The organism is Bacillus sp. FSL K6-0972 (assembly GCF_037976035.1).
Taxonomy (GTDB): domain Bacteria; phylum Bacillota; class Bacilli; order Bacillales; family Bacillaceae; genus Bacillus; species Bacillus haynesii.
Window position 1 is genome coordinate 3,522,180 of the sequence record NZ_CP150260.1, and the last position, 461,373, is coordinate 3,983,552.

451 protein-coding genes, 1 tRNA gene, 1 other RNA gene, 5 pseudogenes, 2 riboswitches and 1 other annotated feature (2 of these 461 running past the window's edge) are annotated in these 461,373 nt (G+C 46.2%); of the genes and pseudogenes, 121 read left to right on the plus strand and 337 right to left on the minus strand.

Annotated elements, in window-relative coordinates; genetic code table 11:
* From sufC to MKX80_RS18090, 15 genes are all read right to left on the minus strand, one after another.
* Nucleotides 1-136, minus strand: partial view of a Fe-S cluster assembly ATPase SufC gene (sufC, locus tag MKX80_RS18020; protein WP_003185044.1) — the 5' end (the start) only. 650 nt of this gene lie to the left of the window's left edge; the window shows 136 of its 786 coding nt (coding positions 1-136); it begins with the start codon at nt 134-136; the stop codon falls past the left edge of the window.
* 229 nt (nt 137-365) lie between these two features.
* Entirely contained in the window at nt 366-1,301 is a 936-nt protein-coding gene (locus MKX80_RS18025; RefSeq protein ID WP_216929609.1) for a cation diffusion facilitator family transporter, read from the minus strand.
* A 413-nt stretch (nt 1,302-1,714) separates the two neighbouring features.
* On the minus strand, nt 1,715-2,098 hold the full coding sequence (locus tag MKX80_RS18030) for a carboxymuconolactone decarboxylase family protein (RefSeq protein ID WP_016886133.1): 384 nt from the start codon (nt 2,096-2,098) through the stop codon (nt 1,715-1,717).
* A 92-nt stretch (nt 2,099-2,190) separates the two neighbouring features.
* On the minus strand, nt 2,191-3,021 hold the full coding sequence (metQ, locus tag MKX80_RS18035; RefSeq protein ID WP_154998224.1) for a methionine ABC transporter substrate-binding lipoprotein MetQ: 831 nt from the start codon (nt 3,019-3,021) through the stop codon (nt 2,191-2,193).
* A 13-nt stretch (nt 3,022-3,034) separates the two neighbouring features.
* Nucleotides 3,035-3,703: a methionine ABC transporter permease gene (locus tag MKX80_RS18040; protein ID WP_003185053.1), complete on the minus strand. Its 669-nt coding sequence runs from the start codon at nt 3,701-3,703 to the stop codon at nt 3,035-3,037.
* Nucleotides 3,696-4,721 carry a methionine ABC transporter ATP-binding protein MetN gene (gene metN, locus MKX80_RS18045; protein ID WP_154998222.1) on the minus strand — a complete coding sequence of 342 codons (1,026 nt, stop codon included), beginning with the start codon at nt 4,719-4,721 and terminating at the stop codon, nt 3,696-3,698. Before metN ends, MKX80_RS18040 begins: the two co-directional genes overlap by 8 nt.
* A gap of 116 nt (nt 4,722-4,837) precedes the next feature.
* Nucleotides 4,838-4,945: riboswitch (SAM riboswitch) on the minus strand.
* Between the two features lie 183 nt (nt 4,946-5,128).
* Nucleotides 5,129-5,476, minus strand: coding sequence for an SCP2 sterol-binding domain-containing protein (locus MKX80_RS18050; RefSeq protein ID WP_043927151.1), 348 nt, complete (start codon nt 5,474-5,476; stop codon nt 5,129-5,131).
* A gap of 121 nt (nt 5,477-5,597) precedes the next feature.
* Nucleotides 5,598-5,906: a thioredoxin family protein gene (locus MKX80_RS18055; protein WP_154998220.1), complete on the minus strand. Its 309-nt coding sequence runs from the start codon at nt 5,904-5,906 to the stop codon at nt 5,598-5,600.
* A 25-nt stretch (nt 5,907-5,931) separates the two neighbouring features.
* On the minus strand, nt 5,932-6,276 hold the full coding sequence (locus tag MKX80_RS18060) for a toprim domain-containing protein (protein WP_003185062.1): 345 nt from the start codon (nt 6,274-6,276) through the stop codon (nt 5,932-5,934).
* Between the two features lie 62 nt (nt 6,277-6,338).
* Nucleotides 6,339-6,575: a YusG family protein gene (locus MKX80_RS18065; RefSeq protein ID WP_003185065.1), complete on the minus strand. Its 237-nt coding sequence runs from the start codon at nt 6,573-6,575 to the stop codon at nt 6,339-6,341.
* A gap of 60 nt (nt 6,576-6,635) precedes the next feature.
* On the minus strand, nt 6,636-7,019 hold the full coding sequence (gene gcvH, locus MKX80_RS18070) for a glycine cleavage system protein GcvH (RefSeq protein WP_020452879.1): 384 nt from the start codon (nt 7,017-7,019) through the stop codon (nt 6,636-6,638).
* A gap of 61 nt (nt 7,020-7,080) precedes the next feature.
* Complete coding sequence (locus MKX80_RS18075; protein ID WP_003185068.1) at nt 7,081-7,437, minus strand: arsenate reductase family protein; 357 nt, start codon at nt 7,435-7,437, stop codon at nt 7,081-7,083.
* Nucleotides 7,438-7,551: 114 nt separating this feature from the next.
* Nucleotides 7,552-9,336 carry an acyl-CoA dehydrogenase family protein gene (locus tag MKX80_RS18080; protein WP_154998218.1) on the minus strand — a complete coding sequence of 595 codons (1,785 nt, stop codon included), beginning with the start codon at nt 9,334-9,336 and terminating at the stop codon, nt 7,552-7,554.
* 19 nt (nt 9,337-9,355) lie between these two features.
* Complete coding sequence (locus tag MKX80_RS18085) at nt 9,356-10,531, minus strand: acetyl-CoA C-acetyltransferase (RefSeq protein ID WP_154998216.1); 1,176 nt, start codon at nt 10,529-10,531, stop codon at nt 9,356-9,358.
* A 12-nt stretch (nt 10,532-10,543) separates the two neighbouring features.
* Entirely contained in the window at nt 10,544-12,934 is a 2,391-nt protein-coding gene (locus tag MKX80_RS18090) for a 3-hydroxyacyl-CoA dehydrogenase NAD-binding domain-containing protein (protein WP_339227321.1), read from the minus strand.
* Between the two features lie 210 nt (nt 12,935-13,144).
* Between MKX80_RS18090 and MKX80_RS18095 the strand changes: the two genes are divergently transcribed.
* From MKX80_RS18095 to MKX80_RS18105, 3 genes are all read left to right on the plus strand, one after another.
* On the plus strand, nt 13,145-13,306 hold the full coding sequence (locus MKX80_RS18095) for a YuzL family protein (protein ID WP_020452884.1): 162 nt from the start codon (nt 13,145-13,147) through the stop codon (nt 13,304-13,306).
* Nucleotides 13,307-13,385: 79 nt separating this feature from the next.
* The gene (locus MKX80_RS18100) at nt 13,386-13,637 is read left to right on the plus strand and encodes a hypothetical protein (RefSeq protein ID WP_043927159.1); all 252 of its coding nucleotides are present in this window, start codon (nt 13,386-13,388) and stop codon (nt 13,635-13,637) included.
* 10 nt (nt 13,638-13,647) lie between these two features.
* On the plus strand, nt 13,648-13,989 hold the full coding sequence (locus MKX80_RS18105) for a spore coat protein (protein WP_043927161.1): 342 nt from the start codon (nt 13,648-13,650) through the stop codon (nt 13,987-13,989).
* A 29-nt stretch (nt 13,990-14,018) separates the two neighbouring features.
* Here the strand turns inward: MKX80_RS18105 and MKX80_RS18110 are convergent, their stop codons facing one another.
* The 5 genes from MKX80_RS18110 to MKX80_RS18130 are packed head-to-tail and all read right to left on the minus strand — an operon-like array spanning nt 14,019 to nt 17,893.
* Nucleotides 14,019-14,270, minus strand: coding sequence for a YusU family protein (locus MKX80_RS18110; RefSeq protein ID WP_234112251.1), 252 nt, complete (start codon nt 14,268-14,270; stop codon nt 14,019-14,021).
* Complete coding sequence (locus MKX80_RS18115) at nt 14,271-15,011, minus strand: IucA/IucC family C-terminal-domain containing protein (protein ID WP_234112252.1); 741 nt, start codon at nt 15,009-15,011, stop codon at nt 14,271-14,273.
* Nucleotides 15,004-15,822 carry an ABC transporter ATP-binding protein gene (locus tag MKX80_RS18120; RefSeq protein ID WP_154998210.1) on the minus strand — a complete coding sequence of 273 codons (819 nt, stop codon included), beginning with the start codon at nt 15,820-15,822 and terminating at the stop codon, nt 15,004-15,006. Before MKX80_RS18120 ends, MKX80_RS18115 begins: the two co-directional genes overlap by 8 nt.
* A gap of 17 nt (nt 15,823-15,839) precedes the next feature.
* Nucleotides 15,840-16,895: an iron ABC transporter permease gene (locus MKX80_RS18125; protein ID WP_234112253.1), complete on the minus strand. Its 1,056-nt coding sequence runs from the start codon at nt 16,893-16,895 to the stop codon at nt 15,840-15,842.
* Complete coding sequence (locus tag MKX80_RS18130; RefSeq protein WP_154998206.1) at nt 16,892-17,893, minus strand: iron ABC transporter permease; 1,002 nt, start codon at nt 17,891-17,893, stop codon at nt 16,892-16,894. Before MKX80_RS18130 ends, MKX80_RS18125 begins: the two co-directional genes overlap by 4 nt.
* A gap of 152 nt (nt 17,894-18,045) precedes the next feature.
* On the opposite strand from MKX80_RS18130, the gene MKX80_RS18135 reads away from it, so the two are divergent.
* Nucleotides 18,046-19,023, plus strand: a complete 978-nt coding sequence (locus MKX80_RS18135; protein ID WP_154998204.1) for an iron-siderophore ABC transporter substrate-binding protein — start codon at nt 18,046-18,048, stop codon at nt 19,021-19,023.
* Nucleotides 19,024-19,063: 40 nt separating this feature from the next.
* On the opposite strand, the gene MKX80_RS18140 is transcribed toward MKX80_RS18135, so the two are convergent.
* From MKX80_RS18140 to MKX80_RS18150, 3 genes are all read right to left on the minus strand, one after another.
* Nucleotides 19,064-19,510, minus strand: a complete 447-nt coding sequence (locus MKX80_RS18140) for a YusW family protein (RefSeq protein ID WP_182070092.1) — start codon at nt 19,508-19,510, stop codon at nt 19,064-19,066.
* 80 nt (nt 19,511-19,590) lie between these two features.
* The gene (locus tag MKX80_RS18145) at nt 19,591-21,375 is read right to left on the minus strand and encodes a M3 family oligoendopeptidase (protein WP_234112255.1); all 1,785 of its coding nucleotides are present in this window, start codon (nt 21,373-21,375) and stop codon (nt 19,591-19,593) included.
* Between the two features lie 110 nt (nt 21,376-21,485).
* On the minus strand, nt 21,486-22,640 hold the full coding sequence (locus tag MKX80_RS18150; protein WP_154998198.1) for a D-alanyl-D-alanine carboxypeptidase family protein: 1,155 nt from the start codon (nt 22,638-22,640) through the stop codon (nt 21,486-21,488).
* Between the two features lie 140 nt (nt 22,641-22,780).
* Between MKX80_RS18150 and MKX80_RS18155 the strand changes: the two genes are divergently transcribed.
* Both MKX80_RS18155 and MKX80_RS18160 read left to right on the plus strand, forming a co-directional pair.
* On the plus strand, nt 22,781-23,623 hold the full coding sequence (locus MKX80_RS18155; RefSeq protein WP_234112256.1) for an oxidoreductase: 843 nt from the start codon (nt 22,781-22,783) through the stop codon (nt 23,621-23,623).
* Between the two features lie 94 nt (nt 23,624-23,717).
* Nucleotides 23,718-24,182, plus strand: coding sequence for a DNA starvation/stationary phase protection protein (locus MKX80_RS18160; RefSeq protein WP_154998194.1), 465 nt, complete (start codon nt 23,718-23,720; stop codon nt 24,180-24,182).
* Nucleotides 24,183-24,217: 35 nt separating this feature from the next.
* Here MKX80_RS18160 and MKX80_RS18165 read toward each other — a convergent pair whose 3' ends face one another.
* Nucleotides 24,218-25,588, minus strand: coding sequence for a S1C family serine protease (locus tag MKX80_RS18165; protein WP_234112257.1), 1,371 nt, complete (start codon nt 25,586-25,588; stop codon nt 24,218-24,220).
* 238 nt (nt 25,589-25,826) lie between these two features.
* Between MKX80_RS18165 and MKX80_RS18170 the strand changes: the two genes are divergently transcribed.
* The gene (locus tag MKX80_RS18170) at nt 25,827-26,501 is read left to right on the plus strand and encodes a response regulator transcription factor (RefSeq protein WP_234112258.1); all 675 of its coding nucleotides are present in this window, start codon (nt 25,827-25,829) and stop codon (nt 26,499-26,501) included.
* Complete coding sequence (locus tag MKX80_RS18175) at nt 26,498-27,844, plus strand: HAMP domain-containing sensor histidine kinase (protein ID WP_154998336.1); 1,347 nt, start codon at nt 26,498-26,500, stop codon at nt 27,842-27,844. The genes MKX80_RS18170 and MKX80_RS18175 overlap by 4 nt, the downstream gene beginning before the upstream one ends.
* Nucleotides 27,845-27,867: 23 nt before the next feature.
* Here MKX80_RS18175 and spxO read toward each other — a convergent pair whose 3' ends face one another.
* Nucleotides 27,868-28,032, minus strand: coding sequence for an anti-adapter protein SpxO (gene spxO / locus MKX80_RS18180; RefSeq protein WP_023856228.1), 165 nt, complete (start codon nt 28,030-28,032; stop codon nt 27,868-27,870).
* Nucleotides 28,033-28,219: 187 nt separating this feature from the next.
* Between spxO and MKX80_RS18185 the strand changes: the two genes are divergently transcribed.
* A complete protein-coding gene (locus MKX80_RS18185) occupies nt 28,220-29,104 on the plus strand; it encodes a TetR/AcrR family transcriptional regulator (RefSeq protein WP_154998334.1) in 885 nt (294 codons plus the stop codon).
* Nucleotides 29,105-29,149: 45 nt separating this feature from the next.
* Here MKX80_RS18185 and fumC read toward each other — a convergent pair whose 3' ends face one another.
* Entirely contained in the window at nt 29,150-30,538 is a 1,389-nt protein-coding gene (gene fumC / locus MKX80_RS18190) for a class II fumarate hydratase (protein ID WP_154998332.1), read from the minus strand.
* Between the two features lie 83 nt (nt 30,539-30,621).
* Complete coding sequence (locus MKX80_RS18195; RefSeq protein ID WP_020452898.1) at nt 30,622-30,789, minus strand: YvzF family protein; 168 nt, start codon at nt 30,787-30,789, stop codon at nt 30,622-30,624.
* A 126-nt stretch (nt 30,790-30,915) separates the two neighbouring features.
* Between MKX80_RS18195 and MKX80_RS18200 the strand changes: the two genes are divergently transcribed.
* The 4 genes from MKX80_RS18200 to MKX80_RS18215 are packed head-to-tail and all read left to right on the plus strand — an operon-like array spanning nt 30,916 to nt 34,972.
* Nucleotides 30,916-32,358, plus strand: a complete 1,443-nt coding sequence (locus MKX80_RS18200; protein ID WP_154998330.1) for a spore germination protein — start codon at nt 30,916-30,918, stop codon at nt 32,356-32,358.
* A complete protein-coding gene (locus MKX80_RS18205; protein WP_154998328.1) occupies nt 32,327-33,427 on the plus strand; it encodes an endospore germination permease in 1,101 nt (366 codons plus the stop codon). The genes MKX80_RS18200 and MKX80_RS18205 overlap by 32 nt, the downstream gene beginning before the upstream one ends.
* Nucleotides 33,424-34,545 (plus strand): Ger(x)C family spore germination protein, encoded by a 1,122-nt coding sequence (locus MKX80_RS18210; RefSeq protein WP_154998326.1) that lies wholly within the window; start codon nt 33,424-33,426, stop codon nt 34,543-34,545. The genes MKX80_RS18205 and MKX80_RS18210 overlap by 4 nt, the downstream gene beginning before the upstream one ends.
* A gap of 43 nt (nt 34,546-34,588) precedes the next feature.
* Nucleotides 34,589-34,972 (plus strand): hypothetical protein, encoded by a 384-nt coding sequence (locus MKX80_RS18215; protein ID WP_154998324.1) that lies wholly within the window; start codon nt 34,589-34,591, stop codon nt 34,970-34,972.
* A gap of 37 nt (nt 34,973-35,009) precedes the next feature.
* Here MKX80_RS18215 and MKX80_RS18220 read toward each other — a convergent pair whose 3' ends face one another.
* The 8 genes from MKX80_RS18220 to MKX80_RS18255 all read right to left on the minus strand — a co-directional run bounded on the left by MKX80_RS18220 (nt 35,010) and on the right by MKX80_RS18255 (nt 41,368).
* On the minus strand, nt 35,010-35,645 hold the full coding sequence (locus MKX80_RS18220; RefSeq protein WP_154998322.1) for a response regulator transcription factor: 636 nt from the start codon (nt 35,643-35,645) through the stop codon (nt 35,010-35,012).
* Nucleotides 35,646-35,648: 3 nt separating this feature from the next.
* Nucleotides 35,649-36,713 carry a two-component system sensor histidine kinase LiaS gene (gene liaS, locus MKX80_RS18225; RefSeq protein ID WP_154998320.1) on the minus strand — a complete coding sequence of 355 codons (1,065 nt, stop codon included), beginning with the start codon at nt 36,711-36,713 and terminating at the stop codon, nt 35,649-35,651.
* On the minus strand, nt 36,710-37,441 hold the full coding sequence (liaF, locus tag MKX80_RS18230; protein ID WP_234112260.1) for a cell wall-active antibiotics response protein LiaF: 732 nt from the start codon (nt 37,439-37,441) through the stop codon (nt 36,710-36,712). Before liaF ends, liaS begins: the two co-directional genes overlap by 4 nt.
* Nucleotides 37,442-37,471: 30 nt before the next feature.
* On the minus strand, nt 37,472-38,335 hold the full coding sequence (locus tag MKX80_RS18235; protein ID WP_182070086.1) for a DUF4097 domain-containing protein: 864 nt from the start codon (nt 38,333-38,335) through the stop codon (nt 37,472-37,474).
* A gap of 106 nt (nt 38,336-38,441) precedes the next feature.
* The gene (locus MKX80_RS18240; protein WP_154998316.1) at nt 38,442-39,125 is read right to left on the minus strand and encodes a PspA/IM30 family protein; all 684 of its coding nucleotides are present in this window, start codon (nt 39,123-39,125) and stop codon (nt 38,442-38,444) included.
* A gap of 21 nt (nt 39,126-39,146) precedes the next feature.
* The gene (locus MKX80_RS18245; RefSeq protein WP_154998314.1) at nt 39,147-39,533 is read right to left on the minus strand and encodes a protein liaI; all 387 of its coding nucleotides are present in this window, start codon (nt 39,531-39,533) and stop codon (nt 39,147-39,149) included.
* Nucleotides 39,534-39,705: 172 nt separating this feature from the next.
* Nucleotides 39,706-40,659, minus strand: a complete 954-nt coding sequence (locus tag MKX80_RS18250; RefSeq protein WP_234112261.1) for a pectinesterase family protein — start codon at nt 40,657-40,659, stop codon at nt 39,706-39,708.
* A 130-nt stretch (nt 40,660-40,789) separates the two neighbouring features.
* Nucleotides 40,790-41,368: a cob(I)yrinic acid a,c-diamide adenosyltransferase gene (locus MKX80_RS18255; protein ID WP_154998311.1), complete on the minus strand. Its 579-nt coding sequence runs from the start codon at nt 41,366-41,368 to the stop codon at nt 40,790-40,792.
* A gap of 187 nt (nt 41,369-41,555) precedes the next feature.
* Here MKX80_RS18255 and MKX80_RS18260 point away from each other — a divergent pair, with 187 nt between their 5' ends.
* A complete protein-coding gene (locus MKX80_RS18260; RefSeq protein WP_154998309.1) occupies nt 41,556-42,302 on the plus strand; it encodes an SDR family NAD(P)-dependent oxidoreductase in 747 nt (248 codons plus the stop codon).
* 31 nt (nt 42,303-42,333) lie between these two features.
* Here the strand turns inward: MKX80_RS18260 and pdxA are convergent, their stop codons facing one another.
* From pdxA to MKX80_RS18315, 11 genes are all read right to left on the minus strand, one after another.
* Nucleotides 42,334-43,341 (minus strand): 4-hydroxythreonine-4-phosphate dehydrogenase PdxA, encoded by a 1,008-nt coding sequence (pdxA, locus tag MKX80_RS18265; RefSeq protein WP_154998307.1) that lies wholly within the window; start codon nt 43,339-43,341, stop codon nt 42,334-42,336.
* Complete coding sequence (locus MKX80_RS18270) at nt 43,317-44,657, minus strand: four-carbon acid sugar kinase family protein (protein WP_268334912.1); 1,341 nt, start codon at nt 44,655-44,657, stop codon at nt 43,317-43,319. The genes pdxA and MKX80_RS18270 overlap by 25 nt, the downstream gene beginning before the upstream one ends.
* Before the next feature lie 20 nt (nt 44,658-44,677).
* Nucleotides 44,678-46,462, minus strand: a complete 1,785-nt coding sequence (locus tag MKX80_RS18275) for a sigma-54-dependent transcriptional regulator (RefSeq protein WP_268351776.1) — start codon at nt 46,460-46,462, stop codon at nt 44,678-44,680.
* 152 nt (nt 46,463-46,614) lie between these two features.
* Nucleotides 46,615-47,793, minus strand: coding sequence for an exo-alpha-sialidase (locus tag MKX80_RS18280; protein ID WP_182070081.1), 1,179 nt, complete (start codon nt 47,791-47,793; stop codon nt 46,615-46,617).
* The gene (locus tag MKX80_RS18285) at nt 47,793-49,196 is read right to left on the minus strand and encodes a sodium:solute symporter family protein (protein WP_182070080.1); all 1,404 of its coding nucleotides are present in this window, start codon (nt 49,194-49,196) and stop codon (nt 47,793-47,795) included. The genes MKX80_RS18280 and MKX80_RS18285 overlap by 1 nt, the downstream gene beginning before the upstream one ends.
* A gap of 69 nt (nt 49,197-49,265) precedes the next feature.
* Nucleotides 49,266-50,435, minus strand: coding sequence for an iron-containing alcohol dehydrogenase (locus MKX80_RS18290; protein ID WP_268332721.1), 1,170 nt, complete (start codon nt 50,433-50,435; stop codon nt 49,266-49,268).
* Nucleotides 50,436-50,439: 4 nt separating this feature from the next.
* Nucleotides 50,440-51,342 carry a 4-hydroxy-tetrahydrodipicolinate synthase gene (dapA, locus tag MKX80_RS18295; RefSeq protein WP_268343135.1) on the minus strand — a complete coding sequence of 301 codons (903 nt, stop codon included), beginning with the start codon at nt 51,340-51,342 and terminating at the stop codon, nt 50,440-50,442.
* Between the two features lie 187 nt (nt 51,343-51,529).
* Nucleotides 51,530-52,813 (minus strand): ABC transporter ATP-binding protein, encoded by a 1,284-nt coding sequence (locus MKX80_RS18300; protein WP_268343137.1) that lies wholly within the window; start codon nt 52,811-52,813, stop codon nt 51,530-51,532.
* Complete coding sequence (locus MKX80_RS18305; RefSeq protein WP_154995198.1) at nt 52,806-53,870, minus strand: iron ABC transporter permease; 1,065 nt, start codon at nt 53,868-53,870, stop codon at nt 52,806-52,808. The genes MKX80_RS18300 and MKX80_RS18305 overlap by 8 nt, the downstream gene beginning before the upstream one ends.
* Nucleotides 53,833-54,783: an ABC transporter substrate-binding protein gene (locus tag MKX80_RS18310; RefSeq protein WP_182070076.1), complete on the minus strand. Its 951-nt coding sequence runs from the start codon at nt 54,781-54,783 to the stop codon at nt 53,833-53,835. Before MKX80_RS18310 ends, MKX80_RS18305 begins: the two co-directional genes overlap by 38 nt.
* Before the next feature lie 110 nt (nt 54,784-54,893).
* On the minus strand, nt 54,894-55,022 hold the full coding sequence (locus MKX80_RS18315) for a hypothetical protein (protein ID WP_261763380.1): 129 nt from the start codon (nt 55,020-55,022) through the stop codon (nt 54,894-54,896).
* Between the two features lie 139 nt (nt 55,023-55,161).
* Between MKX80_RS18315 and MKX80_RS18320 the strand changes: the two genes are divergently transcribed.
* Nucleotides 55,162-55,842, plus strand: a complete 681-nt coding sequence (locus MKX80_RS18320) for a GntR family transcriptional regulator (protein ID WP_154995202.1) — start codon at nt 55,162-55,164, stop codon at nt 55,840-55,842.
* Nucleotides 55,843-55,939: 97 nt separating this feature from the next.
* Nucleotides 55,940-56,731: an SDR family oxidoreductase gene (locus MKX80_RS18325; protein WP_182070075.1), complete on the plus strand. Its 792-nt coding sequence runs from the start codon at nt 55,940-55,942 to the stop codon at nt 56,729-56,731.
* A gap of 34 nt (nt 56,732-56,765) precedes the next feature.
* On the opposite strand, the gene MKX80_RS18330 is transcribed toward MKX80_RS18325, so the two are convergent.
* The 13 genes from MKX80_RS18330 to sspJ form a co-directional block, all read right to left on the minus strand.
* Nucleotides 56,766-58,076 (minus strand): glycoside hydrolase family 28 protein, encoded by a 1,311-nt coding sequence (locus MKX80_RS18330; RefSeq protein WP_154995206.1) that lies wholly within the window; start codon nt 58,074-58,076, stop codon nt 56,766-56,768.
* 13 nt (nt 58,077-58,089) lie between these two features.
* Nucleotides 58,090-59,580 (minus strand): altronate dehydratase family protein, encoded by a 1,491-nt coding sequence (locus MKX80_RS18335; protein WP_154995208.1) that lies wholly within the window; start codon nt 59,578-59,580, stop codon nt 58,090-58,092.
* The gene (locus tag MKX80_RS18340) at nt 59,580-61,043 is read right to left on the minus strand and encodes a tagaturonate reductase (RefSeq protein ID WP_154995210.1); all 1,464 of its coding nucleotides are present in this window, start codon (nt 61,041-61,043) and stop codon (nt 59,580-59,582) included. Before MKX80_RS18340 ends, MKX80_RS18335 begins: the two co-directional genes overlap by 1 nt.
* Nucleotides 61,044-61,100: 57 nt before the next feature.
* Nucleotides 61,101-62,099, minus strand: a complete 999-nt coding sequence (locus MKX80_RS18345) for a LacI family DNA-binding transcriptional regulator (protein WP_154995212.1) — start codon at nt 62,097-62,099, stop codon at nt 61,101-61,103.
* 80 nt (nt 62,100-62,179) lie between these two features.
* Nucleotides 62,180-63,568: a glycoside-pentoside-hexuronide (GPH):cation symporter gene (locus MKX80_RS18350; protein ID WP_154995214.1), complete on the minus strand. Its 1,389-nt coding sequence runs from the start codon at nt 63,566-63,568 to the stop codon at nt 62,180-62,182.
* Nucleotides 63,569-63,603: 35 nt separating this feature from the next.
* Entirely contained in the window at nt 63,604-65,025 is a 1,422-nt protein-coding gene (uxaC, locus tag MKX80_RS18355) for a glucuronate isomerase (protein ID WP_182070072.1), read from the minus strand.
* Nucleotides 65,026-65,201: 176 nt separating this feature from the next.
* Nucleotides 65,202-66,959 carry a HAMP domain-containing sensor histidine kinase gene (locus MKX80_RS18360; RefSeq protein ID WP_154995218.1) on the minus strand — a complete coding sequence of 586 codons (1,758 nt, stop codon included), beginning with the start codon at nt 66,957-66,959 and terminating at the stop codon, nt 65,202-65,204.
* Nucleotides 66,956-67,684 (minus strand): response regulator transcription factor, encoded by a 729-nt coding sequence (locus MKX80_RS18365; RefSeq protein ID WP_154995220.1) that lies wholly within the window; start codon nt 67,682-67,684, stop codon nt 66,956-66,958. The genes MKX80_RS18360 and MKX80_RS18365 overlap by 4 nt, the downstream gene beginning before the upstream one ends.
* Before the next feature lie 172 nt (nt 67,685-67,856).
* On the minus strand, nt 67,857-68,624 hold the full coding sequence (locus MKX80_RS18370; RefSeq protein ID WP_216930193.1) for an ABC transporter ATP-binding protein: 768 nt from the start codon (nt 68,622-68,624) through the stop codon (nt 67,857-67,859).
* A gap of 63 nt (nt 68,625-68,687) precedes the next feature.
* Nucleotides 68,688-69,701: an iron ABC transporter permease gene (locus MKX80_RS18375; RefSeq protein ID WP_154995222.1), complete on the minus strand. Its 1,014-nt coding sequence runs from the start codon at nt 69,699-69,701 to the stop codon at nt 68,688-68,690.
* Nucleotides 69,701-70,765, minus strand: coding sequence for an iron ABC transporter permease (locus tag MKX80_RS18380; protein ID WP_154995224.1), 1,065 nt, complete (start codon nt 70,763-70,765; stop codon nt 69,701-69,703). Before MKX80_RS18380 ends, MKX80_RS18375 begins: the two co-directional genes overlap by 1 nt.
* A 155-nt stretch (nt 70,766-70,920) precedes the next feature.
* The gene (locus MKX80_RS18385; RefSeq protein WP_268310676.1) at nt 70,921-72,324 is read right to left on the minus strand and encodes an amino acid permease; all 1,404 of its coding nucleotides are present in this window, start codon (nt 72,322-72,324) and stop codon (nt 70,921-70,923) included.
* 114 nt (nt 72,325-72,438) lie between these two features.
* Nucleotides 72,439-72,616: riboswitch (Lysine riboswitch) on the minus strand.
* A 162-nt stretch (nt 72,617-72,778) separates the two neighbouring features.
* Nucleotides 72,779-72,919 carry a small acid-soluble spore protein SspJ gene (gene sspJ / locus MKX80_RS18390; protein WP_154995228.1) on the minus strand — a complete coding sequence of 47 codons (141 nt, stop codon included), beginning with the start codon at nt 72,917-72,919 and terminating at the stop codon, nt 72,779-72,781.
* 241 nt (nt 72,920-73,160) lie between these two features.
* Between sspJ and MKX80_RS18395 the strand changes: the two genes are divergently transcribed.
* The 3 genes from MKX80_RS18395 to MKX80_RS18405 all read left to right on the plus strand — a co-directional run bounded on the left by MKX80_RS18395 (nt 73,161) and on the right by MKX80_RS18405 (nt 77,242).
* Nucleotides 73,161-73,631 carry a metal-dependent hydrolase gene (locus tag MKX80_RS18395; protein ID WP_268343139.1) on the plus strand — a complete coding sequence of 157 codons (471 nt, stop codon included), beginning with the start codon at nt 73,161-73,163 and terminating at the stop codon, nt 73,629-73,631.
* A 99-nt stretch (nt 73,632-73,730) separates the two neighbouring features.
* Nucleotides 73,731-75,590: an LTA synthase family protein gene (locus MKX80_RS18400; protein WP_339227343.1), complete on the plus strand. Its 1,860-nt coding sequence runs from the start codon at nt 73,731-73,733 to the stop codon at nt 75,588-75,590.
* Between the two features lie 200 nt (nt 75,591-75,790).
* Nucleotides 75,791-77,242 carry an MDR family MFS transporter gene (locus MKX80_RS18405; protein WP_154995234.1) on the plus strand — a complete coding sequence of 484 codons (1,452 nt, stop codon included), beginning with the start codon at nt 75,791-75,793 and terminating at the stop codon, nt 77,240-77,242.
* A 40-nt stretch (nt 77,243-77,282) separates the two neighbouring features.
* Here the strand turns inward: MKX80_RS18405 and MKX80_RS18410 are convergent, their stop codons facing one another.
* Both MKX80_RS18410 and MKX80_RS18415 read right to left on the minus strand, forming a co-directional pair.
* Entirely contained in the window at nt 77,283-78,122 is an 840-nt protein-coding gene (locus MKX80_RS18410; protein WP_154995236.1) for an aldo/keto reductase, read from the minus strand.
* Between the two features lie 90 nt (nt 78,123-78,212).
* On the minus strand, nt 78,213-79,073 hold the full coding sequence (locus MKX80_RS18415; protein WP_182070067.1) for an ROK family protein: 861 nt from the start codon (nt 79,071-79,073) through the stop codon (nt 78,213-78,215).
* A gap of 268 nt (nt 79,074-79,341) precedes the next feature.
* On the opposite strand from MKX80_RS18415, the gene MKX80_RS18420 reads away from it, so the two are divergent.
* Together MKX80_RS18420 and MKX80_RS18425 are read left to right on the plus strand one after the other, a co-directional pair.
* Nucleotides 79,342-80,466: an aminotransferase class V-fold PLP-dependent enzyme gene (locus MKX80_RS18420; RefSeq protein ID WP_268342876.1), complete on the plus strand. Its 1,125-nt coding sequence runs from the start codon at nt 79,342-79,344 to the stop codon at nt 80,464-80,466.
* A 77-nt stretch (nt 80,467-80,543) separates the two neighbouring features.
* Nucleotides 80,544-80,951: a DUF5412 domain-containing protein gene (locus tag MKX80_RS18425; protein WP_268342877.1), complete on the plus strand. Its 408-nt coding sequence runs from the start codon at nt 80,544-80,546 to the stop codon at nt 80,949-80,951.
* Between the two features lie 5 nt (nt 80,952-80,956).
* On the opposite strand, the gene helD is transcribed toward MKX80_RS18425, so the two are convergent.
* Both helD and MKX80_RS18435 read right to left on the minus strand, forming a co-directional pair.
* The gene (gene helD / locus MKX80_RS18430; RefSeq protein WP_268342878.1) at nt 80,957-83,293 is read right to left on the minus strand and encodes an RNA polymerase recycling motor HelD; all 2,337 of its coding nucleotides are present in this window, start codon (nt 83,291-83,293) and stop codon (nt 80,957-80,959) included.
* Nucleotides 83,294-83,473: 180 nt separating this feature from the next.
* Nucleotides 83,474-84,082 (minus strand): trimeric intracellular cation channel family protein, encoded by a 609-nt coding sequence (locus MKX80_RS18435; RefSeq protein WP_076788851.1) that lies wholly within the window; start codon nt 84,080-84,082, stop codon nt 83,474-83,476.
* A gap of 124 nt (nt 84,083-84,206) precedes the next feature.
* On the opposite strand from MKX80_RS18435, the gene MKX80_RS18440 reads away from it, so the two are divergent.
* Nucleotides 84,207-84,752, plus strand: a complete 546-nt coding sequence (locus tag MKX80_RS18440; RefSeq protein ID WP_234112275.1) for a GrpB family protein — start codon at nt 84,207-84,209, stop codon at nt 84,750-84,752.
* 79 nt (nt 84,753-84,831) lie between these two features.
* Here the strand turns inward: MKX80_RS18440 and MKX80_RS18445 are convergent, their stop codons facing one another.
* From MKX80_RS18445 to MKX80_RS18460, 4 genes are all read right to left on the minus strand, one after another.
* Nucleotides 84,832-85,317 carry a GNAT family N-acetyltransferase gene (locus MKX80_RS18445; RefSeq protein ID WP_234112276.1) on the minus strand — a complete coding sequence of 162 codons (486 nt, stop codon included), beginning with the start codon at nt 85,315-85,317 and terminating at the stop codon, nt 84,832-84,834.
* Between the two features lie 98 nt (nt 85,318-85,415).
* On the minus strand, nt 85,416-85,829 hold the full coding sequence (locus MKX80_RS18450; RefSeq protein ID WP_048350388.1) for a disulfide oxidoreductase: 414 nt from the start codon (nt 85,827-85,829) through the stop codon (nt 85,416-85,418).
* Complete coding sequence (locus MKX80_RS18455; protein WP_154995250.1) at nt 85,819-86,514, minus strand: thioredoxin domain-containing protein; 696 nt, start codon at nt 86,512-86,514, stop codon at nt 85,819-85,821. Before MKX80_RS18455 ends, MKX80_RS18450 begins: the two co-directional genes overlap by 11 nt.
* Nucleotides 86,515-86,639: 125 nt before the next feature.
* Entirely contained in the window at nt 86,640-88,751 is a 2,112-nt protein-coding gene (locus tag MKX80_RS18460; RefSeq protein WP_182070062.1) for a heavy metal translocating P-type ATPase, read from the minus strand.
* 255 nt (nt 88,752-89,006) lie between these two features.
* Here MKX80_RS18460 and MKX80_RS18465 point away from each other — a divergent pair, with 255 nt between their 5' ends.
* The 14 genes from MKX80_RS18465 to MKX80_RS18530 all read left to right on the plus strand — a co-directional run bounded on the left by MKX80_RS18465 (nt 89,007) and on the right by MKX80_RS18530 (nt 105,055).
* Nucleotides 89,007-90,233 (plus strand): ABC transporter substrate-binding protein, encoded by a 1,227-nt coding sequence (locus tag MKX80_RS18465; protein ID WP_234112277.1) that lies wholly within the window; start codon nt 89,007-89,009, stop codon nt 90,231-90,233.
* Between the two features lie 26 nt (nt 90,234-90,259).
* Nucleotides 90,260-91,153 carry a sugar ABC transporter permease gene (locus MKX80_RS18470; protein ID WP_154995256.1) on the plus strand — a complete coding sequence of 298 codons (894 nt, stop codon included), beginning with the start codon at nt 90,260-90,262 and terminating at the stop codon, nt 91,151-91,153.
* Nucleotides 91,150-91,971, plus strand: a complete 822-nt coding sequence (locus MKX80_RS18475) for a carbohydrate ABC transporter permease (RefSeq protein WP_182070060.1) — start codon at nt 91,150-91,152, stop codon at nt 91,969-91,971. Before MKX80_RS18470 ends, MKX80_RS18475 begins: the two co-directional genes overlap by 4 nt.
* A 21-nt stretch (nt 91,972-91,992) precedes the next feature.
* Nucleotides 91,993-94,302 carry an alpha-xylosidase gene (gene yicI, locus MKX80_RS18480; RefSeq protein ID WP_182070059.1) on the plus strand — a complete coding sequence of 770 codons (2,310 nt, stop codon included), beginning with the start codon at nt 91,993-91,995 and terminating at the stop codon, nt 94,300-94,302.
* A gap of 15 nt (nt 94,303-94,317) precedes the next feature.
* Entirely contained in the window at nt 94,318-97,263 is a 2,946-nt protein-coding gene (locus tag MKX80_RS18485) for a glycoside hydrolase family 3 C-terminal domain-containing protein (protein ID WP_268385673.1), read from the plus strand.
* A gap of 224 nt (nt 97,264-97,487) precedes the next feature.
* Nucleotides 97,488-98,231, plus strand: a complete 744-nt coding sequence (locus MKX80_RS18490) for a metal ABC transporter ATP-binding protein (RefSeq protein WP_154995265.1) — start codon at nt 97,488-97,490, stop codon at nt 98,229-98,231.
* The gene (locus MKX80_RS18495; protein ID WP_268342681.1) at nt 98,231-99,091 is read left to right on the plus strand and encodes a metal ABC transporter permease; all 861 of its coding nucleotides are present in this window, start codon (nt 98,231-98,233) and stop codon (nt 99,089-99,091) included. Before MKX80_RS18490 ends, MKX80_RS18495 begins: the two co-directional genes overlap by 1 nt.
* A gap of 27 nt (nt 99,092-99,118) precedes the next feature.
* On the plus strand, nt 99,119-100,048 hold the full coding sequence (locus MKX80_RS18500; protein WP_154995267.1) for a metal ABC transporter substrate-binding protein: 930 nt from the start codon (nt 99,119-99,121) through the stop codon (nt 100,046-100,048).
* A gap of 103 nt (nt 100,049-100,151) precedes the next feature.
* Nucleotides 100,152-100,412, plus strand: a complete 261-nt coding sequence (locus tag MKX80_RS18505) for a four-helix bundle copper-binding protein (protein ID WP_268342682.1) — start codon at nt 100,152-100,154, stop codon at nt 100,410-100,412.
* Between the two features lie 109 nt (nt 100,413-100,521).
* Nucleotides 100,522-101,301, plus strand: coding sequence for a MurR/RpiR family transcriptional regulator (locus MKX80_RS18510; RefSeq protein ID WP_003185233.1), 780 nt, complete (start codon nt 100,522-100,524; stop codon nt 101,299-101,301).
* An 83-nt stretch (nt 101,302-101,384) separates the two neighbouring features.
* Nucleotides 101,385-102,299 carry a 1-phosphofructokinase gene (gene pfkB / locus MKX80_RS18515; protein WP_182070055.1) on the plus strand — a complete coding sequence of 305 codons (915 nt, stop codon included), beginning with the start codon at nt 101,385-101,387 and terminating at the stop codon, nt 102,297-102,299.
* 13 nt (nt 102,300-102,312) lie between these two features.
* Nucleotides 102,313-103,713, plus strand: coding sequence for a fructose-specific PTS transporter subunit EIIC (locus MKX80_RS18520; protein WP_268310667.1), 1,401 nt, complete (start codon nt 102,313-102,315; stop codon nt 103,711-103,713).
* 6 nt (nt 103,714-103,719) lie between these two features.
* Nucleotides 103,720-104,178: a PTS sugar transporter subunit IIA gene (locus tag MKX80_RS18525; protein ID WP_154995275.1), complete on the plus strand. Its 459-nt coding sequence runs from the start codon at nt 103,720-103,722 to the stop codon at nt 104,176-104,178.
* Nucleotides 104,179-104,203: 25 nt separating this feature from the next.
* Complete coding sequence (locus tag MKX80_RS18530) at nt 104,204-105,055, plus strand: tagatose bisphosphate family class II aldolase (RefSeq protein ID WP_182070053.1); 852 nt, start codon at nt 104,204-104,206, stop codon at nt 105,053-105,055.
* 47 nt (nt 105,056-105,102) lie between these two features.
* Here MKX80_RS18530 and MKX80_RS18535 read toward each other — a convergent pair whose 3' ends face one another.
* The 10 genes from MKX80_RS18535 to MKX80_RS18580 all read right to left on the minus strand — a co-directional run bounded on the left by MKX80_RS18535 (nt 105,103) and on the right by MKX80_RS18580 (nt 115,135).
* Nucleotides 105,103-105,252, minus strand: a complete 150-nt coding sequence (locus MKX80_RS18535; protein ID WP_165569694.1) for a hypothetical protein — start codon at nt 105,250-105,252, stop codon at nt 105,103-105,105.
* Nucleotides 105,249-107,684 carry a heavy metal translocating P-type ATPase gene (locus tag MKX80_RS18540; RefSeq protein ID WP_268293616.1) on the minus strand — a complete coding sequence of 812 codons (2,436 nt, stop codon included), beginning with the start codon at nt 107,682-107,684 and terminating at the stop codon, nt 105,249-105,251. The genes MKX80_RS18535 and MKX80_RS18540 overlap by 4 nt, the downstream gene beginning before the upstream one ends.
* Before the next feature lie 36 nt (nt 107,685-107,720).
* On the minus strand, nt 107,721-107,930 hold the full coding sequence (gene copZ, locus MKX80_RS18545; protein ID WP_003185250.1) for a copper chaperone CopZ: 210 nt from the start codon (nt 107,928-107,930) through the stop codon (nt 107,721-107,723).
* A 93-nt stretch (nt 107,931-108,023) separates the two neighbouring features.
* Complete coding sequence (gene csoR, locus MKX80_RS18550) at nt 108,024-108,329, minus strand: copper-sensing transcriptional repressor CsoR (protein ID WP_020452956.1); 306 nt, start codon at nt 108,327-108,329, stop codon at nt 108,024-108,026.
* Between the two features lie 123 nt (nt 108,330-108,452).
* On the minus strand, nt 108,453-109,004 hold the full coding sequence (locus tag MKX80_RS18555; protein WP_216929695.1) for a DJ-1/PfpI family protein: 552 nt from the start codon (nt 109,002-109,004) through the stop codon (nt 108,453-108,455).
* 85 nt (nt 109,005-109,089) lie between these two features.
* Complete coding sequence (locus MKX80_RS18560) at nt 109,090-109,851, minus strand: DeoR/GlpR family DNA-binding transcription regulator (RefSeq protein WP_234112286.1); 762 nt, start codon at nt 109,849-109,851, stop codon at nt 109,090-109,092.
* A gap of 79 nt (nt 109,852-109,930) precedes the next feature.
* Nucleotides 109,931-111,412 carry a rhamnulokinase family protein gene (locus MKX80_RS18565; protein WP_268310663.1) on the minus strand — a complete coding sequence of 494 codons (1,482 nt, stop codon included), beginning with the start codon at nt 111,410-111,412 and terminating at the stop codon, nt 109,931-109,933.
* The gene (gene rhaI, locus MKX80_RS18570; RefSeq protein WP_268342691.1) at nt 111,409-112,629 is read right to left on the minus strand and encodes an L-rhamnose isomerase; all 1,221 of its coding nucleotides are present in this window, start codon (nt 112,627-112,629) and stop codon (nt 111,409-111,411) included. Before rhaI ends, MKX80_RS18565 begins: the two co-directional genes overlap by 4 nt.
* Nucleotides 112,622-113,011, minus strand: a complete 390-nt coding sequence (locus MKX80_RS18575; protein ID WP_182070050.1) for a sensory rhodopsin transducer — start codon at nt 113,009-113,011, stop codon at nt 112,622-112,624. The genes rhaI and MKX80_RS18575 overlap by 8 nt, the downstream gene beginning before the upstream one ends.
* Before the next feature lie 54 nt (nt 113,012-113,065).
* Nucleotides 113,066-115,135, minus strand: coding sequence for a bifunctional aldolase/short-chain dehydrogenase (locus MKX80_RS18580; RefSeq protein WP_268323745.1), 2,070 nt, complete (start codon nt 115,133-115,135; stop codon nt 113,066-113,068).
* A gap of 360 nt (nt 115,136-115,495) precedes the next feature.
* Between MKX80_RS18580 and MKX80_RS18585 the strand changes: the two genes are divergently transcribed.
* A complete protein-coding gene (locus tag MKX80_RS18585) occupies nt 115,496-116,695 on the plus strand; it encodes an MFS transporter (protein WP_154996272.1) in 1,200 nt (399 codons plus the stop codon).
* Nucleotides 116,696-116,713: 18 nt separating this feature from the next.
* Here the strand turns inward: MKX80_RS18585 and MKX80_RS18590 are convergent, their stop codons facing one another.
* A complete protein-coding gene (locus MKX80_RS18590; protein WP_154996270.1) occupies nt 116,714-117,940 on the minus strand; it encodes an MFS transporter in 1,227 nt (408 codons plus the stop codon).
* A 534-nt stretch (nt 117,941-118,474) separates the two neighbouring features.
* Between MKX80_RS18590 and MKX80_RS18595 the strand changes: the two genes are divergently transcribed.
* Nucleotides 118,475-119,224, plus strand: a complete 750-nt coding sequence (locus MKX80_RS18595) for a tRNA-dependent cyclodipeptide synthase (protein ID WP_234112290.1) — start codon at nt 118,475-118,477, stop codon at nt 119,222-119,224.
* On the plus strand, nt 119,221-120,441 hold the full coding sequence (locus tag MKX80_RS18600) for a cytochrome P450, cyclodipeptide synthase-associated (protein ID WP_268342685.1): 1,221 nt from the start codon (nt 119,221-119,223) through the stop codon (nt 120,439-120,441). The genes MKX80_RS18595 and MKX80_RS18600 overlap by 4 nt, the downstream gene beginning before the upstream one ends.
* Here the strand turns inward: MKX80_RS18600 and MKX80_RS18605 are convergent.
* From MKX80_RS18605 to MKX80_RS18615, 3 genes and pseudogenes are all read right to left on the minus strand, one after another.
* Nucleotides 120,438-120,893 (minus strand): nuclear transport factor 2 family protein, encoded by a 456-nt coding sequence (locus tag MKX80_RS18605; protein ID WP_154996264.1) that lies wholly within the window; start codon nt 120,891-120,893, stop codon nt 120,438-120,440. The two genes, MKX80_RS18600 and MKX80_RS18605, sit on opposite strands and share 4 nt — an antisense overlap.
* A gap of 16 nt (nt 120,894-120,909) precedes the next feature.
* Entirely contained in the window at nt 120,910-121,383 is a 474-nt protein-coding gene (locus MKX80_RS18610) for a MarR family transcriptional regulator (RefSeq protein ID WP_154996288.1), read from the minus strand.
* A 121-nt stretch (nt 121,384-121,504) separates the two neighbouring features.
* Nucleotides 121,505-121,636, minus strand: a pseudogene (locus tag MKX80_RS18615) (amidase); the annotation flags it as partial.
* Between the two features lie 320 nt (nt 121,637-121,956).
* Between MKX80_RS18615 and MKX80_RS18620 the strand changes: the two are divergent.
* Nucleotides 121,957-123,006 (plus strand): oxidoreductase, encoded by a 1,050-nt coding sequence (locus MKX80_RS18620; protein WP_268346228.1) that lies wholly within the window; start codon nt 121,957-121,959, stop codon nt 123,004-123,006.
* Nucleotides 123,007-123,037: 31 nt separating this feature from the next.
* On the opposite strand, the gene MKX80_RS18625 is transcribed toward MKX80_RS18620, so the two are convergent.
* The 4 genes from MKX80_RS18625 to MKX80_RS18640 all read right to left on the minus strand — a co-directional run bounded on the left by MKX80_RS18625 (nt 123,038) and on the right by MKX80_RS18640 (nt 126,018).
* Complete coding sequence (locus MKX80_RS18625) at nt 123,038-123,673, minus strand: FMN-dependent NADH-azoreductase (protein WP_154996248.1); 636 nt, start codon at nt 123,671-123,673, stop codon at nt 123,038-123,040.
* Nucleotides 123,674-124,078: 405 nt separating this feature from the next.
* Nucleotides 124,079-125,047, minus strand: coding sequence for a rhodanese-related sulfurtransferase (locus MKX80_RS18630; protein ID WP_154996246.1), 969 nt, complete (start codon nt 125,045-125,047; stop codon nt 124,079-124,081).
* Nucleotides 125,048-125,243: 196 nt separating this feature from the next.
* Entirely contained in the window at nt 125,244-125,453 is a 210-nt protein-coding gene (rsoA, locus tag MKX80_RS18635) for a sigma-O factor regulator RsoA (RefSeq protein ID WP_339227362.1), read from the minus strand.
* A complete protein-coding gene (locus MKX80_RS18640) occupies nt 125,437-126,018 on the minus strand; it encodes a sigma-70 family RNA polymerase sigma factor (protein ID WP_144654518.1) in 582 nt (193 codons plus the stop codon). Before MKX80_RS18640 ends, rsoA begins: the two co-directional genes overlap by 17 nt.
* 156 nt (nt 126,019-126,174) lie before the next feature.
* Between MKX80_RS18640 and MKX80_RS18645 the strand changes: the two genes are divergently transcribed.
* From MKX80_RS18645 to MKX80_RS18665, 5 genes are all read left to right on the plus strand, one after another.
* Complete coding sequence (locus MKX80_RS18645) at nt 126,175-126,324, plus strand: YvrJ family protein (RefSeq protein WP_076788815.1); 150 nt, start codon at nt 126,175-126,177, stop codon at nt 126,322-126,324.
* A gap of 94 nt (nt 126,325-126,418) precedes the next feature.
* Nucleotides 126,419-127,573 (plus strand): oxalate decarboxylase family bicupin, encoded by a 1,155-nt coding sequence (locus MKX80_RS18650; RefSeq protein WP_154996244.1) that lies wholly within the window; start codon nt 126,419-126,421, stop codon nt 127,571-127,573.
* A 72-nt stretch (nt 127,574-127,645) separates the two neighbouring features.
* On the plus strand, nt 127,646-128,044 hold the full coding sequence (locus MKX80_RS18655; protein ID WP_234112295.1) for a YrvL family regulatory protein: 399 nt from the start codon (nt 127,646-127,648) through the stop codon (nt 128,042-128,044).
* Nucleotides 128,045-128,143: 99 nt separating this feature from the next.
* Nucleotides 128,144-128,629 carry a DUF6022 family protein gene (locus MKX80_RS18660; protein ID WP_182070042.1) on the plus strand — a complete coding sequence of 162 codons (486 nt, stop codon included), beginning with the start codon at nt 128,144-128,146 and terminating at the stop codon, nt 128,627-128,629.
* 143 nt (nt 128,630-128,772) lie between these two features.
* The gene (locus tag MKX80_RS18665) at nt 128,773-130,218 is read left to right on the plus strand and encodes a dienelactone hydrolase family protein (protein WP_268328745.1); all 1,446 of its coding nucleotides are present in this window, start codon (nt 128,773-128,775) and stop codon (nt 130,216-130,218) included.
* 49 nt (nt 130,219-130,267) lie between these two features.
* On the opposite strand, the gene MKX80_RS18670 is transcribed toward MKX80_RS18665, so the two are convergent.
* Entirely contained in the window at nt 130,268-130,429 is a 162-nt protein-coding gene (locus MKX80_RS18670) for a hypothetical protein (protein WP_176276510.1), read from the minus strand.
* Nucleotides 130,430-130,623: 194 nt separating this feature from the next.
* Between MKX80_RS18670 and MKX80_RS18675 the strand changes: the two are divergent.
* A pseudogene (locus MKX80_RS18675) lies at nt 130,624-131,010 on the plus strand (polymorphic toxin type 50 domain-containing protein); the annotation flags it as partial.
* A 17-nt stretch (nt 131,011-131,027) separates the two neighbouring features.
* A complete protein-coding gene (locus MKX80_RS18680; RefSeq protein WP_154996234.1) occupies nt 131,028-131,372 on the plus strand; it encodes a hypothetical protein in 345 nt (114 codons plus the stop codon).
* A gap of 234 nt (nt 131,373-131,606) precedes the next feature.
* Here the strand turns inward: MKX80_RS18680 and ssrA are convergent.
* The 7 genes from ssrA to MKX80_RS18715 all read right to left on the minus strand — a co-directional run bounded on the left by ssrA (nt 131,607) and on the right by MKX80_RS18715 (nt 136,819).
* Nucleotides 131,607-131,962: a transfer-messenger RNA gene (gene ssrA, locus MKX80_RS18685) on the minus strand.
* Nucleotides 131,963-132,078: 116 nt separating this feature from the next.
* Nucleotides 132,079-132,552 carry an SsrA-binding protein SmpB gene (gene smpB / locus MKX80_RS18690; protein WP_009329604.1) on the minus strand — a complete coding sequence of 158 codons (474 nt, stop codon included), beginning with the start codon at nt 132,550-132,552 and terminating at the stop codon, nt 132,079-132,081.
* Between the two features lie 115 nt (nt 132,553-132,667).
* Complete coding sequence (gene rnr / locus MKX80_RS18695) at nt 132,668-134,971, minus strand: ribonuclease R (RefSeq protein ID WP_339227369.1); 2,304 nt, start codon at nt 134,969-134,971, stop codon at nt 132,668-132,670.
* Nucleotides 134,972-134,984: 13 nt separating this feature from the next.
* Nucleotides 134,985-135,731, minus strand: a complete 747-nt coding sequence (locus MKX80_RS18700; RefSeq protein ID WP_154996230.1) for a carboxylesterase — start codon at nt 135,729-135,731, stop codon at nt 134,985-134,987.
* A gap of 140 nt (nt 135,732-135,871) precedes the next feature.
* Nucleotides 135,872-136,102 (minus strand): preprotein translocase subunit SecG, encoded by a 231-nt coding sequence (gene secG, locus MKX80_RS18705; protein WP_154996228.1) that lies wholly within the window; start codon nt 136,100-136,102, stop codon nt 135,872-135,874.
* A gap of 170 nt (nt 136,103-136,272) precedes the next feature.
* The gene (locus tag MKX80_RS18710) at nt 136,273-136,557 is read right to left on the minus strand and encodes an AbrB/MazE/SpoVT family DNA-binding domain-containing protein (protein WP_154996226.1); all 285 of its coding nucleotides are present in this window, start codon (nt 136,555-136,557) and stop codon (nt 136,273-136,275) included.
* Between the two features lie 28 nt (nt 136,558-136,585).
* Complete coding sequence (locus tag MKX80_RS18715; RefSeq protein WP_085959538.1) at nt 136,586-136,819, minus strand: helix-turn-helix transcriptional regulator; 234 nt, start codon at nt 136,817-136,819, stop codon at nt 136,586-136,588.
* Nucleotides 136,820-136,971: 152 nt separating this feature from the next.
* Between MKX80_RS18715 and MKX80_RS18720 the strand changes: the two genes are divergently transcribed.
* Both MKX80_RS18720 and MKX80_RS18725 read left to right on the plus strand, forming a co-directional pair.
* Entirely contained in the window at nt 136,972-137,373 is a 402-nt protein-coding gene (locus MKX80_RS18720; RefSeq protein WP_154996224.1) for a transcriptional regulator, read from the plus strand.
* 165 nt (nt 137,374-137,538) lie between these two features.
* Nucleotides 137,539-137,937 (plus strand): helix-turn-helix transcriptional regulator, encoded by a 399-nt coding sequence (locus MKX80_RS18725; protein WP_176277045.1) that lies wholly within the window; start codon nt 137,539-137,541, stop codon nt 137,935-137,937.
* A gap of 48 nt (nt 137,938-137,985) precedes the next feature.
* Here the strand turns inward: MKX80_RS18725 and MKX80_RS18730 are convergent, their stop codons facing one another.
* Genes MKX80_RS18730 through MKX80_RS18745 form a run of 4 tightly spaced genes read right to left on the minus strand, consistent with a single transcriptional unit; the run spans nt 137,986 to nt 141,424 of the window.
* Nucleotides 137,986-138,663 (minus strand): ABC transporter permease, encoded by a 678-nt coding sequence (locus tag MKX80_RS18730; RefSeq protein WP_154996220.1) that lies wholly within the window; start codon nt 138,661-138,663, stop codon nt 137,986-137,988.
* Between the two features lie 15 nt (nt 138,664-138,678).
* Complete coding sequence (locus tag MKX80_RS18735) at nt 138,679-139,596, minus strand: osmoprotectant ABC transporter substrate-binding protein (protein ID WP_154996218.1); 918 nt, start codon at nt 139,594-139,596, stop codon at nt 138,679-138,681.
* Between the two features lie 13 nt (nt 139,597-139,609).
* Nucleotides 139,610-140,263 carry an ABC transporter permease gene (locus MKX80_RS18740; protein ID WP_154996216.1) on the minus strand — a complete coding sequence of 218 codons (654 nt, stop codon included), beginning with the start codon at nt 140,261-140,263 and terminating at the stop codon, nt 139,610-139,612.
* Between the two features lie 21 nt (nt 140,264-140,284).
* A complete protein-coding gene (locus tag MKX80_RS18745) occupies nt 140,285-141,424 on the minus strand; it encodes a betaine/proline/choline family ABC transporter ATP-binding protein (RefSeq protein WP_154996213.1) in 1,140 nt (379 codons plus the stop codon).
* 257 nt (nt 141,425-141,681) lie between these two features.
* Between MKX80_RS18745 and MKX80_RS18750 the strand changes: the two genes are divergently transcribed.
* The gene (locus MKX80_RS18750) at nt 141,682-142,221 is read left to right on the plus strand and encodes a GbsR/MarR family transcriptional regulator (protein ID WP_182070035.1); all 540 of its coding nucleotides are present in this window, start codon (nt 141,682-141,684) and stop codon (nt 142,219-142,221) included.
* Between the two features lie 48 nt (nt 142,222-142,269).
* Here MKX80_RS18750 and MKX80_RS18755 read toward each other — a convergent pair whose 3' ends face one another.
* Nucleotides 142,270-142,902, minus strand: a complete 633-nt coding sequence (locus MKX80_RS18755; protein WP_154996985.1) for an NAAT family transporter — start codon at nt 142,900-142,902, stop codon at nt 142,270-142,272.
* A 161-nt stretch (nt 142,903-143,063) separates the two neighbouring features.
* On the opposite strand from MKX80_RS18755, the gene MKX80_RS18760 reads away from it, so the two are divergent.
* The gene (locus MKX80_RS18760; RefSeq protein WP_268298603.1) at nt 143,064-143,843 is read left to right on the plus strand and encodes a zinc ribbon domain-containing protein; all 780 of its coding nucleotides are present in this window, start codon (nt 143,064-143,066) and stop codon (nt 143,841-143,843) included.
* Between the two features lie 42 nt (nt 143,844-143,885).
* Here the strand turns inward: MKX80_RS18760 and MKX80_RS18765 are convergent, their stop codons facing one another.
* A complete protein-coding gene (locus MKX80_RS18765) occupies nt 143,886-145,664 on the minus strand; it encodes a zinc ribbon domain-containing protein (RefSeq protein ID WP_268325011.1) in 1,779 nt (592 codons plus the stop codon).
* Between the two features lie 129 nt (nt 145,665-145,793).
* On the minus strand, nt 145,794-146,741 hold the full coding sequence (locus MKX80_RS18770) for an iron-siderophore ABC transporter substrate-binding protein (RefSeq protein WP_339227378.1): 948 nt from the start codon (nt 146,739-146,741) through the stop codon (nt 145,794-145,796).
* A gap of 312 nt (nt 146,742-147,053) precedes the next feature.
* Here MKX80_RS18770 and MKX80_RS18775 point away from each other — a divergent pair, with 312 nt between their 5' ends.
* A complete protein-coding gene (locus tag MKX80_RS18775; RefSeq protein WP_154996993.1) occupies nt 147,054-147,443 on the plus strand; it encodes a hypothetical protein in 390 nt (129 codons plus the stop codon).
* 604 nt (nt 147,444-148,047) lie between these two features.
* Here MKX80_RS18775 and MKX80_RS18780 read toward each other — a convergent pair.
* The 9 genes from MKX80_RS18780 to MKX80_RS18820 all read right to left on the minus strand — a co-directional run bounded on the left by MKX80_RS18780 (nt 148,048) and on the right by MKX80_RS18820 (nt 159,038).
* The gene (locus MKX80_RS18780; protein ID WP_339227380.1) at nt 148,048-148,680 is read right to left on the minus strand and encodes a type 1 glutamine amidotransferase family protein; all 633 of its coding nucleotides are present in this window, start codon (nt 148,678-148,680) and stop codon (nt 148,048-148,050) included.
* A 128-nt stretch (nt 148,681-148,808) separates the two neighbouring features.
* Nucleotides 148,809-150,101, minus strand: a complete 1,293-nt coding sequence (gene eno / locus MKX80_RS18785; protein WP_154996996.1) for a phosphopyruvate hydratase — start codon at nt 150,099-150,101, stop codon at nt 148,809-148,811.
* Between the two features lie 22 nt (nt 150,102-150,123).
* Nucleotides 150,124-151,659: a 2,3-bisphosphoglycerate-independent phosphoglycerate mutase gene (gene gpmI / locus MKX80_RS18790; RefSeq protein WP_154996998.1), complete on the minus strand. Its 1,536-nt coding sequence runs from the start codon at nt 151,657-151,659 to the stop codon at nt 150,124-150,126.
* Nucleotides 151,652-152,413, minus strand: coding sequence for a triose-phosphate isomerase (tpiA, locus tag MKX80_RS18795; protein WP_003185464.1), 762 nt, complete (start codon nt 152,411-152,413; stop codon nt 151,652-151,654). The genes gpmI and tpiA overlap by 8 nt, the downstream gene beginning before the upstream one ends.
* 30 nt (nt 152,414-152,443) lie before the next feature.
* The gene (locus MKX80_RS18800) at nt 152,444-153,628 is read right to left on the minus strand and encodes a phosphoglycerate kinase (protein ID WP_234112304.1); all 1,185 of its coding nucleotides are present in this window, start codon (nt 153,626-153,628) and stop codon (nt 152,444-152,446) included.
* 175 nt (nt 153,629-153,803) lie between these two features.
* Nucleotides 153,804-154,811 (minus strand): type I glyceraldehyde-3-phosphate dehydrogenase, encoded by a 1,008-nt coding sequence (gap, locus tag MKX80_RS18805; protein ID WP_154997005.1) that lies wholly within the window; start codon nt 154,809-154,811, stop codon nt 153,804-153,806.
* Nucleotides 154,812-154,844: 33 nt separating this feature from the next.
* The gene (locus MKX80_RS18810; protein WP_043925534.1) at nt 154,845-155,885 is read right to left on the minus strand and encodes a sugar-binding transcriptional regulator; all 1,041 of its coding nucleotides are present in this window, start codon (nt 155,883-155,885) and stop codon (nt 154,845-154,847) included.
* A gap of 435 nt (nt 155,886-156,320) precedes the next feature.
* Nucleotides 156,321-157,328, minus strand: coding sequence for an LLM class flavin-dependent oxidoreductase (locus MKX80_RS18815; protein ID WP_234112305.1), 1,008 nt, complete (start codon nt 157,326-157,328; stop codon nt 156,321-156,323).
* Between the two features lie 357 nt (nt 157,329-157,685).
* On the minus strand, nt 157,686-159,038 hold the full coding sequence (locus MKX80_RS18820) for an amino acid permease (protein ID WP_234112306.1): 1,353 nt from the start codon (nt 159,036-159,038) through the stop codon (nt 157,686-157,688).
* Between the two features lie 61 nt (nt 159,039-159,099).
* Nucleotides 159,100-159,356 (minus strand) — a binding site (T-box leader).
* Nucleotides 159,357-159,671: 315 nt separating this feature from the next.
* Between MKX80_RS18820 and MKX80_RS18825 the strand changes: the two genes are divergently transcribed.
* Complete coding sequence (locus tag MKX80_RS18825) at nt 159,672-160,145, plus strand: hypothetical protein (protein WP_154997011.1); 474 nt, start codon at nt 159,672-159,674, stop codon at nt 160,143-160,145.
* A gap of 172 nt (nt 160,146-160,317) precedes the next feature.
* On the opposite strand, the gene MKX80_RS18830 is transcribed toward MKX80_RS18825, so the two are convergent.
* From MKX80_RS18830 to MKX80_RS18855, 6 genes are all read right to left on the minus strand, one after another.
* The gene (locus MKX80_RS18830) at nt 160,318-161,244 is read right to left on the minus strand and encodes an ABC transporter ATP-binding protein (protein ID WP_154997013.1); all 927 of its coding nucleotides are present in this window, start codon (nt 161,242-161,244) and stop codon (nt 160,318-160,320) included.
* Complete coding sequence (locus MKX80_RS18835; protein WP_154997015.1) at nt 161,244-161,933, minus strand: ABC transporter permease subunit; 690 nt, start codon at nt 161,931-161,933, stop codon at nt 161,244-161,246. The genes MKX80_RS18830 and MKX80_RS18835 overlap by 1 nt, the downstream gene beginning before the upstream one ends.
* Nucleotides 161,934-162,267: 334 nt before the next feature.
* On the minus strand, nt 162,268-162,990 hold the full coding sequence (locus tag MKX80_RS18840; protein ID WP_182070030.1) for a lactate utilization protein C: 723 nt from the start codon (nt 162,988-162,990) through the stop codon (nt 162,268-162,270).
* On the minus strand, nt 162,987-164,420 hold the full coding sequence (locus MKX80_RS18845; RefSeq protein ID WP_182070029.1) for a LutB/LldF family L-lactate oxidation iron-sulfur protein: 1,434 nt from the start codon (nt 164,418-164,420) through the stop codon (nt 162,987-162,989). The genes MKX80_RS18840 and MKX80_RS18845 overlap by 4 nt, the downstream gene beginning before the upstream one ends.
* A 42-nt stretch (nt 164,421-164,462) precedes the next feature.
* Nucleotides 164,463-165,179: a (Fe-S)-binding protein gene (locus tag MKX80_RS18850; RefSeq protein WP_020453014.1), complete on the minus strand. Its 717-nt coding sequence runs from the start codon at nt 165,177-165,179 to the stop codon at nt 164,463-164,465.
* A gap of 130 nt (nt 165,180-165,309) precedes the next feature.
* Nucleotides 165,310-166,050: a FadR/GntR family transcriptional regulator gene (locus MKX80_RS18855; RefSeq protein ID WP_326166717.1), complete on the minus strand. Its 741-nt coding sequence runs from the start codon at nt 166,048-166,050 to the stop codon at nt 165,310-165,312.
* A 208-nt stretch (nt 166,051-166,258) separates the two neighbouring features.
* Here MKX80_RS18855 and lutP point away from each other — a divergent pair, with 208 nt between their 5' ends.
* A complete protein-coding gene (gene lutP / locus MKX80_RS18860; RefSeq protein WP_154997021.1) occupies nt 166,259-167,950 on the plus strand; it encodes an L-lactate permease LutP in 1,692 nt (563 codons plus the stop codon).
* Between the two features lie 36 nt (nt 167,951-167,986).
* On the opposite strand, the gene rpoN is transcribed toward lutP, so the two are convergent.
* Nucleotides 167,987-169,300, minus strand: coding sequence for an RNA polymerase factor sigma-54 (rpoN, locus tag MKX80_RS18865; protein WP_268342839.1), 1,314 nt, complete (start codon nt 169,298-169,300; stop codon nt 167,987-167,989).
* Nucleotides 169,301-169,370: 70 nt separating this feature from the next.
* Between rpoN and yvfG the strand changes: the two genes are divergently transcribed.
* On the plus strand, nt 169,371-169,586 hold the full coding sequence (gene yvfG, locus MKX80_RS18870) for a protein YvfG (protein WP_003185491.1): 216 nt from the start codon (nt 169,371-169,373) through the stop codon (nt 169,584-169,586).
* A 15-nt stretch (nt 169,587-169,601) separates the two neighbouring features.
* Here the strand turns inward: yvfG and MKX80_RS18875 are convergent, their stop codons facing one another.
* The 15 genes from MKX80_RS18875 to MKX80_RS18945 form a co-directional block, all read right to left on the minus strand.
* Nucleotides 169,602-170,579 (minus strand): polysaccharide pyruvyl transferase family protein, encoded by a 978-nt coding sequence (locus tag MKX80_RS18875; RefSeq protein ID WP_234112309.1) that lies wholly within the window; start codon nt 170,577-170,579, stop codon nt 169,602-169,604.
* A gap of 10 nt (nt 170,580-170,589) precedes the next feature.
* Nucleotides 170,590-171,735: an aminotransferase class I/II-fold pyridoxal phosphate-dependent enzyme gene (locus tag MKX80_RS18880; RefSeq protein ID WP_216929744.1), complete on the minus strand. Its 1,146-nt coding sequence runs from the start codon at nt 171,733-171,735 to the stop codon at nt 170,590-170,592.
* A gap of 23 nt (nt 171,736-171,758) precedes the next feature.
* Nucleotides 171,759-172,385, minus strand: a complete 627-nt coding sequence (locus MKX80_RS18885) for an acetyltransferase (RefSeq protein ID WP_182070023.1) — start codon at nt 172,383-172,385, stop codon at nt 171,759-171,761.
* Nucleotides 172,385-172,987 carry a sugar transferase gene (locus MKX80_RS18890; protein ID WP_154997033.1) on the minus strand — a complete coding sequence of 201 codons (603 nt, stop codon included), beginning with the start codon at nt 172,985-172,987 and terminating at the stop codon, nt 172,385-172,387. Before MKX80_RS18890 ends, MKX80_RS18885 begins: the two co-directional genes overlap by 1 nt.
* A 20-nt stretch (nt 172,988-173,007) precedes the next feature.
* On the minus strand, nt 173,008-174,564 hold the full coding sequence (locus MKX80_RS18895) for an MATE family efflux transporter (protein WP_268310654.1): 1,557 nt from the start codon (nt 174,562-174,564) through the stop codon (nt 173,008-173,010).
* On the minus strand, nt 174,561-175,580 hold the full coding sequence (locus MKX80_RS18900) for a glycosyltransferase (protein WP_154997038.1): 1,020 nt from the start codon (nt 175,578-175,580) through the stop codon (nt 174,561-174,563). The genes MKX80_RS18895 and MKX80_RS18900 overlap by 4 nt, the downstream gene beginning before the upstream one ends.
* Nucleotides 175,577-176,656 (minus strand): polysaccharide pyruvyl transferase family protein, encoded by a 1,080-nt coding sequence (locus MKX80_RS18905; RefSeq protein WP_154997040.1) that lies wholly within the window; start codon nt 176,654-176,656, stop codon nt 175,577-175,579. The genes MKX80_RS18900 and MKX80_RS18905 overlap by 4 nt, the downstream gene beginning before the upstream one ends.
* An 11-nt stretch (nt 176,657-176,667) precedes the next feature.
* A complete protein-coding gene (locus MKX80_RS18910; protein WP_154997042.1) occupies nt 176,668-177,699 on the minus strand; it encodes a glycosyltransferase in 1,032 nt (343 codons plus the stop codon).
* A gap of 55 nt (nt 177,700-177,754) precedes the next feature.
* Nucleotides 177,755-178,858 (minus strand): EpsG family protein, encoded by a 1,104-nt coding sequence (locus MKX80_RS18915; RefSeq protein WP_154997045.1) that lies wholly within the window; start codon nt 178,856-178,858, stop codon nt 177,755-177,757.
* Between the two features lie 4 nt (nt 178,859-178,862).
* The gene (locus MKX80_RS18920; RefSeq protein ID WP_154997047.1) at nt 178,863-180,023 is read right to left on the minus strand and encodes a glycosyltransferase family 1 protein; all 1,161 of its coding nucleotides are present in this window, start codon (nt 180,021-180,023) and stop codon (nt 178,863-178,865) included.
* Entirely contained in the window at nt 180,016-180,858 is an 843-nt protein-coding gene (locus tag MKX80_RS18925) for a glycosyltransferase family 2 protein (RefSeq protein ID WP_216929752.1), read from the minus strand. Before MKX80_RS18925 ends, MKX80_RS18920 begins: the two co-directional genes overlap by 8 nt.
* Nucleotides 180,855-182,003: a glycosyltransferase family 4 protein gene (locus tag MKX80_RS18930; protein ID WP_234112311.1), complete on the minus strand. Its 1,149-nt coding sequence runs from the start codon at nt 182,001-182,003 to the stop codon at nt 180,855-180,857. The genes MKX80_RS18925 and MKX80_RS18930 overlap by 4 nt, the downstream gene beginning before the upstream one ends.
* Before the next feature lie 10 nt (nt 182,004-182,013).
* The gene (locus MKX80_RS18935) at nt 182,014-183,831 is read right to left on the minus strand and encodes a nucleoside-diphosphate sugar epimerase/dehydratase (RefSeq protein WP_339227393.1); all 1,818 of its coding nucleotides are present in this window, start codon (nt 183,829-183,831) and stop codon (nt 182,014-182,016) included.
* A 259-nt stretch (nt 183,832-184,090) separates the two neighbouring features.
* On the minus strand, nt 184,091-184,783 hold the full coding sequence (locus MKX80_RS18940; RefSeq protein ID WP_182070018.1) for a CpsD/CapB family tyrosine-protein kinase: 693 nt from the start codon (nt 184,781-184,783) through the stop codon (nt 184,091-184,093).
* Nucleotides 184,773-185,525, minus strand: a complete 753-nt coding sequence (locus tag MKX80_RS18945; RefSeq protein ID WP_043928450.1) for a Wzz/FepE/Etk N-terminal domain-containing protein — start codon at nt 185,523-185,525, stop codon at nt 184,773-184,775. The genes MKX80_RS18940 and MKX80_RS18945 overlap by 11 nt, the downstream gene beginning before the upstream one ends.
* A gap of 237 nt (nt 185,526-185,762) precedes the next feature.
* On the opposite strand from MKX80_RS18945, the gene MKX80_RS18950 reads away from it, so the two are divergent.
* Both MKX80_RS18950 and MKX80_RS18955 read left to right on the plus strand, forming a co-directional pair.
* A complete protein-coding gene (locus MKX80_RS18950) occupies nt 185,763-186,221 on the plus strand; it encodes a helix-turn-helix domain-containing protein (RefSeq protein ID WP_154997059.1) in 459 nt (152 codons plus the stop codon).
* A 421-nt stretch (nt 186,222-186,642) separates the two neighbouring features.
* The gene (locus tag MKX80_RS18955) at nt 186,643-187,167 is read left to right on the plus strand and encodes an NAD(P)H-dependent oxidoreductase (RefSeq protein WP_268310652.1); all 525 of its coding nucleotides are present in this window, start codon (nt 186,643-186,645) and stop codon (nt 187,165-187,167) included.
* Between the two features lie 50 nt (nt 187,168-187,217).
* On the opposite strand, the gene MKX80_RS18960 is transcribed toward MKX80_RS18955, so the two are convergent.
* Nucleotides 187,218-187,550: a helix-turn-helix domain-containing protein gene (locus tag MKX80_RS18960; RefSeq protein WP_154997063.1), complete on the minus strand. Its 333-nt coding sequence runs from the start codon at nt 187,548-187,550 to the stop codon at nt 187,218-187,220.
* A 174-nt stretch (nt 187,551-187,724) separates the two neighbouring features.
* On the opposite strand from MKX80_RS18960, the gene MKX80_RS18965 reads away from it, so the two are divergent.
* The 3 genes from MKX80_RS18965 (at nt 187,725) to MKX80_RS18975 (ending at nt 192,243) form a co-directional block, all read left to right on the plus strand.
* Nucleotides 187,725-188,819, plus strand: a complete 1,095-nt coding sequence (locus MKX80_RS18965) for an NADH-dependent flavin oxidoreductase (protein WP_268342837.1) — start codon at nt 187,725-187,727, stop codon at nt 188,817-188,819.
* Nucleotides 188,820-189,170: 351 nt separating this feature from the next.
* Nucleotides 189,171-190,619: a glycoside hydrolase family 68 protein gene (locus MKX80_RS18970; RefSeq protein ID WP_182070015.1), complete on the plus strand. Its 1,449-nt coding sequence runs from the start codon at nt 189,171-189,173 to the stop codon at nt 190,617-190,619.
* A gap of 76 nt (nt 190,620-190,695) precedes the next feature.
* Entirely contained in the window at nt 190,696-192,243 is a 1,548-nt protein-coding gene (locus MKX80_RS18975; RefSeq protein ID WP_182070014.1) for a glycoside hydrolase family 32 protein, read from the plus strand.
* Nucleotides 192,244-192,315: 72 nt separating this feature from the next.
* On the opposite strand, the gene MKX80_RS18980 is transcribed toward MKX80_RS18975, so the two are convergent.
* The 3 genes and pseudogenes from MKX80_RS18980 to MKX80_RS18990 all read right to left on the minus strand — a co-directional run.
* Nucleotides 192,316-192,468 (minus strand): hypothetical protein, encoded by a 153-nt coding sequence (locus tag MKX80_RS18980; protein ID WP_182070013.1) that lies wholly within the window; start codon nt 192,466-192,468, stop codon nt 192,316-192,318.
* Nucleotides 192,469-192,595: 127 nt separating this feature from the next.
* A tRNA-Arg gene (locus MKX80_RS18985) sits at nt 192,596-192,671 on the minus strand.
* A gap of 114 nt (nt 192,672-192,785) precedes the next feature.
* A pseudogene (locus tag MKX80_RS18990) lies at nt 192,786-192,965 on the minus strand (NINE protein); the annotation flags it as partial.
* Nucleotides 192,966-193,271: 306 nt separating this feature from the next.
* Here MKX80_RS18990 and clpP point away from each other — a divergent pair.
* The gene (clpP, locus tag MKX80_RS18995) at nt 193,272-193,868 is read left to right on the plus strand and encodes an ATP-dependent Clp endopeptidase proteolytic subunit ClpP (RefSeq protein ID WP_003185550.1); all 597 of its coding nucleotides are present in this window, start codon (nt 193,272-193,274) and stop codon (nt 193,866-193,868) included.
* A 70-nt stretch (nt 193,869-193,938) separates the two neighbouring features.
* On the opposite strand, the gene MKX80_RS19000 is transcribed toward clpP, so the two are convergent.
* Entirely contained in the window at nt 193,939-194,514 is a 576-nt protein-coding gene (locus tag MKX80_RS19000; protein WP_268342836.1) for a TIGR00730 family Rossman fold protein, read from the minus strand.
* 110 nt (nt 194,515-194,624) lie between these two features.
* On the opposite strand from MKX80_RS19000, the gene MKX80_RS19005 reads away from it, so the two are divergent.
* Entirely contained in the window at nt 194,625-194,957 is a 333-nt protein-coding gene (locus MKX80_RS19005; protein WP_154999467.1) for a MazG-like family protein, read from the plus strand.
* The gene (locus MKX80_RS19010) at nt 194,947-195,924 is read left to right on the plus strand and encodes an HD domain-containing protein (protein WP_268326323.1); all 978 of its coding nucleotides are present in this window, start codon (nt 194,947-194,949) and stop codon (nt 195,922-195,924) included. The genes MKX80_RS19005 and MKX80_RS19010 overlap by 11 nt, the downstream gene beginning before the upstream one ends.
* Nucleotides 195,925-195,972: 48 nt before the next feature.
* Here MKX80_RS19010 and MKX80_RS19015 read toward each other — a convergent pair whose 3' ends face one another.
* A complete protein-coding gene (locus MKX80_RS19015; RefSeq protein WP_268328476.1) occupies nt 195,973-197,592 on the minus strand; it encodes a solute carrier family 23 protein in 1,620 nt (539 codons plus the stop codon).
* 22 nt (nt 197,593-197,614) lie between these two features.
* The gene (locus tag MKX80_RS19020; protein ID WP_216929757.1) at nt 197,615-198,205 is read right to left on the minus strand and encodes a carbonic anhydrase; all 591 of its coding nucleotides are present in this window, start codon (nt 198,203-198,205) and stop codon (nt 197,615-197,617) included.
* A gap of 398 nt (nt 198,206-198,603) precedes the next feature.
* On the opposite strand from MKX80_RS19020, the gene MKX80_RS19025 reads away from it, so the two are divergent.
* Nucleotides 198,604-199,575, plus strand: coding sequence for a D-glycerate dehydrogenase (locus MKX80_RS19025; protein WP_268342834.1), 972 nt, complete (start codon nt 198,604-198,606; stop codon nt 199,573-199,575).
* Nucleotides 199,576-199,603: 28 nt separating this feature from the next.
* Here MKX80_RS19025 and MKX80_RS19030 read toward each other — a convergent pair whose 3' ends face one another.
* Nucleotides 199,604-200,203 (minus strand): flavin reductase family protein, encoded by a 600-nt coding sequence (locus MKX80_RS19030; RefSeq protein WP_154999462.1) that lies wholly within the window; start codon nt 200,201-200,203, stop codon nt 199,604-199,606.
* Nucleotides 200,204-200,291: 88 nt separating this feature from the next.
* On the opposite strand from MKX80_RS19030, the gene MKX80_RS19035 reads away from it, so the two are divergent.
* From MKX80_RS19035 to MKX80_RS19045, 3 genes are all read left to right on the plus strand, one after another.
* A complete protein-coding gene (locus MKX80_RS19035; RefSeq protein ID WP_154999461.1) occupies nt 200,292-200,987 on the plus strand; it encodes a winged helix-turn-helix domain-containing protein in 696 nt (231 codons plus the stop codon).
* A 246-nt stretch (nt 200,988-201,233) separates the two neighbouring features.
* Nucleotides 201,234-201,689 carry a ribonuclease gene (locus MKX80_RS19040; RefSeq protein ID WP_154999460.1) on the plus strand — a complete coding sequence of 152 codons (456 nt, stop codon included), beginning with the start codon at nt 201,234-201,236 and terminating at the stop codon, nt 201,687-201,689.
* Between the two features lie 4 nt (nt 201,690-201,693).
* On the plus strand, nt 201,694-201,969 hold the full coding sequence (locus tag MKX80_RS19045; protein WP_268317152.1) for a barstar family protein: 276 nt from the start codon (nt 201,694-201,696) through the stop codon (nt 201,967-201,969).
* 66 nt (nt 201,970-202,035) lie between these two features.
* On the opposite strand, the gene MKX80_RS19050 is transcribed toward MKX80_RS19045, so the two are convergent.
* From MKX80_RS19050 to MKX80_RS19085, 8 genes are all read right to left on the minus strand, one after another.
* On the minus strand, nt 202,036-202,794 hold the full coding sequence (locus MKX80_RS19050; RefSeq protein ID WP_268342833.1) for an arylamine N-acetyltransferase: 759 nt from the start codon (nt 202,792-202,794) through the stop codon (nt 202,036-202,038).
* Nucleotides 202,795-202,839: 45 nt separating this feature from the next.
* Nucleotides 202,840-203,109 carry an HPr family phosphocarrier protein gene (locus tag MKX80_RS19055; protein WP_043926631.1) on the minus strand — a complete coding sequence of 90 codons (270 nt, stop codon included), beginning with the start codon at nt 203,107-203,109 and terminating at the stop codon, nt 202,840-202,842.
* A 17-nt stretch (nt 203,110-203,126) separates the two neighbouring features.
* Nucleotides 203,127-204,077 carry a DNA-binding protein WhiA gene (gene whiA, locus MKX80_RS19060; protein WP_154999457.1) on the minus strand — a complete coding sequence of 317 codons (951 nt, stop codon included), beginning with the start codon at nt 204,075-204,077 and terminating at the stop codon, nt 203,127-203,129.
* 28 nt (nt 204,078-204,105) lie between these two features.
* Nucleotides 204,106-205,059, minus strand: a complete 954-nt coding sequence (locus MKX80_RS19065; RefSeq protein WP_154999456.1) for a YvcK family protein — start codon at nt 205,057-205,059, stop codon at nt 204,106-204,108.
* A 1-nt stretch (nt 205,060) separates the two neighbouring features.
* Nucleotides 205,061-205,948 carry an RNase adapter RapZ gene (rapZ, locus tag MKX80_RS19070; protein ID WP_154999455.1) on the minus strand — a complete coding sequence of 296 codons (888 nt, stop codon included), beginning with the start codon at nt 205,946-205,948 and terminating at the stop codon, nt 205,061-205,063.
* A gap of 21 nt (nt 205,949-205,969) precedes the next feature.
* Complete coding sequence (locus tag MKX80_RS19075) at nt 205,970-206,434, minus strand: 8-oxo-dGTP diphosphatase (protein ID WP_154999454.1); 465 nt, start codon at nt 206,432-206,434, stop codon at nt 205,970-205,972.
* Nucleotides 206,435-206,854: 420 nt separating this feature from the next.
* Complete coding sequence (trxB, locus tag MKX80_RS19080) at nt 206,855-207,805, minus strand: thioredoxin-disulfide reductase (RefSeq protein WP_154999453.1); 951 nt, start codon at nt 207,803-207,805, stop codon at nt 206,855-206,857.
* Nucleotides 207,806-207,971: 166 nt separating this feature from the next.
* On the minus strand, nt 207,972-209,432 hold the full coding sequence (locus MKX80_RS19085) for a tetratricopeptide repeat protein (RefSeq protein WP_154999452.1): 1,461 nt from the start codon (nt 209,430-209,432) through the stop codon (nt 207,972-207,974).
* A 295-nt stretch (nt 209,433-209,727) separates the two neighbouring features.
* Here MKX80_RS19085 and MKX80_RS19090 point away from each other — a divergent pair, with 295 nt between their 5' ends.
* Entirely contained in the window at nt 209,728-210,207 is a 480-nt protein-coding gene (locus MKX80_RS19090) for a GNAT family N-acetyltransferase (RefSeq protein ID WP_182070007.1), read from the plus strand.
* Between the two features lie 58 nt (nt 210,208-210,265).
* Here the strand turns inward: MKX80_RS19090 and hisIE are convergent, their stop codons facing one another.
* Genes hisIE through MKX80_RS19130 form a run of 8 tightly spaced genes read right to left on the minus strand, consistent with a single transcriptional unit; the run spans nt 210,266 to nt 216,693 of the window.
* Entirely contained in the window at nt 210,266-210,898 is a 633-nt protein-coding gene (gene hisIE, locus MKX80_RS19095) for a bifunctional phosphoribosyl-AMP cyclohydrolase/phosphoribosyl-ATP diphosphatase HisIE (protein ID WP_154999450.1), read from the minus strand.
* Entirely contained in the window at nt 210,895-211,653 is a 759-nt protein-coding gene (gene hisF / locus MKX80_RS19100) for an imidazole glycerol phosphate synthase subunit HisF (protein WP_268342832.1), read from the minus strand. Before hisF ends, hisIE begins: the two co-directional genes overlap by 4 nt.
* On the minus strand, nt 211,650-212,387 hold the full coding sequence (hisA, locus tag MKX80_RS19105; RefSeq protein WP_234112320.1) for a 1-(5-phosphoribosyl)-5-[(5-phosphoribosylamino)methylideneamino]imidazole-4-carboxamide isomerase: 738 nt from the start codon (nt 212,385-212,387) through the stop codon (nt 211,650-211,652). The genes hisF and hisA overlap by 4 nt, the downstream gene beginning before the upstream one ends.
* Entirely contained in the window at nt 212,384-213,022 is a 639-nt protein-coding gene (hisH, locus tag MKX80_RS19110) for an imidazole glycerol phosphate synthase subunit HisH (protein WP_268342831.1), read from the minus strand. Before hisH ends, hisA begins: the two co-directional genes overlap by 4 nt.
* On the minus strand, nt 213,023-213,607 hold the full coding sequence (gene hisB, locus MKX80_RS19115) for an imidazoleglycerol-phosphate dehydratase HisB (protein ID WP_043926643.1): 585 nt from the start codon (nt 213,605-213,607) through the stop codon (nt 213,023-213,025).
* The gene (gene hisD, locus MKX80_RS19120) at nt 213,607-214,887 is read right to left on the minus strand and encodes a histidinol dehydrogenase (protein ID WP_182070002.1); all 1,281 of its coding nucleotides are present in this window, start codon (nt 214,885-214,887) and stop codon (nt 213,607-213,609) included. Before hisD ends, hisB begins: the two co-directional genes overlap by 1 nt.
* Nucleotides 214,884-215,525, minus strand: a complete 642-nt coding sequence (gene hisG / locus MKX80_RS19125; protein ID WP_182070001.1) for an ATP phosphoribosyltransferase — start codon at nt 215,523-215,525, stop codon at nt 214,884-214,886. Before hisG ends, hisD begins: the two co-directional genes overlap by 4 nt.
* Nucleotides 215,518-216,693: an ATP phosphoribosyltransferase regulatory subunit gene (locus tag MKX80_RS19130; RefSeq protein WP_234112321.1), complete on the minus strand. Its 1,176-nt coding sequence runs from the start codon at nt 216,691-216,693 to the stop codon at nt 215,518-215,520. The genes hisG and MKX80_RS19130 overlap by 8 nt, the downstream gene beginning before the upstream one ends.
* A 235-nt stretch (nt 216,694-216,928) precedes the next feature.
* Between MKX80_RS19130 and MKX80_RS19135 the strand changes: the two genes are divergently transcribed.
* A complete protein-coding gene (locus MKX80_RS19135) occupies nt 216,929-217,663 on the plus strand; it encodes a C39 family peptidase (RefSeq protein WP_154994169.1) in 735 nt (244 codons plus the stop codon).
* A gap of 283 nt (nt 217,664-217,946) precedes the next feature.
* Nucleotides 217,947-218,612 carry a pectate lyase gene (locus MKX80_RS19140; protein WP_216929779.1) on the plus strand — a complete coding sequence of 222 codons (666 nt, stop codon included), beginning with the start codon at nt 217,947-217,949 and terminating at the stop codon, nt 218,610-218,612.
* Between the two features lie 29 nt (nt 218,613-218,641).
* Here MKX80_RS19140 and MKX80_RS19145 read toward each other — a convergent pair whose 3' ends face one another.
* Genes MKX80_RS19145 through hprK form a run of 5 tightly spaced genes read right to left on the minus strand, consistent with a single transcriptional unit; the run spans nt 218,642 to nt 222,522 of the window.
* Nucleotides 218,642-219,160 carry an acyltransferase gene (locus tag MKX80_RS19145; RefSeq protein ID WP_154994165.1) on the minus strand — a complete coding sequence of 173 codons (519 nt, stop codon included), beginning with the start codon at nt 219,158-219,160 and terminating at the stop codon, nt 218,642-218,644.
* Nucleotides 219,157-219,804, minus strand: coding sequence for a pyrophosphatase PpaX (gene ppaX / locus MKX80_RS19150; protein ID WP_003185617.1), 648 nt, complete (start codon nt 219,802-219,804; stop codon nt 219,157-219,159). Before ppaX ends, MKX80_RS19145 begins: the two co-directional genes overlap by 4 nt.
* Nucleotides 219,794-220,741 (minus strand): nucleoside recognition domain-containing protein, encoded by a 948-nt coding sequence (locus tag MKX80_RS19155; protein ID WP_154994164.1) that lies wholly within the window; start codon nt 220,739-220,741, stop codon nt 219,794-219,796. Before MKX80_RS19155 ends, ppaX begins: the two co-directional genes overlap by 11 nt.
* Before the next feature lie 24 nt (nt 220,742-220,765).
* A complete protein-coding gene (gene lgt, locus MKX80_RS19160; RefSeq protein WP_154994162.1) occupies nt 220,766-221,578 on the minus strand; it encodes a prolipoprotein diacylglyceryl transferase in 813 nt (270 codons plus the stop codon).
* 11 nt (nt 221,579-221,589) lie between these two features.
* On the minus strand, nt 221,590-222,522 hold the full coding sequence (gene hprK, locus MKX80_RS19165) for an HPr(Ser) kinase/phosphatase (RefSeq protein WP_043926653.1): 933 nt from the start codon (nt 222,520-222,522) through the stop codon (nt 221,590-221,592).
* Between the two features lie 181 nt (nt 222,523-222,703).
* Between hprK and MKX80_RS19170 the strand changes: the two genes are divergently transcribed.
* Nucleotides 222,704-223,183 (plus strand): MarR family transcriptional regulator, encoded by a 480-nt coding sequence (locus tag MKX80_RS19170; protein ID WP_154994160.1) that lies wholly within the window; start codon nt 222,704-222,706, stop codon nt 223,181-223,183.
* A 139-nt stretch (nt 223,184-223,322) separates the two neighbouring features.
* The gene (locus MKX80_RS19175; protein ID WP_182069998.1) at nt 223,323-224,882 is read left to right on the plus strand and encodes an MFS transporter; all 1,560 of its coding nucleotides are present in this window, start codon (nt 223,323-223,325) and stop codon (nt 224,880-224,882) included.
* A gap of 16 nt (nt 224,883-224,898) precedes the next feature.
* On the opposite strand, the gene MKX80_RS19180 is transcribed toward MKX80_RS19175, so the two are convergent.
* From MKX80_RS19180 to MKX80_RS19200, 5 genes are all read right to left on the minus strand, one after another.
* A complete protein-coding gene (locus MKX80_RS19180; RefSeq protein WP_268342830.1) occupies nt 224,899-228,912 on the minus strand; it encodes a metallophosphoesterase in 4,014 nt (1,337 codons plus the stop codon).
* A 98-nt stretch (nt 228,913-229,010) separates the two neighbouring features.
* On the minus strand, nt 229,011-229,370 hold the full coding sequence (locus MKX80_RS19185) for a phage holin family protein (protein ID WP_182069996.1): 360 nt from the start codon (nt 229,368-229,370) through the stop codon (nt 229,011-229,013).
* On the minus strand, nt 229,367-229,567 hold the full coding sequence (locus tag MKX80_RS19190; protein WP_145651223.1) for a PspC domain-containing protein: 201 nt from the start codon (nt 229,565-229,567) through the stop codon (nt 229,367-229,369). The genes MKX80_RS19185 and MKX80_RS19190 overlap by 4 nt, the downstream gene beginning before the upstream one ends.
* 4 nt (nt 229,568-229,571) lie before the next feature.
* Nucleotides 229,572-230,666: a DUF4097 domain-containing protein gene (locus MKX80_RS19195; protein ID WP_154994628.1), complete on the minus strand. Its 1,095-nt coding sequence runs from the start codon at nt 230,664-230,666 to the stop codon at nt 229,572-229,574.
* Between the two features lie 25 nt (nt 230,667-230,691).
* Complete coding sequence (locus MKX80_RS19200; RefSeq protein ID WP_043926660.1) at nt 230,692-231,018, minus strand: DUF4870 domain-containing protein; 327 nt, start codon at nt 231,016-231,018, stop codon at nt 230,692-230,694.
* A 214-nt stretch (nt 231,019-231,232) separates the two neighbouring features.
* On the opposite strand from MKX80_RS19200, the gene MKX80_RS19205 reads away from it, so the two are divergent.
* A complete protein-coding gene (locus MKX80_RS19205; RefSeq protein ID WP_268310644.1) occupies nt 231,233-231,463 on the plus strand; it encodes a hypothetical protein in 231 nt (76 codons plus the stop codon).
* Here MKX80_RS19205 and MKX80_RS19210 read toward each other — a convergent pair.
* The 38 genes from MKX80_RS19210 to MKX80_RS19395 form a co-directional block, all read right to left on the minus strand.
* On the minus strand, nt 231,460-231,609 hold the full coding sequence (locus MKX80_RS19210; protein WP_326086552.1) for a glyoxalase: 150 nt from the start codon (nt 231,607-231,609) through the stop codon (nt 231,460-231,462). The two genes, MKX80_RS19205 and MKX80_RS19210, sit on opposite strands and share 4 nt — an antisense overlap.
* A gap of 4 nt (nt 231,610-231,613) precedes the next feature.
* Complete coding sequence (locus MKX80_RS19215; RefSeq protein ID WP_326086555.1) at nt 231,614-231,850, minus strand: VOC family protein; 237 nt, start codon at nt 231,848-231,850, stop codon at nt 231,614-231,616.
* Nucleotides 231,851-231,992: 142 nt separating this feature from the next.
* On the minus strand, nt 231,993-234,866 hold the full coding sequence (gene uvrA / locus MKX80_RS19220; RefSeq protein ID WP_234112327.1) for an excinuclease ABC subunit UvrA: 2,874 nt from the start codon (nt 234,864-234,866) through the stop codon (nt 231,993-231,995).
* A 7-nt stretch (nt 234,867-234,873) separates the two neighbouring features.
* Nucleotides 234,874-236,859 (minus strand): excinuclease ABC subunit UvrB, encoded by a 1,986-nt coding sequence (uvrB, locus tag MKX80_RS19225; protein WP_154994620.1) that lies wholly within the window; start codon nt 236,857-236,859, stop codon nt 234,874-234,876.
* A 182-nt stretch (nt 236,860-237,041) separates the two neighbouring features.
* A complete protein-coding gene (locus tag MKX80_RS19230) occupies nt 237,042-237,275 on the minus strand; it encodes a CsbA family protein (RefSeq protein WP_043926665.1) in 234 nt (77 codons plus the stop codon).
* 118 nt (nt 237,276-237,393) lie between these two features.
* Nucleotides 237,394-237,687, minus strand: a complete 294-nt coding sequence (locus MKX80_RS19235; protein WP_154997361.1) for a DUF5316 domain-containing protein — start codon at nt 237,685-237,687, stop codon at nt 237,394-237,396.
* Nucleotides 237,688-237,810: 123 nt separating this feature from the next.
* Entirely contained in the window at nt 237,811-239,022 is a 1,212-nt protein-coding gene (locus tag MKX80_RS19240; protein WP_182071115.1) for a PDZ domain-containing protein, read from the minus strand.
* A gap of 297 nt (nt 239,023-239,319) precedes the next feature.
* Nucleotides 239,320-239,673 (minus strand): swarming motility protein SwrAA, encoded by a 354-nt coding sequence (swrA, locus tag MKX80_RS19245; protein ID WP_003185659.1) that lies wholly within the window; start codon nt 239,671-239,673, stop codon nt 239,320-239,322.
* Between the two features lie 352 nt (nt 239,674-240,025).
* On the minus strand, nt 240,026-241,465 hold the full coding sequence (locus tag MKX80_RS19250; RefSeq protein ID WP_154997355.1) for a S41 family peptidase: 1,440 nt from the start codon (nt 241,463-241,465) through the stop codon (nt 240,026-240,028).
* Between the two features lie 132 nt (nt 241,466-241,597).
* Entirely contained in the window at nt 241,598-242,656 is a 1,059-nt protein-coding gene (locus tag MKX80_RS19255; RefSeq protein WP_216929787.1) for a tartrate dehydrogenase, read from the minus strand.
* Nucleotides 242,657-242,812: 156 nt separating this feature from the next.
* Nucleotides 242,813-244,063: a M23 family metallopeptidase gene (locus tag MKX80_RS19260; protein ID WP_216929789.1), complete on the minus strand. Its 1,251-nt coding sequence runs from the start codon at nt 244,061-244,063 to the stop codon at nt 242,813-242,815.
* Nucleotides 244,064-244,155: 92 nt separating this feature from the next.
* Nucleotides 244,156-245,046 (minus strand): permease-like cell division protein FtsX, encoded by an 891-nt coding sequence (ftsX, locus tag MKX80_RS19265; RefSeq protein WP_154997346.1) that lies wholly within the window; start codon nt 245,044-245,046, stop codon nt 244,156-244,158.
* Nucleotides 245,039-245,725, minus strand: coding sequence for a cell division ATP-binding protein FtsE (ftsE, locus tag MKX80_RS19270; RefSeq protein ID WP_154997343.1), 687 nt, complete (start codon nt 245,723-245,725; stop codon nt 245,039-245,041). The genes ftsX and ftsE overlap by 8 nt, the downstream gene beginning before the upstream one ends.
* 354 nt (nt 245,726-246,079) lie before the next feature.
* The gene (gene cccB / locus MKX80_RS19275) at nt 246,080-246,406 is read right to left on the minus strand and encodes a cytochrome c551 (protein WP_043926672.1); all 327 of its coding nucleotides are present in this window, start codon (nt 246,404-246,406) and stop codon (nt 246,080-246,082) included.
* Nucleotides 246,407-246,454: 48 nt separating this feature from the next.
* The gene (locus MKX80_RS19280) at nt 246,455-247,309 is read right to left on the minus strand and encodes a YitT family protein (RefSeq protein WP_216929792.1); all 855 of its coding nucleotides are present in this window, start codon (nt 247,307-247,309) and stop codon (nt 246,455-246,457) included.
* Nucleotides 247,310-247,509: 200 nt separating this feature from the next.
* Nucleotides 247,510-248,611 (minus strand): peptide chain release factor 2 gene (gene prfB / locus MKX80_RS19285; protein ID WP_142243742.1). Its coding sequence is split into 2 segments (ribosomal slippage): nt 247,510-248,538 and nt 248,540-248,611, totalling 1,101 coding nucleotides; the frame shifts between segments, so codons are not numbered across the junction.
* A 62-nt stretch (nt 248,612-248,673) separates the two neighbouring features.
* Nucleotides 248,674-251,199 carry a preprotein translocase subunit SecA gene (gene secA, locus MKX80_RS19290; protein WP_154997334.1) on the minus strand — a complete coding sequence of 842 codons (2,526 nt, stop codon included), beginning with the start codon at nt 251,197-251,199 and terminating at the stop codon, nt 248,674-248,676.
* A 160-nt stretch (nt 251,200-251,359) separates the two neighbouring features.
* Entirely contained in the window at nt 251,360-251,920 is a 561-nt protein-coding gene (gene raiA / locus MKX80_RS19295) for a ribosome-associated translation inhibitor RaiA (protein WP_043926676.1), read from the minus strand.
* 240 nt (nt 251,921-252,160) lie between these two features.
* Nucleotides 252,161-252,538, minus strand: coding sequence for a hypothetical protein (locus MKX80_RS19300; RefSeq protein ID WP_043926677.1), 378 nt, complete (start codon nt 252,536-252,538; stop codon nt 252,161-252,163).
* A 9-nt stretch (nt 252,539-252,547) separates the two neighbouring features.
* Entirely contained in the window at nt 252,548-252,889 is a 342-nt protein-coding gene (locus tag MKX80_RS19305; protein WP_182069991.1) for a flagellar protein FliT, read from the minus strand.
* Nucleotides 252,889-253,290: a flagellar export chaperone FliS gene (gene fliS, locus MKX80_RS19310; protein ID WP_043926679.1), complete on the minus strand. Its 402-nt coding sequence runs from the start codon at nt 253,288-253,290 to the stop codon at nt 252,889-252,891. The genes MKX80_RS19305 and fliS overlap by 1 nt, the downstream gene beginning before the upstream one ends.
* An 18-nt stretch (nt 253,291-253,308) precedes the next feature.
* Nucleotides 253,309-254,790, minus strand: coding sequence for a flagellar hook-associated protein 2 (locus MKX80_RS19315; RefSeq protein ID WP_268332741.1), 1,482 nt, complete (start codon nt 254,788-254,790; stop codon nt 253,309-253,311).
* A 19-nt stretch (nt 254,791-254,809) separates the two neighbouring features.
* The gene (flaG, locus tag MKX80_RS19320; protein WP_268298652.1) at nt 254,810-255,151 is read right to left on the minus strand and encodes a flagellar protein FlaG; all 342 of its coding nucleotides are present in this window, start codon (nt 255,149-255,151) and stop codon (nt 254,810-254,812) included.
* A 184-nt stretch (nt 255,152-255,335) separates the two neighbouring features.
* Nucleotides 255,336-256,268, minus strand: coding sequence for a flagellin Hag (hag, locus tag MKX80_RS19325; RefSeq protein ID WP_154997321.1), 933 nt, complete (start codon nt 256,266-256,268; stop codon nt 255,336-255,338).
* A gap of 134 nt (nt 256,269-256,402) precedes the next feature.
* Nucleotides 256,403-256,627 (minus strand): carbon storage regulator CsrA, encoded by a 225-nt coding sequence (gene csrA / locus MKX80_RS19330; protein WP_216929804.1) that lies wholly within the window; start codon nt 256,625-256,627, stop codon nt 256,403-256,405.
* Nucleotides 256,621-257,052, minus strand: coding sequence for a flagellar assembly protein FliW (fliW, locus tag MKX80_RS19335; protein WP_234113268.1), 432 nt, complete (start codon nt 257,050-257,052; stop codon nt 256,621-256,623). Before fliW ends, csrA begins: the two co-directional genes overlap by 7 nt.
* 21 nt (nt 257,053-257,073) lie before the next feature.
* On the minus strand, nt 257,074-257,640 hold the full coding sequence (locus MKX80_RS19340) for a DUF6470 family protein (RefSeq protein ID WP_234112328.1): 567 nt from the start codon (nt 257,638-257,640) through the stop codon (nt 257,074-257,076).
* Between the two features lie 49 nt (nt 257,641-257,689).
* Entirely contained in the window at nt 257,690-258,601 is a 912-nt protein-coding gene (gene flgL / locus MKX80_RS19345) for a flagellar hook-associated protein FlgL (RefSeq protein WP_234112329.1), read from the minus strand.
* Nucleotides 258,602-258,611: 10 nt separating this feature from the next.
* Nucleotides 258,612-260,135 (minus strand): flagellar hook-associated protein FlgK, encoded by a 1,524-nt coding sequence (gene flgK, locus MKX80_RS19350; protein ID WP_176276612.1) that lies wholly within the window; start codon nt 260,133-260,135, stop codon nt 258,612-258,614.
* A 15-nt stretch (nt 260,136-260,150) separates the two neighbouring features.
* Nucleotides 260,151-260,627: a flagellar protein FlgN gene (locus MKX80_RS19355; protein ID WP_106071063.1), complete on the minus strand. Its 477-nt coding sequence runs from the start codon at nt 260,625-260,627 to the stop codon at nt 260,151-260,153.
* Nucleotides 260,628-260,645: 18 nt separating this feature from the next.
* Complete coding sequence (flgM, locus tag MKX80_RS19360; protein WP_003185713.1) at nt 260,646-260,912, minus strand: flagellar biosynthesis anti-sigma factor FlgM; 267 nt, start codon at nt 260,910-260,912, stop codon at nt 260,646-260,648.
* Nucleotides 260,913-260,991: 79 nt separating this feature from the next.
* The gene (locus tag MKX80_RS19365) at nt 260,992-261,411 is read right to left on the minus strand and encodes a TIGR03826 family flagellar region protein (RefSeq protein WP_154999584.1); all 420 of its coding nucleotides are present in this window, start codon (nt 261,409-261,411) and stop codon (nt 260,992-260,994) included.
* A 58-nt stretch (nt 261,412-261,469) separates the two neighbouring features.
* Nucleotides 261,470-262,204 carry a double zinc ribbon domain-containing protein gene (locus MKX80_RS19370; protein WP_339227423.1) on the minus strand — a complete coding sequence of 245 codons (735 nt, stop codon included), beginning with the start codon at nt 262,202-262,204 and terminating at the stop codon, nt 261,470-261,472.
* Nucleotides 262,161-262,445 (minus strand): late competence development ComFB family protein, encoded by a 285-nt coding sequence (locus MKX80_RS19375; protein ID WP_339227425.1) that lies wholly within the window; start codon nt 262,443-262,445, stop codon nt 262,161-262,163. Before MKX80_RS19375 ends, MKX80_RS19370 begins: the two co-directional genes overlap by 44 nt.
* A 54-nt stretch (nt 262,446-262,499) precedes the next feature.
* The gene (locus MKX80_RS19380; protein WP_234112331.1) at nt 262,500-263,894 is read right to left on the minus strand and encodes a DEAD/DEAH box helicase; all 1,395 of its coding nucleotides are present in this window, start codon (nt 263,892-263,894) and stop codon (nt 262,500-262,502) included.
* A gap of 123 nt (nt 263,895-264,017) precedes the next feature.
* The gene (locus tag MKX80_RS19385) at nt 264,018-264,860 is read right to left on the minus strand and encodes a DegV family protein (protein ID WP_176276616.1); all 843 of its coding nucleotides are present in this window, start codon (nt 264,858-264,860) and stop codon (nt 264,018-264,020) included.
* A 119-nt stretch (nt 264,861-264,979) separates the two neighbouring features.
* Nucleotides 264,980-265,669, minus strand: coding sequence for a two-component system response regulator DegU (gene degU, locus MKX80_RS19390; RefSeq protein ID WP_003185730.1), 690 nt, complete (start codon nt 265,667-265,669; stop codon nt 264,980-264,982).
* An 81-nt stretch (nt 265,670-265,750) separates the two neighbouring features.
* Nucleotides 265,751-266,908 (minus strand): histidine kinase, encoded by a 1,158-nt coding sequence (locus MKX80_RS19395; protein ID WP_003185733.1) that lies wholly within the window; start codon nt 266,906-266,908, stop codon nt 265,751-265,753.
* 222 nt (nt 266,909-267,130) lie between these two features.
* Here MKX80_RS19395 and MKX80_RS19400 point away from each other — a divergent pair, with 222 nt between their 5' ends.
* Together MKX80_RS19400 and MKX80_RS19405 are read left to right on the plus strand one after the other, a co-directional pair.
* Nucleotides 267,131-267,769, plus strand: coding sequence for a YigZ family protein (locus MKX80_RS19400; RefSeq protein WP_268315770.1), 639 nt, complete (start codon nt 267,131-267,133; stop codon nt 267,767-267,769).
* A gap of 14 nt (nt 267,770-267,783) precedes the next feature.
* Nucleotides 267,784-268,863 carry an LCP family protein gene (locus tag MKX80_RS19405; RefSeq protein ID WP_268342829.1) on the plus strand — a complete coding sequence of 360 codons (1,080 nt, stop codon included), beginning with the start codon at nt 267,784-267,786 and terminating at the stop codon, nt 268,861-268,863.
* 84 nt (nt 268,864-268,947) lie between these two features.
* Here MKX80_RS19405 and MKX80_RS19410 read toward each other — a convergent pair whose 3' ends face one another.
* The 14 genes and pseudogenes from MKX80_RS19410 to MKX80_RS19475 form a co-directional block, all read right to left on the minus strand.
* Nucleotides 268,948-269,322 (minus strand): hypothetical protein, encoded by a 375-nt coding sequence (locus tag MKX80_RS19410; protein ID WP_182069983.1) that lies wholly within the window; start codon nt 269,320-269,322, stop codon nt 268,948-268,950.
* A gap of 129 nt (nt 269,323-269,451) precedes the next feature.
* Complete coding sequence (locus tag MKX80_RS19415; protein WP_154999577.1) at nt 269,452-270,516, minus strand: MraY family glycosyltransferase; 1,065 nt, start codon at nt 270,514-270,516, stop codon at nt 269,452-269,454.
* A 130-nt stretch (nt 270,517-270,646) separates the two neighbouring features.
* Nucleotides 270,647-271,828, minus strand: a complete 1,182-nt coding sequence (locus tag MKX80_RS19420) for a glycosyltransferase family 1 protein (protein ID WP_268342828.1) — start codon at nt 271,826-271,828, stop codon at nt 270,647-270,649.
* A gap of 27 nt (nt 271,829-271,855) precedes the next feature.
* Nucleotides 271,856-272,614: a glycosyltransferase gene (locus MKX80_RS19425; RefSeq protein ID WP_182069981.1), complete on the minus strand. Its 759-nt coding sequence runs from the start codon at nt 272,612-272,614 to the stop codon at nt 271,856-271,858.
* Nucleotides 272,615-272,643: 29 nt separating this feature from the next.
* The gene (locus MKX80_RS19430; RefSeq protein WP_182069980.1) at nt 272,644-273,318 is read right to left on the minus strand and encodes a hypothetical protein; all 675 of its coding nucleotides are present in this window, start codon (nt 273,316-273,318) and stop codon (nt 272,644-272,646) included.
* Nucleotides 273,319-273,359: 41 nt separating this feature from the next.
* Nucleotides 273,360-274,814 (minus strand): O-antigen ligase family protein, encoded by a 1,455-nt coding sequence (locus tag MKX80_RS19435; protein WP_182069979.1) that lies wholly within the window; start codon nt 274,812-274,814, stop codon nt 273,360-273,362.
* A 63-nt stretch (nt 274,815-274,877) separates the two neighbouring features.
* Nucleotides 274,878-275,807, minus strand: coding sequence for an NAD-dependent epimerase/dehydratase family protein (locus MKX80_RS19440; protein ID WP_182069978.1), 930 nt, complete (start codon nt 275,805-275,807; stop codon nt 274,878-274,880).
* A 17-nt stretch (nt 275,808-275,824) separates the two neighbouring features.
* Entirely contained in the window at nt 275,825-277,156 is a 1,332-nt protein-coding gene (locus tag MKX80_RS19445) for a UDP-glucose/GDP-mannose dehydrogenase family protein (RefSeq protein ID WP_268342841.1), read from the minus strand.
* 182 nt (nt 277,157-277,338) lie between these two features.
* Nucleotides 277,339-278,520 (minus strand): glycosyltransferase family 4 protein, encoded by a 1,182-nt coding sequence (locus MKX80_RS19450; protein ID WP_182069977.1) that lies wholly within the window; start codon nt 278,518-278,520, stop codon nt 277,339-277,341.
* Nucleotides 278,521-278,542: 22 nt separating this feature from the next.
* Entirely contained in the window at nt 278,543-279,982 is a 1,440-nt protein-coding gene (locus MKX80_RS19455) for an MOP flippase family protein (RefSeq protein ID WP_268342827.1), read from the minus strand.
* Nucleotides 279,983-280,005: 23 nt separating this feature from the next.
* Entirely contained in the window at nt 280,006-280,665 is a 660-nt protein-coding gene (locus tag MKX80_RS19460) for an exopolysaccharide biosynthesis polyprenyl glycosylphosphotransferase (protein ID WP_182069975.1), read from the minus strand.
* Between the two features lie 264 nt (nt 280,666-280,929).
* Nucleotides 280,930-282,417: a cell wall-binding repeat-containing protein gene (locus tag MKX80_RS19465; RefSeq protein WP_268342826.1), complete on the minus strand. Its 1,488-nt coding sequence runs from the start codon at nt 282,415-282,417 to the stop codon at nt 280,930-280,932.
* 180 nt (nt 282,418-282,597) lie between these two features.
* Nucleotides 282,598-282,857: pseudogene (locus MKX80_RS19470) on the minus strand (SpoIID/LytB domain-containing protein); the annotation flags it as partial.
* Nucleotides 282,858-283,139: 282 nt separating this feature from the next.
* Nucleotides 283,140-283,439 carry a hypothetical protein gene (locus MKX80_RS19475; RefSeq protein ID WP_182069973.1) on the minus strand — a complete coding sequence of 100 codons (300 nt, stop codon included), beginning with the start codon at nt 283,437-283,439 and terminating at the stop codon, nt 283,140-283,142.
* A 195-nt stretch (nt 283,440-283,634) separates the two neighbouring features.
* On the opposite strand from MKX80_RS19475, the gene MKX80_RS19480 reads away from it, so the two are divergent.
* Nucleotides 283,635-284,561, plus strand: coding sequence for a LytR family transcriptional regulator (locus tag MKX80_RS19480; protein WP_182071111.1), 927 nt, complete (start codon nt 283,635-283,637; stop codon nt 284,559-284,561).
* 38 nt (nt 284,562-284,599) lie between these two features.
* Here MKX80_RS19480 and MKX80_RS19485 read toward each other — a convergent pair.
* Nucleotides 284,600-284,801 (minus strand): annotated as a pseudogene (locus MKX80_RS19485) (UDP-N-acetylglucosamine 2-epimerase (non-hydrolyzing)); the annotation flags it as partial.
* A 257-nt stretch (nt 284,802-285,058) separates the two neighbouring features.
* Here MKX80_RS19485 and galU point away from each other — a divergent pair.
* Nucleotides 285,059-285,937: a UTP--glucose-1-phosphate uridylyltransferase GalU gene (gene galU, locus MKX80_RS19490; protein ID WP_182069971.1), complete on the plus strand. Its 879-nt coding sequence runs from the start codon at nt 285,059-285,061 to the stop codon at nt 285,935-285,937.
* A gap of 67 nt (nt 285,938-286,004) precedes the next feature.
* Here the strand turns inward: galU and MKX80_RS19495 are convergent, their stop codons facing one another.
* A complete protein-coding gene (locus MKX80_RS19495) occupies nt 286,005-287,141 on the minus strand; it encodes a CDP-glycerol glycerophosphotransferase family protein (protein WP_268342825.1) in 1,137 nt (378 codons plus the stop codon).
* A gap of 19 nt (nt 287,142-287,160) precedes the next feature.
* On the minus strand, nt 287,161-287,940 hold the full coding sequence (locus MKX80_RS19500; RefSeq protein WP_339228608.1) for a WecB/TagA/CpsF family glycosyltransferase: 780 nt from the start codon (nt 287,938-287,940) through the stop codon (nt 287,161-287,163).
* A 399-nt stretch (nt 287,941-288,339) separates the two neighbouring features.
* Between MKX80_RS19500 and tagD the strand changes: the two genes are divergently transcribed.
* The 6 genes from tagD (at nt 288,340) to tagH (ending at nt 299,913) form a co-directional block, all read left to right on the plus strand.
* The gene (tagD, locus tag MKX80_RS19505) at nt 288,340-288,729 is read left to right on the plus strand and encodes a glycerol-3-phosphate cytidylyltransferase (RefSeq protein ID WP_023857183.1); all 390 of its coding nucleotides are present in this window, start codon (nt 288,340-288,342) and stop codon (nt 288,727-288,729) included.
* Nucleotides 288,730-288,916: 187 nt separating this feature from the next.
* Entirely contained in the window at nt 288,917-290,911 is a 1,995-nt protein-coding gene (locus MKX80_RS19510) for an alpha-glucosyltransferase N-terminal domain-containing protein (RefSeq protein ID WP_339228610.1), read from the plus strand.
* Nucleotides 290,912-291,017: 106 nt separating this feature from the next.
* Nucleotides 291,018-293,138 (plus strand): CDP-glycerol glycerophosphotransferase family protein, encoded by a 2,121-nt coding sequence (locus tag MKX80_RS19515; RefSeq protein ID WP_182069969.1) that lies wholly within the window; start codon nt 291,018-291,020, stop codon nt 293,136-293,138.
* 462 nt (nt 293,139-293,600) lie between these two features.
* The gene (locus MKX80_RS19520) at nt 293,601-297,227 is read left to right on the plus strand and encodes a CDP-glycerol glycerophosphotransferase family protein (RefSeq protein ID WP_182069968.1); all 3,627 of its coding nucleotides are present in this window, start codon (nt 293,601-293,603) and stop codon (nt 297,225-297,227) included.
* A 257-nt stretch (nt 297,228-297,484) separates the two neighbouring features.
* Nucleotides 297,485-298,300 (plus strand): ABC transporter permease, encoded by an 816-nt coding sequence (locus MKX80_RS19525; RefSeq protein ID WP_182071108.1) that lies wholly within the window; start codon nt 297,485-297,487, stop codon nt 298,298-298,300.
* Between the two features lie 20 nt (nt 298,301-298,320).
* Nucleotides 298,321-299,913: a teichoic acids export ABC transporter ATP-binding subunit TagH gene (tagH, locus tag MKX80_RS19530; protein WP_182069967.1), complete on the plus strand. Its 1,593-nt coding sequence runs from the start codon at nt 298,321-298,323 to the stop codon at nt 299,911-299,913.
* Nucleotides 299,914-300,001: 88 nt separating this feature from the next.
* On the opposite strand, the gene MKX80_RS19535 is transcribed toward tagH, so the two are convergent.
* From MKX80_RS19535 to MKX80_RS19605, 15 genes are all read right to left on the minus strand, one after another.
* Complete coding sequence (locus MKX80_RS19535; RefSeq protein WP_182069966.1) at nt 300,002-302,635, minus strand: glucosaminidase domain-containing protein; 2,634 nt, start codon at nt 302,633-302,635, stop codon at nt 300,002-300,004.
* A gap of 213 nt (nt 302,636-302,848) precedes the next feature.
* On the minus strand, nt 302,849-305,548 hold the full coding sequence (locus tag MKX80_RS19540; protein ID WP_182069965.1) for a glycosyltransferase: 2,700 nt from the start codon (nt 305,546-305,548) through the stop codon (nt 302,849-302,851).
* Nucleotides 305,548-306,318 carry a hypothetical protein gene (locus MKX80_RS19545; protein ID WP_182069964.1) on the minus strand — a complete coding sequence of 257 codons (771 nt, stop codon included), beginning with the start codon at nt 306,316-306,318 and terminating at the stop codon, nt 305,548-305,550. Before MKX80_RS19545 ends, MKX80_RS19540 begins: the two co-directional genes overlap by 1 nt.
* 102 nt (nt 306,319-306,420) lie before the next feature.
* Nucleotides 306,421-307,530, minus strand: a complete 1,110-nt coding sequence (gene wecB / locus MKX80_RS19550) for a UDP-N-acetylglucosamine 2-epimerase (non-hydrolyzing) (RefSeq protein WP_182069963.1) — start codon at nt 307,528-307,530, stop codon at nt 306,421-306,423.
* A 63-nt stretch (nt 307,531-307,593) separates the two neighbouring features.
* On the minus strand, nt 307,594-308,871 hold the full coding sequence (locus MKX80_RS19555) for a nucleotide sugar dehydrogenase (RefSeq protein ID WP_182069962.1): 1,278 nt from the start codon (nt 308,869-308,871) through the stop codon (nt 307,594-307,596).
* A 57-nt stretch (nt 308,872-308,928) separates the two neighbouring features.
* Nucleotides 308,929-310,221: a glycosyltransferase gene (locus MKX80_RS19560; protein WP_182069961.1), complete on the minus strand. Its 1,293-nt coding sequence runs from the start codon at nt 310,219-310,221 to the stop codon at nt 308,929-308,931.
* 2 nt (nt 310,222-310,223) lie between these two features.
* Nucleotides 310,224-311,429, minus strand: a complete 1,206-nt coding sequence (locus MKX80_RS19565) for a glycosyltransferase family 4 protein (protein ID WP_244958253.1) — start codon at nt 311,427-311,429, stop codon at nt 310,224-310,226.
* Between the two features lie 254 nt (nt 311,430-311,683).
* Nucleotides 311,684-314,314 (minus strand): N-acetylglucosaminidase, encoded by a 2,631-nt coding sequence (locus tag MKX80_RS19570; RefSeq protein ID WP_182069960.1) that lies wholly within the window; start codon nt 314,312-314,314, stop codon nt 311,684-311,686.
* 128 nt (nt 314,315-314,442) lie between these two features.
* Nucleotides 314,443-315,393: a mannose-6-phosphate isomerase, class I gene (gene manA / locus MKX80_RS19575; RefSeq protein WP_182069959.1), complete on the minus strand. Its 951-nt coding sequence runs from the start codon at nt 315,391-315,393 to the stop codon at nt 314,443-314,445.
* Between the two features lie 171 nt (nt 315,394-315,564).
* On the minus strand, nt 315,565-316,011 hold the full coding sequence (gene nrdG, locus MKX80_RS19580; RefSeq protein ID WP_076793671.1) for an anaerobic ribonucleoside-triphosphate reductase activating protein: 447 nt from the start codon (nt 316,009-316,011) through the stop codon (nt 315,565-315,567).
* Nucleotides 316,008-317,876, minus strand: a complete 1,869-nt coding sequence (locus tag MKX80_RS19585; protein ID WP_154999552.1) for an anaerobic ribonucleoside triphosphate reductase — start codon at nt 317,874-317,876, stop codon at nt 316,008-316,010. The genes nrdG and MKX80_RS19585 overlap by 4 nt, the downstream gene beginning before the upstream one ends.
* A 171-nt stretch (nt 317,877-318,047) precedes the next feature.
* The gene (gene kdgT, locus MKX80_RS19590; RefSeq protein WP_154999591.1) at nt 318,048-319,031 is read right to left on the minus strand and encodes a 2-keto-3-deoxygluconate transporter; all 984 of its coding nucleotides are present in this window, start codon (nt 319,029-319,031) and stop codon (nt 318,048-318,050) included.
* Between the two features lie 85 nt (nt 319,032-319,116).
* Entirely contained in the window at nt 319,117-319,731 is a 615-nt protein-coding gene (locus tag MKX80_RS19595) for a bifunctional 4-hydroxy-2-oxoglutarate aldolase/2-dehydro-3-deoxy-phosphogluconate aldolase (protein WP_154999551.1), read from the minus strand.
* A 5-nt stretch (nt 319,732-319,736) separates the two neighbouring features.
* Nucleotides 319,737-320,702 (minus strand): sugar kinase, encoded by a 966-nt coding sequence (locus tag MKX80_RS19600; protein WP_182069958.1) that lies wholly within the window; start codon nt 320,700-320,702, stop codon nt 319,737-319,739.
* A 102-nt stretch (nt 320,703-320,804) separates the two neighbouring features.
* The gene (locus MKX80_RS19605; protein WP_154999549.1) at nt 320,805-321,821 is read right to left on the minus strand and encodes a LacI family DNA-binding transcriptional regulator; all 1,017 of its coding nucleotides are present in this window, start codon (nt 321,819-321,821) and stop codon (nt 320,805-320,807) included.
* A 254-nt stretch (nt 321,822-322,075) separates the two neighbouring features.
* On the opposite strand from MKX80_RS19605, the gene kduI reads away from it, so the two are divergent.
* Nucleotides 322,076-322,903 carry a 5-dehydro-4-deoxy-D-glucuronate isomerase gene (gene kduI, locus MKX80_RS19610; protein ID WP_268343147.1) on the plus strand — a complete coding sequence of 276 codons (828 nt, stop codon included), beginning with the start codon at nt 322,076-322,078 and terminating at the stop codon, nt 322,901-322,903.
* Between the two features lie 15 nt (nt 322,904-322,918).
* Complete coding sequence (gene kduD / locus MKX80_RS19615) at nt 322,919-323,683, plus strand: 2-dehydro-3-deoxy-D-gluconate 5-dehydrogenase KduD (RefSeq protein WP_154999547.1); 765 nt, start codon at nt 322,919-322,921, stop codon at nt 323,681-323,683.
* Nucleotides 323,684-323,727: 44 nt separating this feature from the next.
* On the opposite strand, the gene MKX80_RS19620 is transcribed toward kduD, so the two are convergent.
* Entirely contained in the window at nt 323,728-324,861 is a 1,134-nt protein-coding gene (locus MKX80_RS19620) for a zinc-dependent alcohol dehydrogenase (protein ID WP_268343146.1), read from the minus strand.
* A gap of 141 nt (nt 324,862-325,002) precedes the next feature.
* Here MKX80_RS19620 and MKX80_RS19625 point away from each other — a divergent pair, with 141 nt between their 5' ends.
* On the plus strand, nt 325,003-325,140 hold the full coding sequence (locus tag MKX80_RS19625; RefSeq protein WP_023857161.1) for a hypothetical protein: 138 nt from the start codon (nt 325,003-325,005) through the stop codon (nt 325,138-325,140).
* A 50-nt stretch (nt 325,141-325,190) separates the two neighbouring features.
* Here the strand turns inward: MKX80_RS19625 and MKX80_RS19630 are convergent, their stop codons facing one another.
* Complete coding sequence (locus MKX80_RS19630) at nt 325,191-326,564, minus strand: sugar porter family MFS transporter (RefSeq protein ID WP_154999545.1); 1,374 nt, start codon at nt 326,562-326,564, stop codon at nt 325,191-325,193.
* Nucleotides 326,565-326,862: 298 nt separating this feature from the next.
* Here MKX80_RS19630 and MKX80_RS19635 point away from each other — a divergent pair, with 298 nt between their 5' ends.
* A complete protein-coding gene (locus tag MKX80_RS19635) occupies nt 326,863-327,819 on the plus strand; it encodes an LCP family protein (protein ID WP_003185816.1) in 957 nt (318 codons plus the stop codon).
* Nucleotides 327,820-328,007: 188 nt separating this feature from the next.
* Nucleotides 328,008-328,868, plus strand: coding sequence for a Cof-type HAD-IIB family hydrolase (locus MKX80_RS19640; RefSeq protein ID WP_154999544.1), 861 nt, complete (start codon nt 328,008-328,010; stop codon nt 328,866-328,868).
* Nucleotides 328,869-328,917: 49 nt separating this feature from the next.
* Here MKX80_RS19640 and MKX80_RS19645 read toward each other — a convergent pair whose 3' ends face one another.
* From MKX80_RS19645 to pgsB, 5 genes are all read right to left on the minus strand, one after another.
* A complete protein-coding gene (locus MKX80_RS19645; RefSeq protein ID WP_216929848.1) occupies nt 328,918-330,162 on the minus strand; it encodes a C40 family peptidase in 1,245 nt (414 codons plus the stop codon).
* A 456-nt stretch (nt 330,163-330,618) separates the two neighbouring features.
* A complete protein-coding gene (locus MKX80_RS19650) occupies nt 330,619-330,786 on the minus strand; it encodes a hypothetical protein (protein WP_003185826.1) in 168 nt (55 codons plus the stop codon).
* Entirely contained in the window at nt 330,783-331,952 is a 1,170-nt protein-coding gene (locus tag MKX80_RS19655; protein ID WP_154999542.1) for a CapA family protein, read from the minus strand. Before MKX80_RS19655 ends, MKX80_RS19650 begins: the two co-directional genes overlap by 4 nt.
* 19 nt (nt 331,953-331,971) lie before the next feature.
* Nucleotides 331,972-332,421 (minus strand): poly-gamma-glutamate biosynthesis protein PgsC, encoded by a 450-nt coding sequence (gene pgsC, locus MKX80_RS19660; RefSeq protein ID WP_003185831.1) that lies wholly within the window; start codon nt 332,419-332,421, stop codon nt 331,972-331,974.
* 15 nt (nt 332,422-332,436) lie between these two features.
* On the minus strand, nt 332,437-333,618 hold the full coding sequence (gene pgsB, locus MKX80_RS19665) for a poly-gamma-glutamate synthase PgsB (protein WP_003185833.1): 1,182 nt from the start codon (nt 333,616-333,618) through the stop codon (nt 332,437-332,439).
* Nucleotides 333,619-334,440: 822 nt separating this feature from the next.
* Here pgsB and MKX80_RS19670 point away from each other — a divergent pair.
* Genes MKX80_RS19670 through rbsB form a run of 6 tightly spaced genes read left to right on the plus strand, consistent with a single transcriptional unit; the run spans nt 334,441 to nt 340,109 of the window.
* Nucleotides 334,441-335,421 carry a LacI family DNA-binding transcriptional regulator gene (locus MKX80_RS19670; protein WP_154999541.1) on the plus strand — a complete coding sequence of 327 codons (981 nt, stop codon included), beginning with the start codon at nt 334,441-334,443 and terminating at the stop codon, nt 335,419-335,421.
* Nucleotides 335,422-335,423: 2 nt separating this feature from the next.
* Nucleotides 335,424-336,305, plus strand: coding sequence for a ribokinase (rbsK, locus tag MKX80_RS19675; protein WP_268293687.1), 882 nt, complete (start codon nt 335,424-335,426; stop codon nt 336,303-336,305).
* Nucleotides 336,302-336,697 carry a D-ribose pyranase gene (gene rbsD / locus MKX80_RS19680; RefSeq protein WP_154999539.1) on the plus strand — a complete coding sequence of 132 codons (396 nt, stop codon included), beginning with the start codon at nt 336,302-336,304 and terminating at the stop codon, nt 336,695-336,697. The genes rbsK and rbsD overlap by 4 nt, the downstream gene beginning before the upstream one ends.
* A 37-nt stretch (nt 336,698-336,734) precedes the next feature.
* Nucleotides 336,735-338,216 carry a sugar ABC transporter ATP-binding protein gene (locus MKX80_RS19685; protein ID WP_268315668.1) on the plus strand — a complete coding sequence of 494 codons (1,482 nt, stop codon included), beginning with the start codon at nt 336,735-336,737 and terminating at the stop codon, nt 338,214-338,216.
* A 1-nt stretch (nt 338,217) separates the two neighbouring features.
* Complete coding sequence (gene rbsC / locus MKX80_RS19690; RefSeq protein ID WP_268315667.1) at nt 338,218-339,180, plus strand: ribose ABC transporter permease RbsC; 963 nt, start codon at nt 338,218-338,220, stop codon at nt 339,178-339,180.
* 14 nt (nt 339,181-339,194) lie between these two features.
* A complete protein-coding gene (gene rbsB / locus MKX80_RS19695) occupies nt 339,195-340,109 on the plus strand; it encodes a ribose ABC transporter substrate-binding protein RbsB (protein WP_020453176.1) in 915 nt (304 codons plus the stop codon).
* A 268-nt stretch (nt 340,110-340,377) separates the two neighbouring features.
* On the opposite strand, the gene budA is transcribed toward rbsB, so the two are convergent.
* Together budA and alsS are read right to left on the minus strand one after the other, a co-directional pair.
* A complete protein-coding gene (gene budA, locus MKX80_RS19700) occupies nt 340,378-341,139 on the minus strand; it encodes an acetolactate decarboxylase (protein ID WP_154999537.1) in 762 nt (253 codons plus the stop codon).
* 52 nt (nt 341,140-341,191) lie between these two features.
* On the minus strand, nt 341,192-342,910 hold the full coding sequence (alsS, locus tag MKX80_RS19705) for an acetolactate synthase AlsS (RefSeq protein ID WP_268317105.1): 1,719 nt from the start codon (nt 342,908-342,910) through the stop codon (nt 341,192-341,194).
* 160 nt (nt 342,911-343,070) lie between these two features.
* Here alsS and alsR point away from each other — a divergent pair, with 160 nt between their 5' ends.
* Nucleotides 343,071-343,949 carry an acetoin biosynthesis transcriptional regulator AlsR gene (alsR, locus tag MKX80_RS19710; RefSeq protein WP_154999535.1) on the plus strand — a complete coding sequence of 293 codons (879 nt, stop codon included), beginning with the start codon at nt 343,071-343,073 and terminating at the stop codon, nt 343,947-343,949.
* An 86-nt stretch (nt 343,950-344,035) separates the two neighbouring features.
* Here the strand turns inward: alsR and ggt are convergent, their stop codons facing one another.
* Nucleotides 344,036-345,613 (minus strand): gamma-glutamyltransferase, encoded by a 1,578-nt coding sequence (gene ggt / locus MKX80_RS19715; RefSeq protein ID WP_268342849.1) that lies wholly within the window; start codon nt 345,611-345,613, stop codon nt 344,036-344,038.
* 235 nt (nt 345,614-345,848) lie between these two features.
* Between ggt and MKX80_RS19720 the strand changes: the two genes are divergently transcribed.
* Genes MKX80_RS19720 through MKX80_RS19730 form a run of 3 tightly spaced genes read left to right on the plus strand, consistent with a single transcriptional unit; the run spans nt 345,849 to nt 347,464 of the window.
* A complete protein-coding gene (locus tag MKX80_RS19720) occupies nt 345,849-346,325 on the plus strand; it encodes an Lrp/AsnC family transcriptional regulator (protein ID WP_003185856.1) in 477 nt (158 codons plus the stop codon).
* 21 nt (nt 346,326-346,346) lie between these two features.
* Nucleotides 346,347-346,931: a chromate transporter gene (locus tag MKX80_RS19725; RefSeq protein WP_268342850.1), complete on the plus strand. Its 585-nt coding sequence runs from the start codon at nt 346,347-346,349 to the stop codon at nt 346,929-346,931.
* A complete protein-coding gene (locus MKX80_RS19730; protein ID WP_154994675.1) occupies nt 346,928-347,464 on the plus strand; it encodes a chromate transporter in 537 nt (178 codons plus the stop codon). The genes MKX80_RS19725 and MKX80_RS19730 overlap by 4 nt, the downstream gene beginning before the upstream one ends.
* A gap of 97 nt (nt 347,465-347,561) precedes the next feature.
* On the opposite strand, the gene MKX80_RS19735 is transcribed toward MKX80_RS19730, so the two are convergent.
* The 3 genes from MKX80_RS19735 to MKX80_RS19745 form a co-directional block, all read right to left on the minus strand.
* Nucleotides 347,562-348,314, minus strand: a complete 753-nt coding sequence (locus MKX80_RS19735; RefSeq protein ID WP_154994678.1) for a CpsB/CapC family capsule biosynthesis tyrosine phosphatase — start codon at nt 348,312-348,314, stop codon at nt 347,562-347,564.
* Nucleotides 348,315-348,340: 26 nt separating this feature from the next.
* On the minus strand, nt 348,341-349,063 hold the full coding sequence (locus MKX80_RS19740) for a Wzz/FepE/Etk N-terminal domain-containing protein (protein ID WP_216929858.1): 723 nt from the start codon (nt 349,061-349,063) through the stop codon (nt 348,341-348,343).
* A gap of 225 nt (nt 349,064-349,288) precedes the next feature.
* The gene (locus MKX80_RS19745; protein ID WP_003185866.1) at nt 349,289-349,432 is read right to left on the minus strand and encodes a hypothetical protein; all 144 of its coding nucleotides are present in this window, start codon (nt 349,430-349,432) and stop codon (nt 349,289-349,291) included.
* A 215-nt stretch (nt 349,433-349,647) separates the two neighbouring features.
* Here MKX80_RS19745 and MKX80_RS19750 point away from each other — a divergent pair, with 215 nt between their 5' ends.
* On the plus strand, nt 349,648-351,246 hold the full coding sequence (locus tag MKX80_RS19750; RefSeq protein ID WP_182069952.1) for an SWIM zinc finger family protein: 1,599 nt from the start codon (nt 349,648-349,650) through the stop codon (nt 351,244-351,246).
* Nucleotides 351,233-353,998, plus strand: a complete 2,766-nt coding sequence (locus tag MKX80_RS19755; RefSeq protein ID WP_154994684.1) for a DEAD/DEAH box helicase — start codon at nt 351,233-351,235, stop codon at nt 353,996-353,998. Before MKX80_RS19750 ends, MKX80_RS19755 begins: the two co-directional genes overlap by 14 nt.
* A gap of 38 nt (nt 353,999-354,036) precedes the next feature.
* Here the strand turns inward: MKX80_RS19755 and MKX80_RS19760 are convergent, their stop codons facing one another.
* The 15 genes from MKX80_RS19760 to MKX80_RS19830 all read right to left on the minus strand — a co-directional run bounded on the left by MKX80_RS19760 (nt 354,037) and on the right by MKX80_RS19830 (nt 365,551).
* A complete protein-coding gene (locus tag MKX80_RS19760; RefSeq protein WP_268315664.1) occupies nt 354,037-354,840 on the minus strand; it encodes a YwqG family protein in 804 nt (267 codons plus the stop codon).
* 50 nt (nt 354,841-354,890) lie between these two features.
* Nucleotides 354,891-355,838 carry an ATP-binding protein gene (locus tag MKX80_RS19765; RefSeq protein ID WP_339227452.1) on the minus strand — a complete coding sequence of 316 codons (948 nt, stop codon included), beginning with the start codon at nt 355,836-355,838 and terminating at the stop codon, nt 354,891-354,893.
* A gap of 11 nt (nt 355,839-355,849) precedes the next feature.
* Nucleotides 355,850-356,515: a hypothetical protein gene (locus tag MKX80_RS19770; RefSeq protein WP_182069948.1), complete on the minus strand. Its 666-nt coding sequence runs from the start codon at nt 356,513-356,515 to the stop codon at nt 355,850-355,852.
* Nucleotides 356,516-356,536: 21 nt separating this feature from the next.
* The gene (locus tag MKX80_RS19775) at nt 356,537-357,526 is read right to left on the minus strand and encodes a tetratricopeptide repeat protein (RefSeq protein WP_182069947.1); all 990 of its coding nucleotides are present in this window, start codon (nt 357,524-357,526) and stop codon (nt 356,537-356,539) included.
* Nucleotides 357,527-357,844: 318 nt separating this feature from the next.
* Entirely contained in the window at nt 357,845-358,723 is an 879-nt protein-coding gene (locus MKX80_RS19780; RefSeq protein WP_268342853.1) for a Cof-type HAD-IIB family hydrolase, read from the minus strand.
* 15 nt (nt 358,724-358,738) lie between these two features.
* Entirely contained in the window at nt 358,739-359,509 is a 771-nt protein-coding gene (locus MKX80_RS19785; protein WP_154994696.1) for a DeoR/GlpR family DNA-binding transcription regulator, read from the minus strand.
* 142 nt (nt 359,510-359,651) lie between these two features.
* Nucleotides 359,652-360,317, minus strand: coding sequence for a transaldolase family protein (locus tag MKX80_RS19790; RefSeq protein ID WP_154994698.1), 666 nt, complete (start codon nt 360,315-360,317; stop codon nt 359,652-359,654).
* Between the two features lie 21 nt (nt 360,318-360,338).
* Nucleotides 360,339-361,124: a sorbitol-6-phosphate dehydrogenase gene (gene srlD, locus MKX80_RS19795; protein WP_154994700.1), complete on the minus strand. Its 786-nt coding sequence runs from the start codon at nt 361,122-361,124 to the stop codon at nt 360,339-360,341.
* A gap of 14 nt (nt 361,125-361,138) precedes the next feature.
* Entirely contained in the window at nt 361,139-361,510 is a 372-nt protein-coding gene (locus MKX80_RS19800; RefSeq protein WP_268342854.1) for a PTS glucitol/sorbitol transporter subunit IIA, read from the minus strand.
* 23 nt (nt 361,511-361,533) lie between these two features.
* Nucleotides 361,534-362,541, minus strand: coding sequence for a PTS glucitol/sorbitol transporter subunit IIB (locus tag MKX80_RS19805; protein WP_154994703.1), 1,008 nt, complete (start codon nt 362,539-362,541; stop codon nt 361,534-361,536).
* A gap of 17 nt (nt 362,542-362,558) precedes the next feature.
* Nucleotides 362,559-363,107 carry a PTS glucitol/sorbitol transporter subunit IIC gene (locus MKX80_RS19810; RefSeq protein WP_043925087.1) on the minus strand — a complete coding sequence of 183 codons (549 nt, stop codon included), beginning with the start codon at nt 363,105-363,107 and terminating at the stop codon, nt 362,559-362,561.
* Nucleotides 363,104-363,547, minus strand: coding sequence for a transcriptional regulator GutM (locus MKX80_RS19815; RefSeq protein ID WP_154994705.1), 444 nt, complete (start codon nt 363,545-363,547; stop codon nt 363,104-363,106). The genes MKX80_RS19810 and MKX80_RS19815 overlap by 4 nt, the downstream gene beginning before the upstream one ends.
* Nucleotides 363,544-364,506, minus strand: coding sequence for a sugar-binding transcriptional regulator (locus MKX80_RS19820; RefSeq protein WP_268342855.1), 963 nt, complete (start codon nt 364,504-364,506; stop codon nt 363,544-363,546). Before MKX80_RS19820 ends, MKX80_RS19815 begins: the two co-directional genes overlap by 4 nt.
* Before the next feature lie 221 nt (nt 364,507-364,727).
* The gene (gene ssb / locus MKX80_RS19825) at nt 364,728-365,075 is read right to left on the minus strand and encodes a single-stranded DNA-binding protein (RefSeq protein ID WP_339227460.1); all 348 of its coding nucleotides are present in this window, start codon (nt 365,073-365,075) and stop codon (nt 364,728-364,730) included.
* Nucleotides 365,076-365,179: 104 nt separating this feature from the next.
* Nucleotides 365,180-365,551, minus strand: a complete 372-nt coding sequence (locus MKX80_RS19830) for a hypothetical protein (protein WP_154994711.1) — start codon at nt 365,549-365,551, stop codon at nt 365,180-365,182.
* A gap of 181 nt (nt 365,552-365,732) precedes the next feature.
* Here MKX80_RS19830 and MKX80_RS19835 point away from each other — a divergent pair, with 181 nt between their 5' ends.
* Complete coding sequence (locus tag MKX80_RS19835; protein WP_154994713.1) at nt 365,733-366,146, plus strand: YwpF-like family protein; 414 nt, start codon at nt 365,733-365,735, stop codon at nt 366,144-366,146.
* Nucleotides 366,147-366,186: 40 nt separating this feature from the next.
* Here MKX80_RS19835 and mscL read toward each other — a convergent pair whose 3' ends face one another.
* From mscL to spoIIID, 6 genes are all read right to left on the minus strand, one after another.
* Nucleotides 366,187-366,567 (minus strand): large conductance mechanosensitive channel protein MscL, encoded by a 381-nt coding sequence (mscL, locus tag MKX80_RS19840; RefSeq protein ID WP_154994715.1) that lies wholly within the window; start codon nt 366,565-366,567, stop codon nt 366,187-366,189.
* Between the two features lie 69 nt (nt 366,568-366,636).
* Nucleotides 366,637-367,071: a 3-hydroxyacyl-ACP dehydratase FabZ gene (fabZ, locus tag MKX80_RS19845; RefSeq protein WP_003185902.1), complete on the minus strand. Its 435-nt coding sequence runs from the start codon at nt 367,069-367,071 to the stop codon at nt 366,637-366,639.
* 194 nt (nt 367,072-367,265) lie between these two features.
* Nucleotides 367,266-368,093, minus strand: coding sequence for a flagellar hook-basal body protein (locus tag MKX80_RS19850; protein ID WP_154994717.1), 828 nt, complete (start codon nt 368,091-368,093; stop codon nt 367,266-367,268).
* Between the two features lie 43 nt (nt 368,094-368,136).
* The gene (locus tag MKX80_RS19855; RefSeq protein WP_182071106.1) at nt 368,137-368,976 is read right to left on the minus strand and encodes a flagellar hook-basal body protein; all 840 of its coding nucleotides are present in this window, start codon (nt 368,974-368,976) and stop codon (nt 368,137-368,139) included.
* Nucleotides 368,977-369,184: 208 nt separating this feature from the next.
* Entirely contained in the window at nt 369,185-370,186 is a 1,002-nt protein-coding gene (mbl, locus tag MKX80_RS19860) for a cell shape-determining protein Mbl (RefSeq protein WP_003185909.1), read from the minus strand.
* A gap of 185 nt (nt 370,187-370,371) precedes the next feature.
* The gene (gene spoIIID / locus MKX80_RS19865; RefSeq protein WP_003185911.1) at nt 370,372-370,647 is read right to left on the minus strand and encodes a sporulation transcriptional regulator SpoIIID; all 276 of its coding nucleotides are present in this window, start codon (nt 370,645-370,647) and stop codon (nt 370,372-370,374) included.
* Nucleotides 370,648-370,983: 336 nt separating this feature from the next.
* On the opposite strand from spoIIID, the gene MKX80_RS19870 reads away from it, so the two are divergent.
* From MKX80_RS19870 to MKX80_RS19880, 3 genes are all read left to right on the plus strand, one after another.
* Nucleotides 370,984-371,412, plus strand: coding sequence for a MarR family transcriptional regulator (locus tag MKX80_RS19870; protein WP_076793628.1), 429 nt, complete (start codon nt 370,984-370,986; stop codon nt 371,410-371,412).
* Between the two features lie 3 nt (nt 371,413-371,415).
* Entirely contained in the window at nt 371,416-372,609 is a 1,194-nt protein-coding gene (locus MKX80_RS19875; protein WP_268310515.1) for an MFS transporter, read from the plus strand.
* Nucleotides 372,610-372,758: 149 nt separating this feature from the next.
* Nucleotides 372,759-373,337, plus strand: coding sequence for an undecaprenyl-diphosphatase (locus MKX80_RS19880; protein WP_154996055.1), 579 nt, complete (start codon nt 372,759-372,761; stop codon nt 373,335-373,337).
* A gap of 39 nt (nt 373,338-373,376) precedes the next feature.
* Here MKX80_RS19880 and MKX80_RS19885 read toward each other — a convergent pair whose 3' ends face one another.
* A complete protein-coding gene (locus tag MKX80_RS19885) occupies nt 373,377-374,306 on the minus strand; it encodes a manganese-dependent inorganic pyrophosphatase (RefSeq protein ID WP_268332747.1) in 930 nt (309 codons plus the stop codon).
* A 331-nt stretch (nt 374,307-374,637) separates the two neighbouring features.
* Nucleotides 374,638-375,459: a manganese catalase family protein gene (locus MKX80_RS19890; protein WP_234112355.1), complete on the minus strand. Its 822-nt coding sequence runs from the start codon at nt 375,457-375,459 to the stop codon at nt 374,638-374,640.
* A gap of 130 nt (nt 375,460-375,589) precedes the next feature.
* Here MKX80_RS19890 and MKX80_RS19895 point away from each other — a divergent pair, with 130 nt between their 5' ends.
* From MKX80_RS19895 to MKX80_RS19905, 3 genes are all read left to right on the plus strand, one after another.
* Complete coding sequence (locus MKX80_RS19895; RefSeq protein WP_154996061.1) at nt 375,590-376,315, plus strand: DUF2071 domain-containing protein; 726 nt, start codon at nt 375,590-375,592, stop codon at nt 376,313-376,315.
* A 149-nt stretch (nt 376,316-376,464) separates the two neighbouring features.
* Nucleotides 376,465-376,977, plus strand: coding sequence for a TetR/AcrR family transcriptional regulator (locus tag MKX80_RS19900; RefSeq protein ID WP_268310516.1), 513 nt, complete (start codon nt 376,465-376,467; stop codon nt 376,975-376,977).
* Between the two features lie 81 nt (nt 376,978-377,058).
* Nucleotides 377,059-378,006, plus strand: coding sequence for an SDR family NAD(P)-dependent oxidoreductase (locus MKX80_RS19905; RefSeq protein ID WP_234112356.1), 948 nt, complete (start codon nt 377,059-377,061; stop codon nt 378,004-378,006).
* Between the two features lie 103 nt (nt 378,007-378,109).
* Here MKX80_RS19905 and MKX80_RS19910 read toward each other — a convergent pair whose 3' ends face one another.
* Nucleotides 378,110-378,517, minus strand: coding sequence for a CBS domain-containing protein (locus MKX80_RS19910; protein WP_268310517.1), 408 nt, complete (start codon nt 378,515-378,517; stop codon nt 378,110-378,112).
* Between the two features lie 66 nt (nt 378,518-378,583).
* Nucleotides 378,584-379,537, minus strand: coding sequence for a magnesium transporter CorA family protein (locus tag MKX80_RS19915; RefSeq protein WP_268310518.1), 954 nt, complete (start codon nt 379,535-379,537; stop codon nt 378,584-378,586).
* A 161-nt stretch (nt 379,538-379,698) separates the two neighbouring features.
* On the opposite strand from MKX80_RS19915, the gene MKX80_RS19920 reads away from it, so the two are divergent.
* The 4 genes from MKX80_RS19920 to MKX80_RS19935 all read left to right on the plus strand — a co-directional run bounded on the left by MKX80_RS19920 (nt 379,699) and on the right by MKX80_RS19935 (nt 383,359).
* Entirely contained in the window at nt 379,699-380,997 is a 1,299-nt protein-coding gene (locus MKX80_RS19920) for a hemolysin family protein (protein WP_268310519.1), read from the plus strand.
* A 160-nt stretch (nt 380,998-381,157) separates the two neighbouring features.
* On the plus strand, nt 381,158-382,369 hold the full coding sequence (locus tag MKX80_RS19925; RefSeq protein WP_154996072.1) for an ammonium transporter: 1,212 nt from the start codon (nt 381,158-381,160) through the stop codon (nt 382,367-382,369).
* An 18-nt stretch (nt 382,370-382,387) separates the two neighbouring features.
* A complete protein-coding gene (locus MKX80_RS19930) occupies nt 382,388-382,738 on the plus strand; it encodes a P-II family nitrogen regulator (protein ID WP_003185936.1) in 351 nt (116 codons plus the stop codon).
* A 225-nt stretch (nt 382,739-382,963) separates the two neighbouring features.
* Complete coding sequence (locus tag MKX80_RS19935) at nt 382,964-383,359, plus strand: hypothetical protein (protein WP_216929875.1); 396 nt, start codon at nt 382,964-382,966, stop codon at nt 383,357-383,359.
* A gap of 424 nt (nt 383,360-383,783) precedes the next feature.
* Here the strand turns inward: MKX80_RS19935 and MKX80_RS19940 are convergent, their stop codons facing one another.
* The 3 genes from MKX80_RS19940 to MKX80_RS19950 form a co-directional block, all read right to left on the minus strand.
* Complete coding sequence (locus MKX80_RS19940) at nt 383,784-384,356, minus strand: ATP-dependent Clp protease proteolytic subunit (RefSeq protein WP_003185937.1); 573 nt, start codon at nt 384,354-384,356, stop codon at nt 383,784-383,786.
* Between the two features lie 13 nt (nt 384,357-384,369).
* Nucleotides 384,370-384,975, minus strand: a complete 606-nt coding sequence (locus tag MKX80_RS19945) for a sigma-70 family RNA polymerase sigma factor (RefSeq protein ID WP_268342580.1) — start codon at nt 384,973-384,975, stop codon at nt 384,370-384,372.
* A 135-nt stretch (nt 384,976-385,110) separates the two neighbouring features.
* Nucleotides 385,111-385,986 carry a M23 family metallopeptidase gene (locus MKX80_RS19950; RefSeq protein ID WP_154996076.1) on the minus strand — a complete coding sequence of 292 codons (876 nt, stop codon included), beginning with the start codon at nt 385,984-385,986 and terminating at the stop codon, nt 385,111-385,113.
* A 193-nt stretch (nt 385,987-386,179) separates the two neighbouring features.
* On the opposite strand from MKX80_RS19950, the gene MKX80_RS19955 reads away from it, so the two are divergent.
* On the plus strand, nt 386,180-386,677 hold the full coding sequence (locus MKX80_RS19955; protein WP_268298697.1) for a GNAT family N-acetyltransferase: 498 nt from the start codon (nt 386,180-386,182) through the stop codon (nt 386,675-386,677).
* 50 nt (nt 386,678-386,727) lie between these two features.
* Here the strand turns inward: MKX80_RS19955 and MKX80_RS19960 are convergent, their stop codons facing one another.
* Nucleotides 386,728-387,171, minus strand: a complete 444-nt coding sequence (locus MKX80_RS19960; protein WP_268342579.1) for a YwnF family protein — start codon at nt 387,169-387,171, stop codon at nt 386,728-386,730.
* Between the two features lie 248 nt (nt 387,172-387,419).
* Between MKX80_RS19960 and cls the strand changes: the two genes are divergently transcribed.
* A complete protein-coding gene (gene cls / locus MKX80_RS19965) occupies nt 387,420-388,868 on the plus strand; it encodes a cardiolipin synthase (RefSeq protein ID WP_182071105.1) in 1,449 nt (482 codons plus the stop codon).
* A gap of 53 nt (nt 388,869-388,921) precedes the next feature.
* On the opposite strand, the gene MKX80_RS19970 is transcribed toward cls, so the two are convergent.
* The 12 genes from MKX80_RS19970 to MKX80_RS20025 form a co-directional block, all read right to left on the minus strand.
* Nucleotides 388,922-390,355 carry an MDR family MFS transporter gene (locus tag MKX80_RS19970; RefSeq protein ID WP_268342578.1) on the minus strand — a complete coding sequence of 478 codons (1,434 nt, stop codon included), beginning with the start codon at nt 390,353-390,355 and terminating at the stop codon, nt 388,922-388,924.
* Nucleotides 390,352-390,576: an MbtH family protein gene (locus tag MKX80_RS19975; RefSeq protein ID WP_154998286.1), complete on the minus strand. Its 225-nt coding sequence runs from the start codon at nt 390,574-390,576 to the stop codon at nt 390,352-390,354. The genes MKX80_RS19970 and MKX80_RS19975 overlap by 4 nt, the downstream gene beginning before the upstream one ends.
* A gap of 12 nt (nt 390,577-390,588) precedes the next feature.
* The gene (locus tag MKX80_RS19980) at nt 390,589-397,746 is read right to left on the minus strand and encodes a non-ribosomal peptide synthetase (RefSeq protein WP_268342577.1); all 7,158 of its coding nucleotides are present in this window, start codon (nt 397,744-397,746) and stop codon (nt 390,589-390,591) included.
* A gap of 14 nt (nt 397,747-397,760) precedes the next feature.
* Nucleotides 397,761-398,687 (minus strand): isochorismatase family protein, encoded by a 927-nt coding sequence (locus MKX80_RS19985; protein WP_268323880.1) that lies wholly within the window; start codon nt 398,685-398,687, stop codon nt 397,761-397,763.
* A gap of 25 nt (nt 398,688-398,712) precedes the next feature.
* Entirely contained in the window at nt 398,713-400,335 is a 1,623-nt protein-coding gene (locus MKX80_RS19990) for a (2,3-dihydroxybenzoyl)adenylate synthase (protein ID WP_268342576.1), read from the minus strand.
* A gap of 14 nt (nt 400,336-400,349) precedes the next feature.
* Nucleotides 400,350-401,540 (minus strand): isochorismate synthase DhbC, encoded by a 1,191-nt coding sequence (gene dhbC, locus MKX80_RS19995; RefSeq protein ID WP_268293710.1) that lies wholly within the window; start codon nt 401,538-401,540, stop codon nt 400,350-400,352.
* A 24-nt stretch (nt 401,541-401,564) separates the two neighbouring features.
* Nucleotides 401,565-402,344 carry a 2,3-dihydro-2,3-dihydroxybenzoate dehydrogenase gene (locus MKX80_RS20000; protein ID WP_268342575.1) on the minus strand — a complete coding sequence of 260 codons (780 nt, stop codon included), beginning with the start codon at nt 402,342-402,344 and terminating at the stop codon, nt 401,565-401,567.
* Nucleotides 402,345-402,564: 220 nt separating this feature from the next.
* Complete coding sequence (locus tag MKX80_RS20005; protein ID WP_182069933.1) at nt 402,565-403,413, minus strand: alpha/beta hydrolase; 849 nt, start codon at nt 403,411-403,413, stop codon at nt 402,565-402,567.
* Between the two features lie 39 nt (nt 403,414-403,452).
* On the minus strand, nt 403,453-404,472 hold the full coding sequence (locus MKX80_RS20010; protein WP_154999350.1) for an iron ABC transporter permease: 1,020 nt from the start codon (nt 404,470-404,472) through the stop codon (nt 403,453-403,455).
* Complete coding sequence (locus tag MKX80_RS20015; RefSeq protein WP_182069932.1) at nt 404,465-405,469, minus strand: iron ABC transporter permease; 1,005 nt, start codon at nt 405,467-405,469, stop codon at nt 404,465-404,467. Before MKX80_RS20015 ends, MKX80_RS20010 begins: the two co-directional genes overlap by 8 nt.
* A gap of 17 nt (nt 405,470-405,486) precedes the next feature.
* On the minus strand, nt 405,487-406,443 hold the full coding sequence (locus MKX80_RS20020; protein WP_154999352.1) for an iron-hydroxamate ABC transporter substrate-binding protein: 957 nt from the start codon (nt 406,441-406,443) through the stop codon (nt 405,487-405,489).
* 91 nt (nt 406,444-406,534) lie between these two features.
* Nucleotides 406,535-408,130 carry an AraC family transcriptional regulator gene (locus MKX80_RS20025; protein WP_268342574.1) on the minus strand — a complete coding sequence of 532 codons (1,596 nt, stop codon included), beginning with the start codon at nt 408,128-408,130 and terminating at the stop codon, nt 406,535-406,537.
* A gap of 333 nt (nt 408,131-408,463) precedes the next feature.
* Between MKX80_RS20025 and MKX80_RS20030 the strand changes: the two genes are divergently transcribed.
* Entirely contained in the window at nt 408,464-408,850 is a 387-nt protein-coding gene (locus tag MKX80_RS20030) for a DUF5362 family protein (protein ID WP_234112363.1), read from the plus strand.
* 43 nt (nt 408,851-408,893) lie between these two features.
* Here the strand turns inward: MKX80_RS20030 and MKX80_RS20035 are convergent, their stop codons facing one another.
* Together MKX80_RS20035 and MKX80_RS20040 are read right to left on the minus strand one after the other, a co-directional pair.
* Nucleotides 408,894-409,535: an NAD(P)-dependent oxidoreductase gene (locus tag MKX80_RS20035; protein WP_216929892.1), complete on the minus strand. Its 642-nt coding sequence runs from the start codon at nt 409,533-409,535 to the stop codon at nt 408,894-408,896.
* Nucleotides 409,536-409,609: 74 nt separating this feature from the next.
* The gene (locus tag MKX80_RS20040) at nt 409,610-410,011 is read right to left on the minus strand and encodes an Rrf2 family transcriptional regulator (RefSeq protein WP_020453242.1); all 402 of its coding nucleotides are present in this window, start codon (nt 410,009-410,011) and stop codon (nt 409,610-409,612) included.
* Nucleotides 410,012-410,186: 175 nt separating this feature from the next.
* On the opposite strand from MKX80_RS20040, the gene MKX80_RS20045 reads away from it, so the two are divergent.
* Nucleotides 410,187-410,570, plus strand: a complete 384-nt coding sequence (locus MKX80_RS20045; protein WP_268324953.1) for a GRAM domain-containing protein — start codon at nt 410,187-410,189, stop codon at nt 410,568-410,570.
* Nucleotides 410,571-410,608: 38 nt separating this feature from the next.
* Here the strand turns inward: MKX80_RS20045 and MKX80_RS20050 are convergent, their stop codons facing one another.
* The 3 genes from MKX80_RS20050 to fdhD form a co-directional block, all read right to left on the minus strand.
* Nucleotides 410,609-411,088 carry a hypothetical protein gene (locus tag MKX80_RS20050; RefSeq protein ID WP_182069930.1) on the minus strand — a complete coding sequence of 160 codons (480 nt, stop codon included), beginning with the start codon at nt 411,086-411,088 and terminating at the stop codon, nt 410,609-410,611.
* 150 nt (nt 411,089-411,238) lie between these two features.
* Nucleotides 411,239-412,264, minus strand: a complete 1,026-nt coding sequence (gene moaA / locus MKX80_RS20055) for a GTP 3',8-cyclase MoaA (protein WP_268342572.1) — start codon at nt 412,262-412,264, stop codon at nt 411,239-411,241.
* A 15-nt stretch (nt 412,265-412,279) separates the two neighbouring features.
* Entirely contained in the window at nt 412,280-413,071 is a 792-nt protein-coding gene (gene fdhD / locus MKX80_RS20060) for a formate dehydrogenase accessory sulfurtransferase FdhD (protein WP_154998342.1), read from the minus strand.
* Between the two features lie 280 nt (nt 413,072-413,351).
* Between fdhD and MKX80_RS20065 the strand changes: the two genes are divergently transcribed.
* Both MKX80_RS20065 and MKX80_RS20070 read left to right on the plus strand, forming a co-directional pair.
* Nucleotides 413,352-414,614 (plus strand): OFA family MFS transporter, encoded by a 1,263-nt coding sequence (locus MKX80_RS20065; protein ID WP_182069927.1) that lies wholly within the window; start codon nt 413,352-413,354, stop codon nt 414,612-414,614.
* A gap of 33 nt (nt 414,615-414,647) precedes the next feature.
* Nucleotides 414,648-416,999, plus strand: coding sequence for an FdhF/YdeP family oxidoreductase (locus MKX80_RS20070; protein WP_182069926.1), 2,352 nt, complete (start codon nt 414,648-414,650; stop codon nt 416,997-416,999).
* 50 nt (nt 417,000-417,049) lie between these two features.
* On the opposite strand, the gene MKX80_RS20075 is transcribed toward MKX80_RS20070, so the two are convergent.
* The 28 genes from MKX80_RS20075 to MKX80_RS20210 all read right to left on the minus strand — a co-directional run bounded on the left by MKX80_RS20075 (nt 417,050) and on the right by MKX80_RS20210 (nt 442,372).
* The gene (locus MKX80_RS20075) at nt 417,050-417,706 is read right to left on the minus strand and encodes a VWA domain-containing protein (RefSeq protein ID WP_154998470.1); all 657 of its coding nucleotides are present in this window, start codon (nt 417,704-417,706) and stop codon (nt 417,050-417,052) included.
* A gap of 406 nt (nt 417,707-418,112) precedes the next feature.
* The gene (locus tag MKX80_RS20080; protein WP_043925142.1) at nt 418,113-418,799 is read right to left on the minus strand and encodes a VWA domain-containing protein; all 687 of its coding nucleotides are present in this window, start codon (nt 418,797-418,799) and stop codon (nt 418,113-418,115) included.
* A 316-nt stretch (nt 418,800-419,115) separates the two neighbouring features.
* Nucleotides 419,116-420,132 carry a stage II sporulation protein D gene (gene spoIID, locus MKX80_RS20085; protein ID WP_154998348.1) on the minus strand — a complete coding sequence of 339 codons (1,017 nt, stop codon included), beginning with the start codon at nt 420,130-420,132 and terminating at the stop codon, nt 419,116-419,118.
* A 196-nt stretch (nt 420,133-420,328) separates the two neighbouring features.
* Complete coding sequence (gene murA / locus MKX80_RS20090; RefSeq protein WP_154998350.1) at nt 420,329-421,639, minus strand: UDP-N-acetylglucosamine 1-carboxyvinyltransferase; 1,311 nt, start codon at nt 421,637-421,639, stop codon at nt 420,329-420,331.
* 32 nt (nt 421,640-421,671) lie between these two features.
* Nucleotides 421,672-422,415, minus strand: a complete 744-nt coding sequence (locus tag MKX80_RS20095; protein ID WP_154998352.1) for a YwmB family TATA-box binding protein — start codon at nt 422,413-422,415, stop codon at nt 421,672-421,674.
* A gap of 135 nt (nt 422,416-422,550) precedes the next feature.
* A complete protein-coding gene (locus tag MKX80_RS20100) occupies nt 422,551-422,784 on the minus strand; it encodes a DUF1146 family protein (RefSeq protein ID WP_003186001.1) in 234 nt (77 codons plus the stop codon).
* A gap of 381 nt (nt 422,785-423,165) precedes the next feature.
* Complete coding sequence (locus tag MKX80_RS20105) at nt 423,166-423,561, minus strand: F0F1 ATP synthase subunit epsilon (RefSeq protein ID WP_003186004.1); 396 nt, start codon at nt 423,559-423,561, stop codon at nt 423,166-423,168.
* Nucleotides 423,562-423,584: 23 nt separating this feature from the next.
* On the minus strand, nt 423,585-425,006 hold the full coding sequence (gene atpD, locus MKX80_RS20110; RefSeq protein ID WP_154998354.1) for a F0F1 ATP synthase subunit beta: 1,422 nt from the start codon (nt 425,004-425,006) through the stop codon (nt 423,585-423,587).
* A 25-nt stretch (nt 425,007-425,031) separates the two neighbouring features.
* Nucleotides 425,032-425,886: an ATP synthase F1 subunit gamma gene (gene atpG, locus MKX80_RS20115; RefSeq protein WP_043925147.1), complete on the minus strand. Its 855-nt coding sequence runs from the start codon at nt 425,884-425,886 to the stop codon at nt 425,032-425,034.
* Nucleotides 425,887-425,974: 88 nt separating this feature from the next.
* Nucleotides 425,975-427,483 carry a F0F1 ATP synthase subunit alpha gene (gene atpA, locus MKX80_RS20120; RefSeq protein ID WP_154998356.1) on the minus strand — a complete coding sequence of 503 codons (1,509 nt, stop codon included), beginning with the start codon at nt 427,481-427,483 and terminating at the stop codon, nt 425,975-425,977.
* A gap of 7 nt (nt 427,484-427,490) precedes the next feature.
* Nucleotides 427,491-428,045, minus strand: coding sequence for a F0F1 ATP synthase subunit delta (locus tag MKX80_RS20125; RefSeq protein WP_152846291.1), 555 nt, complete (start codon nt 428,043-428,045; stop codon nt 427,491-427,493).
* A complete protein-coding gene (gene atpF, locus MKX80_RS20130; protein ID WP_043925150.1) occupies nt 428,042-428,560 on the minus strand; it encodes a F0F1 ATP synthase subunit B in 519 nt (172 codons plus the stop codon). The genes MKX80_RS20125 and atpF overlap by 4 nt, the downstream gene beginning before the upstream one ends.
* 174 nt (nt 428,561-428,734) lie before the next feature.
* Nucleotides 428,735-428,947, minus strand: coding sequence for a F0F1 ATP synthase subunit C (gene atpE, locus MKX80_RS20135; protein WP_003186014.1), 213 nt, complete (start codon nt 428,945-428,947; stop codon nt 428,735-428,737).
* 49 nt (nt 428,948-428,996) lie between these two features.
* Nucleotides 428,997-429,728 (minus strand): F0F1 ATP synthase subunit A, encoded by a 732-nt coding sequence (gene atpB / locus MKX80_RS20140; RefSeq protein ID WP_076759305.1) that lies wholly within the window; start codon nt 429,726-429,728, stop codon nt 428,997-428,999.
* Between the two features lie 7 nt (nt 429,729-429,735).
* Entirely contained in the window at nt 429,736-430,119 is a 384-nt protein-coding gene (locus tag MKX80_RS20145; protein ID WP_152846752.1) for an ATP synthase subunit I, read from the minus strand.
* Between the two features lie 400 nt (nt 430,120-430,519).
* On the minus strand, nt 430,520-431,149 hold the full coding sequence (gene upp, locus MKX80_RS20150; RefSeq protein WP_003186017.1) for a uracil phosphoribosyltransferase: 630 nt from the start codon (nt 431,147-431,149) through the stop codon (nt 430,520-430,522).
* A 127-nt stretch (nt 431,150-431,276) separates the two neighbouring features.
* Complete coding sequence (gene glyA, locus MKX80_RS20155) at nt 431,277-432,524, minus strand: serine hydroxymethyltransferase (protein ID WP_154998357.1); 1,248 nt, start codon at nt 432,522-432,524, stop codon at nt 431,277-431,279.
* Between the two features lie 215 nt (nt 432,525-432,739).
* The gene (locus MKX80_RS20160; protein ID WP_154998359.1) at nt 432,740-433,282 is read right to left on the minus strand and encodes a TIGR01440 family protein; all 543 of its coding nucleotides are present in this window, start codon (nt 433,280-433,282) and stop codon (nt 432,740-432,742) included.
* Nucleotides 433,283-433,297: 15 nt separating this feature from the next.
* Complete coding sequence (gene rpiB / locus MKX80_RS20165) at nt 433,298-433,747, minus strand: ribose 5-phosphate isomerase B (protein WP_020453266.1); 450 nt, start codon at nt 433,745-433,747, stop codon at nt 433,298-433,300.
* A gap of 141 nt (nt 433,748-433,888) precedes the next feature.
* Nucleotides 433,889-434,344 carry a low molecular weight protein arginine phosphatase gene (locus tag MKX80_RS20170; protein ID WP_154998361.1) on the minus strand — a complete coding sequence of 152 codons (456 nt, stop codon included), beginning with the start codon at nt 434,342-434,344 and terminating at the stop codon, nt 433,889-433,891.
* 149 nt (nt 434,345-434,493) lie between these two features.
* Entirely contained in the window at nt 434,494-435,054 is a 561-nt protein-coding gene (locus MKX80_RS20175) for a manganese efflux pump (RefSeq protein WP_023857078.1), read from the minus strand.
* Nucleotides 435,055-435,128: 74 nt separating this feature from the next.
* A complete protein-coding gene (locus MKX80_RS20180; RefSeq protein WP_182069921.1) occupies nt 435,129-436,172 on the minus strand; it encodes an L-threonylcarbamoyladenylate synthase in 1,044 nt (347 codons plus the stop codon).
* A 157-nt stretch (nt 436,173-436,329) separates the two neighbouring features.
* A complete protein-coding gene (locus MKX80_RS20185) occupies nt 436,330-436,773 on the minus strand; it encodes a hypothetical protein (protein ID WP_154998365.1) in 444 nt (147 codons plus the stop codon).
* Between the two features lie 342 nt (nt 436,774-437,115).
* Nucleotides 437,116-437,784, minus strand: coding sequence for a stage II sporulation protein R (spoIIR, locus tag MKX80_RS20190; protein ID WP_154998473.1), 669 nt, complete (start codon nt 437,782-437,784; stop codon nt 437,116-437,118).
* A gap of 120 nt (nt 437,785-437,904) precedes the next feature.
* On the minus strand, nt 437,905-439,089 hold the full coding sequence (locus MKX80_RS20195) for an MFS transporter (protein ID WP_234112373.1): 1,185 nt from the start codon (nt 439,087-439,089) through the stop codon (nt 437,905-437,907).
* Nucleotides 439,090-439,163: 74 nt separating this feature from the next.
* A complete protein-coding gene (locus tag MKX80_RS20200; RefSeq protein WP_154998371.1) occupies nt 439,164-440,210 on the minus strand; it encodes a Gfo/Idh/MocA family oxidoreductase in 1,047 nt (348 codons plus the stop codon).
* A 13-nt stretch (nt 440,211-440,223) separates the two neighbouring features.
* A complete protein-coding gene (locus MKX80_RS20205; protein WP_154998373.1) occupies nt 440,224-441,072 on the minus strand; it encodes an HAD-IIB family hydrolase in 849 nt (282 codons plus the stop codon).
* The gene (locus tag MKX80_RS20210; RefSeq protein WP_182069917.1) at nt 441,059-442,372 is read right to left on the minus strand and encodes a DegT/DnrJ/EryC1/StrS family aminotransferase; all 1,314 of its coding nucleotides are present in this window, start codon (nt 442,370-442,372) and stop codon (nt 441,059-441,061) included. The genes MKX80_RS20205 and MKX80_RS20210 overlap by 14 nt, the downstream gene beginning before the upstream one ends.
* A gap of 106 nt (nt 442,373-442,478) precedes the next feature.
* Between MKX80_RS20210 and MKX80_RS20215 the strand changes: the two genes are divergently transcribed.
* Nucleotides 442,479-443,468: a LacI family DNA-binding transcriptional regulator gene (locus MKX80_RS20215; RefSeq protein ID WP_154998377.1), complete on the plus strand. Its 990-nt coding sequence runs from the start codon at nt 442,479-442,481 to the stop codon at nt 443,466-443,468.
* 362 nt (nt 443,469-443,830) lie between these two features.
* Here the strand turns inward: MKX80_RS20215 and prmC are convergent, their stop codons facing one another.
* Nucleotides 443,831-444,697 (minus strand): peptide chain release factor N(5)-glutamine methyltransferase, encoded by an 867-nt coding sequence (gene prmC, locus MKX80_RS20220; RefSeq protein WP_268315658.1) that lies wholly within the window; start codon nt 444,695-444,697, stop codon nt 443,831-443,833.
* Nucleotides 444,698-444,699: 2 nt separating this feature from the next.
* On the minus strand, nt 444,700-445,770 hold the full coding sequence (gene prfA / locus MKX80_RS20225) for a peptide chain release factor 1 (protein WP_154998381.1): 1,071 nt from the start codon (nt 445,768-445,770) through the stop codon (nt 444,700-444,702).
* Nucleotides 445,771-445,904: 134 nt separating this feature from the next.
* Here prfA and MKX80_RS20230 point away from each other — a divergent pair, with 134 nt between their 5' ends.
* Together MKX80_RS20230 and racA are read left to right on the plus strand one after the other, a co-directional pair.
* A complete protein-coding gene (locus tag MKX80_RS20230) occupies nt 445,905-446,288 on the plus strand; it encodes a VOC family protein (protein WP_268333024.1) in 384 nt (127 codons plus the stop codon).
* Nucleotides 446,289-446,423: 135 nt separating this feature from the next.
* The gene (racA, locus tag MKX80_RS20235) at nt 446,424-446,984 is read left to right on the plus strand and encodes a chromosome-anchoring protein RacA (RefSeq protein WP_154998385.1); all 561 of its coding nucleotides are present in this window, start codon (nt 446,424-446,426) and stop codon (nt 446,982-446,984) included.
* Nucleotides 446,985-447,035: 51 nt separating this feature from the next.
* On the opposite strand, the gene MKX80_RS20240 is transcribed toward racA, so the two are convergent.
* From MKX80_RS20240 to MKX80_RS20285, 10 genes are all read right to left on the minus strand, one after another.
* A complete protein-coding gene (locus MKX80_RS20240; protein WP_009329777.1) occupies nt 447,036-447,992 on the minus strand; it encodes an AEC family transporter in 957 nt (318 codons plus the stop codon).
* 179 nt (nt 447,993-448,171) lie between these two features.
* Nucleotides 448,172-449,875, minus strand: coding sequence for an oxaloacetate-decarboxylating malate dehydrogenase (malS, locus tag MKX80_RS20245; protein ID WP_268342570.1), 1,704 nt, complete (start codon nt 449,873-449,875; stop codon nt 448,172-448,174).
* Between the two features lie 336 nt (nt 449,876-450,211).
* Nucleotides 450,212-450,796: a thymidine kinase gene (locus MKX80_RS20250; RefSeq protein ID WP_176276734.1), complete on the minus strand. Its 585-nt coding sequence runs from the start codon at nt 450,794-450,796 to the stop codon at nt 450,212-450,214.
* A gap of 78 nt (nt 450,797-450,874) precedes the next feature.
* On the minus strand, nt 450,875-451,075 hold the full coding sequence (gene rpmE / locus MKX80_RS20255) for a 50S ribosomal protein L31 (RefSeq protein WP_003186051.1): 201 nt from the start codon (nt 451,073-451,075) through the stop codon (nt 450,875-450,877).
* A 127-nt stretch (nt 451,076-451,202) separates the two neighbouring features.
* A complete protein-coding gene (rho, locus tag MKX80_RS20260; protein ID WP_003186053.1) occupies nt 451,203-452,486 on the minus strand; it encodes a transcription termination factor Rho in 1,284 nt (427 codons plus the stop codon).
* A 457-nt stretch (nt 452,487-452,943) separates the two neighbouring features.
* Entirely contained in the window at nt 452,944-453,909 is a 966-nt protein-coding gene (gene glpX, locus MKX80_RS20265; RefSeq protein WP_076788155.1) for a class II fructose-bisphosphatase, read from the minus strand.
* A 66-nt stretch (nt 453,910-453,975) separates the two neighbouring features.
* A complete protein-coding gene (locus MKX80_RS20270) occupies nt 453,976-455,265 on the minus strand; it encodes a UDP-N-acetylglucosamine 1-carboxyvinyltransferase (RefSeq protein WP_154998389.1) in 1,290 nt (429 codons plus the stop codon).
* Between the two features lie 257 nt (nt 455,266-455,522).
* Nucleotides 455,523-456,158, minus strand: coding sequence for a fructose-6-phosphate aldolase (fsa, locus tag MKX80_RS20275; RefSeq protein WP_020453287.1), 636 nt, complete (start codon nt 456,156-456,158; stop codon nt 455,523-455,525).
* Nucleotides 456,159-456,388: 230 nt separating this feature from the next.
* Nucleotides 456,389-457,246 carry a class II fructose-bisphosphate aldolase gene (locus MKX80_RS20280; RefSeq protein ID WP_020453288.1) on the minus strand — a complete coding sequence of 286 codons (858 nt, stop codon included), beginning with the start codon at nt 457,244-457,246 and terminating at the stop codon, nt 456,389-456,391.
* A gap of 203 nt (nt 457,247-457,449) precedes the next feature.
* Nucleotides 457,450-457,827 carry a response regulator gene (locus MKX80_RS20285; protein ID WP_094777382.1) on the minus strand — a complete coding sequence of 126 codons (378 nt, stop codon included), beginning with the start codon at nt 457,825-457,827 and terminating at the stop codon, nt 457,450-457,452.
* A gap of 173 nt (nt 457,828-458,000) precedes the next feature.
* On the opposite strand from MKX80_RS20285, the gene MKX80_RS20290 reads away from it, so the two are divergent.
* Nucleotides 458,001-458,531: a DUF2529 domain-containing protein gene (locus MKX80_RS20290; protein WP_154998391.1), complete on the plus strand. Its 531-nt coding sequence runs from the start codon at nt 458,001-458,003 to the stop codon at nt 458,529-458,531.
* 134 nt (nt 458,532-458,665) lie between these two features.
* Here MKX80_RS20290 and MKX80_RS20295 read toward each other — a convergent pair whose 3' ends face one another.
* The 3 genes from MKX80_RS20295 to MKX80_RS20305 all read right to left on the minus strand — a co-directional run.
* Complete coding sequence (locus MKX80_RS20295) at nt 458,666-460,273, minus strand: CTP synthase (RefSeq protein WP_182069913.1); 1,608 nt, start codon at nt 460,271-460,273, stop codon at nt 458,666-458,668.
* 256 nt (nt 460,274-460,529) lie between these two features.
* A complete protein-coding gene (gene rpoE, locus MKX80_RS20300; protein WP_154998395.1) occupies nt 460,530-461,045 on the minus strand; it encodes a DNA-directed RNA polymerase subunit delta in 516 nt (171 codons plus the stop codon).
* Nucleotides 461,046-461,347: 302 nt separating this feature from the next.
* Nucleotides 461,348-461,373 carry the end of an acyl-CoA dehydrogenase gene (locus MKX80_RS20305; RefSeq protein ID WP_216929914.1) on the minus strand. Its footprint extends 1,114 nt past the window's final position, so 26 of the gene's 1,140 nt are visible here — the last part of the coding sequence; its start codon lies beyond the right edge, outside the window; its stop codon occupies nt 461,348-461,350.

Consider the following 461,373-nt stretch of genomic DNA (forward strand, 5'->3'; position numbering starts at 1 on the left):
TTGATTTACCCGTTCCGTTCGGTCCCATTACAGCGTGGAATTCCCCGCCTTTTATTTCAAGGTTTACACCTTTTAAAATCTCTTTTCCTTCAATCTCAACGTGAAGATCTTTGATTGTTAATGTCGAAGCAGCCATGAAATATACCTCCAATATATATAATCATCATTCTCAATTTATTCTCATTCTAATTTTATAACAAATGAAAATTGAATACAACAATAGTCTTCCTATCTTTCGTGTACATGTTCTCAAGTTTAACAAAAAACGTTTTGTTCTTAAAGAGATTGGGGCAAGAAAACTTCCCGAGTCAGAGATGCGGACCTTACAATTACCAAGCTATTGAAAAACAGCGGCATATCCGTCATTACGAGCGGGAACGGTTTGCTCCCAGGCTGCACGGCTCATGACAGGAACAGCGCTCCCCTTCTATTTGAACCGTCACATGGTCCACGTTGCATTCTTTCTTTAGATATTTTGATACTTGTTTTAAGATTCTATCCCTGTCACAGTTTTCGTCTGCCACGATATGACAGCTTAATGACGGCATATCAGATGAGATCGACCAAATGTGGAGGTCGTGAACCTCCCTGACTGACGGAATGGAAAGCAGGCCGTTTTTAAGAGCTTCCGCATCAATGTCTTTCGGTTTTCCTTCCATTAATATATGCACCGATTCTTTCGTCACCCGCCACCCGCTGACAAGAACCAAAGCCGCGACGGCGGCGCTCGCGATTGGATCGGCAATATTCCAATTGAAGAAAAGCATAAGTAGGCCCGCGATGATCGCCCCGAAAGAGCCCAGCATATCGCCGATGACGTGCAAAAAAGCGCTCCGCATATTTAAATTCCCGCTTGTGTCGCTCCTCATTAATATCCAGGCTGCAGCAATGTTGACGAACAAACCAATCGTTGCAATCGCGAGCATGCCACTCCCGGCGACTTCCGGCGGGCTGAAAAAGCGATTATATGCTTCCCAAAAAATATAAAGTGAAATCAAAAGCAAGGTGAGGCCATTGATAAACGCAGCCAAAATTTCAAAGCGCCTGTAGCCGAATGTTTTGCTCGCGCTTGCGGCCTTTTCCCCAATTTTAAACGCCAAGAGGCTGAAACCAAGCGCTGCAGCGTCGCTGAGCATATGTCCCGCATCTGACAGCAAAGCGAGGCTGTTCGTCAATATCCCGCCTATCACTTCAATCATCATAAAAGTAAAAATCAAACCGAAGCTGATGAACAGCGCTTTTTGATTTGCTGATCGGCTGCCATGGTGGCTGTGGCCTGTGTGACCGTGAGAATGGGCCATCATAAATCCCCCCTTTAAATATATGATCATGTATTCATATTTAAATTTTACCTTTTCCTGCAATTATGGTCAAGCGGCTTCTGGAACATAGAGAAGGACGGATTGACATCCGCCCTCCGCGTTTTATCCGATCATGTGTAAGTCTGATATGATCTGCTTGCTTTTTTGATACTGCTCTTCGCGCCTTTTCTCAACTTCAAGTCGGTTCACATGGCTTCTGCTGTACTCCTCATATCCCATTCCATGCGACTTGTGCATCGCTTTTTCCATTTCGGCCGTGAATTCAAGGTCAAGCTGATCTTGGCTTGAACAAATAATGAATCATCCTTTCAGAGATTTTCTTACATAGTACCAGTTATATACAAACTCTGCAAAGATGTGTGTGCTTTCAATATGCTTTCACGGTCGAAAAATCAATGCTTCATCTGCTGGAATTCTTCCATCGCCTGCAAAACGAGCGTGACGGCTTGGCTCATGGCCGCGCCTCCGCCAAATGCCGCAGTTACACCGACTGCCTCAAGAATTTCTTCCTCCGATGCTCCGCAATCCAGGCAGCCCTTGATGTGATAAATAATGCAATATTCATCCTGCGTATTGACACTTATGCCCAGTGCGATCAGCTGCTTATCCTTTTCGCTGAGCACGCCTTTTTTAAAGCACTCTTCGGTAAATTCGTTGTATTTGGCGGCAATTCCGGGCATTTTTTCGGAAAAGATGCCGATCCCCGCCTTATATTCGTGCAGTGCGGATTCGATAATGCCTTCTGATTCATGCTGATTCACGTTTTGTTCCTCCATTTTCAGTTGGTAGTCTTTTTTTATTATGAGCCTCTTTTCAAAAAATACGCGAAAAAACCCCGGTTTTCTCCGAAACCGGGGTGTTCTTTTATTTATTCAGATACAGAAATGACAGAACCTTGATATTTTTTGTCGATGAACTTTTTGATGTCATCAGAGCGCAATACGTCCATCAGAGCTTTCACTTTGTCAGAATCTTCGTCGCCTTTGCGGACGGCGATGATGTTAGCGTAAGGATTGTCTTTTGGAGACTCAAGTTCGATTGAATCAGTTTTCGGATTCAGCTTGTTTTGGATCGCATAGTTCACATTGATGAACACTGCGTCAGCTTCATTGGCTTCGTATGCTTTTGCCGTCATTTCAGGCGCCACATCGTTTTTGATTTTTAGGTTTTTCTTGTTTTCTGTAATATCTTTTACTGTCGCATCCACTTTTTCAATGCCTGATTTCAGCTTGATCAGTCCCGCATTTTCAAGCATTGCAAGCATGCGGCCCTGTTCAGCGGCGTTGTTGCTCATAATAATTTTTGCACCGTCAGGAAGGTCTTTTAAAGATTTATACTTTTTAGAGTAAATGCCGAATGGCTCAAGGTGTACTGCACCGACGTTGACAAGATCGTAATCTTTATTTTCTTTCATTTCCTGTTCAAGATACGGGACGTGCTGGAAGTAGTTCGCATCAAGATCTTTCGTTGCGAGCGCTTTGTTGATCAGTTTGTAGTCCGTGAAATTTTTGATTTTAAGCTCATAGCCTTTTTCTTTCAAAAGCGACTTTGCTTCTTCAAGGATTTCAGCGTGAGGCGTCGGCGTCGCTCCGACTGTGATGACTTTGCTGTCTTTATCTCCTTCGCTGCTGGAAGATCCACAAGCGGCCAAAACGCCTGCAAAAATGATGAATAAAGCTGTTAATAAACCTTTTTTCATGTTGATGTCCTCCCTAACGTTTGTCTAATTTATTTGTTATAAAATCCCCGATAAACTGGATGATGAACACAATAGCTAAGATGAAAATAGTGGCGATGAGTATAATATCGGGATTGTTCATCTGAAAACCGTTTACATAGGCAAGGTTCCCGAGTCCGCCTGAACCGATTGCTCCGGCCATCGCCGTCGAACCGATCAGTGCAATCGCCGTAACCGTAATGCCTGAGATCAGCGCCGGCATCGATTCGGGCAGGAGCACTTTAAATATGATCGTCGATGTTTTGGCTCCCATTGATTTCGCCGCTTCAATCACACCTTTATCAACTTCGCGCAAAGCGATTTCAACCAGGCGGGCATAGAACGGAGCCGATGCGATAATCAAAGCCGGAAGTGCGGCGTTCGGCCCCAGGATCGTGTTCATTAAAAACTTTGTGAAACCGAGCAGCAGAATAATCAATATAATAAAAGGAATAGACCTGAACACATTGACAATTGCCGATATTACACCGTTAACGACCCGATTCTGCCAAATGTTTCCTTTCGAAGTCAAATACAGCAGCATACCGAGAATCACTCCGATGATAAAAGCAAACAATAGGGAAATTCCTGTCATATATATCGTTTCATACGTAGCTTCCCACAGCTGCTCCATATCTACGTTTGGAAACAGTTTTTCAAACATTCGTGATCACCTCTGCTTCTACCTGGCGGCTCTTGATGAAATCGACCACATCATTGACCTCGTTTTCATGTCCGTCGACATGAATGAACAATGAACCGTATGCGCCGTCCTGAGTTTGCGAGATTTTGCCTTGAAGGATGTTGACTTCAACATTGAACTTCCGAATGATCTGCGTGATCAGCGGCGATTCGGCTGCTTCACCGACGAAGGTGAGCTTGATCGTCCGTCCGGATGTCGTTTCTTCGAGGAAATGCTTCAGCGTTTCCTTTGTTTCCACCGGTTCTGTTACCTGCTGAACAAAGCGCTTTGTCATTTCTTCCTTCGGCTTGAGGAATACGTTCAGCACATCGCCTTCTTCTACGACCTTTCCGTTTTCCATGACGGCCACTCTGTGGCAGATTTTCCTAATGACATGCATTTCATGAGTAATCAGGACAATGGTCAGCCCGAGCCTTTCATTGATATCGGACAGAAGACCCAGGATCGAGTCAGTCGTCTGCGGATCAAGCGCTGATGTCGCTTCATCGCATAAGAGAACTTTCGGATTGTTTGCGAGCGCCCGTGCGATGCCGACGCGCTGCTTTTGCCCTCCGCTAAGCTGTGAAGGGTAGGCGTTTTCCTTGCCTTCAAGACCGACAAGCTTAATCAGTTCAGCGACTCTTTTCAGACGTTTTGCTTTGCTGACACCGGCGATCTCCAGCGGAAACGCAATATTGTCGCGCACCGTTCTTGACCACAAGAGGTTGAAATGCTGGAAAATCATGCTGATTTCCTGCCTTGCATTCCTCAGCTTCTTCCCTTTGATCTCGCTGATTGTTCTGCCGGCTACTTCAACCGTACCTGAAGTCGGCTGTTCAAGTCCGTTCAAGAGACGGATCAAGGAGCTTTTTCCAGCTCCGCTATATCCAATAATTCCGAAGATTTCACCTTTTTTAATCGTAAGGGTGACATCTTGGACAGCATTGACATCTCCATGCTTTGACCGATAAATCTTTGAAACATTTTGAAGATTTATCAAAAGCCATCACCTGCTTTCTTGCTCAATTCTCATAGTTGTCTAAATTCCTGATCAAACAATGAAAAAAGCCTTTCTGCACACATGAGCAGAAAGGCTTTTGAATAGTCTGGGCCTTTCTCTCATCTTTCAAAGCATAATGCTTCGCGTGAATTGGCACCATTTCAACACGTGTTGATGGTTGCCGGGTTTCATAGGGCACTTCCCTCCACCTCTCTGGATAAGAGAAACATATATTTATTTTTTGATTATTATGATCGGAATTCTTAAAGTAGGATATCATGCGGAAAAATAGTTGTCAACTATTTTTCTTAAGACAATCGGCCTACGGCGAAAAGAGACGAACGCAAACGCCCGTCCCTGTCTGACTTATACACGGAATGTGCCGATTTTTCAAATTTTTAATAAGTCTATGAATAAAGATCGCTGTTTTTAAAGAAGCCGTCCGTCAGCCATAAAATCGCTTCAAGCTTCAATAAAGCTCTGAAAGAGCCTTTCACTTTAACAGTGCCGCGCTGTACGAGATGCTGCAACGAAATATCACCGTGTAGAAGGTCAATAATCTCGCTTTGCTCTCCAAAAAAGGTCAAATGAGCTTTTTCTACGGGAGAAGATTTTTCCATTTCCCCTTTTTCGTTGATCGCTAACGTAAAAGCTTCTTTCTCGCCTTGAAACGTAATCAGCAAAGCCGTTGTAGATAATAGAGGTTTTAAAAAAAGAGCCTTGTCCTCTCTTTCTATCAATCCCATTTTCTCCAACTGTATAACCTCCTGTAAATTGGTCATACTTACAGATTCTCTGTCTGCCGCAGGAGTTCCTTTAGGAATTGCTCGACAAGTTTTTGCTGGTTATTTCCCGAGAAATATGTCAAAACCGCCCTTAATCCACAACATTTTGTTTAATCGTATCATATAAGTAGGAAACGGAGTGAAAAGCGTATTCTTTTTTGACGACTCGCCCGTTTTTGTAAAGGATAAAACACGGAACGCTTTCTATTTCCTGCTCCTTGGCAAATGACGGGGAATAATTGAGATTGTTTTTATAAAAAGGAATGTCCTTCATCATTTCATCAACGACTTCCAGCATTCTTCCGGCCAGTTGACACGTTCCGCAGAACGGCGTGTATACATATAGAAGACAGGTTTCATGCTCAAGCCGTTTTAGCTCTTTTTCTTGAAGTTCTTGCATCTGTTGAACCGCACCTCAATACTTTTTATAATAGATATTTTGTATGTACCCGGATGTTTGAACGAAATAATACTTCTGCAACATGCTGACTCGGGGCGGAAGCGACTTCTTTATATACTCTATCGATGTATAGATGCGAAGCTTGGGGGAGCTCCCTCTTCAGCTGACGGCGGAGCTTTTCGCCTGATTCATCGGCATCCACCAGGATATAAACGTCTTTATCAAACAGCGTCTCGGCGAATTCATCGAGTTTTGCCTGGCTGATCGTTCCGTTTGTGCAAATGATGTCCACGGGCTCTTCGATGACATGCTTCACTTTTTGCTTATCTGATTTCCCTTCGACGATCATGACTTTTTCATTTTCCGGCATATGGATCACCTTTAAAGATTTACTTGTAAAAAAAGGCAGTGAATATTCACCGCCTGACTTGATTAACACCAGCCTTGGTGGTCATCACAGTCTACATATTTAGCATCCGGTCCGCTTACGGTATCCGCCATTTTGTAAAACTTTTCATCTTGGAATGAATATCCAGATTTCAACTCGTATTGATCCTTGCCGGTCATTCGGCCGATCAGCTCATTTTCATGATACAGCTGCGTTCCACCGTTTTTTAATCGGCTTTCCACATGTTCTGTAATATCAATACGTTCTTTTTTCAGCGTCAATTTGGACACCCCCTCTTGATATAGAGTATCCAAACGACGAACAGCTATCCTGAATAATCCTTAGTCTTCTTTTATCATGTCCTCATATTGCTCGGCTGTCATCAGATTTTCGATTTCAGAAGCATCAGACGGCTCGACAATAATCATCCATGCCTTTTCATACGGAGACTCGTTGACGAATTCAGGGCTGTCTTCCAAATCTTCGTTCACTTCGACCACTTTTCCGTTGATCGGGGCATACAGCTCAGATACGGTCTTTACGGATTCAACGCTGCCAAAAGGCTCGTCCGCCTTGATTTCGTCTCCCACTTCAGGAAGCTCGACAAATACGATGTCTCCAAGTTCGGATTGGGCGAAGTCTGTAATGCCGATTCTGACTTTATCTCCTTCTGTTTTCACCCATTCGTGTTCTTCTGAATAACGCAACTCTTTCGGTGTGCTCATGCTAACCCCTCCATAAAGTGTTTTAATCGATCCTACATTGAAGATATCATATTTTGATGTGTTATAACCAGTATGTCTTAAACTGATCTTCTTTAAAACCGACCGTTACTTTACTGCCGTCTGTCGTAATCGGGCGTTTGATCAGCATACCGTCCGAAGCCAGCAGTTCCAGCTGCTCATCTTCAGACATGCTTTGCAGCTTGTCCTTTAAGCCCAGTTCGCGGTATTTTTGGCCGCTCGTGTTGAAAAACTTCTTCAATTCAAGCCCGCTTTTCTCGTAGAGCTCTTTCAGTTTTTCCTTGCTCGGCGGCTGTTCTGCGATATGTATCCCATTGATTTCTTTTCCGTGGTCTTCGAGCCATTTTTTCGCTTTGCGGCATGTCCCGCATTTCGGATACCAGTAAAAATCCAAAGCCATACATACACCCCTCTCATTTAATCGAGGTAATTTTAACATAGATCGAATGAAAAACCTAAAACAGTGCTTGATTCTATAGAAGCTTAAAAGCCCCGCCTAAAGCAGGGCTTTCGTTTATACGATATATTTCTCAGCTTCAAAGACTTCCTTAGCTGCCTGGCGCTTTTTCTCAATGACGTTGACAGGCGTAAAGCGCGTCAATTTGCGGAGCGCGGACAGCATCATGCGCAGCGAATCGCCTGATTCCATCGCGATGAGCGATTCCTTGGCATGGCTTTCAATTTCCTGAAAAGCTTCCTGTGCAAAAATCTGCGTATAAAGAATTTTCTGGGCGTTCTTGTCTTCGCCGGTTGCCTTGATGGCTTTTTCAGTACGCAAAATAGCTGCTTCCATCGCGTAGACCTGGCTGACAATGTCGGCGATGTTAACGAGGATTTCCTGCTCCTGGTCGAGCGCTTTTCCGTATTTTTGCGCGGCGAGTCCCGCAATCATGAGCGCGGTCTTTTTGGCGTTTCTCAGCAGATACTTTTCCTGTTCGAGAACGCCGTCACCTGGTTCTTCAGGCATGAGCATCATCAGTTCTTCCTGAAGTGCCTTTGCTTTCTCAAACAGAGGAAGCTCGCCTTTCATCGCTTTTTTCATATAGGTGCCCGGGACGATGAGGCGGTTGATTTCGTTTGTGCCTTCAAAAATCCGGTTGATCCGTGAATCGCGGTAAGCCCGCTCCACTTCGTATTCCTGCATGAATCCGTAACCGCCGTGGATTTGAACGCCTTCATCAACGATATAATCAAGCGTTTCAGATCCGAATACTTTGTTAAGGGAGCATTCGATTGCATATTCAGCGATCGATTTCGCGACTTGGCGCCCGTCTTTTTGCTCTTCTTCGCTCAAAGTGCCCATTTTGTCTTCAAACAGCCCGACCGTACGATAAACAGAGCTTTCCATCGCATAAAGTTTGGCTGACATATTGGCGATTTTTTCCCCGATTAAGCTGAATCTTGAAATCGGCGTCTTAAATTGCTGGCGCTGATTGGCGTATGAAGCGGACAGCTCGATGACCCGTTTGGAAGCGCCGATTGTCCCGACAGCCAGCTTATAGCGGCCGATATTTAAAATATTGAAGGCGATGACATGCCCTTTTCCCGGTTCCCCTAAAAGGTTTTCTTTCGGAACTTGAACCTGGTCTAAGATGAGCGTGCGGGTCGATGAGCCTTTGATGCCCATTTTTTTCTCTTCAGGCCCTGTGGAAACGCCTGCGTAATCTTTTTCTACAATGAAGGCCGAAAAATGTTCGCCGTCTATTTTCGCATAGACGACGAAAATATCAGCAAAGGCTGAGTTTGTAATCCATTGCTTTTCGCCATTTAATATATAGTGGGTTCCCGCCTCATTCAAAACGGCCGTTGTTTTTGCCCCTAATGCATCAGACCCGGAGCCCGGCTCTGTTAAGGCATAGGCTGCAAATTTTTCCCCTGTTGCAAGGGACGGCAGATACTTTTTCTTTTGCTCCTCGGTTCCGAAAAATACGATTGGAAGCGTGCCGATCCCCACGTGTGCCCCGTACGATAACGAAAAGCTCCCCGCTCTTGAGAATTTTTCGGTGATCAGCGCCGAGCTGATTTTATCGAGTCCGAGTCCGCCATATTCTTCAGGAACGTCAGCTCCGAGAAGCCCGAGTTCGCCGGCTTTTTTCAAAAGCCTGACAGAGTGATCGAAATTGTGCTCTTCAATTTCGTCGATGTACGGCAGAACATCTCCGAGAATATAATCTTCAGTCGTTTTGGCGATCATTTTATGTTCATCTGTGAAATCTTCCGGTGTGAACATCTGATCAGCTGTTACCTCTTCAATTAGAAAGGCGCCGCCTTTTTTCATATGATCTTTTGTTTGTTCCATTGTTCCATCCCCCTTGTGATTAAACTAATTCGAATACCCCTGCTGCTCCCATGCCTCCGCCGATACACATTGTCACAACGCCGAATTGCTCGCTTCTGCGCCGCATTTCGTGGATCAATGTCAGCGTCAGCTTTGTTCCCGTGCAGCCGAGCGGATGTCCGAGCGCAATCGCTCCGCCGTTGACATTGACTTTTTCTTCATCGATGCCAAGCGACCTGATGACCTGGATCGCTTGTGATGCGAACGCCTCATTTAATTCGAATAAACCGATATCTGACAGCTCAAGTCCCGCCATCTTCAGCGCCCTTGGGACTGCTTCAACAGGCCCGATGCCCATCACTTCCGGCGGAACGCCGCCGACTGCGAACGAACGGAATTTTGCGAGGGGCTTTAACCCGAGTGCGTCCGCTTTTTCCCTGTCCATGATCATCACTGCGGCAGCCCCGTCGCTCGTCTGAGATGAATTCCCTGCCGTAACCGATCCGTCCGCCGAAAACGCCGGTTTTAACGTTGACAGAACGTCTTTGGTTGTCCCCGGGCGTACACCTTCATCGGCAGAGAAAGTAAACGTCCGCTCCTTCAGCTTGTGATGTTCATCCACTTCTCTGATGGTGACGTCCACCGGGACGATTTCATCTTCGAACTTTCCTTCCGCAATCGCCTTGGCTGCTTTTTGATGGCTGTTGACGGCAAATGCATCCTGATCATCCCTGGAAACGCCGTATTTGACGGCAACCTGTTCAGCCGTATGGCCCATTCCCATATAATATTCAGGAGCCGTTTCCGCCAGCGCCGCGTTCGGTCTGACGATATGCCCCATCATCGGCACGATGCTCATCGATTCAGCGCCGCCGGCAATGATCGTGTCGGCTGCTCCAAGCATGATTTTTTCGGCCCCGTAAGCGATTGATTGAAGTCCTGATGAACAATATCTGTTGATCGTAACGGCCGGAACTGTGTGTGGCAGACCGGCAAGCGCGCCGATATTGCGTGCCATATTCAAGCCTTGTTCGGCTTCCGGCGTAGCGCAGCCGATGATTAAATCATCGATATTCCCTTCATAACCGCCCGCTCTTTTCAGCGTCTCTCTCACGGCATATGCGCCTAAATCATCGGGACGGACAGCCCTCAATGAGCCTTTTTTTGCTTTTCCGATCGGGGTTCTCGCTCCCGATACAATAACTGCCTCTTTCATTGTTTTCCCTCCTTAATTACGCAAAGGTTTGCCTTTCACAAGCATATGTTGCATTCTCGCCTGTGATTTCGGTTCACTTACAAGGCTCAAAAATGCTTCCCTTTCCAAATTGAGCAAGTATTCTTCCGTTACTTCAGCGCCGAATGGAACCCTGCCGCCCGCAATGACAAACGCCAGCTTTTTCGCTATCTTCATGTCGTGTTCAGAGATGGCGCCGGACAGTTTTAACGATTCAGCACCGAGCAGGAGCGCCGCATAGCCGGTTTCGCCCGTCACCGGGACTTTCTTTTTCACCGGCGGACGGTAGCCGCTTTCGGAAAGCGTCAGGACGAGTTTTTTGGCATCGTATAACAAGTGATCCTGGTTGATGCTGATTTGATCCTCTGCGGTTAAGATGTTCAGCTCTTTCGCTTCTTGAGCCGAAGTCGACGTTTTTGCAAGGGCAATTGTCTCAAACGTCTTGATGGCGGCCTCTTGGATATCCGGTTTAACGCCTTCAGGCAGCCCCTTCAAGTAATTTAAATAAAGCTCTTTATTGCCTCCGCCCCCCGGAATCAGACCGACGCCTGTTTCAACGAGGCCCATGTATGACTCGCTTGAGGCTTGAACACGGGTAGCAGGCAGACAAAGCTCAGTCCCCCCGCCAAGCGTCATGCCGAATGGGGCAGCGACGACCGGCTTGGAGCTGTATTTCACTTTCATCATCGTCTCCTGGAACTGACGGATGATCATATCAATTTCCATATAGTTGTCGTCTTGAGCTTCCATCAGCATCATCGCGAGATTGGCCCCGACGCAGAAATTCTTGCCCTGGTTGCCGATCACAAGCCCTTTATAGTTGGCGTCTACTTCCTCGAGAGCAAATTTAAGCATTTGGATGATGTCAAGGCCGATTGCATTGCTTTTCGAATAAAATTCGAGCAGTGCGACATCATCGCCTAAATCGATCAAACTTGCCCCGCTGTTTTTCTTGATGACGCCTTTTGTTTCTTTGAGTGATGACAAATGGATCGTTTTCTTGTTTTCTTGAAGCGCCCTGTATTCGCCGCTTTCAAAACAGTAATAGAACGTCTTTCCGTTTTCCTTAAGGTAGAAGGTCTCATGTCCTTTTGCGAGCATTTCCTTCACCCAGTCCGCGACCTTCCAGCCCCCTGCTTCAAGCTTTTGCACCGCGTTTTTCACACCGATGCTGTCCCACATTTCAAACGGCCCTGCCGACCAGCCGAATCCCCATTTCATCGCCTGATCAACCGCCGCTATGCTGTCAGCGATTTCTCCTGTCAGCTCTGCCGAATATACAAGCGTCGGAGCTGTAATGTTCCAAAGGAGGCTTCCCGCTCTGTCATCGGAGTAAATAAGCGCTTTCAATCTCGCTCCTGCGCCTTTCATTTGCTTGGCCGCTTCAAGTCCCGATGTTTTTAATGTTTGACGTGGGCTGTAATTCATCGTCATCGGATCAAGCTCAAGGATGTCTTTTCCTTCTTTTTTATAAAAACCTTGTTTCGCTTTGCTTCCGATCCAGCCTTTTTCGAGCATTTGTTCAATAAATTCAGGCAGCCTGAAAACGTTTTTTTCTTCGCCCGTGACTTGGTTATAGACATTTTTGGCTACGTGTGAAAATGTATCAAGGCCGACGACATCGAGCGTTCTGAAGGTTGCGCTTTTCGGGCGTCCGATCAGCGGACCTGTAATCGAATCGACTTCGCCTATCGTGTAGCCGCCTTTCAGCATTTCCTGAACCGTCACAAGCAAGCCGTAGGTTCCAATGCGGTTGGCGATAAAGTTTGGCGTGTCTTTCGCTTCAACAACCCCTTTGCCAAGAACGTCTTCGCCGAATTTCTTCATAAAGGCCAGCACGCCGGGATCCGTTTCGTCAATCGGAATCACCTCAAGGAGCTTTAAATAGCGGGCCGGATTGAAGAAGTGCGTTCCTAAAAAGTGCTTTTTAAAATCAGCGGACCTTCCCTCCGCCATCTGCCTGACGGAGATGCCTGATGTATTGCTGCTGACGATGCTTCCGTGTTTTCTGTATTGATCGACCTTTGAAAACACTTGCTTCTTAATCTCCAGGTTTTCGACAACAACTTCAATAATCCAGTCGACATCTTTAATTTTTTCAAAATCGTCTTCCATGTTCCCTGTGCTGATACGGCTGATATTCTTCTTTGATGTCAGCGGAGCCGGTTTTTGCTTTAGCAGCTTTTGTACGGCTGACCGTGCCAACCGATTGCGCACATCCGGGTCTTCAAGGGTGCGGCCTTTTTTCCTTTCCTCATCTGTTAATTCACGCGGCACCATATCGAGCAGTAAAACAGGAATCCCGATATTGGCTAAGTGAGCCGCGATTCCGGAACCCATTACACCTGAACCGATAACGGCGGCTTTTCGAATATGCTTGACCATGAAAGATCCTCCCCCACCTTTGAATGAATACTCATTCATTTTTACTCCAAAAAAATAAAACTCTCCTGTCTTCTTTCATCTTAAAAGATTTTGGAAGCGAGTTCAATAACTTGGTGCAAAATTTCTGAAATTTTTTCATCGGGTATCATTTTGCCGCGTTTACATGTTTCCCCGCTTTTGGGACAAACCAATAGAGAGGAGGTGAAGGCCTTGGTACGTGAAAGAAAAAATCCATCTTCAGCCGCAGTCAGCGCCGCAAGCATAAAAGGCAATGCAGGTCCGGATTATAAAAAGGCGGATGCGGGCGGAAAACGGACAAGCCAAAACCAGCAATATAAAAAGCATAATATGGATGTTCCTGAAGATCATTAAGCCCCTTTAAGCATCCGGTATAAATTTTCCTGGTGTTAGGAAATCTAAAAATAAACGAATGCTAAAAGGAGGCAGACGCATGCAACATCAGCAAGGAATGACAACACCGCCGCCGGTCATTTCAACAAAGGATCATCTGTATTTGCAGGATATGCTGAACTGGAACTTGCTCGCGATGAAAAAAGCGCATTTTATGGCGGATCAATGCCAGGATCAGTCTCTTAAAACAGAACTCGACAGGGTCGGACAAATGCACCATCACCATTACAATGTGATATTGGAGCAGCTTCGTCAAAATCAAACGCAAAATCCGTCAGCATACATGCAATAGGAGGTCAATGATGAATCAGCAAAACCAACAGAAAATCGGCAATCAGGAAACCCCTGTCCCGAAGACCAGCGCGATGAACGACAGGGATTTTGTCAACGAACTGCTGACAACCGAAAAATATATGACGTCAGCATACTCGACGGCGCTTAATGAATTAAGCCATGAATCGCTTTACCAGGCCGTTCAGCCGCTGTTTAACGAGGCTCAAAACGTTCAGCGCAGATTGTACCAGGTGATGTTTCAAAACGGATGGTACAAGGTGGAGGCTGAAGATGCCCAGAAAATCCAGCAGTCCTATCAGCAGTTCCATTCTACATTGCAAGACCAGTCGCCATATCAGCAAAACCAATAAACAAAAAATAAGCAGAGGAATCTCTCTGCTTATTTTTTCTGATTAGCCGCCCGGTGCGCCTCATTTCGTTCTTTAATCTGGCGGATTACTTCTTTTATCTCCTGCTTTGCATCCGGATAAGCGCCGTTCCAATGCTTGGCGAGGGGCGGCATGCTTTTGGCGATATGGCTGTAGATGATCCACATCTTCACCTGTTCTTTCAGTTCTTCGTCCGTTTCGCCCAAAAGCAGCTCCGTATATTTCTCAACAAGTCCGTCCAGCTGCTCCCTGAGTCTTTCCACTTACGACACCCTTTCTTTACGTTTATTTCTCGGGCATGTCCTGCATTTGACGCCGTTTTTGTCTGTTGCATAATACAGACAGCAAGTCGTGCGTGTCCGATCCTCCGCATGCTGTCCGGGATAAAACCTTTTGAGAGGGTTTTCGTCCGCACCTTCTTCAAAAAGGCCGGGCTCAGCTTCATAAAGAAGAAAATGAAAATCTTGCGCCGCCCGTGCCTTGAGCTTCGGGTCTTCTTGAAGCATGTCATACATCCAATACAGATAAACCGCAATATTTTCCCAAAGAATGTGCTTTGAAATAGAGAATGCCCGCCGACAGGCCGCGATCAGGCCGCCAAGATGGAGCCTGAAGATATCTTCGGTCAATTTTTTCAGTTCTTCGGTTCGGTCCGCTTCGATAAGCTCAGCACCTTTGTGAAAATAAAACGACGGCGTCCAACCTTGATCATCGGCTTCTAGCTCCCACGATACGGAAGCAGGAGCGGCTGGCAAGCGTTTTCCGCAAACCGTAAACAGATAGAAATGCAGCGCAGCAAGCATACCGCTGCGCTTGACGAGCATTGAAGCCGCAACTTTTTGATTCGGAGCGTTCAGCCTGTCTTTAATATCTTCTACATAACGTCCTAAAAAATCCTCATCAAGGAGGATGTTTCCTTTAACAGAGAATAAGGAGCCGGTCTGCTTCGTTCCAAGGCGAAAACGAAGCAATGACTCAAGCTCCTCTTTTGTTAAATTAAGCATGGGACTGAACCACCTGCTGGACGATGCATCTTCCTCTTCCGTACGGAATGCAGTGCGGTGTTCCGAAAAGCGGATCTTTCGTCACTTCGCAGTCCATTTCAAAAACGTCCTGTACAAGTTTGCAGTTGATAATTGATTCAGGCCGGCCTTCGGCATATATTTTTTTATCTTTAATCGCGACGAGGTGATGAGCGTAGCGGCAGGCGAGGTTTAAATCGTGCAGCACCATCACGATCGTGCGCTTTTCGTGTTCATTTAATTCAAACAAAAGGTCCAGAATTTCGATTTGATGCGTCATATCCAAGTATGTCGTCGGTTCATCCAGTAAAATGATATCCGTTTCCTGGGCGAGCGTCATCGCGATCCAGGCGCGCTGCCGCTGGCCTCCGGACAAGGAATCGACTGTGCGCTCAGCCAGTTCTTCCATTCTTGTCGCTTTCAAAGCCCTTTGCACGGCCTCTTCATCTTCTGCTGACCATTGCTTCAGCCAGTTTTGGTAAGGATACCGCCCCTGCTTAACGAGCTGGAGAACGGTCAAGCCTTCCGGAGCCGAAGGACCTTGAGGAAGAATGGCCAGCTCCTTTGCCACTTCTTTGGTCGGAAGTTTGGCGATGGAGCTGCCTTCGAGGAGCACTGAACCGCCCTTTGGCTTCATCAAACGTGCGAGAGACCGAAGGAGAGTCGACTTACCGCAGCCGTTGCTGCCGATAAATACGGTGATTTCACCTTTTGGGATCGTTAAGTTTAACTCATCAATAATGATTGTTTCTCCATAACCTAAGCTTAACGTTTCTGTTGAAATGGCACTCATAAATGAAATCTCTCCTTTTATTGGTTTCTGCTTTTATACAGCAAGTAGATAAAGTAAGGGGCGCCGATCGCTGCAGTAAACACACCGGCAGGCACTTCAACGGGAGAAAAAAGCGTGCGTCCGATGATGTCGGCAATCAGCACGAGCAATCCTCCGATCAGCGCGGCAACCGGCAAGAGGGCGCCGAATGATGATCCGACAAGCCTTCTTGCGATATGCGGGGCCATCAAACCGACAAATCCGACAGTTCCGGCAAAGGCAACGGCGATTCCGGCAAAAGCCGTGCTCAGAAGCAGGAGCAAAAAGCGGTTCCGCTGAACCGAGCTGCCCGCTCCTGTCGCCAGTTCTTCGCCGAGCGTCTGGATGTTGACGTTTCTGGCAGCGGCTGCGGATATCAGCAAAAGGACAAGCGCAGCCGGCAATAAAATGTTCACATCCTGCCAGTTGGACCCATATACTGATCCGGTAATCCAGACGTTCGCCTGGGACATTCTGTATATCGGTCCTTTTATCATAAACAATGTCGTCAGCGACTGGGCAAGCATCGAAAATCCGATTCCGATCAAAACGAGCCTGAAAGTCGAAGAGCCATTTTTATATGAAAGAAAATAAACGAGCATTCCGGCGAGAGCCGCGCCGATAAATGCGGCGACCGGGAGCCAGCTGATGCTGACCGTAAGCGCATTGTTTTTATCGGAAAACAGCATTAAAAACAAGACAACGGCGACTGAAGCCCCGCCGGTCACACCGATGATATCCGGCGAAGCGAGCGGATTGCGGATCAGACCCTGGAGGATCGACCCGGCTGCCGCCAGACAGATTCCGGCAAACAGAGCGACCAAAATCCGCGGCATCCTGAAGGACATGATGATCAGGTCATCGGCCGGATCACCCATGCCCAAAAACGTTTTCGCGACGGCGCCTGGAGAAATAAAACGTTCACCGATGCCGGCGCTGAGGACGACGGCACAAGCCGTCAACACCAATAGGATCATGAACGAAAACAGCGCTTTTCTGCCGATCAACAGTGAAATGCCGCCTTTTCCGATTCTCAGCGTGCGGTAATTTTTCATTTTTGGAACCCCCTTCTCGCGATATAGACAAAAATGGGTGTTCCAATGATGGCTGTCATGACGCCGACAGGTACTTCTTCAGGCATGATCAGGTACCTTGCACCAATGTCTGCGGATACGAGCAGGATCGCTCCCAGCACGGCGCAGTACGGAAGAACCCAGCGATGGTCGTGGCCGACGATAAATTTTGCAAAATGCGGGATGACAATGCCGATAAAACCGATCGGCCCGGCCACGGCGACAGCTCCCCCGGCAAGCAGGACAATCGAAACCGCCATCAGCGCTTTAATCAGCCACGTTTTCTGGCCGAGGCTTTTGGCCACTTCCTCCCCCATCGTTAAGACATTGATTTTAGATCCGAGTAAAAAGCTGATGATAAATGCCGGTAAGATATAAGGAAGGACGGAGACCAAGAGGCTGAGATCGCGCCCCTGGACAGAGCCCGCAAGCCAAAACAATGCCTGCTCAAGCGCTGCTTCATTAACGGAAAGCATTCCTTGCGTCAGGGAGGAGAACAGCGCTGACATCGCCGCCCCTGCAAGCGTCAGCTTGACCGGCGTCAGCCCTTCCCTTCCGAGAGAGCCGACAAAATAGACGACAATCGCGGCAAAGGCTGCACCGAAAAACGAGATCCATGCAATCGCCTGAAGCGAACCGACGTGAAAGAAGAACAGCGCTCCTACAACAAAGAAACCGGCACCTGCGTTCACACCGAAAATTCCCGGGGAAGCAAGCGGATTTTTTGTCATCGCCTGCATTAAAGCGCCGGCAACCCCGAGGGAAGCGCCGACAGTTGCAGCAATCAGCGCGCGCGGCAAACGCACGTTTTTGATGACCAGATGTTCATTAGAGCCGCTGAAGTCGGTAAAAGCCTTGTAAGCCATCGACCATGAAGTATTCGTATAACCGTATACGATACTGGCGCAAACGGCGGCAACCAGCACCAAAATAAACGACAGTAGTGCGATTGTTCTATATTTATTCGTTCTTAAGAGCATAAATTAAAATTCTCCTAGTTTGACTGAAACATCTACTGGTTATTGTATCAGATAACAATGATCTTGAAAATCATTTTCAATTAACAATTGACAAAATTCTGAGCAAAAATTATGATCAGGTTGAATGACTTACATACATAAGGAGGACACACATGAAGAGATGGTCAGTTGTTGGATTTATCGCTTTGTTAGCGATTTCAATTCTTGCAGCCTGCGGCGGAGGCAAGGATGACTCTGCAAAGGGCGGAGAGAATAAAGATACGATCACCGTTAAACATGCAATGGGTACGGAAGACCAAGTGCCTGCAGACCCAAAAAGAGTCGTCGTCCTGACAAATGAAGGAACCGAAGCGCTTTTGGAACTCGGAATCAAACCTGTGGGTGCAGTCAAATCCTGGACAGGCGACCCTTGGTATAAGCATATTCAAGCCGATATGAAAGGCGTTAAGCAAGTCGGACTCGAAGGCGAACCGAATATCGAAGCGATTGCCGAGCTGAAGCCTGATTTAATTATCGGGAATAAAATGAGGCATGAAAAAATATACGACAAGCTTGAAAAAATTGCTCCGACAGTCTTCTCTGAAACACTGCGCGGCGAATGGAAAGACAACTTCTCCCTCTACGCGAAAGCTGTAAACAAAGAAGAAAAGGGCAAAGAAGTTTTAGAAGATTTCGATAAAAAAGTCAGCGAATTAAGCGACAAGCTCGGCGACAAGAAAAAGAAACGGGTGTCGGTTGTCAGATTTATGGCCGGCCAATCAAGGATTTACTATAAAGATTCTTTCCCGGGAATCATCCTGGATCAGCTCGGATTCAAGTATCCTGAAAAACAGGAAAAACTGTTTGAGAAACAAGACGACAAATTTGTTTTTATGACGGAAAATAAAGAATCGATCCCTGACATGGATGGGGATGTCCTGTTCTATTTCACATATAAACCTGCCGAAAGCAAAAAAGAAGCTGAAACGTGGCAAAACGATTGGACAAGCGATCCGCTTTGGAAAAAATTGAACGCTGTAAAAACCGGAAACGCCCATGAAGTCGACGATGCGATCTGGACGACGGCCGGCGGTGTAAAAGCAGCGTATCTGTTCCTAGATGACATCGAAAAATACTTTTTAAAATCGTAAGCAAAAAAGAGCATTTCCAATGGCGGAAATGCTCTTTTGTTTATTTTCCGTTATAGATTCTCGACGTACCATCCGGCCATTTCACCCGCAGATGAAACCGGTCATATCGTTCGTCAAGATTGAAAGCCTCGAGCACATTGCTGATCACGTCTTGCTTTGAATCGGATTTGGCGACCGAAAGCTCGCTTAAAACCATTTTCATTTCGTTTAAAGCTTCTTCCCCTTCGCGGTCCGCTCCGTTCAGATGGTCTTTAATTGATGCTTCTTCCCGCTCCTGTTTGTCGTATACGGCTTCAAACGTATTGTGCTTTCCACGGCCATAGCTTACTTCCAATGCAAATGTATCGTAAGGCACGCTTTCCGCATCTGAAACAGGGGCGTTATCGGGAACGGCCTCCTTGCCTTCTGCATGTTCTTCCGCTATGGAACGGCAGCCGGTCATCAGGATCATGACGAGAGCGATAACGGCCATCCGAAATTGGTTCATACCGTTCATCTCCTCTATGCACATTATCCTTAGCTATGTCCACTTTGCGGAAACTCATTCAATCTCTTAGCGGAAGCCTTTTATGCCATCGCTAAAAATTCTTCTGCATCGCGGACAGCCGGCTGAATGGCCGCTTCCCAGAAATCCCGCTTTGTCAGATCGGCGCCGAGATGCTTCATGGCCAGTTCCTCAACAGACATGGAGGCTGTATCTTTTAAGAGGGCGATATATTTTTCTTCAAATGCCGCCCCCTCTCTCAGCGCTTGCGCGTAAATGCCAAGCGAAAACAAATAGCCGAACGTATAAGGAAAATTGTAGAACGGGACAGACGTAATATAAAAATGAAGCTTTGATGCCCAAAAATACGGATGATACTCGCCAAGCGCACCGCAAAACGCTTCTTTCTGCGCTTCTTCCATCAGCTCGTTCAGCCTTCCGGCGGATACGACGCCGTTTTTTCGTTCATCGTAAAAGCGGGTTTCAAATAGGAACCTTGCGTGAATGTTCATGAAAAAGGCGACGCTCCGCTGAACCTTATCTTCCAGAAGGACGAGTTTTTCTTCATCTGAACCGGCTTGTTTTAACGCCGCATCAGCCACGATCATTTCTGCAAAAGTGGACGCGGTTTCCGCCACGTTCATCGCGTACGCCCTGTTCAGCGGCCTGACGTCCAGCATGGATTCCTGATGAAAGGCATGGCCAAGCTCATGCGCCAGGGTGGAAACGTTCGACTGACTTCCTGAAAATGTCATAAATATTCTCGATTCCCCGCTGTCCGGAAAATTGGCGCAAAAGCCGCCCGGGCGTTTGCCTCCCCTGTCTTCAGCTTCAACCCATCTGTCTCTGAGCGCCTTTTCGGCAAAGGAGGAGAGCTTTTTTCCAAACGTTTTAAACTGCCCGGTAATAAAAGCTGCTGCCTCTGAATACGAATATTCCTTTGCTGCTGAACCGAGCGGCGCTTCGACGTCATACCAGCTCAGTTTATCCAGCCCGAGCATAGACGCCTTCCGGAAAAGATAGTCTGCAAACGGCTTTTTATGATCAATAATGACCTGCCACATGACATCAAGGGTTTCCTGCTTCATGCGGTTGATGTCCAGCGGTTCTTTCAATACATTGTCCCAGCCTCTCGCCTCATAGACGTTCAGTCTGAAACCGGCGAGGTGATTCAGGGTGCTGCTAAGCAAATCAGCGTGCTGTTCCCAACCGTGGTCCAAATTTTCCGATACAGAGCGGCGGATCTTTCTATCAGGTTTAGATGTCAGGTTCTGTGCCTGTCCGACAGACAGAATTTTCGTCTCGCCATCTTCTTCATACGGAATTTGAATTTGGTCGACGATGCTGTCATACATATCGCCCCAGGCATGATATCCGTCAACAGACAAGCCTTGAATCAATGTTTCCTGTTCGGAACTAAGCTTTTCCGTTACCCGCTCTCTTCTCTCATTCAAAATATAAGCGATATCGGAAATGCCTTCATCTTGAAGGATCGCTTCCCATTCTTCATTTGGGACAACGGCAAATTTGCTGTCAAGCACGACCAGCGCCTTCTGCGCATCGGCAGCGAGCTGGGTGACCTCAAAATTAAGGGCATTCGCCTTTAAATCCGTGATGTCCTGGGCTTGGAGACATCCGACAAAAGCGTCTGCTTCGCGGATTTTAACATCAATTGTTTCAAAAAGCGCCAGGGTTTCTTTCAATTCATCAAGGCTTCTTTTTGAAACGGTAAGAGCCTCGGCAGAGCGTTTAAAAGTTGAAAGCAGTGTTTTAATCTCATTTAAATATTGGCGGAATTCGGCGGAGCCGCTCCCGCCTTTAAAGAAAACCTCAAGATCCCACGTATCCTTCAGTTGATGAAATGTCATTGTTCCCGTCCCCTTTCATTGGCTTGTTTCCATTATAAGATAAATTTGCCTTTTCAGGGCAAATAAAAAACGGCCGGCTTGTGAGCCGGCGCGCCTCTTCCCTTATCATATTACAGCTGCCTCATCCGCTTGACCGCATAGCTTGCCGTCAATAAGCCGATTAGGCCGAACACAAATAAAAACAATCCGCCTTTACTTTGCGGTTGACCGTGAACACCATCTGTACCGCTTGTCATTTCCGCGCTGAATGGTTCTGCGATTTGCAGGGCCTGAAGCAGCCTGCCGTCCTCCCCTTTAATGTTAAGGATTCCGTCGCTGTCTACATTTTCGCTCAGAACTTCGCCTTTCTTTTTCGTAACGTATAAAGGGCCCTTCAGTTCATGGCTCGTCCCGTTCTGATCAGTAAACGCTTCTCCCTTTTTGAGTTCTTGTGTCTCGTAATTGCGAAATCCCTCATCCAAAAGCGTTTTTGTATCGCTGTACATCATTTTCTTGCTGTCGGCCTTCATGACGACCGCGATTAAATCAAGGCTGCCCCGCGTTGCCGTCGTGACAAGGGTATGCTTTGATTCATTCACAAACCCTGTTTTGCCGCCGGTTATACCTTGGTAAGGAATCTCACCTGTCAGCATCCGGTGATGGTTTTTCAGCGTTGTGTCCCACGTCTGTCCGTGCCAAGCCGTTTGCTTTTCCGAAAAAAGCGCTCGAAACGTTTTGTTTTTCATGGCGTACTCGGTAATTCTCGCCATGTCGGCGGACGTCGTATAATGATTTTTGTCAAACAGTCCGTGAGGATTCATAAAATGAGTGTCATGCACTCCGGCATGCTCAGCGATAAACGCGTTCAAATCATCCGCAAACTGTTTCACGCTTCCGCTGACATGTTCCGCGATCGCCGTACCGGCGTCATTTCCCGAATTCATCAGCAGCCCTTGGAGCAGCCGTTTTAACGGTACCGACTCCCCCGCTTCCAGATATACGCTTGATCCTTCTGTTTGAGCGGCATTTTTGCTGACTTTCACACGATCTTCTAAATTTCCGTTTTCTATTGCATAAATCGCCGTGGCAATTTTGGTAATGCTGGCTGGATACATTTTTTTGCGGCTGTTTTTTTCATAGAGGACCTGCCCCGATTTCCCATCGATCAATATGGCGGAAACGCTTTTGATTTCCGGTTTGTTTTTTTCTCCTGCTTGAGCCGAACTATGAAAAAACAGCGTCAGACATAGTACAATAATGAACAGGAGGGATCGTTTAACATTCATCGTGTCACCCTGCCTTCTTTCTCGCTTGCAATTTTTATAAAAATAGGTCTTTTAGCACTTTTTAAATTTTATCAATGATAAACTGTCGCTGACAAGCCTTTTATTGTCAACAAACCAAAATTTTGAATGGAGGAAACTCATTGAACAATAAAATCGCCATCGTAACGGGCGCGACAAGCGGATTTGGTTTATTGACCGCTTTAAAACTCACCGGCACTCATTTCGTAATCGCAACGGCGCGCCATCCGGAAAAAGCGGAAGCTTTGCGGAACCGCATAGCAGAGCTTTCGATCGAGTCATCGATTGCCGTCGCTGAACTTGATGTCACAAACGAACAATCGATTTCATCATTTTCCGAAGAGCTGAAACGGTACGAACAGATCGACGTTCTCGTCAATAATGCAGGAACGGCATACGGCGGATTTGCTGAAGAGCTTTCTCTTGACGACTACAGAAAACAGTATGAGACAAATGTTTTCGGCCTGCTGGCGGTCACGAAAGCGGTCCTTCCTTATATGAAGAAACACAGCGGCGCCAAAATCATCAATCTGAGCAGCATCAGCGGGCGGATCGCTTTCCCCGCTTTCTCGGCATATGCTTCATCAAAGCATGCGGTTGAAGGCTTTTCAGAAAGCCTCCGTCTCGAACTCCGTCCATTCGGGATCGATGTGGCCGTCGTTCAGCCGGGATCGTATCAGACGGCGATTTGGGAGACATCGTTTGCCGCGCAGGTCACTAAACCTGAAGCCGAATCACGGTACAGTACATATTTTGAGCGGATCTCTTCCTACATTGCGGCGAGCCGCAAACATTACGGAAACCCTGATGATGTGGCTGAACTGATCTGCCGCCTCGCTGCAAAAAAGCGGCTGAACAGGCTGCGCTATCCGATCGGCAAGGGCGTCCGCCTCCTGATCCTTCTCCACAGCGCCCTGCCTTGGCGAATTTGGGAACGTGCGGTCATTAAAAAATTGTTTAAATAAGGTTATTTAAAATAATTATAATTTAGTATTGATTTTAATTTTATATTTGTTATAATATAATTAACAAATGAAAAACACGAGGAGGAAATGTTACATGATCTCTCAACAATTAAAACAGCAAAATCCTGTACTTGAAAACTCAATGAATACGAATTTGTCAAACTGGTTCATCCTCTACACGAAGCTTCACCGTTTTCACTGGTATGTAAAAGGGCCGCAGTTCTTTACCCTTCATGAAAAATTCGAAGAGCTTTACAACCATGCCGCAGAAACAGCAGATGTAGTCGCGGAACGCTTGCTGGCCATCGGCGGACAGCCGCTCGCCACAATGAAAGAATACCTTGACCACGGCACAATCGCGGAAAACGGTTCCGAAAAAACGGCCGAAGAAATGGTTTCCGCACTTGTCAGCGATTACCGTCAAATCCGCGATGAAATTCAGCATACCATCGAACTGGCGGAAGACAAATCAGATCATTCTACCGCTGACCTTTATATCGCCCTGACAGAGGAAATTGATAAGCAAATTTGGATGCTTTCTTCATTTTTGGACAAGTAATATGAAAAAGCCATGGCAGACGCCATGGCTTTTATTTATGATTTGCTTTTCGCAAGTTTTGCTTTCATTGTTGTTTGCTTTCCATTTCTCAGCACCTCAAATGTGACAGTATCTCCTGCTTTTGCTTCTGTATAAAGAATTTTTCTGAGGTCTGAAGTGGTTTCGACGTTTTTGCCGTTCATTTTGGTGATGACGTCGCCGGCTTTCATACCCGCGTCAGCCGCAGGCGATTTCGGCGATACTTTATCGATGTACACGCCTTTATTGAGCTGGTCTCCGAAAAGGCCAAGCGTATTTTGCTGATACTGTTCAGGCACCTGCTGCATATCGATCATTTGCACACCTAGGAAAGGCCGTTCCACTTTTCCTTTTTCCAAAAGCTCGTCAACGATCGGCTGAACATCATTGCTCGGTATCGCGAAACCAAGCGATTCAACACCGCTTTGGCTAATCTTCAGGCTGTTGATACCGATGACCTGCCCACTGCTGTTAATCAGAGGCCCGCCACTGTTTCCAGGGTTGATCGCCGCATCTGTCTGAAGGACGTTCATATCCCAATTCCCTTCAGATGTGGAGACTTCAATCGTCCGGTTGACACCGCTGATGATGCCTTCTGTAACCGTTCTTGAAAATTGCAGGCCGAGAGGGTTCCCGATCGCAATTACTTTTTCGCCGGCGCGCAGTTTTGCGGAATCTCCGAAACTTGCAACCTTATCAACGCCTTTACTGCTGATCTCTAAAACGGCCAGATCAGTCAAAGCGTCGCTGCCGATAATCTTGGCATCTGCGGTCTTACCGTTGTATAAGGAGATGGTCACCTTCGAAGCGCCTTCAACGACGTGGTTGTTTGTGATAATGTAGGCCTTTCCGCCGTCTTTCTTAAAGATGACGCCTGATCCCGTGCCGCTCTCCTCCACGTCGTCTTCAGAGAAGCCGAAGCTCGTTTGAATATTTGAAACTCCGACGATCGCAGGTTCCAAATCTTCCACCATATCAGGAACGTTATCTGCGTTCGTGACAGGTTTTGTGGTGAAATTCTGCGACTGCTTTGGCTCTGTCTGTCCGGTTCCGGCGGTTTCGCTCGGATGATCGCCCGGCAGATACGGGGAGATTCCAAGCACTAAGCCGCCCCCGATGATGCCGCCCAAAATCGGGCTCAGCCACGAAGCCTTACGCCGTTTTTCTTTTGCCGCTCTCGTTTCCCTGGCATCTTCCAAGGCTGCAGCGGTTTCTTTATTCGTAAGATCTGACTGATCGTCTGTATCCTTCTTTAAAATCAGCTCGGGCTCCTTTGCCGGCTGTTCTGACTGCTGCTCCTCAGAACCTGCCGTTTGCGGCGTCTGCGCTTCTTCGTGAAGCTGCTCTTCATTTGCATGTTTTTGTTCGTCATCGCGTCTAAAATCCATAAGCGTACACTTCCTTTATTTTTCTTGTCTTCAACTATCGCAAATGGCATAAAAGCTTTAACATCCACAAAAAAAGAGACCCGGCCGTCGTTCACTCTGTGTTCATTCCCTTTCTTCCCTGATAAATATGTTACGAAAACATTGTGGGATAAAAATGAAAAGAATATGTGAAATTATGAAAATTGACCAGTCTTATGTTAAAACTAGTATAATGACGTAGAAAGGATGTGAACCGCCCTTGTCATACTCCATTTATCTAGTTGAAGATGAAGAGAATTTAAATGAATTGCTGACAAAATACTTAGAGAGTGAAGGCTGGCACGTCACTTCTTTTCTAAACGGCGAAAGTGCCAGGCAAAAAATAGGCCAGTCACCTCATTTATGGATTCTCGATATCATGTTACCAGATATCGACGGGTATACGCTAATAAAAGAAATAAAAAAACAAGATCCGGAAGTCCCCGTCATCTTCATTTCTGCGCGCGATGCCGATATTGACAGAGTGCTGGGGCTTGAGCTGGGAAGCAGTGACTATATATCTAAGCCGTTTCTCCCCAGGGAGCTGATCATCCGCGTCCAAAAGCTGCTCAAGCTGATATATAAAGAAGAACCGAGAGAGAAGAAAAAAGGAACGCCGATTTCCTGCTATGAAGTCTATGAAAACTTGAGAGAAGTCTATGAAAATGGCAGCATGATCAATTTGACGTCAAAGGAATTTGATCTTCTGCTTCTATTTATAAACAACCAGGGCCGCGCCTTTTCAAGGGAGGATATCCTCACCAGCGTCTGGGGAGATGATTACTTCGGAACCGACCGCGTCGTCGACGATCTTGTCAGAAGGCTGCGCAAGAAAATGCCCGAACTGAAAGTGGAAACCATCTACGGGTTCGGCTACAGGATGTTGAAATCATGAAGAACAGGTCACTCGCCTTTCAAATTTGGAGTGTCATTTGCGGCATCCTGTTAACGGTCTCGATTTTGCTGACGTTTTTATTCTCGACGACACTGCAGAACTTTTTTACTGATGAAATTTATACAAACATTGAAAATGAACAGCATGTTCTGACGGAATACGGATTTTCCGATTCACCGGAAAGAGGCTTCGGCGGAAGCGGCGGATCGCGAAGTACAAACCGCCACGTTCAGCACGTCCTGCTGCCTGAGAAAGGAACCGTCTATCAGAGCCCGCAGATTCTCCCCGATTCATTTATCGAGAAGGTTCAGAAGCTCGGCAAAAGACAGGACGAGTCATCGAAAAGGTATTCGGAGAATGTCAATGGAGAGCACGTTTTCTTTGTGCTCAAAAAAATCCAGACCCAGGACCAGACGTTTCTGCTGTTGTCCTATGCGCTTGATTCATACAGGGACGATTTGTCACATACGCTGTTTAAGCAGCTGCTGTTTATTTTGATCGTCGTCATTTTGCTGAGCTGGATTCCTTCAATCTGGCTGGCGAAATATTTATCAAGACCGCTCGTCACGCTCGAAAAGCACGTCAAACAAATCTCTAAACAGGATTGGGATGATCCCGTGATTGTCGACAGGGAAGACGAAATCGGCAAGCTGGGGCACACTATTGAAGACATGCGGCAAAAGCTCATCCAGAAAGATGAGACAGAACGCACGCTCCTGCAAAACATCTCCCACGATCTGAAAACGCCGGTCATGGTCATCCGCGGGTATACCCAGTCGATCAAAGACGGCATTTACCCTAAAGGAGATTTGGAAAACACGATTGAAGTCATTGAAGGCGAAGCGGAAAAACTCGAAAAGAAAATCAAAGATCTTCTTTATTTAACAAAGCTTGATTATTTGCTGAGACAAGAAAGACAGTACGGAACTTTTGATATACAAGAGGTCATTAAAGAAGTTGTTGAACGCTTGAGATGGTCCAAAAAAGAATTGAACTGGAAGATTGATCTTGAAGAGGAAACAATGTTGACGGGCGATCAAGAACAATGGAGCAAGCTGTTGGAAAACGTTCTTGAAAACCAGATCCGCTATGCGGAGTCATGCATTGAAATCAGCGTCAGGTCGACGAAAAAACATACGTTGATCACCATTAAAAATGACGGACCACACATTGAAGAAGAGATGCTTTCCAGCCTATATGAGCCTTTTAATAAAGGGAAGAAAGGCGAATTCGGCATTGGACTCAGCATCGTTAAACGAATCTTAACGCTCCACCATGCTGACATGACCATTCGGAATGATCAAACCGGTGTGTGCTACTCAATATCCGTTCCGCGAAATTAGACTGTAGACGCTGCAGTCTTTTTTCATATAAACGAATAGCCGTTGAAATCCCGGTAGCTCGGCTTCATCGTGTTTTTTGGCTTTTTCATCCATTTCTTTTCGCACAGGACGTGCTTTGGATATTTGACTTTGTCTACCTTAATTCCCCTGCTGCGCAGGCGCCTGATCATGTCATCGATTTCTTTCATCAACATTCACCCTTTCTCCACAAATTTTGACCACTCGGTCACCTTACTTTATAATATAAATAATATCAAACAAAAAAACAAGTTACAATCTAGTTAAAAATATAACGGAGCAAAAAAAGTGACCCATCAGTCACCCCGGTTCGCCGAAAGCCGCTTTCGGGTTCGATCTTTCAGGAAGGTGAAAGCCATGAAACAAAAAGAGAAAGTCATTATTGAAACAGCCATCAAACTTTTCGCAAAAAAAGGATACAGTTCTACTTCAGTCCAGGAGATTGCAAAAGAGTGCCAAATGTCAAAAGGAGCTTTCTACATTTATTTTAAATCAAAGGAAGCGCTCCTCCTTTCAGTCCTTCACTACTACTATGAAAGAATCTTTACCCGAATCCAGAAAATCAAAACAGAGCATAACAATCCGCGCGATGTGTACCGGATGCAACTCGTCGTTTTTTTCGAAAACATTTTGGAGCATAAAGAGTTTATCACGATGCAGTTTAATGAGCGGTCAATGCCGATCAATGAAGAAATTGAAGCGTTTGCGAAAAAAATGCGGAGAACCACGCTCAGGCTGCACATCGAAAACATCCAGAACATTTACGGCAAAGACATTGAACCGTACAGCGCCGAACTGTGCTTTATGATCAACGGAATGAGCGATGTCTACCTTGAGCTGATGATTTTGCTGCACCATTCGTTCGACCTGCAGTCTCTTGCCGACCACATGCTGAACCGCCTCGATGATTTGGCGAAGGGGATGATCAAGCGCAATGACCAGCCGCTGATCTCGTTCGAAAAAGCAGACGAATGGTTCGGCCCGTTTTACACATTTGATCCGCTGAAGGACGCCCTGCTCAATGAAATGCGCGTCAAAGCGAACAAGCAGTACAACGGCGCTCCTCCTGCCGACCTTGCCGAAAGCCTGGATATTCTGGAGAAAGAGCTGAGAAAAGAAAAGCGCAAAAACGTCATCATCAAAGGCATGATATCCAACTTGAAGGAATATCCCGCGATTCGAAAAGAAACGGACAAACTCGCTGAATTGATCAAAAAAGACATGCACCATCCGCACGGATGATCTGCAAAACAAAACCGGCTGCAATGCATGCAGCCGGTTTGTTGTTTATGCTTTCGGTTTCACCATTTCTTCAGGTTTTACAACTTCGTCGAACTGCTCCTCTGTTAAAAGGTTCAGCTTGAGAGCTGCTTCTTTCAGTGTCAGCCCCTCTTTATGGGCCAGCTTCGCGATTTTCGCCGCATTTTCGTATCCGATATGCGGGTTTAAAGCCGTAACCAGCATGAGAGAGTTGGTTAGGTTCTTTTCAATTGTTTCCCGATTAGGCTCGATTCCTACCGCACACTTGTCATGGAATGAATTCATGCCGTCGGCAAGAAGCTGAACGGATTGCAGGAAGTTGTAAATAATCACCGGTTTAAAGACGTTTAGCTCAAAGTTCCCCTGGCTTGCAGCAAAGCCGATCGTTGCGTCATTCCCCATGATCTGGGATGCGACCATTGTCAGCGCTTCGCTTTGCGTAGGGTTGACTTTTCCAGGCATAATCGAGCTTCCCGGCTCATTTTCCGGAATAAGCAGTTCGCCGATTCCGCAGCGCGGTCCGCTTGCAAGCCATCTGACATCATTGGCGATTTTCATGAGATCTGCCGCAAGCGCTTTTAGTGCCCCATGCACGTGTGTCAGTTCATCATGGCTTGTCAGCGCATGAAACTTATTAGGCGAGCTTTTGAATGTCTGTCCGGTCAGGGCGCTGATCTCTTGGGCAACGGTGCTTCCGAATTCAGGGTGAGCATTAATGCCTGTTCCCACGGCAGTTCCGCCAATGGCAAGGTCGCGGATTTTTTCAGCCGCTTCAAGAACCATCTCTTTAGAGCGGTCCAGCATGTATACCCAGCCGCTGATTTCCTGTCCCAATGTCAGCGGTGTCGCATCCTGCAAATGAGTGCGGCCGATTTTGACAATGTCTTTGAACGCTTCAGCTTTTTCATGCAACGTGCTTCTCAAGCGGTCAATCGCCGGGATCAGTTTATCGTGAATGGCGAGGACAGCAGCCACGTGCATCGCTGTCGGGAATGTGTCGTTAGAGCTTTGGCTGCGGTTGACATCATCATTCGGATGAATCTTCAAGCTTGATCCTTTTTCCTGCAAATAAGCCGTTCCCCTGTTTGCCACGACTTCATTCATATTCATGTTGCTCTGTGTTCCGCTGCCGGTCTGCCAGACGACGAGCGGAAAATGGCTGTCATACTTTCCTTCTAAAATATCATCGCATACGGAAACAATCGCTTCCCTTTTTTCCGCTTCAAGATTTCCAAGCTTTTCATTGGCAATCGCAGCGCTTCTTTTCAAGATTGCAAACGCATACACAATTTCCTGCGGCATTTTCTCAGAACCGATTTTAAAGTTCTCCTTGCTTCTTTGGGTTTGGGCTCCCCAAAACTTATCAGCGGGAACCTTGACTTCACCCATCGTATCTTTTTCAATTCTGTAGTCCACTTTCGTATCCCTTCCTTCTATAAATCTGCGATATTCTATAGTTCGATAAAAATCGATAAAACCCTTCCATTTAAATTTTATCTTTATTTTAATTTTAGCTCAATATAAACTCGGGAATCTTTTGCATATTTATATTTCGGGTTTGTCTTGCCGTATTCTTTCGATACATATGAAACCTCATAATGCTTAGAAAAAGATTGGATAATGCGTTCAATCTCTTCCGGTTTCCCCGTAAGCCTGATCTGCGCCAACTTTTCTCACTCCGTCTCTGTTCAATGAAAATTTCACCAAACACTACTGTAACACAGTATATTGTTTTTTTAACAGGAAAAGATAACCTATATCAAACTCCAGAAACACCAGGGCAGGTGACGATCATGACTCAGTCGGAATTCAAAGAACACATCCATGAAAATCTCGCAATGCTCCTTCCCCATCTCGAGCACAACGATGATCTGATTCAAAATAAAAAAATGCTGAAAAACGGAATTATTTTTTATTTTTTGTACTTTAAAGATTTGAATGACGACAAGAAAATCCAGAAAGCTGCGAAATTGCTGGTCTCCGATGACAGCTCTTATTCATTGGAGGATGTCCGGCTCCGTTTAAATAAGCTGAATGCGGAACCTGTCACAAAAGAGAAAGACGCAATCAACGCGATCTTTAAAGGAAAGTGCCTGCTCTTGATCAATGGCATGAATGTTATTTTTACATTGCCGACAGCCGAGAAAAAGAAAAGAAGCCTTGGAGAAGTGAATACGGAAAACGTCGTCAGAGGCCCGAAAGTCGGTTTTATCGAGGATGTCGATACAAATGTGGCCCTGGTCAGGCAGCGTGTCCCGGATAAAGAACTGACCGTTGAAAAAGTCCCGCTCGGCAAGAGCAAGTTTAAAGACGCGACCATTCTCTATATCCAGGGCAAAGCGGACGATTCGATCATTAAAGATCTTAAAAAACGCCTGAAGAAGGTTCGGCTGGATGATATTCAAGATTCGGGCGTTCTTGAAGAGTTAATCGAGGATAATAAGTACTCGCCGTTTCCGCAGATCCAGAACACCGAAAGGCCTGACAAGGTTTCTTCAGCGTTGTTTAATGGACGGATCGCAATCTTTGTTGATTACTCGCCATTTGCCTTGATCGTGCCTGCTTCTTTCGGAATGGTGATGCAGTCCCCGGACGATTTTTATGAAAGGTGGATCGCTACCACCTTGATTCGATTTCTCCGGTTCAGCTCAATTTTCATCACCCTGTTCCTGTCGGCGTTTTATATTTCGCTTGTGTCTTTTCATCAAGGTATGCTGCCGACGGCTCTCGCTGTTACGATCGCAAGCACGCGCGAAAATGTGCCGTTTCCTCCGCTCCTTGAAGCGCTGATTATGGAAGTGACGATTGAGCTTTTACGGGAAGCAGGGCTGCGGCTTCCCAATCCGCTAGGTCAGACGATCGGCCTCGTGGGAGGCGTCGTCATCGGCCAGGCGGCGGTCGAAGCTAATATCGTCAGCTCCGTGATGGTGATCATCGTCAGCATTATCGCCCTTGCTTCTTTTACTGTGCCGCAGTACGGCATGGGTCTGTCGTTTCGTGTGCTTCGTTTTATTTCCATGGTGACTGCAGCCGTGTTCGGGCTTTACGGGATTATATTATGCATGCTCGTCATCTTCACCCATTTGGTCAGGCAAAGAAGCTTCGGCATCCCGTATTTTAACCCGAACCATTTTTTCAGCTTAAAACATACGGATGAAGCCATCATTCGTCTGCCAACAAAAGACCGGGAGGTGAACCCTAAAAATGAATCCAAAAAATCAGCACGATCGGATTAGCACGTATGAAGCCGCTTCGATCATTACGAGCACAATGCTCGGTGCAGGCCTGCTGACGCTGCCCAGGGCGCTGACGCAAAAGACGCTGTCGCCCGACGGATGGATCGTATTACTCTTAGAGGGGCTCGTCTTTTTTCTCATTATCTACATCAATGCCAAAATCGTTAAAAAACACAACGTCCTGTCTTTTTTTGATTACACAAGAGAAGGCTGCGGCTTTATGATCGGGAATATTCTCAACCTTTTAATCGTTTTATACTTCATGGGCGTGGCCAGCTTTGAAGCGAGAGCAATGGCGGAAATGGCAAAGTTTTTCCTTCTTCAGTTCACGCCGATGAGCGTGACGATTTTTGCTTTTATCGTCTGTGCGATTTATTTGGTCGTCGGGGGTATCAGCGATATGTCAAAGATATTCCCGTTCTTCCTGTCCGTTACCATTGTCATTCTTTTAATCGTCTACGGACTGAGCCTGAATATGTTTCAGCTGAACCATTTGCGGCCGGTCCTCGGCCTTGGATTGGAACCGGTCAGCAGAGCTTTGACGGTGGTTTCCATTTCATTTTTAGGGGTGGAGCTGATGATGTTTCTGCCGAAATACGTCAAAAACAAAGAAAAGCTTTTTAAGGCATCTGCGATCGGATTTGGGATCCCGCTTTTCTTATATACCCTCACCTTTGTGGTCGTTGTCGGGGCGCTGACCGCGACTGAGGTTATGACGTTGACATGGCCGACGATCTCGTTATTTCAGTCTTTTGAGATAAGAGGAATTTTCATCGAACGGTTCGAATCTTTTTTGCTCGTCATTTGGACGATCCAGTTTTTCACAACGTTTGTCGTCTATACGTACTTTGCCGCTTCAGGACTTGAAAACGTGTTCGGATGGCCTGTGAAAAAAAATGTCCTCTTCATCGGCGCCATTATCTATCTGGCATCTCTTGTACCCCAGGACGCCAATCAGGTGGTCGCCTTCAGCGATTACCTTGGGTATATCTTTATCGTTGTTTTCTGTGCGCTCCCGCTGCTGATCTTTTTGCTCGTGTCCGTCAAAAGGAGGTTTACATCTTCGTGAAAAAAAAGGGAATGTTAGCAGCCTTGTCCCTGCTTCTCCTTTTAACAGGCTGCTGGGACAGCAGGCAGATCGAAGAGCTCAGCATTGCCATCGGTCTTGGTGTGGATAAAGGCGAGAACGATAAAAAGGTGAAATTAACGTATCAGTTTATTGTTCCTAAAAAAATCGGACAAGACGGCAGCGCTCAGGACCCGACCAAAGTGGTGTCCACCTCCGGAAACACGGTTCATCAAACCATCCGTTCCACCGCTTTGAAAAATTTCCCGGTATTCTCGCAGCATCTGCAAGTTCTGATTTTCTCGGAGGAGCTTGTATCCGATATTTCGCTGGAAGCGTTGATCAATCAATTTATTAGGGACAACAGCATCAGAAGGAGCAGTGAAGTCTATATGACGCCCGGAGCGGCCGACAGCATATTGAAGGTTGATGATGCAGGTGATCCCGCGTCTGACGTGATCCACAGCATCTCTGAAAACAGAGCTTCAACGATCAAGCTGCTGAAACCTGTCACATTGAACGACATTTCGATCAAAATGCAGTCTGATTTATCTTATATCATGCCGAAGGTTGTCACCGAGAAAGGGCAGCTCCAGCTTGAAGGCGGCGCCGTCATCAAAAACAACAGATACCATGCAAACCTTTCGCCCCCTCAGATCGAAGCGCTGAATTTATTAACGGGTAATGTCATCGGCGGGGTGATCGACTCCAGGCATGATGGACATTTGTTCTCGTATGAAGTGTTTTCGATGACCCACCGTGTACGGACGATGAGGCAGAACGGAAAGTACAAATTTGTCATCAATGCCAATATTAAAGGAAGGCTGTCAGAGGACTGGTATCTGGGAGAGGATTCTTTTAATGATCAATATATTAAAAACATAGAAAAATCGGTTCAAAAAGACATCGAAAAGCGGGTTGAACAGCTGATCCATGTCCTGCAGCACGATATCAAAACGGACGTCACCGATCTTTCCGACAATGCGCGGATCAATTTTCCGAAGGAATGGGAAAGAGACAGATCCAATTGGGATAAGCACTTCAGCGAAGCCTATATCGACTATCATATCAAAGCGACGATTCAGGACTTTGGGACAAAAGGTGCGACAAAAAGCAGATAGCGGCCCGTTTTTCTGATAGAATGTGTTTGAAAGGGTGATGAGCTTGAAGCGGATATTGCACATGACAGGCATTTTTTTGATTGCAGCGGCTATCATTCTGTCCGGATTCATTATCAGTGATGTCGCTTATGATCCGTTTATGGAGGATTCGCAGTCGATGCTTTTCTTTACGATCGGCACATACCTCACCACTCCGTTTTTTTGCTTCATTGGCGGATTCATTTTGCTAGGCATCGGCAAATTGATCGACTTGCAGGAGAAACACAACGCCATAGTGGCCGAGCGGCTCGACATCATCTGCCAAAATGGCACAGCTGGCGAACATGCACGCGAAGAAAACGAGACCGCCCAACTTACCGCCCGCACGGTTGAAACAGATTCATTCACTCTTCCTGCCGCTGAGGACCGAAAATACTGGAACGGCTGAAAAACGGCTTTCTTGAGAAAGCTGTTTTTTTGTTTGATCAGTCGACAAGTTTGTTTCGGTGGGCGTAGACTGCGGCTTGTGTCCGGTCGTCGACTTCAAGCTTGGAAAGGATGTTCGTCACATGCGTTTTAACTGTTTTAATGGTGATAAATAATTCTTCGGCAATATCTTTGTTTGTTTTGCCTTCTGCTACAAGTTTGAGGATTTCCAATTCTCTTGCCGTCAGCGATTGATGAAGGGGCTGTTCGCCGGCTGAGTGTCTCAGCTTGGACAATACTTTTCCTGCGACTTTGGCTTCAAGCTTTGGTTCTCCTACGCTCGCAGCCCTGATCGCATCGGCGATTTCACTCGCTTTCGACGTTTTCAGCAAATAGCTGAGCGCTCCGGCTTCGATGACCGGATAGACCTTGTCATCATCAACGAAGCTCGTCAGAACGATGATTTTCGGATCGGCAAGCTGCCGGGAGATTTCTTTCGTGGCCTCAATTCCGTCCATCCCTTCCATTACAAGATCCATCAAAATCACGTCGGGTTTGGTTTCAAGCGCCAATTCAACGCCGTGCTTTCCGTCTGAAGCCTCTCCAATCACTTCAATATCAGGCTGGGATTCCAGGAAAGCGGCCAGCCCCATTCTTACCATCTCATGATCATCAATTAACAATACTCGAATCACCTTTTAAGCCTCTCCTTTTTGTTGTTCAAAAATCGGAACCTTTACATCAACTTGTGTTCCTTTTCCCGTAAATGAAATGATTTCGGCCACTCCGCCGACTTCGCTGGCTCTTTCCTTGATCGAGTTCAGCCCGTACGAAGATGTTTTGACGGCGTCCATCTTAAATCCTTCACCATTGTCTATGACTTTCAACTGGAGCTGATTGTTCCTGAGCAGAAGTCTGACGGTGACTTTTGTCGCTTTTGAATGCCGGAACACGTTTGAGAGCGCTTCTTGAACGATCCTGAACAGGTGGTCTTCCACACCTTTCGGAAGTTTGCCCGCATCCTCGATCTCCCAATCGATGTCAATCGACTGTTTCGCTTTAAATTCTTCCAAAAGGTCTGCAAGCCCTTCTTTTAGACCTTTCCCTTCAAGCGTAACAGGTCGTAAATGCAAAAGCAGCGCCCGCATTTCATTCTGGGCATCGGCCGCCATTTTTTCGACCATTTTCAGCCTTTGGGCGAGCTTTTCGTCAGCGGCAGCGTCGATTCCCTCCAATACGGCTGAAGTCATCATGGAAATCGCAAACAGCTGCTGGCTCACCGCATCATGCAATTCGCGCGCGAGACGCTGCCGCTCTTCGGAGATCACCGATTTTTTCATTTGATCCTGCCATTCCGCTCTCTCATTGGACAGCTTTTGCAAAGAGGCAACCTGTCTTTCGATCCGTTTGGCCATCTCATTGAGCTGGTCGGCGGCCAGCCCGATCTCATCGTCTCCAAGCGACGGAATCCTGTAGGCAAAGTTGCCGTTTTCGTACTTTAGAATAGACTCGATCAGCTTTTCAAGCCGTTTTTTCAGCTGATTGCCGAACATATAGCCTGAGCCGAATCCAACAGCGGCGCTGATCAATGCGAGAAGCGCGATAAACGGAATCCCGAACCACCTGGAAACGATAAGTACACTCGGATCCAGCTGGTAGTAAAACAGCATAAAGCCCAATACTGCAATAAAAATCGTAAAGCTGACACCAAGGGATAAGCGGACGGCGCGCCATTGAATGTTTGCAAGTCTGTTTGTTCTCATATGAACCGCACATCCACATCGCCGATAAACAGCGAAATCGAAATTTTGACCCGTCGTGCCGACTGCTCGTAATTCTCTGTCTCGGAATAGATTTGATTGCCGATGCCGCTTTTTCGGCCGCCGATGACGTCAATGTCTCCAACGAATGCAGAAGAGCTGATGGACACCTCAAGATCGGACGGAATGTAAATATCGACATCTCCGATCAACCCCGTAATGACGATGGTGTTTTCTCCCTCTGAAATAATCGCCTTTGACAAATCGATTTTCACGTCACCGATAAACCCGGAGATATTCAAGTCATTTAAGTCAAAAGGTGTTTTCATCAATTTTACATCACCGAAAAAGAAGCTGCGCTGTCCCGGGCTGTTCTTCTCCTGAAGCGGCTTGGAATCCGCCTTTTCCTTTCCTCTTCCTTTCGGCTTATGACGGTCAAATACCGGCTGATTTGTCACCAGCCGGTACCCCGCATAAATTAAGAAAGCTGCAAAGAAAAAGCCGAACAGGCTGAATGTAATGCTGAAGATGTCTTTTAACAGCAGAAAGCCTGCAAAAATATACATGACAGACCCGAGCCAGCGGCGGGAATATTTGTGGAGAAAATACCCGGCAAAAAGGAAAGCGAGCGGCCAGAATAACGCGTCTCCAAGCCCGCTGTTTTGCAAAAATATGCTGATTCCGAAGAGAACAATGATCAGTCCGATCAATTGGTTTTTTGTAAGACGCATGCTGACTCGAGCCCCCTTTCTTCTTGTCGATTACTCAATTGAGACATTCCCGCTCGTGATGGAGATGTCGATTTTATTTTTTCCATTTCCTTTTTTTCCAGTCAGCGTCCGTTTCTCATTGGTCACTTTGTCAAATGAATAGGAATGATTGATGTTCCCGCTTGTCGACTCGGCTTCAAGACTGATATCAGCATCATCGGGAAGTTTGAGCTTGGTGTTTCCGGATGTCTGTTTGATGCTCAGAGGATCGTTAATCTCTGTAAAAGAAGCACGCAAATTGCCCGAAGTCTGTTTGATGCTGAGTCTGCCGGTGACATTTTCAAGTTTTGTATTACCGGATGTGGAGCGGATGTCAGCAGTTGCCGTTTGAACGTTTTCCAGCCTGACCGACCCTGACGTCCCTTTTACAGAAAGGTTTTGCGCCTGAAGGTCATCGGCCTTGAGGCTGCCGCTTCCCGACTTTAAGGCTACATTTCGCAAATGCAGACCGCCGCCGGACAGTTTGACATTTCCGCTTCCCGAAGAAATCGCCAGATCATCTTGATAATCAGAAGGGACCTTGACAATCAGCTCATTTTTCTTCCAGAAAAACGGCCAAAAGCCTTTCGAATGAGCGGAAAGCTGAAGTGTACGCCCCTGTTCTGACGAATCAAGCCGGACGTTTTTCCCTGAAATCTCGGCTTTTATATCATCGCGGTTTTCAGCTTGAATGTTGACTGTTATACTCTTTGCATCAATGTCAATTTTATCGATGTCTTTTGCCTGTGCATGGTATGTGCGGGCTGACTCGTCATCGAAGCCGAAGAAAGAAAAGCCTTCACGCCCATTAAACATCATGCCGGCAAGGATGAGAATGCCGGCGATGATCAGCAGTTTTCCAACCGTTTTTTTCATGTGGATAATCCTTTCGGCTAATAAGTGTATGCTCCTTATTATAAGGAAAATGAACTTTGAAAGAAATCAAAAATTGCATAAGGGGCCTGTGAGAGCCCCTATTCGTTTATGCATTTCCCGCATGTGTCTGCTTCTCCAAGCCTGTCTTTTCAGCCCTCATTTTTTCCAGCTCTTCTTCCACCTCTCTTGCATACTCAAGGCGGCCGAATGGGCTGCTTGATGAAGCGGATAATTCAGCATAGCTGTTCACCTTTGTTTCCATCTCTTCAATGCGGTTTTCCACTCTCATAAATTCCCGGTAGGCACTTTCGCTGTCGATTTTATTAAATGATGCATTCATATGTTCTTTCGCTTTCACCGCGTTTGCCCTGGCAATTAGCGCATGCTTGCGGTCTTTGATATCGCGCAGTTTAACCTCAAGTGTCTCCAGCTGTTCCTTTAATTCGGCAAGCTGCTTTTTCGCGTGCTGGTGAGCGTCCTTGTATTCAGCAGCTTTTTCTTCAAAATACTTCATTTCTGAGAGCGCCTTTTTAGCAAGTTCTTCTTCACCTGCATCGAAAGCTAGCTGAGCTTGGTTTCTTCGCTTGACAACAAGCTTTTCGGCTTCTTCCACTTTTCCTTTAAAACTATGTTCAATTGTCTGCTGCTTAACGATGGTATGCTTCGCCTTGGCAATATCGCTTTCCATGTCGCGTACGTATTGATTCAGCATCACCCGGGGGTTCTCAAGTTTATCCAATCCTTCATTTACTGATGCGACAAACATGTCTCTGATTCTTTTTAAAGCCATGATCTCGTCCTCCCAAAATATTTATTTATTCTTTTTCAAAAACTCTTCCCACTCTGCATCAAAGCCTGTGTCATATGAAGCAGCGGCAGGCTCCGTTTTCTCTGAATAAAGGATGTCATCCTGTTTGTCATCCTGCTTCATCATTTTCCATCCGAAATAAACCATGGCTGCAGCAAGCGCGATGCCGATCAGAAACGGCAATGACCCTCCCAAAAACATGATGCCGAAGATCGCAGCCAGTACCGCGGCAAACTGGCGGCCTTCCTTCCATTTTTTTACGGAATAGAATAGAAGCAATGCCCCAATAGCACCTGTAACCAATCCGCCGAAATGGCCTCCGCCGAAGAACAGGGAGACGCCAAAAAGGATTAGAAAAAAGCCGATGATGGACTTCCCATTTATATTCATATTTACTCCTCCTTTCTCGTTCATGTCTTCACTATAGTCAATTTCAGGCTTCGACAAAACGAGTCACAGATTGATTTTGCCGTACGACCAGGGTCGTATGGCACATCGGACCCGCTCGCATAAAAAGACCGCTCATCCCAGCCAGAGAGCGGTCTTTCTGCACTTTCTTCTGCTATGATTTCACCTTAGGATTCCAGCCGTCCAGTACATTTTCAACTGTCCATTTCTCAGCCTCATGATCGGCAAGCTGCCTTCGGTCCTCATGCGAAATCGCACCCGGACCCGTATTCCCGTATTCGTACAATCTGGCATCGGCTGCAGAAAAGCCTGACATATCCGTCCATCCCTCAGGCTTGATGTGTGCGCCTAAATCGCAGCGGTGATATAACACACTGGCGATGGCGTCGGGGTCTCCTCCCGGATGCCAAGGACGCCCGAGGTATACCGTTCCAGCCGCGGCATCGCTTGTCAGTCTGCAGTTTGTCAACAATAAGCCGAACGGCTTCGCGATATGCGTGCTCGCAGCTGTCACATAACCGTTGTTGGTAGCGGACCCCCGGTCAGCGCTATGAATCTGGCACTCTTCAAATACAGCTCTTGCTCCTCCGAAAATGAAGTCGACATCACCTTCTATATAGCATTGATAAAAATATTGCGTACCGTCATTGACAAACAGTGTATCTTGTCTTCCTATAAACCTGACATGTTTGAACGTCATCCTGTTTCCTTTCGTATAAACCGCCACCGCTTGCGTGCCGGTCGTGTCGACTTTTGTGCGGTCGAACGAGTTTTCAAACGTCAGATTTTCGGCTTCAACATGATCCGCATATATAAACACACTTGAACTTCCGGTCGTACCGTATTTCCCTCCTCCTTCCTTTTCTTTCCCCGCATAGTTGTCATACGTAATCACAGTCTCGTAACGATTTTCGCCGATCAGCTTCACAAACGGCTTTGTAGCCGGAATATGAACGACTTCTTTGTAAACCCCTTTTTTGATGAATATTACTTTCTGTTCCCGACTGTACTCTGGCAAAGCATCGATCGCCTCTTGAACGGTTTGAAATTCGCCGTCTCCATCCTTCGAAACCGTCAGCCGTATAGCAGCTGCCTCCCGATTGACCACTTGAACACTCCCTCTCTTTGAAAACGCTTACTTAAAGTTTACGACAAAAAGCCGTTTTCCCCTGCCGGAAAACGGCTTGATCTGATCAATTGGCCCGTTTCTGTTCGATAACAATTGGTGAATGGCTCATTCATAATTTTTTCTTTGTCCGGAATACGTCAGCGCTTCGTTCATATTCAACATCGACTTCCCCGAGCCGGTGGTTGACAATGCGCGCCGCCGCAAATAAATAATCGGACAGCCGGTTGACGTATGGCAGCGCAAGCGGCGGAATGTCTTCTTCTTTGGCCAAAGCGACAATCTTTCGTTCAGCTCTTCTGATGACCGTTCTCGCTGCATGCAAAAATGATGCCGCTTCTGTTCCGCCCGGAAGAATAAACTTGGTCAGCTGCGGCGCTTCCTCGACATAGGCGTCAATCCGTTCTTCAAGCATCGTGATCGATTCAGCCTTCAGCTTGCCTTCTTCCTGAACATTGACATGCGCTAAATCACTGCCGCAGTCGAACAGCTCATGCTGGATAGCGATCAACTCTGACAGAATATCTTGAAACAGCGCTTCTTCCGCTTTTAAATAAGACTGAGCCAGCCCGATGAAACTGTTTGCTTCATCCAGTGTGCCATACGCTTCCACTCTAAGATGATCTTTATCCGCCTTTCCGCCAATTAAACTCGTTTTTCCCTGATCGCCTGTTTTTGTATATAGTTTCATTTCATACTCCTCTCTTGATCACTTTTCCTTATAGTATACCCTGTTTATAACAGCTGCATAGATCGTTTCATTATGAAACACAAAATTCAGGAACAATCATCCAAAAACAAAGTTTTGTTGAATAAAGAAACACTCACTTTTATAATAGAAATGTAAACGGTTTTATTCAAAGACAGGTGGGATGAGGATGGAATTGAATCAGCAAACGGCCATTATCACCGGTGCAAGCCGCGGCATCGGCAGAGCCATTGCAGAGACGCTTGCGGATAAAGGAGCAAATATCGTCATCAATGGGACAAACGAAGAATTGCTCAAGTCCCTGTGCACACAATTGAATACCGAGAGAAAGTGCGCTTCTTATGTTGCAGGTGATGCAAGTTTGCCAGAAACAGCCTCGCTTCTCATCGCTGAGGCAAAACAGCAGTTTGGACGAATCGATATTTTGGTCAACAATGCCGGCATTAATTTGCGCAAAACGACCGTTGATACGTCGCTTGAAGAGTGGAAAAGAGTGATAGATTTGAATTTAACCGGCACCTTTCTCATGTGTCAGGCTATCATCCCGGAAATGATCATGCAGGGCGGCGGAAAAATCGTGAACATGAGCTCAACGACGAGCAAAACACCGCATCACAATGCCTCTCCTGCATACGGTGCTTCGAAAGCAGGCATCAACTATTTAACGATGCATTTGGCAAAGGAGCTCGCTTCACACCGCATTCATGTCAACGCCGTCTGCCCGGGGCCGATTGAAACGGATATGAGCAAGCAGTGGAGCGAGGAGTATCGTGCAGCAGTCGTCGAACGGATTCCGCTGAAAATGATTGGCTCACCAGAGCATGTCGCAAACGTTGTCGCCTTCCTAGCCTCTGACAAATCTGACTTTATGACGGGCGAAACCATTAATATTAACGGCGGCACCTACATGAACTAAAAAGAAGAGCCTTTTTGAAGGCTCTTCTTTTTTATGCAAGGCGCTCACGCGTACCGGACAGCATGATCGCCTGTCTCACCGCTTCTTCTAAACTGGCAGGATCGGCTTTGCCGGTTCCCGCAATATCAAAGGCTGTTCCGTGGTCAACACTCGTACGGATAATCGGCAGGCCGACTGTAATGTTCACACCTGCTTCAAGGCCAAGCACCTTAATCGGGCCGTGTCCTTGATCATGATACATCGCCACCACTATATCAAAGTCGCCTCTCACTGCTCTGAAGAAAAGCGTGTCAGCGGGCAGCGGGCCGAATGCCTGTATACCTTCACTTTGTGCGCGTTCAACGGCAGGGACAATTTTCTCTTCCTCTTCTCCATGTCCAAACAAACCATTCTCACCGGCGTGAGGGTTAATGCCGCACACGGCGATTTTAGGCTGCGGAATACCTGCGCGAATGAGCGTGTCATGCGCCAGTTGAATTGTCGTGTACACCCGTTTCGCATCAATGAGATGAATGGCGTCAAGCAGACCGACATGGGTCGTGACATGGACCACTTTCAGGTTCGGTGCAGCCAGCATCATCGCATAGTCCTTTGTTTGCGTCAATTCCGCTAAAATTTCGGTATGGCCCGGGTACATGTGCCCCGCTTTATGGAGGGCTTCTTTATTTAAAGGCGCTGTGCAAATGCCGTCAATCCGCTTCTCGTTGGCAAGGGCAATCGCCGTTTCAAGATAGCGGAACGCTGCATTTCCCGCTTCAGCCGACACCTCGCCGACTCTCAGATCATCTGTCAGCAGCTGAAGATCCAGGCAAGGAATGACGCCGGGCTTTACATCAGCTGCCTCTTCCGGCTCGCTGATTTTTACAATGTCTGCGTCTGAGCCAATGAACGTCTTCGCTCTGTTTAAAATGCTGTAATCCCCAATCACAAACAATGTTCCGTTTTCATGCAAACTGTTTTGCTCAAATGCCTTGATGATAATTTCCGGGCCGACACCTGCCGCATCCCCCATCGTCAACGCAATGATTGGTTTTGCCATCTGTCTTCCTCCTCTAAATTTCTCAGCACCTCAACGGCTCTTAGAACAGAATTGGTTTGACCATAGGCGCCCGCCTTTGTCACCGCATATATATCTGTGTTGAGCAGCTTGCCGAGCGGTATGCCCGCTTCAATTTCACCAAGCAGCTGAATGCCGTCTGCACCAAGCTCGTTACAAATCGCACGCGCTGTGTCTCCGCCTGTCAAAACGAGGCGTTTTAACCCTGTCATCTTGACGATTTCAGTTGTAACTGCACCAAGAAAACGGGAGAGCCGTTCGCCTACAGTCTGCCGGTCAAGGCCTTGGCTTCTCCCAAAAGCGATGATGCGCTGCACAGTTTCCGGCTTCGCATCAGTATAAAGCAGAACATCTTTCCCTTGATGAGCCAGCACTTGATCGAGCGCGCGCTTCTGCTCCCGTGCTTCACATCCATTTAATACGTTCAGCGGATTAATGCACACATCAACGGGATCCTGCTGCCCTCTTAAATATGCGAGCTGTCCATTTGTTGTGTTCGATGCACTGCCGGATACGATCATCACCGGCTCATTCCGTCTGTCTGTCTTGAGCGGCTTCTTTCTGACATGCGGGGCGAGTGCACCGGCCAGTCCGGCAGCGCCGACCCATAATATGGACTGGCCGCTGTTCATGAACACCTGCACGATGCGGCGCAAATCCTCATTTGTCTCTGCATCGCAGACAAACCATTCATGCCCTCGGGCTATCCACGATTTAAGGTCTTTCTGCACTTGTTCATCAGGTTTGCGAAGCGTTTCGATGCCTACCGCTTTTGGCAGAATTTGCGTCTGCCTGAAAAGCAATTCAGCGATCCGTGATTCTGCAACCGGTGTTTTCGGATCAATGGCTGCTTCAGTTTCATGGACAGGCAGCCCATTGACATAATGCACGCCATCCACAGTAATCCGCCTTGCATCAGGAAAAGCAGGGGCGATGACCGCTGCATCAAAACGCCCCAAATCCATCAGCGCTTTGATTTCGACCCCGATGTTTCCCCTTAATGTGGAGTCAATTTTCTTTAAAAAAAGGTGTGATTCAAGGTGTGCGAACGGATGCGATGCTGAACTGACTTCTTTGTAAGCCTCGCTCGGCGACGCACCGCGCGTATCCGTATCTAAAATCATGACATCTTCTTTGATATCCGCTGGATTTGCACCGGACTGGTCAAAAAGAACAGCTGCGCTCAGTCCGGCTTTAACAAACTGAACGCCTGTGTCATTGGCACCCGTCAAATCGTCAGCGACAATCAATATTTTTCGGCTGATGTCCGCTCCTTTTTTGCATCGTACGTTTGTCATATCGACACCTCGGTCTCATGCTATTCTTTCAGTTTTCTCCACAAGGTGGTGCGGTTGATATTCAATCGCTTCGCCGCTTTGGATTGATTCATATTCTCCTCCTGCAGCACCGCATGAATGATGCGCCGTTCGATGTCCTCAAGCGTTCCTTCCAAATAGCCTTTTAAGCTCTCTTCCTTGTTCTCGTTGGACAGACGGTCAAGCTGCGGTGCGGCTTCAGCCAATGTGATATATCCGCTTTTTACCGTCAGCACAAGCTCTTCAAGTAATCGCTTAAACTGCCGGACATTCTCCCGAAATGTCTGCTTGTGAAACGCGTCCATCACCTCAGGCGCAAGTCCGACCACTTGTGTGCCATAAGCTGAATTAAATTCAGCAATAAACAGTCTGCTCATGTCCTCCATGTCTTCCACCCTCTCTGATAACGACGGGACATAGAGCGTCAATCCTTGTAAACAGCTGTATAAATCAGGGTCAAATCGCCCTGCTTTCATTTCTTCAAATAAGTCGGCAGATGAAGAGGCGAGCCAGCGGATTTGCTGATCCGGCTTCATCCACTGCACGAAGAGATCATGCTGGACTTCGAGCGGCAGATGCTCGACATTTCGAAGAAAAATCGTCCCGTTCTGAACAGCCGGAAGGTCTTTCAGCAATGCGTACTCTTTCACCTTGCTGCAGTGAATGGTCACAAACGTATGCTGCTGCCGAGGGCTCATTTGATGAATCGCAAAGGCGAGATCTGATTTACCCGTTCCTTCCTCTCCGTACAGTAAAATAGGTTTATGCGTCTGGCTGAATGCCTGCGCTTGCTGAACCGTGTCCCTCATGGACCTGCTTTGTTGTGTAAATGATGAAAATGGCTGCAGTGAATGTACGGGCGCTGCAAGCGACCATGCAAGATGCCGATGATCACGGCAGAATGACGCTGATTGTTCAATGGCAATCAGCAGCTCCCCTTTTGAAAGAAGGGAGCCTTTCATATGCCAGACAACTTCTCCTGTTTCTAATTGGAAATACCCGCTTTGTTTGCCCTCTCTTATTGACTGTACGGCAAAAGCCAGCTCTTCCCACCATTCATGGATGGCATCGGCAGGTGCTATAGGTTCAAGAAGCCCCTCATTAATCCAATTTTTCACCGTTTTGTTCACAAAGCGGATCCGGCTGTTGTCACCAATAACGAGCATCCCTTTTTCTTCCTGATCGATCATCTCTCTAAACATCCGCTGCTCCTCGGATGCCTCCTTAAAGAGCCGGTACATTTGCTTTGCACTGTGAAACGCTTCTTTAACGGATTCACGGCCGGACGTGATCAGCATGCTTTGCATACCCAGCTCCTTTGCCGCTTTATCGGTAATGACGTCTCCCAATACAATTTGTGTTCCCTGCTGCTGAATGTCCCTCAGCAGATCCCATACTTCCATTTCTTCTTTAATCGTATATAAATCAACTTCTATTCCGAAAAGCTCGCTGATGGTGCGAACCCCTTGGGTAATATTTTCAAAGCCGACGACGGCTGTTTTTCCTTGATAATCTTTGATGAGCGTCAGCGCCCGCAGCAGATCATACCCGGAAACAGGGATATCCACGACAGGGATGTGCACGTGTTGCTGAATGAGCGAGGCTGTACCTCCGCGGCTCATAATAATATCGATTCCCTGCGATTCAGCTTGTTCTGCAATCGTAACGCCGGAGCGCAAATCGCCGACCTCCAGCTGAAATTGAATGTCTTGTTCTTCCTTCGCGAGCTCTGTCAATAAATCCCCTAAGCCTTTATACGGCGCAATGCCAAGCACTTTAATTTTCATGAAATGGATCCCCTCTTTCATTCTCTCTCAGGTCAAAGAGACAGTGAGGGAGTCCGTTCAAACGATTGGGACAGCCCCCTCGAACTTAAATTATAAATGATGCGATATAGGGATACAATTCATTCCAGTGCCGCGCGCTCGTTCAAACGGCTTTATTCCTGGCCGGCTGAGGCCCACGTTTTCGGGACACGTACATATTTAATCGCCTGACGGTAGTACGTAAAGGCAATATGCAGATCACCATCTTTCCCCTGCTTGATCGAGGGATAGGAAAACTCGCGGTTAAGCTTGTCTTTTGAGTTGTTCGTCATCGCATAACCATCGCCGACTTCGATGTTTCTTTTGACAGGCCATGTGATGCCGCCGTCCCGTGAAAGCGCCAATGTCATCGGCGCCCTTGGCGCTCCCCAGAAGGCTGGACGCGCTTCTGTGTCAACACCTGTTCTTGTATCATCCTCATCCTCAATTTCATCGTATAGAGATGCTCTTCTTTCGGTCGTTTCATTCGCATTCATATGATTGTATACGAGAGCAAGCGTCCCATCTTGAAGCGCTGTAAATTGAATCGAAGAGTTGTTGTTCGGCAGCTCGGTCGGCTCGGGCTCTGACCAGGTGCGGCCGTTATCAATAGACCGGCTCACATAAATCGAGTCTGCAAAACGGCTCCTAAACAGCGCAAGCAATGTGCCGTCTTGCAGTTTTTCAATATTCATATGAACACAACCAGTACTGCCCGGCACCTTCACTTCCTCCCACGACTTGCCTTTATCAGATGAAATTTTCACCGCGCTGATGTCACGGTTTCCAGTCCATTTCACGCCCGGCAGAGTGATGCAGTAAAAGACGGGCAGCAGCCAATCGCCGTTATCCAGAACAATGAGCGGCTGGCGGATAAAAGTCCCGGCTTCGCCAAACAACGTACCAATCTCGCTCCATGTCCGGCCTCTGTCATCCGATGTCCGGTATCTGACAACCGCTGTATCCTGATTGCCGGAAAGCTGCGCCGTATACATAAGCCAGAGCCGGCCGTCAGGCTCTTGGAAAAGCACAGGGTTTTGTTCGGAGCGGGAAGGATCATCTGACAGCTTTTCTGCCTGTGTCCACTCACCGCTTCCTTTTTCAAGCCTTGACATGAAAACCGATATATCCGGGATGCCTTCCTGCGTTCCACCAAACCAGACGCACAACAGATCGCCATTATCCAGCTCCAGCAGGTTGGCTGCATGGTTTTGCGGGCAGTCTGTCGGCAAAAACGCATCCTTTCTGGCCGAGTCGGTTTTATTTTCTCTGATGCGCCCATCTATCGGCAGGGAAACTTCACTTTGTTTCATCACAATTCCTCCTCCACATTTGACTCTTTTTTCGCAGGTGAGCTGATCAGACGGTCTAATACGAGCACAATAAACGGAACAATGATGGCGATGTACATGTTATCGATGCCAAACGGATTGTCCAACAAATACCATACCGTCGTCGATATGCCGGAAAGCGCCAAGCCAATGGTTGCTCCGCGGTTTGAATTAAAATATGGCAAATAAAAGCCCATCGCCGCTACAACGGCAATTGATGTCCGAAGCGCCCTCGTAAAGAAAGAAAGCGTTAACAATTCCGGTGCCAGCGCAACCCCGAGCAGCGGAATAAAACCGACGATAATAGAAACATATCTCGTGATTTTCATGCGCTGTTCCGGCGTTGGTTTTGCTTTCGGTACATAAAAGTCATCAATGATCAGCGTCGTTGTCGCCAGCGCAACCGTCGAAACGCCAACGAAAATAGACGCCACAAGGGATGTCGCCACAACCGCGCTCAGCACAGGATTCATGTGCTGCATAAACACCGGGAATGCGTAAATTGGATCAATATCCGGGTACAAATACCGTGCAGCAACGCCGATGACTCCAATGGCAATCGCAAGCGGCAGACAAAGCAGCGCTGCATACAGTGTCGACTTCTTTGCATCTTTCTCACTTTTCGATGAGGTAATAGCCTGTATAATAAACTGAGTCGCAAAAATCGCCCCCATGTTGCCGATAAACCAGGCGCCGATTGTCCCCCATCCGATACTGCCGTCCCAAGTGAAGAAATGCTCCGGCAACTGCTGCGTCATCGGCTCCCAGCCTTTTGTCAAATAGAGTGCAACCCCTAAAGTGATAAGAACTCCCGCATATTTAACAAGAGAATGCAGAATCGTCACCCAGGCAACGCCTTTCATTCCGCCAAACGTAAAATAAAAGGTACTGACAATCGCTGTAATGATCGCACACGTCATCAGCGGAAGACCTAAAATAGACGAAATGGCCGCCGATCCGCTTAAATAGTTTCCAAGATTCACAAGTAAAAGGGCCCCAATCATAATAATAGAAACGACAAGCTTGGTCGAACGGCCAAACTTTTCACTAATAATCCCAGAGATCGTATATTGGCCTGTTTTATAAAATTTCCCTACTAAGAAGTAGGAAAAAATAAAAAACGCAATCGAGACCGTTACAATCGACCATGAAGCTGCCAAACCATGTGTATAAGCTGATTCAGCGGTCCCGATTGTCGATTTGGTGCCGATGAATTCACTCATCAGCAGAATGCCGACAACAATCGCCGGCAGCGTTTTGGCAGCATTGTTGAATTCCGAACTGGATTTACTGCGAAACCGCATCGTCAGCCATGTCGTAAAGAGAATGTAAACCACAATCACTGCCAAAATAAACGTTATGACCGAAGCGCTTAAGACATCCACCCAAACTCCCCCTTTGTTTGTGAGCCTCTTACAGGCCCATGGTGAAAACCATATACAGATCCCGGCAGCCTACATATCCAGCAATTTCAAATAGACAGCTTCAATCTCCGCAATGGTCATTTGCTTTGGATTGTTATCCATGAGCCGTTTGACGTCGGCTGCCGCCTCAGCAAGCGATGGCACATCCTCTATTGATACCCCGAATGTCTTCAAATTTTGCGGAATATCCAAATCGGCGGTCCACTCTTCAATTTTCCGTATGACCTGCTCTGCTTGGCTGGCCTTCGAACCTTCTGACTCGATTCCAATCACGCCAGCCACATCCGCAAGGCGGTCAGTCACATGATCCGCATTAAAGGCCGTTACATGCGGAAGCAGCATTGAATTGGCTACACCGTGCGAAATTTTGTATTTCCCCCCGAGCGGATAAGCCATCGCATGAACCGCCGCTGTTCCTGCGCTTGTCAAGGCCATTCCCCCATACATGGCGCCAATGAGCATTTTTTCTCTCGCCTCCAGGTTATCTCCATGATGGTAGGCCTCCTGAATACTGGAGGAAATCAGTCTCATCGATTCAAGCGCAAACATGTCGCTGAATGGATTTGCTTTGTTGGAAATATAGGATTCGAGTGCGTGTGTAAATGCATCCATTCCGGTTGCAGCTGTGATCGCCTTTGGAAGACCGGTCGTCAAAACCGGATCTAAAATTACAAGCGACGGCAGCAGAAAGGAACTGACCATACCAATCTTTAATTCTTTCTCCGGGAACGTCACAATCGCATTCGGCGTCACCTCTGACCCTGTTCCGGATGTTGTCGGAATCAGCACAAGCGGAACGCCGGGCTTTTCAACGAGATTTGTGCCAATCAAAGCTGAAATCGGTTTTTCATTTGTTTTCAGAACAGAGAGGATTTTGGCCGCATCAAGCACACTGCCTCCGCCAATTCCTAAAATCGCGTCATGGCCTCCTTTAGAAAAAAGCTGAAAAACCTCTTCGATATTTTGTTCCGTCGGTTCAGGCTGTATATCCGTGTTGATTTCACTTGAGATGCCTTTTTCGGCAAGTATGTCTTTGATTTGGTTTGCATAGCCGAGAGAAACGATCGACGGCTGAGTTAAAATAAACACCGAACGAATCTGATTCAATCCGATCTGATCTAAGTGATCACCAAGCAAATTGAGTGAATGTGCACCAGCCTCAATTCGGGCGGCCGTTTGAAAATGATAAAGCGTCTTCATAACCTCACTGCTCCTTTGCCAGTTTTGCTACAATTCCGTAGCCTTCCAGCATCTTTTTCACTTTTAGTAACTGCTCTCCCGACAGCTCTGCAATCGGACTTTTAGGCGGTCCGACGTCGATGCCGGCAAGCTCCGCTGCTTTTTTTAGCGGCGCCGGCAGTGAACCGAATGAAAACGTATCACGAAGCCGCTGCAGTTGCTGTTGATAATGCTCGCTCTCTTCAATGTTTCCTTGTTTAAAAGATTCATAGATTGAAACAACGGTTTGCGGAAGCACATTGGCTGTGGCAGCTACAGCTCCTGTTCCACCCGCCTTCAATGTGTCCAAAATCAATGAATCGGTTCCTGCCAGGACGGAAAAGGACTGTTCCTTTGTACGCTCAAGATACGCCTTAATATTGGCGAAGCTGCCGCTGCTGTCCTTAATGCCGATGATGTTCGGCAATGCCGCCAGCCTTTCAACCGTTTCGGGCTCCAATGATAAGCCTGTTCTCGCCGGAATGTTGTAGAGCAGGACAGGAAGCGCGACATTTTCAGAAATCGTCCGGAAATGCTGATACAATTCCTCCTGTGAAGGTGCGACAAAGTATGGCGTAATAATCGAAAGAACATCCGCTCCGATATCCGCCATTTGATTGGATAAGGAAATGGTCGCCTCAGTACTGTTTTCTCCAGCTCCGATGAAAACAGGCACTCGTTTATTAACCGCTTTTACAACTGTTTCAGCAATTTGAAGCTTTTCCTCTTGCGAAAATAAATGAAATTCGCCATTTGTTCCTAAAGCAAAAATGCCATGGACGCCTGAATCAATTAAATGATTCACCAGCTTTTCTGCTGCACCCGGATGAAAAGCCTGTTCTTTTGTAAGCGGTGTCAGTATGGCAGGGATAATTCCCTCTACTTTCAAGTGGCTTCGCTCCCCTCTGTTGCATTTTTAAACAGAAAAATAGTAAAACGCTTTCACAAACTTTATTATAAAGGTGTTATGATTCATTAAGCAACACATTTTTTTAGATTTGGGATAAAAGAATGAAATCTTACCTTCAGCTGATGCGTTTTAAAACAATAAAAAACCTGTCCAAAGACAGGTCAAATTAATCTTTTAAAGCTTTCACACAAGCCGCTGTTTTATTTTGAATTTGTGTCAAAAAAGCGGTTTGATCCGCTGCCCGGCCGGATTGAGTGGCCGCTACAAGCACATCACTGCACAGCACATGGTGCTGGGCTGCGGCATTTGCTGCAGCGTTTATCGCCTTCACAAATTGACCATCTTGCAAACAGCCGTCAACTAACACCCACATGATCAAACGCCCCGCCGTATCTTTCATACCGACGATGCAAAGATCACCGCTTTCCGACACAATATGACAGTCAGCCAATTCAGCATCATGTTGGATAAACAGCGTTTCATCTTCAAAGGCTGACAGGTCATGCGGCCATCCAGAGTTATTTTCGCTTACGAAAACAAGTTTTCGTCTCCAAGCAAAGCCCCCTTCAGAGGACAGAAGACGGAGCGGGCGGTCTGCCAAAAATGCGATGCCGTGCGGCAAATATAGTTCAATTCGCTCTTTTAAAAAGAGAGGCTCGGTTTTCTGCGGGATGGTTTTCGCCTTGATCGTAAACTGCGGATTTTCACGCTGAGGATGGTCCAGCGCTGTGATACCCGTATCATACACTCGTCCGATACGCTCGGCAGAAAGGGCAGCTTCCGGGCGGTCAAGAACTTCCGCTTTTCCATCTTTCAACAACAGCAGGCGGTCACAGTATAAACTCGCAATATTCACATCATGAAACACCCCGACCACTGCGAGTTTGGATGCAGCCGTTTCTTGTTTCATTAAATCAAGCAGACTTTTTTGAAATGACAAATCGAGAAAACTCGTCGGTTCATCAAGCAGCAAATATTCGGGTTCCTGGGCAAGTGCCTGCGCTAAATACACCCGCTGCTGCTCTCCCCCGCTCAGCTCATGAATGGATTTCTGGGCGAAGCGAAGTGTGTCTGTCTGCTTCATCACCCTCTTCACGATATCATGGTCTTCCGCTGTCACCTGCCGAAAAAGGCCTGATTGATACGCGTAGCGGCCAAACTGTACCGTTTCCTCCACTGTAAAGGAAAAGGCCTGCTCCGTTTTTTGAGGAAGGACCGCCATTTTGCGAGCGAGCTCCTTCGTTTCGTACGCCCCGACTGAACGGCATTCAAGCAGCACCTCGCCGCTTCGAGGGGGAATTGTTCCCGACAGCATTTTCAGCAAAGTCGTTTTTCCGCTGCCGTTCGGACCAAGAATTCCTAAAAATTCACCCGGCTTTACAGCAAAGCTGATGTCCTGTAAGACATCCGTTTTTCCATAGCCGCCGGACACACGGATGACATCAATCATGAACTCGCCCTCCCCTGTAGCGCCGAATCAAAATAAAGCCGAAAACAGGTGCTCCTACCAATGCAGTAATAATGCCGATCGGCAGCTCGGACGGCTCAATGATGGTTCTCGACAAAAGATCTGACAGCACAAGGAACGAAGCGCCGTTCAGCATCGAGAGCGGCACAAGATGACGGTGATCCGTAATCGACAGAAGCCGGATAAAATGCGGAATGACGAGGCCGACAAAGCCAATGGTTCCAGACACAGCAACCGCACTGCCAGTTAAAATAGCTCCCGCCAACAAAACGACATATTTACTGCGCTTCACATTCACGCCGAGGAGTCTCGCTTTTTCCTCGCCATACGTCATCACATTCAGTTCTCTCCCGCTGATCAAAAGCGCGGCAGCGCCCGCAGCAAAAAAGGGCAGAAACAATGCGACATAGCCCCAGCCCCTCATCGATACGCTGCCGAGCAGCCAGTGGACGATCGGTTTTAAATCATCGCCGGTCAAAGCGATCATGAGAGAAATAAGCGCACCCAAAAACGAACTGAAGATGATCCCTGTTAAAATCAAAGCGGACAAGGTCAATGAAGGGTGTACCAGCCGCGCAAAGAACAAAACCAAAAAAATCACGACAACAGCCGCGGCAACGCTTAAAAACGGCAATGTAAAACTTCCGATCACCGGCAGCTGAATCCCAAAAAACAACGTGACCACTGCACCGACGGCTGCGCCTGACGAAATGCCGAGCGTATACGGATCTGCGAGCGGGTTTTTCAAAAGCCCTTGAAACCCGGCCCCCGCTGCAGCCAGACCCGCGCCGACAAGAGCGGCCAATACCACTCTCGGCAGCCTGATTTTCATGATGATGTTCGCCTCCGTCGGATCGGGATTTAACCCTTGAATACCAAACCATTCGTCCAAAAAAACCTTGATAATAGAAGGAATGGGAATCTCCAAAGATCCGATAGAGATTCCCATAAGAACAGCTGCCGACAAAAACATCAGGCTGAAGGCATATGCCGCGATGCGGTTATTTCTTAAAAACGTCAGGGTAAATATGTTCAGCAAGCTCTTCGACCCCTTTGATCAATCGCGGCCCCGGACGGGTCACGAGGTCAGGGTCCACGTCGTATACTTCGTTATTCTTGACGGCTTTTATACCGCTCCAGCCGCTTCGTTTTTTAATTTCGCTGACAGCGGATTCACCGTTTGTCGTCACGATCGCATCGGGATTTAGCTTGACGATCGCTTCTTCCGTTATCTTGGCCCAGCCTTTCTGCGCGGAAGCGGCATTTTCCGCATGGATCGCTTCAAGCATTTCATCCATAAAGGTGCCTTTTCCGGTCGTATAAATGTCCGGAGCCGGAGACACTTCAACAAACACTTTCTTTTGACCGGCTTTAGATATGCCTGCAGCTTTTTCTTTTATGTCAGCCAGGTCAGATTTCATGCTCTTGACCAGGCTCGCTGCTTGATCCTCTGCGCCGGCAGCCTTTCCGATCATTTCGATCGACCGGTACGCCTCTTCAAAAGAGGCCGCATCATTTACAGTCACCACCGTAATTCCTGCACCTTTTAGCTGCTTCAGCCCTTCTTCGGCACTCTGCATGCCGGAAGCGTGGGCCAGAACCAAATCGGGGTTTAACGAAATGATTTTTTCCGTGTTAAATTCCATGCCCCCGATTTTTTCAACGTTTTTCACTTCTTTTGGATATGTATCAAAATCCGTCACGCCGACGACTTTTTTTCCCAGGCCGAGGGCATATGTAATTTCGGTATTGCTCGGCATCAGAGAGACGATTTTCTTCGGTTCTTTTTCAATTTTGACCTCTTGCCCTGAGGCATCTTTTATGGTGACCGGAAACGCTTCAGCCGCCTTCTCCTGTTTTTGCTGGTCTGCCGGTTTTTGCGCTTGACCGCAGCCGCTAAGGACGCCGGCGGCCAACAGCAGTGACAGCAATAAAAGCCCTAACTTCTTCATCCTGCTTCCTCCTCGGGATAAAATAAAAACATCTCTACTCAGTAAAGATGCAGCAAACCAAGAACGTACAAAAAAGTGCACATCGTTTATACCGCATCTGTCCTTGCAGATTACGCGGTCATCATCCAGGCGGTTATTCCGGCTTTTGGTTCATCGCTCCCGGCCTGTCCGAACTGCTCGCGGAGCTCTCGCCGGCTTCCCCTCTTAAGCTGCTGATCGGCAGCACCTTTCTGACTCATTCGTATCCTAATTTCGGAATTATTATACTATAATCGACACAGGTCTGTATATGAGATTCTGAAAAGGAGATTTTCAACCGAAAACGTTGTTTTTTCTAAATCATTTACGATATATTGCATATAGAGAAAGGGTGGTTTTATGCCGATACCGAAAAACTATACGCCTCAGGTCAGACTTTCAGCAAAGGAAAAAGCGTTTCACCAATTGCAGCGCTGGATTGTTGACGGAACCCTTGAACCCGGCGAAAAAGTCACGGACGTCGATCTGGCCGAAGCGCTCGGCGTCAGCCGCACACCGGTCAGAGAAGCGCTTCAGCTCTTGGAATCGCAGGGCTTTGTAGAAATGAAGCCGGGAAAAGAAACAAAGATCACGCTCATTCATCCCGATGATGCGCTGGCCGTCTATCCCCCGCTCGCACACCTTCAGGCTCTGGCGGCGGAACTGGCCGCGCCGCTTTTGACCGAAGAAGAGATTGCCGAGCTGAAAAAACTCGCGGCTCAATACGAAGCCGCGTTTAAGGAGGAGCGGAATCACGATGCTGCTGAACTCGACGAACAGTTCCACCATTTGATTACAGAAGCGGCTAAAAACCCGTATGTTCTTCAATTTTCCGCCGTGCTGCAGCTTCATGTCAGACGGATGAAGTATGTGTTTTTCAATCGGCCGGCTGCTCCGAAAATGCAGTCCGCCGCCGAGCATTGGGAAATCATCGCCGCTTTTGAAAAAAACGATTCGAAATTGGCGGCTGAAGTGATGAAAAGGAATTGGCTCCGTCCGATGGAAGATATTCATAAAGTTTTAAAAGGCAGGGAACAATAAAGCGCCAAGCACGATTTTCGACCGCGGTATCCAGCTGCGATATACTGTTTATTAGATGTTTTTTTCATCTTAACTCTGAAACAAGGATTGATGGCATATGGATTTAAAGCTGAAAAACAAACTCGTGCTCGTAACAGGTTCTACTGCTGGTATTGGAAAAGCAACGGCGGAAGCCTTTTTGGCGGAAGGCGCCGAGGTCATCGTAAACGGACGGACAGAAGAAAAGGTCCAGTCGGTCGTTGATGAGCTTTCCCGGCACGGAAATGTTCACGGAATTGCCGCTGATTTATCCGATCCTGAAGAAAGCAGGGCACTGGTCGAAAAAACCGCTGAAATCGGGGAGCTTGATGTCCTCGTCAATAATATGGGCTTCTTTGAAGTGAAGGATTTTACAGAGGTGACAGACGAAGAGTGGCTCAACTATTTTGAAGTAAACGTTCTAAGCGCTGTTAGGCTTTGCCGCGCGTTTTTGCCAGCCATGCTGAAGCGGAATAAGGGGAGGATTCTCAATTTGGCAAGCGAAGCCGGCATCAAACCGCTTCCCCACATGATCCCTTATTCGATGACAAAAACCGCTCTGATCAGTTTATCAAGAGGTTTGGCCGAAATGACGAGAGGGACAAATGTGACGGTCAACTCCGTCCTTCCGGGACCTACCTGGACGGAAGGCGTCGCCAATTATATGGAGGGAGCCGCAGCTCAGGAGAAAACCGATTTAGACACTTTTGTCAAAGATTATTTCAAAGTGAATGAGCCGACTTCTTTGATTCAGCGCTATGCAAAACCGGAAGAAGTGGCGAGTACGATCGTCTATCTCGCTTCCGAAAAAGCTGCGGCCATCAACGGTTCCGCTCAAAGAGTGGAAGGCGGAATTATCCGCTCCATTTAACAAAACCCTCTGCCGATCGGCAGAGGATTTTTGTTTATGATTCGTGTGAGTCATAGCGTTTTCCGTTAATATACAGATTCGAAAAAACAGGGTCTTTCACATGTTTCAGTTCCATCGGAACATCGACGCCGTCGATCTCGGAATCAGCCACTTTCAGTCCGGTGACCGGAGAATGGTCGTATGCCAGCACCCTGATCCCATATTGTCCGCCCTTGCTTTTCAGCTGCTTAACATCAACGGTGCGGACGACTGGCTTGAAATCTCCGGCATCTCCTTCTTCGTATTCCATATCGATGGCGATCACTTCACGCTTCAAGCTTTTGACCGTATTTTTGTGAAAGTAGATGTTTTCAAGAACGCCGCCGCGCACTGAATTTGTTTTAATGCGGAGGGCTCGGTCCAAGTTCGGGCTGTCCATAAGGTTGCCCTCTGCGATGACGTTCTTCACGCCGCCGGAAATTTCGCTTCCGATCGTGACCCCTCCGTGCCCGTCTTTCATTTCGTTATGTTCAATGACGATGTTTTCTGACGGAATGTTGATCCTTCGGCCATCGGCATTTCTTCCCGATTTGACGGCGATGCAGTCGTCTCCATTATCAAAATGGCAGCCCTTGATCACCACGTTTTTACACGATTCCGGGTTGACTCCGTCGGTATTCGGGCCGTGTCCGATGACCTTGATGCCGTCCACTGTCACATTCTCGCAAAGCACAGGATGAACTTGCCACATCGGCGAATTCAGCACGGTGACACCTTGAATCAATATATGTTTGCAGCGATACGGCTGAATGAAATTCGGCCGCAAATAATGCCCTTTTCCAAACTGCCGCTCAGTGACTGGGACACCGCGCTCAGCCATTTCAAACAAAGCATTCCGGTCTTTTTCCTGTGAAGGCTGGCCGTTCGTTCCCCTTTTCCACGGCCACCAATGGTCGTCATCTCCTTGGCCGTCAAGCGTGCCCTTTCCGGTTATCGCAATATTTTCAGCTTCATAAGCGTAAATGAGCGGTGAATAATTATAGAGCTCGACTCCTTCAAACCTCGTCAGCACAACGGGGAGATAATCTTCAGGGTTCTGACTGAATTTGATCACCGCTCCTTGTGCAATATGAAGCTCCACATTGCTTTTCAGTCTGAGCGCACCGGAAATAAACACGCCTTCACGAACCGCTACTCTTCCACCGCCGGCTTGGTGGGCTTGATCAATCGCCTTCTGTATCGCTTCCGTCGAATCGTTTTTTCCGCTTTCGTCAGCCCCGAACGCTGTAACATCAAATGAGCGATTAGGAAATACCGGAACCTTCAGCTTCTTTAGAATCTCGTCTTTTATTTTCTGCAGACTCACGTTACCTCCCCCTTTACAATGTGACGCCTGTTTTAAATATCGCAAGCTCCCTGAAATCGTTTATCTCATTGTTCAGCTGCCTGCCGCCCGCGACTTCGATCAAATATGCTGTCAGCTCCTTCAAAACGTCATCTTCTGATCGGTCTTCGAGCACCCTTCCCGCATTAAAATCGATCCAATGGCGCTTCGCCTCATAAATCGCTGTATTTGTCGAAATTTTCATCGTCGGCACAAAGGTGCCAAAAGGTGTGCCCCGACCTGTCGTAAATAGAACGATTTGACACCCTGCAGCAGCCAGTGCGGATGAAGCAACAAGGTCATTTCCCGGAGCACTCAGCAGGTTCAGCCCTTTCTTTTTCAAAACATCCCCGTATTCAAGGACATCCGTCACCTTTGAGGTGCCGGCTTTTTGTGTACAGCCGAGCGATTTATCCTCCAATGTCGTAATGCCGCCCGCTTTGTTGCCCGGAGACGGGTTTTCATAGACGGGCTGCTTGTGATCGATAAAGTATTGTTTAAAATCGTTGATTAAGCGGACGATTTTATGAAACACTTCCTCATTTTCAGCTCGTTCCATCAAAAGCGTTTCCGCCCCAAACATTTCAGGCACTTCTGTCAAAACCGCCGTTCCCCCTTGGGCGATCAGAAAATCGGAGAGCCGGCCGAGCAGCGGATTCGCGGTAATGCCGGAAAATCCATCAGATCCGCCACACTTCAAACCGATTGTCAGTTCAGAAAGCGGAACATCTTCCCGCCGGTCACCTTTTGCATGCTCATAAATTTCTTTCAACAGTTTGACGCCTTCCGTGACTTCGTCTGATACCTCTTGGGAAAGCAGAAACTTGACCCGGCTGTGATCGTAATCGCCGAGCGCTTCGCGGAATTCGTGAATGCTGTTGTTTTCACAGCCGAGTCCCAGCACAAGGACACCGCCTGCATTCGGGTGTTTGACGGCATTCGCCAAAATCGTTCTCGTGTTGATATGATCGTCGCCAAGCTGTGAACAGCCGTACTGATGCTTTAATACGTGAACGCTTTCAAAAGGGGCGATGGAGCCGACCTCAGCCTTAAATTCTTTGATGATCAGCTCTGCAATGCCATTTACACAGCCGACGGTCGGCACGATCCATAGCTCGTTTCTAATCCCCGTTTTTCCGTTTTTTCGTTTAAAGCCTTTAAATGTGAGCGGTTCTTTTTGATAGCGGTTTTCCGTAAACTTCGGCTTGTAGCTGTACTCTTCGACACCGCCCAAATTCGTTTTCACATTTTTCGTGTGCACCCACTCTCCCGTCTGAATCATTTCAGTGGCGTGCCCGATCGGAAAGCCGTATTTGATGACGTCTTCATTTTCAACGATGTCTTTTAAAGCAAACTTATGGCCTTTCAAAATCGGTTCCTTGATCACGATGGTCCGTTCTCCGACAGAGATCGTTTCACCGGTCTGCAATTCTCTTAACGCAATGCCGACATTATCTTGAGGATTGATCATCAAGCAGTCTTTCATCACATGTCCCCCAGCTCAGCCATTTGGCTGTTCATCATTTTTTTCAGTGCCTTCCTCATTCCCGTTTGTTTCATGTCCCTTAAATATTCAGCCGTCTTGTCCGTCAATCCGGGCATGTCGTTCAGGTTTTGCCCCCACACTTTTTCAAACCCGAGAACATGGAATGCGATGTTCGAAACGTCTGTCTCTTCTGTCCAGAGCCGTTTGAGGAAAGCCAGCACCTCATCGTCGTCAGACAGCGGTATGGCCTCATCTTCCCGTCTTCCTTGATAAAAATAAATTAAAGCGCTTAAAGCAAATACGGTTCGAGCCGGAAGTTTGCCTGTTCGTTCCGCATATTCCATTAAGACGGGCAAATTTCTGACTTTGAATTTTGCAAAGGAATTTAAGGAAATATCGATAAGCTTGTGACGGATAAACGGGTTTTTAAAGCGGTCGAGAATCTCTTCCACATAGGCGTCAAGCTCACTGCCGGGCATATCGATCGTCTCGAGTACCTCCCGCTGGATCAGCTCTTTCACAAATGATCCGATAAGCTCGTCTTCAGCTGCTTCACGAACCGTCTCAAGACCTGCTAAATAAGCGACCGGCGTCATCGCGGTATGGGCGCCGTTTAAGATTCTCACTTTTCTCACCCTGTACGGCGTCACATCTTTGACAAACTCGACATTCAGGCCCGCCTCATGAAGCGGGAGCTCGTCTCGCAGCCATTTCGGCCCTTCAATCACGAACAAATGATACGGCTCCGCCGTCACCATCAAGGAATCGTGATAGCCGGCCGCCTCTTCAAGCCGGTGTGCGTTTTCTTTCGGGAAGCCCGGTACGATCCTGTCCACAAGCGTATTGCAAAACACGTTTGCCTCTTCAAGCCAATCGATGAACCCTTGTTCAAGCGCCCACGCGTTTGTATAGCGCAGCACAATGTCTTTCAGTTTTTTCCCGTTATCTTCAAGCAGCTCACACGGGAGGATCACCAGCCCTTTTTCCCTGCTTCCCTGAAAAGTCAGGTATCGTCTGTATAACAGTGCAGTCAGCTTCCCTGGATAGCTTTTCTGCGGACGATCGGACAGCCGGTCTTCCTCGATATAAATGATGCCGGCCTCTGTCGTATTTGAAAATACAAACCGCAAATCCGGCAGATCGGCCAGCTCTATAAATTCATTATAGTGCTCATAGCTGCTAACGACTCTGCTGATTGATGTAATGACAGCAGAATCGCGAACCTCCCGCCCTTCCCGGAAACCTTCAAGATAAAGCGTGTAAAGTCCATCCTGTTCTTGAAAGGCCGTTACAGAACCGCGGCGCGGAGGCACAACGACGGCGCTGCCGTTAAAATCGGTTTCTTCATTCAATCTATGAATCTGCCAGTCAATAAACCCCCTCATAAAGTTTCCTTCCCCGATTTGCAAAATCCTTTCGGGGCGGCTCGGCTTAGACCTTATCCGTTTGGACAGCCTCTCCATTTCAATCCCTCCTCATTTTTGCACACGTTCACATTTTGCAGCGCATCAAAAATGATGCTATAGATGTTTAACTGAATTGCGAATGATCAGCTCCGTGCTGATCAGCGTCTGCCTGCCTTCTGCCTGCGGGTTTTCGATCAGTGACAACAGGCTGTCCGCACCAAGCATGCTGATTTTTTCCGTCGGCTTTTTTACCGTCGTCAATGACGGTGTCGTATACGCCGAAAATCCGCTATCGTCAAAGCCGATAATCGACATATCGTCAGGACAGCGTTTCCCGTTTGCATAAAGGGCGTTCATCGCGCCGATCGCCATATCATCGTTGGCGCAAAACAGGGCTGTCGGAGGGTTCTTCAGCTTTAGCAGCGTTTCAGCCGCGCGAAAACCGCTTTGCATCGTATAATCGCCTTGAACGAGGTATTCGCCGGGCATGTCAAGGTTAGAGTCGCGAAGCGCGCGAAGAAATCCTCCTTTCCTTTCTTGAGAGGATTTAAAACCTTCTTTCCCCTGCACCATGGCGATCCGTCTGTGGCCGTTTTTAATCAAGTATGAAGCAGCGAGGAAAGCGCCCTCGTGTTCATTCGCCAAAATATTGACGACGGAGTGCCCTTCGATTTTTCTGTTCAGCACGACGACCGGAATATTCTGTTTGAGGACATGCTCAATAAAAGCCTGATCCTGTTCGCTTTGGCTGATTAAAATCATGCCGTCATAGCGGTTGCGGTGAATGGATGACAAATCATGATAATCGTCGATCCCTCTGACAACCATATTATAGTTTTCATCGATCACCTTGTTGACGCCGCGCAGGATGTCTGCAAAGAAACTGGAAGACGTCCCGTCTGTCAGGCTTGTTAAAAACAGGCCGATCGTAAAAGACTTTTGCGTGACAAGGCTTTTCGCATTAAAATTCGGTTTATAATTCATTTCGGCTGCGATGTCGAGTATTTTCTTTTTCGTGTTCTCTTTTATTAGCGGACTGTTGTTCAGCGCTCTGGATACTGTGGTGTGCGATACATTCGCCAGCCTGGCGATATCTTTAATCGTTACTGACATTGTTTTTTTACCCGCCTTTTCCTGCTGTTGTTACCATCAGTTTACCATATCAAAAGCGCTTTTTAGAAAGTGAAATTCCGCTATGATCTCGCTTCGATTTCCGCGATCATTTCGGCGTGCTTCTGGTCTGTCAAACGGTACAGATAGCCGAGAACGAGAATGGCCGCCGTCAGCGCCGCTGCCGGATACAAAAGGAGAATCGCTTTAATGCCGAGCAGCGTCCCCGCTTTTTGGGCCGCATTCGGCACATAGCCGATGATGCTGAGACCGATCCCTGACAGGAAGCCGGAGAGCGACTGAGCCAGCTTTCTCGAGAAGTTAAACAGCGAATATACCGTTCCTTCTTTCCGTTCCCCTGTTCTCCACTCGCCGTAATCGATCGCATCTGATACGAATGCCCAGGTGATTCCGTTCGGAATGCTGATGCCGATAAAGGCGATGCTTGCGAGAATCGTAAAAACAAAGACATTGCCCGGCACGAAAAAATTAATCAGATCAGCACAGACGGAAACCGCGAGCCCCAAAATGGCGGTATGCTTTTTCCCGAACAGCTTCACGAGCTTCGGCAGCATGATGACGCCGATAAAGGATGAGCCGATGATGATAAAATTCATGTAAGCCATCAGTTCGGCGTTGCCGAGGTTATACTGCGCGAAGTAAATCAGCATCGCGGATTTAAGGTTATAGGCTGAAATCGTGAAAATTGTCATGAATATAAGCGTAAGGAGCGGTTTGTTCGTAAAAAACGTCTTTGATATCGCTTTGAATGTCACTTTTTCCTGTTTGTACTTCTCATCTTTTACGACAATCCGTTCCTGACAGTTCCTGTAGCAAATGTAGAAAAACAACACACCTAGAAAAGACATCAGTCCCATGACGACCGGATAAGCAACCGCAGGGTTGTCAAACCTGACAATCATCGGGATGACAACGATGCTCGTCACAAACAGGGCGCCCAGTGAGCCGGCCTGTCGAAAGGAAGCAAGTGAAGTTCGTTCCACCGAGTTTTGCGTCATGGCCGCCCCGAGCGAGCCGTAAGGGATGTTGACAAAGGAATAGCCGAGACCCCAAAGCATGTATGACGCATAAGCGTATATGAGTTTGCCCGTCGGTGACAGATTCGGCGAAATGAAGGTCAATATCGTCAAAATCGCGAGCACAAAGCTTCCGTATAGCAGATACGGCCTGAATTTACCTTTCGGGCCGATATTCTTCCTGTAGTCGATCGATGTTCCCACAATCGGATCGACAAAAGCGGCAAAAAGTTTGCTCACAAGAAAAATGCCTCCGGCTGCCGCCGCCGGAATGCCGGCAACATCCGTAAAAAACTTCAGAAGATAGAGCTGTCCAAGGTCAAACATAAATCCGTTCCCAAAATCTCCAAAACCGTAAGAAACCTTTTCTTTTAAACTTAATTTCTCTTGAGTGACGGCGACTGTTTCGGTTTGTTTGTTCGTCGATATTTCCATGAAAAAGCAGCTCCTCTGCTAGCCATTTTGTGATTCTAAGCTTTCAAACGATCTTTCACTTCAAACTGGAAATAGTGTTTTGCATTTTCGTAGCAGATCCCTTTGACGATCCGGCCCAGCAGCTCGATATCATCCGGTGCTTCGCCGTTTTCAACCCATGTGCCGATGACATCGCAGAGCAGGCGCCTGAAATATTCGTGTCTTGTGTAGGAAAGAAAGCTGCGCGAATCAGTCAGCATACCGATAAAACGGCTCAATAGTCCGATGTTGGCGAGCGATTTCATCTGTTCGAGCATGCCGTCTTTCGTATCGTTGAACCACCAGGCGGTACCGTGCTGGATTTTCCCCGGTATCCGGCCGTCCTGGAAGCTTCCGCAAAGGCTTGAAATCACGACATTGTCTCGCGGATTTAAAGAATACAAGATCGTTTTTGGCAGCGCATCTTTTCGGTCAAGAGAATCGAGGAAGCTGCACAAAGGCTTTGCGATGTCCTGATCATTAATCGCATCATATCCCGTATCAGGCCCGAGCTTCCGGTACATTTTGCTGCTGTTGTTGCGGAGGGCGTTAATGTGGAGCTGCATCGCCCAGCCCTTCTCTGCATAGCATGTTCCCAAAAAGTTCAGGGTAAAGGATTTGAATTTGCACTCTTCCTCAGGCGAGGCGCTTTCCCCGTTCATCACCTTTGCAAAAATCGGGTGCACTTCGCTTTCATCTGTTTCCGTGTACATCATTTGATTAATGGCATGATCCGATATCCGTCCGCCTGCTTCATGGAAAAAGTCAATTCTGTTTTTAAGCGCTTTCAAAAAATCGTCATAATTTGCTATCTTCATGCCGCTTGCTGTTTCAAGCTTGCTCACCCAGGAGGCAAAGCCTTCTTGATTGATTTCCAGCGCCTTGTCTGGCCTAAATCCGGGTAAAACGCTTACATTAAAGCCTTCATCTTTCAACTTTACATGATATTCAAGACTGTCTGCCGGGTCATCTGTCGTGACAACCGTTTCAACGTTTGATTTTTCGATTAAGTCTCTGGCGCCGAATCCTTCTCCGGCCAGCTGTTCGTTAACCCGTTCCCAAATATGCGGCGCGCTCTTTTCATCAAGCCGTTCATCGATGCCGAAAAACCTACTCAGCTCCAAATGGGTCCAATGATAGAGCGGGTTTCCAATCGTCATCGGAACCGTTCTTGCCCAGGCGCTGAATTTCTCTTCATCTGACGCATCTCCTGTAATAAACTCTTCGGATATTCCATTGGCCCGCATTGCTCTCCATTTGTAATGATCGCCGTACAACCATGCTTCGGTCAGGTTTTTAAACGTTTTGTTTTCGTAAATCTCCTTCGGACTCAAGTGGCAGTGGTAGTCGATGATCGGCATCCCTTTTGCATAATGGTGGTACAACACTTTCGACGTTTCATTCGTTAAAAGAAAATCGTCATTCAAAAACGGCTTCACAGAATCTCCACCTTTCTTTTTTTATAAATGTGAACGTTAACAATTTTGTTTGCAATATAATGTGAACGTTAACATTTAATCTTATTTTATACTAACCGCGCCTTCTTTTCCATTATTTTCTCAACATAAAAGAAGCCTAAAGGCAACTGCCTTCGGCTTCTTCTTTTTCTTACCGCTTATTTGGCGGCTTTAGGGTTTTTCTTAAATTCCATCGTAATTTCCGTCCCGCGGCCTGTCCGGCTGTCAACTGCGATGCAGCCGTCGTGCAGATGGACAAGTTCCAAAGAAATGGCAAGGCCGAGACCGCTTCCTTCTGTCGCATCTTTTGTATGCGTTCCCCTGTAGTAGCGGTTAAATAAATTTGAGACGGTTTCAGAGTCCATGCCTCTTCCGTTGTCTTGAATTTTAAGAATAATATATTGCTTGGATTCTTCAAGGATCACCTTGATGTCAGTGCCTTTTTTGTTATGCTTGACGGCGTTGGCGAGGAGGTTTTCCAAGACTCTTCTGAACCAGCCTCTGTCTATCGCAAACTCGGTATCTTCTTCTTTGTATTCAAAAGACACGTTGTACCCTTCCGAAAACGAATGGCGCTTAAACTCTTCAACGAAGCTCCTTAAAAATGGCACAAGCCTCACTGTCTGGCGTTTAATCGGCAAGGCGTCATTTTTCAGCCTGTACGTTAAGTTCAAGTCTTCGATTAGCTGTGACATGTAGTCCGACTTTTCTTTCATCGCCTGGCCGATTTCGCGGATTTCTTCTTTTGACCACTCATAGTTTGGAGACTCCAGCATCATACTGTAGCCGTAAATCGTGCTAAGCGGCGTTTTTAAATCATGGGAGAGCCCTGCGATCCATTCCTCCCGGGTCGTTTGGATTTTCTTGCGGTTTTGCTCGTCTTTTTTCAGCGTTTCCGTCAGCTGCTCCATCGATTCAAACACTTCTGTGAACAGTCGATACGGCTGTTTTCGCTTTCCTTTTTTGTTCCGGCTTTGCGGGCGGCCTTTCCGGTTTCTCGGTTCTTCAAATCGCCCTTTTGAAAGGTTGACGATCCATTTAATCGTATGGATGATCGGCATGCCAAATCTGAAAGAATACCAAATGGTCATGGAAGACATCAATACGATCAGAACGCCGATCACGAGCAGCACGATTTTTAAAGCGAGTCCGATCATCGTCCTGTTGAACTCATGATCCGGATTAAAAATCGGGTTCGGCGTAGCGGCGATCAGCCATTCTGTCGCACTTAAGCGCCTGTATGAAAACTCGTGCTCGTAGTTCCATGGCTTTGATCCGTATTTTAAAAGCTCCAGCTCATTGATTCCCTGGCTGTAGTCAATATCCTGATAGATCGAGTCCAGCATTTTCCCTTTCTCGCTGAACAGATAGACGGACCCTTTGTTTTTCTTAATGAAATCAAGCGTGCTTTTTTTATAGGAAGAAAGGTCCGCCATATCCTTTTCTTCTTTATCCAAATAGGACAGGATCGTATCGCTTTTCGATTCCCAGCCGAATAAAATCACGTAGTCTTCATCATTGAAATTGGCAGACCAGAAGTTGACTTGATATTTTTTGATTCTTTTTTTGTCAAAAACTGATACCAGGTCTTCCCTGTGGTACTGCCTCTGAATTTCCGAAGGAAGACGGTAGGAATAAACGGTTTTCTCTTTGCCGTCTAATATTTGAAGCCATCCTCCCTGTTTGTCGATAGCCGATTTCAAGATATCTTCAATCTGCCAATTGTTATTGTCGTCTACGCTGACCCAGCTTTCAAACGTGTCTGATGTGGCTTTTGCCAAGCCTGTATCCGCTTCGCTCTCGCTTAACCGGAGAGCGAAAAAGATGAAGGATAGCAGCAGAGTGGCGAGGACAAGACCGAGAATCAGGAAAATCTGGCTGACAAAATGGAGAACGAGCTTACCCCTGAGCTTCATCCTTCGCTCTCTTTTCTTCCAGGATTGGGAACGAACTTATATCCAAGACCGCGAATCGTGACGATATATTCGGGACTGCTCGGGTCTTTTTCGATTTTCTCCCTTAGCTTTCTGATATGTACCATGACGGTGTTGCTGTCTCCGTAGGATGGAACGCCCCACACTTTTTCATAAATTTGGTCCTTGGAAAGCACCCTGTTCGGATGATCGCAAAAATATTGGAGAAGCTGGAGCAGCTGCGCCGAGCAGCTGACCGTTTCTCCGTCCACGATCAGCTCCGCAAAGTCGGGGTGAAATGTAAAGCGTTCATATTCGTAGGCTGAAGATATCGAAGCAGCTGCGACTTCCTTATGTATATACGTTCTTTTTAAATGCGCTTTAATCCTGGCGATTAATTCCAGAGGATTAAAAGGTTTTGTAATATAATCATCGGCCCCGTAGGCAAAACCTGACAGTTTGTCGAGGTCGGATGTCTTCGCCGTTAAAAAGAAGATCGGGGCGTTGGTGTGCCGCCTGATTTCAGGGGATACATCAAATCCTGTCTGTCCCGGCATCATGACATCGAGAAGTATTAAGTGTACGGTGTCCTTTTTCACGATGTCGAGCGCTTCTTCTGCGCTGCTCGCGGTCAGAACTTCTGAAAATCCTTCCTTCGTGAGGACGCGCTTGACCATTTGAACAATGGCGTCTTCGTCATCCACAATCAAAATTGTCGCATTTTCCAAAATCCTTCTTTCCTTTCTGTCTATATCATGTTTTGATATCCTCATCTTACCATCTATTATATCTTTATCGGCACCCGTTTTCTGATTTTAAAGTAAAAATAAACTTTTTTAGAAATGATTTTTTACTTTACGAAATCATGGAATAAAAAAACAGACATCTGTCCGATGCCTGTCATCCGGTTGCCAGCCTCTGATCCTCTTCTTTTTTCAATAGATCGTAAGTCAGACACACCGGCTTTCCCGTGCGCGGGTCTAAAATAATTTCAGCATCAATCTGAAACACCTTTTTTAATACTTCTGATGTCATGACTTCATGAGGAGCGCCCTCTTTGACAATCGCACCGCGGTTCAGCGCCACCATATGATGGGCAAAGCGGGCGGCATGGTTGAGGTCGTGAATAACCATCAAAATCGTTCGGCCTTCTTCTTTGTTGAGCTTTTCCAGCAGTTGCAGAATTTCAAGCTGGTGCGCCAAGTCCAAATAGGTTGTCGGTTCGTCAAGCAGCAAGAGCTCCGTTTCCTGGGCAAGAGCCATCGCAATCCAGACGCGTTGGCGCTGTCCCCCAGAAAGGGCTTCGATCGGCCGGTCATAAAAAGGCAGCATTCCTGTCACTTCGAGAGACCATTCAACCATGCGGCGGTCATCGGCCGAGAGCCTGCCCATTCCCTTTTGATGAGGAAAACGGCCGTAAGAAACGAGCTCATATACGGTCAGACCGCCTGGCGCCTCAGGCGTCTGCGGAAGAATCGCCATCTGTTTGGCTATATCCTTCGTCGACATTTGGTGGATCGCTTTGCCGTTTAAATAAACGGCGCCCTTTCTCGAACGCTGTATGCGCGCCATCGTTTTTAATATCGTTGATTTGCCGCACCCGTTCGGACCGATCATGGTCGTCACTTTTCCTTTTGGTATGTGGAGGTTTAGGTTTTCGACAATCATCTGTTCGCCGTAGCCGATCCCCAGGTTGTTTGTTGAAAGAGACACCTTGCACCCTTCCCTTCTTTAATTTGTTTTCATGAGCAAATAGATAAAGTACGGCGCGCCTAAAGCGGCAATGACAAGCCCTACGGGAATTTCCGAAGGCGCCAGTATCATTCTTCCGATTAAGTCCGCCAGTAAAAAGAGCAATGCTCCGGTCAACGCGGAAGCCGGGATTAAAAGCTGATGCTTTGGCCCGACAAGTCTTCTGGCAATATGCGGAGCCACGAGACCGAGAAACGTAATATTTCCTCCAGCCGCTACACACGCGCCGCTCAGCGCGGCTGCTGACAGAAGCAGTGTGCGCCGCTCCTTTTCAACTGCCGTTCCGAGCCCTGTTGCGAGCTGATCACCGAGATTCAGCACGTTTAAATAGCGCGCTTTATAGAGGATAAAAGGAATCAGCACGACGATCCATGGCAGCACGGCCGAGACAAAGCTCCAGTTTGAACTCCATATATTTCCTGACAGCCAAACAGCCGCCTGCATAAAGTCATTCGGGTCCATTTTAAGCTGCAGCATTAAGATGGCCGCCGAAAACGCCGCATTCACTCCGATGCCGACCAGAACGAGGCGAATGGGATTCAAGCCTTTTTTCCACGCCAGCAAATAGATGGAAACGACTGCAAAACAGGCTCCCAAAAACGCGAAAATCGGCAGGGAAAAAACGAATCCTTTTTGCAGGTTGCCAACGTCTCCCTGAAAATAGAAGATGAACAGCACAACGGCAAAACCTGCTCCCGTATTGATGCCCAATATCCCCGGATCGGCCAGATCATTCCGGGATATCCCCTGCCAGACAGCTCCGGAGACAGCAACCCCCGCACCGATCAGCATGGCGAGGACCATGCGCGGCAAACGGAATTCAAATAATACAAGTTCATCCTGCGGCGTTCCGAAGCCGAACAGTGTTTTCAATGTATCAAGCGGTGCGATGCGGATTTCTCCCATGTTCATGCTTAATAAAAACACGGCGACCGTCAGCACGGCCATGACGAGCATCACCGCAGCCGCCCGTCTGTTGTTTTTCCTGAGCATTACAGTCCACTCCTTTCCCTGCGGGCCAGATAGAGAAAGAATGGTACGCCGACAAGCGCCGTTACTGCTCCGACAGGTGTTTCAAACGGCGGGTTGACCAGCCTTGCCGCAATATCCGCATAGATCAGAAGAACTGCGCCAAGCACCGCTGAGCATGGAATGATCCAGCGATAATCAACCCCGACCAGAAAGCGGGTAATATGCGGAATGATCAATCCGATAAAACCAATCGCCCCGGCAACGGATACAGCAGCACCCGTCAGCAGAACAACCGACACGATGCCGATCGCTTTAACCGTCTTCGTATATTGACCGAGCCCTTTCGCCAGCTCCTCTCCCAGACTCAGAACCGTAATGGAGCGTGCGATGACAAAAACGACAGCCAAACCGAGCGCTGCCGCCGGAATCAACAACTGAATGCTGAGCCATTTCGTGCCGGCGACACCTCCGGCATACCAAAAACTGACGTCGCGCGCCACATCAAAATGGATCGCGATGCCCGTAGAAAGAGCGCTCAGGAACGTGCCGACAGCCGTACCGGCCAAAGCCAGCTTTACAGGCGTAAGACCGCCTTTTGAAAACATTCCGATCGCAAAAACGAGCCCCGCTCCAAGACCTGCACCAGCAAATGACCAGATCATCAGCCCGACCGATGTGGTTCCTGGAAAAAAAGCAAACGCGACAGCAATTGCGAAAGCTGACCCGTGCGTGACGCTCATAATTTCCGGCGATGCGAGAGGATTTCTCGTCATCCCCTGCATCACCGCACCGGAAACCGCCAGGCAGGCGCCCACAAGAGCCGCACTTACCGTTCTTGGCAGTCTTAGTTCCTGAATAATTTGATGGGCCGTATTTTTCGCATCAAAATGAAAAATAGCGTCCCATACCGTTCCAAGCTTTATATCAGCCGCACCGAGCGCAATCGATAATGCGGCGCCAAAAAGGAGCAGCATGATTCCGCCGGTCAGGACAAAAACAGCTCCGAGCGGACGGCTGATCGGTCTCTGTTCTTCATCAGGGCCATCCGCGCTGTTGATATGATGTATGTTTTTGTAAGAGCTCACTCGATGCCATTCCTTTCGATCTTTTTAACCGATAACGATTATCATTTTCATGTATAGTATAACAGGCCTAAGCAAAAATTTTAATCAAAATTTTCGGCGGGAATCAAAAAGCCAGCCGATCTTCTGCTAAAAGACCCGGCTGGCAAAGAGCTTTATCACACTTGATTATTTTTGAACTTTTTGTAGACGAACGGGTAGATCGCAAGACCGACGAAAAACAGCCCGATTCCCAAGATAAAGGTGGTCAAGTCAGACGTGCCTGAAACGATGACCCATAAAGAGTACGCCAGAGCGGCCAAGGCGATAATGCCGTCCCCTGTTCTTGATCCTTTCAGCTCGCCGTATGTCTCCCCTTTGAGGATGAGCTTCAAGCTGAAAACAGCCGCTACGAGATAAGGCACAAGGTAAGCGAGCGTCGCCGACGTTGTTAAAAACGTAAAGGCCTCGCTGATCGTTCCCGAAATCGTTGAGAAAATAAAGATCTGCGACATCATGTTTGTGACGATCAATGAATTGACTGGGCTTCCCTTTTTGTTCGTTTTCGCAAAGAAAACAGGAAAATCACCGGCCTTTGCCGCCTGATACGGAACCTCTGCGCCGATTAAAATCCAGCCGAGCATCGATCCGAACAAAGAAACGATTGCCAAGACCGCCATCATCACGCTGCCAAAGCTGCCGATGATCACGTGCAGCACATCAACGAACGGTTTATCTGATGCCTGGAGCTGATCGTGCGGGATGACGCCCATCGTAATTAAAGTGATGATCATATAAATGCCGAGCGCAATTAACAGTCCGGTAATCGTCGCGCGTTTCACATCGCGCTGGGATGATGCGCGCCCTGATAAAATCACCGCAGACTCGATGCCGACAAACGCCCACAGCGTTGAAATCGCCGCATTGTGAACCTGTCCGCCCAGCCCTATGCTTTTGCCTTCTGATTCGATCGGAAAATAAAATGATTCGAATAATGCCGTTTGAAAAACGAATAAACCTGCAACAATAAACAGGACAAACCCAAGCACTTTGGAAAAAGTCGCTAAAAAGTTCAGCTTGCCTGCTCCATTTATGCTGGAGACTAAGATGAAATGCGTCCCCCATAACAAAATCGTACACACGATAAATGTCAAGGTCTGGCCAAGTGTGACAGAGTGTCCGCCGAGTTCAACCAGCTCGCGTCCGTCAGTTAAGATCGGCAGGAAAGTCGTCATATAGCCTGCAAGGCTTGTAATGATGGCCACGTTGCTGATCCAGCTTGCCACCCAATACCCCCAAACCATTGTAAAACCTGCCGCATTCCCTTTTTTAGGGTCTGAGAATAAAGCTCTTGCATAGCTTTGCGGACCTGCTTTAAGATCCGGGCGGCGAATGGATAAATGACCGAATACAAGGGCGATCATCAGCACCCCCGCACCCGTCACCAGCCATGCCGCCGTTACGCCGAGCGGGCTTGCCGTCTGAGCGAGTGTGCTGGGGAGCATAAAAATCCCTGAGCCGACCATATTGCCGACAACAAAAGCCGTAAGAAGCCAGAAGCCCCATTTTTTTGTCTGTTCCATAAAATATAACCTCCGAGCATTTTATAAAAAATATGCCGGACCAGACCGTGAGATCATTCAAAATAAAAAAAGCATGAACAAAAGTCCATGCTTTGGTTAAACATACACTCTTGATCTCCGGATAGCCCTCCGCGGGAAAAAACCGCGGCAGTCCTGCACTTATTCAATGCAGACCCAGCATAAAGAATGAATGGCTTCCTTATGCTTCGGCGCTGATGCCTTTTGCATATGATCATCGGCCCCATCAGCCTCACACATGCGACTCATCATCCGCGCAACCTCTACCTCACTAAGAGTTAAGAGTGAGGATTTATCACATATTCTGAAAAGAGGTTACCAGAGAAATTTTAATCTGTCAAAGGGAAGTGATGGAAAAAAGCGGTCAGCCGCGACAAAAGGCCGCCTTTTTTGGCAGCCTTCTGAAGAATGGAAGACGGGCCCTTCCATCTGTCATTTATCGGTTATTTTTCTTTTTGTTGACCGCCTCTTGCAGAGGGTCTCCTTTCAGCGCTTGCCCTGCATCTTCAAGCGCCCCCCGAACGGCGTTTTGGTTCTTTTCCTTATTTCCTCTATCTTTATTGAAGAAAATACCCAAATGAATCACCTCTTTAAAAATGTGGTACAATTTTAATTTGGCTTATCATTTTAAAATTATGCAGAACCTTGGAAGGTGTTTTTTAACTGAAAACACCATATTTTAGATGAAAACGTGCCGATTGCCTCAAGAAAATGCGGTTTTTTAGCTGACAAGTTGTCACCATCTGTCTTGAAGGCCGTCAGAACTCTTGATATAGTTTTCATTAGGAAATTGTTATAGGTCTTAAAGGAGAAGCGATATGACAGGAAAAACACACATCATGGGAGGGGTCGCTTCTTGTACGGCTGCTGCTTATTTTTACGGATATGATCCGGTGTTCATGACAGCTTCTGGTGTTATCGGAGCATTGATTCCGGATATTTGCCATACAAAAAGCAAGATAGGCAGAAGGCTTCCGATTTTATCAGCAGTGATCAGTTCTGTCTTCGGGCACAGGACGTTTACACACAGCCTGCTCTTTTTGCTCATTACGGCATTTGCGGCACATTTATATTTTACAGATCAGAGCATACTTTTCGGATTGATGGCCGGAATGGCGAGCCATCTGCTCCTTGATGCCGGGACTGTAAACGGCATCAAACTTTTCTTTCCGTCCGCCATTAAGGTTCGGCTGCCCTTTTATATTAAAACCGGCGGGAAGGCAGAACAAGGCGTTCTTGCTGTGCTCACCGTTGTTTCGTGCTATTTTATTGCGAACTTGATCGCCTGACGAAAGAGACGGTTTGACCGATTGCTATATTATGCTTTTTTTAGTCATTTTATCTTGGTGTTCTTTACCTGCGGGGATTATATGTGAGGAGCTATTTATATGAAAGAACAATTTTTTAAAAAGCAGTGGTTTTTATGCCTATCCATATTTTTTATGTGGATGAAGACGTACTTCATCTACAAGCTGGGCTTTAATTTACAAATCGACAACGCACTTCAGGAACTGATCCTGTTTATCAACCCGCTTAGCTTTCTCATCCCTGTACTCGGCATCAGCCTCTTTTTTCGCGAAAAAACGCAGCGCCTCTATTTAATCGGGGCTAATGTCGTCATGACGGGCATCTTGATTGCAAACAGCATTTTTTATGGTTTCTACATCGATTTTATCACCATTCCCGTCCTGTTCCAGGCAAAAAACCTCGGGGGGCTTGGAAGCAGTTTTCAGGAGCTGTTCAATCCGGTTTTCATCGCGCTTTTCCTGGACCTGGCTCTCATGGTCTGGCTGGCAAAAACGCTCGAAAGAACCGGCAAAAAGCTTTCCGCTAAAGCCGTTAAGATCTACTATGTGGCAGCCGCCGGAACGGTGCTGTTTAATCTCGCCCTGTCAGAGCTGGATCAGCCGAAGTTTTTAAGCTACTCCTACGACAGGGAAGTGCTTGTAAAAAATATCGGCTTATATCAGTTTCATCTGTTGGACGGCATTTCACAGACCTTTAATTTGACACAAAAAGCGGTCGCTGATGAAAACAGCCTGGCAACGATCGAAAACTACACAAATGCCGACTACAGCAAACCGAACCAAGATATGTTCGGGATTGCTGAAGGACGAAACGTCATCTTTGTAACGCTTGAATCCACCCAGACGTTTGTCATCAATGAAAAGGTGAACGGCCAGGAGATCACTCCGTTCATGAACAAGTTCATTCAAAAAAGCTATTATTTCGACCATTTTTATCAGCAGACCGAACAGGGAAAAACGTCCGATTCGGAATTCATTGTCGCCAATTCGCTCTATCCGTCTCTGAGCGGTTCAGTGTTTTTTACGAAGAGCGAAAATGCGTACAATTCGATGTATAAAACACTGGCGAATCACGATTACAAAACATCGGTTTTCCACGCCAACCATAAAAAATTCTGGAACAGGGACGTCATGTACAAAGCCCTTGGCATCGACAGCTTTTATGACGTCTCCCATTTTCATGTGACACCTGAAAATTCAACGGGCTGGGGGCTGAAGGACAAGGAGTTTTTAACGCAATCGGCTGACTTGATGAAAGACATGCCGCAGCCCTTCTACAGCAACCTGATCACATTGACGAACCATTTTCCGTTTCAAATTGATGATGAGGATAAGCTGATTGATGAATACGATTCGGAGAGTGAGATTTTAAACCGGTATGTCACGACTGTACGCTATGAAGACGAAGCATTGAAGCATTTCATTGCAAAACTGAAGAAAAACGGCCTTTACGACAATTCTGTGATCGTCTTCATGGGAGATCACTACGGCATATCAGAAGCGCACAACGATGCGTTAGCTCAATTTTTGGGCAAAGACGAAATCACCCCTTACGATACCGTTCAGCTGCAGCGGGTGCCGCTGATTATCCACATTCCGGGGGTAACGGATCAAGACCCGAAAACGATATCTGAAACAGGCGGCCAGATTGATGTCAAACCGACATTGCTCCACTTGCTCGGAATAGATACAAAAGGCATGATTCAATTCGGAAATGACCTGTTTTCGAAAGAAAGAATGCCTTTCGCTGTGTTAAGAAACGGCAGCTTTATTACAGATGATTATATCTACACGAAAAATACGTGCTACAGCAAAAAAACCGGGGACATGATCAACGACGGAGAGGACAAATGCGGCCCTCTCATAGAGAAAGCGAATGAAGAGCTTTCCCTTTCCGATAAGATTATTAACGGTGATTTGCTGAGATTTTACAAAAAATAATCCGTCCCCTTTAAGCCGGATTCTCCCCGGCTTAAAGGGGCTGTTTAAATTGAGGGACAGCTGGGTATTATATACCGAATGTTAAAAATGAACTTGCGGTTTTGCAGTTCCTTCGTTACCCTAAATGAAAAGAGAAGTTATTTCGAGTACCGATTATTTCATAAAGTGTTATAAAAAATGATAAATAAGAAGGTTTTAATATGAGTGAAACACAGCACAAGACAAATCAATTGCCGATTGTTGCCGTCTTGATTATGGGGACATTTATCGCCATTTTGAATCAGACGCTTTTGACGACGGCTCTGCCTCCGATCATGAGGGACTTAAACATTACGCCGGGGCTTGCCCAATGGCTGACGACCGTTTTTATGCTCGTGAATGGGATCATGATTCCAGTTACGGCTTTTTTAATTGAAAAATTCACGACGAGAAAGCTGTTCATGGCGGCAATGTCTTTATTTACGGCCGGGACGCTGATCTGCGCCTTGTCATTCAGCTTTCCGGCGCTGATTGCGGGACGCGTCGTGCAGGCGGCCGGTGCGGGCATTATGATGCCATTGATGCAGACGGTGCTTTTATTGATTTTCCCAAAGGAAAAACGCGGATCAGCGATGGGAATGGTCGGGCTTGTAATTGCCTTCGCTCCCGCTGTCGGACCGACCCTGTCAGGCTGGATCGTCGATCGCTATCCTTGGGAAGTATTGTTTTACCTGTTGCTTCCGTTCGCCGTTATCGACATGATTGCCGCACACTTTATTTTAAAAAATGTCACCGAACAGACATCGCCTAAGATGGACGTTACTTCCATCATATTGTCTTCGCTTGGCTTCGGCGGCATTTTGTACGGCTTCAGCAGCGCCGGTGTTGCCGGCTGGACGGGTGCTGACGTGCTGGCTGGCTTTGCGGTCGGCAGCGTTGCGCTGTTTTGGTTCATTTGGAGGCAGCTCCATTTGGAAGAACCGATTTTGGAATTCAGGGTATTTAAATATCCGATGTTTACTCTGGCGACGATTATCGGGATGGTCGTCTTTATGTCGATGATCGGAGCGGCGACGATCGTGCCGATGTATATGCAGGATATGCGCCATTTCACAGCGATGGAATCGGGAATGATGCTGTTTCCGGGAGCAGTAGTGATGGGGCTGATGTCTCCGATTACCGGAAGAATTTTTGACAAAATCGGCGCACGGATCTTGAGTATCACCGGTTTGACAGCGATCTTCGTGACCACATTGCTCTTGACCCATCTGACAAAGACGACGCCTTTTGCGTATTTGTCTACCGTCTATGCGATTCGGATGGTCGGCATGGGGATGGTGCTCATGCCTGTTACGACAGCCGGCTTGAACCAGCTCCCGCGCCATTTGATTCCTCACGGAACGGCCATGAACAATACGATGAGACAGATGTCAGGATCGATCGGGACGGCTGTTCTGATCACCATCATGACACAACGTGCGCTTACCGATCCTGCCGGTCCGTCTTCGGATACGGCGATGATTCACGGCGTCAATCTGGCGTTTATGACCGCGGCCGCATTGTCGGGAATCGGATTGGTTCTCTCATTCTTTATTAAGCAGCACCGACGCGGACGGCTTGACGGCAGCAGAAGAAAACAAGCGAAAGGCCGTTTGGCCATTCATGAGAAATAAAAAAATCCCGGGTTCATAAAAACCCGGGATTTTCTTATGGTTATTCGAATCCGTGAACCATTGTGTCAGGATCCGGACCGACGCGCTCATCTTTGTTAAGAGCGTTGATTTTTTCGACATCTTCCGCTGATAATTCAAAGTCAAAAATGTCGGCATTTTCAATAATGCGGTGTTCTTTGATTGACTTCGGAATGGTGACGACTTCACTTTGCAAATCCCAGCGCAGGATGACTTGAGCGACGGATTTGTTGTATTTTTTAGCGATGTCAGTCAGCACCTGATCATCGAGGAGTTTTCCCTGCATGAGCGGAGACCATGCTTCCACCTGAATGCCCTGCTTTTTGCAGTAGTCCCTAAGCTCAGCCTGAGTCAGCCGCGGATGGAATTCAACCTGATTGACCATCGGTTTAATTTCCGCATCTTCCAATAAGCTTTCCAAATGGTGCACATTGAAGTTGCTGACGCCGATCGCTTTCACTCTGCCGTCTTTGTACAGCTTTTCAAGCGCGCGCCACGTATCTTTATATTTGTCTTTTCCAGGCCAATGAATCAAATATAAATCAAGGTAGTCAAGGCCGAGTTTTCGAAGGCTTTCATCAAAAGCCGCCAATGTTTTTTCATATCCCTGGTCACTGTTCCATACCTTTGACGTGATGAAAAGCTCTTCGCGGGGAACGCCTGATTCTTTAATCCCTTTGCCGACGCCTTCTTCATTTTGATAGATAGCGGCTGTGTCAATGCTCCGGTATCCGTTTTTAATGGCTGCTTTCACAGATTCAACGACTTGGCTGCCTTCTTCAACTTTGAAAACTCCAAGTCCAAACCATGGCATTTTCACACCGTTATGTAATGTTACAGTGTCCTTTAAACTGCTTACCATTTTGAACGACCACCTTCCTTTTTTCTAGATGCTTTTTAAACGCACCGCTTTTATTATCTCACACTGGGTGGATTTTACAAAACAACTTGCTCAACCGGCTGTATGAGCCAAAGCGAGCGCTCCTGTGATTCCCTGATCGTCGCCGAGACCCGGCGGCACGATGTATTCTTCAAGATCAGGCAGGTCGACATATCCGTTCATATATTCGGCAAGCTTTTTGCGAATCAGCGGGAACAGCTGCTGCTGCTTCATGACACCGCCGCCCATGATGATTTTTTCAGGGCACAGAATCAAAATATATTGCATGAGAGCCTGTGCTAAATAGTCGGCTTCAAGCTCCCAAACTTCCTCGTTTTCAGCCAAATCCTTGCCCTTTTTCCCCCATCGCTTTTCTAGCGCCGGACCCGATGCCATCCCTTCAAGGCAGTCCTTGTGATACGGACAGATTCCTTCAAACGTATCCTGCGGATGCCGTCTAATGAGAAGGTGACCCATTTCAGGATGGAGCGTGCTCTGCACGAGCCGGCCGCCGACAATCGCTCCTGCTCCAATTCCTGTGCCGACTGTAATATACAAGCAGCTTTCCAAGCCTTGCGCCGCTCCTTTCGTCAGCTCGCCAAGCGCGGCAGCGTTTACATCAGTCGTAAACGAAACCGGAATGCCGAGCCTTTTTTCCAATTCGGGAATAAACGGGTACCCCTTCCAGGCTAATTTCGGCGTATTGGTTATGTATCCGTAATCCTCTTTATCTTTTGCAACGGATATAGGTCCAAAAGAACCCACCCCCATTGATGTGAGCTGATATTTGCTGAAGAAATCGGTCAGCTTTCCAATGGTCTCCTCAGGCGTCTCTGTCGGGATCGTCAGCCTGTCTATGATTTCTCCGTTTTCTGTTCCAACTGCACAAACAAACTTTGTGCCTCCTGCTTCTATTGCACCGTAATGTTTCATCCTCTCGGCTCCTTTTCATCTGTTTGAACTGCTTTAATTGAATCATAAATCAGACAATGAAAGAAAGCAATCACACTGAACACTGATTTACCGGAGCATGGGGGCTTTTGACGCCCCCGGAATACTGCTTCCCGAAAATGTGGCAGTTTTCAAACAACTGCCGCGTTAAAAACATTCCCTTAAAAAGGCTTCTGACCGCTTTATGGCAACCGTGAAAAAGAGGTTTTTTAAAGCCCGGCACGAAGCTTTAATAATGAGGAGGGATATCATGAAGCATCCATTCCACAAATTCCGTTCTTTATTCCCGATATTGTCTGATCATGTTCACCTTGCCGCATGCTCTGGAAGCGCGCTGGCTCTGCCTGTTGCCAAAGCGGTTGATGAGTATCAGAACGGCCTTTTAACTTCTGGTACAGACTGGAAAGCGCATCTCGGCAAGATAGATGAGGCTAAGGAAAAATTCGCCCGGCTGATCGGCGCCGAAAAAGAAGAGATAGCCGTTTTGCCGTCAGTATCTGACGCTGTGGCTGCTGTTGCCGCTTCATTGCCGCAGCCATTGCACCGAAGGCAGATCGCCTTCACGGATATCGATTTTCCTGCCGTCGGCCAAATTTGGCTTGCGCAAGACCGCTTCAAGGATCACCTCATCATCATTCAGAGCGAAGACGGAATGATCAACTTGGAACAATACGAAAAAGACGTTACCGATCAGACGCTCTTGACGTGTGTACCTCATGCCGGCTATCGGAACGGGTTTAAGCAAGACATAAAACAGATTGCCGAGATTGTTCATCAAAAAGGGTCGCTTTTATTCGTCGACGCCTATCAAACCGCCGGCCACATTCCGATTCATGTCAAAGACATGGATATCGACATCCTTGCGGCGGGGACGCGCAAATACATGCTCGGCATTCCCGGAACAGCTTTTTTGTATATGAAACGCGAACTTTGCGGACAATTTGAGCCAAAAATGGCCGGCTGGTTCGGAAGGAATACACCATTTGCCTTAAATTCAGGCTTTGCGGAAGGTGCGAAACGCTTCGAGTCGGGGACACCGGCATTTATCAGCATTTATGCGGCAGACGCGGCATTGAAGCTGCTGCTTGAAGCAGAGCCCGACAGGATCGAGCCCTACCTGCGGCAGCTCGCGGCATTCTCTTTGCAATACGGTGCGAAAAAAGGGCTGAAGATCAAAGGACCCGGGACCGTACATAACAGAACAAGCCTGATCTCCGTGTATGCCGAAGAAGCGGGCCGTATTGAATCCCTCTTGCGGGAAAAACATATCATCGTCTCAGCACGAAACAACATCATCAGAATAGCTCCGAATTTTTACAACACAAAGGAGGAAATAGGGTTTGTGATGGATGAGATCGCGGCACTCTTGGGCTAAGCCGGCTTCAAAATAGACAGAATGCGATTTTTTCCTTAAACTATAAAAAAACAATTTTCATCAAGGAATGAGACAAATTGGAGCTTTATATTGACGGATTAGAAGAGCAGAGGAAGCCTTCGCGCCGAAGCGCCTTGTTTGCCATTTTGGCTGTTTTGCTTGCGTCCGCCATTACCATTGGATATATCGTGTATACGCATTTTTACTCGATGAATCATCTGCCGAAAGGAAATTGGTTTCAGTCTTCCGCTTCGCCGAATCAAGCATACAACCTGAATTTGTATAGAGTGAATCAAGGCGGGGGAACGAACTCCCCTTCTGTCAGGGGGGAATTGACAACGGTTGCCACCGGTGAACGAAAGAATATCTATTGGGGATACGAAGAAGAACATGCCAAAATCGAATGGCAAGACAAATACCATGTGTCCATCAACAACAACGTGCTGGACGTCAGGACTGATATATTTGATGGAAGAAGAGAGTGACAGCGTCACTCTCTTTTCGTGTACATATCATTTGAAACACCGTTTAAAAAGTGCGTTTCCTTTCCAAGAGAAAAGAGATGGAGCTCATGCATCGCCCTCGTGCACGCCGTATAAAATAAAGTCCGCTCTCTTTCCTTTTTGTATTGCTTTTCAGAAGCGTCATAAATGACGACGGCATCAAATTCGATCCCTTTCGCCAAATAGACGGGAATGACGACCGCGCCTTTTTGAAACGTTCTCGTTTCTTTATCGATCAGTTTAAGCTCTGTATGCTGCTGAAGATGCCGGAACGCATCCCTGCATTCCCGGACGGTTTTACAGATGACTGCAATCGACTCAAGTCCTTCTTTTTGAAGGACGGTCATAAGGGAAGCCATCTCTTTATGGTGTGCATGAGGATCGGCTGATATTGTCAAAGTCGGTTTCTTGCCGTTCCTGTTAAAGGCTTCGATCTCTTCGCCCCCTTCGATGATGCGCTTTGTCAATTCAACAATTTCTTTCGTCGACCTGTAGCTGCGCTTCAAGGTGATGATCTCCGTTTTTTCGCCTTCAAACACACCTCCCGATAGAAGCGTCTTGTCGTGATAGGAATGGGCAAGAATCGCCTGATTTAAGTCTCCCAGCATCGTGATGCTGCACGCTGGAAACAAGCTCTTCAAAAAAGCAAGCTGAAAAGGCGTGTAATCCTGGGCTTCATCGATGAATAAATGGCGGACTGCCATGTTTTTTCCCCCGCCTTTCAGCTGGTTTTTCATATATAAAAAAGGGACGGCATCTTCATACGGCAGCTTCTCAAAACGAAAGCTTTTCTGAGTGAATGTGCAAATGCTTTGCCAGTCATCAGGCCGCGTTTGCGGGGCATAGCGGCCGGAAAAAAGCTGAAGGTATGTTCCCTTAAAATCAATAAAGCCGAACGCTTTTACCGCTTGCTTGAGCGGTTTGAACTCCCTTTCGGCAATGATGGCGGCGAGGAGGTTTCGTTCCCTTTCATAATCGTCAAATGTATTCTCCGTAAAGCGCTGTTCCTCCTGAAGACGTTTATAGGCCTTTAAGTATTCCTCTTTATCCAGCAGCTCGCTTTCTTCGATGACCCAGTCTTTTTTTCTTTCTTGGCGTTCATATTTGTTCAGCAGCTGTAACAGCCATTTTCCCGTTTGTTCAATCCGGTTGGACAGCGTGTCTGCATGATCAAGAGCAGCGAAAAATTCCCGTATCTGATCGCTTGTGATGATCCTTTTTCCGCGAAAGGCGATATGTTTAAACACCAGATCCAGATGCCCTTTTGCCAAACATTTGACATAATCATCGATAATGCCTTTGAAGGCCAGACTGGATTTCAATTCAATCGATTTCATCCGGATGCGCTGCTTCTCATCGTCTGAAGCGGTTAAACAATATTCGAGCTGATCGAACGGAGTCTCGCACGATACCTGCTTTCCAAGGCGACTTGCCACAAATTCCTGGAACGTCGTCTGCTGGATGTTTTCCTCTCCGAGCTCAGGCAGAACATTGGCGACATAGCTGTTAAAAAGCAGGTTTGGAGAGAATAGCAGCATCTGGCTCGACTCGATCTGCCCGCGGCCGCGGTACAGCAAATATGCGGCCCGCTGCAATGCCGCCGACGTTTTTCCGCTGCCCGCCGCTCCCCGAACAATTAAAAAGCGGCTTTTTTCGTTTCGAATAATTTGATTCTGTTCTTTTTGGATCGTAGCGACGATGCTTTTCATCTGGATATCGGCCTGCTGCCCCAGCACTTCCTGAAGGACTTCATCCCCAATCGCCATATCCGTATTAAACATCGCTTTCAGCCGGCCGTTTTTGAAGAGAAATTGCCTTTTCAGCTCAATCGTTCCCCTGACCGTCTCGTCCGGAACTTCGTATTGAGCCGCTCCGGGACCATAGTTGTAAAACAGACTGGAAATTGGCGCTCTCCAATCATAAATTAAAAACCGCTCTTCTTTTTCATCCATTAAAGAGGCGAGTCCGATGTAGACGGATTCAGCGTTTTCTTCGCCGTCCTCCAAAAAATCTACGCGGCCGAAATAAGGCGACTCTTTCACTTTTAACAGGTTTTTCAACTGGCTGTAAAATTGCTTATGGCTCCTTTCCCTTTCAGCCAAAACCTCAGCCTGCTGTTTAATGCTAAAAAATGTTTCAACCGCTTCATTTTCATCGGCTAAGTTTACGGTGACATCGCTCCAGAAATGTTTCCGTAAATCGATGATATCCTCCTTCAATCCGCCGGTCTTTCCCTTTAGAGAATGAAGCTTCTGATCCAATTCCTTTAAAACAAGCCGGATTCGTTTTTCCTCTTCCAGCCATTCCTGACCGTTTTCCTGCACGCTGACCACTCCCTAAAAAGATTTGACATCTAAAAAGATTCATGATAAAATAAAATTGGATAATAATATAATAATTGAAATTTTATGTTAAAATACACTTCATCTTATCATATAACCTTTGGTCAAATCAATATAAAAAGCCGATTTTTCAATCAACGAAAAATCGGCTTTTTTTCTATTTCAGCTGTGGGACCGCAACGAACGGTTCGGCAGCTTCCAGTTAAACATGTACGAACATACACGGCAAGCGACCAGCAAAGCAAACAGGATATACAACGTGAGCGGCTTCTCCGCCCAGCCCATGCCGATAATGAATCCGCCCAAAGCGGCCCAAACGGCGTAGATCTCGGTTTTCAGCACAAGCGGCTTTCTTCCGGCCAAAAGGTCACGGATCATTCCGCCGCCGCTTCCTGTTAAGACCGCCGCAACGATCACCGCGCTGACCGGATGATTCATGTGAACGGCATAAAGCGCTCCCTGTATCGCAAATGCGGCAAGACCGATCGCGTCTGAAAAGCTCCCCCAGGTGCTCCAATGCTTTAACAGGAGCTTCGGAAACAAAAAAACGATCGTGATCGACACAAGAGCGATTAGAAACAGACTCCCCTGCTCCCACAAGGCGGACACCGGGACTCCGATGAGCAGATTTCTGATCGCCCCTCCGCCGAACGCCGTCACAATCCCCAATATATAAACTCCTAAAATATCATACTCTTCTTCCATTGCAACGATCGCTCCGCTGATCGCAAAAGCGACGGTTCCGATGATGCTCAACACTTCCCAAGCCATCTAAGATGTCCTCCATACTAAACTTCAATCTTTTTGATTTTATAACTTCTACAACCTTTAAATCAACCCTATCTGAATCAAAATATCTTATAATATAGAAAGACGTTTTTAAAGGGGTGGAAACATGGAACAGGAGATCATCATCGAAAAAGCGAAAGCCGAGTGGGCGCACGAATTCGAAACTGAAAAACAGCGGCTCACGGATGTCCTCGGAAAAAAAGTTCTCGCAATCGAACACATCGGCAGCACCTCTGTTCCCGGCCTTGCTGCAAAACCGGTGCTCGATCTGATGGCTGGCATCAACAGTCTCAGCGAAGCTTCAGCATGGATCGAACCGCTTCAGCAGCTCGGTTATGAGCATGTATTTCACGAAGCCTTCCCGGCCAGGCGCTTTTTTCGAAAAGGAATGTGGAGGGCAGGCACACACCATCTGCACGTATACGTTTTTCAAAGCGAAGAATGGAAAAATCAGCTGAGATTCCGAAATTATTTAAGAAAGCACTCCGTCGAACGGCAAGAATATGAAACATTGAAAAAAACCTTGGCGCGGCGTTTTCCATATGACCGCACCTCCTACACAAAAGGAAAAGAGGCGTTCATCACAGCTGTGATTGAGAAAGCAAAACATTTGGAAAGGAGCGGCCCGCATGCTGAAAAAGACAAAACATAAATTGCTTACAATAGCCATCGCCTTCATTATGGCGGTTTTGTTATACTACTATGTCCAAGTCACGAAGTGAAAGCTGGTATTATACGTGCAAGGCCATTCGGACCGTTTTGAGGATATGCCCTTCAAAGTCTTCATCATATTCGGAGACATCCTCAAAACCCTTCGCCTTGTAAAAGTTTTTTCCGGTGCGGTTTTCTTTTTCAACCTCTACAAAGATCTTTTTCACTCCCTCCAAATGTTTTATCCCCTCTTCCAGTAATGCGGTTCCGATGCCTTTTCCTTGGTATTCCGGAGCTAAATAAATGGCCGCGAGATAGGCTTCCCCTCCTTCTCTGGCAAAGGAGTAGTTGGCAAAGCCGACGATTTTTCCGTCCGCTTCTGAAACGAGCATTAACGAGTGTTCCAAACGCTGCAGCATTCTCTCATCATTGTACGCTTTCTGCAAAAATTTCTCTTGAATATCGAAAGGGATTATCCCTTCATACGTATGATTCCAGCTTGTTTTGGCAATCCGCTGTACTTGACGGATGTCTTGCTTTTTCATTTTACGAATCTTAAACTCCACCCTCATCATCCTTCTCATCCATTTGATAATTTCCAAATATTATAACATTTATTCTATTGAACAGGTAAAAAAAAAAGCATTGTCAGACAATGCTCTTTTTACTCGTCTTTCCCCTTGAGAAAGCACATAAAAATGATAATCAAAATAAATGCAATAAGGGCGAGAAACGGAATCGTGATGAAACCGAACCAATTGATATACTGCCCTGAACAAGGCACTCCTGTGACACACGGTTTAATGCCGTTGAATCCGGGAATTTTTTGTTCCATGTAATGCATCAGGGAAATGCCTGCGCCGATCACCGCCATCGGCAGCACGTATTTTTTCACGCGGGCATCGCCCTGAAATGTCGCAATTCCGAGGATCAGCACGAGCGGATACATCATAATCCGCTGATACCAGCACAGTTCGCAAGGAATGAATTTACGGATTTCGCTGAAGTACAAGCTGCCTAGCGTCGCCGTTAATGAGACGATCCAAGCGCCGTACAGAAAAAACAGTTTATTTTTCATCAGACTGGCCTTTCAGCTCTTTGTCGATCGTTTCTTTGATTTTGTCATAATCAAACGGTTTGTCGATTTTTATGCCGTTGACAAAGATCGTCGGCGTCGAGTCTACACTGTATTTACTGATGAGCGAATTGTCCGTTTTTAATTGCTCAGAGAACGTCTTGTCATTTAAGCTGCTGACAAGCTTATCGCGTTTGATTTTCGTATTCGCTTCCGTGATGTCCGCCAATTTTGCAGGTGTCGCCCACTCGTTTTCCATCGTGTCATTGTCAGGCTGTGCTTTGTACAGTGCTTCATGGAATTTCCAGAATGAATCCGGATCTTCCTTCCATACTTGCTCGGAAGCGAGGGCGCTCAATTCAGAGCCTCTGCCGTGCTGTTCATTGACGAAGTTAATATATGAAAAATTAACTTGATCTTTATCGATGTAATCCTTTTTCAAATCCGGAAAGACGGTCTCAGTCCACTGTTTGCAGCTGGGACACTTGTAATCTCCGAACTCCGTGATCGTTACAGTCGCATCTTTGTTGCCAAGAAGCGGCTGTCCTTCAGTTGAAGGCTTGTCATCAAAGGTTTGCGAAGCATTTTGGGTTTGATTGTTGATTACGACAAGTGCGCCGATCAGAAAAACGACCACGACTGTCATAATCACTGCAAATTTCATCGGTGACTGCTGTTTCTTCTTCACTTAGACACCTCATTATTTTTATTTTTTAGTATGCCAGTTTGATAACCTCTTTCATTTTAACAAGACAAGCCGCATTCGTGAAGATGCTAAAAAAGGAATTTCCAATTCATTAGGTGGTAAAAAAGTTACATTTCTTTCACTTTTAAAACCCTCATCGCATTTAAAACGGCCAGAAGGGTAACACCGACGTCTGAAAAGACGGCTTCCCACATCGTCGCGATACCAAAAGCACCCAGGATGAGAAAAATGCCTTTAACACCGAGTGCAAAGATAATATTCTGCCAGACAATCGTTCTCGTCCGCTTGGCAATGTTGATGGCTTCAGCAATTTTTGAAGGCTGATCGGTCATGATCACAATATCAGCCGCTTCGACTGCCGCATCAGAGCCGAGGCCTCCCATGGCAACTCCGATATCCGCTCTCGCCAAAACCGGCGTATCGTTGATGCCGTCTCCTGCGAAAAGCAGCTTTTCTTTTGGAAGCTTTTGCTTGTCAAATGCTTCAATGCGGTCCACTTTGTGCTGCGGAAGAAGCTCTGCATGCACTTCATCAATGGACAGTTCCGAGCCGACCGCCTCGCCGGTTTCTTTCGCGTCGCCCGTCAGCATCACCGTTTTTTTAATACCCGCTTTTTTCAAAGCAGAGATCGCACGCTTGGCATCCTCTTTGATTTCATCTGCGATGACAATCGAGCCGATAAACGTATCGCCGGCGGCTACATAAACAACGGTTCCAATTTCGCGTTCCTCTTGATACTGTATACCGGCTTTCTTCATGAGCTTGGCATTGCCGGCCAACATGACGGCTCCGTCTACAACCGCTCTGACGCCGAAGCCGGCCGTCTCACTGTAATCCTTGATGCGATCCGCTTGGACTTCCTTCCCGTATGCTTCCCGGATCGACTCGGCGATCGGGTGGCCTGAGAAATGTTCGGCAAGCGCCGCATATTCAAGGAGTTCATCTTCTTTGACACGGCCTGCCGGCGACAGTTTAACAACGGCAAATTCGCCTTTTGTTAAAGTGCCTGTTTTGTCAAAAACGGCGTATTTGACATCATTCAGCGCTTCTAAATAATTGCCGCCTTTCACGAGTATACCTGCTTTTGACGCCGCTCCGATGCCGCCGAAAAAGCCGAGCGGAATGGAAACGACGAGCGCGCACGGACAAGAAATGACCAAAAAGACGAGAGCGCGGTACACCCAATCCGACAGCATGGCGTCGGAAATGATCAGCGGCGGGACGAAAGCGAGAAGAAGCGCGACTATGACAACAAAAGGTGTGTAGTACTTGGCGAATTTGGTGATAAAATTCTCTGTTTTCGCTTTTCTGCTGCTGGCATTCTGGACGAGGTCAAGAATCTTTGAAACGGTTGATTCACTGTATTCTTTGTCCACTTCCACTTCAAGCACGCCGTTTTTGTTGACAAATCCGCTCAGTACCTCTGCGCCTGGCGCGGCTTCTCTCGGAACGGATTCTCCGGTTAATGCGGACGTATCGACAAGCGATTTGCCTGCTCGCACTTTGCCGTCAAGCGGCACTTTCTCTCCGGGCTTGACGATGATGACATCGCCCGCTTTGACCTCATCGGGAGATACTTTGACCGTTCCGCCTTCCGTTTGAAGATTGGCATAATCGGGACGGATGTCCATCAAATCGCTGATCGATTTCCGGGAGCGGCTGACCGCGGCTCCCTGGAACAGCTCGCCTATTTGATAGAACAGCATAACCGCCACACCCTCGGGATACTGCTGAATAATAAATGCACCCAGAGTGGCGATCGTCATTAAAAAGTGCTCATCAAAAACCCGGCCGCGAAAGATGTTTTTGACGGCCCTTAATACGACATCACCGCCGATGATTAGATAAGCAAGGAAAAAGAGAAGCCACTCAGCTGCGGACCCGCCGGGAAGCAGAAAGCCCGCCGCACCGAGAACGGTTCCTGCAACCAGTCTTGCAACCGTTTTTTTAAACCGTCCATCGCCTTCGGAGGGAGCCTGTTTTGTCCCTTCCTTCAACGTCACATTGACGTGCGGCTCAATCTCGGTTACTTTTTTCTTTATTTTTGAAGGAATGTCTTCGCCGCTGTTTTGGTCGACTTTGACAGTCAGCGTGCTTGTTGCAAAATTGACAGAACACGCTTCAATCCCCTTCATACCGGCTATTTCATGCTCGATTTTTTGTGCGCAATTGCCGCAGTCGAGACCGTTTAACATGTATTCCTGCTTCACCTTTTCCATCTCTCTCACCTTTCTTTTTCAGCGCCGGGCTTTATTTTATATATGAGCATATACGCATATATTATATACCCTTATTATATGCTTCATCCGAAAAATGTGTCAATCGATCTTTGTTCTCATACGCATCAGGGCTGTTTCCGTGTTTACCCTGCTTTTCGCTTGTGCAAAACTCTGCTGGCATATCGGAAGCGATGCCCAAATATACTTAGTTTAGCTACTAAACTAACAAGCTTTTTGCATAAGGAGTGAACGTTTTTGAAAAAATCGTCTCTGATGATCATCTGCCTCGCCTTTCTTCTCGTTTTTTCGGCAGGCTGCAAAAGCGGCAACGACACCGGCACCGGCGCAAAGCATGCGGAAGAAATAAAAGTCTGGGATTACTTCACCGGTAAGCAGCAGGAGCTTTATCATGAGCTTGTCGAACAGTACAATCGGTCTCAGGACCGGTACAAAGTTGTAACGGAGTACATTCCTTTTAATGAAGTGAAAAAGCAGCTGTCTGTCGGGGCAGCCGGCAATGCTATGCCTGACGCCGTTTTCCTTGACAATGTCGACAATGCCTCATTCGCCGCCATGGGCGTGCTCGAAGATTTGACGGAGAAAATCGATCAATGGGGGCAGGATGACCAGTTTTATGAGGGGCCGCTATCATCAGCCGTATATGAAGAGAAGTACTACGGCATCCCTTTCGCAAGCAACGCGCTTGCCTTGTTTTACAACAAAGACCTCTTGAAGGATGCAGGGATTTCCGAGCCGCCTGAAACGTGGAGCGACCTGAAAAAAGCAGCGAAGAAAACGAGCAAAGGCCAAACGAAAGGATTTGCCCTGTCAGCTGTCAAATCAGAGGAAAGCGCTTTTCAATTTTATCCGTTTCTTTTGTCTTCCGGAGCAGATCTAAAACAACTGAATTCAAAAGAAGCAGCCTCTTCTTTGCAGTTTTTAACGGACCTGGTAAAGGAAGGCGCAATGAGCAAGGAAGTGTTAAACGCCACCCAGGATGATCTGGCCAGACAGTTTGCAGCAGGTCAGCTCGCCATGATGATCAACGGCTCCTGGAACATTGAACGGCTGAAAGAAGCCGGGCACTTAAATTACGGAATTACCTATATCCCGAAAGATCAAACATTCGCTTCCGCCCTCGGCGGGGAAAACATTGCGGTCGTTAAAGGAAAAAACACCGACGGCGCCTGGGATTTTATCACTTGGCTGATCGACCCTGAGCGGCTCGAAACGCTGACAGTGGAAACAGGTGTATTCCCGCCGCGTAAGGATTTGCTCGAATCATCCAGCCATTGGAAAACAGATGACAATTTAAAAGCCTTCATTCCGATCATGGAGATCGCATCAGCCCGCGGCCCTTCGAAAGACTGGCCGAAAATTTCGGAAGCTTTGCAGACGGCCCTGCAGGAAGCATTGAGCGAAAGCAAAACGCCGAAAGAAGCGCTGGATGAGGCCGCACAAAAAATCAGTGCCTTAAACTAGCTTTAAGCGCACGAAGGAGTTTTGACATGATCAGAACCATCGTCCGTAAATGGGAAGGGTACTTCTATTTGTTTCCGGCAGTTCTTTTTATGCTTGCTCTTATCGGTTATCCTCTCATCTACAACATGATTCTCAGCTTTCAAAACGTGTCGCTTGCAAATATAGCCTCACAGGATATCAGTTTTATAGGAATCGACAATTATCAGCGGCTTGCCCAGGATAAAGTATTTTGGGCATCTATAAAAAACACGCTGCTTTACACGGCCGGAAGCGTCGTTTTTCAGTTTGCAATCGGCTTTTTGCTCGCTTTGTTTTTCAGCATGAAGTTCCGGCTTGCCCCGTTTCTCAGGGGATTGATGATGGTGAGCTGGCTCATTCCGCTGACGGTTACGGCGCTTTTATTCAAGTTTATGATGGCTTCAAATGAAGGAGTGTTCAATCAACTCCTCCTATCATGGGGAGTGATCGACAATCCAATCCCCTGGCTGTCAGACCCGAACATTGCCATCTGGTCCGTTATCATCGCCAACATCTGGGTCGGCATTCCCTTTAACATGCTGCTCATATCCGCCGGTCTCAGCTCCCTTCCGGAAGACGTCTATGAAAGCGCAAGCCTTGACGGCGCAAATGCTTTTCAGAAATTCATCCATCTGACCCTGCCTTTATTGCGGCCGGTAATCACTGTCGTCATGATGCTCGGCTTCATTTATACGTTCAAAGTGTTCGACCTTGTGTTTGTGATGACTGGAGGCGGCCCGGTGCACGCAACTGAAGTCCTGTCAACCGTCAGCTACCGCTACTCCTTTGACGAATTTCAATTCAGCATGGGAGCAGCAAGCGCCAATGTCCTGTTTTTTATTCTTCTTTTGGTCAGTCTTGTCTATTTGCGGCTGATCAAAAAAGATGAGGTGATGTCATGAAAACGAAGCAAAAGGAATGGCTCTTTAACATCATCGGCGTCCTCATTACGGCCGGCTTTTTATTCCCCGTTTACTGGATGATCGCCACGGCTTTCAAAAGCGATGCAGAATTGTTTAAAACACCGCCTTTATTGTGGCCCGAGACATTCCGGACGGCCGGTTTTGAAGCTGTGTTCACTTCAGGCATCGCCGGATACTTTTTGAACAGCCTGCTGATTTCCGGGACTGCTGCCGTCATCGTTCTCATATTGGCCGTTCCTTCCGCCTACGGCTTGGCGCGCTTTCGGATCAAGGGCAAAAAAATGTTTATTTTACTGTTTCTCATCACGCAAATGCTGCCTGCCACCGTTGTTTTGACTCCGCTGTTTATCGCCTTTAATCAACTGAACATGTTAAATACGTATATCGGACCGATTTTGACGGGGGCAACGCTCGGTGTTCCTTTTTCGGTTTTAATGCTCAGAACCTTTTTTCTCGGAATCCCCAAGGACCTTGAGGATGCGGCCAAAATCGACGGCTGCAGCCGTTTTACCGCATTCATCCGCATTATTTTGCCTATCAGTGTGCCCGGGATTGCCGTCAGCGGAGCGGTTTCCTTCTTTTTCACATGGGGAGATTTGATTTACAGCATGACATTCAACCGAAATCAGGAGCTGTGGCCGCTGACGGCCGGCATTTACAATGTGATCAGCCAATACGGAATCCAGTGGAATGATCTGATGGCATTTGCCGTTTTATCGGTTCTGCCTGTCATCATCATTTTTATACTGCTTCAAAAGCAGCTTGTGAAAGGACTTATCAACGGATCCATCAAGTAAAAAGAAAGGGTGTTTTCGATCATGAAATTTTCAGACGGCTACTGGCTGACGCGGGAAGGATATCACATCAACACGCCAAAAGAAGCCTACGACCGAAGGATTGATCAGCAATCATTGACCGTATACGGGCCTGTCAAAGCGGTTCAAAAGCGCGGAGACACGCTGGACACCCGCATGCTCACCGTGAGATTTTCGAGTCCCCTTGAAGACGTGATCCGTGTGCAAGTGTTCCATTTTCAAGGGGAAACGCCTCGGAAACCCGATTTTCAGCTGCATATGACAGACGTTGAACCGGTCATCTCCGAACACGATGAGGCGCTTACCTTCCAAAGCGGCAGCCTATGCGTCGAAGTGAGCAAAAACGGATGGGGCTACCAATTTTCACGTAATGGACAGAGCCTGACCGCAAGCGAATCGAGCAGCCTCGCCTATATCACGAGCGATGACGGGCGCACCTTTATGAGGGAACAGCTCAACATCGGCGTCGGCGAATTGATCTACGGCCTAGGCGAGCGTTTTACGGCTTTCGTGAAAAACGGCCAAACCGTAGACATCTGGAACCAGGACGGCGGAACAAGCACGGAGCAGGCGTATAAAAATGTGCCGTTCTATTTGTCAAACAAAGGGTACGGTGTTTTTGTCAATCATCCCGAGCTCGTCTCATATGAAATTGGTTCTGAAGTCGTATCCAAAGCGCAGTTTTCGGTCGAAGGAGAATCGCTTGACTATTTTGTCATCAGCGGCGCCGAACCAAAGGATGTTTTGAAACGCTATGCGGCGTTAACGGGAAAACCGGCGCTTCCCCCGGCCTGGTCTTTCGGCCTCTGGCTGTCAACATCGTTCACAACCGACTATTCTGAGGAGACCGTGACCCGCTTCATCGACGGAATGAAGGAACGCGGCATCCCGCTCAGCGTGTTTCATTTTGACTGCTTCTGGATGAAAGAATTTGAATGGTGCAATTTCGAATGGGATGAACGATATTTTAAGCAGCCTGAAGCCATGCTCAGCCGCCTGAAAGAAAAGGGTCTGAAAATATCCGTCTGGATCAACCCTTACATCGCTCAAAAATCGAAGCTCTTTCAGGAAGGAAAAGAAAACGGCTACTTCTTGAAAAACAGCCGCGGAGATGTGTGGCAGTGGGACCGGTGGCAGGCCGGAATGGCAATCGTCGACTTCACCAATAAAAAAGCGCGTGACTGGTATTGTTCAAAGCTTGAAAGCCTGCTCGACATGGGGGTCGACTGCTTCAAGACCGATTTCGGAGAACGGATTCCGAGAGACGCAGTTTACTTTGACGGATCAGACCCCGACAGAATGCACAATTATTATTCTTTTTTATACAACAAGACCGTATTTGACTTGTTGAAGCAAAAGCGCGGCGAACGGGAAGCGGTCGTGTTTGCAAGGTCGGCGACGGCCGGCGGCCAGCAATTTCCCGTACACTGGGGCGGGGATTGTTTTGCCAGCTATGATTCAATGGCTGAAAGCCTACGCGGCGGCCTGTCGCTTTCCCTTTCAGGCTTTGGCTTCTGGAGCCATGATATCGGCGGATTTGAAAGCACGGCAACAGCCGATTTGTATAAGCGCTGGACCGCATTCGGCCTCTTGTCCACGCACAGCCGCCTGCACGGGAGCGAATCATACCGCGTTCCGTGGCTGTTTGACGAAGAAGCGGCCGATGTCATGCGGTATTTTGTCAAACTGAAGCACAGGCTGATGCCTTATTTGTACGCCGCTGCACATGAAGCGCACGCTGAAGGCATTCCAATGATGCGGGCGATGCTCCTCGAATTTCCCGGAGATAACACTTGCCACTGGCTTGACAGACAGTACATGCTCGGCGGAAGGCTGCTCGTCGCGCCCGTTTTTCAGGAAGACGGCGCTGTCCGTTATTATTTGCCAAAAGGCACTTGGACACACCTTTTGACGGGAAAGGAGACGGAAGGCGGAGAATGGAAAGAAGAACAGTACGGTTATATGGGGCTTCCCCTGTTTGTCAGGGAAAACACGCTGCTGCCGCTCGGGCAGGAATCCGGGCGACCTGATTATGATTATCTCGACGATGTGACGTTCTGCCTTTACCAATTAAAAGACGGCTGCACAGCCGAACAGACGATTTACAATGAAAAGTGCGAAGCAATGACAGTCAGAGCTTCACGACATGAAAATACGATTACCGTAAAAACAACAGGCGTCCAAAAGAAATGGAAGCTGCTCATCCGCGGTCTTTCTGTCACCTCGGTTATTAACGGAGCTGCGGAAGCGCTTCAGGAGGGAACAGCGATTCAGCCAAAAGAAATGGATCGGGATGTCTTCATTTATTTCTAAAAAGGAGTGATCAGGATGCTGAAAAAGGTCCGCATCATCATGTTGGTCGCAATGTGCATGATCCTTTCCGCCGCCGGTTTTGATCCGCCGCAGCCCGCGGCCGCTAAAACCCAAGCTGATCAATATGAGTATCCCTTTCAAGATCCCAGTCTCCCTGTTCAAAAAAGGGTCAGCGACTTGCTTTCACGGCTGACCCTTGAGGAAAAAGTGTCACTGATGCATCAATATCAGCCTGCCATTCCCCGGCTCGGCATTCCCGCTTTTAAAACGGGCACAGAAGCGCTTCACGGCGTCGCCTGGCTTGGGGAAGCGACCGTTTTCCCGCAGGCTGTCGGGCTCGCGCATACATGGGACCGCTCGTTAATCAAACAAATCGGCTCAGCGGTCGGTGATGAAGTCCGCGGCTTCCACCACCTTGATCCTGCGGCAAACGGCGTCAACGTCTGGGCGCCTGTCGTCGATCTGCTGCGGGATCCAAGGTGGGGGAGAAATGAAGAGGGCTATTCCGAAGACCCTTTTTTAACAGGGGAAATAGCAACCGCCTATGCCTCCGGGTTAAGGGGTGATCATCCCTTCTATTTGAAAACAGTACCAACCTTAAAACATTTTCTTGCCTATAACAACGAAACAGACCGGGGATTCAGCTCCTCAAGCATTGATCCCAGGAACATGCATGAGTATTATTTGAAGCCCTTCGAAACAGCAATTTCCGCAAAAGCCGCATACAGCCTGATGCCAGCCTACAATTCTGTCAACGATAAACCGGCCATTTTGAGCCCGCTGCTCAACAGCACAGTCAAACGAAAATGGGCCGGAGACGATTTCTTCATCGTCAGCGATGCCTTTGATCCTTCAGGAATCGTCAATGATCATAAGTATTATGACAGCCACGAAAAAGCGCATGCCCATGCCGTAAAAGCCGGCATTGACAACTTTACGGATCAGGGAGAAAATCCCGAGCTGACGAAAAGCGCCTTAACTGGCGCCTTAAAGCAAGGCCTTATTTCTGAAAAAGACCTCGATCAAGCCTTGGCCAACACGTTCGGCATCCGTTTTCGCACGGGCGAATTCGATCCGGACGAACTCAATCCGTACAGCCGCCTGACAGATGACGTCATCAACAGTCCAAAGCATCAGCAGCTGGCGAAAAAAGCGGCTGAAAAAGCCATCGTTTTACTGAAAAACGATCGGGATCTGCTTCCCTTCAATACCCGAAAGAATGAAAACATCGCAGTCATCGGTCCGTTCGGAGATGCGCTTTACGAAGATTGGTACAGCGGAACGATGCCGTATCGGAAAACTCCGCTTGACGGAATCGCGGACAAAATTGGCAAAGACCGCGTCTCCTTTGCCGAAGGGCTGGAACAAAGCGGATTCAAATCCGCGCTGACCGGAAAGTTTGTAACCGCAGGCCGGGACGGCAAACAACCGCTCACAGCATCGGCTGACAAGCTTGAGAAAAGCGCGGCATTCGATGCGGCGGATTGGGGAGAAAGCATCTTCACCCTTCGCGCCCAAGCGAACGGTCTCTATGTCTCGCTTCAGGATGACGGCAAGCTGATCGCTGATCAGAAACAGCCGAACGGCTGGACTGTCAAAGAAACTTTCCAGTTTGAACAGCAGCCTGACGGGACATTTGCCATCAAAAATACGGCAAACGGCAAATATCTCACCGCCGGAAAAGACGGGACATTAACAGCCGCCGCCGAAAAGCCGGCAACAGCAGCGGAAAAGTTTTCAAAGACAATCATCAAGAGCGGTACGGATGAAGCGGTTCGGCTGGCAAAAGCCGCGGACAAAGCCGTCGTGTTCGTCGGCAACAATCCTTACATCAACGGCCGGGAAACCGAAGACCGGAAAGACATTACACTCCCTCCCGCCCAGGAAAATCTGCTGAAAGCCGTTTCTAAAGCCAATCCCAATACGGTGCTTGTCGTAACGGGCAGCTATCCGTTCGCTCTCAACTGGGCTAAAGCGCACATTCCTGCGATCATATATTCCGCTCACGGAGGCCAGGAAGCGGGAAGCGCATTGGCGAACATTCTCTTTGGAGATGAAAATCCGGGCGGACGGCTGACGCAAACTTGGCACACCTCAGTCAAAGAACTTCCGGATATGATGAATTACGATATCATCAAAGGGAAAAGAACCTATAAATATTTCGAAGGCAGGCCGCTGTATCCGTTCGGCCACGGGTTATCCTATACAGCGTTCCGCTACAGCGGTTTAAACGTTTCCTCTGACAGCATCAAAAAAGACGGATCTGTCACGATCCGCGTTAACGTCACCAACACAGGCGGGAGAAAAGGGGAGGAAGTCGTTCAGCTCTATACTTCTCCCCTATTTAAAACGCGTGTTAAACAACCGAATCTGGATCTGAAAGACTTTCAGCGGGTTGAACTGGCACCGAAAGAAACGAAAACCGTGACATTCAAGCTGAAACAGACAGACCTTACCTTCTGGGATGTGACGAGAGAAACGTTTGCCGTTGAAAGAGGGGCTTACAAAATATCAGTCGGCAGCTCGGCGGCGGACATCCGCAAGACAAAGCGGATTTTCGTCCAGGGTGAAACGATTCGGGAACGGAACTTGCGCCGGCAGACAAATGCTGAAAACTACGACGACTACAAAGGCGTGCTCATCACCGAAGAATCCAAATACGGCGGGGATGCGGTAAAAAACAGTACAACAAACGCGTGGATCGCCTTCCATGATGTCCGCTTCAAAGGCGAAAAAAGGATAAAAGCAAAGGTTGCAAGCAGCAGCGGCGGCGAAATCGGCATCTTCCTCGACCATCCTCAAAAAGGAAAACAAATCGGTTCGTTAAAAGTGCCTGACACATCCGGATTGCAAAACTGGAAAACGGTAAAAGCTTCCGTCCGAAAATCTGCAGGCACCCACCGCGTCTATTTTGTCTTCAAAGGGAAAGTTGCAATCGATGCATTTCAATTTGAACGATAAATCGGCAAATGAGAAATTTTTTAAAAGCCATGCAGCTTGATCTGCATGGCTTTTACCGTTTTTCAGCAATTTTAGCGCTTTACAATTTAGAAATGATATATTAGAATTCAATCAAAAGTTGCATTAGGTAAAAAAAATGTCACTAGGTAATAAAAAATTGCCGAAACAAAAATATTGTATGCAGGTTAACTTTCATATAGACATAGAAAGGGGTTAATGAAGCTATGAAACCCGCAATTACCGTAAAAGATTTATACGTTTCTTATCACGGCGCAGAAGCGCTTCACAATATCACTTTCTCGCTCGATCAAGGAATGATGGCGGGCATTATCGGACCGAACGGCGCAGGAAAATCAACGCTGCTAAAATCCATGCTCCAATTGATTCCAAAAGATAAAGGCGACGTCCGTCTGCTGGGAAAACCGCTCAAAGATGTACGCAAGCAAATCGCCTATGTTCCGCAGCGGAATGATATGGATTGGACGTTCCCGATCAATGTCCTCGACACCGTCATCCTCGGCACATATCCTGAACTCGGCCTTTTCAGACGTCCGAAAAAACGCGATAAAGACTGGGCATATCACTGTCTTGAAAAAGTCGGGATGGAAGCATATGCCAAGCGCCAGATCGGTGAACTGTCAGGCGGGCAGCAGCAGCGCGTTTTTCTCGCCCGGGCGCTCGCCCAAAAAGCAGAGCTGTTCTGTCTTGACGAACCGTTCGTCGGAATTGATGTGACGAGCGAAGAAATGATCGTCAGCATATTAAAGGAACTTCGTGATGAAGGAAAGACCGTTCTTGTCGTCCATCACGATTTAAGCAAAGCGGACAGCTACTTCAATGAATTAATTTTGCTGAACAAAGAGCTGATTCAAAAAGGCCCTGTCTCCGACATCCTCAATCCCGACGTGATGATGAAAGCCTACGAATCTCAGCTTCCGTTCCTGCAATCGAAAAGAGGTGCGATGTGATGGAGTTTATCCATGGTTTGATGCAATATTCGTTTCTGCAAAAATCGCTGTTCACCTCGATTATGGTGGGCATCATTTGCGGCGTCATCGGCTGCTTTATCATTCTCAGGGGAATGGCGCTGATGGGAGATGCGATTTCACATGCGGTTCTTCCGGGCGTCGCCATCTCTTATATGCTCGGCGTCAATTTTTTCTTCGGCGCCGTCTTTACGGGCATCCTGACGGCTCTCGGAATCGGCTATGTCAGCCAAAACAGCCGGATTAAAAACGATTCGGCCATCGGCATCGTATTCACGGCCTTTTTCGCCGTCGGGATCATTTTAATCACGCTTGTCAAAAGCTCAAGCGATCTGTACCACATCTTATTCGGAAATGTGCTGGCCGTTCGTTCATCAGACATGTGGATCACGCTCGTCATCGGAGTCATTATTCTTACCGCTGTCTTTTTGTTTTACAAAGAGCTGCTCATCACCTCTTTCGACCCGACGATGGCGGCCGTCTATGGTTTGCCGAACCGGCTGATCCACTACTTTTTAATGACGCTTTTAACAATGGTTACGGTCGCATCGCTTCAGACCGTCGGCATTATCCTCGTCGTCGCGATGCTGATCACGCCTGCCGCAACCGCTTATTTATTGACAGACCGGCTGTGGGTGATGATCTATTTGTCCGCTTTCCTCGGCGCTTTGTCAGCGGTCATCGGCCTTGGATTAAGCTATACGTACAACCTCTCCTCAGGAGCGGCAATCGTGCTCGTGGCTACGATTTTATTCGGACTTTCCTTTACGTTTTCACCGAAACAAGGCGTACTTTGGAGAGCAGTGAAATCAAGAAGAAAACGGGCAGCACTTCAACAATAACCGCCAAATAAAGGGGGAAAACAAAACATGAAATGGAAGCAAACACTAGCATTTGCGGCGGCATTGATTCTGCTTCTCGCCGCCGGCTGCTCCTCGAAAAGCAGCAGTGAAGAAAACGGAAAGCTGAAGGTCGTCACCACCTACTCCATTCTCTATGACATCGTCAAACAAGTCGGAGGGGATCACATCGATTTATACAGCATTGTACCTGTCGGAACAGACCCGCACGAGTATGATCCGCTGCCTAAAGACGTGCAAAAAACGACGGACGCCGATGTCGTCTTTTACAACGGCCTGAATTTGGAGACTGGGAACGGCTGGTTTAACAAGCTGCTGGAAACAGCTGAAAAAGACGGTGATGGCGCCCCTGTCTACAAGCTGAGCAAAGGGGTCAAGCCAAAGCATCTCACCGCTAAAGGAAAAGAAACGGAAGAAGATCCTCATGCATGGCTCGATATAGAAAACGGGATTCAATATGCAAAAAACGCAAGAGATGCGCTGATCAAAAACGATCCCGACCATAAAGAAGACTACGAGAAAAACGCGGAAGCCTATATCGGCAAGCTGCAAAAGCTTCATGATGAAGCGGTGAACCGCTTTAAAGATATACCGAAAGAGCGCCGCATCCTTGTGACAAGCGAAGGGGCTTTTAAATATTTCGCTTCGGCCTACGGCGTCGACGGAGAGTATATTTGGGAAATCAATACCGAAAATGAAGGAACTCCCGGTCAGATGAAAAAAATCGTTGACACAGTGAAGAAAAAGGACGTTCCGGCCTTATTCGTGGAGACAAGCGTTGACCCGCGCAGCATGGAAAGCCTGTCAGCGGAAACGGGCGTGCCGATTAAAGCAAAAGTCTTCACCGACTCGATCGGAAAGCCCGGTGAAGCGGGAGATTCCTATTATAAGATGATGAAAGAAAACCTTGACCGGATCCATCAAGGTCTCGCCGAATAACCGACGAACTGCTGTACACGATGTACAGCAGTTTTTTCGTATGTTTTCCCGATTTTAAAGCAGGGTACAACGAAGGAAAAACGTAGAAAAAGGAGTGTGTTTCGTGGAATCTGTATATGAGGAATGCATCAAAGCCTGCCGGGAATGTCTTGAAGCCTGCAATCATTGCTTTGACAAATGTCTGATGGAAGAAGACTCGGGGATGATGGCCGAATGCATCCGTCTTGATCGGGAATGCGCAGAGATGTGCGGTTTCGCAGTTCAAGCCATGACGCGCAACAGCCCGTATGCCGAAGACATTTGCCAGCTTTGTGCTGAAAGCTGTTTTGCATGTGCGGAAGCATGCAGAAAAATCGCTTCTTAACTTGAAATATCCGGCTCTCGGGCCGGATGTTCTTATGTCGGAAATGTTTATTTTTTCTCCTCCCCCCTTGCTAAACTGATACAATATGACTATAAAAGGGGGTTTTATTATGAAAGACAGCGTGTTTCAAATGACTTCTGACACATATCAGTCGCTCAGTGATTCAGAACGGCATTTGCTCGAGTACATTTATCAGCACTTGGATGTCATCGCCACTTTATCGATTGTCAAATTAAGCGAGGATGCAAATGTTTCAACAGCCACGATTGTCAGGTTAATGAAAAAACTCGGATATGACGGCTACACTTCTTTTAAGTATGCATTAAAAGAGAAACACCACCTCGGGCACGCTCCGCTAATGGATGATATTGACAGCCAAATTAAACAGGCCGTGTTAAAGAATGAAAGAGAAGTTCTGGATACGATTAAAATGCTTGATATCGGGTTGATCGAAGATGCCATTCAAAAAATCAGCAATGCCGAAAAAGTTTACATTTTCGCAAGAGGATTGTCTGAAATGATTGGGACCGAGATGACGATCAAGCTTCAGCTGCTCGGCAAAAACTGCGAGATGCACAGCGACCCGAATATTATCAGAGGCAAGTCAAAAACACTTGCCAAAAAAGACCTCGGCCTTTTTGTTTCCCTGAACGGTGAGACAGAAGAGCTTGTTGAAGCCGCTCAAAATTTCAAATTGCAAGCCATTTCCACCATCACATTAACGACCAGGATTGATTCGCGTCTTGCGAAATTATCAGAGATCGTACTGGTCGGGTTTAAAGGTGAACAATCATTTTTTCCCGATTATGAAGTCCGCTCTCGCCTCCCTTTGCAAGTCCTCTCCCGCATCATGCTGGACTCATACGTTATCCGCACCGCTCATAGCTGAAAACCTTTACACAACCTGTAAACATCCCCCCTTTTATCTGTGACATAATGTCTGTGAAGCCACAGATAAAGGGGGGATACAGCATGATCTATACATGCACGATGAATACCGCAGTCGACTTATTCGTTGAAACCGACGAGTTGCTTCCCGATGTCGTCAACCGCACTAAAGATGAAGATTATCAGCCAAACGGAAAAGGCGTCAATATTTCATTTATGCTCAAACGCCTCGGTCTTGACAATACCGCGCTTGGATTTACAGGCGGATTTACAGGGCGTTTTATTGAAAACGAACTGCTGAATGAAAAAATTGTCACAGACTTTGTCGAAGTGGAAGGCATCTCACGGATCAATATTTTTATCAATGCCACCCGGGAATTCAAGATCGTAAACAAAGGACCGCTCATATCTGAAGGCCGAAAACAGGAGCTGATCAACAAAATCCGTCAAATCCCGCCCGGCCGTTTCTTATTTATATCAGGCAGTCTTCCGAGAGGAGTCCCCGATGACATGTACCTTTCGCTTTCCGAGATTGCCGCCGAAAACAATCTGAAATTGATCTTGGATATCAGTTCTCCCATCCTATTAGATTGTCTTTCATACCATCCTTACCTGATTAAACCAAATGAACAGGAGCTGGCCGCCTTTTTCAGCCGGAAGAAAGCGCTGTCCGAAGAAGACATCATCCATTACGGAAACGAGCTTCTCGACCGCGGCGCTGAAAGGGTTCTCATTTCCCGCGGCAAAGATGGCGCCCTTTATTTGGACCGCCAAAGAACCTTAAAAGCGACCGCCGCCAAAGGCAAAGTTGTCAATACCGCGTGTGCTGGCGATGCCATGCTTGCCGTATTCGTCGGAAAACAGGAGCTTGGCTGTTCCGTTCCTGAAGCACTTAAGTACGCCTCTGCCGCCGGGTCCTTGACGGCATTCTCGAAAGGACTCGGTGATGTGTCCGAACTCGATCAAACAGCTTCACAAATTCAAATCACTCATTTATAAAGGGGGTTTTCTTATGAAAAAGTTTAAAATCATCGCGGCAACCGGCTGTCCAACAGGAATTGCCCATACATTTATGGCTGAAGAGGCCTTAAAACAGGCTGCCGCCAAACTGGGTGTAGAAATCAAAGTCGAAACACACGGGCAAATCGGCGTTCAAAACGAACTATCGCCAGAAGACATTAAACAAGCCGACGGGGTCATTGTCGCGGCAGACAAGGATGTAGGCGCCGAGCGTTTTGCAGGTAAACGTGTCCTTGACGTCCCGGTTGCGCGGGGCATCCGTGATGCAGAATCTTTAATTCGGACGCTGATGAACGGCGAAGCGCCGATTTACCGCGGACAAACAGCGGCAAAAACAGAGGATGAACCTAAAACAGGCGAAGCCACTTCTATCGGCCGTAAAATATATAAACATTTGATGAACGGGGTTTCCCACATGCTCCCATTTGTCGTCGGCGGAGGGGTTTTGATTGCACTATCCTTTTTATTCGGCATCCATTCAGCGGATCCTGAACATCCAAGCTACAACGCTTTTGCCGAATTACTGAATAAAACGGGCGCCTTCGGCTTCCAGCTGATGGTTCCGATATTATCTGCCTATATCGCCGATTCAATGGCTAAACGCCCCGGCCTGATCGTCGGTTTTATCGGCGGCATGATCGCCAGTACGGGTGGAGCGGGTTTTCTGGGCGGCATCGTATCCGGTTTTTTGGCGGGACTGATTATTTATGGTCTCTCGTATGCACTGAAAAAAATGCCTCAGTCCCTTGAAGGGCTGAAAGCAATTTTTCTTTATCCGGTTATCGGCATTTTTCTGATCGGTGCGGTCATGTTTTTCCTCGTGGAGCCGATGACGGCCATCAATGAAGGGATGAAGGACTTTTTAGCCGATTTTCAAGGGGCGAACCCCATCATTCTCGGCTTGATCATCGGCTGTATGAGCGCATTTGACATGGGCGGTCCGGTCAATAAAGCAGCCTATGTCACCGGAACTGCTCTTCTCGCTGAAGGGAACCAATATTTCATGGCAGGCGTCTCCGCCGCGTGTATCACACCGCCGCTCGTCATTGCGTTTGCCACTTTGTTTTTCCGCAAATATTTCAGTCAGCAGGATCGAAATGCAGGGCTTGTCAATTTTATTCTCGGCGCCACTCATATTACCGAAGGCGCTATCCCGTTCGCCGCAAAAAAACCGATCCCTGTCATTCCGATTTTGATGATCGGCTCTTCGGTTTCAGCGATATTAACATACTCATTCGCAGTTCAAGTACCTGCCCCGCACGGCGGATTCCTTGTACTTCCCGTTGTAACAGGAGCCTTTCAGTGGGTGCTGTCAATTATCATCGGATCGCTTATCGGCGCCTTCTTATTCGGCTTTTACCAAAAACGGACATATGAAAAAGAGAAAGGCTGATCAAACATGGGCACAGCAGCTTTAATCAAAAAAGAGCACATCTATCTTCAAGAAACGTTATCTTCCCAAGCGGAAGCTTTTGACCGGGTGGCTCAGATCGCATATGAATCGGGAGCCGCCAAAACAAAACAAGCGGTCATTCACGGATTGGCACAAAGAGAGGCTGAAAGCACGACCGGCTTTATCGACGGCTTCGCCATCCCCCATGCAAAACTGAAGGACATCACAGAAGCATCTGTCATCATCATTCAAAACCAGGCAGGAATCGAATGGAACGCGCTTGATCAAACGCCTGTCACATTTATCATTGCTTTATTGATACCCGATGCCGAGGCAGGCAGCACACATCTCAATCTATTATCATCGGTGTCTCGCATGCTTGTTCACGGAGATGCGAGGCAGCAGCTGCTTGATGCCTCGAGTCCTGACGACATTCTGAGCACCTTCTCGAGCTATATATCCTAATTTTGATTAGAAAGAAGGAATCGATATGCTGACAAATACGAAGAAAATGCTGCTGGACGCACAGACAAACGGCTATGCGGTACCGGCCTTTAACATTCACAACCTTGAAACCGTGCAGGCCGTGACAGAAGCTGCTGAAGCCTTAAGGTCCCCCGTGATTCTTGCGGCTACTCCCGGAACCTTCAGCTATGCAGGCCGCGACTATATTCAAGCGATTGCAGAAACTGCCGCCGCTCGCTGCTCGATCCCGGTCGCCCTCCATCTCGATCATCATGAAGAAATTGAAGATATTCGCGAGTCTTTATCATTAGGGACAAAATCTGTCATGATTGATGCTTCGCACCGACCATTTGCCGAAAATACCGCAATTGTAGCGAGTGTCGTTCAATATGCCCGGCAAAAAGATGCCACTGTAGAAGCCGAGCTCGGAAGGCTCGGCGGACAGGAAGACGATTTGATCGTGGATGAAGCCGACGCTTATTACACCGATCCCGATGCAGCAAAAGAGTTCGTCGAGAAAACCGGAATCGATTCGCTGGCGGTGGCAATCGGTACAGCCCACGGGCTTTACTCAAAAGAACCCAATATCGATTTTGACCGGCTGGCCGCGATTCAAAAACGGGTTTCAGTTCCGCTCGTCCTGCACGGCGCCTCAGGAATTCCGCAAGAAGATGTAAGAAAGTGTATCAAGCTCGGATGTGCAAAAGTAAATATCGCGACTGAATTAAAAATTCCTTTTTCAGATAAACTGCGCCGTTATCTGCATGAACACACCGAAGCAAGCGATCCAAGAAAATATATGGCCCCCGCCAAAGAAGCCATGAAAAAAATCGTCCAGGAAAAGATTTTGATGTGTATGAGCAATGACAGATATTAATACAAAAAGCCGGATGTTCTTTAACATCCGGCTTTCTCTTCAGCAAATCATTTGCTATGCTCTTCTAAAACATGACCGTCATGAGGCTTTTCATCGGGTATCGGTTCCTGACCCGCCAATAAACTGTAAACGAGCATGACAATTCCTACATAAACAACCGCTGAAACCGTCCAAACGAGCACTGTCTTATCCTTCAAGACGGATTCCTCCAATCAAGCTTCACCTTTTGCAGCCTGAGTGCATTCAGAACAACTGAGACTGAACTGAACGCCATCGCGGCACCTGCGATCCACGGGGCCAAAAGCCCGACGGCCGCGAACGGAATGCCGATACTGTTGTAGGCAAACGCCCAGAAAAGGTTTTGTTTAATGTTTTTGATGGTCAGTCTGCTCATGAGGATCGCATCAGCGATGCTGTTTAAATCGCCGCGGATCAAGGTGACGTCAGCGGCTTCCATGGCGACATCAGTCCCCGTTCCGATCGCCATTCCGGTATCGGCCGCTGCCAGTGCCGGCGCATCGTTGATGCCGTCGCCGACCATCGCGACTTTTTTGCCTTCTGCCTGAATTTTCTTCACTTCATCCGCTTTTCCTTCAGGCAGAACTTCGGCGATAACGTGCTGAATGCCGGCTTCTGCAGCAATCGCTTCTGCCGTCCGCCGGTTGTCCCCGGTGATCATGACGACTTCCAGCCCCATATCATGCAGCCTTTTCACAGCTCTCTTCGACGTGTCTTTAATCGTATCGGCGACGGCGATCAGCCCGGCAAACCGACCGTCGATGGCGGCAAGCATCGCCGTCTTTCCTTGCGTTTCGAGAGCTTCCATTTCGCTGTGCGCCTCTCGAATGTCAATATCACGGCTTTCCATCAGCCGTCTTGTACCGATCAAAATCCGTTTTTCGTTGACTGCAGCTTCGATACCATAGCCGGGTACCGCTTCAAAACTGTCTGCTGAGGCCGGCTCTATCCCTTTCCTTTTGATGCCTTCGACAATGGCTTCAGCAAGCGGATGTTCAGAGCTTTTTTCTGCAGCACCGATAAGCTTGAGAAACGATGTTTCATCGATCCATGGTTCAGGGCGCACATCTGTCAGCTGAGGCTTTCCATTTGTAACCGTCCCCGTCTTGTCTAGCACAATCGTCTCCAAGCGGTGAGCCGTCTCCAAATGTTCGCCGCCTTTGAATAAGATTCCGAATTCAGCCGCACGGCCCGATCCTGCCATGATCGATGTCGGCGTTGCCAAACCGAGCGCGCACGGACATGCGATCACAAGCACCGCAATCAGCTTTTCCAGCGCCGTGCCGAACTCGCCGGGGCTAACCGCCAAATACCAGACGAAAAATGTGATGACCGCGATCGCCACGACAATCGGCACAAAAACCCCGGAAATCCGGTCTGCAAGCCGCTGAATCGGCGCTTTTGAACCTTGCGCCTCTTCCACGACTTTTATAATCTGCGCCAGCGCAGTATCTTTGCCTACTTTTTCTGCTCTTACTTTTAAAAATCCATTTTTGTTGATTGTAGCACCGATAACCGGATCTCCAACCGTCTTGTCAACAGGAATGCTTTCACCGGTGATCATCGATTCATCCAGCGCAGAACGCCCTTCGACAATCTCTCCGTCTGACGGTACTTTTTCACCTGGCTTCACGTACATGATGTCGCCTGCCAAAACGTCTTCAATCGGCACGGTCATCTCTTCGCCGTTCCTGACGATGGTCGCAGTCTTCGCCTGCAGCCCCATCAGCTTTTTGATTGCTTCGGATGAACGCCCTTTCGCTTTCGCTTCAAACAGCTTTCCTAAAATGATCAAAGTTAAGAGGATGGCGCTTGTTTCATAATAAAGGCCGCCCGGATCCCGGTTCGTACCAAGGCTTTCAACGCTTAAATACAAGCTGTAGAAATAGGCGGCAGACGTGCCGAGAGCGACCAGCACATCCATGTTGGCACTTTTGTTCCGCAGCGCTTTATAAGCCCCTGTGTAAAACTGCTTCCCGACGATAAATTGAACCGGTGTCGCCAAAGCGAACTGAACCCAGGGATCCATGAACATCGCCGGCAGCCATATAAATGACGTGAATTTGAAATGGCTGACCATTGCCCAGAGCAGCGGAAACGACAAAATGGCTGAAAAAATAAATTTGCCGGTTTGACGCTGAATGCCTTTTTCTCTTTGTTCCGCCCGACCGTCCGCAGTTCGGTCTTTTTTCAGTTCGAGCTTGTAGCCGAGCTTTTCAACGGCTTCGATCATCTCCTCCGGCGAAACCGCACCGGCATGATAGTCGACTGCCGCAGTCTCAATGGCGAAGTTGACGGCGGCGTTTTTGACGCCCGGCAGCTTGTTGAGGCGCTTTTCAACCCGGTTGGCACAAGCCGCACATGTCATGCCGGAAACCGCAAATTCGGTTTTTTCCGCAGGAACTTGATAGCCGAGCGATTCGACTTTCTCAGCCAGCTGTCCGACTTCGATTTGCCCCGGATCATAAACGATTTTTGATTTTTCCAGCGCCAAGTTCACATTTGCGTCCTGAACGCCGTCAAGCCTTTTCAACCCTTTCTCGATCCGCGCCGCACAGGCGGCACAGGTCATGCCAGAGATTTGGAGGGTGGCTTCTTTTTGTCCGTCCATATCCTTCACTCCTTATATACCCCTTATAGGTATACATTAGCCTGCGACATCATACCCCTGATCTTCGATCGTATCGATGATTTCCTTCAGCGATACTTTGCCTGAATCAAACGAAACTTCGACCTTGCCCTCGTTTAAATTCACTTTAACAGACTCTACTCCGCCAAGCTTTCCGACGTTTCCTTCTACTGCCTGAACACAGTGGTTGCAAGACATGCCTTCGACTTTCAGTGTTTTTTGTTCCATATTGAAAACCTCCTATGGTTTGATGATATCGATCGGTTTTATATTACCATACCCCTGTAGGGTATTTCAAGAAAACGATTTTCTCTTTTTCGTTCATGATTTTGAAAACCGCTTAAACACATCAAGCAGTTCCTCAATGGCCTCTTCGCCTTCACCGCTTTTAATCGCGTTGGCAACGCAATGGTGGGTATGATCTTCAAGCAGGCTGAAAGCCACCTTTTGCATTGCGGCTTGCACAGCTGAGATTTGAACGAGAATATCGACGCAGTAGCGGTCATTTTCAATCATATTTTGAATGCCTCTGACCTGCCCTTCAATCCTCTTTAAGCGGTTTGTGATTTGTTCTTTTCCTTTAGAGCTTTTGGGGTTTAACGTGTGTTCATGATGATCTGCTGACATCGGAACACCTCTCTTTCTATTATATTTTGTCCAACATACCCGTTTGTACCATTATAAAATGCGAAGCGGGACATGTCTAAAAAAAGAGACAACCCCGAACTGCTGCGGGGTCATCCCTGCTTATTATTTGTTTAACGCTTTAAAAAATTCTCTCATAAACTCCGGCAGATTGGACCAGTCATGACCTGAGACCAGGTTGGCGTCCACATGAAGCTTCTCCTCAACATAAGTCGCGCCCGCTGCTTCGACTTCCGGTTTGCAGGCGATGTAAGCCGTCAGCTTCCGACCTTTCAGATGTTCTCTCAGGCTTGTGAAAATCAGGCTCGCATGACAAATCGCGCCGACCGGTTTATTTTCCTCAAAGAAATGAGCAACGATTTTCAGCAGGGAATCGTACATTCGGATAAATTCCGGTGCGCGTCCGCCCGGAATGATGATGCCGTCGTATTCGGACGGATCAATCTCATCAAATGAAGCATGCGCGTCAATTAAATAGCCCGGCTTCTCGGTGTATGTATCCCAATCCAGGAAGTCATGAACAACCGTATGAATCTTTTTCTTTTTCGGTGCGGCAATCGTCGTTTCATAGCCCTCTTCAAGACAGCGGTAATAAGGATAATACACTTCCAGCGCTTCAACTGCGTCGCCCGTTACGATCAAAATCTTTTTCGCCATCAAAAACATCTCCTTTCCTTTTTTACTCTTCTATTTTATCCCATTTGCGCCTGATTTTAAAATCAAGTGCTTGAAAAGCTTGATTTCAGCCGACGATCGTGATGTTCTCTGTTATGTCTTTCAAGAGGCCAAGGTTTTCTTTGTCAATCCCTGAATCTGTGATGACCCTGTATCCGTCATGAAGGCGGTCAATTTGCGAGAAAGCACGGGTTCCGAATTTGCTGCTGTCCGCCATCAAAATTGTTTCGTCCGCAATCTCGATCATTCGTTTTTTCAACAGCGCCTGCATTTCGTTTGAATCGCTCAAGCCGCTCGCAGGGTTGACGCCTTTGCAAGACAGAAATGTTTTGTTGACGTGATACATGTCAAGGGAGCGCTCAGCCAAAGGGCCGACATATGACATCGATTGCGGCAGCAGCATCCCGCCGGTTGAAATGACCGTAACCTTTTCTTTTTTGCTGAGTTCAATCGCTACTCTGACTGAATTGGTGATGACGGTCAGCGGGATATTTTCAAGCGCTTTTGCCATGTACCACGCCGTCGTGCTGGCATCAAGAATAATCCGTTCCCCGCTTTTCACGTGCTTGACGGCTTCAAATGCAATCATCTTTTTTTCGTTTACGTTTGTAATTTCGCGCTCGCGAAAATGCACCTCTGCTTCTTCAGTCTGCACGCTGACTGCGCCGCCATGGCTTCTTTTCAGCTTATTTTCCTTCTCAAGCTTTTCCAAATCGCGCCTGATCGTTTCTTCCGTGACGGAAAAAAGCTCGCTCAGTTCTGTGACGCGTACGCTCGACCGCAGATTGACAAGCTCGACGATTTTTTGGTGTCTTTCAGCTACAAGCATCCGTTTACTTCCTTCCTTTTTTGGTAAAAGTCACTGTTACTTTCATGATAGCGCATCAGCGCCGATACAGGAAATGTTTTCAGCGGGAAGCGGCGCCGATAACCTGACTTGTAAAGCGGCGGTATGCCGCCTCCCAAGCTTCTGTATCTTCCGGTACATACGTTTTTTGAGGAAAGGAAGCCTTGATTGATTTCCGGGCGCTCTGAATATCCCAAAACATATCGAGCGCGATGGCCTGTACGGCAATGTTGCCGATGGCGCTTGCCTCTGCCGGTCCGGCCCATACATTTCTGGCCAGTACATTCGCCGTGTATTGGCACAGCAGTTCATTTCGAATCCCTCCGCCCGCCATGTGAAGTCCGTCATATTCTTTTCCTGTCAATGTTTCAATCCGTTCAAGCGTGAACCGGTATTTAAATGCAAGGCTTTCAAGCACGCAGCGGATGATCTGTCCGGGCGTTTCCGGCACGTGCTGCCCTGTTGCACGGCAGTACTCCCTGATCGCCTCAGGCATATGCACGGGATTGAGAAACACCGGGTCATCCGGGTCAACAGCCGACCTGAATGCTTCTGACTGTCCGGCAAGTTTGACAAGCTCGGCGCTCGAATAGGTGCTCCCGTCTTTTTCCCAATCCGCCTGGCAGCGCTGGAACAGCCACAATCCCATAATGTTTTTTAAAAAACGGAATGTGCCGCCGGCACCGCCCTCATTTGTAAAATTCCAATCGAGCGCCTGTTTTGTCATCAGCGGAGTGTCAAGTTCGGTTCCGATCAGCGACCAGGTGCCGCATATCAAATATGCAAAGTCATCCGTTTCAGCGGGAACGCCGACGACTGCAGAAGCCGTGTCATGTTCGCCGACGGCAATGACCGGTACGGCAGACACCGACAATTCGCTGCACACTGATTGTGACAGCCTCCCCGCTTCGCTTCCGGGTTTTGCTATATCCTTTGGAAAAATCGAGGCCGGGAGCCTCAGAAGGCTGATGAGCTCCCAATCCCAGTCAGACGTTTTCGGGTTGAACAACTGAGTTGTCGTCGCATTTGTAAATTCGCTTTTTTTCTCGCCCGTTAAAAAATAGCGCAGCAAATCAGGAATCATTAAAAGTGTTTCCGCGTGTTCCAACAGCGGTGAATTCGCTTTTTTCAGCGCCCGGAGCTGAAAGATGGTGTTGAACGGCAAAAGCTGAATACCGGTTCTGGAAAACAGCTCTTCTTTTCCGATTTCATTCAACACCTCCCTCATCATTCCGTCCGTGTAAGGGTCGCGGTAATGATAAGGGTTCCCTATCAGCTCTCCGTTCCGATCGAGAAAACCGACATCTACCGCCCATGAATCAATTCCGATGCAGCTGATTCGTCCGCAGCCGTTTTTCGCCTTTAAAATGCCCTGTTTGATTTCATGATACAGCCTGAGAATGTCCCAATAAAGGTGTTTTCCTGCCTGAACGGGCTGATTTGGAAAACGGTGAATTTCCTCAGCTTTGATCAGACCGCCGTCTACATGACCTGCATAAGCTCTGCCGCTCGACGCACCAAGATCAAAAGCGAGAATTGTCACCAGCTTGCACCGCCTTTGCCCCGTGCCAGTATTTTTTCCGCATACCCGCTTTCCTCATAAGCCTTGAGCGGATCAAGCGGAACGTTCATTTCCTCCCGCACGGCGTAAAGGAGCGGTTTGACATCGATTTCAAATGCTTCGCGGATCGCAGCTTCTGCGGCAAGCACGTCATGATCTTCCTGCGCTTTCTTCACTTCATCGAAGTTGATCAAAAGCGCTTTTGCAAATTGAGTCTGCACATTCATGACCGAGCACAGCACAGCCGGGATTTTCGGTTCAAGATTATGGCATTGATCAAGCATATACGAAATATGTTCGGCCGTCTTCCGGACGTTCGGGTCAGAATCACGGCAGGCGTCCAAAATTTGAGAAAAAATGAGAAACAGTTCGTACGGGTTGTGCGCGCCAACGATCAAATCGTCATCAGCGTATTTGCGGCTGTTGAAATGAAAGCCTCCGAGACGTTTTTCGTCAAGCAAGTAAGCGACAATGTGCTCGATGTTCGTCCCCTGGGCATGGTGGCCGGTGTCGACGAGCACCTCAGCCTTCGGCCCGAGCTTTTGCGCCAAATTGTAAGCCATCCCCCAATCCGCCAAGTCTGTATGATAAAAAGCCGGTTCAAAAAACTTGTATTCAATTAAGAGCCGCATATCATCGTCAAGAGCTTCGTATACTTCGGCCAGACACTCATACATCCAGTTTTTCCGTTTTCTGATGTCGCCCTGACCGGGATAGTTGGTTCCGTCGGCAAGCCAGAGGCTGATTTCCTTAGAGCCTGTTTGTTTTGCAATACCGACGCATTCGAGCAATTGCTCAGTCGCTTTTTGGCGAATGTCCGCTTTAACGTTTGTGACGCTTCCGAATTTGTAGTCATCGTCCTGGAACAAGTTCGGATTCACGGCGCCGATGGCAAGGCCAAGCTGCTCGGCGTGCGCTTTCAGCTTTCCGTAATCATCAACTTGATCCCACGGAATATGGATGGCGACGGAAGGACATGTTCCGGTTAATTTGTGAACGACTGATGCATCTTCCATTTTTTCAAACGGATCCCTTGGTACGCCCTCTTGCTGAAACACTTTGAAGCGCGTGCCCGAGTCCCCGTATCCCCATGAAGGCGTCTCGATTTTAAGCGCTTTCAATTTTTCCTTTGCTTCAGAAAGGCTGATTCCCCTGTCTTTCTGTTGTTCTTCAAATAAAGCGTAGGCCCGGTCATTCATCATGTACGCCCATCCCCCTTGTTTTTAACGGATATGCCATGGTTGACATTAACGCAAGTTCCGGCTGGGTTGTGTCCAGCCGGCTGTACTGGACGATCACAGGTACATCGCTTGCGATCTCGATCGCATAAGGAATATTTTCAGGAATGCGTTCTCCTGATCTGTGTAAAGAACTTGTGCGAATATGCTTCGTTCTCCTGCCATGAACCGTCTCGGAAATGCCTTCGAGCGGCGGACGGTCTTCGAAGTATACTGTGATCGCAAGGTTTGCGTCTTCTTCATGGCAATTTAAAACACAAATGGCTTCATGGCTCGTTAAGCTTCCGGAACTTTCCGGAGGAATAAAACCGTCCGGTATGATCCAATGGGTCTCGCCCTTCATCTCCCTTTTCCCCCTTTGTTTTCTGAAAGGGCGGCCGAAGCCGCTCCTTTCCTATTATCTTGAAAATGCGGCCGGCACTCCCCCGTCCACCGTCAGCATGCATCCCGTCGTTTTTGCCGTTTTTTCTGAAGCAAAATAAGCGATCGCCTCGGCAATGTCAGCGGGATAAATGTTGACGGAAAGAGCCGTACGTTTGCGGTAATGATCTTCAAGCAGGTCAGGTTCAATCCCATAGGCGGCAGCTCTTTCTTCGCGCCACTTGGAGTCCCAGATGGCCGACCCTTGAAGCACCGCATCCGGAAGAACTGAGTTCGCACGGATTCCGTACGGTCCGCCTTCGGCGGCGATGCATCTCGCCAAATGAACCTCAAGCGCTTTTGCAGAGCTGTATGCCGAAGCGTTTTTGCCTGCATAAACGGAATTTTTCGAGCCGACAAACACCATGTTGCCGCCTGAACCCTGTTTTTTCATTTGCTTAAAAGCTTCTCTGGCGACGAGGAAATATCCTGTTCCGAGTACATTCATATTCAGATTCCATTCTTCGAGAGTCGTTTCATCAAGCGGGCTGGATGTCGCAAGTCCCGCATTGTTGACAAGGATGTCAATCCCGCCGTATTTGAGGGCCATTTCCTCGAAGGCCGCCTGAACGTCCTCTTCTTTCGTCACATCCATGCGGACGGCGAAAGCTCGTTCTGTACCATATTGTTCATTAATCTCTGCGGCTGTTTTTTCTGCACCTTCCATATTAATATCAGCAACCACAACATGCGCACCTTCTGAAGCAAGGCGGCGGCAGGTCTCGCTGCCAATTCCGCCCGCTCCCCCCGTTACAAATGCGATCTTGCGGGAAAACTCGGCTTCCGGCGGAGCAAGCGTTAATTTATAAAGCTCAAGCGGCCAATATTCAACATTGTAGGATTCTTCCTCATTGAGAGATACAAAGTTTCCAAGGACTTCCGTTCCCTTCATGACGGCAATCGCCCGACGGTATAAATCTCGGCTGACCTTCGCCATCGCCAGGCTTTTTCCTGCTGCCACCATGCCGATTCCCGGGATCAGTATCACGCGCGGTGCCGGTTCAAACATCTCGTCTCCTTCATGCCGGTTTCGTTGAAAATAGGCTGCATACGACTCTTTAAATCCAGTAATCTCGGTTTTGATAAGTTCGACTAACTCTTCTGTGTCCTGTTCAGCGGGATTCCACGGAATATAGGCAGGCACCCGCTTTGTATGAACGAGGTGATCCGGACAAGCGGCACCGACCTGTGAAAGCGACGGAGCGCGCCTGCTGTTCGCGAATTCGAGCACATCATCTGCATCGCACCAGGTGAGCAGCATGCGTTTTTCTCCGCTGACAGCGCCGCGGATAACCGGCAAGATATCGGCTAAAATCCGTTTTCGCTTCTCCTGTGCAAACGACTCGACCATCTGTCCGCCAAACGGCTGATGATCTTCCGAACGGCTTTTAATGTATGCTTCCGCTTCGCGAATCACGGCAATCGTCTGATCATAGCTTTCTTTCGCCGTTTCCCCCCATGTGACGAGCCCGTGCTTCTCCATTAAAACAAGCTCTGCATTCGGGTTGTTTTTTACACCTTCTGCTATCATCTTCGATAAAGTGAAGCCAGGTCTGACATAAGGCACCCATACAAATCGGCTGCCGAATATCTCCTCTGCGATCTCTTTTCCATTATCAGCGCAGCAGATGCTGATGATCGCATCGGGGTGGGTGTGATCGACATGCGGAAACGGCAAAAAAGCATGAAGAAGCGTTTCGATCGACGGCCGCGGGTGCTTTCCATCCATCATGCAATGGGACAAATATGCCGTCATTTCTTCATCGGTCATGCTGTTCCGTTCCATCAGCGGACGAATATCATCCAGCCTCAACCCGGTAAATTGGCCCGCTGACATCGTCGCCAAGTCCGAGCCGCTGCCTTTCACCCACATCACCTCGATGTCCCTGCCTCTGAAATCCTTTTCTGTCGTTTTCATCGATGTGTTTCCCCCGCCCCAGTTGCAGACCGAGCGGTCAGAGCCGATCAGGTTGGAACGGTAGACGAGTTCGTCAAGACCGGGACGCAGCGATGCAGCCTCAGCCTCTGACCATAAATATTTCACCATGCGTATCACTCCGTTTTTGTTTGTTTATTTTTGAATATGTTTGTTTTAAGAGTAACATATTTTGATTTTCTTTGTAAGCGCTTTTTTCAAAAACCATTTAGGATAGAAGCTGTTCAATCGGACGATAAATAAAAACCGCCAACAGCTGGCGGCCGTCGGGGTCAAGAATGTGGGAATGTTTAACCTTTGATTTTGAAAATAAAATGTCAGATTTTAAGAAAGCGCTGGCATCATGATGATGGCGCTTTTTGTGCCGCCGACATACCGTTTGGGGAACATATTGATTCGCAAAAAACGGTTGAAATTCGTCTTTTGATCTTTTAATATATAAACTCATGTTTTTTAAAAGGAGGGGTCAGGATGAAAAAAACACTGCACGCACCAGTCAAACTGATCATCGCAATTTTTATGATTTGCACATTTTCCATCGGCTTTACAGAGTACGTCGTTATGGGTATATTGACTTCCATTTCAAAGGATCTCTCTGTTCCGATTTCGTCTACCGGCTTATTGGTAACGGCATACGCGGGAAGCGTCTGTTTGACGGGGCCGATCGTCACCATATTGTCGGTAAAAATGCCGCGCAAACCGGTCTTGCTCGGCTTGATGAGTGTGTTTGTACTGTCGAATGCGCTCAGTTTCCTGGCACCGAACTTCACCGTTTTGTTGATCTCAAGAATCCTATCCGCATCCATTCATGGTGCATTTTTTGCAACGACGATGGTGTTCGTCAGCGAAATGGTGCCGCCCGAAAAACGGGCCGCCGCTGCCGCTTCAATGAACGGCGGCTTGACCATCGCCCTGATGCTCGGCGTTCCGTTCGGTTCTTATTTAGGCGACCTTTTCAACTGGCGGATCGTTTTTCTGATGATCGCCTCCCTCGGATTGATCGGCCTCGCCGGCATTTGGCTGACGGTACCGCACAGAAAACCGAAAGTTGTCCCTAAATTGATCCATGAATGGGATGTGTTTAAAAATAAACAAGTTCTTTTTTCTTTTGCTATTACGATTTTTGGCTATTCAGGCGTATTCATCGCCTACACGTTTATTGAACCGATGCTGCGGCATTCTGCCGGTTTCGGCAGCCTCGGCATTACAGCCGCCCTTTTCGCCTATGGATTTGGCGGGGTCGTCGGCAATTTCTACGCCGGAAAGGTTCCGTTTCACCTGTTAACCCGCTCCATGATCGGCGTGATGGTCGCGCTCATGGCGATTCTTGCGGCCTTCCCTTTTGTCAGCGGACATCCTGCCGGCGCCATCATCGTGACATTTTTATTCGGAGCTGGCGCGTTCGGAACAGTACCTCTTTTGCAAACAAAAGTCGTGGCTGCGTCTGAACACGGAACAACGATCGCCACCTCTGTCAGCATCGCTGCATTTAACTTGGCCAACGCGCTAGGGGCATGGATCGGCGGACTCATTCTTAATGCGTCAGAGTCCTACACATACCTTGCCACAGGCGGTGCACTTATGACCATGTGCGGACTGACGCTAACGATGTTCGCCTATGTGTCTGAGAAAAGACAAGTGAAAGAAGAAATGTGGAGAACGGACCTGTAATCAAAAAGCTGCCCGGTTTTAAGACCTGGCAGCTTTTTTGTTTGGTTCTTGCAGCGTCTTTGTGTGAGCTGCTTTTCGCATGACCGCGATCATCAAAAGGGCGGCCGCGGCATAGACGATACCGAAGCAGCCGAAAACGAAAACAGAAGATGACATTCCCAATAACACGCCTGATATAACGGGACCGCAGGCCATTCCCGTATACCTGATAAAATTAAACATGCCCATCGCACTGCCGCGATTCTCCTCAAATTCATTCGCCATCATCGTAGAGAACAGCGGCGGAATCAGCCCCATCGTGACGCCGAAAAGAACGAGGGCCGCCGACATGGCGACAAGCGAAAACGAATGGGTAATGCCAAAACAGACGACGCTGCCTGCAGCGGTCAGATTACCGATCAAAAACAGGCGTCTGAGCGATAATCTCTTTTGTATCCACTTAAACAGCACGCTGCCGGCAATCGTGCTGACCGCTATCGGCAAATACAGCAAGCCGACGATCTGCAGATCAAGGTGATAATGATCGGTCAGCAAAATCGGCAAATACACGATAATTGAAAAATAAATAAAGAAAATAAGGTAGCTTAATACCAAAACGGCATTTCCCGTCCCGTTTTTAAATATGTCCTTATAATGCGACAACAGGCTGCCCATGCTGAGATTGGTCTTTTTCTCCGCATGACTCTGCGGAAAGCAAAACGCATTTCCGAAAAGCAAAAGAACAGACATTACCGTTAAAAACCAAAAAATACCCGGATAATTATAACGTTCCCCGATAAAACCGCCGAGAATAGGCGCCGCTGCCGGTGCAAGGGAAAGCAGCATTTGATAAGTCCCCATCGCACTGCCCCGCTTCGTTCCCTGGAACAGAGATCCGATTGTGGTTGCCGCGATTAATGGAAGCGCAGCCGTCCCCAAAGCCTGCAGCACCCTGAAAAAAAGAAACAGGCCAAAGTCCCGGGCGGCTGCGCAGCCAATTGTGGCGATGACCGTTACGATCATGCTCGCCAACATCACAAATCTCGCCCCTTTAAAATCAACAATTGAGCCGACAATGATCTGCATCACAGCTGTAATGAAGATGAACAGCGAGACGGACAGGTTTACCATCGAAACGGAAACGTGAAACGAGTCTCTGATTAACGGAATGATGGGTGAATAAATGTTTTGATTCAATGATGCGAAAAAGGCACTGATACACACAAAATACATAATGAAAGAAGCATTTAATTTCATTGGTCTCATGTCAAACCGCCTGCCTTATTTTTGTTTATTAGTTAACAATCTTGTCAATATCGTTTACCGGTTAACAATATTAATTGTAGATGACCCCTTTATCATTGTCAACGAACATTTCTTATTGGAGCTTTAAAGTTTTTTACATATTTTTTACTTATCGGGTTCCTTCACTCGAAAAACGCCTTAAAAAAAGGTTTTACCCTTTCTATTCTGATCACAATTCCTCAGATTCACAAAAAACGTTACGAATATTTTCATATTTTGAATTTGAATTGTGTTGACAGTTGGAAAAGTTAGGGATAAAATGACTATTGTTTACTAGTAAACTTTTATGTTGTACCTTGCCTGATTTTGAGCTTAAACTCTTGCCCTGCTTTAACAATTGAACAAATGCTACACCCCTCATCACGACTCGCACCATCGCTGTTTTCTTCTCGATTCATACCGAAGTGAAACCAGCCTATTCCCAGCTCGATAAACCGCACGTATCCATCATTGATTGCAAAAGAAGTCATTCTATGTCCGTTAAGGAGGAAATCAATGACAGAGCTTATAATGGAGAGCAAACACCGGCCATTCAAAACCGAAACTCTTACCCAAAACTGCAATGAAATACTAAAACGCAGACGCCATGTTCTCGTTGGCATCAGCCCGTTTAACAGCCGATTTTCCGAAGATTATATTTATCGGCTTATCGGCTGGGCCGTCCGTGAATTTCAACATGTATCCGTGCTTTTGGCGGGAAGGGAAGCAGCCAACCTTCTCGAAGCGCTCGGCACCCCAATTGGGAAGGCCGAACGGAAAGTCAGGAAAGAAGTCTCACGGAACCGAAGATTCGCCGAAAAGGCGTTGGAAGCGCATGGTGGCAACCCCGAGGTCATCCATACATTTTCCGATTTCACGAACCAGACCGCATACCAGCGTTTGCGGATGGAAGTCGAAGATGCCTTTTTCGACCAGCCGCATTTTCGGAAAGCCTGCCTGGAGATGTCGCATGCGGCTATCCTCGGAAGGGCCCGGGGTATTCGGATGGATGTCCGGGAGGTCAGCGCAGACATGCTGGAGCTGGCTGTTGAATACGTCATCGCTGAACTTCCGTTTTTCATCGCCGCCCCTGATATTTTAGGCGTCGAAGAGACGCTTCTTGCTTATCACCGCCCATGGAGGCTCGGCGAACAGATCTCCCGTAACGAATTTGCCGTCAAAATGCGCCCGAATCAAGGATATCTTATGGTTTCCGAAGCGGACGAAAGTGTGGAATCTAAAAGCATGCAGGAGGAACGAGTATGAATCAATCGCTAAAAACATTCAGCGTGTTGTCAGAACAATATCACGAGAATCCGTATCAATATTTCTCATACCTTCGGGAATCTGATCCCGTCCATTATGAAGAGTCGCTGGACAGCTATTTTATCAGCCGCTACCAGGATGTGCGCCGCGTGCTCCAGAATCAGGATGTCTTTACAACGAAATCGCTTGCCAAACGAGCCGAGCCCGTCATGCGCGGACCTGTGCTCGCCCAGATGAAAGGCAAAGAGCACACGGCGAAAAGGAGAATCGTTCTGCGCCGTTTTATCGGGGAATCCCTTGATCACCTCACACCGCTCATCAAAGAAAATGCACAAAGGCTTTTGGCCCCTCATCTTGAGAAAGGACGGATCGACCTTGTCAATGATTTCGGCAAAACGTTCGCCGTTTGCGTGACGATGGACATTTTAGGTTTGGACAAGAACGACAACCAAACGGTGAGAAACTGGCACAGCGGCGTCGCCGATTTCATTACCAGTTTGAATCAGGCGCCTGAGGATCGGGAACATTCCCTCAAATGCAGTGAACAGCTCGCTGAATATTTGAATCCGATTATCGAGGAAAGGCGCAAAAATCCCGGACATGATTTAATATCCATCCTTTGCACTTCCGAATACGAGGGAGTGGCGATGTCTGACTGGGACATCCGTGCGCTGATTCTCAATATATTGCTTGCCGCCACTGAACCGGCGGACAAGACGCTCGCATTAATGATTTATCATTTGCTTCATCATCCCGATCAAATGAATGACGTGCTGGAAGACCGCACGCTCCTGCCTCAGGCCATCGCAGAGACGTTGCGCTACAAGCCGCCTGTGCAGCTTATTCCGCGCCAGCTTTCACAAGACGCGGTGATTGCCGGAGTCGAGCTCAAAGAAGGGACGACTGTATTTTGCATGATAGGCGCGGCAAATCGCGATCCTGAAGCCTTTGAGAATCCCGACGAGTTTAACATCCATCGCAGCGACCTGGAAGTCAAAAGCGCATTCAGCGGCGCAGCCAGGCATCTCGCATTCGGTTCAGGCGTCCACAACTGTGTAGGAGCGGGGTTTGCGAAGACGGAAATCGAGCTTGTCGCAAATATCGTCCTGGATCAGCTGAAAAATATCAAGCTGGAGCAAAATTTCGTTTACCGCGAGACAGGGCTTTACACACGCGGACCCTTGTCGCTCAATATCACGTTTGATGCCAAACATTAATCTTGTGAAAAAGCCTTCTCCTCCCGAGAGGAGGCTTTTTCAATTGCCGCCTCACTGATCTTCGCCAGCTCTTCAAACCCCTCCTTACCTTCGCTCGCATGTGAAAGTTCGTGGCATTGAACGATTTTAAAACCATTCATTTTAAATATCGCGATGATATCAATTCTCCCCCGGTCTCCATTCTTTTTGACAACCTCGACCGTATACCTGACCGCTGCACTTTCGAGGCGCTCGTCATACAAAAACTCATGAAAGGGCGATACGGTTATGGCGCGGGCAACCTTTTTCAGCGTCCGCATGTGATCTTTAAACTGCACAAGGTCAATTTGACTGCCGTCGGTTACTTGAACATAATCCTCGCTGAAATAATCGGGAATTTTTTCAGTATTCATTTCCGACACGATGTCCTGATACATGTTGCTTAAAAACTGTTGGGCTTCATTTTTATTCATTCGCTGCTCCTTTTGATTAAATGTGTTTTGACCATTCGTTTAAAAAGCGGATGACGGTTTCCAGCTCGGATTCGGAAAACCGATCAAACAGCTCGATGTAGCGCTGCTTTGCAATTTCGTGCATCCTGTCATGAACGTCGGCCAGTTTTTTCCCCTCGTCTGTTAATGTGTAATACAATTCTTTGTTGTTGTTCGGTTTTTTGTGCGATTCGATCATCCCGTGCTTTGTGAGCACATTGACCGCTTTTGTCACTGCCGCCTTTGATATTTGGAGCTTCGCTGCCAGGAAAGCGTTGTTGACGTCTGCTTCGCTTTCGCCGATAAGCGAGATAATGTGAAGCTGAGTCAGGGTCCAATGCTTCCGCATGCTGTCGTCTTCTTGAAAAGCTTCCTTGGCGAACGCCTGCTGTTCATGCTGAGCCCGCTTTTCTCTCTTGAGAATAAAATCCTGAACGGCTTGAAATGCCTGCTCATACGTTTTGTTTTCCACTGTCATCATATCCTTCCCATCATCGTTAACCGGTTAACTATTTAATAGTTTACCAGTTAACGATAATGGAAGCAAGCAAAAAGCATATGATGCAGCAAAGATCCGCAGCATATGCTTACTCTCATACTTGTAGAGATAACATGTGCTTTTCAGTCCAAGCCAGAAGCTTCAGATCCTGTTTACGGCCGGCGATGAATGAAAGCCCCAAAGGCTCGCCGTTTTTTGCCGGTAACGGAACGGTGAGCTGCGGAAGCATTGGCCAATCAGGGTTTCCCGCCGCATCTGTATGGCCCTCTACAGCAAACACCTTTACCGCAAACGAAAGGTTTTTCAGGCTTCCTTCAGCGGATGCCGGTTCATAAAAAACGCCCCAATCAAGCTCCATTTTCAAAGTTCCCCCATCACCTTTTGTATTTAACGATAACCTGACGCCTCTTTTAAATGAACAAAATGGTGACAAAATCCTCCGTTCTCATGTTTAACAAGGTCTTTAGGTTTGTTCCTATAGGCAAACAGGGTAAAATAAAGGTGTGTTGATTACATATTAAAAACAAACATGGGAGAGGAGAATGAATGGTGAACAAGGTTCGCACAGGGATATTAGGATACGGTTTGTCAGGTTCCGTGTTTCATGCGCCTTTATTATCGGTGTTAGAAGATTATGAGATTCGAAAGGTGATGACTTCGAGGAAAGAACAAGTCAAACAGGACCTTCCCGAAGCGGAAGCTGTCAGTACGATCGAAGACATCACAAATGACCCGGACATTGATCTCGTCATCGTGACGACGCCGAGCGGCCTTCATTACGAAATGGCGAAAGAGTGCATCCGCGCCGGAAAGCATGTCGTCCTTGAAAAACCGATGACAGCCACGGCGGAAGAAGCGGAAAAGCTCATCAATGCCGCGAAAGAAAAAGGCGTGCTTCTCAGCGTCTACCACAACCGAAGATGGGATAACGACTTTTTGACGATCAAACAGCTCATCAAAGAAGGGCGCCTTGGAGAGGTCAACACATTCCACGCCTCCTACGACCGGTTCCGGCCGAATGTCAGACAGCGTTGGAGAGAACAGAAAGGACCGGGCTCAGGGGCACTGTACGATTTGGGTTCACACTTGATCGATCAAGCCCTTCATTTATTCGGCATGCCGAACGGCGTCACCGCTCAAGTGACCGCGCAGAGAGCCAATGCGAAAACAGACGATTACTTCCATGTCGTCCTTCACTATGAGCAGCGCCAAGTGATTCTCCACTCGGGCTCGATTGTTCCGGCCAACGGCCCCCGCTATCAAATCCACGGCTCAAAAGGAAGCTTTATTAAATACGGTATTGACGGCCAGGAGGATGCACTCAGAGCGGGTCAAAAACCTGAAGGCGATGAGTGGGGAGCTGATCAACCCGAATATTACGGGGAACTGGCCACAGTCGAAGGCGACGAGGTCATTAAGGAAAACGTGGAAACGCTCCCGGGTTCATACTTAACCTATTACAAGCAGCTTGCTTCAAGTATTCTTGAAGGCGGCAGCCTGCCTGTCACGGCGGAAGAAGGACGCGACGTCATCCGCATTATCGAAGCCGCGCAAAAAAGCAGCGAAACGAATCAAACGGTGTTCTTAAACAAATAAAACAAAACCGCGGATCACTTCCGCGGTTTTTTCAAAAGGTCCGGCCCAATTCTTTGGCTCGGGCAATCGCATTTCGTTTAATTTCTTCAGCTTTATCCGGCTCTGCATTATGACCTTCTATAAATAAACCTTCAAATTCCGGAACTCCGAAAAACTGCATCATAATGCTGATATAGCGGTGCCCCATCTCAAGTTCCGCAGCCGGCCCTTCTGAATAGTAGCCGCCTCTCGCCTGAATGTGCAGGGCTTTTTTATCGGTTAACAGGCCGATTGGTCCCTGTTCGGTATATTTAAACGTCTTTCCCGCTACAGCAACCGCATCAAAGTACGCTTTCATCACCGGCGGAAAAGAGAAATTCCAAAGCGGCGTGACAAACACGTATTTGTCTCCCGCGATAAATTGCTCGCTCAGCTCATTCAAACGGCCGACTTTTGCCTTTTCGTGTTCAGAAAGCTGTTCAAAGCCCGATCCCGACTGCAATTTTCCCCAGCCGCTGAAAACATCTGCATCAATCTGCGGAATGTTTTCCCGATAAAGATCAAGGTGTATGACTTCATCATCCGGATGAGCTTCTTTGTAAGATTCGATAAAAGCTTTTCCCGCCGCCATGCTGTATGATGCCCTTTCGTCATGCGGGTGAGCGGTAATGTAAAGGGTTTTTGTCATCTCTTTTGCTACCTGCCTTTTTTGTATTGTTATTGGATAGTATGGGACGTTTTCAGGCAAATATTCAGAAAAACTCGGCTTATGCTGGATCATCCCATGATTCAGCCGCTCCAAGAAACTATAGCCGGGAATAATGCTTGCAGACAGGATGCAAACTTCCCATACGGAAGTTTTACGACGCAGGCTCGATCAAAAGCGTTAATTGATACTTTCGTTCAGCAGTCTGATCGCCTGCAATATTTTCATTCTGCTTGCAATTCACGAATAAAAAAAGGAACGCCCCGATTTTTCAGACCAAGGCGTTCCTTCATTTAAAATAACAGCCGACTCCCTTGAAGGAGCAATGCCATTTCGGAGATGCTCGCGGCACCTTCGATTTTTATATAATACTTTTGTTTACAGCTTTTATGACTGCGCTGCATGTTCCTCTTCTTTCAGCTTTTCGAGTCTCTCTTGCACCTCTTCTTCTGAAAGGCCGTGCTCTTTGACATACAGGTTGCGCGGATGAACCCGGCACTCGTGCGTGCAGCCCCGCAAATAGCGGTGTTCATTTTCTTCAGAGCAGATGATCTGCTTGTTGCATTCAGGGTTGGCGCAGTTGACATAGCGCTCGCAAGGCTCGCCGGTGAAATAATCCCTGCCGACAATGACATGCTCTTTCTGGTTGACCGGAACGCTGATTCTTTCATCGAAAACATAGCACTGCCCGTCCCACAGTTCACCTTGAACTTCAGGGTCTTTTCCGTACGTCACAATACCGCCGTGAAGCTGGGACACGTCTTCAAATCCTTCTTTTTTCAGCCATCCTGAAAATTTTTCGCAGCGGATTCCCCCAGTGCAGTAAGTCAATATTTTCTTGCCTTCGAGCTTTTCTTTGTTATCGCGAATCCATTCAGGCAATTCGCGGAACGCTTTAATGTCCGGTCTGACCGCGCCGCGGAAGTGTCCCAAATCGTACTCATAGTCGTTCCGTGCGTCGACAACTATCGTATCTTCCCGCTGCATCGCCTCATAAAATTCTTTTGGCTCAAGGTATTTTCCTGTTAATTCATTCGGATCGATATCATCTTCGAGGCGGAGCGTCACCAGCTCATCGCGATGGCGGACATGCATTTTTTTGAAAGCGTGCCCTTCTGATTCATCGATTTTAAACACCATATCTTCAAAGCGGGGATCGCTTTTCATTTCACTCATATAGCGTTCTGTCTGCTCTACGGTTCCTGACACGGTTCCGTTTATTCCTTCACCCGCCACAAGGATGCGCCCTTTCAGGCCCAAATCTTTGCAGAGCTTGAGGTGATCTTCGGCAAATTGCTCGGGGTTGTCGATATGAACATATTTATAATACAACAATACTCGGTATTGATTACTCATGATATCTTACCACCTATCTGATGCATGTTTTTATAAGATCAAAAATGGAATCTCCATCCATTTACATTGTCAAACCTTCATTCATATTAAAACAAATCATCATCATGATTTCAATGAAGCAGCTTGAACATTCCATTAATCAAATGTTAGAAATTTTACCACTTCCGGCGGCTTTACGCAAGCAAAACAGCTCAGGTTAAAGGACTTTCAGCAATTCTGTTATAAACTCCCAAAATCCAGGCACTTCTTGACATAAAAGCATCTCCGCTTTTTCGCAAATCTTCATCTTCAGCTCCTGTTCAAGATCCTCCCTCTCTTGATAGGATGTGTTGTTTAATTTGCTTTTGATCGTCGGCGTGAAATTTTCCAGCAATTTCTCGATCTCTTTTTCATCGTGCAGACTCACTGTTATCATTCCCCTCTGCTTTAGAATTCAGCAGCTCTCTTATCTTTTCGAGTGCCCTTTTATGAATTCTTGAAATATTTTGCCTTGATTCTCCCAAAGAGTCAGCAATTTCCTGCATGGATACCCCATGAATATAAATTTGCGCAAGCACTTTTTTCTGCTTGTCCGTCAATTGTAAAAACGCTTCATAAAGCATCGGGTCTTGCAGATGTTCGCTTAAATCCTCTTCCTGTTCCAAGACATCGTCTAACAGATCCCCTCGGGGCGGCTCGGGCAAATTCGGACTGTCGTCGATCATCAATGGAAAACGCTCTCGGTTTTTCCGGACTCTTTTATCAAAGTCGACGGAGAAAATCCGGATCATCGAGTTGATGTATTTGATCATGCGGATGTTTTTGTAAAATCGCTTAAATTCACGATCGAGACACTCTGCCTCTTCAGAATCCGGATGTTCCAAAACGTGGTTGAAAAGCCGCTCATACCGGGGGTTGCTCAAAAAATGCTTCACAAGCGGATGCCTTGTAATCTCCTTGATTTTCGCACGCAGTAACGTTTGATCAATCATAAAAACCGCCTCCTATTTATTTAGATGAAAGAAATGAAAAAAAAGTAAACTCATCTCTTCTATTAACATGCAAACATAAGTTCCCATCCAGAGAAAATAGTTCTTTGCTTACATTTTTCAAACTTTCGTCACTTCTTAACATAGGAGGTGGTAAGAATGGACAGTGCATTCATTGAGGAGGCAGCGAAACAAATCGGCAATGTCGGCTTTCCAGCTGTATTGGCAATTTACCTGCTCACGCGTTTTGAAAAGAAAATCGATGAACTGATCGAATTGATCAAAGAAAAAAATGACACCGATGATTGACATCGGCCTCACTTTTTTCACTTAACATGACAGAAGGGGAAAAACGAAAGGCCTTTCAGCTCTCCTTTACATTTTTAGAAAGAGGGGATATCACATGGAAAAAAACAAACAAATTCCACAGCCGATCAGAGGAGAAAAAGGGGCGGAAACGAAAATTCCGCACAATGTAGAGCGCGACCGCCAAAATCCGGACATGCTCGTGCCGCCTGAAACCGACCACGGAACGGTGCCAAACATGAAATTTTCATTTTCCGATGTCCATAACCGTCTTGAAAAAGGCGGATATGCACGGGAAGTCACGGTTCGCGAGCTGCCGATTTCAGACAAGCTTGCTTCTGTCAACATGAGGCTGAAACCTGGAGCCATCAGGGAACTTCACTGGCATAAGGAAGCCGAATGGGCGTATATGCTGTACGGAAAAGCACGGATTACGTCTGTTGACCAAGACGGCAGAAACTTTATTGAAGATGTGAAAGAAGGAGATCTCTGGTACTTCCCGTCAGGTCTGCCGCATTCAATCCAAGCACTTGAAGACGGCTGTGAATTCCTGCTGGTCTTCGATGACGGTTCTTTCTCTGAAAACAGCACCTTCCAGGTGACAGATTGGCTGGCCCATACGCCTGATGAAGTCATTGCCGCAAACTTCGGCATTTCAAAAGACGTCGTCGCCTCTCTCCCAGATCAAGAAAAGTATATTTTCCAAGAAGCGATCCCTGGATGTCTTGAGAAAGACAAAGTCGAAAGCCCGAACGGAACGGTTCCTCAATCTTTCAGCTACAATTTGCTTGAACAGGAACCGATTGTATCTAGCGGCGGCAAAGTATGGATTGCCGATTCCACGAATTTCAAAGCGTCGAAAACGATCGCCTCTGCGTTAGTGGAAGTCGAACCCGGAGGCATCCGGGAACTGCACTGGCATCCGAATACAGACGAATGGCAGTATTACATTTCCGGACAAGCGAAAATGACCGTTTTCGCGTCCGACGGGCATGCCAGAACATTTAATTACCAGGCCGGAGATGTCGGCTATGTGCCGTTTGCAATGGGACACTACGTCCAAAATACAGGAGACGAACCGCTTCGCTTCCTCGAAATTTTCAAAGACGACCACTATGCTGACGTTTCGTTAAACCAATGGCTCGCGCTCGTTCCGGAAGAGCTTGTCCGTCAGCACCTTGACGTCGGCAGCGAGTTTACGAAAATGCTCTCTAAAGAAAAGCATCCGGTCGTGAAATTTGATAAGAAATAACCAGCCAGGCTTGCAGGAGACATATCCTGCAGGCCTTCGGCTGCTGTGTACATATGTTAAAGGAGTTGTATCATGAAACATTTCATTATTTGCTGCTTATCGGTTATGTTCGTTTTTTTCGCCCACTTTCTCGGCATTTCGATCCTGTTTCATCTGCCGGGCGCTTTTTACCAAACAGTCGGATCACTGCTACTGTTTACGCTATGTTATTCCGCGCTGACCTTTGTCCTGGAACCGGCTGAAAAGCTGCTCATCCACAGTATGAAGCTGCTGGGCATCAATCGGCGGATCACGTTTTTTGCCGCCGAAATGATCACAATCGGATGTTTATGGGCCGCCATTTTTACAGCGGACGAATTGCTGGACGACGTTCTGCTGACGACTTCGGCTGAAATCATGATTGCCGTTTCGTTTTTTACAATTGATAAAATCCTTTATCCGCGGCAGAGGTCCGGCTCGCTTTTATATTGACAATCCATTTTAAACCGAATTTTTTTCCTTGCAGGACTCAATGGATTCGCAAAAATGTTATATACTTGATTTTCAGTGATTAAAAGGAGGTTTTTGTTCATGGATCAGGTTCGTTTCAGACCCGACATGTCGATGAAAGAAATTGGCGAACAGGTACAAGACTACGTCGCCGCAAATTGGAAACAAACGCTTGACGATCATCGCGACGCGCTTTTAAAGGTGTTTCCCGAATTGGAAGACGCGACTTACGGGGTCTACTTGGACCACCTGCTGCCTCCTGTATTTGAAAGTCTCGAACAGTCCGGTTTTACAACGATTCAAGAAGCGGGAAAAGGCGATTTCTTTATCGGAAAAGGCTTGAACTTTAGACAGTCCATGGAAAAATGGGGCGCTGACAACTGCCGCTCACGTGTGTTTTGGGTCGTCATCTCCGATCAGCAAAAACAGCCGGCCGGGACGCTGCTCTTTGACTTTTATCACTCTCACGCCGGGTTTGATGTGCCTCTCTCCCCGCAGATTTACACATTGGAAGAAACGGAGAGAGACAGAATTGTTGCTCACGTGAAACAGATAAAGGACAACTAGCTTATTGCGATCCACAAAATCATAAGCTGCAACCGTTGGGTAATCCAGCGGTTTTTTTAATGAAGCCCAAGGAATATTTTGCAACCAATCAAACCACACATTCGTTATATATAAGACCCACATCTTACATAAGGGAGAAAATCATGAGAACTTTCGAAATATTATTAACTCTGCTGTCTTTTGTCATGCTGTTTCAGCAAAAAATGCCGAGAAAGCTTGCGGCAGCAGCCGGCTTTACGAGCATTGGCGTATTGGCGGGACAGCTTTTTTTTGAGGGATACAGATGGCAAATGATTTTGATCTATCTGACCTCCGCCGCCCTCGCCTTCTTTGCGATCTTCAGAAAAAGGCTTCACATCAGGGTGTGGAAGCCGCTGAAATATGGCTTGTATGCTCTAACATTCGCCATGCTGGCGGTCTCCCTCTTCCTGTCTGTCTACCTGCCCGTTTTCAATTTGCCTAAGCCTGACGGCGCTTATTCGGTCGGGACGAAAACGTTCCATTTGACTGACCGCGGCAGAGAAGAAACGCTGACAAAAACTCCGCACGATAAAAGAGAACTGATAATCCAAGTATGGTACCCCGCCCAAGGTTTGAATGGACAGAAACAGGCACCTCTCTTTCCCGAAGATTCGAGCACATTTCACGAATATATCGAGAGGTTCGCCGATGGATTCGGCCTTCCCGCGTTTGCTTTGGACTATTGGCGTTACATCAAAACAAACTCATACGAAAACGCCACGATTTCATCAGCTGAAGACCGGTATCCAGTCGTCGTAATCAGCCACGGCTTCGGAACAAGCCGGCTGCTGCACGCTTCCCAAGCCGAGCACCTGGCAAGCCACGGATATATCGCAGTTGCGATCGATCATACATACAGTACGATGGCAACGGCTTTTCCCGACGGACGGGTGACAGGCTTAACAACCGAGCAATTTATGAACGGAGTTTCCGAAAACAGCAGCAAGCTCGGGAACATTTGGACGCAGGACGCCGACTTTGTCATCCGCCAGTTGGATCAATTGAATCGCGATGCCTTTGAGGGAAAAATCGATATGGACAACATCGGGATGATGGGCCACTCATTCGGCGGCGCCACGGCGTTTAACGCCGCATATTCAAATCCCGGAATCAAAGCCGGAATCAACATGGACGGCTCACTGTACAATGTCAACGGCAAGCAGGCGATCTCAAAGCCGTTTCTGTTCATGGAATCGAGCAGCTTTATGAACATCAAAAACAAGGCGCTCAGCGGAAAAATTTCTGATGAAGAAATCAAAAACTCAGGCTTAACAAAAGAAGAATTCAACAAGATGATTGAGGAAAGAAAAAAGGAATACAAAATCATCGATCAAGCGTCAATGGTTTATATTGAAGAAACGGAGCATTACAACTTCACCGACTTGCAGCTTTATTCAAAACTTTTGAAGCAGCTCGGCATGACGGGCGACATCGACGGCGCACGAAGCGCGGACATCGTGAACCGGTACGTTTTGGATTTCTTCAACAAGCATTTAAAAGGAACCGGCGGCGACTTAATCAGCAAGCCGAATCCGTCATATCCGGAGGTGAAGTTTCCGAAGGAATAAACCGAAAACCACAGAATGGGTGGGTGGGTGTGCGCCCGCCTCTTCACGATCATGAAAAAATAAAGAAAAGACCTAATGCAATCGCGGTCTGAACAAGCGAAATCACAGCCAAGTGTCCAAACGGAGTCTTGGCTTTTTTAATGTATGTATCATAAATGGCATTAACAGTAAAAAAACAAACGTATCCTATTAGCGATTCAATGATGAGCATGGTAGTCCTCCTTTTGGCCAGCGTATATACCAGCTAAATTCGACATGACATTCTGCATTCCTTCAATTTTCATCTACTCCTTGCCTTATCTCAATACAGAACAGGAAAAATAACCTATTCCATTCGATTCATTCGTGGATATCCAGGGATTACTCACCAATTCGTTTCTATATAGTGGTAAACTTGTGGCGTGAAAGAAAGTTGCGAAGGTAGATAAAACATCTTCCTACGGCAAACAATCCGTACCAAAAGGTCCGTACCGAGAAGTAAATGGTTTTCTGCAAAAGTTAAACCAGGAGCCCAAGAAAAACATATTCCAGGAACACCAAACTACAAACAAGAAGTTGCAAATGGCAGAACCAAGAGTATCTTCTATGGGGATAATAAAAAAGCTCAAGAGTTGCTTGATAAATATGCTGGCACGGGAGAATTCCCAAGGAAGGGAAGTTGTTGACTTCGGCCAAAAAATAGGTAAAGCATATGACATGAAAACTGGTAAATATATTGAAACTACCAGAGGAACAATACATTATTCAAAAGACGGTGCTCACATAGTTCCTGCAAAACCATTAGAACCATAAGAAAAGGATTGATACTCATGGAATATAACTCATTAATAAAAACATTAGATGAATATGGTGGTAGAGAACTGCGATTAGAATGGAAAAATGGATTAAAAATTATCGGAAATCCAGACACACTTTACGAGACAGATAATGGATTAGAAGATGATGATATCAATTACACAGAATATTATGCAGTTGCCTTTAGAGTGAATAACATTATATCCCACCCTACGAATAACGAAGGCAGTGTATATGACTGGTTAAGGCAAGGGGAAAGCTCCTTGGTTGAAATTTCCCTTTATGATGATCCACCAAGTGCAGTATATTTAGCAGACGGTCAGAAAATATGGGAAATGGATAATGATGATGATGAATAACAATTAAAAAGTTGGAATTTATAAACTAAGCCCTCTTTCAAGAGGGCCTTTTTGATTATTTCAATAAAGCTTTTTATAGTTCCAGTAACCAAACGTTTTTCTCATGGTATAAGGACCGATGCCGTCAAGCCCAACGTATTCCGCAGTATCATTCATATGTTCATTAAGCCGTTCCCCGCCCTTACACAAACAAAAAAAACTCCCCAAAAAACAAAAAAACCACCATCATATGTATGGTGGAGACGGTGGGAGTCGAACCCACGTCCAGAAACGTCGATTGCTCCAGCGTCTACGAGCGTAGCCCTGCATATTTAGTTTCGCTCATCTTCGTGCCTGCGGGCAGGCCCTCGGAGAGCTAGTCTGATAAGTCTCTTCCTGCGCCCTCAGACGGGAGCGCAAGCGTAGCCTACTTCGTTATGGGCTCTTAACCGGCACATAGGCGATGCGGGCAAGAGCTCGCTGCGCTAATTAGGCAGCTAGTGCTAAGTTCTGGTTAGATTTGCCAGTTATATTTAGGTGCGTTTTTACGAGATCGCCTCTCGGCTCGCAACTCAAGCTCGATCCGTCCCTGTCGAATCCGTAACGTCCCCTTGGATGAAAAGGAAGCCGGATAACTGGCTGCATCACTATTATAACAAGATCACGAGTCAATTCCAAATGGTAATGTCTGTGATCACGTTTCTATAGGATAACATGAGTTCTGGCTTTAGATCAAGCCTTTTTGCCTATCGCGGAACGCTCTTTCGATTTCGCGTTTGGCGTCTTTGCGCTTCAAGTCTTCGCGTTTGTCGAATTTCTTCTTCCCTTTTCCGAGTCCGAGCAGCACTTTCGCAAAGCCATTCTTCAAATAAATCTTGAGCGGTACGAGCGAGTATCCCTGCTCTTTCGTCAAACCGATCAATTTGTTGATCTGCTTGCGATGCATCAAAAGCTTTCTCGTCCGCAACGGATCATGATTGTAGCGGTTCCCCTGCTCATACGGGCTGATGTGCATATTGTGAAGGAACACTTCTCCGCGCTCAATTTTGGCGAACGCGTCCTTTAAATTCACTCGTCCGGCGCGAATGGACTTGATTTCCGTACCTTGAAGCACGATGCCTGTTTCGTATGTTTCTTCTATAAAATAATCGTGATTTGCTTTTTTATTTTGGGAAACAACCTTCCCTTCTCCCTTTGGCATACGGCAACCTCCTCCCGCCTTCAATCTCACATTCGAAAGGGCGGCGAATACGTATTATTCTATCAAATGAACGTTCGTCTTACAATTTCGCCGCCCTTTTTTTGACGTGTGCCGTCTATTTTTTCTTTTTCTTGCGTTTTTGTTTTGGCGCGTTTTGAAAACCGCGTTTTTTCTTTACTTTTTTCTTTTTCGGCTTGGTGAACCATTCCCCTTTGTCAGCCGTTGGAGCATCCTTTTTTGGAGCCTTTTTCTGTTTTGGCTCCGGCTTCTGCCGGCGGCGGGAGCCTTTCATGCCGACGATTTCAAAATCGATGTTCCGCTCGTCTTTATTGACGTCAACGACGCGGACTGTAATCTCATCGCCGATCCGGTAGACATTGCCCGTGCGCTCGCCGATCATCGCGTAGTGCTGTTCATCATAGCGGTAGAAATCGTCCGTCATAAAGCTGACGTGGACAAGCCCTTCGATCGTGTTCGGTAGCTCGACGAACATGCCGAAGTTCGTAACGGAGCTGATGACGCCGTCAAATTCTTCGCCGATTTTATCGAGCATAAATTCGGTCTTTTTCAGATCGTCCGTTTCCCGCTCTGCATCTACGGCATTGCGTTCCATATTTGACGTATGCTCGGCGATCTCAGGCAGTTTCTCGGCCCATTTTTCCCTTGTCGCTTCGTCTGTCTTGCCCTGAATCAAATACGTCCTGATCAGCCTGTGGACGATCAAGTCAGGGTAGCGGCGAATCGGAGACGTGAAATGCGTGTAGAATTCAGTCGACAAGCCGAAGTGTCCGAGGCTTTTTGGATCGTATTTGGCCTGTTTCATCGACCTGAGCATAACCGTCGAAATCACGGCTTCTTCAGGACGGTCCCTGACTTCTTCAAGCACGCTTTGCAGTGCTTTCGGATGGATGCTTCCGGCCGTCCCTTTGACGACATAGCCGAATGTCGTAACGAACTCCAAAAATCTCTGCAGTTTTTCCTGATCTGGATCTTCGTGAATCCGGTAAATAAACGGAACATTCATCCAATGAAAGTGCTCGGCAACCGTTTCATTGGCGACAAGCATAAATTCTTCGATCAGCTTTTCAGCAGTCGACCGTTCTCTCAAAACGACGTCCTTCGCTTTTCCTTCTTCGTCAACGAGAACCTTCGCTTCCTTAAAGTCAAAGTCGACGGCTCCGCGTTCCATCCGCTTGCCGCGCAGAATCGCAGCTAAGTCTTCCATGTCTTTAAACATCGGGACAAGCGCCTCATACTTCTGTTTCAGCTCTTCATCATCATCGACTAAAATTTTGTTCACGTCAGAATAAGTCATCCGCTCGGTCGTTTTGATGACGCTTTGAAAAATTTCGTGCTCGACGACTTGCCCTTGAGGATTAATGAGCATTTCGCACGACAATGTCAGCCGGTCGACTTTCGGATTTAAAGAGCAGATTCCATTGGACAGCCTGTGCGGGATCATCGGAATCACCCGGTCGACAAGGTAGACGCTCGTGCCGCGTTCATACGCTTCCTGGTCAATTGGAGACCCTTCTGTTACATAATGGCTGACGTCGGCAATGTGGACGCCGAGTTTATAATGGCCGTTTTTGAGTTTTGTGACGGTAACGGCATCGTCCAAGTCTTTGGCATCTGCACCGTCGATCGTGACGATCGTTTGATCGCGCAGATCCCGTCTGCCTTCAAGATCTTTCTCATCGATTGTATCAGGCGTATTGCCGGCCTGTTCCATCGCCTCAGCCGGAAAGTCTCCCGGGAGGCCGTGCTTATGAATAATGGAAAGAATGTCGATTCCGGGGTCGTTTTTATGACCGAGAATCTCGATGACTTCCCCTTCTGCACTCATTCGGCCTTCAGGATAGCTTGTCAGGCGGACGACGACTTTATGCCCCTCGACGGCGCCATTTTTGGCGTGCTTCGGAATAAAGATGTCATTCGTGATTTTTTTATCATCGGGAATGACGAAGCCAAAGTTTTTCGTCTCTGTATATGTGCCGACAATCTTCTGAATGTTGCGCTCAATGATGCGGATGATGGCTCCTTCTTTTTTTGTACCGCCGGTCTCTGTACTCAAGCGGACGAGCACCGTATCTCCGTTCATTGCCGTGTTCAGCTCAGACGGCGGAATGAAGACATCGTCAAGCGAGGAATCTTCGGGGAGGACAAACGCGAAGCCTTTCGCGTGCGCCGACACCTTCCCTTTGATCAGATTCATTTTTTCGGGCAAACCGTAGCGGTTGCTTCTCGTTCTGACGACAAGCCCTTTTTCTTCAAGGGTAACAAGAGCTTTGACAAGCTCTTTGTATTCGTCAGAATCGGTGATTTCCAGCATCTCTTCCAGTTCCTGAACTGTAAGAGGTTTATACGCTTCTTCTTTCATAAAGGAGAGAAGCTTATCCATAAATTCTTCTTTTTCCACTAACCAGACCTCCTTATGTCTGCCAATCCAACGTTTCTAAAAATTGATACACATCCTCGTGCAGTGTTTCGCGTTCTTTATCCAATGTGATGGCATGACCGGATTCTTCATACCATTTCAGCTGCTTATCATCTGTTTCAACTTCATTGTAGATGATGTTTGCGCTGTCCGTATTAATCATATGATCATGGCGCGCCTGCACGACAAATGTAGGCGAATAGATCATGTCCACATGCTCTCTTACATCGGCAATCAAATCCTGCAGTGCTTTCAACGTGTTCATCGGCGTTTTTTTGAATTCTTCCATTTCAGCGTCAATCTGCTCCGCTGTCTTGCCTTCAAATTTCTTATAATTGCGGGCATACTCAAGCACACCCTCGTACATCGTCTCTTCGCTTTTGATGTACATCGGCGCGCACATTGGAACAATTCCCTTTATGGGTACAGTGTAACCCAATTTCAATGAAAAAACTCCTCCGAGAGACAGTCCGCAAGCGGCGATTTGTTCATACCCTTCCGATTTCAGAAATTCATACCCGTCCATGACGTCTTTCCACCAGTCTTCCGGACCTGTGGAGAGAAGTTCTTCCGGAGGCACGCCGTGGCCTTTATATTGGGGCGCATGGCATGTGTAGCCTTTTTCATTCAAATATCTTCCGAGCATTCTCACGTCCGCCGTGTTGCCCGTAAATCCGTGCAGCAGCAGGACGGCTTTTTTTCCGCCTTTAAATGTGAAAGGTTGTGGTTTGACGATTTTCATGATTCACTGTCTCCTTTTCATATGTATTCTTCCACGTTTAGTCTTGAAACAAACTTTATCAATCGGCCGGTCCCGTCATACCAAGACCTGCAAATAGGAAAAAGGCCTGACTTGAACATCAGACCTCATGCTTCATTGTCTTATACAAAGTAAGCAAGCGCAATCGTTAAGAAAAAGAAAAGCACGGTTAAAACGACCGTCATCCGGTGGAGAATCAAATCAAGTCCTCTTGCTTTCTGCTTACCGAAAAGCTGCTCGGCTCCGCCGGAAATCGCGCCTGATAATCCGGCGCTTTTGCTTGATTGCAGTAAAACGACAACGATTAATACGATACTTACAATCACTAATAAGACCGTTAAAAATGCGGCCATAACCTACACCTCCAGACAAACTGGCTGACAATAGTTTTATTTTACATGAAAAGCAAGCGCATGTCACGAGCGTTTCGAACAGCTTTTCTTATTTTTTCCCAGCGCCGGAATAAGGTATACAAAAAAAGGGAGCGGCTATGCTCCCTTTCCGGCGGAATATGTAAACACATTTATTTCTTTTCTGACAAGGCTGTCATCATATCTTCCAGGAGCATTTCCGCTCCCCGCGGGCTGAGTACGATTTTGCCGCCTGCATACGTTTTATTTTTCGTGGTGATGTCGCCGGTCATCAAGCATGCCATGTTGGCGGCGTATTTTGTCAAAACGATGTTTTCTCCGTCGGTGTATATTTCGAGTGGATCCTTTTCATTGATATTCAGCACTCTGCGCATTTCGACCGGGAGAACAACCCGGCCGAGCTCATCGATTCTCCGGACAATTCCCGTATTTTTCACGTTTGAAAAGCCTCCTTTTTTCCTTTATTTATTGACTTTTGTCAACATCTTTATAATAAAAGAGATCTTCAAATTTTTTGTTGAAATACTGAATCATCTTTCCGATCACAAGTTGTCCGGGCCTCCTTTCGCCATTCAAAACTCTGCTGAGTGTCGCTGGGGATACGCCGATTTCAATGGCAAGCTGATTTAAGGAGAGATTGTGTTCAATCATATACTGGAGAACAAAATCTCTTTTGATATGAATCTTTTTTACCATGATTACTCCCCTTTCTAATCTCTTATGTTTCTTTTTATCTACATTGAACATATATGATTTGTTAACTTTTGTCAATACTTTTATCATCCATATGTTTCCTATAGGCAATATTCGTACTAAAATATTTTATAATAAGAGATTGCGAGGTTTTGGCCATGACGAACTTTGGAAACCATTTACGACAATTAAGGGAACGGAAAAAACTGACCGTCAATCAGCTGGCGATGTATTCCGGCGTCAGTTCGGCCGGCATTTCGCGAATTGAGAACGGAAAGCGCGGCGTCCCGAAGCCGGCGACGATCAGAAAACTGGCGGACGCTTTGAAAGTCCCGTATGAGGAACTGATGGCATCTGCAGGCTACATCAGCGCGTCCACAGTTCAGGAAGCAAGAAGCAGCTATGATTCCATTTACGATATCGTTTCACGGTACGATTTAGAGGACCTTTCTTTGTTTGACAGCGAAAAGTGGAAGGTGCTTTCAAAAAAAGACATCGAAAACTTGGACAAATATTTCGACTTTCTCGTGCAGGAAGCAAGCAGCCGAAACAAAAACTGAATACCTTCTCCGCAGCGCGCACTCCCCTCATTTTCGTCTGTTTACGATCCTGCTGTTATTTTATCCCTTCCATTAACTTTTGTCAATATTTTTCCTGCCTAAGTATTTCCTTTAGTCAACATTTGTATTAAAATGTTCATATCATGAATTTGCGGGGGGATGGCGATGACAATGTTCGGCGAGCGGCTCAAAGAGCTGAGGGAACAAAGAAGCCTGTCGGTTAATCAGCTTGCCATGTATGCCGGTGTGAGCGCCGCAGCCATATCCAGAATTGAAAACGGCCACCGCGGCGTTCCTAAGCCCGCGACGATCAGAAAATTGGCCGATGCTCTGAAAATGCCGTACGAGCAGCTCATGGATATCGCCGGTTATATGAGGGCTGACGAGATTCGCGAACAGCCGCGCGGCTATGTCACGATGCAGGACATCGCGGCCAAGCACGGTGTCGAAGACCTGTGGCTGTTTGAGCCCGGGAAATGGGACTGTTTGTCCCGCGAAGACCTGCTCACCCTCGAACAGTATTTTCATTTTTTGGTCAATGAAGCGAAAAAGCGCCAATCATAAAAAGCCGAATTTCCTTTTAGCAGAAATTCGGCTTTTTTCGGCTGCCATTTAAGCGGCATCCGGATTCGGCGTCTTGCCTTTATGATGTTTAACGGGACTCAGCGCACGCTCGAGCCAGCCCATGAACAGATCGGCGATGATCGCCATCAGCGCCGTCGGGATCGCGCCTGCTAGAATGATCGCTGTTCCGTTGGTCGCATTTGTTCCCCTGACTATGATATCCCCGAGGCCGCCTGCGCCGACAAACGTGCCGATGGCCGTGATACCGATCGCGATGACGAGCGCGGTTCTGAGCCCCGCCATAATGACTGACAAGGCGAGAGGGAGCTCCACCATCCGGAGCACTTGAAATTTCGTCATACCCATCGCCTTCCCTGATTCAAGATAGGCATGCTCAATGCTGACGATTCCCGTATATGTGTTTCGAATGATCGGCAAAAGCGAATACAAAAACAATGAAAGAATCACCGTGTTGGCGCCGAGTCCCATGACAAGCATCAAGACGGCGAGCATCGCAAGCGCCGGAATCGTTTGAATGACATTGGTGATGGAAAAGACCCATTTGCTGATTTTCCGGTATCTGGCGATGAAAATACCGGCCGGAATGCCGACGACGGCGGCGAATAATACGCCGTATGCCGACATTAAAAAGTGGCGGTAAAATTCCCCCAGCACATAGCCACCGTTTTGCGCGTAATACGTCCAAAGCTGCTGTAGCACTTCCATTTGTCAGCCCCTCCTTTACTCAAAATAATTATGCTTCTTTAAAAACTCGGCTGCGACGACAGAAGGCTCTTTCAGTTTTCCATCGACTTCGTAATTGAGCTCCTGCATCGTTTCAGTATCGATTTTTCCGATCAGTTTATTGATGGTCCCTTCAAGCTCTGGATGTTCCTTCAACACTTTTTCCGGCACGACCGGCGAACAGTCATACGGCGGGAAAAAGCGTTTATCGTCTTTTAACAGCTTTAAATCATAGGCTTTGATCCTGCCGTCCGTTGAATAGGCAAGAACGATATCCATTTTGCCGTTTTTGACGGCGTCATAAACGAGTCCGATCTGCATTGGAAAGGTCGAGCCGAATGAAAATCCATAGTCCTGTTTAAATCCCGGATATCCGTCGCCTTTTCGTTTCAGCCAGGCATTGTCAACGCCAAGCTTCAGTTTATCCGCGTCTTTTTTTAGATCGGATATCGTTTCATAGTTCCCTTTTTCAGCGAGTTCTTTCGTGACTGTAAAAGCGTACGTATTGTCAAATCCGTAAGAATTGAACCATTTGTAGTTGAATTTCTTCTTAAAATCCTGCTGTACGATGCGAAGCGCTTTTTCCGGGTCTTTCTCCGCTTCCCTTCCAAGCGTGCTTGTCAGGTCGGTTCCCGAATAGCGCGTCGCTGAAATGTCGATGTCTCCGCCGAGCATAGCCTGGTGCTGCACATAGTTTGAGCCGAGGTTTTTGACAAGCACCGTATTGAGATTTGTATCATGCTCGATCAAAAGCGAGATCATATTGGCAAGAATTTCGGATTCGGTCAGGTTTTGCGCCCCGATTTTGATCGTTTTATCGGAAGCCCCGCCAAGACCCGGCAGCGCACAGCCGCTGATCAAAAGCGAGAGGACCAGCATGACGGCGCCGAGCCGTCTCAGTTTTTTTGTTTGCATAAGAGCCAACTCCTTATGATACTTCCTTCATCCCTTTTAATCCTTGAGGCGTGACTTTGTCTTCGGTTTTCGACAGCATATAGTCGATCACAATGGCCAGTAACGTAACCGGTACCGCTCCGGCAATAATGTACTCAGGCTGGTACAGGTTGAGCCCGATAAAAATATAGTCGCCGAGACCGCCGCCGCCGATAAAAGCCGCGAGCGTCGCCCAGCCGATTAAGTAAACGGTCGATGTCCGGATGCCTGCCATGATCACCGGCACCGACAGCGGCAGTTCGACCAGGCGGATTTGTTCCCATGCAGTCATACCGATTCCCTTTCCTGATTCAAGCAAATTTTGATTGACGCCTTTTACGCCCGTGTAAGTGTTTCTCAGAATCGGTAGGACTGAATAGAAAAACAGCGCGACAATCGCCGGAATCTTTCCCACTCCGAGGAGCGGAATAAAAAACGCCAGGATCGCCAAACTCGGCAGTGTCTGGATGATGTTGACAACGCCGATCACGATGCCGGCCCCTTTTTTCATTCTCGTTAAAATGACACCGAGCGGAACCGCGACAATGATGCCGAGCAGCACCGCGACAATGGATATATATAAGTGCTCCCATGTTTTATAAAGCATTTCCCCGCCGTTGTGCTGGAGAAATTGGACAATCTGATTCATGATTGATGCACCTCCCTGCATTTAACGTTGGACAAGGGTTTCTTCGTCTCCCCAAATCGAGTCGTACACGATATCGACAAGGTTTGCCCTTGTGACAATTCCGACAAGGCGCCCTTCTTCATCAAGAACGGGAACATATTTGAATCCCCTTTTCAAAATTTTTCGGACGGTATCTCTGATGAGCGTGCCTTTTTGAACGGAGTAAACATTCTCATTGACAACCTCTCCGACCGTGACGGCTTTTTTCCGGTATTGATCGATGATTTCAACATCGATATATCCTTTTAAGACATTGCGTTCGTCCACGACGAGCAGTGAATCGACGCGGCGCTCCCTCATCACTTGAATCGCTTCAGTCAGGTTTTTTTCACTCGTAATTGTGACCGGATTCGGGTTCATCACTTGTTCGACATGTTCGATGTCAGGGCGGGACTGAAGAAGCCGTTCTTTTCCGATAAACTCCTCAACGAATTCATCCGCCGGATTCCGCAAAATGTCGTCAGGCGTTCCGACTTGAACGATCTCGCCGGCGCGAAGAATGACAATTCTGTCGGCTAGCTTAATCGCTTCATCCATATCGTGAGTCACAAAGACAATCGTTTTGTCCAGCGTTTTCTGCAGCTTTTTGAACTCTTCCTGAAGCGAATCACGGGTGATCGGGTCCAGCGCTCCGAACGGTTCATCCATTAAAATGAGGGGCGGTTCCGCCGCAAGCGCCCGCAGCACGCCGATTCTCTGCTGCTGTCCGCCGCTTAGTTCATGTGGATAGCGGTTCAAATATTCCGGCCCCATATCAACGAGCTGAAGCAGTTCCTCCGCCCGCTTCCTCCGTTTTTCTTCCGGCCATTTCAAAAGCCTTGGAACGAGCGTGATATTCTGCTGAATCGTCATATGGGGAAAGAGTCCGATTTGCTGAATGACATAGCCGATTTTTCGGCGCAGCTCCACCGGGTCCTGATCCATTATGTTTTCTCCGTCGATGTAAATGCTTCCTGAAGTCGGTTCAATCAAACGGTTGATCATTTTCATCGTCGTTGTTTTCCCGCAGCCGCTCGGTCCGATAAAGACGATAAATTCACCTTTTGCTATATCAAGGTTAATGTCCTTGACTGCTTTTTTTCCGCCTTTATAAACCTTTGATACATTTTCTAGCTTCAGCAAAACGCACACCTCCAATTGTTTTTTTAAAATTTCAACATCTCATTCATTATAAAATACACTTTATAAAATAAAAAGTTTACAAAGTGTTTAAATTATATATATAAGACATAAAAAAATATGTTCATGGCATCCATTTGCCGGTTATTCTTAAAATTACGGCTGATTTCTTTGTTTTGCTATCGTTTTAGTGTTTTCAACCGCTAATAAAATTATGATATATTGACAATAAAATTGGCTGCCCGAAGGGATGAGGTGCTTTGGAGGAAAACGCTTTAAAAGTGATTGAACAAGCGGAAGAACATTTCATAGAAAAAATCGCGGAAAACATGAATACGTACGGTATATCATCAACTGTCGGCCGCGTGCTCGGGATCATCTATATGAACAGAAAGCCGATGACTTTAAATGAATTGTCAGAAGAAACGGGCATGAGCAAAACGAGAATGAGCCAGGTCGTCCGCGAAATGCTCGATTTAAATATCGCTGAAAAAGTTTTTGAAAAAGGCGTTCGCAAAGATCTGTACGATGTCGAACAAGACTATTATCAAACGTTTATTTCATTGTTTACGGCCAACTGGAGCAAAGTCGTCAAAAAGAACCGGATGATCGGGAAGAAAATCAGAAAAGAGCTATTGGAAGCCCTTGAGGAAGAAGGCCTTTCACCCGAAACCGAAGCTAAAATCAACGAGCTGCTGGCTGAAACAAAACAATGGATCGATTACTGCGAGTGGCTTGATAATCTGATCGCGTTTTTGGAAAGCGATGAGATCTTTAAGCATGTGCCAAAACCTTTATAAACAGAAAAAAGCTGCAAAGATGAAGCAGCTTTTTTTCTATTCCTCCAATCAACCTGCCAAAACCGGAAACATCCCTTTCAAACCCGTGCCAATCATGCCGACTGCCACAACAGCCAAAATCAGGCCCATCAGCCGGGTGATCACATTCATCTCCGTCTGCCCTAATTTGTTGCTGATCAGCGTCGAATAATGAAAGGACGCAAACGTCAGCAAGAGGACGGCTGCAATACCGATGATCATACCGCCAAAATGAACAAAGCTGCGGCTGCCGGCCGAAAGGCTCATCACCGTCGCAATCGTTCCGGGCCCCGAAATGATCGGAATGCTGAGCGGCGTCACCGAGATATCCTCTTTTTCCTTGCTCTCGCGATGCTCATCATGATGGAGCGACTGAACATGGGACTGCTTTGCATTCAGCAAGTTGTAAGCAATTCCGAATATAAAAATGCCGCCGGCAACTCGCAGCGCATGGATGTTGATGTCAAAAAGCCTGAAGATGAACTCTCCGAATATGAGAAACGCGATCAGAATCAGAAACGATAAAATCGCAGCCTTTCTCGCCATTGCAGTGCGTTCTTTTGCTTCGTAGCCTTCTGTGAGCGCCAAAAAGATCGGAACATTGCCGATCGGATTTGTGACGGCGAACAATGATACAAAAACGTGGATGATAAAAGCAAACACAGTTTGACACTCCTTCCTCTATGTAAAAATGCAGGTAATCGATTTTTACCTCCGACGCTGACCGCTTAAACTTTCAAAAAACAATGACATCTTCCAGCACTTTCATTTATAATGAACCTTTATAGGTCAAAATAACTATTTTTAAAGGAGATTTTATTTTTATGACATGTTCAAAGTGCGGCCATCATACAGATGGCGGAAAATTTTGCGAGCAGTGCGGGACAAGTTTGGCCGGCGGCGGTGATGGCAGCAAAGGGGCAGCTGAAACGCCGCAGGCGGCGAGGTATACGGAGGCGGCGAAACAAGCGTCTTCCATGTACTTTTCCTATTGTTTAAAGGTGCTGAAACGACCTTATGTCGAAATGAAAAACGCTGGAGAACAGCACGTTCTCAACAGCATCATCACAATGGTGATATTTGCGCTTGCCGTGCCGCTGATGTTTTATTTCGGACTCAAAGGCTTTTTTGACTCCCTGGGGGACTATTCCGGAATATTCGCCCGCTCCTATGCAATGCCGACATTTTTTGATATCGTCGTGAAGCCCGCTTTTACCTTTGCTATTTATATTTTCTTATTATTTGCTTTTACATACGCAGGTGTGCGCATTCGGGGTGTGCAAGCCACTTTTAAGGAAGTGCTCGGACGGTTCGGAACAGTGCTTATTCCTTTCGTGGTCCTTCTGCTCGCCGCTTTGCTTTTATCATTCATGCAAACGGGTTTATTTATATACGTTCTTTTCTTTGCCCTCTGCGGCATCGCCTTTTTAATTCCGCCGGCTGTCATCTCGAGCTATCACGAAAAAGCGGCAGGCGCTGTTGATACGATTTACGCGACACTGATCGTCTATTTGCTGACATTTATGTCTGTCCGGATCATGGGAGATTTGTTTCTTGAATATATCGGAAGGATCGGAGGCTCTATTTTAGGACGGCTGTTTTAGTGAAGTAAAAAGCCTTTTTCCTCAAAGGAAAAAGGCTTTTTTTTATTCTATTGACGTCAAGAGCAATCTGCCGTCCTCGATGGCGGCATGATATGTCCAATGATACGTTTTTACCTGTTCTTTTCCGCCTTTAATGATATTGATTTTTTCCGTTGTCTGAATCGTTGCCTCCCGTCCGTTTTGCTTCCAGCTCTTCACGTTGAATTGGACAACTTCCTCCTCTGTCCCGCTGTTGTACAGTTTAGCGACAAGCTTCTTTTGATCATTGTACAGCGGACTTCCTTCTTTCAAGCTGTCACGGACAAGGCCGAAATTGTTTGAATTGATGGCGTCTTGAAGACCGTATAAATACGATTCAATGGCGGAAGCAACCTTTTGGTCAGTAAGCTCTTCGCCTGCTGATGCATTGTTCACAGCCCCTTTTGCCGAGGCCCATGCCGATGTGTATTCCTTCGGATTGTCATTTTTGATTTCTTTTTGATGCTCGATATCGATAACGGCTTCAGGATCACTTTTTTCGACAAACCACTTTTTCTTGCCTTCGGAATAGACCAATATGTACGTATAGCCGTTATCGTTTTCTTCCAGTTCAGGCCCACTGTAGTCGTCATAATAGGCCGATTTGTGCTTTTCAATCCCTTTGACCTCTGTTTTCCATTGCCCGTCCTCTTTGTATAACCGGAACGAATCAAGATCAAATACGGTAGATAAGTAGGTGCCTTTATAGTAGGTGCTGCTGCTTTTCAGCCCGTCCGTCACCTCTTTCAGGCGGGTTTGATAAGATGGCGCGGCCAGTGTCATGCCGCTGACATTGCCGCTTGCAAAGGCTTTTGCTGCTTCCTTTGTATGACTAACGACCGTGGTCATCATGTCATCCATAAATCCTTTGTCTGATGCAAGATTGACTTCAATTTCCCCGCTTTCAATCGGCGTTTTTTCGCTTTTCAGCTTCCCCCACGGAAATTGCGCCTCAACCGCAGCAGACATTGAACCGTCAGTCAGCACGGGGCCGAATTCAGTTCCTTTGAATGGGTTGATCTTCATCTCCTGATCATTGATCCAGAGCGTTCCTTTCAAGTTTTCATAGCCTTCTCCAAAGACGAGCTTTGCCATGTGCCCGTCAAGGTCCGCATTCACCTTCACATCGCCTTGGAGGGCAACGACCTTTTCCGCTTTTTCAAGGTCTGCGATTCCGTTTTTCAGCTTTGCCTTCACCTCGTATATACCAGGAACAAACGGACCGATTTTTTTTTCGAAGTTTTCTTTTTCTGTCGTTATGACCTTTTCGCCGTTAACAAACAGGCCGGTATCTTTATAGTTTGTCTTAACCGTTAAATAGACAGGCGCCGTGTTCAGGACATAGCGGTCATAGATCCAAAAACGCCTGCCCTTTTTTTCGATCGTCATCAATGGATGGCCGGTACCGTTCTTTAAAGATGTGATCAATTCTTTTTCTTCATCCGGGTGTTCCTTTAAGTAATCAATGAGCGGCTTGACATTTTTCTCCGTGACCGTCAGATCAACGTCTGATGATTGCAGCAGTTTTGCTGCCTTCTTGGCATCTTCCTGATCGAGAGCAGCTTCAAACTCAGAAATCAGTTTCTCCTTTGAAGTAAGTGCTTCACCGGTTTTATAGCCGGCAAACAATAAAATCAAGCAGGCCGCGATTGCCGCCATGGTGATGATTCTTTTTCGCGTCATCGCACGCTGATACCTTGCCGTCGGGCCGGAAGCTCGTTCCTCGTCCGTCCGCGCGCCGCAGTGCTTGCAATACAGCGCATTTTTTGTTCGTTCCCTTCCACATTCCTTGCAAAAATTCATGACTTTCCTCCTATCAAATAAAAACACTCTTAGTCATTTTATACTATATTTATCACAAGAAGGGATTTAATATTAAGGCAGCATCAAAAAAAAGCCAAACGAATGCGTTGATCCGTTTGGCTTTTTTGATTATTTTAAAAAGTATTTTTCAATATCATCAAGCATCAGATTCGCTGCAAGGACGCCCCCGGCTGTATTCCAGACGGCATCGCTCACTTTATGGACGTTTCCTTTTTTGGAGACGCTTAAGTTTTTAAAGAGCGGATCGTTGACATAGTCTTTCTCAATGGCGCTTGCTTTGTCATCGCCTGTCTCATACGTGTAATAAAAAAGCACATCCCCGTCCATATCAGGAATTTGTTCCTTTGTCACTTCCATTTGTCCGAGATCGTTGGCTTCCTGGCCTTTAGGCCTTGCAAAACCGAGTTGATCTAATATCGTTCCGGCAAATGATCCCTTGTGATAGATGCGGGTATCAGCATCTGTAAAGCGGACGAGAGAGACTTTTTGCTTCACTTTATCGCCGAGTTTTTCATGAATGTCTTCAACGCGCTTGTCAAAGTCAGCGATGACTTTTTCGCCTTCAGCTTTTTTATTGAGCGCTTCGGCTGTAAGCTTAAAGTTGTTTTTCCATTCCCCTGACAATGTCTCGGCAAATACAGTCGGCGCGATTGCTTTTAGCTTGTCGTATACTTCTTCTTGACGGATTTTGTTGCCGATGATTAGGTCAGGCTTCAGGCTCACGATTTTTTCAATATTCGGCGCAGCCTCCGTTCCGACGTTCTCTACGCCTTTCATTTTATCTTTAATATGGTCATACCATGGATCTCCCAGCCAGGATTGAACGGCGCCGACAGGTTTAACGCCAAGTGCCAGCGCTGCTTCTGTCGCTTCATTCGTGAGTACGACGACTTTTTTCGGTGTGCCGTCAATTGTCGCTGTTCCCATTGCGTGCTTTACAGTATAGGAATCTTTGCTGTCGTTCTTCTCCGCAGATTGATCTTTATCTTGATTTCCGCAGGCAGCTAATAAAAGGATAAGCGCAGCGAACAGTGCAAACCATTTAAAACGTTTCATGATATGTTTGATCCCCTTTTCTCAAATGATTTTCATTATCAATTAGATTATATAATGAATTAACCCAAAGTCAATATGAAATTCCTATAAATCTGCTTTGGATTGTGCTAAAGACCGTTTTTTGCTCTGTTTCAGGTGGGATTATCCATTGAAAAAGCCTGTTTCAGTTGCATCCGGATAAAGAGAACCGCGCTCGGCAGCCACTTTACAATTCCGCAAACCGGGGTGATCACCCTTCTAGACACTTTGAATTCATTGGGTTAACATAATTTTGTATGAATATGATTTTTTACCATAGTAAGGAGGGGTGATTTGACTAAGTTTTTATTGAGTGGTTTTTACCTTTTCGGACTTGTCATGCTGAGCAATTGGTCGATTTCTTTTGGCGAAATATTTGGTGCCGGCGATTCAGCCGTTTTTCAATTAGCGGGAGCGGTGCTTTTTACGTTTATTGTCGGAGGCTATACAGGTCTTCCTTTAATTTATATCAAATTCAACAGATCTGAAACGTTGTTTTTCACGAATCAAAAAGTCTTCCTCATTGCTTTAGGATTGGGCGTGCTGCTTTCCTGTACGGCTTACAGCCTTCAGCAAGCGCTCTCCCCCATCTCGATTGCGCTGTTGTCGATCATTGGTTTTTTGATCATTGGCATCAGCGGTTTTCTTCCCGCCTGGTTTCTGAAGCCTGTGAAAAATCTGTGATGACGGTGGGTTTTTTCTTAGGCTGAAGGGTTGTTGGAGCCCAAGGCTGTAAACAGTGCTAGATAAAATGGTGCTTGTGCTTCTGTATATGCTTTATTCCTGGGATAGAAAATAATTTGCCGATTCATTAAAACAACAATTTGCTATCGCCATTTACAAATTAATGAAAATTCTTTATGATATAGATATCCAAGGAAGCATGATGCATATACTAAAAAAAGACCGAAGTGCTCCAACACTTCGGCTTGTACAAAAAGCCGGCCCTTCGAAGGGGCTTGCTCAGATTGATCTAAAATAGACCACTCCCTATCACTTTCCAGGCTCAAGGGGCGGTCTATTTTTCTTTGTTCTCTGACAACATGGCAATCAGCATGCCAAAAGCAATCATTAAAGAGATTGTTTCATATGCTGTCATTTTTATCACCCCCTTTCAGAAGGGGATGAGCAAGACTTCCCTTGAGTGAGCAAAGCTTTTTATACGAGGTAGATTATACCATATCAAGGAGAACATAAAATTAAGGAAAAAACCTTTTTCACTCATGAAATTTAGCTTTTCCGCCGAAAAACCTTGCTTCGACATCGACTAAATTCTTGGTCTTTCAGCTCATTTATTGATTGAATTCATTAGCTTGAAGAAGTATTCACGTTGGTGGGTCTTATTGAGTTGATACCATGAATCCAATGTATCCGATGAAAACACGTCTAATTTTTTCAGTACTTCCCTCGCGAATTCGAGAGGAGCCGCTCCTGATGCAGTAACAAGATTCCCATCAGATGCCGCGGGTCCCATCTCATAAAATGGTTCTCCTTTATAATGAGGACAGACCTTTTTCATATATGCCAAGTCATTGCTTGTATGCTTTCTTGAATCCAAGTATCCGCTATTCGCCAGTCCCACTGTTGCACCGCAAATTGCGGCAACCATCGCGCCAAGCTTTAAAGCTTCGCCGGCCATTTTCAAGATCGGCTGATGAATCTCTTCGCCCCAAGTATTCCCTCCCGGTAGAATTAATAGATCCGTACTCTCAAGCGTCCACTCATCAAGGGAGATATCCGGTTTTATGCGCAGCCCTCCCATCGTAGTCACCATTTCTTTATTCACTCCTGCTGTCATGACTTTTAAAGGTGCTGCATCTTTTTTGAAATATCTCCCCGAGTTCAGTTCAGCCATTAAATATCCATATTCCCAATCTGACATTGTATGAAATGCATAAAGATAAACTGTTTTCGACTGCATCCAATAACACTCCAATCGTAATTGATACAGCCTATTATACTCAAAAACCCCGACAGCTCTTGTCAGGGTTTTTATGGAACTTCAAGTAAAAAAGCTTGGCCGCATCTGCAGCCAAGCTTTTTTTATGCTTACTTATTCAAGTTGTAGAAAGATTGAATACCGTGGTATTGCGCAGTTTCAGCCAATTGATCTTCGATGCGAAGAAGCTGGTTGTATTTCGCAACACGGTCCGTACGAGACGGAGCACCTGTTTTGATTTGTCCTGCGTTTGTTGCCACAGCGATGTCAGCGATTGTGCTGTCCTCAGTTTCACCTGAGCGGTGAGAGATAACGGCAGTGTAGCCTGCGCGTTTCGCCATTTCGATCGCATCGAACGTTTCAGTCAATGTACCGATTTGGTTTACTTTGATCAGGATAGAGTTGCCGACACCGTTTTTGATTCCTTCAGCAAGCTTTTTCGTGTTTGTTACGAAAAGGTCGTCACCGACAAGCTGAACTTTTGAGCCAAGACGCTCAGTCAGAAGTTTGTGGCCTTCCCAGTCGTTTTCGTCAAGGCCGTCTTCGATTGAGATGATTGGGTACTTAGAAGTCAACTCTTCGTACCAGTCAACCATTTCAGCTGACGTTTTTACAACGCCTTCGCCAGAAAGATGGTATTTGCCGTCTTCTTTGTTGTAGAACTCAGAAGATGCAGCATCCATTGCCAATTTCACTTCTTCGCCAGGTTTGAATCCTGCTTTTTCGATCGCTTCAACGATTGTTTGAAGCGCTTCTTCGTTAGAACCAAGGTTTGGAGCGAATCCGCCTTCATCACCTACAGCTGTGTTCAAGCCTTTTTCTTTCAAGACTGATTTCAGGCTGTGGAAAATTTGTGCTCCCATGCGAAGTGCTTCGCGGAAGTTTTCCGCACCGACAGGCATGATCATGAATTCTTGAATGTCAACGTTGTTGTCCGCATGCTCTCCGCCGTTTACGATGTTCATCATCGGTACAGGAAGCGTTTTAGAGTTGAATCCTCCAAGGTATTGGTATAGAGGAATTTGCAAGAAATCTGCAGCTGCGCGGGCAACGGCCATTGATACACCAAGGATGGCGTTGGCGCCGAGCTTGCCTTTATTTTCAGTTCCGTCAAGTTCGATCAGCAATTTGTCGATTGATACTTGCTCTGTCACATCAAAGCCGATAAGCTCAGGTGCGATGATTTCGTTCACGTTATTAACGGCTGTTAAAACGCCTTTTCCAAGGTAGCGGTCTTTGTCGCCGTCGCGAAGCTCAACAGCTTCGTATTCACCAGTGGATGCTCCGCTTGGAACAAGCGCGCGTCCAAAAGCTCCTGATTCAGTGTATACTTCAACTTCAACCGTCGGGTTACCGCGGGAGTCTAATACTTCACGTGCATAAACATCAACAATGTATGGCATGTTTGTTTCTCTCCTTCAATGCTTATTTTTGAATTAATGACGATCCTGTCATTTCTTTCGGTTTTTCAACATCCAGCAAGTCTAAAAGAGTTGGCGCCAGATCCCCGAGGATTCCGCCTTCTCTTAATGTCACGCCTTCTTTTGTGACGATGACAGGAACCGGGTTTGTCGTATGTGCGGTGTGCGGCTTGCCTTCTTCGGTAATCAGCACGTCTGCGTTACCGTGGTCGGCCGTAATAATCGCGTGGCCGCCTTTTGCAAGAATCGCATCAACGACTTCGCCGAGGCACTCGTCAACCGCTTCGATTGCTTTGACCGTCGGCTCGACTTTTCCTGAATGTCCGACCATGTCAGGGTTGGCAAAGTTGAGGATGATCGCGTTATGATTTTCAGCCTCAATTTCTTTGACAAGCGCATCTTTTACTTCATATGCGCTCATTTCAGGTTTCAAGTCATATGTTGCAACTTTAGGCGAGTCGATTAAGATTCGCTCTTCGCCCGGGAATTTCTCTTCGCGTCCGCCGCTCATAAAGAATGTAACGTGCGGATACTTTTCAGTTTCAGCGATGCGAAGCTGCTTCAGCCCGTTTTGGGATAAAACTTCGCCGACAGTGTTGTCGAGATTGACCGGTTTGAATGCCACATATCCGTCAACCGTTTCACTGAAATGTGTCAAGCAAACGAAATGAAGGTTTTTCGGATGCTTGTCTCCGCGGTCGAAGTCGCGGAAGTCGTCATTGGTGAACGTGTTGGAAATCTGGATCGCCCGGTCAGGTCTGAAGTTGTAGAAAATGACCGCATCGTTGTCCTTGATTGTCGCAACAGGCTCGCCGTTTTCTTTCGTGATGACTGACGGAATGACGAATTCATCGTAAATTCCGTTTTCATAAGAATCTTTCACGACATCGAGCGGATTTTGATATTTCGGTCCTTCTCCGTATGCCATGGCACGGTACGCTTTTTCGACGCGGTCCCAGCGCTTGTCTCGGTCCATTGAATAGTAGCGGCCTGACAATGTTGCGATCTCGCCGACGCCGATTTCTTCGATTTGCTCCTGAAGCTCTTTGATGTACTTCTCGGCTGTTTGCGGGCCTACATCGCGGCCGTCAAGGAAGCCGTGAATATAGACGTTTTCAACGCCTTCTTTTTTCGCAAGCTTCAAGAGTGCGTACAAATGGTGAATGTGGCTGTGAACTCCGCCGTCAGACAGCAGTCCGAACAAGTGGAGGTTTGTGCCTTTTTCTTTGGCGTGCTTCATCGCGGCAAGGAATGTTTCGTTCTGTTCGAATTCTCCCTCGCGGATCGCAACGTTCACGCGCGTCAGACTTTGGTAAACGATCCGGCCTGCGCCGATATTCAGATGGCCGACTTCCGAGTTGCCCATCTGGCCGTCTGGAAGACCTACCGCTTCTCCTGAAGCTGTCAGCGTCTGGTGCGGATACTTGTTCCAATAGCGGTCAAAGTTCGGTTTTTTCGCTTGGGCTACGGCGTTTCCGACGGTTTCGTCCCTTAGTCCAAACCCATCTAAAATGATGAGCGCGGCTAACTTGTTACTCATATTGACCTGCCTCCAGTAATTGCACGAAAGACTGCGGCTCTAGGCTTGCTCCGCCAACAAGAGCGCCGTCGATATCGGATTCGGCCATATATTCTTTAATGTTCGCAGGTTTTACGCTTCCGCCGTACTGAATGCGGACGCTGTCTGCTGCAGTTTGTCCGAATTCTGATGCAACGGTTTTGCGGATGTGCGCGCATACTTCGTTTGCATCTTGTGCAGTTGAAGACTTGCCGGTTCCAATCGCCCAGATCGGCTCATAAGCGATCACGGAAGCAGCTACCTGTTCAGTTGTTAAGCCTGCAAGTGCTTTTTTCACTTGGTCTGCAACAAGCTCGTTTGTTTTGTTTGCTTCGCGCTCTTCAAGCGTTTCACCTACGCAGATGATCGGCACGATGCCGTATTTGAATGCAGCATGCGCTTTTTTGTTGACCGTTTCATCCGTTTCAGCAAACATTTCGCGGCGCTCGGAGTGGCCGATGACGCAGTATTCAACTCCAAGGTCTTTCAAAGCCGCAGGGCTGATTTCACCCGTGAAAGCACCGCTTTCTTCAAAGTGCATGTTTTGCGCGCCGACTTTCAGATCTGTGCCTTTTACAGCTGATGTAAGCTTTTCAAGGAACAGTGCAGGCGCACAGACAACAGCTTCTGCTTTATCTGCTGCGGGAATGGAAGATTTCACTTCTTCAACGAAGCTGACAGCTTCTGAAAGCACTTTATTCATCTTCCAGTTACCGGCTATAATTGGTTTTCTCATGTGCTCCACTCCTTATGCTGTATATTTTGCTTACTTGTCGTTCAATGCTTTGACGCCAGGAAGTTCTTTTCCTTCCATAAACTCAAGGGAAGCTCCGCCGCCTGTTGAAATGTGGCTCATTTTGTCAGCCAGGCCGAACTTTTCTACAGCAGCTGCAGAGTCTCCGCCGCCGATGACAGAGTATGTATCTTTTGCCTCTGCTAAAGCTTCAGCGACAGCTCTTGTTCCTTTAGCGAACGCGTCGATTTCGAATACACCCATCGGTCCGTTCCAAACGACAAGCTTGCTGTTTTTGATGACGTCAGCATATGTTTTTCTTGTTTCTTCGCCGATGTCAAGCGCTTCCCAGTCGCTAGGGATTTCGCTGACCGGCACGATTTTCGTGTTGGCGTCGTTTGAGAAATCGTCAGCAACAAGCACGTCAGTAGGCATGTAGAAGTTCACGCCTTTTTCTTTGGCGCGGTCCATGAAAGATTTAGCCAATTCAATTTTATCTTCTTCAAGCAGGGATTTTCCTACTTCATGGCCCAGCGCTTTGACGAACGTGTAAGCAAGACCGCCGCCGATGATCAGGTTGTCTACTTTCTCAAGAAGACTTTCAATCACGCCGATTTTGTCTTTTACTTTTGCGCCGCCGATGATCGCTGTAAACGGACGCTCAGGGTTGGACAGTGCTTTGCCCAGCACTTCAAGCTCTTTTTCCATGAGGAAGCCTGCAACAGCCGGAAGATGTTCAGCGATACCTGCTGTTGAAGCATGGGCGCGGTGAGCCGCTCCGAATGCGTCATTGACATAAACGTCAGCCAGGGCGGCAAACGCTTTAGACAGCTCAGGATCATTCTTTTCTTCTCCCGGATAGAAGCGGACATTTTCCAATACGAGAATATCTCCGTCTTTCATTTCGGAAATTTGCGCTTTGACGGCGTCGCCGTAAGCTTCATCCGCTTTTTTCACTTCTTTGCCGATTAGTTCGCCGAGGCGTGCGGCTACCGGCGTTAAGCGAAGCTCTTCTGAAACCTGGCCTTTCGGACGGCCCAAATGGCTTGCAAGAAGAACTTTCGCTCCCTGCTCTGTTAAGTATTGAATCGTCGGAAGTGCGGCGCGGATTCTCGTATCATCCGTCACTTTTCCGTCCTTCATCGGAACGTTAAAGTCAACACGGCAGAAAACAACGCGGCCTTTTACATCAATGTCTTTTACTGATTTTTTGTTCATGGCTTTTAGGAGATCCTCCTTTTAATGTTTTACAAGCCTGAAAACGGAAATCCCCGGGGCGGCTTAAAAGGCGCCGATATGGAAAAAGGGAAAGGGAGTGTGTGTCCCCTTCCCTTGTCCGCTTTCATTATAGCGCTTCTCTCATCAAGAACCAAGTCTGATTCTGGTTTCCGGATTAAAGACCTTGTTTTGCGATGTAAGCGGCAAGGTCAACAACACGGTGAGAATATCCGCTTTCGTTGTCATACCAAGAAATAACTTTAACCATGCTGCCTTCCATAACCATTGTAGAAAGAGCATCGATTGTAGAAGAGTTTGCATTGCCGTTGTAGTCTTTAGATACAAGCGGCTCTTCGCTGTAGCCAAGAACGCCTTGAAGTTCGCCTTCTGCTGCTTCTTTAAACGCTGCGTTTACTTCTTCTGCTGTTACTTCTTTGTCAAGTTCAGCAACCAGGTCAACAAGTGATACGTTTGGTGTTGGAACACGCATTGCTCCGCCGTTCAGTTTTCCTTTCAGTTCAGGAAGTACAAGAGAAACGGCTTTCGCTGCACCAGTTGTTGTAGGAATGATGCTTTCAGCTGCCGCACGCGCACGACGATAGTCTTTGTGCGGAAGATCCAGAATTTGCTGATCGTTTGTGTATGAGTGAACAGTTGTCATCATACCGCGTTTGATGCCGAATTTGTCGTTAAGAACTTTTGCAAACGGCGCAAGGCAGTTTGTTGTGCAAGATGCGTTAGAGATAACATGGTGGTTAGCCGCATCGTATTTATCTTCGTTAACACCCATAACGATTGTAATATCTTCTTCACTCGCAGGAGCTGAGATGATAACTTTTTTCGCACCGGCTTCTAAATGTTTCGCCGCATCTGCGCGTTTTGTGAAGAAACCAGTTGATTCAACAACGATTTCAACACCTTGCTCTCCCCAGCTTAGTTTAGAAGGATCGCGCTCTGCTGTAACTTGGATTGTTTGACCGTTAACAACAAGGTTGTTTCCGTCAACAGAAACCTCTGCGTCCAATTTTCCGTGTACTGAATCATATTGTAATAGGTGAGCAAGCATGTTAGCGTCTGTCAAATCGTTAACTGCCACAACCTCAACTTCAGGATTATTTAATGCTGCGCGGAATACATTGCGTCCAATACGACCAAAACCATTAATACCGACTTTTACTGCCATGATGATTTCCTCCTTTAAGTAAATAAGAGATATTTAATTTATATTGAGGGAAGAAGCTTCCCTTAATAACTGTTTCGCGGCTCCTTCATCAGTGATCAAAACCGTGTTGCGCGGCTTTTTGAAGTACGCCTCTATGGCGTCCGCTTTTGACGAGCCTCCCGCCACCGCAATGATGTTCGGGATCGAATCGAGATCTTCGAGCTGAATGCCTACGCTGTGCACTTTGTGAATGACTTCCCCGTGGCGGTCGAAATAGTAGCCGAACGCTTCTGCAACGGCCTCATTTTCTTCTATTTTCTTCAAATCTTCCTTTGGTGTATTTCTTCGTTCTGCCATTGTTTTAGCATCCCCGATTCCATGGATCACCATACTGGACGATTGAATCGTCTGGAGCACTTCTTTAATAGAAGGTTCCTCAATGATAGAAGAATATGCTTCTTTGCTCAGCTGACCCGGCACAAATAACAGTCTGTATGTACCGGAAGCTTTCTCGGCCATATGGGCGCAAATCGTATTGGCCTGATTCCTGACATTTTCGCCGAGCCCGCCTCTTGCCGGAACAAAAAGCAGCTTGCGGTTTTTCGAGTCAGGCGTCATCATTTCTGCCACGGCCTCAAGTGTCGTACCTCCGGTTACGGCGACGATATTTTCCCCCGTAAACCTGTTTTTCATGCATGCGACGGCCGCTCTCCCCATCTCTTTTTTGACCCATGGGGACTGGTCGCTGTCTCCCGATACAATGATGACTTCGTCGAGGTTCAACCTCTCTTTTAATGTATTTTCCAAATGGGTTAAACCTAAAACGTCCTTCATCGTATCTTCGAGAACTTTCAGCAGGTTGGATCCTTCAAGTGTCAATATCATGCCGGTTGTTTTAATCTCTAGTAGATTTTGTTCTTTTAAAAACTGAACCTCCGCCCTTAAAATCCGCTCGCTGATGCCGAGGCTGGCGGCAAGGCTTCTTCTGCCGATCGGTTCAGTCAGCCTTATGTACTGCAAAATTTTATACCTTTTCTGCATGACATCGAGAAGATCCGGCAATAATTTTTTTTGAGCCTGTATTAGTTGATTCATGACAAAACGTTCCTTTCATCTCGTCCTGGACAAATAATGTCCCGCAGTGACTGAAAACGTCCCACCTCAGCCAAAAAAAATTGCTCCTGCTTACATTCATTATTGTAACAGGGTTAAATTGTTTATTCAACTGTTAAGAATCAATTCATCGACAACATTCGCGCGAATGTTCACACTTCTGTTTGAATTATTGTCCCTGCTGATTTCTATATTATACATATTTCATAAAAACGTGCCTCAATGAAAAAAAAGCCCTTTTCAAAAAAGGCCTTTGATTTTAAAGCGCTTTTATTTCGTTCAAAACTGTTCGATTTCTTCCAGGCATTTTTTTGGATTATATTGTGTGTAGTTTCAAAAATAAATATATTGCTAAAATAAGTATTCACCAATAAAAAAAGCAACGGGCGGTTTTTCCGTTCCGTTGCTTTTTTGCGTTTATCCGTTTTTCCATACATCTGCAATGATTTCGAACGAGCGAAGTCTGTCAGCATGGTCAAATGTTTCTGAATTGATCATGATCTCGTCCGCCTGAGTCGTCCGAATGAATTCTTCGAGCTTTTCTTTCACACTGTCCGGCCCGCCGATGATCGTTGAGCTGAGCTGCTCATTCACCATCGCTTTTTCACGCGGCGTCCAAATCTGATCCATGTCATCTACAGGCGGCTTTAGCTGTGTCGGGGCGCCGCGGACAAGGTCCAAAAACTTCTGATAGTGCGACGTGGCAAGGCGCTGCGCTTTCGCGTCCGTATCGGCTGCGACCACGGTAACCCCGACCATCGCATAAGGCTCCTTCAAGACGCCGGGCTTAAACGAACTCCGGTAAAGCTCCAAGGCAGGCAGCGTATTGGCCGGCGAAAAATGAGCCGCAAATGCAAACGGCAAACCGAGTTCCCCGGCAAGCCTGGCGCTGAATCCGCTTGAACCGAGAAGCCAAATCGGCACATCAAGCCCTTCACCCGGTATGGCGCGCACGTGATTCCTTACATTGCCGGACGGCTTAAAATACTGCCGGAGTTCTTCAAGCTGCTCGGGAAAATCCTCCCCGCTGCTTATGTTTCTTCTTAATGCGCGGGCGGTTAATTGATCCGTCCCCGGAGCGCGCCCCAGTCCTAAGTCGATTCTGCCGGGATAAAGGGATTCAAGCGTTCCGAACTGTTCGGCGATGACGAGCGGAGAATGGTTCGGCAGCATAATCCCTCCCGAACCGATGCGCATCTTCTTAGTGCCCCCGGCGATATAGCCGATCAAAACAGAGGTGGCCGAGCTTGCCACGCCTTCGATATTATGGTGCTCAGCCAGCCAGAACCTGTGGTATCCCCATTTTTCGGCATGCTGCGCCAAATCCATAGATTGTTTAAAAGATTGTCCCGCATTTCCGCCTTGTACGATAGGAGACAGATTTAATACGGAATACTTCGTATTTTTGAAATGCTGTTCTGACATTGTCTTTCCTTCTTCCTGAAGTGTAGTGGTCATGTAATTAGACGATAACATAATCGTTCCGGTGAATGAAAGAAATTAGTTCGAAAAAAATCGAACTAATGTATAAAAAGCTTGCCTCCCTGCGGAGGCAAGCCCAGATTGTTGACAAAATCCCAAAACGGCTTTTTGTTTTGGGATTTTATCATCCCTTCAGCGTGATTGAAAACCCTTGCAGTCTAGGAAGGCTGAGCATCGGAGCGGAGCGAATGTTGGAATTCGTGAGCACCGACGCGCAGGCCTGACAACGAATGCGAGGGTTTGTCGACACGCTGAGCTTGCCTCCCTGCGGAGGCAAGCCTTTTTTTAAGAAGCGGCCGTTTAGCTGGCTGTCTGGTTCCTTCCTTTAAAGAAATAAACAGCGCTAATGAGCAAATAGATCCCCGCCGTCACCAATGTAATGACAATCGACGTGGTCAGGATGACACCGATCAGTATCGCTGTCAGCGAAATGATTGCCACCCAAGTCGTATAAGGGAACCATTTAACATAGTAGCCGTTCCCCGCTGTTTGATTCCGTTTCCTCGATTTCAAATGGGCGGCTGCAATCAGCATCCAGATCACAAGGACGGTATAGCCGAGAGACCCCATCAAATATTCAAACGTTTGGCTGCCGGCAAACAGTGAAAATAATACGCCCAAGTACAAGAAAGAAGTACATAAAAGAATCGAATAAACCGGCACCTTTCTCACGGAAAGCCTCGAAAAGATTTTCGGCATTCTTCCGTCTGACGCCTGTGTATACAAAATTCGGGAGGCGCCGTAAAGCCCTGAGTTCATAGAAGAAATGACCGCCAGTAAAATGACCGCATTCATCAAATGATCCGCTCCGGGAATGCCGATCATCTTAAAGACCATGACAAAAGGACTCTCCGACACTCCGTTGACTTGATTCCATGGAATCAAGCTGACGATCACGAAAAACGGCAGAAGATAAAAAGCAATAATGCGCGTTAACGTTCCACGCACGGCTTTAGGCACGACCTTCTCAGGATTTTTAGTTTCCGCCAGGGTCACCCCGATAATTTCGGTTCCGCCGTAGGAATAGATCACAACAAGCATGGCTGTAATCAGCCCTCCGGCGCCATTCGGGAAGAAGCCGCCATGGTCTGTCAAATGAGTAAAACCAACAGCTGAATGTTGTCCAAAAGAGAAAAATAACAAGATAAATCCGGATATAATAAAGACGACAATCACTGTGATTTTAAGTAGAGCAAGCCAGTATTCCGTCTCGGCAAAGCTTTTGACAGAAAGTAAATTCACGCTCGTAATGACGAGTGAAACGAACAGCGCCAGCACCCAGATCGGCAGCCCCGGCAGCCAATACTGCAAAAATATCGCGGCGACAACAGCCTCTGCCGCAATATTGAGAACCCACATTTTCCAGTATATCCAGTCTAAAAAATAAGCGGCATACGGCCCTAATATTGATTGAACCAGGTCCCTGAATGTTCTGGCTTCACTGTTTCGGACAGCCATCTCAGCGAGCCCTTGCATAATAAACAGCAAAATTACGCCGCCGATCAAGTAAGCGATCATGACCGAAGGGCCCGCCAAATCGATCGCTTTGCTGCTTCCTTTAAATAACCCTGCTCCAATTGCTCCTCCCAATGCCATCATCATAATGTGCCGCGATGTCATCGTGCGCTCGAGCTTCTGCATGTCTTTCTCCATCTATGTTCACTTCCTCTATTAAAATAAAAAAAGCTCACCGTCTCCCTCTTCGATTTGAAGATAAAGAGACGATGAGCTTTGAAGCTTACCGCGGTACCACTCTTTTTGATTCTATGCCAAGAATCCAGCTTTCCGAAGCACAGCCATGCTGTGCAAACCTGTTAACGAAGGTTAATCGTAATGTCCTCAGGAATTGATGTCCATCCTTTAGCCAGTCCACTCCCGGGCGAGTTCAAAGGTTCATTGGTCTGCGTCGCACCTACCCGCAGCTCTCTTTGCCAATGTCGATCTTTTACTGCTCCCGTTCCTTGTGTTTTCTTCTGCCTGAAATATATTCATATAATATACGTGCCGATCTTGACTTTGTCAACATCAAATCCAATGCCAAAAAATAAAAATTAAAATTTTTCTCATTTTTCAAGGGAAATTGCCTTTTCTATTGGATAATGCAAGGGAATATATGCACAACTTTCATGATGATGGAGCATTCTCCAAAAGAGGAAAAATGTAAAAATCGGCGGATATCCCCCGAAAAAAATAGTTAAATTGAAATACTATTCAAACTTTACAAAATATTTTAACGATGATAGAGTGTGAACCGAATCATAACATCAGCTAAAGGAGGAAGAGAACATGAAAAAACTTTCGTTTATGATGATCTTGTCCGTATTGACGCTCGTCTTTGGTTCATCGTCCGTAAGCTTTGCGAAAGACATTCCTGAAGACAGGTATACAACACCTACAGATGCTGAATTTAGCCAGATGAAAGAGATTTTAAACGACGCTGATATCGAAACCGGCAATTTGCAGAAGGATTACGGTGTGATTGCCAATGATCCTGCTGAAAAAATCGGCGTCATATCAGACATTCCTGCCGAAAAAGATGACTGGAGCCATGTCAGCTTCCATTCCTACTATGTCGACCTCAACAGCAACACTCTTATCGCTGATGTTCAATTTGAATTCACACAAAACGATGACGGTACATCGGAAACCGAGTACAAAAACGTAACAAACGGAGGCAGGTATTTCGTCAAGATGGACCAAGACGGAAATGTCATTGATGAAGAAACGACCGGCGACATGTCGATTTTGTGGAAATACTAGAAACCGAGCGCCTCTTATGAAAAACGCCTTTATTCAAAGGCGTTTTTTTGTTTTCATAAATGGATCTATCCACCGACGCCATTCGCGTCAGCAAGATTAAAGGCATGATGCCGGAAACAATCCCAAACTCATGCCAATCAAAGTCTTTCTGAAATAATATTTTGCCATGGTGTCAAGAAACAACGCGTTCCTCTGAGCTGTCCATAAAGATGTCTTCAAGCGACGGTTCATCGACGTGGATTCTGTAGATTCCCACCTTGCAGTTCGTTAATACTCTGACAATGGCGGGAATTTTTTCTTCCGAATTGACGTTAATCGAAATCTCATGATGCTTAAATTGAACGTTTTCACCAGCTGACTCAAGAAAACTGTCGATCAGGCCGAAATGCTGCTCGGGAATATTCGAATGGCGGATGTGAACGCTTATGTTCGACATGAAATGCCTTCTTAATTCATCGAGCGTGCCTTCCATTAAAATGCGGCCGTTTTTCATAATCGCGATTCGGGTACAGATTTTCTCGATTTCATGCAGGTTGTGCGACGTCATAAATACCGTCTTACCTTCTTTTTGCAAATCTATGATCAGCTTTTGAATGTGCAGGGCCGATTCGGCATCAACACCTGATGTCGGTTCATCCAAAAAGATGAGTTCGGGATCATGGATGATCGCCTGGGCGATGCCGAGCTTTTTTTTCATACCGAATGAATACGCGCCCGCTTTTTTTTCAGTATGCTCAGTGAACCCTACTCTCTCTAAGACTTCTTCGCACCGCTCAGTCGATACGGCTTGTCCGTTCAGCTTTGCAAAATACTTCAAATGCCCGACCGCTGTCATTGAATCATAGAGGGTCAAATAATCGGGTAAAACGCCGATGCGATGCTTGACGTTTTCAATCGAACCTTCATTTAACAGCAGAAAACTGCCGGCTGTCGGCTGAATAATGCCTGTGATCATATTCATGAACGTAGATTTCCCCGCACCGTTGCGGCCGAGGAATCCGTAAATCTCTCCTTTTTCAACTTGAAGGTCGACATGGTTGACGACGGTTTTAGCGCCGTAGCTTTTCATCAGCCCTTTTGCCTCGATCACCACATTCATTATAAATCTCTCCTTTTAAACAAAACGATCGCACCGCACAGAACGATGGCGGCGTAGACAAAGTTGATGAAAATAAAAGAACCGCCCAGTACGGAGTAATAGTACGGCGTTAAATATTTAAACCAGGTGATCATGCCGTTCTCTGAATAAACAGCCCATAAACTGACCGCGGGAAAAACGAGGGCAAACACGATTCCGAAAAACATGGACATGGCGGGCCTTGAAATCACAATCGAAAATAAAAGGTTCAAAGAGATTGCAGCTGTAAGAAAAGCCACGCTGTCTGCATAACTCATCCATAAAAATTCTTTTGAAGCGATCATCACCAAGGTGTACGAAACGAGCATGCAGAAAAACCAAAACAGCCAGACGCCAAAAAACTTTCCCAGAATGATCTTGATCCGCGACGTTTTCGTCACGAGAAATCTGACCGTCCGGGTATGGACTTCGCGGTTGATCATGTCATGGGAAAGCCCCGAGATAAACAGGAAACCGAGAGCAAAGACGATAACGGCCGTTCCGATTGCGTTTGCATCACTACCTAAATCCAATTCGCGCACGAAGTCCGCAGGCGCCTGTTCAATCAATCCCGCAGTCTTATAGCTCACCCAAAACATAATAATAATGACAATAATCGACTTGACGCTTTTAAAAAGACTGATAAATTCGTTCAGACACACTGCCCGCATACGAGTCACTCCTTCACTATTCTCCATTATAGTGAGTGAACATTATCGGGAAATAATCTTATCCTTAACATTACCTTAAATTTTTAATAGACTCTTTCTTTCAGGGTGTTTCCGAGAATGATAAATGAGATGCAAGCGGCTGGAACCAGCAACAGAAATGGGATATGCAGAGCCGGCAATCCGATAAAAATGGCATTTCAATATAACGAGCTACAGCTATTTTATGACCGGCAAAAAAAGTGGAGCGATGCGTTAAAACAGTATGCACCAGAATTGTCATATCGCAAAATAAAAAAGATTAGCTCATGAGGCTAATCTTTTTGTTATCGTTTAGTTACCGGTCCGCCACGACAATATATGCCGCTTTTACCGGGCCGTGGACGCCGACTACAAGGTCCATTTCGATGTCGGCTGAATTGCTCGGTCCAGTGACATAGTTGATGCAGGACGGGATGACGTCGCCGTCTGCAACCTTTTGTTTGATGATTGCGCTTGCCTGTGTCATCCGTGGGACGATGGTGCTTTTCGGCACGATCGCGATATATGTCGTCGGCAGCAAGCTGACGGAACGCCCTTTGTCTTTTGAACTGAAGAGGACGACCGTTCCGGATTCAGCAAGCGTGATCTCACTGAATGTCACGCCGATGTTAGCCTGTTCGGCCCGCTGGATATTTTCATCTCCGGCCTCTGCATTCCATTCCCACACTTTTGTCCCCTCATTCGGCCACTTGTCTGTTAACAGGCCTGACAGTCCGTACTCTTTAAAACGGTCATCTTTCGGAATGATGACAGGCCCGCCTCCAAATCGCGATGCCTGTTCATACAAGGCATCATGCAAGCCGATGACATCTGTTTCAATCAGCTCCGTATGAATTTTCCGGCAGTGGTCTTTTAAGACGCCGACAAGCTCATCCTGTGTATAGCCTTGATATACCCGGTGCTGCGGCTGGTAGGTATAATCGGGAACGGTGACGCCTGCCGAGCGCCTGTTGCGGCCGAGCCTTTCCGCAATCCGGTTTAAAAAGCCGTCTTTGTTTTGGATTGTTCCGTTTTTCATCTGTCTTCCCCCTTCTCTTTCCGTCTGTCTTCAAACCAGTCGCGGAACCTTGACTTGTTCGGTGCGGGGAAGTCGCGAATCTGGGTCCACTGTTTTAAAGGACCCGGTCCCTTCGTTATTTTGCCGTCTTCTTTAAACGGCTTCATGGCTGCCGGCGCCCATTTGGAGCCCATTTTATAAAGGGATGGCGCAGAAGTTCCCAAGCCGAACGCTTTCATCGCCAGCTTTTCGGATATCGGCGCGCGCCCTTCTTTTTCAACGATGCGCTGCCTGTGCTTTAGAAGCAGCTCATGAAGCGGGATTTTCACCGGACATGCTTCAGAGCAAGCCGCACATAACGAAGAGGCGTACGGCAGTTCTTTATAATCGTCATATCCGCCGAGCAGCGGCGACAATACGGCCCCGATCGGACCTGAATAGATCGAACCGTAAGAATGCCCGCCGACATGACGGTAAACGGGGCAGACATTGATGCAGGCCGCACAGCGGATGCATTGAAGGACGGATTGAAACTCCGTTCCGAGAATGTTCGAACGCCCATTGTCAACGATGACGAGATGAAATTCTTCGGGTCCGTCCACTTCACCGGGCAGCCGCGGCCCTGTCAGCGCCGTGATATAGCTCGTCAGCCGCTGTCCGACCGCACTTCTCGTGAGCATGCCGACGAGAACCTCAAACTCGTCGAATGAGGGGACGATCCGCTCCATCCCCATCACGGTAATCTGCGTCTTCGGAATGGTCGTGACGAGACGCCCGTTTCCCTCGTTTGTGACAAGGCTGACAGATCCCGTATCGGCAATCGCAAAATTGCAGCCCGTAATGCCGATATCAGCCTCGAGAAATTTCTTTCTGAGCACGGCGCGCGCGTGCATGACAAGCTCTTCCGGCTTTTCGGTGTTGCGGTAGCCGATCCGCTCTTTGAAGACGTCGCGGATTTGCTCTTTGTTTTTATGCAAAGCAGGTGCGACGATATGAGACGGCGGATCGTGATCATCGATTTGAAGGATGTATTCACCCAAATCGGTTTCGACCACTTCGCAGCCGTCGCTTTCAAGTGCCTCGTTCATGTTGATTTCTTCGGTCACCATTGATTTTGATTTAACGATTTTTTTTCCGTTTTTCTTTTTTACGACGTCGCGGATGTAGCCTGTCGCTTCTTCAGCCGTCTGTGCAAAGAATACGTGCCCGCCTTTTTTGGCGACATTTTCGGCGAGCTGTTCAAGGTAGTAGTCCAGGTTTTCCAGCACGTGCTGCCTGATTTCTTCGGCCAGAGACCGCCATTCTTCCCAGTTCCCGAGCTCTTTTGCCGCCTCAAGACGGCGCGCTCTCAAGCGCTCCTGCGCACTTGAAACAGCCCCCCTCATAAACTCGTTATCGAGCCCGTCTGACACGCGCTCTTTAAATTTCTGCGTTCCGATCTTCATTGCCATAACGAATGTCCCCCTCTATCTGTGAAATGACCGGATGTCTGTTTATCTGCTGTTCAGCACTTCTGCGATATGCATGACTTCAATCGGCTTGTTCTTTCTCCCGATCCGCCCGCCGATATTCATCAAGCAGCCACAGTCCGCCCCGATTAACACATCTGCGGCTGTTTCTTCGACACACGCCACTTTCTCATCGACCATCTGTTCGGATATTTGCGACATCTTCACCGAAAAAGTCCCCCCGAATCCGCAGCAGTCATGCTTGCGCGGCAGCGGCGTGAACTCCAGTCCCTTCACATGCCGAAGCAGCTTCATCGGCGCGTCCGTGACGCCCAAAAGCCTTGTCATATGGCATGACGTATGATAAGTCGCTTTTTTCTCGAGTGTCGCCCCGACATCTTCAACCTTCAATACATTGACGATAAAATCGGTCAGCTCATACGTTTTGTCAGCCAGCCGCTGCGCTTTTTCCGCCCAGGCCGGCTCATCCCGGAAAAGGTGCGGGTACTCTTTGAACATAAAAGCGCACGATCCTGAAGGGCTGACGACGTATTCAGCTGATTCAAACGTCTCAATCATCCGTCTCATCGCTTTTTTGGAATCTTTGACATAGCCGCTGTTGTACGCAGGCTGGCCGCAGCAGATCTGCCCTTCGGGAAAATCCACTTCACATCCGAGCCGCTCCAGCAGTTCAACCGTCGCTTTTCCGACATTTGACTGAAACATGTCAACCAAACACGTGATAAACAGTGATACTTTCATCTTGATCCCCTCTCCAACCCGATAAATCAGGTCATCTGATGACTTGGTTAGAAAACCCTCTTTCTCCATCTTACACCTTGGTAAAATTTTTTGAAAGGGGTTTCTTTTTCGTTTTCACTCTTGCAGCTGCTTATATGGCCGGCTCGTCGGCCTGTTTCGTTTCTTCAAAATATGAGGCCAGCACAGTTTCCACATTTGTCAGATGATTGTGCATCGCTTGCTCTGCTTTTTGGCCGTCTTTTTCCTTCACAGCCTGATAGATGGCTTCGTGTTCTTCATAAAGGCGCTTAACGGTTGTGTTCTTCGAGAACAGCCAAATTTTGCGCGTCTCCCTCATCGTCTCAATTAAGAGCGATGACACATGATTCATCAAGCCTTTCAGCAGATCGTTTTGCGAGGCGCCGGCAAGCGCAAGGTGAAACGCGAGGTCGGCTTTTTCGCCAAGTTCGCCGTTCCCGTCCGCCAGCTTCATATCCTCAAGTGCTGCCTGCATGCGTCCGAGATCATCCTCCGTGCGTTTTTGAGCCGCACTGGAAACAGCCCCGATTTCAAGAATCTTACGGACTTCGAGCAGTTCAGCGACGTCTTTCTTTTTCATCAAAAGCGCTGCCGAAAGGGGGATGGAAATTTGCTCAGGCTCAAACCTTTTCACATACGTCCCTTCCCCCTGCTTCATCTCGACCATCCCCATCGCTTTTAACGCAGACAGCGCTTCCCTGACGGCCGAACGGCTGACCTGAAAGCTTTCGGCGAGCGCCTGGACGGAGTCAAGCTTGTCACCGGGCTCAAGCTCTCCGCTTTTAATCGATTCTAGAAGCGCTTCTGCGACTTCTTCGTATATTTTTTTCGTCTTGATTTGTTTGTATTTCAACTTTTTTCACCTCGTAACCAGACTGGGCATGATGCGCTATTTTTTATTATACCGTTCTTTCTGTCCGGAACATATAGCCTTCGGCTTCATGCAAAAAAAGATTGTAATTTATGACATTGAGAAATATAATGCTAAATGATCAGTCTTATCATCATGTCATCAGATGATTAGATGAGGCTTTTTTTGACGAACAAAGGGGGAATTGGAGATGGGATGGACGCAAGATTATACCCCATTGGGGAACAGTTTGCTGCTTTCTTCGCTTGCAGCGCTTATACCGATTTTGTATTTTTTCTGGGCTCTGGCAATCAAAAGAATGAAAGGGCATACAGCGGGTGTGACGACTTTGCTGATTGCGCTCGTGCTGGCCGTTTTCGTATATGGCATGCCCGCTCATCAGGCTGTAATGTCGGCTTCGCAAGGCGCGGTTTACGGCCTGCTTCCGATCGGCTGGATTATCGTGACTTCAGTTTTTTTGTACAAGCTTACAGTGAAGACCGGCCAATTTGAAATCATCAGGAGCTCGGTATTGTCGATTACAGATGACCGCCGTTTGCAAGCACTTTTGATAGCGTTTTCATTCGGGGCATTTTTGGAAGGAGCGGCAGGCTTCGGCGCCCCTGTCGCGATATCGGCTGCATTGCTTGTCGGCCTCGGCTTCAATCCGTTGTATGCGGCAGGCATATGCCTGATCGCCAACACGGCGCCTGTCGCTTTCGGGGCGATCGGCATCCCGATTATTGCGGTTGAAGGGCCGACGGGGATTCCTGCGATGGACATTTCAAAAATGGTCGGACGCCAGCTGCCGTTTTTATCTGTTTTTATCCCGTTTTATTTGATCATCATCATGAGCGGCTTCAAAAGGGCATGGGAAGTGCTGCCGGCGATTCTCGTGTCGGGTGTCTCTTTTGCCGTTACGCAGTATGTAAGCTCAAACTTCCTGGGACCTGAGCTCCCGGATATTTTGTCAGCCATCGTATCGCTTATCGCACTCGCTGTTTTCTTAAAATTTTGGAAACCGAAGACGACATTCAGATTTTCGCACGAAAAGGAAATGGCCGCTGCGGCGGAGGCTCATCAGCTTGAACATCAAAAGGCCTCATACTCGGCGGGACAGATTTTCAAGGCGTGGACACCGTTTTTATTGCTCACCGCAATGGTCTCCGTCTGGGGAATTCCAGCTGTCAAACAGGCGCTGACAGGCCATTATGAAGGTTCAAATCCATTGCTGCTGTTCATCAATGACATCGGCGGCAGGCTGACGTTTGCGCCCGGCGTGCCTTTTTTGCACAATCAAATTCTCGATGGCTCCGGAAAACCGCTTGAAGCACTTTATAAACTTGATCTCGCCGGATCGGCGGGAACGGCGATCCTGATTGCCGCCGTACTGACAAAGTTTGTCACAGGCATGCCTTGGAAGGAATGGGGTGCCGTGTTTACAGATTCGCTGAAAGAGCTCGGCAAGCCGATATTAACGATCGCTTCCGTTGTCGGTTTTGCCTATGTCACCAACTCTTCGGGCATGAGCACAACACTTGGCATGTCCCTTGCGATGACGGGTTCAATGTTCGCATTCTTTTCTCCCGTTCTCGGCTGGCTCGGCGTGTTTATAACCGGTTCAGATACGTCGGCCAATTTGCTGTTCGGCAGCCTGCAAAAAGTGACAGCACAGTCGGTCGGAATGGAGCCGGTGCTGTCTGTGGCGGCCAATTCTTCAGGCGGTGTCACAGGAAAAATGATCTCTCCGCAGTCGATTGCGGTCGCCTGCGCAGCCGTCGGACTGGCAGGAAAAGAATCCGACTTGCTTCGCTTTACACTAAAACACAGTCTGTTTCTTCTGTTCTTGGTTTGCTTGATCACTTTCCTGCAGCATCATCTGTTTTCGTGGATGATCCCGTAAAAAAAAAGCCGCCGGTGTTCGTGCCGGACGGCTTCTTTATTGATATCTCTTTCTGACAGACGAAGGCAGTATATTGAGCTGATCACGATATTTGGCGACAGTCCGCCTCGATATGACGACGCCATGCTTTTCGTTTAAAAGGTCGGCCAGCCTCTGATCTGAAAGCGGTTTCATTTTATCTTCTTCATCGATCAGCCGGCGCAGATGCGCTTTGACTGTGTGACTTGACGTATGCCCGTCAGCAGCGTCCTTTACCTTCGCCGAAAAAAACCGTTTAAGCTCGCAAAGCTCAAAAGGCGTCTGCACGATTTTTCCTTTGACTGCGCGGCTTACTGTTGATTCGTGAACGCCGAGGGCATCGGCGATCTCTTTTAATGTGAGCGGCTTCAGTTCGTCTTTCCCTTTTAAAAAATAATCTTTTTGCCGCACCATGATTTCCGCCATCACCTTCCGCATCGTTTCCCGTCTTTGCCTGAGGGCATTGTCGAGCCATTTCCACTGCTTGAACCTTTCAGAAATATAAGCGGTCGCCTCGTCTTTTGACTGACGCTGCAAAAACGGCTCGTAAAACGCGTTAAGCTGGATGTCGGGAAAAGAACGGCTGCTGAGCTCAAGCACCAATTTTCCATCCTCTGCTGAAATGATTAAATCAGGCTCGATATAGACTTCGCCTTCATCCGTGCCATACATCAATCCGGGACGAGGCGACAGTTCTGCGACAAGGTCTTGTATGTCCTGAAGCTCTGAAAGCGAAAGCCCCGCTCTCTCCGACAGCTCTTTCCATCCCTTTTTGGCAAACAGGTCAAAGTATGAGGAAATGACTTTTTCCGCTTTTGCCGTCTCCTTTGGCAGACGCTTTAATTGAATCAGAATGCATTCCTGAAGCGACCGCGCTCCGATGCCTGCCGGATCAAGAGTCTGCAGCTTGCCCAAGACTTTTTCCGCTTCTTCTCTGGTGACAGCCAGCTCAGAAACGATAAAGGCGATGTCCTCTGTCACATATCCGTTTGGATCAAGGGAATCGACCAAATAGCTAAAAATCCGCTTTTCCCGGCTTGACAGCCGGAGATCGAGCGCCTGCCGTTTCAAGGCGCTTTTGACATCTTCTCGGGAATGCGCCGTCTCAGAATGGCTTATTCCTTCATTTTGCAAATGACGATTCGTTTTATGGTAAAATGATCGGGGAATATCGAGGTCTTTTCGTTCGATCAGGGGGTTTTCCAATGAGAGTTCGTCAATCCGGCTGTTCAGCTCGGCCGACGAATACTGAAGCATATGAATGGCTTGGGCAAGCCCTTGCGTCAAGTGAAGTTTTGCCGTTTGCTGCTGCTGTACATGCAAGTTCATCATATCTCCCCTCCCACTATTAGTTTACACGATCGGTTCCGTACCGTATAGACTTAAAAAAGGAGTGTTACCATTGACAGAACTTTTCTCTGTGCCCTATTTCATAGAAAATTTTAAAACCCATATTGAAATGCACCCAAATGAGGATAAAATCCACGCGATGAACAGCTACTACCGTTCAGTCGTGTCAACGCTTGTCCAAGACCAGCTGACAAAAAACGCGGTCGTCTTAAAACGGATTCAGCATTTGGATGAAGCCTACAACAAAGTAAAGCGCGAAGAAGCATAGCAAAAAAACCGCCTGTCATACGTGAACAGGCGGTTTTTCTGCTTCTGCCGGATTGTGTTGAATCAGTTTTGTATTCGAGATGTCCTTCATCCATGTGTTGTAGTAATTTGCGTTTTTTCCGTAGGAGTTGTCAATTACTACGTTTTCTTTTCCGAGCAGACACGATAAGATGTGGCCGTGCAGCCTTGAAGTAACGACTGATTCATAGCGGCTGAAGAAACGGATTGATTTGTCGACGAGGCTGTCAGAATAGCGTTTCCAATAAGAAGCGATCGGCAGCCGATTGCCCGCTTTTTTGTTGAGGACATTGATCGTCTGCAGGCGTTTGATTCCGCGTTTGTCGCCTTCTGATAAGATGACGTTCCAATCGTACGTGTCCGGCTCCCCTGCTTTCTGAAGGCTGCTGTTTGCTTCTTTGTCGGTCCTGATCAGACGCAGAACGGACTCAGACGGCTTTTCGGCAGGCGCTGCAATCGGCCAGAGCTGGTGAGCCATGTCGGGCATCATTCTGATGTTTTTCACCCCTTCGAAATGCTTGACGGCAAATTCAAATGATGCCTTTTCCCTCGTGAATAAGTGCAGATCCGGGTGAGCCGCTAAAATGTCACGCGTTTTTTTAACATTTTCTTCATGTTCATAATAAATCGACTGCGGCAGAATGACGATCCGGTTGTCCGGGTAATGTTCGACCACCCGTTCCCTGAACTGCTGGAAGTGAGGGTACAAATCACCGAAATTGCCGCCCCCCTGGCAAACAATGATGGCCTCCTTTGGAATCCGGCGGCCCGGAATGAAATTTTCTGCATTCCATCTTTCGCGCACCTTGATGCCGTATGCTTCAAAAAAAGCTTCTGTTCCTTTCATAATCAATAGATCCCCGACGTTTCCGTAGAGCGGGTAGTCCAAGTAAACGACTGATGAATGCCTTGGAATGACATCCAAAATTTCTGCCAGCTTATCCTTTAAGCTGTCCATGGAATATGTAATCGCCATGTTTAGCACCTCATTTATATTTAATCCGGTCGGCAACGATTTGAATTACCCGATCCTGCTCTGCCGGTGTCATACTTGATCCTGACGGCAGGCAGAGCCCGCGCTGAAATAAGTCGCAGCAGACAGAGCCTTTGTCATCGTGCGGATAAAAGGCCGCACCTTTAAAAAGGGGCTGTCTGTGCAAAGGCTTCCATAACGGCCGGGCTTCAATGTTTTCATTTGCGAGCTGTTCAATGATGTCCGCCGGTGTTGTTTGAATCTTTGCTGTGTCAAACGTTAATGTCGTGAGCCAGCGGTTAGACATGCCAGCTTCAGGCATGAATTCTATACCTTCGATACCGGAGAGCGCCTCCTGATAGCGCTTGAAGACCGCCCGTCTGGCATGGACCCGGTCATCCAGAACGGCAAGCTGAGCGATGCCGATTCCGGCCAGGACATTGCTCATCCGGTAATTGTAGCCCGCTTTTTCGTGCTGATAATGAATGGCTGGCTCGCGCGCCTGAGTGGCTAAAAAGCGCGCCTTCTTCAAAGCGTCTTCATCATCGCTGACAAGCATTCCTCCGCCCGATGTGGTGATGATTTTGTTACCGTTGAACGAATAGATGCCGAAGCGTCCGAAGGTTCCGCTTTTTCTGCCTTTATAAACAGAACCGAGCGATTCAGCCGCATCTTCAATGACAGGCACGGCAAATCGATCGCAAATGGCCATAATCTCGTCCATTTTCGCGCTTTGGCCGTACAAGTTAACGACGATGACGGCTTTCGGGAGATTCCTGGCACGCTCCGCTTCGTCGAGCGCCCGTTCAAGCGCTTCGGGCGACATGTTCCAAGTATCCCGTTCAGAATCGATGAAAACCGGTTCAGCCTGCTCATATATAATCGGATTGGCGCTCGCTACAAACGTAAAGGAAGAACAGAAAACCGTATCACCTTTACTGACGCCGAGCAATTTCAAGGCCAAATGGATTGCGGCTGTTCCTGAGCTGACTGCCGCAGCTCCGGACGTCCCCGCATAGGCGGCAAGCTTTTCTTCAAATGTATCGACAAGTGGACCGAGAGGCGCGATCCAGTTTGTCCGAAACGCTTCAGCTACATAGCGCTCCTCGTCTCCGCTCATGTGCGGCGGAGATAAATAAATTCGCTTACTCTGACTCATGTTTTTCACCCTTTTTACTGCTGTTATTTGATCTTCCTTGCAGGGACTCCGACAGCGGTACAATCATCAGGAATGTCGTGAATCACGGCTGATCCCGCTCCCGTCACGCTCCAGCGTCCGATTGTCTTTCCGGGAATGACCGCCGTTCCCGCTCCGAGATGAGCGCCTTCCATAACTGTCACGCCGCCTGTCAACACCGTTCCCGGCGAAAGATGAACGTAATTGCCGATCCGGTTGTCGTGTTCGACGATCGCACCTGTGTTGACAATCGTGTGGATGCCGACGTCGGCATCCGCTTGGATGACGCTCGACGCCATGACAACGGTGCCGTTTTGAATCCGGGCCGAACCGCTGATCACAGCGGACGGATGAATCAAGACCGCATACCGCTCAAGCGGAAGCCCAAGGCGATCATACAGCTGCTGTCTGATGCCGTTTTGGCCGACAGCTAGGACGAACTTCGCGTCCGGATGCAATCGCGCAAGTTCTTCTGCGGCGGCTGAAGGCCCTCGATACAGACCGTTCTCGACATGAAGCTCCTCATACCGGTCATCAAGAATACCGGCAAGCGCCGTATCCGGCCGCTCTTTTACAAGATCCCGGACGACTTTCCCATGGCCGCCGGCTCCGATGATCACCACGTTTTGCATCAGGCATTCCTTCTCCCCCTAAATTTTTCTGCTGTCACATGCCGGTCTTGGCTGACGCCTTCCGACTTCAAGACTTTTACGACAGTCAACAAAAGGATTTTGAGATCAAGCAAAAAAGAACGATGATCCACATACCAAACATCGAGTTCGAATTTTTCCTCCCATGTCACTTTATTTCTCCCGTTGATCTGCGCCCAGCCCGTGATGCCCGGCTTGACTTCATGCCGTCTCCACTGCCGCTTCGTATAAAGGGGAATATACTCCATCAAAAGCGGCCGCGGCCCGACGAGACTGAGGTCTCCTTTGATGACGTTGATCAGCTGCGGCAACTCGTCAAGGCTCGTTTTTCTGATCAGCCGCCCCGTCTTTGTCAGCCGTTTTTCATCGCTTAGCAGATTGCCTGCTTCATCTCTTTCATCAGTCATCGTTCTGAATTTATATAATGTAAAAGGCTCGCCATTCAGCCCCGGCCGGGTTTGGCGAAATAAAACAGGCGAGCCGATTTTCCATCTGATGAGGCAAGCCGTCAGGATCATGGCCGGGCTGAGTGCGACCAGCAAAATAACCGACAATGCAAGATCGAAAAACCGTTTCGCTAGCACGAAAAACGCACCCCTTTCTTTTATTTAAAAAATCCCTTTTGAAACGGGAAGGATAAAGAGCATCGAAATGCTTGCAGCTTCGTTGTGACAATATGCCGTTCCGCTTTCGTCAACATGACGAAATAGGCAAACAGGCCGTATGCCCCCGTCGCAGACAGCGCCGTGACAAACAGGGACAGCAGGCTGTCGATCGCAAATAAGTATTGAAGAGCGTAACAGACAGCCAAGGTAAATGAAGCGCCGGCAACCGGCCTGTATATGCCTTTATAAAAAACTCTTTTTCTTTCACCCGTAATCTTTGACGCATAAATCGGAGTGAAGACGACGTTTTTCAGCATTAAAGCTGCCGCACCGGCCAGCGCAATTCCGTAAAGGCCGAGACCCGCCGGGCCGCTCAGCACGATGGCAAGCAGCAAATTGACAACGCCGAAGGCAACCGTGGTCAGCGCCGGTGTTCTCAGCTTGTTATAGGAGGTAAAGATATAAAACAGCGGCGCCGGGCTTAATGAAACAACCAAATAACCCGCATGTATCAGTAAAAGCCATTTCAAATGTTCGAATGAAGGGCCGAGCCACAGCGACAGAAACGGGCCTGCTAGCCCGCCCAGAAGCGCCGCCGGCAAAGCGAGCAGGATGCCGTTAAACCTGACGGCCTGGTTGGCATAGCGGACAAGCCCTTCTTTATCGCCTTTTGAATAATAGAGTGTAATCGTAGGTGAAAATACGGCCGCAAGCGTTCCCGAAAGCGTCCGCAATAACAGCGGAAACTGAATGATCGCCGCGTACATGCCGGATTCGGAAACCCCCAGCATCACATTCGCCACCATTAAATCGATTTGCAGAAACAGCAGGATGCCGACTTGGCTGACGGAGCTCCATCCTCCCGCCTGGAGCAGTTTTTTGCACTTTGCAAACGACATATCCCTCACCCGGAACGTAAACCATGGAATCAATTTCTTAAAGAAAAAGATCGACAGGATACACGCCGAAGCGGTTGCGATAAGAGCGGCGAGCTGAATATGCCAGATCTTCGGTGCAAACCACGCAAAAATCAACAATACGCTCAAGACGCGAATCAGCATTTGGACGGCTTGGATCATGCTCGTAATATAGATTTTATTGGCAAAAAACGGACCGGCGGCAAATCCCGACATCACAAAGGTCAATAGAAACAGCAGGCTCCCGATCAAAAGTGCGATCTGCACATCTCCCAAAAGACCGGCGGGAACGCGAATGATCTGATCGATAAAAAACACCGTGCCGCCAAGCGGAAAAAACAAGATGACTGAAAGCACCAGTGATGAAACGATATAGGTATTCATATAGCCTCTCGCTTCGTCAAGTGCTCCCCTGTGGGCGGAAACAGAAAAAAACCGGACAACGACCGCGCTCAGGGCGACCGTAATAATTGAAAAGTAATTGATCATATTCTGCGTGAGATGGACAAACCCAAACGCCTCAACACCGAGGTTCTTGATGACATAAGGCGTCAGCCACATCGAAAACAGCACCGATAGTAAAAAAGACGCCACATTGGCGCCGAGATTCAAAACAAATGTCTTATTCAAAAGGCTCATCCCTTACTGGGCAGATTTCGTTTAAAAAACAATTCGAGCAGAATCGGAATATTCAGCTTGCATAGCAATAAAACGAGCCGCTGGCCGATTAACAGGTTGCGGCTGCGGAGAGACGTGGCTTTGACGCACGACTGCACCATCCGGTAAGACAAAATGTCTTTAATATGCCGCCTCACCTGCTTTGAAGGCTTCGGTTCCGCACAGGCATTGGCTAAAAGCATCGGAATTTGATGTTTGCATGTGTACGTTTCCAGATCGTCCGCACATTCATCCAAAAGCTGAAACGTCTCATAGAATCTCCTTTTCGCCCGGTACTGCCTTTTCAGGCTTTCATCCATGTACGGTTTAAACGGCACCTCTGTCAGGCTATCCGGATTGCACCTGTACATGTAGTAGCCGTCATCGATCGCTCTCACCCGCTTCGCTGCATAAAAGGCGTACAAATTAAACGGCGAATCCTCTGCAAAACGAATGTCTTCAAAAAAGTACAGCTGGTTTTTCTTCAGCAGGTCGCGCCTGTACAAATTCCGCCACACATACCAGATGAAGCGGGTTTCGTGCGCCTTTTTGAGCTCGCGTTTAATATCCCAGCTCAACAAGAGGCGATCGCTCGGCAGCGGAGGCGGGAAGTAGGTGTCTTCCGTATCGGAATGTTTATGATACCCGCACATGACGATATCGAGGTCGTCTTTTTTGGCAGTGGCGTACATGTTTTCAAACATGGCAGGCAATACAAAATCATCACCGTCGACAAACCCGACATAATCTCCTGTCGCGGCTTGAAGACCGGCATTTCTCGCCGAGCTCAGCCCGCCGTTTTTTTTATGAATCACTTTCACTCTGGCATCCATGCTGCAGTACTTTCTGGCTATCTCCCCGGATCTGTCGGGAGAGCCGTCATCGACAAGGATGATTTCAATATTTTTCAGCGTCTGCCTGCGCAGCGAATCGACGCATTCTTCTATATAATCTTCGACATTGTACATCGGAACAATGATACTGATAAATGGCTTCATTGGATATCACCCATAATTTTCTGTCTTAAATCTGCGAAATAATGATCCCTTGACGGAGTCTCACGATGCGAATCACCGGTCTTGATCAGCTCTTCGATTGCGCCGAGAACCTCTGCCGCATCGGGATTTTCCACAAGCTTCAGCGAAGGAATGTCTTTCAGCCAGCGAAAGCCTTCAAGCACCTTATGATCAAAAGAGCGGATCACAACGCATGGCGTTCCTGTTATCGCACAAAAAATCATGCCGTGCAGCCTGTCTGTCACAACGACCTCCGCACCTCTCAGCTGATCCCAAAGCCTGTTCAGCTCCTTCTCGCGGGACACGCGGCTGACCCTCCTGCCGATCGTCGTTGTAAAAGTTGTTGCACCGCCATACTCGTCACCGACAGCCTTCAGCAGCTTTTTACGCTCTTCCGGCCTGAGAAAGCTTTCTTTATCCTCCCTTAAACAAACGAGCACACCTTCTCTTGCAGACTGCTGTTCTTTCTTTAAATAAAGCACCATATCAGGCTGCTTCACAATCGTTTGGTTAGAAAAATGCTGTTTCATGAATTGATAGGTTGTATCATCGCGCGCCATCATGAACAGCCGGCGATGGGAGTTGTAGATTCTTTTCGCCCTTTTCAGTTCCTTTTTACCGCGGGGCGTCTCGGAAAAGTGCGCGGTTGCTGGGAGCTGGACGATTTTATAATGCTTGAATGTTTTGATAATGAAGCGCCTCGTCCATTCCTCATTGCGGTACAAATCCCCCATGTTTCCTCCGCCGATGATGAACACCATATCCTCGGGGTGGCGGATGCGCATGAGCGCTTTTGCATGTTTGTAAATATCGTTGATGCCGATTTCAATTAATTCAAAATCGGGAAACTCGTTTTCTATGAATGTCCGGCTTGCCAGGGCAATCGCGTGATCTCCCAAATTATCATGGGACGGAATTAAAGTCAGAATGATTTTTTTCTTGCCTTTATATTGATCAAAGCGCCTTAAACCCGGCGTTCCCATCACATATTCAGAAGGATATTTCACCTTGAGCAAAAGCCATTCTGCAAGATTGATCTTCAGTTCCTGAAAGGTCATTTCCTCACCGCCTATTTCTTCATTCTGTGCTCGATCATTTTCTGGTAAATTGCCGCAAATCCATACACTGCCGGCATCAACCGCAAGCGAATCAGCATAAGGAGAAGCTTCTTCTTGGAATCGAATGCCGACATGTCCACCGCGGGGATTTTCCCCCTGAATTCCGGACAGGCGCATATGCTGCGGATATTTTTGTATTTTTCTATTGAAGGGTTTTTGTTGCGACTCTTGCATTCATTTAAAATACTGATGCAGCCGTGGTTGACGATAAAGACGTGCAGCGCCTCCTTTAAAGCCGGGAGCTCTCCGTGCTTTGTCAGGCAGTCCAGGTTTGCTTCATAAAGAGCGAGTCCGTCTTCAAACAGCCCCGCCTGATACTTTTGGACGATGGATGACAGGTGGACCCTGTAATGATAAAGCGGCTTTGTCACGAACGCCGCGGTATTCGCATATAAAAGGCATCTGAAGCTGAAGTACTGATCTTCGATGTTTTCCAGCTCGTCGCGCAGTGGGAAAACGAGCTTATGCCGCTCAATCAGGTCCCGTCTGTAGAGCTTGTTCCAGGAAAAGCCGCTTACTTTACCCTTTAACAAGTCTTTCATGAATGCCTCTTTCGGCTTTCCTTCATAGTTTTTCCCGATGTCCGGGCAGACCGTTTTTCCGGTATCCTGAATTTCGACGGCATAATCACAGATGACAAGATCGGCATCCTTATCCTTCGCTTTTTCATACATAGATTGGCAATAGTCCGGCTCAATCCAGTCATCGGAGTCGATGAATGCCAAGTACTCGCCTGACGCCGCTTCAATGCCTTTATTGCGGACAGCGCCGAGGCCCTGATTCTCCTGCTGAATCGTTTTGATGCGCCCGTCCTTTCGGGCATAATGATCAATGATCTTCTGGCTTCCGTCTGTTGAACCGTCATTGACGATAATGATTTCGATATTTTTTAAGGTCTGGCTGATCAGCGACTGCAAACAATTCGGCAAAAAAGCTTCTGTATTATAAACAGCGACCAGTAGACTAACTGCTGGATTTTCCAATGTGATGACTCCTTTGTCGAAATTTTCACAAGACCTAAACGGCCTATTCCGCTATTCAACGTTCAAAAATCGTTCTGTACGGCAATACCGACGAGTCGAACGGCATGAGCATAAAGCTGTATAAGAAGTAACAGATCAAAATCAAAACATAAAGAAGGGCGTTCGATTTCGGTTCGAAAATCCGTACAAAATAAGGAACGAGAATCAGCTGATAGAGCCCGAAATAAATGTTGAACCTTGCAAAAATGACATCCTTTGTCGCCAAAATTCCGAACAGGAAACCGATCAGACAAAGGTTGACGATATAATCGATTTCGGGCCAGCGCTTTCTAAGCTGCTCCCTGAAGCAGAATGCAAGTACGAGCGGGAGAAGAAGAACGATGATTTTAATGGCGTTCATGCCGTTCGTATTTTTCATCAGCCATTCTTCGTAATGTCCGTATTGACTGTTTTCAAGCACGACAAGGAATACGGACAGAAATTTTTGATACAGAAAAGTCCCGGCCAAAAATAAGAGCATGAGGCACCAGAGGACAGGCGACCACGCTTTTCTTCTGACGATGAAGTAAACCGGAATCATGATCAAAGCCGAAGAATGAAAAAGCGAACAGATCAGCACGACGATCATATAGCGCACCAGCTTCCCATCGATCAGATACCGGACCGCCCAAAACAGAATGGCTGCCGCCATGTATTGGCGAATGCCGTTAAAGGAAGCATAGTAGTGAAACATGCCGATAAAGAGAAACATGCTCAACTCAAACGGCCTTCCATACACATAAAGCGTCTTGACGATATAGATATAGGTAATCGCGGCAACGACGGCAAACATGAGCGCCGGATCAGCTGAAATCTGGTTTAATGTCCATAAGAGTGCGGTAAATCCGGGATCAGTCGACGACTTGTCTGTTCCGAAACCGAAGATCTCCCAAAGGTTGTTGTATTTTCCGGCTAATTCGTAAAGCAGCATATATGTGTGGTAATCCGTTCCGACCTTGTATCTTAAGCCGGCAACGATAATCAAAGCCGCGAGCGGAACGACGGTGAGGAGCGCATTCGGACGATAGCCCGTCGGCAGCCTGTGATCTTCCCTGCCGTACATTTTCGCAAACCATGACCAGATGAAAACAATCCCCATATTCAACATGTAAACAGCCATACACTCACTGTCCTTCTGCTGCGGAGATTGAATAGATGTCCATCAGTCTCGCCAAATTTGCTTTTGCATCATAGCCTCTCTCTGCCAGGCTTCTCTCAATCTCCGGCCATGCAGGCTTTTTCGCCTGAGCAGCACGGCTGATATCCTCAGCCCACCGTTCAAAACCGGCATTTAAGCTGAGACGTTTCACCAGGCCGAGTCCCAAATCGGTTTCTTCCGTAATGTGATCTGACACAATACAAGGAAGACCTGACGCCTGCGCTTCGACGAGAACGAGGGGGAGCCCTTCAAACAAAGACGGCATGGCAAATACATCAAACGTCTGCATGAGAACCGGGATATCTTCGACAACGCCGAGAAACAGAATGTCGTCTTTTACACCGAGAGCGGCGGCTTTTTCTTCGATCTGTCTGCGCAGCGGACCGTCACCTGCGAACACCGCTTGAAAAGGCGTGCCCGATTTCTTAAAATGAGCGGCAAGCCCGAGCAGAAACGCGTGGTTTTTCTGTTCAAAAAAACGGCCGACATGCCCGATGACCAGTGCGTCTTCCTTGATGCCGAAGCTCTTTTTTGCATCCGTCTTCGAAACGCCGCTCGCTTCTTTGAACCGGTCAAGTTCAATCCCGTTTTGCAAAAGATGGACCGCGTTTTCGCCCATCTTTTTTCCGCCGAATAAAAAACGCCCGGCATCTTTGCCGCAAGCGCACAGAGCCGTAGCACTGGAGAAAATCAAGCGTCGGAATGCAAGGAGCTGCCATGTATCCCAAAACCGGGGGTTAGGCTTCCAGGCCGTGTTGTGGGAATGGCAGACCCTGACCGGAACGCCGGCGAGCCTGGCCGCCAATGCGGCAAACCCCGTCTGAAAATCCGTATGGGCGTGTACGGCGGCATACGGCCCTTTCTCAACCAAAATCCTTCTGATGTTTTTGATGTAGGCGACAGGTCCCGACCGCCCGATGCTCGGTACATAAAACACCCGGCCGCCGCGCGTGATGATCTCCGGATCATAATCGCACGTTTCTTCCCGGTGGGAAATAAAATCAAATTGAATATGCCGCCCGTCTGTATGGCGGTATATATTCATAATCATCGTCTCCGCGCCGCCGCGGTTCATTCCGCTTACGATGTGAAGCACCCGTTTTGGTCTCACGCTTCCGTCATTCATGTTTTACGACCCCTCCGCCTTCATTCATCAATCTTCTTTTATGATATTTGTTCATGATAAAAGGAGGCATGAGCCCCCTGATGATGGGTTTCATAATATAAATGTAGTCTGAGAGCGGGAGCTTCAGCCGTCTGCAGGCGGCAAAGACGATAAACGCATTATCAATCGAGTAGCTGAGCTTTCTCCTTTTAAACGCCGATTCGTCTTCCCTTACTTTGTATAAAGCTTCCTGAAGGTTGTAGCCCGTGTAGCCCGCCTCGAAAAAACGGAGCCACAAATCGATATCTTCCATCCTTCTTGTTCTCCGGCTGACCCGATAGCCGTCCAGCGCCTTATAGACTTCCGCTCTCATCATGATCGTCGCATGGCAAAACGGCGTTCCTTTCGCCATGATTCTCGGTCCTGGAGAGGAAGGAAGCATTCTGACGCCTCTGATCCCGTTTTCGTCGAAGGCCATCATGCCGCTTCCGACGACATGATAATGAGATTGTGATTCCAGAAACGCGACCTGCTTTTCAAAACGCCTTGGTAAAGAGATATCATCTCCGTCCTGGCGCGCGATATATTTCCCGCCGGCATATTGGAGACAGTGGTTTAACGAAGCAGCCAGCCGCTGATTCTTCTCGTTTTTGATCAGTTTGATCTTATCTGCGTAATGATCGGCATACCGCCTGGCAACAGCATATGTCCCGTCTGTCGAAGCATCGTCACATATAATCAGTTCCCAATTTTTATAGGTTTGATTTAAAATCGACTCGATGCTCTCTGCGATCGTGTCCTCACAATTGTAGACTCCCATAATGACAGAAACTTTCGGCTTTTGACCCCCTGTCATCCTTTCAGCCTCCTTTCAACTGTTTCGTTATCCATAAAGGAAGAGTAAATGCCCGCCATTTCTTTGACGGTGCGCTGCTGGGAAAAAGCGGCGGCCGTTCGTCTCCCCGCGTCTCCCATCTTTTTTCGCAAAGAAGGCAGGCGGTACAGCTGTAAAATCCGGTCGCTGAACGTTCCGGCGTCTCCCTGCGGAATCAAAAATCCGTTCACACCCTCTTGAATGACTTCCCGGTGTCCGCGGTTGTCCGCTGCAACGGCGGGCTTTCCTGCCGCCATTCCTTCGAGGAGGTTCATGCCGAGCCCTTCCCTGATGCTTGAAGCGACAGACACGTCTGCAAGCTGAATCCATTCGTGGATGTTTTTTTGAAAACCGGCAAACGTAACGAGCGAAGAAACGCCTTTTTGTTCAGCGAGACTCCGGTATTTTTCCTCCATCTGCCCTTTTCCTGCAAACACGAGCTTTAAGTTCGGAGCTCTGTCTTTTAAAGCAGCCGCCGTTTCGATGAGCAGCGCCTGGTTTTTATTCGCGTTCAGCTCAGCGGGATATATGAGAATAAAGTCCTCTTCTTTGAAACCGTATGTTTTCCTGAGCAGCATTTTCTCTGTTTCGCTGACAGGATGAAACCGCTCCGTATCGACGCCGATGCCGTGGATTTTTTCCGTGCGCAGCCCCTTTCGTAAGCCTTTTGCAAGGACAAAATCTTCTTCATTGATCGTAATCAGGCAATCGGTCAAAGCGGACAGCCCTTTTTCAATCGGATAATACAGCAACCAATTTTTCAAAGGTGCACCTTGGCAAAAGTGAAAACCGTGAGCGGTATAGATCACTTTCGTTCCCTCTTTTCTCTGTTTCCGGGCCGCAAGCCTTGCCAGCACGCCTCCCATTGGCGTGTGGCAATGAATGATGCTGTACCGGTTTGCGTCAATGATGCGGGCCAGCTCCCGATAGGCTGCGATATTGCTTGCATTCAGAGGAGAACGCCTGATATCGATATCAAATTTTTTGTCTGTATAAGGCAGTGTCATATCTCCTTTTGCGGCGATATGAACGTTCCACCCCTGCTCTTTAAACCATTTTAAATACGGGAGGTGGAAGGCCTTGAAATGGTAATCCACAGTAGCGCAAAATAAAACCGTTCTTTTCATGTCCTTCCCCCTAGTGCGCTGTCACCAGCTTTTTCTCATGCTGGCCGATCGCTTTGAACAAGCGTTCTCTCAGCTCGCGGTCTGACAAATACATAAATTCATCCATAAATGTCTTCAGCACCGTCCATTCAACGTCGACCGCCTTGCCGATATGAATCTTCGGGAAAACCTGCTCTGCCAGCACTTCATTTTGATTCAGCAGCTCTTCGTACATTTTTTCTCCCGGCCGCATGCCTGTAAATTCGATTTTGATCTGGTCTGTCGTATAGCCTGAAAGCTGGATGAGATTTTTGGCGAGATCGACGATTTTGACCGGTTCACCCATATCGAGCACGAAAATCTGTCTTCCTTTGGCAAGCGCCCCCGCTTGAATAACCAGCCTTGAGGCTTCCGGAATCGTCATGAAGTACCTCGTCATGTCCTGGTGTGTGACGGTGACCGGGCCGCCTTTAGCGATTTGTTTTTTGAAAATCGGAATGACGCTTCCCCTGCTGCCGAGAACATTTCCGAAGCGGACGGCGACAAATTTGGTTTTGCTCGTTTTGCCGAGATTCATGATCAGCATTTCCGCGAACCGCTTCGTTGCCCCCATGATATTGGCAGGGTTGACCGCTTTGTCTGACGAGATCAGGACAAAAGTTTCTACTCCGGTTTCGTCGGCTGCTTCAGCAACGTTTTTCGTGCCGAGGATATTGTTTTTGACAGCTTCTTTCGGGCATTTTTCCATCAGCGGAACATGCTTGTGTGCAGCTGCATGATAAATGACATTCGGTTTGTAGCGTTCCATCAGCAAAAACATTTTTTCTCTGTCCTGTATGTCAGCGATTTCAGGATAATAGTCGACATGCTTTCCGAACGTCTCCTGCAGTTCAAGCAGGATCGAATGGATGCTGTTTTCTCCGTGCCCGACTAAAATAATCGATTTCGGTTTAAATTTGCTGATTTGTCGGCAGATTTCCGAGCCGATTGAACCTCCGGCCCCCGTCACTAGAACGATTCGGTCCGTGACCGTATTGGAGATTTCGCTTGTATCAAGCTGGACAGGCTCCCTTCCGAGCAAATCTTCTGCTTTGACATCGCGAAGCTGGCCGACAGGATGTCTGCCAATCAAAATTTCATCTATTTTCGGCATGATTTGCGTTTTGACACCCGTTTGCGCACACGCCTTGTACATTTCCTGCATCTGAGTGACGCTTAAAGATGGAATGGCGATGATGATCCGGTCGATGCTCCATTGACGGACCGCCTGCATGATCTGCTCTTTTCCGCCTAAAACAGGCAGACCCATGATTTCAAGCCGGTATTTCGTTTTGTCATCATCGATAAATGCGACGGGCTTAATGTTCAATTCCGGCTTTTGCACAAGCTGTTTTGCGATCAAACTGCCGGCAGAGCCCGCTCCGATGATTAGCGCCCTTAGAGATCCTTTGCTTTCTTTGTTCACCTGTTCCCTGATGATGCGCCACATCATCCGCGACCCGCCGATCAAGATCAGCTGAAACAGCCAGCTTAAACATAAAAGTCGAACCGGAACGTTTTGAAAGAAAAACAGTTCGAGGACCACCGTCACGAGATGGGACAATGTAATCGATTTAAGCAGCACATACAATTCACCGATGCTTGCGTACTCCCACACTTTTTTGTAAAGGTGGAAGCAATGGGCGAATAAATGCTGAGCGCCAAGCAGTATCAGTGAAGTCATCAGCAGCATTTCCGAAGGGTATAAATCATATGATGGCAAAATCAGCTGATATCCGATAAAGATGGACAGCAAAACCAAGTACGAATCGAGTGCGGTAATAATGGAAAGCCTTCTCCGATATGTCAATTTCCTACCTCCTAATGTATCTTTTTAGCTGATGGGATCTTTCAGGGCAAAATCCCATCAGCTAAAAAGATACGTGCGATTTTCAAATCTAAACCGAGCACATACATCAAATAAAAATGGGCATTTAACCCGTCCTCACGCCCCGCCATCGACGACTTGCGTCTAAGGCAGACGGGAAGTCTGCCCACGGTAGAGCCGAGTGCCTCCATCGGTAAAGGCAAGGAGACATCACCTAAAGCGGTGCAGCCGCTTCAAAAGATTACATGGTTGCGTAATTATATTGGCGCGCTTTTTTCACTTTCCGCCCGTTCAGCACGGCGCCGAGCAGTTCGCTTTTTGAAGAATTCAGCGCGTCCCGAGACTTGATCGCGTTATCAAGCTTTGTTTTTCCGCTGAGGATGACAAGGATGCTTCCATCCACCTGGTTCGCCAATATTTGCGCGTCTGCGACCGGCAAAAGCGGCGGTGAATCAAGGATGACTAAATCGTATTGGTTGTACGCTTTCGCAAGCAGGTCCTCCATCGCCTGCGATGACAACAGCTCGGACGGGTTCGGAGGAATCGGACCGCTTGTCAGCACATGGAGATTTTCCGCTTGGCTTTGCTGCACGACATTTTCCAGCGTCGTTTTTTTCATCAATACATTTGTGACGCCTGAATGGTTATCGAGCTCAAAAATTTTGTGGATCGTCGGCTTTCTTAAATCCGCGTCGATCAGAAGGACCTTTTTTTCCTGCTGCGAAAATACGACCGCCAAGTTTGAAGCCGAGAATGATTTGCCTTCTCCCGGCAGGCCCGATGTGATGAGCAATGACTTAAATGGCTTCTCAAAAGATGAGAACTCAATGTTCGTCCTGATCGTCCGATATTGTTCGACAATCGGTGTGTTCGGCTGATGCAATGCGACAAGCGCCGATTGATATTTGCGAGAGCGTTTTTTTCTAATACCCAAGCGGCTCACTCCTTCCTGCTTTCACGCGGATATTCATATCGGGGTCCCCGCGAAACAGACTTTTTTTATGTTTCATTTGCTCAATACTTCCCAAATAAATAAATCCTGCTTCCTTTTCAACTTGAGACGGCCTTGCAACCGTATCATCGATAAAGTCCAAAAAGAACGCCAAAGCGATTCCGGTCATTAATGCGGCGCCGAATGCCAGCAAAATATTCATTTTGTAATTCGGTCTGACAGGGGTCGGCGAATCGACGATGTCGGCTTTTGACAGGACGGTTACCCGATCGGTGTTCATAATTTGCTTAATCTCTTTTTTGAGTACCGCTGTTAGAGTGTTCGCTATATCGGCCGCCCGTTTCTGATTTTCATCTTGAACCGAAATGTTAATAATCTCTGATTCGCTTTCACTGCTCGTTGCAATTTTTTCACCCAACCGGCCGGCAGAGTAAGGTAAATCAAGCTCTCTCTTGACTTGCTCCAAAATCACCGGGTTTTTCAAAAGCGCTTGGAATGTCCGCGTGTATTGAAGGTTGATTTGAATATCGCTGTACGTGGCGCTCCCCTTTTTCTCTCCTACTTGATGCACCAAAATTTGCGTCGATGCCTGATAGACAGGTGTCAGCACATAGAACTGAATGATTCCGGTCGTCAATGTTACACCTATTGTCAAAACGAGAATAAGAACCGTTCTTTTTCGTAAGATTGCAATCAGTTCTCTAAAATCAATATTTTCTTTCATGCTTGACTGCCTCCTCAGGAATTGCCGTTTGTTAATGATTGGATTATAAAAGAAAAAATTTGAATTGAAAAATGCTGAATTTAGCTATATAGTTCTTTTTAGAGAACAAATCCGTTCGTTTTCTTTTGTTTTCTGTCGATATCTTAAATTTTTGAATTTTATAAAGAACAAATTATTTCTTATAATGAACAGGAAAGCGTTTTTATATGAATGGCAAGGGGAAGGGGAGGAATCAGTATGATCGGAAGAGTCATCCGAATGTACAGAAAAAGAAAAGGCTACTCCATTAACCAGCTTGCTGATATAGCAGGCGTATCAAAATCATATTTGAGCAAAATTGAACGCGGTGTTCACAGAAATCCGTCAGTCGAATTCCTGAAAAAAATCTCCCGTGCGCTGAAAGTCGAATTAAAGGAATTGTTTGATACCGAAGTGATCCTTTATCGCCGGACTGAGCATGAAGACGAGTGGAGAACCCACCTTGTACAGGCCGTGCAAGCGGGGATGAACCAGGAAGAACTGTTCCAATTCACACACCGCCTCAAGCAGAAAAAGAAAGAACGGGCGTTTTATCGAAACAGGGAGCTGACCCAAGCCAATATCGATGAATGGAGAGCTCTTATGCTGGAAGCCAAAGAAATGGGACTGACCGTCAAAGAAGTAGAAGCGTTTTTGATGAGGACAAAAAATCATTAATTCATCCTGCATTCATATTTGTTTTTAGAAGATAACGGAAGCTTCTGACTTGAACCATTCATACGGCTGTAGATCAACATTTCCATTTCAACTTGCCAAAAATTCGGAATAATCACATTAATAGATATCGCACGATCATGATGATACATGTCTATAGCTCCGTTTTCACCTGTTTGCCTTATTTTTTCATGGCAGTCTTTAAACCCGAGGTTAGAGACTTTTTGCTTATGTTTATATATAAATGAAGAAACTCGGATTTTGACCTTTCGCACCTTCCTCCATCACATGCAAATTCTGTGTCTCTCGGCTTACATCAGACCTTTGTCACGGCACGATTGATTGAATGGGGACGGAGCATTTTTGTTGAATCCGCGATTGCTGTTCGTTTAAGATGAATAAAATGGAAGAAGGAGATGGAAAAATGAAAGTATTGGTGCTTGCATTTCATCCGAATATGGAGCAGTCAGTCGTGAACAGAGCATTTGCAGACACATTGAAAGACGTACCCGGCATTACTTTTCGCGACCTTTATCAGGAATATCCTGACGAGGCCATTGATGTGGAAAAAGAACAAAAACTTTGTGAAGAACACGATCGGATCGTCTTCCAGTTCCCTCTTTATTGGTACAGCTCGCCGCCGCTCTTAAAAAAATGGCTGGACCACGTTCTTCTCTACGGCTGGGCATACGGAACAAACGGCACAGCGCTTCGCGGCAAAGAATTCATGGTCGCGGTATCAGCAGGCGCTCCCGAAGAAGCCTATCAGGCCGGCGGGTCAAATCACTATACGATCAGCGAACTGTTACGCCCTTTTCAGGCGACAAGCAATTTTATCAACACAACCTATCTTCCGCCGTACGTGTTTTACGGGGCGGGCTCAACCGGCGAAAGCGAGCTCGCCGAAAGCGCGAAAACGTACAAAGAGCATGTTTTGAAGTCATTTTAATTCGAAAAAACCCGACTCTGACAAGTCGGGTTTCGTTATTTCTTCGGCTATTATTCACGTTCATCCATCCACTTTTCCCCCCACGCGGCCATCTCTTTAAAAATGCTGTGGAACGCTTTACCTTTTTCTGTTAAGGCATATTCGACAGTAATAGGAACCGTGGGGAACACCTTCCGGGAAATCATACCGCTTTCTTCAAGATGTCTTAATGTGTCAGTTAATCCTTTAGTGTTGACGTTTCCCAAGTTCCTTCTAAGCTCGTTGAATCGCCGCTTGCCCTGAATGAGTTCGGCGAGAACCAAAAATGACCATTTACCAGAGAAAATTTTCAATACACCCTGAATTAAAGAAGAGCATTCTTTATGGTCGACAGCTGAATTCATAGCAATTCCTCCATTGCCTCATTCGCCAATTTTGACTTGATCCTACCATATGGACGCCAGAGCATTCAAGAGAATGATCTTACGGTTTATTTTTATAAAGCATATATAAAAAAATTGCGTTCTTGTGGAGCCTCACAGTGGTTGCTATTGTTATATCAAAAAGGAGAAAAAAACATGAAAAAACAATACGCTTCTTTATTCGCCCCGTTTACTTTTAAAAACGGAATCCAATTGAAAAACAGGATCATCATGCCGCCAATGGGGCATTCATCCTCTATGCCGGGAGGATTCATTTCTGACGACGAACTGGTCTATTATGCCGCGCGGGCAACAGGTGTCGGCATGGTCATCACATCTGCGACAACCGTACAGCCCGGAACCGGATTTCCCGGCATCCCCGGAGCTGAGAACGATGATCAAATTCCAGGACTAACCCGGCTTGCAGCCACTTTAAAGAAACACGGAGCAAAAGCAATCCTGCAGCTCTTCCATTCCGGTGCCAAAGGTATAGAACGAACAGTCAGCGCCAGCGCTGTCGCTCCGAATCAACCGAATGCACCGGTGCCAAGGGCGCTGTCTGATCAAGAAATTCAAGACCTTATCCATTCTTTCGGCCAGGCGGCGCGAAGAGCGATAGAAGCCGGGTTTGACGGAGTCGAAATTCACGGCGCAAACGGGTTTCTCATCCATCAGTTCTTCTCCCCTTATTACAACCGGCGCAATGACAGCTGGGGCGGCACTTTAGAGAAACGGATGAGGTTTCCGCTTCAGATCATAGAAGAAATCAGACGCGTTGCGGAAAGCTGCCATAAACCATCCTTTATCATCGGCTACAAGTTTTCGCCCGAAGAGCCGGAAACACCTGGAATTACAATGGCTGAAACGTTGTCTTTCGTCAATGTACTGCGGGAACAAGCATTGGATTACCTGCACGTTTCTCTAATTGATTTCCGGTCCTTGCCGCGCCGTGGTGCAGACAAATCCCATACACGAATGGAACTGATCAAAGAAGCAGTCCAAGACCGTCTCCCACTGATCGGAGCCGGGCAAGTACGCACACCGGAAGACGCCCTTCAAGCGCTGGAAACAGGAGCCGATCTCATCGGAATCGGCCGGGGTCTCCTGATGGATCAGGATTGGCTGCAAAAAGTTCAAGCCGGAAAAGAGGACGATATTCAAACAACCCTGTCAAGACATGATCAGCGGAAGCTCGCAATTCCAGATGCCTTTTGGGAAACTATACCGATGTATATTGATTTCAATGATTGACGATTCCCCCCTTATACAGACTATAGATTCATATAAAAAAGGTGTCTTTTCGCTTAAAATCGGTGTCGATTGCATAAAAATGGATGAGAAAAGAGGATCTTAGACCAGTTGAGTCCCAGAGATAAGTATATTAGAATGATGGTAATTCAATATCGTCGGGATTGTTACTGTCTAAGCAGGCAAGACCTAAAATGTGTGAAGGGCGAAATCTATCTTTTGCCTATATGACCTTGCACATTTTAGGTCTTTTTTCTGTTCTTCAGGACGATGCCACAGTTAGGAGGGATAACTCGGAACGTTCATGTTATCAGGAGCAATCTATTAACATATTGAAAAAGGGAGGAAATATTGATGAACATCAAAAACATCGTTAAAAAAGCATCAGCCTTAACCGTTGCAGCGGCTCTGCTTGCTGGAGGTGCGCCACAAACCTTTGCAAAAGAAACGCAAGATTACAAGAAGAGCTACGGATTTTCTCATATCACAAGACATGACATGCTGAAAATTCCCGAGCAGCAAAAGAGTGAACAATTTAAAGTTCCTCAATTCGATCCGAAAACGATCAAAAACATCCCTTCAGCAAAAGGCTATAACAAAAAGGGAGAGCTGATAGATTTAGACGTATGGGACAGCTGGCCGCTGCAAAATGCCGACGGGACAGTCGCTACATACCACGGCTACAATCTTGTTTTCGCGTTGGCGGGCGATCCGAAAGACGTCGATGACACATCCATCTACTTGTTCTATCAAAAGAAAGGCGAAACTTCCATCGACAGCTGGAAAAACGCCGGCAGAGTGTTTAAAGACAGCGACAAATTCGCTCCTAACGATCCGTACCTTAAGTATCAAACACAAGAGTGGTCAGGTTCCGCCACGCTGACAAAAGACGGAAAAGTCCGACTGTTTTACACGGCTTTCTCCGGCACGCAATACGGCAAGCAGACGCTGACAACAGCTCAAGTCAATTTCTCTCAGCCGGATTCGGACACGCTCAAAATTGACGGTGTAGAAGATCATAAATCGGTCTTTGACGGGGCCGACGGCACAGTGTACCAAAACGTTCAGCAATTCATTGATGAAGGAAACTACAGCTCCGGCGACAACCATACGTTGAGAGACCCGCATTATGTGGAAGATCACGGCCGCAAATATCTCGTATTTGAAGCCAATACGGGAACAAAAACCGGCTATCAGGGAGAAGACTCTCTATTCAACAGAGCCTACTACGGCGGCAGCAAGAAGTTCTTTAGAGAAGAAAGCAGCAAGCTGCTTCAAGGAGCGAACAAAAAGAACGCTTCATTGGCTAACGGCGCACTCGGAATCATCGAATTAAATAACGATTATACGCTGAAAAAAGTCATGAAGCCTTTGATCACCTCCAATACGGTGACTGATGAAATCGAACGGGCCAATCTCTTCAAAATGAACGGAAAATGGTATCTGTTCACAGATTCAAGAGGATCAAAAATGACAATTGACGGCATTGGTGCAAAAGACATTTATATGCTCGGCTATGTATCAGGTTCACTAACCGGGCCATTCAAGCCTTTAAACAAATCCGGACTTGTTTTACACATGGACCTGGATTACAATGACATCACATTTACTTATTCACACTTTGCCGTACCGCAGAAAAAAGGCGACGAAGTCGTCATCACGAGCTACATCACAAACAGAGGGATTTCGAACGAGCATCACGCCACATTTGCACCAAGCTTTTTGCTGAAAATCAAAGGATCAAAAACATCCGTTGTCAAAAACAGCATCCTTGAACAAGGACAATTAACGGTAAACAAATAAAACGAACGAAGGAAAATGCCGGTGAACATCGGCATTTTCTTTCGTGTGTCATCTTAGAATAAAGCGGGGAATTTTCTTGAAGAAGACAGTATATAAGCGGATTAGCATTTTAACTGTTTGTCTTGGAATCTTCATCATAATATTGGCTTCAGTCCGGGAAACAGAAAAAAAGGGCGAAGCCCCGGAAACACCGGAATACCGTGCGGCCTTCCATTTGACAACCCCTGACAAATGGAAAAACGATCCTCAAAAGCCCGTCTATTTCAATGGAGAATATCATTACTACTACCTCTATAACCGGGACTATCCGGATGGCAATGGAACAGAGTGGCGCCACGCTGTATCAGATGATCTCGTCCACTGGCAGGATCAAGGGGTTGCCATTCCGAAATATACGAATAAAAATGGCGATCCTTGGTCCGGTTCTGTCGTTGTCGACTCACAAAACACAGCCGGCTTCGGCAAAGGGGCGATCGTGGCGATTATGACGCAGCCGTCGGCCAATGACGGGAAGGAAGAACAATTTTTATGGTACAGCCAAAATGGGGGAAAAACATTTAAACCTTACGGTGAAGAGCCGGTCTTGCCTAATCCGGACACCGTCGATTTCAGAGATCCGAAAGTGATCTGGGATGAAGAGGATGATAAATGGGTGATGGCGCTGGCTGAAGGAACGAAAGTCGGCTTTTACGAATCACAAAATCTGAAGGAATGGCGTTATACAAGTAGTTTTCAAACAGAAAATATCGGCATCATCGAATGTCCGGATCTGTTCAGGATGCGGGCGGATGACGGAACATATAAATGGGTTCTCGGAGCAAGCGCAAACGGGAAAGGTGCCGGCAAGCCGAATACTTATGCATACTGGACAGGCAGCTTCAACGGCAACGAATTTAGGGCAGACGAAGCAGAACCCCAGTGGCTTGATTACGGATTTGACTGGTATGCGGGCGTGACATTTGAGGATGGCGAAACAAACGATCCGTACGGGAAACGCTATGCTCTGGCGTGGATGAATAACTGGGATTATGCAAACCGGACGCCAACATGGAAAGACGGTTTTAACGGAACCGATTCGATCGTCCGGCAAATTCAGCTTAAACATAAAGGCGGAGATCAATACAGCCTCGCCTCTCAGCCAATCGGTCAATTGGATGAATTAACCGAATCAACCGATGAGTTTGAGCGCATCGAAGTAAACGGATCAAAAACGCTTCAGATTAAGGGAAATACCTATCAGCTTGAGGCGGATATCTCGTGGGCCGATCTTAAAAATGCGGGATTCAGGCTCAGAGAATCTGCGGATCGGAAACGCCATATCGATGTAGGAATTTCTGCTGAAGGCGGATATTCTTTTGTGAATAGAGGGTTTACGGGACAGCCTGACAGCACCAGCACCTATTTGGAAAGCAAAGCACCGTTTGATCCGGAAAAAAAGCGGGTACATTTCACAATCATCGTAGATCAAAACACTGTCGAAGCATTTATTGATGACGGCGAAACGACGCACTCAAACCTTGCATTTCCCGACCTGAATGATACAGGCATCACGCTCTTTACCGAAAATGGAACGGCCGTCTTTGAAAATCTTAAGATCAAACATATGCGTTCAATCCATGATTAAACATTAAACAACAACGGGCGGCCAAACAGCCGCCTTTTTTTGAGAGCGCAAAAAAAAGTGAGCCTTTACAGCTCACTCTTCGTTTCGTTTCGGCACAACAGCAGACAACAAGATCCCCGCACCGAGGCCGATTAAAAGCCCCGGAGCCGGATGGTCGAATAATATCCCGATGCCTAATCCAATCAACAGCCCTGATGGTATAAAATAATTGTGTTTTTTGTCCATTTAACCCCGCCCCTTCGTCTAATCATTACGAGTGACTCCAATTGATATATGCTTCGGGTGAGTCAAATACGACTAAAGTGTTCACAAAAAAACAAGGGCGGCAAATGCCAAACCCTTGTCTTGAAAACGCGCTCGGAGGGATTCGAACCCCCGGCAGACGTGGTACCGGAAACCACCGCTCTATCCAACTGAGCTACGAGCGCACAATATAATTTTTTAACGTCAGCAATTCATATTATAAGGGCTGTTCTTTAAAAAGTCAATCACAATCTCTAGCACGAAACGAAAAAACCGCATCATCATGATGCAGGTTTAGATCATACAGAAGCTATAATCTTTTGTTCGATTTCTTCATTTATTTCGTCCGTCGTTTTGACAAGGCAGATAATGCCGTCAATAAAAGGCCAAATGAATAATCTAATCCAGCCGAGAAGCAACATGGCTACAGCGCAGCCTTTTCTCTCGCCCAGATAAATTCTGTGAGCGGCAACGCCTCCGAGAAACCACCATTAAAGAAATACCATCAGCTTCGATTTCTTCTTATTTTGGAGCTCAAGTCTCTGCTGATCTGCCAGGCTGCTCTTGTCCAAGTTCACATACCCTATAACCGACTTCCTTCTTTCCAACGGACTTAGACTCGAATTTTCTATATAAAGTTGATTTTTTGTTTGAACGTCCTTTAAAATGGGAAAAATAAACCCCAGTATGTCTTTTGTATGAAGGCTGCTTTTTGTTTGACCTTTATTGACCAAAAATGTATGATTAAACTACATACTTACCTTTTAAGGTGAAGGAGGAGCATTATGAATTTAATACCTACAGTCATTGAACAGACGAACCGCGGGGAAAGAGCGTATGACATTTACTCACGCTTGTTGAAAGACCGTATCATTATGCTGGGATCAGCAATCGATGACAATGTTGCGAACTCCATCGTATCTCAGCTTCTATTCCTTGAAGCCGAAGATCCAGAAAAAGATATCAGCATCTATATCAACAGCCCTGGCGGCTCCATCACAGCCGGTATGGCGATTTATGACACCATGCAGTTTATTAAACCGCAAGTCTCTACGATTTGTACGGGAATGGCGGCATCTATGGGTGCGTTCCTTCTTGCAGCCGGCGAGAAAGGGAAGCGCTACGCTCTTCCAAACAGCGAAGTCATGATCCACCAGCCGCTTGGCGGAGCACAGGGTCAGGCGACTGAAATTGAAATCGCGGCGAAGCGCATTCTTTCATTGCGCGACAAGCTGAACAAAATTCTTGCAGAGCGCACTGGACAGCCGCTTGAAGTGATCGAGCGCGATACAGACCGCGACAACTTCAAAACGGCTGAAGAAGCAAAAGAATACGGCTTGATCGATAAAGTGCTCACACGCAATATCGACGCACAGAAGTAAACAGCCAAAAAGCTGCCGGTGACTCCGGCAGCTTTTTTTATGTTGTCCCATTCGCTATATGTAAAGGCTTCTATAAATCCTTCCACTTTTTCTCGAGGACAGGGTATCGATAATCGTTCATGTTCCCGATCAATTCCGCAGGGCTTGTCGAAGCATGAATCAGCTGAAGGTGTGAGTCGTTCGAAAAGCCTTCTTGAACGCTGTATTCAAGCATTTTAAGAAGGGGTTCAAAATATCCGTTCACATTGTAAAGGCCGATCGGCTTTTGATGGATGCCGATCTGCGCCCAGCAAAGCACTTCAAACAGCTCTTCAAACGTACCGAAGCCTCCGGGCATCGCGATAAAGCCCTCAGCTAATTCACTCATTTTCGCTTTGCGCTCATGCATGCCGCTCACTTCGATCAGCTCCGTCAACTGCTGATGAACGATTTCCCCTGTAAAAAGGCCTTTCGGCATAACGCCGACGACTTCTCCTCCGTTTTCCAATACGGTATCCGCAATCACGCCCATCAATCCCATTCTCGATCCGCCGTAAACAAGGCGAAGCCCCTTCTCGGCAATATAAAAGCCAAGCTCTGCAGCTTTCTTCTTGTACTCCGGGTCCGCCCCCATATTTGATCCTGAATATACGCATACCGTTTTCATTCCGCTCACTCCAACTCCATATATTGATAAAAGCAATTAACATTGTACTATATATTGTTTGTTCCGTGTGCGATAATATAATTGAATTTTTAAATGGGAGTGTATGACTTATGACAATCACAGACACGGAGCAATGGACAAAGGCATTTTACCGGAAAAGGGGATGGAGCGAATACGGACCCTTCATCCGGATGGGATTTTTAATGGAAGAGGCTGGTGAACTGGCGAGAGCGGTCAGAGCATACGAAATCGGAAGGGACCGTCCTGACGAAGCAAAACAGCCGGCTGCTAAGCTGAAAAAAGACCTGATCGAAGAAATGGGCGATGTGATGGGGAATTTGATCATGCTTGCCGGCATATACGATGTTTCATTGGAAGACATGATGGATGCCCACCGCTGCAAACTGACAGAACGATTTGCAGGAGAGCATCATGAAGATTAATGACCGCCTTTACGGGGAGGCAGATTTGGAGCCTGTGCTGACAGACCTCATTCATTCAAAAGCCGTTCAGCGTCTGAAAGGGATTCATCAGGGCGGGGCTTGCTTTCTCGTCAATCCCGCATGGAACATCAGCCGCTGCGAACACAGCATCGGGGTTATGCTTTTGATCCGCAGGCTTGGCGGAAGCCTGGAAGAGCAAATTGCAGGATTGCTTCACGATGTTTCCCATACGGCATTTTCCCATGTGGCTGATGATGTATTTAACATGGAAAACGAAGATTACCATGAACAGATGTTTCGGCAATGGGTTAAACAATCTGATATCCCCCGGATTCTGCATACATACGGATTCAAAGATGAAGACATCTTATATGACGAGCAAAAATGGACGCTGCTGGAGCAGCCGGCTCCTTCATTATGCGCGGATCGCATCGATTACACGCTTCGCGACTCTTTAGCCTATGGATTTGGCGATCAAGAAGAGATTGGACGATTTTTAGAAACGGGACTGACCGTTGTTGAAGGCGAAATTTGCTGCACTTCGGCGGAGCATGCCGAATGGTTCGCCAGCCTTTATTATCAAGAAGTGATTGACTTCTTTATGAATCCCCTCAATGTATATGCGCTCTGTACGCTCAGCCAAATGCTAAAAGAGGCGCTTGATATGCGAATGATCACGGGACGCGATTTTTTCAAAACCGACACGGAACTGCTTGCGATGCTAAAGCAAAAAGCGCGCTTCCGGGAAACGCTGGAAAAGCTCAGCACAGCGAACCAGCACGTTAAACAAGGAAACGAAGGTGATTTTACTTTTCATCAAACATTAAAGGTGAGATGGATCGATCCAAAAGTCGCCGTTAACGGAAGAAAAGTCCCCGCCTCCACACTTTCAAAGGACGTCCTTCTGATGAAAGAAACGGCAATAGCCACGATGAAAAAAGGCACATATGTAAAAGCTGCCGAATAAAAGCAACCGCCTGCTTCGGTCCGGCTGGAACAGGCGGTTTTTCTACGGTTATGTCACGTCAAATATTTGTTCAGGCCTGTCGACAAAATGCTTTTTGCCGATTTTATGAAACAGCCCTGTTTTATGAAGTAGCTCACGCGGCTGCTGCTGAAGTCCGACGATCATCACTTTGCCGTTTTGCTGGTGGACACGGTTGACGATCGTCATCAGGCTGCCTTCTGCGGAAGAATCCATGTAGTCTACTTTGTTCATAAGCAGGATGAGGAGTTTTGGCGGGTGGCCTTTGTCCAAAATTGAATCCTCCAATGAATTCGATGAGCCGAAAAACAGCGGGCCTTCAACCGAATAGATGCTGACAGAGCGGTGAAATTTCTTTTCTTCCTCCGCAGCAGCCGACTGGACGATCGATTCAGACACATCCTTTTTAATGCGGAACGATTTGCTCATTTTGGCGATAAAGGTGATGATCGCCAGCAGGATCCCGGCCGCCACCCCAAACACAAGGTCCTGCCAAACTGTTAAAAGAAATGTAACGACAAGCACGGCCGAATCAGAATTCCTAATTTTCAAAATATTCGTAAACTCTTTCCGCTCACTCATATTCCAAGCAACCACCATCAAAATCGGCGACATGCTTGCAAGCGGGATAAGGGAAGCGTATGGCGCAAACAAAAGCAGGACCAATAAAACAAACACGCCGTGTACGATACCTGAAATCGGAGAAGCGGCACCCGTTTTAATATTGGTCGCCGTACGAGCAATCGCACCTGTCGCCGGAATTCCGCCGAACAGCGGTGCGGCAATGTTCGCAACCCCCTGGCCGACAAGCTCTTTATTGCTGTCATGCCTTGTCCCCTTCATATTGTCTGCCACCATCGCGGAAAGCAGCGATTCGATTCCGCCGAGCATCGCAATCGCAAGAGCGGGAGGCAGCAGGTAAATGATTTTTTCCAATGACAATTCAGGAAATTGAAAGCTCGGCAAGCTGCGCGGAATTTCGCCGTAAGCTGAGCCGATCGTCACCACCTGTTCAGGAAACAGCATCGTGGCCATGACCGTCGATATAAGCAAGCCTGCGAGCGCTCCCGGCACTTTCGGCAGAATCTTTGGCGTGAACAGCACAAAGAAGAGCGATACGACAGCCGTCAAAATGCTGTAAAAGCTGAGCGTATTCAGGTTGATGACAACCTCTCTCATATTCATATAAAAACTCTCATGCTTCTCAACATTTCTCAATCCTAAAAACTTGGCGATTTCTCCGGTGAAAATAATCACCGCGATTCCGGCCGTAAATCCGATGATCACCGGCCGCGGAATAAATTTGATGATCTTACCGAGTTTTAGCAGCCCTAATATAACCAAAATCACTCCGGCCATAAAACCGGCAATCAGCAGATTCTCAAATCCGTATTGGAGTACAATAGCGAACAGGATCGGGACAAAGGCGCCTGTCGGCCCGCCAATCTGGTATTTCGACCCGCCGAGAAGCGAAATCAAAATACCGGCGACAATCACTGTGTAAAGACCGTGTTCCGGTTTCACTCCTGAGGCTATGGCAAAAGCCATGCCAAGCGGAATCGCGACGACTCCAACGACCATTCCTGCTACAATATCTTTTTGAAACCGCTTAAGGCTGTATCCTTCAAATCTGCCTGAAAAACGTAACATTCAATCTATCCTCCCCATTTAATCATCCCATTTCCGAAAGCGAAACGTCTTCACGTGAATAACCATCTTCCACAACATCCAAACGGCCGGTCTTTGGATCAATCACCAATCCGTGCACCGGAACGTCTGAAGGCATCAGCGGATGATTCCGAACCATGTTCACGCTGTGGCTGACGCTGTCTTCAACGCTGTCAAAGCCGGTCATCCATGTGTCCAAATCGATGCCTGAATGCTGCAGGAGTTCGAGACAGCCATCATTGACACCCCGCTGTTTGGCCTTTTGAAGGATAGATGAAGCGTCCAGGCTTGCCATTCCACACTCATGGTGGCCGATCACGCAGACTTCTTCAGCCTGCAGCTCATAGACAGCCACAAGAATGCTGCGCATGACGCTTCCAAAAGGGTGAGAAACAACGGCCCCCGCATTCTTAATGATTTTTGCGTCTCCATTTCTTAAACCCATTGCATGATGGAGCAGTTCTAATAAACGTGTGTCCATGCATGTCAAAATCACAAGTTTTTTCTCAGGAAATTTTGTCGTTTCGTAAAACTCGTACCCCTTTTCCTCTACAAAAGACTGATTGTGCTTCAAAATGGAAGTTAAAATCGCCATTTTTCTCTCACTCCTTTTCATAGTCATATGACCTTGATATTGTTACAGCCGAATTATAGCACATGGATTTCTGATTTGGATTCGAATCAAAAAATTCACTAAAAATGTACTGAATATTTTAAAAAATCTAATTTTATATCTTTCTAAAATAATAAAATCTACACTGTTCTTCACCTATAAAAATATAACTGGAAGCAAAATGGAATATCAAATATTTGGATTTATAGTTATAAAAATGCATTAAAATAAATTAAAAAACTGAAATAAGATTTTATGATTTTCTAAACAACGATAATTGAGCTGATAGTCCTGCGTTTACCCGGAACAATCTTTGATTTTTATAGAGACCGTTTTTCCTCTATAATGGAAGCAGACGATAACGCGGAAGGAGAATGCAGATGAAACCGTTTGTATATGTCACAAAACCGGTCCCAAAAGAAATCGAAGAAATGCTCGCCGAACATTGCACATATGAAATTTGGACTTCGCGCGAGCGTATTCCCAGATCAACCCTGCTCGAAAAAATCAAGGACGCGAACGGCCTTTTGACCTCAGGAACAAAAATTGACCGTGAATTATTATGCAATGCACCGAAGTTAAAAATCGTCAGCAACAACTCCGTTGGCTATGACAACTTTGACATTGAAGCGATGAAAGAAAAATCGGTCATCGGCACTCACACGCCATATATTCTTGACAACACAGTCGCAGACCTCGCTTTCGGTCTGATCCTTTCCTCAGCGCGGCGAATCGCTGAGCTCGACCGCTACGTCCGCAATGGAAATTGGACCAAATCAGAGGATGATGAAAGCTTGTTCGGATGCGATGTCCATCACCGGACACTCGGCATCATCGGAATGGGACGAATCGGCGAACAAGTCGCCAAACGGGCGGCCTTGGGTTTTGATATGGAAGTGCTCTATTACAGCCGCAGCCGCAAACCCGATACAGAGAAAAAAACCGGCGCGGTTTATACGGGCTTTCATGAACTGTTGGAACGCTCGGATTTCATTGTTCTGATCACACCGCTCACAGACGAGACATACCGCCTCATCGGCGAAGCTGAATTCAGAAAAATGAAACCGTCGTCCATTTTCATCAACATCTCCCGCGGCAAAACCGTTGACGAACAAGCATTGATTCAAGCGCTTAAAGAAGGTTGGATTAAAGGAGCCGGACTTGATGTATTTGAAAAGGAGCCGATTGAAAAAGACAATCCGCTCCTAAGCCTTTCCAATGTGACCCTCGTTCCCCACATTGGATCATCCACCCTTGTCACACACGTCAACATGCTGAAAAGCGCCGTCCAAAACCTGATTGACGGCCTTCAGGGCAGACAGCCAAAGAATATAGTCAAAGAACTGAGATAAGAACTGAGATAACGCGCAATCTTTACATTCAGGCGCGGAATGTTTTGCCGAGCTCGCGTCCTAAACCAAAATAGTGCCTGAAAAGATAAATTAAAGGCCCCCATTTTTGAGGATCGATGTGGTGTTCCCCTTTTATAATCGCTTCATGTGCATGCACATGAAGCACTTTTGTTTCAATGACGGCAAAATACGGGGAATGTTCCGGAATGCGGATATTGACGGCTTCCGCTTCAATTTGAAGCGGACAATCGGCGACTCTGTCAGGTTTCACAGCCAGGGAATCCGCTGCCGTAAATCCGCCGGCTGCAAATTTTTCTTTTAGGTATGTAAAGCCGTGCCGCTTTTTTTCTTCCGGAACGCATCGTTTTCCTGTATAGGCAGCCAGCCGTTCTACATTTCTCCATAAAGATGAATCCGGCACATTGATGACGCATCCGGCTTGTCTCTCTAAATTTTCCAAAGCTTTACCATCGATGCCGACACCGAGTACGATCGAATCTCCGAGCGCCCAAGAAGATGATAGCGGGCTGAGATTCGTGGAACCGTCTTCGTTCAGTGTGCTGAGCAAAATGACGGGTGTTCCGTAGTATAAAATGCTTGGCTGAATAATTTTGCTGTCTTGATGCATATGCGTCTCCTCCTTTTATGCTTTTATTGTAATTCTTCAATACTTCAATTAACATCGAAGTATGGATTACATTTTAGGAGGAAGTGTAATGAACGTGAATCCGAATATCGCCGAGGTCGCCAAACTTGTCACCGATCCATCGCGGGCAGCGATTTTAACCGCATTGCTTGATGACCGGTTTTATACGGCTACCGAGCTGGCTGGTTATGCGGGAATCAAGCAGCAGACAGCAAGCTTTCACCTTTCCAAGCTGCTTGACGCCGAGATGCTGACATGCCGGAAACAAGGACGCCACCGCTATTACCGGCTCAAAAATGGAAAGATTGCACAATCGCTGGAAACCCTGCTCAACATAGCGCCCCCTGCGGAAATTCGCTCTTTCCGGCAGTCAGCCGAAGATCGGGCGGTCAGAAAAGCACGGACATGCTATGATCACCTGGCTGGATCGCTCGGCGTCACACTTGCGGAGCGGCTCGTGGAGATGGGCGTGTTGAAAGAAGAAGAGACGGCTTTTACAGTGACTGAAGCAGGGGAAGTATTTTTGAAGGAGCTTGGCATCGATGTTGGGGAAGTCAAAAAGAAACGGCGCTCTTTTTGCCATAAATGCCTGGATTGGAGTGAAAGGCGGCATCACATTGCCGGCGCCTTAGGCTCCGCATTGCTTGAAGCCTTTATCCGCATGGGCTGGATCGAGCGGCGCCCGCGCACACGAGCGGTTGCTGTAACACCCGCCGGCGCAAAGGAACTTTACCGCCTATTTCATATTTCCATTGAAAAGAACTGACGAAAAACAGTCAGTTCTTTTTCTTCAGATCTTGATAGTTTTCTAACATTCCGGGAGTCAACGCGGCGATCTGTTCACGTCCTCGGCTTCATGGAAAATTTACAATTATATAATGATTTCAAGCATGTTTTGAGGTACAATTCAATATGATTGCAGACGAAATATGGAAATGAGGCTGTTCAATTCCATGAAGGCACATTCTTCATGTTTATGTTATAAAGTCTAAAGACAGGGAGGACTTTATCCGTGAAAAAAATATTATCAACACTTGCGCTTGGGATTGTTCTCGCGCTGGGCTTTCTGGCAGGGAACCTTTTTACAAGCTCAGCTGAAGTTCCGCAGGCAGAAAAAGGCGGCACCGTTCAGTCAAATGAAATCATCAATACGTTTGAAGGCGTTGCCGACTATATCGTGAAATACGGCAGGCTGCCTGACAACTTCATCACAAAAGCCGAGGCGGCAAAATTAGGCTGGGATCCGCAAAAAGGCAATCTGGCAGAAGTAGCGCCTGGAAAAAGCATCGGCGGCGATATTTTTCAAAACAGGGAAAAGCTGCTTCCAGATGCTTCCGGACGCGTATGGAGAGAAGCCGACATCAACTATACATCGGGATTCCGGGGGTCAGACCGGATCGTCTATTCTAACGACAGACTGGTTTATAAAACGACTGACCACTATAAAACGTTTACGAGAATGAGATGATCATATGAAACAAGTCATTTTATACGGAGAAAAGATCACGAGTGTAGCAGATCTTCACAAAGAATTAAAAGAACAGCTGGAGCTTCCGGACTACTATGGCGAAAATCTTGATGCGCTGTGGGATTGTCTGACCGGCTGGGTCGGCATGCCTTTGCTGATCGAGTGGAAGAATGTCGAGAAAAGCCGGATTTACTTGGGCGATCAAGCCGAAGCATATTTGCAGCTTTTTCGCGAAGCCGAAGAAACACTGGACGGCTTTCAGCTGAAAATAGAAGAGTGAAACAGAAAACGAGCGGGCGCTTCAAACAGGCGTCCGCTTATTTTAATTGATCCGTACAGCGGTTCTTCAGTCAAAAAAAGCTTGAACGAAAATCGTTTGGAAATCTGCTGCATTCACATCTTCTTTCGTCAAATCGCGCCCGGTTTGCTTTGTGAAGTGATCCTTCGACAAAATTAACTTTCCGTCCTTTGTCAGCTTGGAAGCGAGCGGGTTTTTATTAAAGGGCGACGCTTCCTCATCGAAAATTGCATCCCGCACACACGTAAGCGCTGTTTCATCGATTGGCGTCAGCGAAAATGCATAGCCGATCTGCCATCCCTCTCCCTTATCCATTTCAAGAAGGTAATCTCCTTTATCTGTCTTTGTTTTCCTGATACGGTAAGCTCCTGTTTTTGAGGTGATGGGTTCACCTGAGAACGGAACGGGTGCAAGCGGCAGGTTGATGCCGAATCCAGTATCCAGCAAATAGGTTTCATCACCTTCCCGCAAAATAACGGCGACATGCGTGCCCGTCAGCGCCCACGCCTGCTCTTTTGCATTAAAAACCGTCCCGCGGACCATGTGAACGGAAAAGCCGAGCTCTGTCAGCACGTAGTAAAGAAAAGCGTTCAAATCATAGCATAAACCGCCCCTTTTATTGTTCAGCAAGGCTTCCGTCAGCCCTGTTTTCGTCATCGCAATCCGTTCGTTTCTTAAAACCGCGCCGTTTTCAAAAGGAAACTGTAAAGCCAGCAGGGATAAAAACTCGGGCAAGTCAGCAAATGTCACCTGCTGACCGGGCTTGTATCCGATCCTTTTAAACAGCGAATCGAGCATCGTCGTCATCGGTTATTCTCCTTCCGCTTTGAATCGATGAGAAAAAGCCAAACCTCATAAAGGTTTAGCTTTTTTCTCTTGAACATATGCAGTCAGTGCATCAAGGGCATCTTGTTCATCGGATCCGTCTGCGATCAGCGTGACTTCCGATCCGGAGCTGACAGCAAGGCTCATCAGCCCCATGATGCTTTTGGCATTCACTTTTTTATCTCCCTTTTCCAGAAAAATATCTGATTGAAAACGGTTGGCTTCTTGAACAAACAATGCCGCCGGGCGCGCTTGAAGCCCCGTTTTTAAAAGAACTTCCACTTTTTGTTGAACCATACGATCTCCCCCATTCCCTATTTTAAAGAGACAGATTGTCCTGAACGCAGCTGCTCAGCTATTTCATCCAGTTTCCTAAGTCGGTGGTTGATGCCCGATTTGCTAATTTTTCCGCTCGACACCATTTCCCCGAGTTCCTTTAAGGTTACTTCCTGATAATCAATGCGGAGCTGGGCGATTTCCCTCAGCTTTTCCGGTAGCGCATCAAGCCCGATTCTTTCGTCGATCAGCTTAATGTTTTCCACCTGCCGCAGAGAAGCGCCGATCGTCTTGTTTAAATTGGCGGTCTCGCAATTGACGAGTCGGTTGACCGAGTTTCTCATATCGCGCACGATCCGGACGTCTTCAAAACGGAGCAGCGAATTATGCGCGCCGATCACATTCAAAAACTCGGTGATTTTTTCGGCTTCCTTCAGATACGTAATGTATCCTTTTTTCCGCTCAAGCGTTTTGCTGTTTAAATGAAACTGATTCATGAGCCTGCACAATGAATCATTATGCTCTTTGTACAGCGAAAAAATTTCGAGGTGGTAAGAAGATGTCTCGGGATTGTTGACAGAACCCCCGGCTAAAAATGCCCCTCTCATATAAGACCGTTTGCAGCATCGTTTTTTGACCAAGTCTTCAGAGATGTTTCGGGCAATGACAAAGTTGTCTCCGAGTATTTTCAAGTCCTCGAGAATCAGCTTGGCATCTTCGATCAGGCGTACGATGTAGACATTGTTTTTTTTCAGTCTCATTTTCTTTCGAACGAGCAGTTCAACGGAAACATCGTATTGTTTCTTCAGCAATGTGTAAATTCTTCTGGCGATGGCCGCATTCTCGGTCTGGACGTCGAGAACCACTTTTCGGTTAGAGAAAGACAATGAACCGTTCATCCGAATGAGGGCAGAGAGCTCTGCTTTCGCGCAGCAATCCTTTACTTCAAGGTTTGTAAGTTCTTTTTTCGTTTCCGATGCAAATGACATATTATAGACACCCCCATTCCAAGGCCTGCTATTCTTTTAACAAATCAAAAAGTAGCGAAGCGACTTTATGTGTATCATGACGGATCACGCCATTCTCGTATGTCACAATCTGGTCCTTGATGACCTCAAGCCCCATCGCAGACAGATCATCAATGTTAAACTGAACGGGCTGAGCCTGCTCCTTCGCATAGCGTTCCCGAATGTTGTCCGGGATTTCCTCATTGTTGACGAGGATCGTATCGATAAACGGACCGCCCATATGCTGGTTAAGCGCTTTTACATGGTCGGCTGCACTGTAATACAGCGTTTCTCCCGGCTGGGTCATCACATTGCAAATATAAACTTTTTTTGCCGGGGCGTTTAAGATCTCTTCCCTTATCTTCGGAACGAGAAGATTTGGCAAGATGCTCGTATACAGGCTTCCTGGGCCGAGAATAATCAAGTCGGCGCCGCGGATCACGTCAATCGTTTCCGGAACGGGTTCGATTTTTTCAGGGGTTAAAAACACCCGTTTAATCCGCTTCCCGTAAGACGGAATCGTCGATTCCCCGGATATGATCTGTCCGTCATCCATTTCCGCGTGAAGGACAACGCTGGTATTAGCCGCGGGCAGAACCCTTCCCCTCACATTTAAGACTTTGCTCATTTCAGTGACGGCGTGAAAGAAATCACCGGTTATATTCGTCATCGCCGCCAAAATCAAATTTCCCAATGAATGGCCGATTAAATCGCCGCCTTTAGAGAAGCGGTGCTGGAACAGGTCTTCAACAAGCGGTTCGACATCAGACAGTGCAGCGAGCACATTTCTGATATCCCCCGGCGGGGGAATTTTAAGCTCATCGCGCAGCCTCCCCGAGCTTCCGCCGTCATCTGCGACCGTCACAATCGCCGTAATGTCAACCGGCTGTTGCTTCAATCCTCTGAGCAATACCGAAAGGCCTGTTCCTCCGCCAAAGATTGCGATTTTTTTCTGATCTGCCATGCTATTTTCTGCTTTTCTTCTCGATGTCCCGGTGAGTAACATGAGTGTAGTAGTCCTTTTTAAAATAATCGGCAAGGTATTCAGCAAGCGTCACAGAACGATGCTGTCCGCCGGTGCAGCCAATCGCGATGACAAGCTGGCTTTTTCCTTCGCGCTTATATGACGGAAGCATATAGCTTAGCAGCTCGGTCAGTTTTTCAAGAAACTTTTGCGTTTCGTTCCATTTCATCACATACGAAGATACTTCCTGATCTTTCCCCGTCAGCGGCCTCATGCTGTCGATATAGTACGGATTCGGAAGAAACCTTACGTCAAACACTAGATCCGCATCGATCGGTAATCCGTATTTAAACCCGAATGACATCACATTCACCGTAAAGGTATGTCCGTGATCTGCCGCAAAATGCTGAACGATTTTTTCGCGCAGGTCCCTCGGTTTCATATCGGATGTATCATAAATGATTTGAGAGCGGCCTTTCAGCTCTTCGAGAAGCTCCCGTTCCGTTTGGATGCCCTCAAGCGGCAGGCCCGTTGTCGCAAGGGGGTGGGATCTTCTTGTCTCTTTATATCTTGAAACGAGAACCGAATCCTTGGCATCTAAAAATAAAATTCGCGGGGTGATCCAGGACGTTTCCCCGATTTCGTCAAGCGCTGCAATCAGGCTGTCAAAAAACTCGCGGCCGCGCAAATCCATAACAAGGGCGACTTTGCTCATTTTTGAACTTGATTCCTTCATCAGCTCCAAAAATTTCGGCAGCAAAGATGGCGGCAGATTATCGACACAGAAAAAACCGAGATCTTCAAAGCTTTGAATCGCCACTGTTTTTCCTGCCCCAGACATTCCGGTTATGATCACAAGCTGTATATCATGGCCTCCATTCGCATTCATGCTTCTCTCCCCCTCTTATGTTTATTCGCCTTGCGGGTCGAGGCGATAGGACAGCAATTCAAAGTCAGGCGTATACGTAAAGGTGCCGTGAAGCAGTCCTTTGCCTTTCAGCATAAAATCAAGAATATGGACGTCGCCCGGCGCCATCGGCAAGCTTCCGACGTCCCCCGCCTGATGCCACTTGATAATGCCTTCTTCTGACTCTTCTACATGCTTGCCTGTATAATGATCGGCGACGAATGTGAACATCATCCATTCAGATACGACCTGATCATTTTCCTTTATGATAAAGGTGAATATTCCTTTCAGCTGCGGGTTCAGCACATACAGTCCCGTCTCTTCGCGGTATTCCCTGATGACGGCGTCCCTGACGGTTTCCCCGCTTTCCATTTTGCCGCCGGGGGCTACCCACCAGCCTCGTCTGGGTTTTTGCAGCAACAGGACTTTATCACCTGAAGTCAGCACACAATTCGTCACTCTTTGCAAAGTCTGTCACCCATCCTTTTATTCCTTCAATTCTTTTTTCTATTATACCGTTTCCTGTCCCCGCTCACAATGAACATGCAGTTCCGCCGCGAAAATCGCCTTTTTCCGGGCTGTTTTAAGGCTTTTTCCGGGTAAAACTTAAAGAAACAGCTTTTTCAGCGAATGGAAGCGCTTGCGAAAACCGTTCTTTTATTCTATTTTACAGCAAAAACGGCCGTTTCAATATTGAAATTTGAACAACTTGTGAAATTTGTAAAAAATTCTCTTTGTGGAAAAATAAAACAAAAAAAGGACACGGATAAGATCATCCGTGCCAATAAAATTCATTATAAAAGGGGGTCAATTACTATACCTATCATAACGAATAATTGTTTCACTGGTGTTACAGGGCGGTTAAATCATGATGACGATTAAAATGCGTTATTTTACAGCCTTTTCTTTCTCTTTCAGCTCTTCGATATAGTGCTGAACGCTCTGTGCGGCAATGCTTCCGTCGCCTGTTGCCGTTACGATTTGGCGAAGGGTTTTCTCGCGGATGTCGCCCGCTGCAAAAATACCTTCTACTTTTGTTTCCATCCGTTCATTTGTCACGATGTAGCCCTCTTCATTTGTAATGCCGAGGTTTTTGAACGGCTCTGAAAGCGGCAGCATGCCGATGTAGATAAAGACGCCGTCAGTCCGGAACTCTTCTTCTTCGCCCGTGACCGTATCGACCAGTGTTACTTTGCCGACCTTTCCGTCTTGTTCATGAATTTCCTTGACCGTCTTGTTCCAGAGAAAGTCGACTTTTTCGTTGTCAAACGCCCGCGCCTGAAGGATGCTTTGCGCTCTCAGCTTATCGCGGCGGTGGACGATCGTTACTTTCGAAGCGAAACGGGTTAAGTACACGCCTTCTTCAACAGCGGAGTCTCCTCCTCCGACAACGACCAGCTCTTTGTTTTTAAAGAATGCGCCGTCGCAAACCGCACAATAAGAAACACCGCGGCCGCCCAGCTCTTTTTCGCCAGGTACGCCGAGCTTCTTATATTCGGCGCCTGCTGTGATGATGACCGCGCGCGCTTTAAATTCTTTTGATCCTGCTTTGACGATCTTATAGTCTCCTTCATCGACGACTTCTTTAATATCGCCGTACGCATACTCTGCACCGAACTTTTTCGCATGTTCAAACATTTTATTTGAAAGCTCGGGTCCCAGAATGCTTTCAAATCCCGGATAGTTTTCGACATCCTCCGTATTGGCCATCTGTCCGCCCGGAACGCCTCTTTCAACCATCAAAGTCGACAGGTTCGCCCTTGACGTATAAACGGCTGCCGTCATTCCCGCAGGACCTGCTCCTATAATAATGACGTCATACATTTTTTCTTCTGACACAATGTTCACTCCTTCATGAATCTTATGCTGGCAAGCAGTCCATTCCTGTTAAATAAGATTCCCTTCTTATATCTTCCTTACCCATATCCTATAAAATATCATGAATAATCGCTATTTTTTTGCTCACATAATAAAACAGGCTGAACATTGAAGTTCACACCTGTTTCTATAGATGTTCTTTTAATGTACGTTCATACTTTGAAAGCGTTCCGGGCGAAATCTGGAAAATTCTCGCAGTTTCAGCTTTTGTCAGGCGCTCCTGATGCTCCGTCTTCCAAATATAATAGATCGCCGCGGCAAGCCCGCCGGCATTTTTCAGTTGAAGGCCGTAAGCCCTGATCTGCTGAATGACATAGAAAATCCAAAAGCACATGGCCTCCTGCTCAATCGCTGACTGATCCGCTTGTTCAATTGCTTTTGCAGTCCTGTAAGCAAGAAGCGCGTCTTTTGAATCAACGGCTGCACCGCTTTCCCCGTAAAGCACAAGTCTGACAAACTGATCTTCAAACGGCGTTTTTGCCATCTGTGAATCAAGCACCGCTTTCAGCTGAGCTTTTTCCCCTTTTCTTCCGCTGATATAATATGCGGCAAGGCGCTCTTCAAGCGGACGCTGGACAGGTTTCTTTTCCTTCCGTTCTTTCCACGGCTCCATGCGGGCGTCATCCGGATACTCTTCCTGCATCTTTTTCCATACAGACCGGGCAAATTGAGCGCGGCCGGTGTAATAAGCCGAGCAGGCGAGCCAGTAATAAAAGGTTTCATCTCCTTCAAATCCCATACGGTAGAGTGATTTCAGCCATTTAAACCCGAGATCGTATCTGCCGACGAGGGATAGCGTGGCGCCGAGCTTATACCTTTGCTCAAACAGCATCGGATAAATATTGGAAAGCTGTTCGGAAAGCGCCTCGACCTTATCGTCCCGTCGTTCATAGTGATAAAAAATGAGAAGATTGCAAAGAGCATGCAGGTTTCCATGGCTTTTTTCCAAGACCGTAAAAATCGTCGTTTTGGCTTTCTGAACGTCCCCGGCATAAAAGTATGCCAGTGCAAGGTTGTTATAAGCCGACCAAAACTCAGGGTAATCGGAAATGATTTCTTCAAGCATCGCGATCGATTCCTGAAGCTGTCCATTTTCCAGCAGTGATTTCGCCCGATCCTGTTTCAAAATCAGGTCGTCCTGATCGAACTGCGAATAGCCCTGATCTTCCTCTCCCATATCCAATAAATCAAGGAGCTCCGCATTCTCCTCGCTGAACTCGCCGTCAGGATCTTCCTTTAAATAAGTCTCCGCTGCTTTATAGGCTTCGTGAAAAAGACCGAGGTGCGCATAGTTGTTCGCTTTAAAATAGTAGCATTCAGTCATTTTTTCATTGATGTTCTTCAGGATAAAGTCCAAAAGTTCATTTGATTGCTGATAAAAGCCCATTTCCGTATAAATAACCGCAAGTTGGGACAGCATTCCCGTGTTTTCAGGTTCAAGAAAAATCGCTCTCTGAATGAGCTTGCTCGCGCGGGATAAATTTCGCTCTCTGTATGCTTTGAGCCCTTTATGATAAAAATATTGCCCATCTTGGAACAGTTGGACAATTCTCGAATCTTTATGATGTTCAGAAGTGTACTTTCCCACAGATACCCTCCATTTCAAACTATATACCGTAGAGTAGTATAACATAGTTTCCAGCAGGCTTAACAGGCCAAAAACAAGTTTCGAGAAAATTCTCTTCATTTTCCACATATGGTTTTTTCACCATTCTATTCCGGACGTTTGGAGCACCGGATCGCATAGGGCTTTCAGAAGGCTCAAGGTGCGTTTTATATCGGAAGTACGCTTTTCAATTTAACCCTCGCAAAATCTTTTTTTAGCACTTGATGGTGACGAATGTATGTTCTCATTGTATGATAATAGAAAGGGGGTTCATCAGATGGAAAAAGGCGGATCAATAGAATTGAAGCATTTCTCAGAAGAACATTCAGCTGCGCTTCTCGAATTCGAGCTTCCTGAAGAACAGCATCGATTTACCGCGCTTCCGAAAGAGGTTTTAAAACGGACGGACGGTCAGTTTCCAATCGTGATTTTAAGCGAAGGCGAGCCTGTCGGATTCTTTATCCTGCATGCGACCGAGCGGGTAAAAGATTATTCGGACAACCCGGACGCCATGCTGTTAACGGCGTTATCCGTCGACAGAAAGCACCAGGGAAAAGGTTTTGCAAAAGAAGGAATGCTTAAACTTCCTGAGTTTGTCGCCAAGGAGTTCACCCATTGTCATGAAGTCGTGCTGGTTGTGAACGTGAAAAATACCGCGGCCCAGCACCTGTATGTTAAAGCCGGATTTGCCGACACAGGGGAAAGAAAAACGGGGCCGATCGGAGAGCAAATCGTGATGAAATTAAACATCAAATAGCTCCCCTATCGGGAAAACACCCAAAAGGCAAACTGCCTTTTGGGTGTAAGCAATGTGCTTATGATTCAGATCCTTCATGGCGCTCTTTCAGGACTCCAAGCACATCATCAAGCGGAAGGGACTGCTCCCTCAGCAAAACGAGCAGATGGTAAAGAAGGTCAGCCGCTTCCCATTTCAGCTCTTCAGGATCACGGTTTTTTGCAGCGATGATGACTTCTGCTGCCTCTTCGCCAACCTTCTTCAAAATCTTGTCAACGCCTTCACGGAACAAATATGTTGTATATGCGCCTTCAGGCATTTCAGCCTGCCGTTTGGCAATGACGGTTTCAAGTTCATTGATGATGTCAAAGCGGCCGCCATCAGTCTGTCTGATATGTTCGCCGGGCGAGAAACAGCTGTAGCTTCCTGTATGACAGGCCGGCCCCGCCGGTTCGACCAGCACGATGAGCGCATCCTGATCACAGTCAAGCCTGATGTCTTTCACACGCTGAATGTTTCCTGACGTCGCTCCCTTATGCCAGAGCTCTCCACGCGATCTGCTGAAAAACCATGTCTCCTTTGTTTCCAGCGTTTTTTCAAACGATTCTTTATTCATATAAGCAAGTGTCAGCACTTCCTTGCTCGCTGCATCCTGAACAATCGCCGGGATCAAGCCGGCTTCATTAAATGTCAACTCGTCTGCCTTGATCATCTTACATTCACCCCGTGCTCTTTTAAATAAGCTTTTACTTCTTTTACAGATGTTTCTTTGTAATGAAAGATAGATGCGGCAAGAGCCGCGTCCGCCCGGCCTTCTGCAAACGCATCATATATGTGGTCCGCATGACCTGCGCCTCCGGATGCAATGACCGGGACTGAAACAGCTTCTGACACAAGCTTTGTGAGTCTGCAGTTAAACCCGTTCTTTTCTCCGTCAGAATCCATGCTTGTCAGCAGGATTTCACCAGCTCCTCGCTGAACGGCTTCCTTCGCCCATGAAACGGCCTCAAGGTCCGTCTTTTTCCGTCCGCCGTGTGTATAAACATAGTACAGATCAGCTTCCGGATCGTATTTTGCATCAATCGCGACGACAATGCATTGAGAGCCGAAAAAGTCAGCGCCTTCCGTTATCAGTTCCGGACGGAGAACGGCAGCCGTATTGACGGAAACTTTATCGGCTCCGGCCCGCAGGATCGTTTTCATATCATCCAAACGATTGATGCCGCCGCCGACGGTAAACGGGATCGCCAGCTTGGCCGCTACTCTTTCAACGACGTCAACCATCGTTTTTCTCCCTTCATGGGAAGCCGATATATCGAGAAAAACAAGCTCATCGGCGCCTTCATGATCATATACTTCCGCCAGTTCAACGGGGTCGCCGGCATCTTTCAATTCAACAAACTGTACACCTTTGACAACGCGTCCGTCTTTTACGTCCAAACACGGGATAATTCGTTTTGTGATCACTTTGCCGCCACCCTTTCAAGCGCTTCAGCCACAGTAAATTGGTTGGTATAAAGAGCTTTTCCGACAATAGCGCCGCAGACGCCTTCCGAAGCGCGGGAAGCGAGCGCCTCAAGATCGGCGAGAGAGCTGACGCCGCCGGAGGCAATGACTTGTTTGCCGGTTGCCTTGGCAAGCTCTACTGTACTGTTGATATTCGGTCCTGACAGCATTCCGTCAGTTGCAATGTCAGTAAAGATAAAAACTTCTGCACCTTCATTTGCCAGCTCACGGCCAAGCTCTTCCGCTCTAACGGAGGAGGTCTCAAGCCACCCTTCAGTTGAAACAAATCCGTCTCTTGCGTCAAGACCGATTGCGATATGCCGACCGTAGGCTTTCAGCATTTTTTTGACAAACTCGGGATTTGATACGGCAGAGCTGCCTAGGATCACCCTCTCAACGCCTTGCGACAAGTAGTCATAGACGTCTTTTTCAGTTCTGATGCCGCCGCCGATCTGCACTTTAACGTTGAGCTCAGCTGCAATGCTTATGACGTGGCTGTCGTTCACTTTTTTGCCTTCCCTTGCCCCGTCCAAATCGACAAGATGAATCCAGTTTACCCCCGCTTCAGCAAACAGGGAGGCCATCTCCAGAGGGGAATGACCGTAAATCGTTTCTTTTTCGTAATCTCCCTGGAGGAGCCTGACGCACTTGCCGTTTCTCATATCAATGGCAGGGTATACAGTAAACTCGCTCATTTTTTCACCTTCTGTTCTTGTGTAAACTGCTTGAACCGCTTTAAGATCGACATGCCGACCGTACTGCTTTTTTCCGGATGGAACTGGGCGCCGTATACATTGCCAAGACCGACGACAGCGGGCACACGCACACCGTATTCGGCGCTGGCAAGCAAAGCCTCCACTTCGATTCCGCTGACATAATACGAGTGAACGAAATACGCGAATCCTTCTTTCGCTTTTGGCAATAGCGGCGAGTCGCGGTGGACCGTAAGAAGATTCCAGCCCATGTGAGGCACTTTTAAGCGATTTCCCGCTTGATCACAGTCTTTCAGTTTAACGACTTTTCCTTTCAAAAGGCCGAGCCCTTCTGACGCCCCGCGTTCTTCGCTTTCTTCAAATAAAAGCTGCATGCCGAGGCATATGCCGAGAAGAGGTTTTCCTTCGCTTGCAGCATCTTGAATAAATGTTTTCAGGCCGGTTTCGGTTAAAATCTTCATTGCATCCCGAAAAGCGCCGACTCCCGGAAGGATATAACTGTCCGCTTTCTTAAGTTCATCCGGATGCTCGGACACGAAATAAGGGGCATCGATCCGTTCAAGCGCTTTAGAAACGCTGTACAGGTTTCCCATTCCGTAATCTATGACACCGATCATTTACAGCATTCCTTTCGTTGATGGAATTCCTTTGACCCGCGGATCGATCAATGTCGCTTCATCAAGCGCACGTCCCAGCGCTTTAAAAATCGCCTCGATCATATGGTGGGTGTTCGTACCGTAATGAACGATGACATGAAGATTCATTCGTGCTTCCAGGGCAAACTTCCACAAAAATTCATGGACAAGCTCTGTATCAAATGTTCCAACTTTCCGGCTCGGGAATTCGGCTCTGAACTCGAGGTGCGGCCTGTTGCTCAGATCAATCGCAACCTGGGCGAGCGCTTCATCCATCGGCACCATGCTCGAACCGTAGCGTTTGATTCCTTGTTTATCTCCGAGCGCTTCCAAAAGCGCCTGTCCGAGACAAATTCCGATATCTTCCGTCGTATGATGGTCGTCAATTTCAACATCGCCTTTCGCTTCAATTGAAAGGTCAAACTGCCCGTGTTTTGTAAATAAATCGAGCATATGTGTCATAAACGGGACATCCGTTTGAATATCAGCTTTTCCTTCTCCGTCAATATGAAAGGATAATTTAATATCAGTTTCATTGGTTTTTCTTGCCCGTTCGGCTTTTCTCATCAGTCTTCCTCCCGGTTTCTGGATTCAATTGCTCTTGCATGGGCTTCAAGCCCTTCCAATCTGGCAAAGGCCGCAATGTTCTCAGCATTTGCGCGGAAAGCTTCCCTGCTGTAGGAAATGATGCTGGAGCGCTTTTGGAAGTCTGTCACATTTAGCGGACTTGAAAATCTGGCTGTACCGTTAGTCGGCAGGACATGATTAGGGCCTGCAAAATAATCGCCCACCGGCTCTGAACTGTAGCGGCCCAGGAAAATGGCGCCCGCGTGTTTGATCTGTCCGAGCAGCGCATCAGGCTGAGCTGTTAAAATTTCCAAATGTTCAGGAGCGAGCTCATTGATGACGGAAACTGCTTCATTCATCGTCTCTGTAACATAGATCAGGCCGTAGTTGTCAATCGACTGCCGTGCAATCTCTTTTCTCGGAAGATGTTCGAGCTGTTCGTAAACCTCTTTTAAAACGGATTCGGCAAGCGTCTTTGAATTGGTGACAAGAATGCTCGATGCCATCGCATCATGCTCAGCCTGTGAAAGTAGATCAGCGGCGATTTCCCGGTAGTTTGCCGTACTGTCAGCAAGTATGGCGATTTCACTTGGGCCTGCGATCATATCGATATCAACCTGGCCGAATACTTCCCGTTTAGCCAAGGCGACGTAAATATTTCCGGGTCCCGTTATTTTATCGACGGGGGAAATGGTTTCCGTTCCATAAGCCAATGCGGCAATCGCCTGGGCACCACCCATTTTGTAAATCTCTGTAACGCCAAGCTCTGCAGCCGCCGCCAGCACTCCCGCCGACAATTTGCCGTCTTTTCCCGGAGGTGAAACAAGGACAATGCGATCGACGCCTGCAACAAGCGCCGGAATGACATTCATCAGAACGGATGATGGGTAAGCAGCCGTTCCGCCGGGCACGTACACCCCCGCTGAATCAAGCGGCGTAATTTTTTGGCCGAGCATCGTTCCGTCCTTGCGGTGGTAAAACCATGATGTTGTGAGCTGCCGTTCATGATATTCTTTAATGTTGAAAATCGCCGCCTGAATAATCTCGAGATCACGCTGATTGAGCGTGCTATATGCTTCCTTGATTTCCTCTTCGGAAACGCGAAAGTCGGCCACATCCGCTCCGTCAAATTGCCTTGTGAATGCGGAAACAGCTGAATTCCCGTTCTTTTTCACTTCTTCGATAATGCCGCGGACTGCTTTTCTTTGTTCCTCCGTTCCGGCGTCAATGGTGCGCTTTAATGAAACCGGCGTATTTCCGCTGATGGATTTGATCTTCATTTTGCTTTTTCCCCTTCCACAATAAGAGAAAGTCTTGAAGCCATTTCATCGATGACTGCGTCTTTCATTCGGTAGCTGACAGGATTTACGATTAAGCGGGACGTGATGTCGCAAATTTTTTCGGTTTCAACTAGCCCGTTTTCCCGCAAAGTCTGCCCTGTTGATACGATATCAACGATTCGGCCGGCAAGCCCGATCAGCGGAGCAAGTTCAATCGAACCGTTGAGCTTGATGATTTCCACTTGTTCCCCCTGCTCCCTGAAGTAGCTTGATGCGACATTCGGGTACTTGGTCGCAACCCGGGGCGCAACGCTGTCGGCCGCCGTCTCGGGCAAGCCGGCTACGGCAAGACGGCATTTGCTGATGTTTAAATCAAGAACCTCATAGACATCGCGTTCTTCTTCTAGCAGGACATCTTTGCCGGCGATTCCGGCATCGGCCACCCCGTGCTCGACATATGTTGTGACATCTATCGGCTTGGCGAGGATAAAGCGAAGATTTTCTTCAGGCACTTGAATGATCAGCTTTCTCGAATCGTCGAATTCTTCAGGAAGCTGATAGCCTGCTTTTCGAAGCATATCGGCCGCTTCCTCAAATATCCGCCCTTTCGGCATCGCAATCGTCAATTCCTTACCCATGCTTCTCTTCCTTTCTGGCCCCGATAAAATAGGTCACGTTTTGAAAAGACTTCGTCATTTGATCAATATCTCCGATTCCCGCTAAGTCCTGCATGACGACTTTTTTGCCTTTACCTCGTTCTTCTTCGGCAAATCTGATTGCCTCTTTTCTCTGTTCCGTGCTGAAGATGACGACATCGATTTTTTCTTGTTCTTCCGCCGGCTTCAATGCTTCCAGCAGCCTGTCAGTCCTGATGCCGAAACCGGTTGCCGGAGCGGGTGAGTCGAAGCGGCCGAGTAGCTGATCATATCTGCCGCCGTTTCCGATCGGAAAGCCGACGTTTTCAGCATAGATTTCAAACAAAACACCGGTATAGTAGCTCATATGGCTGACCATGCCTAAATCGAACTTAATGTCGTCCGTGCAACCATAGTCGCCGAGCGTCTCCCAAAGCGTCTCCAGTTCTGAAACCGCACGTTTTCCTTTTTCAGAATCGATGATGGATGCCGCTCTGCTGCACGTTTCAATACCGCCCCTCAGCTCCAAAAGCTCCAGCAGCCTGCTTTTATCAATTGAGGATAAATTGAGGGATTTTACATGCTCCCGGTAGCCGACATAGTTCTTCTCGTATAAATAGCGCCGTAGGACATGAGCCCTTTCTTCATTCCCTAAAACCTCCACAAAAAGGGCGTCTAAAATCCCGACATGGCCGATTGAGATTTTAAATGAAGTCAGGCCGGCATTTTTAAGCGAAAAAATGACGAGCGCAATCACTTCAGCGTCAGCACTTGTAGATCCATCGCCGATCAGTTCAACGCCGACTTGCTCAAATTCGGCGGGGCGCCCGCCTTCACGCTCCTGTGCCCTGAACACATTTGCAGCATAGCCCACTCTGAGCGGATGATCATCTTTATGAAGCTTTGAGGCCGCCACCCTGGCGATCGGAGCCGTCATGTCAGGCCTCAACACGAGCGTCTGCCCCTCCTGATCGAGGAGTTTAAACAACTGCTGGTCCAATATGGCCGACTGCACACCGACCGTATCATAAAATTCAAGGGCCGGAGTCTCCATGAACTGATACCCCCACAAGGCCATCACCTCTGTTAATGAAGAGCGCACCTTTTTCTTTGTTTCGTAAAGCACAGGCAGCGTATCCCGCATGCCATGCGGTTTTTCAAACATAAACATTTACACTTGCACCCCCATAACGGTTTGAAGGAAAATTCCGAATCCTTTAGTTCGCTAATATGATAATATGCTAACAGATAAAAGAATCAAAATCAACAGCCTCTCTTAAAATAGACTCTGACACCGTATAGGAAATGATAACTTTTATGTAATAAACATCTTGATGTTATAATATATATACGATCGCAAATCTTTGCCTTAACCAAACCAGCAACGGGAAGACAGGAGACTCAGAATGAAATTTTTCAAAACTCTTTTTTATATTTTTTTCGTAGCAGTTCTTATGACCGCCGTTCTTATTCTGTTTTCTAAAGATGCGTTAAGCCCGTTAGCCGAAATGTTGCACAGCAGCCATAAAACTGCTGCTGACAATGGGAACAATAAAGGAGAGCGTCAGCCGCTTGACGTTCCGCTGATCAACCAAATGGACTCGCCGAAGCTTTATAACGGCTGTGAAGTCGCCAGCCTGGCAATGATCTTAAACTACAGCGGATATAGTGTCACAAAAACTGAACTTGCCAATGAGGTGAAAAGAGTGCCTCTGCAATATGAAAACGGCTTAAAGGGAAATCCTAACGACGGCTTTGTCGGAGATATGGAAAACGGACCCGGACTGAGTGTCTACCATGGTCCGATTTACGATTTGGCCTATTCATACGCAGGTACTAAAGCGGTCGATTTGACGGGGAGTGAGCCGGGAAAAATTTATGAACAGCTGAATCAGGGCAGACCGGTTTGGGTCATCACCACTGTACATTTCACCCCAGTCAACGATATGGAAACATGGAATACACCGTCAGGCAAAGTCGATGTGACGTACAGCGTTCACAGTGTTGCCGTGACAGGCTATGATGAGGATTACGTTTATTTGAATGATCCGTACGGATATAAAAACAGAAAAACAGACAGAGAAAATTTCGAGAAATCATGGAAACAGATGGGCAGTCAGGCGATCGTGATCGCCGCCTAAAAAGGCAGATTAATCCCTGCCTTTTTTTAGTTCTTTCAACCCTCATTAAAATAAGCCGCTTTACCCTTTTGACAAATCCAACATACAGAAGATAACATTATCGCGTGTGTTTAATTTACTGTTTTTTCATAATATTCAAATTATTTGTTTACATTCAGCAAACTCGCATATATGATAGTACCGAAATAGGTGTCTCATCTTATTGCAAAAGGACCAGAAATTATTTTCATCTAAGGGAGACAAACATCTGTATCAAAAATATTTCTTGAGGAGGATGGAAATGATGAAGAGATTAGCAGGTACAATTATTTTGTCTGGTTTGCTCGTATGCGGGTTTGGACAGGCTCTGCCTGAAAAAGCTTTGGCCGCCGAGGTCGTTCACAAAACGATCGTAGTCGGGAAAGGCCAAACGTATGACGGAAAAGGCAAGCGGCTGATTGCAGGTCCGGAGCTGGGGGACGGCAGCCAGCGCGAAGATCAAAAACCGATTTTCAAAGTGGAGGATGGTGCAACGCTCAAAAATGTGGTGCTAGGCGCTCCTGCTGCTGATGGTGTTCACACTTATGGAAACGCCTCCATAAACAATGTTGTTTGGGAAGATGTCGGCGAAGATGCCTTGACTGTCAAAAGCGAAGGAAGTGTCACGATTAACGGAGGATCGGCCCGGCTTGCCGCGGACAAAATCTTTCAAATTAATAAAGCGAGCACATTTACCGTGAAAAATTTCACTGCCGATCAAGGAGGTAAATTCATTCGCCAGCTCGGAGGCTCGACATTTAAAGCCGTGGTCAATATTGATAACTGTACGATTACAAACATGAAAGAGGCCATCTTCAGAACCGACAGCAGTACAAGTTCCGTTACGATGACAAATACAAGGTACTCAAAAGTCGGAAAGAAATGGATCGGTGTGAAGCATATTACGGAAAGGAACAATCATGAATTTTAACGCTGATTGCAAATAAAAGCCCCCGCTCTTTATTTAGCGGGGGGCTCCAATCTTTTTTCCATTTCTTCTTTTGTATAGATCAGCTGCATCGGATTGCCGCCGACAAAAGCGCCCGGAGGCACATCTTTATGAACGAGCGTACCGGCAGAAATGACTGCGCCGTCTCCGATTTCGACGCCTGGAAGGATCGTCGTATTGGCTCCGATCATGACTTCATCGCCGATGATAACCTCGCCGAGCCGATATTCTTTTATTAAATACTCGTGCGCCAAAATGGTCGTATTATAGCCGATCACGGTGTTTCGCCCGACTGAGATTTTTTCAGGAAACATGATATCCGGCATGACCATTAAAGCAAATGAACATTTCTCTCCGATTTTCATCCGCAAAAACGTCCGGTACATCCAGTTTTTCATTCCAAGAAACGGCGTATAGCGCGCCGCCTGAATGATGATAAAGTTTTTGACCACTTTAAAAAACGGAACAGTCTGATAGATGTGCCATAAGGAATTAGCGCCGGACACCGGGTAGCGCTTCGTCTTTCTCAAACTTTCTCCACTCCAAGAATGTGAAGGAGATCGCTCATTTGCTGAAGCATAAAATCAGGCTCGTGTTTGGCCAGGCTTTCTTCTCCTTTAATCGTCCATGCAACGCCTGCTGTTTTCGTTCCGGCATTCTTCCCGGCTAAAATATCGTGGTAATTATCACCGATCATGATGGCTTCTTCCGGACGGCTGCCAAGCTTGGAAAGGGCAAGCAAAACAGGCTCGGGATCAGGCTTCGGCCGCTCGACGTCATCCAGCGTCACAACCGTCTCGAAAAAGGCATCAAGCCCCGTCAGTTTAAGCCCCATGATGACGGTGTCCCGCAGCTTTGTCGTGACGATGCCGAGCTTATACCCTTCTTCCGCAAGGCGTTCAAGCGTCTCGTAAACCGTCTCATACTCGGTTACCAGTTCATCATGCATCTGATGATTAAATGTCCGGTACATGGTGATCATTTCTTCAGCCTTATCCTTTTGAATGCTTGAGAACGTTTCATAAAGGGAAGGTCCGATGAAAGCAAGGACATCCTCCCGTTTATAGCGTCCCGGTGCATAATGATCGAGCGTGTGCAAAAATGAGGCGATAATCAGCTCATTTGTATTGATGAGCGTTCCATCCAAATCAAATAAAACCGTATTAACTTTCATACAAAGCTTCCTTTCTGCGAACGGAATAACCCGGCTTTCTCCAGATGCGCGATATCGCGATCGTCAGCAGAATCGCGGTTATAAGCCTGATCAATAAAAGAGGCCAGACCGGAATGCCGAGCGGGATAAATACGAGTGTGTCTTCAACAACCGCGTGGCAGGCGACGAGAAAAATAAAAGCAAGCGTTACATCCCTTTTGCTGACGCCGTCTTCTTCGACCGCTTTGATCATAACACCGGCCCCGTATGCAAGGCCGATCGTCAGCCCGGCAACCATCGTCATTGAAGTGTTCTCTTTCATTCCGAGCATTCTCGTCAGCGGTGCAAACCACCTTGAAAAAGTATTCAGCCAGCCGAGGTCTCTCATATATTGAATGATGATCATCAGCGGTATCACGATGGCTGCAAGCTGAAGGACACCAAGACCCGCCTTGGTCACGGCTTCAAGCGCAATTTCAAACCAGCCGGAAGGCGCAGCGCTTTTCGCTGAGATCAAGCCGTATTTGGCCGCATCCTGCCCGCCATGCCAGACAAGATTGATGATAATGGCCGAAAAAACAGCGAGACCGATGCGCACCAGTAAAATAAGCCATATTTTAATTCCGACCCTTGAAGCAACGGTCGATTCGATAATTAAATTGTGGCAAAACGACAGCATCACCGCTAAAATAAACACTTCTTTAACCGACAGATCAAGCGTTAAAATCCCTGCAATTCCGGCATACAAGTTCAGCATGTTGCCGAGCACAAGCGGTATCGCCGCTTCCCCTGATAACCCGAAAATTCCCATCGCCGGCGTGATCAGCTTGATCAACCAGTCCATCACCGGTGTATGCTGCAGCAGGCTGACAATCAGCGTGACAGGAAAAATCACTTTTCCGAGCGTCCACGTCGTTTTCAGCCCCGCTACAGCACCGGCTTTTAAAGTTCCCTTCATTGCTGTCTCCCCTTTGTAAAATCGCTACATCTCCTGATAACGTTTAATCTCTCTGCCTTTGAAACGTCTGTAGGCTATCAGCGCAGCCGCACAGAGGATCAGTACGATCGAAATAACCTGTGCGATGCGAAGGTTCTCCGTCAGCATCAGGCTGTCAGTTCTTAGCCCTTCGATAAAGTAGCGTCCCATCGAATACCAAATGACGTAGATTAAGAACAGCTCGCCTCTCTTTAAATTCGCTTTTCTTAAAAGAAGCAGAACGACGACTCCCGTGAAGCTCCACAGTGATTCATACAAAAAGGTAGGCTGGTAGTACTGTCCGTCAATATACATTTGATTAATGATAAAATCAGGCAGGTGGAGGTTTTCTAAAAACGCTCTTGACACCGCCTCACCGTGCGCTTCCTGGTTCATAAAGTTTCCCCAGCGGCCGATTGCCTGACCCAGCAGGATGCTTGGAGCAGCGATATCAGCCAGCTTCCAAAACGAAAGCCCTTTGACCTTCGCATAAATGATACCCGTCAGCACGGCGCCGATCAGTCCGCCGTGGATCGCAAGGCCGCCGTTCCATATTTGAATAATCTGGTCCGGATGTTCACTGTAATAACCCCATTGAAAAATGACATAGTATGCCCTTGCACATAAAATCGCAATCGGGATCGCAAAAAGCACCAAATCGACAAAGGTGTCCTTATGCAGTCCCCTCCGTTCGCCTTCCCTGACCGCCAGCCACAAGCCCAGCAAAGCGCCAAGGCCGATGATAATGCCGTACCAATGGACAGCGATCGGCCCCAGGTGAAAAGCAATCGGATTTAAAGGTTCAATCGTTTCATTCATATTGTCAGCTCCTATTCTTCAAGCTCACCATCTTCAATCACATCCGCAAGCTTATGAGTAAATTGCTCCGCGGCATTCAGCCCCATTCTCTTCAGTCTGAAGTTCATTGCGGCTACTTCGATGATGACGGCAAGATTTCTTCCCGGACGAACCGGAATTGTCAGCTTCGGAACGTCTGTATCAATAATTTTCATTGTGTCTTCTTCAAGCCCTAAGCGGTCATACTGCTTTCCTTGCTCCCAAAGCTCCAGGCTCATCACAAGGGTAATCCGCTTAAAGCTTCTGACCGCCCCCGCGCCAAATAACGTCATGACATTGATAATGCCAAGGCCTCTGATTTCTAGGAGATGCTCAATTAATTCAGGCGCGCTTCCGATCAATGTATCCTGGTCTTCCTGTCTGATCTCAACGCAGTCATCAGCCACAAGACGATGGCCTCTTTTGACAAGCTCCAAAGCCGTTTCGCTTTTTCCAACGCCGCTCTTTCCGATAATCAGCACCCCGACGCCGTAAACGTCGACGAGGACGCCGTGAATCGCAGTTGTCGGAGCCAGCTGGCTTTCAAGAAAATTTGTCAGACGGCTTGTCAGGCGCGTCGTCTTCAGCGGGGAACGAAGCACAGGCACGCCGTTTTCTTCGGAAGCCTCCACGAGTTCAGGCGGAATCGGCAAATCACGGGAAAGGATGATCGCCGGTGTAATTTCCGTGCATAACGACAGCATCCGCTGCTTTTTTTCTTCCTCTGGAAGCTTTTCAAAAAAGGTAATCTCGGTCTTCCCCAGCAGCTGAACCCTCTCTTTAGGGTAGTATGTAAAATAACCAGCCATTTCAAGGCCCGGTCTTGATAAATCGCTCATCGTAATCGGGCGGTTGATCCCTTCTTCTCCGCTGATGAGCTCAAGCTTAAATTTATCCATCACATCTTTTGTTCGAACTTTCGGCACGATTGATGCACCCTCCTCTTCTCAGATGAAGAACTAGACATTCAGCTTTATTCTATCACTTTCAAAATGAACCTAAAACATTTTTTGAAAATGGCGCCTTGACACTTCGATGAAGTGCTTTCTTTCAAAGCGAAAAATCAGTAGTATGTAAAGAGGAACGTGAAAAGGAAGTGAAGAACCGTTGAAATACAATATTCATGATACAACCGTGCTGAACGAAGACATTTTGACCCCGGAAGAGAAAGAGACATGGGTTCTTTATATGAAAGTGCTGACCGCTGCCGGCTTGGGGGATGTCTCCGAATGGATGAAGCTCGATCTCAGCATGCCGCAAATGAAGGTTTTAATGCTTCTGAACAACCACGGCACATTGAAAGTCTCCGAAATTGCCGAAAAAATGGGAGCTTCCCTTTCGAATATGACCGGACTGCTCAGCCGCCTTGAACAGGCGAACTTCATCAAAAGAACACATTCAGAGCAAGACCGGCGAACGATTGTTGTTGAATTAACCGAAGATGCGAAGGGGATTTTTCGAAGCCTTTACAAAAAAGGGCACGAAAAGCTCAAAAAAGCGCTGCTGAAGCTGAATGAACAGGAAAAAATCAAAGTGAATGAAGGCCTTACAATTCTTGAAAAAGCGTTAAAAGCTGACGATGAATAGACAAGCTGCCCGGAAACCGGCGCAGCTTTTTTTGTTGAAAAATTTCTTTTGACAAAACGTGTTTTTTTATGGATGATTAAAATAGTTCATTCAAAGTGAATTATTTATTTTGAGTTAATGAAAAAGGAGGATAAATGGTGTGAACCAAAAGTGGGCCGTATTATTGTTTACGATCGGCGTGTTTATGGCTGCTTTAGACAACGGCATCATTTCAGCCGCACTGACAACAATCAACGATTCCTTTCAAGTATCCCCCTCATGGGGAGCATGGGGCATCACGCTTTATACGCTCGGTTTGGCAGTGAGCGTTCCGATCGTCGGAAAGCTGTCTGACCGGTACGGGCGCAAAAAACTGTTTATTATCGAGGTCTTGCTGTTTGGCATCGGTTCGCTGCTGGTTGCATTGAGCCAAAACTTCCCGATGTTCTTATTGGCAAGGCTGATTCAATCGCTTGGCGGCGGCGGAATTTTTATTATCGGAAGCTCGCATATTCTCACTGCGCTGCCTAAAGAAAAACAGGGAACCGCACTTGGGCTTTTAGGTGCGATGAACGGAATCGCGGCAGTGCTCGGTCCGAATATCGGCAGCTTTATTTTAGATATGACTGGAAGCTGGCACTGGCTGTTTTTGATCAACCTTCCGATTGCCGCAGCGCTGATCATCCTCAGCGTTCCATTGATGAAGGAAACAAAAGGCGGAACACAGAAGCCGCTCGATCTGGCCGGAACAGTGCTGTTGTCTCTTGCGATTTTAGCTGTCATGTACGGAATAACAAATATTAATGGACAGAACCTGTCTGCCGTCCTGTCCGATCCAAAGGTTTACTTTTTTCTTCTGATCGGCTGCGCGCTTTTTGCGGGACTCATTTTTTACGAAAAACGCATAGAGCTGAAGGGCGGCGACCCGATACTTGCCTACAGCTTATTAAAAAACAAGGTGTTTCAATGGACGCTTTTTATCGGATTTTTATCCGGCGGACTCTTGGCAGCTGTTATTTTTATTCCTGCATATGCGGAACAATATTTGCATGTCGCTCCTGAAAAAGCGGGGTACTGGATGACGCCTCTGGCACTGGCTTCAGGGATAGGAGCGGGGCTCGGCGGAATCATCGCCGACCGAAAAGGACCGGTAAAGGCGGCATGGCTCTCGGGAGTCATTTCGTTCGCCGGGTTTTTACTCTTATCCGTCTGGGTGACAGAGAAGTGGGAATTTGTTTTGGCAAGCATCATCGCAGGGGTCGGTTTTGGTTTTCTGTTAGGCGCGCCGTTAAATATGCTTGTATCCGAGACAGCAAAACAGGATTACGGGACAGCCCTCGGTACATTATCACTCGTCAGGCAGATGGGGATGACCTTGGCGCCCGCACTGTATGCAGGATATATAACGGCCGGCTATGAAAATATCGGCACACTTATCAAACATAAGCTGAATGATGCAGGGATGCCGATCAAGGGGTTTACAGGCGGTGAGACGGACGTATCGCGTCTGAACGAATCACTCAGCCAAATTCCCGACCCGAAAGTGAAAGATATCATAAGCGAAGCGATCCATGAAAGTGTGGGAGCGGGGTTTTTCAACCTCTACTTTACTGCCGCCGTCCTTTCACTTGCCGTCATCGCTTCTGTCAGCGTTTTATCGCTTTACAGAAAAAAACAAACCGACACGGCAACCCGTCTGGAAAAAGACGTGACAAACTAAAAAGCATTTGCTCCCCTTAGGAAAACAAATGCTTTTTACGTTCGCAAATGAAAACCGCCGCCAGCCAAAAGCCGATTTCAACAATTGGGATGTTTTTTTCAGCTGACGGCTCAAGTGTCCCTTGCTTTAAAATCATGCCGGCCGGCGGGGGGCTCCCCGACAATTGCCGCCGGGCTGAGCCCGCCCCGGCTGTTTGATCTATTAAAAAGGATTTCATACCGTCATCTTTTGTCGTCAATTTCCAAATCTGAGACCTGCTTTTGCCGCCGTATTGATCAGAAGCTGCGGCATACCAGAAATAGGTTGTATTCGGCTGTAAATCCTTCCATATCACTGAAGCTGTCTTTCCGCTTTTCACCGTTTTCGCTTTTCCAATCTCCTTGTTTGAAAAGACATTCAGCTCAAAATAATCGGTTTTAACCTTTTTCTTCCGCGGTTTCAGATCCGTTTTGATGTTGAACTCGTCTTTCGGGCCGAATTGGTGCGGATCATAAAAATTATAGTCGTCAAGATATGGCGAATACGTTTTGACATGGATCGTGTCATGCTTCGGATCCGCATGGAGAATTCGTAAATAACCTTGGCCTCCTTCAGGACCGCCCTGATAGTCGGCAAGCATTTGATAAACCTTGCGATCCGCTTTGCCGTCCCCGTCATCATCAAGCTTGTCGATTTTTAAGTTTGAGCTGTGATAGTGACCGCTTAACACGGCGATCACATTCGGATTCCGCTTGATGATCTGTTCAAATATTTTCTCCCCGATTGGACTTCTGGTTCCGCTGACAAGCAAAAACTCGTGAAATGACAAAATCGCTTTTCGGTCGGGATGGCGTTTCAGAACATCATCTATCCACTGCAGTTCTTTTTTTCCGATTCCCCACCCCATCGACACCATGATATAGTCGTTGCCCCCGCTGGAAATGAGGTCGTAATGGCCTTTGTTATTCTGATAAGACCCGCCGTAATGCGGTTTTTGTTTAAAACGTCTTTCCCCGAAGTACTTACCGAATTTCAAATAAGAGCGGTCTTTATGGCTGACATCGTGATTGCCCGCCAGCACGCCGTATGGAACTTGATTGTCGTCGAGAACTTTCATGAACTGGTCGGCGCGCTTCCATTGCAGCGGCTGATCCGCTTCATCCACAAGATCCCCCGTATGAAAGACGTACTGAATGTTCAGCTTGTCCTTTTGTTCTGCGATCCACTTGACTTGACGTTCAAAAATGTGCGGATAGCTTTCCGAATAATATTGCGTATCAGACATCCACACAAATGTATAGTCATTTTGCGAAAGCTGAATTTGATCCTGAATGATGATGCTCGCCTTGGATTGGCGAATATAATCGGCAGCTTTGATGCTTCCTTTGAGGGTAAAAGGTTTGTCATCCTTTGCAACATGGAATGTCAGCGTCTCCCATCTCTTGCTGGTCCAATTCCAGGCGAACATGGAGACTTTTCTGCCGGGAAGTGAACTCCCGCGCCACAGCACTTCCACCTTGTCGTTCGGCCCCGTATTTTCATCCACTTTTACATCAAAGCGATGGTACGGAAACTTTGTTGTTGACGAGGTTTCAAAACCTTTACCGTCAAGTGCGGACATGCCGCTGCGCTCTTCTTTTGTCAGCGCCTTTTCCCCCCTGACCGCAAAGCTTTGCGGAGGTTCCGTCCCGCTTTCGTTCGCTGACACATCAATATGCTCTTCGTCTTTTACTGTGTACTGAAATCCCTGATGAAATGACACTTTCATCTTATCTTTTGTCGGGTCCTTGACGCGGACAGCCAGCTTAGCATGTGTGCTGCCGGGTGCATTTTTGACCCGGGCGGGCTTGTCCGGCTTTTCCTCTTTAATATAAAATGCCTTTTTCACGATTGACAGGTTGCCGGCGCTGTCCTCCGCTTTTATTTTCAACTCGTGCTTTCCCGCATCCAGGCCGGCAGAAGATACGAGATAGGGAAGCGCAATCTTTTTGCCGTCAAGAAAGGCTTTTATGCTTTTCATCCCGCTCCATTTATCGTGTGCGGCCGCATTGATCTCAAACGACCCTTTATATGTCCTGCCGTCTTCTAATGACGTCTTGATCTCAGGACCTGTGTTATCGACCGTCACCCTGCGGATGAGCCTTTCTTCGCCATTCTCCGCTTCAACGATGTGCTGCCCTTCATCCCAGGCGCGTGTATGCCATTGACTGGCGAGCGATGCAAACTTGGCTTCCGGAATCGAAAAATGGAATTCATACCATTCATGTGCCCCAGGGCCGTCACCGGCCGGAAGCTCGGCTTTCGGATCGTCGTACCGCTCATCGCGGATGATGGTCCCATCCGCTAGTATGAGGCGGGGATTCTTGAGGACAAAATCATCCCTGTTTTCTTCTGCAGTTTGTTCAAATGGTGTTGATTTCGTGCCTGAACGAACTTTAATCGCAAACGGCTTTCCTTTTTTAAATTCCTCCGGAGAAACCGGGACCGTGATTGTCGCATACCGGCGGCGCGAATCGTCAAAAACTTTTTGAATCCTCTTGCCGATCGTTACAGCATTTTTAAAATACAGATTCGTTTGATTGACATCGAAAGCAAAGTAGGCTTTTTTTTCAAGCGCCGGTTCACCTTCCTTTTGTTCAATCCCGTCAATACGAATTGTCGTTTCAGAAGGCGGCTTTTCTGATGTGGCTTTCAGCAGCATTTTTCCGGAAACGGTTCCGCCTTCGCTTACATTCAGCCTGAGTCCCTTCAAAATGCGCTGTTCGAGCGGTATCGTTTTCTTTTCAGTCGCCGTAACATTTGATCCATCACCTGCCCGCATATAGTACTCCACTTTTTCTTTGCCAATGAGTTCGGCAAAATAGATATTGTGGCGGTACAGGCCGTCATTGCGGCTTTTTTCAACACGGACTTCAGTAAACGGCTCATCATCATTCATGCGGTAGAAAAACTGCGCCTGTTTCACTTGCCGATTGTCTTTCATATCGGCTAAGAGCTGGATCGTTTCACCTGGTTTTACCGCTTGATGATCCGTCATATCATGGATCTCCGGTTTTTCTCTATCCGGCATAACCGTCACCGTCTGTGAAGGAACCTGCGCCTTCAGAAGCGAACCAGGCGACGGTTTTTCTTCCCCGGCCGATATGATTTTCATATGCTTCGTTCCGTCCAGCGGATATCGATAAAGAAGCGCTTTATTTTTAGCGACATCTGTTTTATCCTGCTCGCTTTGATAACGGGCGGATGCGACCTCTTCCCCGCTGTTTGTGCAGATGATCACTTCCCTCGGCCCGGTATTCGCCATGCCGCTCCCTTTGAGAACAGATAGCGATTTCCCTTTACGAAGGTGAACACCGTAATGCTGATTGAAATCCTCTTCTGTCAAATGCCCGTTTGAGCGGTTTTTTACCCAAAACACGTGTGTTTGGCCGGAAGGAATCGTCACATCATCGTGTTCAAAAGGCCAGATGGCATCTGATTCCTTGCCCTTTTCGGGATGTCTGTATTTGATTTTGTAGCTGTTCAGATGAACAGCTTTATTGGTATTGTTATAAACTTCAATAAATTCATAGCCGTCTTTTGCACCGATGTTTGACGTGTCGACAACCATTTCCGTGATCAGCAGCTCCGGAAGCTTTTGTGTATCCGTACGCATGCCTTTCAGGGCGACAGTATACACATCGGTCTTCACAGAGAAATCACCGGCTTGAGCTTCAATGTAATACTGGACTTTGTCGGATGCTATGGATTCGCTTTCCAATTTGGCAATATAGCCGTTCTGTTTGCCCGGCTCTACTTCCATCGGAATCGCCCGATACGGCAATTCGGCATGCTGCTTGTAATACAGAATGACCGTGTCGGCGGCCGCAGCATGCGCGGAAAAATATAAGTCGTCTCCTTTTTTCACCTGTTCAACAGGAGTATGCCTGATGACCGGTGAACGAGGCTGAATATGTTCTTTTCCCGATGCGGACGAAAGCGGCATCTGCAAGGCAAAAAGTAAAACTGCGGCCAACAACAAAAGGGTTTGGCGATTTCTGTACTTTTTCATCGTCTACCTCCCTTTCGTATTTTGCCTTTACAGATCATTTTTATGAAAGAGACATTCGGACAAAAAAAAAGAAGCCTGATGATTCATCAGACTTCAGCTTATTTTTTGGACATCGGTTCGATAATTGCTTTTTGAATGAGCAAGTGGAAAACCGACAGGACAATCGACGCAAAAATGGCTGTCCCAAAGCCGTCCAGGTCAAAACTGTCCCCCATAATGGATGCCGTCATATAAAGAGTGATCGCATTGATGATAAACAAAAATAAACCTAACGTAATCACTGTGACAGGCAGCGTCAAAATCACCAGCACCGGCTTCACAAACATATTTAAGATGGATAAAATCAAGCTTGCCGTAATGGCTGCCCCGATGCTTCTGACGTGAACCGCATCAAAGTAACCGGCAATGACGATTAATAATAAGGCATTGACAAGAACGTTTATGATCCATCGTATCATCTGTCGACTTCCCCTTCATTCGGTACTAGGAATACCCAGACTATATATATCAGCAGGACGGGAAATCCGGTCGAAAATATAAATAATAGAACCGTAATGATTCTCAGCAATGACGCATCCATATTTAAATATTCAGCAAGACCCCCGACGACCCCGGCAATCTTTCTGTCTGTTTCGGATCGAAATAGCCTTTTCATTGTATCACTCCTGTGTATGATTTAAATGGATCGATCCTGTCTTCGATTCCAAAAACACGGTCATGCTATAATCATGATTTTGATTTGCTTTTAGATACATTTCTTTCTGGATTGTCTCGTTTTTTTCTTTTAAAATTTCCGCATCTGACAGATCATGAGACAGAGAACCGAGATTGCTTTTCAGCTCCGCTGTTACAGCGCAGTCCCGGGGAACATTCAACTCTACGCTTCCCGTCGTTGTTTTCACATATGCCGTCCGGCAGTGCGAATTTTTGACTGTTGCAGCGATATTGCCGTTAAAACTCTGCAGGTCAAGCGCCTCGCATGAACCTTTAAGATCGATCAATCCATTGATGGTTTCCGCTTCAATCTCTCCGCAAGTATGGTCGGTGAGTTTGATTTGTCCATTCGCAGTTTCCAATGAAGCTTTTCCTGCCGTGAGAGCAGAGAACGACAGCACACCGTTCGTCGTTTTGGCGGACAGCTCTTTTACGTTTAAATGTTCCCCTCTGACCGGGCCGTTAAACAGCTTAAAGCGGATTTTGCCGTACTCTTTGTCCGGTATATAGACGGTAAGGTTGGTCTTCATTGTTTTTTTCTCCGTACGGATCGTGAACTTATCGCCTTCCACACCGCAGTCGATATGCTGGAGAAAAGCCTGCCTTGCTTCATCCTGATTTTCGGCCCGGTACACTTTTGCCTGGCATTCGACTCTGATGTCGGAATCGCTCCATGGTACAAGGTTGACGCTGCCGTTGGCAAGCTGAATATCAAGAGTCGAAAAATCGGTGTCTTTGAACTGGAATATATGCTGGACATCGAACGAATGCCCGAAGTTCAAATCCAAGTCTGCTTCTTTTACTTTTTTTACAGCGGTATCAATCCATTCGAACAGTTTGGAACCGATCGAAGGCTTCGGTTCTTTTTTCTTTTCGCTGTAGAAGTCCTCCGAATCAATGACATCCTCAGACAGAGCTGTCACCTTGCTCTCGGTTTCCCTGTAGTCTTCTTCAAGTTTTTCGATCAGGATCAGCGCCTCTTTCGCAGACAGCTTTCCTTCCTCGACCAATTTTAAAATTCGCTCTTTCTCCTGTTTCATGAAAAGCTCCCCCGTTCTCCTTCTTTTAGGCCTGAGTCAGCATTTTAATCCCTTGAACAACGTTCCAGACCACAATAATCAAACTGATGATCCCGAAAAAAACGAAACCTCCGATCATGAAAATGACCGCCAAATAACCGCCATCATTAAAGATAAGCGTACCGCTGATCGCGCCTGCTGCCAATATGACTACGCTTATAAACGGAATAATATGCGAAATAAGCGAACGCATCGCATGCTTTTTTGTTTCTTGATCATCTGTTATAAAATACGCAGCGATTGGCAAAATAAGCGGGGCAAAAAAAACACTAAAATAACAAATTGCTGAAATCAGCGCGTTGTTTCTCGTCATACGTAACACTCCTTATCGATGTAAACCGTTCTTGTAAGTCTAATGTACAGTGACCTTATACTCAGTTTACGTGTATCATGGCCTTTAGGTTTCATTTTCATTCGATCGGCGTGCGTCAAACTTCGCGAATTGATTTTTTTAGATTTTATGAATAGATTCTTTTTTTATAACCCTTTAAAATATGTGGCAAAGCCAATGAAAAGGAGCGAGCGTTATGAAACAGAAATCGGAAGTATACGTCTCATCCGCCTCCCAGCTTCTTAGTCTGATTCAGGAACAAAAAAGGATGAATCAGGAGATCGTGAACCGATTGGAAGCGATCAATTCCGCTCCTCCGCTTTCCAGCGAAATCCGCTATTTAAAGGTTCTGCTGAACAGCAGCAGCACTCACATTTTAAACAGTATGATTGAAGCGACCAAACACATCAGCCGGACTGAACGTTAATCGTTCTGGCGAAGTTCGTTTGATATTTCAAGCAGATTTCCGTCGGGATCTCTGATATAAACCGAAATAATCGGCCCTTCAGCGCCCGTACGCTCTGCGGGGCCTTCTTCAATCTTAATGGACAGCCCCTCCAAATGACGAATCACATCATCAATGCCTGTATTTGTGATGAAACACAGGTCTAGGGAGCCGGGCACGGTGCTGTGCTTTCGGCTCAAATTCTTTTCCGGCTTCGTGGAGGTTTATTTTTTGCCTGCCGAATGCCAGCGCTTTTCTTCCTTCTCGAAAAGTGACCGTGTCCATCCCCAGCACACGGCTGTAAAATTCACATGTCGCATCAATGTCTTTTACCGTCAGGACCAGATGATCCATGCGATCGATCTTCATCACCCCATCCCCCTTTATTGTTTGTTTTTTTACGTTATAACAGCTATTGAGTAAAAGAGCAATGAAAATCTTTTGAACGAAGCTTGCCGCTGATCATTCGGCCATTGAAAAAGCTGCCGATGTGACATCGGCAGCATGTTTTTTACGGTTTGACAGCTTCTTTTTCTTGAAGCCGCTTCTTCATTCTGTTTTTGTCGCGTTCAATGATCGGTTTTAAATAGCGGCCGGTATATGACCCTTCGACTTTCATGACTTCTTCGGGAGGTCCTGCAGCCACGATCATCCCACCGCCGTCTCCGCCTTCAGGACCCAAGTCGATCAAATAATCAGCTGCTTTTATAATATCGAGATTGTGTTCGATCACAAGCACTGTATCTCCGTTATCGACCAGGCGCTGAAGAACGGCCAGAAGCCTTGCGATATCATCGACATGCAGTCCTGTCGTCGGCTCGTCCAAAATATAAAGGGATCTTCCCGTTGAACGGCGATGAAGTTCAGATGCCAATTTGACCCGCTGCGCTTCTCCCCCGGAAAGCGTTGTAGCCGGCTGTCCGAGCGTAATATAGCCAAGACCGACATCATAGAGGGTCTGCAGCTTGCGCTTGATTTTCGGGATGTTCTCAAAAAATTGAACGGCATTCTCGACCGTCATCTCAAGCACGTCAGAAATATTTTTACCTTTGTACATGACTTGAAGCGTTTCACGGTTGTATCTCTTACCATGGCAAACCTCACAAGGAACATATACATCGGGCAGGAAGTGCATTTCGATTTTGATAATTCCGTCGCCTTTGCAGGCCTCACAGCGTCCGCCTTTGACGTTAAAGCTGAAGCGCCCTTTCTTGTATCCTCTGACTTTCGCTTCATTCGTCTGGGCAAACACGTCGCGGATATCATCGAACACACCGGTATATGTGGCCGGGTTTGACCTCGGCGTCCGGCCGATCGGAGACTGGTCGATGTCGATCACTTTATCGAGGTGCTCGATGCCTTTTATTTCTTTGAACTCTCCCGGTTTTGCCTTCGCCCGATGCAGTTTCTGAGCCAGCGTTTTGTGGAGAATTTCATTGACGAGCGTGCTTTTCCCTGATCCCGATACTCCGGTAACAGCTGTGAACACGCCGAGCGGAAACTTCACGGAAACATTTTTCAAGTTGTTTTCCTTTGCTCCTTTTACCTCGATAAAACGGTTGTCAGGCTTCCTTCTCTCGGCAGGAAGAGGAATGAATTTTTTCCCTGAGAGGTACTGCCCTGTCAACGATTGATCATCGTTCATCACTTCTTCCGGTGTTCCGGCGGAGATCACTTCTCCCCCGTGTACGCCCGCGCCGGGTCCGATATCGATTAAATAATCGGCAGCAAGCATCGTATCTTCATCATGCTCGACCACGATCAATGTGTTTCCGATATCCCTCATATTTTTGAGCGTCTCAATCAGACGGTCGTTATCGCGCTGATGAAGACCGATTGACGGCTCATCAAGGATATAGAGGACACCGGTCAGCCTTGAGCCAATTTGCGTTGCAAGCCTGATCCGCTGCGCTTCTCCCCCCGACAGAGTGCCGGCTGCGCGGCTGAGCGTCAAATAGTCAAGCCCGACATTATTCAAAAATCCGAGCCGCTCTTCAATCTCCCGTAAAATGAGGTTGGCGATCTTCATGTCTTTTTCCGAAAGTTCAAGTTCACGGAAAAATTGAAGGGCGTTAGAAACCGACATTTCGGTTATCTTACCGATGTGAAGGCCGTTTATCAGCACGGCAAGGGATTCCTTTTTCAGACGGTAGCCTTTGCATGAAGGGCACGGCTGATTGGCCATATATTTTTCCATCAGTTCACGAACGTAATCCGAGCTGGTTTCTTTATAGCGCCTTTCGATATTGCGGATGACGCCTTCGAACTCAATGTAGTTTTCCCGGACTTGTCCGAAGTCGTTTTCATATTTGAAATAAATCTGCTCGCCTCCGCTGCCGTAGAGGATTTTTTCAAGGTGATGCTTCGGCAGCTCTCTGACCGGAACATCCATATCGATTCCATAGTGGCTGCATACCGCTTCAAGCAGCTTCGGATAGTATTGGGAGCTCTGCGGTTCCCAAGGTGCAATCGCATTCTCCTTTAACGACAGCTCATCGTTTGGAATGACGAGCTCTACATCGACTTCCAGCTTGGACCCGAGGCCGTCGCAGCTCGGACACGCGCCGAACGGGCTGTTGAAAGAGAACATTCTCGGCTCCAGTTCACCGATTGAAAAACCGCAGTGCGGGCAGGCATGATGTTCGCTGAAAAGCAGCTCTTCCTGTCCGATCACATCGATGATCACCCGGCCTTCGCCGAGGCGGAGCGCCGTTTCGAGCGAGTCTGTGAGACGAGCGGTTACGCCTTCTTTTATGACGATGCGGTCGACGACGACTTCGATCGAATGCTTTTTATTCTTTTCGAGCTCGATGTCCTCTGAAAGGTCGTTCATTTCGCCGTCGATCCGGACTCTTACATAGCCTTGCTTTCTGATTTGATCGAGCACTTTCACATGCGAACCTTTTCTTCCAGAGACGATTGGCGCGAGCACCTGGAGCTTCGTGCGCTCGGGATATTCCAAAATTCTGTCCGTCATCTGTTCGATCGTTTGCGAGGTAATTTCAATGCCGTGAACCGGGCAAACCGGCTTTCCGATTCTGGCAAACAGCAGCCGGAGATAATCATAGATTTCCGTCACCGTTCCGACTGTCGATCGGGGGTTCCGGCTCGTTGTTTTCTGATCGATGCTGATCGCCGGCGACAGGCCTTCGATCGCATCGACGTCGGGTTTGTCCATCTGTCCTAAAAACTGGCGGGCATATGCGGAGAGAGACTCGACATAGCGCCGTTGCCCTTCTGCATATATCGTATCGAACGCAAGGGATGATTTCCCTGATCCCGAAAGACCTGTCAGCACGACAAGCTGATCCCTCGGAATAGAGACATCGATATTTTTCAGATTGTGGGCCCTTGCACCTTTCACCTCAATTCGTTTCGTTGCCATTCTCTATTCATCCTTCCGATTTTAACTCTAGGAGCAAGTCGCGAAGCTCAGCGGCACGTTCAAAGTCAAGCGCTTTTGCGGCTTCCTTCATGTCGCTTTCCATTTGAGCGATCACTTTTTCCCGCTCTTTCTTCGTCATCTTCGAAAGCTTCGACTCCTCTTTCACTTGATATTCTTCCTGTTCTTCAGCAGCATGAGTTGCCCGGATGACGTCTCTGATCTTTTTGTTGATCGTTTTCGGCGTAATGCCGTGTTTCTCATTATAGGCCTCCTGCTGTTCGCGGCGGCGCTTCGTTTCATTGATTGCGATTTCCATCGAGTTGGTGATTTTGTCGGCATACATGATTACGCGGCCTTCGGCATTTCTGGCGGCGCGGCCGATCGTTTGGATGAGCGAACGCTCAGAACGCAAAAAGCCTTCTTTGTCTGCGTCAAGGATGGCGACAAGTGAAACCTCCGGAATATCGAGTCCTTCCCTCAGCAGGTTGATGCCGACGAGAACGTCATGCTTGCCGAGACGAAGATCGCGGATGATCTCGATTCGCTCCAGCGTTTTAATCTCAGAATGGAGGTACGTGACCTTGATTCCGATTTCCTTCAGATAATCCGTCAAATCCTCGGACATTTTTTTCGTCAGCGTAGTGACGAGGACGCGTTCATTCCGCTCGATTCTCTGCTGGATTTCACCGATCAGATCATCAATCTGCCCTTCAATCGGCCTCACTTCAATGATCGGATCGAGCAGCCCTGTCGGTCGGATGATCTGCTCTACCATTTCAGGCGTATGCTCAAGTTCATAAGGCCCCGGCGTAGCCGACACATACACGATGTTGTGAATGTGCTTTTCAAACTCTTCAAACCTGAGCGGACGGTTATCCAAAGCGGAAGGAAGCCTGAATCCGTGATCGACGAGAACTTGTTTTCTCGCCTGGTCTCCGTTGTACATTCCTCTGATCTGCGGCATGGTGACATGCGACTCATCTATGACCAGCAGGAAATCATCCGGAAAGTAATCGAGCAGCGTATATGGAGTCGATCCTGCCGGACGAAGCGTCAAATGTCTTGAATAGTTTTCGATGCCCGAGCAAAAGCCCATTTCGCGCATCATTTCCAAATCGTATCTCGTTCGCTGCTCCAGACGCTGCGCTTCAAGGAGCTTGCCTTCTTCACGAAGCGCTTTGAGGCGCTCTTCCAGCTCCTCTTCAATGTTTATGATCGCTTTCTTCATCTTTTCTTCGCGTGTGACGAAGTGGGAAGCCGGGAAGATCGCGACGTGTTCCCTCTCCCCTAAAATTTCGCCTGTCAGGGCATCCACTTCTCTGATCCGTTCGATTTCGTCCCCGAAAAATTCAACCCGGATGCAGTGCTCATCCCTTGAAGCCGGAAAGATCTCGACGACATCGCCGCGCACCCTGAATGTTCCGCGCTGAAAGTCGATATCATTCCGCGCATATTGGATGTCAACGAGCTTTCTGAGCAGCTCATTGCGCTCGATTTCCATTTCCGTTCTGAGCGAAAGCACCAGTTCCCTGTATTCCTCCGGAGAACCCAAGCCGTAAATACAAGAGACACTCGCCACAATGATGACATCTTTGCGTTCAAAAAGAGCAGACGTGGCAGAGTGCCTTAATTTATCAATCTCATCGTTAATGCTGGCATCTTTTTCGATAAATGTATCAGTCTGGGGCACGTAAGCCTCAGGCTGGTAATAGTCATAATAGCTGACGAAATATTCGACTGCGTTGTTGGGGAAAAATTCTTTAAACTCGCTGTACAGCTGCCCGGCGAGCGTTTTGTTGTGGGCGATCACAAGAGTCGGTTTGTTGACTTCTTTAATCACGTTTGACATCGTAAACGTCTTTCCTGTACCGGTTGCCCCTAAAAGCGTCTGATGCTTTCTGCCTTCATTAATTCCTTTGACAAGCTGATCAATCGCTTTCGGCTGATCCCCCTGGGGCTGATAATTCGAGACTAATTCAAAGCGGTCTTTCACAAAAAAGCCTCCGTTTCTTTACGAAATCTTCCTGTTTATTATTTTAACACACCCGAAGCAAAAATACGAACTAAAGTTCGGTTTTTGTGTTTTTCCACAAAAGCCGGCCATTCCTGATCTATCAAAAAACCCCTCCTTTTTGGCATCAAAAGCAGGGCTTCACGGCAATCATCCTTACGGTTCTATGAGTCTTCCTTCTTTTCGCCCACCTTTTTCGCCACATAGAGCGAACCGGCCACGAGCGAGGCGATATCAAGTCCTACAATAAAAAAGGTTTCCGTATAACCTTTTAAATATGAAGCGAACAACAGCGCTGCAGTGAGCGCAATCCCGACGTAATGGTTATAGGTCACCCTTGTAAAAAACAAGACAAGCAAGAAAGGAAATATCAGTGCAAAAACGGCTTTTGTAAACACAAAAACCCTCCTCACGTTTCTTGATCTTATTCGATTATATTAAAGAACAAAGAAACGGACAAACATGGACACTCATTCATTTTGTCCATCATCATGCCGCGTTATTCGGAATCAGACGTTAAAAGGCGAAAAAGAACGAGATTCCGGCAGCCAGGAGGTTCGGCATCGCAAAAATGGCGAGCACGTTTGCCAGCTTGCCGTTCCAATCCCTGTGCTCTTTCGTTTCCGAATCGTGATTTCCCCTGAAACGGTCACCGCTGACAAATACGCCCGAACATAAAGCAGACAACAGAATTGCGCCTAGGCCGGCGGCTCCTGAAACTTTGAAAATCAACGTCCAATCTCCGGCCGCAGCCGAAACCAATACGGCAATCAAACAAATGAAAGCTCCGGCGAGAAAAGCCTTTTTCATCAATCATTCTCCTTCAATCAGTTCTATCCATCATCCTAGCGGAACGTTTTGTAAAAGACAACCAAAAAGTTTCGCACAAGGCAAAAGCAAAAGCGCCTGAAAGCGGCGCTTTTTTAAAATCAATTATTCTGTTTCCGCTGAGGCTGCTGCCTCGGCATGCTTCATCACCGCATCCTCTTCTTTTACAAAGATGATGCCGAGCTCATGATGCTCCCCTTCATATGAAGCTCTTTGTTCAAAACGAATTTCATTGTTTAAACCGACGACTTCAAGTTTGAAGAAAGCCCGGTTCTTCTGAAGCGCTTCGTAGAAGTCCGCAGCATTTTTCACTTCAATCCCGTTGACCTTCGTGATGATTTCGCCAATCTTGAGACCGAGACCGGCTGCCGGCGTGTTCGGAATAATCCCGAGGACCATCAGCCCCTGGTCTCTCTTTGAAAAATGGAAAGGGGCGGAATTGTCGTTCATCCGCTGTTTCCAGGATAAAAAGGCTCTTCCTGCGATCGCTGCTGCGGCTGCAAGAGCGGCAAGCGGCGTCCACCATACGCTTCCTGCCGCGATCAGCAGAATGATGATACCAAGCACGCTGATGCGCCTCGCTGTAATTTTAATGCTTTCAATCGGAAGCGATCCTTGAACCCTTTGCCCGAAGCCGATGAAATACGGAATCCACAGGAGCTCAAAGCCGCCGTTAAATGACAAAACGGGCCACCACGGAACCGATGATTCAATCGCATGTCCCGGAATGAGAATGAACAACGGCAGAAGCCAGGTTCTGCCCGCAATCTGCTGTCCGATTGGGAGCCCTCTTCTGCTCATGACGATTGCAGGGGAAGTTTTGATATGTGCCGTTTTGTAGACAAGCACTCCTTCCGCCACCAACAGAAGTCCGAGCAGAACGGCAGCAGCCGGCCAATTCGCGAGGGACAGCTGCGGCAGAAACGCGTCAAGCACTCCGAAACCGGTGTATTCAATACATAAACCGGCGACAATGCTAACGCCAAGCGTATACGCCGCTGACAGCAGACTCTGTCTGAAAGTTAAAGCTGCGACAACGCTGACCGCCGCTATTAAAACCAGCATGCCCACCGGGAGATACAGCCCTAAGCCGAACGAAACAATGGACAGCACGAGTCCTGCCAATAGTCCCTTGGAATATGTAAACTTGAACTCGTCATAAATATCTTCAATACGCGTATGGAATGTCTTTCTTTCACGTTTGATCCGGGCATAGCCGTAAGCAAGGCTCATGATCATCATAAAATAGAAGAGCGGGTGCAAAAAGAACAATCCTGCTCCTTTTAAAAGTTCAATTAAGCTTTCTTCAACAGACAAGGGAACGTTCACCGCCTCAGCCAAGCATTTCAGGCCGCCTTAAATACGACAGCTTTTTAACGTTGGATATTTTAGGGAATCCCAGCTTGTCTAAAGCGTCGGCACGAGGAAATGACGGGCGGCCGTTCAGGCGGGATGCCTGAGCCGTCAGCCGCAGAAACTTTCGTCATGATGCTTTAACGCCGGTGCTTTTCAAGCGCATTCGTGACGACAAATGCTGGCACCTTTAGGCAAGCTGGTGCATTTTATTATTATTCTAACAAATAATAAAATGCTTGGGTATGGTAAACGTGAGGTTTATTTCTCCTGGCTCATCCAAAGCGTTACATTCGACAAAGAAAAGTCTTTCAGGTAATGATTGACTTCGACATCAAGAATATCTCCTATCAGCTGCATTGACCGCTTGATATCGGTCAGATTGATGCCGAGCCGCTTGTGGTTGTCCATCAAGTAGTTGAAATAAAGTTCCGCGCAATCCTCATTGATATCCTCCACACTTTCGACCGAAGTGTAGTTCACGAGGTATCTGCTGAACAGCATAAGCAATCCTACTGCCTTTGTAGCGGAAAACGTAACGTCTTGTGATCGAACTTTTAACTGCTCCACTAATTCATAGTATTTTTTCTCTCTCACAATACTTGCCCTTTTCAATCGTGTACCCCCATTTATTATTTATATATAAGAAAAGCGCAAGCGTCAGACGACTCCACCAACAGAGACGAAGAACGCAAACAGCGCTAACATTCTCCGCAAAAAAAATGCACACATTATAATTCTTGAAAAAGCTTTGGTTCTATTTTAAAAAGTTTTCCTTTGTTATACAACTTGCAAAAGTTACATTTTTACTGCATCTTTACATCCTTATAAAGTCTCCCATACACTTATGTTATCGGGTCAATTCTATTCATTATGAATGTTTTTTTTATGAAAAAACAAAAATTTTAGGTAAAAAGATTGAGAATTTATTTTCCGAGAATAAAAAAAGTGAGGACATCCCATGCCCTCACTTTTTGTTAAACAGCACTTTTAATGCGGCTTGCAGCTGAAGGTCGTTCTTTTCTTTCATCTTTTTTTCTTCAATCCGCAGGTTCATTGTATTTGCCGTTTTTTGGTCAATGATCCCCGTTTGTTTCAGCTTGTTTTCTGCCTGAAACGCCATGACGGCTTTTTTTGTGCTTTCACTGTAATAGCCGTCTTCCCGGCCGGGGGCAAACCCGAGTCCTTTCAGCAGGAGCTGCGCCCGCTTAATTTCACTGTTGTTCATATCCGGCTTGAGGGGCTCCTTCAGCTGTACAGGCCCCACCGAGAAATATTCAGGCTGTGTAACTGGAACGGTCGGCTGAATTCCTTGCTTATGGATCCAATTTCCTTTAGGTGTCAGCCATTTGTACAGCGTCAGCTTAATATTGCTTCCGTCTCCCATCGGGACCGCCTGCTGGACGGTTCCCTTCCCAAAGGAAGGATCGCCAACCACGTGGTAGCCCTCGGCTTCTTTTAATGCACCTGCAAGAATTTCTGACGCCGAAGCGCTGCCCTTGTCCGTGATCACGCTCACAGGATATGGTTTTTTCTCTTTTAATTTCGAGAAATATTGTTTTTTATTTCCGTTTCTTTCGGCGATTTGTATATAAGGATGATCTTTTGTCACAAAATGTTTTAAAATGTCTTCCACGCTTTGCAAGTATCCGCCCGGATTTCCTCTTACATCCAAAACGAGCCCTTTTATTCCCTTTTTCTCAAGCTTTTTCAGTTCAGCAGTAAAATCTTTTGCCGTATGTTCGGAAAAGGAAGATATTGCGATATAGCCGACAGGTTTGTCCTGTACTTTTTTAATGGAAGCGAACACCGTTTCCAGCGGAATTTCATCGCGCTTAATCGTAAATGTCAGCTGGTCTTTCATGCCTGGTCGGTGAACTTTCAGCGTAACCGTTGATCCCTTTTTGCCCCTGATCTTTAATACGGCGTCATTCAAATCCATTCCGGCCATGGAATCCCCGTCGATGCTGATGATTTCATCGTTCGGCTTTAATCCGGCTTTCTCTGCCGGAGACTGTTTAAAAGGAGAGACGATAATGATTTTCCTGTCTTCCATTCCGATTTCTGCGCCGATTCCTTCAAAAGAGGAATCAAGGGAATCTGAAAACCGCTTTGCCGTCTGTTTATCCATATAAACCGAGTATGGGTCATTCAATGTTGAAAGCATGCCCTGTATGGCTCCTTCCAACAGCTTTTCCCTGTCGACCTGCTCCACATATTCATTTGAAATCAGGTCATATGCTTTCTCAAATTTCTCCAATTCGTTTCTAGCAGCGCTTTTGGCTGCAGCTTCTTCAGCCGCTGATGCTTTTGGAACGACATCATGAAACGGAATCGGGCCGGCGCCTGTTACCAAGCCGCATAACAGGCTGAGCGCAATGATCAGCCGTGCAATCTTCTGATTCATCCTATACCTCCTCTTCTGCCTGCACTATGTTTTGTTGCTTGATGTAGTATGCGCCAAAACCGCCCGTATCATGTAATCGATTTCCCATTGCACAGCAAAAAAAAAAGCTGCCGGAGTGCCGGCAGCTTTCGCTTATATGGTCCTCACGCGCTTGATGATTTCTTCTGTCACTTCATCCGTCGTACTTGAACCGCCGATATCAGGCGTTAAGCAGCCGCTCTTTAGAACATCTTCAATCACGTCAAGCAATCTTGCACCGAGTTCTTCTTCCCCAAAATGATCGAGCATCATTTTAGCCGTCCAAATTTGGCCGATCGGATTGGCAATTCCTTTGCCGATGATATCCGGAGCAGATCCGTGCACAGGCTCAAACATGGACGGATATTTGCCGTTTACATTGATATTAGCGGCCGGCGCCACACCTATGCTTCCCATAATCGCCGCCCCGATATCGGTCAAAATATCACCGAATAAGTTGCTGGCAACAATGACGTCAAGCTTCTCTGGCTTCGTTACAAAAAAGGCCGACAGGGCGTCAATGTGCTGCGAATCAGCGGTAATATCGGGGTAGTCTTTTGCAGTGTTCTCAAAGACTTCATCCCAAAAAGGCATTGAATAAACGATTCCGTTCGATTTTGTTGCGCTTGTAACATGCTTTTTCCGTTTAGCCGCCAACTCAAACGCAAAGCGCATCGCCCTCTCCGCCCCTTTTCTTGAAAAAACGGCATTTTGAATGGCGATTTCATCTTCCTCTCTGAAAATTCTGCCTCCGATCGAGCTGTATTCCCCTTCACTGTTTTCCCTGACGACAAGCAGATCGAAATCTTTTGGATTGGCCAGTGGAGACTTGATACCTTGCAAATATTTCGCAGGTCTAATGTTGATGACCTGTTCAAATTCGCGGCGGATTTTAATGAGCAGCCCCCATAGGGAAATATGGTCGGGGACAAGCTTGCTGTTTCCTACCGCCCCAAGGAAGATGCTGTCGAACTCTTTCAGCTGCTCCAAGCCGTCATCAGGCATCATTTCCCCGTGTTCCAAATAATACTCACAGCTGTATGGAAACTCCGTAAATCGAAATGAGAGTCCCCCGTGAACATCCGAAACCGCTTTCAAAACTCGTTGTGCAGCAGGCACGACTTCTTTTCCTACACCGTCACCGGGTATGCTGGCAATGTTGAATACTTTCATTGGATCATCCCCTATTCCAAATTGTCGACTGTCGACAGATGTCACTTTCATTCTATACCTTGTGTTATTTTCTGACAAGAATAAATTTTGGGAAAACCCAAATTTGAATGACAAAAAGCCGATTCGGTCCATTTCCGGACGAATCGGCTTTCATTTTTAAAGCGGTATATAATTGGCCGGGTCAACTGCATTGGATTTCGCGTTGTTCCAAAGGCCTTTATGAATTTCAAAGTGAAGATGCTGCCCGTAGGATTGGCCTGTATTTCCCATCGTTCCAATCACTTGTCCCTGTTCAACACGCTGGCCTGTCTGCACTTTAATTGAAGACATGTGAGCGTAGACCGTCTGATATGTTTGCCCGTTGATGTTATGGGTAATAAACACAACATTGCCGTAGCTGGACGAGTAATGGGCGTTATAGACCGTTCCAGAGGCTGCCGCATAAATCGGAACGCCTGAACCGCGCTTGGCAATATCTACACCGAAGTGATTCCCGAGCGAACGATTCCCGAACCCGGAAGTAAATGCGCCGGAAGCAGGGCGGATAAAGCCTGAGCTGCTTGGTGCCGACGGTTTAGATGAAGAGGCTTCCGATTGGCCGCTTGAAGCCCGGCGGCTCGCTTCCGCTTCCTGCTTTTTCCGATGCGCCTCTTCGGCTTTGATCGCTTCATTCTGACGCTTTAAAATTTCTGCTTCATTTTCAAGTGAACCAAGTTCTTCATGTGCGTGATCTTTATCTTGCTTCACTTTTTTCATGACGTTTGCTTTTTCTTTTTGCTGCTTGTCGAGCGTCTTTTTTAAATCTTCCAGGTCTTTAAGCGCTTTTTCAAGGCTTTCAAGGTCCTTGCTCAGCTTTGTTTCCTTTTCCTCAACAAGCTGAAGATCGCGCTTTTGTTCTTCCATCAGATCTTTATCAGCTTCAACAATTGTCGAAACCGCACCCGCGCGGCTGATGAAATCTCCAAAACTTTTCGAGCCGAGAAGCACGTCTATGTATTGAACGGAACCGCCGTTTTCCTGCATGGAGCGAACCCGGTCTTTCAATATTTTATTGCGTTTCTCAATCTTTTCTTTAAGTTTTTTGATTTGCTTTTTCAGCTCTTCGATGCTTTTCTTTGTTTGATCGATTTCTTCATTTTTCTTTTCCAGCTTTTCATTCGTGTCCGTCATCTGACGGTCGATTTTCTCGATCTCGCTTTTCAGGCTTGCTTCCTTTGATTCAAGCTCTGAAAGCTCCTGTTTCTTTTTTTCGAGCTTTGATTCGTTTTCAGATTTTTTGCTTTGAACGTCGCTCTTTTTTTTCTCCAAGTCTTCATAAGCTAAAGCATGGTTGCTTTTTAGGGGGATCAGCAATGCCGACGATCCGAGCACAGCGGTCAGCCCCAGCGTCATAAGCTTTTTTTTCAACCTTGGTTCCTCCTTGCCTTCAGAATCAAGGGAGCCCGGCGCTTTGCAGGCATCCCAGCTTTAAACATGATACAACCGGCGAAAACGCCGGTTTAAACTTTTAAGAATTTGCGAATCGACATCAAGCTTCCCCATACACCGATAACGGCTCCGATCAGCACCAAGATCGCTGAAATCTGAAAGACGAACGGATTGTACGGCAAGAGCTGTATGAATGTGCCCTGAACTTTCGGAGCGATCCACTGAACGGCATGATGATACGTTCCGAGCAAAATAGCGATCGGAATGATAGAACCGCATACGCCCAAGAGCAAACCTTCAATGAAGAAAGGCCAGCGAATGAACCAGTTTGTCGCGCCTACAAGTTTCATAATCTCGATTTCTTTGCGTCTCGCAAAAATCGTAATTTTGATCGTATTAGAAATTAAAAACATCGCCGTAAACAGCAGGCCGATGACCAATGCAATCCCGATTACTTTGGCGACATTGCTGATTTTAAACAGGCGGTCTACTTGCTCCTGCCCGTATGTCACCTTATAGACGTTAGTCAGCTTTTCAAGCTTCTTGGCAGCTTTCGGCGTATCTTGAGGGTCTGTTGTTTTAACGACAAACGCATCGTTCAGCGGATTTTCCTGCTCGAACATCGCAAAGAATTTCCCGTCTTCGCCAAAGCTGTCTTTCAGATTTTTAAGCTCTTCATCTTTAGATGAGTATTTGACATTGCTGATTTCTGGTATTTTTTTAATTTCTTTTTCCAATGTATTTTTTTGATCCTGGTTGGCCGTCAAGTCAACCAGTACTTTGACTTCGACTTCTTGTTCGGCTTTTAATGTCATATTGTATACGTTCAGCATGATGACTAAGAACACGCCGACCAAGATAAGTGTAACAGTTACAGCACTGATGGATGCGAAAGTCATCCACGCGTTTCTCCCGAGAGATTTTAAGCTCTCGCGCAAATGCCGTCCGAGAGTTCTAATCATAAGAACCATACTCCCCTCTAGCTTCATCACGCACAATGACCCCGTCTTCGATTGCGATGACCCGTTTCTTCATGGTGTTTACGATTTCTTTGTTATGAGTCGCCATAACGACTGTTGTTCCGCGGTTGTTGATTTCCTCGAGCGTCTTCATGATTTCCCAAGACGTCTCAGGGTCAAGGTTTCCCGTCGGCTCGTCAGCGATCACGACATCAGGATCGTTGACGATTGACCGTGCAATTGAAACCCGCTGCTGTTCTCCTCCGGACAGCTGATCAGGGAATTGCCTTGCTTTGTGCTTCAGCTGAACAAGGTCAAGCACTTCAAGCACTTTTTTTCTGATCGCCTCTGGGCGCTCCCCGATGACCTCTAAAGCAAATGCAACATTTTCAAACACGGTCAGCTTCGGCAGCAGTTTAAAGTCTTGGAATACAACGCCGATTTTCCTTCTGATGAAAGGAATCTCTTTTTCTTTGAGGTCCGCCAAATTTTTATTGTTTATGACAATCTTTCCTTTGGAAGGCTTTTCTTCGCGGTATATCATTTTAATGAAGGTTGATTTACCTGCTCCGCTTGGTCCTACAACATAAACAAATTCTCCGGGATATATAGAGATGCTTATTCCGTTCAGCGCTGATACCCCGTTGGAATAAGTCTTATATACATCTTTTATTTCGATCATGTAATCACCTAATCTTTTATGTATGTTTATACGGTCATACTCTTCGAAAGGGCATGTCGTTTTGTGTCCCTGCCAAATTCACGGTAAGTAATATAATACAAGCCCTTTTTCAACAACACCCATTATACGTCAAGATTAGACAAAATGATATTACAGTTTTGTTTCAATGCCGACCTAAGTTATAGGAAAAACGCAAAATCAGCCAAAAAATTTGTACTTTGGGCCTTTTTTAAGACAAAAGATCTTATTTCTCTCGGTTTTCCAATAGGCATAAAGACCTCTTAAACAAAAAAAGAACCTTTTTCACCTGTATGTGAAGAAGGTTCTCATCGCCTCCTGACTGGCAAGGCATTCTTATTTTTTCTCTGAAAGCCACTTCGCGACCGCCTCAGCTTCTTTTTCGTCTACAAGATTGCCAGGCATTCCGCCGCGGCCGTTGACTACGATGTCCTTAATTTCGCCTTCCTTATACTTGCCGCCAACTTCTTTCAAGCTCGGGGCCGAACCGCCGGCCAAATCCTTACCATGGCAGCCTGTGCAGTTTTGCTGGTAAATCTCTTCCCCGTCCGTTGCAGTTGCTTGCCCGCCTGTGTTTTTCTCTTTGCTTTCGTTGTTATTGCCGCCGCAGGCAGCCAGAACAAAAGAAACAGCCATAAACAGAGTAAACAGCTTCATTTTCATTTTTTTAAGTCAGCTCCTTTAACAAATCAATCTTTATTATAACCTCGATTACGCGCGTTTAAAACCCTCGCCAAGCACCTCTGAAGCATCCATCGCAATGACAAATGCAGACTCATCAATGTGTTTCACAAGTTGTTTCAGCTTTGTGAACTCGGTCTGGCCGACCACGCACATCAGAATGGGCCGCTCATCATCTGTATAGCCTCCGACCGCTGATATTTTCGTAATCCCCCTGTCGATTTTATTCAGTACCGCATGTCGGACTTCCTCTTCCCGGTTGGTAATGATCATCGCCATTTTGGAACGGTTCAATCCGACCTGGATAACATCGATTGTTTTGCTTGATATATAAACGCCAAGCATCGCATACAATCCCTGTTCGATGTTAAACACAAACATCGCAGACAGGACGATCGTTCCGTCAATCAGCGCTAAACATTTGCCTTGCGAAAGCCCGGTGTACTTATGAATGATTTGCGCAGCCAGCGCAGTTCCGCCCGTCGAGCCTCTTCCGAGAAAGACCATCCCGATTCCAACTCCGATGCCGACACCTCCGAAAATGGCAGCTAAGAGCGGATTCTCTGTCGCCGGAGCAAGGTCCCGCGTCACATATACGACAAACGGGAGAAAAACAGACCCGACAAGCGTCTTGATGCCGAATTTTCCTCCGAGTATGAGTACCCCGGCAATAAATAAAGGAATATTAAATGCCCACTGCACATAGGCGGCTTCAAAGCCGAACGATTGCAAAATGGTGCTGATGCCGCTGACTCCGCCGGCTGCAATCCGGTTGGGAAGCAGAAACATATTAAATGTCACAGCGACGACGGCCGATCCAAACAGGATATAGCCGTAGTCACGCAGCGCCGTAAACAATTGATATCTCGTTTTATCCATATTCATACCTGTCATCCCCCGCACGATTCGTTACCAATCGAGAGTATAGCATTTAGCTTATTGTAAGTAAATAACAGCCAAATAACGTATTAAACGGATAAAGCGGCAGAGGGACAAAGCTTTTTAAGGTTTAGGCTGTACATATTCAGGAGATTTACCCGCAAAAAAGACACATCCGCATAATATGGATGTGCCTTTCTTCACTTTTAGGAAAGCTTGGAACGCAAATATGCGTCGATGAAAGAGTCAATGTCTCCGTCCATGACCGCCTGCACGTTCCCCATTTCCGTGTTCGTTCTATGATCCTTCACTAGAGAATACGGGTGGAAAACGTATGAGCGGATCTGGCTTCCCCAGCCGATTTCTTTTTGTTCGCCGCGAATTTCGTCAAGCTGTGCCTGCTGCTCCTCGATTCTGCGCTGATACAGCTTCGATTTCAGCATTTTCATGGCACGTTCGCGGTTTTTAATTTGTGACCGCTCCGTCTGGCAAGTGACGATAACGCCTGTCGGCAGGTGGGTGATCCTGACGGCGGAGTCTGTCGTATTGACGTGCTGGCCGCCGGCGCCGCTTGCCCTGTACGTGTCGACTTTAATATCTTCCGTGCGGATCTCAATGTCGATTTCTTCGTTGAATTCAGGCATGACATCACAAGACACAAACGACGTGTGCCTGCGCCCTGAAGAGTCGAACGGAGAAATTCTGACGAGTCTGTGCACGCCTTTTTCGGCTTTTAAATAACCGTAGGCATTGTGGCCTTTGATCAGGAGAGTGACAGACTTGATTCCCGCCTCATCTCCTGGAAGGTAATCAAGGGTTTCCACCTTAAATCCGCGGCGCTCTGCCCACCTGGTGTACATTCTGAGAAGCATTGAACCCCAATCCTGTGATTCGGTGCCGCCGGCTCCCGGGTGAAGCTCAAGGATCGCATTGTTTTTATCATACGGCTCGCTTAACAATAGCTGCAGCTCAAATTCGTTAAACTGCTTTGTTAAGCTTTTCAGCTCATTTACCAGTTCATTTTGCAGGTCCTGGTCAGGATCTTCTTTTAAAAGATCGTGTGTCATTTGCAGTTCTTCATGAGACTCGCTCAACTTGTTGTACGTGTTGACATAGTCTTTTAACGCATTCGCTTCATTAATGATCGTCTGTGCTTTTTGCTGATCTCCCCAAAAGTCAGGGTCAGCCATCTGCTCGTCTAGTTCACTGATTCTTGCTTCCTTTGTTTCGAGGTCAAAGAGACCCCCTGAAGTCCGCTAACCGAGTAGCCATATTTTCAAGTTCCTGTCTGATTTCTGCCAATTCCATTATTCTTTCACCTCATCAAATATTTCAGCCGGTTCAAAATAAAAAGAGGCGTGCACCTCTTTTTATTCTGTTCTTCCGCAGCAGTTTTTATATTTTTTTCCGCTTCCGCAGTAGCAAGGATCATTGCGTCCGATATCCACCGCTTTGCGGACCGGTTTTTTCTTCGCTTGTTTTTCCTCATCGCCTTCTTTCGGCTGATGGGCTGTCGTCTGTCCTTGAATGACCTCTTCGCGCTCAAGGTTGTTTTCGATTTCAGCCTTCATGACGAATTTGGCTACATCATCTTCGATGGCCGCGATCATGTTTTCAAACATTGCAAAGCCTTCCATCTGATATTCGCGGAGCGGGTTTGTCTGAGCGTAAGCGCGCAGATGAATTCCTTGCCGGAGCTGATCCATCGCATCGATGTGATCCATCCATTTCGTATCCACTTCGCGGAGAACGATGACTTTCTCAAATTCGCGCATTTGTTCAGAGCCGTAACGCTCTTCTTTCTCATCGTATTTCGTCTTGATGCGGTCATAAATGAGCTCTGTAATCTCCTCAGGCTCTTTTCCGAAAATGTCGCTTTTCTCGACTCCGCCCTCATCAAGGAAATTCGCATTTACAAGCTCGGCAAGGCCGTCAAGATTCCACTCTTCAGGGAGATCTTCCTTCGGCGTGTATGAAGCAACAGCCCGCTCAAGTGAAGCTTTAATCATATTTTCGACGATGGAGCGAAGGTTATCGGAATCGATGACCTCAAACCGCTGTTTATAGATGACTTCGCGCTGCTGGCGGAGCACGTCATCGTATTGCAGAAGCTGCTTACGGGCATCAAAGTTGTTGCCTTCCACACGCTTCTGTGAAGATTCGACCGCTCTTGAAACCATCTTGCTCTGTATCGGCGTCGAATCGTCCATTCCGAAGCGGTCAAGCATCGCCATCGTCCGTTCTGCGCCGAAGCGTTTCATTAATTCATCTTCCATGGAAAGATAAAATTGGGTGATACCAGGGTCCCCCTGACGGCCTGAACGTCCGCGCAGCTGGTTGTCAATCCGCCGTGATTCATGGCGCTCCGTACCGATGACGGCCAGTCCGCCAAGCTCTTTTACGCCTTCGCCAAGCTTGATGTCCGTACCGCGTCCGGCCATGTTCGTCGCGATGGTAACCGCGCCTTTTTGCCCGGCATCTTCGATAATCTGAGCTTCCCGCTCGTGGTTTTTCGCGTTCAACACTTGATGCGGAATTCCTTTGTTTTTAAGCAGCCTTGAAATCAATTCAGATGTTTCAACCGCAACCGTACCGACAAGAACCGGCTGGCCGACCATATAGCGCTGGGCGACATCCTCTGCAACAGCTTTAAATTTCCCTTCCATGGTCCGGTAAATTAAATCAGGGCGGTCATCGCGGGCAATCGGCTTGTTGGTCGGAATCGTTACAACCTGCATGTTGTAGATGTTGCGGAATTCTTCTTCTTCCGTTTTTGCCGTACCCGTCATTCCGGCTAATTTTTCATACATTCGGAAATAGTTCTGGAAGGTGATCGTCGCGAGCGTCATGCTCTCATTTTGGATCTCAAGGCCTTCCTTCGCTTCAATGGCCTGGTGGAGTCCGTCGCTGTAGCGGCGGCCTTTCATCAGACGGCCTGTGAAAGAGTCGACGATGACGACCTGGCCGTCTTCGACGACGTAATCGACGTCTTTATGCATCGCCGCATGGGCTTTCAGGGCCTGGGCAATATGATGGTTTAAGGCGACATGGCGAACGTCAAACAAGTTTTCGATGCCAAATGCTTTTTCAGCTTTTGTCATCCCTTCTTCAGTCAGCTGAACGCCTTTTGTTTTCACGTCGTATGTGTAGTCCTGATCCGCTTTTAGCGTGCGGACAAACGCATTGGCCTGAACGTACAGCTTAGTGGATTTGGCCGCTTGTCCAGAAATGATGAGCGGCGTTCTTGCTTCATCGATCAAAATGGAGTCGACTTCATCGATGACCGCAAAATGAAGCGGACGCTGAACCATCTGCTCTTTATAAAGCACCATGTTGTCGCGCAAGTAGTCAAAGCCAAGCTCATTATTCGTTGAATACGTAATATCTGCTGCATAGGCTTCGCGCTTCTCGTCTTTTGACAGGCTGTTCAGGTTTAAACCGACTGTCATCCCAAGAAATTCAAAGATTTTTCCCATCTCTTCAGCATCGCGGCTCGCCAAGTATTCGTTGACCGTCACGATGTGAACGCCCTTCCCTGACAGAGCGTTCAGATAAACGGGCATTGTGGAAGTCAGCGTTTTACCTTCCCCAGTTTTCATTTCGGCGATATTCCCTTCATGAAGGGCAACGCCCCCCATCAGCTGAACCTTAAACGGGAACATGCCTGTCACACGCCGGGAAGCTTCCCTGACAACGGCAAACGCTTCAGCCAAAAGATCGTCAACCGTTTCGCCTTTTTCAAGGCGCTCTTTGAACTCGATTGTCTTTTGTTTCAAAGCTTCGTCTGAAAGCTTCTCCATATCTGCCTTGAGCGCATCAATCTCGTTCGCTTTCTTTTCATAACGGCTGAGCGTGCGTTTTGTCGGATCAAACACTTTATTTAAAATTCCAAGCATAGAATAACGCTCCTCTTTAATTTCCTTGTTTAAGTATGAGTAAACAGTAATTTTTATATATGCAATATCATATCATACCTTTTGTCATTTCCAAACAATTTACCGCGGGGAAACGGAAAAAATCCCCTCTGCGGAAGATCCGGGAGGGGACTTGATATATTTATTCGTTCGGCTCGATCAAACCGTATTTTCCGTCGTTTCTTCGGTAGACCACATTGGTCAGATTGGTTTCGGCGTTCGTGAATACAAAGAAGCTGTGTCCAAGCATATTCATTTGTAAAATCGCTTCTTCATTATCCATCGGTTTTAGATTAAAGCGCTTTTGACGGACAACCTGCGGCTGTTCATCTTCAATGTCATCCTGCACGGCCGTTCCGATGCCGTTTCCTTCTGCAAAAACATACTTCGGAGAACCTTTTTCGCGGAATTTCCGGTTAACTTTTGTTTTATGCTTGCGTATTTGACGTTCCAATTTGTTCGTTGCGAGATCGATTGCATTGTACATATCTTCGTGGTGAACTTCCGCACGGAGAGAGAGGTCTGTCATTGGAATTGTCACTTCCACCTTTGATTCCTGATCGTTGTAGAATTTCAAGTTGACGTGAACAATCGCATCAACGTTATTTTCAAAATAACGTTCAAGCTTTCCAATTTTCTTCTCGACGTGTTCTCTTAACGCTGGTGTTACCTCAATGTTTTCTCCTCTGACGTTGTACTCCATCAAAAGAACGCCTCCTTTATATTAAGGATATGTAAATACATTTCGTCTTTTCCCTGCTGAATTCCTGCATAAACGTAAAAATTATGTGAAAAATCCGTGAATTTTGACGAAGATTGTCTCCTTCCATCTGACCCCCTTTATTAAATCTTAAATATATTCACACGCGAATAAAATCAGAACGCCACTTTTACTTTATAAAAAAAAGGCATACACCTGCACAAGCCGTTCAGATGTATGCCATTAATGGATGACGTAAGGTTTCATGCATTGGTGGATCGTGTTCATCCATTCCCGATAAAGCGGTAAAAAATGATGGGTTAAGTCATGCTGAAATTCGGCAGACGGATAATTGTAGTAAATCAAGCTGTCAAATTCACGAAAGACTCTGTCAAAAAAGCGAATCGAAGATTTGGCACAGCTTGTCTCCAAAATCGACAGCAAAACAGCGTGCGACGAATCCAACTGAAAAAAAGCATAGATTAAATCGTTAAAAATCCGCTCTCCTTCTGTCTTTGCCAAATCTTGATTCGCTTCTATTAAATAGCAAAACCCCTCTTCAATCGTAAACAAAAGCTGATAATAAGTCGTTAAGAGCATGTAATCGTCGGTGCTTGTCAAAGCGATCACCTATTTGCGCTTGTCATAATATGTGCCGTCAATCGTCATGTTGGCGTACGGATTGATATAAGAATGATGCATGGCACGCTTCTGCTTCGCCTGAAGCAGCTCCTGTTTGACAGCCTGCTGCAGCCTTTTCAGCTCGGCCATGAGCAATGGCTCCATATCCGTCACTTGCCGCAGCTGCTGCTTTTCTGTCTCAGAAAGAGGCGGCTTGATCTCTTTGATCAAGCCATCGCGTTTTTCAAGAAAATCTTCAATTGCCTGAACCAGCTCATCGCTTTCCGGGGCGTCTTTTATTTGAGCGAGCATTTGTTTTGTTTCGCTGTATAGTAGCTCAATCTTTTCCATTATGCCAGCCCGCCCGATCCGAACCGGCCCTGCCGTTCGATTTGAAGCGCCTGCTTCCAGGCATCGCGTAAATCTTTAACATACCCTTCGACTTCCGTCACGATATCTTTGTCATTGTGAATGTTCGCTTCAACCAGGCGGCGGTGGATATACTCGTACATCGCCCCCATTGACGCAGCCAATTCGACTTTCCGGTCAAGGGTGATATTAAGCTCCTGGATAATCTTTTGAGCTTTGACAAGGTTCGTATTTTTCGTTTCCATATCCTCTTGTTCAATCGCCTGTTTCGCCAGCTTCATAAATTTAAGGCAGCCGTCAAATAGCATAAGCGTCAATTCTCCAGGGGTCGCCGTGTTGATTGAATTTTGCTGGTAAGCTGCATACGGGTTGTTTAAAGCCATTCTTGATCCTCCACAATATTATTGTCCAAGCATTTGTAATAAGTATGTCGATTGTTCGTTCGCTTTTTGAATCGCTTTTTCCATCGCCGTGAATTTTGTGTAGTAGCGATTTTCGACTTGTTTCAGGCGGGCGTTCATTGACGAAATGTCAGATTCAACTGTATTCAAGTTTTTCCCGATTGTAAATTGATTGTTTGTCATTGCTGAATTTCCGGCTTTATCCTCAATCTGCTTTTTCGTATCGGTCAAAACAGTCTGAAGTCTTCTCATGATACCTTTTTCATTATAGTTTTCAGTGCTGCTTGTTCCTGCCATAAAGAGATTTGCCACACTGTCCGGATCTTCTTTAATTTTCGCTTTCAGCTTTTCTTCGTTGATCTCTAAATGACCGCGCTGACTGTAAACGCTTGATGTCGTAATTCCAAACTGAGTGAGCTGCAGCGATTCGCCGTTCACAGACACATTTGAATAAAAATCAGTCCGCATTTGGTTGGTGGCGCCGCTTAAAATCGTGTCGCCCCTTAACAATCCGCTTTTCGCTTTTTCTTCCCAAAGCTCAATTTGCTTTTCCGTCATATCTTTTTTCTGTTCTTCTGTCAGCGGTGTATAGTCGCGGTATTTCTTTTCCGTGAGCTTGCCGTTGACCATATCGATCAGTTCGTTGTACTTTGTGACAAAGTCTTTGATCTTATCATAAATCCCGTCTACATCAGTCGCTACATCAAGCGAAACGGGGCTGGTCGTCGTATTTTTCAGCTGATATGTCACATTATTAACGGTAAAGTTGTTCGTTGTCTTCTCAATCTGCAATCCGTTGATGACAACTTCGGCGTTTTGACCGACCTGGCTGGCTGTCAGCTTGTTATCGGCGTCAAGCGAAAATCCGAGCTGATTGGACATAAAGTTCGCCGTACCATCATCAGCTGCCTGTATGCTGCCCCCTGCCCCGGTTGCTTTTGATGTAAAAGCGATCGTTTCCACATATTCAGAACCGTTATAAATCTTTTCTTTCATAGCGGTTACGCCCAAATTTGATTTGTTGACTTTGGAAACGATGTCATCCAGCGTATCTGTGCTGCTGACGCTGATTTCAACCTTTTTCGCAGTCGTTTCTCCAGGAGCTGTCACTTGAAAAGTTAACGTTTGATCGCTCCCCGTATACCCTGAAAGGCTAGAAGATTTATAGGTGGCAGCAGTTGCGAGCTTGTTGACTTGGATCGTGCCTGATGCCGCATTCGTGGTACCTGTTGCCGTAACAGCCGACTCGTTAGAGCTTGTCACCTTTTTCGCGCCGTATGTGCTGGGACGGAGCATAAGGTTGATTGATTCCTGCAAGCCTTTGATTTTCGTATTGATTTCACGATAGCTGTCACGCTGCCATTCCAAAGTCTGTTTCTTTTGTGTAAGCTTATCGAGCGGGACGCGCTCCGTTTTCATTAATTTGCTGACAATATCGTCTACATCCATCCCTGAAGCTAAACCTGATATTCTGATCGCCATATCATCTAACACTCCTGTTCTATGTAGTTTTATCGACAATTAACCCCATACATTCCGCCATCGCCGCATAAAAATCGAGCCACTCTTTTGGCGGGATCTCACGGACGACTTCCTCTGTCCGATTGTCCACGACTTTCACATAATACTCTCCCAGTTTTTCATGAAGCACAAACTGAAGGTGGACTTGCGACGGCTCCAAAAGGTTGTTTGCACCTTGTACGGTTTTTTCAAGCTGAGCAAATGTAAATTCTGCAGCGTCCGTCTGCTGCGGGCGTTCCACAGCTTCAGACTGTTTATTCATCATCTGTGTTTTGTAAGCATCAATTATGGGTTCTAAAGATGACAATCTACCGATCGACAATTTTTACCATCCCCTATGCTATGATCTAAAACTTATATCGGCTAAGGGCGAATGAGATTAAATATCTTTATGGAAAAAAATTATGAGAAAGGCCAAAGTGGTTTAAATAAAAAAAGAATCCCCGCAAAGGATTCTTGGACAAATATAAAAAAAGACCTTGGCAAAGGCCAAGATCTTTTTAAAATTAACGAAGCAACTGAAGAACGTTTTGCGGCTGTTGGTTCGCTTGAGCAAGCATCGCTTGAGAAGCTTGAGAAAGAATGTTGTTCTTTGTGAACTCGCTCATTTCTTTAGCCATGTCAACGTCACGGATACGAGACTCAGCAGCTGTTAAGTTCTCAGAAGAAGCACCAAGGTTGTTGATTGTGTGCTCTAGACGGTTTTGTACCGCACCAAGTTTAGCGCGTTGTGCAGATACTTGGTTGATCGCTGAATCAACGATTTTAAGTTGAGTATCAAAACCTACGTCTGTTGCATCCGCTGCATTATCAGCAAATTCAGTTACATTGATATCTTTAACTGATTGGTTAGCTAACATAGTTTGACCAGTAGTATCTGCAGGATCTTTAACTCCCAATGCATCAGTGCTCATTTTTTCAATGTTAACAGAAATTTGTTGCTTTGCGTTAGCACCAATTTGGAAAACTAAAGATTTGTCACCTGCCGCTGGGGCTGCTGGATCTGCTGGTGCTTTGAAAGTACCATCCAACAATTTCTTACCGTTGAACTCTGTACGTTCTGAGATGCCGTCAATTTCGTCTTTTAATGCTTTAATTTCATCTTGAATGGCTGTTAAATCTTCAGTTTGTTGTGTACCAGTGTTTCCAGCTTGAACAACTAGTTCACGAACACGTTGAAGGATTGAGTGAGTTTCAGTCAATGCACCCTCAGCTGTTTGGATAAGAGAGATGCCATCTTGAGCGTTCTTAGAAGCCATTTCTAGACCGCGGATTTGTCCTCTCATTTTTTCAGAGATTGCAAGACCTGCTGCGTCATCTCCAGCACGGTTGATGCGAAGACCTGAAGAAAGTTTCTCCATGTTCTTTTGGCTTGCGCCATTGTTTGCTGACAGACGGTTCAGCGTGTTAAGCGCCGCAATGTTGTGGTTGATTCTCATTGTGTATTTCCTCCTTGAAATATGTTTGATTGCACGTCCATGTGCATATTTTGAAGCATTCAGGCTGTCCTTCCTGCTACATACTTTATATCGGAGGTGCCTTGAAATTGTTTATAGCAAAAATAAAAAAATCCTCACTTTTTTTGTGAGGATAATTTCGCAAGCAAATCGTTTGAGATGGAAGCGGCGCGGCTGTTTTCTTCCTGGATCGCCAAATAGATTTCCTTGCGGTGAATGTCGATATGCTTCGGCGCGTCGATGCCGATTTTCACCTGGTCGCCGTCAACGGATATGATTTTCACTTCAATGTCGTCTCCGATTTGAATCGCTTCATTGAGCTTGCGGGATAAAACTAGCATGCTTCCCCTCCTATCGGCTGCTTTGTCTGATAAGAAGAGTCATGCAAAATCACTTGTTTGGCAAGCATTTTTCTGCGGTTCACCACAATCGGCGCCATCAAATTGGCCGTTGATTTCTCGAATGGCTCTTCGATCGTTAAAATCGCCATCACTTCAACGTCTTCGGCAGATTCGATTTCAAGAAGTTCAACCGTCGTTTCATCAAGGTCAAAGCCGTAATCTTTGAAAAAGACGAACGGACTGGCGACAATGAATGCCAGCTCTTCCGACTGCACCGACTGAAGGACGACAAACGGCGAATCCTCGGACAGCGGCAGAATGACAAACTGTTTTTCGCCTGTAAATCCGGGCAGGCCGTTTTTAAACACGATTGTCTGGTCTTCTTGAATTTGCGTTTCTCCGTGATACTTCGTTTTAATGATCATCATTCACGATCCTTTGCTGAATTACTTTTGTTTTGGGTATTCCACATCTATTTTTACCTCCGGATATTGGAGCATGTCAACCTTCACACTGCCTGGCGTATAGTTAACAACCGGTTTATTCGGCGTTGCTTCGATGATTGGCTTGTGCGGCGTCGCTTCAATGTTCACTTTAGCCGGTTCGTATGCGATTTTCACCCTGTCAAATGACGGCGTAAAATGAACGCCGATTTGAATCGGTTCAGGCTCGCTGTTCCGCCTCGCCTGGTCTGCCAGCGGATTGCCTTCGATTTCGATCCGCATCATTTCGTCCCCTTCTTCAGCGGTCCGCGCCATTCCGGCGAGCCAATCTTGATAGCCTTGCTGCGCCCCTTCTTCAATCCTTTTAAATATATGCTTTCTTTCTAAGTCTTCCCAAGCTTTTGTCTGGTCAATCGTGAGCTTTGAAGGGGTGGTCGTAATCTCCAGTTCGGCCGGCGGCTGCTCGATTTTCAAGTCGGCGCGCGGCTGTTCCATTTTTAAGTCCGGCGGCGTCGTTGTTAAACCGATGCGGCCGGGGATATTTTGCATGATCAGCCTCGGCATCTCCATTATGATATCCTCCTTTTGCTGAAAAAAAGCAACTCGGATAGAGTCGCTTTTATCTTAAAAAGTCAACCAGTGTCGGCTGAACGATTTTCGCATTGATGGCAAGTGCAGCTCTATGAACCGATTGCTGTGTAATAAATTCAGTAATGATTTCTTCAAGCTCAACATCTTCGTTGTCTGACAACACCTTTGTCGCCGTCTCTTCCTGTTCGCTAAGCCGCGCATTGATCAATTCGAGCCGGTTGTAGCGCGCTCCGATATCAGACCGCTCATTACTCATCTGATTGGAAAACTGGTCAATGTCTGAGAGGGCGTTTTCCATTCCTTCCATTGTTCCCGCTTTTAAGGCGTTCTCGAGAGACTCAATCATTTCAAAGACGTTTTGCCCGCTGCCTGACTGCCCGCCGAAAGCCGAAATCGGATTTGAGTTTACATTTAAGGTTGCGTTTGGCGAAACATTGATGAGAACGTCAGAGCTGCTTGTATAGTTTTCAAAATTGTATGTGTAAGTACCATCGGCGTTTTTTGTGATCGGAGCGACGTCAGAGTTCGTTCCGTTAAAAAGGTAGCGGCCGTTGACCTGCGTATTGGCGATCTGAATCAGTTGATCTTTCAGTTGGCCGATTTCGACCCCGATCGCATTTAATTCATCCTCGCCGTTTGTACTGTTTTGAGCCTTAACGGTCAGCTCCCTGATTTTCCCCATGATATCAATGCCTTCAGTAATGTTCGTTTCCGTGTTTTCAAGCCATGTAAAAGCTTGCGAGGCATTGCTTTGGTATTGTTTAACCTGGGACAACTGTGTGTTATACTTCAGGCTTTTCATTGCGACGACTGGGTCGTCAGATGCCCTTGTGATCTTTTTTCCTGAAGAAATCTGGGATTGAAGCTTATCCAGCTTTCCATAGCTTGAATTGATGTAGCGCAAAGAATTTTTTGCGATCATCCCTTGGGTTACCCGCATGAAACTCTACCTACCTTCCTACGACACCCATGCCGTTAATAATCTTATCAAGGACTTCGTCCTGCAGCGTAATCATTCTCGCAGCCGCGTTATAAGCATGCTGGAATTGGATCATGTTCGACATTTCTTCATCTAATGATACGGCGCTAACAGACTGTCTGTTCAATTCAGCCGTGTTTACAAGCGTTTCTGTATTTTTGGCCAGCCTGTTGGTTTCCTGAGCTTTTACGCCCATTTCACCGATGATGCCTGCGTAATAGTCTAAAACGGTCGTCGTTTTGTCGCCGATTTGAATTTTCTTGGTGAAGACATTAGCGAGATTTGTCGCATTGGCGTTGTCGCTCGCTTCACCATTCAGCGATGCTGCAATTTTGTCGCCTTTTGAATTCATGATCTCATCGGCTACTTTGATTTTGCCGGCAGCTCCCTTTGCAGGCTCAGCCTCTCCCCCGGTAAATTCAAAGAAGATGCCTCCCGGTTCTCCCGATGAAGTAAACCCGCTTTGATGGACTGCATTAAACTCTTTCGCAAAAGCAAGCGCCATCGTATCCAGATCTGCGAGCATTTCAGGATACAAACCTTTTTCTTCACCGTTTGACATATATCCGTAAGATTCGATTAAACCGAGCAGGGACCCTTTGCCAGTAAACGAATCGATCCCGATATCCGTCCCGCCGAGGGAAACGCCCGTCACAAGGCCTGTATCGTTGTCGTAATTCACTTTGACAGTTTCAGTCGTAAAGTTTGGTCCGTCAAGAACCTTGCCCAGAGACTGGCCGTTTACGTCAAGGATTTCTATTGACGCAATGCCTTCAGCGGTTGCGAGTGGATTGCCGCCGGTTTTCGTATAGCTGACTTTGATATTAACCATTGAAGACAGTTCATCAAGGAGCTGATCACGCTTATCGTACAAATCATTCGGGAGATAGCCGTTCGGCTCGACTTTGGCGATTTGCTCGTTTAAGCTGTTCAGCTGTGACAGAAGCGAGTTGATCGTCATCACATTTTGATCAATCTGGTCGCCTAAATTTGATTGAACGGTTGTCAGCGATTCATACAGAGTGTTAAATGTCTCAGCGACTGCCTGCCCTTTCTGTCCAACAACAGAAGCAGCGCTCGGCTCGTGGGCGTTGTTCGTCAATTCCTGAATGGAATTCCAGAATGAATTCAGAACTTTGTTTAGTCCGGTGTCGTTCAGTTCATTCATAATCCCTTCCATTTGGTTAAAAGCGTCCACTTTTGCATTGTAATAGCCGGCCTTTGTATTCTGCGTCCGGTATTGATAGTCCAGAAAGCTGTCTCTGATCCGTTCAACCGAACCGATCTCAACGCCTGTACCCATCTGACCGGCAAGCCCGACAGAGTCTCTTGAAACGGACGGATAAGGGGTTGACGCTTTAAATGTGACACGCTGTCTTGAATACCCTTCGGTATTGGCGTTAGATATATTGTTTGCTGTCACGCTCAGAGCTGATTGCTGCGCGGACAAGCCTCTTTTGGCGATTTCCAGCCCTAAAAAAGTTGGGTTTGTCATCTTTTTCACTCCGTTCTAAGCTTTTGAGTCGAATAAAGAAAGCCGTTTTGTCCCGCCTGTCTGGTTTGACTGCTGCTCTTTTCCGTAATTCGAACCGCCTTCTTTCGGAAGGAGCATATCAAATGTAAGCGAGATAAATTGAAGCGACTGAAAAGTCAGCTGCTTGTTCAAATCGTTCACATCCTTTAAACGGATGACGAGCTGTGAGAGCTTGGCATACAGCTGTTCCAGCACCTTTTTCTCGCCGCCCGCAGCTTTGCTGATACATGCGCTGATGGTCGCGTCCGAGCTGCCGATACAGCTTTTAGTTGCTTCAATGCGGGACTGCTCCGTTTGTTCAATGGCCTGCACATACTTTTGTTCTTTCGTCACGATTTCTGAAAGTGCCTTTATTTCGTTCGTCTTCAGGGCCTCCGTTTTTTGTTCCGACAGAGACAGCAGATGTTCATGCAGCACGCATAAGCGCTCCAGCTCTTCAATCACCCGTTTCACTGAACTGACTTCCTCCTTTTATTGCTGTTTATAAAAATTGACCATTTTTTCAGCTATGCCTTTGCCGTCCACTTTGTACGTTCCATTCTCAACGGCTGCTTTCAGCTGGGCAATTTTCTCCTGACGCTCCTTCATTAAATCAGGGCCTTTTTGCAGCTCCTTTGCTTTCGCAGAAATCTCAACTTTATCTTCCGGCTGGGCTGCACCCTGTGAAGAAGCTGTTTGTTTTTCAAATGATTTATGATAAGGATTAACAGGTTGTGTTCCATATTGGTTGATCTTCATGGGATTCCTCTCACTTTCCGCCATAGTTATCTATGATCATACTCATTTTATCGTCTGAGCTTCAAGTTAGTTTAGGGAATCAGTCATTTTTAGGCTTAAAGGTATAGTACGTGCCTTTAGAACTATTGTTTTTCTGTTTTTCAAGCTGCTCCAGCTGGTCTAATTGACTCATTTGCGATGCTAAATCTTGCTCGCATGACATGCAATAACGCCCTTCCCGAATAAGCGTGCCGCACCTTTCGCACGGATAGCCGAGATTCGGGAAATTGGAGATTTGAATGCGTTTCTGTCTGATAAACTTCAATATTAACTCTTCTTCGACACCTGTTTTTTCTACGATCTGAAACATTGTAGACTGCCGGTTTTCCTGTTTTTTCAGAAATTTATAAACGGTTTCATACGCACGCTCTTCTTCTTTCACGCATGAAGCGCAAACGGTTTGAAAACTGCTTTTCATAAACAATGCGTTACATCTTGGACAATTCGCCAATTGATTCATAAATTTTGACCCCTATCCTTAAATTCTATCTTTTATATCGGCAGGGAAGAAAAATGATTTAGCTTCTAATTAATGTATATGATGATACAGATTTTGCCTCTCCGGATGTCATCAGACAATCAGCGGCATGATGAAGGGTCGCCCCTGTCGTATACAAGTCGTCAATTAATATGATATCCAGATTCTTTACTGATCCCTTTTCGGTTCTAAAAACGGTTTTTGGCTTAATCCGCTCTTTTCTGCTTTTTTTGGATTGTTTTTCATTTTCGATTCTGATCAAAGGATGAATAACGGGTCTTTTTAATAAGGAAGCAAGCCGCTCCGCCTGATTAAATCCCCGCTCCGCTTTACGTTCTTCACTGAGTGGTATCGGAACCAAAACAGCAGGGGTGCGGCGACAATATTGATGGAAAGCATTGATGAATGAAGGAGCAAAAGCGAAGACCAGTTCAGCATCACCTCTGAACTTAAAACGGGCAAGGACTTCTTTCATGAAGGTATTGTAGAGATAGACAGAGCGGTTTTGCCTCAAAAGAGAGCGGGTTAACGGATCAGCTTCCCATTTTGCGCAGTCACCGCACAGCTCTTTGCTTTCCTGGGGCCGTCCGCACTTAGGGCACACGGTTCCTTTAATCTTGATAAAATTCTCTTTACATGCCCTGCATATTTTCTCTTCTGATCGTAAAAAGAAAAAAGCATGCCATGAGAGAGAATCTAAAAGAGGCGCTTCACAAATTAAACAATTCAGTTTATTCCCTCCCTTTTCGATTGCTTTCGCAAAGCAGGTTGTCATTCACCTTTCCGGCAGCTTCAGCCAAGGTGACGAGCATTGATGTATTCTTTTGTTTGTCAACGAGCTCTGCTTTTATGTAAGCCAGCTTCGACTCATCTGTTACATATTGCGGTTTTACTGCATTTAAAGCCAAGGCGAGCACATCCTCCCTGCACCTGCTGCACGTACAGCTCATGTGCAGCTGATCGATATACTGATCAAACAACTCTTCCAAAACAGCTTCTTTGGCATTGACTAGCATCCGGCACCGCTCCTTAGTTTATATTCATAGGTATACTTTACCATGAATATCAGACTAGTCAATCAACATTTCCTTTTTAGACATTTTATTCATATTTTGAATATGACGCCGTGCCGCATTCATCCACTTTGTCCTGCCGTAATGAAAGAAACAGACGTCCCCAGCTGTGTGCTCGGGATGCCTGCCGGCTCTTCCGGCCATTTGGACGAGGGCGCTTTCAGTAAAAACCTCCGACTCTGCCCCCAATACTCCAACCTGTGCTTTTTTGACGGTCACTCCTCTTTCCAAAATCGTTGTTGTCACGAGCACCTCAAGCTTACTTTCTCTAAATTGGTTCACTTTTTCATTTCTGTCAGGGTCTTCGGCATAAACTCCTTCAGCGCGAAATGTTTCCTTTTTCAGCAGACTGACCACGGATTTAAGAACAGGAATAGAGGGAACAAATAAAAAAACCGGATGCTGCAGTTCCTGGTGCTTAAAAAGCCATTTTTTGAGGCGAAAAGGAACTTTTCTTCGTTTCAAACTCCCTTTCCAATCTCCGCACCAAATCAATATAGGTTCAGGCAGCGGGCTGCGATGGAATCTCGCGGGAATACAGACGGTGTGCAGCTTTCCGCTCTCAGCCCTTTTCTTCATATCCGCAGAAGGCGTGGCGGTCAAATAGATGTGTGCGCTTTGCCGTTTTGCCGATTTTTTAACAGCGTATTGCAGCGTGTTATCAATAGAATACGGAAAAGCATCCACTTCATCTATGATGATCACGTCAAATGCTTCTTTATAGCGGAGCAGCTGGTGGGTAGTTGAAATGATAAGCGGCGAGAGGGCCCCAACGTCTGAGCTCCCTCCGTATAAAGCGGCAATTTCCGCCCCTGGAAAGGCTTGGCGAAACCGCGGAGCAAGCTCGAGCACGACGTCTGTTCTCGGAGTGGCGATACATACTCTCAAGCTGTTGTTCAGCGCGAATTCAATCCCTTGAAAGAGAAGTTCTGTTTTCCCCGACCCGCAAACCGCCCAGATTAAAAGCTCCTCTTTCCTTCGTATAGCATCGATAATGGATTTGGCCGCTTTTTCCTGACCTGCTGAAAGAGCGCCTTTCCACTCTTTGTGAACAGGCGCCCATTCATGTCTGCCATGCGCGTGCCAAGTCAACAGAGGCGTACACTCGCTCACCCTGCCCATCATGACGCAGGACCGGCAGTACACGCAACATTTACTGCACCTATAGCAAGGATATCGAGCAAAACATGAGCGTTCGTGCTGGCCGCACCTCAAGCAAATAAAGCCCCTCTTCGTTTTTTTAATGCCTTCCTCCGTTTTTATCAAGCCTTCTTGGATATGCCAATCAACGACAGATTCCGGAAAAGGAAGTTCACTTTTCAGAAGGTGGCGCTGCTCAATACATGACCGCAATTCACGGGAATAGGATGCAGGATGTTCGATATGAATCACCTCCAATCTGCCATTCAGTATCTATCATCGATGTTTTCTTGTAAAACAGTCAAAATCTAAAAATCCCCCTCCAAAACCGTTGAAAAAGAAAAAATCTCCGTTTTGCAAAACGGAGATTGGCTTTTATACTGTATACCAGGCGATACCCATTGCTCCTTCACCAAGGTGGGTGCCGATCACAGGCCCGAAATAGCTTTTATAAAATTCGACATGTGCATATTTCTGCGACAATTCTTCGATTATTTGATCGGCTTCTTCTTCACGGTTGGCATGAATCACAACCGCTCTCAGCGGCTTTCCTTTTTCGGCATCTTCGCCAAAAAGCTCAAATAAACGGTTCATCGCTTTTTTTCTCGTCCGGATTTTTTCGTAGGGAACGATCAGCTTGTTCTCAAAATGCAAAATCGGCTTTACTTTTAAAAGGCTTCCGACAAAAGCCTGGGCGCCGCTCAGACGTCCTCCCCTTTGCAAATGTGAAAGGTCGTCAACCATAAAATAAGCCCTCATTGAGGTTTTCATATGATCCAAGTGGCGAATGATTTCTTCCGGAGCCGCTCCTTTTTCCGCCATCTCAGCCGCTTCGATCGCATAAAAACCTTGAGCCATGCAGCTGATTTCCGAATCAAACGGATACACTTTAATTCCATCAAGCATACCGCTTGCTGATACAGCGCTGTTGAATGTTCCGCTGATGCCGCTGGAAAGATGGATGCTGATGACCGCATCATATGTTTCTCCGAGCTTTTCATAGAGAGAAATCAGCTCGCCGTACGCGGGCTGGGAAGTCGTCGGGAGATTTTCGTGAGCTTTTACTTCTTTGTAATAGTCCTTCCAGCTCATATCGATCTCTTCCCTGTATGAAGTCTCTCCAAAGATCACATTGAGAGGTATCATATAAATATTGTAGCGGTCACGCAGGTCTTTAGGTATATATGCCGTGCTATCTGTTACTACTGCTGTTTTCATGAAATAAACCTTCCTTATGAAAGATACTCTTTTCTATTCTAAAAGAAAAAGCAGCTTTTTTCATTATAAAGTTTGATTTTCTGCCAAAAGAAAAGACCTGCCTTATGGCAAGTCCACCTTTATCTCATTTCTACCCAGCCGTTTTTAATGGCTACAACGACAGCCTGCGTTCTGTCGTTTACATTCATTTTTTGAAGGATGTTGCTGACGTGGTTTTTAACCGTTTTTTCACTGATAAATAATGATTCGCCGATTCCGCGGTTGCTTTTTCCGTCCGCCAGCATCTGGAGAACCTCGCATTCCCTTCTTGTAAGAATGTGAAGAGGTCTCCGGATTTCCGGATACACTTCATGCTGAGCGTGAGATGATACACCGCTTGTTGCAAGGCGGCGGAATTCATTCACAAGATTATGCGTAACCTTAGGATGCAGGTAAGATCCGCCTTCAGCCACAACTTTCACGGCTTCGATCAGCGTATCGGCATCCATTTCTTTCAGCAGATAGCCGCGGGCTCCTGTTTTTAATGCATGTGTAACATAGTTTTCGTCATCATGGATGGATAAAATAATAACCTTTGATTCCGGATACAAGTCGACCAGTTGTTTTGTCGCTTCTACTCCGTTCACATTCGGCATATTAATATCCATGATGACAACATCAGGATGGTAGTGCTCGACAATGCGAGCCGCTTCATCTCCGTCGTCTCCTTCGGCCACTACCTCAAAGGTAGGTTCGAAATCCAAAATCCGTTTGACACCTTCACGGAATAACTGATGATCGTCAATGATTACAATATTTACTTTAGTCACAAGCTACGCCTCCCCATTCTCATTGTTAAACACACCGCTTTTATGGTCAATATGTCTTTTGTCTCTATTTTACAATTATCTTTACAAAGACAGTGGAACTTTAATCAAAATAAATGTCCCAAGACCTATTTTCGAATCGATTGTCATTGAGCCTTCGAGCAAATCGACTCTTTCTTTCATACCTAGCAGACCGAAAGATTTGTTCTTCTTGCCTTTTACTTCTTTTAAGTCAAAGCCGTTTCCATTGTCTTTGATAATCAACGTCACAAAATCTTTTGTCACTTCTACTTTAACATGAATTTCAGTTGATTCGGAGTGTTTTAAGGCGTTTGTCACTGCTTCCTGTGCAAGCCGGAATAGTGCCACCTCAAACCGCGGTGCTATTCTTCTTTCTTCGGATTCTCCGATGCATTGGAAATGAATCTTTGCTTTTCCATGATAATCTTCGATCGTGTTCAAGTATTTTCTGAGCGTCGGTATCAATCCCAAATCATCTAAAGCCATCGGCCTTAAATCATAAATGATTCTTCTGACTTCATAAAGAGCATTTCTGACGTTTTGCCGGAGGTTTTTAATTTCCTGAAAGCCTTCTTCTGTTCCTTTGTCTCTGAAGATGCGTTCGATCAGCTCAGATCTCATCATGACGTTGGCCAGCATTTGCGCAGGACCGTCGTGGATTTCTCTTGAGACCCTTTTTCTTTCTTCCTCTTGGGCTTCGATAATCCGCAGGCCGAAGTCCTGTTTGGCCTGCGCATCTTCAAGGAGAACACCGACCTGACGCAGATCCTGATTTAAATAGTTTAAGACGACGGTAATCTGGCTGACAAGCCCTTCTGAACGCTCGATGATTTCCTGAAGCCCCAAAAGGCGCCGTTCCAGATCATCACGCTTCTCTCTCAGCTGCTTTTCCCGCTGCTGGATCATCGTCAGTTCAACCTGCAGTTTGTGGGCTTTTTCATAAGCTTCGCGAATCTCTTCTTCACTGAATTTATGAAAGTTTCTGCTGACCTCTGACAAGCGGTTCCGCGCATGGCGGGCATGCACTTCCAGCCTGTCTCCAAGATCGATGACTTCGTTGACCTGCTGTTTAATCTGTTTCAGCTCTTCTACCAAGCCTTCGTATTGCTGACGGGACTGCTCTCCGATTTGAAAGACCTCATCCTTGCTCCCGTCAACCGTTTTTAACATCTTCATAATGATTGAATCTAAAACTTTGGAGTCCATTTTGGAAACACTCACCCATTTTCCCTCCGTAACAGCATTGTCATTTAGTTTTATCATAAATTTCATTGAACTGAAATTCGTGTCGAATTATAATGAAAGAATGCGTATTCTGGTTTTTTGGTTTTTTTATGGTTACCGATCCATTTCTATTTAATCATAACAAAATATGCGCCAAAATTCTAAGTCTGTTCGATATTTAGGAGAACAGCCGCATGGCTTGTCAGGAGGTAAGCAGGCATGCTGCAAAGTTATCTCACTGTTGCAGGTGAAGGGACCCATGAAATCGTGATTGAAAAATCCCGGTTTATATGCCACTTGAGCCGCGTCAGTACTGAAGAAGAAGCACAGAACTTTATCAATCACATAAAAAAGCAGCATTGGAATGCAACTCATAATTGCTCGGCTTACGTCATAGGAGAAAATGATCAAATTCAAAAAGCGAATGATGACGGAGAACCGAGCGGGACAGCTGGAGTTCCGATGCTTGAAGTTTTGAAGAAACGCAATCTTAAAGATACGTGCGCCGTTGTGACGAGGTATTTCGGCGGTATTAAACTCGGCGCAGGAGGATTGATACGGGCTTACGGAAAATCCGTGTCAGAGGGGCTGAACCATGTCGGCATTGTCGAACGAAAGCTGATGCGGGTCATGCACACGACTGTGAACTATACATGGATCGGCAAGCTTGAAAACGAGCTTCGCGAGTCCCCTTATCAAATAAAAGACATTCATTATGCCGACGATGTCGAATTTGAAACGTATGTCAAGGAAAGCGAAAAACAGGCATTTACGGAATGGATAACCGAATTAACAAATGGCAAGAGTGAGAATAGAGAAGGCATTCAAGTCTATTTGGAAGAAGCTTTTAACAATTAAAGGAGAATCATCATATGGCTGAGCGTATTAAAGTGAAAGTGCGGAAAAAAAAGAATAAAAAGAGAAAGCTGATTAAACGGTTTATAGTCCTTATGTTGCTCGCACTTCTCATAGTCGGCGGAGTGGGCATATATAAAATTATTAACACGATTTCCGCGGCTGACGGCACTTATGATGAGCTTGAGCGTGGAGAGAAGTCAAAGCTCAGGGACGATGTCGTTAATATTCAAAAAAAGCCGTTCTCGATTCTTTTTATGGGTGTTGAAGATTATTCGACAAACGGCGAGCACGGACGGACGGATTCCCTGATTGTCGTGACGCTCGATCCTAAAAAGAAGTCGATGAAAATGCTGAGCATTCCGCGGGACACAAGAGTTCATTTGGCCAGCGACACAACCGGTACAAAAACAAAAATTAATGCGGCCTATGCAAAAGGCGGCAAGGATGAAACGATCGAGACCGTTGAGGACTTCCTCGGAATTCCGATCGATTACTATGCAACGGTCGATTTTGACGGGTTCAAAGATGTCATCGATGAAATCGGCGGAATCGATGTCGACGTGCCGTTTGACTTTAGTGAAAAAAGCGATGTCTCCAAATCGAAGAGAATCTATTTTAAAAAAGGAAACATGCATCTAAATGGAGAGGAAGCTCTTGCCTACGCAAGGATGAGAAAACAGGATAAGCGGGGAGACTTCGGGAGAAACGACAGACAGAAGCAAATTTTAAAAGCCGCTCTTGATCAAATCTCAAAACCGCAAAACCTCGCTAAAATTGATACAATTGCCCAAAAAGCAAGCAAAAACATTCAGACGAATTTCAGAATCACACAGGCGCTGGCGCTTCAGCAAATTTACAGCGGCTTTGCCGGCGATGATATCAAAACATTAAACATCACAGGACAAGATCTTACGATTGCAGATGTTTACTACTTTGAGCCTGACCAGCAAAACCTGGCAAACGTGCAAAATGAATTGACTCATCATTTATACCCGGACTCAACTGCTGATTCGAGCGGAACATCGTCTGAATCTTCAGCAACCGCTGACGGGACAGACAGCTCAGCTGAATCGTCTGCTGCTTCTTCTTATTGATTAGCTCTGTTGAATATTAAATTCATAATTGAATAAAATGAAGGGGAACTCTTTATATATTAAAGGTTCCCATTTCTTATTAAGCTAATGTAACTTACTATTTGAAAACGACAAATGATTGATAACACTTTGCTTTAAATAGTTATACTGTTTTTCGTTGGTATCTGAGAATGCCTCGTTTCTATTTGAGGGAATATCCATATACAGGATGTCTTCTTTGAATTGAGAAACCGTTAAATCATATCTTTTACCATTGATAAAATTATAAAAATGCCACCCCTCAGGCAGCTTTGTTTTCCTTATTTCTCCACCTAATATATCATTTACGACTAAGGCGGTTACGCCGCATTGTCCCTTTGCAGGGTTATCCTGACTCCATTTTGAACTTGAATCTGAAGACCAGGATTTATACAGTGCTTTCATTATTTGTTCGATCTGTCCAAGGTGACGATCATCCATAAAAAATTCTCCTTTTCATAGAGTCTTAGTCAAGCAAGGACTAAACTTAAAAACGTCAACTATTATTATGAGGCTTCCTGAGATGCGGCAATAATAAAACCCCTGGAAACCAGGGGTTTTTGTGCACATTTAATTCCTCTTCACCATCCGCCTGTAAAACTTCGTAAAAGGCTTGTACTGCTCATTTACAAGGCCTGTCACCTCTGCGATGATCTGCATGAACAGGATTAAGCCGAAGATGATGAAGATGGACACCCAGAGCGTTGCGGTTTTTAAAAGAATAGCGCTGAGACTGAAGACAACGCCGATTAAATAAATGACGATGACGGCTTTCCGATGGGACAGGCCAAAGGCCATCAGCCTGTGGTGAATATGCGATTTATCGGGAGCGGAAATCGGCTGCTTGTTTAAAATCCGCCTGATGATCGCAAATGTCGTGTCAAATATCGGCACTCCTAATATAATGATCGGAATGACGACGCTGAACAGAGTCACGCTTTTATACAGCCCCAACAGCGACAGAACCGAGATCACATAGCCCAAGAACAGCGAGCCCGTATCTCCCATAAAGATTTTCGCCGGGTGGAAGTTGTAGAACAGAAAGCCGACCGTGCTTCCGATGACAACCAGCGACAAAGAGAAGATCAAGATTTTGTCGGCAGAAAACGCCATGACGGCAATCGTCGAAAGGCCGATGACGGATATACCCGCAGCCAGTCCGTCCAATCCGTCGATTAAGTTGATGGCATTGGTGATCCCGACGATCCATAAAATTGTCAGAGGGTATGCAAGCCACCCCAAATCAAAGCGAAGATCCCAAAACGGAATCGATAAAAATTCCATTTTTAAGCCTGTACTGACGATGATACAGGCTACTAATACTTGAACGATAAATTTAATTCTCGCGCTTAAATTGTATTTGTCATCTACAATGCCTAAAATGACGATCATAAAAGCACCGAGTGTAATTGCTGTTATTCTGTTTTCATAAAGGCCGCCGGCAAACGAACCGGTCAATACTCCTATAAAAATGGCTAAACCGCCCATTCTCGGCATTACTTTATCATGTATCTTTCGTTTATCCGGCTGATCCACGACCCCGGATTTGATTGCTAGACGTTTGACAAGCGGAGTAATAATTAAAACAGTAATGAGAGAGACAAAAAACGCAAGTATAGTGCGTTCATAAGACATAAGGAAGTCTCCTTTTTAAATGAAGTCTGGTCGTATAAAAGATCATACCTTTTCATTATACAATTTCATTATTTATTATAACAAGCTCCAGCCAAAAGAAACATCACGAATTAATATCCCCCGCCGCAAATTATGCATCTTTATTCAAGTTCAATTTATCAAGCATCGTTAAAAATAGATGATGCCAGTCTCTTTCACGTGCGATCTTTCTGCGCAGTTCCACATGGGAGACATCATCATGCGCAAGCTCCATCTCTTCACACAGCGCTGTAAATTCAGCGGGGTCGTTTCCTGTTAGATGACGGTAAACATGTTCCTGTTCAACCTTTTTCGTTGAAGGGAGGTTCATACCGGCGACAGGCTTTCCGGCAGCCAAAAATTCAAACAGCTTTAAAGGAAATACCGCATTATTATATGGCGACGGTTTATACGGCATGATACCGATATCGACTACATTCATATAAGCTGGTACTTCCGACGGCGCGGCGGGGCCCGTCCAAATGACATTATCCTCTTCAAGAAGCGCTTTAAAATCTTCGTCTCCGTTTGTCCCGTCAGGACCGACAAATAAAAATGTCCACTCTTTTTTGGTTTTGGCAGCTTCTTTGACGAGCTTAAAATCGAGCTTCGGCTTGATTCCGCCGATAAAGCCAAGGACAGTGCCTTCCCTTCCGTTCAATACATCCGCTTTTTGCTTATTTTCCGCAAACGAGCTGTACTCTACACCGTTTTCGATTGTAAAAACCGGCTTTGTCTCTCCTTGAAGCCGGTCAACTATGTTTTGGTTCAAATATTCGGAAGTGCAAAAAATCATATCGGCTGCATTGATGATTCTGCCTTCGGCTTTAGAAATGACCTTTTGCCTGAATCCTGAGACAAGGCTTTTTTTTCCGCTGATCGGTGCCGCCCACAGGTCACTGCAGTCATAGAAGACCTGATCCCATTGATAAAGCGATGACAGCTGCGGAAAACCGGGGAATGTGTACCATAAGCACACCTTTTCCCCCTGAACGTCTTCTTTCAGCCGGTCAAGCAGCGGCTTCAGCTTGCTTTGATAGAAAACATCCTTGTAGCGGGCAAACCTGAATATTTTCTTTTTCAAGAAATCTTTGACTGCAAATTGCTTGATTCCGTTGTCAAGCAATGTAAATGTCTCGCGGGAAGGATTTTCAGACGGACAGACCCAAATGACTTCCTTCGTCTCCTTGCGGCCGGCCAAAAACTCAGCAAGGCGGTGCCTTCTGTATCTTAGCTGATCCTGCCCCCATTCACCTGTTGCTACTATGACGTGTATGATTTGATCTGCTTTCACTTTCAATCACCTTTTCTGTCAATGCCGTTATAATCTTTTCTTTACTGCGTTCTTAGCGTAATGGAAAAAGCACCATGTCGCTTTCATCAAGTGAAGGCGTTCGATTTCCCTGTACACATACCAGGTTTTTCGCGCCGCCTTCCATTTGTTACTGGAGATCGATGTTTCAACGATGCGGTATTCGGCGAGTGGTTCGTTCAGTCCGTATGCCTTGAACCCCCGCTTTAATACGGACAGCCATGTCGCCAAATCCTGACGGGTTCTAATATTCGGCATCCGGATATCACCTGTTTGCTCTCTGTCAATCATCACCGTCAAACAGCCGATGATCGTATTTTTTAATACATCATCATATGTAAGGCTCACGGGTGCATGAATGGTTTTATGAAGCGGTTCGCCGTCTTGGCTGATCAGCTCGTATGCCGTAAATGTAAAAGCATGCTGATGCTTCCTCATGAAGGCAAGCTGCTTATCCAGCTTTTCTGCTTTCCACACATCATCGCTATCCAAAAAGGCGACATAGCGCCCTTCGGCTTTGCTGAGTGCCGCATTTCGCGCCGCTGCAGCGCCTTGATTTTCTTTCAGAAAAATGGCATGGATCCGCTCATCATCTTCTTCATAGCGCTTCAAAATGTCTCTTGTCCCATCTGTTGAGCAATCATCGGCAATGATCAATTCCCAGTCGGAAAACGTCTGATTTAAGACGGACTGAATGGTTTTTTCGATAAATTCCTCCGCGTTATAGGAAGGCGTAATGACAGAGATTAAAGGTTTTTGCCTCGTCATGGTCCTGATCCACATCCCCAATTAAAAATTTAACGTTCTCTGAAAACTTCCGGAACGACAATGATAAAAAATGACAGCGCCAAACCGATCAGTACGCCCAATACCGCTCTTTTTTTAGGCGACATGCCGGCAGCCTGGTTATCAAGCACGATCAAAGGCTCAATTTCTTCACCAGCCTTCATATCAAGCTTGCTTGTTTCAAGCTCATACAAAAACCGCTGTTTATCAACTTTGGAATCAGCGCTGACTGTTTCGCCCTCAAGCGCTTTAATATTCTTTTCGATGACTTCTTCCCTTTTTGAGAACAGCGCCTTATCGCCTTTCATATAGGCATCTTTGATTTTACCTAAAGTGTCCAATGTTTCCTGTTTGTCAGACCCTGTATAGCTTAAGTTAAAAAGTGAGTCCGTTCTGATGTCAATCGCCAGATCGTCTTTCAACTGCGCCAGATCCTCTTCCGGCATCTCCGGGAAAATGTCCTTTAAAAAAGCTTCGTTTTTCAACAGCAGCGGCACTTGCTTTGCATTGTTGTACTTCGCTTCTCCGTAGTTCCCGGTTGATATCGTTACAGTAGCCGTGTAATCAGACGGAGCAACGCTCCCCTTCGGCATAAAATAGCCGACAAGACCAAGAATAAGAGGAAGCGCAATAATCGCCACAATAAACTTTTTCACTCTACCAACAATACGTTTGATTAAATTCATCACATGAATTTCTCCCTGTTTTTAAATTCGATTTTCAAAAATCATCTATACTGTTCAGTGTCATCCGTTCCGCTGATTCTAAAGGTATTAACCGTCGCAATCACAAGCGCGAGAAACACCCAATGGAAATATAAATTCGAGACGGAACTCGGACTGATGCTTGACACAAGGAAGGCAACGAGAGCGGCTGTCAAACCTTCAATGAGAAGCTTTGGCCGCCTTCCAAGCGATCTTTTATAAAATCGGTAAAGCACGGTTATTAAATAAATGTACATCGTTAAATAACCGAGCATCATCACAACTCCAAAGTTCGTCATGATCTCAACGACCCAGTTATGAACCTCCACGACCTGGTCCGTATCGAATAATGCATGATGCTCCAAATAATAAGGCACATTGCCGGCGCCGACGCCAAATCCGTAAGTATCCAGCACATAATGCCCGGCGTTTTTCAACAAATTCGCCCTTGCAACATTGGATGGCAGCGGCTCGCTGAAATCGTGTGTGGTTTGCGGAGCCAAAAAGTATGTATAAAAAGCTCCGGTAATCTTTCCTGCAAACAGTGTGACAAAAGCGATACATCCTGCAGCTGCGGCGATGAGCGCCCATTTTTTAAGCACCTTTGGCAGCAAAATGAACGCATAAACGGCAAGTCCGGCTATGACTCCCAGAATGCTGGCTCTTGATCCAGTCAGGAAAATCAAGTAGGCCGAACAGAACGCAAGGATCAATCCCGCTATTTTTAAGTAGCTGTTTTTAATGTTTTTGAAAAAAGATAAATAAAAGAAAAAGCTAATGGACAGAAATGTCGCAAAGTCATTCTGATTGAAAAAAACGGATGTCGGATAGTGCTGTTTATAGTGCGGCCCGTTATAAAGGGTCGAGCTCGGCAGGTGGTTGAACGTAAAGTGGTTGTAAAACCCGATGACCATTAAAAATACGGTCATGACCAGCCATATGTAATAAAACGCAAGAATACGATCCATTTTTTGAAAAAACATGACAATCAGAAAAACAAAAAACATTCCCATTGCCAATAGGAACAGATATTTTATGCCATCAGTAGCAGACTTGACCCAAAGCAGCGAAATCATTCCATAGCAGAACCAAAACGCGAAAAACATCAGGATCCCTTTGACATGCACTTGCTTCCACTTTTCAAGGTGCTGGCTGCCTTTCAACATTTCCGCTATGAATAAGAATCCTGCCAGAATCAGAAGAATTCGATATGGAAACAGGCTGAAAAAGCCCAATTTAATCGCAAAAAAAGCATTGTTGGCAAAAGTTGCAGCGATGAGCAGATATAATACGGGCATCAGCAATTGCTCGGATGACAAATACTTCCGGAGCACAACGATCACAGCCAGCGCAATCAAAATTAGACACGCCAGCAGGATTTTTTTTGCATTGGATTGGGCCAATACAACGAATGCTAACCCTGCGGTCAATGCGGCGAGCCAAACCAGAACATTGACCGCGGAACGTTTGAGACTCATTTTTCCCCCTCCTTCCGCTTCTTTCTGGAAAAGGGCTGCCGACATCAGCCAGCAGCCAGTGATTTACGTATTCATTTCTTTTTTATAATATGAAATGGTCTTTTCCAGTCCTTCAGCGAGCAACATTTTTGGTTCCCAGTTTAAAATTTTCTTTGTTTCTTCATTACACAGTGTGCTGTGGCGGATATCCCCTGGTCTTTCATCTTGATAAATCGGAGACAGCGCCGAGTTCGTCGCTTTTTTCATCTCTGCAAACAGCTCATTTACTGTGATCGAAAAGCCGTTCGAAACGTTTAAACAAACGTTTGATTGAGCTTTGAGCGCCTTAACGTTGGCAGAAGCCACATCACCGACATAAATAAAATCGCGCGATTGTTCTCCGTCTCCAAAAATCACCGGAGCCTTGCCGCTTGTCAGCAAATCGGAGAAAATCGATACGACGCCGCCCTCTCCTTTTGCGTCCTGGCGCGGCCCGTATACATTGCTGTACCGCAAAATGCAATACTCGGTTCCATACAAATCATAGGCCAGCTTTAAGTAGTTCTCCACCGTAAGCTTCGTCAGCCCGTAGGGTGAGCCTGGATTTGTTTGATGACGGGTGTCGACAGGCAGATAATCCGGATTTCCATAAACAGCTGCTGATGATGCAAAAACGATCTTTTTCACGTTGCATTCACCCGCTGCCTTAATGATATGGAGCGATCCCCTGATATTGATGTTTTCATCATTTAAAAAATCGCTGACAGACTCCGCTACGCTTACTTGTGCAGCTAAATGAATAATATAATCGGGATCAATGCTTTTGATGACGTCGATGACTTCCGGCTTTGTTATATCCTGCTCATAAAAGTCAATCGGGAGACCGTCAATGTTGGAGCGGTGTCCCGTAGTTAAATTATCAAGAATTGAAACCTGGTAATTTTCTTTTAGAAGTTGTTCAGCAATATGCGAGCCGATAAATCCGCATCCGCCTGTCACTAGTACTTTTTCCATTGATAACACCCCGCGTTTTATACTTTTGTTAAGCTTTTCTCTCCCTGTACTCCAGGGCGGCCAATTGAATGATAAATAAATCCTTCTCTTCTCATATCTTCAAGTTTAAACAAGTTACGTCCATCAATTAGAACAGGACGGTTTAAATATGTTTTCAATTTCTTAAAATCCATTTGTTTAACCTGTGGCCAATCTGTCAAAATGAGACAAGCATCAGTATCTTTTACAGTATCATACAAATCGTTGCTGTATTTGGCCTGATCTCCCAATAAGCGTTCTGCCTCCGGAATTGCAATTGGATCGTATGCTTTAATATGAGCACCGAGGCTTCTCAGCATCGGAATGACATCCAGAGACGGCGCCGAGCGCATATCATTTGTATTTGGCTTGAATGCCAGCCCAAGAACCGAAATGGTCATGCCGTTTAAATCGCCGAACACATCAAGGAGCTTTTGCACAATGTGGGCGCGCTGCTTTTGATTCGTCTCAATGACGGCTTCAATCATTTTGAAAGGATAGCCGACTGATTTCGCGATTTGCAGTAAAGCCATTGTATCTTTAGGGAAGCAAGAGCCGCCGAAACCGATTCCGGCTTTTAAAAATTTATTGCCGATTCTGCTGTCCAGTCCAACACCTTCAGACACCTTTGATACATCAGCTCCGACCCTTTCGCAAATATTTGCGATATCATTAATGAACGAGATCTTTGTAGCTAAAAATGCATTTGCAGCGTATTTAATCATTTCTGCACTTTCAAGGTTAGAATTGACAATTTTCGTTTGAAAAGGCTTATGGAGCTCTTCAATAATCGCAGCAGCCTTTTCGCTTGTCGCACCGATGACGGCTCTTTCCATATTCATCGTATCGTAAATAGCTGTTCCTTCACGAAGAAACTCAGGATTTGAAACGACATCAAACGGATGTTTGCCATTGGTATGCTGCTCGATAATGGATTGGACAAGCTTTCCTGTCCCAACCGGAACAGTACTTTTGTTAACAATGACTTTATATCCGTTTAAATATTTTCCAATCGTTTCAGCAACTTCTTTTACGTATTTCAGGTCTGCCTCTCCGTTTTCTGACATCGGTGTCCCGACTGCTATATAGATAATTTCCGAATCTTTTATCGCCTTGGGAATGTCAGTTGAAAAGAACAAACGGTTATCACTCACATTTTTATCCACAAGCTCTTGCAGTCCGCGCTCATAAATTGGCATAATACCGGCAGAGAGACTCCTAATTTTTTCGGCATCTATATCACAACAGACAACCGAATTTCCAACCTCAGCAAAGCAAGTTCCAGATACCAGCCCAACATATCCTGTTCCAATAACAGCGATTCTTTTCAATATCATCATTCCCCTTCCTTAAGCTAACCCTTCAATCCAATAGCTTTATTAGGCGATGATTTTTATTTCTATCTTAATAAAAACCAGGCGTCTCTCTTCTTTTATATTTTTCATCATGGACGCAATGTTGCTGCTTTAAACAAAGCTTTTCTTAGATTTTATTCTAGATTTCTCGTACAGATTTAATTTTTTTCCCGACGCCATAAATTTTCATACTTCTCTTTTAATGCTTTAGCATTTTTACTTGCATCATAATCCTTGCACACGGTTTGATACAGCTCCTCAGCGATGTCTTCCCTCCATTCTCCCTCCTCCATATATACCTTAACTGCTTTTATTATATTGGAGACAGAGCGCGGTTTGATCAGCAGATGCTCGTACTTTCCAAATAAAGACGGAACCCCTCCGACCGCCGTACAAAGCACCGGAACCTTGAGGGCGAGCGCTTCAATGACAACCGTCGGCATCCCTTCAGAATACGAAGGGAGCACAAACAGATCTGATGCAGCCAGATATTCTGATATCTCATGGTTTGCGACTTGCCCCGTCAATATCGCTTTTTCGCCGGCGGTTTGACGGATGTGCTGCTTCTCCGGTCCGTCGCCGATGAATACAGCTCTGTAGCTGTCATCAAGCTGCCTGACTGCTTCTGCAAGCTCGGCAACTCCCTTTCCTTTCACCAAGCGGCCGACGAACGTCAGCAATTTTTTGTCTTTCGGCAAGCCGAATTTTTCCCTCAATTCAAGTGCTGAAGCGGAGGGTTTTTGAAACCGGTCCAGGTTGACGCCAATAGGAAGCACCGTGCTTTCAGCACCGGTCATTTCTTTTGTTTTGGCTTTCAGTGCATCACTGACAGCCAAAACTTTTGCTGCGGAGTGCACAGCTGTTTCAAATGCTCGAAAAGCGCCTTTGCTGTAATGGGGATAAATATTGACATCGCTTCCGTGCAAAGTCAGAACATAAGGAACCTTCAGCTTCTGTGAAACAACGGCAGTGGCACCCCCGGATGGCATCGCGAAATGGGCATGGATAAGATCCGGCGCAAGCCCGTGCTTCTCGATCGTTCTCAATACGGACTTGGCGATCCGGCGATGCGGTTGAGCCCATTTTAGCTGTCCAGGCAGAGCCGTATACGGCGGTCTGTAGACCGGGATGCCTTTTCTTTCTTCATATTCCGGGACTGTTCGTACTTGGCGGTATTTTTTTTTCAGCAGCCTGAGGGGAGCAGGGTTCACAGGCAATGGACATATGACCGTCACATCAACGCCCTGCATCTGTAGCGCCTGAGCCTGTGTTTCATGAAAAACGCCTTCTCCCGGTTTTTGACTGCTTGGATAAACGCTGGTAATCCAAAGAACCTTCAATGATGAAACGCCCTTTCTGCTGTCATCTTCCTAATTGGGCCCTCATAGCCCGCCGATAAAACTTGCTGACCAGAAAACTGTAAAAAATTCCGCTGATCCCGACGGAAACTGCCAGCTGAAGCATGGCGCCGTGAAGCAGATGTCTGCTGCCGACGCTCAAGACAAGAGCCAGCAATGCCATGAGCAGTGTCAAGGCCAGCGGTTTTCCAACGGTTTTGAAATATTCGCCCAGCTTCAGCTGGATGACATATTTGAGCAGCCATCTGCCGATAAAGAAATTGATCAGGCTGATCGCTGCATAGGTCCAGGCGGTAATCGTCAAATCATTCGTTAATACCGCCGCATAAAGAGACAGCCCATAAAGGAGCATGACTCCGCTGTCCCAATAAAATGCCAGGTCTGCTCTCCCCTTCGCCAGCAAAACCGATCCGTTCGGATTCATCAGAACCCTGAGCAGCCCGACAATCGCGAGGATGTTCAGAACCGGTACGGCCTGCAGCCATTTTTCTCCGAAGACGACTTCAACAAATAAATCTGAAACAGTCGTCAGTCCGATCAGAAGCGGAAATGAAATCAGCGCGAGAAGCTTTGTCATATTTAAAAAGCCTTCGCGCAACGTTTGGTTGTCCCCTTGATTCTTTGAGAAGACAGGAAACGCTACCCGCGTCACGATCGGATTGATTTTTAATACGGGAATCGTAATAATCTGATACGCCAGGTTATAGATTCCCAATGCTTCCGCACCGAGAAAACGCCCGATTAAAATCATATCGATATTGGCGCCAAGTCTGTTTACAAGCCTGGAAGCAAGCTGAAAAGCACCGAAAGAGAAAAATTCTTTCACTTCCCCTAATGCAAAAACGAAAGAAGGACGCCATTTTTTTAAATATACAACAAAAAACATGATGCCTTTAACCGAATTAAGAAAAACTTGTGACAAGGTATAGGCCACAATCGGATCCATCAGAAAAACCAAAACGAGCAGGAGCACAAATGACAAAACGGTGACTCCCGCTTCTATTTTGCTCAGCACATTAAACTTCAGATCTTTTTGCAGCATATATTGATACTGCTGGCCGACCGGGGCGATTAAAAACATGACAGCCAAAATCCGCACTAGGAAAACCAGTTCGTCCCGTTGATAAAAGTCTGCGATGAACGGACTCAGGAAAAAGAGGCCGATAAACAAAAGGATGCCCGTTAGGATATTCAGCCAATACAAGGTCGATAATTGGCGTTCACTGATGTTCTCCTTTTGAATTAAAGCGGCCCCGAATCCCATATCGAGTACAATTTGTGTAAAAATCGTTACGGTGGTCAGCATTCCGACCAAACCGAATTCGGCAATTGTCATGATATTGCCGAGCAGTGCAAACTGTATAATTTGAATGACCGTGACGATCAATGTTGAAACACTTGTCCATTTTGCACCGCTTAATATTTGTTTCGTAATGGTAGACATAGCATATTCCTAACTTCCTCGTATTATCTGGCTCCTTCGCCAGTCAATACTACTTTAATCGTTTTCAGCATAACCTTCAAATCGAGCAGAAACGTTAAATTCCGAATGTAATACAGATCGTGCACCAACTTTTCTTTCGGACTGATATCATAGCCTCCGTTCACCTGCGCAAGTCCCGTTAAACCCGGCTTAACGATTAAACGGTTTTTAAATCCCGGAATTTCGTGGTGAAACTGAGCGGTAAACATCGGTCTTTCAGGCCTCGGCCCCACAAGGCTCATATCTCCGGCCAGCACATTGATCAACTGCGGAAGTTCATCGATTCTTGTTCTTCTTATAAAAGACCCGACTGCAGTGATGCGCGGATCATCCTTCTGCGCCCATTTCGCACCGGATTTTTCGGCATCGATTCTCATAGAGCGCAATTTAATCAGCTTAAAGTGCTTCCCGTCTTTTCCAACGCGTTCTTGGCGGTAAAAAGGCGATCCAGGAGTCTCTATAGAAATCAAAATACAGAATAACAGAATCACCGGCAGTGTAATGGCGAGACCGATGAGTGATAGGACGATATCCATTGCCCGTTTTATATTCAAATACCGGACTGCTTTTTCAGATAGAGCACAAGAATAGATATGCTGGCTTGAGTATTCATTATACATTCTTAAGCTTTTGTCCATACTCACTGACATACACCTCACGATTGGTTTGGTTCTTCTTTGTGATCTCTGCGTCAGTGTAGCATATGAACGTAAACCCATTGTAAAGGGCTTGTTAAAGAGTATTAATTGTGTGATTTTTCGGTAAGTTTGTTTATTTTTCTTTAAACATTAATCACCCTCCGCTCCTTTTTGTTGAATTAATGGAATAATCATACTATATTTCAATTTATAAAAAAAGAAGCCGAAGTTCGGCTTCTTTTTTCACATAAAGGACTCGCAAGCCCCCTTTTATCTATAGTATGCTGAAACAGCATCATTGATTCCTTTTGCTGCTTTATCCTTTAGTGTAACGGTTTTTAATTTGCTTGCGTCAGACGAATTCGTGATAAAGGCGGTTTCTATTAAAACGCTCGGCATTTTCGAGTACTTAATCACATAGAACCCTGCTGTTTTCACGCCTCTGTCTCTTGTTCCGAATGCGCTGACGATCCTCGGCTGAACTAATTCAGCAAGCCGCTGGCTGTTGGCGCTTTGATAGGTTTTGTCATAATACGTTTCAGTGCCTTGTGATGAAGATGTATATGAATTGGCATGAATGCTGATGAACAGATCGGCATTCGCATTGGCACCTTTTTTCACCCGTTCTTCAAGCGAATAGAACGTATCGTTTGACCGTGACATTACCGGAATAGCGCCTGCACTGTTCAACTTGCTGTTCAGCCGTTTGGCGATATCCAGGTTGACGTCCTTTTCCTGCAGGCCGTTGCCGATTGCACCAGGATCCTGATCCCCGTGCCCCGGATCGATAAAGATCGTTTTACCGACAGCCGGATTTTTAAGTTGGTTCACAACCTTTGAGGTGACAGAAGAAGTTCCCCCAATAACAGAGAAGTTTTTGACATTTTTATTGCCGATAAAAGCTCTCGGCTCTTTTGATAAATTTTCCCCGTTTGTCAGGATGATCGCTTTATTTTGTTTCGCGGCAAGAACTGCTCCTGCAATAGAGTCAGCATAAGAATACCCATTGCTAACGTAAGTATTGCTTGTATTTAGAGTAAGCTTTTTTGCAATATTCACAGAAATGTCGTATCGGTTTACTCCTCCGATTCTGATCGGCGATGGGAGTCTTTTATATAATGTGCTGTTTATACTGCCATTTCCTCCGATAACATATGTCTGTTTAATCCCTTTGCTTTTGAGCGCATCAGCTGTATAACTATTAAGTGTACTGTTATTTGTAAACAAGATCGGATAGCCATTTTTAGCCGCATAAGGTATGATGGCTACCGGTTCAGCATGCAAAAAGCCATTTGCGACAATCGCTTTTGAAGTGCTTGGCATGGATTTTGCCACTTTTGCTGCCGTATCATACCGGTTTTTCCCAACAATTCTTTTGACGGTGATTCCAAGACTTTTAATTTGATTTTCTACTGTATTAGATACGGTAGATGTCCCACCAATGATATAAACGGTTTTTGTCTTTAATTCTTTTAAACGAGATTTTGTCTCGCTTGACAGATTATTTGCATTTGTCAATAAAAGCGGTGCATTTTTTTGATAGGCAAACGGCGCCGCAGAAATAGCATCCGCATAAGCTCCTCCGCCTACAATGACTGCAGTGCCGGCGGTTGACCAGCCTTTTTTTGACGCTTGCACCGCTGTATCGTATCGGTTTTTTCCTGCAATTCTGGTTGCTGTGTTGTCTGCAAGAGCAGAAGGTATAAAAAGGATAAGTCCTAAAAAACTAAATGTTAGGACCTTTAATAAAGATCGCAATATCTTCCCCTCCAAATATTTCAAATCATTCGGCAATAAAAAGGAAAACAAGAGACGAGGCTGCCTCCTGTTTCCGATTTGAATTTTAATTTAATAGATCGTTAAAGTCGTTCTCGGATAATAGAATTTTATAATAGAACTTATGAATTCCCCGATCCGGCTCTCGCTTTGCGGGTTCACTTTTTTGGCAATGAGATAAGGGACTTTAAAGCTCCACACCTCATCGCTCGCTTCAGTGTAACCCCCCATAGCTTGAAGAATATACCGCTATGATCAGGCTTCCACTATATTTCAGTACTTTCCTTTCGTTTAATTCACGACCTTACAAGAGTTTGAAGACAACTGTATCTGCCGTAAACTTGAAACACCGTTGTATTCACAACCGTTTTCCCAATTTTCCTGACCGAATATGTACGAGCCGCTACAGCCTGCGCTTTTAACAGCCAGCTAGTCCTCGAAAGGAATGTTGATATTGATTGGTTTGACGTATACCCAGACTCCACGGTATAAATTTTCTTGCCGCTGATATCATAATGTGTTGACAGCCCACTTTGTAATATCCATGCTAGGCTTATGACATAGTTGGTCAGCTTAACGGATATGGAATTCACAGCGAAAGAAACGGAAGGCGTGATCAACAACATCATGAAAAATGTCAACAGCATTACTTGCTTCGTTTTCTTCAAGACCCCAAAAAGTCTCTCTTCATTGACAAACTTAAATTATTTCTCGCTTTCGATTTTCTTTAATTCAAGTTGTCCTTTCTCGGTCTTTTTGTAAGTCACTTTTACTTTTTGTCCGTCTGTTAATTTGTCAATGTCACCTTCATAGTCACCGGCAATATTTAAGCTGACAGGCTCGTTGTTTATCTTCACCTCAATCGTATGAGTGTCTGCCTGTCCAACGAACGTACCGTCCTCCGTTTGAACCTGGTCGGTTTGCTCGCCTTGTTTTGCCTGTTCGGCAGTACCGCATCCGGCCAGAAGAAGCATAAAGAACATAAATGCCGCAAGTTTTTTCATTTTTCATCACCTCTTGTTTTTTATCGACAAACATTTATAATTTTATAGAAGGAAGCGCCTCTTTGTAACATTCTTAAGTGCTATTTAATTTACTTGTAATATTAAAACTAGAGATATGAAAAAAATTAGTTGTTTCTATTATTTTTAAAATTTATAATCAAATCAGATGATAAAAACTATAAAGTGAGGAAAATGATGAGAGCTGAAAAAAGAAAAAAGAAAAGAAAAGTCCTTTTCATTATTTTAACGATTATTGGCTTATTCGTTTTATGTACCGGCGGCTATGCCTACTACCTTTGGAATAAGGCAGCTTCAACCATCGCCAGCATTCATGAGGATATTGGAAAATCTGATAAACGGGACAAGCAGGTGGATGTTAACAGCAAAGAACCAATCGCAGTCTTAATCATGGGAGTTGATGAAAGGGAAGGCGATAAAGGACGGGCTGATTCACTCATCTACATGACGGTGAATCCAAAAACGAATACAACAGAAATGGTAAGCATACCGCGTGATACGTACACCGAAATCATCGGTAAAGGAAAGATGGACAAAATTAACCACTCCTACGCCTTCGGTGGTACCCAAATGACCGTTGATACGGTTGAAAACTTTTTGGACGTGCCTGTAGATTACTTTGTGAAAGTGAATATGGAAAGCTTCAGGAATATTGTTGATACGCTTGGTGGAATTACGGTGAACAGCACATTTGCTTTCAATTATGACGGGCATTCATTCAGCAAAGGCGAAATCACGTTGAACGGGGAAGAAGCGCTTGCTTACACCCGGATGAGAAAAAAGGATCCAAGAGGAGATTTCGGAAGGCAGGAACGTCAACGTCAAGTCATTGAAGGCATCATCAAAAAAGGGGCCAATATCTCTTCCGTAACGAAATTCAGCGATATGTTCCAGGTCATCGAAGACAACGTGAAAACAAACCTTACGTTTGACAATATGTGGGATATTCAGTCAAACTACAAATCAGCTCGAAACAATGTCGTGCAACATCAACTTAAAGGCCAGGGAACCAAAATTGACGGAATCTATTACTATAAGGTCGACGAAAGCGACCGTGAATCGATTTCAAAAGAATTAAAAGAAAGCCTTGCGCTTAAGAATTAACAAAACGAGCTCCGCACATAGCATGCGGAGCTCGTTTTTTAATGTTCATAAAATGGAAGAGGCTTGTCCGGCCGATAGCCAAAACGATAAAGAATCTCGCCAACGATGCGCTTAGATGCGTTTCCGTCACCGTATGGATTTGAGGCTTTTGACATTCTTTGATACTCGTCAGAATCATTCAGTAGCTTCATTCGTTATGACCAGCTTTAACGTTCCGGTTTTTACACCTTCAGGCCTGTCATATCACCGTGTACGAAAACATGATCAGGACAAAGTTGGTCAAGTTTTGTCAGTGCATTTGAAGTATATCGGCCAATATGAAATCCATCAAGCACTTGATCAAGCAATTTGCCTGTACCGTGCAACATAAACCATTTAATCAACGTTTTTTCCTAAACAAACATACTCTGCTTTGTTCTATGATACGTGTGAAAATGCTCGAATTGTGGTAAAGTTTATTGTATGATCACATCCACTTTAAGGAAGGTGCTTTATTAATGAGAAAAGTAAGAAAAGCCATTATACCTGCGGCAGGTCTTGGAACCCGCTTTTTGCCGGCGACAAAAGCAATGCCAAAAGAGATACTCCCCATTGTCGACAAACCGACAATCCAGTACATAGTTGAGGAAGCAATCGACTCCGGTATTGAAGATATCATTATCGTAACCGGTAAAGGAAAGCGCGCCATCGAAGACCATTTTGACCACGCGCCGGAACTGGAACGTAATCTTGAGGAAAAAGGAAAAAAAGAGCTACTTGAAAAGGTTCAAAAAGCATCCAATATGGCGGACATTCATTATATTAGACAAAAAGAGCCAAAAGGACTCGGACATGCCGTATGGTGTGCGCGCAACTTCATCGGTAATGAGCCTTTCGCCGTTTTGCTCGGGGACGACATTGTTCAAGCTGAAACGCCGGGGCTTCGCCAGCTCATGGATGAATATGAGAAAACCCTTTCTTCCATCATCGGTGTTCAGCAGGTGCCTGAAGACGAAACACACCGATACGGAATCATCGATCCCCTCACAAAAGAAGGACGCCGTTACCAAGTGAAGAACTTTGTTGAAAAACCAAAACCGGGAACTGCCCCTTCCAACTTGGCGATCCTGGGCCGCTATATCTTCACTCCTGAAATCTTCATGTATTTAGAAAAGCAGGAAGTCGGAGCAGGCGGAGAAATTCAATTGACGGACGCGATTCAAAAATTAAATGAAATTCAGCGCGTTTTTGCATATGACTTTGAGGGCAGACGTTATGACGTCGGTGAAAAGCTTGGTTTTATTCAAACGACGCTTGAATTCGCTATGCAGGATCCTGAACTTAAAACTAAACTTGTTCCTTTTATAGAAAACCTTTTGAATAAAGAAGAAATATAATAACGCAAAAAACTGGCACACTCATATGCCAGTTTTTTAATGCATGCTAAACACTTCGGTTTGATTCTTATCTGCACAATTCATTAATAAAATTCAGCAGCTTCTTGCTGGAATCACCACTTGAATACTCATTCCACTCATTTGAAAACCGTTTAACCTCTTCATACGTATGGTGAATGTTCTTTAATTCGTTAAGAAGAATGTCGCGGTTGCGGCAGGCCTTCCCCGGGATCACCGCTTCATAGTCGTCAATCAAACCGCGTTTTTTATCGTACTCTTCAATATCATAGGTGTAAAACAGCATCGGTTTATCGAGCAGGGCGTACTCGAAAGGGATCGAGGAATAGTCTGATATCAGCACGTCACTTACATGCAGCAGATCTTTTAACGGAAGGTCTGAAACGTCTTTTATCATACCTTCATATTCTTCAAGTCTGATATTCTCACGGACAGCAGGATGCAGCTTAACCAAAAGCAAAAATTCTCCCTTTAAGTCTTTAGATAGCTGCTCTTTTGAAAAAGGGAGTTTCACACTTGTCATATTATAGTCTCTGTATGTCGGGGCATAAAGGATGACTTTTTGGTCCAAAGATTCATAAGGACGCGTCTCATCTTTAAAATATTGATCAGTCAAGGGAACTCCCGTCCGCAAAATGCGCTCATCCTTAACGCCGAATGAACGCTTGAAAATGTCCGCCATCTTTTCCGATCCGACGGTAATATAGTCAAATGAGGCGTATACTTTTTTAAACCTCTTGATATCTGCAGATGTTCTGCGGCAATTTCCGATATCCTCAAGACCGAACTTCTTCAGCGCGCCGTTCGCATGCCAAACTTGGATGCACTTTGTCTGCGGCCGTTTACGAAGCACACTTGTCAGCAAAAAATAATTATCCGTAATGACACATTTGCTTTTGAACATGCTATAAACGGCCCGCATCAAATGAAAGGGATTTTTTTCATTGATGAAGCATGATGACACAGACGGATATTCATTTGCAAGGGAAACCGCATGCCGTGTATAAAGCATTTCCAGTTCAAACGGACAGACCATTTCCTTATATTCATTTAGGAGCGCTCTTGCGTTATCCGGGAAGGAAACGAGAAGAACAGCTCTGTTTCGGGGTCTTACCCATGTCAGCATAAAGCTGACCATCGAAAGAACACCTGAATAAAACATGACAAACAAAGAACGTATCTTCATGATTCAACCTAATCTCTTTCTATGCATCAATTTGTTTTGACCGCTCTTTTACCTGTTCAGGATAGTAGCTCTGTTTTTGAACCCTTTCTTCTTTCAGAACGGTAAAAGCATATTTCGGGATATTCAGCATCCGCTTCCATCTTGAGGGATTTGTCACGAGTCGGTACAGCCATTCAAGGTTCAGACGAATCAGCAAGTTCGGCGCACGTTTTACCGTGCCGCTGAAAACGTCGAAGCTTCCACCAAGCCCGATTGCAATGGCCTTTGGAAACAGATGCTTATATTTATAAATAAACCTTTCCTGATGCGGGTAACCAAGGGCTACGAACACCATGTCAGGTTTGGCTTTCGCAATGTGTTTAGCAACCGCTTCTTTGTCATTTGCATAGCCGTCTGAACAACCGGCAATAGTGATGTCCGGGAATTCAGATGAGATACGGTCCACGACGGCTTGATTGACCTCTTTCTTCGCGCCGTACAAAAAGATCCTTTTCTTTTTGTCGTTGGCGATCTTCAGCAGGTTGATAAACACATCATAGCCTGCAATTCTTGATTTTAATCGCTTATTCGTCAGCTTTGACATCATCACGACGCCGATTCCGTCGGGCAGAATAAAATCCGCTGCTGACAACACGTCGCAGTAGCTGCTGTCTTTTGCTGCTGCATATCCGATTTCAGGATTGACGGTGGCTATATAAGCCCCAACCCGTCGATTAATGTATGATTTCTCAAGATGATGCAAAAAGCCGGATAAATCGGCGTTTACATATGACAGGTTATAAATACGCTCCGTTTGCAACATCAACTCCTCCTCCCGATTTAAAAGTTCAAATTTATGTTTAAACGAAATGAAAATGTCTTAGGAAAGTGGGTCAGCCCAAAAATCCCATTGGTCTAACGTATATTTTAACATAGATGATTCATAAAAGCTTAACAATAACTTTACAACAGATTAAGATTTTTTACGCTGTCTTCAGAAATCAGATGAAAAGAGATAAATCTTAAAACAAAATTTGGAATTTCATTTGCTATTTACAATGCTTAACGTTTAATAGGCAATGTGCTATAATAAATGATCAGTGAAGACATGCGGAAAAATTTTTTAGTGAAGAGTATACGTGTTTTTCGGATAGAGCAATTTTGAAAGTTAATCATAGTGGTTTGTGAAGTTATAGATTAGGAAGGAGAGTAATTTAACATGAAGAAAGTCATCACATACGGAACGTTTGATTTATTGCATTGGGGACATATCAAATTATTGGAGCGCGCCAAACAGTTAGGCGATTATCTTGTCGTAGCGATTTCAACGGACGAATTCAACCTTCAAAAACAGAAAAAAGCTTACCATAGCTATGAGCACCGCAAACTTATCCTGGAAACCATCCGTTACGTCGATGAAGTCATCCCGGAAAAAAGCTGGGATCAGAAAGTTCAGGATGTCATCGACCATGATATTGACGTTTTTGTCATGGGGGATGACTGGGAAGGAAAATTTGATTTCTTAAAAGAACACTGTGAAGTCGTCTACCTGCCAAGAACTGAAGGGATTTCGACGACGAAAATCAAAGAGGAAATCGCCGGCCTATAAATTCTGGCATTTTGCCACTGTAAGTTATATAATTCTTTCGAAAAGTACTTCTTATCTTTTTTTAAGAAGTACTTTTTGTTGAATTAAAATGAGAAGTTCGAATTGACAGCTTACAGTGAAAGGGAGAAAAAAATTGGGCGAAAAACAAAGTGATCCCTTGAAGAATGAGGGAATAGCTATTCCTAATATGACCTATTATTTTATTTCAGGAAATCTTCCTCACGATTATGGAGGATTGACAAAGTCGCTACTGCTACGTTCCAAGTTGTTCGGAAAATTATCTCAGACGCCTACAACCTTTTTAACATTTGGATTTGACAAGGAGTTTTCAACTAAAAAAAACCAGCTTTATGAAAATAAGAAAGTCCACCCGAAATTCACTCGAATTTTAAATATGTATAATGACTTTCTTAGCAAAAATACTAGTGGTCGCTTATTTTCTGAAAAAACCAGCTTAAACGAAATAAAAAATCACAATAAAAATCGTTTTTTTGCTAAATTCAGCAAAATTTTCCGCAAACAAAAAAACAACCTTAACTTTAGCTTTTACGAAGATGGAAAATCAATTTGTAGTATAGATTACTTGAATAATGAAAAAAAACGATTTAAAAGAGAAGAGTATACAAGACAAGGGTTATTGTGCCGTGTATCTTATTTTAATATAGAGACCGGCCGTTTGTACTGCCAGGAATTTATTAATGATAATAATTATGTTTATCTGGATAAACATTATGAGTTTTTCGAAGGTCAAAACGAGCTTCAACTGAAAAGTATTAACTGGTATTCAGAAAATGGCGTATTAAAGTTTTCCGATGAATCAGAATTGCGGCGGCATTGGATTGAAGTTCTTGAATTAGAGACAGATCACCCAAAGCTATTCCTGGTTGATAGTAGACGGCAAGATAAACATGTATTTAGAGTTAAGAAAGCAGCTTCCTCTTATTACGCTGCAATTATACACAGCAAACATTATGGAGATAATCCACTTCACGTAAAGCCGCGTTACCGAGAATTATTTAGTCATTTATATAATCTTGATGCAGTGTTTTTTATCACTGAAGAGCAGAAAGAAGATTTCCAGAGGATAGTCGGAGAGCATAAAACATTCTTCTATACTCCACATACAATGGACAAATCGCTTGATAAAAAGGTTTTAAAAATCCAAAGTGAAAAGAATAAAGCGGTGATCATTTCAAGATTAGTTGAATCGAAAAATCTGACTCATGCTATTAAAGCTTTTAAGCTTGTTGTAGATGAAATTCCTGAAGCCAGATTGGAAATTTTCGGTTCAGGAGGAGCGGAAAATAAAATAAAAGCGGAAATTGAAAGATGCAACTTGCAGAAAAACGTCTTTTTAAAAGGTTATACCAATAACCCAGATAACGAGTTTCAAAAGGCGTGGCTTACAATTTCAACATCTCATTTTGAAGGGTTCGGCCTTTCTAATATGGAGGCTCTCGGTAACGGTTGCCCTGTTGTTACTTACGACTATGACTACGGTGCAAGAAGCCTTGTTAAGGATAATGCAAACGGCTTCGTCGTCGAGAAGTATAATATTGAACAGCTTGCTGAAAAAATAGTTTTGCTTATGAAAAACGAAAAACTTCATGAAAAATTTTCGAAGTGTGCATTTGAGACAGCAGATAAGTATACGACAAAACATTATATGAAGCGTTGGTCTGACGCGCTTCAAAAAATGATTGAGGTCAAAAAAGAAAAACAAGAATTAAAAGGGACTTTCCCGAGCAAACAAGCGTTCTCTGTGAGAGAGCATAAAATAGATGAATCAAATTTGATCATTGAATTCAAGGCTCAGGTTCCGGTTGATGAAGGCTACAATTTAAAGCTTGTCGGGCTTGACAGAAGAAACAATGCCGTTGTTATATGCGCTTCTTCTCCTGAGAAACCCGTTTCAAGGTCAGATGTCTACGGATTTAATATTGATCTTAATCGACATTTTCATGTTAAAACAATTAGAGCAAATAACACTAAAACAATTGATTTTTATTTGGCTATCAGCAACCGTGAACAAGTTACAATATTAAAACGGCTGTCTGTTGACCAAGCAGAGATGCCCTCTCCTTTCTTAGTGGAAAAATATAAAGTTGAACCTTATATTACCGTAAAAGGCAACTATTCATGGACATTGCAAAAAGAGCCGGAGGATGCCCTCCTAAGGTAATCCCTGACAACTGTTTGATGCGGGATGAATATTCAGTTCATCTTATGTATAATAATCAGAAGATTATCTGTCGATGATTTTGAAAAAAGAGGAGTAGACTTATTTTATGGTTAAGGAAGTTCCAATAGAATTCAAATTAGTAAACCTGAAAATTGAGGATTGGCAGCTTCTCCTCGATTTCTCTTTAGATCATTCAGTATCCGCCGATAATATCAGTCTGTTGGCAGTGAACCGCAAAACAAAAGCGGAGCTGCCGGCTTTTTGTGAAAGGATAGACAAAGAAAAAGCAATATACCGTGCAGAACTTCATTTAACTGCCCTTTCTAAACACGTCGAAGACAGAGGATGCATCGACTTCTACGTAGTAATCCGTGAAGCGGAAGCTGACCTTTTAAAGAAAAGAATACAGACGAAGTTTCAGCCAATTGAACTATCTTGGAAATGGGATGAGCAAAAGCAGGTATTTTTCCTTCCCTATACAACCAAGAAAGGAAATCTCTCATTAAAAGTTCTGCCCCAAAAAACAATAGCTGAAATAACTGATATCGATCTAAACACTGATGGAGAACTCACCCTTGCAGGATACGCTTTTTTGCTAAATGAGGATGGAAAGGTAACTGCCAAGCAAAGATGCCTTATTCTAAAAGAGGTCGGCGATGCCGAAGAGAAAAAAATTTTCGAATACCCATTAGAGGATGATGAAACAGCAAACTTTAAGGTACACATCAATCTCAAAAAGCTTTATGAAGAAAACGCTATGCCTGTCATGTTCCAGTTTCACATCGAATTTATCGGTGAAGACCCTGAAACGGGCGAAAAAGCTATCAAGAGAACAAAACCGCTAATGCTGAAAAACAAAACGAACCCGCAAAATAGCCAGTTTACGGTCATTGAAACGGAAAAAGGCCCGGCGCGTTTTCATGTCTACCCGCAAAAGAAAAAGAGATGTATGCGCTTAAGAATGAATGATTATACATTTAAAACAAGGGCTGTTTATTTCGTTGTTGGGAAAAAGAACCGGACTGTTTCCTTTTTCCGCAGGAGAAAAAATAAGCTAAAGAAAAAGATAGGCAACGGCTTGAAAAAAGCGTATTATTTCTCCTTTAGACTGGCCGGAAAATTACCAGTGAAAAAGAAGACCGTTATCTTTGAAAGCTTCGCCGGAAAACAGTACAGCTGTAATCCGCGCGCGATTTACGAATATATGACAGAGAACAAACCGGATTACGAAATGTATTGGAGCGTAAATCCGGATTACACGGATATCTTTGAGGAAAAAGGCATTCCTTACATCAAAAGGTTTACCCTGAAGTGGCTGTTTGCCATGGCAAGAGCCGAATATTGGGTTGTAAACAGCCGCATGCCTTTATGGATTCCAAAGCCGAAGCACACCACATATCTTCAAACATGGCACGGCACACCGCTGAAACGTCTTGCCGTCGATATGGATGAAGTGCATATGCCTGGCACCAACACGGAAAATTACAAAAAGAATTTCACGACGGAAGCATCAAAATGGGATTATTTGATCTCACCGAACGCATATTCTACCGAAATCTTTGCCCGTGCATTCCAATTCAATAAAACGATGATCGAATCAGGCTATCCGAGAAACGATTTTCTCCACACGGACAACAATGCCGAAACGGTTCGCTCATTAAAAGAGAAAATGAAGCTGCCGGCTGACAAAAAAGTGATCATTTATGCGCCGACATGGCGTGATGATCAGTTTTATAAAAAAGGAAAATACAAATTTGACCTTGATTTGGATTTGGCGAAAATGAGACAGGAAATTGGCGATGACTATGTGATCGTGCTCAGGATGCACTACTTGGTTGCCGAAAACTTCGACCTTGAGCCATACCAAGGTTTTGCATACGATTTCTCATCCTATGAGGACATCCGCGAGCTTTACATGGTGTCTGATTTGCTGATCACGGACTACTCTTCCGTCTTCTTTGATTTTGCGAATTTGAAGCGTCCGATGATTTTCTTTGTTCCCGACATTGAAACGTATCGCGACAAGCTGCGCGGCTTCTACTTTGACTTTGAAAAAGAAGCTCCAGGCCCGCTCGTCAAAACGACGGATGCCGTCATCGAAAAGATCAGGGAAACGGAAGCACCCGGCTATCGCCTGGCTGATATATTTGAGCCTTTTTATCAGAGGTTTTGCTACTTGGAAGAGGGCAGATCGTCTGAAAAAGTAGTAGAGAAGATTTTTAAGTAGTAAAAAAAGCCACTGTATAATACAGTGGCTTTCAACCTAAAGGTTAATAAAAAATGATGGAACTTTCTTAAACTGATCAGTTAGCCATTGAATAACTGTTGACAAAATAAATAGTCTTAACTTTTAAACAAACTTATGCTATTATAAGTTCTACCATAAAGATCTTCAATAGTCAAAAAATCTGGTTTCAAAATAGCGAAATACTATCTATGAGGTTTACATTGAATTTAAAGTTGCAGTTTTTTATTAGAAGTGATGTTTGTTACTTCTTTTTTTCTTGTCAATCATCAACATATCCAAATTTCACTCTATACTGAGACGTTTATATATATCAATATAAGGGTTGGAGGGCACATAAATGCTTAAGGTGTGAAAATTACAGTAAATGCTTAATTTAATGACATGAAGGTTACATAAAGAATACCTCTGTAATATTGAAGGAGCAAGGAGATACGAGAACGAATGAATAAAAAAATTTTGAAAAGAAAAGTCAAATTTATTAAAGATCCTCTCGAAAACTATTTGAAGAAAACAAATCATAGAAGAAATAATCAGTATGCTAAATTTTACGAAAAGCTGAATGTTATTGATCACACAATATTATACGAAAGCCGTGATGGAAAGAGCATTACTGACAGCCCTTTTGCGATTTTTAAATACTTAACAAAAAATCCGGAATTTAAGGATTACAAGCATATTTGGTCAGTAGAAGATTTTAATGCACTTGAACCTGTTATTTCGAAGTATAAAGATATGCCGAATGTTGAATTTGTTAAAAGAAATTCAACGCAATATTTAAAGTACTTAGCCTCAGTAAAATATTTGATTAACAACTCCACTTTTCAGTCATTTTTCACATGTAAAAAAGAACAAGTGTATATCAATACATGGCATGGAACACCGCTCAAAAGCATGGGTTTTGATATTCCGGGGAATCCCGCGCATTCGCAAAATGTTGTAAGGAATTTTATCAGTACAGATTATTTATTAAGTCCCAATAAACATACTACAAATATGTTTGTCAACAGTTATAAACTAAAAGGGTTGTACACAGGCGAAATTATTGAAGAAGGCTATCCAAGAATTGATTTGACACTTAATACAGTTCCTGAAAACTTCAAAAGGTTTCTGAAGGAATTGGATTTACAGATTGAGACTGAAAAGAAAACAATTTTATACGCCCCAACCTGGAAAGGGACAAGTGTCTCAAAAGTAAAAAATGATGTATTTCAAATCGTAGCAGACATGAATTATCTGGAAGACAAAATTGGTACTGAATATAATATTCTTATAAAAGTTCATCCTTTCTTATATAGTACGGCTGTCAAATCAGAAGAACTTAAAGGAAAACTTGTTCCAGATTTTGTGGATACAAATCAGCTGTTAAGTACTATTGATATACTGATAACAGATTATTCCAGCATATTTTTTGATTTTCTCGTTACCAACCGACCAATTTTGTTTTACATGTGGGATGCAGATGATTACAACGAACAAAGAGGAAAGTATATAAAAAATGAAGACCTTCCGGGTCCGGTTTTATATAACGTTAGGGAACTAACAGAGGCAATCGAAGATATAAATAAAGTGAGTTCGGAATTTGAACAAAAATATCAAGAAAACAAAGCGAAATTCACAAATTATGACGACGGAAATGTTACAAAAAGAGTTGTTGATAAGATTTTCAAAAATAGCGGGCAAGTAAATGTGATAAAAGATCTGAATAAAGGAAAAGAAAAGATTCTCATATACCCCGGCGGAATGAAGAATAACGGTATTACGACTTCTTTCATTAACTTAATGAGTAACATCGATTTTGAAAAATATGATGTGAGCTGTTTTATGGCAACACCCCATCAGAAAGAAGTGCTCAATAATATCGACAAGGTGAATAAAAATGTCAGATTCATATTTAAACCTGGTTTGCCTGTCTATACATTATCAGAGGTATACAAAGACAAACTGATTCATAATAGGGGTGCAAAGGGAAGACTTAAAGAGCTATATCCAAATGATGCTTATGTAAGAGAGCACCAAAGACTGTTTGGAAAATCCAAATTTGATTATGTCATTGACTTTAGTGGTTACAGTTTATATTGGGCCAAGTTCCTAGTTTGCGCAGATGCAAAAAAGAAAATTTGCTATATGCACAATGATCTTCTATCAGATAGTGAGAGATTAGTTAACGGGCGTCGCCCGCATAGAATCAATTTAAGAGGGCTATTCTCGATCTATAACAAATTTGACAAATTGGTAAGTGTTTCAAAAGGAACAATGGAACTAAATAAAAAAAATCTATCCATTTATGCTGATGAGGATCATTTTGATTATATTATGAACTCTATTAATCCCGAAAGAATTCTAGGGATTGAGCATACTGAATCAGATTCTGCGAAGTCGGTGAACCCCCATGAGAATGGATCCAAGAATCATGTTGACATCGTGGATAATAAAAGGTTTAAAGCAAGAGCAAAGATTGTAAATGCCGATGGCTTCTTTGTTGTAAATACCTTAATTGATAAGGCAAATACCAGACTCACTCCAGCTAAGGAATTTGAAAATGAGGAAGTCTTGATATTAAGAGAAGCCCATACAAATGACGGAAGAATACTATATAAATTGAGTATCAACGGCAGTACCATCGGATGGCTGGAAGAAGGTGCTCTTGAAATATTGCCGGACAGTATATTGACTGAAAAAGAAGTGAATAGACTGGCGATTATTCAGCACCCTAAAGGAAACGACATCTGGAATAAGCCATACAAAGTTTTAGATGTTGAAAAAGTAAGTTCGAGCAAAGAATATAAAGGAATTATTGTTGAGGTAGACAAAGAGGTTAGAACACAGCACTCTTTCTATAGCAGAATATACATTAATGATGTTTTGATAGGATGGATTGACAGTTCAGCATTGAAAATTGTAAAAGAGTATGAATTGGATAGTGAATGTGCGGATGAACAGCAGTCAATTATAAATAAGGAAAAAAATAAGATTAAACTTAAAAACTACAAAAAACATTCTGATATCATCCAAGGGCTGGACAACAGAACATTAGAGGAAAAAACGTTGAACTTGTTAGCAACGATAACAAGTGGAGAAGACTACATGATTTGGTCTAAGGCGTATCCCAATAATGGCTGCCAAAAAATATCGACTGCTGAAGAGTTCGACGGTTTAATTGCAAAAGTCATAAAGAGTCATAAAACGAAAGAAGGCACGTACTATCTTTTCTCAATAGATGAAAAAGTCATCGGATGGTTGGACTGTAATGCTTTTAAAACTATAGACGAGACAGTCGTTATAGAGGAGAAGCAAGTAGAATATGAGGCCCAAATCAATTTAGGTGACACGGAATTTATTTTTAACAAGCCATATGATGTAAAAGGTTGCAGTATAATAGAGGATTATAAAAAATTCAATCATAAAGAAGTAAAAGTCGTTGAAGAGGCAACAACGCAGCATGGTACTTATTGCAAAGTTATTTATCATGATAGAGAGCTAGGGTGGATAGAGCGCAACGCTTTAGAGAAAGTTGAACCTCTTGGTTTAAAGGTTGGAAAAACTTTAATTCCTTATCCATCAGAAAGCGACTTCAATTTTGTCAATATGGGGAGACTCTCTCCAGAAAAGGCTCAGGATAACCTTATCAAGGCTTTCCATACACATGTTCAAACTTATCCAAACAGTAAGTTATATATTTTAGGCGAAGGCCCTTTAAGAAAAGATCTTCAACAATTAATAATCGATTTGGATCTGGAAGAGCATGCATATCTAGTTGGCCAGCTAGACAATCCATTCGGCTTTTTGAAGATGTGCGATTGCTTTGTTCTGTCTTCCCATTATGAAGGACAGCCGATGGTATTACTAGAAGCGATGACGCTAGGAATGAAAATTTTGGCGACTGATATTGTTGCGAATAGAACGGTATTAGAAAACGGAAAATACGGAACTTTAGTTGAAGACAGCGTTACCGGACTTGAACAAGGCTTAGTTAAAGTACGAACCGAACCTGTAGATAGCTCACAGTCTTTTGATTACATTGAATATAATAAAACAGCTATGAATTCCTTCTATAAAGTTTTGAGTTAACGAATGTTGAGGCGAACGCCTCAACATTTTAATTATTATAGTAGATATTGTGAAACAGCAATTGCTAAAAAGAATTAGCAAATTGTATAGAAAGATGATAATGGTTGACAAAAAAATTTTTCGAATCGGTTTAATCTGGATATACTGGAAAATGCGATTTTGAGTCGATGTCAAAAGTGAAAAAAAGCGCGTGATCTGTTACAATAATGAGCGGTGCTATAAAAAAAGACAAAACTTTAACTCTAAGGAAGATTAGAATGAATGCTATGGTAAAAGTTCTTAAAGAAGTATTTTCTTCGCTTCCGCTGATTATGCGGCTGGCGGTTTATGAAACAAAGTCAAAGTATCAAATGAATTATTTAGGGGTTGTTTGGCAGTTTTTAAATCCGTTAATACAGATTTTAGCTTATTGGTTTGTTTTTGGAACTGGAATAAAAGGCACCAGGGCAGATATCGACCACTATCCGTTTATTATTTGGATGCTTGCCGGCATCATCCCATGGTTTTTTATCAGCCCGACAATTCTTGACGGATCAAACAGTGTTTTCCGAAGAATTAATTTAGTATCAAAAATGAATTTTCCGGTTAGCTCTCTGCCTGCCGTTGTTATTGCTTCCAACTTATTCAGCTACTTTGGGATGACGTTGATCTATATTTTTATACTTATAGGAAGTGGATTTTTTCCCACGTTGCATTGGCTGCAATATTTTTATTATTTGTTCTGTATGATTGCGTTTATGTTTTCATTCAGTTTGCTTAACTCGACAATCAGTGTCTTGGTGAGAGATTATCAATTTTTGCTTCAAGCCGGGACAAGGCTGCTGTTTTTCCTGCTCCCGATTTTTTGGGATGTATCACACGCACTGGCCAACAGGCCGCATGTATTGGCGATTCTTAAATTAAATCCGCTCTTTTATATAATAGATGGCTTTAGAAACAGCTTTTTAAACGGCCATTGGTTTTTTGAGGATGTTAAATACACATTATATTTCTGGGTCTTCACATTGCTGTTATTGACAGTGGGTTCAATATTGCATATGAAATTTAGGGATAAGTTTGTTGACTTTCTTTAATATAGTAAGGAGATTATACGATGAAACTAAAAGTTTCGTTTCGAAATGTTTCAAAAAAGTATCATCTATATGAGAAACAGTCTGATAAGATAAAATCACTGTTCTTGCCGAACAATAATGATAAGGGTTTTTATGCCATACGAAACGTTTCCTTTGATGTATATGAAGGGGAAACGATTGGCTTTGTCGGCATCAACGGTTCCGGCAAATCGACGATGTCGAATTTGCTGGCGAAGGTCATTCCTCCGACAAGCGGGGAAATTGAAATGAATGGCCAGCCTTCCCTCATTGCGATTGCTGCGGGATTGAACAACCAGCTTAGCGGGAAGGATAACATCAGGCTTAAATGCTTGATGATGGGGCTGACCAACAAGGAGATTGATGAGCTTTACGATCAAATCGTCGAATTTGCTGATATTGGGGATTTCATCAATCAGCCAGTCAAAAGTTATTCAAGCGGGATGAAATCACGCCTTGGTTTTGCGATATCAGCTCATATTGATCCCGATATTTTAATTATTGATGAAGCATTATCGGTCGGTGACAAAACCTTTTATCAAAAATGTGTTGATCGAATAAAAGAATTTAAAAAGCAAGGAAAAACGATTTTTTTCGTCAGCCATTCCATCGGCCAAGTTGAAAAAATGTGTGATCGCGTTGCCTGGATGCATTATGGGGAAATGCGGATGTTTGACGAGACAAAAAAAGTTGTCAAAGAATATAACGAGTTTATTGACTGGTTCAATAAACTTTCTAAAACGGAAAAGAAAAAATATCAACTGGAACATGTTGAAGAACGTAAAAAGGAACAAAAAGAAGAAAGAAAAAGCCGTTATTCAAAAAGAAATCCAAAAGCGGTCACCAATATGATTCAAATTGCTTTCCTTTCAATTTTACTAGTAGCATTGGCAGCCACGATGTTTGTGAGTACTCCGCTAAGAACAATTGCTTCTTTCGGAGCGATTCCAGGGCATGACGCTAAAAAATCCGAAGAGCAGCAAACCGAATTAAAATCTGAAAGTTTAACAAAAGTAAATCAGCCCGCATATGTCAAATCAACGGAGATTTCAACTTACGGGGATCAATCTTTAAAACAGGAAAAACCCGCTTCTTTGACATTTGGAACAAAAGTGACGCTTGTAGCGCAGAATTCCAAAGTTGCACAAATCAAATTAAACGGCAAAAACTATTTTATGAAAAAGAATGACCTATTATTGACAAAAGATTTAAAAAACGTTTCATTGACTGCAAATGCTTTTTCACCTTATTTTTCAGAAACAGCAAAGTCATCCTACCAGTATTTTCTTTCATTTTTAGGTGAAGAGGAACAAAACTTGCAGAAACTTCGGGGAATAAAGGAAGCCAAATTTGATGGTGGAGGTAGCGGCCTTCAACTGGAGTATGAAAAGGTCGACTATGTGGTGGAAAAGCATAAAGCAGCGGCTATCGTGTTCCATGACCTTAAAGTTGTTGAACCGGCTTCTCTTTCTCTCTCTGATGATGAATTCAGTTTTGACAAAGACCATAAGCGATACTTTTTCAAAACTAAGAAACAGCTGTTTGTAGTCGATAACGAGAACCACACATTAATGATAAAAAATGATGAAATATAATCTTTAAGCCATTATGATGTTTCACATGCTTTTTTAAAACTTGTAAAAAAAGAGACCATTCGCATTGTAGCGTCTGATCTCTTTTTTCCTATTTATACTTAGGAATGTCATAATATAACGTATAGTTATCCAGCAGCGTATATAAACTGTACATCCGATTCACTTGTTTATAAGCCCAGCCGATATCTGTTGCATATTGGTGGCTGGCCGTTGGGGCCCACCTCATTTTAAACAGTGTATCCTGCTGAAAGCCGCTTCTGTGAATATAGTTTTTGCCGATCAATTCGGCTCCGCCGATGATTGCCTTTTCGGGAGTATCCCACCCCTGCTCATAGGCTGTTCTTGATCCGCACTCCAACGGACAAGAATCATATGCACCATATCCGTACACATTGTAAACCGTTTTTCCGTTATATTTGACACCTTTGGCTAATTGAGAAGTTCCATTTCCAGTTTCCAAAAGAGCATGAGAGATCAAATACAGTTCATTAATGCTGTATTTTTTAGATGCCTCAACAAAAGCTGCTCCTTTTCCTTCAAGAATTCCCTTACCTTTTAATATTTTGCTGTTAATTTCACTGGCTGATAGACCTGCATATTGAGACAGTTTCAAAAACTGGAAGTAATATTTGCTATCCATTGAAAAGTTATTCGGATTAATATAATATGCGGTCTCAACTTCACTTGCATTTCTCCAGCCCATGTTAATTTTTGCCCAATTCCCTTCAGTGCCGACAATACTGACTCTATAACCTTTATTTAGCATACCTATAATGTTATTGCTAGCCACTTGCGGAGAAGATCTTACATTTAGGTAGTCTGCCGTTACGGTACTGTTGGCCGTATTGATATAAGAAAGCGATACATAGCCCGGAGAGTCTGTCTGCGGGTTGACGCTCATTTGCTTTTTCAGCATTTCTGCAAGGGTAAGGCCATAACTTGTATACATGATTTGAGGGCCGTCTTTTGTTTTGACGATGTTGACAGTCCATCCAAAATCCTTTTTAATTTTATCAGCTGTTGCAGAAGCATTGTTATATCCTTGGATATTATCTAATACGATTTTATAAAGGTATTGGCGTTCGCTCGTATAACTGCTCCACCACCCTTTTTCCTTAAAGAATGACTGAGCTTTAAGCAAGTCATTATAAAATAGATTCATTCCGGTTTCAATTCTATAGCTAGAATATCCGGTTTCTCCAGTGTTAACGATTTTCGCCCACCAATTATTTTTCTGGAAGAATTCCAGTCCTTTTTGAGCTTGTGTCTTTCCCAATACTTGATTAGATACTACCTGATATGAGGAATATCCGGTTTCTCCAGTCTTTTTATAGCTTATATACCAGGAATTCTTTTTGAAGAAATCCAGACCTTTGTTGACTTGATCCATGCCAAGCACCGGATTAGAATATATTTTGAAGCTGGTATAGCCTTCTTTTCCCGTATCTCGATAGCTCACATACCAATTATGTGATTTAAAAAATGCTAAAGCTTTATCAAGCAGAGATTTTCCAAGAATCGGATCAGAGTATATTTTAAAAGTTTGATATGCCTCTTCCCCGTTTTCTTTATATGACACATACCAGGAGTTCTTTTTAAAGAATTCCACCCCTTTATTGAGGGTATCCATTCCCAGCACAGGCTCGGAAACGATTTTGTATCGTTCATACGTCTGTTTATCGCTTTTTTGCGTTGAAAACCACCATTTTTTTTCTGTTAAATACTTCTGAGCCTTTTCAGCATCTGTAGATTTGAGATTATTAAATACAATTCTATAAGATGTTGAATTTGGCACTTGTTCATATTCAGCAGTTAGATTGGTAGCCTCTTTGATTTCCTGAATATACTTTTTCACGACAGACACATTGCTAAACCCGCCGGTTTTAATATTGAAGTATGCGACTGGATCACCGGCAGGCTCTACATTTCCTTTTATGCCTGTCTCACTCTCAAATTTCTCAAGATTGTTTTTTGTGACAGACTCGCTGCTGAAACCGCCGCTTGTCAGTATATAATATTTATCAGGATCGCCGACAGGCTTATAAGTTGCATTGATTCCAGTTTGTTTTTTGAAATCACTTAAAATGCTCTTCACTTTCGATTCGCCCTTGAACCCGCCGCTTGTCAACGTATAATACTTCTCAAGATCTCCAGTCGGCTTATAAGTTGCATCGATTCCAGTTTGTTTTTTGAAATCACTTATAATAGACTTGACTTTTGACTCGCTCACAAAACCGCCGCTAACCAATTGATAATAATAGTCTTTGGTTGTACCGTTCGGTACAACCGATGCAGAAATGCCGGTCGACTTTGTAAAAGATTGAGCTACCGACTCCGTTTTCGACTTGGTTGGAAACCCCCCGCTTGACACGTAGTAGTAATAATCTTTTGATCCGGTGGGAACATAGTCGGCGTTTAATCCTGTGGCCTTTTTAAACTCAGCTACATTTGACTTGACACGAGATTCAGTTGGAAAGCCACCCGAATACAAGTTATACACATTTTTATAATCGCTAGTTTTTTGATATGTCGCATTCCAGCCGGTGCTTGTTCTAAGCTTTTGCAGGTTCTTTTGTGCATCTTCCAGTCCAATAAATGCGGCCGTCGTTTCTACTTTATATGTAGAATTATCAGTATAACCTGAAGACTTATTGATGAAGAGCGAGCTCATCATTCCGATAAAAAGTATAACTACAGCTAATTTTAAAGATACTTTTCTCACTTATTTCCTCCTTTCTTCTTTGATTATTCTAATCTTTCACTTTCTTTTATCGGCCGACAAAAGAATTTGTTTAGCCGACAAATACGAGTATATCAAAATTTCGAGCAATCTCTATTGCTTATTAAAAAATAGGAAGAAAACCGCGACAATAGTCTCAAAACTGGTTTTCTTATGTAAAAGCACATTTTCAGCCCATCCTTCAAAAGCTTCCCTTTAAGCTTCTGAATTCAGCAAATTTAAAATATCTTCGTCTTTCCAATTCATTCCTTCATAGAGCTTCAATATTTGAAGTAGAAGTTCTTTTGCTTCATCTTTTTCTTCTTCCTTCACCATGGATAATTTGGTCATATACCAATTTTTAACATAGTTTTCCAATCTAATATTCTGATAGTCTTCCAAAAGGCCTTTTTTCTTAAGCCAGTCAATCCTTCCTTTTTCAAGAAGAACATACCGTTCAAAAAATCTCTTATTAATATTGTTTACTGAAGAATTTTCTACCATTGCATAGTAAATATGAATAGGTAAATCAATGACTTTAAACGCCTTTGAAGAAAGAATCATTTCATGGAAAACGAGTGTATCCTCACCTATTGCACCTTCAACCATCTTAATCCCGGAGTCTATAAGCCATTCTCTATTAGCGACAAGTGCCTGGATGCTCATTGCCTTAAAATATGTTTTTTTAAGAAATTCCTCATGCGGCCCTTTACGGGATGCCTTCCCATTATTGAAGCCCATCATTGTTTTATAGTAGGAAAACAGCTGTTCTTGATCTGATAAACGCACCATATCTCCAATTACCATGTCAAACGAAGATCTTTTAGCCTCATTTAGAAGAATAGCATATCCGTCATTTATTGCTTCATTATCTGGATCGAGATATGTTACCCATTCAGAGGTTGACAGTTCCAGCCCTTTATTTCTTGGCCTAGAAGCACTTCCGCTTCCCCCCTGTGGATAAAAATGCGTTTTTACATTGGGATACTTTTCTTGAAGTCTTTTTGCGACATAAGGTGTATACTCATCCGTTGATCCGTCATCAACGATAATAATCTCCATATCCTCAAATATGCTGCTCCTGGAAAGACTCTGAAAACATTTATATCTTAGATGCTCTCCATTATTATAGGTCGGAATAATAACCGAAAGCTTATAGGACTTGCTGTTTTTCTTCGACTCACGTTCTGGAGCTGTGAATATCTCTAAAGGATCGACACTGTATCCGTTTAAAAGCTCTCCTGATTGTATATCTTTTAATTCTTGCCACTCAAACGAATCTCTCCAGAACAATGTACGAAAACGGTCTTTCATTTCGTTTACAAAGTGATGTTCAACACCGGATACATATTCTTGCGGCGAACGATAGTAAGCATCTTTTGTAATAAAATCCGAATCCGTGTATTTAAAACCATTGACCATATCCTCAAGATAATATTCTCCGTAATGGTAATCGCTGCTGAAAAATGCAACCATATCATACCCTGCATAAATCTGTTCATTCACATCTTTTTCTAATATGAATGTCTTGTATTTATAAGATTGACGATTAAACTGCTCTCTCATTTCAGATGTATCTTCTTGTGCAACTACAAGCACCTTTTTATTGAATTCATATTTTTCAAGACCTGTAATCCCCGCTATTTTATTCACTCTGTCAAAGGCCGTTTCGCCATTCAGCACTTTTCTGACGCCGTGCATCTGCAGTTCATAAATTTCTTTAGCAGATAATGAGTTTAAGTAACCTGTCAATTCTTCTTTAGAAGGAGCCAGAAAAACGTTTGGATATTTACTGTTTATTCCGATACTGTAGTTGGACAGCACAACCGTTCCCATTGCCTGCAGCTCATATACCCGGTTTGCAAACATCGTATTGCTGTCTTTTACAGAATTTAAATTCAGGGTAAAGTCATACATTTTATGAATCTTTTGCAACGTTTTATGATCTGTCTCCGGGACTACATAAGGAACATATTCCTTAGGATAAAAATGGGCCGGGAGCTGCAATGAAAAATTACGGTCTATGATGGTCAATTCACGGTCCGCATTTAATACGCCGTCAAAAAGAATCCGACTGTCATGCTGTCTACTTGGATACTTGTGGTACCACGATCCTGCAAACAGTATATCCTGCCTTCTGAACATTCTTGTTCCAATTGGGTTATGATAGATTGGGTTGACCCCAAACTCCAATACGTCAAATGTTTTTGCAGAAGGACAATCCCTTCGGTAATCATCAAGGACCTCTTGGCATGTAGTAAAAATATGATCCGCTTGCTGAGCCAAGTCTATATAATACTGATAGTTAACCGGGTCTTCTTTTGAATAAAAGACTATCGGAATATGTTTATTTCTGTAAAACCCAATAATACTCCGGATTCGATCCCGTATTTTTTTAATTTTTGGATTCCCAAGGCCTTTCCATGTCCCATCAAGTCCTCTCCAAGCGGTGGCAAGTATAAAAACGTCGATTTTGTCGCCAAAGTTTTTGTAGTTTTCATACGTTATATAATGAAAGTCCGCGGCGTCTTCCAAACTTTTAAATAAGAATTCATCTGCAATGATTCCTATTTGAAGATCAAGTTTCTTGTAATACCTTGAACCATTGCTCTCAGGAAGTTGTTTAATTTGTTCCTGAATTTCATCATAATACCCTTTTTTGTGGTTTTCATCCAAAAACTTCAAATAGGATTCTTTTTCCGTTTGCGTCATGATATTGTTTTGACTAGAAACAGGGGTGCTTTTAGCCGTTTGGCTATTTCTTAAGCTTGAAAGCTTATTTTTTCTAGAATTTAAAACAGATAAGCTCTTTTTGCTGTTAAATTCGTTTAGAGCAGCCCTATCCACCTCGATTTCTTTTGTTAATCTATTTACTTTTTGTTTTATGGTCATCAGACGTTGGTCAATATTCGACATCAACGATTACCTCTTCTTTTTCTAATTTTCCAATATAAAAGGGTTAAGCGTCCAAGTTTTGATGAAGAAAGTGCTTGATAGCGTTTCTCCAGATACTTTGTTTGCTTGTCCATCTTCTTTTGCTGCTGCAGTAATTTTTCTTCTTTTTTATATGCACCAACAAGCTCTTTCTTTAGAGCAGCTACTTCACTCAAAAGCGAAGATATCTGTTTTTCGTATGGCTGAACTTTCTTTTTGTCATGAAGATTAAGGGTATCGATCACATTGCATATTGCCTCTGAAATATCGCTTACGGCCGTGTCTTTTGAATGTTCTAATTTCAACCCAAGCCACTTATTCCCTCTGTGAACTTTAACGTGCAATCCAAGCTGAAAAGATTTTATGACCAATTTTAGGAGATGCTCTAAATTTAGATCTTTTATAAAAGTCCATAGCACGAAGCTTCCGTTCGATGATAAATATGGAGTGAGCCGTTCAATATATCTTTCTGCATCAAATACGACTTTTAGAAGATCTCCCAGTAGAATAGTGTCAAAAGTTTCAACATTTACTTCTCTCTCTTCTTCAAGGTCATTTCTTAAATACATCACTTTTTTTCCAATAGCAGACAAGTATTCGTCGCCTAGATTACTTGATTTTATTGCAATTAAAACTCGATCCCCTACAGCTGTTGTATATTCCCATTTTATTGGATTATTATCGTCTAATTTTAAAAACTCGGTGGCTTTTTCGTCTTCATTCGGAGCTGTTTCTGAAAAAACAGGTTTCAAATCATTCTTCCTCCCTTTCTGTATAAGTGAGGGAATATATAAATTAAATTCCAAGCAACGATGATAGTCTGCCATATGGCAGACTATTCTTGTATCACAAGGTCAAGAAAAATATCGGAGAAGAGCTTCGACAATGCGTTTAGACGCATGTCCATCTCCATAAGGATTAGAAGCCTTTGACATTTTTTTATATTCTTCCTCATCTGTTAATAGCTGATTTGTCAACTTGTAAATCACTTCTTCTTCTACACCGGCAAGCTTTAATGTCCCTGCTTCAATTCCTTCAGGTCTTTCCGTTGTGTCCCGCAAAACAAGAACGGGTTTCCCTAAAGAAGGAGCTTCTTCTTGCACTCCTCCTGAATCGGTCAAAATCAGATATGATTTTGAGGCGAAATTGTGGAAGTCAATCACTTCCAAAGGTTCAATTAAATGAATACGGTCCATGCTTCCCAAAATTTCTTGAGCTGTTTCCCTTACAACGGGATTTAAGTGAACGGGATATACGATTTGAACATCGTCATGCTCCTCAACGATTCTCTTGATCGCCCGAAACATATTTTCCATAGGTTCGCCTATGTTTTCTCTACGATGAGCAGTCAAAAGAAGCATCCGGTCATCGCCCAGCTGATCGAGTACTTTATGGTGATAATCATCCCGAACAGTCGTTTTTAAAGCATCTATCGCCGTATTGCCTGTCACATAAATATGTGCAGGGTCTTTGTTTTCCTCTAAAAGGTTTTGTTTAGATTTTTCTGTAGGGGCAAAGTGCAAATCGGCAATCACTCCTGTAATTTGTCGGTTGATTTCTTCAGGAAAAGGAGAGTATTTGTTTCGGGTTCTCAACCCTGCTTCTACATGTCCTACAGAAATTTGATTATAAAACGCGGCGAGGCTGCCGACGAAAGTCGTTGTTGTATCACCATGCACAAGCACAATATCCGGTTTTTGTTCTATTAACAATTCATTTAATTTCGATAATGCTCGTGTAGTAATATCTGCAAGTGTCTGCCGGTCTTTCATGATATTCAAATCAAAGTCCGGCTGAATTCCAAAAGCTTCAAGAACTTGATCAAGCATCTGCCTATGCTGAGCGGTAACCGTGACCAAAGACTCGATGCGATCTGGATATTTATTGAGTTCAAGGACAAGAGGAGCCATTTTGATTGCCTCCGGCCGAGTCCCGAATATAGTCATAACTTTTATTTTTTTCAATGCTTTCACTCCCAGTTGTTACGATTTACTTTGCATCATATCAATACTTTTTATTAGCTATGGCTATACCAATATTGTCTCTTCATTTAATGACTCATGGAGGTTCCCAAAGTTGATATATTTAAACTCGTTTGAACGATTCTTTACGATATTTTTCGTATCAAAGATTTGCTTAGTTGACATTTTAGTCAATCGGGACCAGTCTAATTCTTTAAATTCATCATGATCAGATAAAATTAAAATCAAATCTGATTGATTAACAGCTTCCTCAATATTGTCGAAGACAAAATCCTTTTTCACATGCGGATCATATGCCCTTACTTCATATTTCCCTTGCTCTTGTAGAATTTCTAATACTTCCATGGCCGGGCTTTCTCTAATGTCATCTACATTTCCCTTATAAGTGAGGCCAAACACAGTTACAATCTTTCCTTCTCTCTTTTCCATTAAAGTATTCACATTCTCAGCTACATAATAAGGCATTGAAGTATTAATGGAACGTGAAAGGTCAATTAATCTAGCAGTTTCTGGCGCCTTTGCAACAATAAAATATGGATCAACGGCTAAGCAGTGTCCTCCTACACCAGGCCCTGGCGTATGCAAATTAACTCTTGGATGCTTATTTGCCATCATAATCACATCAAGTGCATCTATCTCAAGTTCGTTGCATACTTTTGTAAGCTCATTCGCTAAAGCAATATTGACATCTCTAAACGTATTCTCCATCAGCTTTGACATTTCCGCAGTTTTTGCGTTTGTTTTGATAATTTCCCCTTTGACAAAGGTGCTGTATACCTTTGCTCCGGCTTCTGTGCAAGCAGGCGTAATTCCGCCAACAATACGATTATTATATATCAATTCGTGAAGAATTTGACCGGGCAGCACCCTTTCAGGACAGTGAACCAAATACACATCTTCTCCAATCACAAAACCCGCTTTTTCGACAAGAGGCTTTAGGAAGTCATCCATGCTCCGCGGCCCGATTGTTGATTCAACAATAATGACATTGCCCTTTTTAATGAAAGGAAGGACCGCTTTAACCGCATCCAGTACATAAGTTAAATCACAGGATTTATGTTCATCATTGCGATTAGGGGTTGGCACCGAAATAATAAATGCATCTGCTTCCTCTGGCATTAATGATGCTTTAAAAGTGCCACCCTGGATGACTTCATTTAAAGCTTCCTGAAGACCCGGCTCTTCAATATGTATGATTCCTGCGTTCAAAGAATCAATGACTTCCTGTTTAATATCAACTCCTACGACTTCTACTTTGTGCTTTGCGAACATAATAGATGTAGGGAGACCAATATAACCGAGACCCATCGTGCAAATTTTCATATTTTATACGCTCCTTTTTATTTCTAATGAATTAATTATAGTAAAAACTTTCACACGCTAAATTTTTAGGTTTCTATACACCGTTAAAAAAGCGTCTTTTTCTTGTTCCCAGCTGTATAAACCTCTGGCTCTAAAACTGTTTTGACTTAATTCATCTCGTAGATCAGGGAAGCTGAGCAGTTTGTTAACCCCTTCAGCAATGGAACTAGGATCATGTGAGTCTACTATAATCCCCGTTTTTTCTTTTTGAACAACCTTTCTGATTTCTGGAAAATCACAAGCAACCACCGGAACCCCGGCCATCATATACTCGAACAATTTGTTCGAAGAAGCTGAGTAGTGATTAAAACACACATTATTTAATACTTGAAATCCCAAGTAGGCATTTCTTGTATACTTCGGAAGTTCAGCCAACGGGACTTTTGGCAAAAATTTAACCTTGTCCCCGATTCCCATTTCATCAACCATTTTTTCCAAATCGCGTTTTATCCGGCCGTCTCCAATAAACACAAGAATTCCTTCGATAAATTTCGGAGCCGCTTTAACAAGGTTTTCAAGTCCTCTCCCCGTTTGTATGCCACCTTGATACAAAAGGATTTTATCTTTTTCCGTAAGGTTCAATAGACTGTGGAGGTCGATTTTTTCAATATTTACTTCTGTTTGCTTAAATGGATAGTTGTGCACAACATGCGGATAAAAACCGTAAAGATCCTCATTATACTTCGCTCTTGTATGGTTTTCGACTATCATAGCGTCTATTTTTTTAATCAAATAAGCTTCCAGTTTTCCGTAAAAGCTGCTGTCGTAGCCTGTTCTGCTTGTTTGTACTTCATGAGAATCATAAATCAGTTGTTTTTTCTTCAAGCGGAACTTTGAACATATATAACCTTGCGGAAGTGTATTTAAATCATTTGAATGATAAATGTCATATTTCCGCTTTGTGCCTTTTAAAATCATTCTTAAAATGATGCTTCCTCTAACAATCGCTGTCTTCAGTTTCGTTTTGAGAACAATTAAAGCAAAAAGAGTACAGATGATAACAGGAATCGGCATCAAATATACTAACAACAGCAATAAGAGAACTGCCAGCAGCAATAAAAATTTATTCTGCCTTAACTTCTTAGCGATCATTTGAAAAAAAAGAAGGCTTTCCGGATATCTTTTGACGCGATGCACCCTAAAATGTTTATTGTATTCTTCAAAAGTTTTAAGATTAGGATCTTTCGGGTCGTGGATACAAATCAAATCAACATCATAGGCATCTTCAGACAGTGCAGTACATTCCCTCATAACTCTTGCATCATTTGTGAAATGGTTCCAAACAAACATACAAACTTTTGTTCTCATCATAATCAACCTTTAGCCATTTTATCTAACAAATTCGTTAATTTGTTAATGTTATTTTCCCACAAGAATTTTTTTTCAATAAATTCTCTGCAATTTGACTGCATCTCCTCTAGCAGTGCTGGATCATTGTAAAGCTTTAAAATATAATCTACCATTTCATCAACTGATTGACGGCTTGTGACAAACCCGATTTTTTCATTTTCAATGAGCTGTTTAGAATATCCGGATAAAGAAGCGACAACGGGAAGTCTGCATGTTAAATAGTCAATAATTTTACCCGGAAGTACTGTTTCAAAGACACTAGAATTATTCAGAGTTGCTATTCCCACATCACAGCGTGACATCCGGTTTAAACAATCTTGTCTTCCCATCGGCTTGATAAGCTTTACATTTATAAGGTTATGGCGCCGGACAAAATCTGTAAAAGCCTGTTTCTGCACTCCATAGCCAATCACGTTTAATGAAATATGATGTTCACTCAGCTTTTTTGCGAGCTGCATTAAAATTGTAACATCTTGAGCCAGTCCAATATTGCCTGCATAAACAACATTAAACATTGAGTCCCCTTTTCGTTTTTCAAGCATCGTTTCTTTTTTTCTTGCAGCATTTGGCAGGAATATCAACTTTTTTGTTAGACCATCACATTTATTTTTAAAATGGTCTATAAATCCCTCACTGTTGATGATGATATGGTCAGCTTTTTTGTATAAAGTAGATTCCATTTTTTCAAACAACCAAATAATATAAGAACGATTAAATACGCCAACGCCTTTTAATGATTCTGGCCATAAATCCCTGACATCCAACAGCAGCTTTGCATTGTAACGATATTTAGCGGCTAAGCCGACAAAGGCTACAAAAATAGGCGGAGAAGTTACAAACACAATATCATATTGATTTTTATCCTTCTGAACGTAAAAAAACATTTTCAGCATTATCTCAAGATAATAGAAAAGGCGGCTAAAGAAGTTGGAAGAATATTTTTTATTCTGAACTGACAATCGTGTAACTCGATTTCGGTCTATATCGATATCTTTTTCGTTCCAGAAATCTTCTTGAGAATAAATGTCTCTGGAAGGATACGTCGGCTCCGTTGTCAAAACATCTACATGATAACCTTTTTGCTTCAACATGAGAAAAATGGTTTTCATCCGGTTACCTGCACTGCCGATTTCAGGATAAAAATTTTGTGTAATCATTAAAATTTTCAAATAAACTCCCCGCACTTCCACAAATATTTAAAAATAATCGCTACGAATGAATCGGTTTCCTTTAAATGTAAAAAATGAAAACGAATCACCAAATGAAACAGATTCATATAATTCTGTCAGTCTATTTACGATTATAATATTTACAAAACGACAATTGCAACAGCAGTTCGTGAATTTCGACACAATTCTCCCTCCTTTTTTAGGTATTTCGTTGCATTACACCCCTAAACAAATAGGAAGCAGGTCCCTGCTCCCTAACGATAAACCGATATATCATAATACAATGTGTAATCATCAAGCAATACATAAAGACTGTACATTCTCCCCACCTGCTTATAAGTCCAACCGACATCTGTCGCATATTGGTGAAGGGCATTCGGAGACCATCTCATTTTATAGAGGGTGTCCTGTTTGTAAGTCGGGTGGTGAATGTATTTTTCACCGATGAATTTGGCTCCGCCCATAATAGCGGCCTCAGGTGTGAACCACCCTTGATCATAGGCGTATTTGGCGCCGTAGTAAAGCGGGTTGCTGTCGTAAGCCCCGACGCCGTACATATTGTAAACCTTTTTGCCGTTGAACATCGTTCCTTTAGCCAACTCGGAAGTTCCGTTGCCCGTCTCAAGGAGCGAGTGTGAAATGAGGTACAGTTCATTGATGCTGTATGCTCTCGCCGCGTCGATGAACGCTTGCCCTTTGCCTGTCAAAATCCCTTTATTATAAAGGATTTTTGCATTGACCTCGGCAGCATTCAATCCGGCCGTTTGCGACAGTTTTAAAAATTGGAAGTATGCCGAGCTGTCTTGTGTGAAATTTTCCGGATTGACATATCTCTCGACTTCATCCCTGCTGGCATTTCGCCAATTCATTCTGATTTTTGCCCAGCCGTTTTCCTGGGATATGATGTTGACTTTATCCCCTTTTTGCAGCTGTCCGATGATGTTGCCGCCTGTCACAAGGGGGCTTGACCTGATATTCAGCAGATCAGCCGTTACTGTTTGGTTCGCCGTATTGATGTAGCTCAATGAAACATAGGCCGGCGCATCCGTTTGCGGGCTGACTTTCATCTGTTTGTCAACCATCTGGCTGAGCGTGATTCCGTAATCAGTCGTTGTGATTTGCGGGCCGTTTTTCACTTTGACGACATTCACCGGCCAGCCGTAATTCGTTTTGATTCGATTGGCGGCAGCATCCGCACGGTCTTTCCCTGTAAATTGTTCATTGATCGAGATGTGAAACAGGCTGACCGACTTTGTTTGATAAGTTGCGCTGACATTGTTCTTCTTAAAGACATTCAATCCCTTGTCGAGATCTGCTTTGCTTGTGATCTGACCTGTCGTCACCCGGTACTGCCTGTAGCCGTACTCACCCGTTTGTTCAATCTTGCCCGGTATATTCCGCTTGCTGAAAAATCCGAGCGCTTGCTGTAATTTTTCCGTGCCGATCAGAGCTTCGGAACTCAATTTGTACCGGCTGTCATACTGGCCGGTCTTGACGGCCTCTGCGTGAATGCCTGTTTCTTTAAAGAAATTGAGCGCCTTTGTCACTTTGTCCTGTTCGTAAACGGATTCCGTTGTCAGCTGATAATGGCTGTACGCTTTTTTTCCTGTTGGTCCGGCCGTTCCCGCCGCACCGTTTTTCTTAAAGAATTCCAGTCCTTTATTGATTCGCGTTTGGACGGCTGTGTCGCCGGACGCGATCCGAAAGCGGCTGACGGTCGTGCTGCCGGCGCTTTGAGCAGAAGCCTGAATGTTTTTGTTTTTAAAAAACCGGATGCCGTCGTTTGCTTTCATTTGATCTGAAAGCGGGACGGAAACGATTCTGAAAGATGTCTGCTTTTTTCCCGCCTTTGCAGCAGTATAACGCCACGTTTTCTTTTTGAAAAAGGCGTCGACTTTTTTGAGGTTTTGACTGTCTACATTTTTCATGCTTACGATCCAGAAGCGCGTACCTTTTACCTTTTCTGTGCTTGAGGTGAGACCGGTATTCTTTTTAATTTGTCCGGCGGCATTTTTCGCACTCTTTTCGTCATTAAAATATCCAGATTTCACATTGTAAAGCTGTGCCGGCTGACCGGCAGCTTCATATGCCCCTTTGACCTTGAGCTCTTTTTCAAACTGCTTCAGCAGATTTTTTGCGTTTGTTTCGCCTTGTATTGAACCTGTCACAATTTTATATCTGGTCTGTTGTTTCTTTACTGTTTCTATCGTTCCTTTAAGGGCGGTTTCTTTTTCAAATTGGACTAGCAGGCTTTTCGCTTTGCTCTCATCTGCGATTTCTCCTGAATAAAGCTTGACGATCGCTTGTCCCGCTCCGTATGGTGCGTACGACGCTTTGAGGCCGGTCTCTTTTTGAAAACGATCGAGGATGGCTTTCGCATTGTCTTCGCCTTCGATTCCTCCCGTGGTGACCTTTATGTAAGCTTCCCTGTTTCCAGCAAGTGTATAGGTTGCTTTCAGACCGGTTTCCTTTTCAAATTGGAGCGCCCATTCCTTGGCTTTTTCTTCACCGGCAAATTCCTTTGATATCGCTTTGGAAAAAGGTTCTTTCTGTCCAATTGGACCATAGGTCGCCTTCAGGCCGGTTTCTTTTTCAAACTGCAAAAGCAGATTTTTTGCTCTGCTCTCCCCTTCGACACCTCCTGATGTCAAAACGTATGTTGTGCCGTTTTTTCCTGAAGGTTTGACCTCGGTTTTCCATCCCGTGTCTTTTTTCAGTTGTTCGGCTGCTTTGAGCGCTTCGCTTTCGCTATTAAACTCTTTTGTTGTTTCAAGTTTGTAGACGGAAGTATCGGTATATGCTGCTAAAGCAGGGATTGCCGGGACTGCCGTATGTACGAGCAAAATGATTGCAGCAAAAATAACGGTTTTTCTAATGTTTTTCACATTCTTTACTCCCCTCGCCTATGAGCCTCCCAATTTCAAAAACTTTCTTTCTCTTTTTATCGGCGAGCCGGAATATTTTTTTACAATAAAAAAGCTTAACGGCCTTTTTTCACAGACCGTCAAGCTTTTTATATGTGTGACACGATTAGTTCGCATGTTCCTTCTATTGTGAAGTCATTGGTTTCCGCCGGCAGGATAAAATTTGTTCCTTTGCTGATCGGAAATAATTCGCCGCCCTGAGTGAGCTTTCCTTCTCCTTCAATCACGCTGCATAGCAGGAAAGGGGCATCCTGGGTCAGCTCAGCGGCACCGTCGATCTCCCATTTGTATACGGAGAAGTATTCGGCTTCAACAAAGGTCTTAATGGTAATGCCTTTTTGAGTTTCTGTCGATTCGTCAACATAGCTGTCAACGTGCGGTACTGTTGTGACATTGATCGCCTGTGTCAGGTGAAGCTTGCGCTTTTCTCCATTTTGATCGGTCCGGTCATAATCATATACCCTGTACGTCGTATCAGAGCTCTGTTGTGTCTCCAAAACGACCGTCCCTTCGCAGAGAGCGTGAATCGTGCCGCTTGGCACATAATAAAAATCGCCCGGCTTGATTTTGATCCGCCTTAACAGGTTGTCCCAATCACCGCTGTTGATCATGGTGACCAGCTCTGTCCGCGTTCTTGCCGTGTGGCCGTAAACGATCTCGGCTCCTTCTTTGCAATCGATGATATACCAGCATTCTGTCTTACCGAGTTCCCCGTTTTCGTGTTCTCCCGCATAATAGTCATCCGGATGGACTTGAACGGAAAGATCCTGATTGGCATCAAGTATTTTCGTTAACAGCGGGAAACGGTCTCCCTCTGCACCGCCGAACAATTCGCGGTGCTCGTCCCAAAGCTCGGCAAGCGTTTTTCCTTTGTAAGGACCCGAAGCAACGGTGTTTGGCCCGTTTGGATGGGCGGAAATGGCCCAGCATTCACCTGTCAAATCAGAGGGAATGTCATAGCCGAATGTTTCGCGCAAAGCCGTTCCCCCCCAGATCCTCTCTTTAAACTCAGGCTGCAGAAATATCGGTGATTGCGGCATGAAGCCATCTCCTCCCTTAATTCACGATTGTCTTATGTAAATAAAACGCTTTCTTTTATTGATAGACATGTATGATAAAATATAAACCTTTTCATATTCATTATGACGTTATCTCAATAGAAGTCAATGCCGGAAAGGAAAAACAGAAGCCCCTCAGGCTTCTGTTTCTGATTATGCAAGCTCAATAATGCGCTGGTTTGAGCTTCCTCTGTAAAGGAGCGTCAAGTCCCTTTTTTTGATTTCGAACGGGCCGTCTACCAGGACATCGCAATAGGCCAGCAAGGCGCTGTGTTTTTCATTCTTCAAGATTTGTTCGTACGTATAGCCGCTGTAAAGCCAGATGTCCTTTTCGGAATGCTGCTTAATTTTCTCAGACAGTTCGATCAGTTCGCCTGCATGCAAAAGCGGCTCCCCTCCTGAATAGGTGACGTTTGTAAGCGGGTTTTTCATAATTTCCTCAAATACTTCGTCTACACTCATATCAAATCCGTTATTGATATTCCAGCTTTGTTTATTATGGCAGCCTTCACACATATGCGGGCAGCCCGCCAAAAACACGACTGTTCTCAGTCCTTCTCCGTCTACGATGCTGTCATGGATAATATTCATCACTTTCATAGATGCTTCACTCTGTCCTTTTCTTCTTGTCTTTTCGCCGAATTCCACTTTGACATATCTCCGACTAAATATCCTGTAATCCGTCTGATCCGTTCAATCAAAGTCTCATCCCGGTTTTTGCACTGAGGGCACTCGTTATCTATGATTCCGGTAAATCCGCACGCCTTGCAGTGATCGACAGGATGGTTAATCGATGCATAGCCCATACCTGACCGGCGCATGGCGGTCACAAGCATGTCCATCGCTTTAATGTTCTTTTTCGGGTCTCCGTCCAGCTCGATGTAGCTGATGTGCCCGCCATTGCACATCAAGTGGAACGGCGCTTCTTTTCTGATCTTTTCGATTGCAGTCAGCTTATAGTGAACAGGGATGTGAAACGAATTCGTATAGTACATCCGGTCTGTGACATTGTGGATCGAACCGAACTCCCCTTTGTCTTTTTTGACAAATTTCCCTGAAAGTCCTTCTGCCGGCGTGGCGATCAAGGAAAAGTTCAGCTTGTGTTGTTCTGTGGCTTCATCCGCCTTATCTCTCATCAATTGAACGATTTTTTTGCCGAGTTCAAACGACTCTTCGCTCTCCCCGTGATGTTTTCCGGTCAATGCTGTCAAAGCTTCAGCCAGCCCGATAAATCCGATGCTCAATGTTCCGTGCTTTAGCACATCCCCGAGCGTGTCCTCAGGATCGAGCTTCTCGCTTTCATGCCAGATGCCTTGCGAATACAGGAATTTAAAGTCTTTTGCTCTTTTTTTGCATTGAAAGGCGTACCGTTCAAGCAGCTGTTGAATCGTTAAATCCATGTAGCGGTTTAACAAGGCAAAAAACTGTTCAACGTTTTCGCTCAGCAGCGCTATTTTGACAATGTTGATCGATGTGAATGACAAATTCCCTCTGCCGACGCTGTTTTCTTTTCCATGAATATTGGACATGACGCGCGTTCTGCATCCCATATAAGCGATTTCGCTTTCCGGCGTTCCGTCATAAAAAGGTTTATTCACGGGCGAATCGATAAAGCTGAAGTTCGGAAACAGCCTTTCAGCGCTCGTTTCCAATGCAAGCCGGTACAGGTCATAGTTAGGGTCTGTTTGATCGACGTTGACGCCTTCTTTCATTTTGAAGATCTGAATCGGAAAAATCGGCGTCTCACCCTTGCCGAGACCTGCTTTTGTCGCCTTAAGAATATTTTTGATCAAAAGGCGGCCTTCCCTTGACGTATCCGTACCGTAATTAATTGAAACAAACGGAACCTGTCCGCCGCCCCGCGAATGCATGCTGTTGGCATTATGTATAAAGGCTTCGCACGCTTGGTAAGTTGTGTTGTCCGTTTCTTCCCACGCTCTTTCCCTTGTCTCTTCTTCTGTCAAAGTTGTCGGATATTGTTTGATTTTCGCGAGATGCTTTTCGTACGTTTTGCGGACGTAAGGCGCAAGGTCGTAATCGAACATCGGGAATGACTGGCCGCCATGCTGCATATTTTGATTCGATTGAAAAATGATGGATGCGAGTGACAATGCGCTCATAATGTCCTTCGGTTCCCTGAGGGAGCCGTGGCCTGTGTGGAATCCGTCTGTTAACAGCCGGCCCAAAGGTATCTGGCAGCAAGTCGTTGTCCCGCTCGGCATATAGTCTAAATCGTGCGGGTATATAAAGTTTTCTTCGACTGCTTTCTTGATTTCCGGCGACATTAAGTAATGGAGCGCATAATGTCTGGAACTTTCGGATGCAAACCGGCTCATTTGCCCCATCGGAGAGCGGCCGTCTACGTTGGCATTTTCCTGCATAATATCGTGATCTCCATACCCGACGATATCATGAAATGTTTCTGTCAATTGTAATAATCCCTGTTCTTTAAAGCCTGTTTTCATCCTAATCTCTCCTAAAAAGTAGCATATATAGTGTTGGTTTATCGACCAGACACTATATATTGATATTAGCACAAATTACATTCGTCAAATTTAGCAATTTGGTGACGTTATTCGAAAACAGTCATAAAAAAACGCCCCGGACAAAATGTCCCGGGTGCGCCTGCGGCAAAATTACTTGTAATCGATCGTCATTTGTTTCGGAGGTTTTCTTTGTTTCGTCCGTTTTTCGATCCAGACGGTTGCAAGCGGCGTCAGAAGCGAGGTGACAATGACGCTTGTGGCGATGATCGCGGTCGCTGAATCAGCCACCGGCGCAAACACGGGGTTTGCATCGGCAAGCGCGTACGGCACGGCTACCGCAGCCCCTGCCGTTGATGATGCCGCGACACCCGCGACACCGTCTCCTCTTGCAACAAAACGGTCCAGCAGATATAGAGTAGCACCCGAGAGAACGACGACTGATACCCCGACAACAATGCCTAAAAGGCCGGATTGGATCAGCATTTTAAAATCGAGCGTGTTTCCTAGTGAAAATGCGAAGAACGGAATGATCGCCGGTACGACTTTTCCGAACAAATCGCGCAATTCAGGGTCAAGGTTTCCGAGAATGCAGCCGAGTAAAAACGGGATGACGGTTGCAGCCAGCGTCTCCCAAGGAAATGCCGCGAGCCCTGTCACACCGAAAGTGACCATCGTCATAAACGGGCCCGATTCCGTGCTGATAAAGGCAAAAGCACCGGCGTCTTCTTTTCTTCCCATATGGTTCATTAACGCCAAATACAGACCGCCGTTCGTTTCATTCATAACAGCTACAATCGCCAGCACGGACAGTCCCGCAAAAAAACCGCTTTGAATGCCTTCGTCTGGAATGAACTGTGCTGCGATCAAACCCAATAATGCGGCAAAGCCGACTTTGCCGATCAGAAGCGTCAGTCCCTTTCTCGCAATATATCCTGAAGAACGAAAATCTATTGTTGCGCCAACGCAAAAGATAAATACCCCTAAAATCGGCAGCGTTCCGGTAATCAGGGCGCCTGTAAATCCGCCGAAAAACTCCGCGGTTCCCGGAGCAAACGTATTCAGCGTTGCGCCCAGAAAGAGCGGAATGATCATCATGCCGCCCGGCACACGTTCAATCGTTGCTTTAATTTTCATCATTTTTTCTCCCATTCTAAAAATTAATGAAAAAGCAAAGCTGTCGATCTTGCAAAACTTGAAGTCTTTTCACGCTGCGCACACTTTATTTCTGCCGAACCCGCCGCTGAAAGATGCGCTGGAGATCCGCTTCTGACACTTTGTTCAGCTGGCTTCCCACTCCTACTGCCAATGCTCCGGCATCGAGCCATTTCTCCACATCGCCGGGATGGATCCCTCCGGTTGGTATGAATCGAACCTTCGGAAAGGGACCGGCGAGGTTCTTCATGTAAGGAATCCCGGAAGTCCCTCCTGGAAACAGTTTAAGAATCCGAAAACCCTTTGAGACCGCTTCCATAATTTCGCTTGGTGTTAATACGCCAGGAATAAAAAACGTATGCAATGAGGCGGCTTCCTCAGCCAGTTTTTCCGAAAAGCCCGGGCTGACGATGAATTTTGCCCCCGCTGCCGCGGCTTCCCTCGCCTGTTCGCTTTCAACCACTGTTCCGGCTCCGACAAGGAGACCGTCTTTTCCTGCAAATTTTTCAATCAGCTCAGACGCTCCCGGCGTCGTATATGTGATTTCAATCGCAGTAATCCCTTTGTCGATCAGTCTGTGAATGCCTTCCTCAGCAGCCTCCTTATCGCCTGCGCGGACGACTGCGATCAGCCCGGCCTCGGCCAGCTGCTCTTGCACTTTTCCGATCATAGACATTTCCATTACGGTCAACCTCCTATTTTTTGGTTGTTTTCCTCTGCGGCCATAAAAGCTTTCAATTGATCCCTTGACGGCAGACCGTCCATATCCCCCGGAGCCATGACGGCCAGCGCTCCGATCGCATTTGCCCTCTGAACTGCTTCTTCCAGCGGAAGTCCGTCTAAAAGGCCGCTGATCATGCCGACGGCAAAACCGTCACCTGCGCCAACGGTATCAACAACCTTCTCCACCTGATAACCCGGTACATAACCTTCTTTTTCCGGCGTCCGGTAATAAGCCCCTTCTTTTCCAAGCTTGATGACAATTACCTTGACCCCCTGCATCACATAATATTTAGCGATATCCTCGGGAGAATTGCAGCCTGTCAGGAGTTTCCCTTCATTGATCCCCGGCAGAAACCAGTCCGCCTGCGCGGCGATCTCATTAATCGTATGAACCATTGTCTGCTGGTCCGGCCAAAGCTGGAAGCGGAGATTCGGGTCAAACGAAATCGTCTTCCCGTCTTTTTTCATCTGGTGAACGGCGTGGCGTGCGAAGCCCCGCATTTCTCTTGAAAGGGCAGGAGGTATGCCTGTCACATGCATATGTTTGGCTTGCTTGAAATACTCTGCCGGGTAGTCATCAATGCTCATCGTGCTTGCGGCTGATCCGCTCCGATAATACGTGACATCAGGGTCCCCGCTTTCAACCTTTGACTTAAGCAGTATGCCCGTCTGCCGGTCTGCAGTGCGTTTGACTTCAGAGATGTCGACGCCTTCTTTTTTCAATTCATTTAAAATAAAGGTTCCAAGCGAATCGGCACCGACCTTGCTCATCCAGCCGACCCGAAAGCCCAGGCGCGACAGTCCGACGGCAACGTTTGTTTCCGCTCCGGCAAGAGCCTTGGAAAACGAAGAAGCCTCATGCAGTCCGCCTGTTTCATTTGCGTAAAACATAGCCATCGATTCTCCGAAGGTCATCACATCAAGCGACATGATTTCACTCTCCTTTCAAAATGGTACCGGTTTCAAAAATAATTGCGAAAAAACACTCTCCCCTTAGTTTTCGGGTGCATGAGTGTTTCCGTTTGACAAGTTCTACAGCGACTGTCTGAGAATAAGCTCCGCCTCAAGCTGAATCGTTTGCGGTGCACTTTCATCCCCTTCAATCCGTTTGATGATCCGCTCCATGGCGACCCTCCCCATTTCATGCGACGGCTGGGCGATGGTCGTGATGCCCGGACCGATCAATTTATACCATTCCGTATCATCAAATCCGGCAATTCCGACGTCTTCCGGAATCGAAATGCCAAGCTCATAAAGGCAGCTGATGATTTTCAGCATCAGAAGCCCGTTGTTTCCAAGAATGGCTTTTTTCCCTTCTTTCATTTCCAAAAAGCTTTTGACGGACTTTAAAAGAGATTCTTTGTCTTTAACGTCAGCCTCATATACAAGAGGGGTACCGCCGGCATTGCGTTCAAGCGCGATTTCTGTATAGGCGGAAACCCTTTCCTCCCTCGGACTGATCCCTTTAATCGGCTCGGTAAACAGACCGACCTGGGCGTAGCCTTTGTCGTACATGAGATTGACGATTTGACTTGTCACTTCGCGGTTGTTCGTTGTAACTGCATCGATCTTGAGCCCGGGCACTTTCCGGTCAACGAGCACAATCGATACATCCTGGCTGATTAAATCCATGAGCACATCGTTGTTCCTTCCCGTCGTATTAATAATCAGCCCTTCAATGTAATGCGCGTTCAGCTTGTGCAGCATCTCCCTTTCTTTCTCAGGACTGTTGTCCGTGTTGCAGACCATGATGCTGTACCCGTACTGATCGCAAACCTCTTCCACCCCTCTCAAGGTGGCAACTGAAAACGGGTTTGTAATATCGGCGACCAAAAATCCGATAACTTTGCTTTTTTTCACCTTCAGCCCCTGTGCCATCTGGCTGGGGCGGTAATTAAGCTCCTCGATCGCTTTTTTGATGCTTTTCACCTTTTTCGGTGAAATGGCATCAATCTTCCCGTTGATATAACGGGAAACCGTTGATTTTGATACGCCTGCATGTGCGGCTACTTCGTTGATGGTTACTTTCGCTGTTTGCTTATCCTTCATTCAAGTACTCCTATAACCTTATGATTTGAAACCGATTTCAAAAACTTTATATCATCAGCATATCACATCCTTTAAAATTTGGAAGAGTATTTTTTAATATTTCAAGATTGACCTTGACAATATTCAGAAAAAAATGAAAAGACTGTTGACGCTTTCCATTATTTACTTTAAAATTCATGTTTGAAACCGTTACCAAAAACTTTTGACACTTCATTCAAGTCAGTCTAAAACGTCCAATTCAAGGAGGAGAAGGTATGAAAAATCGTTATTCTGTTCATCCAGAACAAGCGAAACGATTCACAACCGCAGAGCTTCGCGAGCATTTTTTAATAGAGTCATTGTTTGTTGAAAACAAACTGAACATGTTTTATTCGCATGAAGACAGAGTCGTGATCGGCGGAGCCGTTCCAGTGAAGGAGTCATTAGCGCTCGCTGCCGGCGATTTTTTGAAAACGGACTACTTCCTGGAGCGGCGTGAAATCGGGATTGTGAATGTCGGCAAGCCCGGTGCGGTTAAAGTCGGTGATGAAGAATACGTACTGGAGCACAAAGATTTTCTGTATATCGGCCTGGGAAATAAAGACGTTTCCTTCTCAAGCTTGAATGAAGGCGGGGCTAAATTTTATTTCATCTCGGCGACGGCACACCAAAAATATCCGGTGCAAAAAGCTTCGCTTTCAGAGCTTCCATACGATCATTTAGGAGAAGAAGCCTCTTCAAATGTCCGTAATCTATACAAAGTGATTCATGCAGACGGCATCCAAAGCTGCCAGCTGATGATGGGCATCACGTTTCTTGAACCCAATAACACATGGAACACGATGCCGGCGCATGTTCATGACCGACGGATGGAGGTTTACCTGTATCTTGACCTTGCTGAAGATGCAAAGGTGTTTCATTTCATGGGCGAACCGACTGAGACACGGCATCTTGTCGTCGGCAACGAACAGGCTGTCATTTCACCCGCATGGTCTGTCCATTCGGGCTCCGGCACATCCAACTACTGCTTTATATGGGCGATGGCCGGAGAAAACTACACATTTAAGGACATGGATGCTGTCCCGATGAATGTCATACGGTAAGGACGTGAACGTGAGATGGGATATCTTGAATCGTATTTTTCACTTGAAGGCAAAACGGCGCTTGTCACAGGCCCGGGAACGGGAATCGGCAAAGGGATTGCCGAAGCGCTTGCAAAAGCGGGAGCGGATATCATCGGCACTTCACATACGAGCGGACTTGATGAAACAAAGCAGCTGATCGAAGAAGCCGGCAAAACGTTTACGTCTTATCAGCTTGATATGGGCAACTTTGACGAAGTTGAGGCTTTTGCAAAAGAGGTGCTTGATCGCCATCAGATTGATATTCTCGTTAACAATGCCGGGACGATCCGCAGAGAAAAAGCGGCTGATTTTTCCCGGGAGAACTGGGAAGCGGTAATCAATGTCAATTTGAACAGCTTATTTTTGCTGACGCAGGCTATCGGCCGGCAGATGATTGAACGAAAGCAGGGGAAAATCATCAATATTGCCTCCCTTCTTTCATTTCAAGGAGGCATTCTCGTCCCTGCATATACGGCAAGCAAGCATGCAGTAGCGGGATTGACGAAGTCTTTTGCCAATGAATGGGCAGCGCACAATGTCCAGGTCAATGCGATTGCACCAGGCTATATCGCAACGAACAACACAAAGCAGATCCGCGAGGACCAAAACCGCAATGCCGAAATCTTAAAACGGATTCCGGCCGAACGCTGGGGTCAGCCGGATGACATTGCCGGCGCCGCCGTATTCCTTTCGTCGCCGGCAGCCGATTATGTGAATGGACATGTGTTAGCCGTCGATGGCGGATGGCTGGCAAGATAATGCACCGATAAAGGCTGCCGGTAGTTCGGCAGCCTTTATCATCGCTATGGCTTCAAAATCACTTTAATGCAATCATCTTCATGGCCGTTGAACAAATGATAAGCGCGGCCGGCTTCTTCAAGGGGAAGCTGGTGTGTAATGATTTCCTTCGGATCAAATTGATTCTCTTCGATCTTCTTGTAAATCTCAGGCATCAAATGAATGACCGGGGCCTGCCCCATTTTCAGCGTAACATTTCTAACAAAGAACGCGCCGAGCGGAAACATATTATAATTGCTTCCATACACCCCCGTAATCTGTACGGTTCCGCACTTTCTGACCGCCTTTGTAGAAATTTGAATCGGTCCGAGCGTGCCGCCCTGAAGCTTCAGTTTTTGCTCCAGGTACTCAAGCGGAGATTTTTTGCCGTCCATTCCCACGCAGTCGATCACGACATCCGCCCCGCCTTTTGTAATCTCCTTTAAATGCTCGCCCATATCTGGATATTTTGTAAAGTCAAATACTTCGACGCGGTTTAAAGCTTCAGCCTGTCTTAAGCGGTAGTCCAAGTAGTCTACTGCAATGACCCGCTTCGCCCCTTCCATCCAGGCAAACTTCTGCGCCATTAATCCGACCGGTCCGCAGCCGAGAACAATGACGGTGTCCCCCTTTTTGACGCCAGCGTGAAGCACGCTCCAATACGCGGTGGGCAGGACATCTGATAAAAACAGGAGCGACTCGTCCTCCATCTCGCATGATTCAGGGATGACAAACGGCGTGAAGTTGCCAAACGGCACTTTTAAATATTCAGCCTGTCCGCCAGGGTGGTTTCCGAACTTTTCCGAGTAACCGAAGTATCCGCCTGAATCATAATGGGGATTGGCATTGTCGCACTGGCTTTCCAGCTTGTTTTCGCAATAAAAGCAATGTCCGCAGGCAACGGTAAACGGGATGACGACCCGGTCTCCTTTTTTCACCTTTGTTACTTCAGGTCCGGTTTCTTCTACAATTCCCATCGGTTCATGGCCGAGCTGGAAGCCTTTTGGAAGCGGAAAATTCCCTTGATAAAGATGGAGGTCTGACCCGCAAATCGCCGTAGAAGTAATTCTGACAACGATATCATCGCTTTTTTCAATTTTGGCATCCTCCACCTTGCTGACTTCAACATGCTGAGGTCCTTGAAACGTTACAGCTTTCAAATCGTCACACTCCCATTATTGTTCAGTTAACTTTAGTGTGAGATAAACCCCGGTTCTTATTCAGTTTTTTAAACAAACGTTTCATTAACCGTCATGTAGAGCGGCCATGATTCATACATAGAAGGAAACGGAGGTGTTGAGATGCTGCTGCAAATACTAGTCGGAGGGCTGGTTGTTTTCGTTATTTTCTTTCTCGTGTTTCGGGCGATCAGAACGGGTAATCTGCCGCGCCATGACGATTCGCAGCCAGAAGACGGAGAAAACAGAGATCAGCCATGATCGTCTGGCCTCCTCACAAAAAAAGGATGGGTCCATGCCCATCCTTTGGTCTATCGTTCAACCGGCTGTGTGTCGGTTTCTGTGATTCCGCCGTGCTTGTCCCGTAAATCCTGCTCGATCTCTTCAAGGCTTTTGCCTTTTGTTTCTGTTACTTTAAAGAAAACGAACAGGAAGGCTGCGATTCCGATGCCCGCATAGCACAGGAACAAGTAACTGATGCCCATCGCTTCCATGAGGACCGGAAAACTCAATGTCACAATTAAGTTCGCTGCATGAAGCATTAAAGTCGATACTCCGGTTCCTATCCCTCTGACATGAAGAGGGAACAGCTCAGGCAGCATCACCCAGACGATCGGCCCCCAGCTGACGGCAAATACGACGATGAACACACCTAAGCAGATGACAGTCGTCCATGCCGCACCAACGGTATTGCCAAAAAAGATATTGGTGAAAGAAAGCACGATCAAACTGATGACCATTCCGGCATTTCCAAACAATAAAAGCGGCTTCCGGCCAATCCTGTCAATAAAGCGGATCGCCACAAGCGTCATCAGGACATTGACCGTTCCGATGCCGACCGTCCCCAAAATGGCCGCCGAATCTTCAAATCCGACATTCGTAAACGTTTTTGGGGCATAGTAAATAATCGTGTTGGTTCCGATAAATTGCTGCAGAAATGCCAGTCCGACTCCTGCGATTAACGCCGGACGCACCCACGGTTCCAGCAGCTCTTTCAAGCCCCCCTGGTCCTGCTTTTCCGCTTCCTTAATTTCTTTAACTTCCTGATCGACCTGCTCTCCTCCCCTCATCTTGGACAAAACCCTTCTTGCTTTCTCTTCTTTTCCTTTTGTTAAGAGCCAGCGCGGGCTTTCCGGCATGAAAAAGATACCGATTAAAAGACCGATTGACGGAATAAGAGCCAAGCCCAGCATCCAGCGCCATGCCCCTGCATCACTAAATGCGTAGTTGATTAAATAAGAGAGCAGAATCCCGATCGTAATCATCAGCTGATTTAATGAAGAAAGCGCGCCCCGAGATTCCTTCGGCGCAAGCTCTGAAAGGTACAAGGGAACAATGGTCGTGGAACAGCCAACCGCAAGGCCGAGCACGATCCTGAAAACCACCATATATTCCGTGCTTGGTGCCAGGGCCGTTCCGAGCCCCCCGATGCAATACAGCACAGCCGCTGACATAATCGCCCTTCTTCTGCCGAAGCGGTCTGTCAGCCTGCCGGACAAACCCGATCCGAAAATCGCCCCGATTAAAATTGCGCTGACAACCAGCCCTTCTGTAAAGGCATTGAGCTCAAGCTCATCTTTCATAAACAAAATCGCCCCGGAAATGACGCCTGTATCATAACCGTAGAGCACACCGCCCAAGGCTCCAAAAAAATAAAGCCAGGCATTCGATCTTTTTCCTTTCATCAGTATATCCTCCTCCAAGGCTCGTCTTTTATAATCTTTAACCTTGTCTTGCTTTCTTCAAACCTCAAGAAACTCGGAGTACCATTAAAAGGAATTTAAAAATATGAAACATTTTATCTGTTTTATCGTCTTATTAAAGGCGGCAAAATGATCAGTTCCCGCGGAATTTCCAGAGAATCCCCATATGCAAAACAGCAAATATCTTGTAAAATCCAAGATTGGGAAACCATTTTTTTATCAAAATTTAGACTTATTCAACAATTGTACGTTTCAATATATATAAAAGAGGAGCTTATACATGCTACGATCGCAGCGAACGAAGAAAAAGAGACTAAGAAAATGGGTGAAATACTCATTGTTTTTCATTGCTTTAATCCTGACGGCGACAGCAGCCGCAGGCGGCTATGCGTACTACAAAGTGGCGAACGCCTCCAAAGATGCGCAAGTCACCCTTTCCAGAGGAGAACAGTCCGTCAAGCGGATTAAAGAGTTCAACCCTAAAAAAGATAACTTCTCCATCCTGTTGATGGGGATTGATGCCCGTCCCGGACAAAGCATGGACAAAGAACGAAGCGATGCGATGGTTCTTGCCACGTTCAACAGAAAAGACAAATCGGTGAAACTATTGAGCATCCCGCGGGATTCCTATGTTAACATCCCTGGACGCGGCTATGATAAAATCACGCATGCCCACTCATTAGGCGGGCGCGACCTCAGTACAGAAACCGTCGAAAACCTGCTCGACATTCCGGTTGATTACGTCATGGAAGCCAATTTTTCAGCTTTCAAGGAAGTAGTTGATGAACTCGGCGGTGTACCGATCACGATCAAAGAAGACTATATTGTCCGGCAGATTAAAAAGGATACGAAAGGCAAAGTCAACCTTCAAACAGGTGAGCAGACGCTGGGCGGAGAAGAAGCCCTCGCTTATGTAAGAACGAGAAAAGCCGATACGGACTTGAAGCGCGGCGAGCGCCAGATGGAAGTCATCAAATCGATTATCAACAAATCCAAATCGCTTACTTCCATTCCGGCTTACGATGATATCCTTGATACAGTCGGAAAGAACGTATCGATGAACTTGTCGCTGAATGATGCAATCGGACTGATCCCGTTTATGACGTCCATTCAAACGGTCGATACCCTTCAATTGAAAGGAAGCGATTATCAACCGGGCAAAGTCTACTATTTCCAGCTTGATCAGGAAAATCTCAACGAAATCAAGCAGGAATTAAAACAGCAGTTAGATGTATAATTTGAAAAAGGATGAATATCATTCATCCTTTTTCTATTTAATGAAACTCAAGATTTACTATTGAAAAAATCTAAATTTAGGTTTAGCCTTTTACATAACATGTCCTTTTAGGGAATACTGCCGAAGAGAGCTGTTTTTCACCTCCCGGAAAACAGCAAACTGCTCTTACAGGAGGTTATCTTTACATAATGAGGTTAATTGCGATCGATTTAGACGGGACTCTTTTAAATACCGAAAGCAAAATATCCGCAGAAAACCGGGCCGCTATCAAAAAGGCGCTCATCTCAGACTGCATCGTAACCATTTGCACGGGGCGGGCCACATTTGACGTAAAAGCGCTTCTGAACGATTTGGATATTCCGATTATTGCCGCAAACGGGGGAACGGTTCACGATTTCAACTATAAACTCCTAAGCAGAACGTTAATGGACAAGGAAGCCGGAAAAAAGGCCGCCCAATACTTAACAGATCATCAAATTTATTTTGAGGTTTATACGGACGATGCGCTGCTTTCTCCTGATGACGGAGAACGGAAGCTTGAAGCAGAGCTCGATATCGTCACAAGCGCCAACCCTGACGAAGACAGGGATACGCTTTGGCAGGGCGCACTGACTCAGTTTAAACAATTCGGCATCAAACCCGTGCCCGACATTCGCGAGATCTTTAACGGAGACGAACATATTTATAAGCTATTGTGCTTCTCATTTGATATGGAAAAGCTGAAAAAGGCAAAAGAAGACCTTTCCGCCTTTCCAAAACTGGGACTCACATCTTCCGGAAGACATATCATCGAGATTCTGCCTGATGAATCCGGCAAAGGCCGCGCTTTAAAAGAGCTGGCCCGCCACTATGGAATCGAGAAAAAAGACATCTACGCGATCGGCGACAGCCCGAACGACCTGTCAATGTTTGAGGAAGCCGGCCATCGGATTGCGATGGGCAATGCAATCGATGAGCTAAAGCATATCAGCACGTTTATCACGAAAAGCAATGACGAAAACGGCGTCGCTTACTTCATTAACAAACTGCTGGAAAATGAATATCAATAAATAAGAAAACCGCTCGAGTCCATCTTCGAGCGGTTTTCTGCTGTTTCTGCTACTCAATCCTGACGCTTCCGGCGTATTTATCTTTCCAATAGGCGCTCGTCTCCATATCTGCTGTCGTTACACCGGCAGACAAGGTGACAAGAACGACCTGGCCGTTTCCGATATAGATGGCGGGATTCAAAACAGTGGTTCCTTTAAAGAACACGATGTCTCCAGGCTCAAGCTCCTGTTTTGTAATTTTCTTACCTGTACTGTATTGTTTATCAGCATACCGGGGAAGCTCAACTCCTGCCGCCGTTTTATAAACATATTGGATAAACCCCGCCGTATCAAAGCCTTCTTTAGGCGATGTGCCGCCTTTTTGATAGCCGACTTCGCCGATATGCCTGATGGCTTCGGATACAATCGGATTTTTCGGCAGGGACATGTTGTCAAAACGTCTGACTCCAGTGAACTTCTTCTGCCAATAGGAAGCCGACAAATAAGAGATCGTCACTTTATTTGAACGGCTCGCATGGATAAACCGTCCGCCCCCGGCATAGATGGCGTTATGGGATATTCCCGGTTTGTACGTATTGCTGAAAAACAAAACATCACCCGGCCGGATATCTTCAAGCTTCACCTTTTGACCAATCGCCCATTGCTGTTCCGCCGACCTTGGCAAATAAACACCAAGCACCTCTCTGAAAACGTATTGGGTCAACCCTGAACAGTCAAATCCGAGATCCGGAGAGTTGCCTCCAAATACATAAGGAACACCGACATAGCTTTTTGCTTTTTGGACGACAGGGTCCATAGAAATCTCAGGCTCTTTTGTGATCCTTTTCGCTTTAAGATATCCAGAGCTCCAGTAAGAGCTGCCTTCAAGCTTTGTCACGACAACTCCGTTTGATTTTGTGCTGTGGATGATTTGATCATTTCCCAAATAGATGGCGACATGGGTCGGTCCGTCTGATTCCAGCTCGGCATTCTTGAAAAAGACAAGATCCCCCTTTTCGAGCTGCTGACGGCTGACAATGTTTCCAAGGGTCGATTGTTCCTTTACCGTTCTTGGAAGCGTAATATCGAGCGATTGAAACACGTATTGTACAAAGCCGGACGAATCAAACCCCGTTTTCGGCTTCTCTCCGCCGTAGCTGTATTTCGCACCCTCAAGCTGTCTGGCGGTTTCTGCTATTTTCTCGCCGATCGTATCGGCGTGTACGTCATTGTGATTCGTTAAAAATAAAGACATCCAAAACACCGCAATTCCACAAAACAAAATCAACTTTTTGTTTGCCGTTTTTTTTATCAATTGATCTGTTCCTCCTCTTCTTTCCTCTTTCATCGTCATTCAATTGGGATATTTAAAGGGCTTTTTTTTGCGTGTACAGCAGCGTCATAGCGAGAAGAAACGCGCAGCACAGCATGATCAGCTTTTTCACCTAAGCGCGGATTAAATAGATGAAGGGAAATGTTCTAAAGAGGTCATGAACATGAGGTGCAGTTCCCATCCCGAATTGGTAAGGTGATGCATTTTTAAATCTTGCTTCAGTCGAAATTTGTCAGTTTTTATTCCCTTCAAAAGAATACAATAAACATGAACCCCAAAACCATGTATATATCCTCCTGATTTTCTATAAAACTTTATACACTGAACGGTTAAGAAAATTGTCGTGTTTCCTTTTCAAACCGGCCGCTTTTCACAGGTCTTTTATAACCGGAATCAGCACACAAAAAGAGAGTGCTGGCGGCACTCTCTTTTGCACTGTTATTGCTTGTTTTCTGTTGTTTGATCCTGCTGATTCACTTTTTGGATTTCCGTTGAGATTTTAGCTTTTTCATCGTTTGACAATTCATCAGAATACTTGAAAGCAGACATAAATGCAATGATCAAAACTAAACCTACGAACGGCCAAATGGCTCTGACAAATTTCATTTGTTCACCACTCCGTTTTTGTTATTTTTCAGTTTGTCCGCATGATCGACTTCAAACGTCAATTTTCCGTTCTCTTCTTTCCAGTCGAGGTTTGTTCCTTTTGTCAATTGGCGGAAGATCGCTTTTCGTTTTAAGAAATCGCTTTTGCCTAAAGGCGTCGGCGTTGCTTCACGAATGTTGAGAGGCGTTACCTCAAAGCGCCCTTTGCCGTCATTCATTAAATGGTATTGTACAAGCGCGCTGTCACGTGTTCTTGACCAGCCCTGATCAAACACAAAGTTACCGAGGCTGTAGAAAATCACAGTACCGTTATACACTTCGATCGGTTCGAGAACATGGGGATGAGCGCCGATGATGACATCTGCTCCGGCATCTGCAATCGCCTTGGCCAGATCCTTCTGTCTGTCGTTCGGTTCATTGTCATATTCTTGTCCCCAGTGCACATGAACAAGGACAAGATCCGCTTTTTTGGATGCTTCCGCGATCATTGGAATAAAGATTTTCGGGCTGAGCGGCAGCACTCCGCCTCTGTTCTTTTTGGCTGTAAAGTTCTTCGTGTAGACGTCTGTAAAACCGAGCGTTGCGATTTTTACACCGTTCACATCCTGATAGGATACGTGCTGTTTCGCGTCTTCGAGATTATTGCCTGCTCCGACAAGCTCCAAGTCCTCATTTGAGAATTTATTCAGCGTATCCTTCAAACCGTCTTCCCCGTAGTCCATCGCATGGTTGTTGGCAAAGTTCAGTACGCTGAAGTTCAGCTTTTTCAATGTTTCGACTGATTCTTGATTCGTTTGCAGATGGATGTTCTTTTCTGCCTCTTGATAGTCCTTTACATTGGTTACAGGGTTTTCAAAGTTTCCTGTGATAAAATCTGACACATTAAAGTACGGCTTCACATTTTTGAAGACACTTTCCGAACCGTGTAAGTTTGTCACTTTTTCTACGTTTCTTCCCATCATGATATCGCCCATAAAGGTAGCTGTGAGCTTGGCATCTTCTTTTTTGCCCATTTGCGAAGGAGTTTTGGCGCTTCCGACCCAAGTGAAGACAAACATTAAACAGAAAATAGCGGGCAATACGATAAAGACGTGCTTATTTGTTTTCTTTTTCTCCTGCTTCGTCAGCTTCAGCAGTTTTTCCTGAAAGTTCAGTTGTTTTTTCATCGATTTGACACACCTAACTTTAGATTAGATAGTAAGCATACATAATGACGAATGTTGCTCCGCTTAATAAAAGCGTACTTCCAAGCGTAATCGTTAATCCCTGTCTTTGAATGGTATTCGCGATTAGCCCAGGCACGATGATTCCGATTCCCCTGAATTCGGCAATCTCAAACGGCATCACCGGATATATAAAATCAAAACCGATTTTCAACAGAATTCCCGTAATCAGCATCGCTGCGAATTTTCTGCGTCCGTATAGAATCATAATTTTTGAAAGTCCGAATTTCACGATGACGTACGTCAGCAAACTGACAAAAAGAACGAGCAACATAAAAATCGGCTGATTGAACACAAGTCCCAAATAACCCGGTACGACAAGTCCGGCTGGTACAATTCCCGTTTTCTCTGCAAAAATCAAACTGAGTAAGACTCCTAAAATGAGGGCGATATATAAATCTGATCCAAACATTGTGTTTTCTTCCTCCTAGCTAACGAGCTGCTTAATCTTGTAATCTTGTATTTTTTCAATGAGAGGCTCCGCTGCTCCGTGGATATTTCCGACTCCGTAAATGACGCGGCCCTCAAGCTTATTTTTCAGCATGAACATGATTTCTTCCGTTGATTTGTGCTCAAAATCAAACAGCTTGTCCGCAGGAATTTTGCCTGCTTCATATGCTTTGACGATCGGCTCTGTTGTTTCTCCAATCAGCACAAGTTCACTTGCTTCAATATAAGGAAGGACATCTTCCGCAAACTGCTGTGTTCTGTCTACCCTGTCGGCGCGGCAGTTCATAATGACGATCGGCTGATCCGTAGGATAGCCTATTTCTTTTACACGCTTCCATATATTTAAAGTGGAAGCTGCGTCATTAGCCGCAAAACCGTTGACGAAATGTCCGGGATTTTTGGCGTTCATCAGCGGCAGAATTCTCATGGCTCCCGGATCAGGCGGCGCATTCAGCATGCCTTTAAAGGCGGTTTCTTCGTCAATGCCCAACGCTTGAGCCACACCGAGCGCAAGAGACGCATTATCAGGGAATACCATGTATTCAAACTGTCTGAGGTATTCATCTGTTATTTTAGAATTGTCTGCGACGATGACTTTTGTGTTCCTTTCTTTTGCAATTTGCTTAAAGAAATCGGTATACTCACTATCAGTGATAACCAAATGTCCATTATAAGGAATGGTTGCTGTGAAAGCTTCTGCAATTTCATCTAAAGTCGGTCCCATCACATCCATGTGATCCTCCAGCACGTTCACGATCACACCGATATTAGCCTGAAGCAATTCTTCCTGAAAGATGATTTGGTAATCAGGGTTAACGGCCATGCACTCACTGACAATTGCATTGGCCCCTCTTTCCACCGTTTCTTTCATAACCTCCTTCTGCTCTCCGATATTCGGCCCTTGAGGCTTTCTTTTGATCGGCTTCTCTTCCGGTGTGTCCCAATAAATCATCCTTGCGTCTGTCCCGGTTGTTTTTCCTACTGTTTTGTAGCCTGCCTCGATTAATATCCCTGTTGTTAATCTTGTCACCGTGGACTTTCCGCGTATCCCGTTGATGTTCACTCGGACAGGCAGCGCATCGATGTTTTGCTGGTGGCGCCTTTTTTCATAAATGCCGATCCCAACAACGATCACACAGGCTAATAGCATTACCCACATTGTTTGTCTACATCTCCTTCTTGGAATCTGATATGTAAATTCATTCATCAGTATATAGGTTCACTATGAAATCACAATCGGCATTATGTAACAGAAGACGACGAAATTTTCCGTGACAAAGATCACCTCACCCGAGTCATTAATGCCTATCTTTTTGTTGATATTTTTGGAAATCGAAAGTTCTTAATTCCTATCAGTTTTTTGCCAGCGTTTTAAGTATGCGCTTTCAAAATTCGCCATTATGATTTTTGTACTTTTCTCCCTATTTCTGATGAAAGGTTGAAGGATGGATTCAGGATCTCTTTTTTCCCCCGTCTGGAATCCCCTATAAATGGGCTTTTAACCGGTATCTCTCCCTTCTTTTTGTATTTTCGCTCTTTTCCAACAGGTTAAAAAGTCACCAATGTTCCCTCTTCAAAACAAATACGTCCTATGACAATCAGACCACCTATCAAAAAATGAAAATCTCTTTTAGCATAAAGCGGGATTCATTGACAAATCCAATTTTTTTGTGAGCCGTTCGATTCACCTTATTTCTTCAGTTTTTAGGTTAAAATCCTAAGATTTAAAAAGCCATTAATTTTTTTCAACGATAATTCATCAAACTTTAACATTTTTAATTTTTCTTACTATTCTCATTGTTACTGTATCAGCCAATTTATGCCGAATGAAGGTTATTTTCTATTCAACACACTTGTATATGTCTCTATATCCCAACCCGGCTAAAAATTTCAGTGTCTGAGTCTTTTTTTATTGTGATTTTAAATGGATCATGATAATCTTTATGTAAACGGTTACACAAATAGAGAGGAGAAGTCTTTTTTGGCTACGATTAAAGACGTCGCACTTGCCGCAAAAGTATCTGTCGCTACGGTTTCCCGGGTATTAAATGAGACCGGATACGTCCATGAAGACACGAGGACACGCGTGTTAAAAGCGATGGAAGAACTGAATTACTACCCGAATGAAGTAGCCAGGTCTCTCTATAAAAGGGAGTCCAGACTGATCGGACTGCTGCTGCCGGATATCACAAACCCGTTCTTTCCTCAGCTTGCCCGCGGCGTTGAAGATGAGATTCACCGCCTCGGCTTTCGGCTCATCTTCGGAAACAGCGATGAAAATCTGGAAAAAGAACTTGATTATCTGCAGACGTTTAAACAAAATCATGTGGTCGGAGTCATTTCAGCGACCAATTATCCGGATGCACCAAATTATCAGGACTTGTCCATGCCGATCGTCTTCCTTGACCGGACGGGTGAAAATGCACCAGCTGTATTCGCGGACAGCCGTGAAGGCGGCAGAATCGCAGCGGCTGAAATGGTCAGGAGGAACGCGAAAAAGATTACGCTGATTAAAGGACCGGCCAACCTTCAGACTGCTAGAGACCGTTTCAACGGAGCGTTGGAGATGCTAAGCGGGGCCGATATCGATTTTCATGTCATGAAAACCGAGACATTTTCATTTCCGGAGGCCCAAAAACGGGCAGCGGAGCTGTTTGCCACCTATCCGGAAACAGACGGCGTGATCGCAAGCAATGACATTGTGGCGACAGCCGTTTTGCATGAAGCCTTAAAACGGAAGATCAAAGTTCCCGACGAATTGCAGATTATCGGCTTTGATGACATTCCGCAAAGCGAATTGCTTTTCCCCTCTTTATCAACGATCAGGCAGCCCGCCTATGAAATGGGAAAAGAAGCGGCAAAACTGTTGCTGAGATTAATGAAAAATGAATATATTGAACAATCGGCAGTGCAGATGCCGGTTGCCTTTATTGAAAGAGAAACGACAAGAAAGGCGGAATGACAATGAGTAAAATATGCGTGATAGGCAGTTCTTCGATGGATTTAGTCGTGACATCGCCCAAGCGGCCGGCCGCCGGAGAAACGGTGCTTGGCGAATCTTTTAAAACGGTTCCGGGCGGAAAGGGTGCCAACCAGGCGGTCGCGGCGGCCCGGCTTGGTGCAGAGGTCCATATGATCGGCTGCGTCGGCGATGACCATTACGGAAAAGCCATCCTCGACAATTTTCAAGCCAATGGTGTTTTGACAGACTATGTGGAACCGGTTACAGGTCAGGAAAGCGGCACCGCACATATCGTTCTCGCAGACGGCGACAACAGTATCATCGTCGTCAAAGGGGCAAATGACCATGTCACACCTGAATACGTTCAAAAGGCGCTGCCTGCAATTAAACAGGCTGATATCGTGATGATTCAGCAGGAAATTCCGGAAGAAACCGTCGATTATGTCAGCGGACTGTGCAGCTCGCTCGGCATTCCCCTCCTGCTGAATCCGGCACCAGCCCGTCCGATTCGCCCGGAAACGATCGAGAATGCGGCCTACATCACACCAAACGAGCATGAAGCTTCGGTACTGTTTCAGGGCATGTCCCGGGAGGAAGCGTTAAAGCGCTATCCGGAGAAGCTGTTCATCACAGAAGGGAAAAACGGGGTCCGCTATCACAATGGTCTGGAAGAAAGGGTCGTTCCTTCATTCCCCGTCAATGCGATTGATACGACGGGAGCCGGAGACACCTTCAATGCGGGATTGGCCGTTGCGCTTTCCGAAGGACAAAGCATCGAATCTGCCTTGCGCTTTGCAAACCGGGCGGCTTCCCTGTCGATTCTGAAATTCGGCGCACAAGGCGGCATGCCAAAACGGAATGAAGTGGAGCGTGAACTGTCATGAAAAAACACGGGATTTTAAACAGCCATATCGCAAAATTGCTGGCCGATCTCGGGCATACCGATACCATCGTCATCGCGGACGCCGGTCTGCCCGTTCCTCCCGGCGTCCCTAAAATCGATCTCGCACTGACATTAGGTACGCCCGGATTTCAAGAGGTCACAAAGCTTATCGCCGATGAAATGGCCGTCGAAAAAGTGACGGCAGCCGAAGAAATAGAAAGCGTCAATCCCGAACAGGCCGCATTTTTAAAAGCGGAATTTTCAAACCGGAAAATTGACTATATCCCGCACGAAGCATTCAAAAAGGCGACGAGCCATGCAAAAGCGGTCATTCGCACAGGGGAAGCAACACCTTATGCAAATTGCATCTTGCACGCGGGAGTGATCTTTTAGATGTTTACATTCTACATCTGGAAAGAAGGGATAGCCCATGCATATTAAAATGAAGGACATTTTTAAAGCTTTTGGCCAAAACCAGGTGCTGTCCGGCGTTTCTTTCGAACTTCAGGAAGGTGAAGTTCACGCTTTAATGGGAGAAAACGGCGCCGGAAAGTCGACACTCATGAATCTGTTGACAGGACTTCACAGGCTGGACAGCGGAACGATCGAGATCGACGGAAAAGAAACGTATTTTTCAGATCCAAAGGAAGCCGAACAGAACGGCATCGCCTTTATTCATCAGGAGCTGAACATTTGGCCTGAAATGACCGTTTTGGAAAATCTATTTATCGGCAGAGAGCTTTCTTCCAAACTTGGATTTTTAAATAACAAGAAAATGAAAGCGCTAGCAAAAGAACAACTTGAAAGACTCGGAGTCTCGATTTCTCTTGAAAAAGAAGCCGGAGACTGTTCCGTCGGCCAGCAGCAAATGATCGAAATCGCAAAAGCGCTCATGACAGACGCGAAAGTGATCATCATGGATGAACCGACGGCAGCGTTGACAGAAAGAGAAATTGAAAAACTGTTCGGCGTCATCAGATCATTAAAGAAAAACGGCGTCTCCATCGTCTATATATCCCACCGCATGGAAGAAATCTTCACGATTTGCGACCGGATCACGGTGATGCGCGACGGAAAAACGGTGGACACGAAACGGATTCCCGACACCGACTTTCATGAAGTGGTGAAAAAGATGGTCGGACGGGAGCTGACCGAACGCTATCCTGAAAGACAGCCAAATCCGGGACCCGTCGTCCTCGAAGTCAAGCATGCATCCAAAAAAGGAGTCTTCCAAAATATCAGCTTCACCGTCCGCTCCGGCGAAATCGTCGGGATTTCAGGACTGATGGGAGCCGGGCGCACCGAGCTGATGAGGGCGGTTTTCGGGCTCGATCCGCTTGACTCGGGAGACATTTTCATCGAAGGCAAAAAAGCGACGCTCAAAAAACCGAGTGATGCCGTTCAAAAGGGAATCGGCTTTATTACCGAGAACCGCAAGGATGAAGGACTTGTGCTCGACACGTCCATCAAGGAAAATATCGCCCTTCCGAATCTCGCCAGCTTTTCACCGAGAGGATGGATCGACAAAAAAAGCGAGCAGGAATTTGTCGACCTTCTGATCAAGCGGCTGACAATCAAAACGGAATCGCCGGAAACCCACGCGCGAAACCTTTCAGGAGGGAACCAGCAAAAAGTGGTTATCGCCAAATGGATCGGCATCGGTCCTAAAGTGCTGATTTTGGATGAGCCAACACGAGGCGTCGATGTCGGCGCGAAAAGGGAGATTTATCAGCTGATGAACGAGCTGACAGACCGCGGCGTCGCGATCGTCATGGTCTCTTCAGAGCTCCCCGAGATTCTCGGGATGAGCGACCGCGTCCTTGTGATCCATGAAGGAACGCTAAGCGGTGAACTATCAAGAAATGATGCCACGCAAGAACGAATTATGACACTCGCTACAGGAGGGCGGTAACATGAAAACTCAACCGGCTGTGAGAAAAAGCCTTAATGTCGATTCTGTAATGCAAAAGCTCGGTCCGTTTCTCGGCCTGATCATTCTCGTCGTCATCGTATCATTATTAAATCCGAGCTTTTTAGAACCGTTAAATATTTTAAACTTGTTAAGACAAGTCGCTATTAATGCGCTGATCGCGTTTGGCATGACCTTTGTCATTTTGACCGGCGGCATCGACCTTTCCGTCGGAGCGATTTTGGCGCTGTCGAGCGCATTGATCGCCGGAATGATCGCCGGCGGCATCGATCCTGTTTTCGCCGTCATCATCGGCTGCCTGATCGGAGCCCTGCTCGGCTTGGTCAACGGGCTGTTAATCACGAAAGGTAAAATGGCCCCGTTCATCGCAACGCTTGCCACAATGACGATTTTCCGCGGATTGACGATGGTTTACACAGACGGAAATCCGATTACAGGGCTCGGCAATCACTACGGCTTCCAGCTTTTCGGGCGCGGTTACTTTTTAGGCATCCCCGTCCCTGCGATTACAATGGCGGCCGCCTTTATCATCCTCTGGGTGATTCTTCACAAAACGCCTTTCGGCCGCCGCACGTATGCAATCGGCGGAAATGAAAAAGCGGCCCTGATCTCGGGCATTAAAGTTCCGCGCGTCAAAATGATGATTTATTCTCTTGGCGGCCTATTATCCGCGTTGGCTGGAGCCATCTTGACGTCACGGCTTAACTCAGCCCAGCCGACGGCAGGCACTTCCTATGAACTCGACGCCATTGCCGCAGTCGTATTAGGCGGTACAAGCCTTGCCGGAGGAAGAGGACGAATTGCCGGCACACTCATCGGCGTCCTGATTATCGGAACGTTGAATAACGGCTTGAACCTGCTTGGCGTCTCTTCCTTTTTCCAAATGGTCGTCAAAGGTGTCGTCATTTTGATCGCAGTCCTGCTGGACCGCAAGAAATCCGCTTAAGGAGGGCTATACTGATGAAAAAAACATTAACGGTTTTCACCGCATTGGCGCTTCTGTTTCTGTCCGCCTGCTCGCTCGAGCCGCCGGAATGGGCAAAACCGAATAAAGAAAAAGGAACGGATATCAAAATCGGTTTATCTGTCTCAACTTTGAAAAATCCGTTTTTCGTTTCATTAAAGAACGGAGTTGTCAAAGAAGCCAAAAAACAAGGAATTGAAGTGATTGTCGTGGATGCACAGGACGATTCGGCAAAGCAGACGAATGATGTCGAAGATCTTCTTCAGCAAGGCGTTGACGCCTTATTGATCAATCCGGCGGACTCCTCCGCCATCTCAACGGCAGTCCAATCGGCCAATTCGCTTGGCATTCCGGTCGTCACTCTTGACCGCTCCGCTGAAAACGGAAAAGTAGAAACGCTCGTCGCGTCAGATAACGTAAAAGGCGGACAAATGGCAGCGGACTTTATCGTGCAGCAGCTCGGTAAAGGCGCAAAAGTGGCTGAGCTTGAAGGCGTCCCCGGTGCATCAGCAACAAGGGAACGGGGCTCAGGGTTTCATAAGACCGCTGATGACAAGCTGAATGTCATCGCAAAGCAAACAGCCGATTTTGACAGGACAAAAGGGTTGAACGTCATGGAGAACCTCCTTCAAGGAAACCCTGATATCCAGGCGGTTTTCGCCCATAATGACGAAATGGCGCTCGGCGCGATTGAAGCGATCAGAAGTTCAGGAAAAGAGATTCTTGTCGTCGGCTTCGACGGCAATGAAGATGCGGTTAAAGCGGTTCAGGCCGGAGACATGTCGGCCACGATCGCCCAGCAGCCCGAATTGATCGGCAAGCTCGCAGTACAAGCGGCCCGCGATATTTTGAACGGCAAAAAAGTTGAAAAAACGATACCCGCACCGCTCAAACTGGAAACGAAAAAGTAACGAAGAAATCAGACCTCTTCATATACGGAGGTCTGATTTTTTTTGACCATCTCCATAAAAGCCCTTGCCGCCCAACTCAAATAGCATGTTTCCGGATAAGCAAACACAAGCGTCCGGGACGGATCGGATTGCAAAGGAACATAGACGATCCTGTCAGACCCCTTTAGCAAAACGGCCCGTTGGATTCCGGTCCTCAGCATACGCGTCATTGGTTTAAGGAAGCTCAGCGAAAGCAAAAAAGCCCTCTTTTCAAAGAGGGCTTTTTCATTTACTCGGGATTGCCTTCGGCCGCTTCAATTCCGGCTGCAAGATCGTGTTTATTGAGATCCGCTTTAAAGAAATCTTGCGTATTCGGCAATCTGAGATTCATATTGAGTTTTTGAGAAATTTGCACCGTGCATTCTTCGATTTCATAATCGAAAACGTGTCCGCCGACATTGCGGTCTTCATCAATAAAGTGAAGATGAAAACCGGAAACTGCGATTCCGTTGGCATATTGCGGTGTCCAAAAGCCGACGATCGTCCCTTTAATATCATTAAAATCAAAGATCGGCTGCGATTTTACCGCATCAACCATCGGCACGTACGGTTTTTCCTGAAGTTCAACCGTTCTCGTTTTGACTTTCTTAAAGGTTCCGTCCATGCGGATCGCGTAAAACAGGTTTTCACTCGGCATGATCCGTTTCATTTCTTCTTCGAACGCCTCAAGCGGCATCCGCTGCTTGATTTCGTGATAGATATCCGGCCGGAAGAAAGCCAGCGAGCAAAACGGAGAACAATCGCTTCCTTGAACAGGATAGGCCTTTCCATCGGAACGGAGACGGTAAAACTCACCGTCAAAACCGATCAGCTCGCCGTCGAGCCGATTGAACGTCCCAATCCCGAAGTCTCCGTGCTCCTTCGCTTCGGACATATAAAAATCCCCGTCGTAAATTCCGTCCAATAAAGATACCATCGTTGAGACCTGATAGACTTGATCGAGGTTCTTATCAACGGGCTGAATGATTTTTTGTTTGCTTGCACTTTTCATTTTCCTCTTTTCACTCCCTTGATTTTGTTCGTTGTGACTGGACATGCTGTGATCAAGATTGCTTAGAGGCTTCTTTTTTAAAATGTTCCTCAAAGTTTTTTGGAAAACGCTGATCGGCCAAATGAATGTTGTCACTGTAATCAACCGGAATATCAATGACAACCGGCCCCTCTGCATCAAGACCAGCTTTAAGCACCTCTGCCAATTCGTCAGGCGAATTGACCCTTAAACCTTTTGCTCCAAAGCTTTCAGCATATTTTACAATATCGATTCCGCCGAAGTCGACTCCTGACGTCCGCTTGTATTTCATCTCCTGCTGGAACGCAACCATATCGTATGTGCTGTCATTCCAGACAATGTGAACGATCGGCGCTTTTAATCTGACCGCTGTCTCAAGCTCCATCGCGGAGAACAGGAAGCCCCCGTCCCCGGAAACAGACACGACTTTCTGTCCCGGATTGACTAGCGTTGCTGCAATCGCCCACGGCAAAGCCACGCCAAGCGTCTGCATGCCGTTGGAAATCAGCAGTCCATGCGGACGGTAGGTGCGGAAATATCTTGACATCCAAATCGCATGGGAGCCGATGTCGCATGTCACCGTTATGTCATCACTCAGCAAATCACGCAAATCGCGAACGATTTGCAGCGGATGAACAAGATCCGCTTTTGTTTCTTTAGGAGGCTCGCTTTGCTCCTCCAGCGCTTTCTTCAAATAATCAAGCACAGGTGCAAATGACTCATCGATAGAAACCGGCAAAGAATCATGTTCGATATGGTTTAACGTCTCTGCGATATCGCCGATCAATTCGATTTCAGGCTGATAGTCATGATCGATATCAGCTTGTATTTCGTCAAGATGAATCACGCTTCGCTCGCCTTTTCCATTCCAAAAGACCGGATCGTATTCAATCGGATCATAGCCGACCGTCAAAACGACATCCGCTTTTTCCAATAAAAGATCTCCGGGCTGATTGCGGAATAATCCGATCCGGCCGAAGTACTGATCTTCCAAATCGTGAGACAGCGTACCCGCTGCTTGGTATGTTTCAACAAACGGCAGCTTCACTTTCCTTAGCAGACGGCGGACCGCTTCAATCGCTTCAGGTCTTCCGCCTTTCATTCCGACAAGCACGACAGGAAGGTTCGCATTGTGAATTTTGGCGATGGCCGCGCTGATTTGTTCGTCCGGAGCCGCGCCCAGCTTCGGCGCCGGCATGGTTTTTACCGGCTTGGCAGTTGCCGGACCGGCCGTAACGTCTTGCGGAAAGCTGAGAAACGCTGCGCCAGCCTGTCCAGATGTTGCCGCTCTAAATGCATTGGTTACAGCCTCAGGGATGTTGTTCGCATCTTCCACTTCTGCGCTATATTTCGTAATCGGCTGAAACAACGCCGCATTATCCATCGATTGATGAGTTTTTTTGAGACGATCCGCTCTTTTTACAGCACCCGCCAGGGCAACAACCGGATCTCCTTCTGTATTGGCTGTTACAAGACCGGTCGCTAAATTAGACGCTCCCGGACCTGAAGTCACCAGGCAAACACCGGGCTTTCCAGTCAATCGTCCGACTGCCGCCGCCATAAATGCTGCATTCTGCTCGTGACGGCAAACGATCAATTCAGGCCCCTTGTCTTTCAATACGTCAAACACCGCATCGATTTTTGCTCCCGGAATACCGAAAACATGAGTGACACCTTGCTGAATGAGACTATCCACCACAAGCTCTGCTCCTCTTACAGTAAGAGTTTCATTTTTAGCGGCTACATTATTCAAAGCCCTCACTCCTCCATTTTCATTCATTTACAATGAATTTTTAATAAAATTATTGTATTATTAAATATACATCTTGTGGAAATTGTTTTCCAATACTTCTTTGTCTTACAATTAATATGTAAAACGACTGAAATCGCATTCAGAAAGGAATGAGTGATTAATGGAGCTGCGCCATCTTCGTTATTTTATGGTTGTTGCCGAAGAACTGCATTTCGGAAAAGCAGCTCTTCGGCTGAACATGACTCAGCCTCCGCTCAGCCAGCAGATTAAACAACTAGAAAGTGAAATAGGCGTCACCTTGCTGAAGAGGTCAAAAAGAGCTGTCAGGCTGACGGCGGCAGGCGGGGTCTTTTTAAAACAAATCAAGGAAGGACTTTCCCAGATTGATCAGGCCGTCGACATGGCTCAGCGGACGGCCCGCGGGGAGCTGGGCAGACTCGTGATCGGCTTTGTCGGCTCCGCAACATACGAGATCATGCCTCCTATCATCAGGGAATACCGAAACCGGTTCCCGTCCGTGCAGATTGATCTTCGGGAGCTTTCAACACCCAATCAGGTCGATGCACTGCTAAACGGACATATTGACATCGGGGTGCTGCACCCCCCGTTGGGAAACGACGAACTGAAGTCATACACGGTGAAGAAAAGCCACTGTGTCCTTGCACTTCCGAAACACCACCCGCTGACAGAAAAACCCCGGGTTTATTTGAAAGATCTTGAAGACGAATCACTGATTGTCATTGCCAAAGAAGCGTGGCCCTCTTTATACACGGAATTCAATTTCTTGTGTGAAAAAGCCGGGTTTATCCCCAACATCGCCCAGGAAGCTACAGAATACCAAATGGTGATCGGCCTCGTATCGGCCGGAATGGGAATCGCCGTCGTGCCTACGGCGGCTAAACGATTATTTAACCTTGATGTTGTATACAAAGAAATCGAAGACTTTCCCCTTCGCGCCGAATGGATTACCGCGCATCGAAAGGACAACCGCAATCCGGCGCTTAAGCATTTCATCGAAATCTCGGATCAACGCTCATAGCCGGATAGAAAAAACCCCGTGGACAAATCCTCCTTGTTCACGGGGTTTTTTCCTCGTATTGACGTTTGCGCGTTTTGAAAACGTAGTTAAATGCCGATTGCTGCCCCATCGCTTCTCGGATCGCTTCCCCCTCTCAGGAAACCTTGATCATCAATCTCAATGATACCGGCATGACCCATCACACCGTCAAAGTCGCCGACAACGGTTACATGATGCCCATGCTTTCGCAGTTTTGCGATCACTTCAGGCGTCACTCTGCTTTCTATTCTTACACCTTCCACCCGCTCTCCCCATGTTCTGCCCCATACCCATCTCGGTTCATGAACGGCTGTTTGAGGATCCATCCCGTAATCTATCATTCTCGTAATAAGAGCCGTCTGCGTCTGCGGCTGTCCTTCTCCCCCCTGCGTTCCGTAAAGGAATTTCGGCTTCCCGCCCCTGAACGCCATGGCGGGCATCAGCGTATGAAAAGTTCTTTTTCCCGGCTCCAGCGTATTGACATGGTCAGGATCAAGCGAGAAAAACGACCCTCTGTTCTCCAAAATGACGCCGGTATCTCCAACTGTCACCCCAGAGCCGAATTCGAAATACAAACTTTGAATAAACGAAACAGCATTCCCGTCTTCATCTACTGCTGCTGCATAAGCTGTATCGCTGCCGAGCGGCTGGCTCTCCACCTGAAGCGCCGGCAGTCCGATTTTTGCGGCCAGCTCCCGCGCATACCCTTTGTCCAGCAGTCGTCCAAGCGGTATTTGGGAGAATTCCGGGTCAGTCAATACTTTGTTGCAGTCGGAAAAGCTTAATTTCAATGCTTCGATGAGCAGATGATAATACTCGAAAGAACCGTGCTCGATCGTGCCAAAGTCGTAGTTTTCCAAAATATTCAATGTCATAAGACCGATAAATCCTTGTGAATTCGGAGGCATTTGATAGATCGCATATTCTCTGTATGTGGATGAAAGCGGAGACACCCATTCCCCTTGATGCCGCTCGAAATCTTCAAGGGTCAAGATACCTCCGTTGTTTTGCAGATAGGCTGCTGAAGCTTGGGCAATTTCTCCTTTATAAAAGGCGTCTCTTCCTTTCTCAGCGATCATCGCCAAAGTGCGCGCGAGCTCTTTTTGCACAAAGCGCTCACCCGGAGAGGGCGGTTTTCCTCCCGGAAGATAAATATCTGCAGTTATCGGCATACCGGAAAGCCATTCAGCGTTTTTCACCGTGTTTTGACATTGATCAGGCGAGACCGGGAAACCCTTTTCTGCATACATGATCGCCGGCTTCAGCACCTCTCGAAGCGATAAACGGCCGTACGCAGCCAGTATTTCGGCCCAGCTGTCCACCATCCCCGGCACGGTAATCGCACTCCTTATGCCCCTGACCGGAATGGCATGCTCTCCTTTATACTGATCCCGGTCCGCTTTCCGCCCCGACCGCCCGCTGCCATTGTACCCTTTAATCTCACCACTGCCACTGTGATACATCAGCCAAAAGGCATCCCCTCCGAGTCCTGTCATATGCGGATAGACAACAGCAAGGCACGCGCTTACTGCAACAGCCGCGTCAAACGCGTTTCCTCCCTTCTCCATGATGCTGCTGCCTGCAAGCGAAGCGAGATAATGAGGACTGACAACCATTTGTTTCGAACCGATCTTCAACTTCTCCATAGCTCCTTCCTTCCTTTCAAGCATCCATTTGTCTTTTGAAGTATAGTGGCCCGTTAAAAGAGGTGCTACTTTCAGGGAAGAAAAACTAACACCCTTTTTCAATAAGTATTAAAAAAACGTTAAAATGATTCATATCGAAACCCGTATTATGATACAATTTACAAAATGTTCATTTATAATGCGATTGACAAGCAATTTCGAATGATAATGACCAAACAGAAAGGAAGGGACATTTGTGAGCCTCGACTACCATATGCCAAATTTAATTCTTGATGAAACGGATAAAAAAATCCTTTCGATCTTGCATGAGGAAGGAAGAATCTCTTATACCGATTTGGGAAAGCGCGTGGGACTCTCAAGAGTTGCTGTACAGACGCGGATCAACAACTTGATTGAAGAAGGCATCATTGAAAAATTCACAGCCGTCATCAATCCAGTCAAGGTCGGGATTCACGTATCGGTGTTTTTCAACGTTGAAGTCGAACCCCAATATTTAGAGGCTGTTGCTGTTGCTTTGGAAAAGGAGCCTGCCGTGACAAGCCTCTATCATATGACAGGGCCGAGCAAGCTGCATATGCACGGCATTTTCGCAAATGATCAGGAGATGGAGGAATTTTTGACGAAGCGCCTGTATCCCCTGAAAGGCGTTGTGAGCGTCGACTGCCAGATGCTGATTAAACGATATAAGAGCCGAATGGGAATGAAGCTTTAACTGAATAGGAGGAAACGCAAAATGAAGCACCCTTACCGGGAACTGATCATCGCAATGACAAGAACGGGGATATTGGGATTTGGCGGCGGCCCGTCCGTTATCCCACTGATCCGTCATGAAGCCGTTTCTAAGTTCAAATGGATCGATGATGATGAATTCGGGGAAATTTTGGCGATTGCCAATGCGCTGCCCGGGCCGATCGCCACGAAAATGTCGGCATATTTAGGTCATAAAGTCAAAGGCGTTCCGGGTGCTGTCGTTGCCACAGCCGCCCATATCATGCCGACGTGCGCTGCGATGGCCGCCTTATTCGCAGCCGTTAATGTGCTCAGCCACTCAAAAATCGTAAGCGGCATGATCGGCGCTGTCACCCCTGTCATCGCCGTCATGCTCGGCATCATGGCTTACGAATTTGGGCAAAAAGCATTGAAAGGCTTCGGCTTGCTGGCCGGCGTGCTTTTCTTTATTCTTGCGTTTTTGGGTCTTCAAGTGTTTTCCATCCACCCCGGCATCATTGTCATCCTGTTTTTAACGTATGGCGCGTTCCATTTTAAATTAAAAAGAAAAGCGGCCCGGGAAAAGGATAAAGGAGTGTCCGCTTCATGATCATCTTTTATTTGTTTTGGGCTTTCTTTATTGCAAACTTATTGGGCTACGGGGGCGGGCCGGCTTCAATTCCGCTTAATTTTGAAGAAGTTGTTCAGCATTTTCACTGGCTGTCAAAAGAGGAATTTTCAAACATGCTTGCGCTTGCAAACGCTCTGCCGGGCCCGATCGCCACAAAAATCGCCGCTTATGTCGGCTACAGCGTGCTCGGATGGCCCGGTGTCTTCATTGCTCTTGCCGCAACTGTACTGCCTTCAGCCATCGCGCTCGTTTTGCTGCTCAAGCTGATCGGCCGCTACCGCCAGTCGCCAATCGTCAAAGGAATGACCTTGTCGGTTCAGCCGGTTATCGCCATGATGATGCTTCTTTTGACGTGGGAAATCGGCGGTGATGCGATCAAGTCGATCGGCTTTGTTCAATCACTTGTCATCGCGCTAATCTCTTTGGTGGCCTTGACGAAGTTCCGCGTCCATCCAGCTTTCCTAATCGTGGCCGCCTTCGCTTACGGCGGGCTTGTCATTCCGCTCTTGTAGAAAGGGACGTCCGGCCGCTTTCTATCGGATGATATAAAAAATCAGCGCCGTATAACCGGCGCTGACATTTTGGCTGACGGGCTTTTGTGAATAGCTTTCACAGCAGGCCCATCAGCTTTTTCTTTTTGACGGGACGCGGTGTTTCTTTATGAATATCCCGGTTTTCCAGGAGCAGGCCCGCGTTTTCTGTAAACACGTTCAAAAAATCGCGGCCGTAATCGTTTTCTACTGCATCAAAAAAGAAAGATCGGGTCGTGAGGTTGTGGGCGTCTGATGCGATAAAGTGGACGAGGTTCGCTTCAAGAAAGCGGCGGGCGAGCCGTTTGACACTTCTGCCAAAGCGGCCGGCAAGACTTGAACATGTTAGCTGGACGCACGCGCCGTTTTTGACGAGGCGGTACAGCAGATCGGGATTCTCCATCAATTCAAGGTTCCGCTCGGGGTGTGCGATAATCGGAATGTAACCATTTAACTGGAGATCGAACAGCAGCTTTTCGGCATACCGCGGAACATGGTGGTAAGGAAGTTCAATCAGCAAATATTTTGTGCCGGCGAGACTGAGCAGTCTGCCGCGCTCAAGATCGCGCTTCAATTCGCCGTACAGGCGGATTTCCTGTCCGGGGGTAATGAGAACCGGGATGTTTTCCTTTTGCACCCTCGTCTTTAAATCCGAAACAGCTGCAAGAATGGCCTCTTTTTGATGTTCGTATACACCGTTTCGGTGATGAGGTGTGGCGATAATCGTATGAATCCCTTGACGGGCAGCTTGTTTAGCCATTTCTATACTGTCATTCATACATGCTGCTCCATCATCAATGTCCGCAAGAATGTGGCAATGAATATCGATCATAGGCGACCTCCCCGTGTTTTCCCGTTTTAGAACGTATGATCTTTGCCGACAAAGCTTTCCAGCTTCGGGGCCTGTCCTTTTTTCGGTCTCACATACAGAATATTTCCCAACACGTGAACGTTCAGCTCTTTTTCGATGTCTTCTTCATTTCGAACGGTATTTTTCAAAAGCTCGAGCAAAAATGCAAGCCCTGCACTAAACAGCAGGCCGAATCCTGTAAAAACAGCGATGTTGAACTTCTTGTTCGGGCTGACGGGAACAGGCGTATGATCGGGATTGGCTTTCGCAACAAGGCTGACTTCAGTATTTTCACCCATAATGCCGTCAATGTCCCTTTGGAATACGGCAACGACTGTGTTCACGATGTCCGCCGCCTTGGAATAATCCTTGTCAGTCGCGGAGATACTGACAATCTGTGATTCATTTTCGCTGATAACTGTGATTTTTTGCTTCAAGTCTTCAGCGGTTTCCGGAAGGTTAAGTTCGTCTTTAACCTTGTTTAAGATAATCGGGCTTTTCATAATGACGTTGTACGTGTTGATAAGTTCAAGGTTGGTCTGAATGTCGGTGAAGTTCGATGTTTGACGGCCGTTGATGAGGATTTGGGCGGATGCCTGATAGACGGGTGTGAGCCAATAAAAGTTGACGGCAGCGCTGGACAGAGCGGCCGCAATGGTGATCAGTGCGATCAGAACGAATCTTTTTTTCAAAATGATGAACACATCTTTAAAGCCGATATGATCTCTCATAAAAACCTCCCTTTAGAATTCGCATATTTATTTAAATTTTCAGCAAATTAAACACCTACCCTTGATTATACATGGTTATTTCGTTTCCGAAAGAAATGAATCCTGACAAATAACGGGAGATACCGGGGAAACCGCGTCTTTATATGGTATTAAATATCGACTTTTGCAGGACCTGCGCACATTTTGCTGAACGAAAAAGTGTGCAAACCGCAGTCTGCACACCTTTTACGTCGTATATCCATTTTTGATATGAAGAATGAGATCTTCAAGAAGTTCTTTCGTCGTTATGTCTTTTGATTTTTCACCAACGTCATACGCATGCATAAGAATTCTCAAAAATTCTTCCTGATTCAATTCCTTGTCATCCATATCCTTTTCCTTTCAGCTTCCATAAATTAAAACATTTCTGATTATATTTCAAATTATATGATGTAAAGAATCGATTTGCCATAGTCTATTACATTATTCGACACCCGTCCGTTTTTATGTCCTTTTCCAGAGAAAATCTTTTTTGGACGGATTGATTAAGCTATAATAGAGAGATTGGAAACTTTTTAAAAGCCATTCGGTTAGGAGCGATAGACATGCTTCAAGACATGATCTCAAAAACGGTTGTCATGGATGCAGCTGAACAGTTTAAGCATGTACTGCCGTGCACAGAAGAAAACATTCAGCTCATGAAAAAAGCCCTTATTTTATACAGACAGGATTCCGTCTATCGGGTCAAGCCGATGAGCGGGCATACGGTCAACGCTTACGTCCAGGACGTGGTCCCGGTAAAGGTCTTCATCGACCTCTCCGACGTTAAAAAAAGCAGCTGTTCCTGCCCTGCTCAAAACATCTGCCGGCATGTGCTTGCCGTTTACTTATATCTTTATGCACAATATGATCGATTGGGAACGTTTACGGAGTTTTGGAAAGAAGCGCAAAAACACCGCGAAAACCGGGAGATTCTCGGACAGCTTCAGCGCGGAATGAAGCCCCGCAGCCACACGCTCGATCAATGGACCTCGTTTTTCAAAACGGAATTCAGACGATGGGAGGAGCAAACGCCCAAAAACCAGCAAACGATGCAATACCTTTACTACGGGTATTTTTCAGCTTTAAAAAAGCGGACGCCTGCGGAGCCGGAGCTGAAAAAAATGTATCAAATCCACGCGGCTCTCGCGACATGGCTAGCCATGCATTCGCTCGTCGAGAAAGGGCGCATAGATCCGGAAAAGGATTTTTACACGCTGAATCCTTATATCGAACAGCTGATGGATACGATCTACAGCTCGATCGATGAACTGAAAACATATGCGCTATCGTTCTCCCTTGACCCGTTTTTAGAAAAAACCCCCGGCGTGATTCGGGAACTGCTGCTCAAGAAAGACATTTTCCAGTATGAAAGGCTGCGGATTTTCGGGGAAATCTGGAGTGCGCTTCTGTCCCGGCCAAACTGGCTGAAGCAGGAGCTCGATGTGCTCAACGATAGGGAGCCGTCCCCTGAAATACAATTCGGCAGGCTGCATCTTGAATTTCTGCTGAAAAACGACGATGTAATTCTCGATCAGGCCGGATCGTTTTCACCGGAGATCCTTCCTTATACGTTTCAATGGCTCAGTGTCATGACCGCCAAAAAAGACTGGAAGCGCTTGAAAAAATGGTATGAATACCTTGAGCAGCTTGCAGCCGGCTTCTGCAGACTGGATAAGCCGTACCGGGAAATACGCGATGTATTAAGCGAATTCTTCCTGTTTCTGAGCGATTACAGCAAAAACGCAAAAGAAGAGCATGTATATGAACGGTATTGCAAAAAGTGTCTTCCTTATACGTTTACTGAATACAGCCATTTTTTATATAACAAAAACCGCTTTACGGAGTGGATGGAGATCCACAGCCTTGTCGGTTTTTCAATCTCTGAGATCGGGCAGAACGCCTTGAAAGATATTGCAGCAGCGGCTCCTGAAGCATTGATTCCTTCCTATCACAGAGAAATTTCCGGGCTGGTTGAACAAAAAAACCGCTCAAGCTACAAAGAAGCCGTCAAACAATTAAAAAAGCTGCGCACCCTTTATAAAAAATCGAAAAAACAGGATGTCTGGAACCGGTTTATGGAGCAGTTTTCAGCCCGCTATAAACGGCTGAGAGCCTTCCAGGAGGAGCTTAAGAAAGGAAAGTTGATCGATGGCGAGTCTTAAGGAAATCGTGATACATGTTGAACAATCAGAAGACTATACATTCATTTTATCTTGTCATGACGGGGATCATCAGTTTCTCGCGCGGAATGAAATGGAAAGGCATTTGTTTCAGTGGCACGAATCGTCTTTTTACGGAACGTTTCTCGAAGATGCCGATTTAGATACTCCGGCGGTTCTGCTGTCCCCGTGGATGGCGGTCGAATTTCTCGGCAAAAACTCATTTAATTCTTACAGCGACATCATCCTCACCGAGGAAACTGAACCTTTGATGAAAACGGCTTCCACCATTTATGAGTTTATCGCAGATGAAGACTTTCTTCCCGACTATGAAGCATGGAAGCAAGAGGTGCTGCGCTGGAAAGATAAAGAAGGGATTTTGGAAGGCTATACAGCTGAATGGTTTTCACACGCTGTCGAAGACTACATCAACTACAATGACGAGTTAAAAGCAAAATGGGAATCGATTGTCGCACATTCTCCCGCCGTCACTACATTTCAGGGACACTTTCTCGATGAAGACGATTTTCTTGAAACGATCGGCTGGCATGAAAACCCTGTGCCGTTTACCGTCGGACTCCGCTTAAATGAACCTGACTTTGACGGAGACGATTGGAAAATCGAACTGTTTTTGCGCGACAAAAAAAGCGGCGCCATTCAGTTCTTTGAAGGCTTGAACAGGCTGAAAAAATCTTGGCAGACATACGCTGATAAAATCGCCCGTGAACAAGACAGATTCCGCCAAATCGTGCCCTGGCTGACGATCGAATCGGGGACGACGCTTTTAACGGAAGAAGAAGCATGGATCTTCCTATCAGAAGCAAGCGAAACACTTGTCAGCATGGGGATTGAAATTCTGCTGCCGTCATGGTGGCAAATCGTGAGAGACAGCAATATGCTGCTGAAAGCGAAAGTGTCATCGGCTCCCCGCGGCGAGTCTTTTGTCGGAATGAATGCATTGATGGACTTCAACTGGCGTTTTGCTACTAATGGAATCGAACTCACAGAGGAAGAATTCGAGCAGCTTGTCGCCAATAAAAGACGGCTTGTCAACATACGCGGACAGTGGATCAAAATCGATCCGAATTTTATCAAACAAATGAAAAAGCTGATGGAGCGAGCAGAAACAGAGGGGCTTCATATGTCTGACATCCTGGCGCGCGAGCTGACGGAGCGGAGCGAAACCCGCGAGGATGATGATCTGTTCGATGCTTCCGCATTCAGCGATGTGCGGTTTGAACTCTCCTATCAGCTGAAAAACATGATCAGAAAGTTGAGCCAGCGCGATGATCTCCCGTCATACCCGGTCAGCAAATATTTTCACGGAACGCTCAGAGCTTATCAGGAAGACGGTTTGAACTGGCTGATTTTTCTCAGAAACTGCGGCTTCGGCGCCTGCCTGGCAGATGATATGGGGCTCGGAAAGACCATTCAAATGATCGCATATTTCGCCTATTTAAAAGAACAGGGACAACAAACGCCGTCTCTCATCATTGCACCGACTTCCGTCCTCGGGAACTGGCAGCGCGAGCTTGAGACCTTCGCGCCCGGCCTGACGGCAGCGCTCCATTACGGGCCAAAACGCCCTAAAGGTGAAGCGTTTCAGGAATCTTACAAAGATGCGGATATCGTCTTGACGTCATACGGCCTCGCCCAATCCGACTTTGACGATCTCAGCAGCGTCGCCTGGAACTGCATCTGCCTTGACGAAGCCCAAAACATAAAAAATGCGCACACGAAGCAATCCCGTTCAATCAGAAAACTGAAAGGCCTGCATCATATCGCGCTCAGCGGGACTCCGATGGAAAACCGCCTGACGGAGCTGTGGTCGATCTATGATTTCATGAACAAAGGCTATCTCGGAAGCCTCGGCAGCTTCCATAAGCGTTTTGTCCTGCCGATTGAAAAAGACCGCGACGAAAAACGGATCGAACAGCTCCAGCAGCTGATCAAACCATTTTTATTAAGACGGACAAAGCAGGACAAGGAAGTCGCGCTCAACCTGCCTGAAAAACAGGAAGAAAAAGAGTTCATCCCGCTCTCCGCAGAACAGGCTTCACTATATGAACAGCTTGTCAAAGATACGTTTGAACATATGTCAAGCCTTGCCGGAATGCAGCGCAAAGCTCTCATCTTAAGCATGCTCGGCAAGCTCAAACAAATCTGCGGCCACCCTGCCCTTTACTTAAAAGAGACCGGGAGCGAGCTCCTTAACGGAAGGTCAGTCAAGCTCGAAAAACTGCTGGAGCTGACGAAGACGATTCGCGAAAGCGATGAAAGCTGCCTGATTTTCACCCAATATCTCGGGATGGGAGATATGATGAAGCGCCTGCTCGAGAAGTCATTCGGCGAACCGGTCAAGTTTCTGAACGGCAGTTTATCCAAGCTTGAACGGGACAAAATGGTGGAGCAGTTTCAGAACAAGGAATTTCCGATTCTGATCTTATCATTAAAAGCCGGGGGCACAGGCCTCAATTTGACGGCCGCCAATCACGTCATCCATTATGACAGATGGTGGAATCCCGCGGTTGAAAATCAGGCTACAGACCGCGCCTACAGAATTGGACAGAAACGGTTCGTCCACGTTCATAAACTGATCACCACCGGCACAATTGAAGAAAAAATCGACCAAATGCTCGAATCGAAGCAATCGCTCAACGATCAAATCATCCAAAGCGAAAATTGGATCACCGAGCTTTCTGAGCATGAACTCGAGGAGTTATTTACCCTGAACGCTTCGGCTATTACGGGTTAAATAAAACAGCTGTCTGCTATAGACAGCTGTTTTTTTCGTTAATGACAGTCCCAATTATACAATACGTTTGAAAAGTCCTTATTCTTTAAATCATCAGGCCTTATAAAAAAATTGGCAATCCCGACATCTCCCCACATAGCATCAATGTCCTCATCAGAATCAATTTGCAATAGCAGAACGGTATGTTCTTGATAATCGCCTTCTCTCGGATCATCTTGCGTGAAGGCTGCATAGCCCCCGATCTTATGGGAAAAGCCGCCGTGCATTTCATGGTATTCATCAAACACCGTTTCCTCTTGATCGCCGAATTGCTCAAAGAATGTCCAAGCATCCGTTCCTGCGTATCGCTCAAATTGAAAGTCAGACGCAGAGACAAGTTCAAACCCTATGTCAGGCGTGATTGAAGCTTCGCATCCAATCGGAAATGCCAGCTCATCCTCAAGCTTCACAAACGAAAAGTCGTCGACAAGCTCGTCTTCATTTTGGGTGATATTCTCAAAATATTTGATGCAAAAACTCGACTGTTCACACGGATCGTCAAAATTCAAACCGTAAACATCATCACTGACCGAAATGAAAAAAAGCAGAATCCCGGATTCCGGGAAATTCTCAAGGCGGGGCATGTCTGAAAAATTAATTTGCGCAAGCAGTTTCATCGGCTTTCCCTGTGAATCCACAGGATACTGTTCAGACTTTGGAAAATAAGGATCGCCGGCCAGTTTGCTTTCATATCGGCCTGTTTTTCCTTTTCTCGTGTTCAGCCTCAAAAAATCCCGCGCTGATTGTTCGAATTGCCCGCGGTATCGGGCCATTTTTTCTGGTAATTGAAACGGCTTTTTCATTTTTGTCATTCTCCTTTTGATCGGGTGATCCTTTAAAATGTGGAGGTAACCTATTTCAGCTTGGTCCTCTTCATATAATCAAGAACGGATTGATATTCTTTATTCGCATCACTAAACATGGCGTAGTTTTTCGCTGTTGAAAACCACTCAAGCGTTGAAGGCACTCTCCCTTGAAGGCTGGTTTCAAGATCTGTTTGTTGGACAGGCGACAGCTTTCCTTGCCGAAGCGACCGTTCGATCGCCTGATCTAAAGCATCGCTGACCAACTGTTCTAAATCAGCCCCCGAAAAATGGCAAGTCTTTTTGGCGATTTTCAGTGCATCAATCTGATTATGCGGCTTGCCGGACAGCTTTAAATTTAAAATGTCGACACGTTCTTCTTCGGATGGAGGCGGCATAAATACCATCTTATTAAATCTGCCGGGACGGCGTAAGGCAGGATCTAAATACCACGGTGTATTCGTTGCACCGATCACATACACGCCGTCATTAAACGACCCTAAACCGTCTAATTCTATCAGCAACTGATTGACCAGCACCCTGTCATGATGCTGGCTCATTCCCTGCCGATTCCCCCCGATTGAATCAAGCTCATCAATAAAAAGAACGCAAGGACTGTTATCACGCGCTTTTTCAAAAATGTCATGCAGATTATGTTCACTCTGCCCAACATACATGGACAATATCGCCTGAAGCTCCAAGTGTATAAAGTTTGCTTGGATCTCTCCGGCAATCGCTTTCGCGATAAATGTTTTTCCGCATCCCGGCGGGCCAAACAGAAGAAGGCTTCCTCCCGTCGCTTTTCCAAACGCTTTAAAATACTCAGGATTTTGCAAAGGCAAAATAAAGTCCATGTTGATTTTCTTTTTAATGTCTTCTAATCCGCCGACATCAGCAAAAGCTTCACAGTGCTGTTCTAATTCGGTTAAAGCATGTTGATGTTGATCAAACTGAATGACTTTCACCTTTGCGCGTTTATCCGTGTCATCCCTCTTCATATTTATCCTTCCTATCTATGATTTGTACCGTTTAAGATCCTTTTCATCACTTTATAGTTCGCCTTGGAACCCGCATGTTTTTCCAGCTGGGCCTGATCTTTCTTTTTGATTCCGCTTCTTTCAATATGTATTCCTTGCCGCTGCAGGAGCTTGTCAAGTTCGTCCGCTTTATTGTAAAACTCGTCAGACAAGGCGGCATCGATTTTTTTTCCGTCGTTTAGCGTCAGATCATACTTCAGGTAAAGTGCGCCTTTTAACCCTTTTTGATAATAGGCATGGACAGAAGTGACATCCTCCATATCGTAATGTTTGGTGCTGGAGATTAGTCCTTCTCTTATGACAATGCTGTTTTTCCCAATATTTTGATATTGAAAAAAGGCATTGCATAGCAGCGTCAGCCCTACGACTAGAAGAATCAAGGATAAAGGAGGCTGCAAACGCCCTTGATAGCCTTTGGATGTTATCACTTTTCTAACGGTGTAAGGTATACAAATGAAGGTCAGCAACAGGCTGTAAAATATGCTTACATCAGAGCAAAAAAGCATGTTGTCGGAAGCCGCCAGCATTTTCATTTGAAGATTCCCAAATCGGTCATACAAAGACATCGTGCCGACAAAACTAAGCAGTCCAAAAAAAACAAAAAATAGGGTTCCCGGTTTATCTTTACGTATTTCCATTATTTCCACTCTTTCATTCATTTAAAATATCAATCTGCATAAGAATGATATGATCCCTATCACAATCATCAGCAATACAATAAGGATCCAAATCGGTGTGTACCTCAAAAATGTGAGGACCGAACTTCCTCGCATCTGTTCGGGCAATTTTCGCTGCATGAAGGCTCCCGCCAGCCCATTCATCATATAAGGTGTACTGTAGACGAGAAACAGGTATGGAATCGTAAGCCACTTGAAGACCAATGTCACAATGACAAGAAGCGGCCAAAACAACACCGGTTTTTTAACACGAAGTTTTTCATGGAATCGCCTGATTTTCAACGGGAATTTCATAAACCAAAAATTACACATGTTGTATAACGCTAAATTGGGTACAATCCCTGGATTGTTCGGATTGATTTGTAGAGCTCTTTTGTTTAAAGTCAATGCTTGTGCATAATCTCCTCTTCTATATGCCGCAGAAGCGGCCATTCCCGTGATCATGGCATCATCGGCATTTTGGGCGAGCGCTCTGTCTGAACACGCCCTTGATAATCCATCCTCAAAAAACACCGCCAAAATCTCACTGTATACGACAAGAGAAAATGGATCGTCAGGTTCTAATTCCACTGCCTTTTCTATATAAAAACGCGATTTTTCATACTCATTTTTATCATGGAAAAGAAATTGAGCGTGCATTGCATAAGTGTAGTGATAATCGGGGTACTCTGAAATCATTATTTCATTTATTTCCTCATGCTCTTCGTACATTCCCAATTCATAGTATGCAAGAGTCAAGACAGCCAAAATTTCAAAGTTCATCGGATCTAAATTTAAAGCCTCTTTTGCAAACTGTACCGCTTTTTCATATTCTTTTGCATTAAAATATATATTTGAAAGCAATTGATAGCCTTCGTATGAGTCGGGGTAGTTGGATAAAAACTGCTCTGCTTCCTTCAAGGCTTCCTTTGTTTTCCCCCACTTTGAAAGCCGCTCTGCTTTCTCATACATTATACTCATTTGATTATCCAAATCGATCACCTGTTATTTACTCTTTTTCAATGAGTTCTAGTATCTTTTTCTAATAAGAGGATTTAAACTAATCAAAAAGTCACCTTCCATTCTTACAATTTGAAATAATAGTTAAATAGTAACAAACATCACCAGATCAAACAATGAATAAAAAGTAACGAAAATAATATCCCACGTTCACGAGGCAGCGTTAAAATAAATAAAGGCCGCCGACATTGTCGGCGGCCCGCGGATCAATAACATCCGCTGCTTAACCGCACTCCTTCAATCGTTACGCTGCCGTGTACGGCATCACGCCGATTTGAAAGGATGTACGAATTAAACCGGTTTGACTTGCTGTTTAATCAGCTGATGCAGGATGTGAGCGACGCCATTTTCATCATTAGTGAGCGTTACCTCATCAGCCATCTCTTTAATGTCTTCGCGCGCATTGCCCATGGCAAAGCTTTTCCCCGCGATCTTCAGCATCGAAAAATCATTGAGGCTGTCTCCGACGGCAGCTGTTTCCTGAAGGGAAATGCCGAGCTTGCGTGAAAGCTTCTCCAATGCAAGCCCTTTTGACGCCTGAAGATGCTCAATTTCAAAGTTATGCTCGGCTGAAGTGACAAGTGTAATATCTTGTGCATCTTCAAATTGCTGCCAGCCTGTTTCCAGTTTTTCTTTATGAAAAGAAAAAGCTAATATGTTATATACATTGACATCCTTTCCGGCTAAAAACAGGTCGGTATAGGAGCTGATGTACGCGTATCCATTTTGGCTGAGCTGCTGTTCAGCCGCGAGTTCCAGCCTTGAAAGATCGGCCTCGGGATTTGCGCTTTTCAAGCGGTCCAGCTCAATGTCAAGCAGCTCGCGGCCGTTTTGCGGCGTGAAGATCGCTTCATCGCTGAATACCTCATAATAGTAATTCTTTTCTTCAAGCCATTGAAGAATTCCTTCCGCCCGTTTCCGGTTAAGCGGCACCGAGTGGTAAAGACGGCCTTCAGGATCATGAATCACCGCTCCGTTGGCACTGATAATCCATGTTTTAATACCTGTCGGCTCAAAAATCGCTTGCACATCAAAGGATGCTCTCCCCGTGGCAACCACTACTTCAATCCCGTGTTCCCGCGCTTTTTTAATCGCATCGATGTTTTCCTTTGAGATCTTGCTTTCACTGTTTAACAACGTCCCGTCTAAATCGACAGCAATCATTTTCATCTGCTGTATTCCCCCTTAAGTATCGTGATGTTCAGCCACGAGCAGCTCCACATCGTGCTCATCAAGCAGCTTCTGAAACGGTTTCGACGGCAGCCGGTCTGTAATGAGAAGGTCGATGTCACCTAGTTCAGCATACCGGTAAAAATCCGTTCTCCCGATTTTCGAATGGTCGGCAAGCGCTATGACTTGCTTCGCTTGGGAAATCATTTTCCGCTTCACCATTCCGTCCTCCTCATGGGCGATTGTAAGCCCGTGTTCAGAAACCCCCACCACGCCGATCAGTGCTTTATCAACATGATAGCATGACAGCTTTTCAATGACGGATGCGCCGTACAAAAAGCGGTGCTCTTTTTGAAGCTTTCCTCCAAGCAGGTGGATATCAGCCCCTTTTCTAGAGGAAAGAACATCTGCAAGGTTAATCGAATTGGTGATGATCGTGCAATTGACATCCGGCAAATGCTCGGCGCATGATTGGACAGTCGTGGAAGCGTCCAAAATAATGCGGTCGCCCTCTCTGATTAAAGAAGCGGCTGCTTTTCCGATCATGCTTTTTTCTTCGGAAACCATGCCCAGCCTGCCCGAATAGTCTTTGACTTCATCATGAACGGTAGGCAGAATCGCCCCGCCCCTTGTTCTGATAATAGCACCTTGCTCTTGCAGTTTGACCAGATCCCGCCTTGCCGTATCTCTTGAAACTCCGAATAAAGAACAAATTTGTTCAACGGAAATCCGTTTATGCTCTTTTAAATAGTCGATGATGGAAATTAGCCTTTCCTCTTGATACACTCGATCATTCCTTCTTCACGCAAGTAAAATTCATTATTTATAAGTGATTATAAGCAATTCTGCCGAATAAATCAAGAGTATATAAGTAATTGTAAGCAAAAATAAAGCCTGAGGCCGGTTTCCCGACCCTCAGGCTCGTACGCTAAATTGAAAATGTTCCATATTGAGAGTGCCAAACTTCACGAAACACATGGATATCACGGTCTGCAGCCGGATGATCAGCCAAATGGCTTAAAAGCTCGGGACTGATTGTCGCCTCATGACTCCCCGCTTCCATGACGGCAAGAATTTGACGGTTATGTTTAAAGCTTGCCGCAAGCACTTTGCAATTTAAACGGTATGTGTGGAATAAGCCGACAATCGATTTGACAACGCCCGCCCCATTACCATACTCCTGATCAATACGATTGACATAAGGCGCGACATAGGAGGCGCCGGCTTTTGCCGCCAGTACAGCCTGTGCAGCGGTATAAACCGTTGTCCCTGTGGTCTGGATGTTTTCAGCCGCAAGCTTTCTGATCGCGTAAAGTCCTTGAGCTGTCACCGGAATTTTCACCGACACGTTTCCATCCAGCCAGTTATAGAGCGCCTTCGCCTGATCGACCATATCCCGCCATTGGTCGGCGATCACCTGGGCATGGAGAGGCAGCTGTTCGGGAAGGAACCGCCGAATATCTTGAATCTGCTGTTTAAAGGGCTGCTTTTCCCTTGCGATCAGCGTCGGGTTTGTTGTGACGCCGCCAGCGGGAAATGAATCCAGCAATCTTTCAATCTCCGGTATATGCGCTGAATCAATCAGCATGTTCATTATTGCGTCCCCCTTCGTGTTTTAATGCATGACCTGCCCTCCGGTTACATTGATCGATTGACCCGTCATATAGGATGCCTGGTCAGAAGCATAAAACAAGATGGCATTGGCGATGTCATCATACGTACAGCCCCGCCCAAGCGGCACTTTTTCGGTGTACACGCGCTCTACTTCACTCTCCGGAATGCCGAGCTTTTTCGCGTATTGCGGGATCAAGCTTTGGAACATCGGCGATTTCAACAAATTCCCCGGCATAATGCTGTTCACGCGAATGTTGTGTTCGGCAAGATCAAGCGCGAGGCTTTGAGTGAGACCGACGCCTCCAAATTTGGAAGCTGAATAAGCTGTATTATGCTTGCTGCCGACTTTTCCCGATTTGGAGTTGATTTGAATGATTGACCCGCTTCCCTGCTTAATCATGACCTTTGACGTTTCCCTCGCGCAAAGAAAATACCCGGTCAAATTGACTTCGATGGTCCGTTCCCAGTCTTCTAGCTCAAAATCTGTGATCTTATTGCTTTTGGCGATTCCCGCACTGTACACCATCACATCGATTTTTTCGAATTCGTCCGTGACCCTGTCGATCATTTTTTTTACATCGGCTTCCTTTGTAAAATCCGCTTGAATCCACAGCGATTTGACCCCGTATTGACCGGCTGCATAATCAGCCGTTCTTTCGGCGTTCTCGCCGTTGATGTCTGCGACCGCGATGTCATATCCCGCCTCTGCCATGCGGTAGGACAGCGCTTCTCCGAGACTTTGTCCGCCGCCGCATATCAATGCCACTTTTCCTTTATTCATCTCCATATAGCACCCGCTCCTTATGAGAATCTTTTAACTTGAATACAGTCTCCTGCTGAAACCGCCGGCATTTGTTCTTTTCGTTCAAGGTACAGTGTTCCCGGCAGCTCGGCTGAAGCTGACCCGTCAAATTTCAGCGTAATATGCCCGAGATTCGCCAGGTTCTGACGAACGGCTCCGCCAACGGCTGTGATTTTGTAGGACTCGCCGCCAAGCAAAAGCTCATCGCCTTCCTTGAATTCGGCTTCTACAGGATTTATATCAATTGATAAACAATAATCTTTCAATTCATCCGGAGCACCTTCGCCAAATAAGATGAGCATCTTTTCATCTGAAAATGCCGCTGCTTGAACTCCTATTCTGTTTATTTTTGTTTCATACAGCATGACCATTATTCTCCCTCCTTAAGAAAACCTCAGCTGTCATACATGCCAAAGCTGGCCAGCCAAGCAATGAAAACGGTTGGCGCCCCCGTCAGAAAACGCGAATACAGCACCGACGGCACCCCGACTTCAACCGTTTCGACTTCCGCTTCCGCAAGACCCAGACCGACTGGAACAAAGTCGGCAGCGGCTTGCGAATTGATCGCAAATAACGCCGGCAGCGCCAAATTCGGCGGAATGTTTCCTTTGCCAATCTCGACGCCGATCAGAGAACCGACAACTTGTGCAATCACCGCCCCCGGTCCAAGGAACGGGGAAAGCAGCGGAAATGAACAAACAAGCGAGATTAATAGCAATCCGGGCAGTGAGCCTGCAAATGGTGATAGATATTTGGCAAAAATGTCTCCGATACCTGACTCTTTAATGATGCCGATCAATAGAGCCACAAAAGCCATGAACGGAAGAATTGTTTTGATAACGGTTTCAATCGCTTCCCGTCCCGCTTGATAAAACGTGCTGACGACCGATCCCATGGCCATCCCGATTGTCGCCATCATCCCTTTCGGTGACTGCTGTTCACTAATTTTTTTCTCTGTGCTATAATGGTTGTGTTTATTTTGTATTTGTTTTTCTTCTCGAATATTAGACTGTTCAGGCTCCTCCACAGCTCCCAGCAGTTTAATATTCTCTTTTTTTACTCCGGAAACATATATATCTTCTGTAATATGGGCGGCAAGCGGTCCGCTTTTCCCGATCGCCATCACATTGATCGTCGGAATTCGCTTTTGTGGATAAAGTCCGCAGCGCAGCGTCCCTCCGCAGTCGATGATCACAGCAGCCATTTCGCTTTCAGGTACAGTCGTTTTAAAGCCGTCGACCAGGGTGCATCCCGTCAGCTCAGCTAAATGATCCGCAAAATCTGGTTTGTTTCCGCCGGTAACGTACACGATTTTATTTCTCTCTTCATCAGGCGTGATCACCAGAGGCCCGCCAAACCCTCCCGGCCCTTTTGAAACTTCAACCGAACGATAGGAACTCATCTGTATACCCGCCTTTCTTATTTAAGATCAATCGAATCTTTCAAGGCAATGCCCTGCTGTTTCGCGACATAAGCCGTTGTCATATCCGTTACCCAGCCCCTGAGAAAGTTTGTCACAATCCCGACCAAAAGATAGCGGAGAGCAAGCTCTGTCGTTTCATGCCCCAGCGTCGTAATCCCTGCGGCAATCCCGAGGAAAACAAACAGCTCGCCCGGATTCACGTGCGGGAAAAGTCCGTTATGCGTGTGACAGGAATAAGATGCAGCCGCATAATAACTCGGTTTGTATTTTTCAGGCAAGAACCTGCCAAGCGACAGCGTCATTGGATTTGCAAGCATGAACGTACCGATGACAGGCAAAACCATGTATCTGGTCAATGGATTTTTTCCCGACTTCCTCGCGAGCGCTTCGACGCGCTTTTCTCCTATCAGGCGTATCAGGGCATTCATGGCAACAAGCAGCATAATCAATAAAGGAACGATGTCTGTAAGCATACTGACAAACACTTCTCCGCCATGCCTGAATAAATCCATAAACTTTTCCGCAAGCCATGTTACGTTTTTCATATTTCACCTCTTTTTTTAATTTGAAAGCTCATTAGTTTTTGAAGCCGTGTTTTCTTCTGCGGGATATCACCCCCTTTCGTGATGATGTCGAATGTTCTCAAGGCATCTTCAATTGCAAGACGTGTGAGGCGATCGTGCCGGGCAAGCTCCGCTTGTCCGATCTTCAGCAAATACTTTCCTTCAAACCCTTTTAAAGGCCTGATTCTTGAAAAGACGGTGACACCTTGCATTTTTGATGCCTTCAAAATTTTATTGCGTTTGTCAATGACAAACAGGACGACCGTTCCGGCTCTGAATAAGCCGGTCTTTCTTCCGACTGCGACTCTCCCCATACGTCTGTACGCGGCGAATGTTCGGTTGAAATGCCTGATTTGCCAGAAACCCAAAACGCTTTGGAGAAGCCATGCAGCTCCAAGAGCGATGATAAAGTAAATGATCATGATTGGTTTCTCACCTCCTCGGCAATTTCTCTGGCTGTTTCGGCAGTTGTCACTAAAATATTAATATAGCGGCCTTTTGCAGCCCCAATAATGGAAGGAACTTTTTCATGGGATTCGGCAAGACCGATGGAATACTCCAAATCCTTTAACCGGTTGATGTCTATCGCGATGGTTCTGTCATGAATCTCTGTTTCTACTAATGCTCCCGAACGATCAAAGAAGCGCGAGCATATATCTCCGACTGCATGTTTTTCTTCAAGGCGCTCGATATCCTGGTCGCCGTAAAATCCTGTCCAGATCATATTTGAAGAACTAAGCGGCGCCCCGATTCCGACGGCTGCCACGGTAAGGCCGTTCCACAGACTTTCTATTTTTTTGAAATAGTGGGACTTGACGATTTCCTCTTTCGTTTCTTTTTTTTCGACAACGGCTGCCGCATCTATAAAGTAGGGCGTGCCTCCAAAGTCACCGGCAATGCTGTAGACAATGCTGTTCACGTGATATTTCGTATCCATGGCGCCCGGACCGCCGACAAGCGGCACGAATGAAGCACTCCGTTTTTTGACGCCGTGAAACTCCCCGATCATTCCCGCCATCGTCGTCCCCCATGCGAAGCCTACCGTATCCCCGTCTTTCACAACGCGTTTTAAGATTTCGGCTCCGGCTTTGCCGACGAGTTTCTTCTTGTCTTCAGCTGTTTGTTCCGGTTTTGCTTCGCATATGTACACTTCTTTAAGCCCGAGCAGCTGTTCGAGCTCCCGTTCCAAATCATAGTGTGTCCCGACATGGTCATCGATCGTGATTTTAACGATTCCTTCCTCACGCGCTTTTTTCAGCATGCGTCCGACCGTTGTTCTGTATATCCCTGTTGCTTTTGCAATCTGGCTCTGTGTCATATCCTCTTCGTAGTACATTTTGCAGACTTTGACTAGAAGGCGTTTATCATCCTTTATTTCCATAAGATCACCCTTCTTTTGCACATTTGTGCAAGTATTAGTCATTTGTTGTTGTATTCGCTTACATTATACATTCGGAATTTTTGGACGTCAATTTAAATTTGTCTATTTTTTGTCTAAAATAAAAAAAACCGGTCATTGAAAACCGGCCATAAAGGGGGATAAAAAAGGGGATATTGATTGATTTTTTTTAAGAAAGGCGTTTATAGAAGGAATCTTGCGGTTTAAGCATCCGCCGGCTCATGCGCTTTTCGGCTTTCTCCCAAAATTCTGACTGACCGGGCGACAACTTCTGTAATAAAGACGCCTTCGCCTTCTGAATTGACGTATTGGCGGGTCTGGATTCTTCCGCTCAGCCCGATGATGGAGCCTTTTTCGCAATATTCGGCTGTGTTCACGGCAGTTTTGCGCCACAGCGTGCAATTGACAAAATCCGCTTCAATTTCGCCTGCTGCATTTTTGAAAGGCCTGCTGACAGCCAGCGTCACATTTGCAACAGGGACACCGTCAGATGTATACCGAAGTTCGGGGTCTTTTGTCAAACGCCCGACCAGCATGATCTCATTAAACATTTCGTCCCTCCCTCCCTGTTCGGGTATCCCCAGTTTATAAGAGATCGGTTTTTAAGCAAAATCCTCATAAAAGAAAAATAACCCGGAAAAAACCCGAGTTCATGTCATAATTTTTGCTTTTTTCTGCCATTAATCAAAAAAATCATTTCTTTGTTATTAGAGAAATACGTATTTTTCAGAAACTGAAAAAAAACAGGAGATGACAGCCACCGCTCTGAGTATACGCGGACATATGAGCCCCCGTCCCAAGCATACAGACGGAATGACAACTCTTTCTGTTTAAGCGTTACTTGAAATTCGTATATTTCCATTCTGTCCTTTGTTTCATAGCGAAACACGATGCCTTCATTCGCATACGTGCTGATTTCGTGCTTTTTGTTACCGGCTGAAAAGCAAATCATAGGCATATATTGACGGCAGTCAGCAGCTGGATTGCTTGCGATCACAAATACTTCCTTTAAGTAAAAATGGTTCATAAGTCACCTCCTGCTCAATATCACCTAAAGTATAAATAAAAATAAAGCATTATAAAATACTTTTTGCAAAATTTAAAATATGAATATGCTCCTATTGCAGAAGCAAACCAGGGTCAAGAGTTCTCCCAAGCGAATGTGCTATAATGGTTATACAACTATGGAAGCTTGTGAGGTGATACTAGTGAAAACCTTTAGGCTTATTGATTTAAAAATTGTCCGCCAGGATGAAACTTCAAAGCGGCTTGAGGAGTTCCCGCTGATCGACGGCCTTATCATTAATAAAGAAGACGGAGAAAACCACTGGATGGTTGAAGGGCTGGTTTCGAAAGAATACCGGTATTTTTTCGAATACCTCCTTCAGGAAGGCAAAGAAGTGAAAGCATATGTAACGATCACGAAAAAAAGCAACCGCCCCGCACAGCTGTTAGCGAAGGTCAAAAAGATCACGGTGCTTGGCGAGCATGTTTCCGTCTTATTGGACGGCAAAATGGTCAGCTCAAAGCTGAGGAAAGGCTCCGACAAGATTTTGGAAGATTTAATGAAAGAAGGATATTCCGGAGACCGGCTTCTTGAAGCATTTAAGCAAAATATATAGAAAAGGCTGTCTTCGCCGGACAGCCTTTTCATTTATAGTTCTAAGAATGTCTCGTCTGCTCTTTTAACAGATCCCGTATTTCCTTAAGCAATTCTTCCTGCGGATCAGGAGCAGCTTTTTCTTCTTCGGCATCCTTCTTCTTCAGCTTCGAGATATAACGGATAAATAGAAAAATGGAAAACGAAATAATAAAGAAATTGACGATCGACTGAATGAATAACCCATATTTAATTTCAGCATCAACAAATGTGAACGACAGCGCGGAAAAATCCAGGCCTCCAAGCAGAAGGCCGAGGAGCGGCATCATCAAATCATTGACAAGCGAAGTTACGATTTTACCAAAAGCGCCTCCTATGATGACACCAATTGCAAGATCGATTACATTTCCCCGAATCGCAAAGCTTTTAAATTCTTTCCACATGAATGATCACCTTTTCGCTTTCATGATAAAAAAACAAATGGGCTTTTACGAAAACCCATTCTGTTTACATTATTCCTGCTTTTCACCAAGAGAGAACATCAATTCGGCTTCACACACGACTTCTCCGTCTACTTTTGCGACTCCTTTTCCTTTGCCAATGGAACCGCGGAAACGAAGCACTTCAAGCTCAAGATGAAGCTGATCGCCCGGTTTTACCTGCTTTTTGAAGCGGCAGCTGTCAATTCCCGCAAAAAACGCGAGCCTTCCTCGGTTTTCTTCCTTCATCAAAAGCGCCACAGCACCCACTTGCGCAAGCGCTTCAACAATTAAAACGCCAGGCATCACCGGATAATCCGGAAAGTGTCCGTTAAAGAACTCTTCATTTACTGTCACATTTTTATAACCCGCGGCCCGTTTTCCTTCCTCTACTTCTGTCACACGGTCTACCAGCAGAAAGGGATAGCGGTGGGGAATGATTTCTTTAATTTGCTGAGCATCAAGCATTGCCTTGACATCTCCTTTTTCGAAAAATATGTATAGAATGATATGTCAGTGCCTTATTCTGTACATCTGGAAGTATATTATGAAACGGAATCTTTTTCAACAAAAGATGAGACACAACCGGTTTATAACGCTGAAAATGAAAATAAAAAAGAGCCTGAACCAAACGTCGTTTGGCCGGCTCCTGTTTTGCTGTGCTAACGTACTGAATTGATCAGCCCCATCATTTGATCGCCCATCGTGATGGCGCGGGAATTCATTTGATAAGAACGCTGCGAAGAGATCAGATCGGTCATTTCCTTCGATACATCGACATTTGATGCTTCAAGGAACCCCTGTTTTAAAGAAATGTCCTGCCGTCCGGCTCCGTTCAGATTGATAAGAGCTGTTGCTCTCAATTCATCGCTGACAGAAAAAAGATTGCTTCCTTCCTCCGTAAGAGCCTGAGGTTTGACAGCCCGGACGATCCCCAGGTTAAAACGCAATGGCGCTTCTCCCTGATTGTCTGACGAAACGGTGACACTTCCCGAATCGTCGACTTTGATGTGTTTATAGCGCTGATTGAAGCGGATGGCATTTCCGTTTTCATCAAGCACGGCATGCCCTTCTTTCGTCACCAGCTGCATCTGGTTGGCGTTCCCCGCCGCAGGCGTTAAGTAAAATGCCCCGTCTCTTGTATATTGCACTTCCCCGTCGACATTGACCTGGAAGTACTGATAAGGAGAAGTCAGTGCAATATCAAGATCGCGGCCCGTCTCCTTAAGGCTTCCCTGTTTATGCGTCAGCCGGTCGGTCATGACGGCTCCGACGCCGAGGCGAAGTCCGGGCGGCGTCTTTCTGCTTGCCGCTACTTCATTATTTTTCTCGTTTACTTGTTCAATCTGCTGCCTGATCAGCTCCGAAAAGCTCGTGTTTTTCGCCTTATATCCCGTTGTATCGGTGTTTGCAAGATTATGGCTGATATTATCAATTTGTTTTTGCAGTTCAAACATTGTGTTTGAAGCGGTGATCATGGATCTAAGCATCGTTTTTCCACATCCTCCATTTACGCTGATCGCGATCGGTCATTTATCCGATCCTTCCAATCTCATTGGCCGCCTTTTCCATGCTTTTATCATAAGCCTGAAGAACTTTTTGGTTGGCTTCAAACGAGCGGTAGGCAGCGGTCATTTCCGTATAGGCTCTCGTCACGTCGACATTCGACCGTTCGGTCATCCCCTGCTTGACAGAATAAGTGACTTCAGGATTGCCGACTGCGCTTGGCAGCGCCTCACCGTTTTCAGTACGGTACAGATCATCGCCTTCTCTTGCTAAATTTCTCGTATCGAGCGCGATTCTGACATCGATCCTTCCCAGGTTTTGGCCGTTTTCAGTCACCGTTCCGTCCTCAGCGACTTGAAAATTCTCGCTTCCCACCGTAATCGGCCGGTTTTCCGTTGAAAGGACGAGTCGGCCGTTTATTGTCAATTCATTATTTTCGTTTAAAGAAAAACGGCTGCTTCTTGAATAGCGTACATCCCCATTTTCAAGCCGGACCGCGTAGAAAAGTGCTGCTTTATCGTTTGTTTCCCCGTTAACCGGAACTTCAGTTTCGCTAATTGCGATATCTGTCGGCTCATTCGTGCTTTGCAGATCGCCTTGCGAGAATTGGGGCTTCAGTTCCTGCATATAAACCCCTGTATTGATAGAACCGATTGGTGTCTGTGTTGAAAACGAACGCGAAGCGCCGCCGGCCTTGAAAGAATCGGATTCAATCCGGCTCAAAAGCATTTCCGGGAAAGAACGGATTGACCCTTGGTCTTCTTTATATCCCGGCGTATTTGCATTCGCGATATTATTCGTCAGCATCTCTGTGCGGCGCTGCTGGGTGATCATTGCTGAAGTTGCTGTATAAAGTCCTTTTAACATCATTTCACCTCAAATATGTGTCATGCTCCAGAGTTTCCTATCGAAAAAAACTCTTTTGCAAAAGGCTTGCAATTTATATTTGCTAATATAGAACATTTGTTCTATAATGGTATTCAAACATATTACTCTTTTTATCGGCAGCCGTTCAGCTCCTTTAAAGCATTTCACATAAAAAAACCTCATTCTAAAAAAAGAATGAGGCTTCTGATCAGCTCAGTTTGCGCTTAGGAAGCTTGTCCATGTTATCAAGCATGACACCCGTACCGACTGCCACACAATCCATCGGATTTTCAGCAACGAGAACCGGCACTTTCAGTTCTTCGGCAAGAAGCTGGTCAAGACCGTTTAACAATGCGCCGCCTCCTGTAATGATAACGCCTCTGTCGATAATGTCTGCTGACAGCTCAGGCGGCGTTCTTTCGAGCACCTGCTTGGCAGCCTGCACAATGACAGATACAGATTCGCGCAGCGCTTCTTCCACCTCTTTGCTCGTTACCGTAATGGTTCTCGGCAATCCTGTAACCATGTCGCGGCCGCGGATGGAAATTTCCTCGTGACGTGCGTCTGGGAAAACAGTTGCGACTTTAATCTTAATGTCTTCGGCTGTCCGTTCGCCTATGAGCAGCTTGTACTCGCGTTTGATGTAGTTTAAGATTTCAAGATCAAACTTGTCCCCAGCCATTTTAATAGAAGAGGCGGTGACAATATCGCCCATTGAGATGACTGCGATATCTGTCGTTCCACCGCCGATATCAACTACCATGTTTCCGCTTGGCTGGAAAATATCCATTCCCGCTCCGATTGCGGCTACCTTAGGTTCTTCCTCCAAATACACATGCTTTCCGCCGCTTTTTTCGGCAGCTTCTCTAATAGCCTTCTGCTCTACAGAAGTAATATTTGTAGGGCAGCAAATCAGCATGCGCGGCTTTGAGAAAAGACCTTTTACATTCAGCTTGTTAATGAAATGCTTCAGCATGGCTTCTGTTACTTCAAAATCGGCAATGACGCCGTCTTTTAATGGACGTATCGCAACAATATTCCCAGGTGTACGTCCTACCATTCTCCTTGCTTCTTCACCGACAGCGAGCACTTTCCCATTGTTTTTGTCAAGAGCAACGACTGATGGTTCATTTAAGACAATACCTTTTCCTTTGACATGGATCAGCACATTCGCTGTACCAAGGTCAATACCAATATCCCTTGCAAACATCTATCTATATCCTCCTCGAAATCTGTTTCACAGCAATGTCCACATTCTGCCCTAATTATATATTTTATCATAAATATTAGAAAAAAAAGAGAGCTTATTAAAGTTCTTCATAAAATTTTTGTGGCTTTTTACGGAGGATACCGGGAAATTCTGATAAACGCTGTTCGTTTCTGAGCCATTATACCTTATTGCACGGGTTCTCTTTCAAAGATTTCCTCTTTCTTGTATTTTAGTTTTGTCGCTTCTCCGCCCCGCAAATGTCTGATTGATTTATGATAATCAAGAATTTCTTTTACTTCATTGGCCAGGTCAGGATTAATTTCAGGCAGCCTTTCTGTCAAATCCTTGTGAACGGTACTTTTGGAAACACCAAACTCCTTCGCTATCACACGAACCGTTTTTTTCGTCTCCACGATGTACTTCCCTATCTTGATTGTTCGCTCTTTGATGTAATCGTGCACACCACTCGACCTCCCTAAAATGGATGTGAGAAGTGTGAAATGAGATCCGTCTTGTGAAAAAATTCGCTATTTGCGCAGCTTCTTCGTTTTATGCTTTTCCAAGTAGAATTTTGAAATACTCCCACGATCCCTCACCTCAAACACTCTCTTTGTTAGGTTTGTATCAGTGTATTAGCATTCAAATGGGATTATGCTAAAAACTCAAGGAGGACAAGGGGTTTCTCTGATAATTTTATTTCGGGCTTCAAAAATTTTAACTTTACACTAATCTTGACTTCCGGTAAAATGAATAAAGTTTATTATTTACCTAGGTAACTATTTTGAAGGAGTCCGGGAATGGAACATATCAATCGAAAGATTATTCACCAGCTCAATCAAAGCACGCGGATGGTTGCGAAAAAAACGAATGAACAGCTCGAAGCGTACGGCCTTTACGGTTCACAGTGGTCGATCCTATACTGTCTTCACACCTACGGACCGATGACGCAAAAAGACATATGGACTTACTTGCACGTCGAGGCGCCGACTGTGACGAGAACCGTCAGCCGCCTTGAAAAAAACGGCTGGGTCGAACGGATACAGGGCGATGACAAACGGGAAAAAGTCGTCAAGATGACAGAAGAAGCCAAAATTAAATATGATGACATTCAATTAAAAATGAAAGAATTTGAAGAGGAAATGCTTTCCGTATTTGAAGAACGGGATAAAAAAATATTCCAAAGGCTGTTAAATCAATTATTAGAAGGACATCAGGAGGAGTTGTAGCCTATGAAGCAAGCTGAGCCCATTTGGACCAGGGATTTTATCATGGTCGTTTTGATTAATTTGTTTATATTCGTCTATTTTTACGCACTGTTGACCGTACTTCCGGTCTATGCGATGCAGGAGCTCGGCGGCTCCGAGTCAGAGGGCGGCCTTTTGATCAGCGGCTTCATGCTGTCCGCGATTTTTGCAAGGCCGTTTTCGGGAGCGGTTATTGAGCGTTTTGGCAAAAAAAGAATGGCACTCATCAGCGTCGTGCTGTTTACTTTGGCATCATTTCTTTATATCTTCATTCATGATATCTACCTGCTTCTTGGCATTCGCTTTTTCCAAGGCATTTGGTTCAGCATCATCACCACGGTGACGAGTGCAATTGCAGCCGATTTAATTCCGCCGGCCCGCCGCGGGGAAGGTTTGGGCTATTTTGCCATGTCGATGAATTTGGCGGTTGTCATCGGTCCGTTTATCGCCTTGAATCTGCTGGATAAAATGAGTTTTTCCGATCTGTTTATTTTATTTTCAGGAATCGTCACTGTGGCCATCCTCTGCACGGCACTGGTCCGGATTCCTAAAGGAAGCGACATCCGTTCAGCTGTGTTCAGGCTGTCTTTTTCCAACATGTTTGAAAAGGGCGCGATTCGGATTGCAACGGTTGGATTGTTCGTGTCGTTTTGTTATTCAAGCGTGATTTCCTTCATTTCCGTTTATGCCAAATCTCTCGGCCTTATTGAAGCAAGCAGCTATTTCTTTATGGTGTTCGCGGTGACAATGATGATCACGCGGCCGTTTACGGGAAAACTGTATGATAAAGTCGGCCCGGGAGTCGTCATTTATCCGTCCATTATCATTTTTTGCGCCGGGCTTTTCCTGCTTGCCTTTACAAACAGCAGCGGGATGCTTTTGCTATCCGGAGCTGTCATCGGCATCGGCTACGGATCTATCACGCCGTGCCTTCAGACCTTGGCGATTCAGGCTTCGCCGCCTCACCGGAGCGGCTATGCCACAGCGACTTATTTTACGCTGTTTGATACCGGGATCGCAGTCGGATCCTATGTTTTCGGATTGGTTGTGGCACAAACCGGTTTTTCAAACATTTATTTATTCTCAGCCGTTTTCGTGCTCATCAACTTGTTTCTGTACACGTGGAGCCAAAAACCTGCACTCGCAAAGGAGAAGCGGGATATATCAATGGCCGAATAAGCTGTTCAACCTCGCCGGGCCGGGAATGCCCGGCTTTTTTCATGCAGGCTGATACAGTCCGATCTGTTATTCAATGAAACTTTTACAAAATCAAATACGTCTCCTAACTGTCTGACCAAAAACTACTACTCTATTAAAAAGGTGATTTTTTGAACTATTGGCTTTTTACACGTATTCATCAATTATCAAACCACAACCACATCCTGGACAGCGCCATGATTTTGATTACAGAAAAAGCAATTTACATGTATGCGCTCATTTTGCTTTTGATCTGGATATTCGGAAACCGTTCTTATAAAATAAGCGTTCTTCAGGCCGGTGTGACGGGTATTCTCGGATTGGCGGCAAACTATTTGCTGTCATTGGTTTACTATGAGCCGAGGCCATTTGTCGCTCACCATGTGGACGTATTGATTCACCATGCTGCCGACGCCTCATTTCCCAGCGATCATACAACCGGGGCGTTAGCCATTTCGATCGCTTTTTGGCTTTATCATCGAAAAATTGGAAGCTGCCTGATTGCTTTCGGGTTATTGACGGGCTTTTCCCGTATTTGGGTCGGACACCACTACCCTGTTGACGTTTTAGGCAGCATTTTGGTCGCTTTATTCGTATCACTTGTTATGTTTAGATTCTCAACGTATGTGCAGCCGCTTTTTGAACGGATCATTTCACTCTACGAATCAATCTTGCGGAAATTGCGGAAAGCGGTATCCAGAACGGTATAAAAAAACACCCGAATCTCATGATTCGGGTGTTTTATTCCCTTAACCTTTTAGGGCTTCGGTTAACGGCGGAACAATTTGTTTTTTGCGGGATACAACGCCTTTCAGTGTCGCTGTGTTGTCTGCCAATGTGACATTGAACGCTTTTTCCACTGCTTGTGCAGCTTGTCCTGAAGCGACGACAACCGAGTCGTTTGTTAAAATGTCAGTTACGACAAACACAAATAAATCTAATCCTTTTTCAGACACCACTTTTGCAAGTTCTGCGTCAACTTCCTCTTTGCGGGAGAGAACGTCGTTTGTATCGACAGTGTTAACCTGCGCGATCTCCACTTTATGGCTTCCCATCGCAAACTCTTTTGCGTCAAGAGAAAGAAGCTGAGGAATCGTTTTTGCGCTCAAATCAGCTCCGGCTTTCAGCATGTCGAGTCCATAGCTGTCAGCATCAACGCCGGCAATCTCAGCCAATTCTTTTGCAGCTTTGACATCTTCATCCGTGCAAGTCGGAGATTTGAATAAGAGGGAATCTGAGATGATCGCCGACAGCATCAGTCCTGCGATATCTTTTTTAATTTCGACGCCGTTTTCTTTATAGAGTTTGTTTAAGATCGTTGCCGTGCAGCCTACAGGCTCTGCGCGGTAATACAGAGGGTCGCTCGTTTCAAAATTGGCGATCCGGTGGTGGTCGATGACTTCAAGCACGCGAACCTGATCCAGGTCATCGACGCTCTGCTGGCGCTCATTATGGTCAACCAGAATCACGCTGTCTGTTTCATTCGCGACAGTGTTCACAAGGCGGGGTACTTCTGCATTGAATTTCTCAAGCGCGTATTCAGTTTCGCCGTTGATTTCGCCGAGGCGGACTGGTTCTGCGTCCATGCCGAGCTCCTTTTTTAATTCGGCATATGCAATCGCTGAACAAATCGTATCCGTATCCGGATTTTTGTGGCCAAAAATAAGTACTTTACTCATGATATAACTCCTTACTGTTGTTTTTATAGTAAGCTTACCTGACAATAAAAAAATCTGCAAATCTGTCACTTATTTTAATATTTACGGAGTGTTTTGTCATTTTAAAAAATAAAAAAAGAGCCGTTTCGGCTCTACAGATTGTTGACAAAAACCCAAAACGGCTTTTTGTTTTGGGTTTTTGTCATCCTTTCAGCGTGATTGAAAGCCCTTGCAGTCTAGGAAGGCCGAGCATCGGAGCGGAGCGAATGTTGGAATTCGTGAGCACCGACGCGCAGGCCTGACAACGAATGCGAGGGGTTGTCGACACGCTGAAGAGCCGTTTCGGCTCTTTTTATTCTCCATAGTCAGGTGTATTGTGGCTTCGTTTTGGAGCGGGCTTTAAGACCGGTTTTTCTCCATATGCGACAGGACCGCTTTCATAATGAAATTCCGCCCCGTCCGGCGCCTTCCCTTTCAGCCAATCAAACTGTGCGCTTTCTTCTCCATCCGAAAAATTGTATAAAGTGTGCGAAACTTCTTCTTTTTCATATTCCGCCGGAACCGTACCGGGCACGATGACGCCTTCTTTTTCTTCCAATTCTTTGATCGCGGCGATCCACTGGTTTTGGTGCATCGTATCTCTTGCCAAAAGAAAGCCGAGCATATCTTGTACACCTTTGTCATCCGTCATTTCGTACAGCCGTGCGACTTGCAGTCTGCCTTGCGATTCAGCGTTGACATTTGCACGCAGATCGGCCAAAAGGTTGCCGCTCGCTACGATATAGCCTGCATTCCACGGAACACCGGTGCTGTTTTCAGGCATGGCTCCCAGTCCTGAAACGATTGCATGATGAGGGTTCATTCCGCCCATAATTGCGCCGATGACAGGATCATCTGCTGCTTTTTCCTGCTCGTAAACCGGAGCATCCTCAAGCAGCCGTGCGATCATCGTCGCAATCATTTCGACGTGTCCGATTTCCTCTGCCGCCGTATCCATCAGCAAATCTTTATACTTTTCATTTCCCCGCGTATTCCACCCTTGAAAAAGGTATTGCATCGCCACAGATATTTCTCCGTACTGACCGCCGAGTATCTCCTGCATTTTCTTTGCGAAGACAGGGTCGGGTCTTTCAGGTTTAGCAGGGTACTGCAGCACTTTCGTATGCTTGAACAAATCAGATCACTCCTCCGTTTTTTGTATCCTCGTTTTTGATTTAACCGAAAAGGGAAATCATAAAACCGTACACCAGGCTCGGGATGTGTTTGTAAGCGTGTCAAAATTTGAATCAAAGGAGTGCTGTTCTATGATAAAAAATACTTCACACCGCCCTTTTCCGCCGCCTGAAGGACCGTGGATGATGACTCAAACATGGAATCATGTATTATTTGCCCATTGGGCTGTTGATCCTGAAACCATTCGCGGACAAGTCCCGGCGGCCTTGGAATTGGAGACATTCAACGGAAAAGCGTGGATCGGCATCTTGCCTTTTCTGCTGACAAATATGCGTCCCCGTTTTTTGCCGCCCTTTCCTTTCATCAGCAGATTTCCCGAGCTGAATGTCCGGACATATGTATCATATAAAGGCGTACCGGGTATTTATTTTTTCAGTCTTGACGCCGCTTCGCGCTTAGCCGTCGCCGGCGCGCGCACAATGTTCCACTTGCCTTATTTTCACGCCGGGATAAATTTTGTAAAAGAAGAAAACCATATTGAATTTTCCAGCAGAAGGGATGATTCAAAAGCGGTCTTCCGCGCCAGCTACCGCCCGCTGTCAGATTCCTTCACCGCCCAAAAAGGGTCCATTGAATACTGGCTGACTGAAAGATACCGCCTGTACACCACGCACAACAACCGGGTCTACTATGAAGACATTCATCATTCTCCATGGGCGCTGCAACGGGCCGAAGCCGAAATCCGACAAAACACGGTGACCGGAGCAAGCGGGCTCATATTGCCTGATACCGCTCCGCTTCTCCATTACGCCAAGCGGCAGCACGTCTTATTTTGGCCTCTGCAGCGGGACCGGTGATGGAATCCGCGTATCTATTCTGATTGATTGGAAAACTGCTGCGCCATATCATACATTTTTTAAAATGACGTGCTTGAATCTTAAAAAGAAATTTGTTACGATCTCAGTAAGTAATCAATCAATAACAAAATGAAAGGAGGCGGCATATCATGAGACAGAGTAAGGAAAACCGAAAGGAGCAAATACTTGAAGCTGGATTAGAGGTGTTTGCAGAAAAGGGATATTATAATACCACGACAGCACTCATTGCTGAAAAAGCCGGTATTTCTCAGCCCTATATATTTAGGTTTTTCAAGACGAAGGAAGAGTTGTTCGTTGCCGCACTAGATCGGGCCTTTGAAAGGATACTCCAAACGTTTCAAAATGTCGAATCCAGCCCCGAACAAATCGTAGCAAACATGGTCAAAGCATATGAAGAGTTGTCTGTATCACACCCTAATGAAATGGCCTTACAGGTCATCGGACTATCAGTTACTGAGGAATCGATAAAAAATTGTTCAAAAACGGGCTTATCTCGTATTAGAAGCTATACGCTGGAAAGGTTCCAGGAAGCAAATGTACCGAATGCAGAGAGGGAAGTAACGACTTTCTTGGCGAGAGGGATACTTTGCAACATTTCCTATTTCTTAGATTTGCCGGAGATCATGCACGGCCAAACATAATAAAATAACCGATTCGTTTCGGTTTTTTATTTGAGCATTAGTTATTGATTGATTAATAACAAATCCAAGGAGGAATTTTCAATGGAAAAAGCAATTGTTTTAGGCGCAACAGGTGGAACTGGTCAAGCCATTGTTTCAGAATTGCTGTCAAGAAATATTCAGGTTATCGCTTTCGGCCGTTCTGAAAATAAACTAAAAAATCTTATAAATGAGCATCATTCTACACCGCTATTAACTTATCAGCTTGGTGATGTCTTTGATGAAAAGACCATCAGTGAGGCAGCAAAAGATGCAGATGTGATATTTCAATGCGCCAATGTTCAATATCATGAAATGGCAGATAAACTCCTGCTTCTCGGTGAAAGTGTAATGAAGGCTGCAAATATTTTAGGCAAGAAAATCGTGATTGTCGATGGAATATATGTTTACGGTCGACAAGTTGCCAAAGGAGATGAGAATCATCCGAAACTGCCCCATACAAAAAAAGGAAGGATAAGAGTAGATTTTGAAAACTTAATATTCGATAAGAAATGGAAAAATGCCAAACCATTAATCGTCAGACTGCCGGACTATTATGGAAAAACTTCGCAAAATTCTTATTTACAACCTACATTAACCGGCATGGCAGCAAATAAAATAGCTGTTTTTATCGGCAATCTAAAAACTCCCCGGGAGTACGTATATTTACCTGATGCCGCAAAAATGATTGTGGAAATCGCAAGTAAAGACGATTCTTATGGTGAAAACTGGAACATCCCCGGTGCCGGACTGATTTCAGGTAAAGAAATCATAAAAATCGCACGCCAAATTACCGGCAATAATAAATTAGTCATGCCATTAAATAAACATGCCATTCGTATAAGCGGATTATTTGATCCAGTAATGAAAGAAGTAGTAGAAATCATGTACTTAACTGAAGAAGCATTCATTCTAAACGGGGAAAAATATGAAAAGAGAATAGGAAAAATTCCCGCGACACCTTATCAAGAGGGATTAAAAGAAACATTGACATTCTTAATGAAAACTTAACCTAAAGTTGAGTTATTGATTAATCACTAATAAAACTTAGTCGGAGCTTTGATATTGCACCATAAAAAAAGGAAGAGCTGAAAACGCTCTTCCTTCCACCTGTTTAAGCTGTTTTTGAAATTTCGCTTAATGCTTCTCCCGCTTTCTCATCTGCATGTGAGACGGAGAGATCCCCCAAAGCAACGATTCCGACGAGACGGCCATCTTCAACTATCGGCAGCCTTCGAATTTGGTGTTCCGCCATCAGATCGCCGGCCTCTTCAGCCGACATATCCGGGCGTCCGGTCACCATCCGGGTGCTCATGATATCCCGAGCAGCTGCATCTGTTTCATTTTCGGCTACACATCTTGTGACAATATCCCGGTCTGAAACGATCCCCGTCAATTTTCCGTTCTCGCAGATCGGAATTGAACCTACATTGTAATCACGCATCTTACCGGCAATTTCCGCAATCGGAGCAGAAGGCTCGCAGCATTCGGCATTGGTTGTCATGATGTCCTTTAGTTTCATTCGGAATTCCTCCTTTATGATGGGGTTATTATGTGCTTTTCCGATATACTCCGGGCTTAAACCTATTTAAAAGAGCCCTTTCCTTTTCATATATCGTTTTTTATCCTTCAATAAATCGCCGGTCCAGCCTTTCTTTCTCAAATACCAATACACAAGGATGGTAGAAACGGCAATTAAAATCAGCGAAAATAAATAGCCGTACTTTAATGAGAGTTCAGGCATGACTTCGAAGTTCATTCCCCACAGGGCGCCGAAAGCCGTCATCGGCGTAAAGATCGTCGTAAAAATTGTCAGCGCTTTAAAGATTTCATTGCCTCTGTGGGATGTCACGACTTCCTCGGAATGAAGCAAATAATTGATTTCATTCGCATACTCTTTGATCAATGACATGCCTCTGTCGATTTCGTAAAACGTCCTGCGCTGTTCAATTTCATCGAACGATTTGGTTAAAAAAGTTTCTTTAAGGCCCATTGCTACCTTTTTCATCGATAAAATTAAACTTCTTATGACGAGCAGTTCGTGACGCCGCTTATGAATCAGTTCAATGATGCTTTTATTGTTGTCATGGTGAAACCCCCATCTTACTTTTCCAAGGTGAACTTCAAAGTGCTCCAGTTCCTTCAAATACATTCTCATCAGTTCGCCCAGCAGAACCAGGAACACTTCAGGGGCGTCTTTACAACGCTTCAAGTGTTGATCGATCGGCCTCCTGTTTGCCTCCTCAAATTGCGAGATATCTAAATTCATTGTAAAAAAATAGTTTTTCGTTAAGTAAAAATGAAATGCAGTCCGGTTTTGTTGAACTTCCGCTTCCTGGTCGTAAATATATGAACCGTAGATTGCTTCCTTGCCTTGAACGGCAGCATTGATATCAATGCAATTGATGTTTGCCGAAGGAACGCCTTGAAACCAGTTTCGGCATTCCGGCCAATGATCGGGCTGGATCAGCCCTTGTGCTGTCGCTTTTTCGTGAGGGCCAAGCTGATACCATGTCCAGCCCTCTCCCTGAAAAACTCTCATATTTCGTCTCCTCCTCTTCCGTCCCATTCGTTTTATATTTCTTTGCCCGCCCTCCGCGTAAATAAACATGATGTTTGCCGCACTGCGGCACGTGGTATGAAGCCAGTATGAGTTTTTCATAGAAAAGGAGGTGGCGCCTTCTTTTTTGAGAAGGCGGGGCATTGGAGTTATTGAAGCTGATTGCAGTGGCAGGATTAATCGCATTAACGGGTTTTTTCGTCGCGGTCGAATTCGCCATCGTAAAAGTAAGGCGGACAAAGATCGACCAATTGATCATTCAGAAAAAAAAGGGCGCGCTTGCCGCAAAAGAAGTGACCTCACACCTTGACGAATACTTGTCAGCCTGCCAGCTTGGAATCACCGTGACGGCATTGGGCTTGGGCTGGCTTGGTGAACCGACGATGCAGACCTTACTGCATCCCCTTTTTTCCAAAATCGGCTTGAACGAGTCGATGACACATATTCTTTCATTTTTGGCCGCTTTTTTATCGGTCACTTATCTCAATGTTGTGATCGGAGAGCTGGCGCCAAAAACGATCGCCATTCAAAAAGCGGAAGCCGTTACTCTGCTTTTTGCACAGCCGATGATCTGGTTTTATAGAATCATGTTTCCTTTTATATGGCTGCTCAATCATTCAGCCCGCATGATCACAAGTCTGTTCGGCCTGAAACCGACCGGTGAACACGAATTGGCATATTCGGAAGAAGAGCTGCGAACGCTTTTATCTGAAAGCTATCAAAGCGGGGAGATTAACCAAAATGAATTGAGATATGTAAACAATATTTTTAAATTCGACGAACGCACGGCAAAAGAAATTATGGTGCCCCGCAATGAAATGACCGTCTTATCTCTTGACGACAGTGTAAAAAAAGTGAAGCAGCTCATCAAAGAAACGAAGCACACCCGCTTCCCCGTCATGGAGGAAGACAAGGATCACATCACGGGAATGATCAATATAAAAGAACTGCTGCTGGCGGAGCTTGCAGGCGGATTTTCTTTAGAAACAAAACCGTTAAAGCCATATATCCATCCGGTTATCCATGTGATTGAAACGATTCCCGTCTACCAGCTGTTCGTCAAAATGCAAAAAGAGCATACACATATGGCGATTCTCGTAGATGAGTATGGCGGAACATCCGGCCTTGTGACGGTTGAGGATATCGTCGAGGAAATCGTCGGCGACATTCGCGATGAATTCGATACTGAAGAAGTATCAGCTGTTCAGAAACTCGAGGATGACCATTACCTCCTCAACGGGAAAGTACTGGTCAGCGATGTAAACGACCTGCTCGGGATTCATTTATCAGATGAGGAGATTGATACAATCGGCGGCTGGATGCTGACGCAGAATATTGAGAGCAAGCCCGGAACGACGATCGAAAGTGAAGGGTACCGTTTTAAAGTAAAAGAAATGGACGGACATCGAATCGTTGCAGTTGAGGTTGAAAAAACCGCTTAATCCCCCTTCTGTCGGATATTTCAGCCTCTCCCTGTCCGCTTTTCTCCCCAAAAACCATGTAAGGAAATCTGACATGTTCATCATGATATCTCCCTTTTGTCACTATAATGAAAGAAACAGAGATCTGCTCTCAATCTAAATGACTACGGAGGAATGAAACATGCAGATGGGGGATACAGTATTTATGTTCTTTTGCGCTTTGCTCGTGTGGCTGATGACGCCGGGCATCGCTTTATTTTACGGAGGCCTTGTAAGGAGCAAAAATGTGCTCAGCACCGTTATGCACAGTTTATCTTCAATTGCCATCGTTTCTATCATATGGATTTTGTTCGGTTATTCTCTCGCTTTCGCTCCCGGAAACCCATTGATCGGGGGTTTGGATTGGATCGGACTGCACGGTGTCGGCTTTGAACCCAATGCCGATTATTCGGAGACGATCCCGCATACGCTTTATATGATGTTCCAATTGACATTTGCCGTACTGACGACTGCGATTATTTCCGGAAGCTTTGCGGAGCGCATGCGCTTTCCGGCCTTTATTCTTTTCTCGGTGCTCTGGGCGGTTTTCGTTTATTCGCCGGTCGCCCACTGGGTATGGGGCGGAGGCTGGCTTGATGAGCTGGGAGCGATTGATTTTGCCGGCGGAAACGTCGTTCACATTTCTTCCGGGGTAGCCGGCCTTGTCGTTGCGATTGTTCTCGGCAAGCGAAGAAATATGAGCGACACCGCCCCTCATAACCTCCTTCTGACCTTGCTCGGATCGACTTTGATCTGGTTCGGATGGTTCGGGTTCAACGTCGGAAGCGCGCTGACGATCGATGAAGTCGCCATGACCGCTTTTATCAACACGAATACGGCTGCGGCTGCAGGGCTGATCGGCTGGATTTTGGCAGAATGGCTGATCAATAAAAAGCCGACGATGCTCGGCGCCGTCTCGGGAGCGATTGCGGGACTCGTCGCGATTACACCGGGCGCAGGCTTTGTTACGCCTTTCTCATCTGTATGGATCGGGCTCATCGGAGGAATCATCTGTTTCTGGGGCGTGTTTTCGCTCAAGAAAAAATTCGGGTACGATGATGCGCTTGATGCTTTCGGACTTCACGGGCTCGGCGGAACATGGGGCGGAATCGCGACAGGCTTGTTCGCGACGACATCAGTCAACGCAGACGGTGCTAACGGGCTTTTTTACGGAGACATCAGTCTCCTTTGGAAACAGCTGATTGCGATTGCTGCAACATATTTGTTTGTCGCAATCGTCACATACGCTATTATTAAGATAGTCAGTATCTTTTTTAAACTCCGTGCCTCAGAGGATGAAGAATCATTGGGCCTCGATCTGACGCTGCACGGCGAAAAAGCGTATCAAGATTAATTTGTCAGGAGTGATGGTATGAGCGGTCAAATGTATAAAGTGGAAATTGTAACTCGTCCTACAAACTTTGAAAAGCTGAAAACGGAGCTGGCCAAAATCGGCGTAACGTCCATTACGTTTTACAATGTACACGGATGCGGCCTGCAAAAAGGGCATACTGAGCTTTACCGCGGAGTCAAACGCGAAAGCAATGTATATGAAAGGTTAAAAGTCGAAATCGTCGTCAGCAAAGTGCCTGTCGAAAAGGTGGCCGAGACGGCGCAAAACGTCCTGAAAACAGGGGAACCCGGAGACGGCAAGATCTTCATATACGAAATTAAAAACACCATCAACATCCGCACAGGCGAGGAAGGTCCTGACGCTTTATAAAAAGATCGAAGCTCCCGGCTGGAGTTAAGCCGGGAGCTTTTTAAGCATATGAAATTTTATTTTTCTCCATCCAAAAGCAACAGTTTCCTCATATAAAATAATATAACCCTAGCAAATATAAGTCTATTGTTAATGTATAATTTCCCCTTATACTGTTGATTTTTCTAAAAACATCTATTAATATAGGAAATAGTTTCTAATTAAATAAAGAAAGGAAGTCTAAAATTGAAAAAAATTGTAATGACTTTGTTTACAACTACTCTCTTAGTGTTTGTATTTTTCGCCGGAAGTTCAGAAGCTTTTGCAATGACTTCAAAAGGAGCTATTAACTTTCAGACAGATGCTAATACATATTCAAAACGTGCTACTTCAATTGTTGTGACAGGTACTATGCCCAAGAAATATTCTAAGCTAAATAACGGTGTTACAGTTTTTCTTGTAAACAAAAAAGGCGAAACAGTCAAATCTATAGCTAGCGATCGTGGTAATATACGCAGCTTTAGAGTAAGCTTTTCAACGAGAAATATTCCAGCAGGCAAATATGACGTGCACGTAGCAACGACTTGGGGAACCCGCACTTTAGTAGGAGAGCTAAAACACTATATAACAGTACAACATTAAATTAAATTCAATTTTATTTAAAATGAAGTTTAATCATTGGACCGCTCAAAAATCTGCATTTTTGATTAAACCTAAAAATGGAGGATGCATAGTAAAAGCTTTGACTTTTTACTATGCATCTCTTTTACTTTTCAGCTTTCTAGCTTTGGCTAATCCGTATTCAAATACTAATCTTCTAAGACTTAATCAATCATGAAACTTAATTGTTTTTAAAGTTGGATTAATCCAATAATGATCATGAAATCTCTCTATTGTTTAATAATGAACGTCTACACAAAACCATAACTAAGGAAGTTCATTCAAATTATTAAGGAGAAAAATATGAACGATATTTGTTAATATACAATTCAATAAACCCCCTTACAACTAATAATATGAACAATCCAAATATATTATTGTTTCTAAGTCTGTGGTTCAATATAGTTTACAAAACAGCATCAATAACACCGTATGCCTTCGCTTCGTCCGCATCCATAAAGTAATCGCGTTCCATGTCGGCTTTTAGTTTTTCAATGGGCTGGCCCGTTCGTTCGTGAAAGAAGCGCTCGATTTTTTCCCTCAGTTTGATGATCCGCTTCGCTGAAATCTCCATGTCTGTCGCCTGTCCTTTGACGCCGCCGAGCGGCTGATGGATCATGATTTCGCTGTTTTTGAGCGCATACCGTTTGCCTTTTGCTCCGCCGGCGAGGAGAATCGCTCCCATAGAAGCTGCCATTCCGACGCAGATCGTGCGGACATCCGGCTTCACATAATCCATCGTATCCAAAATCGCATATCCCGCGGAAGTTGATCCGCCTGGGCTGTTGATATAGATCGAAATGTCTTTTTCATTGTCCTCCGCTGACAAAAACAGCAATTGGGCGGTGACCCGATTGGCGAGGTCATCGTTGAATTCAGAGCCGATCATAATGATCCGGTCTTTTAAAAGTCTGGAAAAAATATCGTACGATCTTTCACCGGCAGCCGTTTTCTCAATGACGTAAGGAATGGTGTTCATAGCCTTTTTCCTCCTAGGCAGCACACCTCATCATGCTGATGCAGGACGGCTGTGAAGCGCCGAAAAGCCATGTCTGTTTGGCAAATTCGAGCAGAGCATCGGGGTTGTGATACAATATCGCCCGAACAAGCAGGTCAATGTGTTCGTCATCCCCGTCCGCTGCTTCCCTTTGCAGATCATCCGGTGAAAGCCTTTTTAATCGCTGACGCGATCTGAATAAAAGCGATTTGACGGATGATTCGGGCTTACCGAGCGACTCGGCGATTTCGTGCAGCTGAAAGGAAAACACATCTTTGAGCAGAAAAATCGTTAATTGCTTCGGTGTTAAAATACCGGAAAGCTGTTTCAGCAGGTGCTCGAAGTCATCGGCCGCCTTCATGCGCTCTGCCCGCCCGTCTTCCAGATTGTCTTCAGACAGAAAGATTTCGCGCTTTCTTTTTCTGAGCAGGTCAATCCATTTATGCTTTGCCACCGTCTTTTGATAAGCATGTGAGGCGTCTGTTCGATTGATTTCCATTAACTTCAGGATTGTATCCTGAACTAAATCCTCAGCATCCCATTTATCGCCTGTCATTCTCATGCAATACTTCATCAGCGCTTGCTGTTCTAGCTCATTCATGAATGCATTCACACTCCTTAAAAGAGGCCTCTTACTTAATAAACGGCTGGCTCCGCCGATTTGATACGGGTTTTTTATGATTGTAACAAAAAAGGCGCCTATCGTATTTGATAGGCGCCCTGAGGGAAGCGTGCCTTATGACTGGCTTGAATCGTCAGTCTGGGTTCCGTCTTGATTTTCTGACCCTTCAGACGAATCTTCCCGTTTGGTTTTGTCATCTTTTCCATCTGTTTGATCTTTCGCTTTGTCTTCTGTTTTTGACTTTTCTTCAACAGAAGGCTGAGCAGGTTCTTTCATTTCAGCCGCTTGTTCCTCCACTGCTTTTTCAATGCTGGAGACCGGCTTGTCCATGAAGTTCAGCGGGTTTAGCGCAACACCGTCTTTGCGGATTTCAAAATGCACATGGTTTCCGCCTTCTTCATTGTAAAGGTTTTTGCCTGCTTTTCCGATGACTTGATTTTGTTCAATCTTGTCACCTTGTTTGACGCTTACTTCAGAAAGAGACTGATACACAGTTGATAAACCATTTTCATGTTCAACTTCAACAACGTAGCCCAGTACAGGGTCTTTTGCAGCTTTGATGACCGTACCGCTGAGAGATGCGGAAACATCGAATGTTTTTCCGTCTTTCTCAGCCAAGTCGATACCTTTGCTCATGCTGTACGTGTTATTATAGTTTACAAGTGCTGCTTCTTTCTCTTCTTTAGTTGCGTCAGTTTCAAAGAACTTTTTAACGACAGAAACATTTTCAGAATCAGCAACCGGCATTGCGACATTTTCGACTGGTTTGCCTACTTCTACCGCGTCATCCCGGTTATCATAGGCTGATTTCTTACCATCGTCAGCAAGCTGATCTTTTACATCGTTGTTAGAAGCCGATTGATACCAAAGAACGGCGGTTAATACAACGACGGCACTTGTCAAATAGATGGCCGGAAATACCCAGCGTTTACGAAAAAACTGTTGCAGCTTTGTGATTTTGGAAGTACGATTCTTTTCTTCCTCTTTCATTACTCATCACCTCAGCAACATTCTGAACACTTTTCAGAAAATATATACATTTACAAAAAACTTTTTTTCAAATTAGTCTGCACCGGCTGCTTCGTTTTTATGTGAAAACCGCCCTAAAACCTGAAAATTGACCGCTATGCATGATAACCGAAAAAACGCCGAAGATATAACATATGAAGAAAGGATAGAGAGAATGAAACTACGGATCGCCAATCGGGAAGACCTTCCCGCAGTAGTCGATATTTACAACTCCACCATTGCGTCACGAATTGTTACGGCAGATACAGAACCCGTCACACCTGAAGAAAGGCTGAACTGGTTTTTGAACCATACCGAGGCAAGGCCTCTTTATATTGTGGAAAATGAAAAACGGGATATCGTCGGCTGGATCAGCTTCGAATCATTTTACGGAAGGCCCGCCTACGCCAAAACTGCCGAAGTCAGCATTTATCTTCATGAAGACCACCGCGGCAAAGGAGCAGGTTCAGCGGTGCTTGAAAAAGCGCTTGAAGCTGCTCCAAAGCTTGGAATCCGTTCTTTAATGGCGTTTATTTTCGCCCACAATGAACCGAGCATGAAGCTTTTCAAAAGATACGGCTTTACCGAGTGGGGACACTTTCCCGGAATCGCCGAGATGGACGGAATTCGGTACGATTTAAAAATATTAGGAAAAGAATTGAATGAAGCCTGATCATCATGGCACGAAAAAAAAGAGCTGTCATGCAGCTCTTTTTTCCATAATCATTCAGCCAGCCTGCGCCTTCTGATCTCTTCTTCATTTAAAAATTCCAAAAAGCTTCTCATCACAGTAAACGGCTCTTCTTTGACCGCCCGAACGTAGCGGCTTTTCCGTTCATCGGAAAGCACTTCGCTTGTTTGCATCCGTTCCAATATATATTTCATCACCGATTGCTGAACATTTCTTTTTTGGTAAGACGACTCTCTGAACAGCGCCATACCGAAAGCTGCACCTGCGGCAGCGCAGCCGATTTTTATCATTGAATCGGTTCCATAAGAAGCCTGGCCCCAAAAAGAGGAAAGATAAACCAATGAAGCAAGAAGCAGCGGAATCGCGATAAAAAGAAAAATCAGCCTTTTCTTTAAGAACGGCGCCGCCACGCGCTTGAGGTTATCCATTTCTTCTTTCATAAAGGCCGGCATTTGATGGAAACGTTCCCTATCCATTATCAATCCCTCCCGTTTTGGTTAAAGAGGCGTTGTTCCGCTAATTAAATCACGCTTTTTATATGTATATCGTAACTTAGATCCAACATGTTTTACAGTTTTTTGCCTTCCTCCCTTTTTCTTAGAAACTTTCCGGCTGCCGCCCCGTATAACATGAGATAGTTGCTTGAAAGGGGAGTAACTGTTATAAATGGAATGTATAAAAACAAATCCGTCTTGTGAGGTTCAATATGGATATTATTAAAAATATCAGCATCACATCGATATTTCTCGGCTTTATATTAGTTTTAAACACGCTATTGGCAATCGTTGTGATCTTTAGGGAACGCCGGGATGCAAGCTCCTCCTGGGCCTGGCTCTTGGTACTCTTCTTTATTCCAGTTCTCGGTTTTATCCTTTATTTGCTCTTCGGCCACAATTTGAGCAGGAATCACCTTTTTCAATGGGAAGACCGAAAGAGGATCGGGATGGAAAAAATATTGGAACAGCAGCTGACCAAGCTGAAAAACCGCGAGTTTGAATTTCGCAATAAAGCGACGGCGGACAGCAAAGACTTGATTTATATGCACATTCTGAATAACCACGCCGTTTTTACGGAAGACAATGCGGTCGAGCTGTTAACGGACGGACGCCAGAAATTCGACAGACTGCTTCGCGACATTGAAAACGCCAAAGACCATATTCATCTTCAATATTATATTTATAAAGGCGATGAGATTGGCAAAAAGCTGCGGGACGCGTTGATCAAAAAAGCTAAAGAAGGCGTTGAAGTCCGCGTTTTGTATGATGAATTGGGCTCAAGAAGCCTCAGGAAAAGCTTTTTCAAAGAGCTGAAAAAGGCGGGAGGATTTGTCGAAGTCTTTTTCCCGTCGCGCTTTAAGTTTATCAATTTGCGCATGAATTACCGCAACCACCGCAAACTCGTCATTATCGACGGCGTCATCGGCTATGTCGGAGGATTTAATGTCGGGGACGAATACCTCGGTCTGAATCCGGCCTTTGGCTATTGGCGGGACACGCACCTGAGAATCAAAGGAACGGCGGTCCATTCGATTCAAACGCGTTTTATCCTGGATTGGAATCAGGCCTCGCACCATCACGACATTACATATATGCCAAACCACTTTCCTGACATCGATTCCCACGGAAACATCGGCATGCAAATCGTCACCAGCGGCCCCGATTCAGAATGGGAGCAGATTAAAAACGGCTATATTAAAATGATATCAACGGCAAAGCGGTCCATTCTTATACAGACGCCTTATTTTATTCCGGACGCAAGCCTGCTCGATGCCCTCAGGATCGCTTGTCTATCCGGCGTTGACGTCAGGATCATGATTCCTAACAAACCCGACCATCCGTTTGTGTACTGGGCAACCTATTCTTACATCGGCGAACTTTTAAAAGCCGGCGCCTCCGTATTTATTTACGATAACGGGTTTATCCATGCGAAAACGATCGTTGTAGATGAAGAAATTTCATCGGTCGGCACGGCAAATATTGATATGCGAAGCTTCAAGCTCAATTTTGAAGTCAATGCTTTTTTATATGATGAGGAAATTGCGAGAAGCCTTGTCCTATCATTTGAAAAAGATTTGCAAGTGTCAAGGGAGCTGACCTTTGAGGAATATTTAAACAGAAGCAAATCGATCCGCTTCAAAGAAGCCATTTCGATCCTGCTGTCGCCGATTTTATAGCGTACAATTCATGCTGTTAAAAAAATCCTCCCGGAAACGGGAGGATTTTTGCTTTACTTACCGGAAGCTGCCACACCTTTGGATGCTGCAGCATGCCTGTCCATTTGGCGGCCTGTGTCAGTGTCTTTGAGCTTGAGTGCGATGAAAAATGCTGCTATGAGGAAGCCGGCTGCACTGAGCAAAGCGGTTCGGTAGGCTGATAAATCAGGCTCTATGCCTGCGCCGGGCTGACTGAGCACGGCAAGGACGCACGACATGACGGCAACTCCAAAAGCAGATCCGAGCCGGTTTTGTACATTAAACAGCGTCGTGGCCCGGCCCATTGAGGATGATGAAATGTTGGCAAAACAAACAACCTGCGCCGCACCAACCGCATGCCCCAGGAAGAAGCCCGCCAAAAACAGCAGCAGCCTGAGAAGCCAGAGATTTGACCCGTATCCAGTCAGGCTCAGCAGCCCAAACAGCACAGCAGGACCTAACAGCGCAACGGAAATAACCCGCCGCGGCCCGAGCTTTGCCAACGACCTCGGCATCAGCTGGGATGCCAGCATCAAGCCTAATGCTTCGGGAAACGTGATCAGGGCAGTATCGGTCGCAGAGTAGCCGAGTGCTTCCTGACACAACAGCGGAAATATATAGAGCATGCCAAGCAGTCCGCCTGCTGTCAAAAGCGAAATGACGCTCATCATTCCAAAAACCCGGTCCTTCAATAAGCGCAGCTCAATCAACGGATGCTCAGCCTTCAGCTCGACAAAAACGAGAATGACGAGGAGAATCATTCCCCCGGCTCCTGAAGCAAGCACATCCGGAGAGCTGAAGCCGCGCACAGGCCCCTGGCTGAGTGCAAAAACTGCCAAGGCCATTCCCGGCGCCGCCAAAAGGAATCCAAGCCAATCAAATCTGCCCGCTTCCGGCTCTAAATGTTCATGAAGATACAACAGGCCAAACAGCAGAATGATCATCCCGATCGGAATATTAATGTAAAAAATCCAGCGCCATGACAGCTGATCTGTCAGAAACCCGCTGATGATCGGCCCAACCGCAGGCGCGACAGCAATCGGAAGAACGAGAACTCTCGAGATTTTGGCCCGTTCATGCGGAGGAAACGTCCTGAACAAGATCGCCATTCCCACCGGTGTAATCAACCCCCCGCCGGCTCCCTGGATCACGCGAAATACGTTTAATGCCGCCAGATTGTCAGCGATTCCGCATAATGCGGATGCAGCCGTAAATATCGAAAGTGCGGCTAGGAAAACACGCTTTGTCCCAAAGCGGTCCCCAAGCCAGCCGGCTGCGGGAAGACAGACCGCCAAGCTGACTAAGTATCCGATGTTAACTGTGCCTGCAGCAGACGGTAATGTTTGAAATTCGTTCATGATGGCAGGCAATGCCATGTTGATGACACTCGCATCCATTGCAGCCATAAACATGGCCGTTACATATACAATGCTGACTACCGTCCTTTGATTGAACGGCCTTCTATTCATTGCTGACCGCCGTGTACTTCTGCAGCCTGTTTTAAGCTGTTCGGCGAGAGATCGGTCCAATTCGAGCTGATATAGTCCATACAGGCGCTGCGGCTCGTTTTCCCGCAGACAATCTCCCATCCTGCCGGAATATGAATGAAGGCGGGCCAGAGTGAATACTGGCCTTCCTCATTCATTAACACAACATATGTGCCGTGTTCATTTTCAAAAGGATTTGTCATCGTTATCTCTCCCTACTTATCCGTATCTTTTTTCAAGTCGTCCAACTTTTCCGCAACCTGACGTCCGATTTGTGCCAGCGGCTCCGGCTGGCACAAATCTTTATGCCGGCAATCCATATCATGAATATCAATGTTTCCGTTCAGATAAGGAAGCCATGACTCCGGATCGATCGGATCAAACCATTCCGGTATCACGGTTGATTTGAAAAACAGGATATCGCCATGAAAGACGCGGGGCTTATATTCGCTTAAAATCCGGACGGAATTCACATACGTCTCCTTTAAATTCAAGATCGCAGCCTCATCCAGGCTGGCAAGCGCACTGCCGTCGCGGCGCAGAATATCGATCGCACTGGAAAGGTTCAGCGGTTCCCCGTCAAGGCTGTCCGGATCGTATCCTCCCAATGCCAAGAGGGCAATCAATGCTTCCTGCTCATCAGGCGCATCTTTAATTGGAAGGAAGTGATTCGGGTAAGCATCAAGCATGACAAGAAGCGATATGTCTTCCCCTTGTTCCTGCAGCTGAGTTGCGATCGCATGCACAACATTCCCTCCGAGCGACCAGCCGAGAAGACGATAAGGGCCTGTTGGCTGAATCGTACGAATGTGCCGGATATAATCAGCTGCCATGTCGTCGAGCGTATCAGGAAGCGCTTCCTGCCTTGCGATCCCGCGGGCTTGAAGGCCATATATCGGGTATTCCTTGCCGAGTGCCGTCATTAAACCTGCATAACACCAGCTGAGTCCCCCGGCCGGGTGCACACAGAACAGGGGATCTTGACTGCCTCCGGTTCTCAGCGGAAGCAGTACATCCAGCGCACTTTGCCTGCCGCCGGATTCAAGCCGTTCAGCAAGTCCGCTGACAGTAGGCGCTTCAAGCAGGTCGCCGATGCCAAGTTCGACTCCGAGCGCTTCACGAATGCGGCTCATCAGCTGTACCGCGAGCAGAGAATGCCCGCCGAGTTCGAAGAATCCGTCATCAATACCAACTCGCGGCACATTGAGGATTTCTGAAAAAAGATCGCACAAGATTTCTTCCTGCGGTGTTCTTGGCCCCCGCCCTTTAACAGCCGCGGCAAAATCAGGCTCAGGCAGCGCTTTTCGATCCAGCTTGCCATTTGGAGTCAATGGCAGTTCTGCAATTTTCACAAATGCGGAAGGCACCATGTACTCCGGCAGAGTGCCTGCGGCAAACCGGCGCAGCTCAGCCGGATCGGTTTCTTCTTCAGACGCCGGGACAACGTAAGCGATCAGGCGTTTGTCCCCGGGCTGGTCTTCCCTTACAACTACAGCAGCTTGATTCACTCTGTGATGGCGGACAAGCACTGCTTCTATCTCGCCGAGTTCGATTCTGAAACCGCGAATCTTGATCTGCTGGTCGGCCCGCCCCATATAATCAAGAGAGCCGTCTTGGCGCCTGCGGGCAAGATCACCGGTACGGTACATCCGGGTTCCCGGCGGACCAAACGGATCAGCGACAAAGCGGTCTGCCGTCAAATCGGGTCTGCCCAAGTAACCTCGTGCGAGACCGCCCCCGGATACATACATCTCTCCGGTGACGCCCGCGGGCACCGGTTCAAGGTATTCATCAAGCACATATACACCTAAATCGTGAATCCCTTGACCGATCAGGCTGTTCGCTTGAAGTGCTGCAGTCTGCTGATCGAGGGAAATATAGCTGACATGTACCGTCGTTTCTGTAATTCCGTACATATTAATCAGCCGCGGGAAATGATCCGGATGGCGTTCATACCAATCTTCAAGCCTCTTCAACTCGAGCGCTTCCCCTCCAAAAATAATAAAGCGCAAAGAAAGGAGCTTTCCAGTCTCAGCATTGTCCCGATCAGCCTGCATCAATTGATAAAACGCGGAAGGGGTTTGATTGAGCACAGTTACTCCCTCGCGAACAAGAAGATTGAGAAATTCGGCCGGCGAGCGGCTAATTGTATGAGGCACCACGACAAGCCGGCCCCCATTGAGCAACGCTCCCCAAATTTCCCATACCGAAAAGTCAAATGCGTAAGAGTGAAACATCGTCCAAACGTCGTCAGAACCGAAATGGAACCATTGGTCAGTCGCTCCGAACAGCCGCACGACATTTTGATGCGGAACGACCACCCCTTTCGGCTTTCCGGTCGAACCGGATGTGTAAATGACATACGCCGGATGAAGAGGCAGCAAAGGCGCGGTGCGGTCGGCATCACTCGGATTCCCAGCAGCACATCCTTTCAGCTCCTCTTGTATACAAGGATCATCAAGTACAATCCGTTCAACAGATCCGGGAACAGAAAGGTTTGATTCAACCGCTGAACTCGTTACAATGCAGGCAGGATGTGCATCATTCAACATAAACGCTATCCTTTCTGCCGGGTAGTCCGGATCTAGAGGCACATATGCCGCGCCAGCTTTCAGCACTGCAAGCAATCCGACAACCATATCCAAAGATCTTGGCAGCGCCAGGGCAGTAAATTGTTCGGGACCGACCCCTTTGGCGATCAGGAAATGAGCAAGCCGGTTGGCGCGTTTATTGAGCTCTCCGTATGTGAGCGCGTCATTTTCACAAATAACCGCAACGGCTTCCGGGTCTTTTGCCGCCTGTTTTTCAAACAAAACGGGCAAAGATGAACAAGGTACGTTGTTGGACGATTTGCTCCAATCAGCCAGCATGTTTTCACGTTCGGCTGGAAGGAGAATATCGAGTCTTCCGATCGGCTGATCAGGGTCGTCTGCTGCTGAATCGAGCAGCGTGACAAGGCGTTCCGCCAATGTTTGAACCGTATTTCGTTCAAATAAATCTGTGCTGTATTCCAGAAATCCACCGATACCTGCAGGTGTTCCGTCCGCTTTTCGATGTTCGCGAAGCTCAATCGTCAAATCAAATTTGGCTGCGCCGACGCTGCGAATTTCAATGTCTGACTTGAGGCCGGAAAGGTGAAGCTCAGGTTCAGGCGTATTTTGAAAGGCGAGCATGATTTGGAACAGCGGGTGTCTCGCTCTAGACCTGCGAGGATTGAGCACTTCAACAAGGCGCTCGAACGGAAGATCCTGATGCTCATATGCTGCAAGGTTTACTTTTCTAACCCTGTTCAGAAGCTCCCGAAAACTTGGATTACCCGATGTATCCGTTCGAAGCACAAGCGTATTAACGAACAATCCGACAATTCCGCCTAATGCATCATCGTTTCTTCCCGCTATCGGACTGCCGAGCGGAATGTCATGACCTGCTCCGAGCCGTGTCAGCAGTGCGGCAAGGGCCGACTGCAATATCATGAACATGCTGACTCCGGTGCTGCGGGACAAACCGAGCAGACGGCCGTGCAGCTGTTCGTCAATGCTGAGATCAATCGTGCCGCCTCTGTAGCTTGATTCCGACGGACGCGGGTGATCAGTCGGGAGCTCCAGCTGATCAGGCAGATGTTCCAATGCCTTTGACCAATACTCGAGCTGCTTGGCAATCAGACTGTCCGGATTGTTCTCACTGCCAAGCAGATGTTCCTGCCATACGGCATAGTCGGCATATTGTATAGAAAGCGGCTCCCAAACAGGTGCCTCACCATGCAAACGCGCATTGTAGGCGGTTTCCAAATCACGGGTCAGCGGCATTAAAGACCAGCCGTCGCCAACCATATGGTGCAAAAGCAGAAGAAGAACAAATTTGTCCGGTTCGAGTACGAATAGCTGGGCGCGAAACGGAGGTTCCTTTTCTAAATGGAAACGGTGCCGGACGGCCTCAGCCAGGACTTTTTCCAACTCATGTTCGCTGACATGGGATACAGCGAGTTCGGGACGCGCTTGATCCGCTTCCAATATCAGCTGGTGTGTTGTCCCTTGCTGATCCGGGAAAATTGTTCGAAGCGGCTCATGTCTTGCTGCCACATCACCCAGAGCGGCTGCTAGCGCCTCTTGGTCCAAACCTCCGGTTAAATGAACGACAACCGGAATATTATAGGTCGGGCTCGGTCCTTCCAAACAGTGCAAAAACCATAGGCGCCGCTGGGCGAAGGACAGCGGAATCTCCTGCCGGCGCTCTCTTTTACGCAATGCCGGACGGGCGCTCTGCGCCTGATCAAGCTGTTTGGCAAGTCCGGCGGCTGTGGGTTCATCGAATAAACGGCCGATCCCGAGTTCGACGCCGAGCGTTTCCCGAATACGACCGACGAGCCTGCCTGCCAGAAGCGAATGTCCGCCGAGATCAAAAAAGCTGTCATCAATACTGACTCGCGGCACCCTCAGCACCTCAGCGAATAAATCACACAATATTTCCTCTTGCGGAGTCCTTGGCTCGCGTCCGCCTGTATGCATACTCAACGCCGGAGCCGGCAGGGATTTGCGGTCAAGCTTTCCGTTCGGCGTAAGCGGCAGTTCATCAAGTATGACAAATGCAGACGGAATCATATAGTCGGGCAGTGTCTCACCAACGTAGCGGCGAAGCTCGGCAGGATCAAGGCTTTCTCCCGAAGCGGGAACGGCATACGCAAATATACGCGGGTCACCGGGCTGGTCTTCACGAACGATAGCAGCAGCTTGTTTAACAACCGGATGATTTGCAAGCACCGCTTCTATTTCTCCCATTTCAATGCGGAATCCGCGAATTTTGACCTGATGGTCCGCACGGCCGATATAATCAAGCGACCCGTCTTCGCGCCAGCGTACGAGGTCGCCTGTCCGGTACATCCGCGATCCAGGCGGCCCGTATGGATTCGCAATAAAGCGTTCAGCCGTGAGAGCATGGCGGTTCAAGTAGCCGCGCGCTACCCCTGTTCCTGCCACATAAAGTTCTCCGGCCGTTCCCGGAGGCACGGGCTGCAATCCGGCGTCTAGAACATACAGCTGCGTATTCCAAATCGCACGGCCGATCCCCGGAGGTTCCGTGCAGTTGCCTTCCAGCGCGGCGGCTGTAGACCAAATCGTTGTTTCCGTCGGTCCATAAAGGTTCGTTAATGTGCATCCGAGCTGCTGCAATTGCCGGGCCAGGCTCGCTTGCAAAGCTTCACCGCCGACAAGCGCACGAAGACCTTTGAGCTTTTCCGGGGCGCTTGAGGCCAAAGCATGCCAGAGGGTCGGTGTAGCCTGCATCATTGTGATTCCGTATGTTTCAATCATTTTGGCCAGTGCGGACGGATCTTGTACCGTTTCCTTCTCGGCAAGAACGACTGCTGACCCGCTGATCAGCGGCAAATAAATTTCGAGTGCTGAGATGTCGAATGCAATTGTAGTGACGGCCAGCAGCCGGTCATCTTGATTAAGCAGGAACATATCCTGCATTGACAGCAAAAAATTGAATAAGCTTTCAGCTTGTACAACCACGCCTTTAGGCCTGCCGGTTGATCCCGACGTATAAATCATATATGCCGGCTGAGCACCGGAAGTCTGTCTGCCGGGATTTTCTTCAGAACAGCCGGAGATTTTCTCCATAACAGTTTGTTCATCGAGGATTAACTTCGGCATTTGGGAACTGATCGTGTCTTGTGCTTCCTTGCTGGTGATGACAAGCAACGGCTGTGCATCGTTGAGCATATACTCGATCCTGTCAGCTGGATAATCGGGGTCTATAGGTAAATAAGCCGCTCCGATCTTGAGAACGGCGAGCATGCTGATAACCATTTCCGCTGAGCGCGGCAACGCCAAAGCAACGAATGTCTCGGGTTTCGCCCCCTGATTGGTCAGCAGATGAGCCAGTTGATTTGTCCTTTTATTTAATTCGGAATAGGTGAGAACCTCATCATTGCAAACAACTGCCGGAGATTCAGGGCACTCCTTCGCCATCCTTTCAAATCGTTGCGGAAGACTCTCATTGGGAAGAACGTGTTCTGTTAGATTCCATTCGATCAATATTTGAGCGCGTTCTTCCGGGAGAAGAATGTCCAACGTCCCCACCGGCTGAGTTTGTTCGCAATCGGCAATCGTTTTCAGAAGAGTAAGAAAACGATGAGCGTGATGTTCAAGTTCATCCGCATGATAAACAGCAGGGTTTGCATCCATGTTTACTTTTAATCCGCCTCCGTCCGGGCGGCCGTAAATGTTGATTGACAGATCGTCCACAGGTCCTGTGGCAAGATTATGCACGATGCCTTGACAGCCGGCAAAATTCAAGCGGTTCTCAAAAGGCATCAAATTAAGCTGCGGACCGAACAGCCGCTGGTTTTCGCCAAGCAGCTTGAGATCCCGGCGCAGTTCTTCGTGGCGGTAATGCTGATGGCGCCGCAGCTTCATCATCTCCGCTGAGATTTGCTTGACTAGCTCTCCTACGCTCATTTCCGGCTGCATGCCAATCCGAAGCGGAAGGAGATTCATGATCATTCCCGGAATATGGAGAGCGGCTGACCCGAGGCGGCACATCATCGGCATCCCGAGAACGACGTCATTTGCCCCAGTCAGGCGATGAACATAAATTGCGGCTGCTGCCATCACGGTTTCGTGCCAAGTTGCCCCCATTCTGCTTGCGGCAGACAGAAGACGATCAGCATGCTCACTTGGCAGGTATTCAGACCTGCGAAGAAAACTTGAAGAGGTGCGCGGCGCCCTTTCGGCAAGACTGACCACCTCCGGTTCATCGCTGAAACGCTCTAGCCAAAATCGCCGATCCTCCTGATACTGTTCTGATGCACGGTAAGCCGTTTCCTCCGCGAAAATCAAATCGAGGGAGCCCAAGGCTCCACTCTGGTCAATCGATTTGTTCTGCATCAATGCGGTATATATTTTTGACAGCCGCTCGGCGATCAATGTAAAGCTGAACCCGTCTGTTGCGATATGGTGAGTTCGCTGATACCAGAAGTAATGATCTTGCGCAGCTTTGAAAAGCGCTTCTGTAAAAAGCGGGCCGCAAGTCAGATCAACCGGACAGGAAAGATCATCCTTCATCCAGCTTTTAGCCGCCTGTTCCGGATCGGTTTCTGAGCTGACATCAATGTAATGAAGCGGAAAATCTGCCGACGGAACGATCACTTGCCACGGTCCGTCTTGATCTTCTCCAAATCTGGCATGCAGTGATTCAGCTTCTTTAATGACATGGCGCAGCGCTTTCTCGAAAAGCTCTTGATCAAGCGGGCCTTTAATTTCAACGTATTCAGCTGTATTGTAGATCGGATTTTCCGGATCAAGCTGCTGAGCAAACCAAATGCCGGCTTGCGCTCCTGATAATGGCTTTCGGTTATGTTGACATTCAGGCATTAAGGTGACCTCCTTCATTGATAGTCTGCATTTGGCAAGGGTGCTTCTTTAGAAGAGGACAACAGTCTCCACCAGTTTTCAATCGAAGGGTCCTCCGCAAGCTCCACAAATGATACCTCCCGCCCGGCTCGGCGCCAGCGCTCTGCGAGGCTCATGATTCTCACGGAATCAAGTCCCCTGTAAATCAAATTTTCGCTGTCGCTTATCTTTTCCGGCGATTCAAGAAGAAGCGATGCAACCTGTTCGCGAATGATCTGTTTTGTCAGTGCGTGAGAGCTTTCTTTTGCGTGTTCATCGCTTCCGTCATCTTTCAGTTGGCTCAGAAGCTGTTCCGCAGTGATTGTGACGCTGCAGCGGTCAGCTGCGTATGTGATGGCCATTTCATGATGCTTTAATGAGAAATCTGCCACCGCATCGCCGACAAAAAACGTTTCAATATCTTGCATAAACGCATCACATGCCGTCATCAGGCAACCGATATGGGCATAGATCCCGGTGATGATGAGCTGATCCCGACCTTGTTCCTTTAGCACACCTAAAAGGTTGGTTTTTCTGAAAGCATTGTACCTCCACTTTGTCAGAACGATGTCGTCTTCATTCGGTTTCAACTCATCCACGATCTTCTGCTCATCGGGATCAGGACCGATTCCGGGTCCCCAAAAGTCTTGGAGAAGCCCCCTTTCTTCCGGTGTCTGGGCGCCTGGTTGAGCCGTGAAAATAACCGGTATGCCAAGCTCGGCACATCGCTTCCGAAGCTTCTTGATATTAGCAAGCAGATCTGTTACCGGAGACTCGCCGTAACGGTAAGCGTTGAGAAAATATTGCTGCATGTCATGGATGAGAAGGGCAGCACGCTTCGGATGAAGAGTCCATGACACCTTGTTTTTCGGCATATTTGATGCTTCTGGCATTTGGTACGGTAAGATGGCAGGAATGGCCATCAAATCACATCCTCTCATTTTTTTATCATCTGACATTCTCAGCTGCAGACATTTTTTCAGCAATCGCTGTACGCAGTTCTTTTTTGCTGACTTTTCCTACGCCTGTCTGCGGGAATGCTTCAACCATTTCCACCCGGTCGGGTATTTTGTAGGCTGCAAGGCCCCTTTCTCTCAAAAACGATTGCAATTCAGCCTGAGTCGGTGCAGCGTCGCGAGGGATAATATATGCACACGATCTTTCGCCGAGAAATTGATCCGGCATTGAGACAACCGCTGCATCGAGTACGGCCGGATGTGCGAGCAGGTGGTTTTCCACTTCTTCCGCGGCAACCTTCTCCCCGCCTCTGTTAATCTGGTCTTTAGCTCGTCCTTCAACAATCAAATAGCCTGATGAGTTGACTTTGACCAAGTCTCCCGTACGGTAAAATCCGTCTTCAGTGAACGCTTTCGCATTATGCTCCTCAGCCTTGTAATAGCCGCGGATTGTATAAGGACCTCTAGTCAGCAGCTCCCCGGTCTGTCCGGGTCCAAGTTCGCGTCCTTCTTCATCCATAATTTTAATCTCGTCAAACGGAGACATCGGTCTGCCTTGGGTGTGAACGATCGTGTCTTCAGGATCATCAAGTCTGGTATAGTTGACCAGACCTTCTGCCATGCCATAAACCTGCTGCAGTTTGCAGCCAAACACCGATGTGACGCGTCTGGCAGCTTCGGCACTGAATTTCGCTCCGCCGACTTGAAGGACCTGGAGGCTTGACAAGTCGTCCCGGCGTGACGGAGCAGCGTCAAGCCAGATTAGCGCCAGCGGCGGTACGAGTCCCGTGATCGTTACCCTCTCCTTATCGATCAGAGGGAAGGTTTCATCCGGGCTGCCTCCTGACGCAAGGACAACTCGGCCTCCCGCATACAGCGTACCGAGCACTCCCGGCGAACTGAGCGGATAATTGTGAGCGATCGGGAGAGCGGCAAGATACACGCTGTTGTGATCGAGCCTGCAAATCTCAGCGCTGACCCTCAAGCTGTATATATAATCATCATGTGTCCTCGGGATCAGCTTGGACAGACCTGTGCTTCCCCCTGACAACTGAAGAAAGGCGACATCTTCTGAATGGACGTTTTGTGGAGGTGCCGGCTGATCATAAAGGCCCGCCAGCGCTTCAAACTCCTCCGGTTCGCCGGCGACAATGACATGACGAAGCCCTCGCAGCTTTCCCTTTACCTGCCTTGCCAGCTTGCGGTAGTCAAACCTTGCGTGACGATCGGGAATAATGTAGGCAGCAGCTTCAGAAAACTCGCAAAAATACGTGATCTCGCTATGCCGGTGCGATGGAAGCGCAAAGACAGGCAGAGCTCCGATCCGGAAGAGCGCAAAGCAAACTTCAAAAAACTCGATGATATTCGGCAGCTGGACAACGACGCGATCATTTTTTTTGATCCCAAGCTTTAAAAGACCGCCAGCCAAAGAGTCAGCTCTCTCGTCTAATTCACGATAGCTTAAATGGGTATCTCCGTATGTAAGGGCAATGCGGCTGCCGTATTTTTCAGCCCGCTCCCTCAGCATTCCTCCAAATGTTTCACCTCGCCAGCATCCCTCCTTCCGATATTTATCCGCAAACTCCTTCGGCCATGTCGGGCATCCTTTCAACATCTTTTATCCCTCCGTTATTCACTGTTCATTCCCATTGCAAGAAGCATTGTCCGAAGCTTTGCAGACGTTTCGGCAAGTTCGTCTTCAGGCTTCGACCCGGCGACAATTCCGGCTCCTGCGTACAGCCGCAACGCGTGTTCCTCCGCCTCAGCACACCGAATCGTTACGACCCATTCTCCGTCACCTTCCGCGTCGCACCAGCCGACCATACCTGTGAAAAACCCGCGGTCAAACGGCTCAATCTGTTTAATCGCTTCTTTCGCCGCATTCGTTGGCGTGCCGCAGACAGCGGGCGTCGGGTGAAGGGCAGAGGCGAGCTCCAATGATGATACAGAAAGGTCTGTAAGCTCTCCCTTCAATTCCGTTGAAAGATGCCACATCGTCGGCGTGCTGATGAGAGACGGTTCCGGCACCTCCAGCTTTCGGCAAAACGGCCTGAGCGCGGAAGCAACCGCTTCGACAACGACCGCATGTTCGTGACGGTCTTTAGGAGAAGCAAGCAGTTCAGCCGCCCGTCTTCGATCTTCTTCGGGATCATCGCTCCGAGGTCTTGAGCCTGCTAAAGGATTTGCCGTAACGCGGAACCCGGACCGCGATACAAGCAGCTCGGGACTTGCGCCTATCAAAGTGGTACGAGGTGCTTCAGATGTCTGCCCGGTTAAGTCAACGGCGAAGGTGTACCCGCTTGTATTGCGGCGGGCAAGATTTCGCAGCAATTGACCGATATCGACTTTGATCGGCGAGGTCAGCAGCAATGACCGGGAAAGGACGATCTTGCTGTATTCTCCTGCTGCTATACCTGCCAATCCTTGTCTGACCCCGGTCATATACGCTTCCGGGCTTGGAATCTGCTCGATATCATAAGGGTACAGGGCAGGTTCAGGCTCCTCTTTACCATCTTCTTCACATGTCAGCGGCCCTGCATGCCACGCTTCGACCGGCACGGTTAACTGCGCCGGCTTTGCATCATCAAACGGCACAGCTCCGACCACAATCGGGTTTTTCTGCCCGTTCTCCCTGGCTTTTTTCAGAACTTCCTCTGCCCGCTGCGCAAGGCTTTGCTCTTCCGTTTGAGAAACAGAAGCCAAGACACCTTCCGCCAGAATGGTCCGCTCAGGGGAAGAGAAAAAGAATGAAGCACCGGCCTGATATTGCTTTAACAGCTGATCTGCAAGCGCTTCTGACACGACATGACGTTCTATCATCATTAAAACCTCCTTTAGATTGAATCAGGCTCCAAGCGTTGCTCCGCCATCGACGCGCAAATCGTGCATCGTAATGTGACGAGCCCCGTCAGACAGCAAAAATACTACAGCATCTGCAATATCAGCCGGCGAAGCCAATTTTCCGAGCGGGATTCCCGTTTTGAATGTTTCAAGCGATCCTTCAATGACGCCTTGCGCAGCTTCCTCACCCTGCCATAGCGACCGCTGCATCGGCGTATCCGTTGATCCGGGCGATACGATATTGCAGCGGATGTTGTACTCGGCAAGTTCAAGGCCGAGACATTTCGTAAACATTAAAGCAGCAGCCTTGGAGGCCGCGTAGGCGGCCATATGCATCCGCGGCACAGCGGCCGCATTTGATCCGACAGTCACGATCGCTCCAGTCCTGCGCGGAATCATCCGGCGGGCGACGGCACGCGATACGTTAAAAACCCCGGTGGAGTTGACGCAGAACGTCTTCTCCCAATCTTCATCACTCAATGAATGGATCAGACCTGTTCTGAGAACGCCGGCTACATTGACAAGCATGTCTATCGGACCGATCTCGCGTTCAACATGGGCGATAAGCTGCTCGACGGCGGCACTGTCGCCCACATCCGCGGCAAAACCGGAACCCTGCAGGTCTTTTTGTTCAAGTTCGGCTTCAAGTTCAAGCAGCCCTTTTCGATTTTGATCAGCTGTTGCAACAAACACCCCGCGTTCAGCAAGCGACAGGGCCACTTCTTTGCCGATTCCTTGCGAAGCCCCAGTCACCAAAGCAACCTTGCCTTTCACTCTTATCATTTCCTTTCTAAAAAGCGGCAGCGCCCGAGTCTCAAAAAGTCTCTGCCGGCTAAAATTCTAATTGATAATGATAATCATTATCGTTTAAAAATATAATATACCAATAAATGCAAACGGTCAAATCGTTTTCGATTGTTTATCCGTATCAATGCTCATGGTATATTATCTGTTATCCATTCTTATCTTTTTTAAAGCTCGGGGCGCCGGAAGCGCCCCGCTGTCAATCAGGCTTGAAGACAAACTGGAGCGCTCTGCTGATTAACACAGGCAGAACCGATATATGACCTTCCCCTTTAAATTCATGGTATTCCGCGCGAACCCCCTGGTTTTCCAAGGAGGCCAAGCGGTCGGCCAGCCTTTTTGCATTGTCGTTCATCCCGCTTTTATGCGTCTTTTCAAGCTCTCCGGCCCCAAGCAATACCTTTACATCGCCATCCGCTTCTTGCAATTTCGATATAAAGTCATGCTCTTCATCAAAAAATGACGGATGCCAATGGATGGACGGGCTGCCGGCGATATATGTTTGAAATAGGGCCGGTTTTGTAAACAGGGTCTGCAGAACAAAAAGTCCGCCAAGGGAATGACCGAAAATCGCCTGCCTTTTCATATCAATCTGGAATTCATGTTCGATCTCCGGCTTTAACTGCTGTTCGATGAAGGACAGAAAAGCTTTCGCCCCGCCCGGCTCAGGCCAGTCTGCTCCATCGGGTCTCCTGGGCAGCTCAGCGCCCGAATCCGGCAGAGTAAAATCGTAATACCGCCCCCGGTCAAAGGGAGCGTCGGTTTCATAGCCGATGCCGACGATAACGGCCGGCACGACGCCGGTTTTATCGGGACGGCGCGACTGCATCCGCAATGCCTCCACCATCGTTCCAAACACGGAATTGGCGTCAAGCAGATAAATCACGGGATATCCTGCGGGCGGCTTTTCCCCAAATGGTTTCGCAATAAAAATCCGGTATGTGCGGCTCCCATCCGGAGAACGCATGCACCGCTGTTCTGTCCCCGGTATCGCCACCGGAATACATTCAGCAGCATTGACAGACTGCTGAAGTTTTTCTTGAGCCATGTCATTCTCCCTTCCCCTCTTTGTAGAGCTAAAAACAGTCTAATGAACCGTCTTTTTTTGTTTAAACAGTAAAAATAAGAAGTACGGCACACCGAAAATGGCAAGAATGATACCCGCCGGCACCTCGGACGGCTGGAACAGCAGCTTTCCGGCAAAATCGGCGCACAATACGAGAAACATCCCGATCAATCCGCTTAACAGCAATGAGTGGCGGTGCAGGACGCCGGCGAGCCTCCGCGAAATGTGCGGAGCAATCAGGCCGACAAATGCCATGCTCCCCGAGATAGCCACACAGGCGCTGATGATGCCGACACAAGCCGTTAGCAGCACTACTTTTTCAACATTCGCGGATACGCCGAGACTCTTCACCGTATCTTCATGAAAGCGAATGGTATCGAGCAGGCCGGACTTTGTCAGCAGGAATGGAATGAGAAGCAGCAGCCACGGCAGTGCCGCTTGAATATACGTCCAATTCGCCGACCAGATGCTTCCGTTTTTCCAAACCATGGCCATTTCGTGGTCATTCGGATTCATCTTCAATGACAGGTACAGCGAAACAGCGCTGAAACCCGAATTAATCGCGATTCCAACGAGAATAATCCTGCCCGAATCCAAGTTGCCGCCGTGCCAGGCAAAGATAAAAATGAATATTGCCGCCAAAATGCCCCCGATCAAGCCGAAGAATGGCATCCCCATTGCAGCGAGCAGGCTTGTCGTTTCGGTCTGGCCTTGAAAGATCAGCATGTAGCCGACGATCGCCGCCCCCGCACCTGCATTAATCCCCAGGATTCCCGGGTCAGCCAGTCCGTTCCTTGTCATCGCCTGGATGACGGAACCGGCAATGCCGAGCCCAAGACCCACGAGTGCTGCCGTCACAATCCTTGGAAGACGCAGCTCAAACAGGAGAATGGCGTATTGCTCATTCGGGTTGATGTGAAGCAATGTTGATAACAGCTCAGCCGGATGTACGGCAAACGATCCTACTGTTATGCTGAGATAACAGATTGTGAGAATCAGCACAATAAAAACAGCATAGATGACTGCAACCTTTTTAGGCACGCTGCTCCCCTCCTTTTCTTTTGATCAAATAAAGGAAGAAAGGAACGCCGATCACCGAAGTAACGACTTCAATCGGTGTCTCAAACGGATAGTTGATCAGCCGGCTGAGAAGATCGGCCAGCGTCAAAAAAACGCCGCCGAGAACGCAGGAGCACGGGATCAGCCGGCTGTAATCCGATCCGACGAGAAAACGCGTAATGTGCGGCACGACCAGTCCGACAAAAGCAATTTTTCCCGCCATAGCGACGGAACAGCCTGTCAGAACAACGACCGCTGCCATCGCTGTCCATTTGACGGCCTGCTTTTTCTGGCCGAGGCTTTCGGAAATGTCGTCCCCCAATGATAAAGCTGTCACTTTTTTGCTGAGAGAGAGCGCCAGAATGATGCCGATCACAAAAAACGGCACGGCATACTTCAGCAGCTCGGGATTCAATTGATGCAGCCTCGCGCTGTACCAGAAGCTGACGTCCTGGGAAATTTGAAAGTAAATCGATATCGCCGCAGACAGACTGCTGAGCAGCATGCTTGTTACCGTCCCGATTATGGCAAGTTGAACCGGCATAAAACCGTTTGGAATCACCGAGGCGAGACCGAAGACAAGGCCGGCGCCGACGGCTGATCCGATAAACGAATAGCCCATCATCTCCAGAGAGGATGAACCCGGAATCACCACCATCAACAGCGTGATCACAAACGCTGACCCGTCGGAAACGCCCATAATCGACGGGGAAGCCAAGTAATTTCGGGTGACACCCTGCATAAGCGCACCGGACACCGCCAGCGCCGCTCCGATTAAAAGAGCGCCGGCAGCGCGCGGAAGGCGGGAATGCCAAATGATTTGATGATCTGTGTTGCCCGGATCAAAATGCAGCAGCGCCGAAAAAATCACCTCGGGCTCAAGCTGTTTTGCACCGTAACATACCGATAGAAAAACAGACAGCAGTATGGCAAACGGAGCGGCGATCATAATGACGCGGGTCATTTGCTTTGAATGCATAGCTCAAGGAACCTTTTCTATTTGTTCTGCGCTAATTTCTCAGCTGCAGCCTTTAAAAATTCAACCTTGCTCCATGCCGTGCCGCCCTGCGCAAGCGGGTCTACAGCATTGACAAATACACGGTCATTTTTCACTGCAGAAATGCTTTTCCAAATTGGATTTTTCTCTAGATCTTTCAGCGCATTCGGATTGTCGGCATTCTCATCGTCTGAGAATTGGACAAACATATAGTCCGGATTCATTTCGCTCAGTTTTTCTAAAGAAACTAACTCCTGGGCTTTTGCCGCCTTGACTTCTTTTGGAGCTGTGAAGCCGAGCTCACCGTATAATGTGGAATTGAAGAATACGTCTTCCGGATAGATAAAGACATTGCCTTTTCTGATTCTGACTACGAGCGCTTTTGTATCTTTTGCCGTTTTCTCAAGCTTTGTTTTAGCTTCCTTAAGGTCTGCTTCATAATCCGAAATAATCTGCTTCGCTTTATCTTCTTTGCCTGTCAGTTCAGCCAGCAGCTTTAAATTGTCTTTCCAGTTTGAAGAAACGTGGGAAACAGGAATCGTCGTCGCGATGTTATCGAGTTTTTTCACCACTTTATCGGGAAATTTCGTTGAAGCCAGGATGACATCCGGTTTCAGCTCAAGGATTTTCTCCAGGTTCGGCTCCATTTTTTCGCCGACAGCGGTTGCTTTGTCAGTAATGCTCTTAAACAGGTCCGGGAACTTTCCTGAGAAGGAAATGGCACCGGCTGGGTGAACATCCAGAAGCTTGGCATCTTCCATCGATTCCACGCTTCCCGTAATGACGATTTGTTCGGCCGGGATCTTCACCTTGTATGTATGATCGAGGTACTCGATGCTCTTCTCAGCTGACGCTGTGCTCTTGCCATCGCCGCCCGCCTTTTCTTTGCTGTTCCCGCATCCCGCTGCGCTAAACGCGAGAAGGAGAATAAATAATAAGATTGATATTTTTCTCATCTGACTGAGACCCCCTGATTTAATTGATAACTATTATCAATTAAAATTATAGGTAAGCCTCTCCGATAACACCATGGATAATATCCGGCAATTAAAATGGATTTTTTCCGGACAAGAGCCGAACCGCCTGGCGAATGATTCGTTCATGGCTGCATGCGGAGTATTCCCGCCAAGGATCCGAATTCACCTGATACACCCGGTGATGCCGCACCGCTTTCAAATCCTGCCATGCAGCCGACTGCTGCAGCTCCCGGTAGAATGCCAGCGTCTCGGGCTCTTTAAAAACGAAAATCATGATGATATCCGGCTGATATGCCGCGATCGTTTCGATCGACACGGACCGGTCAGTCGGTTCTTTCAGCGATACAGCCGATTCAAAGCCAAGGTCACCGAAAAATACATCTTGAACAGAGCGGTTATGCGCCAGATAAATCTCGTGTTTATGCAGGCGCAAAAACAAAAAGCTTCGGCGTCCGCAGATCGGATAAAGCGTTTCTTTCGCGGTCTCGGTGAGACGCTGGTAAGACAGCAGCCATTTCTGAGCCTCCGCTTCTTCATCCAAATGGGATGCGGTCAGCATAAAATGCCTTCTCCATTGTTCCTGTGAAGGCAAAAAGAAAACATCGGCGATCGACTCGAGTTGTTCCCGTTCCTCGTGAGACACGCTGTCCATGCTGATAATGAGCTCAGGGGCAGCCGATGACAATGTCCGCAGGTTTTCTTCCCACGGCTCGTGAAAGCGGTAAGCGCTCAGATGGATCGGAATATCTGCCGCGTAATGCTTATAGTAATACGATGTCCACTTCGGATGCAGGGAAGCGGCGTAAGGAATGAGGTGAAGCGGTATAAGCTGTCCGATCGTATTCTGGCCGTAGGCCGCCAGTTTCCTGCGCCTTTTTTTCATATAAACGGTCGGGGATAAACCAGTATGCTTCTTAAATGTCCTGCTGAAATAAAATTCATCCTGATACCCGATTTGGCTTGAGATTTCCCTCAGCTTGTAGCTTGCTTTCGCCATCAGCTGCTTCGCTTTCGTCATCCTCGTCTCAGTGATAAACTCTGTCACGCTTCGACCGTACAGCTTTTTGAACGTTTCGCTGTAATGCTTCGCGCTGATTCCGGCCATTTGCGCGAGTTGATCAAGCGTCAGGTGTGCATCTGAATGCTCTTCAATATACTCCTTTGTTTTTCCTATGGCTGATGCGGTGTTTTCGGGATGAGTCAGTTTAGCCGAATAGATATCGTACAAAAGCTGCTGCAGGTCTGCTTGGCATTTCAGCTCCTGGAGCGCTGAAGAAGCCGGCCATAAGGCGGAAAGTTCCTGAAGGCGGGAAGCCAGATTTCCGACAGAATGGACATTCATCATCTGAAGTTCGGAAAAAGCGTCAGGGTCGGTGTCTGCTTCAAGCGTCAGGCGGCGGTCGTCATAGCTATAGGGCTGCAGCCTGATGAGATACCCGCTGATTTCAGCTGTTGAAGCTGTGATTCCGAATGTTTCATAAGGCGGAACAATATACAGCGTTTCTTTTTGGAGCGGCCTGCCTGATGCCTGTATATCGATTCTCCCTTCACCCTTCAAGTGAAAGATCAAAACGAAAGAGTCTGCCAGCTGCTGTTCATCCGGAAGATCGCCGGGCTTTCTTATATGATCGATTTGTAAGAGACGATAGAAATAAGAAGATTTCATAGAAAAACCGCCTTTCTTAACACCAGTAATATCACAAAAATAAAAATGCCCCTAAAACAATATGGTAAATTGGTTGCGGGGTTCTGGTCCGGCACAAAATACCAGTTTGCAAGGTGCATTTCACATCACTTATTGCTGATATGATTCTTACGATTTACTATAACACAGTCGCTTTTATTGTGGAATAATGTTGTCAGAGCGGCCATCTGCCCAATGTACACTTTAAAATATAATAAAAAATCAATACTTATCATTTCAATATCTTTTTGCCTAGTGTATAACTATAGAGAAATTACTATATTTACAGGGAAGGCGTGAATTCTTATTTTGGAAATGACAGACAGCATGAAAAAATCGCTTGATGCGATTGCAAAATGGGGAAAAATAACCGGGGTTTTTATGATTATCGGCGGAGGCATCTATGCCTTTTTCGGAATTTCTTTGCTTATCATCGGAGCCGCTCCAGGTGTGCTGATGATTTTTTCGGGGATCTACCTTCTAAAATCGGCAAACGCCGCTCAGAAAATGAGTGATGACATGCCGCAAGAACCGCATGAAGCCTTGCTTGATAACTATGTGAAGTTTATGAAATGGCAATTTTTCTTCTTACTATCCAATATTGTGATCTTCATTTTATGCATAGTCGCCTTTTTCTTCCTGATCTTTTTAGGTATTCTTACCGATTTACACAGCGGATACGATCCTTATTATTACGAATGATGATCAAAAGCCTGTCTCGGGAATTGACCGAGACAGGCTTTTATTATTCGGCTTCTCCGACAACGGTGAAACGCTCATTGATATGCTCGCCTTTTTCAGCCTCGTCCACCACTGCAATGGCATAGTCTGCATAGCTGATGTAGCTTTCTCCGGCGGTGTTTACGATGAAGTTTTCCTGACCTTTTTGATATGAACCTGTTCGCTTTCCTTCCGGGTTGAAAAATGCCGCCGGGCTGATGAACGTCCATTTTAGTCCGCCCGCTTCTTTCAAATCCTGAAGGTTCTGCCCCTGATTTTTAGCCGTCGGCAAGTATTCTTTAGGAAACTCAGGCGTATCGTACAGCTGGGTTGTTTTTTCTTTATCAACATAAAGGCTGCCTGCCCCGCCTACAACTATTAATCTTGTTTCAGGAACCTGCTTAAACAGTTCAATCAGCTTTCTTCCAGCTTCAACATGGAGATGCTCCTGCCCTGGAGCCGCGCCGAATGCATTGACGACAACATCCAGTCCTTTGATGTCTGCCGCTTTCAGGTTGAAAATGTCTTTTTCAACGACAGCTGTACCGCTGTCCGCCACTTTTGACGCACTTCTGACAATTGCCGTCACTTCGTGTCCTCTTTCTGACGCTTCTTTTAAAATCATGCTGCCCGCTTTACCGCTTGCACCGATAATACCGATTTTCATAATCGCTTCCTCCAATAATTCAATTGTTTGTAACAAAATTTGTTACATGTTGATGATGAAACATCATCTCTTGTTTAAAAGAGATGAGTTAAGACGTCTTTAAGAGACTTGCTGGCCAATTCGTTCTCCATCGCCTGCTGAACGCTGTGAAACGTTTGGTCAAGCGTTGTTTGAATTTGTCTTCCAACCGGGCAGTTTGGATTCGGCTTGTCATGAATCGCAAACAATTCTTCTTGTGGCTGAACCGCGCGGTAAATATCCAGCAGAGATATATCTTCAGGATCTCTTTTCAGGGTTGCCCCGGCCACTCCCGGCCGCGACGTCAGAATACCGCCTTTTTTGAGCTGGCTAATCATGCGCCTGATCACAACCGGGTTCGTATTGACGCTCCCGGCGATCATTTCCGAAGATTCCCGCGGATTTGCGGCGATTAAAGACAAAATATGAATGGCCACTGAAAGACGGGTGTTCACCATAAGTTTTCACCACCGATGTAATTATTATAGTTACAGGGGAAGTTTTTTGTCAACTCTTATCATATCCTTAATGATCATAAGAATAAATAAAATTTTTTTCAAATCACCCTCACGTCTCACTTCGAAACTTTTTCACAGGCTCTTTCGTATTTACTGATGAAAGGAGTGTTTTTCAATGAAAGAGATAGCAGAAGGAAAAGCAGCTTTGCATACCAGGCTTGAGCCGAATGAAGAGATCAGATCTATTATTCTTTGCGCTTATAACGCGAGACTGTCTGCACGTTACACTCCTTACAGAGGCGTGCTTGCGGCCACTGACAGGCGGCTCATGTTTTACTCTTCTCTGTTTGGCGCCCCTTTTCACCTTGACATCCGCTATGATACCATCTCCTCGTTTCGCCGCGAAAAAGGGCTGGTAACAAGAGGCGATCATATCGTCGTGATGAACAACGGGGATCGGGAAGCATTTCAATATTTTAGCGGTTGTGATCCTTTGGAAACATTCATCGAATCCGTTCGAAAGCTAAAGAAGCTGCCTGAAGACATGATGCATGTCTGAAAAACGCCGGCTCCGGGATATGCCCGCAGCCGGCATGCTCAGTTATTAATCTCGTACTTCTCCCCATACCTCAGCACTTTATAAATTGCCATTCCATCAGAAAGATGATTTTCGGAATATCTCACGGGAATCAAAGCAAAAAATACATAATAGGTTGAAAAGTAAACAAACTGGTAGAAAAAAATATTTTCGGGTATGATGTCTTTGATAATAAGCAAATTGATAATAAAAATAGACATTAAGTTAAACAGTGATCCGCCGGCATAAATCATCGCATTCGTAAAACGGTTATCGTATTTTAGATCTCCGTATTTGCAGAAGGAATCCATGAAGTAAACACTTCTGATTTGCACGGGGCCGATTTTTAGCAATTTTTTGCCCATCCCGATTTCAAGCGAAGATTTCCCGCCGAACAACACCGCCATGACGCTGTGGCCCAAGACATGAAGCACCGACACGGCGGGAAAAACGATTAAGAACGACCAGAAGAACTTGACAATATCCTGCAGTCCGAACATTCAATCATCCTTTCTGTTTCAGGCCATGTTTTTTAAAAAGTTTCCGCTTTTCCCCCGTATCAAACCTGTCAATATGCAAGTCAAACATACCTCCGGAGCATGAAAAAACCGCCCATCTTTTCAATGGACGGCCTTCCCAAAAGCAGTCAATTATCCTCCTATATAGGACATCTCAACCTTTTTCCGCGGAGCCGCTTTTGAAAGAGCGCGGTCGAGCGAATACTGATCATCGCGATTCCGCCAAACGGTGCTGATCACCTCAGCCAGCTCCTGATCGGTCTTCCCGCTTCTGATCAGGGTTCTTAAATCAAACCCGCTTGATGCGAAAAGACATGTGAAAAGCTCGCCTTTCGCCGATAGTCTTGCTCTGTTGCATGTGCTGCAAAAAGCATCGGATACAGAAGAGATAAAACCGATTTCTCCTGAGCCGTCCACGTATCGGTACCGTTTGGCGACTTCTCCTTTGTAGTTAGGGTCGATCGGTTCAACCGGCATGTCTTCATTGATGATCCGGATGATATCCGCTTTTGTCACCACTGACTGACGGTTCCATTCATTTGTGTTTCCGACATCCATAAACTCTATAAACCGCAAAATATGGCCTTTTTCTTTAAAATAGCGGGCCATCGGCAAAATATCCTTTTCATTTACCCCTTTTTGGACGACCATGTTGATCTTGACGCCGAGTCCAGCCTCTTTCGCCGCTTCAATTCCGGCCAGCACCTTGCTTACGGAGACACCTCTGCCGTTGATCGCTTTGAAACGCTCGTCATCCAGGGAATCCAGGCTGACCGTCACCCGTTTCAGCCCCGCTTTTTTCAGCTTGTCAGCGTAAACCGGCAGCAAAACGCCGTTCGTCGTCATCGCAATATCGCGAATCCCTTTAATCCCTGCAAGCTTCCCGACTAATTCAGGCATATCTTTTCTCATCAGCGGCTCGCCGCCGGTAAGGCGGATTTTTTCCACCCCGAACTGATGAACAAACAGCTTGGCCAATCGTTCAAGCTCTTCAAAGGACAACAGTTCGCCTTTTGGCAAAAACGGATAATCCTGTCCAAAGATTTCGGCAGGCATACAATACGTACATCTTAAGTTGCAGCGGTCGGTGACAGAAATTCTTAAATCCCGAAGCGGCCGGCTTTTCTGATCCAAAACTTGTTCACTGTTGGTGCTCACGCCTGTTGCCTCCTTTTATGTTAACTGAATTCGTTCGTGATGCGTGTATACATTGAATGACCGGTTTCTCGCAAAACCAATCGTCATGATATTCAGCTCCTCCGCCATCTGAATGGCCAGCTCGGTCGGCGCCGACTTTGAAATGACCGCGGAAACCCCGATTTTCGCGGCTTTAAGCAGCACTTCCGAAGAAATTCTGCCGCTGAATACGATCAGCTTGTCGCGCACGGGAACCTGATGAAGCAAACAATATCCGTACAATTTATCAAGCGCATTATGCCTTCCGATATCAGATCTGACTGCAATCAGCTTGTCTGTGCTGCACAAAGCGGCATTATGAACGCCCCCCGTATGGTGAAAAAGCTTGCTGTTTTTCTGCATGTCGCGCATCAGCTTCAAACAGTTCTCAGGCTTAATGGTCACGCCGTCAATCGCCGTTTTTGCGGTTTTGACGTCCTGTTGGAAATAAAAATGCCGCCCTTTTCCGCAGCAGGAGCCGATTACCCGCTTTGTGTAATCCTTCAGCTGCAGCTTTTTTGAGCTGACAAGGTCGACATATGCGAACCCGAGACTTTCGTCTATTGTAAACCTTTTAATCTCATTTTTAAATCGGATCACCCCTTCAGATGCGAGAAATCCGATCACCAGTTCTTCCAGGCTGTCCGGCGAACAAACAAGCGTGACAAATTCCTCGCCGTTCACCATGACAGTCAGGGGGAATTCCGTCGCCATCTGATCTTCTTGCTGCGCCAGTTCTCCATTATCATAACGGAAAATGTTTCGGCTTGTTGTGATGTTTTTCCCCATGAATAACCCCGCCCCTTTGTTTCTTATGTTTCTAATCATATCTATTACTATACTCGTCTATCATGCCGTTTCACAACTGTCAGGTCAAATTTGGAAGCTTCATCTTGTTGATTGCTTGAAAACATGATATTATTTTTTAAAAGTTCAAAAAATATACACTTTTTAAACAGACTGCCTTTTCTTCGAAACAACTTCTGAAACCGCTTTCAGATTTCAAACAATCGCTCCCCGGCAGCCTTCCATCTTTATCACAGCCTTTCTTTTCCCAGGGGGTTCTCACATGAAAAAAGTGAAAAACAGATGGCTCATTGCTTTATGTGCTGTAGGCATTCATTTGTCAATCGGATCTGTATACGCATGGAGCGTCTTTACAAACCCGCTCGCTGAAACATTCGGCTGGAGCCTCAGCCAGATCAGCCTGACGTTCAGCATCGCTATTTTATTTCTCGGGCTTTCAGCCGCATTTTTGGGACACTTCGTCGAAAAGCACGGCCCCAAAAAAGCAGGCATGCTCGCCGCTCTTTTCTTCGGAGCAGGCGTAACGTTTTCCGGTTTCGCCGTTCAGATCGGCTCCCTCCCCCTTCTCTATTTGTTTTACGGAGTCTTCGGGGGGATCGGACTCGGCGTCGGCTATATTACACCCGTATCTTCGCTTGTTAAATGGTTTCCTGACCGCCGCGGCTTGGCCACAGGGCTTGCCATTATGGGTTTCGGATTTGCGGCCTTGATCAGCAGCCCGATCATGCAGAAGCTGATCTCAGCAGTCGGTATAGCCAACACCTTTTTTATTCTCGGCATCTGCTACTTTCTTGTGATGATGCTGTCTTCGCTTTACCTCGCTCCACCGGAAGACGGCTGGAGGCCTGAAGGATTTTCAGCTGGAAAGAGCGGAAGGGCGCAAAGCACTGATATTTCCCAGCTGACGGCAAATGAAGCGATTAAAACGAAACGCTTTTATTATTTATGGCTGATGCTTTTTATTAATGTTACGTGCGGAATCGCCATCATATCAATCGCTTCACCGCTGGCCCAGGAAAGTGCAGGCATGTCCGCTGCCGCCGCCGCCGCGCTCGTCGGCGTTTTGGGTGCATTTAACGGTTTAGGCCGCATCGGCTGGGCCTCCGTATCTGATTACATCGGACGGCCGAATACGTATACCATCTTTTTTGCCATACAGCTGATCGCCTTTCCGCTTTTGCCGTTCATTTCCGACAAGGCCGTCTTCTCTGTTTTGATGGCGTTGATCTATACGTGCTATGGCGGGGGGTTTGCCGCAATCCCGGCTTATATCGGGGATTTGTTCGGAACAAAGCAGCTCGGTGCAATCCACGGATACATTTTAACGGCTTGGGCGGCGGCAGGGCTTGCAGGCCCGATGTTCTCTTCTTGGGTACGCGATGCAACAGGAAGCTACAGCCAGAGCCTGACGGTTTTTGCGGCACTGTTCACCATCGGCCTGTTCGTTTCGATATTCATTAGAACCGACATTAAACAGTTGCGGAAAAAAGCGGCGGTTCATGTCTCAAACTCGATAAAAGGATGATCTGGCATTATCCGCTGGAAAGGAGAGAAGGTAATGGGAAGAACAAAGCATCAAGGTCCGATGAAGCTGAATAAAAAACCCGCGCCAAAACTGTGGGCCTCTTGGGCGCCGATGGGACTCGGAAAGATAAAGCCAAAGCATATCAGAGATACGATGAAAACAGCGTGGGACAATAAAGACAGCCTTTCTTACGCCTACAGAATTTTGACGCAAGGCGTGTGCGACGGCTGTGCGCTCGGTGTGTCCGGACTCCGCGATCAGACGCTCACAGGGCCTCATCTCTGCACGACGCGGCTGAACGTCCTCCGCTTAAATACAATGCCTGCGATCGAGGACAAATGGCTGTCCGCCGACATCGAACAGCTGAGAAAGCTGGACAGTACCGAGCTGAGAAAGCTTGGACGCATCCCCTATCCGCTGTCGAGAAAAAAAGGAGAACGATCGTTCTCGAGAATTTCATGGGATGAAGCGCTCAGCCGAATTGCGGACAAAATTAAATCGATTGATAAACGACAGCTCGCCTTTTATTTAACAGCCAGAGGTATTACGAATGAGGTCTACTATACGGCCGCAAAAGCGGCACGGTTTATCGGCACAAACAACATTGACAACGCCTCGCGGATCTGCCACTCGCCAAGCAAAACGGCTTTAAAAAGGTCCCTTGGCATCGGTGCCTCAAGCTGCAGCTACCGAGACTGGATCGGGACGGATGTCCTCGTCTTCTGGGGATCTGTCGCCGCCAATAACCAGCCGGTGTCAACAAAATACATGTATGCCGCCAAAAAAGCGGGAACGAAAATCATTATGATCAACCCGTACCGGGAGCCTTCGATGGAGAAATACTGGATTCCATCGATACCTGAGAGCGCCCTTTTCGGCACCAAAATCACCGATGATGTATACCAAGTCAATATCGGCGGCGACATTGCCTTTATGAACGGGGTGATGAAGCATTGGTTTGAAATGGAGCAGGAGGCTCCAGGTTCAAGCATTGACCGCGCCTTTATCGAAGCACACACAAACGGGTTCACTGAGCTTAAGCAGCATATCGGAAAACAAAATTGGAAGACGCTTGAAGAGTCATCCGGTATATCAAAAGAGAGAATGAGAGAATTCGCCGTCTTGCTGGCTCGGGCGAAAACCGGCGTTTTCATTTGGAGCATGGGACTCACACAGCACCGTTTTGCAACCGACAACATTTCACAGGTGGCAAATCTCGCCCTTTTACAAGGATTCATCGGCAGAAAGCATTGCGGCCTTATGCCGATCAGAGGGCACAGCGGTGTGCAGGGCTCTGGAGAAATGGGTGCCGATCCTTTCGTTCTTCCAGGCGGTGATTTTGACGAAGAGAACGCCGCACGGATCGAGAAGGTTTGGGGCTTCCACATACCGACTTGGCAAGGCGATACGATTGGCCAGACGATCGAAAACATGCTGCTGCCGAGCGAAAGCGAAAGAAAAGTAAAAGTGTTTTATACAAGCGGAGGCAACTTTTTGGAGACGATGCCGAACCCCGATTTTATCAAAAAAGCATTACAGGAAGTTGAAATGAGAGTCCATCAGGACATCATCTTCAATACTTCTACCCTTGTCGATGCCAAAGAGGAAGTCATCATTCTTCCGGCGATGACAAGGTATGAACAGCCTGGCGGAGGAACCTCGACCAGTACGGAACGGATGGTCTATTTCAGCCCCGAAATTAAAGGACCTCGCATCGAAGAAGCACGTTCAGAATGGGAAATTTACGTGGATCTTGCCAAACGGGTCCGGCCCGAAGACAAAGAACTGATCCATTTTGACGATGCTGCGGAAATCCGTGAAGAAATCGCTGCTGCCAACCGGAATTATGACGGGATTCAGCAGTTGAAAAAACGCGGAGATGTCTTTCAATGGGGCGGCGCCTGGCTTTGTGAAGGCGGGATTTGTCCGACAGCAGACGGCAGGGGTAACCTAATCCCCGTCGATCTTCCTGAAAACAGACAAACTGAAGGACGCTTTCTCGTTACGACAAGGCGTGGAAAACAGTTCAACTCGATGATTTATAGTGAAAAAGATCCTTTCAATGCGGCAGATCGCCGGGATGTCATGATCAATCCAATAGATGCCGAGGAACTTTATATTCAAGATGGAGAGGCGATCGTTCTATTCAATCGCTACGGAACTTTCCAAGGACGGGCAAAATATGCCGGCGTACAACGCGGAAACACGGCGGTCTACTGGCCGGAAGGAAATGTCCTGATCCCTAAAGGCGTATACGAAAACCATGCCCATATTCCGGAATACAACACGGCAGTCATGATTGAAAAGGCGGAGATATTCCATTCAAGAAAAGATTCGCGCTATGCAGAAAAACGCATCAAGGAACTCGAAATGTCGACCGATTAGCTTAACAGAAGGTCGGGACGGCACTGCTGCCGTCCCGCTCTCGTATAGAGTTACTGAGACAGTTTTACGCCCTCTTCTTTCCATACCTTTTTAAAATCAGAAGCTGAGTCAGCCTCAATCAATTTTCCGCCGCCAGCATCAGCTACTTTTTTAAGCTTTGCTTTTTCTTTCACGGTTTTTACATCCAGCCCAACGATGTTGACGATCGTTTTAATGTTGGATTTGCGCAGATCTTTTGCTGCCTGAACAGGGTCTCCTCCGCATGTTTCTTCACCGTCTGTCACGATGTAGACATAATTCTTACCATCTTTATCGGCTAGATCTTCTTTTACATCATAAAGAGATTTTGCAATCGGAGACCAGCCTGTTGGCTTGATTCCGCTTAAAGCGTTTTCGAATGAGTTTGAAGAAAACGGCTTCAGGTCATAGACGGTTTCCGTCGTACCGCATGATACTTCTTTTCCGGAGTTTTTATTGTTGCCTTTATGTCCGAATACATTCAACATAACATTCGCATCGCTTGAAAGCAGGTCAGCAAAATCGGTTACGGATTCTTTGGCAATATCAAATTTTCTTTCTCCTTCAACCTTTTGTGCCATGCTGCCGCTTGCATCAAGCACAACTGCAACATTGACATCTTTTTTGCTGTTGTCTGCATTTCCGTTTTCAGCCGCGAAAGCAGCAGCCGGAGCCAATGACAAAAGCATGGTGAACGTTGTTAACAGAGTAAACCTTTTTTTCACCTTTCTCACTTTCCTTTCCGCATTTGTTTTCGGACCGATCTTCCGTGTCAGATCTAGTCCACCAACATCGTAAAAGAAGGCTTGATAGAAATAAATAGGCCGGATCTCCTTTTCAAATTCACAAATTCTTCATAATACTTACGATAATCGATCGACACTTTCACTTAAGTCCTATCAAAAAAGTCCGCTAAAAGACTGTTTTCGTCCCAATAACATCACAGTTACGACAAATTACCCCTCCAAAGGATTCAGCAGGGTTCAACGTTCTGAAACAATAACTTAATATTTGTAAAGTGTTTTGCTTGACTTTTGACAATCTTTTCATCACAAAAGAAAAGCTGCGGAAACATGTCCACAGCTTTTTTCCAGTTTATTTAGAAAGCTCAATGGCTTCCTGAGTAAAAATTCTTTTGATGTCATTTTTAGTTTTTGCTTGGAAATATTCACCGCCGCCGGCTGCTGCGATGCTTGTCAATTGTCCGTGAAAATCTCCTTCATAATCAAAGCCGATCACGTTGACAACCGCATTAGCTTTGCGCAGTTCTGTTGCGACTTTTACCGGATTGCCTCCGCATGTTTCCTCACCGTCTGTCAGCAGGTAAACAACGTTTTTCCCGTTGTTGTTCAGCTGGTCAAGCGCGTTTTTGGCATCTTGCAGCGCGTTTGCGATCGGTGTCCATCCAGTCGGTCCGATGCCGTTTAATGAGTTGCGGAAGCTTTGCTCGTCATACGTTTGGAACCCGTACACTCCTCTGATTGCATTGCAGGATTGTACCTTTCCGGAATTTTTATTGTTTCCCTCTGAACCGAAAACTCTCATGAGCACGTTTGCATTTTCAAGCTTAGAACCAAAGCTGAACGCCTCATTTTTGGCAAGCTCGTATTTTGAGACCCCTCCGATCTTTTTAGCCATGCTGCCGCTTGCATCAAGCATAATCGCAACGTTAGGCGAATCTTCGGCAACTGTTACCTCCTGTTTTTTCTCAGCTGCGAAAGCAGGCGAACCAAGGCTAAGAACCATAGCGGTCAAAATGCCCAATGTCAGTTTCTTCTTCATTTCTCCCTTTCCCCTTTCTGAAATAAAGTCGTTAACACATTAATATCGTAGAAGAACACCAGGGAGAAATAAATAGGGCATGTCTCCTTTTCCTCGTTATTCATTTCAGCATACAACAAGCGGATAAAATAGACTTTATAACCTGTGAACCCTTATGTTGACACGGAATTCACGGCCTTTTGACGCTGTTCAGCAAGCCCTCCGGCACAGATTCTTGAAATATTTGTATAATATTTTGGTGTACTTCAACTTCATGAGAATGCCAAATTTTGATGACATTCAAAAAGACGCCGCCAATCAGGCAGACGTCTCTTTTTTATTTTTTCGCCATGTATTTATTTAAAAATTCATCAGCATTGGCTACGGCTGTTCCTTTGTAATAATACTTGACGATCTCTTCTGCTTTCTTGCCGTCTTTCGCCATATAATGCGCTCCGTATTGGCTCATTCCTACTCCATGTCCAAAACCCCTTGTCGTGACGGTAATCTGATTCCCGTCGCGTTTCCAATCAAAGTCTGCCGATTTGAGGCCGAGCTTTTCCCGAATATCTCTCCCCTCAAGCTTCTTTCCATTGATGACGGCAGTCGCTACGCGTTTTCCCGGCGTTCTTTCAGTGATCTCCCCGATGCTGTTTGAGCTGGGCAGTTTGACTCCAAGCTTTTGTTCAAATTCAGCGACAGTAAACGTTTTATGGTTCAGGAATTTCGGCGACTTTGTATCCCAGGAGCTTTTCACGCTTTGCAGGTAGGGAATATCACTTGTCCAATAGGCCCCTGCATTCTCCGTGTACCCGTTGCTCGTCGAGAAAAATGAAGCGTCAATCGGCTTATGCTCATAGGTTAAAATTTTGCCTTGCGTACTGGCTACAGCGTCGGTCACTTTTTTGATTTTCCAATCGTAATCCTTCTTCCACAGCCTGCGGAGTTCCTCTTTGTTTTTATACACCTGGAACATCTGCGTATCATCGACGAGCGAGCCTTTCGGCGATTGTACGGCTTGCTCTGATACCATTTGCCTCACAATATATGTGCGGGCCGCGAGCGCTTGTGCTTTTAAAGCTTCGATATCGAAATCAGCCGGCATTTCCGAGGCAACGACACCGATGACATACTCTTCAAGCGGAATGTCTTCAACTTTCCGGTCAGCCGTTCTGTAGACCGGAATTGAAACGGGAGACTCTTTTAAGGTGACTTTCTTTTTTTCCTCATGTTGCTGAGCGTGTTTTTCTGTTTTGATTGTCCCCGGCCCCCCGTGAGAAGGGAGGACAAGCAGTGTTGGTATGAGTAAAATCAGCATGCAGATTCCTGCTAGTACAATAAATAGCTGTTTCAAATCAGTGCCCCCATTTCTGTTTTGTCTCTTTCATTTTATGGGCGGGGACAAGCTAATATGACTGTACTTTTCAACTGCGGCTGCGTATTTTAAAAGCCATTCTTGTGCATAATGATAGATATGGGAGGCATACTGATATAGAATACTTGAAACGTAAAAATCAGTATGCCGTATGACATACTGATTTCACGTTGATTTATGCATTTAAATCGGATACAACTTCTTTATTTTCAATATGAACTGCTTCTTCATCGTTAACGCGTTCAATATTAGCGCCAAGACCGGCAAGTTTTTGGTGGAAGTTGACATATCCCCGGTCTAAATGTTTTAATTCGGTTACGCGTGTATGACCGTCAGCGACAAGACCAGCAAGGATAAGAGCTGCGCCGGCGCGAAGGTCCGTTGCGGCCACCTCAGCACCTTGAAGCTGCACGGGACCATTAATGATGACAGAACGGCCTTCGATTTTAATATCTCCGTTCATACGGCGGAATTCTTCCGCATGCATAAAGCGGTTCTCAAAGACGGTTTCTGTGATCATGCTGGTTCCATTTGCGCGCATCAAAAGAGCCATCATCTGTGACTGCATATCAGTCGGGAAACCTGGATGTGGCATTGTTTTTAAATCAATAGGCTTCAATTCAGAAGGACCGATAATCCGAAGACCGTCTCCTTCTTCCAAGATTTGAACGCCCATTTCTTCCATTTTCGCAATTAAAGATGTTAAGTGCTCAGGAACCGCTCCCTTTACCAGTACGTTCCCTTCGGTAATCGCCGCGGCAACCATGAACGTTCCCGCCTCAATCCGGTCAGGAATAATGGTATGCTTTGCACCATGAAGCGCCTTAACGCCTTCAATTTTAATGGTGCCTGTACCGGCACCCCGAATTTTACCGCCCATTGCATTGATATAGTTAGCCAGATCAACGATTTCAGGCTCTTTAGCAACGTTCTCGAGCGTTGTCGTGCCCTCAGCTAAAGCTGCAGCCATAATCAGGTTTTCAGTTGCTCCGACACTAGGGAAATCAAGGTAAATTTTCGCTCCTTGAAGACGGCCTTCTACAGTCGCTTCAATAAAGCCGTTTCCAACCTTAATTTTTGCCCCCATTGCTTCAAAGCCTTTTAGATGCTGATCGATCGGTCTTGAACCGATTGCACATCCTCCAGGCAAAGCCACTCTCGAATGACCTGTGCGAGCAAGAAGCGGACCCATCACCAATACAGATGCGCGCATTTTACGAACATATTCAAACGGAGCTTCCGTAGACAAAGTGCGAGATGCATCAACCGTTACTGTATTATTTTCAAAATGTACATTTGCGCCTAAATGACGTAACACTTCGTTAATCGTATATACATCGGAGAGCGTAGGCACATCACATATTACGCTTTTTTCTTCACTGGCTAATAAAGATGCAGCGATAACTGGTAAAACGGCATTTTTTGCTCCTTCAACTTTGACTGTGCCGTTTAACTTTCGACCGCCGCGGACGATGATTTTTTCCAAGGTATTCCCCTCCGCGTCCCAATTTCTCTATATTAATATTCAGTCGTGACGATTGGTGTGCCAACCGTGACGGTAAGTTTTTCGCCCATTCCCGCATTTCTAAGCGAGACTTGCAGATTCATAAGGTGTTTTTCTGTCTTGATGGATTCTTTCCACTCGTTAGTGTAAGCAGAAATAGAAACGAAATTTGGTTCGATTAAATCTTCAACTGACTTTGCATCAAATTCATGTACTAGTTCATTTGCTTTTTTTTGCAAAACAACATTCATCATACCATTTAAATGGCCCTTTAGACAAGTAAATATTGCGGTCTTTTCTCGCATTATGTCGAATGCATCCCGTTCAAACTGCTTATATGTAGCATTCCAGTTTTCCCGTGGTCCCGCGCCTTTTTGCTCATACAATAAATACGAAACAAGTCTCTGGTTTTTGTGGGTGGATACCAAATGTATTTTGGAATTGATGTGATTTTTTTTGTCCTGAAAAACACCTGTCGCTTTAACTGTATCATCGTCTTCCCGAGTTAAAGTCCATTGATATTGTCGATGCTGTTTCTTGAAATGTTTCAGTTTTGCAAAAAAATCTTTTTCACTTAGGGTAAGCTGCTTTTTTGTATGCAGGGTCCATTCTTCAAGCTCGACATCATGGCGGCTCAAACCTTCAGCCAGCTGTTCCAGCGGCGTATTGCCCGCTGCTTCAAGCGATTGAAAGACATGAACAATTAAAAATAAAACCACAATAAAAATGAGGGCATTAACCGTTTGTTTTGTCTTCATTCCGCATCATCCTCTCCTACTCTCCATTGTTGACGGATCGCAGGAAAAGCATACGTGGAAAAACAAGGTCCCAGGTGATTTTGCGGAACGCGGCGTTACCCACATTCGTCCATTCCCAAAAATTCTTTTACTCAATCATGAAAATAAATTTTGAAGCTGTCTGGAATAATAAAGATAGTCCAAGAAAAAATTGCTGACGGTGGAGCCGACGGCGATTGTAATGATGATCATTAACACCCTCGCCTGAATGACTTTTCCTTTCCTGATAAGCGGATCAATATTGACCGCCAGAAGAGCCCACCAAGTCAATGCAATAAAAAAAAGATGAACGATGATACTGACAGCAGCCTGTTGTCCGATCTCTTCCATTATTGATGACGCCTCCTTACGTTCAGCCGTTCTGGTGCTTCCGGCCTGCCTAGTCTCTTCTGCTGTAGGGTAAAGGAATGATGCCGGTCATTTCAAGTCATTTTAACAGTTTTGATGTTTCATGTTAAGACGTTCAGGGATAGAACTTTTTCCCATAGATGGAGTATCCTCTGTTGCCTGAGGCGTATGTTGAGGAGCTTACTTGAATGTCTTACGTCCTCTTTTTGGTGGAAGAGAACATAGCTTACTATTTTGTATTATAGATAGATTCAAACTAAAAAGGCGAACAATTTGTGAACATTTTTCAACATTTTCAATTCTGTTTGATCATGAATATAAAAGAACCCTTCCCATCCTTAAATATGGGAAGGATCCTTATCTTTATCTCGCAACATCCAACCGGTTAATCGCACGTTTTAAAGCAAGCTCTGCCCGAATAATGTCAACATCTGGAGTTTGCTTCTGCAAACGTTCCTCGGCACGCCGTTTTGCGGCCAAGGCGCGTTCTTTGTCAATTTGTTCAGATGTTTCCGCCGTCTGGGCCAGAATGGTGACATGGTCAGGGCGGACTTCCACTATCCCCCCGCTGACGGCAACCAGCTCAGTTTGACCGTCTTTTTTCAGACGGACTGCAGCAATTTTTAGCGGAGCAACCGTCGGAATATGGCCGGGTAAAATACCAAGCTCACCGCTCTCTGCTCTAACGCTTACCATTTCTATATCCGCATCGTATACTGGGCCGTCGGGAGTAACGATATTGACTTTTAAGGTCTTCATGCTTTTACCCTCCTAGGACCAGATTATACTTCTACACCCATTTCTTTCGCTTTTTCGACAACTTCTTCGATTCGGCCGACAAGACGGAAAGCGTCCTCTGGAAGGTGATCATACTTACCTTCAAGGATTTCTTTAAAGCCTTTTACCGTTTCTTTGACAGGAACGTAAGAACCTTTTTGTCCTGTAAACTGTTCAGCTACGTGGAAGTTTTGCGATAGGAAGAACTGTACGCGGCGCGCACGGCTGACGACAAGCTTATCATCGTCAGAAAGCTCATCCATACCGAGAATCGCAATGATATCCTGAAGCTCTTTATAGCGCTGCAGGATTTGCTGTACTTGGCGGGCCACTTGATAGTGCTCTTCTCCGACAATTTCTGGCGCAAGTGCACGAGAAGTTGAAGCCAGAGGGTCAACCGCAGGATAAATACCCATTTCAGACAGCTTACGCTCAAGGTTTGTTGTCGCATCCAAGTGAGCGAACGTTGTTGCCGGTGCCGGGTCAGTATAGTCATCGGCAGGAACGTAGATCGCCTGAATCGATGTAACAGAACCGACATTTGTAGAAGTGATCCGTTCCTGAAGCTGACCCATTTCAGTTGCAAGCGTCGGCTGATAACCAACCGCTGACGGCATGCGTCCAAGAAGTGCAGATACTTCAGAACCGGCTTGAGTGAATCGGAAGATGTTATCGATAAAGAACAATACGTCCTGGCCTTCTTTATCACGGAAATGCTCTGCCATTGTAAGTCCTGTCAAGGCAACGCGCATCCGCGCACCAGGCGGCTCGTTCATCTGACCGAAGACCATTGCCGTTTTGCCGATAACGCCGGAATCTTTCATTTCATAGTAAAGGTCGTTTCCTTCACGCGTACGCTCGCCGACACCTGCGAATACAGAGATACCGCCGTGCTCTTGAGCGATGTTGTTGATTAGCTCCTGAATCAGGACGGTTTTTCCAACTCCCGCTCCTCCGAAAAGGCCGATCTTTCCACCTTTGATATATGGAGCGAGCAAGTCGACGACTTTAATACCTGTCTCTAAGATTTCAACCTCTGTTGATAGCTGATCAAATTTTGGAGCTTCTCTGTGAATCGGATCTTTGGTAGCATCAGCCGGAAGCGGCTCATCCAAATCGATGTTTTCCCCGAGTACATTAAATACGCGTCCGAGTGTCACGTTTCCGACCGGAACGGAGATCGGCTCTCCCAGGTCGATGGCTTCCATTCCGCGCGTAACACCGTCAGTTGAAGCCATTGCAATCGTACGAACTGAATCATCACCCAAGTGAAGCGCTACTTCAAGGGTAAGTTCGATATCTACTTCATTCTCGTTCTGCGCTTTATGTGTAACTTTAATCGCATTATATATTTCAGGCAAGTGACCGTCTTCAAAACGAACGTCAACGACCGGTCCCAATACCTGGCTAACGCGTCCTTTTTTCATCTCTATCCCTCCTGACAAGCTTTTTCTATTCTAAGGCAGCTGCACCGCCGACAATTTCCGTAATCTCCTGCGTAATCGCCGCCTGACGAGCACGGTTGTAAGACAGCTCGAGGTCAGCGATAAGCTCTTTCGCATTGTCCGTTGCGTTTTTCATCGCTGTCATCCGCGCAGCATGTTCACTCGCTTTACTGTCCAGAATCGCGCCGAAAATCAAGCTCTCAGCGTACTGTGGCAGAAGCACTTCCAAAATTTCTTCTTCGTCCGGTTCAAATTCATAGGAAGTTCTTTTTTTGTTTGGCGCTATATCTGATAAGGGCAGCAGCTTTTTCTCCGTCACCTCTTGAGAAATCGCGCTGACAAAGTGGTTGTAGAACAAGTAAAGTTCATCAAAGGTCTCATCGATAAACATTTGTATCGTACTGTTCGCCAAATCCTTGATTTCCGGAAAGGACACTTCATCCCTGATTCCGGTCATTTCGGAAATGACCGGGATGCCGCGTTTTTTGAAAAACTCGCGCCCCATTTTCCCGATCGCGATGACCGCATATTCGTCTGTTGACTGATGGCGCTCCTGGATTTTCTGGTACGCTTTGCGGAGAACGTTTGCGTTAAAAGCGCCGGCAAGCCCGCGGTCAGACGTGATGACCAGATAGCCGGTCCGCTTTACGGGACGGCTCGACATCATCGGGTGCGTTCCCGTGTATCCAAGCGCAATATCAGCAACGACTTCCTGCATTTTCTCCATGTATGGAACGAACGATTTCGCCTTACTCTCAGCGCGGTTCAGCTTTGAGGCAGAAACCATTTGCTGAGCTTTGGTGATTTGACTCGTCTTTTTATTTGAAGTAATTCTGGATTTAATATCCCGTAATGAGGCCAAAAGGTTTCACCACCTTTTTGTTTTCAAATTCACTTCGAATTTACGTGAAAAAGAGAGAAAAAGAAGATCTTTTTCTCACTTCAAATGTTTAGTTGCTAGGTGCAAACGTACGTTTAAAGCCTTCGATCGCAGCCTTCATGTCTTCGTCGTCAGGAAGGTTTCCTGTCTGAGCAATTGAATCGAGGAGATCTTTATGGTTTTGATCAAGATACATAAAGAACTCTTCTTCAAAGCGTCTGATGTCCTCTACAGGCACATCATCGAGGAATCCGCGAGTCAGGGCATAAAGAATGGCAACCTGCTTTTCGACGCGGAGCGGCTGGTGCAGATCCTGCTTCAGAACTTCAACTGTACGGGCTCCGCGATTCAGCTTAGCCTGTGTCGCTTTATCAAGGTCAGATCCGAACTGTGCGAATGACTCAAGCTCACGGTAAGATGCCAAGTCAAGACGAAGCGTACCGGCTACTTTTTTCATCGCTTTGATTTGCGCAGATCCGCCGACACGGGATACCGATAATCCAGGGTTGACGGCAGGACGCACGCCTGAGAAGAACAAATCAGACTGCAGGAAGATCTGTCCGTCAGTGATTGAGATAACGTTTGTCGGAATGTAAGCTGAAATGTCGCCAGCCTGCGTTTCAACGAACGGCAATGCTGTTAAAGATCCTCCGCCTTTTGCGTCGCTCAGTTTTGCAGCGCGCTCAAGCAAGCGGGAGTGCAGGTAGAATACATCCCCTGGGAATGCTTCACGGCCTGGAGGACGGCGCAGCAGCAAGGAAAGTTCACGATAAGCCGTCGCCTGTTTTGAAAGGTCATCATACACAACCAGCACGTGTTTTCCGTTGTACATGAATTCTTCACCCATCGTAACACCCGCATACGGCGCAAGATACAAGAGCGGTGCAGGCTGGGAAGCGGAAGCTGTGACAACGATGGTATAGTCAAGCGCGCCTTTTTTGCGCAGCGTTTCAACGACACCGCGAACAGTCGATTCTTTCTGACCGATCGCAACATAGATACAAATCATGTCCTGATCTCTTTGGTTCAGGATCGTATCAATCGCAATCGATGTTTTTCCCGTCTGACGGTCACCGATGATCAGCTCACGCTGGCCGCGGCCGATTGGAATCAGCGCATCGATCGGTTTAATTCCCGTTTGAAGCGGTTCATGAACGGATTTACGATCCATAACACCAGGTGCCGGGCTTTCGATCGGACGGGTTTTGCTTGTGAGAACCGGGCCCATTCCATCTACAGGTTGACCTAGCGGATTGACAACGCGGCCGAGCAGCTCTTCACCGACAGGAACTTCCATGATCCGGCCGGTTCTTTTGACTTCGTCACCTTCACGGATGTCTTTGTAAGGTCCCAAAATAACGATACCTACGTTTGATTCTTCAAGGTTCTGAGCTAAGCCCAGCACACCGTTTGAAAATTCGACAAGCTCACCTGCCATACAGTTATCAAGGCCGTGCACGCGTGCGATACCGTCACCGACCTGAATTACCGTACCTACGTCGTGAACTTCTATTTCAGACTGATAATTTTCAATTTGCTGTTTAATAAGAGTGCTAATTTCTTCAGCTTTGATGCTCACTTAGGTTTCACCCCTTCTTTCGATTTTCGCCTGCTAATTGACGTTCTATCCGGTCAAGCTTTCCTCTTACACTGCCGTCATAAATACGGTTTCCGATGCGGATTTTCACACCGCCGATCAGATCCGGATTCACTTCGTTTCTAACGCGCAGTGAAGCGGCGCCTGCTTCTTTTGCAAACACTTGAGAAAAAGAGGAAATTTCCTCTTCGCTGAGCGGTTTTACAGAGTATACGATCGCATCTTCCGTCCCGCGGTACCTGTTCGCCATTTTGACATATTCGTCCGCGAGATCCGGGACGATTGACGTGCGGCTGCGGTCAACGAGAAGATAAAGCGTATGTAAGACTGCAGTCGAAACGGATCCGAACGAGTCTTTTAAAATCTGCTTTTTCTTTTCAGCGGGCACTTTAGGATGACTCAGAACGGCATTGAGGTCTTTATGATCAATAAATATCTTCTTAACGACGGTCAGCTCTTCTTCTATTTCATTGACCTGCTTGGATTCAAGGGCAATGTCAAACAGAGCGGCTGCGTAGCGTTTGGAGACAGCTGATTGGCTCATCGGCTTTCTCCTACTTCTTTAAGATAGTCTTGGATCAATTTTTCCTGGGCTTGTTCGTCCAGCTCTTTTTCGATCACTTTAGAAGCGATCATCACAGACAATGATGCAACCTGCTCGCGCAGCGCGCTGACAGCCTGGTCTCTTTCTTTGACGATCTCGCTTCTGGCTGATTCTTTCATGCGTTCTGCTTCCTGGCGCGCAGCCTTGATGATTTCATCCTTTTGCTGTTCACCCAGTTTTTTCGCGTTTTCAATCAGAGACTGGGATTCTTCGCGTGCTTCTTTCAAAAGCGCCTGCTGCTCTTCAATGAGTTTCTTCGCTTCTTCATTCTTTTTCTCGGCAGAGGAGATCTCTCCGGTAATGTAGTCTTCACGCTCTTTCATTATATTTAATAGCGGCCCTAAAGCGTATTTCTTCAAGAGCGCTAACAAAATCAGCATGGCAACAAGCTGGAACAGCATTGTTCCGGCGTTAAACCCTACTCCAGCACCCATAACCTGTGGTAAAAAAGACATCGAATACGGCAACTCCCTTCTTGCAGATTATCTCTCCGAGGCCATCGAAAAATGTTCTCCCTCTTTTTTCAGGAGGATGTTTCTTCCGGCCGTTATGACAGTTCAAGCAACCATAAAGCAATGGCGAAGGCCTCTTGCAGTGATCTTCGCCATTTACCAGTTTAATATTCGCTTTTAGCTGAAGAACGCTAAGAACGCAATTACAACAGCGATAATCGGAAGGGCCTCAACCAACGCAACCCCGATGAACATAAGGGTTCTCAATTCTTTTCCAGCCTCAGGCTGACGAGCGATTCCTTCTACTGTACGTGATACGATAAGTCCGTTACCAATACCTGCACCAAGTGCACCTAATCCAATTGCGATTGCAGCTGCTATTAAACTCATGAAAAAGTTCCTCCTTTAAATTGTTATCCTTATCGGATATGTCTTATTTTTAGTGTTCATGACTTACTTTGTGAGACATGTAAACCATTGTTAACATCGTGAAAATGAATGCCTGGATTGTACCTATGAACAAGCTGAATGCCTGCCATGCAAGCATCGGCACAACCGCACCAATCGTTCCAACCAGCCCCAGGAAAATGCTTTGAGAATAGAAGTTGGTTGCCAGTCCGGCAAGAAGGCCGAGCAGAATTTCGCCGGCGAAAATATTACCGTAAAGTCGCAATCCCAATGTTAATGTATTCGCAAATTCTTCAATGATTTTCAGCGGCACCAAATATGGAATCGGTCTGAAAAATTCTTTGGTATACTCCCCCACCCCTTTTCTTTTTACTCCGTAATAATGAGTAAGCCCCATAACCATTACGGCGAGGGTTAAAGTAACGGCCGGATCGGCTGTCGGGGATTTCCACCATAATTCATGGCCTACTGTAATGGAAAACGGAAGGCCGAGCATGTTGGCAACAAATATGTACATCAGCAGGGTTACGCCAAGAGCGAGAAAGTCTCTGCCGACTTTAAGATCCATTGTGCTGCCGATAATATTGCGAACAAAGTCGACAATCCACTCCATAAAGTTCTGGGCTTTCGTCGGCCGGATCGCGAGTGTTCTTGTGGTCAGCACCGCTATCAGAAAGACGATGATGCTTGTCACAGTAATCATTAAGATACTTGATACATCAAAGTTAAGGCCTAAAAAGTTAACAACTCTTGATTCGTGCAAAGGGTTTTCACCTCTCTTCCATTGATGAACGTTTTAGCTGGATAAAGGAATCTATCATAATGACAGGATAAATTGTCATCAACCCCACAATGACGCCTGCCAAATGAATATATTCAGGGTATTTATAAGCAATGGCCGCCGCGATAATGGCGTTGCACAATCTGGAAGCAGTCCCGAGAGAACGGATCATTTTGCCTTTTGCCACTGCTTTATCGAAGGCCTGCATCCTTTTGGTCAGCAGCCAGAGATTGAAATAGCTGAAAACAGTGCCTGTAATCAGGCCTAAAAAAATTGCCTGATATGGCAGAAATCCATAGCCTAACACGCAGACTGCTAAAATATATAGGACATATTTTTGTTGCCTACGGAATGAAAGACTCGCATCGGTCATCAAATACGCTCCTGATGTGAAAATTTTAAATCTATCTTACGATTACGGTAAACTAGGCGGTCTGACCATTTTACAGAACGTAGTGTTCTGCTCAAGACTTCACACAGTCCGAAATTTCACGGGCCGGTGATCTGTCTGTCGCCTGCAAATATGGGGTTTTCAAAGGATTTTAACAGAGGACTGGTCATTATGATAACCGCTATGAAAACCTTATCATAATAGCCTATTTTAGCATACAATAGCCCCCCTGAGGTGTCAATCTGTTTAAAGTTAAAAAACTATTCATATTCACAGCAGCTCTCACAAAATGTTCACAAATTCGCCTCATTTAAGACGCACACATGTTTAATTATGGTATAAAACACAAAAAAAGAAAACCCTTTTTCAGGATTTTCTTACATTATTTCGTTCCGAACATGCGGTCCCCAGCGTCGCCCAATCCGGGAACGATATATCCTTTTTCATTTAGTTTTTCATCCAGAGCGGCAATGTAAATGTCAACATCAGGATGATGCTTCTGCACTTCGTCCACACCTTCCGGAGCAGCGATCAGACACATAAAACGGATATTTTTTGCCCCGCGTTTCTTCAAGCTGTTCAGCGCCTCTACCGCCGAACCTCCGGTTGCCAGCATCGGATCGACGACGATGAATTCGCGTTCTTCAACATCGGATGGAAGCTTGACATAATACTCAACAGGCTTCAATGTTTCAGGATCACGGTAAAGCCCGACATGTCCGACTTTTGCAGCAGGAATCAACTTCAAAATTCCGTCTACCATTCCAAGCCCTGCTCTCAGAATCGGAACAACCCCGAGTTTTTTTCCGGCGATGACGTTTGACTTTGCCATTTGCACAGGAGTTTCTACATTCACTTCCTCCAGCGGCAGGTCTCGCGTAATCTCAAATGCCATCAGCGTTGCAACCTCATCAACAAGCTCTCTGAATTCTTTCGTTCCGGTCTTTACGTCCCGGATGTATGTAAGCTTATGCTGTATAAGAGGGTGATCAAACACATATACCTTTCCCATATCCGTTTTCAGCTCCTTTTTTTCACACACTTCTATTGATTCTACATAAAAAAACAGCTTGTTTCAACAAAAATCAGGAGACAATTTTATGAAAAAAACCGCCCCTTTTCGGAGCGGCACAAATATCTTAGTAATCAAGCCCGGTATACAACGGGAATCTGTTTGTCAGCGCTTCTACACGCTGTTTTGCTTCTTCAAGCTTCGCTTCGTCTTCATGGTTTTTAAGAGCGAGCGCGATGATCGCTCCCACTTCTTCGATCGCTTCCAGATCAAAGCCGCGGCTTGTCACGGCTGCTGTGCCGACGCGGATTCCGCTCGTTACGAAAGGTTTTTCAGGATCATAAGGAATCGCGTTTTTGTTGACGGTAATGCCGACTTCATCAAGTACATTTTCAGCCACTTTTCCGGTTATGCCGAGAGAGCGCAGGTCGACCAGCACAAGATGGTTATCCGTTCCGCCGGATACGAGCTCGATACCCTCTTTTTTCAATGTTTCAGCCAAGCGCTTCGCATTGTTAATGACATTTTGGGCATATGTTTTGAATTCGTCTTTTAAAGCTTCGCCAAAGGAAACAGCCTTTGCAGCGATCACGTGCATTAACGGTCCGCCTTGAATTCCAGGGAAGATCGACTTGTCGATTTGTTTCGCAAACTCTTCACGGCAAAGAATCATGCCGCCGCGCGGTCCGCGAAGCGTTTTATGAGTTGTCGTCGTCACAAAGTCAGAGTAAGGAACAGGATTCGGGTGAAGACCTGCTGCTACAAGTCCGGCGATATGCGCCATGTCTACCATCACATAGGCTCCGACTTCATCAGCGATTTCGCGGAACTTTTTAAAATCGATGGTGCGCGGATATGCGCTTGCTCCGGCCACAATCAGCTTAGGCTTATGTTTGAGCGCTTTTTCACGGACATCTTCGTAATCAATATACTGCGTCTCTTTATCAACGCCGTATTCCACGAAGTTGTACTGAACACCGCTGAAGTTGACAGGGCTGCCGTGCGTTAAATGTCCGCCGTGAGCGAGGTTCATTCCCAATACGGTGTCACCGTGCTCCAAAATCGTGAAGTATACCGCCATGTTCGCTTGTGCACCGGAATGCGGCTGAACGTTGACGTGCTCGGCGCCGAAGATCTGCTTGGCGCGGTCGCGCGCGATATCCTCTGCCACGTCTACATGCTCACATCCGCCATAGTAGCGTTTTCCAGGATATCCTTCCGCATATTTATTTGTTAAAACCGAGCCTTGAGCTTCCATAACCGCTTCACTTACAAAGTTTTCAGAAGCGATCAGCTCAATCTTCGACTGTTGACGTTTCCGCTCATCTTGAATGGCGCTAAAAACTTGTTCATCTTGCGCAGGTAAATGTTTCATCAGCGAGATCCTCTCCTATCTGTTTCCATTTCGTTAATTATACCATCTCATTGTACACGGTTTTTCATGCAAATGTAAGAGATTATTTTTAAAAATCGTTTTTTATTATTGGAAAAACCGAATATTAAACGAATAGACAAATCATATAGTTCGACATATCATTTGTTTAAAAATTATTCTGATAAAGAAAAAAGCCTGTCCGGCTCTTCCTTCCGCTACTCCGCTTCATACACGGCGCGGACGCCTCCAATCAGCTTCGGCCTTGTCCGCGCAAGCGTCACGTGCGCTTCGCCCAGCTGTTTTTGAGAGACGCGGACAGGAACCGCCACAGGCTTTAAATGCATCCCTATAAACGTGTCGCCGATGTCGATCCCCGCATCAGCCTCTATTTGTTCAACAAGAACAGGAGCCTTCATATGTTTATAGGCATATGAAGCCATCGAACCCCCCGCTTTCGGAACAGGAACAGCGAAAACAACGGGAAGACGGTATGCTTTCGCCGTTTCTTCCTCGACGACCAACGCCCTGTTTAAATGTTCGCAGCATTGAAAAGCGAGAGCAATTCCTGTTTTGTTCCGGAGCTCTTCAAGACCTTTGTAGACCGCTTCAGCGATTTGCCCGCTTCCCGAAGTGCCGATGCGCCTTCCGGCCACCTCGCTTGTGCTGCAGCCGATGACGACGATCTGGCCGTCGCGCAAATTCGCCTGCTGATGAAATTCATCTAATATAGAACGCCATGTCTGTTCGAGATTTTTCATGATTGACGACACCCTTTATTCATGCTTGTCTTCATAATCGGCGATTTTTCCGATGCGGACGGCGTGCCGCCCGGCTGAAAACTCAGTCGTAAGCCAAACCTTTGCAATCTCTCTCGCTAAACCAGGGCCGATCACCCGTTCACCCATCGCAAGAACATTCGTGTCATTGTGCTCTCTTGTCATTTTCGCGCTGAAAACGTCGTGGACAAGGGCGCAGCGGATGCCTTTTACTTTATTGGCGGAAATGCTCATGCCGATTCCTGTTCCGCATATTAAAATGCCTCTGTCGGCTTCCCCGTCCGCCACTTTTTGCGCGACCGGAAACGCATAATCCGGGTAGTCCACAGATCCTGAACCGCATTCGCAGCCGTAATCTTCGTATTCGATGTTCAATTCATCCATCAATGCCATAATTTCTTTTCTGATATTGATTCCGCCGTGATCTGATGCAATGATTACTTTCATTGGAATGACTCCTCCTCGTTTGATGTGCCGCCAAAAGTCTCGCGGAGACCGTTAAGCAGTATACAGCCGATATATATTTCTGATTGATCATGTCTATTGTACCCGCTGCCGCTTGATTTGCAAACGCTCCTTAGCCCGCTTCTATTCCTGAGATTTCTTCGCCAGCATCTCTGCCAATTTGCTCAGCAGCTGCTCCAGCTCATCCCTCGTTTTTTGATAGTCGCTGAGGGAACCGCCGAACGGGTCAATGATGTCCCCGCTTTCCCCTTTGACATACTCTTTCAGCGTATAGATTTTATCTCGGCTCTCTGAAAATTCATGTGCTGCCAGCTGCTTGTGCTGCTCTGTCATCGTCAGTACAAGATCCGCCCATTCCACCTTCTCCTCGGAAAGCTGTGAAGATGTATGATTCAGGGCGATGTTTTTTTCAAAAAGCGCTTCGACTGCATATAAAGAAGCTTTTCCGTTTTCAGGAGCAAACAACCCGGCAGATTTGACGGAGACGTCCAGATTTTTTTCGGCAGCCGCAGATTTAAAAAGCGCTTCGGCCATCGGGCTGCGGCACGTATTTCCAGTACAGACAAATAATATGTTCAATCTTGTTCACTCCTTTGTTCATATTATAAAGGATTCAGCCGGAAAATAATAAAATCCGCTCCAGAAATCAAAAAAGAAGGGATCTCGCCCCCTCTTTTTCTAAGTTCCATTATGTTATGCAAAACAGAAAAAAGATTTTCTTCTTTCAATTAAATTGGCAGCAAAAGCTTCAGGCCGAAGCTCAGCAAGATGGCTCCTCCGAGCGCTTCACTGTAGGCGCCAAGCCATGTTTGAACCTTTTTTCCAAGCAGAAGGCCTGCCCAAGTTAACACCATGCTGAACAAACCGAACAAAAAGATCGTTAATAACGGTTTCGTCCCGTAAAGGCCGAGGCTGAGACCGACTGAAAAGCTGTCGAGACTGACACCGACGGCAAAAATGAATAAGCCGAAGCCGTGCGGAGAGATGATCTGCTCCCCGCTTTTATTAAAAGATGCGGCAATCATCTGAATGCCCAGCACCAATAAAAGTGCTCCCCCAAGATACCCCGCAAGCGCACCAAGCGCACCCGAAAGAAACTGTCCCGCAATCATTCCGCCAAGCGGCATGATGACATGGAACAATCCAATAATGACGCCGATTTGAAAGATTTGGTTCCTTTTCAGCTTGGCCATTCCCATTCCAAGACCGACTGAAAAGGCATCCATGCCGAGTGCAAAAGCCATGATCGAGAGCGTCAGGATTTCGCCTATTAACACGTCAACATTCATGCAATTCCCCCTTGGACACGCCAGCTTTTCTAGCTTATGCACGTCCAAAGGCGGATAGAACAAACCTGCTCAGGCTATGCCTCGATTACGCGGTGGCCTGCCGCTTTCAACAGCCGGTTCATAATCGCCCGGCCCACCCCTTCCTCAGGGAAAGACTCCGCAAAAATAAAACCGAGATCTTCGCCATCAAAGCTGCGGAGAGCGTCATACAACCCTGCGGCAACGGTTTCCAGCCGGTCTCTTCTGCCGCAAATGCGGACGGCATCCGCCTGATAGGCACCGGCCCGTTCCTCTGTTGTGAGGACACCGACTTTCATGCCGTCCTTCTGATATTGGTCGATCAGCCGTTGAATATCTTCAACGCCCCCGTTCACAATGGCAAGCGGGGCCTCCGGTGCATAATGCGTATATTTCATCCCGGGAGACATAGGCGCCTTTTTTTCGTCGGTGAGGCCCTGGTCAATCAAGACGGGGCCGGCCGTTTCTTCGAGCTGCTCTTTTGTGACGCCGCCCGGCCTCAAAATGACCGGGATTTCACCGGTGCATGAAACAACCGTTGATTCGACCCCTACTCCTGTAGGACCGCCGTCAACGACACCTGCAATCCGTCCGTTCAAATCGTGGACGACATGCTCGGCTTTCGTCGGACTCGGTTTCCCGGACAGATTGGCGCTCGGGGCCGCCACCGGAACGCCGGCCTGTCTAATCAGCTCAAGCGCCACAGGATGATCAGGCATTCTGACCGCGACCGTGTCGAGCCCCGCCGTCACCCTTGTGGATAACACCCCGGGCTTGCACGGCAGCACAAGGGTCAGCGGCCCGGGCCAAAAACGCTTCATCAGCATTTCGGCCTGAGGCGAATCAACCTCTGCAAATTCTGCGAGCTGTTCAATTTCAGCGATGTGGACAATGAGCGGATTGTCGCTCGGACGCCCTTTCGCTTCGTATATTTTAGCTACTGCTTCGCTGTGTTTGGCGTTTGCACCAAGTCCGTACACAGTCTCTGTCGGAAAAGCAACCGTTTCATTTTGTTGAAGCAGTCTTGCAGCTTGTGTAATTTGTGGACAGTTTGTGGACAAATCGCGTTTTACATCCACAGTCCATACTTTTGTTTTCATTAACATCAAAACTCCCTTAATAAAACACTAAAAACGTTAATAATTCATGTAAATCATGTTGAAAGTATAAAAGATGAAAGAAAAGAAAACAAGCGTTGTCCACATTTTGTGGATAACGCTTTTGAATCCGTGGATATCCCTGTGTATAAGTTAACGGCTAACTTGACGTTTTCTCCATTAAAACGGCTCCATTTACGTTCAGTGAGTCTGAAACATGCTCAGAGCCATCAAGCTCTTCAGGAATTGCCGCAGCTTGTTTAAAACCGAGCACTTCAAGGAAATCCATCGATGTTCGCTTATTGGCAATTAAATAAAGGGTTTGGATTCCCCGCTTCTCGCACAATACCTGCATGCTTTGAAACAAGGAAACGATGTGGCCTTGGCTGAGCTTGTCAGACACGACAAGCGAGCGCAGCAGCCCTTTTTTGTTTTCAAATTCCTCCATTCCGAGGCAGGCGACGATTTCATCGGGAGGGTCTTCCATCATGATAAACTGGCTCTTCGCTTCCTCAAGACCTTTATGGCTTGTCCCCGCCTTTTTTAAAAATGCTTCGATCGCATTCATGTCTTTCGTTTCCGCTAACCTCAATTGGTAGAACATCTTTTCACCCCGTTTTTTAACTTCTCTATCCAATCTATGAGGGCGACAGTAAAATATACCTTTTGATTTGGAAGAAAGCCGGCTATTCATTTTTCAATTTTGATTAGCAGGAACTAACGCTTTGAATGAGTATGCAAATAAACTCCGTACTGGTGATAAGACAGTTTCTCTTCTGCCGCGCAATGTGATTGGCGCATCAGAAAGGGGCAAAAGGTGTATATCCGAAAAGCAGTATTTCCCCCGAACCATTTTGGAAAATTATATCATATTCAAAAGCGTGAATAACCATCATGAAAAAACAAACAGTAAAAAACCGCCCTGCACGAAAGCAAGGCGGTCCCTTTAAGAAAAAAGCCCGGTAATCCATTCGACAAGAAAAAACTTCACTTCTTTGTCTTCTTTGTCTTCTTTATCTTTGCCAGATACCGCTACATCCGCCGCATCTGTTTTTTCTTCCCGGCTTTTTTCCCCGGCAGCGATTTGTTCGTCTTCAGGCGACTTTACGGCTTCCCCATTGGAAAAATCAAGAAAGCAAAGCGGCGGAAACAGGACGCACCACCAGTTGGCTCCCTCTCCCTTGCCTAATGTAATTAAAACAGCCTCATATTCTCCGGCCGGATACACCATATTGCCGTATAGCTTTGTCGGAAATGAAACTCGATCAAAACGGACAGACACGGATTGCCGGACATTTTCGCGTTTCATGACATCCTTGGCAACCTCTTTGATTTCGGGCAGCTTCGACCTGATGACTTGTCTCGCTTCCTCAACCGAGGTCAGGTTTTCCACCCATTTCGTAATTTGTTTATTGACCTCATCCCTGATTTTGCGTTTGACGCTTTGGTCGCTCCCGCTGTCGCTGTTTGCCAAAATCCGCAGCCGAATCGCTTCATCAGGAATCACGGCAGGCTTCCCGCCTGATGATTGGGCCGTCTCTTCCGTCGTGAGATTTGCTAGCGCTCCTATTAATAAAAGAAAAATATACATACAGGCAATGTTTGATTTCTTCATTTTCCCCACCGTTCCTCTCCGTTCTTCAACCTTTTCTAGCAACATTATGGTCAAAGATGGAACGGTTTAAACGGATGCTGAAAAAAATCCTACTAAGCTTGTAATCTCTTCCTAAAAGGTCTACATATCCAAATGGCTCTGCTTGTTTTTTTGCAGGCCGGATAAAAAAATCACCGCGCTGATCACCAGCAGCAAGCCCCCCAATCCACCAAACAGCAGAAACGGAAAGACAGCGGCTGCGCTTGCATCAATCGCCCAGCCGATCAAGAATGAAAGAAGCGCTCCTCCCAGACTTGCGGATGAAATGAAGAGACTGGTGATTTCCTCTGTAAAAGGCTTTCCAGCCAACGAGGCCAGAGTGACGGCGCACGGAAAAATGCCGGCTGCCGACAGCCCGATGAAAAATACGAGGAGCAGCTGTAATTGATGAACCGGAAACCACGCCAGAATCAAAAGCAAAACAGTCAAGGCTCCGGCACTGAAGATCAAAAAGGCAACGGAAGTTAAGCGTCCGCCAAAAATACTTGTCAATAAACGTCCGCACACCATTCCCGTCCAAAAAAACGTGACGCTGATGACGCTGATTTCTTCTGCTCCTTTTTCCAGCATCAGCGCCGGCAAAAAGTTTGCGAAATTGGTCTCGATACCCGCATATACAAAAGCGAATATGAGAAAGAGGAAAATGTTTTTTTCTTTCCTTCCGATTTCAAATATGGCTGACACAGTCGGTTTTTCCTGATAAGCCATTTGACCAGAAGCAGTGTCGGGGGTTTTTCTGCGCAAATAAACCACCCACATACACGCAAGCACAAAAACGAAGATAAATAAAGCATACAAGGGGAAATGCCAGGCATATCGTTCCGTAAGGATATAAATAAGAAAAGGAAACAGCAAAGCGCCTAATCCGAAAAAAACCTCTAAAATATTCATCCCTTTCGCATTTTTATCTTGTGCAATCACATACGCTCCCATCGTCGTTTCTAAAGTACCCGCGCCAAAGCCGAGCAAAAACCCCATGATGACAAAAAAGATGAACACATCAAAAAGAAAAACGCCTAAAAGCGTAACGAGAATAAGAAGAAGGCCAAACGTCAATACAGCCATATGAGAGGTGCGTCTGACAAATATCGGCGCAAGCAGGACGCCGATTAGAAAACCGGTAAATTGGAAAAAGATCAGGAAGGATAGATCATGAAGATCCCGATGATATTCTTGAATGATATACGGTGACAGGCTCCCCAGCAGGATATGGATAATCCCTACAAGAAAATAAAACGAACAGCCGAATAGAAATGTTTTTTTCATTAGACTCACTCCTTCGTTGCAGACCATAAAACCCTTGCGGCTTTTGGCACGGCCGGCAAGGGTTTTTCCCAATGCTAGTTTGCTTGTTTTGAAAGGGACAGCTGCTGACCTTTATTGAAAAATTCATTTAAATAAAACTGCGTCTTGTATCCATCTTCAAAAGTGGCAAGAGATGCGAAATTGCGATCCCGAATTCCGTTCATCCATTGGATCAGCTGAACTCTGAAGGAATCGGCCCATCCGTAAAATTCATTTTCAGGGTCTGTCAGCCACGTGTCCGGCATTGTTATCATCTGCTCCGTCAATCCCGTTCTCAGCAAAAACTGATTTTTCTGCCGTGAATGATAGTAAAATACGCCGTTTTGGCCATTGACCTCGATGCTAAAGCCGCATTCATCCGCTTTTGTGCATTTTGACGTAATCATATTGACAAACACATGATTTTCAAGCTGACCGTATACTTCAGAATGATCATCAACATATACCTGTTTTTGTTCTTTTTCTTTGACGACCGTCATCATTTTGACTTTTAAACTGTCCAGTTTAAACGGGCTGTCGAACAAATAGAGAATGAGATCGATTAAATGCACACCCAAATCTCCTAATGCCCCGCTCGTTTTGTTGCTTTTCGAATGATCGCGCCAAGTATATTTTTTTCTTCTCAAGGCGCTGTTTTTCTTAAAATGGACATTGATGGACAAAATATCTCCAAGTTCATTGCCGGATATCATATTTTTTAGGCGCTGAACAAATGTGAGATGGCGGTAATTGAAGCCCATGATCGGAATATAAGCAGATTGAGACGCCCTCTTTTTCATCTCCTCCGCTTCTTCCATTGAGACAGCCATCGGTTTTTCACACAATACATACTTACCTGCGGCCACCGCTTCAAGCGCATGTTCTTTATGGCAAAAGTTCGGCGATGAAACGATAACTGCCGTCGACTGATTCAGCAGCTCCTGCATACTGTTAAATACAGTTCCTCCGTATTCAAACGCACATTTACGCGAGGCAAGCGAGTTGATATCAAAAAACCCGGAAAGCTCGGCACCTTTGACTGTTGAAAGAGCTTTCGCATGAGCTTTTGCAATTCCTCCGGCTCCAATAATTCCGATTTTCATCTAAGGACACTCCTTATCGTTTGATATGGGCTTTTAGCACTTCTAAAATTCCAGCCGTATAGCTGCCTTCTGTCATACGGGAATGGAGCGACTTGGCTTCTGCTGTCGCATTCCCCACCAGATAACCATGTCCGGTTTTTTTAAGCATATCCACATCGTTTCCGCTGTCGCCGAAAGCAAATGAATTCTCCCTCTCTATCGCGAATTTATCCAATATAAAATCCACAATGTACGGTTTGCCTGTCCGCAAGGGGATAAAGTCCACATCATAGCTGTTTTCCGGATCGCCTGCCAAAGGGTTGCAGCGATTGATATTTACTCCTATTTCATACTCTCTTGCAAGTCGCCTGATGGCTTCAAGCGCCCTCTTATCTGTGCTCTCATCCGACGATCTATAGTAATAATTGATTTTATAGCGGGAAAAACCATGCTGAGTCTGAGGCACAAGCGCAATCTCATATTTTTCAGAGAGAGTCTGCTTGATTTCTTCGACCAGATCATGGGAGAAATTTGATTCTTGCAATCGGGCTTCCCAATCTTTATCAGAGACTTGGCCTTCTCCAGAGAAATAAGTGATGTCAGTGCCAAGATCACTGGCGACAAAATGCGGAAGATATCGAAAGCCTCCCCGCTTCATTTTTGCAAGAACGGATGACAGGCTGCTCCCGGTCACCCAGCCGAGCAAAATCTTGTGATCAAGATGGTGCGAATGAATAAATGTTTCAAGGTCCATGAGCGCTTTTCTCGATTCATCGGTGATGCTGTGGGCGAAATATGTCTCATCAAAATCGCAAAATACGGCGTACTTCGGCTTGTTTACATGCTGCAAAGTGTGAAAAGAAAGTGTTTCATGATACGACATCAATTAAAGCCTCCATTACTTTGTCTTGTTCTTCCACGGTGAGTCCCGGATAGAGAGGAAGTTGAAGCATTTGTTTATGCACTGATTCAGTGACCGGCAGAGATGTGTGCTGATAATTGGCTTTTACAAGCGGTGTGTTTTGATGATGGGATAAAACCGGGTAGTATATATCTGTTTGGACATTGTGAAATTTAAGCATCATGTCTTTGACTTGGTCTCGGTTTCCGTTTAATATTTTAATTGTAAACAAATGCCACACATGATCATCGGTCATTTGAGGCAATTTGATCAGACCTCTGTCTTCATACTGCTGCAAATGCGCAATATAACGATCTGCTAAATATAAGCGCTTCAGATTATTTAATGAAAGATATTTCATCCTTGCCAGTCCAATAGCGGCTTGCAGATTATCAATCTTAGCGTTAAAGCCGTAATCAGCCGCCTTTTTATTTTTTTGATTCAGTTCAAAGCCGTGATACATATATTCCATGCATGCGGATGCAAATGATGGATCATCCGTCACAATTGCGCCGGCTTTTCCGCAAGTGCCGAGATTTTTATACGGATTGAAGCTTAATATGGAGCAAAGGCTGTTTTTTCCCAGATCGGAAACGCCGATCGACTGGCAGGCGTCTTCAATAATCGGGATGCCGTATTTATCAGCGATTTTTGCTATGGCTTCCATGTCAGGCAGCTTTCCATAAAGGTGTACAGGCAAAATACATTTCGTTTTCAAAGTGACGCATGCTTCAATTTCAGAAGGATCCATGCAAAATGTAACAGGGTCAATATCGCAGAAAACCGGAGTGCCTCCAGCTGCAAGCACGGCGTTTTCCGTTGCAGCAAAGCTGTTTGCAGGCATAATGACTTCATCACCTTGTCCAACACCTGCAGCCTTTAGTGCGACAATCATGGCATCGGTTCCGCTGGAGGAAGCCATGACATGATTTTTTCTCAAAAGAGCGGCTATTTCAGCTTCAAATACGCCAACATAAGAACCACTTGTAAATTGCCCGGTCGGTAGCACGTCTTTCACCGCATGAATCACATCTTCTACTTCTTCATCTGTGATCAGTCGATGAAGCGGCATAAAATCAACTCTGGAGGGCAGGGAATCCATTCTGTTCAACAAATTGGCGCTCATGTTGAATTGGTCCTGCTGCAAAATCTCTTTTAATTTTTGATTTGCCAGTGTGTCGTCTATACGGCATTCACCAGCGAGCTTCCCTTCCTTCAAATCATTCAGAAGGACAAATAGCTGTTTGCTTGTGCAAGTCATGTTTTCACTTGCGGTTTTCATCAATTCCACCTCATTTTTATTATTTTGGGAAACTGTCATATTTCATGACATATGTTAAATGATGGAATCGATACCATAACAACTCTTTTTTTCAGGAAGTGACTTTATGCCTACGATTGACGAAATTGCAAAATTAAGTAATGTGTCAAAAACAACTGTTTCAAGAGTACTGAACGATCATCCCTATGTATCTGAAGAAAAAAGGAAGCGGGTTTTGGAAGTCATCGAAAAATTGGACTACATCCCGAACACGTCTGCACGAAAGCTCAGATCTAACAAAACGATGTTTCTCGCAGTGTCTGTCCCTCACGCGGACCACCCATTCTTCGCGCAGCTCATGAAGCATATGTCCGCTGAAGCGCTGAAACACCAATATAAAGTCATTGTGTTTCAGACGTTTTATCAAAAGCAGAATGAACTGAAAGTACTGGAGCTGCTCAAGAGGAAAGAAGTCGACGGCGTTATGTTATGCAGCCTTGAAAATGAATGGGAAGACATCAAAAAATACGTCAAATACGGTCCCGTGGTCTTGGCAAATGAATTCCACGCCGAAGCGGACGTGCCGGTGATCTGCTATGACGAATTCGAAGCCGGATATAAAGGAACGGAGCTTTTTATTCAAAAAGGGCATCATTTAATGGCCTTTTGCTGTGACACGATACATAGCAAGGCCCAGATTATGAGAAAAGAAGGGTTTATGAAAGCATTGTCTGATGCAGGTTTACGTTTCCAGGAGAAGTGGATGTTCAGCCACGCATTTACAATTCATGACGGCTTCCGCATTATGGACCAAATCCACAACATGTCCGAAAAGCCGACCGCCATTTTTACGGGAAACGACCAAGTGGCCGCAGGAATTATTAAAAGGGCCCGATATTATCAATATGAAGTGCCAAAGCAGCTTGCAGTGCTTGGATATGACAATCAATCGATCTGTGAGGTGACCGATCCGGAAATCACGACAATCGATATTCCTGTTGAAGAGCTGGCTCAAAAAGCCGTATGTGCAATGGTAAACCTTCTAAATGGGGAAAGCGGCTTACAGAGGGATGTCGTGACACTGTCCCCTACATTAAAAATTAGACAATCCGTTTAGGATATATATTAATCTTGAACTATTTTTTATTTTATTCAGATAAAAATTTTGTTAAAAAACAGTAAAGCAAGCCGCCTGAACGATCAAGGCTGCGGTTCCTATTTTCAAAACAAAAAGACCTCCGGGAATTTGAACCGCATCACACTTAACAATTGGAGGTGCAGTTTTCTTATGCTAAATTGACAGCTGAGGAAAAATACACGCGGTTAAAAGGCATTTTGCGGGGAATGAAGGACATAAACGGATCAAGATCAAATGAAAAGGCATGAGCCCGGTACAATACCGGAATCATGCCAGTCAAACTGCTTCATGAGATTTTATTTGTCTAACTTTTTGGGGTCACTTCATTTTCGGCGGTTTTTTTAACTATGTTGTTCAATGACCGCGCAGACGATGCGGTCTTTTCCATTAAGATCCTTCCTCACCCGCACGTCAGCATCAGGAAAGAAGCGGTGAAACATGTCTTTGACGGCATTCCCCTGTGCCCAGCCGATTTCAAACACCACCAGTGCCTGATCTGCGATGACAAATGGAATTTCCTTCATGAAACGCTTATAAAACTGCAATCCGTCAGCACCGTCCGTCAAAGCCCCGGCGGGTTCATGAAGACGGACAACATCTGACAACGTCTTCATATCTTCCTCAGATATATAAGGTGGATTCGAAACGATGACATCAGCTTTCTTCTGTCGCGTGATAAGCGGCTCAAGCAAATCGCCGCCGAAGAAATCCACTTTCGCCCCAAGCCGGTCGGCGTTGTGTCTCGCTGTACTTAAAGCTTGTTCCGAAATATCCGTCGCCGTGACGGAAAAACGCGGGCTCTCGAGGGCAAGGGTCACCGCAATCGCCCCGCTTCCTGTACCGACATCGACGGCTTTAAGACGATCTGGTCCGTGAAAAACTCTTTCCGCTTCGGAAAGGACCGCTTCAACGACTTCCTCTGTTTCAGGACGCGGAATCAGAACGTGTTCATTTACCGAAAATTCCCGTCCGTAAAAGGACTCTTTTCCGGTGATATATTGAACAGGCACTCCTTGATAATGAAGCTCGACAGATTTTTTAAACCTCGAAAAATCAGACTCTGATATGACATCATGGAAGCTTGCTAACAGTTTGCTGCGGTCGATGTTCAGCTGATCTGTCAGCAAAATTTCCGCGGCATTTTGGTCTCTTCCCGCTTCCGTCAAATAAGAAGAAGCCCACCTGAGGGCTTCGAAAATTGTTTTCATGTTTAGCTCTCCGCCTGCTGAAGCTTGCTTGCCTGGTCTTCGACGATCAGCGCGTCGATGACTTCGTCAAGCTTGCCTTCAAGGATCTGGTCGAGCTTTTGGATCGTCAAGCCGATCCGGTGATCAGTGACGCGGTTTTGCGGAAAGTTATACGTACGGATGCGCTCAGAGCGGTCTCCTGTTCCGACGGCGGATTTCCGGTTTTGATCATATTCAGCCTGAGCTTCCTGCTGAAATTTATCGTAAATTCGCGCGCGCAGAACCTTCATCGCTTTTTCTTTGTTTTTGATCTGAGATTTCTCATCCTGGCAAGACACGACAACACCTGTCGGAAGGTGGGTCAGACGGACGGCTGACATCGTCGTATTGACGCTTTGCCCTCCCGGACCGCTCGAAGCGAAGGTGTCGACGCGAATGTCTTTTTCATGAATGTCGACTTCTACCTCTTCAGCCTCAGGCAGGCAGGCTACCGTTGCAGTGGATGTATGAATGCGCCCGCCGGATTCGGTCTCTGGAACGCGCTGTACGCGGTGTGCGCCGTTCTCATACTTCAGCCTTGAGTATGCGCCGCTTCCATTGATCATAAAAATGATTTCTTTATATCCGCCTGTACCTGTCGTATTCGCTTCCATCACTTCTGTTTTCCAGCCTTGGAGCTCTGCGTAGCGGCTGTACATGCGGTAAAGGTTGCCGGCAAACAAAGCGGCCTCTTCTCCGCCCGCTGCACCGCGGATTTCCATGATAACGTTTTTGTCATCATTCGGATCTTTCGGGATCAGTAATACCTTCAGCTGATCTGTGAGCGATTCGATTTCTTCCTGCAGTTCGGAAATCTCCTCTTTGACCATCTCGCGCATGTCAGCGTCAAGCTTTTCTTCAAGCATCGCTTTTGCATCGCTCAGCTGTTCCGACGCGCTCCGATAACGTCTGTATACTTCAACTGTTTCTTGTAAATCAGATTGTTCTTTCGAATATTCTCTAAGCTTCTTCGGATCGTTGACGACCTCCGGATCGCTTAATAGTTCATTTAATTTTTCGTATCGGTCCTCTATCGATTTTAAACGGTCTAACACGCTATTCACCTCTGTTTGCTGTGCGTAACATTCTAATTATAGTATAGGGACTCTTCCCCGTCAAAACAACTTCGCCATTATCGGTAGCAGCCGCGTCTTTTGCTATACTTTTAAGAAAAAAGGAGCTTGACTCAATGCTGGAATCGATTCATCACATCGCCATTATATGCTCAGATTATGAAGCATCCAAAACATTCTATGTCGACAAGCTCGGACTTGAGATTCTGAGCGAAACGTACAGGAAGGACCGGGATTCATATAAACTGGATCTCTCAATAAACGGCCGCTATGTCATCGAGCTGTTTTCTTTTCCAGATCCGCCCGCACGCCTTACCAGACCCGAAGCTGCCGGACTCCGCCATTTGGCTTTCACGGTGGCCGATTTTGAACAGACCGTCAAGGAGCTCAAGCAAAAAGGCATCACTGCTGAACCGATCCGCACCGATCCCGGAACGGGCAAGCGCTATACGTTCTTCTCCGACCCGGACGGCCTGCCTTTAGAGCTTTACGAGGCATAGCAATGCCTGCACCATCTGGGGAAAAACCGCTTTCTTTGCCGAATCCCTTCTTCTTTTGTCTAACAGGAAGGAAGCTTTTCATTCAGGTCGAATACCCTTTTTAATGAACAGTTACAGGTTAAAAGGAGGTATCATATGAATACTGCTGATGCGGCAAATGAACTCGGGGTTTCAACCAAAACGGTGCAGCGCTGGGTTAAACAGCTGCAACTGCCCGCTTCCCGAAATGAGCTTGGCCACTACTTTTTCACGGAAGACGATATCGCCATTTTAAAAGAAGTAAAAGAGCAGTTGAAAAACGGTACGTCTATGCAGGATGTCACGATCAAACGCCCGAAAAAAACCTTCTTCATCAAGAAAAACGAAATGATTCAAACGAAAGACCCTGCACTGCAATTGAATGAGCGGCTCGAAGAAAGGCTGCAGCGTTTTTTAGAGCATGAACAGCTTGAACGCGAGCTGCTCCAAAAGAAAATCGCCGAACTGGAAAGAAAGCTGGAACAAAAAGCGGACGATGTCGTCTCCTATCAGCTTCTGCAGCAAAGGCGTGAACTTGAAGAAGAACGGCAGCAGATCAAACATCTCGAACAGAAAATCAGCGAATTGGAAAGCATGAACCGCCAGGAAAAAGATACAGCCGGCAGAAGAGAAGAAAAAAAACCGAAAAGCAAATTGAAATCGATCTTCTCGTTTTAAAGCGCAAAAAAGCTTGCAAGGCCATAAACCGGCTTCTTGCAAGCTTTTTCCTTATGCTGTAATTGCGATCAATATCGGCAGCGAAATAATCGACAGCACCGCACTGATTACAAACGCGGATGCCGTTTCCGCTTCCTGGCTTTCAAAGTTTGTAGCAATCATGGCCGCTACAGCAGAACCAGGGAATGCCACGAGCAGAACCGCTTTTGTCATGTCAGCGGAAGAAAGGCCGACGACCATCGCGATCACAAACATTAAAGCAGGCTGAGCAGCGACTTTTAATAAAGCGATGCTCAAAGCAGGCATGCTGAATTTGATTTTACGGATTCCGACAGTCACCCCGACTGCGAACAGGGCGATACCTGAAGTCGTATTTCCGAGCATATCAAGCATTTTCTGAGGCAATTCAGGGATTTGCAGACCGAATAATACAAGAATGATACTTGCAAGCGGTGCAAAAGCGAGCGGTTCAGACAAACCGTGTAAAATTGATTTTCCTGTTACCTTCCAAATGCTGTCTGTCGTTTCCGTTTGTTTTTTAGAAGAACGGCCGACAGTTCCGACGATGATCGCAAGAGGATCAAGCATCGCATTTACGACAATTCCCGTAATCGCGATCGGAATCGCAACTTCCTGCATGCCGAACAGGCTGCCCAATACAGGAATACCCATAAAGGCGAATGTCGGCTGTGCTGAGTTCAATGAGAACATTGAAGCATCTGTTAAATCGTATTTAAACAAAAATCGTAAAAGAAGCAAAATAATAACGTAAAATCCAACGATACCGACTACCAATGAAATCATAAGCGGAATCTGGCTGTAAAACTTATCTTTTGGCGTTGACAAAATGCTTGATACAAAGTGGGCTGGAAGCGCGTATTTCGTAACGAGCGTGCTTACCCCTTTTGCAGATTTAGCATCATAGCTTCCAAAGTGACCCGCGAACCATCCCAGCGCAATAACAAAAAATATTGGCGCAAGGAGGATTAAAATATTTAAAAAGTCCAAGACTGTTTCCTCCTCTATGTTGTCCCTTTCAGGGGACAAATTAACGGCAGCTGATAAACGCGGGAAGCCCTGTTACCAGCCGCCGATCCCATTTTTTCATCTTTGATTGGTGCAGCCCGGTGACAAAACATCCGCACCCGGGCTGCCGTTTCTTTTTATCGTTTCCTCAGAACCTAATATTAGTCTTGTTTTGCAACAATTGTTTTATACTCCGGACGCCACATGGCTTCGCGGACAGCCTTTTCGACATCTTCAGGCTGAACCTGGGCCACGCCGTCTTTAATGGCAGCTTTCACAACATCGATCGCCACTTGAACGGATACGTCTTGCAGGTCGTCAATTTTCGGCAGAAGGCCTGCACCCGGCTTTTCATGGTCAACCATGTTCGCGACCGCATTTGCAGATGCGGCAAACATGCCGTTTGTGATAACTTTCGCTTTCGCAACGATTGTTCCCAGACCTAATCCAGGGAATACGAAAGCATTATTGGATTGTCCGATTTCGTGTTTCACGCCATTGTACTCAACGGCTTCAAACGGGCTTCCCGTCGCTACAAGCGCTTTTCCGTCAGTCCATTTGAACAAGTCTTCAGGAACAGCTTCAGCCAGATGTGTCGGATTGGACATCGGCAGAATCACCGGACGCTCAGTATGAGCCGCCATCTCTTTGATGATTTCTTCAGTGAAGGCGCCGGCAACACCTGATGTACCAATCAGAATGGTAGGCTTCACTTGACGGATGACTTCCTCAAAGGAAATCTCTCCCTTTTCATTACGCTTCCAATCTTTTACTTCTTCCGTATCGCGCAAATACGGTTCTTGGAAATCCAAAATTTGATCCATGCCTGTCGTTAATAGTCCTCTGTAGTCGACTGTCCAGAATGCACGGCCGGCTTCTTCTTCTGAAAGCCCTTCAATCACCATGGTGTCGCGGATTTGGTCAGCGATACCGATACCCGCAGAACCAGGTCCGAAGATGACGACGCGGTGGTCTTTCAAAGACGTGCCGGTCTTTTTGACAGCTGCTAAAATCGCTGCCAGCGTGATGGCCCCTGTTCCTTGAATATCATCATTAAATGTTGAAATTTTATGGTTATATTTACTCATGATGTTGCGGGCGTTTTTATTTCCGAAATCTTCCCAGTGAAGAAGCGCATTAGGGAAAAACTTTAATGCTGTCTCGACATAAGCGTCGATAAATTGTTCATAGCGCTCGCCTTCTACACGCGGATGACGGTTTCCGATATAAAGCGGATCGTTTAGCAGTTTTTCATTATTCGTTCCGACATCCAGTACGACCGGGATGACACGGCTCGGATCGATTCCCGCTGCCGCCGTATATACTGCAAGCTTACCAATCGCAATGTTGATGCCTCCGACGCCCCAGTCACCGATTCCCAAAATGCTTTCGGAATCGGTAGCAACGATCAAATCGATGTCATCAGCAGAAGCCTGCAGGTTTTTAAATGCTGTTTCGATTCCGTCCATATCATCGATTGACAAGTAAACGCCGTGCGGTCTGCGGTATTCGTGGCTGTATTCCTGAATCGCTTCGCCGACAGTTGGCGTATAGACAACCGGAAGCATTTCACGCAGATGGTTTTGCAATAATTTATAGAAAAGCACTTCGTTTCTGTTTTGCAAATCGTTCAAATATACGTTTTGGCGAAGTCTGTCAGGTTGACGGGAAAATTGTTCGTAAGCCCGTTCTGCCTGCTGATCGAGACTGAGAACAGTCGGCGGCAGAAGCCCTTCCAGACCGAGGTTCTTTCTTTCTTCAAGCGAAAATGCAACACCTTTATTAAGCGTTGGAATGGAAAGAACGTCTTTCCCCCGCAAAGAAGTCTCCAAATATCCTTCCTTCGTTCTTCTCATGTTGTTCACACTAATTACCTTCTTTCTTAAAATGTTAATGAAGTGAAATAAATACGGTAAACAATATAGAATATTTGCCTTTTTACACATGTAGATTGTCAAATATGTAACGCGCGTTTTTGACAAAAAACTGAACATTTCCTAAAACCTATTTACTTTTTACTGACTACAGTAAGTCATTTTATGCCTGCTTTTGTCAAAATTCAAGCGATGAAAATTAGTTAATTTTTTCGTATTCTTAATTAAGTTTTTTAATTACATTAATTCCTATAAAAAGGATTCAATAAAAAAAACACTTGTTTTTACCAAGTGTTTTTGTGTCAAAATCTATGTGTTTTTCCGGTTTTATTTCGGCTTTCCGGGCACTTCATGATGGTGGCGGCAGCGCGCTTCATATGCTTCGGAGGCCCCCACCAAAATGACTGGATCGTCATAAGAAGCAGGTTTTCCATCGATCAGCCTCTGGGTACGGCTGGCCGGAGAACCGCAGACAGAGCACACCGCTTGCAGCTTGGTCACCGTTTCCGCTAAAGCCATAAGATCAGGCACAACACCGAAAGGCTCGCCCCGGAAGTCCAAATCAAGGCCTGCTGCGATCACACGGTAGCCCTGATCAGCCAGAGAAGTTAACGTGCGGACAATCGTTTCGTCAAAAAACTGCACTTCGTCGACGCCGATGACATCCGTTTCTTTGCTTATGTATTGAAAAATTTCTTCCGGAGATGCGATGGCATGGCACACAATGGATGTCCCATTATGCGACACAACAGATTCGCTGCTGTAGCGATTATCAATGGCCGGTTTAAACACTTTGACTTCCTGCTTCGCAAACGTTGCCCTTTTGATCCGGCGGATGAGTTCCTCTGACTTGCCCGAAAACATGCTTCCGCATATGAGTTCAAGCCAACCGCTTTGCTTCATGATGTACATCCAACTAACTCCTCTCCAGCAATTATTGCAAGTAAAAAAACAGGCAAGAAAAATCCTGCCTGTTTATCATATCTATTATTACTTAAGACCGTATTTTTTGTTAAAGCGATCAACACGACCATCAGCAGAAGCGAATTTTTGGCGGCCAGTGTAGAACGGATGGCATTCAGAACAAATCTCAACGCGTACCTCTTCTTTTACTGAACCTGTTTCAAATTCGTTTCCACAAGCGCATTTGACTGTTGCTTTTTTGAACTCAGGATGAATTCCTGCTTTCATGTCTGTCATCTCCTTCCGCCCTGAATCCAATTCGGAAACAGAGTTATTATTCCGGGACAAAACCTCCGGAACGCACATGATGAAATTATAACAGCGATTCGGACGTTTTGCAAACTAAAGTTTTAAATTAGCGCCTTGCCGCCGACATATTGGCTTGTTTCCATTCCTGGATCAGAATATCGAAAAACTCCTGATTCGTTTTCGTCTTTTTCATTTTTCTCATGAATTTCTCGACGAAATCAGGCGTGTCAGACATCGTTTTCCGGATTGACCACAGACGGTCAAGGTGCTCTTTCGGAACGAGAAGCTCTTCTTTACGCGTACCCGAACGGCGAATATCAATGGCAGGAAAGATTCTTCTTTCCGCAAGAGAACGGTCAAGATGAAGCTCCATGTTCCCTGTTCCTTTAAATTCTTCATAGATGACGTCATCCATCCGCGAACCCGTGTCGACGAGAGCGGTCGCCAGGATCGTTAAGCTGCCGCCCTCTTCGATGTTGCGGGCTGCTCCAAAGAAACGCTTTGGACGGTGGAAAGCGCCGGGATCGATTCCCCCAGACAACGTTCGCCCGCTCGGCGGAATGACAAGGTTATAGGCACGGGCCAGCCTTGTAATGCTGTCCATTAAAATGATGACGTCCTTTTTATGTTCGACAAGCCTCATCGCACGTTCCAATACAAGCTCGGCCACCTTGATGTGGTTTTCAGGAACTTCGTCAAACGTGGAGCTGACGACGTCTCCGGCAACCGAACGTTCGATATCGGTCACTTCCTCAGGCCTTTCATCGATAAGAAGCACGATCAGCTCCGCTTCCGGATGGTTGGTTGTGATGCTGTTCGCGATCTCTTTCAAAAGCATGGTTTTACCTGCTTTAGGTGGAGCGACGATCAAACCGCGCTGTCCAAAGCCGACCGGTGCCATCATGTCCATGATCCGTGTTGACAGGTGATTCGGTTTCGTTTCAAGCACCATCTGGCGATCTGGATAAAGAGGCGTTAATGCCGGAAAGTGCACGCGTTCTTTTGCCGATTCAGGATCGTCGCCGTTAACCGCTTCAACGTGCAGCAGGCCGTAATACCGTTCGTTCTCTTTTGGAGGACGGACTTTTCCGGACACTTTGTCACCGTTTCTCAAATCAAAACGGCGGATTTGAGAAGCGGAAATATAGATATCCTCTGAACTAGGGGAATAGTTAATCGGTCTGAGAAAGCCGAACCCTTCGGACTGGATGATTTCCAATACGCCTTCCATGAACAGCAGATCTTCCTGTTCGGCGTTTGCTTTCAGAATGGCAAAAATCAGTTCCTTTTTTGTCAGTTTGCTGTAATAAGAGACTTTATAATGCCTTGCAAGCTCATACAGCTCTTTTAATTTCATATTTTCCAAAGATGAAATGGATACATCTTTCACTAAGAACACCACTCTTTTCTAATCGAATAATTTACTTTGTCTCATCAATTTCACGAAAGACGCTTAATGTATACTGCCGATTCGTTTTACCGGCAACGCTTCTACCCATATATATCGACGTATTGAAAAGGATTATAAGTATGAGTCGAGAAAGAAGCGAGGACTTAACAAGAGAAGATAATCGCATATCTGATAGATGCGGCAGGATTTTGGCTCTCTCTAAGAACCAACATGTGCAGAAAATTTCGCAGCACTCTTTAGTTTTACCTCATTTGTCGTACATATTCAACTTCATTTACGATTTGACATGAAATTGATAGAGATGACCCTGTTTTGAAAAATGCCTTGACATGAAGAAAAGCCGTAGCTATTGTATCAGAGTATGAACCTTGATTCAATTCGTGAAGTGAAATACAAGGGAAAAGCGGGTCGTATATATCCCCGCTTTTCTTTTTCCTTATGGCCGGATGACTAGGTTAGGTTTTTTCTTGAGACTGTGTCTTCCGTCCACAAACCGTACCGTACCGGATTTCGCTCTCATGACTACGCTGTGGGTCGTTCCAACAGATCCTTTGAATTGCACGCCTTTCAGGAGCTCTCCGTCTGTGACACCAGTTGCGGCGAAAATCGCGTCGTCTCCCTTGACGAGGTCTTCCATGCGGAGCACTTTGCCCGTATCAAGGCCCATCTTTTCACAGCGTCTCAGTTCTTCCTCGTTTTGAGGAAGAAGCTTTCCGTGAATTTCTCCTCCGAGAGCTTTGAGTGCGACAGCCGACAGGACGCCTTCCGGAGCGCCTCCTGAGCCGAATAAAATATCGACGCCTGTATGATCAAAAGCGGTGTTAATGGCACCGGCCACGTCCCCGTCATTGATCAGCTTGATTCTGGCGCCCGCTTCGCGAAGCTCATGAATGATTTTCTCGTGCCGCGGACGGTTCAAAATCGTGGCTACGACATCTTCTACATCTTTATTCTTTGCTTTGGCCACAGCTTTCAAGTTATCAATCACAGGCGCTTCAATATCGATGCAGCCGACAGCTTCAGGACCTACAGCGATTTTATCCATATACATGTCAGGCGCATTCAGCAGGTTTCCGTGATCAGCCACCGCAATGACTGCGAGCGCGTTCCATCCGCCGCTTGCGACGATGTTCGTCCCTTCGAGAGGGTCTACTGCTACGTCTACGCGAGGGCCGTAGCCGTTGCCGAGCTTTTCTCCAATATAAAGCATCGGCGCCTCGTCCATTTCCCCTTCTCCGATTACGACCGTTCCCTTCATAGGAATGGTGTCAAACACATCCCTCATGGCGCTTGTCGCAGCGTCGTCGGCTTCGTCTTTTTTACCTCTTCCCATCCAGCGCGCTGACTTAAGCGCAGCCGCTTCTGTCACACGTACAAGTTCCATCGATAAGCTTCTTTCCATTCCTAACTAATCTCCTCTCACCCATATGAAATCGTTTTATGTTTTATCTATAACAGCATTTGTCCATCAAGAGTTTTGCAGCTGTTCAATTTCCTGGTCTGTCAATTTTTCACGCCAGACAGTGGCCCCGAGCTTTGTCAGCTTTTCTTCAAGCTGGCTGTAGCCTCTGTCAAGGTGCTCCAAACCGGTGATTTCCGTGACTCCTTCCGCCATCAGACCCGCAACAACGAGACATGCTCCCGCCCGCAGATCACTCGCTTTCACCTTGGCGCCCTGCAAAGGAACGGGACCGGTAATAATCGCCGATCTTCCTTCGACCTTCATCGACGCACCCATGCGCCTCAGCTCGTCGATATGTTTGAAGCGGGCGGAATAAATGGTGTCAGTAACAACGCTCGTCCCGTTTGCCTTCGTTAAGAGCGATGTCATCGGCTGCTGCAGATCAGTCGGAAAGCCGGGGTATACAAGCGTTTTCAAATCGACCGGTTTCAGCTCTTTCTGTCCGCCGACCATTAAAATCTGCTCGCTGCTTTCTTCGATTCGAACCCCCATTTCGCGGAGCTTGGCGATTAACGATTCCAAATGCGTCGGAATCACATTATCAATCAGCACTTCTTGTCCCATGGAAGCAGCTGCGATCATGAACGTGCCGGCTTCGATCCGGTCCGGAATAATCGAGTGTCTGCATCCGTGAAGCGATTCAACGCCTTCGATGCGGATGACATCCGTACCGGCACCTTTTATTTTTGCTCCCATGCTTGTTAAAAGGGTGGCAACATCGATAATCTCAGGTTCTTTCGCAGCATTTTCAATTACGGTTCTGCCTTTGGCAAGCACGGCGGCAAGCATGATGTTGATCGTTGCTCCAACACTGACGACATCAAGATAAATGCGCGCGCCTTTTAATTCCTCCGCACGCAGATAGATCGCACCCTGTTCGTTTGTCACTTCGGCTCCGAGCGCCTCAAAACCTTTGATATGCTGATCAATCGGTCTCGGACCGAGGTGGCAGCCGCCTGGAAGGCCGATGACCGCTTTTTTAAAGCGTCCGAGCATCGCGCCCATTAAGTAATAAGAAGCCCGAAGCTGCTTCACTTTTCCATTCGGCAAAGGCATGCTGATCATCGGCGCAGGATCAACGACCATTTCTCCCTTTTCAAAGTGAACGTTTCCACCGATCTCTCTCAGCAGATCGCGCAGCGTCAAAATGTCTGAAATATGGGGAAGGCCTTCAAGCGTAACCGTCGAATCAGCCAAAATAGTCGCGGGTATGAGAGCGACAGCGCTGTTTTTCGCTCCGCTTATATGTACTGTGCCATTGAGAGGATCGCCGCCAGCTATATTTAACTTTTCCATGATCGTCTCCTTCCTTAAAGAAGATAGCTAATGGAGCGCTTCATAATGAGATTTCCTTCAAACTCAAAATAAATGGTTCATTTCAAAATCTATCCAATTAAAAGAGAAAGAATACAACACATTTTAAATTTATCGGGAAGAAAAGTAGCGAAGCAGACTGCGGCAAGATTCTCTTCTGCAAAACATTCATTTCTCTTTGTAAGACAAAACGGTGACAAACGGAGGGAGCCCCTCCACTTGCCACCCACATGAAGCAATTATTTATTCCAGTCAGCTAAAAACTGTTCGATCCCTTTATCAGTCAGCGGGTGCTTTGTAAGCTGGTGAATGACTTTGAGAGGCATTGTGCCGATATGCGCTCCCCTGAGCGCGGCCTCAGTCACATGCTGCGCATGACGGATGGACGCGGCGATGATTTGTGTGTCCAAACCGTGCACATCGAAAATTTGTTTAATTTCACTGATCAAGTCAAGGCCGTTGTGGCCGATATCGTCAAGGCGTCCCAGGAACGGGGAAACATACGTAGCTCCTGCTCTTGCAGCAAGAAGCGCCTGATTTGCGCTGAAGATCAGCGTGACGTTCGTTTTAATCCCGAGATCGGTTAATGCTTTAACAGCTTTCAGGCCGTCAGACGTCATCGGAATTTTCACCGTAATATTCGGCGCGATTTTTGCAAGCTCTTTTCCTTCTTCAATCATCTCTTCAGCCTTCAGAGAAATAACCTCGGCGCTGACTGACCCAGAAACCACTTCGGTAATTTCACGCAGACGGTCATGAAACGAAATGTTTTCTTTTGCTACTAAACTAGGATTTGTCGTAACTCCCGCAAGCACGCCGAGAGCGTGCGCCTCTTTAATTTCGTCTAAATTTGCAGTATCAATAAAAAACAGCATATTGATAAAACCTCCTGTCATGAAAATGTCTGAACTGTGGAACTTGTTTGCGCTTTCCGGATGATATGGATAAAACCGCCTGTCGCTATCAGGCGGCTTTTTTGACTGAACGGGAAGCAAAAGAGCCTCATGCCGTCAAATAGCATGTGTTAACAGCACTTCCCTAAAACATCAGAAAAACATCCTGTTTCCCCGGCCTTGCGGGAAAACAGATGCTTTTCCAATCGTCATTATGCTTTGTTTGAAGAACCAAATTCACGCATTTTGCCGATCACTGTTTCTTTGATAGCTTCGCGTGCAGGTCCGAGGTATTTGCGCGGATCATACTCTTCAGGCTTCGCAGCCAGCGTTTCGCGAACAGCTTTCGCAGAAGCGATTTGGTTTTCAGTGTTGACGTTGATTTTTGCCGTACCTAAGGAAATAGCTTTCTTAATGTCGGCAGTCGGAATGCCTGTTCCGCCGTGAAGTACGAGCGGAAGACCAGTCGTGTTTCCGATTTCTTCCATTTCTTTGAATCCAAGGTTTGGTTCACCTTTGTAAGGGCCGTGAACAGAACCTAATGCAGGTGCAAGGCAGTCGATTCCTGTGCGCTCAACAAGTTCTTGGCACTCTTTAGGATCCGCGTAGATGACGCCTTCTGCAATTACGTCGTCTTCTTGTCCGCCTACAGTTCCAAGCTCAGCTTCAACTGATACGCCGTGGAAATGAGCGAGCTCAACAACTTTTGAAGTCGTCGCAACGTTTTCCTCGAAAGGATGGTGAGAAGCGTCGATCATAACGGAAGTGAATCCCGCATGAATCGCTTTTGCACAAGATTCAAAGCTTGAACCGTGGTCTAAATGAATCGCAACAGGTACTGTTACGTTGTATTCTTCCATCAGCGCTTTAACCATTGCAACAACGGTTTTAAATCCGCCCATATAGCGTCCTGCACCTTCTGATACACCGAGGATAACAGGAGATTTCTCTTCTTCAGCGGCTTGTAAAATCGCTTGAGTGAACTCAAGGTTATTTAAGTTAAATTGTCCGACAGCATATCCGTTTTCTTTTGCTTTATTCAACATTTCCGTCATTGATACTAAAGGCATGTCGAAAGTCCTCCTTATGTAGCCTGATTTGCTTTTGCGAAAAAAGCCTCCACACCTACCTAGCATGACCAGAAAAATCCGCCATATGTAAAATGTTTTGGTTTTTAAAAACGTTAGATAGCTTTTCTCTACTTATATAGAATAACAATTAATCAACAAATCGGCAACAACATGACTGTGACAACATCAAAAACTTTTCCCGTCTATCCGTTGGACTTTATGGGCAGATAGGTTTTAACGGCATCGCGAATCTCGTCGATGTCAAAAGGCTTCGCAAAGTGCGTCAGGGCTCCGAGCTCCTTCGATTCCTGGATCATGTCGAGCTCTCCGTAGGCCGTCATAATGATGACGCGGATCCCCTCGTCTATGACCTTCATTCTTTTCAAAATTTCAATTCCGTCCATTCCGGGGATCTTCATGTCGAGCAGAACGAGGTCGGGGCGCTGGTTTTTCACAATGTCAAGCGCTTGAATCCCGTTCGCGGCCTGGAAGGTTTTGTACCCTTCTTTATTGAAAACTTCATTCAGCAGAACCCGAATCCCGTACTGGTCGTCTACGATTAAAATCTTCTCATTCATGATTTACACCTCTATAATTATAATTTTCGCCAAAATTAAGCAGTAGTTTATCTATTCTGTTTTGTTTTTCTCTTTTCCTTTAATTAAAAAATTTAAGTTTGCGACATATTTAGAGGATTTTTCCCATTATTCTCTTTTGTTATATAATGATAGTCAGTAAAAAAGGAGGAGTCAGCTTGCTTAAAATTTTCACCACTCAATTGACGGGAATCTTCAACCGGATTCAAGAGGGCGAGGCCCAATCGATAGAGGACGGCGCCCGCTTGTTGGCTCAGGCGGTCATCAGTGATCATTCAGTTTATGTATACGGAAAAAATGAATTGGAAGGCATTTTGAAAGAAGCGATGTACAGTTCTGAACCGTTTCCCTCAGTCAAACCGCTGCCGAAAGACGAAGAAAACTGGCCCGATTTTGAAATGACGGACAAAGCGCTGATGTTCTGCGCCGGTTCAGCGGATGACGAAGAGCTGAAAATGGCGGAAAAACTGTATGAAAAAGGAATCGAACTTGTTGTCGTCTCCCCTTCGGGAAAAGACGGCGCCCCGATCTCTTCCTTCGCCGATGTCCATATCGATTCAAAGCTGAGAATGCCGCTTCTTCCCGATGAAGACGGAACAAGGTACGGATTTCCGTCCCTGATGGTTAGCCTCTACATTTATCATGCCCTATCCTTTACATTAAAGGAAATTCTTCAGGAATACCAATAAAACAGGGTTGCCTAAGGGAAATTAGTGAAGGAGAGGCCGGCCTTATGAATATAGTACCAGTTCGGGCCGCCATTATCATCAGAAAGAGCCAAAAAAAGCCTGCCGGCGTGATTTGCCGGCAGGCTTTTTCTTTTTTACAGCTTTTCCGAAGTCTTTAGCGAAGCATGTACGAAGTCTCTGAACAGAGCCTGAGGTCTTGTCGGTCTTGACGTAAATTCAGGGTGGAACTGAGACGCGACAAACCATGGATGGTCTTTAAGCTCGATAATTTCCACGAGGCGGCCGTCAGGGCTTGTCCCGGAAAATACGAATCCGGCTTCTTCCATCTGCTGTCTGAACTCATTGTTGAATTCGTAGCGGTGGCGGTGGCGTTCATACACCACTTCATTTTCATATGCCTGATACGCTTTCGACCCTTCTTGAAGCTTGCATGGATAAAGTCCGAGGCGCAGTGTGCCGCCGAGGTCTTCAATGTCCTTTTGTTCAGGAAGAAGGTCGATAATCGGATACGGTGTGGAAGGATCGATTTCGGCTGAGTGCGCTCCTTCAAGACCGAGCACGTTTCTCGCGTATTCAATCGATGCCACCTGCATTCCGAGGCAAATGCCGAAGAACGGAATCTTTTGTTCTCGGGCATATTTGACTGTCGTGATTTTCCCTTCAACACCTCGGTCTCCGAATCCGCCCGGCACAAGAATACCGTCCGCATCGTGAACAAGATCGGCAACGTTGTCTTCCGTCACTTCTTCCGCATTGATCCATTTAACCTGAATGTCTGCGTCAAACGCATAACCCGCATGGCGAAGCGATTCCACAACTGAAATGTAAGCATCCGGGAGCTCGACGTATTTACCAACCAAAGCGATCGTCACCGTTTTGGACAGATTTTTCACCTTATTGACGAGTTCTTTCCACTCTTCCATATCGGCTTCTCTGCAGTCCAGCTTCAAGTGGCTGCAGACCAGGCTGTCCAGCCCTTGTTTTTGCAGATCGAGAGGAATGGAGTAGAGCGTATCCGCATCTCCGGCCTCGATGACAGCTTTAGGGTCGATGTCGCAGAACAGCGCGATTTTATCTTTCATGTCCTGAGAAATCGGCATTTCTGTTCTCACGACGATGACGTTTGGCTGAATGCCGAGGCTGCGCAGTTCTTTTACGCTGTGCTGAGTCGGCTTTGTTTTCATTTCTCCCGCCGCTTTAAGATATGGAACAAGCGTACAGTGAATGTACATCACATTGTCGCGGCCGACATCGCTCTTGATCTGGCGGATCGCTTCGAGAAACGGCAGCGATTCGATATCACCGACGGTTCCGCCGATTTCGGTGATTACGACATCAGCGTTCGTTTCTTTTCCGGCGCGGAATACGCGGTCTTTAATTTCATTTGTGATATGAGGGATTACCTGTACGGTACCGCCTAAATAATCGCCTCTGCGCTCCTTTTTCAGCACCGTGGAATAGATTTTTCCTGTTGTCACGTTGCTGTATTTATTTAAATTGATGTCGATGAAGCGCTCATAATGGCCGAGGTCAAGATCCGTTTCCGCACCGTCGTCGGTTACGAAGACTTCACCGTGCTGATACGGGCTCATCGTCCCCGGGTCTACGTTGATATACGGGTCAAATTTTTGAATGGTGACATTCAAACCTCTGTTCTTCAGCAGGCGACCGAGCGAAGACGCCGTAATTCCTTTTCCAAGCGAGGATACAACTCCTCCGGTTACAAAGATATATTTTGTCATTTCTGTACCCCTCTCTTCGATTAACGCTTATTCCTTAAAATGCTCTTTTTATGAAAAATCATTTAGATCTTTTCTAAATGATTTAAATGATTAGGAGGCGGAAAAACAAGAAAGCTCCCTTTCAATTTCTTGAAAGGGAGCTGATAGTCCGTATCACTCGAATCTCTTCGTTTTGAAGAGCCCAAAATACATACTACATAGTTCGCCTGTGAAAGTCAAGATCAATTTAGACATGAAATTCCGTTCAGACGGCAAATTAATCTTCGTCTTCCTCTTCTTCAAAATCTTCATCATCATCCAGGATCTCGTCTTCAAGATCATCCAGCTCATCATCGTCTGCTTCATCGATTTCTTCGAATTCATCGGCGTCAATGTCCAAATCTTCTTCGACATCGTCAAGAAGAATATCATCCTCGTCGATTTCTTCGAATTCGTCAAGATCAAGATCTTCTTCAACCACTTTTTTCGCTTTTTTCTTTTTCGCTTTTACAGTCGGCTGCGTTTCTTCATCAAGCTGATCATACGGATACCAGCTGCGCAGGCCCCACGTTTGGTCCGACAGCGCCAAAAAGCGTCCGTCGATATTTAAATCTGTGTAGAACTGGGCGATGCGGTCTTCCAGCTCTTCTTTCCCCATTCCAAGCAAGGAAGCTACTTGATCTGTTAGCTCCTGGAATGTAATCGGTTTTTTGTGTTCCGAGAAAATTTCGTATGCGATTTCAACTAAAGCCATTTCCTTTAGCTGTTCCTCTGAGTATTGTTTCAAACTCATCGCCAGACACTCCCTTTCTATCTTCATGTATGTATCTACTATCTCTGTCATAGAAAATAAGCATGTAATCCCTGTCTTTACGACAAACCATACCTCTCATTATAAACAAAAGAAATCACTTTATGCCACCTTTATTCCCGTTAATTCAATAATTTTTACCGGTTGCATTGGAAATCGGCGGCAAGCGGGATTGCAACATAGAACAGCCGGGAGCGTCCGGCCCCGTCAAAACGAAAAAAACTGTGCCGGCAGCCTGTCCGCCGGCAGCAGATCAAGCCGTGCCAGACGGCTGTTTTCCACCCTTATTTCATCAGCATTCTCGAAATGA

Bases quoted from the DNA above. Each gene is read 5' to 3' on its own strand.
- MKX80_RS20045 (WP_268324953.1), top strand. From the start codon at position 410,187: ATGAAAGAGATAGCAGAAGGAAAAGCAGCTTTGCATACCAGGCTTGAG.
- MKX80_RS20005 (WP_182069933.1), bottom strand. From the start codon at position 403,413: ATGGCTCAAGAAAAACTTCAGCAGTCTGTCAATGCTGCTGAATGTATT.
- srlD (WP_154994700.1), bottom strand. From the start codon at position 361,124: ATGGAGATGAATAAAGGAAAAGTGGCATTGATATGCGGCGGCGGACAA.
- flgL (WP_234112329.1), bottom strand. From the start codon at position 258,601: ATGCGGGTAACCCAAGGGATGATCGCAAAAAATTCTTTGCGCTACATC.
- MKX80_RS18335 (WP_154995208.1), bottom strand. From the start codon at position 59,580: ATGAAAGACTGCTTGATGATCAATCCTCAAGATAATGTCGGCATTGCG.
- rbsB (WP_020453176.1), top strand. From the start codon at position 339,195: ATGAAAAAAACATTAACGGTTTTCACCGCATTGGCGCTTCTGTTTCTG.
- MKX80_RS19410 (WP_182069983.1), bottom strand. From the start codon at position 269,322: ATGGATGATCGTCACCTTGGACAGATCGAACAAATAATGAAAGCACTG.
- MKX80_RS19250 (WP_154997355.1), bottom strand. From the start codon at position 241,465: ATGAATCAGAAGATTGCACGGCTGATCATTGCGCTCAGCCTGTTATGC.
- MKX80_RS20215 (WP_154998377.1), top strand. From the start codon at position 442,479: ATGCCTACGATTGACGAAATTGCAAAATTAAGTAATGTGTCAAAAACA.
- MKX80_RS19815 (WP_154994705.1), bottom strand. From the start codon at position 363,547: ATGATCATTTACTTTATCATCGCTCTTGGAGCTGCATGGCTTCTCCAA.
- MKX80_RS18510 (WP_003185233.1), top strand. From the start codon at position 100,522: ATGAAAGACAGCGTGTTTCAAATGACTTCTGACACATATCAGTCGCTC.
- MKX80_RS18895 (WP_268310654.1), bottom strand. From the start codon at position 174,564: ATGAGCCTTTTGAATAAGACATTTGTTTTGAATCTCGGCGCCAATGTG.
- MKX80_RS18100 (WP_043927159.1), top strand. From the start codon at position 13,386: ATGCAACATCAGCAAGGAATGACAACACCGCCGCCGGTCATTTCAACA.
- MKX80_RS18260 (WP_154998309.1), top strand. From the start codon at position 41,556: ATGGAATTGAATCAGCAAACGGCCATTATCACCGGTGCAAGCCGCGGC.
- MKX80_RS18075 (WP_003185068.1), bottom strand. From the start codon at position 7,437: ATGGCTTTGGATTTTTACTGGTATCCGAAATGCGGGACATGCCGCAAA.
- hag (WP_154997321.1), bottom strand. From the start codon at position 256,268: ATGAGAATCAACCACAACATTGCGGCGCTTAACACGCTGAACCGTCTG.
- MKX80_RS18640 (WP_144654518.1), bottom strand. From the start codon at position 126,018: ATGATTGATCAAACGTTACTGCGTGCGAAAATCAAGGAGATTACAAGG.
- MKX80_RS19025 (WP_268342834.1), top strand. From the start codon at position 198,604: ATGAAACCGTTTGTATATGTCACAAAACCGGTCCCAAAAGAAATCGAA.
- MKX80_RS19005 (WP_154999467.1), top strand. From the start codon at position 194,625: ATGACAATCACAGACACGGAGCAATGGACAAAGGCATTTTACCGGAAA.
- MKX80_RS18560 (WP_234112286.1), bottom strand. From the start codon at position 109,851: ATGCTTGTAGCTGAAAGACACCAAAAAATCGTCGAGCTTGTCAATCTG.
- MKX80_RS18375 (WP_154995222.1), bottom strand. From the start codon at position 69,701: ATGCTCAGGAAAAACAACAGACGGGCGGCTGCGGTGATGCTCGTCATG.
- MKX80_RS19235 (WP_154997361.1), bottom strand. From the start codon at position 237,687: ATGAAAAAGGCTTTTCTCGCCGGAGCTTTCATTTGTTTGATTGCCGTA.
- MKX80_RS18670 (WP_176276510.1), bottom strand. From the start codon at position 130,429: ATGCTCATCATTGAATCGCTAATAGGATACGTTTGTTTTTTTACTGTT.
- MKX80_RS18960 (WP_154997063.1), bottom strand. From the start codon at position 187,550: ATGAATTCAGCTGTCGACCATAAAGAATGCTCTTCTTTAATTCAGGGT.
- MKX80_RS18850 (WP_020453014.1), bottom strand. From the start codon at position 165,179: ATGAAAGTATCACTGTTTATCACGTGTTTGGTTGACATGTTTCAGTCA.
- MKX80_RS18025 (WP_216929609.1), bottom strand. From the start codon at position 1,301: ATGGCCCATTCTCACGGTCACACAGGCCACAGCCACCATGGCAGCCGA.
- ppaX (WP_003185617.1), bottom strand. From the start codon at position 219,804: ATGAAAGTTAATACGGTTTTATTTGATTTGGATGGAACGCTCATCAAT.
- MKX80_RS19755 (WP_154994684.1), top strand. From the start codon at position 351,233: ATGGCGAGTCTTAAGGAAATCGTGATACATGTTGAACAATCAGAAGAC.
- MKX80_RS18830 (WP_154997013.1), bottom strand. From the start codon at position 161,244: ATGAATGTGGTGATCGAGGCAAAAGGGCTGATGAAAAGCTACGGCGCT.
- rhaI (WP_268342691.1), bottom strand. From the start codon at position 112,629: ATGAATGACCGGGCCTACGCTTTATTTGAAGAACAACAGAAAGACAGG.
- MKX80_RS19805 (WP_154994703.1), bottom strand. From the start codon at position 362,541: ATGAGTTCCTATCGTTCGGTTGAAGTTTCAAAAGGGCCGGGAGGGTTT.
- mscL (WP_154994715.1), bottom strand. From the start codon at position 366,567: ATGTGGAAAGAATTTAAAAGCTTTGCGATTCGGGGAAATGTAATCGAT.
- alsR (WP_154999535.1), top strand. From the start codon at position 343,071: ATGGAGCTGCGCCATCTTCGTTATTTTATGGTTGTTGCCGAAGAACTG.
- MKX80_RS20035 (WP_216929892.1), bottom strand. From the start codon at position 409,535: ATGAAAATCGGTATTATCGGTGCAAGCGGTAAAGCGGGCAGCATGATT.
- MKX80_RS18165 (WP_234112257.1), bottom strand. From the start codon at position 25,588: ATGGATTTTAGACGCGATGACGAACAAAAACATGCAAATGAAGAGCAG.
- atpF (WP_043925150.1), bottom strand. From the start codon at position 428,560: ATGTCTTTTTTACCACAGGTTATGGGTGCTGGAGTAGGGTTTAACGCC.
- csoR (WP_020452956.1), bottom strand. From the start codon at position 108,329: ATGTCAGCAGATCATCATGAACACACGTTAAACCCCAAAAGCTCTAAA.
- MKX80_RS18525 (WP_154995275.1), top strand. From the start codon at position 103,720: ATGGGCACAGCAGCTTTAATCAAAAAAGAGCACATCTATCTTCAAGAA.
- MKX80_RS19400 (WP_268315770.1), top strand. From the start codon at position 267,131: ATGCTGCAAAGTTATCTCACTGTTGCAGGTGAAGGGACCCATGAAATC.
- MKX80_RS18575 (WP_182070050.1), bottom strand. From the start codon at position 113,011: ATGAAGGGCGAGACCCATTGGATCATACCGGACGGTTTTATTCCTCCG.
- MKX80_RS18530 (WP_182070053.1), top strand. From the start codon at position 104,204: ATGCTGACAAATACGAAGAAAATGCTGCTGGACGCACAGACAAACGGC.
- gpmI (WP_154996998.1), bottom strand. From the start codon at position 151,659: ATGAGTAACAAGTTAGCCGCGCTCATCATTTTAGATGGGTTTGGACTA.
- MKX80_RS18645 (WP_076788815.1), top strand. From the start codon at position 126,175: ATGGACAGTGCATTCATTGAGGAGGCAGCGAAACAAATCGGCAATGTC.
- yicI (WP_182070059.1), top strand. From the start codon at position 91,993: ATGAAATTTTCAGACGGCTACTGGCTGACGCGGGAAGGATATCACATC.
- MKX80_RS20050 (WP_182069930.1), bottom strand. From the start codon at position 411,088: ATGTTCGGACTGCAGGATATTGTCAAGTTCTTCTGGTCGTTCTTAATC.
- MKX80_RS19810 (WP_043925087.1), bottom strand. From the start codon at position 363,107: ATGAAAAACGTAACATGGCTTGCGGAAAAGTTTATGGATTTATTCAGG.
- MKX80_RS20230 (WP_268333024.1), top strand. From the start codon at position 445,905: ATGCTGGAATCGATTCATCACATCGCCATTATATGCTCAGATTATGAA.
- MKX80_RS19305 (WP_182069991.1), bottom strand. From the start codon at position 252,889: ATGGAAAAGATTGAGCTACTATACAGCGAAACAAAACAAATGCTCGCT.
- MKX80_RS18420 (WP_268342876.1), top strand. From the start codon at position 79,342: ATGAAGCATCCATTCCACAAATTCCGTTCTTTATTCCCGATATTGTCT.
- gcvH (WP_020452879.1), bottom strand. From the start codon at position 7,019: ATGAGCACACCGAAAGAGTTGCGTTATTCAGAAGAACACGAATGGGTG.
- uvrA (WP_234112327.1), bottom strand. From the start codon at position 234,866: ATGGCAACGAAACGAATTGAGGTGAAAGGTGCAAGGGCCCACAATCTG.
- hisG (WP_182070001.1), bottom strand. From the start codon at position 215,525: ATGGGTAAGGAATTGACGATTGCGATGCCGAAAGGGCGGATATTTGAG.
- MKX80_RS18460 (WP_182070062.1), bottom strand. From the start codon at position 88,751: ATGGAAAAGGTGAAGCAGGAATACATGTTAAACGGTCTCGACTGCGGC.
- MKX80_RS19765 (WP_339227452.1), bottom strand. From the start codon at position 355,838: ATGAAGAGGGATGACACGGATAAACGCGCAAAGGTGAAAGTCATTCAG.
- MKX80_RS19065 (WP_154999456.1), bottom strand. From the start codon at position 205,059: ATGGCAGATCAGAAAAAAATCGCAATCTTTGGCGGAGGAACAGGCCTT.
- MKX80_RS18350 (WP_154995214.1), bottom strand. From the start codon at position 63,568: ATGGAAATATCGACGAACAAACAAACCGAAACAGTCGCCGTCACTCAA.
- pfkB (WP_182070055.1), top strand. From the start codon at position 101,385: ATGATCTATACATGCACGATGAATACCGCAGTCGACTTATTCGTTGAA.
- MKX80_RS18500 (WP_154995267.1), top strand. From the start codon at position 99,119: ATGAAATGGAAGCAAACACTAGCATTTGCGGCGGCATTGATTCTGCTT.
- fsa (WP_020453287.1), bottom strand. From the start codon at position 456,158: ATGCTGTTTTTTATTGATACTGCAAATTTAGACGAAATTAAAGAGGCG.
- MKX80_RS18760 (WP_268298603.1), top strand. From the start codon at position 143,064: ATGACATGTTCAAAGTGCGGCCATCATACAGATGGCGGAAAATTTTGC.
- MKX80_RS18275 (WP_268351776.1), bottom strand. From the start codon at position 46,462: ATGAAAATTAAAGTGCTTGGCATTGCGCCGTATAAAGGCTTAGGGGAT.
- MKX80_RS19405 (WP_268342829.1), top strand. From the start codon at position 267,784: ATGGCTGAGCGTATTAAAGTGAAAGTGCGGAAAAAAAAGAATAAAAAG.
- MKX80_RS19180 (WP_268342830.1), bottom strand. From the start codon at position 228,912: ATGAAAAAGTACAGAAATCGCCAAACCCTTTTGTTGTTGGCCGCAGTT.
- rbsD (WP_154999539.1), top strand. From the start codon at position 336,302: ATGAAAAAACACGGGATTTTAAACAGCCATATCGCAAAATTGCTGGCC.
- MKX80_RS18040 (WP_003185053.1), bottom strand. From the start codon at position 3,703: ATGTTTGAAAAACTGTTTCCAAACGTAGATATGGAGCAGCTGTGGGAA.
- MKX80_RS20145 (WP_152846752.1), bottom strand. From the start codon at position 430,119: ATGACCGATGCGAGTCTTTCATTCCGTAGGCAACAAAAATATGTCCTA.
- MKX80_RS19725 (WP_268342850.1), top strand. From the start codon at position 346,347: ATGAAGCACCCTTACCGGGAACTGATCATCGCAATGACAAGAACGGGG.
- MKX80_RS19870 (WP_076793628.1), top strand. From the start codon at position 370,984: ATGGAACATATCAATCGAAAGATTATTCACCAGCTCAATCAAAGCACG.
- pdxA (WP_154998307.1), bottom strand. From the start codon at position 43,341: ATGGCAAAACCAATCATTGCGTTGACGATGGGGGATGCGGCAGGTGTC.
- MKX80_RS18315 (WP_261763380.1), bottom strand. From the start codon at position 55,022: ATGAGTCAGAAAGGTGCTGCCGATCAGCAGCTTAAGAGGGGAAGCCGG.
- MKX80_RS18825 (WP_154997011.1), top strand. From the start codon at position 159,672: ATGAAAAAACTTTCGTTTATGATGATCTTGTCCGTATTGACGCTCGTC.
- MKX80_RS18720 (WP_154996224.1), top strand. From the start codon at position 136,972: ATGACGAACTTTGGAAACCATTTACGACAATTAAGGGAACGGAAAAAA.
- MKX80_RS20295 (WP_182069913.1), bottom strand. From the start codon at position 460,273: ATGACAAAATATATCTTTGTAACCGGAGGAGTTGTATCCTCGCTTGGA.
- MKX80_RS19315 (WP_268332741.1), bottom strand. From the start codon at position 254,790: ATGGCGATCAGAATATCAGGTTTAGCTTCAGGGATGGATGTAGACGAT.
- fliW (WP_234113268.1), bottom strand. From the start codon at position 257,052: ATGATCATTAAAACGAAGTATCACGGAGAAACGCAAATTCAAGAAGAC.
- MKX80_RS18930 (WP_234112311.1), bottom strand. From the start codon at position 182,003: ATGAAAAGAACGGTTTTATTTTGCGCTACTGTGGATTACCATTTCAAG.
- MKX80_RS18435 (WP_076788851.1), bottom strand. From the start codon at position 84,082: ATGGCTTGGGAAGTGTTGAGCATCATCGGAACCGTCGCTTTTGCGATC.
- MKX80_RS18115 (WP_234112252.1), bottom strand. From the start codon at position 15,011: ATGCTTAATTTAACAAAAGAGGAGCTTGAGTCATTGCTTCGTTTTCGC.
- MKX80_RS18235 (WP_182070086.1), bottom strand. From the start codon at position 38,335: ATGAAAAAAACGGTTGGAAAACTGCTGATCATCGCCGGCATTCTCATC.
- MKX80_RS18880 (WP_216929744.1), bottom strand. From the start codon at position 171,735: ATGAGTCAGAGTAAGCGAATTTATTTATCTCCGCCGCACATGAGCGGA.
- MKX80_RS18490 (WP_154995265.1), top strand. From the start codon at position 97,488: ATGAAACCCGCAATTACCGTAAAAGATTTATACGTTTCTTATCACGGC.
- MKX80_RS19960 (WP_268342579.1), bottom strand. From the start codon at position 387,171: ATGGATAGGGAACGTTTCCATCAAATGCCGGCCTTTATGAAAGAAGAA.
- metQ (WP_154998224.1), bottom strand. From the start codon at position 3,021: ATGAAAAAAGGTTTATTAACAGCTTTATTCATCATTTTTGCAGGCGTT.
- copZ (WP_003185250.1), bottom strand. From the start codon at position 107,930: ATGGAACAAAAAACACTGAAAGTCGAAGGCATGTCTTGCAACCACTGT.
- MKX80_RS18140 (WP_182070092.1), bottom strand. From the start codon at position 19,510: ATGAACCAATTTCGGATGGCCGTTATCGCTCTCGTCATGATCCTGATG.
- MKX80_RS18410 (WP_154995236.1), bottom strand. From the start codon at position 78,122: ATGGTAAGCAGTTTAAAGGACACTGTAACATTACATAACGGTGTGAAA.
- MKX80_RS18405 (WP_154995234.1), top strand. From the start codon at position 75,791: ATGAGTGAAACACAGCACAAGACAAATCAATTGCCGATTGTTGCCGTC.
- MKX80_RS20180 (WP_182069921.1), bottom strand. From the start codon at position 436,172: ATGAAAACAAAAGTATGGACTGTGGATGTAAAACGCGATTTGTCCACA.
- whiA (WP_154999457.1), bottom strand. From the start codon at position 204,077: ATGTCATTTGCATCGGAAACGAAAAAAGAACTTACAAACCTTGAAGTA.
- MKX80_RS19640 (WP_154999544.1), top strand. From the start codon at position 328,008: ATGAGGTTAATTGCGATCGATTTAGACGGGACTCTTTTAAATACCGAA.
- MKX80_RS19090 (WP_182070007.1), top strand. From the start codon at position 209,728: ATGGAAAAAGGCGGATCAATAGAATTGAAGCATTTCTCAGAAGAACAT.
- rpoN (WP_268342839.1), bottom strand. From the start codon at position 169,300: ATGATGAACTTGCATGTACAGCAGCAGCAAACGGCAAAACTTCACTTG.
- hisD (WP_182070002.1), bottom strand. From the start codon at position 214,887: ATGAAGATCAAATCCATCAGCGGAAATACGCCGGTTTCATTAAAGCGC.
- MKX80_RS19730 (WP_154994675.1), top strand. From the start codon at position 346,928: ATGATCATCTTTTATTTGTTTTGGGCTTTCTTTATTGCAAACTTATTG.
- MKX80_RS18160 (WP_154998194.1), top strand. From the start codon at position 23,718: ATGATCTCTCAACAATTAAAACAGCAAAATCCTGTACTTGAAAACTCA.
- MKX80_RS20205 (WP_154998373.1), bottom strand. From the start codon at position 441,072: ATGTCGTATCATGAAACACTTTCTTTTCACACTTTGCAGCATGTAAAC.
- MKX80_RS18085 (WP_154998216.1), bottom strand. From the start codon at position 10,531: ATGAAAGAGGCAGTTATTGTATCGGGAGCGAGAACCCCGATCGGAAAA.
- MKX80_RS19135 (WP_154994169.1), top strand. From the start codon at position 216,929: ATGAAATTTTTCAAAACTCTTTTTTATATTTTTTTCGTAGCAGTTCTT.
- spoIIR (WP_154998473.1), bottom strand. From the start codon at position 437,784: ATGAAGAAATCAAACATTGCCTGTATGTATATTTTTCTTTTATTAATA.
- MKX80_RS18150 (WP_154998198.1), bottom strand. From the start codon at position 22,640: ATGAATGTTAAACGATCCCTCCTGTTCATTATTGTACTATGTCTGACG.
- MKX80_RS18655 (WP_234112295.1), top strand. From the start codon at position 127,646: ATGAAACATTTCATTATTTGCTGCTTATCGGTTATGTTCGTTTTTTTC.
- MKX80_RS20065 (WP_182069927.1), top strand. From the start codon at position 413,352: ATGAAAAAAGTGAAAAACAGATGGCTCATTGCTTTATGTGCTGTAGGC.
- MKX80_RS19430 (WP_182069980.1), bottom strand. From the start codon at position 273,318: ATGAATTTAATCAAACGTATTGTTGGTAGAGTGAAAAAGTTTATTGTG.
- MKX80_RS18945 (WP_043928450.1), bottom strand. From the start codon at position 185,525: ATGAAAGAAAATATTGATTTTAGAGAACTGATTGCAATCTTACGAAAA.
- rpoE (WP_154998395.1), bottom strand. From the start codon at position 461,045: ATGAGTTTGAAACAATACTCAGAGGAACAGCTAAAGGAAATGGCTTTA.
- MKX80_RS19010 (WP_268326323.1), top strand. From the start codon at position 194,947: ATGAAGATTAATGACCGCCTTTACGGGGAGGCAGATTTGGAGCCTGTG.
- ftsE (WP_154997343.1), bottom strand. From the start codon at position 245,725: ATGATCGAAATAAAAGATGTATATAAGACTTATTCCAACGGGGTATCA.
- MKX80_RS18580 (WP_268323745.1), bottom strand. From the start codon at position 115,135: ATGGTGAAATATTTATGGTCAGAGGCTGAGGCTGCATCGCTGCGTCCC.
- MKX80_RS20030 (WP_234112363.1), top strand. From the start codon at position 408,464: ATGACAGACAGCATGAAAAAATCGCTTGATGCGATTGCAAAATGGGGA.
- MKX80_RS19630 (WP_154999545.1), bottom strand. From the start codon at position 326,564: ATGAAAGGAAAAAGATCGAATGCCTGGCTTTATTTTTTTGGAGCCTTG.
- MKX80_RS20185 (WP_154998365.1), bottom strand. From the start codon at position 436,773: ATGTTCTACCAATTGAGGTTAGCGGAAACGAAAGACATGAATGCGATC.
- lutP (WP_154997021.1), top strand. From the start codon at position 166,259: ATGGGATGGACGCAAGATTATACCCCATTGGGGAACAGTTTGCTGCTT.
- MKX80_RS18130 (WP_154998206.1), bottom strand. From the start codon at position 17,893: ATGCTCTTAAGAACGAATAAATATAGAACAATCGCACTACTGTCGTTT.
- MKX80_RS18630 (WP_154996246.1), bottom strand. From the start codon at position 125,047: ATGAGTAATCAATACCGAGTATTGTTGTATTATAAATATGTTCATATC.
- MKX80_RS18965 (WP_268342837.1), top strand. From the start codon at position 187,725: ATGAAAAAACAATACGCTTCTTTATTCGCCCCGTTTACTTTTAAAAAC.
- csrA (WP_216929804.1), bottom strand. From the start codon at position 256,627: ATGCTAGTTTTATCCCGCAAGCTCAATGAAGCGATTCAAATCGGAGAC.
- atpD (WP_154998354.1), bottom strand. From the start codon at position 425,006: ATGAAAAAAGGACGCGTTAGCCAGGTATTGGGACCGGTCGTTGACGTT.
- MKX80_RS19155 (WP_154994164.1), bottom strand. From the start codon at position 220,741: ATGAAGGGAACTTTAAAAGCCGGTGCTGTAGCGGGGCTGAAAACGACG.
- MKX80_RS19980 (WP_268342577.1), bottom strand. From the start codon at position 397,746: ATGCCTGAATGTCAACATAACCGAAAGCCATTATCAGGAGCGCAAGCC.
- MKX80_RS19760 (WP_268315664.1), bottom strand. From the start codon at position 354,840: ATGAAAAAGCCGTTTCAATTACCAGAAAAAATGGCCCGATACCGCGGG.
- MKX80_RS18955 (WP_268310652.1), top strand. From the start codon at position 186,643: ATGAAAGTATTGGTGCTTGCATTTCATCCGAATATGGAGCAGTCAGTC.
- MKX80_RS19830 (WP_154994711.1), bottom strand. From the start codon at position 365,551: ATGAACCATTTTTACTTAAAGGAAGTATTTGTGATCGCAAGCAATCCA.
- MKX80_RS18900 (WP_154997038.1), bottom strand. From the start codon at position 175,580: ATGAAGCCATTTATCAGTATCATTGTTCCGATGTACAATGTCGAAGAT.
- MKX80_RS19940 (WP_003185937.1), bottom strand. From the start codon at position 384,356: ATGAACACCATTCCTTACGTCATTGAGAAAACGGCTGCCGGTGAAAGA.
- flgK (WP_176276612.1), bottom strand. From the start codon at position 260,135: ATGACAAACCCAACTTTTTTAGGGCTGGAAATCGCCAAAAGAGGCTTG.
- secG (WP_154996228.1), bottom strand. From the start codon at position 136,102: ATGGCCGCATTTTTAACGGTCTTATTAGTGATTGTAAGTATCGTATTA.
- MKX80_RS19600 (WP_182069958.1), bottom strand. From the start codon at position 320,702: ATGTCGCTTGATGTGATGACCTTCGGAGAATCGATGGCTATGTTTTAC.
- MKX80_RS18090 (WP_339227321.1), bottom strand. From the start codon at position 12,934: ATGGTCAAGCATATTCGAAAAGCCGCCGTTATCGGTTCAGGTGTAATG.
- smpB (WP_009329604.1), bottom strand. From the start codon at position 132,552: ATGCCAAAGGGAGAAGGGAAGGTTGTTTCCCAAAATAAAAAAGCAAAT.
- MKX80_RS20100 (WP_003186001.1), bottom strand. From the start codon at position 422,784: ATGGAAGAGATCGGACAACAGGCTGCTGTCAGTATCATCGTTCATCTT.
- MKX80_RS18680 (WP_154996234.1), top strand. From the start codon at position 131,028: ATGGAATATAACTCATTAATAAAAACATTAGATGAATATGGTGGTAGA.
- hisA (WP_234112320.1), bottom strand. From the start codon at position 212,387: ATGAGCGAGTTTACTGTATACCCTGCCATTGATATGAGAAACGGCAAG.
- MKX80_RS18925 (WP_216929752.1), bottom strand. From the start codon at position 180,858: ATGACAGGGGGTCAAAAGCCGAAAGTTTCTGTCATTATGGGAGTCTAC.
- MKX80_RS20195 (WP_234112373.1), bottom strand. From the start codon at position 439,089: ATGAAAAAAACATTTCTATTCGGCTGTTCGTTTTATTTTCTTGTAGGG.
- MKX80_RS19515 (WP_182069969.1), top strand. From the start codon at position 291,018: ATGGTTAAGGAAGTTCCAATAGAATTCAAATTAGTAAACCTGAAAATT.
- MKX80_RS19370 (WP_339227423.1), bottom strand. From the start codon at position 262,204: ATGACAACCTGCTTTGCGAAAGCAATCGAAAAGGGAGGGAATAAACTG.
- ssb (WP_339227460.1), bottom strand. From the start codon at position 365,075: ATGTTTAATGAGATCATGCTGGTCGGGCGTTTGACAAAAGACCCCGAA.
- MKX80_RS19985 (WP_268323880.1), bottom strand. From the start codon at position 398,687: ATGGCCATTCCTGCCATCTTACCGTACCAAATGCCAGAAGCATCAAAT.
- MKX80_RS18915 (WP_154997045.1), bottom strand. From the start codon at position 178,858: ATGGCTGTTTACATGTTGAATATGGGGATTGTTTTCATCTGGTCATGG.
- MKX80_RS18255 (WP_154998311.1), bottom strand. From the start codon at position 41,368: ATGAAACTATATACAAAAACAGGCGATCAGGGAAAAACGAGTTTAATT.
- MKX80_RS19555 (WP_182069962.1), bottom strand. From the start codon at position 308,871: ATGAAAATTTGCACGATGGGTCTCGGTTATATTGGTCTCCCTACATCT.
- MKX80_RS20125 (WP_152846291.1), bottom strand. From the start codon at position 428,045: ATGAGCCAATCAGCTGTCTCCAAACGCTACGCAGCCGCTCTGTTTGAC.
- MKX80_RS19415 (WP_154999577.1), bottom strand. From the start codon at position 270,516: ATGTCTTATGAACGCACTATACTTGCGTTTTTTGTCTCTCTCATTACT.
- MKX80_RS19925 (WP_154996072.1), top strand. From the start codon at position 381,158: ATGCAGATGGGGGATACAGTATTTATGTTCTTTTGCGCTTTGCTCGTG.
- kdgT (WP_154999591.1), bottom strand. From the start codon at position 319,031: ATGAAAATTAAAGCAACGATTGAACGTGTGCCGGGCGGCATGATGATC.
- fliS (WP_043926679.1), bottom strand. From the start codon at position 253,290: ATGGCTTTAAACAACCCGTATGCAGCTTACCAGCAAAATTCAATCAAC.
- MKX80_RS18240 (WP_154998316.1), bottom strand. From the start codon at position 39,125: ATGGCTTTAAAAAGAATCAGAGACATGTTTGTCGCATCAGTAAATGAA.
- MKX80_RS20020 (WP_154999352.1), bottom strand. From the start codon at position 406,443: ATGAGAAAAATATCAATCTTATTATTTATTCTCCTTCTCGCGTTTAGC.
- MKX80_RS19750 (WP_182069952.1), top strand. From the start codon at position 349,648: ATGCTTCAAGACATGATCTCAAAAACGGTTGTCATGGATGCAGCTGAA.
- MKX80_RS18735 (WP_154996218.1), bottom strand. From the start codon at position 139,596: ATGCAAACAAAAAAACTGAGACGGCTCGGCGCCGTCATGCTGGTCCTC.
- MKX80_RS19045 (WP_268317152.1), top strand. From the start codon at position 201,694: ATGAAACAAGTCATTTTATACGGAGAAAAGATCACGAGTGTAGCAGAT.
- MKX80_RS19425 (WP_182069981.1), bottom strand. From the start codon at position 272,614: ATGACGAGGCAAAAACCTTTAATCTCTGTCATTACGCCTTCCTATAAC.
- MKX80_RS18370 (WP_216930193.1), bottom strand. From the start codon at position 68,624: ATGATTGTCGAAAACCTAAACCTCCACATACCAAAAGGAAAAGTGACG.
- MKX80_RS19800 (WP_268342854.1), bottom strand. From the start codon at position 361,510: ATGGTCATGCTGTATGAAACAAAAATAAACAGAATAGGAGTTCAAGCA.
- MKX80_RS18980 (WP_182070013.1), bottom strand. From the start codon at position 192,468: ATGGACAAAAAACACAATTATTTTATACCATCAGGGCTGTTGATTGGA.
- MKX80_RS20175 (WP_023857078.1), bottom strand. From the start codon at position 435,054: ATGAATGTTGACGTGTTAATAGGCGAAATCCTGACGCTCTCGATCATG.
- MKX80_RS20015 (WP_182069932.1), bottom strand. From the start codon at position 405,469: ATGCATTCAAAGCAAATGACCCGCGTCATTATGATCGCCGCTCCGTTT.
- MKX80_RS18325 (WP_182070075.1), top strand. From the start codon at position 55,940: ATGGATTTAAAGCTGAAAAACAAACTCGTGCTCGTAACAGGTTCTACT.
- MKX80_RS20210 (WP_182069917.1), bottom strand. From the start codon at position 442,372: ATGAAAACCGCAAGTGAAAACATGACTTGCACAAGCAAACAGCTATTT.
- MKX80_RS18360 (WP_154995218.1), bottom strand. From the start codon at position 66,959: ATGAAGCTCAGGGGTAAGCTCGTTCTCCATTTTGTCAGCCAGATTTTC.
- MKX80_RS18885 (WP_182070023.1), bottom strand. From the start codon at position 172,385: ATGCAAAACGTGGTGATCATCGGAGCCGGCGGCCATGGGAAAGTCGTC.
- MKX80_RS18450 (WP_048350388.1), bottom strand. From the start codon at position 85,829: ATGAAAAATAAACTGTTTTTTCTGTACGGCGCTTGGATCGTCTCATTA.
- tpiA (WP_003185464.1), bottom strand. From the start codon at position 152,413: ATGAGAAAACCAATTATAGCCGGTAACTGGAAGATGAATAAAGTGCTT.
- nrdG (WP_076793671.1), bottom strand. From the start codon at position 316,011: ATGAAAGTGATGAATATTATCCATGACAGCATCGTAGACGGAGAAGGA.
- MKX80_RS18730 (WP_154996220.1), bottom strand. From the start codon at position 138,663: ATGGAAGTGCTACAGCAGCTTTGGACGTATTACGCGCAAAACGGTGGC.
- MKX80_RS19035 (WP_154999461.1), top strand. From the start codon at position 200,292: ATGAACGTGAATCCGAATATCGCCGAGGTCGCCAAACTTGTCACCGAT.
- MKX80_RS18905 (WP_154997040.1), bottom strand. From the start codon at position 176,656: ATGACCTTTCAGGAACTGAAGATCAATCTTGCAGAATGGCTTTTGCTC.
- MKX80_RS19595 (WP_154999551.1), bottom strand. From the start codon at position 319,731: ATGGAAATGTCTATGATCGGAAAAGTGCAAGAGCAGCTGGCCGAGGCC.
- MKX80_RS18060 (WP_003185062.1), bottom strand. From the start codon at position 6,276: ATGCCGGAAAATGAAAAAGTCATGATCGTCGAAGGGAAATCAGATAAG.
- eno (WP_154996996.1), bottom strand. From the start codon at position 150,101: ATGCCATACATTGTTGATGTTTATGCACGTGAAGTATTAGACTCCCGC.
- MKX80_RS18245 (WP_154998314.1), bottom strand. From the start codon at position 39,533: ATGAATATAAATGGGAAGTCCATCATCGGCTTTTTTCTAATCCTTTTT.
- MKX80_RS19340 (WP_234112328.1), bottom strand. From the start codon at position 257,640: ATGGAGATGCCGAGGCTGATCATGCAAAATATCCCCGGCCGCATCGGT.
- MKX80_RS19790 (WP_154994698.1), bottom strand. From the start codon at position 360,317: ATGAACATGCTGATTGATTCAGCGCATATACCGGAGATTGAAAGATTG.
- MKX80_RS19050 (WP_268342833.1), bottom strand. From the start codon at position 202,794: ATGACGACGATGCTCGATTCGCTGTTTAAAAGGATCGGATACAAGCCC.
- MKX80_RS18290 (WP_268332721.1), bottom strand. From the start codon at position 50,435: ATGAAGACGCTTTATCATTTTCAAACGGCCGCCCGAATTGAGGCTGGT.
- MKX80_RS18815 (WP_234112305.1), bottom strand. From the start codon at position 157,328: ATGTCAGAACAGCATTTCAAAAATACGAAGTATTCCGTATTAAATCTG.
- MKX80_RS18485 (WP_268385673.1), top strand. From the start codon at position 94,318: ATGCTGAAAAAGGTCCGCATCATCATGTTGGTCGCAATGTGCATGATC.
- MKX80_RS18310 (WP_182070076.1), bottom strand. From the start codon at position 54,783: ATGAAGAAGTTAGGGCTTTTATTGCTGTCACTGCTGTTGGCCGCCGGC.
- MKX80_RS18055 (WP_154998220.1), bottom strand. From the start codon at position 5,906: ATGCAAGAACTTCAAGAAAAAGAGCTAAAACGGCTTGAGCATGAAACC.
- MKX80_RS19385 (WP_176276616.1), bottom strand. From the start codon at position 264,860: ATGAAAACAGCAGTAGTAACAGATAGCACGGCATATATACCTAAAGAC.
- tagD (WP_023857183.1), top strand. From the start codon at position 288,340: ATGAAGAAAGTCATCACATACGGAACGTTTGATTTATTGCATTGGGGA.
- MKX80_RS19030 (WP_154999462.1), bottom strand. From the start codon at position 200,203: ATGCATCAAGACAGCAAAATTATTCAGCCAAGCATTTTATACTACGGA.
- MKX80_RS19910 (WP_268310517.1), bottom strand. From the start codon at position 378,517: ATGAAACTAAAGGACATCATGACAACCAATGCCGAATGCTGCGAGCCT.
- racA (WP_154998385.1), top strand. From the start codon at position 446,424: ATGAATACTGCTGATGCGGCAAATGAACTCGGGGTTTCAACCAAAACG.
- pgsB (WP_003185833.1), bottom strand. From the start codon at position 333,618: ATGTGGGTAATGCTATTAGCCTGTGTGATCGTTGTTGGGATCGGCATT.
- clpP (WP_003185550.1), top strand. From the start codon at position 193,272: ATGAATTTAATACCTACAGTCATTGAACAGACGAACCGCGGGGAAAGA.
- prmC (WP_268315658.1), bottom strand. From the start codon at position 444,697: ATGAAAACAATTTTCGAAGCCCTCAGGTGGGCTTCTTCTTATTTGACG.
- MKX80_RS19585 (WP_154999552.1), bottom strand. From the start codon at position 317,876: ATGAAAACAGGCTTTAAAGAACAGGGATTATTACAATTGACAGAAACA.
- MKX80_RS18135 (WP_154998204.1), top strand. From the start codon at position 18,046: ATGAAGAGATGGTCAGTTGTTGGATTTATCGCTTTGTTAGCGATTTCA.
- MKX80_RS19945 (WP_268342580.1), bottom strand. From the start codon at position 384,975: ATGAATGAGCTAGAACAGCAAGCGCTGATGAAGTATTGCATGAGAATG.
- MKX80_RS19685 (WP_268315668.1), top strand. From the start codon at position 336,735: ATGCATATTAAAATGAAGGACATTTTTAAAGCTTTTGGCCAAAACCAG.
- MKX80_RS19475 (WP_182069973.1), bottom strand. From the start codon at position 283,439: ATGAAAAAACTTGCGGCATTTATGTTCTTTATGCTTCTTCTGGCCGGA.
- MKX80_RS18810 (WP_043925534.1), bottom strand. From the start codon at position 155,885: ATGAATCAACTAATACAGGCTCAAAAAAAATTATTGCCGGATCTTCTC.
- MKX80_RS18395 (WP_268343139.1), top strand. From the start codon at position 73,161: ATGACAGGAAAAACACACATCATGGGAGGGGTCGCTTCTTGTACGGCT.
- rbsK (WP_268293687.1), top strand. From the start codon at position 335,424: ATGAGTAAAATATGCGTGATAGGCAGTTCTTCGATGGATTTAGTCGTG.
- mbl (WP_003185909.1), bottom strand. From the start codon at position 370,186: ATGTTTGCAAGGGATATTGGTATTGACCTTGGTACAGCGAATGTGCTG.
- MKX80_RS18555 (WP_216929695.1), bottom strand. From the start codon at position 109,004: ATGGCGAAAAAGATTTTGATCGTAACGGGCGACGCAGTTGAAGCGCTG.
- MKX80_RS19855 (WP_182071106.1), bottom strand. From the start codon at position 368,976: ATGTTAAAAGGACTTTATACAGCAACTTCAGCAATGATCACCCAGCAG.
- fdhD (WP_154998342.1), bottom strand. From the start codon at position 413,071: ATGGGGAAAAACATCACAACAAGCCGAAACATTTTCCGTTATGATAAT.
- MKX80_RS19905 (WP_234112356.1), top strand. From the start codon at position 377,059: ATGGAAAAAGCAATTGTTTTAGGCGCAACAGGTGGAACTGGTCAAGCC.
- glyA (WP_154998357.1), bottom strand. From the start codon at position 432,524: ATGAAACATTTACCTGCGCAAGATGAACAAGTTTTTAGCGCCATTCAA.
- MKX80_RS19520 (WP_182069968.1), top strand. From the start codon at position 293,601: ATGAATAAAAAAATTTTGAAAAGAAAAGTCAAATTTATTAAAGATCCT.
- MKX80_RS18665 (WP_268328745.1), top strand. From the start codon at position 128,773: ATGAGAACTTTCGAAATATTATTAACTCTGCTGTCTTTTGTCATGCTG.
- MKX80_RS19820 (WP_268342855.1), bottom strand. From the start codon at position 364,506: ATGGAAATAAAGGATGATAAACGCCTTCTAGTCAAAGTCTGCAAAATG.
- budA (WP_154999537.1), bottom strand. From the start codon at position 341,139: ATGAAAAGTGCAAGCAAACAAAAAATCATTCAGCCCGTTGATAAGAAC.
- MKX80_RS18470 (WP_154995256.1), top strand. From the start codon at position 90,260: ATGATCAGAACCATCGTCCGTAAATGGGAAGGGTACTTCTATTTGTTT.
- MKX80_RS18970 (WP_182070015.1), top strand. From the start codon at position 189,171: ATGAACATCAAAAACATCGTTAAAAAAGCATCAGCCTTAACCGTTGCA.
- MKX80_RS18920 (WP_154997047.1), bottom strand. From the start codon at position 180,023: ATGAATGACGGAAGCGTGAGACCAAAACGGGTGCTTCACATCGTAAGC.
- MKX80_RS18780 (WP_339227380.1), bottom strand. From the start codon at position 148,680: ATGCAGTCGAAAACAGTTTATCTTTATGCATTTCATACAATGTCAGAT.
- MKX80_RS18400 (WP_339227343.1), top strand. From the start codon at position 73,731: ATGAAAGAACAATTTTTTAAAAAGCAGTGGTTTTTATGCCTATCCATA.
- MKX80_RS18740 (WP_154996216.1), bottom strand. From the start codon at position 140,263: ATGAATCAGATTGTCCAATTTCTCCAGCACAACGGCGGGGAAATGCTT.
- MKX80_RS19440 (WP_182069978.1), bottom strand. From the start codon at position 275,807: ATGGAAAAAGTACTAGTGACAGGCGGATGCGGATTTATCGGCTCGCAT.
- hisB (WP_043926643.1), bottom strand. From the start codon at position 213,607: ATGAGAAAAGCCGAACGGGCAAGAAAAACCAATGAAACTGATATTAAA.
- MKX80_RS19950 (WP_154996076.1), bottom strand. From the start codon at position 385,986: ATGAAAGAGGAAGAAAAGAATCGTACTTCCAAAATCACAAAGCTGCAA.
- liaS (WP_154998320.1), bottom strand. From the start codon at position 36,713: ATGAGAACAAACAGACTTGCAAACATTCAATGGCGCGCCGTCCGCTTA.
- lgt (WP_154994162.1), bottom strand. From the start codon at position 221,578: ATGAATGAAACGATTGAACCTTTAAATCCGATTGCTTTTCACCTGGGG.
- MKX80_RS18835 (WP_154997015.1), bottom strand. From the start codon at position 161,933: ATGCGGGCAGTGTGTCTGAACGAATTTATCAGTCTTTTTAAAAGCGTC.
- MKX80_RS18625 (WP_154996248.1), bottom strand. From the start codon at position 123,673: ATGACAAAAACCCTTTACATTACCGCTCACCCGCATGACGAAAGGGCA.
- MKX80_RS19770 (WP_182069948.1), bottom strand. From the start codon at position 356,515: ATGGAAATACGTAAAGATAAACCGGGAACCCTATTTTTTGTTTTTTTT.
- atpE (WP_003186014.1), bottom strand. From the start codon at position 428,947: ATGAGTTTAATAGCAGCTGCAATCGCAATTGGATTAGGTGCACTTGGT.
- MKX80_RS18950 (WP_154997059.1), top strand. From the start codon at position 185,763: ATGATCGGAAGAGTCATCCGAATGTACAGAAAAAGAAAAGGCTACTCC.
- MKX80_RS19130 (WP_234112321.1), bottom strand. From the start codon at position 216,693: ATGTTTATGTTTGAAAAACCGCATGGCATGCGGGATACGCTGCCTGTG.
- pgsC (WP_003185831.1), bottom strand. From the start codon at position 332,421: ATGTTTGGATCAGATTTATATATCGCCCTCATTTTAGGAGTCTTACTC.
- galU (WP_182069971.1), top strand. From the start codon at position 285,059: ATGAGAAAAGTAAGAAAAGCCATTATACCTGCGGCAGGTCTTGGAACC.
- glpX (WP_076788155.1), bottom strand. From the start codon at position 453,909: ATGGAAAGAAGCTTATCGATGGAACTTGTACGTGTGACAGAAGCGGCT.
- MKX80_RS19510 (WP_339228610.1), top strand. From the start codon at position 288,917: ATGACCTATTATTTTATTTCAGGAAATCTTCCTCACGATTATGGAGGA.
- MKX80_RS18620 (WP_268346228.1), top strand. From the start codon at position 121,957: ATGGTGAACAAGGTTCGCACAGGGATATTAGGATACGGTTTGTCAGGT.
- MKX80_RS19975 (WP_154998286.1), bottom strand. From the start codon at position 390,576: ATGACAAATCCTTTTGAAAATGAACACGGCACATATGTTGTGTTAATG.
- MKX80_RS18185 (WP_154998334.1), top strand. From the start codon at position 28,220: ATGAAACAAAAAGAGAAAGTCATTATTGAAACAGCCATCAAACTTTTC.
- MKX80_RS18845 (WP_182070029.1), bottom strand. From the start codon at position 164,420: ATGGCAATGAAGATCGGAACGCAGAAATTTAAAGAGCGCGTGTCAGAC.
- MKX80_RS19280 (WP_216929792.1), bottom strand. From the start codon at position 247,309: ATGAATATGGATAAAACGAGATATCAATTGTTTACGGCGCTGCGTGAC.
- MKX80_RS18175 (WP_154998336.1), top strand. From the start codon at position 26,498: ATGAAGAACAGGTCACTCGCCTTTCAAATTTGGAGTGTCATTTGCGGC.
- spxO (WP_023856228.1), bottom strand. From the start codon at position 28,032: ATGAAAGAAATCGATGACATGATCAGGCGCCTGCGCAGCAGGGGAATT.
- MKX80_RS18030 (WP_016886133.1), bottom strand. From the start codon at position 2,098: ATGGAGGAACAAAACGTGAATCAGCATGAATCAGAAGGCATTATCGAA.
- MKX80_RS19215 (WP_326086555.1), bottom strand. From the start codon at position 231,850: ATGAAGATCGATCGCATGGATCATCTGGTCCTGACGGTAAAAGACATT.
- MKX80_RS19200 (WP_043926660.1), bottom strand. From the start codon at position 231,018: ATGACGAGAAACAACGCGCTGATTTCAGCAATTTGTTATTTTAGTGTT.
- MKX80_RS19205 (WP_268310644.1), top strand. From the start codon at position 231,233: ATGAAACAGAAATCGGAAGTATACGTCTCATCCGCCTCCCAGCTTCTT.
- secA (WP_154997334.1), bottom strand. From the start codon at position 251,199: ATGCTTGGAATTTTAAATAAAGTGTTTGATCCGACAAAACGCACGCTC.
- MKX80_RS18385 (WP_268310676.1), bottom strand. From the start codon at position 72,324: ATGGAACAGACAAAAAAATGGGGCTTCTGGCTTCTTACGGCTTTTGTT.
- kduD (WP_154999547.1), top strand. From the start codon at position 322,919: ATGGGATATCTTGAATCGTATTTTTCACTTGAAGGCAAAACGGCGCTT.
- MKX80_RS20270 (WP_154998389.1), bottom strand. From the start codon at position 455,265: ATGGAAAAGTTAAATATAGCTGGCGGCGATCCTCTCAATGGCACAGTA.
- MKX80_RS18280 (WP_182070081.1), bottom strand. From the start codon at position 47,793: ATGAAACAAAGTGAAGTTTCCCTGCCGATAGATGGGCGCATCAGAGAA.
- MKX80_RS20095 (WP_154998352.1), bottom strand. From the start codon at position 422,415: ATGAAGACAAAACAAACGGTTAATGCCCTCATTTTTATTGTGGTTTTA.
- MKX80_RS18840 (WP_182070030.1), bottom strand. From the start codon at position 162,990: ATGAAAAACGGAACAATCCAAAACAAAGACGGCTTTTTAAACCGGATT.
- MKX80_RS18200 (WP_154998330.1), top strand. From the start codon at position 30,916: ATGACTCAGTCGGAATTCAAAGAACACATCCATGAAAATCTCGCAATG.
- MKX80_RS18650 (WP_154996244.1), top strand. From the start codon at position 126,419: ATGGAAAAAAACAAACAAATTCCACAGCCGATCAGAGGAGAAAAAGGG.
- MKX80_RS19365 (WP_154999584.1), bottom strand. From the start codon at position 261,411: ATGAATCAATTGGCGAATTGTCCAAGATGTAACGCATTGTTTATGAAA.
- MKX80_RS18585 (WP_154996272.1), top strand. From the start codon at position 115,496: ATGAAAAAAACACTGCACGCACCAGTCAAACTGATCATCGCAATTTTT.
- MKX80_RS18205 (WP_154998328.1), top strand. From the start codon at position 32,327: ATGAATCCAAAAAATCAGCACGATCGGATTAGCACGTATGAAGCCGCT.
- raiA (WP_043926676.1), bottom strand. From the start codon at position 251,920: ATGGAGTACAACGTCAGAGGAGAAAACATTGAGGTAACACCAGCGTTA.
- MKX80_RS20250 (WP_176276734.1), bottom strand. From the start codon at position 450,796: ATGTACATCATGAAGCAAAGCGGTTGGCTTGAACTCATATGCGGAAGC.
- rapZ (WP_154999455.1), bottom strand. From the start codon at position 205,948: ATGAATGCGAATGGAGGCCATGATATACAGCTTGTGATCATAACCGGA.
- MKX80_RS18520 (WP_268310667.1), top strand. From the start codon at position 102,313: ATGAAAAAGTTTAAAATCATCGCGGCAACCGGCTGTCCAACAGGAATT.
- MKX80_RS19140 (WP_216929779.1), top strand. From the start codon at position 217,947: ATGAAGAGATTAGCAGGTACAATTATTTTGTCTGGTTTGCTCGTATGC.
- MKX80_RS19190 (WP_145651223.1), bottom strand. From the start codon at position 229,567: ATGAAAAGGCTATTTCGATCCGAAACAGACAGAAAGATTGCCGGGGTC.
- MKX80_RS18440 (WP_234112275.1), top strand. From the start codon at position 84,207: ATGGAACAGGAGATCATCATCGAAAAAGCGAAAGCCGAGTGGGCGCAC.
- hisH (WP_268342831.1), bottom strand. From the start codon at position 213,022: ATGATCGGTGTCATAGATTACGGAATGGGAAACCTGTACAGCGTTTCT.
- MKX80_RS20280 (WP_020453288.1), bottom strand. From the start codon at position 457,246: ATGCCTTTAGTATCAATGACGGAAATGTTGAATAAAGCAAAAGAAAAC.
- MKX80_RS18595 (WP_234112290.1), top strand. From the start codon at position 118,475: ATGACAGAGCTTATAATGGAGAGCAAACACCGGCCATTCAAAACCGAA.
- fabZ (WP_003185902.1), bottom strand. From the start codon at position 367,071: ATGCTTGATGCTCAGCAAATTAAAGAAATCATTCCCCACCGCTATCCC.
- kduI (WP_268343147.1), top strand. From the start codon at position 322,076: ATGAAAAATCGTTATTCTGTTCATCCAGAACAAGCGAAACGATTCACA.
- MKX80_RS19540 (WP_182069965.1), bottom strand. From the start codon at position 305,548: ATGTCGAATATTGACCAACGTCTGATGACCATAAAACAAAAAGTAAAT.
- MKX80_RS19930 (WP_003185936.1), top strand. From the start codon at position 382,388: ATGAGCGGTCAAATGTATAAAGTGGAAATTGTAACTCGTCCTACAAAC.
- MKX80_RS19735 (WP_154994678.1), bottom strand. From the start codon at position 348,314: ATGATCGATATTCATTGCCACATTCTTGCGGACATTGATGATGGAGCA.
- MKX80_RS20070 (WP_182069926.1), top strand. From the start codon at position 414,648: ATGGGAAGAACAAAGCATCAAGGTCCGATGAAGCTGAATAAAAAACCC.
- MKX80_RS18475 (WP_182070060.1), top strand. From the start codon at position 91,150: ATGAAAACGAAGCAAAAGGAATGGCTCTTTAACATCATCGGCGTCCTC.
- MKX80_RS18590 (WP_154996270.1), bottom strand. From the start codon at position 117,940: ATGAGACCAATGAAATTAAATGCTTCTTTCATTATGTATTTTGTGTGT.
- MKX80_RS18800 (WP_234112304.1), bottom strand. From the start codon at position 153,628: ATGAACAAAAAATCAGTAAAAGACATTGATGTAAAAGGCCGCGTTGTT.
- MKX80_RS19655 (WP_154999542.1), bottom strand. From the start codon at position 331,952: ATGAAAAAACAACTGAACTTTCAGGAAAAACTGCTGAAGCTGACGAAG.
- MKX80_RS19020 (WP_216929757.1), bottom strand. From the start codon at position 198,205: ATGGCGATTTTAACTTCCATTTTGAAGCACAATCAGTCTTTTGTAGAG.
- ftsX (WP_154997346.1), bottom strand. From the start codon at position 245,046: ATGATTAGAACTCTCGGACGGCATTTGCGCGAGAGCTTAAAATCTCTC.
- MKX80_RS18770 (WP_339227378.1), bottom strand. From the start codon at position 146,741: ATGAAACGTTTTAAATGGTTTGCACTGTTCGCTGCGCTTATCCTTTTA.
- MKX80_RS19990 (WP_268342576.1), bottom strand. From the start codon at position 400,335: ATGTTGAAAGGATGCCCGACATGGCCGAAGGAGTTTGCGGATAAATAT.
- MKX80_RS18700 (WP_154996230.1), bottom strand. From the start codon at position 135,731: ATGAAAATCGTCAAACCACAACCTTTCACATTTAAAGGCGGAAAAAAA.
- MKX80_RS19605 (WP_154999549.1), bottom strand. From the start codon at position 321,821: ATGAAGGATAAGCAAACAGCGAAAGTAACCATCAACGAAGTAGCCGCA.
- MKX80_RS18320 (WP_154995202.1), top strand. From the start codon at position 55,162: ATGCCGATACCGAAAAACTATACGCCTCAGGTCAGACTTTCAGCAAAG.
- MKX80_RS18270 (WP_268334912.1), bottom strand. From the start codon at position 44,657: ATGACAAACGTACGATGCAAAAAAGGAGCGGACATCAGCCGAAAAATA.
- MKX80_RS18495 (WP_268342681.1), top strand. From the start codon at position 98,231: ATGGAGTTTATCCATGGTTTGATGCAATATTCGTTTCTGCAAAAATCG.
- MKX80_RS19435 (WP_182069979.1), bottom strand. From the start codon at position 274,814: ATGAGTCTCAAACGTTCCGCGGTCAATGTTCTGGTTTGGCTCGCCGCA.
- MKX80_RS18725 (WP_176277045.1), top strand. From the start codon at position 137,539: ATGACAATGTTCGGCGAGCGGCTCAAAGAGCTGAGGGAACAAAGAAGC.
- upp (WP_003186017.1), bottom strand. From the start codon at position 431,149: ATGGGAAAGGTATATGTGTTTGATCACCCTCTTATACAGCATAAGCTT.
- MKX80_RS19480 (WP_182071111.1), top strand. From the start codon at position 283,635: ATGAGAGCTGAAAAAAGAAAAAAGAAAAGAAAAGTCCTTTTCATTATT.
- MKX80_RS19850 (WP_154994717.1), bottom strand. From the start codon at position 368,093: ATGCTTAGATCCATGATCACCGCTTCAAACACAATGTTTGAACTGCAA.
- MKX80_RS18765 (WP_268325011.1), bottom strand. From the start codon at position 145,664: ATGAATTTTTGCAAGGAATGTGGAAGGGAACGAACAAAAAATGCGCTG.
- MKX80_RS18125 (WP_234112253.1), bottom strand. From the start codon at position 16,895: ATGAAAAATTACCGCACGCTGAGAATCGGAAAAGGCGGCATTTCACTG.
- cccB (WP_043926672.1), bottom strand. From the start codon at position 246,406: ATGAAAATGAAGCTGTTTACTCTGTTTATGGCTGTTTCTTTTGTTCTG.
- MKX80_RS20000 (WP_268342575.1), bottom strand. From the start codon at position 402,344: ATGATAAGAGTGAAAGGCAAGGTTGCTTTGGTGACTGGGGCTTCGCAA.
- MKX80_RS19455 (WP_268342827.1), bottom strand. From the start codon at position 279,982: ATGTCTACCATTACGAAACAAATATTAAGCGGTGCAAAATGGACAAGT.
- MKX80_RS18875 (WP_234112309.1), bottom strand. From the start codon at position 170,579: ATGGCGATTACATATTCCATGGACAGCTTAAAGGATAAGCTGGCAGAA.
- manA (WP_182069959.1), bottom strand. From the start codon at position 315,393: ATGCCGCAATCACCGATATTTCTGCAGCCTGAGTTTAAAGAGAGGATC.
- MKX80_RS19780 (WP_268342853.1), bottom strand. From the start codon at position 358,723: ATGAAAATGATTGCTGTCGATTTAGACGGGACGTTGTTAAACAGTGAA.
- MKX80_RS19495 (WP_268342825.1), bottom strand. From the start codon at position 287,141: ATGAAGATACGTTCTTTGTTTGTCATGTTTTATTCAGGTGTTCTTTCG.
- MKX80_RS19875 (WP_268310515.1), top strand. From the start codon at position 371,416: ATGAAGCAAGCTGAGCCCATTTGGACCAGGGATTTTATCATGGTCGTT.
- MKX80_RS19970 (WP_268342578.1), bottom strand. From the start codon at position 390,355: ATGAATAGAAGGCCGTTCAATCAAAGGACGGTAGTCAGCATTGTATAT.
- hisIE (WP_154999450.1), bottom strand. From the start codon at position 210,898: ATGATCAAGGCAGACGAGTTGACATTTAATGAAGCCGGCTTGATCCCG.
- MKX80_RS19635 (WP_003185816.1), top strand. From the start codon at position 326,863: ATGCTACGATCGCAGCGAACGAAGAAAAAGAGACTAAGAAAATGGGTG.
- MKX80_RS19055 (WP_043926631.1), bottom strand. From the start codon at position 203,109: ATGGTTCAACAAAAAGTGGAAGTTCTTTTAAAAACGGGGCTTCAAGCG.
- MKX80_RS18345 (WP_154995212.1), bottom strand. From the start codon at position 62,099: ATGTCAGTAACGATTAAAGATATCGCCAGGCTGGCGAATGTATCGCAC.
- MKX80_RS19000 (WP_268342836.1), bottom strand. From the start codon at position 194,514: ATGAAAACGGTATGCGTATATTCAGGATCAAATATGGGGGCGGACCCG.
- MKX80_RS19015 (WP_268328476.1), bottom strand. From the start codon at position 197,592: ATGTTACGTTTTTCAGGCAGATTTGAAGGATACAGCCTTAAGCGGTTT.
- MKX80_RS18300 (WP_268343137.1), bottom strand. From the start codon at position 52,813: ATGATTGATGTCATCCGTGTGTCCGGCGGCTATGGAAAAACGGATGTC.
- flgM (WP_003185713.1), bottom strand. From the start codon at position 260,912: ATGAAGATCAACCAATATGGAACACAACCTGTTAATCCTTATCATAAA.
- MKX80_RS19650 (WP_003185826.1), bottom strand. From the start codon at position 330,786: ATGAAATTTGTCAGAGCCATTTGGCCGTTCGTAGGTTTAGTTTTGATC.
- MKX80_RS20160 (WP_154998359.1), bottom strand. From the start codon at position 433,282: ATGAAAAATCTCGAACAGACATGGCGTTCTATATTAGATGAATTTCAT.
- MKX80_RS19900 (WP_268310516.1), top strand. From the start codon at position 376,465: ATGAGACAGAGTAAGGAAAACCGAAAGGAGCAAATACTTGAAGCTGGA.
- MKX80_RS19740 (WP_216929858.1), bottom strand. From the start codon at position 349,063: ATGAGAGATCATATCGGCTTTAAAGATGTGTTCATCATTTTGAAAAAA.
- MKX80_RS19255 (WP_216929787.1), bottom strand. From the start codon at position 242,656: ATGAAAGTATTCAACATTGCCAGCATACCCGGTGACGGTGTAGGAAAA.
- gap (WP_154997005.1), bottom strand. From the start codon at position 154,811: ATGGCAGTAAAAGTCGGTATTAATGGTTTTGGTCGTATTGGACGCAAT.
- MKX80_RS19185 (WP_182069996.1), bottom strand. From the start codon at position 229,370: ATGATACGATGGATCATAAACGTTCTTGTCAATGCCTTATTATTAATC.
- MKX80_RS18605 (WP_154996264.1), bottom strand. From the start codon at position 120,893: ATGAATAAAAATGAAGCCCAACAGTTTTTAAGCAACATGTATCAGGAC.
- tagH (WP_182069967.1), top strand. From the start codon at position 298,321: ATGAAACTAAAAGTTTCGTTTCGAAATGTTTCAAAAAAGTATCATCTA.
- MKX80_RS20200 (WP_154998371.1), bottom strand. From the start codon at position 440,210: ATGAAAATCGGAATTATTGGAGCCGGAGGAATTGCAAAAGCTCATGCG.
- MKX80_RS19745 (WP_003185866.1), bottom strand. From the start codon at position 349,432: ATGGATGACAAGGAATTGAATCAGGAAGAATTTTTGAGAATTCTTATG.
- dhbC (WP_268293710.1), bottom strand. From the start codon at position 401,540: ATGATAGAACGTCATGTCGTGTCAGAAGCGCTTGCAGATCAGCTGTTA.
- MKX80_RS18145 (WP_234112255.1), bottom strand. From the start codon at position 21,375: ATGACATTTCATCAACTGAAGGATACGTGGGATCTTGAGGTTTTCTTT.
- MKX80_RS20080 (WP_043925142.1), bottom strand. From the start codon at position 418,799: ATGAAGAAGAAACTGACATTGGGCATTTTGACCGCTATGGTTCTTAGC.
- MKX80_RS19560 (WP_182069961.1), bottom strand. From the start codon at position 310,221: ATGATGAGAACAAAAGTTTGTATGTTTGTTTGGAACCATTTCACAAAT.
- rpiB (WP_020453266.1), bottom strand. From the start codon at position 433,747: ATGAAAGTAATCATTGCATCAGATCACGGCGGAATCAATATCAGAAAA.
- MKX80_RS18340 (WP_154995210.1), bottom strand. From the start codon at position 61,043: ATGGAGAGGCTGTCCAAACGGATAAGGTCTAAGCCGAGCCGCCCCGAA.
- MKX80_RS19375 (WP_339227425.1), bottom strand. From the start codon at position 262,445: ATGCTAGTCAATGCCAAAGAAGCTGTTTTGGAAGAGTTGTTTGATCAG.
- rpmE (WP_003186051.1), bottom strand. From the start codon at position 451,075: ATGAAAGCAGGAATTCATCCTGAGTTCAAAAAAGCAACAGTCAAATGC.
- MKX80_RS19955 (WP_268298697.1), top strand. From the start codon at position 386,180: ATGAAACTACGGATCGCCAATCGGGAAGACCTTCCCGCAGTAGTCGAT.
- MKX80_RS20075 (WP_154998470.1), bottom strand. From the start codon at position 417,706: ATGCTTTTGTCATTGGCTCCGGCTGCTGCTTTCGCGGCTGAAAACGGA.
- MKX80_RS20040 (WP_020453242.1), bottom strand. From the start codon at position 410,011: ATGGTGAACACCCGTCTTTCAGTGGCCATTCATATTTTGTCTTTAATC.
- MKX80_RS18080 (WP_154998218.1), bottom strand. From the start codon at position 9,336: ATGGAACAAACAAAAGATCATATGAAAAAAGGCGGCGCCTTTCTAATT.
- MKX80_RS20025 (WP_268342574.1), bottom strand. From the start codon at position 408,130: ATGAAATCTTCTTATTTCTATCGTCTCTTACAAATCGATCATATAAGA.
- MKX80_RS18105 (WP_043927161.1), top strand. From the start codon at position 13,648: ATGAATCAGCAAAACCAACAGAAAATCGGCAATCAGGAAACCCCTGTC.
- MKX80_RS19915 (WP_268310518.1), bottom strand. From the start codon at position 379,537: ATGAGAGTTTTTCAGGGAGAGGGCTGGACATGGTATCAGCTTGGCCCT.
- MKX80_RS19625 (WP_023857161.1), top strand. From the start codon at position 325,003: ATGCTGCTGCAAATACTAGTCGGAGGGCTGGTTGTTTTCGTTATTTTC.
- MKX80_RS18540 (WP_268293616.1), bottom strand. From the start codon at position 107,684: ATGGACGGACAAAAAGAAGCCACCCTCCAAATCTCTGGCATGACCTGT.
- ggt (WP_268342849.1), bottom strand. From the start codon at position 345,613: ATGGAGAAGTTGAAGATCGGTTCGAAACAAATGGTTGTCAGTCCTCAT.
- MKX80_RS18415 (WP_182070067.1), bottom strand. From the start codon at position 79,073: ATGAAACATTACGGTGCAATAGAAGCAGGAGGCACAAAGTTTGTTTGT.
- liaF (WP_234112260.1), bottom strand. From the start codon at position 37,441: ATGCGTCTTACAAAAAACCAATTGATCGGACTGATCATTGTTCTCTTC.
- MKX80_RS19895 (WP_154996061.1), top strand. From the start codon at position 375,590: ATGATAAAAAATACTTCACACCGCCCTTTTCCGCCGCCTGAAGGACCG.
- MKX80_RS19525 (WP_182071108.1), top strand. From the start codon at position 297,485: ATGAATGCTATGGTAAAAGTTCTTAAAGAAGTATTTTCTTCGCTTCCG.
- MKX80_RS19885 (WP_268332747.1), bottom strand. From the start codon at position 374,306: ATGAGTAAAGTACTTATTTTTGGCCACAAAAATCCGGATACGGATACG.
- MKX80_RS18820 (WP_234112306.1), bottom strand. From the start codon at position 159,038: ATGGAGAAAGACATGCAGAAGCTCGAGCGCACGATGACATCGCGGCAC.
- MKX80_RS20105 (WP_003186004.1), bottom strand. From the start codon at position 423,561: ATGAAGACCTTAAAAGTCAATATCGTTACTCCCGACGGCCCAGTATAC.
- MKX80_RS19195 (WP_154994628.1), bottom strand. From the start codon at position 230,666: ATGAAACAGGAGAAAGAGCGAATTTTAAAATTGGTCGAGGAAGGAAAG.
- MKX80_RS18660 (WP_182070042.1), top strand. From the start codon at position 128,144: ATGGATCAGGTTCGTTTCAGACCCGACATGTCGATGAAAGAAATTGGC.
- MKX80_RS18120 (WP_154998210.1), bottom strand. From the start codon at position 15,822: ATGAGTGCCATTTCAACAGAAACGTTAAGCTTAGGTTATGGAGAAACA.
- MKX80_RS18600 (WP_268342685.1), top strand. From the start codon at position 119,221: ATGAATCAATCGCTAAAAACATTCAGCGTGTTGTCAGAACAATATCAC.
- rbsC (WP_268315667.1), top strand. From the start codon at position 338,218: ATGAAAACTCAACCGGCTGTGAGAAAAAGCCTTAATGTCGATTCTGTA.